At 66.9% G+C, this 454,860-nt stretch carries 402 protein-coding genes, 4 tRNA genes, 5 pseudogenes and 1 riboswitch (1 of these 412 cut by a window edge); of the genes and pseudogenes, 193 read left to right on the top strand and 218 right to left on the bottom strand.

The window, feature by feature from the left end:
• Positions 1–113: 113 nt before the first annotated feature.
• Positions 114–542 carry a hypothetical protein gene (locus AB0N05_RS20265; RefSeq protein ID WP_364696082.1) on the bottom strand — a complete coding sequence of 143 codons (429 nt, stop codon included), beginning with the start codon at positions 540–542 and terminating at the stop codon, positions 114–116.
• 102 nt (positions 543–644) lie between these two features.
• Here AB0N05_RS20265 and AB0N05_RS20260 point away from each other — a divergent pair, with 102 nt between their 5' ends.
• The 4 genes from AB0N05_RS20260 to AB0N05_RS20245 all read left to right on the top strand — a co-directional run bounded on the left by AB0N05_RS20260 (position 645) and on the right by AB0N05_RS20245 (position 4,583).
• The gene (locus AB0N05_RS20260) at positions 645–1,391 is read left to right on the top strand and encodes a DUF2470 domain-containing protein (protein ID WP_364696080.1); all 747 of its coding nucleotides are present in this window, start codon (positions 645–647) and stop codon (positions 1,389–1,391) included.
• Positions 1,392–1,623: 232 nt separating this feature from the next.
• Positions 1,624–2,421 (top strand): CPBP family intramembrane glutamic endopeptidase, encoded by a 798-nt coding sequence (locus tag AB0N05_RS20255; RefSeq protein ID WP_364696077.1) that lies wholly within the window; start codon positions 1,624–1,626, stop codon positions 2,419–2,421.
• A gap of 50 nt (positions 2,422–2,471) precedes the next feature.
• Complete coding sequence (locus AB0N05_RS20250; protein ID WP_364696074.1) at positions 2,472–3,920, top strand: LCP family protein; 1,449 nt, start codon at positions 2,472–2,474, stop codon at positions 3,918–3,920.
• A 114-nt stretch (positions 3,921–4,034) separates the two neighbouring features.
• Entirely contained in the window at positions 4,035–4,583 is a 549-nt protein-coding gene (locus AB0N05_RS20245) for a ferritin (protein WP_364696071.1), read from the top strand.
• A gap of 335 nt (positions 4,584–4,918) precedes the next feature.
• Here AB0N05_RS20245 and AB0N05_RS20240 read toward each other — a convergent pair whose 3' ends face one another.
• The 4 genes from AB0N05_RS20240 to AB0N05_RS20225 all read right to left on the bottom strand — a co-directional run bounded on the left by AB0N05_RS20240 (position 4,919) and on the right by AB0N05_RS20225 (position 8,285).
• A complete protein-coding gene (locus AB0N05_RS20240; RefSeq protein WP_364696068.1) occupies positions 4,919–5,833 on the bottom strand; it encodes a DUF5926 family protein in 915 nt (304 codons plus the stop codon).
• Positions 5,834–6,004: 171 nt separating this feature from the next.
• Positions 6,005–6,775, bottom strand: a complete 771-nt coding sequence (locus tag AB0N05_RS20235; RefSeq protein WP_364696065.1) for a glycerophosphodiester phosphodiesterase — start codon at positions 6,773–6,775, stop codon at positions 6,005–6,007.
• Positions 6,772–7,899, bottom strand: a complete 1,128-nt coding sequence (locus AB0N05_RS20230) for a DUF4328 domain-containing protein (protein WP_364696062.1) — start codon at positions 7,897–7,899, stop codon at positions 6,772–6,774. Before AB0N05_RS20230 ends, AB0N05_RS20235 begins: the two co-directional genes overlap by 4 nt.
• Before the next feature lie 14 nt (positions 7,900–7,913).
• Complete coding sequence (locus AB0N05_RS20225; RefSeq protein ID WP_364696059.1) at positions 7,914–8,285, bottom strand: rhodanese-like domain-containing protein; 372 nt, start codon at positions 8,283–8,285, stop codon at positions 7,914–7,916.
• Between the two features lie 434 nt (positions 8,286–8,719).
• Here AB0N05_RS20225 and AB0N05_RS20220 point away from each other — a divergent pair, with 434 nt between their 5' ends.
• From AB0N05_RS20220 to AB0N05_RS20205, 4 genes are all read left to right on the top strand, one after another.
• Positions 8,720–9,331, top strand: coding sequence for a hypothetical protein (locus AB0N05_RS20220; protein ID WP_364696056.1), 612 nt, complete (start codon positions 8,720–8,722; stop codon positions 9,329–9,331).
• 258 nt (positions 9,332–9,589) lie between these two features.
• Complete coding sequence (locus tag AB0N05_RS20215) at positions 9,590–10,213, top strand: superoxide dismutase (protein WP_364696053.1); 624 nt, start codon at positions 9,590–9,592, stop codon at positions 10,211–10,213.
• 236 nt (positions 10,214–10,449) lie between these two features.
• Positions 10,450–10,971, top strand: coding sequence for a peptidase (locus AB0N05_RS20210; protein ID WP_364696050.1), 522 nt, complete (start codon positions 10,450–10,452; stop codon positions 10,969–10,971).
• Positions 10,972–11,266: 295 nt separating this feature from the next.
• Entirely contained in the window at positions 11,267–12,016 is a 750-nt protein-coding gene (locus AB0N05_RS20205; RefSeq protein ID WP_364696047.1) for a TMEM165/GDT1 family protein, read from the top strand.
• A 7-nt stretch (positions 12,017–12,023) separates the two neighbouring features.
• Here the strand turns inward: AB0N05_RS20205 and AB0N05_RS20200 are convergent, their stop codons facing one another.
• Both AB0N05_RS20200 and AB0N05_RS20195 read right to left on the bottom strand, forming a co-directional pair.
• Positions 12,024–12,674 (bottom strand): TetR/AcrR family transcriptional regulator, encoded by a 651-nt coding sequence (locus tag AB0N05_RS20200; RefSeq protein ID WP_364696044.1) that lies wholly within the window; start codon positions 12,672–12,674, stop codon positions 12,024–12,026.
• A 27-nt stretch (positions 12,675–12,701) separates the two neighbouring features.
• Entirely contained in the window at positions 12,702–13,646 is a 945-nt protein-coding gene (locus AB0N05_RS20195; protein ID WP_364696041.1) for an SDR family NAD(P)-dependent oxidoreductase, read from the bottom strand.
• A 148-nt stretch (positions 13,647–13,794) separates the two neighbouring features.
• Here AB0N05_RS20195 and AB0N05_RS20190 point away from each other — a divergent pair, with 148 nt between their 5' ends.
• Complete coding sequence (locus tag AB0N05_RS20190; RefSeq protein ID WP_364696038.1) at positions 13,795–14,562, top strand: SDR family NAD(P)-dependent oxidoreductase; 768 nt, start codon at positions 13,795–13,797, stop codon at positions 14,560–14,562.
• Between the two features lie 154 nt (positions 14,563–14,716).
• On the opposite strand, the gene AB0N05_RS20185 is transcribed toward AB0N05_RS20190, so the two are convergent.
• From AB0N05_RS20185 to AB0N05_RS20175, 3 genes are all read right to left on the bottom strand, one after another.
• Positions 14,717–14,917, bottom strand: coding sequence for a cold shock domain-containing protein (locus tag AB0N05_RS20185; RefSeq protein WP_364696035.1), 201 nt, complete (start codon positions 14,915–14,917; stop codon positions 14,717–14,719).
• Positions 14,918–15,201: 284 nt separating this feature from the next.
• Positions 15,202–17,154 carry a molecular chaperone HtpG gene (gene htpG / locus AB0N05_RS20180; protein WP_364696032.1) on the bottom strand — a complete coding sequence of 651 codons (1,953 nt, stop codon included), beginning with the start codon at positions 17,152–17,154 and terminating at the stop codon, positions 15,202–15,204.
• Between the two features lie 11 nt (positions 17,155–17,165).
• Entirely contained in the window at positions 17,166–18,803 is a 1,638-nt protein-coding gene (locus AB0N05_RS20175; RefSeq protein WP_364696029.1) for a TM0106 family RecB-like putative nuclease, read from the bottom strand.
• A 333-nt stretch (positions 18,804–19,136) separates the two neighbouring features.
• On the opposite strand from AB0N05_RS20175, the gene AB0N05_RS20170 reads away from it, so the two are divergent.
• The 8 genes from AB0N05_RS20170 (at position 19,137) to AB0N05_RS20135 (ending at position 24,195) form a co-directional block, all read left to right on the top strand.
• Positions 19,137–19,775: a DUF6474 family protein gene (locus AB0N05_RS20170; RefSeq protein ID WP_364696026.1), complete on the top strand. Its 639-nt coding sequence runs from the start codon at positions 19,137–19,139 to the stop codon at positions 19,773–19,775.
• 10 nt (positions 19,776–19,785) lie between these two features.
• On the top strand, positions 19,786–20,310 hold the full coding sequence (locus AB0N05_RS20165; protein ID WP_364696023.1) for a hypothetical protein: 525 nt from the start codon (positions 19,786–19,788) through the stop codon (positions 20,308–20,310).
• 44 nt (positions 20,311–20,354) lie between these two features.
• Positions 20,355–21,005 carry a YcnI family protein gene (locus tag AB0N05_RS20160; RefSeq protein WP_364696020.1) on the top strand — a complete coding sequence of 217 codons (651 nt, stop codon included), beginning with the start codon at positions 20,355–20,357 and terminating at the stop codon, positions 21,003–21,005.
• A gap of 89 nt (positions 21,006–21,094) precedes the next feature.
• Positions 21,095–21,634, top strand: coding sequence for a copper resistance CopC family protein (locus AB0N05_RS20155; protein WP_364696017.1), 540 nt, complete (start codon positions 21,095–21,097; stop codon positions 21,632–21,634).
• Entirely contained in the window at positions 21,631–22,593 is a 963-nt protein-coding gene (locus AB0N05_RS20150; RefSeq protein WP_364696014.1) for a CopD family protein, read from the top strand. The genes AB0N05_RS20155 and AB0N05_RS20150 overlap by 4 nt, the downstream gene beginning before the upstream one ends.
• Positions 22,594–22,677: 84 nt before the next feature.
• Positions 22,678–23,139 (top strand): SRPBCC family protein, encoded by a 462-nt coding sequence (locus tag AB0N05_RS20145; RefSeq protein ID WP_364696011.1) that lies wholly within the window; start codon positions 22,678–22,680, stop codon positions 23,137–23,139.
• A 90-nt stretch (positions 23,140–23,229) separates the two neighbouring features.
• Positions 23,230–23,610: a DUF5313 family protein gene (locus AB0N05_RS20140; protein WP_364696008.1), complete on the top strand. Its 381-nt coding sequence runs from the start codon at positions 23,230–23,232 to the stop codon at positions 23,608–23,610.
• A gap of 117 nt (positions 23,611–23,727) precedes the next feature.
• Positions 23,728–24,195 carry a DUF1707 and DUF4190 domain-containing protein gene (locus AB0N05_RS20135; RefSeq protein WP_364696005.1) on the top strand — a complete coding sequence of 156 codons (468 nt, stop codon included), beginning with the start codon at positions 23,728–23,730 and terminating at the stop codon, positions 24,193–24,195.
• A gap of 7 nt (positions 24,196–24,202) precedes the next feature.
• Here the strand turns inward: AB0N05_RS20135 and AB0N05_RS20130 are convergent, their stop codons facing one another.
• Positions 24,203–26,437, bottom strand: coding sequence for a serine/threonine-protein kinase (locus AB0N05_RS20130; protein ID WP_364696002.1), 2,235 nt, complete (start codon positions 26,435–26,437; stop codon positions 24,203–24,205).
• A 150-nt stretch (positions 26,438–26,587) separates the two neighbouring features.
• On the opposite strand from AB0N05_RS20130, the gene AB0N05_RS20125 reads away from it, so the two are divergent.
• Positions 26,588–27,094, top strand: a complete 507-nt coding sequence (locus AB0N05_RS20125; RefSeq protein ID WP_364695999.1) for a nitroreductase family deazaflavin-dependent oxidoreductase — start codon at positions 26,588–26,590, stop codon at positions 27,092–27,094.
• Between the two features lie 4 nt (positions 27,095–27,098).
• Positions 27,099–27,587, top strand: a complete 489-nt coding sequence (gene rraA / locus AB0N05_RS20120) for a ribonuclease E activity regulator RraA (protein WP_364695997.1) — start codon at positions 27,099–27,101, stop codon at positions 27,585–27,587.
• Between the two features lie 45 nt (positions 27,588–27,632).
• Here the strand turns inward: rraA and AB0N05_RS20115 are convergent, their stop codons facing one another.
• Entirely contained in the window at positions 27,633–27,854 is a 222-nt protein-coding gene (locus AB0N05_RS20115) for an RNA-binding S4 domain-containing protein (protein ID WP_364695994.1), read from the bottom strand.
• A 163-nt stretch (positions 27,855–28,017) separates the two neighbouring features.
• On the opposite strand from AB0N05_RS20115, the gene lysX reads away from it, so the two are divergent.
• From lysX to AB0N05_RS20100, 3 genes are all read left to right on the top strand, one after another.
• Entirely contained in the window at positions 28,018–31,314 is a 3,297-nt protein-coding gene (gene lysX, locus AB0N05_RS20110) for a bifunctional lysylphosphatidylglycerol synthetase/lysine--tRNA ligase LysX (protein WP_364696535.1), read from the top strand.
• A gap of 110 nt (positions 31,315–31,424) precedes the next feature.
• Positions 31,425–31,649: a hypothetical protein gene (locus AB0N05_RS20105; RefSeq protein WP_364695991.1), complete on the top strand. Its 225-nt coding sequence runs from the start codon at positions 31,425–31,427 to the stop codon at positions 31,647–31,649.
• 67 nt (positions 31,650–31,716) lie between these two features.
• Positions 31,717–32,334, top strand: coding sequence for a histidine phosphatase family protein (locus AB0N05_RS20100; protein ID WP_364695988.1), 618 nt, complete (start codon positions 31,717–31,719; stop codon positions 32,332–32,334).
• 54 nt (positions 32,335–32,388) lie between these two features.
• Here the strand turns inward: AB0N05_RS20100 and AB0N05_RS20095 are convergent, their stop codons facing one another.
• Entirely contained in the window at positions 32,389–33,285 is an 897-nt protein-coding gene (locus AB0N05_RS20095; protein ID WP_364695985.1) for a cutinase family protein, read from the bottom strand.
• Between the two features lie 356 nt (positions 33,286–33,641).
• On the opposite strand from AB0N05_RS20095, the gene AB0N05_RS20090 reads away from it, so the two are divergent.
• Positions 33,642–34,703: a hypothetical protein gene (locus AB0N05_RS20090; RefSeq protein ID WP_364695982.1), complete on the top strand. Its 1,062-nt coding sequence runs from the start codon at positions 33,642–33,644 to the stop codon at positions 34,701–34,703.
• Positions 34,704–34,794: 91 nt separating this feature from the next.
• Here the strand turns inward: AB0N05_RS20090 and AB0N05_RS20085 are convergent, their stop codons facing one another.
• Together AB0N05_RS20085 and gltB are read right to left on the bottom strand one after the other, a co-directional pair.
• A complete protein-coding gene (locus tag AB0N05_RS20085; protein WP_364695979.1) occupies positions 34,795–36,264 on the bottom strand; it encodes a glutamate synthase subunit beta in 1,470 nt (489 codons plus the stop codon).
• A 77-nt stretch (positions 36,265–36,341) separates the two neighbouring features.
• Positions 36,342–41,015 (bottom strand): glutamate synthase large subunit, encoded by a 4,674-nt coding sequence (gltB, locus tag AB0N05_RS20080; protein WP_364695976.1) that lies wholly within the window; start codon positions 41,013–41,015, stop codon positions 36,342–36,344.
• Positions 41,016–41,916: 901 nt separating this feature from the next.
• On the opposite strand from gltB, the gene AB0N05_RS20075 reads away from it, so the two are divergent.
• The gene (locus AB0N05_RS20075; protein WP_364695973.1) at positions 41,917–43,851 is read left to right on the top strand and encodes a DUF4407 domain-containing protein; all 1,935 of its coding nucleotides are present in this window, start codon (positions 41,917–41,919) and stop codon (positions 43,849–43,851) included.
• Between the two features lie 100 nt (positions 43,852–43,951).
• On the opposite strand, the gene AB0N05_RS20070 is transcribed toward AB0N05_RS20075, so the two are convergent.
• Positions 43,952–45,505 carry an MFS transporter gene (locus AB0N05_RS20070; protein WP_364695970.1) on the bottom strand — a complete coding sequence of 518 codons (1,554 nt, stop codon included), beginning with the start codon at positions 45,503–45,505 and terminating at the stop codon, positions 43,952–43,954.
• A 76-nt stretch (positions 45,506–45,581) separates the two neighbouring features.
• Here AB0N05_RS20070 and AB0N05_RS20065 point away from each other — a divergent pair, with 76 nt between their 5' ends.
• From AB0N05_RS20065 to AB0N05_RS20045, 5 genes are read left to right on the top strand one after another with little or no spacing between them, the layout of a single operon-like run.
• Positions 45,582–46,142, top strand: a complete 561-nt coding sequence (locus AB0N05_RS20065) for a TetR/AcrR family transcriptional regulator (RefSeq protein WP_364695968.1) — start codon at positions 45,582–45,584, stop codon at positions 46,140–46,142.
• Positions 46,143–46,169: 27 nt separating this feature from the next.
• A complete protein-coding gene (locus AB0N05_RS20060) occupies positions 46,170–47,042 on the top strand; it encodes a hypothetical protein (protein WP_364695965.1) in 873 nt (290 codons plus the stop codon).
• Positions 47,039–48,082: a DUF4129 domain-containing protein gene (locus AB0N05_RS20055; RefSeq protein WP_364695962.1), complete on the top strand. Its 1,044-nt coding sequence runs from the start codon at positions 47,039–47,041 to the stop codon at positions 48,080–48,082. The genes AB0N05_RS20060 and AB0N05_RS20055 overlap by 4 nt, the downstream gene beginning before the upstream one ends.
• The gene (locus tag AB0N05_RS20050; protein WP_364695959.1) at positions 48,058–49,062 is read left to right on the top strand and encodes a MoxR family ATPase; all 1,005 of its coding nucleotides are present in this window, start codon (positions 48,058–48,060) and stop codon (positions 49,060–49,062) included. Before AB0N05_RS20055 ends, AB0N05_RS20050 begins: the two co-directional genes overlap by 25 nt.
• 2 nt (positions 49,063–49,064) lie before the next feature.
• Positions 49,065–50,390, top strand: a complete 1,326-nt coding sequence (locus tag AB0N05_RS20045; RefSeq protein ID WP_364695956.1) for a DUF58 domain-containing protein — start codon at positions 49,065–49,067, stop codon at positions 50,388–50,390.
• Between the two features lie 10 nt (positions 50,391–50,400).
• On the opposite strand, the gene AB0N05_RS20040 is transcribed toward AB0N05_RS20045, so the two are convergent.
• The gene (locus tag AB0N05_RS20040) at positions 50,401–51,198 is read right to left on the bottom strand and encodes an RDD family protein (RefSeq protein ID WP_364695953.1); all 798 of its coding nucleotides are present in this window, start codon (positions 51,196–51,198) and stop codon (positions 50,401–50,403) included.
• A gap of 58 nt (positions 51,199–51,256) precedes the next feature.
• Here AB0N05_RS20040 and AB0N05_RS20035 point away from each other — a divergent pair, with 58 nt between their 5' ends.
• Entirely contained in the window at positions 51,257–52,306 is a 1,050-nt protein-coding gene (locus tag AB0N05_RS20035) for a stage II sporulation protein M (RefSeq protein ID WP_364695950.1), read from the top strand.
• 780 nt (positions 52,307–53,086) lie between these two features.
• On the opposite strand, the gene AB0N05_RS20030 is transcribed toward AB0N05_RS20035, so the two are convergent.
• Positions 53,087–53,169: transfer RNA gene (locus AB0N05_RS20030), tRNA-Leu, on the bottom strand.
• Positions 53,170–53,469: 300 nt separating this feature from the next.
• On the opposite strand from AB0N05_RS20030, the gene AB0N05_RS20025 reads away from it, so the two are divergent.
• The 7 genes from AB0N05_RS20025 to pknB all read left to right on the top strand — a co-directional run bounded on the left by AB0N05_RS20025 (position 53,470) and on the right by pknB (position 63,436).
• The gene (locus tag AB0N05_RS20025; protein ID WP_364695947.1) at positions 53,470–54,867 is read left to right on the top strand and encodes an FhaA domain-containing protein; all 1,398 of its coding nucleotides are present in this window, start codon (positions 53,470–53,472) and stop codon (positions 54,865–54,867) included.
• Positions 54,868–55,072: 205 nt separating this feature from the next.
• Complete coding sequence (locus tag AB0N05_RS20020; protein ID WP_364695944.1) at positions 55,073–55,540, top strand: FHA domain-containing protein; 468 nt, start codon at positions 55,073–55,075, stop codon at positions 55,538–55,540.
• Entirely contained in the window at positions 55,537–56,976 is a 1,440-nt protein-coding gene (locus AB0N05_RS20015) for a PP2C family serine/threonine-protein phosphatase (RefSeq protein WP_364695941.1), read from the top strand. The genes AB0N05_RS20020 and AB0N05_RS20015 overlap by 4 nt, the downstream gene beginning before the upstream one ends.
• Positions 56,976–58,445, top strand: coding sequence for an FtsW/RodA/SpoVE family cell cycle protein (locus tag AB0N05_RS20010; protein ID WP_364695938.1), 1,470 nt, complete (start codon positions 56,976–56,978; stop codon positions 58,443–58,445). Before AB0N05_RS20015 ends, AB0N05_RS20010 begins: the two co-directional genes overlap by 1 nt.
• Positions 58,442–59,911, top strand: a complete 1,470-nt coding sequence (locus AB0N05_RS20005; protein WP_364695936.1) for a penicillin-binding protein 2 — start codon at positions 58,442–58,444, stop codon at positions 59,909–59,911. Before AB0N05_RS20010 ends, AB0N05_RS20005 begins: the two co-directional genes overlap by 4 nt.
• 34 nt (positions 59,912–59,945) lie before the next feature.
• Positions 59,946–61,523, top strand: a complete 1,578-nt coding sequence (locus tag AB0N05_RS20000) for a serine/threonine-protein kinase (protein WP_364695933.1) — start codon at positions 59,946–59,948, stop codon at positions 61,521–61,523.
• A complete protein-coding gene (pknB, locus tag AB0N05_RS19995; protein ID WP_364695930.1) occupies positions 61,520–63,436 on the top strand; it encodes a Stk1 family PASTA domain-containing Ser/Thr kinase in 1,917 nt (638 codons plus the stop codon). Before AB0N05_RS20000 ends, pknB begins: the two co-directional genes overlap by 4 nt.
• Before the next feature lie 75 nt (positions 63,437–63,511).
• Here the strand turns inward: pknB and AB0N05_RS19990 are convergent, their stop codons facing one another.
• Genes AB0N05_RS19990 through AB0N05_RS19980 form a run of 3 tightly spaced genes read right to left on the bottom strand, consistent with a single transcriptional unit; the run spans position 63,512 to position 65,302 of the window.
• A complete protein-coding gene (locus AB0N05_RS19990; RefSeq protein WP_364695927.1) occupies positions 63,512–63,973 on the bottom strand; it encodes a deaminase in 462 nt (153 codons plus the stop codon).
• The gene (locus AB0N05_RS19985) at positions 63,966–64,667 is read right to left on the bottom strand and encodes a dihydrofolate reductase family protein (RefSeq protein WP_364695924.1); all 702 of its coding nucleotides are present in this window, start codon (positions 64,665–64,667) and stop codon (positions 63,966–63,968) included. The genes AB0N05_RS19990 and AB0N05_RS19985 overlap by 8 nt, the downstream gene beginning before the upstream one ends.
• Positions 64,664–65,302 carry an aminodeoxychorismate/anthranilate synthase component II gene (locus AB0N05_RS19980; RefSeq protein ID WP_364695921.1) on the bottom strand — a complete coding sequence of 213 codons (639 nt, stop codon included), beginning with the start codon at positions 65,300–65,302 and terminating at the stop codon, positions 64,664–64,666. Before AB0N05_RS19980 ends, AB0N05_RS19985 begins: the two co-directional genes overlap by 4 nt.
• A gap of 92 nt (positions 65,303–65,394) precedes the next feature.
• Here AB0N05_RS19980 and crgA point away from each other — a divergent pair, with 92 nt between their 5' ends.
• Both crgA and AB0N05_RS19970 read left to right on the top strand, forming a co-directional pair.
• Positions 65,395–65,661: a cell division protein CrgA gene (gene crgA / locus AB0N05_RS19975; protein ID WP_364695918.1), complete on the top strand. Its 267-nt coding sequence runs from the start codon at positions 65,395–65,397 to the stop codon at positions 65,659–65,661.
• A gap of 73 nt (positions 65,662–65,734) precedes the next feature.
• The gene (locus tag AB0N05_RS19970) at positions 65,735–66,178 is read left to right on the top strand and encodes a PH domain-containing protein (RefSeq protein WP_364695915.1); all 444 of its coding nucleotides are present in this window, start codon (positions 65,735–65,737) and stop codon (positions 66,176–66,178) included.
• Here AB0N05_RS19970 and AB0N05_RS19965 read toward each other — a convergent pair.
• Both AB0N05_RS19965 and AB0N05_RS19960 read right to left on the bottom strand, forming a co-directional pair.
• Positions 66,175–67,050: a rhomboid family intramembrane serine protease gene (locus tag AB0N05_RS19965; RefSeq protein ID WP_364695912.1), complete on the bottom strand. Its 876-nt coding sequence runs from the start codon at positions 67,048–67,050 to the stop codon at positions 66,175–66,177. The genes AB0N05_RS19970 and AB0N05_RS19965 overlap by 4 nt on opposite strands.
• A 39-nt stretch (positions 67,051–67,089) precedes the next feature.
• Positions 67,090–67,617, bottom strand: coding sequence for a peptidylprolyl isomerase (locus tag AB0N05_RS19960; protein WP_364695909.1), 528 nt, complete (start codon positions 67,615–67,617; stop codon positions 67,090–67,092).
• A gap of 143 nt (positions 67,618–67,760) precedes the next feature.
• Here AB0N05_RS19960 and AB0N05_RS19955 point away from each other — a divergent pair, with 143 nt between their 5' ends.
• The 3 genes from AB0N05_RS19955 to AB0N05_RS19945 are packed head-to-tail and all read left to right on the top strand — an operon-like array spanning position 67,761 to position 70,121.
• Positions 67,761–68,030, top strand: coding sequence for a hypothetical protein (locus AB0N05_RS19955; protein WP_364695906.1), 270 nt, complete (start codon positions 67,761–67,763; stop codon positions 68,028–68,030).
• 15 nt (positions 68,031–68,045) lie between these two features.
• Entirely contained in the window at positions 68,046–69,884 is a 1,839-nt protein-coding gene (gene glmS, locus AB0N05_RS19950; protein WP_364695903.1) for a glutamine--fructose-6-phosphate transaminase (isomerizing), read from the top strand.
• 54 nt (positions 69,885–69,938) lie between these two features.
• The gene (locus tag AB0N05_RS19945; protein WP_364695900.1) at positions 69,939–70,121 is read left to right on the top strand and encodes a hypothetical protein; all 183 of its coding nucleotides are present in this window, start codon (positions 69,939–69,941) and stop codon (positions 70,119–70,121) included.
• Position 70,122: 1 nt separating this feature from the next.
• Here the strand turns inward: AB0N05_RS19945 and AB0N05_RS19940 are convergent, their stop codons facing one another.
• From AB0N05_RS19940 to dnaA, 13 genes are all read right to left on the bottom strand, one after another.
• Positions 70,123–70,911: an ABC transporter permease gene (locus AB0N05_RS19940; RefSeq protein WP_364696532.1), complete on the bottom strand. Its 789-nt coding sequence runs from the start codon at positions 70,909–70,911 to the stop codon at positions 70,123–70,125.
• Between the two features lie 53 nt (positions 70,912–70,964).
• Entirely contained in the window at positions 70,965–71,957 is a 993-nt protein-coding gene (locus AB0N05_RS19935; protein WP_364695897.1) for an ATP-binding cassette domain-containing protein, read from the bottom strand.
• Between the two features lie 421 nt (positions 71,958–72,378).
• A complete protein-coding gene (locus AB0N05_RS19930) occupies positions 72,379–73,404 on the bottom strand; it encodes an adenylate/guanylate cyclase domain-containing protein (protein WP_364695895.1) in 1,026 nt (341 codons plus the stop codon).
• 119 nt (positions 73,405–73,523) lie between these two features.
• Positions 73,524–73,596: transfer RNA gene (locus tag AB0N05_RS19925), tRNA-Ala, on the bottom strand.
• A 30-nt stretch (positions 73,597–73,626) separates the two neighbouring features.
• Entirely contained in the window at positions 73,627–73,734 is a 108-nt protein-coding gene (locus tag AB0N05_RS19920; RefSeq protein ID WP_364695893.1) for a DLW-39 family protein, read from the bottom strand.
• A gap of 29 nt (positions 73,735–73,763) precedes the next feature.
• Positions 73,764–73,837, bottom strand: a tRNA-Ile gene (locus AB0N05_RS19915).
• A gap of 136 nt (positions 73,838–73,973) precedes the next feature.
• Complete coding sequence (locus AB0N05_RS19910; protein ID WP_364695890.1) at positions 73,974–74,945, bottom strand: DUF3566 domain-containing protein; 972 nt, start codon at positions 74,943–74,945, stop codon at positions 73,974–73,976.
• 44 nt (positions 74,946–74,989) lie between these two features.
• Positions 74,990–77,503 (bottom strand): DNA gyrase subunit A, encoded by a 2,514-nt coding sequence (gene gyrA / locus AB0N05_RS19905; RefSeq protein WP_364695887.1) that lies wholly within the window; start codon positions 77,501–77,503, stop codon positions 74,990–74,992.
• A gap of 83 nt (positions 77,504–77,586) precedes the next feature.
• The gene (gene gyrB, locus AB0N05_RS19900) at positions 77,587–79,620 is read right to left on the bottom strand and encodes a DNA topoisomerase (ATP-hydrolyzing) subunit B (protein ID WP_364695884.1); all 2,034 of its coding nucleotides are present in this window, start codon (positions 79,618–79,620) and stop codon (positions 77,587–77,589) included.
• Positions 79,621–79,999: 379 nt separating this feature from the next.
• Positions 80,000–80,620, bottom strand: a complete 621-nt coding sequence (locus AB0N05_RS19895; RefSeq protein ID WP_364695881.1) for a DUF721 family protein — start codon at positions 80,618–80,620, stop codon at positions 80,000–80,002.
• Positions 80,621–80,710: 90 nt separating this feature from the next.
• Positions 80,711–81,901, bottom strand: coding sequence for a DNA replication/repair protein RecF (gene recF, locus AB0N05_RS19890; RefSeq protein ID WP_364695878.1), 1,191 nt, complete (start codon positions 81,899–81,901; stop codon positions 80,711–80,713).
• Positions 81,902–81,995: 94 nt separating this feature from the next.
• Positions 81,996–83,165 carry a DNA polymerase III subunit beta gene (gene dnaN, locus AB0N05_RS19885; protein WP_364695875.1) on the bottom strand — a complete coding sequence of 390 codons (1,170 nt, stop codon included), beginning with the start codon at positions 83,163–83,165 and terminating at the stop codon, positions 81,996–81,998.
• Positions 83,166–84,010: 845 nt separating this feature from the next.
• The gene (gene dnaA / locus AB0N05_RS19880; RefSeq protein WP_364695872.1) at positions 84,011–85,927 is read right to left on the bottom strand and encodes a chromosomal replication initiator protein DnaA; all 1,917 of its coding nucleotides are present in this window, start codon (positions 85,925–85,927) and stop codon (positions 84,011–84,013) included.
• A gap of 567 nt (positions 85,928–86,494) precedes the next feature.
• On the opposite strand from dnaA, the gene rpmH reads away from it, so the two are divergent.
• From rpmH to AB0N05_RS19835, 9 genes are all read left to right on the top strand, one after another.
• Positions 86,495–86,638 carry a 50S ribosomal protein L34 gene (gene rpmH, locus AB0N05_RS19875; RefSeq protein ID WP_084479245.1) on the top strand — a complete coding sequence of 48 codons (144 nt, stop codon included), beginning with the start codon at positions 86,495–86,497 and terminating at the stop codon, positions 86,636–86,638.
• 83 nt (positions 86,639–86,721) lie between these two features.
• Complete coding sequence (rnpA, locus tag AB0N05_RS19870; RefSeq protein ID WP_364695868.1) at positions 86,722–87,141, top strand: ribonuclease P protein component; 420 nt, start codon at positions 86,722–86,724, stop codon at positions 87,139–87,141.
• Positions 87,138–87,470, top strand: coding sequence for a membrane protein insertion efficiency factor YidD (gene yidD / locus AB0N05_RS19865; protein ID WP_364695865.1), 333 nt, complete (start codon positions 87,138–87,140; stop codon positions 87,468–87,470). Before rnpA ends, yidD begins: the two co-directional genes overlap by 4 nt.
• 4 nt (positions 87,471–87,474) lie before the next feature.
• On the top strand, positions 87,475–88,569 hold the full coding sequence (gene yidC / locus AB0N05_RS19860; protein WP_364695862.1) for a membrane protein insertase YidC: 1,095 nt from the start codon (positions 87,475–87,477) through the stop codon (positions 88,567–88,569).
• Positions 88,570–88,617: 48 nt separating this feature from the next.
• Positions 88,618–89,166, top strand: coding sequence for a protein jag (locus AB0N05_RS19855; RefSeq protein WP_364695859.1), 549 nt, complete (start codon positions 88,618–88,620; stop codon positions 89,164–89,166).
• Between the two features lie 110 nt (positions 89,167–89,276).
• A complete protein-coding gene (gene rsmG / locus AB0N05_RS19850; RefSeq protein WP_364695857.1) occupies positions 89,277–89,987 on the top strand; it encodes a 16S rRNA (guanine(527)-N(7))-methyltransferase RsmG in 711 nt (236 codons plus the stop codon).
• Positions 89,988–90,483: 496 nt separating this feature from the next.
• Complete coding sequence (locus AB0N05_RS19845; protein WP_364695854.1) at positions 90,484–91,506, top strand: ParA family protein; 1,023 nt, start codon at positions 90,484–90,486, stop codon at positions 91,504–91,506.
• 36 nt (positions 91,507–91,542) lie between these two features.
• Positions 91,543–92,568, top strand: coding sequence for a ParB/RepB/Spo0J family partition protein (locus AB0N05_RS19840; protein ID WP_364695851.1), 1,026 nt, complete (start codon positions 91,543–91,545; stop codon positions 92,566–92,568).
• Between the two features lie 164 nt (positions 92,569–92,732).
• Positions 92,733–93,455 carry a GNAT family N-acetyltransferase gene (locus tag AB0N05_RS19835; protein WP_364695848.1) on the top strand — a complete coding sequence of 241 codons (723 nt, stop codon included), beginning with the start codon at positions 92,733–92,735 and terminating at the stop codon, positions 93,453–93,455.
• A 72-nt stretch (positions 93,456–93,527) separates the two neighbouring features.
• Here AB0N05_RS19835 and AB0N05_RS19830 read toward each other — a convergent pair whose 3' ends face one another.
• The 8 genes from AB0N05_RS19830 to AB0N05_RS19795 form a co-directional block, all read right to left on the bottom strand.
• Positions 93,528–94,721 (bottom strand): N-acetylmuramoyl-L-alanine amidase, encoded by a 1,194-nt coding sequence (locus AB0N05_RS19830; protein ID WP_364695845.1) that lies wholly within the window; start codon positions 94,719–94,721, stop codon positions 93,528–93,530.
• A gap of 295 nt (positions 94,722–95,016) precedes the next feature.
• Positions 95,017–95,355, bottom strand: a complete 339-nt coding sequence (gene trxA, locus AB0N05_RS19825; RefSeq protein WP_364695841.1) for a thioredoxin — start codon at positions 95,353–95,355, stop codon at positions 95,017–95,019.
• Between the two features lie 11 nt (positions 95,356–95,366).
• Positions 95,367–96,350 (bottom strand): thioredoxin-disulfide reductase, encoded by a 984-nt coding sequence (gene trxB, locus AB0N05_RS19820; protein ID WP_364695838.1) that lies wholly within the window; start codon positions 96,348–96,350, stop codon positions 95,367–95,369.
• An 84-nt stretch (positions 96,351–96,434) separates the two neighbouring features.
• Entirely contained in the window at positions 96,435–97,346 is a 912-nt protein-coding gene (locus AB0N05_RS19815; RefSeq protein ID WP_364695835.1) for a hypothetical protein, read from the bottom strand.
• Positions 97,347–97,501: 155 nt separating this feature from the next.
• Positions 97,502–98,056 (bottom strand): RNA polymerase sigma factor SigM, encoded by a 555-nt coding sequence (gene sigM / locus AB0N05_RS19810; protein WP_364695832.1) that lies wholly within the window; start codon positions 98,054–98,056, stop codon positions 97,502–97,504.
• A 134-nt stretch (positions 98,057–98,190) separates the two neighbouring features.
• On the bottom strand, positions 98,191–102,336 hold the full coding sequence (murJ, locus tag AB0N05_RS19805; protein WP_364695829.1) for a murein biosynthesis integral membrane protein MurJ: 4,146 nt from the start codon (positions 102,334–102,336) through the stop codon (positions 98,191–98,193).
• Between the two features lie 296 nt (positions 102,337–102,632).
• Complete coding sequence (locus AB0N05_RS19800) at positions 102,633–105,158, bottom strand: DUF6049 family protein (protein WP_364695826.1); 2,526 nt, start codon at positions 105,156–105,158, stop codon at positions 102,633–102,635.
• A gap of 104 nt (positions 105,159–105,262) precedes the next feature.
• Positions 105,263–105,805, bottom strand: coding sequence for an NUDIX hydrolase (locus AB0N05_RS19795; RefSeq protein WP_364695823.1), 543 nt, complete (start codon positions 105,803–105,805; stop codon positions 105,263–105,265).
• A 148-nt stretch (positions 105,806–105,953) separates the two neighbouring features.
• Between AB0N05_RS19795 and AB0N05_RS19790 the strand changes: the two genes are divergently transcribed.
• A complete protein-coding gene (locus tag AB0N05_RS19790; RefSeq protein ID WP_364695820.1) occupies positions 105,954–107,390 on the top strand; it encodes a CCA tRNA nucleotidyltransferase in 1,437 nt (478 codons plus the stop codon).
• Here the strand turns inward: AB0N05_RS19790 and AB0N05_RS19785 are convergent.
• Positions 107,387–108,214, bottom strand: coding sequence for a hypothetical protein (locus AB0N05_RS19785; protein WP_364695817.1), 828 nt, complete (start codon positions 108,212–108,214; stop codon positions 107,387–107,389). The genes AB0N05_RS19790 and AB0N05_RS19785 overlap by 4 nt on opposite strands.
• A gap of 119 nt (positions 108,215–108,333) precedes the next feature.
• Positions 108,334–109,257 carry an NAD(P)-dependent oxidoreductase gene (locus AB0N05_RS19780; protein ID WP_364695814.1) on the bottom strand — a complete coding sequence of 308 codons (924 nt, stop codon included), beginning with the start codon at positions 109,255–109,257 and terminating at the stop codon, positions 108,334–108,336.
• A gap of 146 nt (positions 109,258–109,403) precedes the next feature.
• Here AB0N05_RS19780 and AB0N05_RS19775 point away from each other — a divergent pair, with 146 nt between their 5' ends.
• Genes AB0N05_RS19775 through AB0N05_RS19765 form a run of 3 tightly spaced genes read left to right on the top strand, consistent with a single transcriptional unit; the run spans position 109,404 to position 111,738 of the window.
• Positions 109,404–110,156, top strand: coding sequence for a 5-oxoprolinase subunit PxpA (locus AB0N05_RS19775; RefSeq protein WP_364695811.1), 753 nt, complete (start codon positions 109,404–109,406; stop codon positions 110,154–110,156).
• Positions 110,153–110,887: an allophanate hydrolase subunit 1 gene (locus tag AB0N05_RS19770; RefSeq protein ID WP_364695808.1), complete on the top strand. Its 735-nt coding sequence runs from the start codon at positions 110,153–110,155 to the stop codon at positions 110,885–110,887. The genes AB0N05_RS19775 and AB0N05_RS19770 overlap by 4 nt, the downstream gene beginning before the upstream one ends.
• The gene (locus AB0N05_RS19765; RefSeq protein ID WP_364695805.1) at positions 110,884–111,738 is read left to right on the top strand and encodes a biotin-dependent carboxyltransferase family protein; all 855 of its coding nucleotides are present in this window, start codon (positions 110,884–110,886) and stop codon (positions 111,736–111,738) included. Before AB0N05_RS19770 ends, AB0N05_RS19765 begins: the two co-directional genes overlap by 4 nt.
• Positions 111,739–111,759: 21 nt before the next feature.
• Here AB0N05_RS19765 and AB0N05_RS19760 read toward each other — a convergent pair whose 3' ends face one another.
• From AB0N05_RS19760 to AB0N05_RS19750, 3 genes are all read right to left on the bottom strand, one after another.
• Entirely contained in the window at positions 111,760–113,316 is a 1,557-nt protein-coding gene (locus AB0N05_RS19760) for a DUF4185 domain-containing protein (RefSeq protein ID WP_364696529.1), read from the bottom strand.
• Between the two features lie 122 nt (positions 113,317–113,438).
• Positions 113,439–114,734 (bottom strand): MFS transporter, encoded by a 1,296-nt coding sequence (locus AB0N05_RS19755; RefSeq protein WP_364696526.1) that lies wholly within the window; start codon positions 114,732–114,734, stop codon positions 113,439–113,441.
• Positions 114,735–114,799: 65 nt separating this feature from the next.
• Entirely contained in the window at positions 114,800–115,270 is a 471-nt protein-coding gene (locus tag AB0N05_RS19750) for an NUDIX domain-containing protein (RefSeq protein ID WP_364695802.1), read from the bottom strand.
• Between the two features lie 260 nt (positions 115,271–115,530).
• Between AB0N05_RS19750 and AB0N05_RS19745 the strand changes: the two genes are divergently transcribed.
• Entirely contained in the window at positions 115,531–116,310 is a 780-nt protein-coding gene (locus AB0N05_RS19745; RefSeq protein WP_364695799.1) for a pirin family protein, read from the top strand.
• 76 nt (positions 116,311–116,386) lie between these two features.
• Positions 116,387–116,944, top strand: coding sequence for a DUF4190 domain-containing protein (locus AB0N05_RS19740; RefSeq protein WP_364695796.1), 558 nt, complete (start codon positions 116,387–116,389; stop codon positions 116,942–116,944).
• Between the two features lie 16 nt (positions 116,945–116,960).
• Here the strand turns inward: AB0N05_RS19740 and AB0N05_RS19735 are convergent, their stop codons facing one another.
• Positions 116,961–117,449 carry a hypothetical protein gene (locus AB0N05_RS19735; protein WP_364695793.1) on the bottom strand — a complete coding sequence of 163 codons (489 nt, stop codon included), beginning with the start codon at positions 117,447–117,449 and terminating at the stop codon, positions 116,961–116,963.
• A gap of 89 nt (positions 117,450–117,538) precedes the next feature.
• Between AB0N05_RS19735 and AB0N05_RS19730 the strand changes: the two genes are divergently transcribed.
• From AB0N05_RS19730 to AB0N05_RS19710, 5 genes are read left to right on the top strand one after another with little or no spacing between them, the layout of a single operon-like run.
• Positions 117,539–118,390: a DUF5753 domain-containing protein gene (locus tag AB0N05_RS19730; protein WP_364695790.1), complete on the top strand. Its 852-nt coding sequence runs from the start codon at positions 117,539–117,541 to the stop codon at positions 118,388–118,390.
• A 31-nt stretch (positions 118,391–118,421) separates the two neighbouring features.
• Positions 118,422–118,802, top strand: a complete 381-nt coding sequence (locus AB0N05_RS19725; RefSeq protein ID WP_364695787.1) for a DUF397 domain-containing protein — start codon at positions 118,422–118,424, stop codon at positions 118,800–118,802.
• 58 nt (positions 118,803–118,860) lie between these two features.
• Positions 118,861–119,742 carry a hypothetical protein gene (locus AB0N05_RS19720; RefSeq protein ID WP_364695784.1) on the top strand — a complete coding sequence of 294 codons (882 nt, stop codon included), beginning with the start codon at positions 118,861–118,863 and terminating at the stop codon, positions 119,740–119,742.
• 45 nt (positions 119,743–119,787) lie between these two features.
• A complete protein-coding gene (locus AB0N05_RS19715; RefSeq protein WP_364695781.1) occupies positions 119,788–121,788 on the top strand; it encodes a M13 family metallopeptidase in 2,001 nt (666 codons plus the stop codon).
• 30 nt (positions 121,789–121,818) lie between these two features.
• Positions 121,819–122,343, top strand: coding sequence for an AAA family ATPase (locus AB0N05_RS19710; RefSeq protein ID WP_364695778.1), 525 nt, complete (start codon positions 121,819–121,821; stop codon positions 122,341–122,343).
• A gap of 3 nt (positions 122,344–122,346) precedes the next feature.
• Here AB0N05_RS19710 and AB0N05_RS19705 read toward each other — a convergent pair whose 3' ends face one another.
• Complete coding sequence (locus AB0N05_RS19705) at positions 122,347–123,405, bottom strand: saccharopine dehydrogenase NADP-binding domain-containing protein (protein ID WP_364695776.1); 1,059 nt, start codon at positions 123,403–123,405, stop codon at positions 122,347–122,349.
• Between the two features lie 90 nt (positions 123,406–123,495).
• Here AB0N05_RS19705 and AB0N05_RS19700 point away from each other — a divergent pair, with 90 nt between their 5' ends.
• A complete protein-coding gene (locus AB0N05_RS19700; protein ID WP_364695773.1) occupies positions 123,496–123,630 on the top strand; it encodes a hypothetical protein in 135 nt (44 codons plus the stop codon).
• A 41-nt stretch (positions 123,631–123,671) separates the two neighbouring features.
• The gene (locus tag AB0N05_RS19695; protein WP_364695770.1) at positions 123,672–124,070 is read left to right on the top strand and encodes a helix-turn-helix transcriptional regulator; all 399 of its coding nucleotides are present in this window, start codon (positions 123,672–123,674) and stop codon (positions 124,068–124,070) included.
• A 10-nt stretch (positions 124,071–124,080) separates the two neighbouring features.
• On the opposite strand, the gene ugpC (AB0N05_RS19690) is transcribed toward AB0N05_RS19695, so the two are convergent.
• From ugpC (AB0N05_RS19690) to AB0N05_RS19665, 6 genes are all read right to left on the bottom strand, one after another.
• On the bottom strand, positions 124,081–125,160 hold the full coding sequence (gene ugpC / locus AB0N05_RS19690; protein ID WP_364695767.1) for a sn-glycerol-3-phosphate ABC transporter ATP-binding protein UgpC: 1,080 nt from the start codon (positions 125,158–125,160) through the stop codon (positions 124,081–124,083).
• A gap of 24 nt (positions 125,161–125,184) precedes the next feature.
• Positions 125,185–126,531 carry an ABC transporter substrate-binding protein gene (locus AB0N05_RS19685; protein ID WP_364695764.1) on the bottom strand — a complete coding sequence of 449 codons (1,347 nt, stop codon included), beginning with the start codon at positions 126,529–126,531 and terminating at the stop codon, positions 125,185–125,187.
• 19 nt (positions 126,532–126,550) lie between these two features.
• Positions 126,551–127,342 carry a carbohydrate ABC transporter permease gene (locus tag AB0N05_RS19680; RefSeq protein ID WP_364696523.1) on the bottom strand — a complete coding sequence of 264 codons (792 nt, stop codon included), beginning with the start codon at positions 127,340–127,342 and terminating at the stop codon, positions 126,551–126,553.
• A 53-nt stretch (positions 127,343–127,395) separates the two neighbouring features.
• Positions 127,396–128,325, bottom strand: coding sequence for a sugar ABC transporter permease (locus AB0N05_RS19675; protein WP_364695761.1), 930 nt, complete (start codon positions 128,323–128,325; stop codon positions 127,396–127,398).
• 273 nt (positions 128,326–128,598) lie between these two features.
• On the bottom strand, positions 128,599–129,504 hold the full coding sequence (locus AB0N05_RS19670; RefSeq protein ID WP_364695758.1) for a L,D-transpeptidase: 906 nt from the start codon (positions 129,502–129,504) through the stop codon (positions 128,599–128,601).
• 294 nt (positions 129,505–129,798) lie between these two features.
• Complete coding sequence (locus tag AB0N05_RS19665) at positions 129,799–131,193, bottom strand: cytochrome P450 (protein WP_364695755.1); 1,395 nt, start codon at positions 131,191–131,193, stop codon at positions 129,799–129,801.
• A gap of 134 nt (positions 131,194–131,327) precedes the next feature.
• On the opposite strand from AB0N05_RS19665, the gene AB0N05_RS19660 reads away from it, so the two are divergent.
• On the top strand, positions 131,328–131,972 hold the full coding sequence (locus AB0N05_RS19660) for a hypothetical protein (protein ID WP_364695752.1): 645 nt from the start codon (positions 131,328–131,330) through the stop codon (positions 131,970–131,972).
• Positions 131,973–132,067: 95 nt separating this feature from the next.
• On the opposite strand, the gene AB0N05_RS19655 is transcribed toward AB0N05_RS19660, so the two are convergent.
• Positions 132,068–132,733, bottom strand: a complete 666-nt coding sequence (locus tag AB0N05_RS19655) for a serine protease (protein WP_364695749.1) — start codon at positions 132,731–132,733, stop codon at positions 132,068–132,070.
• Between the two features lie 467 nt (positions 132,734–133,200).
• Between AB0N05_RS19655 and AB0N05_RS19650 the strand changes: the two genes are divergently transcribed.
• From AB0N05_RS19650 to AB0N05_RS19610, 9 genes are all read left to right on the top strand, one after another.
• Positions 133,201–134,052, top strand: a complete 852-nt coding sequence (locus AB0N05_RS19650) for an ABC transporter permease (protein ID WP_364696520.1) — start codon at positions 133,201–133,203, stop codon at positions 134,050–134,052.
• Between the two features lie 3 nt (positions 134,053–134,055).
• Complete coding sequence (locus AB0N05_RS19645; protein WP_364695746.1) at positions 134,056–134,919, top strand: ABC transporter permease; 864 nt, start codon at positions 134,056–134,058, stop codon at positions 134,917–134,919.
• A gap of 13 nt (positions 134,920–134,932) precedes the next feature.
• A complete protein-coding gene (locus AB0N05_RS19640; protein WP_364695743.1) occupies positions 134,933–136,408 on the top strand; it encodes an MCE family protein in 1,476 nt (491 codons plus the stop codon).
• The gene (locus AB0N05_RS19635; RefSeq protein ID WP_364695740.1) at positions 136,405–137,439 is read left to right on the top strand and encodes an MCE family protein; all 1,035 of its coding nucleotides are present in this window, start codon (positions 136,405–136,407) and stop codon (positions 137,437–137,439) included. The genes AB0N05_RS19640 and AB0N05_RS19635 overlap by 4 nt, the downstream gene beginning before the upstream one ends.
• Positions 137,436–138,434, top strand: a complete 999-nt coding sequence (locus AB0N05_RS19630; RefSeq protein WP_364695737.1) for an MCE family protein — start codon at positions 137,436–137,438, stop codon at positions 138,432–138,434. Before AB0N05_RS19635 ends, AB0N05_RS19630 begins: the two co-directional genes overlap by 4 nt.
• Positions 138,431–139,546: an MlaD family protein gene (locus AB0N05_RS19625; RefSeq protein WP_364695734.1), complete on the top strand. Its 1,116-nt coding sequence runs from the start codon at positions 138,431–138,433 to the stop codon at positions 139,544–139,546. Before AB0N05_RS19630 ends, AB0N05_RS19625 begins: the two co-directional genes overlap by 4 nt.
• Before the next feature lie 26 nt (positions 139,547–139,572).
• On the top strand, positions 139,573–140,655 hold the full coding sequence (locus AB0N05_RS19620; protein WP_364695732.1) for an MCE family protein: 1,083 nt from the start codon (positions 139,573–139,575) through the stop codon (positions 140,653–140,655).
• The gene (locus AB0N05_RS19615) at positions 140,652–141,824 is read left to right on the top strand and encodes an MlaD family protein (protein ID WP_364695729.1); all 1,173 of its coding nucleotides are present in this window, start codon (positions 140,652–140,654) and stop codon (positions 141,822–141,824) included. The genes AB0N05_RS19620 and AB0N05_RS19615 overlap by 4 nt, the downstream gene beginning before the upstream one ends.
• Positions 141,825–141,953: 129 nt before the next feature.
• Complete coding sequence (locus tag AB0N05_RS19610; protein WP_364695727.1) at positions 141,954–142,805, top strand: hypothetical protein; 852 nt, start codon at positions 141,954–141,956, stop codon at positions 142,803–142,805.
• Positions 142,806–142,968: 163 nt separating this feature from the next.
• Here the strand turns inward: AB0N05_RS19610 and AB0N05_RS19605 are convergent, their stop codons facing one another.
• The 6 genes from AB0N05_RS19605 to AB0N05_RS19580 all read right to left on the bottom strand — a co-directional run bounded on the left by AB0N05_RS19605 (position 142,969) and on the right by AB0N05_RS19580 (position 148,821).
• A complete protein-coding gene (locus tag AB0N05_RS19605; protein ID WP_364695724.1) occupies positions 142,969–143,607 on the bottom strand; it encodes an RNase H family protein in 639 nt (212 codons plus the stop codon).
• A 9-nt stretch (positions 143,608–143,616) separates the two neighbouring features.
• The gene (locus tag AB0N05_RS19600; RefSeq protein ID WP_364695721.1) at positions 143,617–144,120 is read right to left on the bottom strand and encodes an SRPBCC family protein; all 504 of its coding nucleotides are present in this window, start codon (positions 144,118–144,120) and stop codon (positions 143,617–143,619) included.
• Between the two features lie 115 nt (positions 144,121–144,235).
• A complete protein-coding gene (lhgO, locus tag AB0N05_RS19595; RefSeq protein WP_364695719.1) occupies positions 144,236–145,420 on the bottom strand; it encodes an L-2-hydroxyglutarate oxidase in 1,185 nt (394 codons plus the stop codon).
• Positions 145,421–145,431: 11 nt separating this feature from the next.
• Entirely contained in the window at positions 145,432–146,178 is a 747-nt protein-coding gene (locus AB0N05_RS19590) for a hypothetical protein (RefSeq protein ID WP_364695717.1), read from the bottom strand.
• 390 nt (positions 146,179–146,568) lie between these two features.
• Positions 146,569–147,360: a TIGR03084 family metal-binding protein gene (locus tag AB0N05_RS19585; protein WP_364695715.1), complete on the bottom strand. Its 792-nt coding sequence runs from the start codon at positions 147,358–147,360 to the stop codon at positions 146,569–146,571.
• A gap of 105 nt (positions 147,361–147,465) precedes the next feature.
• A complete protein-coding gene (locus tag AB0N05_RS19580; protein WP_364695713.1) occupies positions 147,466–148,821 on the bottom strand; it encodes a hypothetical protein in 1,356 nt (451 codons plus the stop codon).
• 136 nt (positions 148,822–148,957) lie between these two features.
• On the opposite strand from AB0N05_RS19580, the gene AB0N05_RS19575 reads away from it, so the two are divergent.
• Positions 148,958–150,031: a metallophosphoesterase gene (locus tag AB0N05_RS19575; protein WP_364695710.1), complete on the top strand. Its 1,074-nt coding sequence runs from the start codon at positions 148,958–148,960 to the stop codon at positions 150,029–150,031.
• Here the strand turns inward: AB0N05_RS19575 and AB0N05_RS19570 are convergent.
• Complete coding sequence (locus tag AB0N05_RS19570) at positions 150,000–150,284, bottom strand: hypothetical protein (RefSeq protein ID WP_364695708.1); 285 nt, start codon at positions 150,282–150,284, stop codon at positions 150,000–150,002. The two genes, AB0N05_RS19575 and AB0N05_RS19570, sit on opposite strands and share 32 nt — an antisense overlap.
• 590 nt (positions 150,285–150,874) lie before the next feature.
• On the opposite strand from AB0N05_RS19570, the gene AB0N05_RS19565 reads away from it, so the two are divergent.
• Positions 150,875–151,792 carry a helix-turn-helix transcriptional regulator gene (locus AB0N05_RS19565; RefSeq protein ID WP_364695705.1) on the top strand — a complete coding sequence of 306 codons (918 nt, stop codon included), beginning with the start codon at positions 150,875–150,877 and terminating at the stop codon, positions 151,790–151,792.
• A complete protein-coding gene (locus tag AB0N05_RS19560; RefSeq protein ID WP_364695702.1) occupies positions 151,761–151,979 on the top strand; it encodes a DUF397 domain-containing protein in 219 nt (72 codons plus the stop codon). Before AB0N05_RS19565 ends, AB0N05_RS19560 begins: the two co-directional genes overlap by 32 nt.
• On the opposite strand, the gene AB0N05_RS19555 is transcribed toward AB0N05_RS19560, so the two are convergent.
• The 7 genes from AB0N05_RS19555 to AB0N05_RS19525 all read right to left on the bottom strand — a co-directional run bounded on the left by AB0N05_RS19555 (position 151,969) and on the right by AB0N05_RS19525 (position 159,372).
• Entirely contained in the window at positions 151,969–152,970 is a 1,002-nt protein-coding gene (locus AB0N05_RS19555) for a zinc-binding dehydrogenase (RefSeq protein WP_364695699.1), read from the bottom strand. The two genes, AB0N05_RS19560 and AB0N05_RS19555, sit on opposite strands and share 11 nt — an antisense overlap.
• Positions 152,971–153,085: 115 nt before the next feature.
• Positions 153,086–153,697 (bottom strand): WHG domain-containing protein, encoded by a 612-nt coding sequence (locus AB0N05_RS19550; protein ID WP_364695696.1) that lies wholly within the window; start codon positions 153,695–153,697, stop codon positions 153,086–153,088.
• Positions 153,690–154,580 carry an alpha/beta hydrolase gene (locus AB0N05_RS19545; protein WP_364695693.1) on the bottom strand — a complete coding sequence of 297 codons (891 nt, stop codon included), beginning with the start codon at positions 154,578–154,580 and terminating at the stop codon, positions 153,690–153,692. Before AB0N05_RS19545 ends, AB0N05_RS19550 begins: the two co-directional genes overlap by 8 nt.
• Before the next feature lie 70 nt (positions 154,581–154,650).
• Positions 154,651–155,193, bottom strand: coding sequence for a DUF779 domain-containing protein (locus AB0N05_RS19540; protein WP_364695690.1), 543 nt, complete (start codon positions 155,191–155,193; stop codon positions 154,651–154,653).
• The gene (gene adh / locus AB0N05_RS19535; RefSeq protein ID WP_364695687.1) at positions 155,193–156,716 is read right to left on the bottom strand and encodes an aldehyde dehydrogenase; all 1,524 of its coding nucleotides are present in this window, start codon (positions 156,714–156,716) and stop codon (positions 155,193–155,195) included. Before adh ends, AB0N05_RS19540 begins: the two co-directional genes overlap by 1 nt.
• Positions 156,717–156,811: 95 nt before the next feature.
• On the bottom strand, positions 156,812–158,119 hold the full coding sequence (locus AB0N05_RS19530; RefSeq protein WP_364695684.1) for a transcriptional regulator: 1,308 nt from the start codon (positions 158,117–158,119) through the stop codon (positions 156,812–156,814).
• Positions 158,116–159,372 (bottom strand): FAD-dependent monooxygenase, encoded by a 1,257-nt coding sequence (locus tag AB0N05_RS19525; protein ID WP_364695681.1) that lies wholly within the window; start codon positions 159,370–159,372, stop codon positions 158,116–158,118. The genes AB0N05_RS19530 and AB0N05_RS19525 overlap by 4 nt, the downstream gene beginning before the upstream one ends.
• Positions 159,373–159,453: 81 nt before the next feature.
• Here AB0N05_RS19525 and AB0N05_RS19520 point away from each other — a divergent pair, with 81 nt between their 5' ends.
• Positions 159,454–159,927 (top strand): MarR family transcriptional regulator, encoded by a 474-nt coding sequence (locus AB0N05_RS19520; protein WP_364695678.1) that lies wholly within the window; start codon positions 159,454–159,456, stop codon positions 159,925–159,927.
• A gap of 64 nt (positions 159,928–159,991) precedes the next feature.
• On the opposite strand, the gene AB0N05_RS19515 is transcribed toward AB0N05_RS19520, so the two are convergent.
• A complete protein-coding gene (locus tag AB0N05_RS19515) occupies positions 159,992–160,456 on the bottom strand; it encodes a hypothetical protein (RefSeq protein WP_364695675.1) in 465 nt (154 codons plus the stop codon).
• Between the two features lie 208 nt (positions 160,457–160,664).
• Between AB0N05_RS19515 and lon the strand changes: the two genes are divergently transcribed.
• The 3 genes from lon to AB0N05_RS19500 all read left to right on the top strand — a co-directional run bounded on the left by lon (position 160,665) and on the right by AB0N05_RS19500 (position 163,767).
• A complete protein-coding gene (lon, locus tag AB0N05_RS19510; protein ID WP_364695672.1) occupies positions 160,665–163,109 on the top strand; it encodes an endopeptidase La in 2,445 nt (814 codons plus the stop codon).
• A gap of 130 nt (positions 163,110–163,239) precedes the next feature.
• Entirely contained in the window at positions 163,240–163,509 is a 270-nt protein-coding gene (locus AB0N05_RS19505) for a type II toxin-antitoxin system prevent-host-death family antitoxin (RefSeq protein WP_364696517.1), read from the top strand.
• Positions 163,510–163,767, top strand: coding sequence for a Txe/YoeB family addiction module toxin (locus AB0N05_RS19500; protein ID WP_364695669.1), 258 nt, complete (start codon positions 163,510–163,512; stop codon positions 163,765–163,767).
• 121 nt (positions 163,768–163,888) lie between these two features.
• On the opposite strand, the gene AB0N05_RS19495 is transcribed toward AB0N05_RS19500, so the two are convergent.
• A complete protein-coding gene (locus tag AB0N05_RS19495) occupies positions 163,889–164,881 on the bottom strand; it encodes an oxidoreductase (RefSeq protein WP_364695666.1) in 993 nt (330 codons plus the stop codon).
• A 152-nt stretch (positions 164,882–165,033) separates the two neighbouring features.
• Here AB0N05_RS19495 and AB0N05_RS19490 point away from each other — a divergent pair, with 152 nt between their 5' ends.
• Positions 165,034–165,852 (top strand): alpha/beta hydrolase, encoded by an 819-nt coding sequence (locus tag AB0N05_RS19490; RefSeq protein ID WP_364695663.1) that lies wholly within the window; start codon positions 165,034–165,036, stop codon positions 165,850–165,852.
• Between the two features lie 41 nt (positions 165,853–165,893).
• Here AB0N05_RS19490 and AB0N05_RS19485 read toward each other — a convergent pair whose 3' ends face one another.
• The 5 genes from AB0N05_RS19485 to AB0N05_RS19465 all read right to left on the bottom strand — a co-directional run bounded on the left by AB0N05_RS19485 (position 165,894) and on the right by AB0N05_RS19465 (position 171,520).
• Complete coding sequence (locus tag AB0N05_RS19485; RefSeq protein WP_364695661.1) at positions 165,894–166,676, bottom strand: enoyl-CoA hydratase-related protein; 783 nt, start codon at positions 166,674–166,676, stop codon at positions 165,894–165,896.
• A gap of 30 nt (positions 166,677–166,706) precedes the next feature.
• Positions 166,707–167,774, bottom strand: a complete 1,068-nt coding sequence (locus AB0N05_RS19480) for a DNA polymerase IV (RefSeq protein WP_364696514.1) — start codon at positions 167,772–167,774, stop codon at positions 166,707–166,709.
• A 62-nt stretch (positions 167,775–167,836) separates the two neighbouring features.
• Positions 167,837–168,310, bottom strand: a complete 474-nt coding sequence (locus tag AB0N05_RS19475; RefSeq protein WP_364695658.1) for a hypothetical protein — start codon at positions 168,308–168,310, stop codon at positions 167,837–167,839.
• Between the two features lie 154 nt (positions 168,311–168,464).
• Positions 168,465–169,427, bottom strand: coding sequence for a class I SAM-dependent methyltransferase (locus tag AB0N05_RS19470; RefSeq protein ID WP_364695655.1), 963 nt, complete (start codon positions 169,425–169,427; stop codon positions 168,465–168,467).
• Positions 169,428–169,639: 212 nt separating this feature from the next.
• Positions 169,640–171,520, bottom strand: a complete 1,881-nt coding sequence (locus AB0N05_RS19465; protein WP_364695652.1) for an ABC transporter ATP-binding protein — start codon at positions 171,518–171,520, stop codon at positions 169,640–169,642.
• A 360-nt stretch (positions 171,521–171,880) separates the two neighbouring features.
• Between AB0N05_RS19465 and AB0N05_RS19460 the strand changes: the two genes are divergently transcribed.
• From AB0N05_RS19460 to AB0N05_RS19450, 3 genes are all read left to right on the top strand, one after another.
• Positions 171,881–174,985, top strand: a complete 3,105-nt coding sequence (locus AB0N05_RS19460) for an FAD-binding and (Fe-S)-binding domain-containing protein (protein ID WP_364695649.1) — start codon at positions 171,881–171,883, stop codon at positions 174,983–174,985.
• Between the two features lie 31 nt (positions 174,986–175,016).
• Complete coding sequence (locus AB0N05_RS19455) at positions 175,017–175,181, top strand: hypothetical protein (protein WP_364695646.1); 165 nt, start codon at positions 175,017–175,019, stop codon at positions 175,179–175,181.
• Positions 175,182–175,446: 265 nt separating this feature from the next.
• Positions 175,447–176,379: a DNA-3-methyladenine glycosylase 2 family protein gene (locus AB0N05_RS19450; RefSeq protein ID WP_364695643.1), complete on the top strand. Its 933-nt coding sequence runs from the start codon at positions 175,447–175,449 to the stop codon at positions 176,377–176,379.
• Between the two features lie 97 nt (positions 176,380–176,476).
• On the opposite strand, the gene AB0N05_RS19445 is transcribed toward AB0N05_RS19450, so the two are convergent.
• From AB0N05_RS19445 to AB0N05_RS19435, 3 genes are read right to left on the bottom strand one after another with little or no spacing between them, the layout of a single operon-like run.
• Positions 176,477–177,757, bottom strand: a complete 1,281-nt coding sequence (locus tag AB0N05_RS19445; RefSeq protein ID WP_364695640.1) for a sugar ABC transporter substrate-binding protein — start codon at positions 177,755–177,757, stop codon at positions 176,477–176,479.
• The gene (locus AB0N05_RS19440; RefSeq protein WP_364695637.1) at positions 177,754–178,587 is read right to left on the bottom strand and encodes a carbohydrate ABC transporter permease; all 834 of its coding nucleotides are present in this window, start codon (positions 178,585–178,587) and stop codon (positions 177,754–177,756) included. The genes AB0N05_RS19445 and AB0N05_RS19440 overlap by 4 nt, the downstream gene beginning before the upstream one ends.
• On the bottom strand, positions 178,577–179,464 hold the full coding sequence (locus AB0N05_RS19435) for a sugar ABC transporter permease (protein WP_364695634.1): 888 nt from the start codon (positions 179,462–179,464) through the stop codon (positions 178,577–178,579). The genes AB0N05_RS19440 and AB0N05_RS19435 overlap by 11 nt, the downstream gene beginning before the upstream one ends.
• A 318-nt stretch (positions 179,465–179,782) precedes the next feature.
• Here AB0N05_RS19435 and AB0N05_RS19430 point away from each other — a divergent pair, with 318 nt between their 5' ends.
• From AB0N05_RS19430 to AB0N05_RS19415, 4 genes are all read left to right on the top strand, one after another.
• Complete coding sequence (locus AB0N05_RS19430) at positions 179,783–181,663, top strand: SCO2524 family protein (protein WP_364695631.1); 1,881 nt, start codon at positions 179,783–179,785, stop codon at positions 181,661–181,663.
• Positions 181,663–182,583, top strand: coding sequence for an SCO2523 family variant P-loop protein (locus AB0N05_RS19425; RefSeq protein WP_364695628.1), 921 nt, complete (start codon positions 181,663–181,665; stop codon positions 182,581–182,583). Before AB0N05_RS19430 ends, AB0N05_RS19425 begins: the two co-directional genes overlap by 1 nt.
• Before the next feature lie 2 nt (positions 182,584–182,585).
• Entirely contained in the window at positions 182,586–183,671 is a 1,086-nt protein-coding gene (locus AB0N05_RS19420) for an SCO2522 family protein (RefSeq protein ID WP_364695625.1), read from the top strand.
• An 86-nt stretch (positions 183,672–183,757) separates the two neighbouring features.
• A complete protein-coding gene (locus AB0N05_RS19415) occupies positions 183,758–184,741 on the top strand; it encodes an SCO2521 family protein (protein WP_364695622.1) in 984 nt (327 codons plus the stop codon).
• A gap of 37 nt (positions 184,742–184,778) precedes the next feature.
• On the opposite strand, the gene AB0N05_RS19410 is transcribed toward AB0N05_RS19415, so the two are convergent.
• The 3 genes from AB0N05_RS19410 to AB0N05_RS19400 all read right to left on the bottom strand — a co-directional run bounded on the left by AB0N05_RS19410 (position 184,779) and on the right by AB0N05_RS19400 (position 186,557).
• A complete protein-coding gene (locus tag AB0N05_RS19410) occupies positions 184,779–185,639 on the bottom strand; it encodes a hypothetical protein (protein ID WP_364695618.1) in 861 nt (286 codons plus the stop codon).
• A 2-nt stretch (positions 185,640–185,641) separates the two neighbouring features.
• Positions 185,642–186,082: a GNAT family N-acetyltransferase gene (locus AB0N05_RS19405; RefSeq protein ID WP_364695615.1), complete on the bottom strand. Its 441-nt coding sequence runs from the start codon at positions 186,080–186,082 to the stop codon at positions 185,642–185,644.
• A 271-nt stretch (positions 186,083–186,353) separates the two neighbouring features.
• Entirely contained in the window at positions 186,354–186,557 is a 204-nt protein-coding gene (locus AB0N05_RS19400) for a hypothetical protein (protein WP_364695612.1), read from the bottom strand.
• A gap of 296 nt (positions 186,558–186,853) precedes the next feature.
• Here AB0N05_RS19400 and AB0N05_RS19395 point away from each other — a divergent pair, with 296 nt between their 5' ends.
• Both AB0N05_RS19395 and AB0N05_RS19390 read left to right on the top strand, forming a co-directional pair.
• The gene (locus AB0N05_RS19395; RefSeq protein ID WP_364695609.1) at positions 186,854–187,741 is read left to right on the top strand and encodes a helix-turn-helix transcriptional regulator; all 888 of its coding nucleotides are present in this window, start codon (positions 186,854–186,856) and stop codon (positions 187,739–187,741) included.
• Entirely contained in the window at positions 187,738–187,938 is a 201-nt protein-coding gene (locus tag AB0N05_RS19390) for a DUF397 domain-containing protein (protein WP_364695606.1), read from the top strand. Before AB0N05_RS19395 ends, AB0N05_RS19390 begins: the two co-directional genes overlap by 4 nt.
• 383 nt (positions 187,939–188,321) lie before the next feature.
• On the opposite strand, the gene AB0N05_RS19385 is transcribed toward AB0N05_RS19390, so the two are convergent.
• From AB0N05_RS19385 to AB0N05_RS19375, 3 genes are read right to left on the bottom strand one after another with little or no spacing between them, the layout of a single operon-like run.
• Complete coding sequence (locus AB0N05_RS19385; protein WP_364695602.1) at positions 188,322–189,068, bottom strand: succinate dehydrogenase/fumarate reductase iron-sulfur subunit; 747 nt, start codon at positions 189,066–189,068, stop codon at positions 188,322–188,324.
• Positions 189,069–189,070: 2 nt separating this feature from the next.
• Positions 189,071–191,020 (bottom strand): fumarate reductase/succinate dehydrogenase flavoprotein subunit, encoded by a 1,950-nt coding sequence (locus tag AB0N05_RS19380; RefSeq protein ID WP_364695599.1) that lies wholly within the window; start codon positions 191,018–191,020, stop codon positions 189,071–189,073.
• Between the two features lie 55 nt (positions 191,021–191,075).
• Positions 191,076–191,906, bottom strand: a complete 831-nt coding sequence (locus AB0N05_RS19375; protein ID WP_364695596.1) for a hypothetical protein — start codon at positions 191,904–191,906, stop codon at positions 191,076–191,078.
• 370 nt (positions 191,907–192,276) lie between these two features.
• Here AB0N05_RS19375 and AB0N05_RS19370 point away from each other — a divergent pair, with 370 nt between their 5' ends.
• Positions 192,277–193,581 carry an acetyl-CoA acetyltransferase gene (locus AB0N05_RS19370; protein WP_364695593.1) on the top strand — a complete coding sequence of 435 codons (1,305 nt, stop codon included), beginning with the start codon at positions 192,277–192,279 and terminating at the stop codon, positions 193,579–193,581.
• A 91-nt stretch (positions 193,582–193,672) separates the two neighbouring features.
• Here AB0N05_RS19370 and AB0N05_RS19365 read toward each other — a convergent pair whose 3' ends face one another.
• The 4 genes from AB0N05_RS19365 to AB0N05_RS19350 all read right to left on the bottom strand — a co-directional run bounded on the left by AB0N05_RS19365 (position 193,673) and on the right by AB0N05_RS19350 (position 198,691).
• Complete coding sequence (locus AB0N05_RS19365; protein ID WP_364695590.1) at positions 193,673–193,963, bottom strand: hypothetical protein; 291 nt, start codon at positions 193,961–193,963, stop codon at positions 193,673–193,675.
• Between the two features lie 124 nt (positions 193,964–194,087).
• On the bottom strand, positions 194,088–195,083 hold the full coding sequence (locus AB0N05_RS19360; protein ID WP_364695587.1) for an alpha/beta hydrolase: 996 nt from the start codon (positions 195,081–195,083) through the stop codon (positions 194,088–194,090).
• A 343-nt stretch (positions 195,084–195,426) separates the two neighbouring features.
• Complete coding sequence (locus AB0N05_RS19355; protein WP_364695584.1) at positions 195,427–197,379, bottom strand: acyl-CoA dehydrogenase family protein; 1,953 nt, start codon at positions 197,377–197,379, stop codon at positions 195,427–195,429.
• Positions 197,380–197,506: 127 nt separating this feature from the next.
• Positions 197,507–198,691 (bottom strand): AAA family ATPase, encoded by a 1,185-nt coding sequence (locus AB0N05_RS19350; protein ID WP_364695581.1) that lies wholly within the window; start codon positions 198,689–198,691, stop codon positions 197,507–197,509.
• Positions 198,692–198,870: 179 nt separating this feature from the next.
• On the opposite strand from AB0N05_RS19350, the gene AB0N05_RS19345 reads away from it, so the two are divergent.
• The 3 genes from AB0N05_RS19345 to AB0N05_RS19335 all read left to right on the top strand — a co-directional run bounded on the left by AB0N05_RS19345 (position 198,871) and on the right by AB0N05_RS19335 (position 200,512).
• Complete coding sequence (locus AB0N05_RS19345) at positions 198,871–199,110, top strand: hypothetical protein (RefSeq protein WP_364695578.1); 240 nt, start codon at positions 198,871–198,873, stop codon at positions 199,108–199,110.
• A 181-nt stretch (positions 199,111–199,291) separates the two neighbouring features.
• Positions 199,292–199,453, top strand: a riboswitch (cyclic di-AMP (ydaO/yuaA leader).
• Positions 199,454–199,532: 79 nt separating this feature from the next.
• Entirely contained in the window at positions 199,533–200,114 is a 582-nt protein-coding gene (locus AB0N05_RS19340) for an NlpC/P60 family protein (protein ID WP_364696511.1), read from the top strand.
• A 2-nt stretch (positions 200,115–200,116) separates the two neighbouring features.
• The gene (locus tag AB0N05_RS19335; protein WP_364695575.1) at positions 200,117–200,512 is read left to right on the top strand and encodes a S4 domain-containing protein; all 396 of its coding nucleotides are present in this window, start codon (positions 200,117–200,119) and stop codon (positions 200,510–200,512) included.
• A 3-nt stretch (positions 200,513–200,515) separates the two neighbouring features.
• Here the strand turns inward: AB0N05_RS19335 and AB0N05_RS19330 are convergent, their stop codons facing one another.
• Both AB0N05_RS19330 and AB0N05_RS19325 read right to left on the bottom strand, forming a co-directional pair.
• Positions 200,516–201,661, bottom strand: coding sequence for a cation:proton antiporter (locus AB0N05_RS19330; RefSeq protein ID WP_364695572.1), 1,146 nt, complete (start codon positions 201,659–201,661; stop codon positions 200,516–200,518).
• A 211-nt stretch (positions 201,662–201,872) separates the two neighbouring features.
• Positions 201,873–204,572 carry an acyltransferase domain-containing protein gene (locus AB0N05_RS19325; RefSeq protein WP_364695569.1) on the bottom strand — a complete coding sequence of 900 codons (2,700 nt, stop codon included), beginning with the start codon at positions 204,570–204,572 and terminating at the stop codon, positions 201,873–201,875.
• Positions 204,573–204,828: 256 nt separating this feature from the next.
• Here AB0N05_RS19325 and AB0N05_RS19320 point away from each other — a divergent pair, with 256 nt between their 5' ends.
• Positions 204,829–205,782, top strand: coding sequence for an MBL fold metallo-hydrolase (locus AB0N05_RS19320; RefSeq protein ID WP_364695567.1), 954 nt, complete (start codon positions 204,829–204,831; stop codon positions 205,780–205,782).
• On the opposite strand, the gene AB0N05_RS19315 is transcribed toward AB0N05_RS19320, so the two are convergent.
• The gene (locus AB0N05_RS19315) at positions 205,758–205,928 is read right to left on the bottom strand and encodes a type II toxin-antitoxin system VapB family antitoxin (RefSeq protein WP_364695564.1); all 171 of its coding nucleotides are present in this window, start codon (positions 205,926–205,928) and stop codon (positions 205,758–205,760) included. The two genes, AB0N05_RS19320 and AB0N05_RS19315, sit on opposite strands and share 25 nt — an antisense overlap.
• 175 nt (positions 205,929–206,103) lie before the next feature.
• Positions 206,104–207,078 carry a nitronate monooxygenase family protein gene (locus tag AB0N05_RS19310; protein ID WP_364695561.1) on the bottom strand — a complete coding sequence of 325 codons (975 nt, stop codon included), beginning with the start codon at positions 207,076–207,078 and terminating at the stop codon, positions 206,104–206,106.
• Between the two features lie 337 nt (positions 207,079–207,415).
• Between AB0N05_RS19310 and fadD5 the strand changes: the two genes are divergently transcribed.
• Positions 207,416–208,987, top strand: coding sequence for a fatty-acid--CoA ligase FadD5 (gene fadD5 / locus AB0N05_RS19305; protein ID WP_364695558.1), 1,572 nt, complete (start codon positions 207,416–207,418; stop codon positions 208,985–208,987).
• A gap of 19 nt (positions 208,988–209,006) precedes the next feature.
• On the opposite strand, the gene AB0N05_RS19300 is transcribed toward fadD5, so the two are convergent.
• Positions 209,007–211,541, bottom strand: a complete 2,535-nt coding sequence (locus AB0N05_RS19300; RefSeq protein WP_364695555.1) for a flippase-like domain-containing protein — start codon at positions 211,539–211,541, stop codon at positions 209,007–209,009.
• Between the two features lie 229 nt (positions 211,542–211,770).
• Here AB0N05_RS19300 and AB0N05_RS19295 point away from each other — a divergent pair, with 229 nt between their 5' ends.
• Positions 211,771–212,397, top strand: a complete 627-nt coding sequence (locus AB0N05_RS19295; protein ID WP_364695552.1) for a GDSL-type esterase/lipase family protein — start codon at positions 211,771–211,773, stop codon at positions 212,395–212,397.
• Here AB0N05_RS19295 and AB0N05_RS19290 read toward each other — a convergent pair.
• Positions 212,374–213,852, bottom strand: coding sequence for a threonine/serine exporter family protein (locus AB0N05_RS19290; protein ID WP_364695549.1), 1,479 nt, complete (start codon positions 213,850–213,852; stop codon positions 212,374–212,376). The two genes, AB0N05_RS19295 and AB0N05_RS19290, sit on opposite strands and share 24 nt — an antisense overlap.
• 220 nt (positions 213,853–214,072) lie before the next feature.
• Between AB0N05_RS19290 and AB0N05_RS19285 the strand changes: the two genes are divergently transcribed.
• Positions 214,073–214,993 carry a LysR family transcriptional regulator gene (locus AB0N05_RS19285; protein ID WP_364695546.1) on the top strand — a complete coding sequence of 307 codons (921 nt, stop codon included), beginning with the start codon at positions 214,073–214,075 and terminating at the stop codon, positions 214,991–214,993.
• Here the strand turns inward: AB0N05_RS19285 and AB0N05_RS19280 are convergent.
• From AB0N05_RS19280 to AB0N05_RS19255, 6 genes and pseudogenes are all read right to left on the bottom strand, one after another.
• Positions 214,953–215,559: pseudogene (locus AB0N05_RS19280) on the bottom strand (flavodoxin family protein). The gene AB0N05_RS19285 and the pseudogene AB0N05_RS19280 overlap by 41 nt on opposite strands.
• A gap of 168 nt (positions 215,560–215,727) precedes the next feature.
• Entirely contained in the window at positions 215,728–217,320 is a 1,593-nt protein-coding gene (locus AB0N05_RS19275; protein ID WP_364695543.1) for an NAD(P)/FAD-dependent oxidoreductase, read from the bottom strand.
• A 46-nt stretch (positions 217,321–217,366) separates the two neighbouring features.
• Positions 217,367–218,312: pseudogene (locus tag AB0N05_RS19270) on the bottom strand (FAD-binding protein); the annotation flags it as partial.
• A gap of 377 nt (positions 218,313–218,689) precedes the next feature.
• Positions 218,690–218,848, bottom strand: a pseudogene (locus AB0N05_RS19265) (FAD-binding protein); the annotation flags it as partial.
• Positions 218,849–218,922: 74 nt separating this feature from the next.
• Entirely contained in the window at positions 218,923–220,269 is a 1,347-nt protein-coding gene (locus tag AB0N05_RS19260) for a VCBS repeat-containing protein (protein WP_364695540.1), read from the bottom strand.
• A gap of 77 nt (positions 220,270–220,346) precedes the next feature.
• Positions 220,347–221,270, bottom strand: coding sequence for an NADP-dependent oxidoreductase (locus tag AB0N05_RS19255; RefSeq protein ID WP_364695537.1), 924 nt, complete (start codon positions 221,268–221,270; stop codon positions 220,347–220,349).
• A gap of 66 nt (positions 221,271–221,336) precedes the next feature.
• On the opposite strand from AB0N05_RS19255, the gene AB0N05_RS19250 reads away from it, so the two are divergent.
• Complete coding sequence (locus AB0N05_RS19250) at positions 221,337–221,759, top strand: helix-turn-helix domain-containing protein (RefSeq protein ID WP_364695534.1); 423 nt, start codon at positions 221,337–221,339, stop codon at positions 221,757–221,759.
• Here the strand turns inward: AB0N05_RS19250 and AB0N05_RS19245 are convergent.
• Both AB0N05_RS19245 and AB0N05_RS19240 read right to left on the bottom strand, forming a co-directional pair.
• Positions 221,749–222,381: a class I SAM-dependent methyltransferase gene (locus tag AB0N05_RS19245; protein WP_364695531.1), complete on the bottom strand. Its 633-nt coding sequence runs from the start codon at positions 222,379–222,381 to the stop codon at positions 221,749–221,751. The two genes, AB0N05_RS19250 and AB0N05_RS19245, sit on opposite strands and share 11 nt — an antisense overlap.
• 36 nt (positions 222,382–222,417) lie before the next feature.
• Entirely contained in the window at positions 222,418–224,325 is a 1,908-nt protein-coding gene (locus AB0N05_RS19240) for a DUF6301 family protein (RefSeq protein ID WP_364695528.1), read from the bottom strand.
• 143 nt (positions 224,326–224,468) lie between these two features.
• Between AB0N05_RS19240 and AB0N05_RS19235 the strand changes: the two genes are divergently transcribed.
• The gene (locus AB0N05_RS19235) at positions 224,469–224,708 is read left to right on the top strand and encodes a hypothetical protein (protein ID WP_364695525.1); all 240 of its coding nucleotides are present in this window, start codon (positions 224,469–224,471) and stop codon (positions 224,706–224,708) included.
• 265 nt (positions 224,709–224,973) lie between these two features.
• A complete protein-coding gene (locus AB0N05_RS19230; protein WP_364696508.1) occupies positions 224,974–226,263 on the top strand; it encodes a lipase family protein in 1,290 nt (429 codons plus the stop codon).
• Between the two features lie 40 nt (positions 226,264–226,303).
• On the opposite strand, the gene AB0N05_RS19225 is transcribed toward AB0N05_RS19230, so the two are convergent.
• From AB0N05_RS19225 to rpsF, 7 genes and pseudogenes are all read right to left on the bottom strand, one after another.
• Positions 226,304–226,750, bottom strand: a complete 447-nt coding sequence (locus tag AB0N05_RS19225) for a GNAT family N-acetyltransferase (RefSeq protein WP_364695522.1) — start codon at positions 226,748–226,750, stop codon at positions 226,304–226,306.
• Between the two features lie 77 nt (positions 226,751–226,827).
• Positions 226,828–228,162, bottom strand: a pseudogene (locus AB0N05_RS19220) (LAGLIDADG family homing endonuclease); the annotation flags it as partial.
• A 39-nt stretch (positions 228,163–228,201) separates the two neighbouring features.
• On the bottom strand, positions 228,202–229,596 hold the full coding sequence (dnaB, locus tag AB0N05_RS19215) for a replicative DNA helicase (protein WP_364695519.1): 1,395 nt from the start codon (positions 229,594–229,596) through the stop codon (positions 228,202–228,204).
• 728 nt (positions 229,597–230,324) lie between these two features.
• Complete coding sequence (gene rplI / locus AB0N05_RS19210) at positions 230,325–230,780, bottom strand: 50S ribosomal protein L9 (RefSeq protein ID WP_364695516.1); 456 nt, start codon at positions 230,778–230,780, stop codon at positions 230,325–230,327.
• 17 nt (positions 230,781–230,797) lie between these two features.
• Positions 230,798–231,070: a 30S ribosomal protein S18 gene (gene rpsR, locus AB0N05_RS19205; protein ID WP_364695513.1), complete on the bottom strand. Its 273-nt coding sequence runs from the start codon at positions 231,068–231,070 to the stop codon at positions 230,798–230,800.
• A 54-nt stretch (positions 231,071–231,124) separates the two neighbouring features.
• Entirely contained in the window at positions 231,125–231,685 is a 561-nt protein-coding gene (locus tag AB0N05_RS19200) for a single-stranded DNA-binding protein (protein WP_364695510.1), read from the bottom strand.
• Between the two features lie 105 nt (positions 231,686–231,790).
• Positions 231,791–232,081 (bottom strand): 30S ribosomal protein S6, encoded by a 291-nt coding sequence (gene rpsF / locus AB0N05_RS19195; protein WP_364696505.1) that lies wholly within the window; start codon positions 232,079–232,081, stop codon positions 231,791–231,793.
• 171 nt (positions 232,082–232,252) lie between these two features.
• Here rpsF and AB0N05_RS19190 point away from each other — a divergent pair, with 171 nt between their 5' ends.
• A complete protein-coding gene (locus AB0N05_RS19190; RefSeq protein WP_364695507.1) occupies positions 232,253–233,680 on the top strand; it encodes a hypothetical protein in 1,428 nt (475 codons plus the stop codon).
• On the opposite strand, the gene AB0N05_RS19185 is transcribed toward AB0N05_RS19190, so the two are convergent.
• Positions 233,585–234,145 carry an ABATE domain-containing protein gene (locus AB0N05_RS19185; protein ID WP_364695504.1) on the bottom strand — a complete coding sequence of 187 codons (561 nt, stop codon included), beginning with the start codon at positions 234,143–234,145 and terminating at the stop codon, positions 233,585–233,587. The genes AB0N05_RS19190 and AB0N05_RS19185 overlap by 96 nt on opposite strands.
• Before the next feature lie 87 nt (positions 234,146–234,232).
• On the opposite strand from AB0N05_RS19185, the gene AB0N05_RS19180 reads away from it, so the two are divergent.
• Positions 234,233–235,168, top strand: a complete 936-nt coding sequence (locus AB0N05_RS19180; protein WP_364695500.1) for a DMT family transporter — start codon at positions 234,233–234,235, stop codon at positions 235,166–235,168.
• 36 nt (positions 235,169–235,204) lie between these two features.
• Positions 235,205–236,167 (top strand): DUF389 domain-containing protein, encoded by a 963-nt coding sequence (locus tag AB0N05_RS19175; RefSeq protein WP_364695497.1) that lies wholly within the window; start codon positions 235,205–235,207, stop codon positions 236,165–236,167.
• Between the two features lie 7 nt (positions 236,168–236,174).
• Here the strand turns inward: AB0N05_RS19175 and AB0N05_RS19170 are convergent, their stop codons facing one another.
• From AB0N05_RS19170 to AB0N05_RS19160, 3 genes are all read right to left on the bottom strand, one after another.
• Complete coding sequence (locus AB0N05_RS19170; protein WP_364695494.1) at positions 236,175–236,798, bottom strand: Tellurium resistance; 624 nt, start codon at positions 236,796–236,798, stop codon at positions 236,175–236,177.
• Positions 236,799–236,950: 152 nt separating this feature from the next.
• Entirely contained in the window at positions 236,951–238,057 is a 1,107-nt protein-coding gene (locus tag AB0N05_RS19165; protein WP_364695491.1) for a DUF475 domain-containing protein, read from the bottom strand.
• Between the two features lie 114 nt (positions 238,058–238,171).
• Complete coding sequence (locus tag AB0N05_RS19160) at positions 238,172–238,747, bottom strand: TerD family protein (protein WP_364695488.1); 576 nt, start codon at positions 238,745–238,747, stop codon at positions 238,172–238,174.
• Positions 238,748–238,957: 210 nt separating this feature from the next.
• On the opposite strand from AB0N05_RS19160, the gene AB0N05_RS19155 reads away from it, so the two are divergent.
• The 4 genes from AB0N05_RS19155 (at position 238,958) to AB0N05_RS19140 (ending at position 244,687) form a co-directional block, all read left to right on the top strand.
• Positions 238,958–240,154, top strand: coding sequence for a hypothetical protein (locus tag AB0N05_RS19155; protein WP_364695485.1), 1,197 nt, complete (start codon positions 238,958–238,960; stop codon positions 240,152–240,154).
• 92 nt (positions 240,155–240,246) lie between these two features.
• On the top strand, positions 240,247–241,401 hold the full coding sequence (locus AB0N05_RS19150; RefSeq protein WP_364696502.1) for an HpcH/HpaI aldolase/citrate lyase family protein: 1,155 nt from the start codon (positions 240,247–240,249) through the stop codon (positions 241,399–241,401).
• The gene (locus tag AB0N05_RS19145) at positions 241,398–243,851 is read left to right on the top strand and encodes a phosphoribosyltransferase (RefSeq protein ID WP_364695482.1); all 2,454 of its coding nucleotides are present in this window, start codon (positions 241,398–241,400) and stop codon (positions 243,849–243,851) included. Before AB0N05_RS19150 ends, AB0N05_RS19145 begins: the two co-directional genes overlap by 4 nt.
• A 59-nt stretch (positions 243,852–243,910) precedes the next feature.
• On the top strand, positions 243,911–244,687 hold the full coding sequence (locus AB0N05_RS19140; protein ID WP_364696499.1) for an HAD family hydrolase: 777 nt from the start codon (positions 243,911–243,913) through the stop codon (positions 244,685–244,687).
• A gap of 72 nt (positions 244,688–244,759) precedes the next feature.
• Here the strand turns inward: AB0N05_RS19140 and AB0N05_RS19135 are convergent, their stop codons facing one another.
• From AB0N05_RS19135 to AB0N05_RS19100, 8 genes are all read right to left on the bottom strand, one after another.
• Complete coding sequence (locus tag AB0N05_RS19135) at positions 244,760–245,512, bottom strand: isocitrate lyase/phosphoenolpyruvate mutase family protein (protein WP_364695479.1); 753 nt, start codon at positions 245,510–245,512, stop codon at positions 244,760–244,762.
• A 72-nt stretch (positions 245,513–245,584) separates the two neighbouring features.
• Positions 245,585–246,292 carry a dihydroxyacetone kinase phosphoryl donor subunit DhaM gene (dhaM, locus tag AB0N05_RS19130; protein WP_364695476.1) on the bottom strand — a complete coding sequence of 236 codons (708 nt, stop codon included), beginning with the start codon at positions 246,290–246,292 and terminating at the stop codon, positions 245,585–245,587.
• Positions 246,289–246,906 carry a dihydroxyacetone kinase subunit DhaL gene (gene dhaL, locus AB0N05_RS19125; RefSeq protein ID WP_364695473.1) on the bottom strand — a complete coding sequence of 206 codons (618 nt, stop codon included), beginning with the start codon at positions 246,904–246,906 and terminating at the stop codon, positions 246,289–246,291. Before dhaL ends, dhaM begins: the two co-directional genes overlap by 4 nt.
• Positions 246,906–247,907, bottom strand: coding sequence for a dihydroxyacetone kinase subunit DhaK (gene dhaK / locus AB0N05_RS19120; RefSeq protein ID WP_364695470.1), 1,002 nt, complete (start codon positions 247,905–247,907; stop codon positions 246,906–246,908). The genes dhaL and dhaK overlap by 1 nt, the downstream gene beginning before the upstream one ends.
• A gap of 84 nt (positions 247,908–247,991) precedes the next feature.
• A complete protein-coding gene (locus AB0N05_RS19115; protein ID WP_364695467.1) occupies positions 247,992–248,726 on the bottom strand; it encodes a hypothetical protein in 735 nt (244 codons plus the stop codon).
• Between the two features lie 48 nt (positions 248,727–248,774).
• Positions 248,775–249,536 (bottom strand): AIM24 family protein, encoded by a 762-nt coding sequence (locus AB0N05_RS19110; RefSeq protein WP_364695464.1) that lies wholly within the window; start codon positions 249,534–249,536, stop codon positions 248,775–248,777.
• 73 nt (positions 249,537–249,609) lie between these two features.
• Positions 249,610–250,308 carry an AIM24 family protein gene (locus tag AB0N05_RS19105; RefSeq protein ID WP_364695462.1) on the bottom strand — a complete coding sequence of 233 codons (699 nt, stop codon included), beginning with the start codon at positions 250,306–250,308 and terminating at the stop codon, positions 249,610–249,612.
• 9 nt (positions 250,309–250,317) lie between these two features.
• Positions 250,318–250,941 (bottom strand): AIM24 family protein, encoded by a 624-nt coding sequence (locus tag AB0N05_RS19100; protein WP_364695459.1) that lies wholly within the window; start codon positions 250,939–250,941, stop codon positions 250,318–250,320.
• 129 nt (positions 250,942–251,070) lie between these two features.
• Here AB0N05_RS19100 and AB0N05_RS19095 point away from each other — a divergent pair, with 129 nt between their 5' ends.
• The gene (locus tag AB0N05_RS19095) at positions 251,071–252,369 is read left to right on the top strand and encodes a TerD family protein (protein WP_364695456.1); all 1,299 of its coding nucleotides are present in this window, start codon (positions 251,071–251,073) and stop codon (positions 252,367–252,369) included.
• Here the strand turns inward: AB0N05_RS19095 and AB0N05_RS19090 are convergent.
• The 3 genes from AB0N05_RS19090 to AB0N05_RS19080 all read right to left on the bottom strand — a co-directional run bounded on the left by AB0N05_RS19090 (position 252,363) and on the right by AB0N05_RS19080 (position 257,472).
• The gene (locus AB0N05_RS19090; RefSeq protein ID WP_364696495.1) at positions 252,363–253,970 is read right to left on the bottom strand and encodes a glycosyltransferase 87 family protein; all 1,608 of its coding nucleotides are present in this window, start codon (positions 253,968–253,970) and stop codon (positions 252,363–252,365) included. The two genes, AB0N05_RS19095 and AB0N05_RS19090, sit on opposite strands and share 7 nt — an antisense overlap.
• A 153-nt stretch (positions 253,971–254,123) precedes the next feature.
• On the bottom strand, positions 254,124–256,295 hold the full coding sequence (locus tag AB0N05_RS19085; protein WP_364696492.1) for a transglycosylase domain-containing protein: 2,172 nt from the start codon (positions 256,293–256,295) through the stop codon (positions 254,124–254,126).
• Positions 256,296–257,055: 760 nt separating this feature from the next.
• Positions 257,056–257,472: a DUF5318 domain-containing protein gene (locus AB0N05_RS19080; RefSeq protein ID WP_364695453.1), complete on the bottom strand. Its 417-nt coding sequence runs from the start codon at positions 257,470–257,472 to the stop codon at positions 257,056–257,058.
• 170 nt (positions 257,473–257,642) lie between these two features.
• Here AB0N05_RS19080 and AB0N05_RS19075 point away from each other — a divergent pair, with 170 nt between their 5' ends.
• Both AB0N05_RS19075 and AB0N05_RS19070 read left to right on the top strand, forming a co-directional pair.
• On the top strand, positions 257,643–258,200 hold the full coding sequence (locus tag AB0N05_RS19075; protein ID WP_364695450.1) for a PadR family transcriptional regulator: 558 nt from the start codon (positions 257,643–257,645) through the stop codon (positions 258,198–258,200).
• Positions 258,193–259,281: an inositol-3-phosphate synthase gene (locus tag AB0N05_RS19070; RefSeq protein WP_364695447.1), complete on the top strand. Its 1,089-nt coding sequence runs from the start codon at positions 258,193–258,195 to the stop codon at positions 259,279–259,281. The genes AB0N05_RS19075 and AB0N05_RS19070 overlap by 8 nt, the downstream gene beginning before the upstream one ends.
• Positions 259,282–259,347: 66 nt before the next feature.
• Here AB0N05_RS19070 and AB0N05_RS19065 read toward each other — a convergent pair whose 3' ends face one another.
• From AB0N05_RS19065 to AB0N05_RS19040, 6 genes are all read right to left on the bottom strand, one after another.
• Complete coding sequence (locus tag AB0N05_RS19065; protein ID WP_364695444.1) at positions 259,348–259,773, bottom strand: GyrI-like domain-containing protein; 426 nt, start codon at positions 259,771–259,773, stop codon at positions 259,348–259,350.
• Between the two features lie 7 nt (positions 259,774–259,780).
• Complete coding sequence (locus tag AB0N05_RS19060) at positions 259,781–260,236, bottom strand: GyrI-like domain-containing protein (RefSeq protein ID WP_364695441.1); 456 nt, start codon at positions 260,234–260,236, stop codon at positions 259,781–259,783.
• A 169-nt stretch (positions 260,237–260,405) separates the two neighbouring features.
• Positions 260,406–262,610: a transglycosylase domain-containing protein gene (locus tag AB0N05_RS19055; protein ID WP_364695438.1), complete on the bottom strand. Its 2,205-nt coding sequence runs from the start codon at positions 262,608–262,610 to the stop codon at positions 260,406–260,408.
• A gap of 174 nt (positions 262,611–262,784) precedes the next feature.
• Complete coding sequence (locus tag AB0N05_RS19050; protein WP_364695435.1) at positions 262,785–263,696, bottom strand: carbohydrate ABC transporter permease; 912 nt, start codon at positions 263,694–263,696, stop codon at positions 262,785–262,787.
• On the bottom strand, positions 263,696–264,670 hold the full coding sequence (locus tag AB0N05_RS19045) for a sugar ABC transporter permease (protein ID WP_364696489.1): 975 nt from the start codon (positions 264,668–264,670) through the stop codon (positions 263,696–263,698). Before AB0N05_RS19045 ends, AB0N05_RS19050 begins: the two co-directional genes overlap by 1 nt.
• A 106-nt stretch (positions 264,671–264,776) precedes the next feature.
• Positions 264,777–266,078 (bottom strand): ABC transporter substrate-binding protein, encoded by a 1,302-nt coding sequence (locus AB0N05_RS19040; protein ID WP_364695432.1) that lies wholly within the window; start codon positions 266,076–266,078, stop codon positions 264,777–264,779.
• A gap of 150 nt (positions 266,079–266,228) precedes the next feature.
• Between AB0N05_RS19040 and AB0N05_RS19035 the strand changes: the two genes are divergently transcribed.
• The 4 genes from AB0N05_RS19035 to AB0N05_RS19020 all read left to right on the top strand — a co-directional run bounded on the left by AB0N05_RS19035 (position 266,229) and on the right by AB0N05_RS19020 (position 269,437).
• Positions 266,229–267,074, top strand: a complete 846-nt coding sequence (locus AB0N05_RS19035) for a DUF2786 domain-containing protein (protein WP_364695429.1) — start codon at positions 266,229–266,231, stop codon at positions 267,072–267,074.
• A gap of 16 nt (positions 267,075–267,090) precedes the next feature.
• Positions 267,091–267,603, top strand: coding sequence for a TIGR04338 family metallohydrolase (locus AB0N05_RS19030; protein WP_364695427.1), 513 nt, complete (start codon positions 267,091–267,093; stop codon positions 267,601–267,603).
• A 189-nt stretch (positions 267,604–267,792) separates the two neighbouring features.
• Complete coding sequence (locus AB0N05_RS19025) at positions 267,793–268,941, top strand: DUF6745 domain-containing protein (protein WP_364695424.1); 1,149 nt, start codon at positions 267,793–267,795, stop codon at positions 268,939–268,941.
• A gap of 43 nt (positions 268,942–268,984) precedes the next feature.
• Positions 268,985–269,437, top strand: a complete 453-nt coding sequence (locus AB0N05_RS19020; protein WP_364696486.1) for a hypothetical protein — start codon at positions 268,985–268,987, stop codon at positions 269,435–269,437.
• A gap of 18 nt (positions 269,438–269,455) precedes the next feature.
• Here the strand turns inward: AB0N05_RS19020 and AB0N05_RS19015 are convergent, their stop codons facing one another.
• Both AB0N05_RS19015 and AB0N05_RS19010 read right to left on the bottom strand, forming a co-directional pair.
• Positions 269,456–270,076 (bottom strand): LysE family translocator, encoded by a 621-nt coding sequence (locus AB0N05_RS19015; protein WP_364695421.1) that lies wholly within the window; start codon positions 270,074–270,076, stop codon positions 269,456–269,458.
• Positions 270,077–270,120: 44 nt separating this feature from the next.
• Entirely contained in the window at positions 270,121–271,107 is a 987-nt protein-coding gene (locus AB0N05_RS19010; protein ID WP_364695418.1) for an o-succinylbenzoate synthase, read from the bottom strand.
• A gap of 622 nt (positions 271,108–271,729) precedes the next feature.
• Between AB0N05_RS19010 and AB0N05_RS19005 the strand changes: the two genes are divergently transcribed.
• Together AB0N05_RS19005 and AB0N05_RS19000 are read left to right on the top strand one after the other, a co-directional pair.
• Positions 271,730–272,290, top strand: a complete 561-nt coding sequence (locus AB0N05_RS19005) for a hypothetical protein (RefSeq protein WP_364695415.1) — start codon at positions 271,730–271,732, stop codon at positions 272,288–272,290.
• 54 nt (positions 272,291–272,344) lie between these two features.
• Positions 272,345–272,683 carry a hypothetical protein gene (locus AB0N05_RS19000; RefSeq protein ID WP_364695413.1) on the top strand — a complete coding sequence of 113 codons (339 nt, stop codon included), beginning with the start codon at positions 272,345–272,347 and terminating at the stop codon, positions 272,681–272,683.
• A gap of 55 nt (positions 272,684–272,738) precedes the next feature.
• Here the strand turns inward: AB0N05_RS19000 and AB0N05_RS18995 are convergent, their stop codons facing one another.
• On the bottom strand, positions 272,739–273,908 hold the full coding sequence (locus tag AB0N05_RS18995) for a thiolase family protein (RefSeq protein ID WP_364695410.1): 1,170 nt from the start codon (positions 273,906–273,908) through the stop codon (positions 272,739–272,741).
• 83 nt (positions 273,909–273,991) lie between these two features.
• Between AB0N05_RS18995 and AB0N05_RS18990 the strand changes: the two genes are divergently transcribed.
• A complete protein-coding gene (locus tag AB0N05_RS18990; RefSeq protein WP_364695408.1) occupies positions 273,992–274,495 on the top strand; it encodes a helix-turn-helix domain-containing protein in 504 nt (167 codons plus the stop codon).
• 33 nt (positions 274,496–274,528) lie between these two features.
• Here AB0N05_RS18990 and ugpC (AB0N05_RS18985) read toward each other — a convergent pair whose 3' ends face one another.
• Positions 274,529–275,623 (bottom strand): sn-glycerol-3-phosphate ABC transporter ATP-binding protein UgpC, encoded by a 1,095-nt coding sequence (gene ugpC, locus AB0N05_RS18985; RefSeq protein WP_364695405.1) that lies wholly within the window; start codon positions 275,621–275,623, stop codon positions 274,529–274,531.
• Positions 275,624–275,786: 163 nt separating this feature from the next.
• On the opposite strand from ugpC (AB0N05_RS18985), the gene AB0N05_RS18980 reads away from it, so the two are divergent.
• The 3 genes from AB0N05_RS18980 to AB0N05_RS18970 all read left to right on the top strand — a co-directional run bounded on the left by AB0N05_RS18980 (position 275,787) and on the right by AB0N05_RS18970 (position 279,222).
• The gene (locus tag AB0N05_RS18980; protein ID WP_364695402.1) at positions 275,787–276,581 is read left to right on the top strand and encodes an LLM class F420-dependent oxidoreductase; all 795 of its coding nucleotides are present in this window, start codon (positions 275,787–275,789) and stop codon (positions 276,579–276,581) included.
• 170 nt (positions 276,582–276,751) lie between these two features.
• Positions 276,752–278,500: an ABC transporter substrate-binding protein/permease gene (locus AB0N05_RS18975; protein WP_364696483.1), complete on the top strand. Its 1,749-nt coding sequence runs from the start codon at positions 276,752–276,754 to the stop codon at positions 278,498–278,500.
• Positions 278,497–279,222 carry an amino acid ABC transporter ATP-binding protein gene (locus AB0N05_RS18970; protein ID WP_364695399.1) on the top strand — a complete coding sequence of 242 codons (726 nt, stop codon included), beginning with the start codon at positions 278,497–278,499 and terminating at the stop codon, positions 279,220–279,222. The genes AB0N05_RS18975 and AB0N05_RS18970 overlap by 4 nt, the downstream gene beginning before the upstream one ends.
• An 87-nt stretch (positions 279,223–279,309) precedes the next feature.
• Here the strand turns inward: AB0N05_RS18970 and AB0N05_RS18965 are convergent, their stop codons facing one another.
• Both AB0N05_RS18965 and AB0N05_RS18960 read right to left on the bottom strand, forming a co-directional pair.
• Complete coding sequence (locus AB0N05_RS18965) at positions 279,310–280,635, bottom strand: PHB depolymerase family esterase (RefSeq protein WP_364695397.1); 1,326 nt, start codon at positions 280,633–280,635, stop codon at positions 279,310–279,312.
• A gap of 16 nt (positions 280,636–280,651) precedes the next feature.
• On the bottom strand, positions 280,652–282,046 hold the full coding sequence (locus AB0N05_RS18960) for a tannase/feruloyl esterase family alpha/beta hydrolase (protein WP_364695394.1): 1,395 nt from the start codon (positions 282,044–282,046) through the stop codon (positions 280,652–280,654).
• A gap of 186 nt (positions 282,047–282,232) precedes the next feature.
• Between AB0N05_RS18960 and AB0N05_RS18955 the strand changes: the two genes are divergently transcribed.
• Complete coding sequence (locus AB0N05_RS18955) at positions 282,233–284,131, top strand: GAF domain-containing protein (RefSeq protein ID WP_364695391.1); 1,899 nt, start codon at positions 282,233–282,235, stop codon at positions 284,129–284,131.
• Positions 284,132–284,137: 6 nt separating this feature from the next.
• On the opposite strand, the gene AB0N05_RS18950 is transcribed toward AB0N05_RS18955, so the two are convergent.
• From AB0N05_RS18950 to AB0N05_RS18940, 3 genes are all read right to left on the bottom strand, one after another.
• Positions 284,138–284,920, bottom strand: a complete 783-nt coding sequence (locus AB0N05_RS18950; protein WP_364695388.1) for a polysaccharide deacetylase family protein — start codon at positions 284,918–284,920, stop codon at positions 284,138–284,140.
• A gap of 68 nt (positions 284,921–284,988) precedes the next feature.
• The gene (locus AB0N05_RS18945; protein WP_364695385.1) at positions 284,989–285,789 is read right to left on the bottom strand and encodes a polysaccharide deacetylase family protein; all 801 of its coding nucleotides are present in this window, start codon (positions 285,787–285,789) and stop codon (positions 284,989–284,991) included.
• Positions 285,790–285,953: 164 nt separating this feature from the next.
• Positions 285,954–286,658, bottom strand: coding sequence for an SDR family oxidoreductase (locus tag AB0N05_RS18940; protein WP_364695382.1), 705 nt, complete (start codon positions 286,656–286,658; stop codon positions 285,954–285,956).
• Between the two features lie 184 nt (positions 286,659–286,842).
• Here AB0N05_RS18940 and AB0N05_RS18935 point away from each other — a divergent pair, with 184 nt between their 5' ends.
• Entirely contained in the window at positions 286,843–288,183 is a 1,341-nt protein-coding gene (locus AB0N05_RS18935) for a glycogen debranching protein (protein WP_364695380.1), read from the top strand.
• A 164-nt stretch (positions 288,184–288,347) separates the two neighbouring features.
• Positions 288,348–289,052, top strand: a complete 705-nt coding sequence (locus tag AB0N05_RS18930) for a glycoside hydrolase family 25 protein (RefSeq protein ID WP_364695377.1) — start codon at positions 288,348–288,350, stop codon at positions 289,050–289,052.
• Positions 289,053–289,120: 68 nt separating this feature from the next.
• Here AB0N05_RS18930 and leuS read toward each other — a convergent pair whose 3' ends face one another.
• Positions 289,121–291,994 carry a leucine--tRNA ligase gene (leuS, locus tag AB0N05_RS18925; protein WP_364695374.1) on the bottom strand — a complete coding sequence of 958 codons (2,874 nt, stop codon included), beginning with the start codon at positions 291,992–291,994 and terminating at the stop codon, positions 289,121–289,123.
• A gap of 254 nt (positions 291,995–292,248) precedes the next feature.
• Here leuS and AB0N05_RS18920 point away from each other — a divergent pair, with 254 nt between their 5' ends.
• Positions 292,249–292,656 carry an SdpI family protein gene (locus AB0N05_RS18920; RefSeq protein WP_364695371.1) on the top strand — a complete coding sequence of 136 codons (408 nt, stop codon included), beginning with the start codon at positions 292,249–292,251 and terminating at the stop codon, positions 292,654–292,656.
• Positions 292,657–292,677: 21 nt separating this feature from the next.
• Here the strand turns inward: AB0N05_RS18920 and AB0N05_RS18915 are convergent, their stop codons facing one another.
• The 6 genes from AB0N05_RS18915 to AB0N05_RS18890 all read right to left on the bottom strand — a co-directional run bounded on the left by AB0N05_RS18915 (position 292,678) and on the right by AB0N05_RS18890 (position 297,115).
• Complete coding sequence (locus AB0N05_RS18915; protein ID WP_364695364.1) at positions 292,678–293,109, bottom strand: GNAT family N-acetyltransferase; 432 nt, start codon at positions 293,107–293,109, stop codon at positions 292,678–292,680.
• A 112-nt stretch (positions 293,110–293,221) separates the two neighbouring features.
• Positions 293,222–293,518: a hypothetical protein gene (locus AB0N05_RS18910; protein ID WP_364695361.1), complete on the bottom strand. Its 297-nt coding sequence runs from the start codon at positions 293,516–293,518 to the stop codon at positions 293,222–293,224.
• A gap of 70 nt (positions 293,519–293,588) precedes the next feature.
• Positions 293,589–293,969, bottom strand: coding sequence for a hypothetical protein (locus AB0N05_RS18905; RefSeq protein WP_364695358.1), 381 nt, complete (start codon positions 293,967–293,969; stop codon positions 293,589–293,591).
• The gene (locus AB0N05_RS18900; protein ID WP_364695355.1) at positions 293,966–294,940 is read right to left on the bottom strand and encodes a DUF692 domain-containing protein; all 975 of its coding nucleotides are present in this window, start codon (positions 294,938–294,940) and stop codon (positions 293,966–293,968) included. The genes AB0N05_RS18905 and AB0N05_RS18900 overlap by 4 nt, the downstream gene beginning before the upstream one ends.
• Positions 294,937–295,884: a TIGR04222 domain-containing membrane protein gene (locus AB0N05_RS18895; protein WP_364695352.1), complete on the bottom strand. Its 948-nt coding sequence runs from the start codon at positions 295,882–295,884 to the stop codon at positions 294,937–294,939. Before AB0N05_RS18895 ends, AB0N05_RS18900 begins: the two co-directional genes overlap by 4 nt.
• A gap of 124 nt (positions 295,885–296,008) precedes the next feature.
• Positions 296,009–297,115, bottom strand: a complete 1,107-nt coding sequence (locus tag AB0N05_RS18890) for a TIGR04222 domain-containing membrane protein (protein WP_364695349.1) — start codon at positions 297,113–297,115, stop codon at positions 296,009–296,011.
• Positions 297,116–297,219: 104 nt separating this feature from the next.
• Between AB0N05_RS18890 and AB0N05_RS18885 the strand changes: the two genes are divergently transcribed.
• A complete protein-coding gene (locus AB0N05_RS18885; RefSeq protein WP_364695346.1) occupies positions 297,220–298,188 on the top strand; it encodes a bile acid:sodium symporter family protein in 969 nt (322 codons plus the stop codon).
• On the opposite strand, the gene AB0N05_RS18880 is transcribed toward AB0N05_RS18885, so the two are convergent.
• Genes AB0N05_RS18880 through AB0N05_RS18865 form a run of 4 tightly spaced genes read right to left on the bottom strand, consistent with a single transcriptional unit; the run spans position 298,142 to position 302,807 of the window.
• A complete protein-coding gene (locus AB0N05_RS18880) occupies positions 298,142–299,380 on the bottom strand; it encodes an aminotransferase class I/II-fold pyridoxal phosphate-dependent enzyme (protein WP_364695343.1) in 1,239 nt (412 codons plus the stop codon). The two genes, AB0N05_RS18885 and AB0N05_RS18880, sit on opposite strands and share 47 nt — an antisense overlap.
• Positions 299,377–300,417 carry a 3-oxoacyl-[acyl-carrier-protein] synthase III C-terminal domain-containing protein gene (locus AB0N05_RS18875; RefSeq protein ID WP_364695340.1) on the bottom strand — a complete coding sequence of 347 codons (1,041 nt, stop codon included), beginning with the start codon at positions 300,415–300,417 and terminating at the stop codon, positions 299,377–299,379. Before AB0N05_RS18875 ends, AB0N05_RS18880 begins: the two co-directional genes overlap by 4 nt.
• Positions 300,418–300,435: 18 nt before the next feature.
• Positions 300,436–301,104 (bottom strand): SRPBCC family protein, encoded by a 669-nt coding sequence (locus AB0N05_RS18870; RefSeq protein ID WP_364695337.1) that lies wholly within the window; start codon positions 301,102–301,104, stop codon positions 300,436–300,438.
• A 2-nt stretch (positions 301,105–301,106) separates the two neighbouring features.
• On the bottom strand, positions 301,107–302,807 hold the full coding sequence (locus AB0N05_RS18865; protein WP_364695334.1) for a thiamine pyrophosphate-binding protein: 1,701 nt from the start codon (positions 302,805–302,807) through the stop codon (positions 301,107–301,109).
• 148 nt (positions 302,808–302,955) lie between these two features.
• On the opposite strand from AB0N05_RS18865, the gene AB0N05_RS18860 reads away from it, so the two are divergent.
• The 3 genes from AB0N05_RS18860 to AB0N05_RS18850 all read left to right on the top strand — a co-directional run bounded on the left by AB0N05_RS18860 (position 302,956) and on the right by AB0N05_RS18850 (position 305,317).
• Positions 302,956–303,471, top strand: a complete 516-nt coding sequence (locus AB0N05_RS18860; protein WP_364695331.1) for an EXLDI protein — start codon at positions 302,956–302,958, stop codon at positions 303,469–303,471.
• A 116-nt stretch (positions 303,472–303,587) separates the two neighbouring features.
• Positions 303,588–304,544 carry an ATP-binding cassette domain-containing protein gene (locus AB0N05_RS18855; RefSeq protein WP_364695328.1) on the top strand — a complete coding sequence of 319 codons (957 nt, stop codon included), beginning with the start codon at positions 303,588–303,590 and terminating at the stop codon, positions 304,542–304,544.
• On the top strand, positions 304,541–305,317 hold the full coding sequence (locus tag AB0N05_RS18850) for an ABC transporter permease (protein WP_364695325.1): 777 nt from the start codon (positions 304,541–304,543) through the stop codon (positions 305,315–305,317). The genes AB0N05_RS18855 and AB0N05_RS18850 overlap by 4 nt, the downstream gene beginning before the upstream one ends.
• 74 nt (positions 305,318–305,391) lie before the next feature.
• Here AB0N05_RS18850 and AB0N05_RS18845 read toward each other — a convergent pair whose 3' ends face one another.
• The 3 genes from AB0N05_RS18845 to AB0N05_RS18835 are packed head-to-tail and all read right to left on the bottom strand — an operon-like array spanning position 305,392 to position 307,277.
• Positions 305,392–306,108, bottom strand: a complete 717-nt coding sequence (locus tag AB0N05_RS18845; protein ID WP_364695322.1) for a zf-HC2 domain-containing protein — start codon at positions 306,106–306,108, stop codon at positions 305,392–305,394.
• Positions 306,105–306,611 carry a sigma-70 family RNA polymerase sigma factor gene (locus AB0N05_RS18840; protein WP_364695320.1) on the bottom strand — a complete coding sequence of 169 codons (507 nt, stop codon included), beginning with the start codon at positions 306,609–306,611 and terminating at the stop codon, positions 306,105–306,107. Before AB0N05_RS18840 ends, AB0N05_RS18845 begins: the two co-directional genes overlap by 4 nt.
• Before the next feature lie 48 nt (positions 306,612–306,659).
• Positions 306,660–307,277 carry a YqgE/AlgH family protein gene (locus AB0N05_RS18835; RefSeq protein WP_364695317.1) on the bottom strand — a complete coding sequence of 206 codons (618 nt, stop codon included), beginning with the start codon at positions 307,275–307,277 and terminating at the stop codon, positions 306,660–306,662.
• A gap of 86 nt (positions 307,278–307,363) precedes the next feature.
• On the opposite strand from AB0N05_RS18835, the gene AB0N05_RS18830 reads away from it, so the two are divergent.
• Positions 307,364–308,125, top strand: coding sequence for a 1-acyl-sn-glycerol-3-phosphate acyltransferase (locus AB0N05_RS18830; protein ID WP_364695314.1), 762 nt, complete (start codon positions 307,364–307,366; stop codon positions 308,123–308,125).
• Positions 308,126–308,146: 21 nt separating this feature from the next.
• Here AB0N05_RS18830 and AB0N05_RS18825 read toward each other — a convergent pair whose 3' ends face one another.
• Positions 308,147–308,470, bottom strand: a complete 324-nt coding sequence (locus AB0N05_RS18825) for a GNAT family N-acetyltransferase (protein ID WP_364695311.1) — start codon at positions 308,468–308,470, stop codon at positions 308,147–308,149.
• Positions 308,471–308,571: 101 nt separating this feature from the next.
• Between AB0N05_RS18825 and AB0N05_RS18820 the strand changes: the two genes are divergently transcribed.
• Positions 308,572–309,702, top strand: a complete 1,131-nt coding sequence (locus AB0N05_RS18820; RefSeq protein ID WP_364695308.1) for a glycerate kinase — start codon at positions 308,572–308,574, stop codon at positions 309,700–309,702.
• 4 nt (positions 309,703–309,706) lie between these two features.
• On the opposite strand, the gene AB0N05_RS18815 is transcribed toward AB0N05_RS18820, so the two are convergent.
• Complete coding sequence (locus AB0N05_RS18815) at positions 309,707–310,024, bottom strand: helix-turn-helix domain-containing protein (RefSeq protein ID WP_364696480.1); 318 nt, start codon at positions 310,022–310,024, stop codon at positions 309,707–309,709.
• Between the two features lie 180 nt (positions 310,025–310,204).
• Between AB0N05_RS18815 and AB0N05_RS18810 the strand changes: the two genes are divergently transcribed.
• Positions 310,205–311,092 (top strand): NAD(P)-binding domain-containing protein, encoded by an 888-nt coding sequence (locus AB0N05_RS18810; RefSeq protein WP_364695305.1) that lies wholly within the window; start codon positions 310,205–310,207, stop codon positions 311,090–311,092.
• 40 nt (positions 311,093–311,132) lie between these two features.
• On the opposite strand, the gene AB0N05_RS18805 is transcribed toward AB0N05_RS18810, so the two are convergent.
• From AB0N05_RS18805 to AB0N05_RS18785, 5 genes are all read right to left on the bottom strand, one after another.
• On the bottom strand, positions 311,133–311,369 hold the full coding sequence (locus tag AB0N05_RS18805) for a helix-turn-helix transcriptional regulator (RefSeq protein WP_364695302.1): 237 nt from the start codon (positions 311,367–311,369) through the stop codon (positions 311,133–311,135).
• The gene (locus tag AB0N05_RS18800) at positions 311,359–312,231 is read right to left on the bottom strand and encodes an ABC transporter permease (RefSeq protein WP_364695299.1); all 873 of its coding nucleotides are present in this window, start codon (positions 312,229–312,231) and stop codon (positions 311,359–311,361) included. Before AB0N05_RS18800 ends, AB0N05_RS18805 begins: the two co-directional genes overlap by 11 nt.
• On the bottom strand, positions 312,228–313,157 hold the full coding sequence (locus AB0N05_RS18795; RefSeq protein ID WP_364695296.1) for an ABC transporter ATP-binding protein: 930 nt from the start codon (positions 313,155–313,157) through the stop codon (positions 312,228–312,230). The genes AB0N05_RS18800 and AB0N05_RS18795 overlap by 4 nt, the downstream gene beginning before the upstream one ends.
• Before the next feature lie 124 nt (positions 313,158–313,281).
• Positions 313,282–313,719 (bottom strand): type II 3-dehydroquinate dehydratase, encoded by a 438-nt coding sequence (aroQ, locus tag AB0N05_RS18790; protein WP_364695293.1) that lies wholly within the window; start codon positions 313,717–313,719, stop codon positions 313,282–313,284.
• 91 nt (positions 313,720–313,810) lie between these two features.
• Positions 313,811–314,413: a hypothetical protein gene (locus AB0N05_RS18785; RefSeq protein WP_364695290.1), complete on the bottom strand. Its 603-nt coding sequence runs from the start codon at positions 314,411–314,413 to the stop codon at positions 313,811–313,813.
• Between the two features lie 453 nt (positions 314,414–314,866).
• Here AB0N05_RS18785 and AB0N05_RS18780 point away from each other — a divergent pair, with 453 nt between their 5' ends.
• A complete protein-coding gene (locus tag AB0N05_RS18780) occupies positions 314,867–316,417 on the top strand; it encodes an NTF2-like N-terminal transpeptidase domain-containing protein (RefSeq protein WP_364695287.1) in 1,551 nt (516 codons plus the stop codon).
• Positions 316,418–316,472: 55 nt separating this feature from the next.
• Here AB0N05_RS18780 and AB0N05_RS18775 read toward each other — a convergent pair whose 3' ends face one another.
• The 3 genes from AB0N05_RS18775 to AB0N05_RS18765 all read right to left on the bottom strand — a co-directional run bounded on the left by AB0N05_RS18775 (position 316,473) and on the right by AB0N05_RS18765 (position 319,531).
• On the bottom strand, positions 316,473–316,850 hold the full coding sequence (locus AB0N05_RS18775; protein WP_364695285.1) for a DUF3054 domain-containing protein: 378 nt from the start codon (positions 316,848–316,850) through the stop codon (positions 316,473–316,475).
• Between the two features lie 67 nt (positions 316,851–316,917).
• The gene (locus AB0N05_RS18770) at positions 316,918–318,009 is read right to left on the bottom strand and encodes a YbhN family protein (protein WP_364695282.1); all 1,092 of its coding nucleotides are present in this window, start codon (positions 318,007–318,009) and stop codon (positions 316,918–316,920) included.
• Between the two features lie 4 nt (positions 318,010–318,013).
• Positions 318,014–319,531: an adenylate/guanylate cyclase domain-containing protein gene (locus tag AB0N05_RS18765; RefSeq protein WP_364696476.1), complete on the bottom strand. Its 1,518-nt coding sequence runs from the start codon at positions 319,529–319,531 to the stop codon at positions 318,014–318,016.
• A gap of 149 nt (positions 319,532–319,680) precedes the next feature.
• Here AB0N05_RS18765 and AB0N05_RS18760 point away from each other — a divergent pair, with 149 nt between their 5' ends.
• The 6 genes from AB0N05_RS18760 (at position 319,681) to AB0N05_RS18735 (ending at position 326,759) form a co-directional block, all read left to right on the top strand.
• Entirely contained in the window at positions 319,681–320,934 is a 1,254-nt protein-coding gene (locus AB0N05_RS18760; RefSeq protein WP_364696473.1) for an AI-2E family transporter, read from the top strand.
• A complete protein-coding gene (locus tag AB0N05_RS18755; protein WP_364695279.1) occupies positions 320,918–322,120 on the top strand; it encodes a DUF5931 domain-containing protein in 1,203 nt (400 codons plus the stop codon). Before AB0N05_RS18760 ends, AB0N05_RS18755 begins: the two co-directional genes overlap by 17 nt.
• 4 nt (positions 322,121–322,124) lie before the next feature.
• Positions 322,125–322,778 (top strand): response regulator transcription factor, encoded by a 654-nt coding sequence (locus tag AB0N05_RS18750; RefSeq protein ID WP_364695276.1) that lies wholly within the window; start codon positions 322,125–322,127, stop codon positions 322,776–322,778.
• Between the two features lie 244 nt (positions 322,779–323,022).
• Positions 323,023–323,646, top strand: a complete 624-nt coding sequence (locus AB0N05_RS18745; RefSeq protein ID WP_364696470.1) for a DUF1707 domain-containing protein — start codon at positions 323,023–323,025, stop codon at positions 323,644–323,646.
• A gap of 78 nt (positions 323,647–323,724) precedes the next feature.
• On the top strand, positions 323,725–324,537 hold the full coding sequence (locus tag AB0N05_RS18740) for an alpha/beta fold hydrolase (protein WP_364695273.1): 813 nt from the start codon (positions 323,725–323,727) through the stop codon (positions 324,535–324,537).
• A gap of 116 nt (positions 324,538–324,653) precedes the next feature.
• On the top strand, positions 324,654–326,759 hold the full coding sequence (locus tag AB0N05_RS18735; protein ID WP_364695270.1) for a DUF2339 domain-containing protein: 2,106 nt from the start codon (positions 324,654–324,656) through the stop codon (positions 326,757–326,759).
• A 79-nt stretch (positions 326,760–326,838) separates the two neighbouring features.
• Here the strand turns inward: AB0N05_RS18735 and AB0N05_RS18730 are convergent, their stop codons facing one another.
• From AB0N05_RS18730 to AB0N05_RS18715, 4 genes are read right to left on the bottom strand one after another with little or no spacing between them, the layout of a single operon-like run.
• Complete coding sequence (locus AB0N05_RS18730) at positions 326,839–329,940, bottom strand: MMPL family transporter (protein ID WP_364695267.1); 3,102 nt, start codon at positions 329,938–329,940, stop codon at positions 326,839–326,841.
• Positions 329,940–330,686, bottom strand: a complete 747-nt coding sequence (locus tag AB0N05_RS18725) for an NYN domain-containing protein (RefSeq protein WP_364695264.1) — start codon at positions 330,684–330,686, stop codon at positions 329,940–329,942. The genes AB0N05_RS18730 and AB0N05_RS18725 overlap by 1 nt, the downstream gene beginning before the upstream one ends.
• The gene (gene trmB / locus AB0N05_RS18720) at positions 330,683–331,486 is read right to left on the bottom strand and encodes a tRNA (guanosine(46)-N7)-methyltransferase TrmB (protein ID WP_364695261.1); all 804 of its coding nucleotides are present in this window, start codon (positions 331,484–331,486) and stop codon (positions 330,683–330,685) included. Before trmB ends, AB0N05_RS18725 begins: the two co-directional genes overlap by 4 nt.
• 59 nt (positions 331,487–331,545) lie before the next feature.
• Positions 331,546–332,856 (bottom strand): lipase family protein, encoded by a 1,311-nt coding sequence (locus tag AB0N05_RS18715; RefSeq protein WP_364695258.1) that lies wholly within the window; start codon positions 332,854–332,856, stop codon positions 331,546–331,548.
• A gap of 223 nt (positions 332,857–333,079) precedes the next feature.
• On the opposite strand from AB0N05_RS18715, the gene AB0N05_RS18710 reads away from it, so the two are divergent.
• The 5 genes from AB0N05_RS18710 to AB0N05_RS18690 all read left to right on the top strand — a co-directional run bounded on the left by AB0N05_RS18710 (position 333,080) and on the right by AB0N05_RS18690 (position 339,050).
• On the top strand, positions 333,080–333,745 hold the full coding sequence (locus AB0N05_RS18710; protein WP_364695255.1) for a hypothetical protein: 666 nt from the start codon (positions 333,080–333,082) through the stop codon (positions 333,743–333,745).
• Positions 333,746–334,067: 322 nt separating this feature from the next.
• A complete protein-coding gene (locus AB0N05_RS18705) occupies positions 334,068–335,636 on the top strand; it encodes a hypothetical protein (protein ID WP_364695252.1) in 1,569 nt (522 codons plus the stop codon).
• A gap of 244 nt (positions 335,637–335,880) precedes the next feature.
• A complete protein-coding gene (locus AB0N05_RS18700) occupies positions 335,881–337,707 on the top strand; it encodes a phosphoenolpyruvate carboxykinase (GTP) (protein ID WP_364695249.1) in 1,827 nt (608 codons plus the stop codon).
• 237 nt (positions 337,708–337,944) lie between these two features.
• The gene (locus AB0N05_RS18695; RefSeq protein WP_364695246.1) at positions 337,945–338,280 is read left to right on the top strand and encodes a LysR substrate-binding domain-containing protein; all 336 of its coding nucleotides are present in this window, start codon (positions 337,945–337,947) and stop codon (positions 338,278–338,280) included.
• Positions 338,281–338,414: 134 nt separating this feature from the next.
• On the top strand, positions 338,415–339,050 hold the full coding sequence (locus AB0N05_RS18690; RefSeq protein ID WP_364695243.1) for an isoprenylcysteine carboxylmethyltransferase family protein: 636 nt from the start codon (positions 338,415–338,417) through the stop codon (positions 339,048–339,050).
• Between the two features lie 65 nt (positions 339,051–339,115).
• On the opposite strand, the gene AB0N05_RS18685 is transcribed toward AB0N05_RS18690, so the two are convergent.
• Positions 339,116–340,549 carry an aldehyde dehydrogenase gene (locus tag AB0N05_RS18685; RefSeq protein ID WP_364695241.1) on the bottom strand — a complete coding sequence of 478 codons (1,434 nt, stop codon included), beginning with the start codon at positions 340,547–340,549 and terminating at the stop codon, positions 339,116–339,118.
• A gap of 207 nt (positions 340,550–340,756) precedes the next feature.
• Here AB0N05_RS18685 and AB0N05_RS18680 point away from each other — a divergent pair, with 207 nt between their 5' ends.
• Positions 340,757–340,966, top strand: coding sequence for a hypothetical protein (locus AB0N05_RS18680; protein ID WP_364695238.1), 210 nt, complete (start codon positions 340,757–340,759; stop codon positions 340,964–340,966).
• A 204-nt stretch (positions 340,967–341,170) separates the two neighbouring features.
• Positions 341,171–341,473 (top strand): hypothetical protein, encoded by a 303-nt coding sequence (locus AB0N05_RS18675; RefSeq protein ID WP_364695235.1) that lies wholly within the window; start codon positions 341,171–341,173, stop codon positions 341,471–341,473.
• On the opposite strand, the gene AB0N05_RS18670 is transcribed toward AB0N05_RS18675, so the two are convergent.
• Entirely contained in the window at positions 341,435–342,247 is an 813-nt protein-coding gene (locus AB0N05_RS18670; protein WP_364696467.1) for a class I SAM-dependent methyltransferase, read from the bottom strand. The genes AB0N05_RS18675 and AB0N05_RS18670 overlap by 39 nt on opposite strands.
• Before the next feature lie 435 nt (positions 342,248–342,682).
• Here AB0N05_RS18670 and AB0N05_RS18665 point away from each other — a divergent pair, with 435 nt between their 5' ends.
• Positions 342,683–343,858 carry a glycosyltransferase family 4 protein gene (locus AB0N05_RS18665; RefSeq protein ID WP_364695232.1) on the top strand — a complete coding sequence of 392 codons (1,176 nt, stop codon included), beginning with the start codon at positions 342,683–342,685 and terminating at the stop codon, positions 343,856–343,858.
• A gap of 26 nt (positions 343,859–343,884) precedes the next feature.
• On the opposite strand, the gene AB0N05_RS18660 is transcribed toward AB0N05_RS18665, so the two are convergent.
• From AB0N05_RS18660 to AB0N05_RS18650, 3 genes are all read right to left on the bottom strand, one after another.
• Positions 343,885–346,155: a hypothetical protein gene (locus AB0N05_RS18660; protein WP_364695230.1), complete on the bottom strand. Its 2,271-nt coding sequence runs from the start codon at positions 346,153–346,155 to the stop codon at positions 343,885–343,887.
• 9 nt (positions 346,156–346,164) lie between these two features.
• Positions 346,165–347,349, bottom strand: coding sequence for a polysaccharide biosynthesis protein (locus AB0N05_RS18655; protein ID WP_364696464.1), 1,185 nt, complete (start codon positions 347,347–347,349; stop codon positions 346,165–346,167).
• A 362-nt stretch (positions 347,350–347,711) separates the two neighbouring features.
• Positions 347,712–348,869: a DUF3068 domain-containing protein gene (locus AB0N05_RS18650; RefSeq protein ID WP_364695227.1), complete on the bottom strand. Its 1,158-nt coding sequence runs from the start codon at positions 348,867–348,869 to the stop codon at positions 347,712–347,714.
• Between the two features lie 188 nt (positions 348,870–349,057).
• On the opposite strand from AB0N05_RS18650, the gene AB0N05_RS18645 reads away from it, so the two are divergent.
• A complete protein-coding gene (locus tag AB0N05_RS18645) occupies positions 349,058–350,242 on the top strand; it encodes an acyltransferase (RefSeq protein WP_364695224.1) in 1,185 nt (394 codons plus the stop codon).
• Positions 350,243–350,245: 3 nt separating this feature from the next.
• Here AB0N05_RS18645 and AB0N05_RS18640 read toward each other — a convergent pair whose 3' ends face one another.
• The 4 genes from AB0N05_RS18640 to AB0N05_RS18625 all read right to left on the bottom strand — a co-directional run bounded on the left by AB0N05_RS18640 (position 350,246) and on the right by AB0N05_RS18625 (position 356,990).
• On the bottom strand, positions 350,246–354,907 hold the full coding sequence (locus AB0N05_RS18640) for an alpha-(1->3)-arabinofuranosyltransferase (protein ID WP_364696461.1): 4,662 nt from the start codon (positions 354,905–354,907) through the stop codon (positions 350,246–350,248).
• Between the two features lie 88 nt (positions 354,908–354,995).
• Positions 354,996–355,166: a DUF2613 domain-containing protein gene (locus AB0N05_RS18635; protein WP_364695222.1), complete on the bottom strand. Its 171-nt coding sequence runs from the start codon at positions 355,164–355,166 to the stop codon at positions 354,996–354,998.
• 123 nt (positions 355,167–355,289) lie between these two features.
• Entirely contained in the window at positions 355,290–356,381 is a 1,092-nt protein-coding gene (locus AB0N05_RS18630; protein ID WP_364695219.1) for an isochorismate synthase, read from the bottom strand.
• Positions 356,382–356,504: 123 nt separating this feature from the next.
• Positions 356,505–356,990 carry a universal stress protein gene (locus AB0N05_RS18625; RefSeq protein ID WP_364695216.1) on the bottom strand — a complete coding sequence of 162 codons (486 nt, stop codon included), beginning with the start codon at positions 356,988–356,990 and terminating at the stop codon, positions 356,505–356,507.
• A gap of 232 nt (positions 356,991–357,222) precedes the next feature.
• Here AB0N05_RS18625 and AB0N05_RS18620 point away from each other — a divergent pair, with 232 nt between their 5' ends.
• Both AB0N05_RS18620 and AB0N05_RS18615 read left to right on the top strand, forming a co-directional pair.
• Complete coding sequence (locus tag AB0N05_RS18620) at positions 357,223–357,669, top strand: hypothetical protein (protein ID WP_364695213.1); 447 nt, start codon at positions 357,223–357,225, stop codon at positions 357,667–357,669.
• Between the two features lie 6 nt (positions 357,670–357,675).
• Positions 357,676–359,028, top strand: a complete 1,353-nt coding sequence (locus AB0N05_RS18615; RefSeq protein WP_364695210.1) for an ADP-ribosylglycohydrolase family protein — start codon at positions 357,676–357,678, stop codon at positions 359,026–359,028.
• A 120-nt stretch (positions 359,029–359,148) separates the two neighbouring features.
• Here AB0N05_RS18615 and AB0N05_RS18610 read toward each other — a convergent pair whose 3' ends face one another.
• Positions 359,149–360,471, bottom strand: a complete 1,323-nt coding sequence (locus tag AB0N05_RS18610) for an acetyl-CoA C-acetyltransferase (protein WP_364695207.1) — start codon at positions 360,469–360,471, stop codon at positions 359,149–359,151.
• A gap of 169 nt (positions 360,472–360,640) precedes the next feature.
• Here AB0N05_RS18610 and AB0N05_RS18605 point away from each other — a divergent pair, with 169 nt between their 5' ends.
• Positions 360,641–361,999: a 3-oxoacyl-ACP reductase gene (locus AB0N05_RS18605; protein ID WP_364695204.1), complete on the top strand. Its 1,359-nt coding sequence runs from the start codon at positions 360,641–360,643 to the stop codon at positions 361,997–361,999.
• Complete coding sequence (locus tag AB0N05_RS18600) at positions 361,999–362,865, top strand: MaoC/PaaZ C-terminal domain-containing protein (protein WP_364695201.1); 867 nt, start codon at positions 361,999–362,001, stop codon at positions 362,863–362,865. The genes AB0N05_RS18605 and AB0N05_RS18600 overlap by 1 nt, the downstream gene beginning before the upstream one ends.
• A 223-nt stretch (positions 362,866–363,088) precedes the next feature.
• On the opposite strand, the gene AB0N05_RS18595 is transcribed toward AB0N05_RS18600, so the two are convergent.
• The 4 genes from AB0N05_RS18595 to gnd all read right to left on the bottom strand — a co-directional run bounded on the left by AB0N05_RS18595 (position 363,089) and on the right by gnd (position 367,691).
• Positions 363,089–364,534, bottom strand: a complete 1,446-nt coding sequence (locus AB0N05_RS18595; protein WP_364695198.1) for a DUF5685 family protein — start codon at positions 364,532–364,534, stop codon at positions 363,089–363,091.
• Positions 364,535–364,624: 90 nt separating this feature from the next.
• On the bottom strand, positions 364,625–365,233 hold the full coding sequence (locus AB0N05_RS18590; protein ID WP_364695195.1) for a TetR/AcrR family transcriptional regulator: 609 nt from the start codon (positions 365,231–365,233) through the stop codon (positions 364,625–364,627).
• A gap of 101 nt (positions 365,234–365,334) precedes the next feature.
• Positions 365,335–366,495: a glycoside hydrolase family 3 N-terminal domain-containing protein gene (locus AB0N05_RS18585; RefSeq protein WP_364695193.1), complete on the bottom strand. Its 1,161-nt coding sequence runs from the start codon at positions 366,493–366,495 to the stop codon at positions 365,335–365,337.
• A 167-nt stretch (positions 366,496–366,662) separates the two neighbouring features.
• Entirely contained in the window at positions 366,663–367,691 is a 1,029-nt protein-coding gene (gene gnd / locus AB0N05_RS18580) for a phosphogluconate dehydrogenase (NAD(+)-dependent, decarboxylating) (RefSeq protein ID WP_364695190.1), read from the bottom strand.
• Between the two features lie 476 nt (positions 367,692–368,167).
• On the opposite strand from gnd, the gene AB0N05_RS18575 reads away from it, so the two are divergent.
• Positions 368,168–369,814, top strand: a complete 1,647-nt coding sequence (locus AB0N05_RS18575) for a VanW family protein (RefSeq protein WP_364695187.1) — start codon at positions 368,168–368,170, stop codon at positions 369,812–369,814.
• On the opposite strand, the gene AB0N05_RS18570 is transcribed toward AB0N05_RS18575, so the two are convergent.
• Positions 369,801–370,394: a TetR/AcrR family transcriptional regulator gene (locus tag AB0N05_RS18570; RefSeq protein WP_364695184.1), complete on the bottom strand. Its 594-nt coding sequence runs from the start codon at positions 370,392–370,394 to the stop codon at positions 369,801–369,803. The genes AB0N05_RS18575 and AB0N05_RS18570 overlap by 14 nt on opposite strands.
• Before the next feature lie 84 nt (positions 370,395–370,478).
• Here AB0N05_RS18570 and AB0N05_RS18565 point away from each other — a divergent pair, with 84 nt between their 5' ends.
• Positions 370,479–371,057 carry an alpha/beta fold hydrolase gene (locus tag AB0N05_RS18565; RefSeq protein WP_364695181.1) on the top strand — a complete coding sequence of 193 codons (579 nt, stop codon included), beginning with the start codon at positions 370,479–370,481 and terminating at the stop codon, positions 371,055–371,057.
• Positions 371,058–371,142: 85 nt separating this feature from the next.
• On the opposite strand, the gene AB0N05_RS18560 is transcribed toward AB0N05_RS18565, so the two are convergent.
• On the bottom strand, positions 371,143–372,969 hold the full coding sequence (locus tag AB0N05_RS18560) for an acyl-CoA dehydrogenase (RefSeq protein WP_364695178.1): 1,827 nt from the start codon (positions 372,967–372,969) through the stop codon (positions 371,143–371,145).
• A 193-nt stretch (positions 372,970–373,162) separates the two neighbouring features.
• Here AB0N05_RS18560 and AB0N05_RS18555 point away from each other — a divergent pair, with 193 nt between their 5' ends.
• Positions 373,163–373,768: an alpha/beta family hydrolase gene (locus AB0N05_RS18555; protein ID WP_364695175.1), complete on the top strand. Its 606-nt coding sequence runs from the start codon at positions 373,163–373,165 to the stop codon at positions 373,766–373,768.
• Here the strand turns inward: AB0N05_RS18555 and AB0N05_RS18550 are convergent.
• The 4 genes from AB0N05_RS18550 to AB0N05_RS18535 form a co-directional block, all read right to left on the bottom strand.
• Positions 373,765–374,508, bottom strand: a complete 744-nt coding sequence (locus AB0N05_RS18550; protein WP_364695172.1) for a class I SAM-dependent methyltransferase — start codon at positions 374,506–374,508, stop codon at positions 373,765–373,767. The two genes, AB0N05_RS18555 and AB0N05_RS18550, sit on opposite strands and share 4 nt — an antisense overlap.
• Positions 374,509–374,599: 91 nt before the next feature.
• Positions 374,600–375,706: a DUF4185 domain-containing protein gene (locus AB0N05_RS18545; RefSeq protein WP_364695169.1), complete on the bottom strand. Its 1,107-nt coding sequence runs from the start codon at positions 375,704–375,706 to the stop codon at positions 374,600–374,602.
• Positions 375,707–375,861: 155 nt separating this feature from the next.
• Complete coding sequence (locus AB0N05_RS18540) at positions 375,862–376,626, bottom strand: crotonase/enoyl-CoA hydratase family protein (protein ID WP_364695166.1); 765 nt, start codon at positions 376,624–376,626, stop codon at positions 375,862–375,864.
• Between the two features lie 30 nt (positions 376,627–376,656).
• The gene (locus tag AB0N05_RS18535; protein WP_364695163.1) at positions 376,657–377,436 is read right to left on the bottom strand and encodes an alpha/beta hydrolase; all 780 of its coding nucleotides are present in this window, start codon (positions 377,434–377,436) and stop codon (positions 376,657–376,659) included.
• Between the two features lie 121 nt (positions 377,437–377,557).
• Here AB0N05_RS18535 and AB0N05_RS18530 point away from each other — a divergent pair, with 121 nt between their 5' ends.
• The 4 genes from AB0N05_RS18530 (at position 377,558) to AB0N05_RS18515 (ending at position 378,985) form a co-directional block, all read left to right on the top strand.
• Positions 377,558–377,782: a hypothetical protein gene (locus tag AB0N05_RS18530; protein ID WP_364695160.1), complete on the top strand. Its 225-nt coding sequence runs from the start codon at positions 377,558–377,560 to the stop codon at positions 377,780–377,782.
• 34 nt (positions 377,783–377,816) lie between these two features.
• Complete coding sequence (locus AB0N05_RS18525) at positions 377,817–378,065, top strand: hypothetical protein (RefSeq protein WP_364695157.1); 249 nt, start codon at positions 377,817–377,819, stop codon at positions 378,063–378,065.
• Between the two features lie 62 nt (positions 378,066–378,127).
• Complete coding sequence (locus AB0N05_RS18520; RefSeq protein WP_364695154.1) at positions 378,128–378,451, top strand: hypothetical protein; 324 nt, start codon at positions 378,128–378,130, stop codon at positions 378,449–378,451.
• A 96-nt stretch (positions 378,452–378,547) separates the two neighbouring features.
• On the top strand, positions 378,548–378,985 hold the full coding sequence (locus AB0N05_RS18515) for a hypothetical protein (RefSeq protein ID WP_364695151.1): 438 nt from the start codon (positions 378,548–378,550) through the stop codon (positions 378,983–378,985).
• Positions 378,986–379,043: 58 nt separating this feature from the next.
• Here AB0N05_RS18515 and AB0N05_RS18510 read toward each other — a convergent pair.
• A tRNA-Gly gene (locus AB0N05_RS18510) sits at positions 379,044–379,117 on the bottom strand.
• 293 nt (positions 379,118–379,410) lie between these two features.
• On the opposite strand from AB0N05_RS18510, the gene ctaD reads away from it, so the two are divergent.
• The 3 genes from ctaD to AB0N05_RS18495 all read left to right on the top strand — a co-directional run bounded on the left by ctaD (position 379,411) and on the right by AB0N05_RS18495 (position 383,398).
• The gene (gene ctaD / locus AB0N05_RS18505) at positions 379,411–381,186 is read left to right on the top strand and encodes a cytochrome c oxidase subunit I (RefSeq protein ID WP_364695148.1); all 1,776 of its coding nucleotides are present in this window, start codon (positions 379,411–379,413) and stop codon (positions 381,184–381,186) included.
• A gap of 54 nt (positions 381,187–381,240) precedes the next feature.
• Positions 381,241–381,810, top strand: a complete 570-nt coding sequence (gene dcd, locus AB0N05_RS18500; RefSeq protein ID WP_364695145.1) for a dCTP deaminase — start codon at positions 381,241–381,243, stop codon at positions 381,808–381,810.
• A gap of 211 nt (positions 381,811–382,021) precedes the next feature.
• On the top strand, positions 382,022–383,398 hold the full coding sequence (locus tag AB0N05_RS18495) for an Hsp70 family protein (RefSeq protein WP_364695142.1): 1,377 nt from the start codon (positions 382,022–382,024) through the stop codon (positions 383,396–383,398).
• A gap of 240 nt (positions 383,399–383,638) precedes the next feature.
• On the opposite strand, the gene AB0N05_RS18490 is transcribed toward AB0N05_RS18495, so the two are convergent.
• Complete coding sequence (locus tag AB0N05_RS18490; protein WP_364695139.1) at positions 383,639–384,088, bottom strand: hypothetical protein; 450 nt, start codon at positions 384,086–384,088, stop codon at positions 383,639–383,641.
• 257 nt (positions 384,089–384,345) lie between these two features.
• Here AB0N05_RS18490 and AB0N05_RS18485 point away from each other — a divergent pair, with 257 nt between their 5' ends.
• From AB0N05_RS18485 to AB0N05_RS18475, 3 genes and pseudogenes are all read left to right on the top strand, one after another.
• The gene (locus AB0N05_RS18485; protein ID WP_364695136.1) at positions 384,346–385,728 is read left to right on the top strand and encodes an XRE family transcriptional regulator; all 1,383 of its coding nucleotides are present in this window, start codon (positions 384,346–384,348) and stop codon (positions 385,726–385,728) included.
• 39 nt (positions 385,729–385,767) lie between these two features.
• Positions 385,768–387,027 carry a pyridoxal phosphate-dependent aminotransferase gene (locus tag AB0N05_RS18480; RefSeq protein WP_364696458.1) on the top strand — a complete coding sequence of 420 codons (1,260 nt, stop codon included), beginning with the start codon at positions 385,768–385,770 and terminating at the stop codon, positions 387,025–387,027.
• Positions 387,028–387,386: 359 nt separating this feature from the next.
• Positions 387,387–388,601, top strand: a pseudogene (locus tag AB0N05_RS18475) (YibE/F family protein); the annotation flags it as partial.
• 423 nt (positions 388,602–389,024) lie between these two features.
• Here the strand turns inward: AB0N05_RS18475 and AB0N05_RS18470 are convergent.
• The 3 genes from AB0N05_RS18470 to AB0N05_RS18460 all read right to left on the bottom strand — a co-directional run bounded on the left by AB0N05_RS18470 (position 389,025) and on the right by AB0N05_RS18460 (position 394,852).
• Positions 389,025–390,527 carry an MFS transporter gene (locus AB0N05_RS18470; RefSeq protein WP_364695133.1) on the bottom strand — a complete coding sequence of 501 codons (1,503 nt, stop codon included), beginning with the start codon at positions 390,525–390,527 and terminating at the stop codon, positions 389,025–389,027.
• Positions 390,528–390,643: 116 nt separating this feature from the next.
• Complete coding sequence (locus tag AB0N05_RS18465) at positions 390,644–391,405, bottom strand: copper homeostasis protein CutC (RefSeq protein ID WP_364695130.1); 762 nt, start codon at positions 391,403–391,405, stop codon at positions 390,644–390,646.
• A gap of 255 nt (positions 391,406–391,660) precedes the next feature.
• Complete coding sequence (locus AB0N05_RS18460) at positions 391,661–394,852, bottom strand: (Fe-S)-binding protein (protein ID WP_364695127.1); 3,192 nt, start codon at positions 394,850–394,852, stop codon at positions 391,661–391,663.
• Positions 394,853–395,224: 372 nt separating this feature from the next.
• Between AB0N05_RS18460 and AB0N05_RS18455 the strand changes: the two genes are divergently transcribed.
• Positions 395,225–395,905 (top strand): hypothetical protein, encoded by a 681-nt coding sequence (locus AB0N05_RS18455; RefSeq protein ID WP_364695124.1) that lies wholly within the window; start codon positions 395,225–395,227, stop codon positions 395,903–395,905.
• Positions 395,906–396,038: 133 nt separating this feature from the next.
• On the opposite strand, the gene AB0N05_RS18450 is transcribed toward AB0N05_RS18455, so the two are convergent.
• The 6 genes from AB0N05_RS18450 to AB0N05_RS18425 form a co-directional block, all read right to left on the bottom strand.
• Positions 396,039–396,875: an NRDE family protein gene (locus AB0N05_RS18450; RefSeq protein WP_364695121.1), complete on the bottom strand. Its 837-nt coding sequence runs from the start codon at positions 396,873–396,875 to the stop codon at positions 396,039–396,041.
• 352 nt (positions 396,876–397,227) lie between these two features.
• Positions 397,228–398,550, bottom strand: coding sequence for a S1 family peptidase (locus tag AB0N05_RS18445; RefSeq protein ID WP_364696455.1), 1,323 nt, complete (start codon positions 398,548–398,550; stop codon positions 397,228–397,230).
• A 173-nt stretch (positions 398,551–398,723) separates the two neighbouring features.
• A complete protein-coding gene (locus AB0N05_RS18440; RefSeq protein WP_364695118.1) occupies positions 398,724–400,085 on the bottom strand; it encodes a S1 family peptidase in 1,362 nt (453 codons plus the stop codon).
• A gap of 104 nt (positions 400,086–400,189) precedes the next feature.
• The gene (locus AB0N05_RS18435; RefSeq protein ID WP_364695115.1) at positions 400,190–401,320 is read right to left on the bottom strand and encodes a hypothetical protein; all 1,131 of its coding nucleotides are present in this window, start codon (positions 401,318–401,320) and stop codon (positions 400,190–400,192) included.
• A 45-nt stretch (positions 401,321–401,365) separates the two neighbouring features.
• Positions 401,366–404,029 (bottom strand): LuxR C-terminal-related transcriptional regulator, encoded by a 2,664-nt coding sequence (locus tag AB0N05_RS18430; RefSeq protein WP_364695112.1) that lies wholly within the window; start codon positions 404,027–404,029, stop codon positions 401,366–401,368.
• A gap of 13 nt (positions 404,030–404,042) precedes the next feature.
• Entirely contained in the window at positions 404,043–405,752 is a 1,710-nt protein-coding gene (locus tag AB0N05_RS18425; RefSeq protein WP_364695109.1) for an Hsp70 family protein, read from the bottom strand.
• Between the two features lie 268 nt (positions 405,753–406,020).
• Between AB0N05_RS18425 and AB0N05_RS18420 the strand changes: the two genes are divergently transcribed.
• The 3 genes from AB0N05_RS18420 to AB0N05_RS18410 all read left to right on the top strand — a co-directional run bounded on the left by AB0N05_RS18420 (position 406,021) and on the right by AB0N05_RS18410 (position 411,069).
• Complete coding sequence (locus AB0N05_RS18420) at positions 406,021–407,334, top strand: IniB N-terminal domain-containing protein (protein ID WP_364695106.1); 1,314 nt, start codon at positions 406,021–406,023, stop codon at positions 407,332–407,334.
• A 63-nt stretch (positions 407,335–407,397) separates the two neighbouring features.
• Positions 407,398–409,263, top strand: coding sequence for a dynamin family protein (locus AB0N05_RS18415; protein WP_364695104.1), 1,866 nt, complete (start codon positions 407,398–407,400; stop codon positions 409,261–409,263).
• 249 nt (positions 409,264–409,512) lie between these two features.
• Positions 409,513–411,069, top strand: coding sequence for a dynamin family protein (locus AB0N05_RS18410; protein WP_364696452.1), 1,557 nt, complete (start codon positions 409,513–409,515; stop codon positions 411,067–411,069).
• On the opposite strand, the gene AB0N05_RS18405 is transcribed toward AB0N05_RS18410, so the two are convergent.
• The gene (locus AB0N05_RS18405; protein ID WP_364695101.1) at positions 411,070–412,230 is read right to left on the bottom strand and encodes a zinc-binding dehydrogenase; all 1,161 of its coding nucleotides are present in this window, start codon (positions 412,228–412,230) and stop codon (positions 411,070–411,072) included.
• Positions 412,231–412,351: 121 nt separating this feature from the next.
• Complete coding sequence (locus AB0N05_RS18400; protein ID WP_364695098.1) at positions 412,352–414,040, bottom strand: MFS transporter; 1,689 nt, start codon at positions 414,038–414,040, stop codon at positions 412,352–412,354.
• Between the two features lie 112 nt (positions 414,041–414,152).
• On the opposite strand from AB0N05_RS18400, the gene AB0N05_RS18395 reads away from it, so the two are divergent.
• The 3 genes from AB0N05_RS18395 (at position 414,153) to AB0N05_RS18385 (ending at position 416,843) form a co-directional block, all read left to right on the top strand.
• Positions 414,153–414,665: a MarR family winged helix-turn-helix transcriptional regulator gene (locus AB0N05_RS18395; protein ID WP_364695094.1), complete on the top strand. Its 513-nt coding sequence runs from the start codon at positions 414,153–414,155 to the stop codon at positions 414,663–414,665.
• Positions 414,666–414,737: 72 nt separating this feature from the next.
• Entirely contained in the window at positions 414,738–415,625 is an 888-nt protein-coding gene (locus AB0N05_RS18390; protein ID WP_364695091.1) for a haloalkane dehalogenase, read from the top strand.
• A gap of 228 nt (positions 415,626–415,853) precedes the next feature.
• A complete protein-coding gene (locus AB0N05_RS18385) occupies positions 415,854–416,843 on the top strand; it encodes an RNA polymerase sigma factor (protein WP_364695088.1) in 990 nt (329 codons plus the stop codon).
• Positions 416,844–416,847: 4 nt separating this feature from the next.
• Here AB0N05_RS18385 and AB0N05_RS18380 read toward each other — a convergent pair whose 3' ends face one another.
• Positions 416,848–417,741: an LLM class flavin-dependent oxidoreductase gene (locus AB0N05_RS18380; protein ID WP_364695085.1), complete on the bottom strand. Its 894-nt coding sequence runs from the start codon at positions 417,739–417,741 to the stop codon at positions 416,848–416,850.
• 524 nt (positions 417,742–418,265) lie between these two features.
• Here AB0N05_RS18380 and dnaK point away from each other — a divergent pair.
• From dnaK to AB0N05_RS18355, 5 genes are all read left to right on the top strand, one after another.
• Positions 418,266–420,104: a molecular chaperone DnaK gene (gene dnaK, locus AB0N05_RS18375; protein ID WP_364695083.1), complete on the top strand. Its 1,839-nt coding sequence runs from the start codon at positions 418,266–418,268 to the stop codon at positions 420,102–420,104.
• The gene (gene grpE, locus AB0N05_RS18370) at positions 420,101–420,748 is read left to right on the top strand and encodes a nucleotide exchange factor GrpE (protein ID WP_364695081.1); all 648 of its coding nucleotides are present in this window, start codon (positions 420,101–420,103) and stop codon (positions 420,746–420,748) included. Before dnaK ends, grpE begins: the two co-directional genes overlap by 4 nt.
• Positions 420,749–420,805: 57 nt before the next feature.
• Complete coding sequence (gene dnaJ / locus AB0N05_RS18365) at positions 420,806–421,981, top strand: molecular chaperone DnaJ (protein WP_364695078.1); 1,176 nt, start codon at positions 420,806–420,808, stop codon at positions 421,979–421,981.
• Positions 421,981–422,376 carry a helix-turn-helix transcriptional regulator gene (locus AB0N05_RS18360; RefSeq protein ID WP_364695075.1) on the top strand — a complete coding sequence of 132 codons (396 nt, stop codon included), beginning with the start codon at positions 421,981–421,983 and terminating at the stop codon, positions 422,374–422,376. The genes dnaJ and AB0N05_RS18360 overlap by 1 nt, the downstream gene beginning before the upstream one ends.
• Before the next feature lie 532 nt (positions 422,377–422,908).
• Entirely contained in the window at positions 422,909–424,081 is a 1,173-nt protein-coding gene (locus AB0N05_RS18355) for a globin domain-containing protein (RefSeq protein ID WP_364695072.1), read from the top strand.
• Between the two features lie 57 nt (positions 424,082–424,138).
• Here AB0N05_RS18355 and AB0N05_RS18350 read toward each other — a convergent pair whose 3' ends face one another.
• Both AB0N05_RS18350 and AB0N05_RS18345 read right to left on the bottom strand, forming a co-directional pair.
• Positions 424,139–424,927, bottom strand: coding sequence for an FAD-binding oxidoreductase (locus AB0N05_RS18350; protein ID WP_364695069.1), 789 nt, complete (start codon positions 424,925–424,927; stop codon positions 424,139–424,141).
• Between the two features lie 30 nt (positions 424,928–424,957).
• Positions 424,958–426,118, bottom strand: a complete 1,161-nt coding sequence (locus AB0N05_RS18345; RefSeq protein ID WP_364695066.1) for an FAD-binding oxidoreductase — start codon at positions 426,116–426,118, stop codon at positions 424,958–424,960.
• A 307-nt stretch (positions 426,119–426,425) separates the two neighbouring features.
• On the opposite strand from AB0N05_RS18345, the gene AB0N05_RS18340 reads away from it, so the two are divergent.
• Positions 426,426–427,322, top strand: a complete 897-nt coding sequence (locus AB0N05_RS18340) for a YceI family protein (protein ID WP_364695063.1) — start codon at positions 426,426–426,428, stop codon at positions 427,320–427,322.
• A 20-nt stretch (positions 427,323–427,342) separates the two neighbouring features.
• Here the strand turns inward: AB0N05_RS18340 and AB0N05_RS18335 are convergent, their stop codons facing one another.
• Complete coding sequence (locus AB0N05_RS18335; protein ID WP_364695060.1) at positions 427,343–428,320, bottom strand: NADP-dependent oxidoreductase; 978 nt, start codon at positions 428,318–428,320, stop codon at positions 427,343–427,345.
• 168 nt (positions 428,321–428,488) lie between these two features.
• Between AB0N05_RS18335 and clpB the strand changes: the two genes are divergently transcribed.
• From clpB to AB0N05_RS18300, 7 genes are all read left to right on the top strand, one after another.
• The gene (clpB, locus tag AB0N05_RS18330; protein WP_364695057.1) at positions 428,489–431,044 is read left to right on the top strand and encodes an ATP-dependent chaperone ClpB; all 2,556 of its coding nucleotides are present in this window, start codon (positions 428,489–428,491) and stop codon (positions 431,042–431,044) included.
• Positions 431,045–431,179: 135 nt separating this feature from the next.
• On the top strand, positions 431,180–432,112 hold the full coding sequence (locus AB0N05_RS18325) for a DUF5666 domain-containing protein (RefSeq protein WP_364695054.1): 933 nt from the start codon (positions 431,180–431,182) through the stop codon (positions 432,110–432,112).
• 110 nt (positions 432,113–432,222) lie between these two features.
• Positions 432,223–433,371, top strand: a complete 1,149-nt coding sequence (locus AB0N05_RS18320) for a hypothetical protein (RefSeq protein ID WP_364695051.1) — start codon at positions 432,223–432,225, stop codon at positions 433,369–433,371.
• 133 nt (positions 433,372–433,504) lie between these two features.
• Positions 433,505–434,329, top strand: a complete 825-nt coding sequence (locus AB0N05_RS18315) for an SDR family oxidoreductase (RefSeq protein ID WP_364695048.1) — start codon at positions 433,505–433,507, stop codon at positions 434,327–434,329.
• 8 nt (positions 434,330–434,337) lie between these two features.
• Complete coding sequence (gene pyrE, locus AB0N05_RS18310) at positions 434,338–434,883, top strand: orotate phosphoribosyltransferase (RefSeq protein ID WP_364695045.1); 546 nt, start codon at positions 434,338–434,340, stop codon at positions 434,881–434,883.
• 108 nt (positions 434,884–434,991) lie between these two features.
• Positions 434,992–436,050 carry a beta-ketoacyl-ACP synthase 3 gene (locus AB0N05_RS18305; protein ID WP_364695042.1) on the top strand — a complete coding sequence of 353 codons (1,059 nt, stop codon included), beginning with the start codon at positions 434,992–434,994 and terminating at the stop codon, positions 436,048–436,050.
• The gene (locus tag AB0N05_RS18300) at positions 436,050–436,736 is read left to right on the top strand and encodes a lysoplasmalogenase (RefSeq protein WP_364695039.1); all 687 of its coding nucleotides are present in this window, start codon (positions 436,050–436,052) and stop codon (positions 436,734–436,736) included. Before AB0N05_RS18305 ends, AB0N05_RS18300 begins: the two co-directional genes overlap by 1 nt.
• 5 nt (positions 436,737–436,741) lie before the next feature.
• Here the strand turns inward: AB0N05_RS18300 and AB0N05_RS18295 are convergent, their stop codons facing one another.
• The 6 genes from AB0N05_RS18295 to AB0N05_RS18270 form a co-directional block, all read right to left on the bottom strand.
• Positions 436,742–437,836 carry a phosphotransferase gene (locus AB0N05_RS18295; protein ID WP_364695036.1) on the bottom strand — a complete coding sequence of 365 codons (1,095 nt, stop codon included), beginning with the start codon at positions 437,834–437,836 and terminating at the stop codon, positions 436,742–436,744.
• 4 nt (positions 437,837–437,840) lie between these two features.
• On the bottom strand, positions 437,841–439,172 hold the full coding sequence (locus tag AB0N05_RS18290) for a cytosine permease (RefSeq protein ID WP_364695033.1): 1,332 nt from the start codon (positions 439,170–439,172) through the stop codon (positions 437,841–437,843).
• Positions 439,173–439,312: 140 nt separating this feature from the next.
• Positions 439,313–439,759 carry a hypothetical protein gene (locus AB0N05_RS18285; RefSeq protein WP_364695030.1) on the bottom strand — a complete coding sequence of 149 codons (447 nt, stop codon included), beginning with the start codon at positions 439,757–439,759 and terminating at the stop codon, positions 439,313–439,315.
• A 74-nt stretch (positions 439,760–439,833) separates the two neighbouring features.
• Entirely contained in the window at positions 439,834–440,412 is a 579-nt protein-coding gene (locus tag AB0N05_RS18280; RefSeq protein WP_364695027.1) for a Uma2 family endonuclease, read from the bottom strand.
• A gap of 79 nt (positions 440,413–440,491) precedes the next feature.
• On the bottom strand, positions 440,492–441,151 hold the full coding sequence (locus tag AB0N05_RS18275; protein WP_364695024.1) for a response regulator transcription factor: 660 nt from the start codon (positions 441,149–441,151) through the stop codon (positions 440,492–440,494).
• Between the two features lie 8 nt (positions 441,152–441,159).
• Positions 441,160–442,545, bottom strand: coding sequence for a sensor domain-containing protein (locus tag AB0N05_RS18270; RefSeq protein ID WP_364695021.1), 1,386 nt, complete (start codon positions 442,543–442,545; stop codon positions 441,160–441,162).
• Positions 442,546–442,638: 93 nt separating this feature from the next.
• Here AB0N05_RS18270 and AB0N05_RS18265 point away from each other — a divergent pair, with 93 nt between their 5' ends.
• From AB0N05_RS18265 to AB0N05_RS18250, 4 genes are read left to right on the top strand one after another with little or no spacing between them, the layout of a single operon-like run.
• The gene (locus AB0N05_RS18265; RefSeq protein ID WP_364695018.1) at positions 442,639–443,430 is read left to right on the top strand and encodes a DUF4190 domain-containing protein; all 792 of its coding nucleotides are present in this window, start codon (positions 442,639–442,641) and stop codon (positions 443,428–443,430) included.
• Between the two features lie 40 nt (positions 443,431–443,470).
• Positions 443,471–443,800 (top strand): DUF4190 domain-containing protein, encoded by a 330-nt coding sequence (locus tag AB0N05_RS18260; protein ID WP_364695016.1) that lies wholly within the window; start codon positions 443,471–443,473, stop codon positions 443,798–443,800.
• A gap of 39 nt (positions 443,801–443,839) precedes the next feature.
• Positions 443,840–444,532: a TrmH family RNA methyltransferase gene (locus AB0N05_RS18255; RefSeq protein WP_364695013.1), complete on the top strand. Its 693-nt coding sequence runs from the start codon at positions 443,840–443,842 to the stop codon at positions 444,530–444,532.
• A gap of 50 nt (positions 444,533–444,582) precedes the next feature.
• On the top strand, positions 444,583–445,731 hold the full coding sequence (locus AB0N05_RS18250; RefSeq protein WP_364695010.1) for a glycoside hydrolase family 76 protein: 1,149 nt from the start codon (positions 444,583–444,585) through the stop codon (positions 445,729–445,731).
• A 9-nt stretch (positions 445,732–445,740) separates the two neighbouring features.
• Here the strand turns inward: AB0N05_RS18250 and AB0N05_RS18245 are convergent, their stop codons facing one another.
• Positions 445,741–446,421 carry a DedA family protein gene (locus tag AB0N05_RS18245; RefSeq protein ID WP_364696449.1) on the bottom strand — a complete coding sequence of 227 codons (681 nt, stop codon included), beginning with the start codon at positions 446,419–446,421 and terminating at the stop codon, positions 445,741–445,743.
• A 34-nt stretch (positions 446,422–446,455) separates the two neighbouring features.
• Positions 446,456–447,163: a VTT domain-containing protein gene (locus AB0N05_RS18240; protein ID WP_364696447.1), complete on the bottom strand. Its 708-nt coding sequence runs from the start codon at positions 447,161–447,163 to the stop codon at positions 446,456–446,458.
• 174 nt (positions 447,164–447,337) lie between these two features.
• Here AB0N05_RS18240 and fbaA point away from each other — a divergent pair, with 174 nt between their 5' ends.
• The 3 genes from fbaA to AB0N05_RS18225 all read left to right on the top strand — a co-directional run bounded on the left by fbaA (position 447,338) and on the right by AB0N05_RS18225 (position 451,181).
• A complete protein-coding gene (gene fbaA, locus AB0N05_RS18235) occupies positions 447,338–448,375 on the top strand; it encodes a class II fructose-bisphosphate aldolase (protein ID WP_364695008.1) in 1,038 nt (345 codons plus the stop codon).
• A gap of 90 nt (positions 448,376–448,465) precedes the next feature.
• Entirely contained in the window at positions 448,466–449,584 is a 1,119-nt protein-coding gene (locus AB0N05_RS18230) for a BTAD domain-containing putative transcriptional regulator (RefSeq protein ID WP_364695005.1), read from the top strand.
• A gap of 139 nt (positions 449,585–449,723) precedes the next feature.
• Positions 449,724–451,181, top strand: a complete 1,458-nt coding sequence (locus AB0N05_RS18225) for a DUF4185 domain-containing protein (RefSeq protein ID WP_364695002.1) — start codon at positions 449,724–449,726, stop codon at positions 451,179–451,181.
• A gap of 61 nt (positions 451,182–451,242) precedes the next feature.
• Here AB0N05_RS18225 and AB0N05_RS18220 read toward each other — a convergent pair whose 3' ends face one another.
• Both AB0N05_RS18220 and AB0N05_RS18215 read right to left on the bottom strand, forming a co-directional pair.
• A complete protein-coding gene (locus AB0N05_RS18220) occupies positions 451,243–452,304 on the bottom strand; it encodes a fused (3R)-hydroxyacyl-ACP dehydratase subunits HadA/HadB (protein WP_364694999.1) in 1,062 nt (353 codons plus the stop codon).
• A 231-nt stretch (positions 452,305–452,535) separates the two neighbouring features.
• Positions 452,536–454,860: the 3' portion of a hypothetical protein gene (locus tag AB0N05_RS18215; protein WP_364694996.1), read on the bottom strand. Its footprint extends 60 nt past the window's final position; only the last 2,325 of its 2,385 coding nucleotides appear in the window; the start codon falls outside the window, past its right edge; it ends in the stop codon at positions 452,536–452,538.

Genomic DNA, 454,860 nt, shown 5'->3' with positions numbered 1-454,860 from the left:
CCTGCGCCCTTTCCCCCCTACTTTTTTATACACTTACCGTTTTTTGGTGGGTTTCTCTACTTTTTCGGGTTTTTTAAGGCCTGCAACTGTCGAGAAACCCTGCAACTCTCTCGTCAGCGGGGGGTGAGGACGGCGAGGGCGGTGGTCACGGCATCCGGGGTGTCGGATTCGATGGCCAGCAGGACACCGCGGAGGGCTTCCACCGCGGGTTCCTTCAGGCCGGTGAGGAAGGGGATGTCGGGGGTGGTCAGTGCGGCACGGATGTCGAAACCGCAGAGGGCGGCGACGGTGGCGGCGACGAGGGCCAGGGCGCGGTCGCCGGAGTCGGTGCGGGCGATGAAACCGGTGTCGGCGTGCGCGATTCGGACCAGGAATTCGGAGACGGTCTCGTCGTCCACGGCCAGGTCGAGGACCTCTACCGAGCCCGGATCCGCAGTGATGGGCCGGACGAGTCCGTCGGTCAGACCGCGGCCGCCCGGTTTCGAGGGCACGGTCAATTGCATGAAGACCGGTTCGGGAGCGGGGGCGGAGTCATGCGGCACGCCTCAACCGTATGTGAGCCGATGGGTTGCGCTGGATCACACTCTGACTTAGCTTAGGACTCGGACTTAGCTTAGGTTTACCTAATTCGAATGGAGGTGGGTATGACCCACGTGGCCCCGGCCGTCGCACCCCATACCGCCGAACGCGTGCACAGCGCCAGCGCGCACGCCGAGAGCGCGGTACTGGCCCTGCCCGGACTCGACCCGGTCCCCACCTCGGTGCATCTGCTGCGACAGTGCGGGGACATCGTGATCGCGGTGCCCGGCGATTCCACCGCCGCCGGACTCGTCGTCGGCTGCGGCGCCACTGGATCTCCCGCCGTCATCGAACTCACCGACCACGCCCCGCTGCCGCTGCGCGAACCCGTGCGCGCCCTGGTGTGGCTGCGCGGCTGGGTGCACGCCGTCCCCGCCAACTCCCAGCGCGCCCTCGCGACCGCCGTCGCCGAGGACCACCCGCATCCGGCACTCCTGGATGTCGGCCACACCGCCATCCTGCTGCGCCTGGTCGTGGACTCCGCGGTCGTCGCCGACACCTCCGGCGCGGATTCGGTCTCCCGCGAACAACTTCGGGCCGCCCGCCCCGACCCCTTCTGCGCCCTCGAAGGCGCCTGGCTCCAGCATCTCGAGGCCGACCACGCCGACGTCATCGACCGCCTCGCCCGCCTCCTCCCGCCCGACCTCCGCCGCGGCGCCCTCATCCACCCCCTCGCCATCGACCGCTACGGCGTCACCCTCCGCGTCGAAGGCGTCGACGCCGACCACGACATCCGCCTCCCCTTCCTCTCCCCCGCCGACGACATCGAATCCCTCAGCCGCGCAGTCCACACCCTCGCGGGGACTCACTGATCCGCCTCTCCGCGACTTCAGCGCACAGCTGGGGAGCCGCCACCGTCATGCACGCGTGGTGCGGTGGAATTCGCCACCGATTTCGGGCGTACCCCCGGAGTTACCCGGATCTCACGAGATCAGTTGTCACCGTTGGATTTGTGGCGGCTCCGCACGCCGTAGCGGAGGATCGCACCCCCTGACCAGTTGCGCCTGCGATGTCCGGGGCCCAGGGCACGCATAGATTGGCGGAATGTCTTCGGCTGCCGAGTCCTCGCCTATGTGGCCCAAACCTGTGTCGTCCGAGCATGAGCGGCGGGCCATTCGGATCGAGATCGGCGTCGTACTGGTCGTCACCTTCGGGCTGAGTGGTGCGAGTGCCGCGCTGTCACTCCTGGAGAGTGCGCTCTCGCCGGGTGGCGTCGGCGGGCAGACGGTCGCATTGAATCCGTCGCGGGCGGCGCTGTCGACCATTGATCTGCTGTTTCAGCTCTTGAGTGTGGCTCGGCTGCTGGGCTGGGCGGCGCTGGGGCTTTATCTGTTGTGGCGCAGCGGGATCGCGCCGCGCATGATCGGGCTGGCGCGGGGGTTGCGATGGCGCGACGATGTGCTGCCGGGGCTGATTCTGGCGGCGGTGATCGGAATACCGGGGCTGGCACTGTATTTGGTGGCGCACGCATTGGGGGTGAGCGTCACCATCGTGCCGAGTTCGCTGGAGCACTGGTGGCGGTTGCCGGTGCTGGTGCTGTCGGCGTGGGCGAATTCGGCGGCCGAGGAAGTGCTGGTGGTGGCGTGGCTCATCACCCGGCTGCGGCAGCTCGGCTGGACCGAGAATCGGTCGCTGCTCGCATCGGCGCTACTACGTGGCAGCTATCACCTCTATCAAGGCCTGGGCGGGGGGCTCGGAAACCTGGTGATGGGGTTGGTGTTCGGACGATATTGGCAGCGCAGCAGCCGTTTATGGCCCTTGCTGCTGGCCCACGCGCTCATCGATACGGTGGCCTATGTCGGCTACACATTCCTGCGTGGAAAGGTGTCTTGGCTGCCGTAACGCGATCGATATGAACCCCCCGGCGGTTCGAGTCAGTAGAGTTTCCAGTGATGAACGGCGACGACCCCCAGCGATTTGCACGGATGCGCCGGGAGCCGCCGCCGCCTCGGGCCGGTGAGCCCCCGGCTCGTCAGCAACCCCCGCGAGCGAACCCCGCGCAATCCCCGAGGCCGCGTCCGGGCGGCGTCGATCCGACCCGGAAGCTGAACCGTGACGATCCCGGCCCGGCCTTGGCGTGGTCGCAAGCGCCGCCGGTCCGAAATCCGGGCGGCCAGCCACCCAGACCACCGCGCGACCAGGGCAGACCGCCACGCGACCAAGCCGGTCGGCCCCGCAATCCCGTGCCGCCGCAAGGCAATCGGAACCGCGAGGAAACGCCGCTCTACGGTGGCCGCACTCGCGAGGGCGGGCCCCTGACGCACGCCCCGACGCAGCGGCCGGTTCCCTATCGCGAGGCTTCCCCGCCTCCGCCGCCTCCGCCCTCCCTGCCGGGAAAGCGCGGCCGCGGTGATGACGGCCGCCCGCCGCGCGGCGCCCGTCCGAAGAAGAAGCGGCATTGGTTCCGCTGGATTCTCTCGCTGCTGCTGATCCTCGTGCTGCTGCCGATCGGCGCGGCGATCTATGTGGAGACGCATCTGGAGCGCATCGACGCCCTCGCGAACTACTCGGGACGAGTCGGCGACACGCCCGGGACGAATTGGCTTCTGGTCGGTTCGGACAGCCGCGCCGGACTCACCGCGGAGCAGGAGAAGGAACTCACCACCGGTGACGACCAAGGCTCCGAGCGCACCGACACCATCATCCTGGTGCACATTCCGAAGTCCGGACAGCCGACGCTGGTCAGCCTGCCGCGCGACTCGTATGTGAGCATTCCCGGCCACGGCAAGGACAAGCTCAACGCGTCCTTCGCCTTCGGCGGCGCGCAACTGCTGGTGCAGACGGTGGAGATCGCGACCGGCCTGCGCATCGACCATTACGCGCAGATCGGTTTCGGCGGCTTCGCCAATATCGTGGATGCGGTCGGCGGCATCGATATGTGCCTGGACCAGGCCATGGATGATCCCCTCGCCGGGATCGACCTGCCCGCGGGCTGTCAGGAGTTGAACGGTAAGGACGCGCTCGGCTTCGTGCGGTCCCGCGCCTTCGCCCGCGCCGATCTGGATCGCATGCAGAATCAGCGCAAGTTCCTGAGCGCTCTGCTGCAGAAGGTTTCGAGCCCGTGGACGCTGATCAACCCGTTCCGGGTGGTGCCGCTGCTGACGAATTCCACCAAGTCGCTGAAGGTCGACAATGGCGCGCACATCTGGAATCTGGTGTCGCTGGGCCGGGCGCTGAGCGGCGATCCGGTGGCTACCACGGTGCCGGTGGGCGGGTTCGAGGATGTGGACGGCAGCGGCAATGTGCTGCTCTGGGACAAGACCCGGGCCGGACGCTTCTTCGATGCGCTGGCCAATGATCAGCAGATCCCGTCGGACCTGATCACCACGGTCGGCAATTGACGATCAATGCCTCGGCACTGTCTGCAAATTAGGCAATACTTGCCTCAATTAGGCAGTGCTCAATAAGGCTGCACTTGGATGACACGCCAACTGACCAGGGCTAATGTCTTCCGCATGTCCACCCGAACCCAGACCAAGCGCAGCAAGTTCCACGGACTGCTGCAGGATCAGATCCGCAATGAATTCAATGCGGAACACCAGTACATCGCGGTCGCGGTGTGGTTCTCCAATGCGGACCTTCCGGTGCTTGCCAAGTATTTCTTCAAGCAGGCCGTCGAGGAACGCAATCACGCGATGATGATCGCGCAATACCTCCTCGATCAGGACATTGCGGTCGAGATGCCCGGTATCGACGCGGCCAAGTCGGAATTCGCGAATGCCAAGGAGCCGATCGCGCTGGCCCTGAAGCAGGAGCAGACGGTCACCGACCAGATCGTCCAGCTCGCCAAGACCGCCCGTGAAGAGGGCGATTACCAGGGCGAGCAGTTCATGCAGTGGTTCCTGAAGGAGCAGGTCGAAGAGGTCGCGACCATGAAAACCCTTCTCACCGTTGCCGAGCGGGCCAGTGCGAACATGTTCGACCTGGAGAATTTCGTTTCCCGCGAGATGAGTTCTCCGAAGGATGCTTCGGGTTCCCCGCATGCGGCCGGTGGCTCGCTGTAATTCCGGCTGCTGAGTTCGGCGGCGCTGGAAAAGAATGTTCTTCGATCACGACAGGCCCGGTCCCTTGCGCTGGACCGGGCCTGTCGTATCTGCTCGAGCTCTCGGCTACTTGGCGGAGATGCTGCTGAAGAGCGACTTGATCAGCGCGAGAATGGCATCCATGGTTTTCTCCTCATCTATCACCCCTGATCTTTCGGGGGGTGGTGAGAACCTAACCGAGCCGAGGATAGAAATGATGGTTTTTCAGAAAATTCCCCGGTAAAAAATTCGGGCCGTCCACCGGGGGTGTGAATCCACCCGGCGAACGGCCCGTCAGCCCCGATCGGCAGTCCTGATCAGCGCAGTGTGACCTGACGCGAACGCAGTCCGTCGCGGGACCGGCGCTCCTCCGAAGTCAGCGGGGCGTCGTTCTTCAGCGCCGCCGCCAGGCGAGCACCGAATTCGCGTGCCGCGGGCTCCCATTCGGTGGCATGCTTCTCCCGATCCAGGTCGAAGACCGGCACCAGCAAACCGTGCGTGCGGAACGAACCCGCGAAGCGCGAATCCTCACCCAGGTGCAGCTCGCCGGCCGCGTGCAGCCGCGCCAGCGCCAGCATGAGCGCGTCCTCGTCCTCCGGCCGCACCCAGCGCACATGCGCCTTCTCGCCGGCATCCACCCACCAGGCCGCACCGATCGAATCCGCGCCCAGCTCCAGGCGGGCGGACGGCATGATCGCCTGATTGGCCTGCTCGATGGTGGCGGCCACCTGCGGGTCCGGGGTCACGCCCGCGGGCACCCACCAGTTGAAGTCCTGATGCACGGTCAGGTCGAGGCCCGCGCCCGTGTCCAGCACGTCCGTGAGGGTGGTGCCACCGGTACTCGCGGCACTCAGCGATTCGCCCGGCTCGGCGGACTGGGTCCACAGAATCGCGGCGGCCAGATCGGTGGCCGGGTTCGCGCCCTGATGCTGCACCTGCGTGCCGACGAAACCGATCGGCTCATCCCCGGCCCGCACCAGTGCGGCGACCGCACCGGGCAGCACGGTGGCGAGGGTGACCTCGCGCTCGGCGGCGACATTCGGCGACAGCTTCAGCGTCGCGGTCGCGGACGGGACGAACTCCCGTAGTGCGACCAGATCGCATTCGGCGGCCAAACCCTCGAACGGGCGCGTGACGACCTGTGCGGCCTGCTCCTGCGCGGCCCGGCGCTCGGCCAGCTTCTGCGCCCGATTGCTGTCCGGCTTGGGACTGTTCCGCTTGCTCTTACCCATGGAGCAAAAACCTACAGGGTGCGTCCCGCGTCCCCTCGAAGGGCGCGGAGGCAAAGCACCACCCCGTCATTCCGGCGCGAGTTCGGCCGTAGTCCCGGACCCGCCGTGGATCCCGGCCAAAACCACGCCGGAATGCCGAGGGGGGGCTCGGATGCGGCCTGGTGCAGCGGTTTACGCGGCGGTGAGGAGGGCCTTCGTGCGGCCGGGGTGATTCGTCGCCACCCAGCTGACGCCGAGATCCGCGCAGAGGCGGACGTCCTCGGCCTCGTCGACGGTCCAGACGTAGGTGGCGCGGCCCGCGGCGGCGGCCTTGTCGACCAGGTCCGGATGTTCACGCAGGGTGCGGACGCCGGGGCCGATTGCGGTGGCGCCCACCGTGGTTGCCGCGCCGCCGGAGAGGTACAGCGAGGACTCGCCGAGCAGAACGGTCGGGAGCAGCGGCGCGGCGCGGCGGATGCGCCAGACCGCGGTGGCGGCGAAGGACATCACCACGGCGCGGGAGTGGTCGGCGGAGGCGGGGGCCGCGATGCCGTAGCGCTGCAACTCGTTCAGGAGGCTGGTCTCCACCAGCGCGCCATAGCGCACCGGATGCTTGGTCTCGATGAAGAGCTTGGTGGGGCGGCTCTTCCAGTCCAGCACCAGTTCGATGAGCTCGGCGAGGGTGAGCACGGCGGCGGGTTCGCCGCTGTCCATGCCGAAGTCGAGGGCCTTCAATTCGTCGAGGGTCATTTCACTGACCGCGCCGACGCCATTGGAGGTGCGGTCCACGGTGCGGTCGTGCACGCAGACGAGGTGCCCGTCCTTGGTCAGCCGGATATCGCATTCGACACCGTCCGCGCCTTCCTGCAGCGCGAGATCGTATGCGGCGAGGGTGTGTTCGGGTTGCGCCGCCGACGCCCCCCGGTGCGCGACCACGAACGGCGCGCGATTGGCCCGGCTCACTTCGCCAATACCTCCTCATGCTCGGGTTCCGGCGTCGGGCCGGAATCCGCGGTGGCGGATGCCTCATCATTCCCGACGGTCGTGTCGGGCGCGCGTCCGGCAGACTCCGAATGGGTTGCGCCGCCGCCGGGATGCACGGGCGCTATGACCGTGTCGGCGGGAGTGGTGGCCACCACCCAGCGGGTCGCGCTGCGCGCGCGGCCGAGCAGGTCACGACCGTCGAAGGCGCGCACCAGCCAGAGCGTCAGGACCGCGACCGCGGCCGCGGCCAGATCGGTCCACACGGCGAACATCACACCGTCGGCCTGCATTTGCAGCGAGTCCGCGAACCGGTACAGCTGCGCGGCCACCACCATGACGCCATTGAGAACCCAGACACCCCACCAGATCCGCACGACGCGCAGCAGTCGCGGATCACCCTCGCCACCGAAACCGCCGCGCTCGCGCACCGCCTCGGTGAGGAAGACGCCCGGGAACACCAGATTCACTCCGGGAACCAGGCTTCCGAGCGCCAGCTCGCGCAGCGATCGCGGATCCTGTTTCCCGGCACGCGCATACGCGTCCCGGCGGGTATCGGCGAGCCAGCCGACCAGTGCCACCGCGCTCGCCAGCGCCAGCAGCAGCGACGCGATCCCGAATATGTACACGGCCAGATCGGAAATCATCAGCAGCCAAGGCTGAATCAGACGGGTGCGATTGCGCAGCAGAATCCCGTACCGGCCGAGCTCGGCGACGGCGGCCACCAAGAACAGGACACCGGTCGTCATGAGCAGTCGCGGCAGTCGAGCGGTCAGCTCCCGCAAGCGGTTCCGCGGTGCGACGGTCGCCGCGGGCGGCCGATCCTGCAATCCCCAGCGCGGAATCTGTGTGTAGCGCGGCGTTTCCCGGCTCGCCGAACGCCGTTGCGCGCCCCCGGGATGGGAGCGGCGGCCGGGCGGGCGGGCCACCCAGCGATAGTTGCGGCGCTCCGGCGGCGCGTCCACCGGTGCGGGTGAGAGCAGGACGCCGTGGCAGCGGGGGCACCAGTGCAGCGGTTTGCCCTGCACGGCCCAGCGGGCCCCGCAGCGCGCACACGGCTGCACCACCGGCGCGGACGCCGCGCGTCCCGATCGCGAGTCGGCCACTCGTCCCCCCATCACTAGTAGATCTTCGGCTCGTCACCGTCGCCCGCGAGCGGCCGGCCGGACTGCTGCCAGGCCACCATGCCGCCCGTGACGTTCACGGCCTCGAACCCGACCTGGTTCAGGTATTGCACGACCTGGATCGAGCGTCCGCCCTGCCGGCAGATCACGTAAACCTCGGCGTCGATATCCAATTCGTCCATGCGCGCGGGCACATCGATCATGGGGATGTGCACCGCGCCGGGCGCGTGCCCCTGCTGCCATTCGTCGTCTTCGCGGACGTCGAGCAGCAGCGCCGGGGCGGGCTCGGTTGCGGCCCACGGTTCGGCGACATCGAATTCCGCAGGCACGGCGTCGATCGGCACCGAGGGGACATGGGGCATCGTCACGGTTTCGATCCTGCCACGCGGCCGGAAGAGGCGTGGAGTTCTGTCCCGCCCCAGGGGGAATGCGGCGTGGCCGGAGGGTGTCGGAACCGCCGGTCCGTTTCACTCCTCGGAACCCCATCCCGCGCCTTGGTGCGACCGCGCTGTGCGTAGCTCGAATCAAGTTATCCACAAATTCCACAACCTGATCCACAGGTTCAGGGTGGAGGCGCGGGGAGGCGGAGCCGTCGAAACGTCCCTTTGGTAGGTCCGGCCGACCGATCCGGAAGTCCCCTCCAGGTTCCGGAGCGGCCGACTGACAAACCCACCGAGAGCAGGCCTATCTACTCTGACGCCCGCACTGAACGTTCGGTTCCGTTCGGACCCGAAAAAAACGACAACACTACCGAAAAACGGAAATCCTGGGTCCAGCCAGGCAAGATCGGTAGCCTGGCGCTATGACTGTGAGCAGGGGGCTACTCGACGGACTGGACATCGACGGACTCAACACCGCACTCTCCGAGGCGACATGCCTCGGAATAGACGTCGACACGGCGGCCGCGACAATACGGCTGGAACTCGACGTCCTCACCCTTCCCGTCGACGGCCCGCCGCCGGACGACTGCGACGTATACCTGACTCTCACCGGGGTCACCCGCGTCGCGGCCTCACTGCGCCGGCAATGCTGGGACGACGTGGAGCCGAGCGTGCTCCCGCTGACCCTCGACGGCATGCACGACGCCGTCAATAGTTTCGGCGGCGGCGCACTGCACGGCTGGGAATTCTTCGACCTCGCCGACAGCTCCTGGACGCAATGGCGCAAGCTACTCAGCTTCGACACCACCCTCGGCGACGGCGAGGCCGGGCATCTGATGGAGTTCTCTCAGGAGGAAGGCGTCGACCCGCGCGAACTCGATGTGCGGGTGTGGTTCTCGGGCATCACCGTCACCGGCAAGCAGGGCAATGACATTCCGCTCGAGGAGTTCATCGCGGGCGGTGTGCGCTGGTGGAAGGCCCACGACGCGGGTGACCCGCGCACCATGCGGCCGAATATCGTGCCCCCGCTGTAGGCGGGGAAAAATATATGAAAAGGGCCGCGTCCCCGAGGTTCTCGGGGACGCGGCCGATTGCTGTACAGCGGGCGGTGCTGATCTCGCCCACTGCCAGGGGGTTGCGATCACCCGTAGCCCAAGGGTTGAGACGGCCCGATAGGTCGCGGAATGTGGGGGCAAGAAGCCCGGTTGCAGGGAAGCGGGTGTACGAATGATGGTTGAGTGTGCGCGGGATACACCGTGCGCATACGGCCCAGACACTGAGGAAGGGACATCGTGGCTGAGTACACGCTGCCAGAACTGGATTACGACTACAGCGCCCTGGAACCGTTCATCTCCGGGCAGATCAACGAGATCCACCACACCAAGCACCACGCCGCCTACGTCGCCGGCGCCAATGCCGCGCTGGAGAAGCTGGAAGCCGCGCGCGAGTCCGGCGACCACGCCGCCATCTTCCTGAACGAGAAGAACCTGGCCTTCCACCTGGGCGGCCACGTCAACCACTCGATCTGGTGGAAGAGCCTGTCCGCCGACGGTGGCGACAAGCCGGAGAGCGACCTGGGCGCCGCGATCGACGACCAGTTCGGTTCGTTCGACAAGTTCGTCGCGCAGTTCTCCGCGGCCGCCAATGGCCTGCAGGGCTCCGGCTGGGCCTGGCTGGGCTACGACACCCTGGGCGGCAAGCTGCTCACCTTCCAGCTGACCGATCAGCAGGGCAATGTGCCGCTGGGCATCATCCCGCTGCTGGGCCTGGACATGTGGGAGCACGCCTTCTACCTCCAGTACAAGAACGTCAAGGCCGACTACGTGAAGGCGTTCTGGAACGTCGTCAACTGGGCCGAGGTGCAGGACCGCTTCGCGCGCGCCGTCACCCAGGGCAAGGGCTTGATCTTCGGCTGAGTCTGAAGACTTCGGGCGACACGCCCGGGCAATTTGGGTCCGCAAACCAGTCTGGTTTGCGGGCCCTTCTGCGTTTCCGGTTGTTTTCCGGGGGTTTCGCGTAGGCAAATTGTTGCGGATCGGGCCGGATTGGCAGTCTCTGGTACTTGTGTGCCAGTCCGTTTTGGGGGGATCCTCGAGATCCCAATAGGTAGGACGGGCATAGCCGCCCCCGGTCAGATTTCGGGAGGCACACGATGAGTGAGCTGATCGGTGTGACGCCGTTTCAGGCGCACGGTGCGCTGCGTGGGTTCGTGATTTCGGGCCGGTGGCCGGATTCCACCAAGGAATGGGCGCAGCTGCTGGTGTTCGCGGTGCGGGTGGCGGGGGTGCCGGGGTTATTGCCGACCACGACGGTATTCGGGGCGCGGGAGGAATTGCCGCAGGATCCGGAGCCGGACATGGTGGGGCTCGTCATTGCGGAGGGGACGGTGCTCGGCGAGGAAGCCTTGCAGCCCGGGAGGTTTGCCGAACATGTGCCACCCGCCCTGATCATGTTGCATCCGCCGCGTGAGACGCGGCCTTCGCTGCCCGAATGCTCGGGTGCGGCCTCCGGCTGCCTGCTCCTGCCGGGACTGCCGCATCTGGGTCTGGAACATCGCGCGGCATGGGTGGAAACCGATGGCGACGGCGTGCTGACCTCGATGGTGAGCCGGGTCGGCGTGGATCCGATCAGTGATCCCGACACCGCGGTTCTGGCCATGCTGCTGGCCGCGTAAGGGTTCCCGAAACCTTGCGGCAGCGCGCCCAAACTTATTGTGCGCATTGCGATTTGGGCTACACGAGTTTGCGAGTGCCGGGTTTGCCGGAGTAGTATGGTCGGGAGCGAAGGGGAGTAGCCCCCAATCGCGCAGTCGACATACTGGTCCTTCCCGGATCCGGCTGCGTGAACCGGACAGCTTCCGGTGGGCGAGACCTTCGGCCGATGAAAACCAAACCGTTTTTACCGGTGCGGTGTCGGCTGAAGCGCCCCCGCATTCAGCCGACAGGCCGGAACCCTGGGAGCTGACGAACTTGATCACCACACTTTTGCTGACCTTCGGCGTGCTGTTCCTCGCCGAACTCGGCGACAAATCTCAACTCATGGCGCTGACCTTCGCGCTGCGCTACCGCTGGTGGATCGTGCTGGCGGGCATCACCGTCGCGAGCTTCGCGGTGAACCTGATCGCGGTGGGCGTCGGCCACTTCCTCGGCGCGGCCCTGCCGACCGAGGTCATCGCACTCTTCGCAGCCGCCACCCTGATCGGCGTCGGCCTGTGGACCCTGCGCGAGACGCTGCCCGGCCGCACCGCCGCGGACGACACCGAAGCCGATGCCCCGCAGCCGAAGTCGCGCTCCGCATTCCTGATGGTGTTGTCCGCGTTCCTGCTGGCCGAACTCGGCGACCGCACCATGTTCGCCACCATGGCCCTGGCCACCAAGCACGGCTGGTTCGCGGTGTGGATCGGCGCGTCGGCGGGCATGGTCGCCGCCGGCGGCCTCGCCATTCTGGTGGGAGTCACGGTGGGCAAGCACATTCCGGAACGCCTGATCGCGGTCTGCTCGGGCCTGCTGTTCCTCTACTTCGGCGCGATGACGGTGCTGGACGCGTTCGCTCCCGACCTCGGGACCCTGCTGATCGCCGTCCTCTCGGCCGCCGCGCCCGCCCTCGCCGGGGCCGTCCTTCTGCTGCTGCGCCGCCGGGCCGCCCGGCGACCCGAGATTGTGGCGCAGGCGAATCCGGAACCACTGCCGGATATCGCGGTGCGAGAGCGGACCGTCTGACCCCGTGTCAGTCGTCCGTCGCGCCGCCGCCGAAGAGTCCGCCACTGCGACGCACCAGGCCTAGGAGAGGTTCGCGCAGCGAGCGCAGGCCGTCCATATCGCCGACCGCGATCCGGCTGGTGACCATGGCGCTGAGCGCGGCCACCAGGGTCTGGCAGGCGAAGCGCTGCTCCTCGGTATCGGCGTCGAGAATGTCGGCGACCATGGCCACGAAGGTTTCCTGCATCTGCGTGCGGCGCGCGATGGCCTCCGGGCCGACCGCGTACACCTCGACCAGGAAGAGCCGGGCGTAAGCGGGGGCGGCGGCCAGGGCATCGAGGTAGGCGGTGAGGACGCGTTCCATGCGCTCGGTATGGGTTTCGCCCTCGATCTCGGCCCCGGTGACCGCGAGGATTCCCGCGAGCAGCAGTTCCACCGCGCGCTCATAGGCGGCGTCGAAGCAGTCCTCCTTGGAACGGAACTGCTCGTAGAAGGTTTCGCGGGAGACGCCCGCGCGTTTGATGACGGCCGCGACGGGTGTCCCGACATAACCGTTTTCGGCCATCGCCTCCGCCATGGCCAGCAGAATCCGGTCGCGCTGGGCGGCGACGACGGTCTCCCGCGGCAGACCGTGGCGGCCGCGAGGCAGCTGACGAGCGGTGACGGCCTGATCGGGCATGCGGTGACTCCGTGGTGCCGGGGATGGTTAAGCGGGCTCACTCATTCTGCTCGGTCCCAGCCGATTCGGCCGGGCGGGCTGATCGGTGGTGAATTCCACCCGTTCGGTGCGGGCGATCTCGAGGCCGGAGGCGACGCCATCGCGCAAGGAGTATTCGACCAGACGCTGCCCGATTCCGCGGAACCGCAACGCCATTCCCACCCAATACGGCGAGAAGACGCGGCGCTTGCGGCGGCCGAGGGCGTGTTCGAGCGCGTCGATGGCCGGGCCGAGCGGCGCGATCCCGGACACCGTGGAGCGGCCGAGCATGCTGCGCGCCGCCTCGGTGCCGAAACCGCGGCTGGTCATATCGGTATCGAGTTCGGCGAAATAGGCCATGCCGACCCGGGCTCCGGTGTGCCGCAACTCTATTCGCAGGGTTTCACCGAGGGCTTCGACGGCGGCCTTGGAGGCGCTGTAGGCCCCGGCCAAGGGCAGGTGGATGGCCGCGGCCAGCGAGGACACCACCAGCAGGTAGCCGCCCGGATGCGCGATATGCGGCCCGGCGGCGCGCAGCGTGTAGTAGACGCCGAGCACATTGACGGTGAGGGTTTCCTCGAGAATGGTCGGATCGCCGCCGATCAGGGGCAGTTGCCGGGCGATACCGGCATTGGCGACCACGGCGTCGAGACCGCCGAGTTCCGCGGCGAGGGAGTTCACGACTCGCTGCACCTGGGCGGGATCGCCGATATCGCAGTAGCGCCAGGGCGCGTCGCCGCAATCGGCCGCCACCTCGGCGAGTAGGCCCTCTTCGATGCCCATGAGCGCGACATAGGCACCGCGCGAATGCAATTGGCGGGCGAGCGCGGCGCCGAGGCCGCGCGCCGCGCCGGTCACGAGAATGCGTTTTCCGGCGACCCTCGGGGCCGGATGGAAGAGACTGCGCCGCTGCGAGGGGGCCGACGGCGCCCCCTCCCTGCGCCTGGGGTTCATGGCATCGACGGTACCACTCGGCGAACAGTCATGTTCGCAAACTTCGATACAACCCGACCCCTCGTCAACCGCTCACCGGGCCCCGTTAGGGTGCTATTGACGGAGGGCCAGTGAGAGGGCCGTCCACGTTCGAGAGGACCACATCACCGTGGAGATTTCCGGCTCCGCCGCCATCGTCACCGGAGGTGCGTCCGGTCTGGGCGCCGCCACCGCGAAGCGCCTCGCCGATGCCGGCGCCACCGTGTTCGGCCTGGATCTGCAGCAGTCGATCGAGCGCGCCGGGGACAGCGTCCCCGCGGGCGTCACCCTGATCCCGACCGATGTCACCAGCGGTGACGAGGTCGCGGCCGCGGTCGCCAAGGTCGTCGAGTCCGGCGTGCCGCTGCGCATCGTCGTCAACTGCGCCGGCGTGGGCTGGGCGGGACGCATCCTGTCCAAGAACGGCCCGCACGATCTCGAGCTGTTCCGCACGGTCATCACCGTGAACCTGCTCGGTTCCTTCAATGTCATGCGCCTCGCGGCCGACGCCATCTCCAAGACCGAGCCGGTCGACGAGTACGGCCAGCGCGGCGTCATCATCAACACCGCCTCCGTGGCGGCGTTCGAGGGCCAGATCGGTCAGATCGCCTACTCCGCCTCCAAGGGCGGCGTCGCGGGCATGACCATTCCGGCCGCGCGTGACCTGGCGCAGTTCGGCATTCGCGTCAACACCATCGCCCCCGGCATCATCGACACCCCGATGCTCGCCGGTGTCACCGAGGAGTACCGCAAGGGCCTCGAGGCGGGCGTCCCGTTCCCGTCGCGCCTGGGCCGCCCGGACGAGTACGCGCAGCTCGCGCAGTACATCACCGAGCACGACTACCTGAACGGCGAGACCATCCGCATGGACGGCGCTCTCCGCATGGCGCCGCGCTAACGCTAGGTTTTGGGGGTTTCACCCCCAAACCCCCGCAAGGGAATTCGGAGGCAGGCCCCCGGACCCCCAAGCAAACAGCAAGGCCCGCACTGGAACCCAGTGCGGGCCTTGTCTTATGAAGTGAAGAATCCCGTGGGGGCAACCCCACTCCGCCTCAGTGCGGGCGGACTGCCGCGGCCTGGGGGCCCTTCTTGCCTTCGGTGATTTCGAAGCTCACGGCCTGGCCCTCTTCGAGCTGGCGGTAGCCGTTGCCTTCGATTTCCGAGTAGTGAACGAACACGTCGGGGCCGCCCTCATGAGAAATGAAGCCGTAGCCCTTCTCGGCGTTGAACCACTTGACGGTGCCCTGAACCATTACCTTCTCCTGACGAGGGAGTCATCACGGCCGCCACGGTCGCGGCGACCGGGTCGATCAGAAGGCGGCTTGCAACTTGCCTGGCAAGAGAAGCAACACCCGCACGATGTTCAGCGCGAGCATGTAATACACGATTGCGAAAAACTTACGACCAAGACGTACAACGTACGCCGCGGGGAGGAGTTCCCGGTATGGGCGCGTTTATAGCCCGGGTCACATTCATCCCATGTCCGATATGACCGATTCCCGCCCCTCCCGAAACGAGGGGCGGGAATACCGCCAGGTCAGAGCGTACGCGTCAACCGGTCAGCCAGGATACGGGCGAATGCCGCCGGATCCTTCAGCTCGCCACCCTCGGCGAGAACGGCTGTGCCGTAGAGCAATTCGGCAGTTTCGGCCAGTTCAGCGGGCTTGTCGGCCTCGTCCTTCACCGCCGCGAAGGCATCCCGGAGACCGGTCACCAGCGGATGCGACGGGTTCAGCTCGAGAATCCGCTTGGAGTCCGGAAGCTGTTGTCCCGACGCGCGATACATGCGCTCCAGCATCGGCGTGAAGTCGTAGACATCGCCCACGATGCAGGCCGGTGAGGTGGTGAGCCGGTTGGTCAGGCGCACCTCCTTGACGCTCGCCTCCAGGGTCTCGCGCAGCCAGCCGGTGAGGTCGGCGAAGTCCTTCTCCTGCTGCTCGCGCAGCGCCTCGGACTCCTTCTTCTCGTCCTCGGTCTCCAGATCCACCTCGCCCTTGGCAATGGACTGGAACGGCTTGCCGTCGAACTCCGGCACCGACCCGACCCACATCTCGTCGACCGGATCGGTCAGCACCAGCACCTCGAGGCCCTTGGCGGCAAGGGCTTCCATATGCGGGGAGTTCTCGATCTGCTGCCGGGATTCGCCGGTCATGTAGTAGATGGCCTGCTGGCCCTCCTGCATGCGCTCGACGTATCCGGCGAGGGTGGTCTGTTCGTCGGCCGCGTGCGTGGACGCGAAAGACGAGACCTGCAGGATGGTTTCGCGATTGTCCGGGTCGGAGAGCAAGCCCTCCTTGACGACTCGGCCGAATTCACGCCAGAACGTCTGGTACTTCTCCTGATCCTCGGCCTTCTGCAGGTCCTTGACCGTGGAGAGCACCTTGCGCACCAGGCGCTTGCGGATCGCCCGGATCTGCCGGTCCTGCTGCAGGATCTCACGGGACACATTGAGCGACAGGTCCTGTGCGTCCACCACGCCCTTGACGAAGCGCAGGTACTCCGGCATCAGCTCTTCGCAGTTGTCCATGATGAACACGCGCCGCACATACAGCTGCACGCCGCGCTTGTGCTCACGGGTCATCAGGTCGAACGGTGCGTGCGAGGGCAGGAACAGCAGTGCCTGATACTCGAAGGTGCCCTCGGCCTTCATCGGGATGATTTCGAGGGGATCGTCCCAGGCGTGCGAGACGTGCTTGTAGAACTCCTTGTACTCCTCCTCGGACACCTCGCTCTTGGGGCGGGTCCACAGGGCCTTCTGGGAGTTCAGGGTCTGCGTCTCGATGAGGGTCTTCTCGGTCTTGTCCTCACCCTCACCGTCCATGACGGTGCGTTCCACATCCATGCGGATGGGCCAGGCGATGAAGTCCGAGTACTTCTTGACGATGTCGCGGAGCTTCCACTCCAGCGTGTAGTCGTACAGCGCGTCGTCATCGTCGGCGGGCTTCAGATGCAGCGAGACCGCGGTGCCCTGCGGCGCGTCGGCGAGCTCCTCGATCGTGTAGCTGGAACTACCCGCCTCGGATTCCCAACGGGTGCCCGTGGTTTCGCCCGCCTTGCGGGTGGTGAGCGTGACCTTGTCGGCCACCATGAAGGTCGAGTAGAAGCCGATGCCGAACTGGCCGATGAGCTCCTCGGCGGCCTGATCGGGCTTGGCTTCCATGAGCTGCTTGCGCAGCTGGGCGGTGCCGGACTTGGCGAGGGTGCCGATCAGATCCACCACTTCGGCGCGGGACATGCCGATGCCATTGTCGCGGATGGTGAGGACCCGGTTATCCCGGTCCACCTCGAGATCGATGTGCAGGTCCGAGATGTCGGCCTGCAAATCCTTGTCCCGGAACGACTCCATGCGCAGCTTGTCCAGCGCGTCGGAGGCATTCGAGATCAGTTCACGGAGGAAGGTGTCCTTGTTCGAGTAGACCGAGTGGATCATCAGCTCCAGGAGCTGATGGGTTTCGGCCTGAAACTCCAGGTGTTCGATGTTGTCGGTCACGCCTCGCGATATTACCGACGGGCGAAATCGGCGATGCCCGGAACCTGCGCATCGGCCCGATCGGTCATCCAGTCCCGCAGCGTCTTGGTGGCCAGCACATCGTCCTCGTTGTATTCGAGAATGCGGGTGCGCTGCGACATATCCGGTTCGCCGCCATCGAAGCCGACACCCAGCCGGTACCAGGCCATGGACGCCTCGCCACCGGCCTCCGCGTCCCGCCAGTGGAATCCGGCAACGGGGGCGATCTTCTTGAGCCCCTTGCCGTTCGGGCAGATGAACTGGTCGGAGACGGCCTGGAACATGTCCACCCACTGCGGGCCGTCGACGAACTGCTGGATCTGCTTCTCGGTCGGGATACCCGGCATTCCGGCGAAGCGGCGGGCCGACTCGTACAGCCACTTGTCTTCCGCGGTGCGCGAATAGCAGTAGGCGGCAAAGGATTTCCCGGCCGCCGCGGCGTCGGCGCGGACCTGCATGAGCCAGTTCCAGAATTCGGCGAAGGAGCGGCCCTCGTCCTCGGTGGGCAGCGGATCCCAGGTGACGAACGGGCGGTACACGCCGTCCAGGAGGGTTCCCCACAGGTATGCGCCGTGCTCCTGGAAGCTCTCCAGGTCCACGTCCACTTCGACGTCGGCGCGCGTCACCCGGACATGCTCGACGCGGCGGACGAGGGGTGCGCCGGTGGCCCAGGCACGGGCGGTGACCACGGTTTCGGTGAACGGCTCGTACTGCCAGTCCTCGGGATCCTCGCCGGTCCAGGCGGCCAGATCGTCGATGGTCTCGACACCGTGGCGGCGCAGCACCTCGGCGCGCGAGCCGGGCGCCACCAGAGACACATCGCGCTGTTCGATCAGCCACTTCTCGCAGCTCTTGCCGCCCTCTTCGGGGGCGCGGGTCCACCACGGGCACTGGCGGCACTCCGGCACCTTGGACGGGACGGTCGGCAATTCGCCGCGCACCACGGAGATGCGTTCGGCGTAGCGGCGGTCGTAGTCGTCCAGGACCGGGCCCAGGTCGTGCACCAGAATGCGGTCGAAGTGGTAGCCGATCGCGCCACCGACCAGGGCCGGACTGGCCAGACCATGCCGCTGCAACATGCGGTACAGGTGCGCGAGGCGCTGCTGATCGCGCGGCTGCGGGCGGGTGCGGACATGCTTGTCGGGCTTGGGAGCCCATTCGTACAGGCCGGTGGTGAGCGGGTGATAGTCGGACGGGCCGGGCTGGCGCGGATCACTCACCTTGTGATTGACCACGACCACCGGGATGTATCCGCCGCGATCGCCGTCGTGCCACAGGATTTCGCAGCCGCCGCGCCGCCCGGTATCGGATTCCTGCGGCAGCAGCCCGCCCCAGATGCGTTCCGCGCCCGCCTCCATGGCGGCGATGGTGGCCGCGGCGCGCTGGGCCGCGGTCTGCTTCGGATCGATCACCGTCCAGGCGTCCGGATCGGCCGTGACCAGCGTGTCCCGCACATTCAGCCGATGCGCCGCGGCGGCCTCCCGCCGCTGCTGAACGCCGGCGTCCTCGGCGACTCCGGTCAACACCTGCGGATGGGTGGCGTCCAGAAGAAGCCGGTGCCGGCACCCGATCAGCGCACGCGCGTCCAGAAACGCGGCCCGCTCGCCATGGTCACCGATGCCCGAATACACGCCCGTAAGTATGGCCTCCCACCCCGACACTGTGTTTGTTCGGCCTCCGCTTCGCTCCGGCGGTTCGCGGCGCCCGAAGTCTCGGTTCTTCCCTCCCTCCGCTCCTCCGCTGCGCTCCCCCGCTCCACTCAGTCCAGAACCAAGACGCGCCGCGAACATTGGGGTCTGCCCAAAAACGCACGGCGCTCGCTGAGGGGGGATACCCAATGGGCACGGCGCTCGCAGAGTGGGATGTCTACCCGATAAGGTGAGCGCAAACTGTGTTTCATGGGCGGACAGGCATTTCCCCCGGCCCTGTGCTGCCATGGCGAACCAGCATGACGGAGGCCATCAATGGGGTTGTTCACCAAGCGCAAGAAGCGGGTCAGCCGCCGAGCCGAGGCGAAAGCCCTCAAACATAAGGCCGGCATGGAGGCCAAGCTCGGTGCGCGCAATGAGCGCAAGAAGGACCGGGCCGACAATCGCACCCAGCGCAAGGTCGCGAAGGCGGAGATCTCCAAGTTGCAGGCCGAGGAGAAGGCCGCGCTGAAGCTGGCCGCCAAGGCCGAGCGCGACCCGTTCACCGCCGCCCAGGTGCGCAAGTATCTGGGTGTGGCCCGGGTGCTGCTGCCGGTGCTGGCGCCGCTCGCCTACCGCGCCGCCACCTTCGTGCGCGCGCAGCTCGACCATCGCCGCGCCCAGCAGCTCGGCATCGGCGTGAACCAGCTCGGCGAATTCGCCGGTCCCGGAGCGAAACTCCAGGCCCGCGTCGCGAACGTGGAGACCACGCTGAGCGAACTGGAGACCAAGTCCCAGGACAACGACACCAAGAAGTTCGCCGTCGCTACCCGCGACCGGCTGGACAGCCTGTCGGCCGCCATCCGCACCGCCGCGCAGATGCCGGTGCAGCGCCGGCGCGCCGTGCACGCGTCGATCTCCAACGAGCTGTCCGGCATCGAGGCGGATGTGCTCGCACGCCTCGGCGTGAACTGAGCCGAACCCCATGCACCGCCGGACCGGCGACCGTCGGCACAGCCGCCTGCGCGGCTGCCTGGCGGGCGTCACCCTGGCGGTGCTGGCGGTCGGCGCACACGGGGCGGCGGGCGGCGGAATACCCGGATCATCCGGCCTGACTTTGCTTCTCGTGGTCGCCGCGGCGATCGGGGCCGTGGCCGCCACGCTCCGCTCCCCCGTCACCCTGCCCGCACTCATGGCCGTGGGCCAGCCCGCCTGCCATATCGCTCTGAGCGGGCTGGCGCAGCACGGGCATTCCGCGGCAAGGGATTTCGTGGCGGATGGCGTGATGGCCACGGCGCACACCGTGGCCACGCTGGTCTTCGCCTTTCTGATTCTGGTCGCCGAGCGGCTGTACGAGCTTGTCTCGCAGACGATTCGAGCCCTGGTCGCCCCTCCCACCGGTCTTCCGGTGCGGACCGGCGGCGGGCGCTGGACTCGATTCGTCGCGACGGCGCCCGAACTTCTGACCGCGGGTGCGCTCGGGGCGCGCGCCCCACCGGTCGCGGCGTGATCTCACCTCACCCGTAACCCTGTGTCAGAAAAGGCAATCCACTCATGAAGACCTCCATTTCGCGTGCGCTCGGCACGGCTGTCACGGCCGCGAGCCTCACGCTGCTGGGCGCGGGCATCGCCTCCGCCCACGTGACCGTCGACGCCCCCGGCGCGAGCCAGGGCGGCTATGCGGTCGCCACCTTCAAGGTGCCGAACGAGTCGGACACCGCCACCACCACCAAGGTCACCGTGGCCGTCCCGAATTTGAAGAGCGCACGCACCGAACCGATTCCGGGCTGGACCGCCAAGGCCGACAAGAACGATCAGGGCCAGGTCACCGCGGTCACCTGGACCGCCGATCCGGGCAATCCGGGTGTGGGACAGGGCCAGTTCCAGCGTTTCGCGCTCTCGCTGGGCCCGCTGCCCAAGCAGGACACGGTGAGCTTCAATGCCACCCAGACCTACAGCGACGGCAAGGTCGTCACCTGGGATCAGAAGGAGAACGCGGACGGCACCGAGCCGGAGCATCCGGCCCCGACCCTGCACCTGGCCGCCAAGGGCGACGGCGATGACGATCACGCCACCACCACCGAGGCCAAGGACTCCAGCGACACCGACAACACCGCCCGCTGGCTGGGCGGCATCGGCCTGGCCCTGGGCGCACTCGGTGCGGCACTGGGTCTGGGCAGCGTCATCCGGGGGCGGCGCGCATGAGCGGTCAAGCCCGGAGGCGTCGCTCCACCACCCTGCGCTTGCGAAGCGTCACCACGCAGGGCTCCGCTCATGCGTCTAATCAATTCAGCATGAGCCGCAAGCTTTTCGCGGGCATGCTGACCGGGCTGCTGGTCACCGGTTTCGCGCTACTGGGGGGCGGTACGGCCAGCGCGCATTCGGCGGTCATCAGCTCCAGCCCGGAGCAGGGCGCACAGATCGACACCTCGCCCGCCCGGGTCAGCGTCACCTTCAATGAGGAACTGCAGACCGCGTATCCGTCCATGACGGTCACCGACAAGGACGGCTACCTGTGGTCCAAGGGGGATCCGAAGGTGGAGGGCGCGACCATCAGCATCGAGGTCGGTGAACTCGGCGCGGCCGGCGACTACAAGATCGCGTTCCGGGTGACCTCGGCCGACGGGCACCCGGTGAGCGGCACCCGCACCTTCACGCTCACCAAGGCGGGCACCGGAACTCCGGGCCCGAAGGCCGACACCTCGGCCAAGTCGGGCAGCGGCGGCGATGACGGCGGGGTCCCGCTGTGGGTGTTCATCGTGGGCGCGGTGGTGCTGTTCGGTGGTGGCCTGGCGTTCGCACTGCTGGGTGGCCGGGGTAAGCAGAAGAAGTGAGCCGGTCCGATCGCACCGATCGCCGCCGGGAGCCCGGAACGACCGGCAGCAACCTGAAATGGCTACTGCTGCTGGTCGTTCCGATCGGATTGACCGGTGCGGCGCTCGCCTGGGCGCTCGCCGCCGGTGATCCCGTGCAGCCGGAGGCCCCCGCCCGGGTGTTCGCCGACTGCGCGGGCGCGACGGTGCTCGGACTGGCCGCCCTGCCGCGGCTGCACGATCGACTACAACCGCCCTGGCGAGTGCTCACCGTGCTCGCCGGTGTCTGGGCAGCAATGGAATTCACCATGCTGGTCCTGGAAGCCGCCGAGGTGCAAGGACTTCCGGTGCGCCAGCTCAGCGCGACGGGATTCGGCGACTATCTGACGAATGTCAGCGGCGGCCAGATCGGTATCGCCCTGCTCATCGGCACCGGCGCGGTCACCGCGTACAGCGCGTTCGGGTTTCGCAATCCGGACCGCGCCACCGCAGATCTGGTGCTGGTGTTCACGGCGGTGACCCTGGCCCTGCGCCCGATCACCGGGCATATGTCGCAGCAGATGTTCGGTTCGGTGCTGGCGGCCGTGCACGCGCTCGCCGCGAGCGCCTGGTTCGGGCTGCTGCTGGCGCTGGCGCTGACGGTGCGCACCCGCGGCGAGTGGGCGGTGCTGCTGCCCCGCTATTCGGCGTGGGCGCTGCCGCTGGCGGCGACGGTGCTGGCGACCGGTGTCCTCAATGGTCTGGTGCGGGTCGGTGGCCTCACCGAACTCGCGACCACCGGGTACGGCCGCATTCTGCTGGCGAAGACGCTGTTCCTGACCGCTCTGCTGGCGCTGGGCTATTGGTGGCGCAAGACCTGGGTGCCGATCGCGTCGGATCATCGAATGGCCGCGGAGTCCTCGCTGCGCCGGGCGATTGGTGAAGTTCTGCTGATGGCGATAGTCTTCGGGCTGGCCGCCACGCTCGCCGTCACCGCGTAGCCCGTTCGGGCCGCCTCGGCGCATATTCTGCGAGGCCAATCACATAATCTGCAGGCAAAACTAGAACACGTTACTGTCTTGGGCATGACCGAAGTCAAGATCGTCGCGGACTGCGCCGCCACGGCCGAATCGGCCTTCGCCTACGTCAACGACTACCGCAACCTGCCGCGATTCATCAATGAGATCAATGCCTTCACCCCGCTCACCGAGCAGATCGAGGGCGTGGACGCCACCTTCGACGGCGCCATCGGCCTCGGCCCCGTCACCCTGCATTCACGCATCCAGATCGTGCGCCACGAGCCCGGCCTCGCCATCGGCGTGAAATCCATCAAGGGCTTCGAGATCGAATCCACCTTCCTCTTCCACGCCAAGGGCGAGGAATCCTGCACCATCGACGCCATTGTCGAATACCGGGTGCCGGGCGGCATTGCCGGAAAGATCATGGGCAAGACCATCGAGCCGTTCGTGAAGCTCGCCGTGAAGAGCTCCACGCACAACCTGGTCACCCAGGTCGCGGAATTCCACGCCGCCAACGCCAACGCCTGACACCCGGGGTCGACGGCCACCGCCTCCCCGGGCCTGCGCCGCCGACCCCTTGATTTGTCCGCGTCCCCCGCTGCGAGGATCCTGGGGCACATGCCCGAACGCGCCACCCCGACGCCATTGCAGCGGCTCGGCTATATCTGCGGCCGCACACTGCCGCCGTCCATGTCGGAGTGGGTGCGCAATGATCTGCTCGGCCCGGGCGCGACCCGGCGCTATCTGCTGCGCATTCTGGTGCCGATCATTCCGGTGCTGTGCGTCTTCCTGCTGCTTCCCGGTCCCGCGTGGATGAAGCTGGCCATGATGGCGCTGCTATATCTGCCGCTCATCTATTTCACGGTGGCGCTCACCTATGTGTTTCGTCGTAATCGCCTGATCAAGCACGGTTTCGATCCCGCGCTCGCGGATGCCGACCGGCGTCGGCGCGAGTCCGCCGAGCGGACCGCCTATGAGCAGCGGCACGGTCGCGGCTGAGTCCTCGGCGCGTCGGGTGCGAAGTCTGTGGTTCCGGTCTCGATTCGAGCATTGCGGCAGTTCAGAGGAATAGGGTCGAAGAAGAATTACTCGCCTTCGGTTCGATGGAGAACCACGATGGAACCTCACTGGGAGAGCACGCATTTCCTTGCGGGCGACGCCGATCGGGAACGGGCGATCGAGGCGCTGAAACAGAATTTTCAGGCCGGGCGACTCACCGTCGACGAGCTGTCGGAGCGCATCGGGCACGCGCTCAATGCCCGCACCTTCGGTGATCTCGATACGACCATGGCCGGATTGACCTGGGCGCGAGCCAGTATGCCCGTCTATCCGAATATGCCGGTCTATCCGGCCACGCCGATGTTCTATCAACCGGCCGCCAAGCCCGCCAAGGGGATGGGTGTCACCGCGTTCGTGCTCAGCGTGTTCGGATTCATCTGCGGCATCACGGCGGTACCCGCGGTCATTCTCGGAGTGGTCGCATTGACCGGCAATACCGAACGCGATGATCGCGGCTTCGCCATTGCCGGACTCACGGTGGGGGCCATGTGGATGGCCATGTTCGCGTGGCTCTGGCTACATTGACCGGGATCTAGACGGACCGGGCCGAATTCTTGGACGAGACGGCCCGCTCGAAGGCGCGGAGATCGGCCTCGGTCTGCCGGAACAGCCAGTAGGCCCCGAGGAATGCCAGCACGCCGCCCAGGCACAGCCATTTGATCGGGCCGAGCACCGCCGAGACCTCGTCCGCCGTCAGGAACATGAGACTCGTGACCACGCCGATCAGCGGAATGGCCACGGCCACAGCGAGATAGCGAGTGCAGCGACGGCCCAGGGCGCGCAGCGCATCGTGATCGCTGGCCGTCTCCCCGAGCATGAGCAGGCGCGGATAGAAGTAGCGCACCACGAAGAAGGTGACCAGGAAGAACGGGTACGCCACCGCGATCGCACCCGAAACCAGCAGGGTCGCCACCAGATTCAGCACCTGGCCCGCGGGCAGTTCGGTGAACGCGACCATCGAGACGGCGGCCACGATCGCCGACACCACCCACCACAGGAAGGCGAGCAGCGCCACCCGGTCACCGTCCACCAGGGTGTCGCGGCGGGCGCGGGCCAGCACCTCCGGATCGTAGGTGCGGCCGCGGCGCAACCCACGCCAGACCAGGAAGGCCTGGCGGCACAGGTAATTGGTGACGATGATGGCCGCGGGCGTGGTGATCAGCGGCAGCAGTGTGCCGACCGCCTGCAATGTCGCCTGCTCCGCGGGCGTGAACCAGAGATCCCAGAGCGGGGCATTGTGCAGATTGCTGTACAGCATCCCGAGGAAGTCGCCGAGGAAGCTGGCCGCCGTGATGAGCAGCACCAGCGACCACGGCCCGACCCGCGCGCGCAGGCTGTGCCGCGGCGGATCCACCAGATCGCGGGCGCGATGATCCAGGCACAGGTCCAATTGCTGCGCCAGCGCCGCCCCGGTCGGCCAGCGGTCCTCCCGGTGCGGGGCAAGACATTTCAGCAGGACGCGGCGCAGGGTGGGCGGGCAGTCCGGCGGTAGTTCGGCGAGGCGTTCGGTTTCCAGCTCGCCGCGCCGCAAACGCAGCATGCGTTCGAGGGAGGATTCGGAATCGCCCGCACGGGTCTCGTCGTCGAAGGGGCGATGCCCGGTGAGCAGTTCCCACAGCATGACGCCGAGCGCGTAGATATCGCTGCGGCCGTCGAGCTGCTCCGCGCTGTCGGGCAGGTGCGGATGGCAGGCGGCCAGCTGCTCCGGCGACATATAGGCCAGGGAGCCACCGAAATACGCGAGCGGGCTGGTCCCCGCCACGTGCAGGCTGAAACTGATATTGAAGTCGGCGAGCTTGGGCACGCCGTCGGCGGTGAGCAGGACATTGGCGGGCTTGATATCGCGATGCAGCACGCCATTGTCGGAGGCGTAGTCCAGGGCCAGGGCCAGCCGGGACCCCAGCCACGCAACGGTTTCCGGCCAGGACCGGTCGGCGATCTCCGCGCGCGTGGCGGATTCGCTGGGCACCAGGCCGCCCTTGTCGCGCATGGCCTTGTCCACCGCCTCGAGCAGCAGGCCGCCCTCGCGTTCGGAGGCCGGGCGCGCCCGCACCAGGCTCAGCACCCGCGACAGCGTGCCGCCCGGAAGGTACTGCATGTACAGCAGTTTCAGTTCCCGGTCCGCCATCAGCCGCTGATCGAAGACGCGCACGATGTTCTCGTGATCGAGCTGCGCGAGGGTCTCGGATTCGGTGCCGTGATTCTGCGAGATCTTCACCGCCACCAGGCGCTGCATGGAACGCTGCCGGGCCAGGAAGACGCGTGCGAACGCGCCCGCGCCCAATTCGACGAGCAGGTCGAAATCGTCCACCCGGTCCCCGACTTCGATGCCCTCCAGGGCCTGCTGGGCGCGCGGGCGGGCGATCAGCGTGCTGCGATAGTCGCGGTCACCCCAGGCCAGGGCGGTGGAGGCGGATTCGGTCGGGAAGCCGCTCTGATCGAGGGCGCGGCCGGATCGGCGCAGCGCATGGAATTCCTCGTACGCGAGATCCGGCGGCAGCGGCCCGGAGCGCAATTCGTCGTATTCGGAACGGTATTCGGCCAGACGCTTGGGAAACTCGTAGCGAATCCAGCGATACTCGAGGTCCACCTTGATCAGTTCGATCAGGCACAGTCGCCGGAATTCCGGTGCGTCCGGCAGGAATTCGTGCAGGTTCGGCGGGGTCCCGGCCGCCTCCCAGGCGGCGGTGAATCGGGCGGCCACCGCGGCCAGCAGGGAGCGGGTCTCATCGACCGCTCCCGAATCTATGGCCGGTTCCACGCTCATGCACTCCCCCTCGACCTGCGGGTAATCGTCAGTATGCCCCGGCGTCCCCGGGTGCACAGCCGATTACTTTCCCCTGTAGATCGTTCCGCGGGCCCCCAGCGCATCCGGAGCGTGCGGACGGCGCCGCCGCGGGGCACTAAAGTCCCGGTCATGAGTGAGCAGTTTCCCGACCGGATCTGGGGTTCGCGTACGAATCTCCTGTCGCGCGTTGCCAGTCCGTTCGCCGCGACCAAACTCGGCTCGCTGGTGATTCGCAAGCTGACCCCCCTCGACCGGCGGGTACTGGAGCGCACCGGTGGCAAATACACCGTGCTGGGCCCGATCGGCGCGCCCGTCATCCTGCTCACCACCGTCGGGCGCAAGTCGGGTCAGCCGCGCACCACGCCGCTGCTGTATGTGCACGGCGGATCCGAGTTGTATGTGATCGGCAGCAATTTCGGGCAGGCGCACCATCCGGCCTGGACCGGAAACCTGCTGGCCAACCCGGCCGCCGAGGTCACCATCGCCGGGCAGCGGATTCCCGTTCAGGCGGCGCTCGTGACAGACGAGAAGCGCAAGGAAGAGATCTTCGCGCAGTTCGAGGAGACCACCCAGGCGTACACCGCCTACCGCAATCGCACCGCGCGTGATTTGCGCATTTTCGCCCTGACAAGATAAGCCGGTGACCGAATCAGCAAACATCGTCGCGACCGCTGACCTAGCCGATGAGATCGGCCCCGAGATCCGCAGCTGCGATACCCAGTTCATCCAGTTCGGCGGCCGCGAAGCCTTTTCGGGCCGCATCGTGACCATCCGCTGCTTCCAGGACAACCTCCTGGTCAAGCAGACCCTCGGCGAACCGGGCGCGGGCAAGGTGCTGGTCGTGGACGGCGGCGCGAGCGTGCACACGGCACTGGTCGGCGACATCATCGCGGGCCGGGGTGTGGACAATGGCTGGGCCGGCGTCATCGTCAATGGCGCGGTGCGCGACTCGGCGATCCTGCGCACCCTCGACATCGGGGTGAAGGCGCTGGGCACCAATCCGCGCAAGAGCACCCAGACCGGTACCGGCGACAAGGATGTTCCGGTCGAGTTCGGCGGTGTGACCTTCGTCCCCGGCGACATGCTCTACAGCGACTCCGATGGAGTCGTCGTCCGCGCGGAGGCGTAGGACACGAAGCGAAAAGTCCCGGGGCACACCGCCCCGGGACCTCGCTCAGTAGTTGGCGACGCGCGCTTGGTGCCCGGCGAGGGCGACCACGTCACCGGCGTGTAGCTGCCGCCCGCGGCGCAGCTCCACCTCGTCGTTGACGCGTACCAATCCCTCGGCGATCACATTCTTGGCTTCCGAACCGGAATCAATGAGGTTCGCCAATTTCAGGAACTGGCCGAGTCGAATGACATCGTCCTCGATCGGGACATCGACTGGATCCGGCATGTGAACCATCTAAACCCGCAAACCCCTGGGGAACCAAACCCCGGGTCGTTCGGCGTTCGCGGGAAGTTCGGATTCAGACACAGTGGGGTTCCTGGTGTGCATGCACGCCCACAACAGACACACTGGTGCGGTGACTTCGACGCAGGACCGGCAACACCAGGACATCGAATACAGACCGGAGGTGCGGTCACCGGAGGTCCCGCACCGCGGGCACGGCCGGTTCCGCGAGATCCCGCATATCGCGGGCCTGGTCCTGGGCGTTTTCGCCGCCCTGTGTGCGCTGTGGAGTATTTCGCCGGGTCTGCGCTATCTGACCACCGGCCTGCGGCACTACGTCGACACGTACTACTTCGACGCGCCCGACACCTCACTGGTGTGGGCGCTGCTGGTCGGCCTGCTCGCGGGCGCGACCGCGAGCCGCAAGCGGATCGCCTGGTGGCTGCTGATCGGCTACATGGCTGCCTATTCGCTGGCCAATGCTCTCGACTTCGCCAGCGAAGGCGATACCAATGCCCTCGTCGCGCTGATCGTGCATCTGGGCGTGATCGGCGTTCTGATCGCCGCCTGGTCCGAGTTCTACACGCACGTGCAGCCCGGCGCGGTGTGGCGGGCCATGGGCGTGCTGGCCGGTGGTCTCGGACTCAGCTTCGTGGTCGGCTGGGGACTGGTGGAACTGTTCCCGGGCACCCTGCCGAGCGGCATTCAGCGGCCGCTGTGGGCGGTGTCGCGGGTGACCGCCGCGATTCTGGTCAGCAATGACAATTTCGACGGGCATCCGAAGCATCCGGTCAATCTGCTGCTCGGCCTGTTCGGTGCGATCGCGCTGTTGGCGGCGGTCGTGGTGCTGTTCCGTTCGCAGCGCTCGTCGAATGCGCTGACCGGCCTGGACGAGTCCGGCATTCGCGGTCTCATCGAACGCTCCGACGTCGAGGATTCGCTCGCCTACTTCGCCACCCGCCGTGACAAGGCGGTGGTGTTCGCGCCCAGTGGTAAGGCCGCCGTCACCTATCGCGTGGAACTGGGCGTCTGCCTGGCGTCGGGCGATCCGATCGGCATGAAGGACGCCTGGCCGCACGCCATCGACGCCTGGCTGAAGCTGGCCGACCAATACGGCTGGGCCCCAGCCGTGATGGGCGCGAGCGAGGTCGGCGCGACCGCCTACCGCCGCGCGGGTCTGTCCGCGCTGCGCCTGGGCGACGAGGCCATTCTCGAAACCCGCACGTTCTCCCTGGCCGGACCGGATATGAAACCGGTCAGGCAGGCCGCCAACCGGCTCGCCAAACAAGGTGTCACGGTCCGGATTCGGCGACACAAGGAGATCGAACCGGCCGAAATGGCCGAGGTCATGAAGCGCGCCGACGCCTGGCGCGACACCGAGACCGAACGCGGCTTCTCCATGGCGCTCGGCCGCCTCGGCGACCCTCTCGACGGTGACTGCCTACTGGTGGAGGCCATCGACGCCGACGAGCGGGTGCTCGGCATGCTGTCCTTGGTGCCATGGGGTCGCACCGGCATCTCCCTGGAACTCATGCGGCGCGACCGCAAGAGCCCCAATGGCGTGATGGAACTGATGATCTCGCGGCTGGCGCTCACCTCCGAGCAGTACGGCATCACGCGGATCTCCTTGAACTTCGCGGTCTTCCGCGCCGTCTTCGAAGAGGGCGGGCGGATCGGCGCGGGACCGGTGCTGCGGCTGTGGCGCAGCGTGCTCATGTTCTTCTCCCGCTGGTATCAGCTGGAGGCGCTGTACCGCTCCAATGTGAAATACCAGCCGGTCTGGGTGCCGCGCTTCTCCATGTTCGAGGAACGCCGGCACCTGCTGCGCGTCGCCACCGCCAGCGCGCTCGCCGAGGGCTTCCTGCCGCGCATCGGCAAGGAACCCGACGCCTCCGCGCATACCGGCGTGCGCTCCTCGGTGCCCGACACCATGACCGGCCTGCATGCCGACGGCAGCCTGCCCGACCTGCCGCCCGAGGAACCCGAGGAGCCGGGACACCGCCGCCCCGAACAGGTCCGGGTGCGCATGGCCAAACTCGAGAAGCTCTCCGAAGCGGGCATCGACGCCTACCCGGTCGCCTACCCGCCCACCCACACCGTGGACGCCGCCCGCCGCACCCCGCAGGGCACCACGGTACGAGTGTGCGGGCGGCTCTTGCGGATTCGCGATTACGGCGGCGTCACCTTCGCGCTGCTGCGCGACTGGTCCGGGGAGATCCAGCTGGTCATCGACCGCGCCCGGGTCGGCGAGAACCGCAATGCCGAATTCGACGAATTCTTCGACCTCGGCGACCTCATCGAGGTCAGCGGTCAGATCGGGCGCAGCCGCAATGGCGAACTGTCCCTGCTCGCCGCCGACTGGCGGATGCTCGGCAAATGCCTGCACCCGCTGCCCGACAAGTGGAAGGGCCTCGCCGATCCGGAGGCCCGGGTCCGCCAGCGCTATGTCGACATGGCCATCAATACCGACATTCGCGACATGATGGCCAAGCGCAGCGCCGTGATGCGCTCACTGCGAGACACCTTGCACGGCTGGGGATTCATGGAAGTCGAGACCCCCGTCCTGCAACAGGTGCACGGCGGCGCGAACGCCACCCCGTTCACCACCCACATCAATGCCTACGACCTCGACCTGTACCTGCGCATCGCCCCCGAGCTGTACCTCAAGCGCCTGTGCGTGGGCGGCATGGAGAAGGTGTTCGAACTCGGCCGCGTCTTCCGCAACGAGGGCGTCGACTTCAGCCACAATCCCGAGTTCACCGTGCTGGAAGCCTATGAGGCGCACAGCGATTACGAACGCATGATGCACACCTGCCGCCAGCTCATCCAGGAGGCGGCGCTGGCCGCCAATGGCAAGATGGTGGCGCTGCGGCCCGGCCCCGACGGCGCGCTCGTCGAGGTCGACATCTCCGGCGACTGGCCGGTCAAGACCGTGCACGGCGCGATCTCGCAGGCCCTCGGCGAAACCATCACCCCCGCAACGGATACCGAAACCCTGCGCCTGCTCTGCGACAAGGCCGGAATCCCCTTCCAATTGGGCTGGGACGCCGGGCAACTCGTCCTCGAAATGTATGAGCACCTCGTGGAATCGCAGACCGAGGAACCCACCTTCTACATCGACTTCCCCACCTCCGTCTCCCCGCTCACCCGCGCGCACCGCACCATCCCGGGCGTCACCGAACGCTGGGACCTGGTCGCCTGGGGCGTCGAATTGGGCACGGCCTACAGCGAATTGACCGACCCGGTCGAACAGCGCCGCCGCCTCACCGACCAATCCATGCTCGCCGCCGGCGGCGATCCGGAAGCCATGGAACTCGACGAGGACTTCCTGCAAGCCCTCGAACACGCCATGCCCCCCACCGGCGGCCTCGGCGTCGGCGTGGACCGCGTGGTCATGCTCATCACCGGCCGCAGCATCCGCGAAACCCTCCCCTTCCCGCTGGTGAAGCCCCGCAACAGCTGAGTCAGGACGAGGCCGTCGGTTCACAGGGAACTCCCAGAATCCCGGCGGCCCGTTATTCTCGAATACGGCCCTGGGAGGAGGGCACCCGAGATGATGAGGATGGGGTTTTCATGCATTACCTGGACCTGATGACGCAGACCAACCTGCTCGATCACCACGTGTGGACCAACCCGGACACCTGGAATTCCGCGCTGGAGTACACCGCGAAGAAGAAGAGCAAGAGCAAGGGCGGCGGTTTCTGGATCTTCGCCGCGGTCTGCTGTATCGGCGTGATCGCATTGATTCTGGGCATCGTCTACCTCATGACCCAGAGAAAGAAGAAGGGCCAGGGCTAGCGGTCACACGGGGAGCCGGCGGCTCCCCGCCCGGCGAATTGACGGCAGGGTGCGGCAGAGTGGTGGCGTGCAGTTGATCCTCGTCCGCCATGCCCAGCCGCAACGCCTCATGGGGTTGTCCGGCCCGGCCGATCCGGATCTCACCGAGATCGGGATCGAGCAGGCGTGCCGGGTTCCGGCCGCCCTCGCCCATCATCGGATCGCCCGCGTGGTGAGCAGCCCGCAGCTGCGCGCCCGCGAGACCGCGCGACCGACCGCGGAGAAACTCGGCCTGGACATCGAAATCCTCGATGGCCTGGCCGAATACGACCGCGACCTGCCCATGTACATCCCGATCGAGGACGCGCAGCAGGACTTTCGCGAGGTCTACGACCGAATCAAGGCCGGACACCTACCCGCGCAGATCGACGCCGACGCCTTCCTCACCCGCGTCCTGGATGCCGTCGCGGGCATTGTCGAGGCCGCCGAGCCCGCCGACACCGTCGTGGTGTTCGCGCACGGCGGCGTGATCAATGTGCTGCTCCAGGACGTGCTGGGCCTGGAACGCCCGCTCACCTTCCCGATCGACTACTGCTCGATCACCCGAATCCTGTACTCGCGCACCGGCCGCCGCACCGCGGCCACCATCAATGAGAACGGGCACGTGTTCGACCTGCTACCGCGCAACCGCGCGGCCCGTTCCTGAAAAGCGAAGGCCGCCCCCGTTTCCGGGAGCGGCCTTCGAGTCGCGGTGTGCGAGTTACGCGTTGCCGCGGATCCAGTTGTGCATCCAGGTCAGTGCGGTCTGCCCGCCGCCGACCGAGTAGGTGCCGTAGCTGGTGTGCTTGCCGGTGCCGTAGAACTGCTCGAGCTGGTGCACCCGTTCCTCATTGGCGCCATCACTGAGCTGCGACTGCAAGGTCGGGATGCCGCCCTGGGACATCAGGTCGTTGATGATCGCGCCGACCTCTAGCTGGTAGCGCCACAGGTTGACCGGGTTGGGATCCGAGGCCTGGGCCAGGAATCCGGCGAACCGGGTGACGAAGTCGGTCTCGTCGGTGGAGCAGTACAGGTCGCCGACCGCGCACACGGTGCGGACCTTATCGCTGACCAGACCGAAGCCACCCACGCGCGGTCCGCCCGCGCCCTGGCCGGGTGCGTACGGGCCGACCTGGGCGTCGCTGGGCGAGCGCCGCGGATCGGAGATCAGGGCGACGGCCGCGATGCGGTCCGGCGGCACCACACCGATGCCGGTGCCGATCTCGGAGGCGAGATCGCCCGCGGCGTCCGCGCCCTGGCTGTAGCCGGTGATGGCGATCTTGGTGCCGGGGCACCGTGCGCCCATGGCCTGCACCAGACCGCGCGCATTGTTGACGGCTTCCTTCTTGGAAGAGCCGTAGACGTCACCCTCCCAGGGGAAGGCGGTGGCCGCATAGGTCACATAGTCGACGTCGCCGGGCAGGCCGTCGGTGACTCCCGCCAGCATTCCGGCGGTGGGAGCCTTGTCATGACCGGTCTCCCAGGTGCCCGGAATGGCCACCGTGTAGAGCACCGGGCATCCCGGATCCGCTGTAACGGGACCGCTGCCGAGCACGATTCCCGACATGAGCACGCTCGCTGCTGCCCCGGCAGCCGCGACAATATTTTTCAACCGCATACTGCTCCAGTTCACGCCTGCCCGGGACCATGTTCTGTCCCGGTTCTCGATCATGGTGAGGTCGCCGGATAACGATCCGGTAGACGGCGGGTTAACCGCGGTTACTCAACCACTGTGAGATGCGAGAACCAGACCGTTTGACGAGATCAGCGACACAACGCGCTCAACAATAAAGGGGGCTATCCCGCCTCCGCTACGCGAGTTCTGTTATTCGTCCGATTTCCGGTCTCGAGACCTCATCTCGCACCCATCGTGGACCCATTCCCCGGTCTTGTAGCTACCGATTTGCCCGACTTGGCGGCGAAGGTCGACAACGTGGCGGGTCAATCTGTCCCAGACGCCATAGCGTCGAGGGCATGGCCCAGCTCGTTTCGCCGTCGGCACCGATCCACGCCCGCTGGCGCATCCCGGACCAGCCGCGCGTGCGCCCGATCATCGCCCTGCCCTGGTGGCCGCCATTCACCGCGATCAATGCCACCGCAGGCCGCCACCTGCGACTGTTCAATGTGCTCTTCGGCTTGTACGCGGCCAGCTACGCCGGTGAGGCGCTGCGGCTGCCCGACCGCGAGCTGCTCGTGCTGCGCTCCTCCTGGAATGCCCGCGGCTATGTGGCGTGGGGCCACCACGTGAATGGCAATCTGCTGCTGGGCCGCCGACGCGACGCCATCGCCGCCATCACCGCGGGCCCCGATCACCCCTCCTGGGATCCCCGCCGCGCGGGTTTGCTGCGCGCCGTAGACGAGCTCTATCTGACCCAGGAAATCTGCCGCGACACCTGGTCCGCACTCGACTTCACCGGACCTCAGCGCATCGAGATCTGCGCGCTCACCGGTTTCTACGAAGCCTTCGCCATGACCACCAGCAGCATCGGCCTGCCCTTCGACGGCTGGAGCGGCAAACCACTGCGCATCGCCCCGCTACAACCGAGCCTGCCCGAACCGACCCTCCCCGCAACCCTTCTCGCCGTCGAACCCCGCGAATCGGCGACCATGCCCAGCCTGCCCTGGTGGCCCCTCCCCTGGCTGCCACAGTCCGCCCCACTGTGGAAGACCCTGGACCGGCACCCGCGCATGGCCGCCCTGCTGCGCCTGTTGCGCCGCACCATGATCGGCCACACCAAGCTCCCCGCCGCCGATGCCCGGCTGGTCACCATCCGCATGCTGCAACTGTGCGCCGCCCACACCGAGTGGGTACGAGACGAATTCGACGCGCTCGAAGCGTCGATCGACTATCCCCTCGGCGACCCGATCCTGTGCGCCGCGGTCGATGAACTGCACACCTCGCACCGCATCACCGACCACACCTGGGCTCTGCTCCGAGACCGCTACACCGATGCCCAGCTCATCGAATTGTGTGTGGCCGCGGGCACCGTCCGCATGGTGGCCATGGTGGCGAACACCCTGGAGGCCGTCGACTGATCGCTGCTTCGCACAAAGCTGCTTCACACAAAGAAGAGCGCCCACGGACTCGGAAGTCCGTGGGCGCTCTCAGTTTTCGTATGCGGTCAGCTCAGCGCTGCGCGACCATCGACGGAGTGATGGGCGACGGCAGCGCCGACTCGCCCTCCAGGAACTTGTCGACGGCGGCCGCGGCGGCACGACCCTCGGCAATGGCCCACACGATGAGCGACTGACCGCGGCCCATGTCACCGGCGACGAACACGCCGGGGACGGTGGTCTGCCAGTCATTGTCGCGCTTGACGTTGCCGCGCTGGTCATAGCCCACGCCGAGACCCTCGAGCAGACCGTTCTTCTGCGGCCCGACGAAGCCCATGGCCAGCAGCACCAGGTCGGCCTCGAGGGTGAAGTCGGTGCCTTCGACCTTCTCGAACCGGCCGTTGACCATCGACACCTCGTGTGCCTGCAGCGCGGTGACCTTGCCGTCCGCACCGACGAAACGCTCGGTATTGACGGAGAACACGCGCTCGCCGCCCTCCTCATGCGCCGAGGACACCCGGTACATGAGCGGGTAGGTCGGCCACGGGGTGGAACCGGCGCGCTCCTCCGGCGGACGCGGCATGATCTCGAACTGGTGGACCGCCGCCGCACCCTGACGGTGCGAGGTGCCCAGGCAGTCCGCGCCGGTGTCGCCGCCGCCGATGATGACGACCTTCTTGCCGCGCGCGTTGATGCGCGGCAGGCCGTCCTCGTCGGTGATCGGATCGCCCAGCTGCACGCGGTTGGCAAGCGGCAGGAACTCCATGGCCTGGTGGATGCCGTCCAGGTCGCGACCCGGGACCGGCAGGTCACGGGCGATGGTGGCGCCACCGGCCAGCACGACCGCGTCGAACTGCTCGCGCAGCTGCTCGGCGGTGATGTCGACGCCCACGTTCACGCCGGCCTTGAAGATGGTGCCTTCGCCTTCCATCTGCGCGATGCGCCGATCGATGAAGCGCTTCTCCATCTTGAATTCCGGGATGCCGTAGCGCATCAGGCCGCCGATGCGGTCGTCTCGCTCGAAGACCGTCACGGTGTGACCCGCGCGGGTCAGCTGCTGCGCGGCGGCCAGACCGGCCGGGCCGGAGCCGACGACAGCGATCTTCTTGCCGGTCAGGCGAGTCGGGTAGATCGGGGTGACCCAACCCTCGTCGAAACCGTTCTCGATGATCTCGACCTCGACCTGCTTGATCGTCACCGGATCCTGGTTGATGCCCAGGACACAGGACGACTCACACGGCGCGGGGCAGAGGCGACCGGTGAACTCCGGGAAGTTATTGGTCGCGTGCAGCCGGTCGAAGGATTCCTTCCAGGAACCCTTGTACACCAGGTCGTTCCACTCGGGAATCAGATTCCCCAGCGGGCAGCCGTTATGGCAGAACGGGATACCGCAGTCCATGCAACGGCTCGCCTGCTTCTGCAGGGTCTCGTGCGAGAACTTCTCCTCATAGACCTCTTTCCAGTCCATGAGGCGAAGGTCGACCGGACGGCGCTTCGGCGTTTCCCGGGAGGTGTGCTTCAGGAAGCCTTGTGCGTCACCCATTTACGTACTCCTGACAATTGCGCAGTTCGGCGCGCGGAACAACAACGGTGGTGCTGCGTTGCACCGCGAGGATCAGATCAGCCACGAGCGGCCTCCATGATCGCCTCTTCGACATTCCGTCCGGCCTTCTCGGCCTCGGAGATCGCGAGCAGGACCTTCTTGTAGTCGCGCGGCATGACCTTCACGAAGTGATTGACCTGCTGCGACCAGTCGCTCAGGACCTTCTCGGCGACAGCCGATCCGGTCTCGTCGCGATGCTGGGCGATGATGTCGTGCAGCGCGGTGGCGTCCTCCGCCGACAGCTGCTCGAGATCGACCAGTTCACCATTGAGGTTCTTCTCGAAGGTGCCGTTCGGGTTGTAGATGTACGCGACACCGCCCGACATGCCCGCGCCGAAGTTACGGCCGGTCTCGCCGAGGATGACCACGCGGCCACCGGTCATGTACTCGCAGGCATGGTCGCCCACGCCCTCGACCACCGCGGTGGCACCCGAGTTACGCACGCTGAAGCGTTCGCCGGCGGTGCCGCGAATGAACGCCTGACCGCTGGTGGCGCCGAACAGGATCACGTTGCCCGCGATGATGTTCTGCTCCGCGACGAATTCGGCGGGCGCGTCCAGCGACGGGCGCACGATGATGCGGCCACCCGAAAGACCCTTGCCGACATAGTCATTGGTGTCGCCGAGCACCCGCAGGGTGATACCGGCCGGGACGAACGCACCGAACGAGTTACCGGCGGAACCGGTGAACGTGATGTCGATGGTGTTGTCCGGCAGGCCGACTCCGCCGTACAGCTTGGTCACCTCGTGGCCGAGCATGGTGCCGACGGTCCGGTTCACGTTGGTGATCTTGGTGTCGATCTTGACCGGCTTGCCGCGCTCGAGCGCATCGGCGGACAGCGCGATGAGCTCGTTGTCCAAGGCCTTGTCCAGACCGTGGTCCTGGCCCTTGGTGTTGCGGCGATCCTGGAACATGAATGCCGTCTCGACATCGTCGAGGATGGGCGACAGGTCCAGCTTGGCGGCCTTCCAATGCGACTTGGCGGCAGCCGTATCCAGCAGATCGACCCGGCCGATGGCCTCGTCCAGGGTCCGCAGACCCAGCGACGCCAGCAGCTCGCGCACCTCTTCGGCGATGTAGAGCATGAAGTTCTCGACGAACTCCGGCTTGCCGGTGAAACGCTCACGCAGCACGGGATTCTGGGTCGCGACGCCGACCGGACAGGTGTCGAGGTGACACACGCGCATCATGATGCAGCCCGAAACCACCAGCGGCGCAGTCGCGAAGCCGTACTCCTCCGCGCCGAGCAGCGCGGCGATCATGACGTCGCGGCCGGTCTTCATCTGACCGTCCACCTGCACCACGATGCGATCGCGCAGACCGTTGAGCAGCAGCGTCTGCTGGGTCTCGGCCAGGCCGAGCTCCCAGGGACCACCCGCGTGCTTCAGCGAGGTCAGCGGCGAAGCGCCGGTGCCACCGTCATGACCGGAGATCAGCACGACATCCGCGTGCGCCTTGGACACACCCGCGGCGACGGTGCCGACGCCCGGCTCCGCGACCAGCTTCACGTGAATCCGCGCCTGCGGGTTCGCGTTCTTCAGGTCGTGGATCAGCTGCGCCAGATCCTCGATCGAGTAGATGTCGTGGTGCGGCGGCGGGGAGATGAGACCCACGCCCGGCGTGGAGTGACGCACCTCGGCGACCCACGGGTACACCTTGTGCGCCGGAAGCTGGCCGCCCTCACCGGGCTTGGCTCCCTGCGCCATCTTGATCTGGATGTCGGTGCAGTTGGTCAGGTAGTGCGCGGTCACACCGAAGCGACCCGAGGCCACCTGCTTGATCGCGCTACGACGCCAGTCGCCGTTCTCCTCCGGCTCGAAGCGGGCCGGGTGCTCGCCGCCCTCACCGGAGTTGGAGCGGCCGCCGAGCCGGTTCATGGCGATGGCGAGCGTCTCGTGCGCCTCGGCCGAGATGGAGCCGTAGCTCATGGCACCGGTCGAGAAGCGCTTCACGATCTCGCTGGCGGGCTCGACTTCCTCGATCGGAATCGGGTTGCGGCCCTTGGCCTTGAACTTGAACAGGCCGCGCAGCGAGGCCAAGCGCTCCGACTGATCGTCGACGAGCTTGGTGTACTCCTTGAAGACCTTGTACTGGCCCGAGCGGGTGGCGTGCTGGAGCTTGAACACCGTGTCCGGGTTGAACAGGTGGTACTCGCCCTCACGACGCCACTGGTATTCGCCGCCGACCTCGAGCTCGCGGTGCGCGCGCTCATTGCGGTTCTCCAGGAACGCGACCTTGTGGCGCTCGGCGACCTCATTGGCGATGTCGTCCAGGCCGATACCGTCCAGCGGCGAGTTCAGGCCGGTGAAGTACTCGTCCACCAGTTCCTGCGACAGGCCGACCACCTGGAACAGCTGCGCGCCCCGGTAGGAGGCGACGGTGGAGATGCCCATCTTGGACATCACCTTCAGCACGCCCTTGCCGGCGGCCTTGTTGTAGTTGTAGACGGCCTTCTTGAAGTCGGCCGCGAGATCGCCGGTGCTGCCGGGCATCTGCAGCGCGCCGCGCTCCAGCATGTCCTCGAGCGATTCGAAGGCCATGTAGGGGTTGATGGCCGCCGCGCCGAAGCCGATCAGCAGGGCCATGTGGTGCACCTCGCGGGCGTCACCGGCCTCCACGACCAGGCCGACCTTGGTGCGGGTGCGCTCGCGCACCAGGTGGTGATGCACGGCCGCGGTGAGCAGCAGCGACGGGATCGGTGCCAGCTTCTCATTGGACTCGCGGTCGGACAGGATGATGATCCGCGCGCCACCGTCGATGGCGGAGGACACCTGCTGCTGGACGGCTTCCAGGGCCTTGCGAAGTCCCTTGCCGCCCTTCTTGACCGGGTACAGGCCGTGCACGACCACCGAACGCAGGCCCGGGTTGGAGCCGTCGTCATTGATGTGGACCAGCTTGGAGAGCTCGTCGTTGTCCAGGATCGGCTGGGTCAGCGTGATCTGGCCGGCGGACTCCGGGCCGGGGTTCAGCAGATCGCCCTCGGGGCCGACCATGCTGCGCAGCGAGGTGACGACCTCTTCGCGGATGGCGTCCAGCGGCGGGTTGGTGACCTGCGCGAACAGCTGCGAGAAGTAGTCGAACAGCAGTCGCGGCCGCGAGGACAGCACCGCGATCGGGGTGTCGGTGCCCATGGAACCGAGCGCCTCACCACCGGTCTGCGCCATCGGCGACATGAGGATGTTCAGTTCCTCGGTGGAGTATCCGAAGATCTGCTGACGGATCAGCACGCGATCGTGCGACATGTGCACGTGCGGGCGATCCGGCAGATCGGACAGCTTGGTGTGGCCGTTGTCCAGCCACTCCTGGTACGGGTGCTCGCTCGCCAGATCCGACTTGACCTCGTCGTCGCTGATGATGCGGCCCTGCTTGGTGTCCACCAGGAACATGCGGCCCGGCTTCAGACGGGTCTTCTGCACGACGGTGGCGGGATCGATGTCCAGGACGCCGACCTCGGACGCCATCACGACCAGGCCGTCCTCGGTCACCCAGATGCGGCCGGGGCGCAGACCATTACGGTCCAGCACCGCGCCGACGACCGTGCCGTCGGTGAAGCACACCGAGGCCGGGCCGTCCCACGGCTCCATGAGGAACGAGTGGTAGCGGTAGAAGGCGCGCTGGGCCGGGTCCATGGACTCGTGCCGTTCCCACGCCTCGGGGATCATCATGAGCACGGCGTGCTGCAGGCTGCGGCCGCCCAGGTGCAGGAGCTCGAGCACCTCGTCGAAACGCGCGGTGTCCGAAGCGCCCGGGGTACAGACCGGGAAGATCTTCTCCAGGCGGTTGTTGCCCTCGCTGTCGGTGCCGAACACGTCCGAGTTCAGCAGCGCCTCGCGGGCCCGCATCCAGTTCTCGTTACCGGAGACGGTGTTGATCTCGCCATTGTGGGCGACGCGGCGGAAGGGGTGCGCCAGCGGCCACGACGGGAAGGTGTTGGTGGAGAAGCGGGAGTGCACGATGCCCAGCGCCGACTCCACGCGATCGTCCTGGAGGTCCAGGTAGAAGGCGCGCAGCTGCGGGGTGGTGAACATGCCCTTGTAGCAGAAGGTCTGGCCGGACAGGCTCGGGAAGTACACCGATTCCTTGCCCACGCTGCCTTCACCGGCGCCCGCCTTGCCGAGCTCGTGCTCGATGCGCTTGCGGATGACGTAGGCGCGACGCTCCAGGTCCATGCCGGACAGCTGCTCGGCGGCGTCCTTGGGGGAAGCGATGAAGATCTGCCGGAAGGTCGGCATGGCGTCACGCGAGAGCGCGCCCAGCGACGAACCGTCGATCGGGACCTCACGCCAGCCGAGGACCTCGAGGCCCTCCTCGCGCACGATCTTCTCGACGCCGTAACCAGCGCGGGCGGCCTCGCGGCGAGCCTGCGGGAGGAAGGCGATACCGGAGGCATACGCGCCCTCGGGCGGCAGGTCGAAGTCGACGACCGCACGGAAGAACTTGTCCGGGAGCTGGATCAGGATGCCCGCGCCGTCACCCGAATTGGGTTCGGCACCGGCTGCGCCTCGGTGCTCCAGGTTCAGCAGCGCCGTAATAGCCTTGTCGACAATGTCGCGGCTACGACGGCCGTGCATGTCGACGACGAATGCGACACCACAGGCGTCGTGTTCGTTCGCCGGGTCATAGAGCCCGCGGGGTCCGTGTCCATAGCCGGCACCGCCGGTAGGGGACCTGTGGCCGGGAAGTTGCGTCATGCCTCTGCCTTCACAAAAAACAGGCCTTCGAAGAATCGGCCTTCGTCGAACGCCTCCGTCAGACTGCGCCCGGACGTTTCGGGAACCAGCGGCGCTGATGGTCCTTACCGTGCAGTCAACTCTCTAGTTGTCCACCCGCTTCGAAGTCTTGGTCGGGTGCTCGGTGGTAACGGAACCCTTACGTGTTCGCTACCTGCCGCGCCGTTCTCGCCCGCTAGGGTGGAGACCGGTCGGGTCTCGGACCTTTGGGGGCAATTTGCCGAACTTGTCGCGTTCGGCGTAAGAGCAAACGATAAGTCAGGACTCGGGCCCAACCAACTTAGGTCGCACTAATAACAGTGCCTAGCTGGGCTTCTACATCGATCCTCCACTACCTGCGCGTTGTCCAGTGTAAAGCAGGTACGCACGGGCTTTTCAGTCGACTTGCCCACTTGATTCCGCGCGCGCGAGAGTGCCGCACGACCTGTCCAGCGCAGCTCCGGAACGGCCTCTCACCTGCAATGAAACAGATTTCCCCACAGAGCCTTCCGGCAAACCGGACGAGACGCGGCTAACTTTCCGGACCTGTAATACAGGTGGTGCGGCGGTCCGGGCGACATGCCCCGGCAACCTGCCGACCGTACGGAATCTTTATCGAATGTGGACTTCAGCACACGTCTGGCAAATATTGACTATGCATTAGTTCACTTTTTCCGCAGCGATTTCCGGGCGTTTTCCGCGTGATCAACGCCACGTCACGCACCGGAAACATGTCGGTGTGAGGCTGGCCACATACCGGCCGCCACGGTCGATGGAACCCGGAACCGCCTGTCACGCTGAGACCACGCTGTGTCCGAATTCAACGATTGAGCAACGGTTTCGAGAACCGAATCAGCTTGGGACTTAGAGGATGTGAGCTCCCATGACCGTTCACCATGTCCCGGAACAGAACGTTTCCGCAGCTTCGGGGGGAGCACCGCAATCCGGCAAGGCCGCCGCCAACGATCGCGGCGGCGCAGCCACACTGCTGGTCTGGCTGGGCGGTGCGGACCCCCGACTCACCGATCCGCACGACAGCGGCGGTTATTCGATCACCGGCGCGGTTGTGGCGCTGTTCGCACTCGTGTCAGGGGCCATTACGGCATTGGCGACCGGGGCCGCGAAGTGGCCGATCCTGGCCGTCGTCGCGATCGCGCTCATAGTGACCCTGCTGGTGGGGGCCATTTCCCGGGCGCTCGCCACCGCCGCGACACCCGCGCGTGACGACAGTGCGCATCACAGGACCCGCCGGGCCCTGGCCGAATTCGCGGGGCGCATCGCCATCGCCGTGGGGGCGGGCGTGGTCATCGCCGAATTGGCCTGCACCGTTCTGTTCGGCGGCAGCGTGAACCGGGTCCTGGACGAAACCGCCCAGCGTGGAGTCGAATCCGCACCGGCCGTGGTCACCGCGCGCGCCGAATCCGATCAGGCCCGCGCCGACCGGACCACCCTGGATCAGCAGATCACCAAGGCGCAGCAGGATGTCGACACCGCGCTGGTGACCGCGCGCTGTGAATTCAGCGCGGCCCCCGAATGCTCGCCGCTCCGGATCACCGGCGTGCCCGGCCGTGGACCCGAGGAGCGCACCGCCAACCAGCTGCTGGATGACGCGCGCGCTCAGCTCACCGCCGCACAGGGCAAGGTCGATGGCGTCAATGCCCGCGTCACCGAGAAAGAGAAGGCCCTGGCGACCGCGCGCGGCGCGGCCTACACCGAGGGCGATCGCGGACTCGGAGCGCGCTGGGTCGCCATGAACGACTACACGACAGGGCATTTCGGGCCGCTCATGCTGCGGCTGGGCATCGCACTGCTCATGATCGCGCTGGCACTGCTGCCCTTGCTGCTGCGCCGGTGGCGCGGTGAGACCGCCTTCGACCGTGAGGTCGCCGCCCGCACCGCCACCGGTCGGGTCGAGCAGGCGGCCGAGACGGCCATCGCCATCACCCAGGCGCAGGTGCGGGTCGAGACCGAAAAGCTGCGCGCCGAACAACAACTCACCTCGGCAAAGCTGGCCGCGCACGCCGATACCGCCATCGACCGGGAACGGCAGCGCACCCGCATCATCGCCGCCATCGGCAATTTCGAGATCGGCATCACCGAGCCCGCGCAGCAGCGCGCCGTCGCCGAATTCGACCGTGCCGCACAGCAGGAACTACCCGCCGGCCAGGGGGCCGGAGGAAAGGACAGCTCCGTGTCCCAGGAGGGGATCGTGACACACACGCCGAACCTGCCCGCCCAGCTCGCACCCGGCGTGCTGGCTCCGGCGCATACCGGCGGCGCGCTGGCACCGGCCGTGCCCGCGCAGCGGCCCGCAGCTACCAATAAGGGTGGCGGACTAGAACTCCCGATCATCGGCACCGTGCCGTTCACCGATACCGCGGCCCGCTGGATTCGCCCGCTGGTGCCTTCCTTCGTGGCCAATGCCATCGATACCGCGACGCATCCGATGCGCACCGTGCGCCAGGCCTTCGAGGAGGCCGAGGAGATCACCTTCACGCTGCGCCGCACCCGCAAGGTCACCGTCGACTCCGAGGATTCGGCCCAGCCGCAGCAGCAGGTCTACGCCGGGCAGCCGCAGTACGGTTACCAGCTGCCGCCGGGCGCGCCGCAACAGGTGCATGCCCAGCGGGTGGCGTCCACCGTGGTGGATCAGCCTTACGCCCAGAACCCGGGCTACGGTGCGCTGCCGCCGGGACAGGTCGTCGAGCCCGGCTACCCGCTGCCCGCCTCGCAACAGCATCAGGCGCTCGATCCGCGCCGCAATCCGGAGCTCGATTACCGCGGCCGACGTGAGCTGCCGCCGGGCAAGGGCGAGTAAGAGGCGTCACCCGGCACTGTCGCCGGATAGGGCTGTGGCCCGGCATGTTTCACGTAGAACATTACGGAAACGGCCGGGCCACAGTTGTTTACGGCAGGTATTACCGGGTCGTCCTGGTCGCGGCGCGGTACGCGATCACGGCGGTGAGCAGCAGGATGACAATGGTGCCGCCCGCCGCCAGGTGGATGCCGTTCACGAACGCGTGATGCGCCGAGTCGAGCAGCGTGGTTCCCGCCGCACCGGGCAGGCTGACCGCGGTTTCCACTGCGCTGCCGAGGGATTCACGGGCCACCGCCGACTGCTCCGACGGCACCTGCGACAGATCCAGGCCATGCCGGAAGACGCCCATCACGACACTCCCGAGGACGGCCACGCCCAGGGCGATGCCCAACTCCATGGCGGTCTCCGAGATGGCGGCCGCATTACCCGCGCGGGCCTCGGGCGCGGTACTGACGATCAGGTCGGACGAAACCGTCAGGGCCACACCCTCACCCAGGCCGATCAGCAGGAAGCCGATCACGAACGGCAGCGGCGAACCCGACGGGTCGGCGGGCAGCAGCCAGTACAGCGCCGCACCGATCGCCACGGTCACGAGCGAACCGGCCAGCACGGTTGCGGGCCACCACCAGCGCACCAGCCAGGCCGCTGCCAGCGCACCCACCATGCTGCCGATCGTGCCGGGGACGAGCAGTAGACCGGCCTCCAGCGGGGACTTGCCGAGCACCAATTGCAGGTACTGCGAGCCGAAGAACAACATTCCGGCCAGTGCGAAGACCGACAGCAGATTGGTGAACACGGCGGCCCGGAAGGGCGGCAGGCGGAACAGGTCGAGGTCGATCAACGGTGTGGTCAGGCCACGCTGCCGCCGCACGAACACGATGCCCGAGATCACGCCCACCGCGGCCACGAGCAGCAGCTTCGGGCTGGGGCCGTGCGCCGCGAATTCCTTGACCGCGTACACGATCGGGATCAGGGCAAGCAGCGAGAGCGCGGCACTGCGCAGGTCGAAGCGGCCCGGATTCGGATCACGCGACTCCGGCACCAGGAACGGGGCCAGCACCACGAGCAAGCCCATGACCGGCAGGTTCACCAGGAACACCGAGCCCCACCAGAAGTGCTCGAGCATCCAGCCGCCGAGCAGCGGGCCGAAGGCCGCGCCGCTGGCCGCCATGGCGCCCCAGACCGAGATGGCGAGGGTGCGCTGGCGGGCGTCGGTGAACATGGAGCGGATCAAGCCCAGCGTCGCGGGCATGAGGGTCGCACCGGCGACACCCTGGAGTACGCGTGCGGCAATGAGCATTTCGGCGTTGACCGACCAGGCGGCCAGGACCGAGGCCACGGCGAAGCCGATCGCGCCGATGAGCAGCAGGCGGCGGCGGCCGATGCGGTCACCGAGGGTGCCCATGGTGATCAGCAGTCCGGCGAGGACGAACGAGTAGACGTCGATGATCCACAACAGCTGCGGTGTGGTCGGCGCGAGGTCGGCCGTGATGGCGGGTACGGCGAGGTCGAGCACGGTCGCATCCACCGCGATCAGCAGTAGGGCGAGTGCGAGCACGCCGAGTCCGGCCCAGGTGCGGGCCGTGGCGCGTGCGGGTGTGATCGGGGTGTCGATGCGGAGTTCCGCCTGGTCGGCGGTGTGTGGGGTGGTCATTGGCTTCTCTTCCAGAGGTGAACCGTCCAGACGGTACAGTAACAGATGAACCGTCCAGACGGTACAGTGAATGCCCGTGACCTCCCGCGATCCATCCGACACCCGCAACCGGATCCTCGACGCGCTCGAATCCCTGCTGCTCGACAAGGGCATGTCGCAGGTGACCCTGGAGAACGTGGCCGCCACCGCCGGCGTCTCCAAGGGCGGGCTGCTCTACCACTTCAAGAACAAGGACGCCCTCCTGGCAGGACTGCTGCGCCGCGTCGGCGAACGCTCCGACCAGCAGGTGCGGGCCGCCCTCTCCCAGGGCAAATCCGTCGCCGAGTGGTACCTGCAAGCCCCACACCCCGAGGACGAGACCGACGCGCTCGAACTCGCGCTCTACCAGTCGATGCTGGCCGCCATGCGCACCGTCGACGGACCCCAGGACGCCGCCCAGGCCGAAACCGACCGCGCCCTCGACGAGGTGCTCGGCGCGTGGAAGACCGCCCTGGACAATGAGATTCCCGATCCCGTACAGGCCGAGATCGTGCGCCTGGTCGGCGACGGCGTCTACCTGCGCGCCCTGCTCGGCCTGCCGCCCATCGATCCCGATCTGTACCGACAGGTCGTCGCGAGGCTTTTACAGCAGTCCTGAACAGCACCTTCCCTATAGACTCGGCCCGTGTTGCCAGCCGCCGCCGACTCCGTCGGTCCGCCGACCGGCTCGGTGGGGGAACCGGACACCGATTCGGTGCCCGTACCTATCCGGCCCATGCAGTTCCATGAACTGCTCGATGTGCCGTTCGCGTTGATCCAGGCGCGGATCAAACTGCTGGGCGGACTGCTCGGCGTGGCGGTCGCGGTCGCTTCGGCGGTGGCCGTCGGGGCGACGCTCGCGGTATCGCTCGCCACCGGGGAATCGGACAGCGGAACCTTCTGGGGCGCACTCGTGATCACCCTGCTGTGCGCGTGGGGGCTGCGCCTGTTCGTGCGCGGCGTGACCGTGCCGATCGGGCTGTCCGTGGTGCACCGGCAGCCGATCGGATGGCGGGGCGCGCTACAACAACTCGCCTCGGAAGCCGGTCCGCTACTGGGCTATCAGGTGATGTACACGCTGATCGGCGTGGGCGTGCTGGCACTCGGCACCCCCCTGCTGGTGACGCTGCCGCTGGTCGCGGTGTGGCTGGGCTGGCTGCGCGCCAAGCGGTTCGCGACGGTGCCCGCCATCTTCGACGAATCCGCCACCTTCAAGGCCGCGACCGCGCGCGCGAAAGTGCTTGCCGCCGGAACGGAATGGCAGCTCGTCGGCGTCTGGATGTATCTGCGCGTCCTCATGGTGGTGCTGCTGGTCCCGCTGCTGGCGCTGCCCGAATTCATCTCCGAGTTCGCCGGGACCCATCGCTGGACCGTCACCGTCCTGATCATCACCGCGGCGCTGCTCATGGTGGCCTTCGCCGAAATGGTGGAATCCGCGACACAGGTCGTCGCCTATGTGGACCGGCGCTGCCGCCGCGAAGCCTGGGATATCGGCGTCCCGGGACAGGCGCGGCCGTGAGCACACCCGAACAGCCGAATGCCGGATTGCCCGGCGTCCCACCGGAACCCGCACTCGGACCGGCCGCCACCCACCGGGCCGCCGCCGAGGAGGCCGCCCGTCGCGCCGACTTCGGCACCGCCCTGCGGGAGCGGTATCGCGCGGTTACCCGCGGCCTGGAACAGCTCGGACTGCTCGAGGAACAGCGCGGCCGGACCGCCCGCGAGACCGCGCGGGCCGCCACCGCCACCGTGCCGGATACCGACGGACTGCCGTCGGCGGCACACAATTTCGACGAGATCGCCTACGGCGGGCGACCCGCGAACGAGGCCGAATACCGGCAGCTGGAACAGGCCGACCGGTTCTCCGTCGCGCCGCCGCCCAAGAACGTGCCCGCCGAGATCACCGAACAGCGCCGCAAGAAACGACGGAAATCCGGCGACAGCCGCGAGTACCGCCGCAGGGAACTGCCGTCGCTGCTGTACGACTGGCGGTTCTGGGCCGTCGTCCTGGGTGTGGTGGCGATCGTCGCGGCGCTCTGGCTGATCACCCACCTCGGTGCACCGCCCACACCCTCCGCACCGGACACCACGCCACCGCCGCAACGACCGGACGTCCCGCCACCCGACTTCGGGGCGGGCCAGGATTCCATCTTCCAGCGCTGGCCCGACTGGGTGGCCTTCGGTGGACTGCAAGCGCTCATCGCCTGGGCGGCGGTGCTGTGCTGGCGCGGACGGCGCCGCGGCGCGGTGGTCGGTGAAGCCCGGCCGGTGGAAGCACCGGCGCATGAACTGCTCACCGGACAGGCCGGGCTGTACCGCAAATCCCGCGACCACGATCATGTGGCCGGGATCCTGCGGGCGGCGACCCTGCGGCGGCTACGGCCCGCCCTGGACGTCACCGCCGACACCCCGCCCGAACTGGTGACCGTGACCCTCGCCGGTCGCCTCGGCACGGACCCGGCCATGGTCCGCGCCGCCCTGTACGACCCGGTCGAGCACCGGGACACCCTGGAACTCGTGGCCGCACAACTCGAATGGATCGAAGCGGAGGTCTTGTGACCACAGTGGACACCAACCACTCCCCCACCGCCGAGCAGGCGCAACAGGCGCTGCTCGCGCTGCGCGCCGAGATCGGCAAGGCGGTCGTCGGCAATGACCACGCCGTCATGTACCTGGTGCTGGCGCTGCTGTGCCGCGGACACGTCCTGCTGGAAGGCGTTCCGGGCGTGGCCAAGACGCTGCTGGTGCGAGCCCTGGCCGGGGCCCTCGACCTGGAGCATTCGCGCATCCAGTTCACCCCCGACCTGATGCCGGGCGATGTGACCGGATCACAGATCTACGACCCGCATTCGGCCGAATTCACCTTCCGCCGCGGACCGGTCTTCACCAATCTGCTGCTCGCCGACGAAATCAACCGCACCCCACCGAAAACCCAGTCGGCACTGCTGGAATCCATGGAGGAGCGGCAGGTCTCGGTGGACGGCGTGCCGCAGCCGCTGCCCGACCCGTTCGTGGTGGTGGCCACCCAGAACCCGATCGAGCAGGAGGGCACCTATCCGCTGCCGGAGGCGCAGCTGGACCGGTTCCTGTTCAAGGTCGACGTCCAATTGCCCGGGCGCGAGGACGAATTCCGCATTCTGCAACGGCATGCCGCCGGATTCGATCCGCGCGATCTGGCCGCCGCCGGGCTGCGACCGGTGGCCGGGCCCGAACATCTGGCCGCCGCCCGCGCCGCCGTCGCCCAGGTGACCCTGAGCCCGGAAGTACTGGCCTACACGGTCGACCTGTGCCGGGCGACCCGCACCTCCCCCGCCGTCGCGCACGGCGCGTCCACCCGCGGCGCGACCGCGCTCATGGCGGCATCGCGGGCCTTCGCCTGGCTGAACGGCCGCGGCTACGTCACCCCCGACGATGTGAAAGCCGTTGCGACCGCGGTACTCCGGCACCGCCTGCACCTGCGGCCCGAACACGAGGTGGAGGGCGTCACCGCCGAGGGCGTGATGGCATCGCTGCTGATGTCCGTGCCGGTCCCGGTGTAGCCGTGGTCGTCACCGGCCGGTTGGCCGCCGCGGCGGGTCTCGCCGCCCTGTTCGTCGCGCTGGTGCTGCCCTCGTGGCTCGGCGTGGCAGTGGCCACCGGGCTGCTCGCGGCGTTGATCTGCGCGGATCTGATGCTGCTGGGATCGACTCGGGCGCTGGAGCTTTCCCGCGAGCCACTCACCACCGTGCGCACCGGGCGCAGCATCGATGTGGAGCTCTCGGTGCTGAACACCGGGAACCGCGTGCTGCGCGGCACACTGTGGGACGACTGGCCGCCCAGCGCGCACGCCGAGCACCGCGAGCACGCGCTGAAGCTGCCGTCCAACACCAGGATTCGCCTGCATACCGAACTCACCCCCGCCTATCGCGGCGACCGGCTGGCCGGGCCCGTGACCCTGCGGCTGCTGGGCCCGCTCGGGATCGCCGGACGGCAGTTCCGCCGCGACGTGCCCGCCCGGCTGCGCGCCCTGCCGCCCTTCCGCAGCGAACGCCTGCTGGCCTCGAAGGTAAAACGGCTGCAACACCTGGAAGGCCGCAACACCACCACGATTCGCGGTCAGGGCACCGAATTCGATTCCTTCCGTGAATATGTGGCGGGCGACGATGTCCGCACCATCGACTGGCGCGCCACCGCCCGCGCCAATGATGTCCTGGTCCGCACCTGGCGGCCGGAACGCAATCGGCACGTGGTGATGCTCCTGGACACCGGCCGGGTCAGCGCGGGCCGCATCGCGTCGAAGGGCTGGGTCTCTTCGAAAGACCGTGGCGGCGACGGCACCCGCCTGGACGCCGCCATCGAGGCCGCCCTGCTGCTCGGCGGACTCGCGGCCGCGGGCGGCGACTCGGTGGACCTGCTCGCCTACGACCGCCGGGTCCGCGCCGAGGTGCGCGGCGTCGGCGGAAAACGCTTGCAGCTCAAACTCATGCACGCACTCGCCGGGGTCACCCCCGAACTGGTCGACACCGACTACCAGGGCCTGCTCCGCACCACCCTGCAACGCGCCCGCCGCCGCAGCCTGGTGGTCTGGTTCACCCATCTCGACGCCGCCACCGTGCAGGAGGGCCTGCTGCCCGTCCTCCCCGTGCTGCGTGAACGCCATCGCGTCCTCATCGTCTCGGTCACCGACCCGGAGGTCGCGGCCGCCGCCGCCCGCCGCGGCGCGGACCTCTACACCGCGGCCGCCGCCGAGAACATCCTCACCGAGCACGCCGTGGCCCGGGAAACCCTGCGCCGCATCGGCGTCCGCGTCATCGCCGAATCCCCCGACCGGCTACCGGAAGCCCTCGCCGACGAGTACCTGGAACTCAAACAGACCGGCGCGCTCTGATCCCGCGGGATCAGGCAGCGGGCCGCTGGTAGACGGCGTTCAGTTGCTGCCGGGTGGGCTGGGGCGGCGGCGGGAAGGCGCGCCGCTGCCGTTCGGCCAGGACCGCGCCCAGAATGTGCATCGGCGGATAGCCATTGGGCGGTGGCGTCCCCAGCCGCGCGCACACCGTGATCACCAGGGTGCGGCCCAGCCGATCCTGGACCTCCGGGGTCAGCGTGCCGAAGCGGAGCAGATAGCGACGGGCCGCGAGGGCCAGATCGTCCGGCAGCCCGGACAGGTCGAGTTGCCGGGCCCAGGCGGCCAGCCACGGCGGCGGCACCGCCAGCGAGGGCCAGGGCAGGCGACCGCGATCGTGCACGACCACGGTCCCGGCGAGGGCGTCGCCGATGCGCCTGCCGGTCGGCGAGCACAACGACACCACGATGGCGATCAACCCGGTGCCGAGCATCCAAAAGTCCACAATGCCCGCCAAGCCACGCGTGACGGCGTGCCGGAAATCGATGGGGCCGCCGTCGGCGCGCACCACCCGCAGGCCCATCGCCAGTTTCCCGACCGAGCGCCCGCGCGAAAGGGTCTCGCACAGCACCGGATAGCCGATCACGGCCGCGATCATCGACACCAGCACGGCGGCATCCCGCCACGCCGAATCCGCGCCGATCGCCGCCAGCAGCGTGAGCAGGACGAACACGAGCGCCAGCCCGATCAGCACCTGCAAGATCAGGTCGAGCAGGAACGCCGCGGCCCGTGTCGGTACCCGCGCGATCGGCAATTCGACGGCGACAGCCTCGCCGGTGGTGAAAAGCGCCATGTCTCTCCTGATGGGGGCGGTTAGCATTCTCCCGAGTCGAGGCGCAGGAAGGCAACCGATGGATCTGGACGTCTACACCTATGTGCACCGGCCCGCCTGGGACCGGCTCGATCTGCTTGCCTCGCGCCGCGGGAAACTCACCGGCGCGGAATCCGACGAACTGGTCCGGCTCTACCGCCTCACCTCGCAGCAGCTGGCCCGCTTGCAGACCCGCGACGCCGACCCCGAGATCGTGGCCGGACTGTCCGCCATTCTGACCCGCGCCCGCGGGAAAGTCCTGGGCGCGCAGGGCGACACCTGGCAGGAGATCGGGCGCTTCTTCACGCACCGCTTCCCGGCAGCGGTGTACCGGGCCTGGCCGTGGTGGGTGTCCCTGGCCGCGATCTTCCTGCTGGCGTCCACCGCCTTGGCCGCCTGGGTGGCCCGATCCGAGTCGGCCCGACGGCATCTGGGCCTGGACACCGATACCGACCACCTGACCCGCAAGGGCGGCGAGTTCGAGACCTACTACTACGAGCACTCGCACGACGCGTTCGCCGCCAAGGTGTGGACCAATAATGCGTGGGTGGCGGCCATGGCGCTGTTCACCGGGGTGCTCATCCTGCCCGCGGTGTGGCTGATCGTCATGAATGCCGTCAATCTGGGCGTGAGCGCCGGGCTGATGGCCGAGGCGGGCCGCCTGGACTCCTTCTTCGGCTACATCCTGCCGCACGGAATGCTGGAGCTGACCGCCATTTTCGTGGCCGGCGGCGCGGGCCTGAAGCTGGGCTGGACGCTCATCGACCCCGGTCGCGCCGGGCGTGCGCAGGCCCTGGCGCGGCAGGGCCGGGCCACGGCCATCATCGCGCTGGGCCTGGCGATGGTGCTGCTGGTGTCGGGATTCCTGGAAGGTTTCGTAACGCCGAGTTCGCTGCCGACCGTGCTGCGGATCGGAATCGGCGCGCTGGCCGAACTCGGATTCCTGTTGTACATCTTCGGCCAGGGACGACGCGTGGTGCTGGAGCAGCAGGCGCTCGAGGCGGGGGAAGTCGGGGCAACCGGGGAGCACATGCCGAGTTACTCGGTGGGGAGTGGTCCGAAACCGGTTGTCGGAGTGGCGACTTCCTAGTCGCGCGGCCTCCGGGATTTGATTTCCGCTGACCGCAGCGAGTCCGGCTCAGCTGCGGTCAGCGTTACCGATGACTCTACACAATCGTTATGGCTACGCAACCTCCGACTCGCACCGCGGGCGTATAAGCCGACCAGGCGAAATGCCCGTTCTCCGTAGGGAACCCGACAAGATCGCTAATTCCCAGCTTCTGCTTTGCGAGCGGTCTGCGAAGCGCCTTGAAACCTTCCATCCGGTCGTATTTCGGGACGAGATTGAACCCCTCGTGCGCGATGCTCGCCAACCCCCGCCGAGCGGTTTGCCGAATACTTCCGCGATAACCGATCATCACCGGTTCAACCCACGTTAAGCTGGTGTTTCGCCCCAGCTCAGTGCCTTTGCCCAGCAATCGCCTCAAGGCAAACAAACTCGAAGTTTGTTTATCCCAGTTTTGACCAAACGGTCGTCAGGCAATGGTGCCTTGAAATCGGTCGCATACCCGAAGTGACATCTTCCGGCAAACGAATTTCGCCCCTTGCAAGCCCCTTCGAAGGCACCCGGCAACGCTCCGGCCGAGGAGTTCACCATCGCCCCTGCGATCTTCGTCACACTAGCGTTTACCTGCGGTTTCACCGATCCCACTGAGCGGACGGCGGAAACGGCTCCGGCGCCGCGCGTCCAGTGCCACAGACAGACTGTTCGGTGCCCGGAACGGGCGGGGGGCAGCTACGGAAATAACAGCGCACCTACGAAAACGACTGAAGGCCTGCCCCGGAAACCGGAGCAGGCCTTCAGTCTTTGTGGGCGAAGGGGGACTTGAACCCCCACGTCCTTACGGACACTGGCACCTGAAGCCAGCGCGTCTGCCATTCCGCCACTCGCCCGAGCGACTCGAAAAACTTATCACGGGGCCTGCACCAAAACGAAATCGCCTGATGACCGGCGGTCTCTTCGGCGTGCAAGGAGGCTGGAGGCGCGTGATCACACCCCGGGAACCCTGGCTCGCTTCCAAGAGTTACAGGTGTGGACGATCGTGGATATCATGCAATCACCGTGTCCCTGCGGCGACACGCCATGCTCGCGTGTCGCTGTATCGGACGGCCGTCCATGCCACGGGCGTTAACAGACCACGACACGCGAACGCTTCTTCTGCAAGGAGCGTCCTGACCCGAGAGGAGGGGGCGATGGGGATCGTTTCACGTTTCGAACGCCGTCTCCAGGGCGCCGTCGGGGATGTCTTCGCCCGTGTCTTCGGCGGCAGCGTCGTCCCCCAGGAAGTCGAGGCGGCCCTGCAACGCGAGGCCACCGATAACGTCCAGGACGTCGGCGGGGGGCATCTGCTGGCTCCCAACAGCTATGTCATCACCATCAACGAGTCCGACCTGGGGCAGCTGATCCAGGGCGAGGGCAGCAATGTTGAGAAACGCGCGGACCACGACCTCACCGTGCGCGCATTCGCCAAACATCTCCAGGACTACATCCGTGAGCAAGGGTGGCAGACCTACGGCGAAGTGCACGTGGAGTTCGAGGCATCCCCTACGCTGCACACCGGACAGTTCAGGACGCGCGGCCGGGTGGACCCGGACGTCGGCGGTCGGCGGGCAGGCCCGTCACCGGGATCTGAACGCCCACAACGACCCAACCCGCAACCAGGAGCTGGCCCCATGACGCAGAACTCAGGCTACGACCCAAGCCGTGAGCCCGCGGAGTCCGATCCCCGAGGCGGCGGGTACGCGCCCCCGCCTGCGGGATATGGCCGTGGCGGGGCACAGCAGTACCCGGACCAGGGCGGCTATGCCGCCCCCGCCGAGCAGGGCTATGGCGAGTACCAGAACGGGTACGACTACAACCAGCAGCAGGGCGGCGCCGGCTACGGGCAACAGCAGCCCGGTTACGCCGACCAGGCGTACGGACAGCAGCCGGGGTACAGCGCACCGGATCAGGCGTACGGACAGCAGCCCGGCTATGCCGACCCCGGCTACGGACAGCAGCAGGGCGGCTATGCCGAACCCGGTTACGCCGACCCGGGTTACGGCCAGCAGCCCGGCTACTCGGACCAGGCCTACGGCCAGCAGCAGGGCGGATACGGCCAGCAGGGCTACGCCGACCCCGGCTACGGGCAACAGCAGCCCGGTTACGCGGACCAGGGCTACGGACAGCAGCAGGGGTACGGGCAGCAGCCCGGCTACGACCAGTACGCCGATCAGGCCGGATACGCCGACGATCAGGGGTACGGCCAGCAGGCCTACGGCCAGCAGGGCGGGTACGCCGCCCCGGCCGCGCACGCCGCCTCCGGCTACTCGGCCACCCTGCAGTTGGACGACGGCTCCGGTCGCACGTACCAATTGCGTGAGGGCAGCAACATCATCGGCCGCGGGCAGGACGCGCACTTCCGTCTGCCCGATACCGGAGTTTCGCGGCGGCACATCGAAGTTCGCTGGGACGGCCAGACCGCGATGCTCTCGGACCTCGGTTCGACCAATGGCACGCTGGTCAACGGGTCGCCCGTCCAGGACTGGCAGCTGGCCGACGGGGATGTGATCCGCGCCGGACATTCCGAGATCCTGATCCGGATCGTCTGATCCCGTAAGCTCGCGATGCAGGTCACGATATGGCTCGAGATTCCTCGGTCGTATCGTGATCGCAACCGGTCTACGGCCCTATGATGCTGCCAACACTCGTGGCGCATCAGGCCCGCGCTGACCAGCACATCGGTTGGGGGTCACGGAGCTTTCTCCGTCTGACAGCCCGTACCTACGACACGGTCGATACAGGAGGTGGAGCACCGTGCAGGGACTGATCCTGCAATTGACCCGTGCGGGGTTCCTGCTGCTGTTGTGGCTGTTCGTGTGGGCGGTGCTCCGGACCCTGCGCAGCGATATCTACGCGGCATCCGGCCTTCGGGTCGCCCCGCGAACCGCAGGCGGTTCCGCGGTGCTCCCTTCCTTTCGCCGGGGCCAGAAGGGCGCCAAATATCTCGTGGTGACTCAGGGTTCACTCGCCGGCACTCGCATCTCACTCGGCTCGCAGCCGGTGCTGATCGGGCGCGCGGACGACTCCACGCTGGTCCTCACCGACGACTACGCCTCCACCCGGCATGCGCGCCTGTCGCCGCGCGGGGAGGACTGGTACGTCGAGGATCTCGGTTCCACCAATGGGACCTACCTCGACAGGTCGAAGGTCACCACCCCGGTCCGAGTTCCGCTCGGTACCCCGGTCCGAGTAGGTAAGACAGTGATCGAGCTGCGATCGTGACACTTGTTCTCCGCTACGCAGCACGCAGCGACCGCGGTCTCGTCCGAGCCAATAACGAGGACTCCGTCTACGCCGGTGCGCGGCTACTCGCGCTGGCGGACGGCATGGGCGGCCACGCCGCCGGTGAAGTCGCCTCCCAGCTGATGATCGCGGCGCTGGCGCACCTCGACGACGATGAACCGGGCGACGATCTGCTCGGCAAGTTGAATCGCGCGGTGCACGAAGGCAATGCGCACATCGCCGATCAGGTCGAGGAGGAGCCGGAACTCGACGGCATGGGCACCACGCTCACCGCCATCCTGTTCGCCGGCCGCAAACTCGGCCTCGCCCATATCGGCGACTCCCGCGCCTACATGCTCCGGGGCGGTGAACTCGCCCAGATCACCCGTGACGACACCTTCGTGCAGTCGCTGGTGGACGAGGGCCGGATCACGCCGGAGCAGGCGCACACCCATCCGCAGCGCTCCCTGATCATGCGGGCGCTCACCGGCAATGAGATCGATCCGACGCTGGTGGTCCGCGAGGCCCGCGCCGGGGATCGCTATCTGCTGTGCTCCGACGGTCTCTCCGACGTCGTGAGTGATGAGACCATCTGCAATACGTTGCGCGAGGGCACCACCGATGAGGCGGCCGACCGCCTCATCGAATTGGCCTTGCGCAGTGGCGGTCCCGATAACGTGACCGTGGTGGTGGCCGACGTCATCGACCTCGACTACGGGCAGAGCCATCCCATCGTGGCGGGCGCCGCGTCCGGTGAGGACGAGGACACGCCCCCGCCGAACACCGCGGCCGGTCGGGCCGCCGCCATGCGGCCGCCGCGCGCGGTACCGCGCCGCGCGGTGCAGACGCCGGAGCCGGAACCGCCGAAGAAGAGCCACAAGCTGCGCTGGCTGGCCTTGTCGCTGGCACTGCTGGTGGCCATCGGCGCGGGGCTCACGGTGGGCTACAACATGATTCGCAGCAACTACTACGTCGGCGCCGACGGCGGCAAGATCGTGGTGCTGCGCGGACTGCCCGGCTCGGTGCTGGGCTATTCCATCCGCGATGTGGATCAGCTGGCCTGCGTCACTCGTGGCGGCGAACTGAAGATGACCGCCCCCGGCGAGTCCTTCCCGTCCGGCTGCCTCGAGCTCAAGCGCAATGATCTGCGGCCCAGCGGCCGGGATTCGGTCGACAAGGGCCTGCCGCCGGGCTCCCGCGAGGACGCCATCCGGCAGATGCAGAACCTGCTGAGTGAGCTGCTGCCGCCGTGCGAGAAGCCGACTCCGGCGCCGCCGCCGGTGGTCACCCCGCCCGCCGGTGATCCCGCGCAGACGAATGTCACCACCACGCCCGCCATTCCGCCGACCAGCGCTGCGCCCACCACCACGACCGCTCCCGTCACCACCACGACGACCCCGCAGATCCCCGAGCAGACCTGCAGGAACGCGGACTGATGTCCGCACCAGCGCCGCCGTCCGCTGGGGCCTTTCCCAGTCCGCCGGGCGGATTCGCTCCCGCGCCGCCGCCGTCCACCCGGCGGAATGTGGAACTACTGCTGCTCGGACTGGCGGCAGTGGTCACGACGGTGTCGCTGGTGCTGGTCGAGGCCAGCCAGGAACAGTCGATCACGTGGGAGATCGCCAAACTCGGCACGGCCTATCTGGCGCTGTTCGGTGTCGCCCACCTCGCTGTGCGGCGCTTCGCTCCCTTCGCGGACCCGCTCCTACTACCGATCGTGGCCCTGCTCAATGGCATCGGGCTGGTGTTGATCCATCGCCTCGACCTAGCCGAGGCGCAGGACGCCGCCTTCGCCTCCTCGCCCATCCCCTCCCCCGACGCCAATCAGCAGGTGCTGTGGACGGGGTTGGGGATGGTGGTTTTCATGGGCCTGTTGATCGCGCTGCGGGATTACCGCACGCTGGCCCGCTACGCCTACACCCTCGGTTTGATCGGCCTGATCGCGCTGGCCATTCCGGCGATCCTGCCGGACCGGTTCTCGCAGGTGAACGGGGCGAAGATCTGGATTCGCCTGCCCGGCTTCAGTGTTCAGCCGGGTGAGTTCGCCAAGATCCTGCTCATCATATTCTTCGCGGGCGTGCTGGTCGCCAAGCGCGATCTGTTCACCGCCGCGGGCAAACACGTGTTCGGCATGGAACTGCCGCGCGCCCGGGACATGGGCCCGATCCTGGTGGTGTGGATCGTATGCGTCGGCGTGCTGGTGCTGGAGAAGGACCTCGGCACCTCGCTGCTGATCTTCGCCACGGTGCTGGTGATGCTCTACATCGCCACCGAGCGGGTGGGCTGGGTCGCGGTCGGGCTGGTGCTGCTGTCCATCGGATTCGTGTTCGCCTACCAGGCTTTCGGGCATGTGCGGGTGCGCGTGTCCACCTGGCTGCACCCGTTCGAGGATTACAGCAATACCGGCTATCAGATTTCGCAGTCGCTGTTCGGGCTGGCCACCGGCGGGCTCGCCGGCACCGGGCTGGGCAGCGGGCGGCCCTCGCAGGTGCCCTTCGCCAAGACCGACTTCATCATCTCGGCCATCGGTGAGGAGCTCGGCCTGATCGGGCTCTCCGCGCTGCTGATGCTGTTCTGTGTGTTCATCATTCGCGGCCTGCGCACGGCCCTGGCGGTGCGGGACAGCTTCGGCAAGCTGCTCGCGGCCGGGCTCTCGTTCACCGTCGCGATCCAGTTGTTCGTGGTGGTCGGCGGTGTCACCAAACTGATTCCGCTGACCGGTCTCACCACGCCGTTCGTGTCCTACGGCGGCTCCTCGCTGCTGGCCAACTACGCGCTGCTGGCACTGCTGATCAAGGTGTCCGACGCGGCGCGCGCACCGGCTCCGGCGCGCAAGCGGATCCCGGAACCCTTGGCGGAAGCGCCGACCGAACTGGTGCGCAAGCCCAAGGGGGGTCTCGCGTGAACACACCGCTGCGCCGGGTGGCGATGGCCGTCATGGTGATGATCGTGGCGCTGCTGGCCAATGCCACCTACGTCCAGGTGATCAAGGCCGACAGCCTGCGCAATGATCCCCGCAATGTCCGGGTGCTGCTGGACGAGTACGCCCGCCAGCGCGGCCAGATCTCCGCGCAGGGCACCGTGCTCGCCAGCTCGGTCTCCACCGACGACCGCTACAAGTACCTGCGCACCTACCCGACCGATCCGCTGGCCTACGCGCCGGCCACCGGCTTCTACTCCATGCAATACGGCAGCACCGGGCTGGAGCATGCCGAGGACTCGGTGCTCAACGGCTCCGACAATCAGCTGTTCGGGCGGCGGCTCATCGATATGGTCTCCGGCCGGGATCCGCGCGGCGGCAATGTGATCACCACGATCAATCCCGCCATGCAGAAGGTCGCCTACGAGCAGCTGACCGCCAAGGGCTACACCGGTTCGGTGGTCGCGATCGAGCCGAGCACCGGGCGCATTCTCACCATGGTGTCCACGCCGTCCTACGATCCGAACCTGCTGTCCGGGCACGACGGGGCGCGCGCCACCCAGTCCTGGGATCAGCTGCGCTCGGATCCGCGCCAGCCCATGCTGAATCGCGCCGTCTCGCAGACCTATCCGCCGGGCTCCACCTTCAAGGTGATCACCACCGCGGCCGCGCTGTCGAACAATATCGCCAAGCCGGACGATCAATTCACGGCCGCGCCGCGAATCACCTTGCCGGACACCAGCACCACGCTGGAGAACTACAATGGCAGCCATTGCGGCCCGGGCGATGCCCAGACCGCCTCGCTGACCGAAGCGTTCAAGTACTCGTGTAACACGGCCTTCGCGGAGCTCGGTATCAAGGTCGGGGCCGCGAAACTCAAGGACGAGGCCGCCGCGTTCGGTGTCGGCCAGCATCCGAATATCCCGATTCCGTGGGCGGACAGCACCATCGGCACCATTCCCGACCCCGCGGCCCTCGGACAGAGCAGCATCGGGCAGCGCGATGTGGCGCTCACCCCGCTGGACAATGCGGTCATCGCGGCCACCGTCGCCAATGGCGGCGTGCGCATGCAACCGCATCTGGTGGACCAATTGCAGGCCCCCGACCTGACCACGCTGGAGACCGTGAAACCGACCTCGGTCGGCCAGGCGATCTCCGCGCAGGTGGCCACGCAACTGACGAACCTGATGATCGAATCGGAGAAGAACACCCAGGGTGGCGGGCAACGCGGCTACACCATCGCCTCGAAGACCGGCACCGCCGAACACGGCACCGACCCGCGCAATACCCCGCCGCACGCCTGGTACATCGCCTTCGCGCCGGCGCAGAACCCGAAGATCGCGATCGCGGTGATCGTCGAGAACGGCGGGGACCGGGCGCTCGCGGCCACCGGCGGATCGGTCGCCGCGCCCGTCGCGCGCGCGGTGCTCGATGCCGGACTGGGGGGCTGAACCACATGGACGTGCAAGGTAGACGGGGTCACGAATGCTGAACAACGGTGCGATGATCGCGGACCGGTACCGGCTGCAGCGCCTGATCGCCACCGGTGGAATGGGACAGGTCTGGGACGCGCTCGACACCCGGCTCGATCGCCGGGTCGCGGTGAAGGTGCTCAAGGCGGAGTTCTCCGCCGACCCCACATTCCGCCATCGGTTCCGGACCGAGGCGAGAACCACCGCGCAGCTCAATCATCCCGGTATCGCGGGCATCTACGACTATGGCGAGACCATGGATCCGAGCGGTGGCGAAACCGCCTATCTGGTCATGGAACTGGTCTCCGGTGAACCGCTCAACGCGGTGCTCAACCGGCTCAACCGGCTGTCGGTCGCCCAGGGTCTGGACATGCTCGAGCAGACCGCCCGCGCCCTGCAGGTGGCGCACGCGGCGGGCGTGGTGCACCGGGATGTGAAGCCCGGCAATATCCTGGTGACGCCGACCGGTCAGGTGAAGATCACCGATTTCGGTATCGCCAAGGTCGTCGACGCCTCCCCGGTCACCAAGACCGGCATGGTGATGGGCACCGCCCAGTACATCGCGCCGGAGCAGGCCACCGGCGAGGATGCCACCGCCGCCTCCGACGTGTACTCACTCGGCGTGGTCGGCTACGAGGCCCTCGCCGGGACCCGGCCGTTCACCGGTGACGGCGCGCTCACCGTGGCCATGAAGCATGTGCGGGAGACCCCGCCGCCGCTGCCCGCCGATCTGCCGCCGAATGTGCGCGAGCTGATCGAGATCACCATGGCCAAGGATCCGGGCCAGCGGTACACCAGCGGTGGCGAATTCGCCGACGCGGTGGCCGCGGTGCGGGCCGGACGCCGTCCCCCGGCGACCGGCGGCATGGCCACCCAGCACATGACCTCCGGTTCCTCGCGCGTGGTGCCGCCGACCGGGCAGACCCAGATCATTCCGGGCGGGCGCGCCGATCAGGCCACCATGCGCTATCCCTCGCCGCAGCAGCCCATGCGCAAACCGCCGCAACCCGATCCGGCCGGCGCGACCGCGCTGCTGTCCGGGCCGCGCACGCCGGTGGGTCCGCCCACCGGATTGCCGGTGCGCGGCGCCGCGGCGGGCGGCGGCGGGCGCTTTACCAATAGCCAGAAGGCCATGGCCGGAATCGGTGTGGGCGCACTGATTCTGGGTGCCGCGGCGGCCTTCGTGCTGCTCAACGGGTCCTCGCCGGAAACGACGCCGACCACCCGCACCAGCGCGGTCGTGGTGCCGCCGGTGCAGGCCCCGACCACGACCACGCCGCCGGTCACCACCACCAAGGAGAAGCCGGTGGCGCCGCCGGTGACCACCTACGAACCGCCCACCACCACCTACGAGGCGCCGACCACCACGCCGCCGCCGGTCACCACCACGGTCCCCAAGACCACCAAACCGGATCCGACGACCACCGCGCCATCGACCAGCAAACCGGAACCGACCACGACGGCGCCGACCACCACCGCCAAGTACCCGCGCACGCCGTGGGAATTACCATCGTTGCCATCGATTCCCGGTGCTCGTGGGAGCGTCGGATCACCGGATAGCGACCCAGCCAGCAACCGAGGACAGTCATGACGACCCCGAAGAACCTCTCGTCTCGCTACGAGCTGGGCGAGATCATCGGGTTCGGCGGCATGTCCGAGGTCCACAAGGCTCGCGATCTGCGGCTCGGCCGTGATGTGGCGATCAAGGTGCTGCGCGCCGACCTCGCCCGCGACCCCACGTTCTATCTGCGGTTCAAGCGCGAGGCGCAGAACGCGGCGGCCCTGAACCATCCGGCCATCGTCGCGGTGTACGACACCGGTGAGGCCGAGATCGACGGCGGACCGCTGCCGTACATCGTGATGGAGTACGTCGACGGCGACACGCTGCGCGATATCGTCCGCGGCAAGGGCCCGCTGCCGCCCCGGCGCGCCATGGAGATCATTGCGGATGTCTGTGCCGCACTGGACTTCTCGCACCGCAATGGCATCGTGCACCGGGATATGAAGCCCGCCAACATCATGATCAACCGGGCCGGCGCGGTGAAGGTGATGGACTTCGGCATCGCCCGCGCCATCGCCGACAGCTCCAACCCCATGACCCAGACCGCGGCGGTCATCGGCACCGCCCAGTACCTCTCGCCCGAGCAGGCCCGCGGCGAGCAGGTCGACGCCCGCTCCGACGTGTACTCGGTCGGCTGCGTGCTCTACGAAATCCTCACCGGCGAACCGCCTTTCACCGGCGATTCGCCCGTCGCCGTCGCCTACCAGCACGTCCGGGAGGATCCGCGGCTCCCGTCGCACGTGTATCAGGGCGTGCCGCGCGAACTCGACTCGGTCATCCTCAAGGCGATGAGCAAGAACCCGGCCAACCGGTATCAGACCGCGGCCGAGATGCGCGCCGACCTCATCCGGGTGCTGGGCGGACAGAAGCCCACCGCGCCCGTGGTCATGACCGAGGAGGACCGCTCCGACTTCCTCGACGACGACACCCCGCCGCCGCACCGCTACCGCACCGTCGAACGCCGCGACGACACCACCGAACAGGAGATCGTCGAGCGCGGCAACCGCGAGGATCGCGGCCGCCGCGGCCTGTACATCGCGGCGGCAGCGCTCGCCGTGGTGGCGGTGGTGGGTGGACTGCTGTGGGCACTGGTCGGTCCGGGCGCTCGCGCGGAACAGGTGACCGTGCCCGATCTCGCGAACCAGAACTACCAACTGGCGCAACGGGATCTGCAGAAGCTCGGCTTCACCGTGGCCGTCGAGAAGAAACCGGACGCCAAGGTCGCGGTCGACAATGTCATCGCCACCCAGCCGCTCGGCAGCTCCCGCGTCGACAAGGGCAGCACCGTCACCATCCAGGTATCCACCGGGCCGCAACAGGTTTCGGTGCCGCGCCTGGCCGGACTCACCCAGGCGCAGGCCGAACAACAGCTGAATGCCCAAGGGCTGCGGCTGAATCCGGATGTGAAGAAGGATACGTCCAGCGCCGAGGACAAGGACAAGGTCACCAGCCAGGTCCCCGGCGAGGCGCAGAAGATCGACGCCGGCGGTCAGGTCACCATCACCATCGGCACCGGACCGGACAAGGCCCGCGTCCCCGATGTGGTCGGCCAGTCCATCGAAGTGGCGCAACCGAACCTGACCGAGAGCTCCAACTTCAAGGTCGTCATCAAGGAAGTCCAGAGTTCCCAGCCCAAGGGCACCGTGATCGCCACGGACCCGCCCGCCGGAACCATGGCCGAGCGGAACTCCACGGTCACCGTGCAGGTCTCCACCGGTGACGGCATCACCATGCCCAGCGTCATCGGCCTCACCCCGGCCCAGGCCGCGGACATGCTGCGGCAGCGCGGCTGGAACGGGCAGATCAGCCAGAACACCCAGAACACCCTCAACGCCGGTGATGTCGGGCGCATTCTCGCCCAGCAGCCGACCGCCGGATCCTCGATCAGCAAGACCCAGACCATCACCATCACCGTCGGTGCCATATCGCTCGGGCCGCCGTGAGATGAGACCGTGAACTGACGACGCGACCTCGGCCATTTCGGCCGAGGTCGCGTTTCTTTGTCTAGAGCCGCAGTCTCAGAGCCGCAGGTGGCGGTTCATCGACATGGCTTCGTCGGCGAGATCCTCGAGTTCCACGACCTCGATGCCGTGCTCGCGGAGCTTCTCCACGCCGACACAGTTCTCCACGAACAGGTTCGGCTCCCGCCACGCGATGACCACGCGGCGGATTCCCGCCTGCAGGATGCGGTCGGTGCAGGGCGCGCGATCCTTGCTGGCACGCTGCGAGCAGGGTTCCAGGGTGCTGTAGAGGGTGGCGTGCGGCAGGCGCGGATCACCGGATTCCAGCTTGTTCAGGGCGGATTCCTCGGCATGCACCTTCTCGTCGGTCTCCCGCGACCAGCCGTGCGTGAGTTCTACACCGTCCGCGCCGACCACCACCGCACCCACCGCGTAGGCGGTGTCACTGTGCGGGCACAGCCGCGCCAGGCCGATGGCGTGCCGCATCCAGCCGCGATCCGAGCGTTCCTCGTCAGACATCCGACTCCTTCGGCAGATAGCGCAGCAGCGCGATATCGCCGATCCGGGCGACATCCGCCAGCCGCATGCGATGCGTGGCGCCACCGGGAAAATCGGCGGCACCGAGCAGTGTTGTTTGCAAGAAGCGCGGCGCGGCCGGATCACCGACCACTATGGGCGCGACCGCCATCCAGAGCTCATCGGCCAAACCCGCTGCGAGAAAAGCGGTGTGGATGGACCCGCCGCCCTCCACCATGAGGCGTTCGATGCCGCGTTTACCGAGATCATCCAGCAGATCGGCGAAATATACTGCCGCACCCAGGGATACGACCTCGGCGAGGCCGGACAACCGGTCACCGATCCGGCCCGCACCGGAATCGGTTGTGTAGACAATTCTTTCGCCGCCGGACTGCCAGAACTTCAGCCCCGGATCGAGATCCCCCGCGGCCGTGACGATCACACGCAGCGGATACTCCGGTTTCCCGGCCGCCACCCGCTGCACCCGCCGGTCCGCACTATTGACCAGCAGCCGTGGATTGTCGCGGCGCAGGGTCTCCGCGCCGATCAGCACGGCGTCCGATTCGGCCCGCAGTGCATCCACCCGATCGAAATCGGCCGCATTGGACAGCAGCAGCCGATCCGGCGACGCATCGTCTATGTATCCGTCGAGGCTCACAGCCACCGACAGCAGCACATGAGGCCTCGGACCGCTCATACGAGCGCCGCGACCTCCGCCTCGAGGGTCTGCACCAGGCCCTCGGCGGGACGCTCGCCGCACACGCCCAGCCAGTTGGCGAGCATGCGATGCCCGCCCTGGGTGAGCACCGACTCGGGATGGAACTGCACGCCGTGGATCGGCAGCTCGCGATGCCGCATGGCCATGACGATGCCGGTCTCGGTGCGGCCCAGCACCTCCAGCTCCGGCGGCATCGTCTCCTCGAGGACGGTCAGCGAGTGGTAGCGGGTGGCGGTGAACGGATCCGGCAGGCCCGCCAACACGCCCGCACCGATATGGAAGACATCGCTGGTCTTGCCGTGCAGCAACTCGGGGGCTTTGGTGACGGTCGCGCCGAAGGCGGCCCCGATGGCCTGATGTCCGAGGCACACGCCCAGCAGTGGAGTCTCATTGGCCGCGCAGGCCTTCACGAGGTCCATGCTCACGCCCGCGCGCTCGGGAGTACCCGGTCCCGGGCTGATCAGCACGCCGTCGAATTCCTTGACGACCGCGTCGAGATCCGCCAGCTGGGCGTCGTCATTGCGCCAGACCACCGCTTCGGCACCCAGCTGTCCGAGATACTGGACCAAGTTGAATACGAAGCTGTCGTAGTTGTCGACGACCAGAACGCGCATAAGTCGAGACTAGTTGGCCGCTCCGCTGTCGTCGCATGCAATACCGCTGTATGTACCCTTTACCCAGACTGCACGCCGAAATTGAGGACGTCATGCCCAAGTCGAAGGTCCGGAAGAAGACCGACTACACGATCAACCCGGCCAGCCGCACGCCTGTGAAGGTGAAGAGCGCTGGTCCGTCGCCGGTCTGGTACGTCTCCATCATGCTGGGCTTCATGCTCGCCGGCCTGGTCTGGCTGCTGGTCTACTACCTGGCCGCCGAGCACATCGGCTGGATGAGCGACCTGGGCGCATGGAACTTCTTGATCGGATTCGGCCTCATGGTGGTCGGACTGATCATGACCATGCGCTGGCGATGAGTGCCTTACATCATTGTTATTCATACACACCTGTGGATGACCTTGTGGACAACTCGAGGAGAGAGTGGGGACAGTGACTGAAATCAGTCCCTCTGCCCGGCTCTCCTGGTCCACACCCCCGGCCGCCCTCGCCGCCTGCGCGGTGGGCGGTCTCGTACTGCTGGCCGGAGCCATTCTCACGAACGACGGCCCCGGCAAACTGCTCATCGGCATCGGCGCGGTGGGCTTGCTGTTCCTGACCGGAATGGGGTTGCGGCAGCGCCCCAGACTCGCCGTCGAACCGGGTGATCCGGCGCGACTGGTGGTGCGCGGCCTGACCGGCGCGCGGTACTACACCGCGCCGCAAGTGTTCCGCGTGCGCGTGGTCAACTACCAGCGTCTGGGCCGTCGCACGCCCATGCTGGAACTCGACGTCGACCACGACGGCGAGGAGAAGCTGCTGATCTTCGGCCGCTGGGATCTGGGCACGCACCCCGAGGATGTCCTCGAGGTGCTGCGCGTGCATCTCTCGCGTTAGACCGCCGGTGCTCCGAGGATCGTGACCAGTACCGCGATCACGCCCACGGTCGCCACCGCGGCCCAGCCGATCGCCATGGCCGCCGACGGCGTGGCCGCCCGCAGCCAGCGCGGCAGATAGAGAATGCCGCCCGCGGCGGCCGTCCCGGCGAGCAAGCCGCCCAGATGCGCCCAGATCGAGATTCCCGGCACCGAGAACGTGATGATCAGGTTGATCACCAGCAGCACGAGAATCTGGGTGAGGTTCTGCCGCGTCCGCAGCATGACCACCGCCACCGCACCGAACAGGCCGAAGATCGCCCCGGACGCGCCCGCGGAAGCCGTCGCCGGATCCGAGAACGCCGTCACCGCGGCCGAACCGCCGAGCAGCGACACCAGATACACCGAGGCGTAGCGGGCCTTGCCCAGCGCCACCTCGCAGTAGGGGCCGAGCACGTAGAGCGCGAACATATTGGCCAGCAGATGAATCGGCCCGTAGTGCAGGAAGCCCGAGCCGAGCACCCGCACCCACTGGCCGTCGTAGCCGATGACGCCGGGCACCAGCATCCAGTCCACGAACAGCTGGGAGTTCCGATTGTCCATGACGCTGTGCGCCTGGAACGCGGTCACCGCGAACACGATCACATTCAGCGCGATCAGCGTGTAGGTGACCAGCGGCTTCGGGATGCCCTGCGGCGACACGCGCGTCCCGGCCGCATTACGCACCGGCCGGACATCCTTGCGGTCCTGCTGAACACAGTCCGCGCAGTGCTGCCCGACTGAGGCCGGGGTCAGGCATTCGGGGCAGGCCGGGCGCCCGCATCGGGTGCAGCTCAACCCGGTGGGGCGGTCCGGATGGCGGTGGCAGGTCGGTGCGGGCGCTTGCGGATTCATGCGAATTCTCTTCGGGTCGTCCGGAATCGGGAACCGGAATCAGGAGATGGTGATCTTGGAGATCACGACCTCGTCCTTGGGACGATCCTGCCGGTCCGTCGCCACCTTGGCGATCTGATCGACCACCGTGCGCGAATCCGGGTCCAGCACCTCACCGAAGATCGTGTGCTTGCGGTTCAGGTGCGGCTGCGCGCCGACGGTGATGAAGAACTGCGAGCCGTTGGTGGCCGGTCCGGCATTCGCCATGGCGAGCAGGTAGCCGCGGTCGAAACGGAGTTCCGGATGGAATTCGTCCTTGAACTCGTAACCCGGGCCGCCACGGCCGGTACCGGTCGGATCGCCGCCCTGGATCATGAAACCGTCGATGATCCGGTGGAAGACCGAGCCGTCGTAGAACGGGCCGGAGTCGGTGCCGGACGCGTTCTTCTTGGTGTACGGCGCGGTGCCGTCGGCCAGTCCTAGGAAGTTCCGGACGGTCGCGGGCGCATGGTTACCGAAGAGCGAGATCTTGATGTCGCCATGGTTGGTGTGCAACGTGGCGACGGCGGTCTGATTCGGTGAGGTCACGCCCGCAATGCTAGGCCCAGGCCCCATCAGTGCCCCGACACGGCACACGTCGCGAGGCATGACCCAGAGTTTGCTGTGATTTCCTGCCCGGATTCGGGCACAAATGTTGGCATAAAGGTCCGCGGCATGGCAGGTTCGGACGAGTGAATCCTGGGGTCCCGGTCGAACTGGTGCACCATGTGGCAGCCTCCACGGGCCTCCCGCCCGCCGTCGCGGCCCGGGTGGTCGCCGATGTGGTCGGGTATTTCGACGAGTCCGCCGAGCAGTTCGTGCGCCGCAGGCATGCCGAACTACAACGCCGGCAGGTGCGCAATGCGGAGATCTGGCAGCGCATCGCCGACGAACTGGCCCAGCGCCGGGTCGCCGCCCCCGAATTCACCGAACGGCAGCTGCGCCGCATCGTCTACGGATAGGGAGATCGTCGCGCCATGTGTGGAATCGTCGGATACATCGGGCACCGTGAGTCCGTGCCGGTCCTCCTCGAGGGCCTGCACCGACTGGAATACCGGGGCTACGACTCCGCCGGACTGGCCGTGCCGCACCGCGGCCGGCTGCGCATCACCAAGACCCAGGGCCGGGTCCAGGACCTGCGCGACCGGATCGACGCCGAGGGCGCGCGCCTGCGCGGCACCGTCGGCATCGCGCACACCCGCTGGGCCACCCACGGTGAACCCAGCGACGCCAACGCGCACCCGCACACCGACGGCTCCGGCCGGATCGCCGTGGTGCACAACGGCATTGTCGAGAACGCCGAGGAACTCCGCGCGGAACTGACCGCCGCCGGCGTCGAATTCCTCTCCGACACCGACACCGAATCCATCGCGCACCTCATCGCCGCCAATCTAGACGACACCGACTCCCTGGAAGACGCCGTACGCACCGCACTGCACCGGGTCGAGGGCACCTACGGACTGCTCGTGCTGGATTCGCGGCGGCCCGACGAACTGGTCGTCGCCCGCAATGGCAGCCCCATCGTGCTCGGCGTCGGCGACGGCGAGATGTTCGTCGCCTCCGATGTCGCCGCACTCGTGCACCACACCCAGCGCGTGGTGTTCCTCGACGACGGCGAGCTGGCCACCGTACGCTCCGGCGAATTCCGCACCAGCACACTGGGACTGGATTCGCGGCGCACCGAGAAGACGCCCACCACCATCGCCATGGCGGCCGAGGACTACGCGCTCGGCGGGCATCCCGACTTCATGCGCAAGGAAATGGCCGAACAGCCCGACGCGGTGCGGCGCGCCCTGCGCGGGCGGCTCGACGAACGCTTCACCACCGCCGTGCTGGGCGGTCTCAATATGGATGCCCGCGAGCTACGCGGCATTCGCAAGGTCGTGTTCCTCGGCTGCGGTTCGGCCTATTACGCCGGACAGCTGGGCGCCCAGCTGGTCGAGGAGCTGGCCCGGATCCCGGCGACCGCCGAACCCGCTTCCGAGTTCCGCTACCGCAATCCCGTGGTCGATCCGGACGCGCTGTACATCGCCATCAGCCAGTCCGGCGAGACCATCGACACCCTCGCGGCCGTACAGGAGTTGCAGCGCAAGGGCGGTCGCGTCATCGGCGCGGTGAATGTGGTCGGCAGCGCCATCGCCCGCGAGTGCGGTGCGGGCGTGTTCCTGCACGCCGGACCCGAGGTCTCGGTGGCCTCCACCAAGGCGCTCACCAATATGACCGTCTCCTTCGCCATGCTGGCCCTGCTGCTCGGCCGCGTCCGCGACCTGTCCGCCGCGGCGGGCGAGCGCATAGTCACCGGCCTGCGCGCCTTGCCGGACGCCATCGACTCGGTGCTCGCGAACGATGCCGCCATCGCCGATGTCGCCGCCCGCTACGCCAAGGCGCGCAGCATGTTCTTCATCGGCCGGGTGCGGGCCTGGCCGGTCGCCCGCGAGGGTGCGCAGAAGCTCAAGGAGATCTCCTACATTCACGCCGAGGCGTACCAGGGCTCCGAGCTCAAGCACGGCCCGCTCGCCCTCATCGACCCGGACATGCCGAGTGTCGTGCTCGTCCCCGCCGACGAACTCCTGGCCAAGAACCTCACCACCATCGAGCAGATCAAGGCCCGCGGCGGCCCGGTCATCGTCGTCACCAATGCCGATATCCCGGACACCGTGGCCGACGCGGTCATCCGCGTCCCGTCGATCGGCCCGGAGCTGGATCCGATCATCCTGACCATTCCGCTCCAGCTCCTGGCCTATCACACAGCCATCGCCCTGGGCCGGGATGTGGACAAGCCCCGCAACCTCGCCAAGAGCGTTACCGTCGAGTAATTTCGGGCAACCCCATTGCTGCGCGAAACCTGTTGCTGTGACACAGTGGAACGCATGGAGCTGGGACGTTTTCGCGGTCGAATCATCCTGGCGGCACTGCTGGCTGTAGCGGGCGGTGCCGTCGCGTTCTTCGTGAGCCGACGTCCCCAACCGCCCGCACCGGCCGCGGAACCGCCGCGCCTCGGTTACTCGCGCAACGGTTCCGCGCCCTCGGCGGATCTGTCAGCGGCCCACTAGGTCAGCGGCTCACCGATCGCTTGTACTGCTTCAGTGCGAGCGGTACGAAGATCGCCAGGATCACGACCACCCACATGAGCGTGGTCGCCACCGGATGCCGCATCGGCCACACATCAGCGCTGGGGCCGAGCGGACTGGTATTGCCGAACAAGGTGCGGCAGGCCTGCGTCACCGCCGACACCGGATTCCACTCCGCGATAACCCGTAGCACCGTCGGCAATTCGGCGGTCGGTACGAAGGTGTTGGCGATGAAGGTGAGCGGGAAGATCACCATGAAACTGGCGTTGTTGTAGACCTCGGGCGCGCGCACCAGTAGGCCGACCACCGCCATGATCCACGAGACGGCGTACGCGAACAGCAACAGCAGGACATAGGCGACAACGGCATCCAGGAACGAGCCGCGAATCCGCCAGCCCACCGCGAGGCCGGTCAGCGACATGACCACCAGGCTCACGATATTGATGCACACATCGGCGAGCGTGCGGCCGATGAGCACCGCCGACGGAGCCATGGGCAGCGACCGGAATCGGTCGATGATGCCCTTCTGCATATCCTCGGCGAGGCTGAGGCCGGTGAAGGTCGCGCCGAAGACCACGGTCTGCGCGAAGATGCCCGCGATCAGGAATTCGCGATAGGACGTGCCCTCCAGCTTGATCGCCGATCCGAAGACGTAGGCGAACAGCAGGACGAACATGATCGGCGACAGCGTCGAGAAGATCAACACGTCCGGCACCCGGCGGATCTTGATGACATTGCGCTTGGTGATGGTCACGCTGTCGGTGACCACCATGGCCAATCGCTGTGCAAGCGAGGGCCGTTCGGCGACGGCGAGTACGGCGCTCATCAGGCGGCACCTCCGACCTTCTCCTCGACGGTACGACTGCCATTGACGAGTTCTTCGGCTTCATGACCGGTCAGCGAGAGGAACACGTCGTCCAGTGAGGGCCTGCGCAGACCCACATCGTGAATCCGCACTTCATGTTTGGTGAGCTGCCCGATGGCATCCACCAGCGCCTGTGAGCCGTCGGCCACCGGCACGATGATGCGGCGCAGGCCGGGTTCGAGGCGAATCTCGCCCTGCGCCAGGCCTTCCAGCGCCTGCTGCGCGATGGCGAGGCTGTCCACATGGTCCACGACCAGTTCGATGCGGTCGCCGCCCACCAGAGCCTTCAGCTGATCCGCGGTGCCCTCGGCGATCACCTTGCCGTGATCGATGACGGCGATGGAATCGGCCAGCCGGTCGGCTTCCTCCATGTACTGGGTGGTCAGCAGCAGGGTGGTGCCGCCCGCCACGAGTTCCTCGATGACATCCCAGAGGTCCTGGCGCGCACGGGGATCCAGGCCGGTGGTCGGTTCGTCCAGGAACAGCACCGGCGGATTCGCGACCAGTGCGCCCGCCAGGTCGAGTCGGCGGCGCATACCGCCGGAGTAACCCTTGACCGGCCGATCCGCTGCGTCACTGAGCCGGAAGCGATCCAGTAGCTCGCGCGCGCGATCCTTACTGCGCTGGGTGCCCATGTGATAGAGCCGCCCGACCATTTCGAGATTCTCGAAGCCGGTGAGGTATTCGTCCACGGCCGCGTACTGGCCGGACGTGCCGATGCGGGAACGCAAGAGCTGCGGGTCCTTCAGGACATCCACACCGGCGACGGTGGCGCGGCCCGCATCCGGAATGAGCAGGGTGGTGAAGACGCGGACCGTTGTGGTCTTGCCCGCACCATTGGGGCCCAGCAGGGCGGTGACGGTGCCCTCGGGCACGGATAAATCGAGTCCGTCGAGTGCGACCAGGCGGCCGTACTTCTTGACCAGACCCTCGGCGACTATTGCGTCGGGCATGCTTCTCCTGATGTCTCGTAGGTTCGCCGGACAGCGGCGGGATTCCCCTCGAAACGTTTCGGGAACGACGCTGAGCTGCACGGACACTGCTGAACAAGACCGGACGTCATTGGCCAGTATTGCCCACCCGGAGTGCCCGAGTCATCCCGTTTCTGGAGATGTCGGAGATCGCGCACATGAAGCGATGCAGCGTTCCCCGACGTCGGCAACCCGGTCACGAACACATGTTCGCACCGGGGTACGACACTTTCGATCGAAAAAATCTTTTAACGCGATGCCCCGATAGCCACGCAAACGTCAGTCGTCGCGTAGGATCGTTGCAGTCGGCCCCTCCCCCCCGGGCCGACCTACGCGGGCCTCGGCTAACTCCCCCCCTTCGCCGAGGCCCGCCCCCATGTCCGGGTACGGGTGGATCGGCGCCTCACACCAGCGGGCGAATCACATTGCGGCGCAGCACATGCCCGTGCAGTCGATTGATTCCACGCACCCGCACCGTCGCCAGGTGGCGCAGCGAGAATTCCGGATCATCCGCAAGCGCCTGTGCGGCACCGTCATCGATCAGCACGGTGCCCGGGCGGGCCACACCGGTGAGCCGCGCCGCCACATTCACCACCGACCCGTAGAGGTCGCCGAAACGTTGCAGCACTTCGCCATAGGCCAATCCGACCCGCAATTCCTGGGTGACGCCGTGCGAGGCGGTGGCGGCCTCCTGTACGGCCAGGGAGATGCGCGCGCCCTCCTTGGCCGAATTGGCCGCGAACATGACTTCGTCACCGACGTTCTTGATGACCCAGCCGCCATTGGCGACGATCGCATTGCTGGTGGCCGTCTCGAACGCCTCCAGCAGCGCGGAGAGCTCCTCGATATCCAGGTGGCGGGTCAATCGCGTGTAGCCGACCATATCCGCGAAGCCGATCGCCAGGGTGCGCATGGTGTCCCCCGCGACCGCGCCCTCGTCCAGCGAACGGGCAAGTGCCGCATCCAGATGCCGCCGCCACGCGTACGACATGAGCGCCTCCAACTCGGCCACCACCTCTTCGGTGGCGGCCCGTGCCACCGCCTCCGGATCGGCCTCCGGATCGGCGGTCGTGATGTCGGCGATGCGGGCCAGGATCTCCTCGGTGACGAGGTCCACCTGCCACTCGGCGAGCCGCGCCATGGATCGTCCGAGAGTGCGTGCGGCAGTGGACTGCCGGTGCATGTCCGCGGTGGCGAGCACGTTCAACCGGCTGAAGATCTGCGCCGCGGCGATATCGGCGTCGGTGTACTCCATGGCGTTGTCGTCCGGGTCCGCCGGAAAGCCCAGCGACACCCAGAGCCGACGGGTCAGCGTCGAGGGCAGTCCCGTCAGCTGCGACACCTCACGCCGGTTGTACTTGCGCGGACCGTCGAGCAGATAGGGCTCCACCACGGCCTGGACCAGCTTGGAGATCTCAGCGGAAGCCATTACGCCACCTTACGGCCACTTCCGGCCGGAACCAGGCCTGATGTCCCGTGTCACAAACGGTGGTCGAGGGAACGAAAAAAACCGCCCCGGAGGGCGGTTCGTATGCTTCGCAGTGTGAGTGGAGCCTAGGGGAATCGAACCCCTAACCCCTGCCTTGCAAAGGCAGTGCTCTGCCAATTGAGCTAAGGCCCCGGACGGGGAAATTTCCCCGAAGTTTGTTGATCAGCGGGCGGTGACTTCGTGCCAGAGGTCCGCGTCGCTACGCTGGCGCAGCTTGCTGATTCCGAAGATCACCGCGGCGATGATGCCGATCGTCAGGAGAAATTTCATGAATCCCACCCTACTGTGATTCTCGGGAGTGGGCCTAGGAGGACTTGAACCTCCGACCTCTTCGTTATCAGCGAAGCGCTCTAACCGCCTGAGCTATAGGCCCGAAATCGGTTTCGAGTGTGTCACTCGAACCGAGGCTGAAGATTACCGTACGACAACACGGATAAGCAAAACGGCCGGTCAAAGGCCTGCGCGAGCAGGTTTGACCGACCGTTCCGGAACTGCGGAAAAGTGGTGATCTAGTCCGGGTCGGACAGGGTCACCTGGATGCCGCCGACCAAGTCGGTGCACTGGTTGTAGACGAAGACGCCGACGGTCGACAGCGCGGTCAGCAGGACCACATTGATCAAGCCGATGACGCCCGCGTAGCCGAACACCGTGCCCGCGTCGATCAGCCCCGAGGACGAGCTGTCCGACACCATGTCGGTGAAGGTGCTGTTGAGTCGCTCCCATACGCCCATGCCCTCGAGCACGAGGTACAGCAGGCCGACCGCCAGCATCCACACGAAGAACATGGCGACGCTGATCACCAGCGACACCTTCAGCGTGGACCACGGATCGATATGGCGCAGTTGCACAGTGGCGCGCAGCGGCTCACCGGTGGAGGCGGCCGCCGCCACCGCCGCGGGGGCGGACGGCGAGACCGGGCCGGTCGGCGGGATCGGCTCCGGCGGCGGCAGCGGGTGCCGCATCTCGGACAGATCGGGCAGATCCTTCACCAGTTCCGGCCGGGCGATGCTGCGGGTCGGTCCGTCGATGCCGACGGACTTCACCATGGCGGCTTCCTTGCGGGCCGCCTTGGCCGCCAGGTCGGTGGTGGTGCGGGCATTGGAGACGCCCGCGTTCAGGCCACCGGCACCCAGCCCGCCGGTATTGCCGGGCCGCCCGGTGGTGGGTGCCTGGCCCGGGCGGTACAGGTTGGACTGCGGTTCCCGCTGCGGCAGCTGGGACCAGCCCCCCTCCTGGTACTGCGAGGTGGCCTGGTCGTCCACCGCCTCGGGCGCGGTGACATCGGTCGGATCACTCAGCCGAGGCGCGCCATCGGGCGCGAAATCGGCTGAGCGATCGGACATCTCGGGCGATTGCGGCGCACCGCCGTCGTGCCCCGCGCCCGGACGCGGAATGGGCCGCGGCGGAATCGGAGACGGGGCGATTCTCTCGGTCACGCCGTTCGCGTGACCACGCTGGTCATTCGGCTGATTCGTGGTCAATGCTGAATCCTTCGATTCTTGGTGCCGCCGCTGCTGTGGAGAAACTACTGCTTCGCCGAATCGCTGGTGTCATCTTCGGCGACCTGGTCGGGCTCATCCGCGTTACGCGCGATCGCGAGCAACGTATCGCCTTCGCCGAGGTTCATCAATCGCACGCCCTTGGTTTGACGCCCGGCCTTGCGAACCTGGTGTGCCAAGGTGCGAATGACACCGCCGCCGGAAGTGATCGCGTACAGCTCATCCTCGTCGCCGACAATGAGCGCACCGACCAGACTGCCACGTTTCACGTCGTATTGAATGGTCAATACGCCCTTGCCGCCGCGACCCTGCGCCGTGTACTCCTCAAGCGCTGTCCGCTTGGAGTACCCACCGGCCGTCGCGACAAGCAGGTAACCCTCATCGCCCTCGCGAACGACATTGAGCGACAACAGTTCATCGGTGGTGTTGAAGCGCATGCCCTGCACGCCGGAGGTGGCGCGGCCCATCGGGCGCAGCACCTCGTCATTGGCGTTGAAGCGGATGGACTGACCGTGTGCCGACACCAGCAGCAGGTCGTCATCCTTCGAACACAGTGCCGCGCCGACCAATTCGTCACCATCGCGAAGATTGACCGCCACGATGCCGCCGGTGCGGTTGGAGTCGAAATCGGTCAGCTTGGACTTCTTGACCAGACCATTGCGGGTCGCCAGCACCAGGTACGGCGAATCCTCGTACGACTTGATCTGGATGACCTGGGCGATCTTCTCGTCCGGCTGGAACGCCAGCAGGTTCGCCACGTGCTGGCCGCGCGCGGTGCGCATGGCCTCCGGCAGCTCGTACGCCTTGGCCCGGTACACCCGGCCCAGATTGGTGAAGAACAGCAGCCAGTCGTGCGTGGAGGTGATGAAGAAGTGGCTGACGATGTCGTCCTGCTTGAGACCCGCGCCCTGCACGCCCTTGCCGCCGCGCTTCTGCGAACGGTAGAGGTCGGTCTTGGTGCGCTTGGCGTAGCCGGTCTCGGTGATCGTGACGACCACGTCCTCGCGGGCGATCAGATCCTCGTCCTGCACATCGCCATCGGCCGCGATGATCTTCGTGCGGCGGTCGTCGCCGTACTTGTCGACGATCTCCTGCAATTCGTCACGGACGATGCTGCGCTGCCGCTCGGGCTTGGCCAGAATGTCCTTCAGATCGGCGATCTCGGTCTCGATCTTGGCCAACTCGTCGAGGATCTTCTGCCGCTCCAAGGCGGACAGGCGACGCAGCTGCATATCGAGGATGGCGGTCGCCTGGATCTCGTCGATCTCCAGCAGCCGCATCAGGCCGGTGCGCGCGGTCTCGGTATCGGCCGAACGACGGATCAACGCGATCACTTCGTCCAGCTTGTCGAGCGCCTTCACCAGACCGCGCAGGATGTGCGCGCGTTCCTCGGCCTTGCGCAGCAGGTACTTGGTGCGCCGGACGATCACTTCCAACTGGTGGGTGACGTAGTACCGGATCATCTGATCCAGGCGCAGCGTGCGCGGCACCCCGTCGACGATCGACAGCATGTTGCAGCCGAAGCTGGTCTGCAGCTGGGTGTGCTTGTAGAGGTTGTTCAGCACCACCTTCGCGATCGCGTCACGCTTGACCGTGACCACGATGCGCATGCCGACACGGTCCGAGGACTCGTCGTGGATGTCCGAGACACCCGCGATCTTGCCGTCCTTCACCTGCTCCGCGATGGCATTGATGAAGTTGTCGGTATTGACCTGGTACGGCAGCTCGGTGATGACGATCGTGGTGCGCCCGCGGGCGTCCTCCTCGATCTCCACCACACCGCGCATGCGGACCGAACCACGGCCGGTGGTGTACGCGTCATTGATGCCCTGGGTGCCGACGATCAGGCCACGGGTCGGGAAGTCCGGACCCTTCACCCGCTCCATGCACGCCGCGAGGGTGGATTCCTCGTCGGCCTCATGGTTGTCCAGCGCCCAGTAGATGGCCTCGGCGAGCTCATTGAGGTTGTGCGGCGGAATGTTCGTCGCCATACCGACGGCAATACCGTTGGCGCCGTTCATGAGCAGGGCGGGCACCCGGCTCGGCAGCACGACCGGTTCGAGGGTCTTGCCGTCGTAGTTCGGGATGAAATCGACCGTCTCGTGGTCGATTTCGCGCAGCATCTCCATGGCCAGCGGGGTCAGGCGGCACTCGGTGTAACGCATGGCGGCCGCGCCGTCATTGCCGCGCGAACCGAAGTTGCCCTGACCGTCCACCAGCGGATAGCGCAGCGCCCACGGCTGTGCCATACGCACCAGGGTGTCGTAGATCGCCGTGTCACCGTGCGGGTGGTAGTTACCCATGGTGTCGGCGACCGGGCGCGCGGACTTCACATAGCTGCGGTCCGGGCGGTACCCGTTGTCGTACATCGCGTACAGGATCCGGCGGTGCACCGGCTTCATGCCGTCACGCACCTCGGGCAGCGCACGGCCCACGATCACGCTCATGGCGTAGTCGATGTAGGAGTTCTGCATCTCGGCCTGGATATCGACCGGCTCGATGCGGTCGCCACCCGAAGGCGGAAGCGAAGTCTCAGTCATGAATTGGTCTCCGTAGGAAGTCTTTTGGATGGTTCCGAATGCAGGGGGGACCCGGGGGAATCGAACCCCCGGGCCCTACTCCGCTACACGTCGAGGAACCGAACGTCCTTGGCATTGCGGGTGATGAAGCTACGGCGCGCTTCGACATCTTCACCCATCAGGATGGAGAAGAGCTCGTCGGCCGCGGCCGCATCGTCGAGGGTGACCAGGCGCAGCACCCGCACGCTCGGATCCATGGTGGTCTCCCACAGCTCCTTCGGGTTCATCTCGCCGAGACCCTTGTAGCGCTGGATGCCGTCGTCCTTGTTGATCTTCTTGCCGGCGGCCAGACCGGCCTCCAGCAGCCCGTCGCGCTCACGGTCGGAGTAGGCGAACTCCGGCTCGGTGCGCTGCCACTTGAGCTTGTACAGCGGCGGCTGCGCCAGGTAGACGTGACCCTGTTCGACCAGCGGGCGCATGAAACGGAACAGCAGCGTGAGCAGCAGCGTCGAGATGTGCTGACCGTCCACGTCGGCGTCGGCCATCAGCACGATCTTGTGATAGCGCAGCTTGGCGATATCGAATTCGTCGTGGATGCCGGTGCCGAAAGCCGTGATGATCGACTGCACTTCATTGTTCTTCAGCACGCGGTCGATGCGTGCCTTCTCGACATTGATGATCTTTCCGCGCAGCGGCAGGATCGCCTGGAACATCGAGTCGCGGCCGGACTTGGCCGAACCACCGGCGGAGTCGCCCTCCACGATGTAGATCTCGGACTTGACCGGATCCTTGGAGCGGCAGTCGGCCAGCTTGCCCGGCAGGCCACCGAGATCGGTGGCGGACTTGCGGCGCACCAACTCTCGCGCCTTCCGGGCGGCCATCCGGGCCTGCGCCGACGACACCGCCTTCTGCATGATCGTCTTGGCATCGGCCGGATTGGCCTCGAACCAATGCGTCAGATGCTCGTTGCAGGCACGCTGCACGAAACCCTTCACATCGGTATTGCCGAGCTTGGTCTTGGTCTGCCCCTCGAACTGCGGCTCGGAGACCTTCACGCTGACAATGGCGGCCAGGCCCTCACGGATGTCGTCACCGGTGAGGTTGCCGTCCTTCTCCTTGAGGAGCTTCTTGTCTTTCGCGTACTTGTTCACCACCGTGGTGAGCGCCGCGCGGAAGCCCTCCTCGTGGGTGCCACCCTCGTGCGTATTGATGGTGTTGGCGAAGGTGTGCACGGACTCGGAGTAACCCGAGTTCCACTGCATCGCGACCTCGAGCTCATGCCCGGTGCCCTTACCGCTGAACGACACGATCGAATTGTGGATCGGCGTCTTGGTGCGGTTGATGTGCTTGACGTAGTCCTCGAGCCCGCCCGGGTAGTGGTACGTGCGGTGCTTCACCTTCGGCGCGGCGGCCGGCGCGCCCTCCTCGACGTGCTTCGGGGCCTCGGCGGTATCGCTCACCACGTCGTCGGTGATGTCGTTCTCCGCCACCCGCTCATCGGTGAGGGTGATGGTGAGTCCCTTGTTCAGGAACGCCATCTCCTGCAGGCGGCGAGCCACCGTCTCGAAGTTGTACGTGGTGGTCTCGAAGATGGTCGGATCGGACCAGAAGCGAATCGTGGTACCGGTGCGCTTGGTGGCCTCACCCTGCACCAGCTTGCCGGGCTTGGAATCCTTGTATTCCTGCGTCCAGTGGTACCCGTCCACGTCCACATCCGCCTCGAGGCGACTGGAGAGCGCGTTCACCACCGAGATGCCGACACCGTGCAGACCGCCGGACACCGCGTAGGAATCGGAGTCGAACTTGCCGCCCGCGTGCAGCTGGGTCATGACCACCTCGATGGTGGGCACACCCTGCGCGTGCATGGCGACCGGAATGCCTCGGCCGTCGTCCACGACCTCGACGCCGCCGTCCGCCAGCAGGGTCACATCGACCCGCGTGGCGTAACCGGCCATCGCCTCGTCGACCGAGTTGTCGACGACCTCCCAGATGAGGTGGTGCAAGCCGCGCTCACCGGTGGAGCCGATGTACATGCCGGGCCGTTTGCGGACGGCTTCGAGTCCCTCGAGGACGGTGATGGAGCTGGCGCCGTAATTACTTGACTTGGGCTTGTTCGAGCCGTCTGCGTTGGAGTCCATGGCAGCCACTGGTCGGTAGCTCTCCTTACTTGCTGATCCTCCCGGCACAGTGCATCCGGCACACGTGGGGCCCTCGGTGCAGTGTCTGCTCGAGAATTACGGAAGCCACGCGCGGGCGCTGCGGAACGCGCCGGGAGGTATCGCCGCTAGTTACTCCCCCATCCTACTGGTACGACCGACACAGAATGCACCTATGACACCCCTGACTGCGCCGTAGGTGCGTGAAATCGACCAACGATATGTCCGGTCATGGGCGACGGGGGGTCGGAGAGCTTCAGCGGGCGATCCCGCCAGCCCCGGAACGAGGGCCGAAAGGCGTTAGCGACAGGGTTCGCGACGATCTACGAAATTCCAGCGACGTTCCACGTGAAACCGGCGCCTACCCGTACGTGTCGCGCGGGCCCCTGCCCTTGATGTGCCGCTCGCCCTTGCGCCAGCTCGGCGCGGTCGGGCCGTTGATACGCAGCGAGGTGACGACGTTATGGCCGACCGCGGCCGCGATCTTCGCCAGAATCTGGGACTGGAACATGCGCAACTGCGTCGCCCACGCCGTCGACTCGGCCTGAATGCTCAGCACGCCGTTCTCGAGCGATACCGGCTTGGCGTGCGAGGCGATGTCCTCCCCCACCACCGCCTCCCAGCGGCCGAAGACCGTGCCCTCCGCGACCTTGCCCGACCAACCGCGGCCCTTGGCCAGCTTCATGGTCAGCGACGCGAAAGTCTGCGGATCCCGATCGTCCGGACCCGCACCCGACCAACCCCGCCGCCGCAATGCCCGGATCCCGCCCTTACGCGGTGTCGGCGACGAACGACCCTGACCCACCGACTTACCGGCCGCCTTGGCCGCCGCCCGAGCCTCCTCGAGTGCCCGACGCGCCAGATCGACGCCGCGCAGCTCGGGCTCCGGGCCATTGCCGTTCGAGGCATTCGAGGCACTGCCTCTGCCGTTCGGGGCACTGCCTCCCGAGGCGGGTTCACGCTGTTCCGGCTGGTCAGCCATGCACAACACCCTTTCCTCGATCAGCTGGTCCTCCGAGATTCTGCCGCATCGCACCGACACACCGATCCGGGCCACGCGGTGGTGTCGCACTCACGCCAGCTGCCCGTTCGACTCCACGATGCGGGAGGCGCGGTGGTCGGCCTCGCCGGTGGTTTCCACACGCATCGGGGCGGCGTCGAGTTCGGCGGGGACGTCCTCCGGGACGGCGGCGGTGATGAAGACCTGTTCGGCGGTGAGCGCCACCGAGGCCAGCGCGGTACGCCGACGGCGATCCAGCTCGGCGAAGACGTCATCGAGAATCAGGACCGGATCGGTGCCCTGGGTCCGCAGTAATTCGAACGCGCCGAGCCGCAAAGCCAGTGCGAAGGACCAGGATTCGCCGTGACTGGCGAAACCCTTGGCGGGAGCCGAGCCCAGCATGAGCTCCAAATCGTCGCGGTGCGGGCCGACCAGGCAGACCCCGCGTTCGAGCTCCTTCTGGCGGGCTATCCCCAACTCGCGCAACAGGATTGCTTCGAGTTCGGCGGTGTCCTCAGGCTGTGGAGAACGTTCGGGATCAAGGAATTCCATTGGGAGCGAACCGCTTCGATACGCGATAGACGCAGGTCGGGACTCCGGAGCGATTGATCCATAGGCCTGTGCAAGATGTGGATAAAGTTCGTGGACCAGCCGCAGCCGCTGCTCCAGCAGCACCGCGCCGTGCACAGCCAGATGCCCGTCCCACACATCCAGGGTGCTCAATTCCGCACCGCGAGAACCGGAACGGGCATTGCGTCCCGCGGTCTTCAACAGGGCCGAGCGCTGCCGCAGCACTTTGTCGTAATCTGCGCGCACACCCGCCAGCCGCGGCAGTCGCGCGGTGGCCAGCTCATCCAGGAAGCGGCGGCGCTCGGACGGATCACCGCGCACCAGCGACAGATCCTCCGGCGCGAACAGAACGGTCTGGAGTATCCCCAGGATCTCCCGGGGGCGGCGCACCGGAGAACGGTTGATCTGAGCGCGATTCGCGACGCCCTGATTCAGCTCCATGTCCACGCGCAGCTCACGGCCCGTGTTCACGACAGTCGCCCCGATGCGGGCGCGTTGTGCACCGATCCGGATCAGTGGCGCATCGGCCGACACCCGGTGTGAACCGAGTGTGGACAAGTAGCCGACGGCCTCGACCAGATTGGTCTTGCCATTCCCATTGGACCCCAGGAAAACCGTTCTACCAGGGGTTAGTTCGAGCTCGGCAGCTTCCCAGGACCGGAAATCGCGCAGCGACAGTGTCCGCACGTACATCCGGTCAGTCCACCATGAGCGCGCGCACGGAGTCTTTTAGTGAAAACCCCAGTCGCACCGGTTTTTTCACAGGTTTGTCAACACTGTGCACAGGTCAGCCGGGCAGTCGGACCGGCATCAGCAGGTAGACGTAGCTACCGGTCAGGGCCGGGAAGGAACCCGAATCCAGCTGCTGCGGATCCTCTTCCGGCGCCGGCAGCAGAACCGCCGGACGGCTCGGAGTGGTGAATCCGAAGATGACCCGCTCGGTGTGCAGCGCGGACAGGCCGTCGACCAGGTAGCCCGGATTGAAGGCGATGGTCAGCGGCTCACCGCGGAAGTCGGCCTCCAGCCATTCCTCGGCGCGACCGGCGTCATCGCCACCGGCGGAGAGCAGCAGGCCCTCCTCGGAGAACTCCATCCGCACCTGGGCGCCACGCTCGGCCACCAGGGCCACACGCTTGATGGCCTCGGTCAGCACGCTCACCGCGACGGTGACGATGGAGGTGTGCTCCTTGGGGAGCAACTGGCGGAACTTGGGGAATTCGGCATCGAGCAGGCGCGTGGTGGTGCGGCGGCCGCCGTTCACGATGCCGAGCAGGCCATCGCTTCCGGTGCCGAACGCCAATTGCACCGGCTTGTCGGAGGATCCGAGCGTCTTACCGGCCTCGGACAGGGTGCGAGCCGGGACCAGCACCGCGGTCTCCACATCGGCGCGCCCCGGATTCCACTCCAGCTCGCGCACAGCCAGCCGGAAACGGTCGGTGGCGGCCAGGACGACCTTGGGGCCCTCGATCTCCACCCGGATGCCCGTGAGCATCGGCAGGGTGTCGTCGCGGCCCGCGGCCACGGCCACCTGACCGACGGCGGCGGAGAACAGGTCCACGCCGAGTTCGCCGGTCTGGGGAGGAAGTTCGGGAAGCTGGGGATAATCCTCGACCGGCATGGTGGGCAGCGAGAACTTGGCGCTACCGCAGGCGATCAGCACGCGAGTGCCGTCCACCGACACATCCACCGGCTTGTTGGACAGCGCCTTGGTGATGTCCGCCAGCAGGCGACCCGACACCAGCACCTGTCCGGGCCCCGCGACCTCGGCCGCCACCCGCATCTGCGCGGAGACCTCGTAGTCGAAGCCGGAGACCGTCAGGCCATCTTCGTCGGCCACGAGGAGCACGCCACCGAGCACGGGCACCGGAGGCCGCGACGGCAGGCTTCGGGCCACCCAGGCTACGGATTCGGCGAAGTCCTCGCGAGCGACCCGAAACTTCATGCTTGCAAGCTCCATCGCCCGGTCTGTCCTCTCCCAGTCGCGTACGTGATGTCTCGGCGCATCGAGCGCCGGTCGTGCAGGCGGAATCTCTTCACGAGTGCTGAATCGGTCGCCCCAACGAAAGTCTGGCACAGGGCACCGACAGGAGAGACCGTACCTGCGTAGCGGGCACACGCCTACTCCGACCCTCCGGGCTATCCGGGAAAGCGGACAGGGACGCATCGGAGGCGAACGGCTCGGCCGAGCCTCCTCGACTCCTTCTCCTCCATGCCTCGTTCGAGTCGGGAGGGGCTACCCCTCGAACCGTTCACTCCCAGACCGACTTTCCACACACCTGTTTTAGAAGAGAGTTCTCTAAGGAGAGAAATGAAGTAGTAGTAGGTCGTGTGGAAACTGTGGACTTCGCCGGTTTCCGCAGTTCGGAGGGCGCGGCGGCATGGGGATGTCTCGAGGGTGACTCGAGGATGAACTCCGGGCGACTGTGGAGCGAAGCCCTTAGTACACATTCATCCTCGAGCCATCCTCGAGTTGCTCCCCGGTTTCCGCCCCGGTAGCCAACATCTGCATGAATCGGGGGACAACTCGAGGATTCCTCGAGGACTGAACAGGGACTCCTCGAGGAATCCACAGGGGACAAATGGGATCCGGGCAGGTCAGCCCTCGAGGATGAATCCACCTGTGGGAACTGTGCACTACCGGTTGTGCACCGCTGTTAGTAGCGACCTGTGCGCAAACCGGTGCATAACAGTGGGATTCCTCGAGGAATCCACAAGCCATCCTCGAGGAGTCCTCGAGGAATCCACAACCCGGAAAACAGAAGACCCCCACGTCAAGTGACGTGAGGGCCTGTGGACTGTGGATCAGCGCGAACGCTGTTTAATTCGGGCTGTTAGTTCTTGAACCTGGTCGTATACCCGGCGCCGCTCGGTCATCTCCTTGCGCACCTTCTTGTCGGCGTACATGACCGTGGTGTGGTCGCGGCCGAAGGCCTGGCCGATCTTGGGTAGGGATAGGTCGGTGAGCTCGCGGCACAGGTACATGGCGATCTGCCGGGCCTGCGCCAGCGGCCGGGCCTTACCCGGACCGGTCAGCTCTTCCAGCGTGGTGTTGAAGTACTCCGCGGTCACAGCCATGATCGTGGACGCCGTGATCTCCATGGTGGCCGCGTCCGGCATCAGATCGCGCAGCACCACCTCGGCCAGCGACAGATCCAGCGGCTGCCCGTTCAGCGACGCGAACGCCGTCACCCGGATCAGCGCGCCTTCGAGCTCACGGATATTGCGCTCCACCCGGGTGGCGATCAGTTCCATCACGTCGTGTGGCACATCCAGGCGGTCCATCCGGGCCTTCTTGCGCAGGATCGCGATCCGCGTCTCCAGCTCCGGCGGCTGCACGTCGGTGATCAGGCCCCATTCGAAGCGGGTGCGCAGGCGTTCCTCCAGGGTGGCCAGCTGCTTGGGCGGCCGGTCCGAGGACACCACGATCTGCTTGTTCGCGTTGTGCAGGGTGTTGAAGGTGTGGAAGAACTCCTCCTGGATGCCTTCCTTGCCCTCGATGAACTGGATGTCGTCCACCAGCAGGATGTCGGTCTCCCGGTAGCGGCGCTTGAACGCCACCTTCCGGTCGTCGCGCAGCGAGTTGATGAAGTCGTTGGTGAATTCCTCGGTGGACACGTACTTCACTCGCATGCCGGGGAACAATCGCTGCGCGTAGTGGCCGGCCGCGTGCAACAGGTGCGTCTTGCCCAAACCCGAAGCGCCCCAGACGAACAGCGGGTTGTAGGCGCGCGCCGGAGCCTCCGCGATGGCGACCGCCGCGGCGTGCGCGAACCGGTTGGACGCGCCGATGACGAAGGTCTCGAAGGTGTACTTGGCGTTCAGGCTATTGGCCGAGGACGGCTGCGAGGTCTCGCGTTCGGGCGACTTGTTGAAGTAGGTCGGCCAGGAATTGCGGGCATTGACCACCGGCTCGTCGTCGTGGTCGTCGTCCACGTCCACCGGTCGGCGCGCGGTCTGCTCATCCGGCATCCGGCGCGGCTCGTCCTGCATGCGCCTGGGCTCGTCCTGCATCCGGCGAGGTTCTTCCTGCATCCGGCGCTGCGGCTGCATGGTTTCCGGGTCCGGCTCGGGCGAGAACAGCGATTCCTGTCCCGGCGGCATGGCCGGGGCGCGATTGTCCCGCCTGCGGGAGGGCTGCTGGGGCTCGGGAGTGGCTTCCGGCAACTCTTCGGCCATCTGCGGCTGCCCGAATTCCACAGGTGGATAAGCATCGCGGTCGCCGTACTCGACGGGGTAGTCCTGGGGAGGCAGGTAGCGGGGTGCCTCGTACTCCTGTGTGCCCTGGTAGCGGTCCTGTGGACGGGGGGCCGGCGACGGTTGAGCAGCCGCGGGCGCGTACCCCATCTGCTGGTGATCAGGCTCACGCGGACGTTCGGGGCGGGAGGTCATCCGGGCGTGCCGGGGCGCGTTCGGGGAGCGGTCGACCGGGGAGTTCTGCTGGGCGCGGATGCGCACGCCGAGGCCCTCGACCTGGAGTCCGCGGCGGGCCAGGGAACGCAGAATGGGTTCGCGCAGATCGCGTTCCACGACCTCCTGGGCCATGGTGCCGGGCACCGAGAGCAGGGCGAATCCCTGCGCGAAGGTGATCGGTTCGATAATGCCGAGCCAGGCCTTGTGCGCCTTGCTGACCGGCTGTATCTCACCGTCGGCGGAGCCGCCCGCCAACTCGGCGATCACCTCTGGCCAGACAGCGGTCAACACATTCTGCTCGTCGTCCACGAACGTCGTCCTCCCCGGATGTAGGTCGATAGGAGCAGACGGCGTGCACTGCTCGGCTAACCCCCGTTGACCGGGCATGGCGAGGTACCGTCGGCCCTACGAATATGCCACTCCAGGGGTATTTCCACACAATTATCCACAGATGTGGACAACCTGGGGATGCGCGTCATTTCGCGGCGTTTCCCCCGAATCGGGCGCGTACCTGCGGTTCTCCAGCTACTAGCTGGCAACACTTCACGCGGTCTCGCTGAGCCCTGGAAAGGACCGTACACGAATCCCCCCGCGACACACGAACCGCCTGGACGCCACGCCCGATAGACTGCGATGGCAGCGCCACGAAGGCCGGACCAGCAGCGCGAATGCCCGCGTTCACCCCGAGTTTGACCCATGTCCAGTGGGTCAGTACCCTTCTACAGTCACCCTATGGTGCGGTGGCGGCTGCCTGCTGCCCGTGCCGACAAGGGTATTGCGCACCGAGAGATCTCCTGATTTCTCGCGATGCACACCGTTTCACCGAAAAAGCTTCGGGCGTCACCGTGACGCCCACCACCTAGAGGAGTGTTGACCGTGGCCAAGGGCAAGCGGACGTTCCAGCCGAACAACCGTCGTCGGGCGCGCGTCCACGGCTTCCGTCTCCGGATGCGTACCCGTGCGGGTCGCGCCATCGTGTCGGCGCGCCGTGAAAAGGGCCGCAAGACTCTCACGGCCTGATTCGGTAACCCGGATGCGGCGCATGTTCTGCTCGCCGTGCCGTCTCCGATCCCCCATCAGCCCGTACTCCGACGGACGCTCAGGTGCTGCCTGAGCCCAATCGGCTGCATCGTCGTACCGACTTCTCCCGGACGGTGCGTCAGGGCCGGCGGATCGGGAGACGGGATCTCGTTGTGCACGTACTGCTACACGACGATCAGACGAACACGGAATCGCCGTCCATTCGGACGGGCGGTCCGCGTTTCGGTCTGATCGTCAGCAAGGCGGTGGGTCCAGCGGTGGTTCGCCACCGGGTGGCCCGCCGCCTGCGTCATATCTGCGCAAGCTTGGCGGTCGACCTGCCGAGCGGCGCGGACATTGTCATTCGCGCCTTGCCGGGCGCGGCGGACGCTCCCTCCACCGAATTGGAACGGCAGATGCGGGGCGGTCTACGCAAACTCGGCACTCTCGCCGTGATCAGTGAATCCCACACTGAATCCGGGACAGCCGGCACCGACTCATGAATGTCCTGCGCGCCGCTGCCCGGTTACCGGCCAAAGCTCTGATATTTCTCATCGAGCTGTATCGGACCTACATCTCCCCCACCCGCATGCCGGTGTGCCGGTTCACTCCGACCTGTAGCGAGTACGCGGTGACCGCGCTGCGCACCCGCGGACTGTTCGTCGGGCTCGGACTGGCAGCCGTTCGTTTGGCGAAATGTGCGCCCTGGCACCCTGGTGGGTGGGACCCCGTACCGGAGAAGTCGCAACACGCGCGACACCGGCACGCGGCATCAGCTTTTGAAGGGTCACCGTCCGCGGTGACCGGCGATACGAACGACGGGAGTGCATAGAGCCGTGCTCGACTTCATCTATTACCCGGTGTCGGCCATTCTGTGGTTCTGGCACCAAGTCTTCGGGTTCGCGCTGGGCAAGAACAGTGGCATTGCCTGGGCGCTGGCCGTTGTGTTCCTCGTGTTCACACTGCGGCTGGTGCTGTACAAGCCGTTCGTGAAGCAGGTCCGCACCACGAAGCAGATGCAGGAGCTGCAGCCGCAGATCAAGGAACTGCAGAAGAAGTACAAGAACGATCGTCAGCAGATGACGGTCGAGATGCAGAAGCTGCAGAAGGACCACGGCTTCAATCCACTCATGGGCTGCCTGCCCGTGCTGCTGCAGGTGCCGGTCTTCCTCGGTCTGTTCCATGTGCTGCGCTCGTTCAACCGCACCGGTACCGGTATCGGTCAGCTTGGCATGTCGGCCTACGACAATGCGCACACCCCGAACTACATCTTCGGTGTCGGCGACGTTCAGTCCTTCTTGACCGCACGGCTTTTCGGCGCTCCGCTGTCCGGCTTCATCACCGAGCCGATGAAGGTGCTCGAGTCCTTTGCCGACTACGGCGGGGTGCCCAGCAAGGTGGCCATCGCGGCCGTCTCGATCCCGCTGATGATCATCGCGGGCCTGGCGACGCACTTCAACGCGCGCGCTTCGGTCGCGCGGCAGAGCGAAGCGGCCGCGGCCAACCCGCAGGCCGCCATGATGAACAAGCTGGCGCTGTGGGTGTTCCCGCTCGGTGTGCTCGTCGGTGGTCCCTTCCTGCCGATCGCCATCCTGATCTACTGGGTCTCCAACAACATCTGGACCTACGCGCAGCAGCACCTCGTCTTCGGCCGCATGGAAGCGGAAGAGGAAGAGAAGAAGGCGCAGGCGCTGGAGCGCCGGGCCCAGAACGCGCCGAAGCCGGGCGCGAAGCCGGTCGATGTCCGCAAGAAGCAGGATGCCGCTCCCAAGCAGGACGCTGCTCCCAAGGAGGATGCGGTGACCGATGCGGTGGACACCACGAAGAAGGCGGCCGCGCCGCAGGCTTCGCAGAACGGTGCCGCCAGGCAGACCGGCAATAAGAAGCGGTCCGGCAATCGTGGTCGCGCCAATCAGAAGCGCCGTCGCTGAATCTTCTACGGCGCGTAGCGCCGACAACTCCAGATGAAGGAAACAACCATGACTGTTGAAACCGACGGAGGGGACCCCACTGTGACGGCTGCGACGGCGGCACCGGCCACCGCGGCAGAGGCCGCGACCGATACCGAGGAAGCGCTCATCGAAGAGGGTGAGATCGCGGGCGACTATCTGGAGCAGCTGCTCGATGTGCTCGACTTCGACGGCGATATCGATCTCGATGTCGAGGGCGATCGCGCCATTGTGAGCATCGACGGCGGTAAGGATCTGGCGAAGCTGGTCGGCCGTCGCGGCGAAGTCCTGGACGCGCTCCAGGAGCTCACCCGGCTGGCCGTGCAGCAGGCGACTGGCATTCGCAGCCGGCTCATGCTGGATGTCGCGGGCTGGCGTGCCAACCGTCGCTCCGAGTTGGGCGCCCTCGGCATCGAGGCCGCCAAGCGGGTGCTGGAATCCGGTGAGCGCGAGGCGCTCTCCCCCATGACCCCGTTCGAGCGCAAGATCGTGCACGACGCGGTCGCCACTCTCGAGGGTGTCATCAGCGAGAGCGAAGGCGTCGAGCCGAACCGCCGCGTGGTCGTTCTCCCCGAATGAGATTCATCGGCCGCGTGACACGCGGTCAGTAGTAAAGGCAGGGCCCCCGGGTCGACATGACCGGGGGCCCTACTCTTGTCTTCAGTCAGTTGCGCTCCGCCCGAGGAAGGATGTTTCACGTGGAACCAGGCATCGAAGTGACCGATCAGGTTCTCGTCGAACCACCCGCCGCGGCCGCCGTCGTCTTCGGGGACCGCCTCGACAAGGCGCGCCTCTACTACCGCGCGCTCGCCGGTGCGGGGGTGGAGCGCGGACTGATTGGACCTCGCGAGGTGCCCCGGCTGTGGGATCGGCACATCCTCAACTGCGCGGTGATCGGCGACCTCATTGCCGAGGGCGCGACCGTGGTGGACGTCGGCAGCGGCGCGGGACTGCCCGGCATCCCGCTCGCCATTGCCCGGCCCGATCTCCGGATCACCTTGGTGGAGCCGCTGCTTCGCCGCACCGTCTTCCTCTCCGAATTCATCGAGGAGGCGGGCCTCGACAATGTGACCGTCGTGCGCGGCCGGGCCGAGCAGCCGGGCGTGAAGAAGGAAGCCGGCGGCGCGGATGTGGTGACCTCCCGCGCGGTCGCTCCCCTGGCTCGGCTGGCCGGTTGGTCCATGCCCCTCGTCCGCGACAATGGACGGATGCTGGCGCTCAAGGGAATCAGCGCCGCGGAGGAACTGGAACGCGATCGTGCGGATCTGACCAAGGCGGGCGCGGGTCGCGCCGAAGTCCTGGAATGCGGTGTGGGAGTTCTGGAGACACCCACCGTGGTGATCAGCGCCGAGCGGCTCCCCCGTCCCGAGCGCCGCGGTTCGAAGTCGAAGCGCCGCTGACTCAACGAGATCGAGAAGACGGCCCGCGTTCTCGATCGTCACAGTGACAGTTGGTCCCCGACCCTCGGCTTGGGGGTTCGCTGCCGTACTTCAATGTTTCCCGTGAAACACGGCTCCCCCGCATTCCCTCCCCCCGAGCATGTTTCACGGGAAACATGTCCCGCCTCATCTCCCGCGTGTGTCATGTTTCCCGTGAAACATGCCCCAGAGTTGATGTCGGGTTGCTAGATTCGCGTGTCGCACTCGGTTAGTTGCCTTTCAACTTCCGTATTGTGTCTCCTACTGGCAAGCTAGTGATCGTCGAGCGTGAACGCAGACCTGCTGCCCGGCACCGGCTCGAAATCGGCTGGCGATCAGCTGGGAACGGCTTCGGAATGGGCATCGATCTCGCACCTCGCACCCTCTCGGTGACTTCGCAGCGTTGCGTGATGATCGGCCTCAGGTGCGGAAATCAGCTCGGCCACGTGTCTTTGAGTTCTCGGGGTTAGGAGCCTGTATGTCCAACGGTCCGGCGAATGTTTCACGGGAAACAACGTCCCGGGTGCCCGGCATGCTCGATGGTGGTTCGTTCGATGCGGAGGAATTCAACCGCACCCCGTTCGGGAACATCTCCCCCACCGAGACTCCGATCGCCGCCGCGGCGCAGCGCGCGAGCCAGGTGCTGCACCACACCAACGCGACTGTTCCCCGCCCCAAGGAGCAGCGCGTCATCACCATCGCGAACCAGAAGGGCGGCGTGGGTAAGACGACCACCACCGTGAATCTGGCCGCCGCCCTGGCGATCCAGGGGATGCGGGTGTTGGTGATCGATCTCGATCCGCAGGGCAATGCGTCGACCGCGCTCGGCATCGAGCACCACTCGGGCATCCCCTCCAGCTATGAACTGCTCATCGGCGAGTGCACGGTGAGTGACGCCATCCAGCAGAGCCCGCACAATGAACGGCTGTTCTGCATTCCGGCCACCATCGACCTCGCCGGTGCGGAGATCGAACTCGTCTCGATGGTCGCCCGCGAGGGCCGGTTGAAGGCCGCCATCCAGGAGGCGAATCTCGCCGGGTACGACATCGACTATGTGATGATCGACTGCCCGCCGTCGCTGGGTCTGCTCACCGTCAATGCGATGGTCGCCGCCAAGGAGGTGCTGATCCCGATCCAGTGCGAGTACTACGCGCTGGAGGGTGTGGGTCAGCTGCTCCGCAATATCGGTCTGGTGCAGTCGCATCTGAATCCCGAATTGCATGTCTCCACCGTCGTTCTCACCATGTACGACGGTCGCACCAAGCTCGCCGATCAGGTGGCCGAGGAGGTGCGTAGTCACTTCGGTGAGGCGGTGCTGCGCTCGGTCATCCCCCGCAGCGTGAAGGTTTCCGAAGCGCCCGGCTATGGCATGACGGTCCTGGATTACGATCCGGGTTCGCGCGGTGCGATGAGCTATCTGGATGCGGGACGAGAGATGGCGGCGCGTTCGGCGCGCCAAGCTGCGCCGGCGACTTCGCCTGGCGCAGAATCCGGTGTGTAGTGCCCAGTCCGAACAATGAGAGGGGTCGGTAGACCGATGAGCCAGGCGAAGAAGGGTGGACTGGGACGCGGTCTTGCCGCGCTGATCCCGACCGGGCCCACAGCGACACCGGGGCTCGCCGCCGCGACTCCGGGCCTCGGTAGTGCCGCCGCCAACGTCGTCATCGGCATCGATCCGATCGGCCCGCAACCGGCGTCGGCCTATCTGCATCGCGTTCCGGATCCGGTCGACAGTCTGGATGCGGGCGCGGTGTATCGGGAGATCCCGCCCGAGCAGATCGTGCCGAACCCGAAGCAGCCGCGGAAGGTCTTCGACGACGAGGCGCTCGCCGAATTGGTGCACTCCATCAAGGAGTTCGGCCTCATGCAGCCCATTGTGGTGCGCGAGGTCGAGGCGGGCGCGAATCCGCGCTATGAGCTCATCATGGGCGAGCGGCGTCTCAAGGCCAGCAAGGAGGCGGGACTCACCGCCATTCCGGCCATTGTGCGCGAGACGGCGGACTCGGCGATGCTGCGGGATGCGTTGCTGGAGAACATCCATCGCGTGCAGCTGAACCCGCTCGAAGAGGGCGCGGCATATCAGCAGCTGCTCCAGGAATTCGATGTCACCCACGACGAACTCGCTTCGCGAATCGGCCGTTCCCGTTCGACCGTGACGAATATGATTCGCCTGCTGAATCTTCCGATTCCGGTGCAGCGCCGGGTCGCGGCCGGTGTGCTTTCCGCCGGGCATGCCCGCGCGCTGCTCGCACTGGAGGGCGGTACGGAGGCGCAGGAGGCATTGGCCGCGCGGATCGTCGCGGAAGGCATGTCGGTTCGGAGCACCGAGGAAGCCGTCAAGGTGGCCAACTCGAATCCGGATTCGGCGGCCACTCCCCCGGCGCCGAAGCGTAAGCCGATCCAGATGCCGGGTTTGCAGGATGTGGCGGAGCGGCTGTCGGAATCCTTCGACACCCGAGTTTCGGTGAGCCTCGGCAAGCGTAAGGGCAAGATCGTCGTCGAGTTCGGTTCGATCGATGATCTGGAGCGAATTGTGAGTCTGATGGAGCAGTCCAAGCTCTGAAAAAGCCCCAGACCCGAGGTCGGGGCTGAAACGTCACTGTGACGATGCCCGGATTCTCGATGCAGAAAGAGGCGTGTTGCGTTGATCGCTTATTCTTGCTGGCGAGCATTTATTGATGCGGCGTGAGTGTGGATGAATCGGACAGCTGGAGGCTGAGCAGAGCGGTGTCGACCAGCGTTACCGCACTTACCCTCGGCGGACTCGACAAGCTCCCGGCGCACGCGCGGCGGTGCGTGTTCTGGGAAATCGATCCGGCGGTGGCGGCGGACTCCCGTGAATACAGTGACCCGGTCTTCGAGAAGGAGGCCTGGCTCTCCACCGTGCTGCTCGAATGGGGTTCCTGCGGGCAGGTCGCGGCGATCGATGACAATATCGCGGGTTGCGCGCTGTACTCGCCGCCCAGTGCGGTACCGCGTGCCGGACTGTTCCCCACCTCCCCCGTGAGCCCGGATGCCGTGCTGCTGACCACGCTGCGGGCCGAATTCCCGTATCAGGACACTGATGTAGCCCATCAGCTCGTGCAGGCCGTGGTGTCGGATCTGATCCGTCGCGGCGTGCGGGCGATCGAGTCGTTCGGGTTGCGCCAGGATCCGCCGTCGACCGCCATGCCGGATCTCGGTTCGCTCATGTTGATGGAGCGGATCGCCCCGGCCCGGCTGCGCGGCAATGCGGCGCAGGCCTTCGAATGCTCCCCCGAGTCCTGCATGATCGACGCCGACTTCCTGGAGGAGGTCGGCTTCAAAGTGGTTGCCGCGCATCACCGTTTTCCGCGGCTGCGGCTGGAGCTCGATCGCGACCACCTGTGGAAGGAAGATGTCGAGCGCGCGCTCGATCAGCTGCTCGCGGCCGCGGCCCAGGAGGCTCCGACCCGGGTCTGCACCTTCTGACCCCTCTCGACAACGAAAAACCCGCCGTCCCAAGCACATCGGGGCGGCGGGTTTTTTATTGTTTCGGGACCGTCAGATGCGGTCGGCGGCGGCCAGCTCTTCCGCGAGCAGTTCGGCGAAGGTGTAGGTGCCGGTGGGCTGGTCGTCCTGCCCGAGCAGGTACAGCCGCTTGACCGAGATGAGGATGGCCTCGGCGATCACATCGCGCATGCGCGGGTTGGTGAGCACCGAGGAGTCGTAATCACTGGAGAGGTAACCGATATCGACCTGCACGGTCGGCATCTTGGTGAGCCGCAGCAGATCCCAGGTGCGGGCGTGGGTCCGGCAGTCCTGCAAGGAGGTTCGGGCCACGATCTCGCGCTGGATGAATCCGGCCAGCACCTGGCCGATCATCGAGGTGGAGCCGTGCGAATTGCCGAAGTGGAAGCTGGCGACGCCGCTGGCCGAGGTGCTCTGATTACCGGCGCAGCGCAGCGAGATCATCAGATCGGCGTCGAAGGTATTCGAGGTTTCGGCGCGCTCCGCATCGGAGGGGTTGGCTCCCCACGGCCGGGACAGGAAGGTCTCCATGCCGGTGGCGGCCATGCGGCCCTCGAGGCGGCTGGCCAGATCCCAGAGGATCTCCGATTCGTACACGTCACCGAATTCGGTGGGTACGGGTGCGCCCTTGTCCGGCCCGCCCAGGCCCGGATCGATGACGATGCGCTTACCGGTGAGCTGCGGCCCGGCCCGGTGCACGACCTCTTCCTCGGCAATGCGATGCGGATTGCCGCCGGTCACGCGGGCGCCGAGCAGGTCCAGCGAGCGCAGCGTGTCCGGACCGCAGATGCCGTCGGAGGACAGGCCGATCTCACGCTGGAACGAGGTGAGCGCGTCGTGGGTGTGCGCGCCGAAATGGCCGTCCACCCGGTGCACATAGAACCCCAGGTCTTGCAGACGCCGCTGCAAGGTGGCGACATCGTCACCGTAGAGGGGTGCGGACAGCTGATAGATCAGCGTGCGCGCGCCGAGCCGGTAGGAGGCTTCCTTGAGGGCTCGATAGGTGGCCGGACCGACCACGCCGTCGACCAGGAGTCCGCGATGCTGCTGAAAAGCGCGTACGGCGGAGTCGAGATCATGATCGAAACTGGCGTCGGAATCTTTCCAGTACTCCCCATTACCGGTGTGATCGGTGTTGGGGTGGGTGTGCAGGAAACCCAGGCTTGCCAGGGTGCTCCGAACCTCTGCTACGGCTGGTCCAGTATCGCCGTGACGAAGTCGGTGCATGCGTGAGAGCCCTTTCCTTCCGCCAACCCGGGTACCCACTCGTGCAGCGGTTCACACCTTCGCACGACCGGAGCGTCGGTCGATATGTTTCATACCCGGACCGAATAACGGCAACTGTCGAGTGCAGGAATCCTACCCCGACGGTGGCGTCAGGGAACGCAGGTGGAAGCTTGCCCTAAGGCAACTTTCCACCTGCGGCCGAAATCTTACCTGGGCGGTGGCAGCGTCAGGGGCCGAAGGCGGAAGCTTGCGTCACCACGCAGGCCCCCGCTGCCGCCGCAAATATATACAGCGCTTAGAGAACGCCCTCCAGTTCGCGCAAGAGGGCCGCTTTGCCCTTTGCGCCGACGATTCGCTTGACTTCCCGGCCGCCCTGGAACAGGACCATGGTGGGCAGCGACAGGATGTTGTAGCTGGCCGCGGACTCCGGGTTGTTGTCGGCGTCGACCTTGGCGATGGTGATCTTGTCGGCATTGGTCGCCGCGATCTCCTCGAGCACGGGGGCGACCATCTTGCACGGGCCGCACCAGGCCGCCCAGAAGTCGACCAGCACCGGCTTCTCGCTGAGCAGCACGTCGTCGGCGAACGTCTTGTCGGTGACCGTCTTGGTGGCGGTGGTCTTGGCGTCGGTCATGGCGAGCTCCTTCAGTTGTTCACTTCTACACGCGTACCGGCGTGATCGAGCGTATTGGTGGTGATGTCGCCCTGCTCGGCGAGCCAGCGTTCGGCGTCGATGGCCGAGCGGCAGCCGGTGCCGGCGGCGGTGATGGCCTGGCGGTAGGTGTGGTCCACCAGATCGCCCGCGGCGAAGACGCCCGGCAGCGAGGTGGCGGTGCCCTGGCCCTGGACCCGCACGTAGCCCTCGTCGTCCAGTTCGACCTGGCCGCGCACCAATTCGCTGCGCGGGTCGTGGCCGATGGCGACGAACAGACCGGTGGCGGCCAGTTCCGAGGTCTCGCCGGTGCGGGTGTCACGCAGGCTGAGGCTGGTCACGCTCGAATCCCCGTGCACCTCGGTCACTTCCGTGTTCAGCACGAAGCGGATCTTCTCATTGGCCTTGGCGCGCTCGAGCATGATCCGGGAGGCGCGGAACTCCTCGCGGCGGTGGATGATGGTGACGCTGGCGGCGAACTTGGTGAGGAAGGTCGCTTCCTCCATGGCCGAGTCGCCGCCGCCGACCACCACGATGTCCTGGCCCTTGAAGAAGAAGCCGTCGCAGGTGGCGCAGGCGCTGACGCCGCGGCCGAGCAGCTTCTGCTCACCGGGGACGTTCAGGTAGCGGGCCGCGGAACCCATGACCAGGATCACGGCGTAGGCCTCGAAGGTCTCGTCGCCGACGGTCACCTTCTTGATCGGACCGGTCAGGTCGAGGGCGTCCACATCCTCGGTGCGGATATCGGCGCCGAAGCGTTTGGCCTGCTCCCGCATCTCTTCCATGAGGTCCGGGCCCATGATGCCGTCGCGGAAGCCGGGGAAGTTCTCGACCTCGGTGGTGGTCATGAGCGCGCCACCGAACTGGGTGCCTTCGAAGAGCAACGGTTCCAGCTCGGCACGGGCGGCGTAGACGGCAGCCGTGTAGCCGGCGGGACCGGAACCGACAATGATCAGGTCGCGAACTGGCGTACTCAAAGGACCCTCCGAGGCAATTGTGAAGCGGGGCGTGTCGGTCAACAACAGGGTAAACGCTGTTGTTCCCCGCCCTTCGAGAGGTCGTCAGCGGATCTCCGACCGCGCCAGCACCTGTGGATTGCCTGCGCCGCAGCCCACACCCAGCACGACCACGGTGATGTGCGGGGCTTCCATGCCCGGCAGCAGAACCAGCACGGCCTGCTGCCCGGAGTAGACGACATTGCGTGCGCCGAGCACCGCGCGATTCAGGTCTGCGGCGGCCAGGCACTCGGTGAGGCTGTTGCCGGTGGACAGCGGGCCCGTGATCTGTCGATTGCCCATGGCGGTGAGCACGTCGCTGGGGGCCAGGTTCGTCGAGAGCTCGGTGCCCGCGGCCGGGTGGGCGCTGGGGGCGACCGTGCGGCTGCTGACGGCGTCCACGGCCACCACGGCACCGGTGAGCACGGCCGCGGTCGCCGCGGCGGCGGTGAGCCAGCGCAGGCGGCGGGACGGACGTTCCCCGGGATGGGCGGGGTCGTAGTCGGCGGCCCACTCGGATTGTGTTTCCGGCCCGGCATTCCCGAATTCGCGAGTGTCGAGATCCCGGTCCTCGAGGTCGCGCGGGTCGAGGCGGCCGGTGTCGTAGATGGTGGGTTTGGCGAGCGCGGGCATGGGTGCGGTGGATTCCGGTGCGGGTCGCGGCGGCACCGGGAGGCGGTGCACGGGGGCCACCTGTTCGCCGGTGTCGGTGAGGTCGGCGGTGGCCAGGTCGTCGATCATGCGCTCCAGACGGGCGGTCACCTCGGTGGGCATGGGGTGGGCGACGCCGTCGTCCACGGCCAGCTCGTGCAGGCGGGAATTCACCTGGTCGAGGGAATGTAGATAGCGCATGGCGGCCGGATCGCGGCGCACCGCGGGCCACAGCTGTTCGGAAACCTTGGCCGGCACATTGCCGGCGTGCAGGTCGGCGAGCAGTTCGGCGGAGAAGGGCGGCCGGGGCATCGTCGTCCCTGCCATCGCTGCTCCTGTCTCGTCCATTGCCCCTCCAGGCTCCACTGATCTTGTGTGGATATGGGAATTCGCAGACCTGTCTCAAGTATTCGACGCCCCGGAGTCGGATCCGGTTCCCGTCATCTTGCTCTGTTCGCCGTGAATTCAGGTGTTCATCGAACTCACGGATGTCTCGCGTCGCTGAGGTAGGACTCGAGTCGTTGCCGCCCACGGGCGCACCGGCTTTTGACCGTGCCCTCCGGAATACCCAGCAGGGCAGCGGCATCCGCGATCGAGTAGCCCTCGAGCTCCACGGCGACCAGTGCGGTGCGTTGTTCGGCGGGCAGTGTGAACAATGCCGCGTCGACCACCAGACTGGCCTCCAGCGCCGCGAAATCATCGCGAGCGTAAAGAGGTTCGGGCAGCGCCCCGTCGCCCAACGGTACCGTGCGGCGCAATCGGTTTCGCCGGATGCGATCCAGGCAGGCGTTCACCACGATGCGGTGCAGCCAGCTGCGCACCTCGGCGTCCCCGCGAAATCCCGCGGCGGCGCGATGGGCGGAGAGCAGGGCGTCCTGGAGTGAATCGGCGGCGTCCTCGGGGGTGTAGGAGGCACGCAGGGCGACCTGCCACAGATGATCACGGTGGCGACGCAATAGCTCCGCGAACGCGTGCCGCTCACCGCCGGCATGCGCGGCCAGTAGATCCCGATCGGAGACCTCGGTCACTCGCGACACGACCACAACGGGAGATCATACTGAAGATAACGATTCGGTAGCAATGAATTGCCGCAGAAAAAGTGCAGCTAGCAGCACAATTTCGGGCGAATCGGGCAATGTCGTGCCCGGATGGCATCGATAGCGCAGCCGTATTACGGCGCGGCTTCGAACCTCAGCTCGGCGATGGCCGACTGGAACTGTCCCCCATTGCTGCCCAGCTGAGTGATCCAGACCAGGACGTAACGGGCGGGCTGGTCGGCCCGCACCGGGATTTCGGTGACGCCCCCGCCGAGGGTCGCCGACCCGATCAGTTGGGTCTGATCGAGGGTCGGCGCGGCCGTCGGAGAGGTGCGGATCTCGACCTGGGTACCGGGCGTCGGCGAGTCGATCACCACCTTGGTGAGCTTGCTCGGGCTGCCGAGCGTGGCCAGGATGCCCACGCCCTTCTTGAGCGCCGGGAACTGCTGGAAATACGCGTCGGTGCGCCAGGTGGTGGCCGGATTGTTGTCCAGCACAGCCGAAATGCTGCCGATATTGTCCGGCGTGCCCTCGGGCGAGAACACCATGGCGCCGGTCACCGGGACCGGCACGCCGCCGGAGGTGGTGGCGGCCGGCGCCTGCGACGAACCCGGTACCGCCGGAGCGGAACTGGCGGTGGTGAGCCCGATATTGCGCTGCTCATTGAGCGGCTGTTCGGACGAACCGGGCGCGAACACGCTGACCAGCCACCAGAGGATCACGCCGACCGCGAGCGCGCCGAGCACGCCCAGGCCGACCAGGATCCACATCATGCGCTGCGTGCGTTCCTTCTCGGCCGCAAGCAGTTCCGGATCGGCCAGGGTCTCGTCCGGCATGGACGGCGGCCGCTGGCCCAGGCGCAGCACCGGGATGAAATCGGTCTTCTGGTCGACCACCGAGGCCTGTTCCAGCACGTGCTGGACGGTGGCCGCGGTGCGTACGCCCTTGTTCGACTCGAGTGAGCGCACCGCGACCGCGGAGATCTCGAACGGCGTCTCGGGTCGAATCGTCCTGGGCTCCACCGGGGTTCCGTCCGGACCGAAGTCCGCGAGGGGCAGTCCGCCCACGGTGGCGGCGGATCCGGTGACGCCGCCGGCGCGGATCGGCCATTGTGCGGTGATGAGCGCGTACAGCATCGCGCCCAGGCCGCGCACGTCCGATTGCGCGTCGGAGTCCGACAGGGTGCCGGGGAAGGCGAGCACCGCGTCACCGGAGGCGCTGATGCGCACCCGGTCCGGGTGGTCGATGGACAGCGAGCCGCCGCCGCGGTGGGCCAGTTCGGCCGCGGCCGCGAGGGCGCGCACGGCCCGGGCGGCTCCTATCGGCGACGGCACGGTATCGGCCATCTCCTTGAGCGAGCGGCCGGGCGTCCATTCCGCGACCACGATGCCGCCGGAGGAACCGCGCACCACGTCGAGCACCCGGGCCAGGCCGGGCGAATTGATCCGCCCGAGGCGCAGGGTGCGGGACAGGATGGCCTGTGGCCCATCGTGTCCGGAGTTGTCGGCGGCCTGCTGGTCGGCGTCCACGAAGGTGAGTGCGACCTCGCGGTCGAGTTTCACATCCAGGGCCTGCCAGAACCGCAGTCCGCGCGCGCCGCCGTGCCCGGCGAGCAAGCGGTAACGACCGCCCGCCACCGAGGCTCCGGGGAGCAGTTTGGGACCGCGCTGCACGCGCTTGGTCGGGGCCTCCACCCGCATCGGCGGCATGAGCGGCGAGACCGCTTCGTAGACGCCGGTTTCCGGACCTGCGTCCGGTTCGTCGGGTAGGTCCTCCGGTTCCCCGTGGTCACCGCTGTCGGTGATCCGGGGTGTGGATGGGGGCTGGCCGCCCTGCGGTCCGCTCTGCGCGCCCTGCGTCGGGGGGACATCCGTGGAGAGCCCGCCTCCGGTCGCGGAAGCATCGGCAGCCGGCACGCCGCCCGCCGCGTCGTCGCTCACCCTCGTTCCTCCTTCGCCCTGGTAGTTCGAAGACCGATATGTCGGGGCCGGAACCGGTTCACCGGCCTCCGATGTGGTGCGGAAGCCTGCGTCCTGAGACATGCGGACGGTCTTGTCCGATGTCGCGCGGGTGCTGTCCGACGTCCCTCGATCGTCCGTGGGATCGCCGGATCCGGCGGTTGCGCTTCTCTGCCGAACAGGGTACGGGAACTCGCCCGTGCCGGTGATGTCAACCGCATCGGGACGAATAACCGGCAGCACCATGGTCTGCGCGTCGAGGTACGGATCGAACCGGTAGTAGTACGGCGCGGCACGCAGATCGGGCCTGGGTAGCAGGGTGGTTCCGTGCACGTCGTCCAGCGGCGAGCCGTCCAGATCCAGATCCGGTGCGGGTGGCGTGAAGCCGAGGCGGCGCGAGATCGCGACCGTGATGGCCACGATTTCCGGAATGCCCGCCAGGCGCATCAGGGCGAACGCGACACCGAACATGACGATGGCGGTGATGACCACGCGAATGAACGAGCCGATGCCGCCGAAGGAATCCGAGAGCCGGTGCAGGCCGATCACCTTGTCCGCGATGACCATGACCGCGCCGCCGGCCAGCGAGGCCAGCACGACCCGGCTGATGGTGCGGCCGACATTCGTCATGCGCAGATCGCCGAGACTCTTGTGCAGCAGCCAGCCGCCGATGATCGCGCCCGCCACGAAGCCGAGGCCATTGGCCGCGCCGAGTGCGATGACCACGTGGTCATCGGAGAAGAAGTACGGAGTCAGCACCGACAGGAAGATCTTCACGCCGGTGATGCCCAGAATGATCCAGGTCGGCGTCCACGCCTGTTCACGCGCGTAAAAGACGCGCAGGTGAATCAGCACCAGCGAGTACGGGATCAGGGTGAAGGCGGACCAGGACACGGCCTCGCCGAGCCGCGAGGCGTCGCCGGTGCCGAAGCGGCCGTAGGAGAGCAGCGCGCTGCCGATCTGCGGCCCGGCCAGCGTCAGGAAGGTGACGATGGGGACCAGCGCGATCATGGTGAGCCGGGTCGCGGTGCCGAGATCGTCGACCACGGCCGGGTTGTCGTCGGCGGCGGCATTGCGGCTCAGCCGCGGCATGATCGCGGTCAGCAGGGTCACGCCGAGCACGCCGTACGGGAACTGCAGCAGCAGCCAGGCGAATTGGTAGATGGCGGGACCGGCGGTGTCGACATTGGTCAGCACGCGGGTGGCGACCATCCAGCCGACCTGGCTGATGCCGACATAGAGCAGGATTGCCGCGCCCATGCTGGCGAATTGCTTGAGCCGCGCGTCCACACCCCAGAGCAGTCGCAGGTCGATGCCCTCGCGGCGGATGGCGGGCAGCAGGCTGATCGCCTGCACGACCACGCCGAGGGTGACGCCGACGCCGAGCAGCAGCAGCTTCGGCTCGCCCATCCGGACCGGGTCCAGGGTGATCTCACCGGGCAGCAGCCAGTAGAGGAACAGCACCACCAGCACGACGACGTTGTTCAGCACCGGCGCCCACGCGCCCGGTTTGAACTGCTGATGGGTGTTCAGGATCGCCATGAGCAGCGCCGACATTCCGTAGAGCGCGATGGCGGGCAGCAGGAGATAGGTCAGGGCGGTGGTGAGTCCGGTGCTCACCTTGCCGTCGTCGGGTACCAGCAGCGAGGTCAACAGGGGGGCGCAGATGAGGGCGATGACCGTGCCGGTGCCCAGCACGGTCAGGGCGGCGGTGAACAGTCGCCGGACGAAGGTCGCGCCGCCGTCGGCGTCCTCCTTCTCCGCACGCACCAGGGTGGGCACCACGATGGCGGTGAGCACCGCGCCGAGCAGGAGCTCGGAGATCATGGCGGGCAGCGTGCTGGCGACGGTGAAGGCCGAGGCGATGGCCGGGCCGAGCACGGTGAGCAGCATGAGCTGTTTGCCGAATCCGGTGATGCGGCTGATCAGCGTCGCGACGGCGATGGAACCGGAGTCCCGGACCAGCCTCGCGTTCGAGTTGTCCGACTTGGTGTCCGGGCCGTGCTTCTGGATCCGGGGCTGTTGCGCTGTGGCGGTTCGGGTTTGACCAGGCAGGTTTCGCGGTAGCGGCTGTTGTTGCCGCGGTTGCGGGTTGGGAGCGATGGGGCGTGGATTGGACATGGGCGGGGTCGGGTAGCGCCCTGCGCCTTGTCCCTGTGGGTGATTGGGGTCGCCCTGGCCCGAATGGCCCCAGTGGTAGCGCTCTTCGGGTGCGATGCGGCCGTCCGGTCCGGGGCGCGCGGGTGCCTGCCGCGGCGGAGCCTGTTGCGGCTTCGGCGGTGCTTGCGGCGGGCGCTGTGGCTGGCCCGGCGGGCGGTGCATGATCGGTCCGGATTCGGAGGGTCGCGGCACGCGCGGTGGCGGACCGGACGGTTGACCTGGTTGCGGACGGCCGGGTGCCCCCGGCGGATTCCCCGGAACTCCCGGCGGCACATTCCCTCCCGTACCCGGTCCCTGTGGTCCGGGCCGAGGCCCGCGTGGTTGTTGCGGTCGCTGCGGCACGCCGCGCTCCCACGGTGCCGACGGTGCGCGACGCGGCTGCCCGGGACCGGATCCCGGCCCCTGCGGCCCGTCGTTGCCCTCTGGTCGGCCGGATGAGCGTGGTCCGCTGTACTCGCTCACCGCGTCTCCTGTCGTTTCAACTCCCGCTTACGCGCACGCCGCCCCACCCGATGCCCGTTACCCGGATCGGCCCCCGCCTCGGCCGGGTCGGTTCCCCCACCGGTCGGGTCGAAGTCCTCGTCGGCCGGGTCGGGCTGCCCTCGCCAGCGGTGCCACAGTCGGCGGCCCGCCAGTAGGAGCAGCAGTGCGAAGGCGCACGCCGTCATTATCGCCAACACTCGACCGTAGGCGTTGGACCGCACGGATACCGATACCGGATTGCCGAGTGGTACCCCGTCGGGTGTGGTAAGTGCGATGGGAATCACCAGGTTTCGGCTGTCCGAGACCTCGGTGGGGATCTGAAAAGACCGATTGCCCTTGGCGGGCAGCTGTTGTTCGCCGATATCGGTGATGTTCGTCTCGGCGGGTGCGTCGATGCGGAATTTGACCCGAATGGCCACCGGCAGATCATTGCGGGCGACCAGCAGCAGCGGGCTCTGTTCCGAGGCGAGGGTGTAGACGCCGCCCGGCGGCAGCACGGTCACCGACCGGAACAGCTCGTCCAGGGTGCGGGTGGTCTGGTCGAGGCGGCGCTGCGCGGAGGTGTCGGCGGGGGCGGTGCCGGCCCGGCGATCGGACAGGGTGAGCACCCGGACCAGGTCATCGCGCAGCGGATTGAGGAAGGACCGCGGGCTGAGCTCCTGCTGCGGCGTATCCACCAGGGCCGCCATGAGTTCGGTGATGCGCTGCGCCTGCTGCCGCACGGGTTCGTCGAAATGCGCGGGCACACCCTCGGCCGCGGCGGCGCTCAGATAGTCGAGGTCATAGGGCTGCGGATCGGCCGGTTGCGCGAGCAGATCGGTGAACGAACGCGGGGTGGCCAGGTTGTTGTGGAAGAGCAGGTCGAGCTGGCCGAGCAGCGCGGTGGCCTCGTCGCGATTGGCACCCCACTGCTGCGGCGGCATGAGCAGTGCGGAGCGGGGTCGGCCCGGCTGCGGGTTCAGTGCGGACCAGGAGACGGCTCCGAGCGCGTCCTGCAAGCGTGCGGCGCGGGAGTCATTGGTGAGGTCGTAGCGGACCTTCTCCGGCGTGAACGGCGGGGTCGGGGGATGCGAGCCGACGGCGGCGAGCGCGGTGCCCGCCCAGATATCGAAGGTGACGGCCCGCAATTCGGGGGCATTGGGCGGCGGCGTGCCCTCGGCCGGGGGTGCGGGCGCGGTCACTCCGGCCAGTCGCACCACGTCCGGATTCGCGGATTCGTTTGCGGCCCCGGGGGATTTGGCGGCGGTCAGATTGGACTGCCCGCCCGGCGCGGTGACGGCATTGTCGGCGAGCACGGTGCTGGTGAAGCCGTGATGGGCGAACAGCGAGGCGGATTCGGTGTCGATGGTCCCGGCCTCGGGCAAGGCCACGCCGCGGACGGATTTCACCGAGAGCAGGGTGTCGATCAGGTCGGCGGGTGCGTTGAGGGCGCGGTCGGAGAGGGTGGTGTCGCCGACGGTGGCGAGCGCGGCCGGATCGACCTGCGCGAAGGGCAGCGCCACCACGCACATGCCGGGGGCGAGTGCCTTCAGTCGGTCCAGCCAGGCCTTGGCGGCGTGCGCGCCGGTGCCCGCCCGGGTCGGGCCGTCCGGATCCGAGGGGCTGGCCAGTACGGCATAGCCGTCGGTCATATCGGAGACGGTGAGCAGCAGGTCCGGGTCGACGGCCAGGCACAGCGCGGTGGTGAGGTTGCGGTCGCGCCCGCTCTCGGGTTTGAGCGCGGTCTCCAGTGCGGACAGCAGCTGGTCCAGGCGTCCGCCCGAGGTGAGCGAGGAGGCCAGGTCGTCATCGGTGAGCAGGGCCGCGCCATCGGGTGCGCCGGGGCGGCCGGCGACGATGCGCGGCCGGTCCGCGAGCGGCCACACCATGGTGGTGGCGACCGGGGCGGCGTCGGGGGCGGCCGGAACCGGCGGTGTCGCGGGCTGTTTCGGGTCGCCGGGCACGCCGAGCACTGGCAGCAGGAAGCGGGCGTCGTCGAGCCGGGCCTGGCCACCGTACGCGGGTTCGCCATTCACATTGAGCAGCAGCGGATAGATGCCGGGCTGGGTGATGTCGAGGGCCGAAATCCCGCTCGGCAGTTCGGCTCCCGCATGCAGGGCGACGGTGAGGCTGAATTGTTTGCGCTGGCCGGGCGTCAATCGTTCTGCGACATCCTGGAATTCGCCGGTGACGTCGAAGTTGATCTGGTCCAGGCGCAGTGCGGAGCGCAGGCCGCTCGGGGCGGTGACGGCGGCGGCGCGCTGAATCCGCACGCTGATGTCGTCCACCTGCCGGTCGCCGATATTGGTGATGGTGCCGGACACCACGAAGTAGGGGTCGCTGGTGCTGGTGATGGCGGTCGGGGAGACCGAATCCAGGGACATCTTCAGGAATTTCGGCCCGGTGGACTGGCCGGGTGTGCCACTGCCGGTGGGTTCGGCGGCGGCCGTTGCCGAGTCGGTGGCCGTTCCGGAACCCAGCACGGTGAACACGGACAGCAGGACCGCGACGAGCGACAACATCCGGTGCCGCGGCCCCCCGGCGCGGGAGGAACGCGAGAACCTCTTCGTTCGTGTCGGTTGTGCCGCCGCGGTGCCTTGTTCAGGACGTCCAGACCCCGCACGCGTCATTGTCTGCCGTTCTCCATCCGGTCGATCAGCCGGTTCGCGACTTCGGCGAGTCTGCGTTCGTCGGCGTAGGCGAGGCGGGATTCGAGTTCACTCAAGGGAACCCAGGCCACCTTGGTGACCTCCACATCGGCATCGGACAGTTCGCCGTCGAGGAATCGCATCAAATAGTGGTGCACGGTCTTGTGCACGCGCCGGCCCTCGGTGACGAACCAGTAGTCGATGCTGCCCAGTTCGGCGACCACACTGCCATTGATGCCGGTTTCCTCGGCGACTTCCCGGATGGCGGTCTGCTCGGCGGTCTCGCCTTCTTCGATGTGGCCCTTGGGAAGTGACCAGAGCAGCCGGCCGCGGCGATCGGTGCGGCCGATCAGGGCGGCGCAGCGCTTCTCACTGGGCCCGTCGAGACCGTCGACCACGAGCCCGCCCGCGGAGGTCTCACGCACTGTGCGCATACGGGGTTTCGCCGCAGCACTGCCCGCCGAACCACCACGGCGCCGGGGCTGGCGGCGTCGACTGTTCGCGCGATCGGCCGGGGACACTGCGTCAGTCTAGCGGGGAAGGCCGGTGCTTCCGCTCCACCTGACGCGGCGTCGCGCGCGGCACCGGACGCACCGCCGCGCCCCGGTGGTTTGCCCTACTCCACTAAGCTGCGTCTTCGTGGTTTCGCAGAAGTCAGAGGAAGCAAGCGTGGATCGCCGTACCCGATTGCTGGCCGCTGCGGCGATCACAGTCGGCCGCCTGTCCGAGGAAGTGTTGACCCCGCTGGGCGAGTTGTTCGCCGGACACGGCCACGACCTGTATCTGGTCGGCGGCAGTGTGCGTGATGCGGTGCTCGGTCGGCTCGGCACCGATCTGGATTTCACCACCGATGCCCGCCCGGAGGCGGTGCAGGAGATGATGCGCGGCTGGGCCGATCATCTGTGGGATACCGGCGGGCTGGCGTTCGGCACGGTGAGCGCGTCCAAGGCCGGGCAGCAGCTGGAGATCACCACCTTCCGCAGCGATAACTACGATCGCGTGTCCCGCAATCCGGAGGTCACCTTCGGCGACACCCTCGAGGGTGATCTGGTGCGCCGCGATTTCACGGTGAACGCCATGGCGGTGCGGATCGGCGCGCTCGGCGAACTCGAATTCGTGGATCCGCTCAATGGCATGGAAGCCCTCCTGGCGGGTGTGCTGGATACGCCCGCGCTGCCGGAGGATTCGTTCCGGGACGATCCGCTGCGCATGCTGCGCGGTGCGCGCTTCGTCTCGCAGCTGGGTTTCGACCTGGCTCCGCGGGTGCGGCAGGCGATCGTGGACATGGCCCCCGAGATCGACCGGATCACCGCCGAGCGGGTGCACGCCGAGCTGGACAAGCTGATCGGCGGCGAGCATCCCACCGACGGCATCGACGTCATGGTCGACACCGGCCTGGCCGAGCGCGTGCTGCCCGAGGTTCCGGCCATGAAGCTGGAGATCGACGAGCATCACCAGCACAAGGACGTATACGAGCATTCGCTGACCGTGCTACGCCAGGCCATCGATCAGGAGCAGGGCAACCCGGATCTGGTGCTGCGCTGGGCGGCGCTGCTGCACGACATCGGCAAGCCCCCGACCAAGCGCAATGAGCCCGGCGGCGGCGTCAGCTTCCACCACCACGAGGTGGTCGGCGCGAAAATGGTGCGAAAGCGCATGCGCGCCTTGAAGTATCCGAAGCAGTTCACCGAGGATGTGGCGCGCCTGGTCTACCTGCACCTGCGCTTCCATGGCTACGGCAAGGGCCAGTGGACCGATTCCGCGGTCCGCCGCTACGTCACCGACGCCGACGAACTGCTCCCCCGCCTGCACAAACTGGTGCGCGCCGACTGCACCACCCGCAATAAGCGCCGGGCCGCGACGCTGCGCTCCACCTACGACGATCTCGAGGTCCGGATCGGGCGGCTCCAGGAGCAGGAGGACCTCAATCGCGTCCGTCCGGACCTGGACGGCAATGCGATCATGGAGCTGCTCGGCATTCCGGCGGGCCCGGAGGTCGGCAAGGCGTGGCGCTTCCTGAAGGAGCTCCGCCTGGACCGCGGCCCGATGTCGCGCGATGAGGCCGAGGCCGCATTGCTCGAATGGTGGCCCACCCGAACCGATTAGAAGACGATGAGCGTGGTTCCCGCGACAATGGCGGAGCGGATCTGCGCCAGATCGAAGGATCCGTTCAATCCGGGTAGGTCGGCGGCGAAGTGGATGTGGTCGCCGATGCGTTCCGCGCGGAGGATGCGGGCCTGATTCGGCAAGTCCAGCAGGGGAATCGGCTCGAGCTTGGTCAGGGCGCGGGGTGCGCGCACCTTGCGCCAGTGCGCCTGATGCACGGTGATGGCGAGCAGATTGTCGGTGATCTCCGCGCTGGCCAGGGCGCGAATCCGCCGCCGGCGGTGCTGCGCCAGGATGAGCCCGTCGTCGAGGGCCTCGAGCTTCCAGTCCGGCTGCCAGCTATTGATCCATTCCAGCAGGGCCGCAACGGAGATGACGCCGGTCAGGTCGAGTTGCGCGGAGCGGAGCTTGGTGGGCACGCCCGGAATGAGCCGCACCCCGTGCGCGATGACGGTGAGCTCCTGGACCGGATGCCCGTTCCAATACAGATCGGTGAGCACGGTCTTGGTCTGGAAGTTGGCACCGCGCCGGCGCACCTTGAGGGTGTGCAGGGTGGCGCTCAGGTCGTGGCCGTAGAAGGCGGCCTTGACCTCCTGCCCGCCGAACTGGCTGAGAATGCCCTCGGACAGCAGGGTCATGAGCACGTCGGGCATGAGCGCGGTGACGGTGCCGACCCCGAAATCGGTGACCGGATCGATCCACGCCGTGGTGAAGCTGGCCCACTGATCCACCCACGCCTGATCGAACAGGCGCTTTCCCAGGTCCATGCCGAGGTCCACCGCGCGCAGGGGTGACCAGGCCTTCGGATCGAAATACGTGGCCATGATTGCTTCGAGCGTACTGGCCGCCGGTGACACCGCCAGGGGCCGCGGAGTGACTCGGGCCACTCCGAGCGATGTCATGTCCGTTGAGGTGCGGTTTACGAGGGGTGACAGCCGGTGTGTCAGGCTGCGGCGAGGGCGCGCAGGCCGTCGGCGCAGCTCGGGTACTGCGGCTTCCAGCCGAGTTCGGCCTTGGCCTTGGCATTGCTGACCCGCATATTGCACCGAATCATGGTGTGGACGTAGGACATCGGCGTCAGCATCCAGCCGGGGACGGTGAAAGGCTTGGGCGTGCGGAAGATGTCGGCCACCATGCGGATGTGTTCGCCGAAGCCGAGCGGATGATCGTCGGCGATGTTGTACGCCGAGCCGGGCACGCCGCCTTCGACGGCGAGCGCGACAGCCTGACCCGCGTCGACCAAGTTGACCCAGGGCAACACCCGCCCGTGATCATTGACCGCGGGCAGTGCGAAACGCTTGCGCAGCATGGCCACGACGTTCTCCGTGCCGCCGGGTCCGTAGAAGAGGCCGTAGCGCAAGGCGATCCCTTCGATGCCGGGGGTGTTCAGCATCTGCTCTTCCTTGACGCGCATGCCTTCCAGGTGCCGGACTACGGCTGTGCCCACCAAAGATTTGTCGCCGCCGGTACCGAATTCGTCGTTCTCGGTGAGCACGCGGTCGCCGAAATCGCCGTATCCGTAGCCGAAGACCATGGATTCCGCGATCATTCGCCGCGCGCCGACGGCCTTGGCGGCCTCGACGAGATTGCCGGTGCCGATGAGCCTCAGGTCGTCGGTGGCGAACATATCGGCATGCTTCATGGGTGCGTCGTGCAGTGCGGTGGCCGCGTGCACGACGGTGTCGACGCGCAATCCTTCGACGGCGCGCAGCAGTTGGTCGCGGTTCATGATGTCGGCCATCACGTCGGCCCCGGCGCCGCGGCCGAGGGAGACGACGGTGTAGCCATGCTGTTCCAGTGCGTGCGTGATGTGGCTGCCCAGGACTCCGCTCGCCCCGGCTACCAGTACGTTCTTGGTGTCGCTCATGTCCATGAGACAGGGGTTGCCCGCTCGACGTGACACCACACCTTGTGATCCAGGTCATATTTTCCTGGGCGCGATTCTTGTCGCGGGGTGCGCACCGGACCACAATCGGACCTGCACCCCGAGACGATCGAGCTGGGAGAACCTGTATGACCGTGGATCTGAACAGCGACCTCGGCGAGGGATTCGGCGCCTATCGCATGGGCGATGACGCGGCCATGCTGGACGTGGTCACCAGCGCGAACATCGCCTGCGGATTCCATGCCGGGGATCCGGCCATCATGCGCCGCACCTGCGGGCTCGCGGTGGAACGCGGCGTCCGGATCGGCGCGCATGTCGGGCATCGGGATCTGGCGGGGTTCGGCCGCCGCGCCATCGCGGTATCGCCCGATGAGGTGCGCGATGAGACGCTGTACCAGATCGGCAGTCTGGATGCCTTCGCCCGGGCGGCGGGTGATCGGGTGCGCTACGTGAAACCGCATGGGGCGCTGTATCACCAGGCCGCCGCGGACCCCGCGCTCGCGGACGCGCTGGTCGCCGCCCTGCGCGAATTCGACGCGGACCTGGTCCTGCTCGGCCCGGCGGGCACCGAGATGGAGCGCGCGGCCCGGGCGGCCGGAACCGCCTTCGTGGGTGAGGGTTTCGCCGATCGCGCCTACACGCCGGAGGGGCTGCTGGCCTCGCGCGGACTGCCGGGCGGTGTTCTCGACGCGGATGCGGCCGTGGCGCAGGCGCTTTCGATCGCTCGTGAGGGCAAGGCGGTGACCGTGGACGGCGGGACGGTGGCCGTCTCGGCCGCGAGCATCTGCGTGCACGGCGATTCCCCGGCGGCCGTGGAAATGGCTCGACGCATTCGGTCCATGCTGGACGAATCCGGCCTATTCGTGCGGTCGTTCACATGACGGACGAAGACGCTATCCGGGCGGCGGGTGACCGTGCGCTACTGGTGATTCCGCCATTGCGCGCCATGGTGGCGGATCTGGTCGCGGCCCTGCGGAATCGGCCCGCGGGGGTGGTGGATGTCCTGCCTGCCGCCGAAACCGTACTGGTCACCCTCTCCTCCCCCGCTGCGGCGGAATCGGTGCGACGGCAGTTGAATTCGCTGCTCGAGCATCTGGACGCGGAGGCCCGGGTGGGGGCGGGACCACAAGGTTCCGGGGATAGGAAAGGCGGCCCGACCGGCCCACGCCCGGATCGCACCGGTGGCGCGGAGAAATCCGTGCGCGGCGGGGAGTTCCGTGAGGAACCCGTACGCATTCCGGTCCGCTACGACGGCGAGGATCTGGCCGATGTGGCGAATCTGCTCGGCCTGACCACCGAGGAGGTGATCGCCCAGCACACCGGCACCGTATGGCATTGCGCCTTCGTGGGTTTCGCCCCCGGGTTCGGGTATCTCGAATCTCCCGACGGTCGTCTCACCGTCCCCCGCCGCACACAATCCCGCACCGCCATCCCGCCGGGCGCGGTCGCGCTGGCCGGGGGTTATTCGGCCGTCTACCCGCGTCGCAGTCCGGGTGGCTGGCAGCTCATCGGCACTACGGATCTGACCATGTGGGATGTGGATCGTGTTCCGCCCGCGGTGATTCGGGCCGCGACCCGGGTGCGTTTCGTGGATGTGGAGACGGGCCGATGATTCGGGTGGAGCGGGTCGGCCCCTTGGCGACCATTCAGGACCTGGGTCGTCCCGGGTGGTTCGACTCCGGTGTCGGGATCGCGGGTGCGGCGGATCGGTCCTCACTGCGCCTGGCCAATCGACTGGTCGGAAATCCGGAGGGGGCGGCCGGAATCGAGGCGCTGCTGGGCGGCCTCGAATTGCTCGCGCAGCGGCATCTGACCGTGGCGGTGACGGGTGCGCCCGCGCCCGCGAGCGTGGACGGTCGTCCGGTCGGCGCGGCCAGCGTGCTGGAAATCGAAGAGGGGCAGCGGCTTCGGCTCGGCCTCGCGACGACCGGTTTGCGCAGCTATGTGGCGGTGCGGGGCGGAATCGATGTCGCTCCGGTGCTCGGTTCACGCAGCCGGGACACACTGTCCGGAATCGGCCCGGAGCCGCTGCGGGCGGGTGATGTGCTGCCGGTCGGGCCGCCGCCGCGCACGCATCCGATCGTGGATGTGGCTCCGGTGGCTGCTCCGGCGGGTGATCTGCTGACCGTGCGGGTGGTGCCGGGTCCGCGCGCGGATTGGTTCGCCGATGCGGGGGCGCTGTATCGGGGCGAATGGACGGTGTCGTCGGATACCGATCGGATCGGCGCGCGGCTGGATCGGCGCAGCGGGCCGACACTGGATCGGCGCGGTGCGGGCGAACTACCCACGGAGGGCATGGCTTTGGGGTCCATTCAGGTACCGCCGAGCGGTCAGCCGGTGGTTTTCCTGGCCGATCATCCGATCACCGGCGGCTATCCGGTGGTCGCGGTGGTGGTGGACGCCGATGTGGATCTGGTGGCGCAGGCCCGGCCGGGTCAGCCGATGCGCTTCCGTCCCTGCTGATTTCGGCCTGCTGTTCGCGGCCTATTTTCCGCGGTTCAACGTGGCGTGCATCAGATACACGTTGTAGCTGTTCCACGCCGACATGGTGAAGTACAGGTCCTTGCCGGTGGACCACGGATGCATGAATCCGCCGTACGCCGTGGGGTAGTCGGCGGTGTCGACCAGCCCCACCGGATCCGACCAGGTGCCCTGCGGGTCGGTGGCGGTGCGGAGCACGAGCTGCTGCCGCACCAGGTCGAGGTACACCATCTGCCACTGCCCGCTGTCCGCGTCGTAGCGCACCGAGAGTTCGCTGGCGGTGCCCGCGACCACGGGCGTGGCGAACAATTCGTTCGGCCCGTCGGCGGCGACCCAGGTGCCATTGATCCAGTACTGGTAGGCGGACTTATTGAGCACCTGATCGGCGGGTACCCGGCCGAGGCCGATCACGCCCATGCGCCCGTTGGGTGTGCCGAACATGTAGACGTAGTCGCCGTGCGGCACCATGCTCACCACCTGGAAGCGGCCGAGCCCGAAGAAGTTGTCCCAGCGCGCCCATTGGGATTTGGTCCAGGTGCTGCCATTGTCGTCGGACCAGGCGAGGCCGCCGAGATTGGTCCACCACATGCCGGGGATCTTGCTCCACCGATTGACCGACATATAGGTCAGGTATTGCCGGTCGCCGACGCTGAAGCCGGAGGTGGGGATGGTGGTGATCTCGAAGTTCTTGACCTTGCGGCTGTCCAGGATCTCGGCGGCGTGGCAGCGGCTGTCCTGGACGAAGCCGTCCAGGGTGAGACCGTCGGCGAGATCGTGATCGGTGCTGTAGGACAGGGTATTGCTGCGCCAATCCTGATCGCCGGTGCCCGCCCCGGTGGGCTCCCAGCCCTTGCCGAAGGAGTCGCCGAAGACGACGGCGACCTCGCCGGGCTTGTTCTCCCAGATGAGGCCGAGGTCGGTGCCGTCCACCGACCAGCGCATATCGGTGCGATTCGGGGAGCCGTGCCCGGTGATCTGATTGACCAGCTCGACCGATTCGACGCGGGGTGCGGCGATCGGCGCGGCCTGGGGCGCGGGTTCGGCGGGCTGCACGTCCGGGTTCGGCGGGGTCTGCGGTTCGGGCGGTTCACCGCCGGGCACCGGAATCGGGATGGGTTCAGTCTCGGGCTGAATTTCGATGTGCGGCACCGGCAGTGGGCCGTCGGATCCCGAGGTGGTGGGCGGCGCGCTGGTCGTGGTGGGCGGCGCGGTGGTCTCCGGGGCCGGGGTCTCGCTCGGATTGCCTTTCGGCGCAATAGTTTCCGTCGCCGGGACCGGCTTCGGCACGTCGCGGACGTCCGGGCAGGGGTTGGCGCACGGATTCTCGGGCAGCGGTTCGGGTTTGATGCGCGTGTTGTCCGGTCTGGGGCCGGGCACTTCTACCGGCAGGAACTCCGGGACGGGAACCGGGATGCGAATGGTCGAATCCGGTTGTGGCTTGGCCGCATCCGGGTCGGGCGCTCTATTGAGCGGATCGAATCCGGTTTCGCCGCAACTGTTCACGGGTGCGGGAGCCCACGGATGCCGATCGGCGTACGCGGGGGCGGCGGGCAGCAGCATGGCTCCGACAATGACCACACTGGAGAGGATGAAGGCGGCAGGGATTTCGGTGCGGGGCGTCGCGGCAGCCGAGCGGAATCCCATACGGCGTGTGTCTCCTCGTCCGTCAGATCGAGGAGATATTAACAGTCGCGCCGTGAATTGATCGCGATGACAATGATGCCGCAGCAATACATTCCGGCCGCAGTTATGACCACGGCGGGTGATCTCCCGTCCGCCGGGATCCAGAGCGCGGTGCCCGCCAGCGCCAGCACGTAGGTGATATTGAAAACGGTGTCCTGGAGTGCGAATACCTGTCCGCGATGGGCGTCGTCGATATTGATCTGCATGGCCGCGTCGCCGGTGAGTTTGATGGTCTGCCCGGCCAATCCGAGCAGGAAGGCCGCGCACAGCAATGCCACTCCGGCCCACCGCTCGGCGTCGCCGGTGGCGATCGTGATGGGCGTGACCAAGGTCAGCTGCACGATGGTCGCCAGCACCAGCCCGGCCACCACGGTGCGCGGCCGCCCCAGCCGGGGAATCAGGAAGGGCGCGACCACCGCCGCGACCAGCATGCCCAGCCCGGTGGTGGTGATCGCGGCGCTGAATCGGGCAATGTCCTTCCCGACGCCGGTCCCATCGCCGCGGCGCAGCACCAGCACCATCAGCAGAGTGTCGGCCCCGAAGACGATGCGATGGGCTCCGATGCCGATCAGTGCGGTGGTGACCTCGCGGGATCGCCAGGCGGCGGTCGCGCCGGAGCGCAGGCCCGCCGCGATCGCGCGCACCGTATTTCGAGACTGGTCCGGGTCGTCGCCATGCTCGGGCCCGAGTGCGCGGGGCCGGAAGCCGTAGGTGGTGATGGCGCCGATGATCGAACCCGCGGTGGCCCCGAACACCGCCATGGCCGAGGCGAAGTCACCCGCACCGATCAGGCCGATCACGCCGAATCCGATGCCCGCGCCGAGGATGGCGCAGCCGGAGGCCACGGTCGCGAGCACCGAGTTCATGGTGACCAGCCAGCGCTGGGACAGGACCTTCGGCAGGGCCGCCGAGACTCCCGCGCCGATGAAGCGCGAGGTGCCGATGACCGAGAGCGCGAGCAGCAGCAGCGAGGTATTGCGGATTCCGGCGAGCAGCCCCACCGCGGTCACGCCGATCAGCACCGCGCGCAGGATGTTCGCGACCAGCAGCACCTTGCGCCGATCCCAGCGGTCGAGCAGCGCCCCCGCATAGGGGCCGATCATCGAGTACGGGAGCAGCAGCGCGGCGAAGCCGCCCGCGATGGCGAGGGGGTCGGTCTCGCGTTCGGGATTGAAGAGGATGGCCCCGGACAGTGCGGCCTGGAACATGCCGTCGCCGAATTGCCCGGCCAGCCGCACGGTGGTGAGCCGCAGGGTGCCGGGGTTCTCGCGCAGTCCGGTGCGTGCCGTCGCCAGCGCGGCCCGGGCCCGGTCCAGGCGCGAGCCCGGCGGCCGGGGCGGGTGTTCGGTGTCCGGTGCGCTCACCGGGCGGGGTGGGTGGTCACCAGTGCGAAGACGGCGGCGCGCATATCCTCCGCCATCGGCAGGTTGTCGAGGCCGTCGGCGTCGATCCACTGGAATTGGTCGTGTTCGCCGGGTGCGAGCATGACGTCGCCGGGTTCGGCCTCGACGACGAAGCTGTATTTGCGGACCTTGGATTTGGTGCGGGTGGCGTAATCGAATCCGCCGAGGACGTCGGTGATGCGCTGGACGCGCAGCCCGGTTTCCTCGAACAGTTCGCGTTCGACGCATTCGGCGAAACTTTCCCCGGATTCGACGCCGCCACCGGGTAGTTCGTACATTCCCCCGTGCCAATCTTCGGCGACACGCCTGACGAGCAGGAGTTTGCCGTTTCTGAACACGGCTACGCCCACCACGAAGTGGGCTATCCCTTCGCTGTCGGCCTGCTGCCGGAGTTCGCGTTCGATGCCCGCGAGTACTTCGGGTCGCATCCCCCTGCTCTCCCTCCGGTTTCACTTGCGGCACATCATGATACGGTCGCCGCCCCGGTCTCGCTGACGGGGCGCGCACGTTGCCGGGTGGTCGCCCGGTATTTGCCCATTCTGGGCGTCGGAGACAATAGTGCCTGGTCGGCGGCGTGCGGAGCGCTGCTGCCCCGCACGTTAGAATTTACTAGGAATTCAGGTTGGGGCATCGGATGTGCCCCTACCCTGGATTCTGATCGGTGCTCGCCGGTGAGAGGAGTAGGGCGGTGTCCACGCTCACGACACCACACATCGATGTCCATCGCGGCGGTGACCGGATGAAAACCCGTGTCCCATGGCTGGATTCGAAGCATTCGTTCTCGTTCGGAGAACATTACGACCCCGACAACACCCATCACGGCTTGCTGCTGGTGAACAACGAGGACATCGTTCTACCCGGTGAGGGCTTCGAAACGCATCCGCACCGGGATATGGAGATCGTCACCTGGGTGCTGCGGGGCAGCCTGGTGCATCAGGATTCGCTCGGGCACAGCGGCGTGATCTATCCGGGTCTGGCGCAGCGCATGAGCGCCGGTAGCGGCATTCTGCATTCGGAGAAGAACGATTCGTGGCGGATCAGCGCCGCTCCCGAACATGACGAGCCGGTGCATTTCGTGCAGATGTGGGTGGTGCCGGATGAACCCGGCCTGGCCCCGGGGTATCAGCAGCTCGAGATCGACGACGAGCTGGCGGGCGGCGGCCTGGTGACGGTGGCGTCGGGTCTGCCCCGCTATCGCGATCGCACGGCCATCGCCATCAACAGCAGTCATTCCGCCATGCATGTGGCGCGCATGCCGGGTGTGGAGGGCGCGCCGGAGGTGCACCTACCCGAGGCGCTGTACCTGCACGTGTTCGTGGCGCGCGGTGAGGTGGAGATGGAGGGCATCGGCACCCTGTACGAGGGTGACGCGGTGCGGATGGCGCGTAGTGGAGGTCAGCGGATCACGGCGAATCTGCCGTCGGAAATCCTGGTGTGGGAGATGCATGCCCGCCTGGGCGGGCAATAGCATTTGAGACAATTCGGTCGCGTTAACGGCTCGTCCGCACGTTGGCGATACAGCAGCACCGACGGAAGGACTCTCCATGTCGCAGTACCCGCCCCCGGGGCCGTATGACCCGCCGCCCGGGCAGTCCGGCCAGTACGGTCAGGACCAGTACGGCCAGCAGGGGCAATACGGCAAGGGGCAGTACCCGCCGCCTCCGCCGGGCAATTACGGGGCGCCGCAGGGTGGTCAGCAGTACTGGCAGGAGTCGCCGAAGGGCAAGGGCCTGGCGATCACGGCCCTGGTGCTCGGCATCCTCGCCCTGCTGAGCTCCATCACGATTCTCGGCGGCATCCTGTTCGGCCTGTTCGCGGTGATCTTCGGCCTGATCGCGATGTTCAAGGCGCGCAAGGGCACCGGTGGCGGGCTCGGCCTGGCGGTGGCGGGTCTGATCCTGGGCATTCTCGGCCTGGTCGTGTCCATCGTCCTGGTCGTGGTGGGCTACAGCTGGTTCGTCGACAATGGCGGCAAGGATCTGATCGACTGCCTGAACAAGGCGGGCAATGACCAGTCCAAGGTCGATCAGTGCCAGCGCGACTTCAATTCGACGCTGGAGAACAAGTACAGCGTCACGATCAATCCGACTCCGACCAACTGATCACGGTCGTACGTGATCACTGTGGGCTGTGATCACTTGGGACGCCGCGGCATTCCCGGGTGGTGGCCACGACTTCGGTGAGTTCGGGCCGAAAGTCGCCCTCGGGCGGGCGAATCCAGCGGCGGTAGCCATTGTGCTCATCGGCCGGGGAGGGAAGCACTATGTGGCTACCGGGCAGCGCGACCGCCGCGCAGTCGCGGAACATGTCGGCGAACAGGGCCGCGTCCAGGTAGGAATTGTCGTTCGGGCCGGTCAGGAAGGTCCAGCGCCCGGAGCGCGGATGGGCGATGACGGGTCCGCAGTGCTGCCGCACCAGGAGCCGGTCGCGGACGCGCGCGCCGAGGTCGGCGGGCATGGTGACGGCGCCGACCGCGCCGATTTCCAACATGATTCGCCCGAGTGCCGAGTCGACGATCCCGTACAGGCCGTGTTCCTTGCGGTAGCGTCGGCAGCGGGCCAGCGCTTCCTGGGTCGCGGTGTATGAGGATGGGTCCAGCGCGCTCATGGCGAACCTCCTGCTACCGACCCTATTCTCCGGCAATCGCTATGACAATAGTCACACGCCGGGGACTTTCGGGCGTAGCATGAGCTGACATGGCACCCGTCTCGTCCACCGTCGCCCGGTGGGAACTGGTCCTGCGCTTGCGGGAACTGCGCGAGCTGCGCGGCTTCGATTCCGCGACGTTCGCCAAACGAGTCGGCTTCACCCCGGCCAATTGGTCGCATGTGGAGAAGGGCCGCCGCGTCCTCACCGTCAATACCATCGGCCCGGTGCTCGAGCTCCTCGACGTGGGCGGCGAGGAACGCGCGGAACTGCTGGAACTCCTGGATGCCAGCAAGGAACGCGGCTGGTGGTCCAAGTCCTCGGCGCTGATCGGCGCGGAGTTGCAGCGGTACTACGGCATGGAATTCGGTGCGGAGGCCATCCGCAGTTATGACAGCCTGGTGGTTCCCGGCCTGCTCCAGACCGAGGAGTACGCCCGCGCGTTGATCAGCGCGGACGTCATGATCCGTCCGGTGCAGGTGGAACAGCTTGTCGCCGTGCGCATGCGCCGTCAGGAGCGGCTGCGCGGCGCGGACCGTCCGGAACTGACCGCGGTGCTGGGCGAGGCCACGCTCTTACAGCAGATCGGCGGCCCGAAGGTATTGCGCGGGCAGCTGGAACATCTCATCGCGCTGCTGGACGAGGTGGATTCGCTTTCCGTGCGGGTGATTCCATTCGCGGCCACCCGGGGCGCGGTGCTGGGCGGTTCCAGTTTCCATCTGCTGGATTTCGCCTCGGAGAACCTGCCCACCTTCGGCTGGGTGGAGAGCGCCGTTTTCGGTGGTGCGGTGGACGATCCGGATCAGGTGCGCGATTTGAGTTTTGCATATGTGCGTGCACTCGACCAATCTCTCGGCCGGGCAGAGTCTTTGGAGCTCATCAAAAGCTATTCGCAAGGGTAGGAGACACATGTGGAGCGGTAAAATGCGGCGCATGCTTACCACCGCGAAATACCATCCGGAATCCACCGGATGGTTCACATCGACTCGCACGAATAATGGAAACCAGTGCGTCGAGGTTCGATTCCACGGTGATGCGGTGCTCATCCGCGACAGCAAGTACCGGCGTAATCCGGAACATCGTCTCGATATCGAGCCCATCATCACCGTCACGGCAACCGAATGGATGTCGTTCCTCGGCGTGGTACTGGGCAGCAGCGTTGCCGCCTCACCCCTGACCGCCCGCACCGGCGCAGCCGGGGACACCACACTCCGGCACCGGGAGATCGATCTGGTCTACACCCCTGGCGAATGGGAGGCCTTCCTCGCCGGGGCCCGGGACGGGGAATTCGACAGGGTTCCTCTCAGCTCCTGAATCCCGTATTTTCACTGTGCCGGAGCCAGATTCACGTGAAACATCGGGGGCACAACGCATGGTGAAGAAACTGTTGGTGGCTGGATTGCTGGCAGCGAGTTCGGTCGCGTTCGTACCCGGAACGCCCGCAACCGCCGCGGAACCTTCCTGCACCGCGCCGGTTACCACCGAGATATCGTTCGGCGTACCGCTGCTGGATTGGTCGGAGAACCTCGGCTATGACGCTGCCGGAAATCTGTGGGTGAGCCGGACTTACCGCAATGAAGTGCAGCGTTACGACTCCGCGGGCCACATGACGGCTACCGTTCCGGTGCAATTTCCGGGTGCGGTCCGACTGGGCCCGGATGGTTTGATGTATGCGAATTCCGGTGATTCACCGTCGAGCCTGCTGACCGGTTCCAGCATCGTGCGATTCGATCCGAATGCGGCCGAGCCGCGACCGGAAGTCTTCGCGGCGGGCCGGAATATGGTGAACGGCGCCGCATTCGACGCCGAGGGATTCCTCTACGTGACCGACAGCCTGTCGGGCGTGCTGCGCATCCGCCCAGATGGCTCGACCGACGACCAATGGGCCTCGCGCGCCAAGATTTTCGGGGCGAACGGCCTCGCGGTGATCGGCCGCGATCTCTATGTCGGTGTGCTGCCCAGCCTGGGCGGCCAGATCCTGCGGGTGCCCATCGGCAATCCCGAGGCCCGCGTGGTCGCCGCGCAATTGAATGCGGGAATCCTGCCCGCCTTCCCCGACGATCTGACGGTCGGCCCTGACGGTCAGATTTACGTGGCGACCGCACTGGGCCGTTTGGCTCGGGTGGATCCCAATACCGGCGGCAGTTGCACGGTGTACTCCGGAGAGCCGATGACCTCGGTGGCCGTCGATCCCGGTGGGGACCTCACGGTCGGCACCGAGAGCGGAGATGTGCTGCGCGTTCACCTGCGGTGAAACCGGGGTGCGAGGTGCCCGCGGAACGGGCTCGCTCCGGCCGCAATGGGCATACTGGGAATCGTGACTTCGCAGCTGACGCCTCCCTCCGGTATCGATCTGTCCTTCCGTGACGCGGACGTGCGGGTGCAGGACGACCTGTTCGCGCACGTCAACGGCAAGTGGTTGGACAACTACGAGATACCGGCCGACCGCGCGGTGGACGGCGCCTTCCGCACGCTCTACGACCAGGCCGAGCGAGACGTGCAGCAGATCATCCAGGACGCCGCCGCCTCCGATGCCCCGCGCGGCAGTGAAGAGCGCAAGATCGGCGACCTCTACAACTCCTTCATGAACGAGGCGCACGCCGAGCATCTGGGCCTGGCCCCGATCGTCGGGGAACTGGCCGCGGTGCGCGAGGTGACCGATCGCAGCGCGTTCGCGGCGCTGATCGGCGGCCTGCAGCGCACCGGCGTCGGCGGCCCGCTCGCCTTCTATGTCGACACCGACGACAAGAACTCGACCCGCTACCTGGTGCACGCCTCGCAGTCCGGCATCGGCCTGCCGGATGAGTCGTACTACCACAAGGACGAACACGCGGAGATCCGCGAAAAGTATGTCGCGCACATCGGCCGCATGTTCGCGCTGGCCGATCTGGACTACGACGCACAGCGGGTCTTCGACCTGGAAGCCAAGCTGGCCGCCGGGCATTGGGACGTGGTGCGCCGCCGCGACGCCGAACTGAGCTACAACCTCACCACCTTCGAGGCGCTCGTCGCGGAGAACCCGGAGTTCGACTGGACCGCCTGGACCGAGGCCCTCGCCGAGGACCTGGATCGTTCCGGGCCGGAGCTGTTCGCCGAACTCGTGGTGCGCCAGCCCGATTACGTGCGCACCTTCGCCCGGCTGTGGGCCTCGGAGTCGCTCGAGGATTGGCAGGCGTGGACGGCCTGGCGCGTGGTCAAGTCGCGCGCCCAGTTCCTCACCGCGCACCTGGTCGAGGAGAGCTTCGACTTCTACGGCCGCACCCTCACTGGCGCGCAGGAGAACCGGGAGCGCTGGAAGCGCGGCGTCTCCCTGGTGCAGGACCTGCTCGGTGAGGCGGTCGGCAAACTGTATGTGGCCCGGCACTTCCCGCCGGAGGCCAAGGCCCGCATGGTCGAGTTGGTGGCCAATCTGCAGGAGGCGTACCGCCGCAATATCTCCGATCTGGAGTGGATGAGCCCCGATACCCGGCAGGCGGCGCTGGCCAAGCTGGAGAAGTTCACCCCCAAGATCGGCTACCCGGACGAGTGGCGCGACTACTCGGCGGTCGAGGTCGACTCGGTCGATCTGGTCGGCAACTACCGCAATGGCTATGCCGCCGAACACGATCGGGACCTGAACAAGCTGGGCGGCCCGGTCGATCGCGGCGAATGGTTCATGACCCCGCAGACCGTGAACGCCTACTACAACCCGGGCATGAACGAGATCGTCTTCCCCGCCGCGATCCTGCAGCCCCCGTTCTTCGATATGAACGCCGACGACGCCGCCAATTACGGCGGTATCGGCGCGGTCATCGGGCACGAGATCGGCCACGGCTTCGACGATCAGGGCTCCAAGTACGACGGCGACGGCAACATGATCGACTGGTGGACCGAGGCGGATCGCACCGAATTCGGTAAGCGCACCAAGGCATTGATCGCCCAGTACAACCAGTTCTCCCCCAAGGACCTCACCGACGATCATAAGGTCAATGGCGAGTTCACCATCGGCGAGAACATCGGCGACCTCGGCGGCCTCACGATTGCCCTGGAGGCCTACAAGATCTCCTTGGAGGGCAAGGACTCTCCGGTGCTCGACGAGCTCACCGGCCTGCAGCGGGTCTTCTTCGGCTGGGCTCAGGTCTGGCGCACCAAGGCTCGCCAGGAGGAGGCCATCCGCCGCTTGGCCATTGATCCGCATTCCCCGCCGGAGTTCCGCTGCAATGGCGTCGTCCGCAATCTCGACAGCTTCCATGAGGCCTTCGATGTGAAGCCGGGTGACGAGCTCTACCTGGATCCGGCTGAGCGCGTAAAGATCTGGTAGTTCCGGCACCGGCCGACCATCATGATCACTATGACTGGCGCGGTATATCTGATCACCGGCATCCAGGCTGCCGGGAAGTCCACGGTCGCGCAGGCGCTCGCCGAGCGCCTGCCGCGATCGGCGCACGTTCGTGGCGATGCGTTCCGCCGCTTCGTGGTGAACGGCCGCGAGGACATGCGCCCGGACCCACCGGAGCAAGCCCTCGAGCAGCTGCGTCTACGGCACCGCCTGGCCGCCCGGACCGCGGATGCCTATGCCGCGGAAGGATTCACGGCCGTCGTGCAAGACGTGGTGCTCGGCGACTTCCTGCCCTGGTTCGCCGACCAGATCCAGACCCGCCCACGCTATGTCGTGGTGCTGGCCCCGCGCCCGGACGCGGTCGCCGCGCGCGAGGCGGGCCGCGTCAAGAAGGCCTACGGCCCGTACACCGTCGAGGACCTGAACACCGGCCTGCACACCACGACGCCGCGCATCGGATTGTGGCTCGACACTTCGGATCTCACCGTCGAGCAGACGGTGGACGCCATCCTGGCGAAGGCGGAGCCACTCCCCTAGGTTTCACTGCTTGTCGATGTGCCAGGTGATGTCGAAATCCGCCAGGGCGTCCAGGAATTCGGCGGGCTCGAAGGCTTCCGCTGGGGCCAGCACTCCGGGCTCGGCGGTTCCGGCGGTCAGGGCGACCGCCGCTTGGACCGCCATCAGGGCGGTGTCGCGGTAGGCGTCGGTGCCGCTGACCACGCCGCGAACTCGGTCGCCGTGCACACCGTAGGCGTCCACGACGAGGTCGTAGGTGAGGCCGGGAGTCGGTTCTTCCGGCAGGGATTCGACGATTTCGGCGGTCATGCCACCCAGCTGGCTATGGAATGCCGTCTCCAGGACGCCCTCGACATAGGAGACGTCGGAGTGCCTGGGAATGGTGAGCACGGGTGGCTGCGGGAACTTCGATACCGGCGTCGGTTCGGCATCGCCCGGGAAGGTCATTTCCCCGTGCCGGGCGGCAGCGCCGGTGCGCAGCTCGCCGTCCTGGTAATGCCAGCCGCCACTGGCGAACCAGTCGAGACTCGCCAGCAAGGTGCGCGCACTGCCCTTGGAGCCATTGCCGATGCTGGTGTTGTGCAGGCTCATCGAGATTTCGGCCGGTCCAGCGACCAGCCGGGAAGTCAGGTGGCCGAGCAGGTCCCCGGGCAGGTTGCTATTGGTGATGCCGGGAACCACCGTGACTCCGGCCTTTTCGGCAGCAGCCGCGTACTTGTCGAACGCGCGCTGAATGAACACCTGCTCGCCGGCCATATCGGTGTAGTGCGCGCCGGCGGCGATCGCGGCGGCGAGCACCGCGTCGCCGAGGGTGACATAGGCGGGCAGACTGCTGATCACCGCGTCCGCACCGTCGAAGGCTGCAATCAAAGCATGCGGGTCGTCAAGATCAGCGAGACGGATTTCCGCATCCGGAATTCCGGCGGCCTCGGCCGCGGCCCGGAGCCGTTCGGCATTGCGCCCCACCAGGATCGGCGTGATGTCCCGCCGGCGCAGCTCGGTGACAAGGTGCCCGCCGGTGACTCCCGTCGCGCCGTAGACCGCGATGGTCTTGCCGGATTCGATGGTGTTCTTCGTTGTCATGAAAAGAACCCTATGAGCCTTCGGTCAGCGAAGAAATGGCTCACATGCTCAATCGATGCTCCAAACGCTCATGCGGGGTTATCTACGTGAGTGAGTGTCTCCCAGGGGCTGAACATCAGGACGCCCTCGGGCGTGCTGGATGCGGCTGGTTTCGGCGATGTGGGCGATGGCGGACAAGCCGTAGCCGGTGTGTTCGAAGTCGCGGCAGGTGACTCGATCTATTGATTCGATCCTACTGAGGTATAGTGATCACTATACTTTCTGCCGTGGCCGACCAGGAGTGGGACATCTACGTGGTGGACGAGGTTCGTCAATGGATCATGCAACTCGACGAGACGGGGGCGACCATGAGTGGACACTCCCGGTGGGAGGACATCCGTGCGGAGTTCGTCGAGCGCGCCGGCGGCGAAGAAGCCGTCGCAATCGGCAAACACGAGCTCCTGGCAGAGATTATCGGCCACCGATTGGCTGAGATCCGCAAGAGTCGTGGGCTCACGCAGCAGCAGCTCGCCGAGCGGATGGGTGTCACGAAGGGCCGGGTATCGCAGATCGAACGGGGGCATATATCTGGCCAGGAAGTTCTGGCCAGATATGCGGTTGCCCTCGGTGGTCGCCTGCATCAGGCGATCTACTTCGATGACGGTGATATCGCGGCGATCGCGTGACTCGAGCGTATTAGCGTAGGCGCAGTTCGGTTTTCGCGTCGAAGAAGAAGACTTCCTCGGGCTTCGGAGTCAGCCGGAGGCGGTCGCCGAGTGCCACCTGGAAGCGGCGGTCGACGCGGGCGACTATGCGGCCGGAGCGGCTGGACCAGGCGTCGGTGATGCCGTGCGAGTAGAGGAAGGATTCGCTGCCGAGTTCTTCCAGGAGTTCCACTTCGACGGCCAGGGAGTCGGACGGGTTGGTGGTGACTTCCCAGGATTCGGGGCGGATGCCGACGATGACGTTCTTGTCGGTGATGGTGCGGGGCACCGGGATTCGCAGGTCGTTGAGGACGGCCGAGCCGTTCTCAACGGGAGCGGTGAGCAGGTTCATGCCGGGTGAGCCGATGAAGCCTGCGACGAAGGTATTGATCGGGTCGTCGTAGAGGTCGCGGGGTGCGGCTACCTGTTGGAGTTTGCCGTCCTTGAGGACTGCTACGCGGTGGCCCATGGTCATGGCCTCGACCTGGTCGTGGGTGACGTAGACGGTGGTGGTGCCGAGCCGTTTTTGCAGCGCCGCGATTTGGGAGCGGGTGCTGACCCGGAGTTTGGCGTCCAGGTTGGAGAGCGGTTCGTCCATGCAGAAGACCTGGGGGCGGCGCACGATGGCGCGCCCCATGGCGACGCGCTGGCGCTGGCCGCCGGAGAGCTTGGCCGGTTTGCGGTCGAGGAGTTCCTCGAGCTCCAGCATGGCGGCCGCCTCTTTGACGCGAACCATGGTGTCGGCCTTGCTGACTCCGGCATTGCGCAGCGCGAATCCCATGTTCTCGGCCACGGTCATATTCGGGTAGAGCGCGTAGCTCTGGAACACCATGGCCACATCGCGGGAGCGCGGCGGCAGGCCGGTGACATCCTTGCCGCCGATATGAATTCGCCCCGAGGTGACGGCCTCGAGGCCCGCCAGCATGCGCAGACTGGTGGATTTGCCGCACCCGGAAGGCCCGACCAGCACCAGGAATTCGCCGTCGGCGATCTCCAGGTTCAGGTCGTCGACCGCTGGGGCGGGCGCACCCGGGTAGGTAAGGGAAATCCCCTCGAACTGCACAGTCGCCATGCTGGCGGGTCTCCTCTTGATCGCTTACTTGGGCAGCTTGGGGGTGATCTGCCGGTCGATGATGTTCTGCAGCTGGGTGGTCACGTCGGCGAAAGCCGCAGCGGCGTCCCGGTTCTGGAGTCCGATCTGCTCCAGGCCGGTGCCGATGATCTGGTCGCCACCCGGCAGGAAGACGCGGGCGTAATCCTGCGGCTTGGTCACCGCCAGCTGGTCGATGGCCGTCTTGGAGTTCGGGTTCTTGGTGAGGAAGTCCAGCTCGCTCGGATCCTGCATGGCCGACTTGCGGACCGGCATGTACCCGGTGGCCTGCGAGAAGTACGAGGTGTTCTCCGTATTGGTGATGAAGTCGATGAACTTGAGCGCATTCTCCTTGCGCTTGTCCGAGATTCGCGACGGGATCGCCAGACCGGCGCCGCCGGTGGTGGCGCCCGCCTGCCCGTTCGGGTGCGGCAGGAATGCGGTGCCGAATTCGGTCTTACCGGCGGCATTGGTCTTGATGCTCTTCAGATCGCCGGTGGAGCCGATGGCCGAGGCGATGATGCCATTACCGAAATCGACTGCGTACGTGGGCCGGATGCTCGCGTACTTCTTGTTGTTGATCGAATCGCGCAGGTAGTTGCCCGCCGCGATGGTCTGCGGCTCGTTGAACTTCAGCTTCCACTCGTCGGAGTAGTGCCCGCCGAAGGTCCAGGTCGGTCCCTGGAAGGTCCAGGCCAGGTAGTTCTTGGCGTCACCCCAGCCGTGCGCCCACTTGTCCGCGCCGAGCAGGCTCTGGATCTTCGGGCCCCACTCGTCGAACTCGGTCCAGCTCTCCGGGCCGCGGTCGGGCAGACCGGCCTTGGACCAGAGGTCCTTGTTGTAGTAGAAGATCTGCGTCGAGCGCGAGTACGGCAATGCCCAGGTCTTGCCATTGAACTTGTAGTCGTTGACGAAGGTGTCGACATAATCCGAGACGTTCACGCCCGCCGACGCGAAGTGGCTGTCCAGCGGTTCGATGCTGCCGTTGAGCGCGTAGTTGAACCACCAGACGTCCGACAGGATGACCACATCCGGCAGTTCTCCGCCGGACAGTGCCGCATTGAACTTCTGCGACACCTCCTCGTAGTTCTTGCCCGCGTCGATCAGATTGACCTTCAGGTCCGGGTATTTGGCCTGGAACCGGTTGATCAGCTCGGCTTCCTGGTCCTTGGAGGTGCCGGGGTGGTTGGACCAGAAGGTGATGGTCTTATCGTCCCCACCCTGCTTGCTGCCGCCGCCGGATCCGGCACAGGCGGTCAATGCCAGCCCAGCCGCAGCCGCGCCGGTGAGGCCGAGGAACCCGCGCCGTGACAGAGCAGGTCGGTGCCCACTGAAAAAACGTGATTCGGACACAGGAATCTCCTTCTGGGACTTAGCCCTTGACCGCACCGGAGGTGAGGCCCTTGATCATGTGACGCTGCAGCGCCAGGAAAACGATGAGAATCGGCAGCATGGTCAGAATGACTCCGGCCATCACCGGCCCCCAGTTCGTGACGCTGGGGTTCTCGGTGTTCTGCAGGAGGGTGAGGCCGACCGGCAGGGTGGCGACCCGCGAATCGTCGGCCATGAGGAACGGCCAGAGGTATTCGTTCCACTCGTTCACGAGGGTGACCACGAGGAACGCCACCATGGTCGGCCCGGACATGGGCAGCACCACCCGCGTCAGCAGACGCCACCAGCCCGCGCCGTCCATGCGCGCCGCCTCGATGACCTCATTGGGCAGCGACAGGAAGTGATTGCGCATGAGGAAGGTGCCGAAGGCGACGCCGCACAGCGGAACGATGATGCCCTGAAAGGTGTTTCGCCAGCCCAGCTGCGCGATGAGCGCGTAGTTGGAGATGACGGTGATCTGGTTGGGGACCATGAGGGCCGCGATGATCACCAGGAACAGCAGGGTCTTGCCCGGGAACCGCAGGAACACCAGTCCGTACGCGCTCAGGACGCCGAGCACGAACTTCACCGTCGTGATGATGCCGGTGATGATGATCGAGTTCCGCAGGAACTGCCAGAACGGCAGTGTGGTGGTGGCGTCCTTGTAGTTCGAGGCGAGCCAGTGCTTCGGCCAGTACTGGACCGGCTGGGTGTAGATGTCACCGTGCGCCTTGAACGAGGAGGTGAGGATCCAGAACAGCGGGACGCCGACGATGATCAGCACGCACGCCATGGCCGCGTAGCCGAACACCTTCGCCCAGAGTTCGCGATTGGCATTGAGCCGCTTCACTGTTCGCCCCGATCCATGATGCGCACCTGCGCCAGCGTCACGCCCAGCAGCACCAGGAACATGATGCTGGCGACGGCCGCGCCATAACCGGCCCGGAAGTTGACGAAGGATTCCCGATACACCTGAAAGACCATGGTGGTGGTGCCGGTGCCGAGTGGCCCGCCGCGCGTCATCACATTGATGATGTCGAAGACCTGCAGCGAATTGAGCAGCACGGTGATGGACAGGAAGAAGGTGGTGGGCCGCAGCTGCGGCAGCAGTACCCGCCGGAAGGTCGTCCATCGGCTGGCGCCGTCGATCTCGGCCGCTTCCATCAGATCGCTCCGAACGCCTTGCAGCGCGGCCAGATAGATGACGAAGCTGTAGCCGAGGTTCTTCCAGATGTAGGTGACCGTGATCATGAACAGCGCCCAGTCCGGGTCCTGCATGAAGTCCGGTGAGGTGATCCCGAGCTTGTGCAGCACGTCCGGGATCAGGCCGAAGCCGGGATCGAAGATGAACTGGAAGCCCACGCCGATGGCCGCGCCCGAGATCACGTACGGGGCGAAGATGGCCGACCGGACCACATTGCGCCCGACCAGCTTCCGGTCCAGCAGCATGGCCAGCGCGAGGCCGAGCAGCATACTGCCGATGACGGCGGCGATGGTGAAGACAACGGTATTGCGAACGATTTGCCAGGAGTCGTCTCGCCCGAACCATTCGACGTAGTTGTCGAAGCCGATGAAGGTCGGCGGGTTGGCGTCGGAGATGTTCCAGCTGAAGAAGGACAATCGAATGTTGTCGATGAGCGGCCGGTAGACGAAGAGGGACAGCAGAGCCAGATTGGGCGCGACCAGCACTATGAACAGTGCGTAATCCTGCCAGGGTCTGCCTCGCCAACCACGCCCCGGGGGCTGCGGTAATACTCGTTCGGGCCGCGATCTCACCGCCGCAGCGTGACGGTTGCGCGCGAATAGCCGGTAACGATGGGATGCCTGGCGGTTGAACAGTCTGCGCGCAGGCGCCATCGATTGTTCACCCGGCACACCCGCTGGTGGCGCGGACATGCCGCGAATCGTACGGCTGCCCAGTCTCTTTCGCGCCAAAATCAATTGATCTTGCGACCAGCGCTCGAGACGGGCACAGTCGAGCCCGGCTCCGAATACACAGATGCCCCGCACATTTCGTGCGGGGCATCGGATGCTCGGTGCGGAACTACATCAGTTCCAGTCGCCCCAGCCGTCGCTGGTGCTCAAGGTGCCGCCCTTGGTGTTCTTGACGACCACCGGGTCACCCTTCTTCACATTGTCCATGTACCACTTGGCGTCCTCGGTGGAGACGTTCAGGCAGCCGTGGGAAGTATTGGAGTAGCCCTGCTGTGCGACGCTCCACGGTGCGGCGTGGACGAAGATGCCGCTATTGGACATGCGGGTCGCGTATTCGACCTCGAGCTTGTAGCCCTCCGGGGCGGTGGTCGGCACGCCGTAGGTGGAGCTGTCCATGATCATCTTGCGATTGCGCTCGCTGACGATGTAGGTGCCGTTCGGGGTCTCGTGCCCGGTCTTGCCCATGGAGGTGGGCATGGTCCGCACGACCTCACCATTGCGGGTGACCACGATTTCGTGGGTGGTGTCGTCGGCGGTGGCGAGGAATTCGTCGCCGATCTCGTAGGCGGTGGTGGTGCCGCCCGCGTCGACGGTGACCTTGGAGCCGGTCGGCCAGAAGTCCTCGGGCCGCCAGCGCACCTGGCTGTCACCGCGCCAGTAGAAGTGGCCGTTCACCTTATTGGTGGAGGTGATCCGGATGGACTTCTCGGCGGCCGCGTGATCGCTCACCGGCTCCTTGAAGTTGATGATGATCGGCTGTGCCACGCCGACCACCTCGCCGTCCCCGGGGGTGATGTTCGGGGCCGTGAAGTTGGCGGGCGGAATCGGCGATTTGGCGTTCGGGTCCGTCGGTGTCGAGCCGGGGGCCGGCTGCGGCATGACGGCCGACGGCACGCCCGGAAGCTCCGGACCGCCCGGCCATAGGGGAGCTGCTGAGGCGGGCGCTGCCACCAAGGCTCCGGTCGCCGCGATCACGGCGAGGGAAATCAGGCCCGTCTTCCGGTGGCGGGTAAAGCGCACAGCAGTGGTCCTCTCGATCTTTGTTCACACGCAGATCGCGGACGCACTTCGCCCGCGGTAGGTCCCAACCCCCAGTCATTCCTACCTTGCAATGCGAGTCATGCCAATCGTGTTGTGCCAGTTATGCATACCGACTTGTGGGTGTGTGCCCCGTCACATCACCTGATGTGGGTGACCAGCTTGGCGCGTATGCGCCGATGGCATCGGCGATTTCCCTATCCGGCCAGCGACGTGGGCGGAGGCGGAGTATTCACTTCCTCAAACGTGGTTGTGATCGGAATCACTTCGTATGCATCAGGGTTCGAGTACATCGAAGGTAATGGCCGCGTGCGGACCGGTCGCGATGTTATGCGGCACGGTGAGCGGCATCCGCCCGCGCGCGAACCGCGGCGAGAGCCGCAAACGCACAGCGCCGATCATGGTGGCGAGCACGATCCGCAACTCGTAATCGGCCAGCGTGGCCCCGATGCATCGTCGATGTCCACCGCCGAACGGCGCGAATTCGAATGGGCTGTACCGGCGTTCGAGAAATCGCTCCGGCCGGAACCGCTGCGGCTCGGACCACACTTCGGGATCGGAGTGCAGCAGATGTACGGATACGCCCATGGTGTCCCCCGCCACCATCGGCACCCCGCGCAGGGTGAAATCACCGGTGAGCCTGCGCAATACGATCGGCACCGGCGGATGCAGTCGCAGCGTCTCCTGGCAGACCGCGTCCAGGTAGGGCAGTTTCGCCAGTTCCGCCGGATCGAGATCGGTTCCGGCCTCGGCCAATTCCGTCCGCAGCCGGGCCAGCGTGCCGGGTTCGCGGTGCAGCCGGTACAGCGCCCACACCAGGGAGGTCGCGGTCGTCTCGTGCCCGGCGACCAGCAGGGTGCGCAATTGTTCGCGCAGGTCGGTGTCGTTGATGGCGGTGCCGTCGTCGTACCGGGTGCTCAACATCAGGGCGAGCATGTCCTTACATACCACGGCTTCACCGCCGCCACCGTCCGCGCGACGCCGCGCGATCTCGGTATCGATGAGCTCGTCCAGTCGATTCCGTGCCTCGGTGAACCGCTCCCACCCGGACAATCCGAACATATTGCGCCGCAGGGCCGGAATCAGGAAAAGCAGTCCGCCGAACGAGTTCAGGAATTCCGTTGTCACCGTGGTGTATTCGGCCAGCCGCCGAGGCTCGTCGATGCCGAATACCGCCGCGAGTATGACGCGCAGGGTGATCGCGCGCGCCGCCTCCCGCGCATCCACCCGCCGCCCGGGCCGCCACGGCGTCCCGGTCCGCTCGCCGTCGAGTTCGGCGCGCGCCGCATCCCGAATCACCTTGCCGTAGGCGCTGATTCGATTCCGGTGGAATGCCGGTGCCAACAGTGCCCGTTCCCGCTTGTGCCGCATATCGCGGGCCAGGATGAGCGAGGCGGGCCCCACCATCGGCTCGATCGGGTTCGGCAGCGGTGGTTCCAGCAATTCCACGGGGGCCCGGAACATCTCGCGCGCCCCGGCGGGCGTGCCGGTGAACACCGCCGATCCGAAGCCCGGGAAGCGCACCAGGAAGGGGTCCCCGTCGCGGTGCCGCCGCCAGCCGAAATAGCGTTCCAGGTCGAGTCCGGAGGCCAGCGCGTGCAGCAGTATCAGCCGTGGTTCCCGGGGTGTGGACAGCGCGGCCGGCCCGGCCGGTTCGGCGGCGGTGCTCATGCCTTCCTATACGTATTCATCGTGCTCCCGGTTCGGGCGGGGATCGAACTGGTCAATGGTCAAGTAAGTCGCCGATGTCGGACGGGTCGTGTATGCATGTTTGCGCCTGGTGTTTGTCGACTTTAGGACTGCGTGTGTTGCGTCAGCAGATCTCCGCCCGGATCGCGATCCCCGCGATCGCCGCCGCCGCTCTGCTGCTCTCGGGCTGTGGAACCACCATCGAGGGCACCCCGCAAGCCGCTCCCGGCGCGCAGCTCCCCGCCACCACCAAGGCGCCGACCACCACCGCCCCGGGCAAGCCGTCGGGTAAGCCGGGCGCGCCCACCTCCAAGCCGGGCGGCACCACCGGGCGTCCGGACAAGGGCGGCAGCACCGACTTCGAGGCCGCCATCGGCGATTGCGTGAAGCTCGGCGGCACCTCCGACGACGCCACCATCGACAAGGCCACCTGCGGGAGCAAGGGCGCCAATTACAAGGTGATCGGCAAGGCGAAGACCAACGCCCAGTGTCCCAAGGACGCCGATCAGGCCTACTACGAAACCGTGGCGGGCGTCGAAACCGGCGCCATCTGCCTGGATATCGACTGGGTCGTCGGCGACTGCCTCGATCTCGGTGGTGACGATCCGCAGCGCATCGACTGCCACAGCACCGGTGCCGCCGAGGGCGTGAAGGTCCTCTCGATCCTGAAGAACACCTCGAGCGTCGACGACTGCGCGGGCGGCAACAAGGGCTATATCTACGACGAGCGCAACTTCGTCGTCTGCGTCCAGACCATGTAAGAGTCTGCGGCCCAACGCGAACGGGGCGGTGATCCAGTGGATCACCGCCCCGTTCAGCGTTTGCAGTATTACAGCCGTCAGTGTCGCAGCCGATCTCAGATCGGCGCGTATCCGGATCCGACGCCACCGCGGCCATTGATATCGGCCATGATCGAGCTCATATTGGTGCCGACCTCCGGGCCGAAGCAGGCGATCGCCAGGTAGGCGTTCACCATGCCGACCAGCGTGCTGCCGACGACGACCGGCGCACCGGAATCGCCTTCGACGACGCACATCTGGCTCCAGGTCTCCATATTGGTGGCGAACACGTCACCCCAGGAGATGCCGCAGGTATTGCCGGTGGTGCGGCCTTCCTTGCAGACGATCATCGGGAATCCGGGAGGTCCCCCGAGGCCGGTGATGGTCACATTGCCGACCCGGTTGACCGGGATGACCCGTCCCTCGTTGAACTGGATGATCGCGTAGTCCAGATCGTGGTTGGAGTAGACGAACTTGCCGATCAGCCCTGCGCCACGGTCCTTTTCGGCATAGACCTGGGCACCCGCGTCGCCGCAGTGCCCCGCGGTGAGACCCACTAGGCGTCCCGCGCCGTCGTGACCGATGGTGGTCACGGTGCACTCGAACATGTCGTCGATGATGATCCCGGACCCTCCGCCGATGACTGCCGGTGCGGGATCGGCGTTCGCGGCCCCGGCGCCCAGCAGTGCTGTGCCCAAGGCGACGGTGAAGACGCCGAGCACCCCGGCGAGTTTCCTGATCATGTCCCTCCAGAGGTCGGAAGTCGCTCGAAACGTGAGGTTCTCATCCTGTCAGTATTCGGGCCAGGCTGCTGCTTGTACTGCCGCATGTTGCAGAGCCGTGTCCTGCGACCGGATCCGGGGGATACCTAGTTGGATGTGAGTTATAGGAACAATGCATGTCGTGCATTGATTTACGATAAATTTGATCCCATTAATTCTTACCCGCCAGGTGTTCACATCGGCCTAAATGTTTGGCCGCTAATCTCAAATTAGAACAAGTTCTAGATCTTGGCCAGGTTCTTTACGGCGGAAACCGACTCTGATGTGGCTGTTCACAGCGATTCATCGAAAGTGATCCGGCTCTATGACCGGAACCACAATCGGTGATGTGTTTTTCCTAACTCCGTAGTAGGGTGCGTCAAGCAAACAGTCGTCAGGAGCGGGTTACCTGGCGTCGAGAGGGGTAGCCAGTGACGTTGACGAAGAGCTTGGGTGGGCAGGGGAGCCCATCGGAGTCGCGGTTAAGTTCAGCCGTCGACTGGGCCAAGGCGTACTGGCAGGACCATCCCAAGCGGTCGCTGGAGACCGGTGGCCGGATGATGGTGATGGGTGTGGCCGCGGTCGCCGAGCTTTTCATCGCGATCTTCCGCCGCCGTTTCCCCTACGCCGAGTTCATCCGGCAGAGCGCGTTCATGACGAATGTCGCCGCCGCCCCCACTCTTCTGGTCGCCATTCCGATCGGCGTCATCGTCTCCATCCAGGTCGGCTCGGTCGCCGGACAGGTAGGTGCGACCTCCTTCATCGGCGCGGCCAACGGCCTCGGCATCATTCAGCAGGGCGCGCCGCTGGTCACCTCGCTCATGATCGCGGGCGCGGTCGGCTCCGCCATCTGCGCCGACCTGGGCTCCCGCACCATCCGCGAGGAGATCGACGCCATGCGGGTCATGGGCGTCGATCCCATGCGCCGACTGGTCGCCCCGCGCCTCGGCGCGGCCATGCTGGTGTCCGTACTGCTGTGCGGCTTCGTGGTTTTCGTCGGCTTCCTGACCGGCTACATCTTCAATATCTTCGCGCAGGGCGGCACGCCCGGCTCCTACATCGGCACCTTCGCCTCGTTCGCGGTGACGGTGGATCTATTTGTGGCGCTGCTCAAGTCGCTCATCTTCGGCTTGCTGGCCGCGATCATCGCCTGCGATGCGGGCCTGAATGCCAAGGGCGGCCCGGGCGGTGTGGCGAACGCGGTGAACACCGCGGTGGTCATGTCCGCCGTCATGCTCTTCGGCGTGAACCTGATCATCACGCAGATCTACAACTCCCTGTTCCCCCCACAGATGGTCTGAGTCGTGTCAGCAACGTATGTGCCGCCGCTGCTGCGGCCGTTCCAACGGATCAAGGGTGTCGCGAACTCGCCGCGAGACTTCGTGGCCCGCATCGGTCACCAGGTTTTCTTCTTCCTGCGCTCGATCGGCTCGATGCCGATGGCGTTCAAGCACTACCCCAAGGAAGTCTGGCGGCTGCTGTCGGACGTCACCTGGGGCAATGGCAATCTCGTCGTCGGTGGTGGCACCGTCGGCGTGGTGCTGATCCTGTCGGCGTTCGGCGGTATGACCGTGGCCATCCAGGGTTACACCTCTCTGAACCTGCTCGGGTTGAGTCCGCTCACCGGTGCGATCTCCGCCTTCGCCACCACCCGTGAGCTCGGACCCATGCTGGCCACCCTCGCCTTCGCGGCGCAGGCGGGCTGCCGGTTCACCGCGCAGCTGGGCGCCATGCGCATCTCCGAGGAGATCGACGCGCTGGAATCGGTTGCCATCCGGCCGCTTCCGTACCTGGTGAGCACCCGCATGATGGCGGCCATGATCGCGATCGTGCCGCTGTACTGCATCGCGCTGCCGCTGGCCTACATCTCCTGCTCGCTGACCGTGACCCTGATCGGCGGCACCGCGACAGGCACCTTCCAGCATTACTTCTATCAGTTCCTGATACCGCACGATGTGCTGTACTCACTGATGAAGGCGATCATCTTCGTCGCGATCACCACGTTCATCCAGTGCTACTACGGCTTTTTCGCCTCGGGTGGCCCGGAGGGCGTGGGTGTCGCGGCCGGTCGCGCCATCAAGCTCTGCATCATCGCGGTGGTCTTCGCGGACCTGTTCATCACCTTGGCGATCTGGGGCGTCAACCCCGGAATCCGGATCTCGGGATAGGGGGCGCACAACCATGATCATCGATCCGAGCGGGCGTGGCCCGACCATGCGGCAGCTGCTCCTCGCGGGCGTCGCCGGTCTCATCGTCTTCGCCATCATCCTGGGTTTCCTGATGGCCCGCTACAAGGGCTACTTCGTCGAAAAGGTCAATGTCACCGCGAATCTCACCACCACCGGTGACGGCCTGCCGGCCAATGCGGACGTGAAGTTCCGCGGTGTGCTGGTGGGCGCGGTCAAGGATGTCTCGGTGGCCGCCAAGGGCGAGCTGCAAGAAGTGCACATCGAGATGAAGCCGGACTATGTGGACGGCATCCCGGCCAATGTCACCGCGCGCGTGGTGCCCTCGAACCTGTTCGCCGTCACCTCGGTCGAACTCGTCTACAACGGCTCCGATGTCGCACACCTCAAAGAGGGTTCGACCATCACCGAGGACAAGTCCAAGGGCACCATCGCCCTTCAGGACACGCTGACCACGGTCCGCGACATCCTCAGCAAGATCGACCCGGTGCAGTTCGGCCGCGTGCTGGGCACGCTGTCCTACGCACTGGACGGCAGCGGGCGCATGCCCGGCTCCACCATCGAGCGGGTGGACCACTGGCTCACCGAGGTTCGCGGTTCGGTGCCGAACGTGTCCGGATTCCTGGACGACTTCTCCAACTCGATGCACGCGCTCAACCAGTCCGCGCCGGAACTCATGACGGTGCTGTCGGATTCTGTGAAGACGGCGCAGACCATCTCCGACCGTCGCGCCGAGCTGGTCTCGCTCATCGCGGGCGGCTCGAGCACGGTGGACAAGGTGAACGGGCTGTTCGCCCGCAATCCCAATGTGGGTAAGGAGGTCACCACCGGAACCAGCGCCCTGTTCGGCGCGCTGTCCGACGATCCGACCGCCATCCCGCAGGCCATCGCGAACCTCAATACCTCCATCCGCCGCCTGAACTCGACCTTCAACTGGGGTCCGCAGCGGCAGATGGTCTGGAACATGGGCATCACCTTCACGCCCTACAAGCCGTACACCCGGGACGACTGCCCGCGCTACGGTGAACTCGCCGCCCCGAGCTGCGCCACCGCGCCGCTGGTATCGGACCCGGGCACGCTGCCGGAATCCTTGCGACCCAAGGCCCTCGACTCCGCCGCCGGACTGCCGAAGACACCGCCGCCGGCCGGATTCCCGAGCATTCCGGGATTCAATACCGACAACACGTCGCAGCAGGGCGCGCAGAACCCGCAATCGAGCGACCCGTTCTCGGGCACTCCGCTGCAGGGCCTGTTCCCGAACCTGGCACCTGCGACGCCCGGCGCTGCACCCGCTTCGCAGCCCGCGACCGTGCAGCCCGCCTCCGTGCAGAAGGCCGGTCCGGTCGCCTACGCCGGTGACGACGCCATCACCGCCCTGCTGGGCCGGCGTCCGACCGCGGGCGAGTACCTGCTGCTGAGCTCGATCTTGAGGGGTGGAACGTTGCAAGTGACCGAAGGGGCGGGTAAGTGAGCATTCGCAAACCCCTGATCGGCTTCACGCTCTTCGCCATCGTGGCCATCCTGGTGACCTCGGTCATCTGGAACACGCTGGCGCGCAGCGTGGATGGTCCCACCAATACCTATAAGGCCACCTTCACCGACGTGCTCGGCCTGCGTGAGGGCGATGACGTCCGCATGGCCGGCGTGCGCGTCGGCAAGGTCGAGAAGATCGAGCTCGACAAGAAGAACCAGGCCGAGGTGACCTTCATCGTGCAGCGCGATCAGTCGCTGTACGGCGATACCAAGGCGCTGGTTCGCTACCAGAACCTGATCGGTCAGCGCTATGTCGCGCTGGCTCCGGACAAGAAGCCGGGCGGCAGCCACACGCCGCTGCGCAACAATGGCGCGATTCCGATCGAGCGCACCGAGCCGTCCTTCGATATCTCGGGTCTGCTCAATGGTTTCCAGCCGCTGTTCCAGGCGCTGCAGCCGGAGCAGGTGAACAACCTCTCCAATACGTTCGTGCAGGCCTTGCAGGGTGACGGAGTCTCCTTGAGCGCCTTCATCACCCAGGCGGCCACCCTCGCGAGCGACTTCCAGCGCCGTGATGCCATCCTCGCCGATGTCATCACCAACCTGTCCGGTGTCATGCAGGGCCTGGCCAAGCGTGGCGACGAACTCGAGACGCTGGTGACCCAGACCCGCTCCCTGATCGGCGGCCTGTACGCCCAGGGGCAGTCGCTGCAAGCCTCGACGGTCCAGATCGCGGATGCCACCACGGCTCTGGTCGGCATGCTCGGCCAGATCCAGCCCAAGCTTTCGCTGGCTCAGAGCGCCACCAAGGACGCCCTGACGCTGCTGATCGCCAATGGCGCCAAGCTGGATCAGGCCGCGGTCGACTTCCCCGCCATCCTCGCCAATGTCGGCAAGTTCACCCAGAACGGCACGTACGCCAACGCGTACCTTTGCAGCCTGGATGTCTCGCTGTACGGTGTCCTCTTCCCGCGCGGTCTGTTCAACCAGATCGGCGGCAACTCTCACTCGGCGGTGTGCCGTCCATGATTGCGAAACTCAAGTCCCGCTTCGATTCCAACCGTAATTTCTGGCTTGGTCTGCTCGGCGCGCTCCTGATCGTCGGCCTGCTGGCCGGTTCCAGCCTCTACAAGATGGTCGGCGTCGGCGAGCACACCATCAAGGCCGAATTCGTGCAGTCCGCCGGTATCCGGGTCGGTGACAAGGTGGCCGTCTCCGGCGTCTCGGTCGGCACGGTCTCCGGCACCAAGCTCGAGGGCGACCACGTGCTGGTCAGTCTGTCCGTGAAGAAGGACGTGAAGATCGGCCCGGACGCCAAGGCCTCGATCAAGATGGCGACCCTGCTGGGCGCGCGCTTCGTCGACCTGATCCCGGGTGACGGTTCCGGGGTGAAGGACAACCGGATCCCCAAGTCCAACACCAATGTTCCCTACAACCTGGCCGATGTGGTGCAGGAGGGCACGCCCAAGTTCGCGGAGCTCGACACCAAGCAGCTGGCGAATTCGCTGAATCTGATCAACCAGCAGTTCGGTGACACTCCGCAGCTGACCACGCAGGCGCTGGATTCCATCGGCGCACTCGCCAAGACCATGAACGATCGCAAGGATTCGGTCGATCAGCTGCTCAAGGACCTGGACCGGGTCACCAAGATCCTCGGCGACAACCGGAACAGCGTGCTGCTGGTCATCACCCAGGGCGAGGCCATCGCCAGCCGGGTGATGGAGCGGCAGGGCCTGCTGAAATCGCTGCTGGACAATATCGCGAGCCTGAGCCGCCAGTTGCAGCAGATCGGTACGGACAATGACAACCAGTTCGGTCCGACCCTGACCCAGCTCAACACCATGGCCGAGGGTTTGCAGAAGAACAAGGACAATCTGGACCGGCTGCTGTCGATCATGCCGACGTCGGTGCGGACGTTCAACAATGCCTTCGGTAATGGCAATTACGGCGAGGTCGGCCTGCCGTGGCTGTTCCCGGACAACTGGTTGTGCTTCGCGCAGGTGAACGAGGGGTGCCACCAATGAAATCCATGAACCTCGCTCGAATCGACCTGGCTCGAATCGCCAAGGCCGCCATGATCGGTGCCGCGGCGTTCGCGATCGGCAGCTGTTCGCTGGTACCGCTCGGCGTGAAGGACGCGGCCGGGCAGACCCAGCACTTCACCGCCGACTTCCTCAATATCGCGGGCATGTTCGAGGGCAACCCGATCACCGTGCTCGGGCTCGAGGTCGGCCGGGTCGACAAGATCGTGCCGAAGGGTCAGTACGTCGAGGTCCACATGACGGTGGATGCGGGCGTGGACATTCCGAAGAATGTGCAGGCGGCCATGGTGTCGCCGTCCATCGTGACGGACCGGCACATCGAGCTGACCCCGCGCTACACCGGCGGCGAAAAGCTCAAAGAGAACTCGCATCTCACGACCGCGCAGACCAAGACCCCGGTCGAGCTGGACTCGATGATCAAGACCATCGACAACTTCGCCGAGGCGCTCAAGCCGCAGGAGGGGCAGGAGGGCATCGGCCCGCTGTCCGGCCGCGTGCTGTACCCGATGATGAACGGCAATGGCGAGAAGATGCGCGACACCCTGAACGCGCTGTCCGGCGCGCTCAAGGTGGGGGTGGACAACAAGGATGCCGTCTCGACCATCATCATCAAGCTGAACGAGCTCACCACCATGCTGGCCGACAATGACCAGTCGGTGCGCGACTTCAGCAACAAGATCACTCAAATGACCGGACTCCTGGCCGACCAGGCCCCCGGCCTGCAGGCCACCCTGGATCAGCTGAATGGCTTCCTGGCCAACACCAGTGGCGCGTTCTCGCAGTACTCCGATCAACTCAACGGCACGCTCACCGGCCTCACCAATGTCACCAACCAGCTGCGCGCCAACGCCGCCGGGATGGTCGAAGTGGTCGATGTCGCGCCGCTGCTCATGCAGAACCTGGATCGCTCGGTCAACCGGCAGGGACAGTTCATCCGCCTGCACGCTGTCCTCGGCACCGGATTCTCCGGTGAGATCGTGAGCCTGTTCTGCGAACGTATTCAGATGAAGGCGGACGGCTGCCGCACCGGGAAGATCGAAGACTTCGGACCCGATTTCGGTCTGACCGCAGCCATGTTGGGACTGACGAAATGAGCAATAGGTTTCTTCGTGAGGTCCGCATGAGCAAGCGGGCACGATTGGCAATGACGGCGCTGGCCGTCACCGCAGCCCTGGGCGCCTCGGGTTGTGGTGTGACCGTCGACAGCCTGCCGCTGCCCAAGCCCGGCGCGGGCGGCGACACCTATACCATCCACGCGGATTTCGACAATGCGCTGAACCTGCCCGATCAGGCCAAGGTCAAGATCGGCGGTTCCGACGTCGGTGTCGTCACCAAGATCACGACCAAGGATTTCAAGGCCCACGTGGACCTGGATATCCGCAAGGACATCGACCTGCCGGTCGGCACCACCGCCGAACTCCGCCAGGCCACCCCGCTCGGCGATGTGTTCGTGGCGGTGTCCAAGCCCAAGTCCGATCCGGGCGCGCAGCTGATGAAGAGCGGTGACACGATCACCAAGACCTCGGCCGGCGCGACCGTCGAGGAACTGCTGCTGTCGATTTCGCTGCTGTTCAATGGCGGCGGCGTCGCGGCACTGTCCAAGCTGACCGCGGAAATGGACTCCATCATCGGCGGCCGGGGCGATCAGCTCGCCAGCCTGGTCACCCAGATGACCAGTGTGACAACCACACTCAATAACAACAGCAAGCGCGTCGACAATGTGCTCGCCAACTTCAGCGCACTGGCCGACACGCTGGAAGCGCACCACAAGGATCTCGGCCAGGTCGCCGACAGCCTGCCCACCATGATCGGCGCCATCGCCGAGAACAATCAGGCCATCGGGGATCTGCTCACCAAGGTCTCGACAACCAGTGCGGCACTGGGAGATTACGCCAACACCACCTCGGATCAGCTGGCCAGCCTGCTCGACAATGTGCATCAGCTGATGACCGCGCTCTCGCAGACCGAGCAGAACCTCGGGCCCATGCTCGATGCGGTGCGTGAGATCCGGCCCGCCGTGGACGCCTCGTTCAAGGGCAATGTGCTGGCGGTGGCCGCGACGGCCACCATGCTCGACATCGGCCTGCTCACCGATCCGGCCAATAGCAAATTCCCGGATCTGCGCGACCTCAATGACTTCGGCGGCAGCCTGATCCAGGTACTTCAGATCGTGTACGGGCGGATCAACGGGGGCCACCGATGAGTTGGGTTACGCGGCACAAGAACCTGGTGTCGAACGGGGCGCTGGTCTTGATCCTGGTGATCGGCGCGGCCTACCTGGCGGTGAGCGTCATGCGGGTGAACCCGTTGCGCGAAACCTACAAGGTGACAGTCGATCTGGACCGATCCGGCGGTTTGCAGGCGGGTAATGACGTGACCCTGCGCGGCTACCGCGTCGGCAAGGTCACCGAGATCAAGCTGGCCCGCGGTGGCGAGGCGATCGCCGCCACCGTCGAGATCGACTCGAAGTACAAGATCCCCTCCGATACCGTGGTTTCGGTGGGCGCGCTCTCCGGCGCGGGCGAGCAGTACATCGACTTCCGGCCGAACTCCGACCAGGCCCCGTACCTCGGCAATGGCGCGGTCGTGCAGTTCGACAAGGAGAAGGTCAAGACCCCCACCCCGGTGTGGGCGATGCTGGACGACAACAGCGCCCTGATCGCGCAGATCGACCCGGACAAGTTCGGCGTCATTCTCAGCGAGCTGGACACCGCGCTGTCCGGTGGCCCGGATCAGCTGCGGTCCATGATCAACGCGGTCAGCACGGCCACCACCGGTCTGGACAATCTGCTGCCGCAGACCACCAACCTGCTCAAGAACCTGCAGACCATCAATGGCACCACTTCGCTGGCGCAGCCGGATCTGGGTACGCTGACTCGTAACTCCGGTGAACTGTTCCGACAGTTCAATGATGCCAACGCCGAACTCCAGAAGATCCTGGAGCAGGCGCCCGGACAGTTGCAGGCCCTCGGTGCGGTGCTCGACAAGACCGCCGACCCGATGACCAGCCTGGTGACCAACTTCGCGGCCATCACCAAGGCCGCCCAGTTGCGGCTTCCGGCGATCCGCGCACTGTTCCCGTCGCTGGTGGTCGGTTCCTCGGCCATGGGTGTGCCCGGCCATGACGGCGAGTTCTACACCATCGCCGACATCTGGCCGCGGCAGTGGTGCGACTACTCGACCAAGAACGTCCGGCCCGATATCGCCACCGAGAGCACCGTCCCGAAGTGGGCCGGGTACTGCACGAATCCGCCGGGTGATCAGCAGATTCGTGGTTCGGGCAATGCGCCTCGACCGGATGTGCCGAACAATGGCGCGACCGCGCCCGCCGGGTCCGACCCGAACGAGCGGACGCTGCCGCCGATCAAATAAAGACACTCCCCGCTCCGAGCGGTGAGACAAACCCGACCCCGCGGAGCCACCGCCGGGCGCGGCATACTCGCTGACTGAACCGAAACGGTGCGTCCGCAGCGCGCCGGGAAAGAGTGGGGATCGATCCAAATGTCGGATGACGCCGCCCAGAGCAAGAAAATTGAAGAAGAGGCCGTCGAGGCCGTGCCGACGGGGGGCGAGGCCGGTAAGGCCGACGCCGTGAAAGCCGATGCCGCCGACGCCGAAACGACCAAGATCGATATGGCCAAGGCCGATTCGGACGCGGCTGATTCGGACAAGGTGGAGACGGTCAAGGTTCCCGTCGAGCCCAAGGGCGATGCCCCCAAGCCGGAAAAGACCCCCGAAAAGGCCAAGGAATCCAAGGATTCCAAGGCTCCCGCGCTGGCCGGTGGCATGCCGCTCATCCCGCTGCTGGCCGCCTTCGCCGCGGGCGTGCTGGTGGTCGCCGCGGTCGCCACCGCGGTGGTGCTCTGGATGAAGTCCAGCGATAACGAGAAGGAACTCGACGCCCGCGACGGCGCCACCGCCGCCGCCTGCGATTTCGGCAAGGCCGTCTCCAACTACGACGCCGCCAATCTGGACGACTACTTCAACCGCGTGAACGCGCTCTCCACCGGTCAGTGGGGCCAGTTCTTCTCCGGTGCTTCGGGCGCGCTCAAGGACGCCATGAACCAGGTCAAGGCCAAGTCCACCCTGGACGAGATCCACTGCGCCTGGGAATCCGGTGACGACAACAAGGCGAAGGTCATCGTCATCCTCACCCAGGTCCGCTCCAACGCCCTGAACGCGCAGCCGGACATGCTCACCGTCCCCGGCGTCGCCGAGGTGGAGAAGACCGACGGCAAGTGGAAGATCTCCAACTTCGACTCCCCCGCCATGAAGGGCCTCACCGGCACCGGCACGGGCCAGCAGCCCGCCAACCCGGCCCCGACCACAGAGGCCCCCAAGCCGGGCAACTAGCCCCAGCCACAAAGAAACCGCCGCGGTGATCAATCACCGGCGGCGGTTTCTTTTGGATCAGGGGTGTGGGGCAAAGCCCACAAGGGGTTCCCGGGCGAAGCCCAAGGGGTGTGGGGCGAAGCCCCACAGGGGGTGCGGGGGAACCCCCGGACCCCTCTCCCCACTAGAAGAGTGTGAGCGCGTCTGGCGCGGGTGTTTTCGCGGCCGCCGCGCGACGCCGCGGGGTCTGCGGCGCGGAGTGGGTGATCGCCGGTTCGGCGGGGGCGGTGACCGGCAAAGGTTCGGTGACCGGCTCCACCGGGATCGGTTCGGTGATGGGGTCGAAGACCGGTTGCGGATCTGCGTTATCGGAGACCGAGCCGGTGTCGCCCGAGGTGGCGACCTTGCGTGCCGCCTGTCCGGCGAGCGTATCGGCCTGCTCGTTGAAGTAGTTGCCGACGTGGCCGCGCACCCAGCGGAAGCGGACGGGCCCGGGGCGTCCGGCAATGGCGTGGTCGACCTGCTGAATCAATTCGAGGTTCTTGACGGGCCCGCCGGTGGACGTCTTCCACCCATTGGTCCGCCAGCTGTTGATCCATTCGGAGGCGCATTTGATGGCGTAGAGGGAATCGCTCTCGATGAGCAGTGGCTCGGATCCGGGGTGGGCGAGGATCGCCTCCAGGACCGCGCGTAGCTCGGCGATCTGATTGGTGCCCGAGGGCGCACCGCCGCTGCCGGAGGTACCGGTGTGATTGACCCAAGCCCATCCGATGGCGCCGCCTGGATTACGCAGGCACGATCCGTCGGTGCTCACGATGATCATGCCGCTACCCTACGCAATCCGGCCGACAAGATCCGTTCCGTGGAATTCCTCTATCTCCCTTCGCAATTGCGACTCGGTGCGTCGCACGGCCGATTGTACGGCGGCGGCCAGCATCCGGGAGAGCAGCTTGCCCGTGAAACCGCTGGGTGCCCAGTACTCGGTTTCCGAGGTCAGCACCGCTCTTCCGTACCCGAGCGGGTCGAATCGCAGGGTGATCACACACAGTGGCTGGGAGCGGGTAGGCGCCGGCTTCCCCGTCCGGCGCCTACGGAGCGTGTACTCGATGACCGCGTTGCGGCGGTAGTCGGTGATCTCACACTCGACCGTAGGATGCCAGAGGCCCACCCGGAGCATGGCCGCGAAGACGGCGCCCGAACCATGATCGATGTCTCCGATCGGTTCGAACCCGGCAACGCAGAAGGCCCAGTCCGGCACGAACTGATAGTTGTCCGTGTACGTGAACGCGACCTCCGTCGGCGCACCGACGTCACTCGCGTATTTGATGTGGCCCATAGGCTGCTCCCTGTCCCACGGCTGCCAACAAAAGTACTACAGCAATCCTATTTATTGAACGAATACCCCGGATTGAGAGCAAGTAGCGATGCTGTTGACCTTTCAGTGAATTAGGTCAATCGTCCAGCTGCGCGGCGATGTGTTCGGCAATCGGCAGCGCGGAAGTAGCTGCCGGGGACGGCGCGTTCAGCACCTGCACCGAACGCGGCGTCCGCTCGATCAGGAAATCGTGCAGCAGCGTCCCGTCCCGCCGGACTGCCTGCGCCCGGATACCCGCCTCACGGGGCTGGAGATCGTCCAGCGTGAGCTCCGGGCAGTACCGGCGGCACTCGGCCAGATATCCGCGCTTGAACAGCGAATTACGCATCTCCCGCAATCCGGTCCGCACATTCGCCGCGGCCACCCGATGGAAGCCGCGGAATCCCAGGATTTCCCGCATATCGCGCAGATCCACGCTGCCCTTGCGATAGCCCTCCCGCGCCAGCCCCAGCACCGCATTCGGGCCGACGGTCAGCGTGCCGTCGATGGTCGGGCTCAAATGCACGCCCAGGAACGGCAATTCGGGATCGGGAATCGGATAGATGAGGGTGCGCACCAGATCCTTGCGGTGCGGCGGCAATTGGTAGTACTCGCCGCGGAACGGCACGATGCGCAGGTCCAGGTCGAGTCCGCCCAGTCGCGCCATCCGGTCGGCCTGGAGTCCGGCGCACACCACCAGCCGCGCGGCTCGCCAGCTGCCGGACGGTCCGGAAACGGTTACCGCATCGCCGGTTTCGTCGATCGCCGTGATCTCCGCGCCCAGCACGATCTCGCCACCGCCCGCGCGCACCTGCCGCGCCAGCGCCTCGACGACCCGCGTGTAATCGATGATTCCGGTGCCCGGCACGAACAGCGCGCCGACCCCCGTCACGCGGGGTTCTCGGCGCACCAGTTCGGCGGCATCGAGCAATTCCACCTCGACGCCATTGGTCACCGACCGCTCGTAGAGCGCCAGCATGCGCGCGTGTTCCGCGGTATCGGTGGCCACCAGCAGTTTTCCGCACACTTGGAACGGAATATCGTGTGCGGCAGCGAATTCCTTGGTCCATTGCGCCCCGCGCACGCACAGTCGCGCCTTCAGGCTCCCGGGCTCGTAGTAGATGCCCGAGTGGATGACGCCGCTATTGTGCCCGGTCTGGTGGACGCCGAGCGCGTCCGCCTTCTCGATCAGTAGCAGGCTCGCGCCCGGATGCCGGTCGAGAAGGCGGTACGCGGTGGCGACTCCGACGATTCCGCCGCCGATCACGCAGTAGTCGTACACACCAGGAAGTCTCACACAGCGGTGAGGTGCGAGTCCTCGATAGCGGGGTCGGCGGTGACCTGCGCGGGCTCCTCGGTGGTCTGCGTCGGTGCGGTGGCCGGTGCGGGCGCGGCGTGGCGCGCCAGGTTCAGGCCGTAGCGCCCGACCGCCGGATCGGTGAAGGTCAGCGTGACCTCGCCGCGTGCGTCCACATCGGTGCGCAGCTGGGTGTTGGCCAGTGGATCGGAGGTGAGGCCGAGGCTTTCACCCAGCGGCGTGTGCAGCACCAGGTCGGCCACCGTCGCGAAGACATTGGTGTCGACGGTGAAGCTCACCGAATTGCGTTGTGCCGGAATCACTGCCGCGCCCAGGTAGGTATTGCCGAGCCGCACCTGACCGGCGAGGGTGCTGGCGCGCTGTGCCGCGCGTGCGTCGGCCGACGGTGTCATGGTGGTGGCCGGGTCGTAGTCCCGGATGGTGGGTTGTCCCGCCCAGTGCGTGAAAAGCGAGGCGAGCCCGACGCTTTCGGCGATCGGGGCGATATCTCCGCGTTGTACCGCGGTACCCGTATCGCCGGGTCCGGGCAACACCGGGCGCATGCCCGGCGAAGCGGTGGCCAGTTTGCCTGGCGGCTGTGCCATTTCATTGGCGATATAGGAGCCTGCGGCGACGGTGAGGCCGATGCTGGCCATTCCGGCGGTGACGATGGCGCTGTAGCGGAGCACCTGGGATGCTCGCCGGGACGACCGGGCAGCCTGCGTCGCGAGTTGATGCGACATGATCGGTGCGTTCCTTTCCCTCTCCCCTGGTCCCCCTGCGTCTTTCGACGCCCACGACCCGCACCGTTGAAAGTCGTACGCGCGTCCAGGTTACGGTGGCGAAGGGTGACGAAGGGTTACACATGCCGCGTTGAGAGCAGGATCACAGGTTTGGATTCGGCGCATCGAGCCGACCGGAACTTCTCGCACATCGTCAGGTTTCCGGTGTCGAAAGGCTGGGTAAATACCTATCAGCGGCGAGCGTCGATTCGACTGCCATCGAAGACCTCCGGCCAACGGCGTCCGGTCGGGCACCAGAAACGGCGCACCCACGGACTGGCGCTCGCTCGCTCTTCTCCTGAAGTGGGAATTGGGATACCCCTTGGCTGGAGGCCGGGGATCGGCGGCAGGTCAGCTGAACTGACCTGCCGTTCGGCCTGTTCCGGGCGGCCCGGCGAAAGCCTGTGCCAGGCTCAGCCATTCGGCGGCATCCGCACCGCGCACATCCAGCGTGAGATCGTCGAGGTGTCGGCGCTGGGTGACCAGCTGACAGAAATCCACCGCGGGTCCGCTGATGCGCTGCTCCGCGTCTTCCGGTCCCCAGGTCCACAGACTGCCGTCGGGGGCGGTCAGTTCGATGCGGAATTCCTCGGTGGGTGCGGTCTTGCCGTGCGTCATATACGCGAAGTTGCGGGTTCGCACGCCGAGGTGCGCAATGTTCTTGATCCGGGCGGTCGGTTCGCGCCGCGCGCCCAGGGCATCCGCCACATCCTGCCCGTGCGCCCAGGTCTCCATGAGCCGCGCGGTCACCATGGAGGCGGTGCTCATGGGCGGCCCGAACCACGGCAGCTTGGTACCCGCCGGAACCGTGCGCAGGGCCTCGACCAGTGCGGCGCGATCATGCCGCCAGCTCGCGAGCAGTTCCGGAGCGGGAGTCTTGGAACCTTCCTCGGCGGCCTCGTCCACGAAGGTGAGTGCCTTGGGCAGCGCGGCCTGCACCAGTTCCTGGAAGCGATCCGGATCGGTCGCGGAGATGACCGCGACCCGATCGGTCCAGTTCAGATGTGCGATCTGATGTGCGATCGTCCAGCCCGCGGCCGGGGTGTCCCGCTTCCAATCGGCGGGATCCAGGTCGGCGATGAGCCGATCGAGCTCATCGCATTCGGCGGTGAAATCGGCGAGCAGCGCCTCGAGGTCGGCCATCACACATCCTTGTGAAGAACGGAACCGGCACGCACGCCATTGGACGTGCCGTTGCGAGCCAGCTTCGCAGCGCACCCCTGAAAATGCAAGCACGCGTGCTTGTATTTACCAGCCGAAGAGCGCCAGGTGGATCGCGCCGACGCCCAGACCCAGCACCGCGCCGTGCAGGTACAGCAGCCAGGCGTCCTGTTCGACGGACGCGTAGAACATCTCCATGAACTCGCCCGGGGTGAGCTGCTGCAGCTTGCGGGCCGCGAACTCGTCGATCGTCTTGGCCTGCTGCGCCGCGAACTCCGCGTCCTCGGTCAGGCTCGGGGCCAGGCCCACCGCCGCATCCGTCGCGCCGATCCGCAGATTGTCGAACTGCCGCTTGCCGAAGACCGAGCGCACGACCGAATGGGTGGGGCCGAGCTGGCGGTGGATCTCCTGCGCGATCAGGCGTTCCAGGAGCTGGCGGGTCTTATCGCCGTTCGGGCCGTCGAGGAGTTCACCGGCCAGATTCGGCAGGGTAAGGACCTGGTAGGCGAGGATATTGGCGAGATCGGCCGCGGCCTCGGGCTGCCGCTTGGCCAGCAGCGCCTGCTTCCACAGGTACTTGTAGCGCGGCTGCGGATCGCCGGGCTCGAACATCATCTTGATGGCGATGACATTGACGGACACACCGATCAGGGCGGCCGCGGTCAGGATGACCAGCCAGTTCGGAATCCAGCCGATGATCGGAATGCTCTGGTGCACATGCATGTACAGGGCCAGCAGCACGCCGAAGGGTGCGCCCAGCAGGCCGATGCGCACCATGAACTTCAGTTCCGGCTCCGCGATCGTGTACGTCATGTCCTTGAGGATGTACGGGTTCTCCCGCAGGTAGCGGATGACGAAATCCTTGATGTCGATCAGCTGGTCGACATTGTCGCCGAGCTGTTCGAAGGCGCGCCGGGCCAGGGTCGGCAGCTGCCGTTCCACCCGCTGGTACAGCACGTTCTTCACCGCACGCGGTACGGCGGCCCACAGTTCCGGGTTCTCCCGGTTCATGATCTCGTCGACCATGGGCTGCACCTGTTTGCCGCCCACCTCGGCAATGAAGTCGGCGATGCCTTCCAGGTCCAGTTCGTGGATGAAGTCCTTGGGACTGCCGATCCGCATGAGGGCCTTGTCCACACAGATGCTGGCCATTTTCTCGGCGCGGGCGGGGATGAAGCCCTGGAAGCCGAGGCGCTTGCCGTCACCGGAGAACGTGGGCAGCACCTGCACGCGGCGCGGGAAGTACGGGTAGAGGATGTCGAGGCCGGGGATGCGGAAGCCGCGAAAGTAGACCGGCCAGAACAGCATCAGTACGCCGGTCCAGTTGGTCAGCAGACCGGCGATGGCGCTGAAGATCGGGAAGCTCACCAGATCGACGACGAGTTTGGGCTGGCCGGTCAGCTGCTCCCAGTCGATGAAAGCGCCCGAGGCCAGTGTGGTCATGCTGCGTCCCCCTACGGCCGAGCTATATGTGAGGCTGAATCCTAATTGAGAATCTTGTCATTGAATCTTGTCATGCGGTGATTCGGGAAACCCGGAATACTGGTCAGCTGACCAGAATGGAAGGTAGGAGATCTAGATGAGTGTGGACCGCCGCGGCTTTCTGACCGGGACCGCAGCCACCGCCGCAGGCCTCGCGACCGTGGCCGCCGCGCCCGCATGGGGCGCACCGGCACCCGCGTCCGCCGTCGGCAAATATCCCCTCCCCGACTCCACCGACCTGCGCATCCTCGTCACCGGCGATGCCGGAACCGGGGCCCGCCCGCAGTGGGCCGTGGCCGACGCCATGCGCGAAATGCATGCGAGGCAGCCGTTCTCGCTGGCCCTCGGCCTCGGCGACAATGTCTACGAGCAGGGCCCGTGGGCCGATGACGACGCCCAGTTCGCCGCGAAATTCGAGGACCCCAATCACGACCTCGACATTCCGTGGCTCATGGTCCAGGGCAATCACGACAACAGTTCGGTCCTGCCCGGCGATGGCGGCTGGCTGCTGCGCGGCGACCACGAGGTGGCTTATCACGCGCGCTCGGCCCGCTGGTACATGCCGTCCCGCTACTACTCGGTCCGCATTCCGCAGGAACAGCCGGTCGTCGAATTCTTCGTGCTCGACCTGAATCCCATTGCCGCCTATCTGCCCCCGCTCTTCGCCCCCTACTGGGCGGCAGACGGGCAGTTCATGAGCGAGCAGGCCGCCTGGCTGGACCGCGCCATCGACGAATCCCCCGCCAAGTGGAAGATCGCCTGCACCCATCACCCGTATCTCAATAACGGCCCGCACGGAAATGCCGGTGAATACGAGGGATTGACGGTCGAGCCGATCAACGGCCGGTACGTGAAGGACTTCTTCGAGGCGCACGTGCTCGGCCGCTGCCAGTTCATCCTGTCCGGGCACGACCATTCGCTACAGGTCCTCGAAGCCAACGCCGCCTCCAAGGGCACGCGTCAGATCATCTCCGGCGCGGCCGCCAAGTCGGTGCACGGTGAACCGGCCGGTTCCGGTACCCGCACACCCAACAATGCGCTGTACCAGAACTTCGACGACCTGGGCTTCATGGTCCTGAACCTGACCCCGTCGTCGGCCGACCTGAGCGTCCACACCGTGGACCTCTCCTCGACCCAGTTCACCAATGCTTTCCAGCGTCGCCTGATCTGACCTCGGTTCGAGACTGTCCCCGGCGCAGGGTCTTTCGTATCTTCGAATGCCGATTGATCTTCTCGAAGTAGTCGTCATCGGCATGCCGCTTCCCGGACATCCGAAATTGCGAGCTGTCGAACGTCTCGCCGTTCGACAGCCGGATGGTCCCCGCCGACGTCACCCGATCGATCGTGCAGTCGAGTTCCGCGCCGACCCCACGCCGAAACTTCACCGGCGCACCCACTTCGACCCAGTCCGGCAGCCAGATCATGATTGCCGCCCCTCGACGCGGGCTGCATCCCGCCGCCTCAACAGGAATGCGCGCAACTCGCACCCCGCTCTCTCGCAATCGTCTCCATGGGCCTCCAACAGCAACTCGATATCGCTGTCGGACAAGGGCGCACACACTTCCGGCCTGGCATGCCAAGCCGGAAGTTTCCGGAACGGCAGGTCATTACTGGGCACGATGCCGCCCATGGATACGGTGCCGGTTGTGCAGCGGGACCTGTGGAAAACCGCCCACACCGAGGACCATGCCACCCGGTGTGGGCGGTGCCGGGGAGCGGCCGTCAGCGACACCCCATCTGACGGCGGCCACGATGACAACGCAGGAGAGCGCCACGAGAAGCAACGACCATGTATCCAAAGGCATTACGACATCCCCTTGCTGCTGCGGTTTGGTCCGGAGCCCTCCCCTGCTCCGGGAGGCACTTCCTATGGAACTCCTCGTGGGGGTGCCAAGCCGCCTGAATCGGGCGACCCGATACGGGTTCGCGAAAGTGCCTACACGTCTCCCACCTTCGGTGACATCATTGATCCGAATCGGGTGGAAAGGCCCACCCGAAACGGAGGGACCGCACCATGCCGGACCTGAATTCGACACTGCCACTGCGTCAACTCGGTCGATATCTGCGTGAGTGGCGCACCCAAGCCGGGTACAGCTTGGATCGAGCCGGAGAGCTGCTCGAAAGCAGCGGATCGGCACTCCAGCGGATAGAAAAGGGCCAGAAGGCCAAACTGAAGAAGAAGGAAGTAGGGGAGATCTGCGACCTCTACCAGATGCCCGACGATCTCAAGGAGGCGATGATCGGGCTGGCACAACAGGCGGCCAACAAGAGTGGGTGGTGGCATTCCTACGGCGACCTGATCGCCAATGGCTTCGACGTGTATATGGGCTTGGAAGCGGCCGCACACCATCTCTCGACGTATCAAGGTGAACTGATACCCGGTCTTTTTCAGACGCCTGAATACGATCTTGCGTTGATCGTCCAAAAGTGGCCGGACTCAACCGAAGCCGAACGTGACCGCCGCGTGCAGATCAAGCAACGCCGCCAACACATCCTTCACCGCAAGTCCATGCCGACCAAGTACGACGCAGTGATCAGCGAAGCGGCGCTCCACCGGGTCGCAGGAAACGGCCTTGTCATGGCGGCGCAGTGCCGTCGACTTGCTGACCTGTCCACTATGGACAACATCAGCCTGCGGATTCTGCCGTTCGGAGCAGGCTTCCCGGATGGAACCGCGATGCCACCCTTTGTCGCCATCGACTTCGGCACGGATTCGAAAACGGGTGTGCCACTGGAGCCTCCGCTTGTCTTCCTGGAGGGTGTGGTGGGCAGTATGTACCTTGAGAAGCAGAGCGATATTGAGCTATTTCTCGAGTCTTATCAGCTGATCAGGGCCACGGCCCTGACCGAAACGGCCAGTCGAGATCTAGTGAGACACATAGCGAAGGAGCACGAGAAGCGTGGACTACGAACTGGACAACGAATTGGCTGACCCCAGTGGCTGGTTCAAGAGCACGGCCAGCAAAGCTGGAGGCGAATGCGTCGAGACGAAGTTCCTATCCGATGGCCGAGTCGGCCTGCGCGACAGCAAGAATCCCGGCGGCCCCGCACTTGTCTTCACCCCCGGCGAGTGGGACACCTTCACCGCCGGGGTCATCAGCGGCGAGTTCAGGGCTTGAGGACTATGCGGATGGGGTTGCCCTCCTTGGCTTCCAGGGCGTGTACGGCCTTGGCGGCGTCAGCGAGCGGGACCACCGCGCTGACCGAGCGGGAGAGGTCGAGCCGCTTCAGCGATTGCAGTTTCACCAGCTGATCCACGTGCTCCGGCCCCGAGCCGTAGTGTCCGCGCAGCTGCTGCTGGAAGAAGCTGAACGCGGTGCCGTGGGTGATGGTGATCGGCTTGTCGGTCAGGCCGACCAGGACGAGCCGCCCTTGCGGTGCCATACAGATGACGGCCTGCTCGCGGACCGCCGCCACGCCCGCGAAGTCGAAGGCGGCCGCGAGTCCGGTTCCGGTGGCGGCGAAGATCTTCTGGCGCAGGTCGGGATCGGCCGGGTCGAAGGCGAGGTCCGCGCCGAATTCCAGGGCCCGTTCGCGCGCGGCGGGCAGCGGATCGACCGCGATGATCGGCGCCGCGCCCGCGAGCCGGAGCAGCTGGATGCCGTGCGCGCCGAGTCCGCCGACACCCCAGACGCCCACCGGCTCGGCCGGTCTCACATCGGCGGTGGCGGTGATGGCCGCCCACGGTGTCGACACCGCGTCCGGGATGAAGCAGGCTTGCTCGAACGGCAGATCATCGGGAATCGGCACCAGGGTGTCCACCCGCGCGAGCGAGTATTCGGCCCAGCCGCCGTCATAGTCCACGCCGCGCGTGAAGGTGGCTCCGTTACGAAGTTCCCCGGCCTGCAAAAGGACTCGATCGCCGACCTTGGCGCTGGTGACCCCCGGCCCGAGCGTGTGCACGGTGCCCGCGACCTCATGCCCGAGAGTGACGACATCACCCTTCAGGAACAGCGGCGACAGCGTCCCGTCGATGAGATGTACATCCGACAGGCAGACTCCCGCGGCTTCCACCTTGATCAAGACGTGGTCCGGTCCCGGCTCGGGGATGGGTACCTCGTCGAGTGACAGGTGGCGGTCGGTTCCCAGGTGTAGTCGCGCGGCCAGCATCTAAATCGACTCCGTTCCGCCTCTCCGTGACTTCAGCGCCCTGCTGGGAGCCCCGACAGTCCCATTCGCGTACCGGCGGTCAGGCGCGCCACGGGTTCTGGGCGTCCCCCCGAAGTTACCCCGAGCTTGCGAAATCAGTTGTCCGGTCACGGGAACCGGGGGTGGCGATTTCGGCGAGCCCGCGGTCGAGGAAGCGGATCATCCAGGCGAAGCTGTCCTCGAAGTCGCCGCTCCACTGGAAGCCGTCGGATGCCTGGAGTGTGGCGAAGCCGTGAAAGGTGCAGCGCAGGGTGCGGATGGCATGGACCATGTCCTGTTCCGCGATCCCATAGCCGCGCAGCACGACTTCCATGGATTCGAGCACGCGGGTAGTGGCTTGCCGCAGTGGGTCTTCCGGCCCGGTGAAGGGTTCGCCGACGGTGGCGGCGTAGCGGCCGGGGTGCTCGACGACATAGCTGCGGAAGGCGTCGGCGAAGGCGGCGAGGGCCGCGCTGCCGGACTTGCCGTGCATGGCGTCGCGGACTCGCTGATCGGCTTCGGTCATGGCCAGGGTGGCGATGCCGTGTCGCAGCTCGGCCAGGTTCTCGATGTGCTTGTACAACGAGGGGGTGCGCACGCCGAGCCGTTCGGCGAGCGGGCCGAGCGCCAGGTTCGTGAACCCGACGTCGTCGGCGAGCACTGCGCCCGCCGCGACGACATCGGTTTTGTTCAGCCCGACCCTAGGCATGGTGTTCCTTCAGGAATGGCAGGATCAGCTCGGCGGTGCGGTCCGCGTTCCCGGCGTGCGGGTAATGTCCTGCGGCCTCGATCAATTCGAGCTTGCCCAATCCGGCGGGCAGGGCGGCGACGATCGCCTTGCCCTCGGCCTCCGGGCTCGGGAAGTCGGGGTCCTCGGTGCCGAAGATGATCAGGGCGGGCTGCGTGACGTTCGGCAGCTGTGCCTGCGCGTCGGCCGGAGTGGACTTGCCGGTCTTCATGAATTCGGCCATGCGGCCCGGCTCGCGCAGCTTGGCGGCGACCTCGCTCATGTACTGGTCGTAGTCGGCGGGCTTGGTCGGGTAGGCCACGTTCAGGTAGCGCAGCCACAGCCCGATGCTCTTGAAGATCATGGTGCCCATGAGCGGGAACATGCCGCGGCGGTAGCGGGAGACGGTGAACAGCGCGCCCGCGTCGAACTTCTGCTCGAGGGTGAAGGGGTTGATCTCGACGATGGCCCGCACCAGTTCGGGCGACTGCGCGGCGGCGATGGTGGCGGCGCCACCGGAGATGGAGTGCCCCACGATGATCGCGGGCCCGGCGTTCAGGGCGCGGATGACGGCGAGCAGATCATTGGCGACATCGGTGCGGCTGATGGCTTCCTTACCGGTGACCGAGGTCCAGTTCAGGCTCGACTCGCCGTGTCCGCGCAGGTCGGTGCTGACGACCCGGTATCCGGCCGCCGCGATCAGCGGAGCGAGGTGCCGGTACGCCTGGCGGCGGTCGCCGATGCCGTGCGAGAGCACGACCAGCGGTCCCGTGCCGAGCTCGTCGTAAGCGATCCGGCCACCGTCGATGTCGATGTACTCGGTCATGGTCTGACTCCCTTGGGTGAAGCTAACTGCGATAGCCATAAAGCTAATCGTGTTAGCCGAGAGAGTCAACCCCCGATTTCACGTTGCTCAATGAATCACGACACTGTGTTCAGAGGTTCTTGGTGATCGCGCGGCCGGGAACCGGGCAGGCGTCCGCCGCCTCGGCGACGACTTGGGGCTCGGTGGGAGTCGCGGGGCGCAACCCCTGTTCCCACCCTTCGCCCGTGACCGTCGGCACTCCGGCCAGCGCTGAGAGCTCGGCTTCGTCGAATACCTTTGCCCGGCTGAGGAATCGGAATCCCTCCGGCGTCTCCAGACTGAATCCGGAACCGCGCCCGGGTACTACGTCGAGGATGAGCTGGGTGTGCTGCCAGGCGGTGAACTGTGGACCGGAGATCCACACCGGCACAACGTCATCGGCCTCAGAGGGTGTCGTGCTCGGTTCGTCGACCTCGAGGTGCAGGTCGAGCAGTCCGAGCAGCACGTCCCGATCGCCGATAATGAAATCGCCTGCGGGATAACACATCGGGGCCGAGCCGTCGCAGCACCCGCCGGACTGATGCAGCATGAGCGGCCCGTGCTGCGCGCGGAGGCGGCGGAGCAGTTCCATCGCCTCCATGGTGGCGCGGACCCGTGGCGGGACCGTGTTCATCAGAAGAAGCCTTGCGCCTTCTCGGCGTAACCGACCAGCAGGTTCTTGGTCTGCTGATAGTGGTTCAGCATCATGTGATGGTTTTCCCGGCCGATGCCGGACTGCTTGTAGCCGCCGAACGCCGCATGCGCCGGGTACTGGTGGTAGGTGTTGGTCCACACCCGCCCGGCCTGGATATCGCGGCCCGCCCGGTAGGCGGTCGCGCCGTCGCGCGACCACACGCCCGCGCCGAGCCCGTACAGCGTGTCATTGGCGATCTCGATGGCGTTCGCGTAATCGGTGAACGAGGTCACCGAGACCACGGGCCCGAAGATCTCCTCCTGGAAGATGCGCATGGCATTGTTCCCGGCGAACACGGTGGGCTGCACGTAGTAGCCGCCGGACAGGTCGCCGCCGAGTTCGGCGCGCTCGCCGCCGGTAAGCAGGGTCGCGCCCTCACCCTTGCCGATCTCGATGTAGGACAGGATCTTCTCGAGCTGGTCATTGCTGGCCTGCGCGCCGATCATAGTCTCGGTGTCGAGCGGATCCCCTTGCCGCACAGCCTTGGTGCGCACGACGGCGGCAGCGAGGAACTCGTCGTAGATGTCGGCCTGGATGAGCGCGCGCGACGGGCAGGTGCAGACCTCGCCCTGATTGAGCGCGAACATGGTGAAGCCCTCCAGTGCCTTGTCCTGGTAATCGTCATTGGCGGACAGCACATCCGAGAAGAAGATGTTCGGGCTCTTGCCGCCGAGTTCGAGGGTGACCGGGATCAGATTCTGCGAGGCGTACTGCATGATCAGGCGGCCGGTGGTGGTCTCGCCGGTGAAGGCAATCTTCTTGATGCGCGGGCTCGACGCCAGCGGCTTACCGGCCTCGACGCCGAAGCCATTGACGATATTGACCACACCGGCGGGCAGCAGATCACCGATCAGGCCGATCAGGAACAGGATCGAGGCCGGGGTCTGCTCGGCGGGCTTGAGCACCACCGCATTACCGGCGGCCAGCGCCGGGGCCAGCTTCCAGGTCGCCATCAGGATGGGGAAGTTCCACGGAATGATCTGTCCGACAACGCCGAGCGGCTCGTGGAAGTGGTAGGCCACGGTATCGGAGTTGATCTCCGAGAGCGAGCCCTCCTGTGCGCGGATCGCGCCCGCGAAGTACCGGAAGTGGTCGATTGCCAAGGGAATATCGGCATTCAGGGTTTCCCGGATCGGCTTGCCATTGTCCCAGGATTCGGCGAGGGCGATGGCCTCGAGGTTGGCCTCCATCCGGTCCGCGATCTTGTTCAGGATGATGGCGCGCTCGGTGACCGAGGTCTTGCCCCATGCGGGTGCGGCGGCGTGCGCGGCATCGAGGGCGAGTTCGATGTCCTCGGCGGTGCCGCGGGCGACCTCGCAGAAGTTCTGACCTGTTACGGGAGTGGGGTTTTCGAAGTACTGACCCTTGACGGGCGCGACCCATTCGCCGCCGATCCAATTGTCGTAGCGGGACTGGAAGGACATGGCGGCATCGGGTGATCCGGGACGGGCGTAGACGGTCATCGCAGGCTCCTCGTCGGCTGACGCGGGTCGGGTGCGTCAGGTGTGATCCGGAACACTAGAAGCGTGAGTGTTGCATGACGGTTGCAAAAAACTGGTCAGATGCCCAATTTTCGGTCGAGCAAGAGCAATTGAGACTTGACCTGTGCGTACATCGACGAATGCCGATCCAGCGAAGCGAGATACGCCGTCCACGCCGCAATGTCGTCGCGTCCCTCGACGGAACTGGTCCAGCGCGAGAACAATCGCCAATCCCCCGTCGTCAGCAGGGCCGCGCGCAAGCGTCCGCGCAATTCGGCACGGATCTCCTCGATGCCGGGAGCCAGCGAACGCGGCAGCGCCGCACCGGGATAGGCGCGCAATGCCGCCGCCGCATCCCCACGCGCGAGCGCCCGCCGCACCTCCCCGACATCGGTTTCGAGGTCCATGAGCAGCCGATAGGGCCGGGAGCCGAGACTGGTGGGGCCCAACAGCTTCCGGATCCGGGACATCTCGGCGCGCACCGTCACCGGATCCAGCTCGGATTCGTCGAGCAGCATGGCGAGATGATCGGAACTCAGCCCCTCCGGATGATCGGCCAGCAGCAAGAGGATCTCGGCATGCCGCTGGGACAGGCGAATTCGTTCGCCCTCACGGGTCAGGGTCGGCCGGTTCGCGCCGAGCACCTGTAGCCGTGCGGCGCTGTCGCTCGGCGGTCTGGGTGAGTCCAGCAGGTGCAGGCGCAGTTCGGATTCCGCCGCCGCCACCGTCGCCCGGATCAGCGAAAGCGCCTCGGGTGCGGCCATTCTCGGCCCGCCGGTGATATCGATCGCCCCGATGATCTGCCCGCTGATCGGATCGTGCACCGGCGCGGCCGAACAACTCCACTCGTGCACGGCCCGGCTGAAATGCTCGGCCCCGAAGATCTGCACATGATGATCCAGCGCCAGCGCGGTTCCCGGCGCATTGGTCCCGACCCGATCCTCACTCCAATCGGCCCCCTCGACGAAGTTCATCGCCAGCGCCCGATCCTTGACCTTCGAATCGCCTTCCACCCACAGCAATCGCCCCCGCGCATCACTGATCGCAACGAGCAATCCCGCCTCCGCCGCATCCTCCACCAGCAGCTTGCGCACCACCGGCCGTATCAGCGCAATGGGATGCGCGGCCCGATACCGATGCAGCTCCAGCCCATCCAGATCCACCGCATCCCCGAACCCATCCGGATCCACTCCGCTACTGCGACTGCGCCGCCAGGAATCCAGCACCACCGATCGAATCGAATCGCCGCCGGGCCGGACCGTGGGTAGTCGCTCGGCCCCCTCGAGGAAGGTGCGGTGCGCGGAGGAGACCCGTCGTGCCAGCTGTGCCACGTCGTCATCGGGTCGTACGGCGACCCAGGGGTTGCCATGCGCTGCACTGCTCAATCGCTTTCCTCCGCGTTTCCCCTCATCACTGTAACGCCGGTCACATCGTTCCATTCGATGCGGTGGTCGAACATCCAGCTCAGCGGCTCGATGCCGGACTTGGCGGCCTTCTTCAGGAAGTACGGGGTGAGCATCCGGGTGAGCCAGCGCATGAGACCGTTCTGCGCCTTGTCGCCGCTGGTCTCCGCGCCGTGCTCGACCACCCGCTCGACCCGCTCGAGGCGCTCGTGTTCGAAGGCGGCGAGGGCCGCGGCGGTGTCCGGGATATCGCGCAGGGAGATGGCCAGGGTCACCGCGTCCTCGACGGCCATGGACACGCCCTGACCCGACGAGGAGGCGACGGCATGCGCGGCATCGCCGACGATGACCATGGAGTCGTTGTGCCACTTGGCCACCGACGGCATGTCGTACTGATTGAATCCGGGCACGAAGGTCTCGTCGGGGGTGGCGGCGACAATACGCGCGGCGGGCGTGCGATCGACGGAGAGCATCGCCACCAGCCGCTCGCGCCACTGGGCCGGGCTGGTCGCGGCCATCTCGTCAGTCGAGAGTTCCTGTGCGCCGGGCATATTCGCGAACCACCAGATTTCGCCGTCGGGTGCGACCAGGTATCCGAAGAAGGCCTTCTTGCCGAAGATCATGTTGTAGATGCCGGGCCGCAGTCCCAGTTCCTCGCGCATCCGGTGGTCGGTGACGAAGCCGCCGAGCCCGTAGATGCCGAGGTAGTGCGCGGCGGGTGCGGTCGGGTCGATGATTTCCCGAGTGCGGGAACGGATTCCGTCGGCCCCGATGAGCAGGTCGGTGTCGATCCGGCTGCCGTCGGCGAAGGTGGCGCGGACGCCGCCGGTGGGCAGCGACTGCGCGTCGACGAGCCGCTTGCCGTACTCGTAGCGCACGCCGCGGCGGACCGCTTCGGCATTGAGCGCCCGGTAGAGGTCGCGGCGCTTGACGCTGTGAGTGATGGTGCCGTCGGGCAGTGTGCCGCCGATGGGCATATCGGCAATGTGCTTGCCGGCGCTGGTGGAGAAGGAGAGCGTCCCGGTCGGGTGCCCGGTCTGCTTGACGATCTCGTGCGCGTCGATGAGCGACAGCGCGGACAGCCCGTTCACGGCGACGGTCAGATACGCCCCGAGCTGTTCGGCCGCGGCATCCTGATACGCCTCGCAGACGATCGGCTCGAGCCCGGCCCGCTGCAAGGCCATGGCCGTGACGGGTCCGGCGATGCCGCCGCCGATGATCAGGGCCTTCTTCATGATGTGCCTCCAGGGCGCTCTCTTGACTGTGATGTATCTTGGTAATCAAGACATCATTAGTTTGACGATCAAGAGGTTTGAATGTCAAGAGAAAATGTGGAAACCCTGCATGAGCAGGTAGGACGGTCCGCGCAAGCGCTACAGTCGGCCGTCGACGATGTCGATACCGCGGCCGCGGCGTACCTCGGAGTGAATCGCACGGACCTTCGGTGCCTGGAGATCCTGCAAGCCGGGGAGTCGACCCCGGGTGCGCTCGCCGCGGGTCTGAACCTCACCAGCGGCAGCGTGACCACGATGCTGGATCGCCTGGTCAAACTCGGCTACGTCAGCCGCCACCCCGAACCCGGCGACCGCCGCAAGGTAGTGGTCCGGATGACCTCGGAAGCCGCGACCAAGGCATGGGGAATCTACGGCCCGATCGCCGTGGAGGGTGCTGCGGCCGTCGCGAAATACACGGCGGCCGAACTGCATACGATCATCGACTTCCTGGATCGCAGCCGGGAATTACAGGAGCGCCATCGCACTCGCATTGCGGCACTGTCGGATCCGGCCTGATTTCTCAGGCCGGATCCGACTCCTTCGCCCGGTGGTGGCGAACAGTCCTGCGACTAGCGTCTTTTCACAAGGGCTGCCCGTTGCGGAGCTTGCCGGCCCGTTCGATGACCGAGGCCAGCACCCGGTGGGCGGTGGCGAGGTCTTCCGGGTTCGATCCGCCGAAGATCGGCCGGGTGATCGGCGCGACGGTCTGCATCAGGCGGCCGAGTTCGGCGCGACCCTCGGGTGCCAGTTCGACGGGATCCGGTTGATCGAGCGCACTTCCGGTGAGGAAGCCCTTGTTCTCCATTCCGGTGAGCAGCTCGGCTGCGCCCGCGGCGTCGATTCCGAGTTGGCGCTGTCCGGCCAGGTAGGCGTGGAGTTCGGCGGCTACCGGGAACGGTCCGCGCACGGCGAGCACGCGGAGTACTGCGTATTCATTGGTGGTGGTGGTGAAGCCGGTCGCGACGAGTGTCGCCTCGAGCAGGGCGGTGACCGCCCCTTCGGCCTCGGCGATGTCCTGACCGGTGAGTGTGGGTGCGGTTGTCATGGCGGTGCTCCAGGTGGTGAAGGTGGTGCGTCCTGTTCTTACATTACATGGAAACTATGTCCATGGAAACTATATTCCGACGGGCGACATCCGGCCGTTCGCTGGGGGCGAACGGGTGATCGGAACATTCGTGAGGGGGTCGAGGTTGACTGGGTATCGCTCAACCTCAGTTGAGCACAGGACGCTCAATCTGGAAGAGGTCGAAGACGTGACTACACCTCAGAACCTGCCGGTCTTGTTCCTGACTGATCCGATCGTGCTGCCCGGCATGGTCGTGCCGATCGAGTTGGACGAGTCCTCGCAGGCCGCTATTGACGCCGCGCGGGCCGGCAAGGTCGACCAGGTGCTGGTCGCGCCCCGACTGGACGAGGGCTACGCCACCTACGGCGTGGTCGCCACCATCGAGCAGGTCGGCCGCATGCGCGGTGGCGCTCCCGCCGCGGTCTTGAAAGGCGAGCGGCGCGCCAAGATCGGGCACGGCGTGACCGGTCCGGGTGCCGCGCTGTGGGTCGAGGCCGAGCCGGTCGAGACGCAGCCCGCCGACGGCCGCACCAAAGAGCTTGCCGCCGAATACAAGAAGCTGGTCGTCGCCGTCCTGCAGCGTCGTGAGGCGTGGCAGGTCATCGACGCCGTGAATCAGCTGAATGATCCCTCGGCGATCGCCGATGCCGCCGGTTGGGCTCCCTACCTGAGCCACGACCAGAAGCGGGAGCTGATCGAAACCCTCGATACCGCAACCCGTCTGACCAAGTTGATCGACTGGACCAAGCAGCACATCGCCGAGACCGAGGTCAGCGAGAAGATCAGCGAGGAAGTGCGCGAGGGCGTCGAGAAGAGCCAGCGCGAATTCCTGCTCCGCCAGCAGCTCAATGCCATTCGCAAGGAGCTGGGCGAGGGCGAGCCGGACGGCGCGGACGACTACCGCACCCGCGTGGAGAACGCGGACCTGCCGGACAATATCCGTGAGGCCGCGCTGCGCGAGGTCGATCGCCTGGAGCGTTCCAGCGACCAGAGCCCGGAGACGGGCTGGATCCGCACCTGGCTGGATACCGTGCTGGAACTGCCGTTCAGCGTGAAAACCGAGGACAGCACCGATGTTTCGGCTGCCCGCGCGGTGCTGGACGCCGATCACCACGGCCTGGACGAGGTCAAGGACCGCATGGTCGAGTACCTCGCGGTGCGCGCCCGGCGCGCCGCACGCGGCCTGGAGGTCGTGGGCGGTCGTGGTTCCGGTGCGGTGCTGGTGCTGGTCGGCCCGCCCGGTGTGGGTAAGACCTCGCTGGGTGAGTCGGTCGCACGTGCCTTGGGCCGCAAGTTCGTTCGCGTCGCCCTGGGTGGCGTGCGCGATGAGGCCGAGATCCGTGGCCACCGGCGGACCTACGTCGGCGCGCTGCCGGGTCGTATCGTCCGCGCCATGAAGGAGGCGGGTTCGATGAATCCCGTTGTCCTGCTGGATGAGATCGACAAGGTCGGTTCCGATTTCCGTGGCGATCCGGCCGCGGCCCTGCTCGAGGTCCTGGATCCCGCGCAGAACCACACCTTCCGCGATCACTACCTGGACCTGGACCTCGACCTGTCCGACGTGCTGTTCATCGCCACCGCGAATGTCATGGACACCATCCCCGGCCCGCTGCTGGACCGCATGGAGATCATCAGCGTCGACGGCTACACCGAGGACGACAAGGTCGCCATCGCCCGTGACTTCCTGATCCCGCGGCAGTTGGAGCGCAATGCCCTGACCGCCAGCGAGGTTCACATCACGGACGAGGCCCTGCGCGAGGTCGCCGCCAACTACACCCGGGAAGCCGGAGTGCGGCAGATGGAACGCCTGATCGCGAAGGCGCTGCGCAAGGCGGCGACCAAGCTGTCGGAGACGGCCGTCCTGGATGAGGCCGAAAGCATTGTCAGCTCCGGCGAATTCGTGCCCGAGAATGTCGAAAGCCTCGGCTACGACAAGGGTCTCGGCTACGAGCCGACGGCCTCCGACCAGCTGGTCATCGGCCTCGGCGATCTGAAGGAGTTCCTGGGCCGTCCGCGATTCACCCCGGATGGGGTGGAGCGCACCGCGGTTCCCGGTGTGGCCACCGGTCTCGCCGTGACCGGGGCGGGCGGCGACGTCCTCTACATCGAGGCCAATGCCGCCGAGGGCGACCGCTCCCTGACCCTCACCGGTCAACTGGGCGACGTCATGAAGGAGTCCGCGCAGATCGCCCTGACCTACGTCCGCTCCCACCTGGAGGAAATCGGCATCGAGCCGAAGGTCCTGGACCGCAATATCCACATCCACTTCCCCGCGGGCGCGGTCCCCAAGGACGGTCCCTCGGCAGGCGTCACGATGGTCACCGCCCTGGTCTCCCTCGCCCTAGGCCGCCAAGTCCGCGCAGATGTCGGCATGACCGGTGAGGTCACCCTCAACGGTCGAGTCCTACCGATCGGCGGCGTGAAGCAAAAGCTCCTGGCCGCTCAGCGCGCCGGACTGAAGACGGTCTTCATCCCGGCCCGCAACGAACCGGACCTCGACGAGGTCCCGGCCGAGGTCCTGGCAGCCCTGGATGTCCGCCCCGTCGCCGACGTGGCCGAGATCCTGGCCTACGCCATCGAGCCGGTCGCCGAACCGGCCTACAACGCCCCGGCCCTCACCGCCTCCGCGTAAGGGACTGATCAGGCAGCAGCCGCGCATGTTTCACACATGCGCGGCTGCTGCCGTTTCGAAGACCTGAGTGGCTACGTACGTGATCACGTACGCTGGAGGGATGTCAGCCGACCGCGCGAGGGAGATGGCCATGCGTCCTATGTCAGTCAGCGAATTCCGCAGCAACCTAGCCCGCGCGCTCGACATGGTGACCGACGACCTCGAGGAAGTCGTGATCACGCGCACGGGACACGAGCCGGCTGTGGTGATCTCCCTTCGGGAGTACGAGTCGTTGAAAGAGACCGCGTATCTGCTCGGCACCTCTGCCAATGCGCGCCATCTGGAGGAGTCGATCGCGCAACTGCGGCGTGGTGAGGTCGAGTCGCGGGAACTTCTGGAGCCTGACGGCGAGGGGGGCTGAATGAAGATCCTCTTCACTCCTAAGGCCTGGGCCGATTATTTGTGGTGGCAGATGAACGATCGAGCAACACTACGGCGACTCAATAGGCTCATTGAAGACATCACCCGAAACGGCTACGAGGGAATCGGCAAGCCCGAACCACTTCGAGCGGATCTCCAGGGCTTCTGGTCGCGCCGCATAACCACCGAACATCGCCTCGTCTATGTCATCGAGGAAGACACCGCGAAGATTATCGCGTGCCGCTTCCACTACGAGTAATGCCGAGCCGACATGAGCGGACTGCGATGTTTCACATGAAACGAGATCCACACGGTCCGTGCGGATCTCGTAATCTAGGCCACGTGTCTGACCACAACCTCGTGCGTGCGGTGATCGCGTACTAGAACTCCCCGGCTACACCGAGAACCGTTCGGCCGGAATGGGTTCCGTCTAGAACGGAGTGGAGGACGGATTCGGCCTCGGTGATGGGGGCGTAGTTCTCCAGCAGGGAAAGATGCTGGGGCTTCAGGTCTTTCGCGAGGCGGGCCCAGAGTTCGCGGCGGGCCGCGATGGGCATGTGCGCGGAGTCGATGCCCAGCAGGGAGACGCCGCGCAGGATGAAGGGCATGACCGTGGTGGGGAGGTCGGTGCCGCCGGTGAGGCCGCTGACCGCCACCGCGCCACCGTATTTGACGGTGCTGAGGATGTGAGCCAAGGATTGGCCACCCACGCTGTCGACGGCGGCGGCCCATTGGGCCTTGCCGAGGGGGCGGAGTTTTTCGCCTTCGGCGGGGAGGCGGCCGATCACCGAGTTCGCGCCGAGGGTGGTGAGAAGTTCGGTGGCTCCGATCTTGCCGGTGGAGGCGATGACCTCGAAGCCGAGGCCGCCGAGGATATCCACGGCCACCGTGCCGACGCCGCCGGTCGCGCCCGTCACCAGCACCGGACCGGCGGACGGGGTGAGGCCGTGGTCCAGCAGGGCCTGCACGCTCATGGCCGCGGTGAATCCGGCGGTGCCGAGGGTGGCGGCCTCGCGCGGGGTGAGGCCTTCGAGCTTCACGACCCACTCCGCCGGGACGCGGGCGTATTCGGCGAAGCCGCCGTGGTGGGCCACGCCGATGTCATAGCCGTGCGCGACGACCAGGTCGCCGGGCGCGAATTCGGGATCGGTGGAGGTGAAGACCTCACCGGTCAGATCGATGCCGGGGATGAGCGGGTAATTGCGGACCACGCCGCCTCCGGGGGTGATCGCGAGCCCGTCCTTGTAGTTGGCGCTCGTGAAGTGCACCTTGATCGTCACCTCGCCCGGCATGAGGAAGTCATCGCCGACCACCTCGCGAATGAGCGCGATCCCACTGTCCGTTTCGTGTGCCACCAGCGCCTGAAACTCCATGGTTTCGAGCATAAGACTCCAATGCTGGTCAGGGCGGTGTTCCCGAATGAATCGATGGCATTACCTCGCGCGTAATCGCTTTGCCTCGCATGCCCTGCGATCGTTGATCTCAGCACCGCAGAGCAAGCGAAAACCCAAGGAGCGCAGTAGAAATGTCGTACTTCGAAACCACCGACGGCACCCGCCTGGCCTATGAGGATTACGGCACCGGCACGCCGCTGGTGTTCATCGCGGGCTGGTCGCTGAACGCCGATATGTGGGAGTACCAGGTGCCGTTCTTCCTGGAGCGGGGCTACCGCTGCGTCATGCTGGACCGCCGGGCGCACGGCCGTTCGGACCGCCCGTCCACCGGCTATGACATCGACACCCGCGCCGACGATATCGCCGCCCTGATCGAGCACCTGGACCTACGTGACTTTGTCATGGTCGCGCATTCCGCGGGCGGCGGCGAGGTGGTCCGCTACCTGAGTCGGCACGGCAGCGAGCGGGTCTCGCGAATCGCCTTGCTGGCCCCCGCGATTCCGTTCATGTGCCGCACCGAGGACAACCCGGTCGGCGTGCCGATCGAGGCGATGGAGGCCTCGCACGCTCAACTGTGCGCGGATCGGCCGAAGTGGTTCTATGACCGGCTCCAGGGCTACTTCGCCACCCACCTGGGTGTCGAAGTCTCGCAGGTGCTGATGGAGACGGAGATGATGCGCTGCATGTCGGCGTCCCCGTACGCCACCCGCGTCTTGCAGCGCGAACTGTTCACCACCGACCACCGCGCGGACGTCGCGGCGCTCACTCTGCCGGTACTGCTGCTGCACGGCACCCCGGACCAGTCGATCCCGATCGACGTTTCCAGCCGCCAGGTGGTGAAGCTGGTGCCGCACGCGGAATTCAAGGAATACCCGAATGCCGGGCACGGCCTCTACATCAGTCATGCGGCGCAGGTGAACGCCGACATCCTCGAATTTCTGAAGAACTGACCGGTATCAACGAGTGGGAGCGGCCCGAAAGCCGCTCTCGCTCACGCGAATTTGGGTGCGCGCTTGCCGACGAACGCGGCAATGCCCTCGGCCCCGTCGGCCGATTCGGCGGCGCGGGTGATGAACGCGGCCTCGGTGCCCAACTGCTCCTCGAGGGTGTGCTGCGACGAAACCAGCAGCAGCTTCTTCACATTCGCATTGGACTGCTTGGGCCCGGCCGCGAATTCCTGAGCCAGGGCCTCCACCGTCTCGGTGAGTTCCCCGGCGGGCACCACCCGGTGCAGCAGACCCCAGTCCAGGGCCTCGTCGGCGGACAGCGTGCGGTTGGTGAGCATGAGCTCCTGGGTGCGGCGCAGGCCGATCAGGCGCGGCAGGTAGTAGGACGCGCCGCCGTCGGGGCTCAGTCCGACCTTGGTGTACGCCATGGTGAACGCGGCGGATTCGGACGCCACCACCAGGTCACCGGCCACCGCGAGGCTGAAGCCCGCGCCCGCCGCCGTCCCGTTCACGCCGACAATGAGCAGCGCGTCCATCCGCGCGAACGACGACACCGCATGATGCAGGGTGTCGGCCAGCTTGTCGATGAAGACGCCGGTGTCACCGCTCTCGGACATGGCCCGCACATCGCCGCCCGCGGAGAAGAAGCGTCCCGCGCCGGTCAGCACGACCACCTTGATGGCCGGATCGTCGGAGCAGTACGCGGCGGCGCGCGCGAGTTCGTCGGCGAGCGCCTGGTCGATGCCATTGGCGGCGGTGGGCCGGTTGAGGGTGATGCGGGCGATCGGGCCGTCGTGCTCGAAGAGGATGTTCTCGTAGCTGCTCATCGGGTGGTGTGCCTTCCGTCGGGTGCCTGATCACAGCATGACAAATTCGACGCGGACGCCCAGAAGCCGGACCGGTCGATCGAGTTCGAAGCCGTGCAGCACCTCCAGTGCGGTCTGCACGATCTCGTCCACATCGGTGCTGGCGTGCGGCAGTTTCCGCTGTTTGCTGCGGGTGAAGAAGGTGCTGGTGCGCAGGGTGACGCTGACGCGCCCGATCCCGCGCCCGGCCGCGATCGTCTCCTCCGCGACCAGGGTGGCCAGGCGGGTGACGGCCGCGTCGATCTCCTCGCGCTCGGTGAGGTCATGCGGGAACGTCTCGGAACGCGAGTGCCCCACCGGTTCTCGTGGTTCGGCGATATCGGTATCGCCCGCCCCGTGCCCGAGGACCCACAGGTACGGCCCGGTATTGGGCCCGAATTCGGCGGCCAGGACCTGTCGATCGGCGGCGGCGAGATCGGCGACCGTCTCGATGCCGAGTCCGCTCATGCGTTTCGCGATGCGAGTGCCGATCCCCCACAGTGCGGTGGTCGGGCGGTGCGCCATGAGTTCGGTCCAGTTGTCCGCCGTGAGCCGGAAGATGCCGGTGCCGCCCTCGCGTTCCCGGGGTTCGGCGGTATCGGATTTCCCGACCGCCTTGGCGAATCCGGTGGCCAGTTTGGCGCGAGTCTTATTGTCTCCGATGCCGACCGCGCAGGTCAGACCCAATTCCTCGATGGCGCCGCGGATCTCGCGGGCCAGTTGTTCGGGATCATCGGTATCGACGGCCAGGAATGCCTCGTCGAATCCGAGCACCTCCACGCGCCCGGGGAAGGTCCGCAGCAGCGCCATGATCTCTTCCGACGCCTCCGCGTAGGTGGCGAGATCCTGGGCCAGGAACACCCCGTCCGGGCAGATTCGCTGGGCCGTGCGCAAGGGCATTCCGGCCCGCACGCCGTGGGCTCGCGCCGGATAGGACGCGCAGGACACCGCTTTCCGTGGTTCCCCGGGATCCCCATTGCCGCCCACGATGACCGGTTGTCCGCGCAGCTCCGGATGCCGCCGGAATTCGACCGCGGCCTGGAATTGGTCGAGGTCGACGTGCAATAGCCAGCGCGCCACCCCTCCGTCATACCGCATGGTCTGCCGAAATGTCGGGAATCAGGCTCGCGCCCCGCGTGGCCTCAGTGCGAGCGGGAACGCAGGAATCGGCTGATCGGGTTCCGGTAGGCGTACCGCGCCTTGAGCACCCCCGAGTCCACCTGTCCTTCGACGCGGATCAGCGGTGCGCCCGGAAAGCGCGGTAGTTTCACGCGATTCGCAATGGCGCCGTCACCGCAGCCGACGCCCTCGAGGTCCACCCGCCACCCGCGCGGCACGATCAAAACGATCGTTCCCGACCCCGCGTCCACCCGCACATCGATTTCCCGCCGCGAACAATGCGCCTGCGTGAAATCGATGACGAGTCGACCCGAAATACATTCGGCGACAATATTTCTCGGCACCGTCCACTGTTCATCGGTGCGTTTGGATCCGCTGGGCACCCGTAACTCCAGCGGCGTCTCCTCGACGTGCTGATATCGCCGTGCACCGAACATGCGCTCGGTAGGGTCGATACGAACCGCGGATGTCTGCCGCTGCTCTTTGGTACGGGTCACCGAAACTCCTCCCCCGGCATCTGAAACGACAATGAGTTATGCCATGGGAAATCGAATTATGCCGTACAGCAGGGGATTTCGGACCGCCCGAGTCTAACGGAACGGTCACAGCACGGTTGTCGCCGAGTCACGGCGGCGCGAATATCCAGTGTGGTCAGCGGCGGCCCAGGTGAATGGTGGATGCGCTGAGAATGAAGACATCATCGCGGAGGCCGATATACATGGGGGCGTCCGGGGCGAGAAGTGCTTCGATGGCCGCGCGGTCGGAATCGGTGAGGCCATTGTCGGTTCGGGTGCGCATGGTGTCGAGCCAGGAGGCCACGTGCGCCTGGATTTCCGGTGCGGCCGGGGCGGGGTGATCGGTGAAGACGGTGAACGAGGAGACCGCGCCGAGCCCGGCCTTGGTGAGCGCGGTGGTCCAGCCGTAGGGCATGCGGACCGCGCCGGGGATGTCCTCACGCATTCGGGCGAATTCGATTTGCCAGATGGTCAGCAGCCGATCCTGCAGGCCGGGTTCGCCGACGCCGACATCCCAGGGCAGGCATTGGGTGGGGACGCCACCCTCGGACAGTGCCAGCCACCCGCCGTCGCGCACCAGCCGAGCCAGCCGATCGGTCCCGGCCTGCTGATCGGGCAGGTGATGCACCATGCGCGCGGCCCACACCAGATCCGCCTGCGGCGCAATATCGTTCAGCTCATCGGCGGCGGCATCGGCCTGAATGGTCTCCACCTTCACCCGGGCATCGCCCCCGAGCGCCGCGACCGCGGTCTCCCGCGCGATCTCCAGCAATTCCGGCACCGCGTCCACGAGCACCAGCCGCCCGCCCCCGCGCCCGGCCAGCTCCCGCGCGAACGCCGCACTCTGCCCGCCCGTCCCCGACCCGATATCCAGCACGGTCGGCGGCTCCCCACCCTCCGCGAGTAGCCCGATCAACTTTCCGGCGGTCTCCGCATGCGCCGCCGCCGCGACCGCATCGTTCCGCTGCAAGTTCGCGATCTGCGTCGACCAGTCGATCCCGTCATGCGTATGCGAATGGCCGTGCGAGGGCCCATGGCCGTGCCCATGCGCATGTGCCTTGTCGTGTCCCTGCGAGTGCTCGTCCGTGTGTGCGCCCATGCCTTCGAAGCTATCCCGAGCTCCGCGCAGGCCCTAGTTCTCTTGCCGGTCCGGCAATAAATCCGGCGAGGGAGCTCTCATGGCGGGATTTCGACCCGATTTCCGCCACCAGTGCTCCCTGATCTTGATGGAACCTCGGGGCGAGGCGGGTTGGACGCGAGGCAGCTCCGCCCCCGGTGTGTTGCCGGGGGCGGAGGCGTACTGCCGGAGATTCAGGCCGCGGCGGGCTCGCTGGCGTCGGCGAATTGGGTTCGGTAGAGCTCGGTGTAGCGGCCTCCGGCGGCCAGGAGTTGGGTGTGGGTGCCGCGCTCCACGATTCGGCCGTGCTCCAGGACGAGGATCTGGTCGGCATTGCGGATGGTGGACAGGCGGTGCGCGATGACCAGTGCGGTGCGGCCGTCCAAGGCCTCGGCGAGGGCTTCCTGCACCGCGGCCTCGGAGGTCGAGTCCAGGGAGGCGGTGGCCTCGTCCAGGATCACCACCTGCGGTTGCTTGAGGAGCAGGCGGGCAATGGTGAGGCGCTGGCGTTCACCGCCGGAGAGGCGGTAGCCGCGTTCGCCGACCACGGTGTCCAGGCCATCGGGCAGGGAGGTCAGCAGGTCGCGCAATCTGGCGCGCTCCAAGGCATCCCAGAGTTCCGCCTCGGTGGCTTCGGGGCGGGCCAGCAGCAGGTTGGCGCGAATGGTGTCGTGGAACAGGTGCCCGTCCTGGGTGACCAGGCCGACGGTGGCCTGGATCGACCGCGAGGTCAGCTCGCGCACATCCGTGCCGCCGAGTCGCACCGACCCGGAATCCACGTCGTAGAGCCGCGAAACCAGTTGGGCGATGGTGGATTTCCCGGCCCCGGAGGAGCCGACCAGCGCCACCATCTGCCCAGGTTCGGCGCGCAGCGAAACTTGGTGCAGCACTTCCTCACCGCCGCGAGTGTCCAGGGTCGCCACATCCTCGAGGGAGGCGAGGGACACCTTGTCGGCAGACGGGTAGCCGAAGCTGACCGCATCCAATTCCACCGCGATCGGCCCGTCCGGCACCGACTTGGCATCGGGCGCGTCCTCGATGAGCGGCTTCAGATCCAGCACCTCGAAGACCCGCTCGAAGCTGACCAGCGCCGACATAATGTCCACCCGGGCACTGGCCAAGGCGGTGAGGGGCGAGTACAGCCGGGTCAGCAGCAGCGAAAGCGAAACCACCGCACCGGGTTCCAGCTGCCCCTTCAGCGCGAGGTACCCGCCCAGCCCGTACACGAGCGCCAGTGCCAGGGCCGAGACCAGGGTGAGTGCGGTGACGAAGACGGTTTGCAGCATGGCGGTGCGCACGCCGATATCGCGCACCCGCCTGGCCCGCACCGCGAATTCCGAGGATTCCTGCTGCGGCCGCCCGAACAGTTTCACCAGTGTCGCGCCGGGTGCGGAGAACCGTTCGGTCATCTGGGTGCTCATGGAGGCATTGAGTCCGGCGGCCTCGCGCTGAATCCCGGCCAGCCGCTCACCCATGCGCCGGGCGGGCAGCACGAATACGGGCAGCAGCACCAGCGCCAGCAGGGTGATCTGCCACGAGAGTTGCAGCATGACGGCGAGGGTGAGCACCAGCGTCACCACATTGGTGACCACACCGGACAGCGTCGAGCTGAAGGCCCGCTGCGCCCCGATCACGTCATTATTGAGGCGGCTGACCAGTGCCCCGGTGCGGGTACGGGTGAAGAACGCGATCGGCATCTTCTGCACGTGATCGAATACCGCGGTCCGCAGATCGAAGATCAGCCCCTCGCCGATCCGCGCGGAAAGCCAGCGAATGATGATGCCGAGCCCCGCGTCCAGCGCCGCCACCAGTGCGATGATCGCGGCCAGCACGATCACGGTCCGGGTGGTGCCGTGGCTCACGATGGCATCCACGACCCGCCCCGCGAGCACCGGCGTGGCCACCGCCAGCAGCGCCGACACAATACTGAACACCAGGAACGCGATCAGCCGCCGATGGTGGGCGTGCGCGAACGCCAGAATCCGCCGCGCCGTGGCCAGTCGCAACGGTCGCTGCTCGGTGGGCGCGTTCATCTGCCGATACAGCTGATTCCACGCCACGGATTCCATACTCATTCCGCACTCCTCACGGTCGGGGTCCATCGAACCCCATGCCACCGACAGTAAGACCTCAACAATGGTTGAGAGCAACCCCTTCCGCCCAGCGCACAGCTTCACTGTCAGCGAACACGCCACGCCTCCTCCGCCGCGCGAAGCGGACACGCTGCCCCTGAATCCGGCCAGCCAGGGATGCGGCCACGCCCCCATCGTCTGTCGCCCCGGCCGCGCCGGGTGGGAGGCAGCCGCGCGTCCTGCCGAATTCGCGCCGCGTCCGGTGAATGCGGCGAGCCACGCCGGGCTCGCTCGACCACTTCGGCCGAGTGTCTCGGATGCGGAGTCGATTCGGTGTCACGTGGTGGGTCATAGGCTGGCGGGGTGACCGATGCGGTGGAACGGGGCTTGCGCGGGCGGATCGCCGGGGAGGTCGATGCGTCCGATCGGCGGCGGGTCGAGTACTCCTCGGATGCGTCGAACTATCGGGTGGTACCCGCTGCGGTGGTGTTTCCGCGCACCGACGGCGATGTGGCCGCGGTACTGGACTTCGCGCGCGGTGCCGGGCTGTCGGTCACGGCGCGCGGGGCGGGGACTTCGGTGGCGGGCAATGCCATTGGCAGCGGGGTGGTGCTGGATTTCAGCAGGCATATGAACGCCATTCTCGAGGTGGATGCCGAGCGCCGGGTGGCGCGGGTGCAGCCCGGCGTGGTGCTGGCGGAATTGCAGCGGCAGGCCGGTGTGCACGGATTGCGGTTCGGACCGGATCCGTCGACGCAGAATCGGTGCACGCTCGGCGGGATGATCGGCAACAATGCCTGCGGGCCGCGCGCGGTCGCCTGGGGACGCACCTCGGATACGGTGCGTGAACTGCGAATACTCGATGGTTCAGGGGCAGAGCGACGGCTCGCGGCAGACCTGTCGGCGGTGCCGGGGCTGCCCGAATTCACGCGCGCGAATCTCGCGGTGATCCGCACCGAACTGGGACGGTTCGAGCGGCAGGCATCGGGATACAGCCTGGAACACCTACTGCCGGAACGGGGTTCGTCGATCGCCAAGGCATTCGTGGGGACCGAGGGCACCTGCGGGCTGCTGCTGGAGGCGACGGTCGACCTGGTACCGATGCCCGCCGCGACCGTGCTGGTGGTGCTCGGATATCCCGATATGCCCAGTGCCGCAGACGATATCGCCGCCATCATGGCGGCCGGGCCGATCGCGGTCGAGGGCATGGAGGCCCGCCTGGTGAATGTGGTGCGCACACATAAGGGCACGGTGCCGGAGCTGCCGCGCGGCGGCGGCTGGCTGCTGATCGAGCTCGCGGGCGAAACGGCCGAGCAGGCGCGCGATGCGGCCGAGCTGCTGCGGGTTTCGGCGCACGCGCTGGATTCCCGCATGGTCACCGACAAGGCGGAGGCTCAAGCCTTGTGGGCAATACGCGCCGACGGCGCGGGCCTCTCGGGCCGCACACCGGACGGCAACCCCGCCTGGCCCGGCTGGGAGGACGCCGCCGTCCCACCCGACAAACTCGGCGCGTACCTACGCGAATTTGAGGAACTCACACAATCCCACGGCGTGGACGGCCTGCTCTACGGACACTTCGGCGACGGCTGCATCCACGTCCGCCTGGACCTCCCCATAACCGATGCCCCCCAACGCTTCCGAGCCTTCCTCGAGGACGCCGCCCGTCAAGTGGTGCGCTTCGGCGGCTCCCTCTCCGGCGAACACGGCGACGGCCGCGCCCGCTCGGAACTCCTATCCCTCATGTACTCCCCCGAAGCCCTGGCCGCCTTCGCCGGATTCAAAGCCCTCTTCGACCCCGCCGACGTCCTGAACCCAGGCATTCTGGTGCAACCCCGTCCGGTCGACGCTGATCTGCGTCTCGCGGGCCTGCGTCCCCTCCCCCTGGCAGGCGGCTTCACCTACCCCGAAGACGGCGACCTATCCACCGCCGTGCACCGCTGCGTAGGAGTAGGCAAGTGCCGCGCCGACTCCCGCCCCTCCGGCGGCTTCATGTGCCCCTCCTACCTGGCCACCGCCGACGAAAAGGACACCACCCGAGCCCGAGCCCGAGTCCTCCAGGAAGTCGTCCGAGGCGACCTGGACTGGCGCTCCGACGCGGTAGCCGAATCTCTGGACCTCTGCCTCTCCTGCAAGGCCTGTCACTCCGACTGCCCCGCCGGCGTCGACATGGCCACCTACAAATCCGAAACCCTCTACCGTCGCTACCAGGGCCGCCTCCGCCCACCCGACCACTACTCCCTCGGCCGCCTCCCCCAATGGCTAGCCGCCGCCACCCGCGCCCCCCGCCTGATGAATGCCTTGGCCGCCACCCCCCTACGCCGAATCGGCCTGCGTGCAGCGGGAATCGACCCCCGTCGCCCGGTGCCGCCCCTGGCAGGCACAAGTTTCCGCCGAGCTTGGCGAGACCGAACGCCATCCACGGCGTCCCCGATCGCAACGGCGGCATCACTGGATACGGCCGCCGCCGTGTCACCCCGGGGCGTCGCATCACCGGATTCCGCCGACCTCACGGCTGACCCCGCCGTCGAACCGCGTGACCCGGTTGTCGAATCGAATGACCCGGCCGTCGCGATGGGTCCGGGATCGACCGGCGATGCCGACACCGCGGGCACTTCCCGCACTGGCTCAGCGGGGGTGGGTGAGTCCAGCTCCGCCGCCACGTTCCCGGAGACCATCGCCTTGACCCCCGCTGTCGCGTTGCCCGATGCGGTGGCCGCATTGCCGGGCGGCGGAGATGACCCGGGTGGTACTCGGCCCGACGCCGGTTCGCCCGCGGTCATGCTGTGGATCGACAGTTTCACGGATGCCTTCGATCCCGAGATTGCCTGGGCGGCAGTGAAGTTGATCGAATCGCTGGGGCATGCGGTGCGGATTCCGGAGCGCAGGGTGTGTTGTGGGCTGACGTGGATCAGTACCGGACAGTTGGAAGGTGCGCGAAAACGATTGCGGGGCACCGTGAATGCGCTGGAGGCGCATGTTCGGTCGGGCGGTGTGGTCGTTGGGCTGGAGCCCTCGTGCACCGCCGCGCTGCGGGAGGATCTGCCGCGCTTGCTCCCGGATGATCCGCGCGCCGCAGCGGTGGCCGGAGCGGTCCGGACCCTGGCGGAGTTCCTGGAGGAGCAGCCGCAATGGCAGCCGCCGGATCGGAGTGGGCGGACGGTGCTGGTGCAGCCGCATTGCCATGAACACGCGGTGTCCGGATTCGCGGCGGATCGGAGAGTGCTGGCGAGTACCGGCGCGACCGTTCGCGAGCTCGCCGGGTGTTGCGGGCTGGCCGGAAACTTCGGCATGCAGCGCGGCCACTACGAGGTGTCGGTGGCCGTGGCCGAGAGCGGGCTGCTGCCAGCGCTCCGTGAAGCCAGTGAAGACTCGATCTTGCTCGCCGACGGCTTCTCCTGCCGCACCCAAGCGGACCAGCTGGCCGGTCATCCTGCCCGCCACTTGGCTCAGTTTCTCTTGGACCCATGACCCGTGACCCATGACCCGTGACCCGTGACCCGTGACCCGGGGCGACCGTGCGCGAACTCACCGGCTGCTGCCCGCGCTGCGTGCGGCGGCCGATGATTGGATCCTGATCGCCGACGGCTTCTCCTGCCGGACCCAAGCCGACCAGCTGGCCGGTCATCCCGCCCGCCACTTGGCTCAGTTTCTCTTGGACCCGTGACCGGTCCCGCCATCGGGCACCCACTACAGCGGACTCTCCATGCCGCCGTCCCACCCGCCGGGAAATCCTGTTCCGATGGGCCGCCCTGGTCGCCCCGCGCGAGGCCTTGCTTGGCCGACACCCTGCGCTCAGCCCCCGCTGGAGGGGACCCACGTCGTATCGGATCTGGGCGTCGGGCACCCATTCCGGCGGACACGTCGTGATTCGGCCGTCAGCCTTGGGCACCCGCTCGGGCGGGCGGACCGAGGCGAGGCAAAATGGGCCGGTGACTTCTGCTTCGACCACTGCCGTGCTGACGCGCACAGTGCGGTCCGAGCGTCCCATCGATCTGGCAGCCACCATCACGCCACTGCGCCGCGGGTTCGGCGACCCGTGTCACCGCGAAACCCCGGACGGCGCGCACTGGCACGCCTCGCGGATGCCGACTGGTGAGGTCACCTATCGGCTCAGCCAGGCCGACCGGTGTGCCGTTGATGCCAAGGCGTGGGGTCCGGGTGCGGCGGAGTTTATGGAACGGCTTCCGGACATGTTGTGTGTGGACGAGGACCTCACCGATTTCATGCCCGAGCATCCCAAGGTCGCCGAGGCGCATCGCCGCAATCCCGGTCTGCGGATGCTGCGCACGGGTCTGGTGTGGGAGGCCTTGGTGCCTGCGGTGCTGGAGCAGAAGGTGCATACCCGGACCGCCCATGCCTCCTGGCGGAAACTGGTGTGGCGCTACGGGACTCCGGCTCCGGGGCCCGCTCCTGACGGACTCCGCGTCATGCCGGATGCCGAGACCTGGCGGCATATCCCGTCTTGGGTTTATCACCGCGCCAATGTTGAGCCGCAGCGTTCGAAAACCATTGTGCTGTCGGCTCGTATCGCTCCCAAGCTGGAGGAAGCGGCGGCCCTGTCGCACGCCGACGCCGAACACCGCCTCCGCACCGTCCCCGGCATCGGCGTCTGGACCGCCGCCGAGATCGCCCAGCGGGCCTTCGGCAATCCGGATGCCTTGTCGGTGGGCGATTTCCACCTCGCCGCCACCGTCGGCTGGACCCTCCTCGGCCGCCCCATCGACGATGCCGCCATGGTCGAATACCTGGAACCCCTACGCCCGCACCGTTACCGGGCTGTCCGCCTGCTCGGCCTCGCAGGCTTCGCCCGCAAGCCCAAATTCGCCCCCCGCACCCCCTACACCGATCACAGCCGCATCTGACCCCGGCGGCCCCTCGTTGAAAGCTGCAGGCCCTCTCGACAGTTGCAGGGGTTGTAAGGCCTGCAACTGTCGAGAAGGCATGCAACTCCCGGGCTGGTCACTGTTGGTCGACGGCCGCTTGGGCTGCGGACTGGGCCCGGTCCAGTGCGGTGGCCACCGGAATGCGTGCGAGGTACATCTCGTCGAGGATCGGTGTGACCGCTTGGAGGGCTGCGGGGAAGCCGGGGCCGCCACCGGCGGAGATCTGCTTGTCGCGCAGGACGTCGAAGAAGGGGGCGACGTCCACGCCTTGCCGGGCCCAATAGTCTCGGTAGACCTGCTGTTCCGAGAGGACGGCGGGAATGGTCGCGCCGTCCAGTGCGAGGTATCGATTCCCGGTCGCGCTGCCCAGCCAGCCGAGTACGCGCCGTACTGCCTCCGGGTGCCGCGTTGCCGAATTCCCGGCGACGGCAATGGAATTGTTCGCGCTCACCCGTCCGGCTGGCCCCTCGGGTATCAGGGCCAGTCCCCACTGGAATCGAGCGTTCTGAGCGATGGTCGCGAGGTTGAAGCTGCCGGATTGGAGGAGCGCCATCCGGCCTTGTAGGAAGGCGTTCTTGGCGAAGTCGCTGCTGTGGTTGGTGTCGGCGGCCGACGGTGAAAGCCCGTCGGTGACGAGCCGGACCGTGTACCCGAAGGCATCTCGCCCCTGCGGAGTCGAGAACGCGAATCGCCCGTCCTGCTGGAACTGTCCGCCCGCCGATCCCAGATACGGCAGCGTGATGGATTGAAAGTCATTGGCCGCGTTGTATGGCCAGGCCGAGACGGTTGCCAGCCGCCGAAGCAACGGCCGGAATGTATCGCGCGCGGCGTCGGGATTCCAGTGCGACGAGGCCAGCTCGCTCGGATCCACTGCGGCGGCCGTCAGCAGGTCCCGGTTGTAGTACACCGCACTGCCGCCATCGACGAATTGCGGTACCGCCCAGAGTGTTCCATTGCGCGTGAACTGGTTGACGGCGAAGGGATCCCACGCTCGCGCGGATTCGGTGCCCAGCGCGGCCCCGATATCCATGAGCTTCCCGCTGTCGGCGTAGTCCTCGTACAGGTTGGTCCAGAACAGGTCGTCCGCGATCCCGCCCGCCACATCCAGTCGCAGCTTCTGTTGATAGGAAGCCCACGGCACCAGGGTGATTCGCACTTCGATATCCGGATTCGCCCGCTCGAATTCATCCAGCGAGGCCCGGTACGCCGATACGAAGCTCTGATCCCAGATCCGCAGTCGCACCACGGTGCGCCCGGTCCCGTCGGTGTCCCGCCCGAGCCATAGCGCCGCCGCGATCAGCAATACCGCGGCCAGCGCGATCCCGAGCACCACCCGAGTGGAGTCCTTGACCCTCATTTGAGCCCCGTCCAGGCAATGGACCGCAGCACCTGCCGCTGGAACACCACGAACAACACCACCAAGGGCGCGATGGCGAGGGTGGTGGCGGCCATGATGAGCGTCCACTGCGAGTTGTATTGGGTCTGCATATTCGCGGTGGCCACGGTCAGCACCTGCCATTTCGGCCCGCTGGCGGCGACGAGCGGCCACATGAAGCTGTTCCACTGCGAGACCAGCGTGATCACCGTGAGCGTCGCCAGGATCGGCTTGCTCATGGGGACCACGACGTGCACGAGGATGTCGAGAGTGGTGGCACCGTCCATGCGCGCGGCATCGATGAGCTCCACGGGTATGGCCCGAAAGTATTGCCGCAGCAGGAATATGGCGTACGGCGACCCGAACATGAAGGGCAGCACCAACGCCCAGAAGCTGTTCAACCACCCGAGTTTCGCGAACATCAGGTACAGCGGAATGAGTGTGACGGCGCTCGGCACCATCATGGTCCCGAGATACACCCAGAAGAGCAGATCACGTCCGGGAAAGCGGGTGCGCGCGAACGCGTAGGCGGCGAGTATCGAGGTGAGCAGCTGTCCGCAGGTGATGCACACGGTCATGAGCGCGGTGACGGCCACCGCCCGCCCCAGCCCTTGATCGAGCACGGTCCGGAAGTTGTCGAGTGTGACCGGATGCGGTGGCGTCAAAGCGGATTCGCTCGCGAACTGCCCCGGCGTCTTCACCGCCGTGAGCGCGCTGAGCACCAATGGCGCGACCGTCAGCAGCGCCCCGGCGACCAGCAGCACATAGGCCGCCACCGAACGCACGGCCGCGCGGCGATTGTCAGAATTCATCGCCGGTCCGATCCCGGAAATACCGGTATTGCAGCACGGTGATCGCGAACAGCACCGCGAACACGACCACCGCCATGACCGCCGCCCGCCCCGGACGCGCCGCCTCGAACGCCTCCGAATACAACCGCATGGCAACCACATCCGTGCGATGGTCCGGCCCGCCCCTGGTCAGCGCGTACACGGCATCGAAGGTCTGGAAGACGGTCAGCACCCCGGTGGCGAGCACGAAGAACATGGTCGGCCGCAGCAGCGGCAGGATCAGCCAGCGCACCCGCCGCCACCCGGTCGCCCCGTCGAGCGCGCCCGCATCGAGGATCTCCCCTGGTATGGCCCGGATCCCGGCGACGAAGAACAGCGCCACATAGCCGACATTCATCCACACGAGGACCGCCGCCACCGCGGGCAGTGCCAGCCCCGGCGAGCTGAGCCATTCGATTCGCCGTCCCAGCAGCGCGTTCAGCGCCCCGCCGGTGGGTGCGAAGATCCACTGCCACACCACGCCGACCGCGACCGGCGCGCACATCCACGGCAGTGCGTACAGCACCCGCAGCACGGTCCCGCCGCGTCCGCGCCGGGCCAGCGGTGCCGCAATGGCGAATCCGAGCACGGTCTGTGCGGGCACCACCAGCGCGGTGAGCCCCAGCGTCACCAGCACCGAATGCCCGAATTGCCGGTCCGTCAGCACCGATCGCCAGTTGTCGAGCCCGGTGAATTCGATGGGCCCCAGCAGATTCCAGCTGTGCAGGCTCAGCCACAGCACCACCGCGATCGGCAGCAGCAGGAAGCATCCGACGCCGACCAGGCTCGGCAGCAGCAGGGCGTAGCCGGTGGCCGGGCGGGTCAGCGCCCGTCGATTCCCGCGAACCGTGCGGTCCATGCTCGGGACGCTACCGGCCACCCCGCCCGCCCCGCGCGCTCCCACGCCAGACCCCGCGCTATCCCTCGCCACGGGCCGCGCTGTCCCTCGCCGCAGGTCACCGTGACTCACGCTGCCGGGCCGCGTCATTCCGTGATTCGCCGCGCCCGGTTCCGCCCACTCTCCAATGCGCCCGATTCGTCCGGCTTTGCCCTGTGCCCGAGCAGGTTTCGGGTTCCCTTTCACCCGATGACCCGCTTCGGCGCATGATAGTTTTTGCCGCGCTTGTGCGAGTGATGACCGGCGAGGCGGGCCACGACAGGGCAGGGGACGGCGTCGATGCGAATTCAGCCACGGCAGCAGATTCTCGGGATATGGCGGTCGCTGCTGACCGCCTGCTACAGCGACGGCGCCTGGGAATGGGGCGGCCGCGGCGGCTCCAACTCGATCAGCGATGCCGAACAACTGCTGTGCCTGCTGTATCCGGCCACCGAGATCGACGGGTTCGCCCTCGACCGCCCGGAGCACATTGCCGACGATGTGCGCGCGGTGCTGGCTCCGCTGGGCGCGGGTTGGCGCATCGGCGAGAATATCGTCGACATTCTGGAGCAGTACATCGACCGCTATACCGAGGTGGTCGAGGTGAATGCGGAGACCAAGAAGGATCTCCCGGTCTTCGCGGCGGGGAGCTATCTGACCGCCACGGGCGGCGCCTACCCCACCGATGCGCAGCGCGGCCTCGATGTCGTCGACTCGTATTCCATGTCGTTGACCCTGTGCCTGGCGGCGCTGAAGTTCCTGCGCAGTTTCCACGGCCCGATCGCGGAGCTCGCCTCCCGCAGAATCCGGGACGCGGTCGAGCTCGCCCCGCGCATCCAGGACTTGGATGCCCGCATCAATACCCGCCTGACCGCCGCCATGGTCGGCCTGGTGCGCAGTTTCGTGGTGCAGACCGTCACCCCGGAATCCGCCGAGGGCCAAGCCATGCTGTCCATGCTGAATCAGACCGGCGCACCGGATGATGCTGTGGTGGAGGCGGTCTGGCATCGCCTGGAGCGTGTGCGGGTGCGACTACGCAATGACGTCACCCTGAGCAAGACGCCCGGCGTCGACCTCTACGCCGAGGGCCTGCTGTTCGAATGCGGCTGGAGTTGGAGCATGGTGCGCGAGGCCGCGCCCATCGACTTCGTCGACATGCCGATCGCCGAAACGCCCGGCTATGCCGTCGCCCGCCCGTACCTGCACTTCACCGTGGTCGCCCTGGACGGCATCAATGACCTGACCTCCGCCCGCACCCGCGAACTGGACCTGCTCGACGATCAGCAGCGACGGCTGGCCGAGGCGCTGCAACTGCGATGGGATCTGGCACAGCGCTATTGGTCCGCGGTGGCGCGCTTCGGCTCCGGCCGCTGGCCCCTGGAGGACATTCCCTGGCGCACCTCCGATGGCGAGGAGTCGGACTACTTCAGTCTCAGCGTGTCCGCCGTGCTCATGCAGGACCTACTCAATCGCGAGGCCAGCGATGACGATCTCACCAGGGCCGCACCGATTTTCGATGAACTGGCCCGCCGCGGCCGCGTGATCAGCCGTGTCACCGAGGGTGATCCGGCCCGCGCCATGCACACCCCCGGCGTCCATCTGCGCCTGTTCGGCAGCGAGGAACTCGGCGGCCCGATGCTGGCGTGGACCGTATCCGATTACGCCACAGTGCTTTTGAAGCGCACCCTGCAAGCCGCCCGGCTGTCGGGAAACATGGACACCCGCGACGAACTGCTCGCGCTGGCCCAGACCACCATGGACCATCTGGACCGCCGCGCCTTCCGCGACGGCCCGGTCGGACTGTGGGACGATCCGTGCCGGATCTTCGGCGGCGAGCAGATCCTCGAACCCTCCTGGTATCTCACCGAGCGCGTGGTCGAATGCCTGGTCGCCGCCGCCCGCATGTACGGCGAACCGCCGCTGCGCTCCCCGGCGCTTGTGGTGCGCGCCATGGAACTGCTCACCGAGGCCGAACACCTGCTCAATCGCGAACTGCTGGAACTCAGCGAACGCGACGTGTCCTCCAACCGCACCGCCCTGGCCCTGGTGGAACAGCGTTTACAGCGCGCCCGCAGGCTCATCGACGAGCGGCCCGGCACCGCGCTGAGCCTGGTCACGCAGGCCCTGCTGGAGCTGGACGAGCTCGCCTACGCCCGGTCCGACGCCACCAGGAGCATGTGATGGTTCTCGTGTTCTCCGCCTCGGACAAGGGTGGCACCGGCAGATCGGTGACCAGCTGCAATATGGCCTACTGGCTGAGCATGGAGGGCCAGAAGGTGGCCTACCTGGACTTCGACTTCGGATCACCCACGGCCGGAGGCACTTTCGAGATCAGCCGGATCGATCGCGGCATACCCGGCGATATCGGCCTGCATGAGTATCTGCTCGGCAATATCGGCAGTCCGGCCCGCCTGAGCGTGCGCTCGGAGACCGACCGCGTGGAGCTGAGCCAGTCCCGACACCCGTCCGGTCGCTTGGTGCTGTTTCCCGGTGATCGCAGCGGAGCCGAGTTCACCGTGCTGGACGCGTCCATGGTGCAGCTGTGCACGGCGCTCTTGTCCTCGTGCGAGCAGGAATTCGATGTCACCTTCGTGGATTTGAGCGCGGGCCGGTCCATCGCCTTGGCGCTGGCCTTGCAGGCCACCCGGCAGCCGCAGCTGGCCGGGGCGGTCTCGCGCTGGCTGATCTTCCATCGCTGGACCCGTCAGCACATTGTGGCGGCGCACGGTCTGGTGCACGGTGAGCACGGCCTGCTGAAGACCGGCGCGCGGTATGGACACGACGCGGATCTGCTGCGGAACTCGGTACGCTACGTGCGGACGGCGGTGCCGGAATTGAATGCGGCGGTCGGCCTGCGCCCGGCCCAGGCGGCCTGGTTGCAGACTCAGGACGACACGCTGAACCGGGCGGCCATCCGAAACGACATGGGCTCCACGGTGGTGCTCGGTCAAACCCCGGTGGAACCGATGCTGCAATGCCGGGAACAGGTGATCCTGGATATAGACGCGTCGGCCCGGATCGCCAATGAGGAAACCGTCGATGCTTTCCGTCGTCTCGCCGTGCGGCTCATGAACCGCGCGGTCTGGGAAAGGCTGGAGTAACAGTGAGTTCCGCGACCGACTACAGCGAGGCCGGTGAGCGCAATCGGGTGGCCGGACAGCCGCTCGCCCATCTGTCGGTGGAGGTCGGGCACTTCTATATGGACGACCTCATCCGGCTGGACAATCCGGAGGACCCGGATCAGCTGGTCGACGGCATCGACCCGAACGACCCGATCCGCGCCCAATTGCGCAAGGTCGCACCGCTGGTCGACGCGTACACGCAGGTGGCGCGCGCGGAATTCGGGCCCGGCGCGCGGGTGAGTACCTGCTTCCTGATCGACGACTACTTCGAGCACTTCCGCGACGGTCCGCCCCGCCCGCAGGCCGCACCGTCGGTGATCCTGCCCAAGCTGTTGCGGGCCGCCGAAGCGTCCGGGCTGCGTATCGACTATCTGGCGCGTGAGGCCGGTTGTGCGGAGGTGCCGTCCCTGCTGGACGGCGAACCGCTCGGCGAACCGGTCCGGCTGGCCGAGATGATGGCGGCCCGCATCGTCCCCGAGCCGGAGGAGGGATCGACCGGCCGCCGCCCACCCACCGTGGAGTCGGGCTGGTTGTGCAATGGCCGCCGCTCCTCGGAATACGATGCGGGACAGGCCATGCGGGTCGCCGCGTACCGGCCGCCGGTGGAGTTCGGTGCGCGCAATCATTCGATATTCCTGGATGTGCAGCTGTGGAGTCACTATCTGGAAGAGGTCGCGGGCGCGCAGGTGCAGCGGACGAAATGGTCCTGCCCGTTCCTCGCTGCCATCTGGCAGTTATTGCGGCTGGGCATGATTCGCGATGACGGTGCACTGGTGGCGAAGCCGGAACGCTGGACCGGTTCGTGGCCGGACGACTGGTGGAAGCTGCCCGCGGTGATCCAATTGACCGAGCGCCCCGAGGGTTTCGCCGCCTACCGCGCGCTCTCGGTGCTGCCCTACGGCTATCTAGGCATCGAACACGCGGTCCGCACCATCCTGGACCACCTGCAGGTGGACGAGGAGGTCTACGCGAAGCTGACCGAGCGCGGCGCGACCGAACGCCCCCCGGTGCAGGTCCCGGAGCGGGTGACGCGGCGACTGAACCATGTCTTCATGGATGACCTGTGAGGTGGCCGCATGACCGAGTCAGGGCCCGGAGGCGGAAGCTTGCGTAACCACGCTGGGCCCCTCGGGCATGCGACGACGGGCACAGCATGACCGATCCGCTTGTGCTGCTGGGGGAGGTGCGCACCGCGCTGTTGCCGAATTCGGCGGCGCTGGCCGCGCGGGAGGCGTCCGCCCTGCTGTCGCTGCTGCCGGGGCAGCGCGTGCTGGTGCGGGAACGTCCACTGCCGCTGGCGGTTTCACCGAGTTCGGCGGTCGGCGTGGATTGTCAGCTGGCCACGGTGTCCCGCTCGGAGAGTCGAGTGATCGGCACCGTCGGCACGCATGCGGTGCTGGTGGGTGGCCGGGTCCTGCAGAGTTCGTCGTGCACCCGGGTGGAGCGGGCGGCCGTCTCGAACCGGCAGCGCTGGTCGCACTATCTGACGCGGGTGGGCTCGGTGGAGTTGATTCACCGCCTCGGTGACGACACCGCCGCCGCCGTCGATCTGACCGAGGGCTATCTGGAGGGCTCCAGCGCCACCACCCTGGATCTCGCCTCCACCAGCGAACGCCTGCTCACCCGCGTCCGGATGACCCCGACCCTGGATCAGAAACCACCGGTCCGGACCGCGCCGACCCGGCTGCGCTGGGCGGCCCGGGTGGCGCCGCCGGTGGAGGGGGCGGTGCGCGGGCGCACCCTGTTCGCCTTCCGGCTGGAGGATGAGAACACCCGCTCGGTCCGGATCATGGTGCCGACCGTCCGGGATCTGGCTGGGGTGCAACGCTTCTGCGAGGATCTCGCGGTGCACGATTGGCTGCTCAGCACGCTCGGCGCGGCACTCGCCGACGCCGATGCGGGCGGCCCGGACCGCGATTCCCTGGAGCGGCTCAGCCCGCTGCTGGAGCAGTTGGTGCACCTGTGGATGCCGGGCGCGCACACCCCGCCGCGACTGCGCGAGCTGTGGACGCGGCTGGAGAACGACCCGGGCTTCTCCCGGCAGTGGACCGCGCAGGTCGGCCAGCTGCGCGACCGGCTGGCCGTGGCGACGCTGGAGGCGCTGCGCAGCGCCAAGATCAGCACCGCCGAATGGTGAACGGCGGCAGCGACATTCAGGACGCAAGCCCGGCGATTCAGAGCCGGAACCAGCGACGCACCAGCAGTGCGAAGAACACCGACGTGGTCACCGACCCGAGATAGCACTCGAGCACGTAGAGCGCCCGCCCGCCGGTGCGCAGCCCGTCGGTATCGCCGGGCCCCAAGGGATTCAGGTAGTTGACCAGCACCTTGTAGATCGTGGTGGTGAGCGGTTCATGCGATACCAGGGCAATGGCCACCGCGAAGATCACCAGCTGCACGGCGATCCATCCGAGCATGCGGAACGGCCGGTATCCGTAGCCGCACACCAGATCCGGGAAGAGCCCGCCGATCCGCCGCCAGGGGATGGGCTGCGCCAGCCGCTTGGCCTTGGACAGCGCCAGCCCGCAGCGATCCTCGGCATCGGTGTCCTCGTCGATGCGGTACAGCCCGCTCGCCCGCTGGAATGCCAGCGCCCCGTGCGCGGGCAGTCCCGTGGTCACCAGCATCCGGCCGAGCCGCTCATAGGTGCGTGCGAGTGTGTGATTCTGCGTGCGGCTCAACCGAAGCGGTCCCCGGAACTCCACCTCCGCCGCCATGAACGCCGCCAGCAGGATCGAGATCGGTACGTCCGGGAACGGTGCCGTCGCACCGGGTTGCAGCGCCTCGTCGTAGAGGTGCCCGAAGACCAGGCTGTCGCCCGCGCGCCGCACGCCGGGCGGATCGTAGGTGGCGACCACGCCCTCGACATGGTGGGTGAAGGCGTCCAGCAGCGGTCGTTCGGTGGCGTGCCGGCGCAGCGTGTGTGGTTGATCGAGGAAGGCGGCGACCTGTTCGGCGTAGGAGTCGGCGCGGCGCTGGATGCGCTCGCTCATGGTCGCGACGAAGGGCGAGGAGGGTTCGCTCTTTTCGAGCATGATCAATGGTAGAGCTTGCGCACCAGGACATCTCGGGGTTCATCGGCACCGAAGTACCTGGTCTCGTGATCGGTCCAGACGAAGCCGACCTCTTTGTACAGGTGATAGGCGGCGCGATTGCCGGGTCGCACGGTCACGAAGACCTGGTCGACCCGGGCGGTGCGGCAGTGTTCGAGCGCGGTTTCCAGCAGGGCGCGCCCGTAACCGCGACCCCGGCAGAATTCGGCCACCGCGAATCCCATGAACCAGGCGCTGTTGTGCGCGCCGATGGCGGTGAGGACATAACCGCAGACCTCGCCGCTATCTTCAGCAACTGTCCAGTTTGCTCCGTGGAGCTCGAACAATTGGCGGAGCACGAAATACGGATAGGCCAAATGGTCGAACTCCGCGAGCTCCAGCGACCGAATGGCATCCAGATCCGATAAATCCGCGGACCGGAACATCCCGGGACCCCCTCCACCGGCACGGGTGCGTGGATTCCAGGGTAGGCGTCGATTCGGGCGGTGGGTTTGCATTCGGGCAAGGGGAGCGGTTCGGCCTGCACGCCGTCTGCGGAACATGCGGGCCGAACCGCGCTGCACGCACGCGATGGGACTACGCCGCCACACCCGGAGGTAGGAGGTGCGGGGCGTTCGAAAGGGTCCGTGCGGCAGCGTCTCTCACGGCCGGGGGCCTTCCCCGGACACCACCGTCCGCGAAGCCCCCGGCCTCAACTCATGGCAGGGCGCGCTCATCGAGCACGCACCGTCCCTCGTCGACCAGCGTCGCCCGCGCCCGCCGCCGCACCTTGCAGGTGGAGACGGTGCAATCGAGGTGCAATTGCATTGCGGCGTGGGCTTGTTCGACGCTCATGACGCCCGGATCCCTGCGACAGCGCAGCAATCCGGCGACATGCATGTTCAGCGAGGTCAGTTGCATCGCCCGACCTCCGCCTGAGACCGGTGGAAGGGAGTGACGACTTCGGCCATGAGATCTCGACTCCTCTGTTCCTACAGGGGATTCCTGAAGTGCCCGGAGGATTCAGGAAAGGAAAGGGGCCTAGCTAAACAGCTCCGGGCACACATCTAGCACACCACGGGCAGACGCCCGGCGGGCGAATTTCGGCAATGAGAACGCAAAATTGCGCGAATTCCCAGCAGCGAATCCACCGGGGAGAGGAGGATTCTCCATACTGGATGAGGTTCGAACTCCCCCGCCGTAGGACGGAGCGCGCCGTGCCGGATGGACCCGCGTCATCAACCCTGCCCCGCCGTCAGCTGGGCCGATATCTGCGCGACTGGCGCACCCAGGCAGGATTGACCATCGCGGAGGCCGCCAAACTCATGGAATGGGGAGCCAGCACACTGCAGCGGCTGGAGAAGGGCAATGCCGATCGCATCCGCACCATCGATATCCAGGAGCTGTGCCGCATCTACGGCATCCCCGGCGAGATCGCCGACGGGCTCAAGGGTTTGGCGCAACAGGCGGCCGTGAAGAGCTGGTGGCACTCCTACGGCGATCTCATCCCCGAGAAGTTCGACGTGTATGTCGGATTGGAGGCATCCGCGCAGCAGTTGTCCTGCTACCAATCGGAATTGGTGCCCGGACTGCTCCAGACGCCCGACTATGCAAGAGCCCTGAACCACCTCGGCTACCCGGATGACACTGCCGTGGAGGTGAATCGCCGCGTTCAGCTGCGGTTGCAGCGGCAAGCGCTGATGACCCGCCGGGCCCGCCCCGCGACGGTCGCCATGGTGTTGCACGAATCGGTATTGCGCCGCATGGTGGGAGGTGCAAGGGTGATGGCGGCGCAGGTGCGGCACTTGGCGGAGACGAGCACCCGTCCCAATGTCGTATTGCGCATCCTGCCCTTCGTCGCCGGTGTCCCCCTGGGACTTTCGACCGGTCCGTTCGTGATTCTCGAGTTCGGAACCGACAGCAGAGGGCAGCCGGTGGAGCCTCCCGTCGTCTATGTGGAGGGGTTCACCGGGGATCTGTATCTCGAAAGACAGGGCGACGTTCAGCGCTATCGCCGTGCGCTAGAGGGCTTGCAACGCTGCGCACTGGACGTCCAGGACAGTAGAAACCTGCTTCGTCAGGTTGCGAAGGAGTATTCATCGTGAGCATGGATCTCGCCGGGGCCCGCTGGTTCAAGAGCAGCCGCAGTGGCGCCGGCAAGGAGTGTGTCGAGGTCGCTTTCCTGCCGAGTGGTCGCGTCGGTGTGCGGGACAGCAAGAATCCGGATGGACCCGCGCTGGTTTTCGGCGCGGCGGAATGGCGGTCGTTCACGGCCGGTCTGGAGAATGGCTCGTTCGGCTGAGCCGGTAAGCTGAGCCGGTTAAAAAACCCGCACGAGCGGCGCAGATCACGAAACGGCAGCCGTTCGGCAACGAAAACATGTTTGTCCAGGCCAAACGTGGGGTATCCAACCATTCGTGGACCGAGGACTGAGAAATTCAACTCGTCCCCGGTACCGGAAATTGGGTCCCGACGACTGGGTGGAACGGCTGATCGTAGGGATGCTCTTCGCGGTATCGGCGACGGGCATATTCGTACTCACCGGACAGTTGATTTCGGCGTTGGCCATCGGAGTTTTGGTCGGAGCTGTAGCGCTAGGCGTGGTTGCCATCTTGTGAAAGAAGGGGCGCGGGGGATGATCCCCGCGCCCCTTGCTTCGCTCCCCTGCCCGGTTGTCTCCGCAGCTCAGCGCCGGAAGAGCTTGTTACCCAACCACACCAGCGGGTCGTACTTGTTGTCGACCACCCGCTCCTTGAGCGGGATCAGCGCATTGTCGGTGATCTTGATGTGCTCGGGGCAGACCTCGGTGCAGCACTTGGTGATATTGCAGTAGCCCAGCCCCGCGTCCTCCTGCGCGAGCTCGCGCCGATCCCCCACATCGAGAGGATGCATTTCGAGTTCCGCGATCCGCATCAAATAACGCGGACCGGAGAACGACTGCTTGTTCTCATCGTGATCACGCACCACGTGACAGGTGTTCTGACACAGGAAGCATTCGATGCACTTGCGGAATTCCTGCGACCGCTCCACATCCTGCTGCGCCATCCGGTAGTCGCCCGGCTTCAGATCCACCGGCGGCGTGAACGACGGAATCTCGCGGGCCTTCTTGTAATTGAACGACACATCGGTGACCAGGTCGCGAATGATGGGGAAGGTGCGCATGGGTGTCACCGTCACCACCTCGTCCGCGGTGAAGGTCGACATGCGGGTCATGCACAGCAGCCGCGGCCGCCCGTTCACCTCGGCCGAGCAGGAACCGCACTTGCCCGCCTTGCAATTCCAGCGCACCGCTAGATCCGGGGCCTGGGTGGCCTGCAAGCGGTGGATGATGTCGAGCACCACCTCGCCCTCGTTCACCGCAACGGTGAAGTCCTGCAGGCCGCCGCCCTCGATATCGCCGCGCCACACCTTGAACTTCGCGTCGTAACCCATGGCTATTCCGCCTTTCCGGCACTGTCGCGCACGGGCGCGAGATCGGCCGAGCTGTAGTACTTTTCGAGCTCGCCAAGGTCGAACAGCGAGAGCAGATCGGTGCGCATGGGAATCTGGTCCTCGGGAGTGACCGTCACCGACGGCACCGTGAACCCGATCTCGTCCGGATCGGTCCGGCACACCAGCAGCTTGTTCCGCCAGGCCGGATCCATGGCGGGATGGTCGTCGCGGGTGTGACCGCCGCGGCTCTCGGTGCGCAAAAGCGCTGCCTGCGCGACACATTCGCTGATCAGCAGCATGTTCTTCAGATCCAGCGCGAGATGCCAGCCGGGATTGAACTGGCGATGCCCCTCGACGGTGACGGCGTCGTAGCGGTCACGCAACTCCGACAGCTTCTCGATGGCCTGCTTCAGCTCGCCTTCCTTGCGGATGATGCCGACCAGATCGTTCATGGTGGTCTGCAGATCCATGTGCAGGGTGTACGGGTTCTCCCCGACGCCTTCGGCGGGCGGATTGAACGGGGCCACAGCGGCTTTGGCGGCCTCGGCGATATCGGTGTCGGAGATCTTCGGCCGCGCGGCCAGCTGCTCCACATAGGTGGCCGCGCCCAGTCCGGCCCGCCGCCCGAACACCAGCAGATCCGAGAGCGAGTTGCCGCCCAGCCGATTGGAGCCGTGCATACCGCCGGAACACTCACCGGCGGCGAACAATCCGGGAATGGTGGCCGCACCGCTATCCGGGTCCACCTCGATGCCGCCCATGACGTAGTGGCAGGTCGGACCGACCTCCATGGCCTCGGCGGTAATGTCCACATCGGCCAGTTCCAGGTACTGGTGGTACATGGACGGCAGCCGCTTCTTGATCTCCGCGGCGGGCAGCCGGGACGCGATGTCGAGGTACACGCCGCCGTGCTCGGTGCCGCGCCCCGCCTTCACCTCCTCATTGATGGCCCGCGCCACCTCATCACGCGGCAGCAGGTCAGGGGTGCGCCGCGCGGAATCGTTGTCCTTCAACCACTGATCGGCCTCCTCCTCGGATTCGGCGTACTGGCCCTTGAACACCGGGGGGATGTAGTCGAACATGAATCGCTTGCCGTCGGAGTTCTTGAGGATCCCGCCGTCGCCGCGCACGCCCTCGGTGACCAGGATGCCCTTCACGCTGGGCGGCCAGACCATGCCGGTCGGATGGAATTGCAGGAACTCCATATTGATGAGCGTGGCTCCGGCGCGCATGGCCAGCGCGTGACCGTCGCCGGTGTACTCCCAGGAGTTCGAGGTCACCTTGTAGGACTTGCCGATGCCGCCGGTGGCCAGCACCACGGCCGGGGCCTCGAAGAGGATGAACTTGCCGGATTCGCGCCAGTAGCCGAACGCGCCCGAGATGCGGGCCTGTTGATCGCCCGCCCCCGTGCCGTCCTTGAGCAGTTCGGTGATGGTGCATTCGGCGAAGATCTTGATGCGCGCCTCGTAGTCACCGGTCTGCGCGAAGTCCTCCTGCTGTAGCGAGACGATCTTCTGCTGCATGGTGCGGATGAGCTCGAGCCCGGTCCGGTCGCCGACGTGCGCGAGCCGCGGGTAGGTGTGGCCGCCGAAGTTGCGCTGGCTGATCCGGCCGTCCTTGGTCCGATCGAACAGCGCCCCATAGGTTTCCAGCTCCCACACCCGGTCGGGGGCCTCCTGCGCGTGCAGTTCGGCCATCCGCCAGTTGTTGAGGAACTTGCCACCGCGCATGGTGTCCTTGAAATGGGTTTGCCAATTGTCCTTCTCATTGGCATTGCCCATGGCGGCCGCGCAGCCGCCCTCGGCCATGACGGTGTGCGCCTTGCCGAACAGCGACTTGCACACCACCGCCACGGACAGGCCGTGCTCGCGCGCTTCGATGACCGCACGGAGTCCGGCGCCACCGGCTCCGATCACGACGACGTCGTACTTGTGCCGTTCGACTTCAGGCATGGGGCCGAATACTCCTGACAGACTTGGGGATTGGACGATTGGCTACCGGGATAGGTCAGCCGATCAACCGGGGATCGGAGATGGTTTCGCTCGCGACCAGCATCACGTAGAAGTCGGTCAGCATGAGCGTGCCGAGCGTGGTCCAGGCCAGCAGCATGTGGCGCGTGTTCAGGACGGAGATCTTGGTCCAGAACCAGTACCGCACCGGATGCTTCGAGAAGTGCTTGAGCCGCCCGCCGGAGATGTGGCGGCAGGAGTGGCAGGACAAGGTGTACGCCCACAGCAGCAGGGCGTTCACCGTGATGATCACCGAGCCCAGGCCCAGGCCGAACCCGCCGTCGGCGGAGTGGAAGGACTTGATCGCGTCCAGGGTATTGATCACCGCGATGATGCCGGCGATGTAGAAGAAATACCGGTGCGCGTTCTGGATGAGCAGCGGAAGCCGGGTCTCCCCGGTGTATTTCGCGTGCGGTTCGGCAACCGCGCAGGCCGGCGGCGAGAACCACACCGCGCGGTAATAGGCCTTGCGGTAGTAGTAGCAGGTCAGCCGGAACAGCAGCAGGAACGGCAGCACCAGGAAGCCGAGCGGAATCCAGTGCGGCAGATCGGGAATCGGGGTGCCGAAATGACTGGAACCCGCGACACAACCATCGCTGAGGCATGGCGAGTAGAACGGCGTCAGATAGTGGTATTGGTCGACCCAATAATAGTCGTGCTGAAAGGATCTGACGGTCGCGTAGATGATGAACGCGGCGAAACCGAGCACCGTCACCAGCGGCGGCAGCCACCAGCGATCGGTTCGCAAGGTCCGCGCCGCGATCGCGGCCCGCCCCTTGCTGAATACCCCGGTTGTAGATTCGGGAGCCTTGATCGGTGCGGCGCTCACTGCTGGATGCCTCGCTGCCCTATCCCGTGGAACGTCATCGTTACCTCCGGCATCGAATGTGATGGTCAGCACCTTACGACAGGGCAGCTATCACCGGCGCCGGGTACTGCGATTTCGTGACCCCGTGATTTGCGCCACATTTGGCATTCGGGCCAGTGGTTCGTTTGCTTGGTGAACAAATGGCTAACTCACGAACCCGGCTCGACCCCAGGGAAATTCGGATATCCGGGTCTATCAGGACGAATCTCTCAAATTTCACGCTGTGCGATTACTCGAGCATTCCTTTCGATCGCCGTCACACGGCAGCAACAACACTGTGATGCCCTGTCCACTGAGCTAGACCCCGGACGGGGAGAAGAGGGAGCCGGTCATGAAGAGAGCCGCGATCGTGATGCCGATGCGGACGCCGGTCGGCCTGCCGGGCGGTGCCCTCGCGGCGGTCGCACCGCAGCGCCTGATCGCCACGGCCATGTCCGCCATCATCGGCCGCTCCGGCGTGGACCCGTTCCGCATCGAGCAGATCGTCACCGCCGTCCCCTGCGCCGACGCCGTCCGCGCCGCCATGCCGATCGCCGGATTGTCCGCCGGGACCGTCGAATTCCCGATCGGATCGGGCCCCGGCAGTGGGCTGCGCGCCCTGATCACCGCGGCCATGATGGTGCAGACCGGCTCGGCCGAGGTGGTACTCGCGCTGGGAGCCGAATATCACACGGGCGCAAGCGAATTCGGTGGCGCACCGACCGCGGCGAACCGGATGCCCCGCCATGACCCCGGCGGGGGCAACGGCCTCGATACCGGCGAGCAGGTCGCACTGTGGGCCGCGGCCGAACCGGCCCGTGGCCAACGCGAATCCGAGCAGGCCGAACTGCTCGCGCGCCGCTTCGGCATCTCCCGCCACGACGCGGACGAATTCGCCGCCGCCAGCCATCGGCGCGCGGCCCGCGCACGGCGGCAGGGCATCTTCGGAGCCGAGACCGCTCCCGTGGTGGTGTGCGCGACGCCCGACGATATGAATTCCGATGTGGTGCAGCTCGTCGACCGCGACGAGGGCCTGCGCGACGACGTCTCCCCGCGCGCCTTCGCCGCCCTGGAACCACTACATCCGGGCGGCGTGATCACCATCGGCAATAGCAGCGCCCGCACCCTCGCCGCCTCCGGCTGCCTGGTGGTGGCCGAGGATCGCCTGGCCGATCTGGGCTTGGAACCGATGGGCTACCTGGTCGACTGGGCCGCCGCCACCGGCGAACTCGCGGCCGAGGTGCCCGCCGCCGGGCTGGCCGTGGACAAGGCGCTGACGCGCAGCGGTTTCGATCTGCATGACCTGGATCTGGTCGAGATCGAGGAGACCAGCGCCGTCGAAGTGCTGGCGCTGACCAGAATGTGGGAGCTCGAGGGCTGGAAATTCGATGCGGCCGAACGCCTCAATGTGCACGGCGCGGCCATTGCCCTCGGTGATCCGGGCGGCGCGTCGGGCCTGCGCATGATCACCACCCTGCTGCACGAGCTATCGCGTCGCGAAGGCGGCCACGGCTTGGTCGCGACGCCCACCGGGCCGTCGCAGGCCTTGGCCGCGGTCTTCGAATCGGGCTATTCGGTCCCGGTCGCGCCCACCCCGCGTGGAGCGCGTTTCCATGGCGTCCGAAAAGGACGTTCCGGACGGCACCGTCCCAGGTAACCATCGCCCGAAGTAACCATCGCCCGAAGTAACCATCGCCTCGAGTAACCCAGGCGGCAGTGCCGGGACTACTCGAGGCGATGGCTCGGACCTACTTGGTGCGGGGCCTGGAGTGGAAACCGAGGCCCTCGTCCTGCGCGCCCATCCAGGCCGCTTCGTCGGACTTGCTATCGGGGACGTAGATGACGTCCTGTTCCCCACTGCGGGGGACATGCGGCGGCGGCGCCTGCTCGAATTCCTCGGCGTCGATGACGAGTCGTTCCAAGTCGTTCTCCAGACGACGGACCGGACCGGCCTCGCCATAGTGGGAACGCAGAGCGGTGACGCACTGCCGGAGCTGGCCGACCGCGTAGCTGAGTTCAGCAATCTCGCTGCGTGTCATCGAAACCTCCTCGAGCCGTGTGACAGACCACACATTATGATCTACAACACAGTACGTGAACATCCCTGATTCTGCTCGTCCAAGTTAAGCAGCCGCAGGTCACGGGCCTGTCACGGCTCGTCGGTCAGCCCGCGATGGCGAATTCCGGACCGCAATCCGGGTCCGTTCCGCCCAGTTCCGGATCCCGGCAGCGCATGGCCCGCACCGCCCGATCCAGCAGGGCCGCAATGGCCGAAGCCACCTCCTCGGCGCGCTCCATGATGACGCTGTGCCCGGCGCCGTCCAGGCGCACCAGTTCCACATCGTCGAGCTGCGAGGCCAGCACCACCGAATGCGCGAACGGGATCACGATGTCGGCCGAACCCGCCAGCACCAGAGCGGGAATCGCGCCCAACCGGTGCAGGGAGGCCATCTCGTCGAAGTGGATGAGCGAGTCCAGGAAGGCCGACATGGTCAGCAGCGGGGTCTCGTTCAGCATGGCGGTGGCAATGGCCGCCACCCGCGGGTTCACCCGGCGGGTGCCGAGCGCGGCCTCGCGCATCATCGGCTCGAAGATGCGGCGGCTCAAATGCTTCGAGGCCTGCATGGCCCGTGGCGCACGCCGCATTGCCACCTGCAGCGAGGTCACGGCCGGGCCATTCAGCAAGCGCCCCAGCCCGACCCGGGTGACGCTGCTGGCCGCGCCCGCGAGCAGCCCGACCCCGATGATGCGCGTCCCGATCGACTCCGGGAACAGGCGCGCGTAGGCGAGGATCGTCATCGCGCCCATCGAATGGCCCACCAGCACAATGGGTCCGCTCGGGGCCACCGTCCGCAGCACGGTGTCCAGATCCAGTGCCAGCTGATCGATGGTATAAGTGGCCGGATCGGCCGCGCCCGAACCCCCATGCCCGCGATGGTCATAGAACACCATGTGCGTGTCCGCGGGCCAGTGCCCGTGTAGCTCGGTGCGCAGCAGCGCCCAGGATTCGGTGTGCAGGCAGTGGCCGTGCACGAAGATGAGGGTCACTCCGGTGCCGCGAATGCCGTACTCGTGCACCGCGATCGGCACGCCGTCATCCGCCGCGACGGTGAAGTGGTGGCCGTCGTACTCGGCGGCCGAGCGGTTGAGCGTGGACATGACGGCTCCTGAAGCACTAGCGCCTTGCCCGGTTGTCGATAGAAATAGCCCCCGCGTTAACCACTTACACCAGGCGTTATGCACAAGTTGTGCAACTGACGCCGCGGATCCATGCAAGCGGACAGGTGAATCTACGGGACTCTCGCCACGCTGCTAGACCACCTCAGAGATTGGTGTTCGGATGGGCGGACGGGGTTCTCTAAGTGAATCTAGAGCTATCAATAGATAGCCATAGAAAGGGCAATGCCCGCCCTACGGAGGCCGGGCGGGCATTGCTTTCGAGGGGTTCTTCGGTGGTTCTTCGGTGGTGTCGAGTCGAATCTTCGCCTATCTAGCTAGTCAGCTAGATAGCTGAAGATTTGGTGGACGGGAGGAACGGCCGGATCAGGTTCTCCTGATCCGAGGGACCGAACTGCCATTCGGCGATCCACGGGCCGGTGCCCTCACTCGGGTCGAGCGCGCCCCCTTCCAGGAAGCGGTAGCGGCCATCGAGCGTGCCCCGGGTCAGGTCGGTGTCGGCGTCGTCGGTATTGGCCCAGAGCGAATTGAAGAGGTGCTCGATGCGCAGCCGGGCCTGACGGCAGAAGACCTCGGCCAGTTCCTCGGCGGCAATGCCGTCGGGATCACCCGAGACGCGCATCGACTGCGCGCGCACGCAGGCCGCCGCCATGGCGAACAGTTCCGCGCCGATATCCACGATGCGGCCCAGGAAGCCCTGCTTGTATTCGAGTTTCGCCTGCCAGCGGGCCATGCCGTACATGAGCGCGCGCGCCTGCTTGCGGGACATGCGCTCCACGAAGCGCATATGCCTTGCGAGCGGACCGAATTCGCCATAGGTCACGGGTGCGGTGCCCGCGCCCACGGTGAGCTGCGGGAACCACTTGGCGTAGAAGCCGCTCGCGCCGACGGCCGCCTTGGCCTTGTCCTTGAGTTCGGCATTGCGGTCGACCAGCGCACCCGCGGCGGACATATGGGCATCCGCCATCTCGCGGGCGATGAGCAGCCGCATGATCTCGCTGGAGCCCTCGAAGATGCGATTGATCCGGAGGTCTCGCACGAGTTGTTCCGCCCCCACGGCGCGTTCGCCGCGGGCCTGGAGCGAGGCGGCGGTCTCATAGCCACGGCCGCCGCGGATCTGCACCAGTTCATCGGAGATGGTGCACGCCATCTCCGACGCCCATAGCTTGGCCAGCGCGGCCTCGATGCGAATGTCATTGCGGTTCTCGTCGCACATGGTGGCGGACAGGTCCAGGACCGACTCCAGCGCGAAAGTGGTTGCGGCGATGAAGGAGATCTTCTGTCCGACCGCGCCGTGCTCGCCGACCGGACGGCCCCACTGCACGCGGGTGGCCGACCATTCCCGGGCGATCTTGAGCGACCATTTGGCCGCCGCGGTGCACATGGCCGGGATCGCGAGACGGCCCGCATTGAGGGTGGTCAATGCGATCTTCAGGCCATCGCCCTCGCGGCCGACCAGATTTCGCTTGGGCACCAGCACCTTGTCCATGCGGGTGACGCCGTTCTCGATGCCGCGCAGGCCCATGAACGCATTGCGGCGCTCCACGGTGATTCCCGGGCTGTCGGCCTCCACGATGAATGCGGAGATGCCGCCGCGATGTCCCTCGCTCTTGGGCACCCGGGCCATCACCACGAGTAGTTCGGCGACAACACCATTGGTAGTCCACAGCTTCACGCCGCTGATCTCGTAGGCCTCGCCGTCCTCGGTCGGGGTGGCGGTGGAGGCCATGCGCGCGGGGTCCGAGCCGACATCGGGTTCGGTGAGCAGGAAGGCGCTCACCGCGCCTTTGGCGCAGCGCGGCAGGAACTCTCGCTTCTGTTCCGGGGTTCCGGCCAGCTTGAGCGGTTCGGGCACGCCGATGGACTGGTGCGCGGAGAGCAGCACGCCGAGGCTGGCGTGCGCGGAGCCGACCAGCATGAGCGCGCGGTTGTAGCCGACCTGGGACAGGCCCATGCCGCCGTACTCCTCCGGGATCTTCAGGCCGAAGCAGCCGAGTTCGGCGAGCCCCTTCACGTATTCGTCGGGGATGCGGCCGTCGGCCTCGATGCGCGCGCCGTCGATGGTTTCGCAGAAGGCGCGCAGCCGCTTCAGGTACGCCTCGGTCTTCGCGGCGTCCTCCGCGCTGGGGCGCGGGAACGGATGGATGAGGTCCAGCCGGAAGCGGCCGAGGAACATCTCCTTCGCGAAGGATGGCTTGGCCCAGGTGGTTTCGCGAGATTCCTCGACTAACGCTCTGGCCTGCTCTTCGGTGGCGTCGACTTTGGCGGCAGTCGCCATTTTGTCCTCCTCGAAGGTGATGAGAATCACATCCGAGTGTAGAAGTCTTTGTTACTCACCGGTAGTGGTCAGCAAAGATCGAAAACACCGGTCCCGCAACGATCTTGATCGAGTAGCGAATTTCTGGTTATTGCACCCCGCGCAGATAGCGCCCGAAATGCGGGACGGTGAAACCGATCGTGCCGCGCTCGGCCGAATAGATCAGGCCCTTCTTGATGAGCCCATCCCGTGCCGGGGACAGCGAAGCCGGTTTGCGTCCCAGCTGATTCGCCACCGAGGCCGTGGAGACCGGACCGTCGTCTCCGGACAAATCGGCCATGGCGCGCATGTACTCCCGTTCGGCCGGAGTGGCCCGTTCATAGCGCGAGCCGAAGAAGCCGACCGCCAGCTCCTCCTCGGCGGTGGGCGCGGCGACCGCCACATCCTCGGCGCTGATCGGGCTCTGCGCCGCCGCGTCCCAGGTCGCCTTGCCGTAGGCCTGCACGAAATACGGGTAGCCGTCGGCCTTCTGGTACAGCGCGGCCAGGGCGTCCTCGCTGTACTTCACGTCCTCCCGGTCGGCCGGTGCGATGAGCGCGCGATCGGCCGAGTCGCGGTCGAGGCGGTCGATCCGGTGATAGGAGAACAGGCGTTCCGAATAGCTCTTGGACGCGGACAGCACCGCGGGCAGATGCGGCAGGCCCGCGCCCACCACGATCAAAGGGGCGGCGTCCTGGCTGAGTTCGTGGCAGGCCCCGCAGATGGCGGAGATGTCGGCGGGGCCGAGATCCTGCAGTTCGTCGATGAATAGGGCGATGCCGACGCCCGCGTCGCGGACCAGCTGCGACGCCTCCATCAGCAGCTCGACCAGATCGATCTCGATATCCCCGGAGTCCGCGCGACCCGTCACCGCGGGCACGTCGATGCCCGGGTTCCAGCGTTCCCGCATGCCCTTGTCGGCGGTGGCGCGCAGCGCGAAAGCCTTGAGAATCCCCAGGAAATCATCGACCTGTTCCGGATTCCGGTGTGCCACCGCGAGGGAACGCACCGCCATATGCAGCGCCGATGCCAGTGGCCGCCGCAGTTCCTGATCCGGTCGCGCCTCCAGCTTGCCGGTGCCCCAGCCGCGCGTGCGCGCGGCCGAGCGAAGCTGATTGAGCAGCACGGTCTTTCCGACGCCGCGCAGTCCGGTGAGCATGACACTGCGTTCGGGCCGCCCGCGCGCGACGCGTTCCAGCACCACGTCGAAGGCGTCGAGCTGCCGGTCACGGCCCGCGAGTTCGGGCGGTCGCTGGCCGGCTCCGGGGGCGTATGGATTGCGCACGGGGTCCATGCCGGAACACGGTATCGCGAAGAATGGGCGGCCGTAGGGCGAAAATCCGGGATTATCCGGTCGTCTACCAACGACCCTAGACACAGCTATCGACGGGCATACGACTCATCGCACCCCTTGTGTCGCTTCGGGTCTCTACCCTTATGTCTGGTTCCGGTCGATCCAGCGCAGGAGGGTTCATGTCGGAGGAAGCCGCACCCACCGTGGCCGCGGTGGTCGAGTCGTGGAACGTGCCCTCGGGGGCGACCGTCGCGACCCGGATTCGCGACAACATCCTGGTGGCGATCGAACGTGGCTATGACGATCCGCAATTGGTGGCGGACCTGGCGGTCGGGCCATTGGTCATGGCGCTCGGGCAGCTGGAGGTCGAGCTCGCCGATGCGCGCCGCCGGATCGAGGATCTCGAGCGCCGTTTATAACGGGCATTTCGATCAGGTATACCGAGTCGTGATCTACCGGGCTGGACCGGGATTCGACCCTCGGCCGGGGGTTTTATTCCGCGACACGACACTCCGGCCGTGTGGGGTGGACAACACAGCCGCCTAGCCGTAATCTTCTCGTGACTTAGCGGAGTCTGTCGCTTCATCGGAGAGGCGGCCCGCGACGTTACCGCCTAATCGAAGATGAGCTCGAAGTCATCTTCGAATCGGGGACCCAAGTTCGTCTGGGGTGAATCCTCTTCGGCCACAAGCCGAGAAGGTAGGGCCTACTTCCTGGCCCGAACCCGTCAGCTAACCCGGTCGGTGGTCAAAGCTAGGAAGATCGGAGATGCGGCTCAGTGGGTAAGCACAGCTTGCAGCGGGAATCTCGGCTGCCGAACTCGGTGAAGGGCGCCATCGTCATGGGCGCCATGGCAGCGACGACGACCGGTGCATTCCCGGCCATCACGGCTCAGGCAGCCACCCTTGATATCCCCGGCATCGGTAACTTCGATGTGCCGGACGATTTCGCCCCGCAGGTGCAGCAGTTCAACCAGGCGGTCAAGCAATTCGAGAACCCGCAGGGCGGCGCACAGCTCGGCGTGGCACCGGACACGAGCGGCTTCTCCCTCCCCGGCATCTTCGGCCAGAAGCAGAACACGGCGGCCACCGTCGCACTCGAGGCCGCGCAGACCAAGGTCGGCGCGCAGTACTCGTGGGGCGCGTCCGGCCCGTACAGCTTCGACTGCTCCGGCCTCGTCCAGTGGGCCTACAAGCAGGCCGGAATCGACCTGCCCCGCACCAGCTTCGAACAGTCGAACGTCGGCGCCCCGGTCGCCTTCCAGGACCTGCAGCCCGGTGACATCGTCATCACCAATGGCGGCGGCCACGTCGGCATGTACGCCGGCGACGGCAAGCTCCTCAATGCGGTGCAGACCGGCACCCCCGTCTCGTACACCAACCTCCGCGCCGACCAGGTCGTCACCGCCCGCCGTATTGTGTAGGCGTGCCCCCTGCTCCAGCGAGCGCTGAAACGGCCCAGGCCCGAGTTGATTCTTGGACATGGGCCGTCAGGCTTTTCAAGACCAGATCCGCGGCCGCCGCGGCCTGCCGGGCCGGACATGTCCGAGTCAATGGCGTCGTGGTGAAGCCCGCCCACAATCTGAAGCACGGTGACGAGATCCGCGTCCGGGTCAATGGATTGGAACGCATCGTCATTGTGGAGCGGCTGCTCACCAAGCGCATAGGCGCGGCCGTCGTCGCCCAGTACATGCTCGACAAGAGCCCGCCGCCACCCGACCCGCAGCTGGTCGCCACCCTGCCCCGCCGAGATCGCGGCTCCGGTCGGCCCACCAAGCGCGAACGCCGCGAAACCGATCGCCTGCTCGGCCGCACCGACTGACCGCTATCCCGCTGCCGGAGCCCCCGCGTTCGACTTCGCGGCGCGGGTCGCTCCCCATACCGTGGCGGCGACCGTCACCAGCGCACCCAGCATGAGCGCGGCCGGTTCCCCCGGCTTCAAGACATGCAACTGCGTACCGATGGTCACGGCCGCCACCGGCACCCCGATCTGCGCGGAAGCCATGACCCCGAACGTGATCGGCTGCCCGAGCACTCGCATGGCCGCGTGCGCCAGCACCGCCACCACCCCGAGTACCAGCCCGAGCGCGATCAGATACGGATGCTCCCCGAACTCGCGCAGGTTCAGCCGCGCGCCCAGCCACACGAAGAACAGCGGCGCGAGAAAACCATCACTGATGGCGAACAGCTGCTTGGCCACCCGCCGCGGCTCCCCGATCGCCGCCACCGCCAGCCCGAACGCGAACCCCGCCAACATGATCGACACGTGCGTATCGGTGGCCAGCGCACCGAGGGTGAACAGCAAGGCCAGGCTCACCCGCAGCTCCATGGCGTATTGCCGATCCTCCGACACCTTGTGCAGCCGCTTGCGAAGCCCCGAATCCTCCAGATACCGCAGCAGGAAATACAGCAGCACGGCCGCCCCGCTCACCGCCACCGCCCCCACCGCGGCCCGCCCCGCATTCCCGGGATCGATCACCAGCGGCAGCGCCACCACGCACGCCGCATCCGCGATAGCGACCTGAGCGGTCAACTCCAGCACCGGTTTTCCACTCAGTCGCTGTGAGTCGATGATGGGCAGCACCAGCGCCGCCGAGGACGACGCGATGAGCACGGCATACAGGGCCCCGTGCCCGGTATCGAACCACGCCGCCACTGCCAGCCCGGCCGCCACCGACAGGATTCCCACCAGCGCGGCCCGCAGCGCGCCGACCCCCAATGCGGATCGAATGGACGAATCCCGGATCGGCACATGGGTTCCGGCCACGAACATCACCACCGCGAACCCGATATCCGCGAGAAACGTGAAGGTCCCGTCCTCCGGATGCAACACCCCGAACCCGGTGGTCCCGAAGGCGATTCCCGCCGCCAGCTCCCCCAGGATCACCGGCAGATGCCAGGACTGCCGCCAAGCCAGTACCGGCCCCACCATGCCCAGCACCATGATCAGTGCGAGCGCCCCGAATGTCACAACAACGACCCGATCCGCGCAGGATTCTCCACCATGCCGTCATCTTCCCCGCACCCCCAACACGCCACCCCCCGACACGCTGCCAGCCGCGCCGTCAGCGCCTCATCACCGAAAGGGCTTCTACGGCGGCGACACGCCGTGTAACCCCTCCATAGAGGCCCTTTGAACGTCTGTCCAGCAATGGAATTCGGCGAGACGGGCACCGCTCGGGTTAGGCGGCCGGGTCGGTTTCCCAGTCGACGCACACCACTTGTCGGTCTGGGTGTGTTGCTGCGAGCTCTCGGACGGCCGCATGTGCGAGCCATTGGTTTGCGCTTGGGACCGGGTCGGTCAGTAGCACCGTGAAGTCGGTCGGGTCGGCGGCGGTGAGTTCCAGCAGATTGACGGCCGCGACCAGGGGCGGTGCGCACGCGGCATGCACGATCCCGCGAATCGGCGGCCCGCATTCCCGGATGTCCTGTAGGGCCGCCGCCAGATCGACTCGATCGCGAGCATCGCAGCGCACCAGGATGATCCGGTCCTCCATGCCGTCCAGCGGCGGTGGCAGCGCGCGCGGGGTACGAGTCAGCACCACCACGTCGCCCGCCCCGGCATCCAGCAGCCAGCGCACCGCGACCGCGCCTTGCACACCCAGTCCACCCGCCACGACGTAGGTGCTCTCCGACTGGATCTGCACCGTGGGAAACAGTGGCGTGGTCCCGGCCGACTCCCCGGACGGCGCGCCGCCCTCGTGAGCGGAAGCCGCTCGCCGCCAGTGTCGTTGCGGCGGAGACGCGGTGTGCGCACCCGCCGCCGTCCAATCGAGCTCCCGCCCATCGGAATACAGGGCGGACAGTGCCCGCAAGAACGCCGCGGCCTCGTCGACCCGCGACCCGACCGGATACGCGGCATCCCGGAATGCCGCGCACTCCCGCACGGCTCCGATCGATACCGGCTGCGGCCCGATCTCCAGAACAGTGGAAAAACCATCGGCGGCAGCCTGTTCCAGCGCCGCCGCCAGCTCCACCGGCCCGGCCGCGTTCGCCACCCAGTAGTCCGCATCCAGCCGGACGCTTCCCGCTATCGCGCTACCGCCCGCCTCGCCGCTCCCCGCCGACTGTGCGCGGTCATCGGCGGCGCGTGCGGCCGGGCCGGTGATCACCACGCCGCGCCGAGTGGTGGAGTAGATCGCGCATTCCGGTGTCTGCGCGATGATTTCGCCGAGTTCCGCATTCAAGCGCGGGGCGAGGGTGCGCATCCGGGGAATGTGCGGCACCTGTCCCGGCTCATTGCCCGCAGCGCCCTCGCCGATGCGCTGCGCGAAGATCGCCCGCCGGTGCGCCCGCCGCACGAGAATGTCGATATAGCGCGATTCCCCCGTCACCGTGATCGAGGACGGCCCGTCGATCCCCGCCACCCCGACCTCGGCCCGCATGGGCTCCACCAGCCGCGCGACCTCCGCGGGCGTGGCCTCGAGAATCGCCGCCGCCGCCCCTGTGCCCACCCCGGCGAGCAAACGCCCGCGCGCGACCACGATCCGAGCCGCGTCCTGCATCGACAGCGCCCCGCTCACCGCCGCGGCCGCGATCTCCCCGATGCCATACCCCGCCACCGCATCCGCCCGCACACCCCACGACCCGAGCAATTCGGCCATGGCCACCTGAAACACGAACAGCGCCGGCTGTGCGAATTCCGCGGCGTCCCCGCCATTGCCGAAGCCATACCGCGGCGTCCACACCCGCGGCCCGCCCGCATCGGCGACGACATCCGCGGCCTCCACCACCGCGCGCGCGAACACCCGATGCCGCGCCGCCAGCGCCCGCCCCATCTTCGAATGTCCCCCGCCGCCGGAGAACAGGAACAACACCCCGCCGTCGCCCGCCCCGGCTCCGAGCCCGATCATCCCGTCCGCGGCCCGCGCCGGGTCCCCCACGTACCGGATCGATTGCACCGCGCCGGATGCGCGGGAGCGCAGCGTCCCCGGGCGCACCGCGATATCGGCTCCGGCGGCCCGCGAGCCATGCTGCGGCACTCCGGCTCTCGGTGCGGGGTGCGGCGTCGGCTCGCTTGCGGTGGTGGCTCGTTTCGGGACTCGGGAGCTCGTCGGGGTGGCGGCCGCGATGTGGCGGGCGAGGGCGCGGAGTTGGGTGGCGGCTTCGGCGGGGTCACGGGCGAGGATGGTGGCGCGAGTGGGTTCGGGGACCAATCGCGCCGTGGCCGAGGCGAATTCACCGAGCGTGCGGTAGGAGGCGACGGCTGCGGCCCAGCGCAATGCCAGATCGTGGACGGCGGACGGGTCGCGCCCGGTAATGGGGATCAGGACGGGCGGGTCCTCGCTGTGAGTCGGGCGAGCTGCGCCGTTGGGGCCGCCGGGATCGTCGTGGAGGGTGATGTGTGCGAGAGGGGTGCCGGTTTCCGGGAAACCGAGGCCCGCGCCCGCGATTTCGGCGTAGCGGCGGGTTCGGGTGCGGAGGGCGTCGGGGGTGCGCTGGAGGATCAGGACGGTGCAGAGGGGGTCCGTGGAGCCGGGGGTGGGGGTTTGAAGGTCTGAAATGTCCGGTAGGAGAGTGAGATCCACGCCGCCCGCGATGACGAAGGGGACGGTGGGGTCGGCCAGGAGGCGGACGCCCATGTCCACCGCTACCAAGGGGGAGGCGCGTTCGCTGTCGACGGTGAGGCTGGGGCCGCGCAGGTCGAGGGCTCGGGAGAGTTGGTGGGCGCTATTGGTCGCACCGCCCGCGCCGAAGACCACGGCGGCGTTGGAGCCGCGGGCGAGGCAGCCGAGGCCGGAGTCGTCCAGGGCCTCCACGGCCACTTCGAGATTCACGCGCTGGCGGGGTGACATACCGGCGGCCTCGAGGGGGCTGATGCCGAACCAGTCGTAGTCGAAATCCGTACCTGTCGCCCGGCAGCCGACACCGACGATCGCCACCCGCGGAACTGGTGTGGGATCGGGCGATGCTGTCGTACTCTGCCGCACAGGAAGCCTTCCCGTGACCGGCGACGTGGCCGCCGAGGTACCTCCGGCGATTCTGCCAAGGTTTCGGTCTTCCCAGAAGAGGTTTCGACGGCAAGGGTTGCCACCTGCACGAATTCGCACATGATGACAGGAAATCTGTGGGCCGTAAGAACCGCCGGAACATGTCGAGGTGGTGTCCGATGACTCCGCGCTCAGTAGCGTTGTGCGCGTGAGTGAGAACTCCGTGAACGAGGGCAAGCCATCCGTGCTGCCCACCCTGGCCCGCTGCTGCGCGGCCCTGGCCGCCACGCCCGCGCGGCTGCTGCGGCCGCGACAGCCGGACGACGCCTTCCTGGCCGCGCTCCAGGTGGCCGAGCTCCCGCCCGCCCGCGCCACGGTGCGATTCCGATCGCTCCTACAGGGCAGATTGTCCGCGCCCACCACGATCGTCGCCGAGGGCGTGCGCAGCCTGAGGGAACTGCCCATGTCCATGGGCGCGTTCCTGATCGAGCATCCGAAGGCGCGCTTCCTGGTCGATCCGGCACTGTGCGCGGACGTGCATGAGCGAGTGATTCCGGGCCTGCCGTTCCCGGTCGGTCTGCTGGTCGCGCCGGATCGTCCGGTGCAGGGGCTGACCGATGCGCTGGCCGCCCATGATCTCTCCGGCGCGGATATCGATTTCGTGCTCGCCACGCATCTGCATTGGGATCACGTGTCCGGGCTGCTCGAGTTGCCGGATTCGATCGAATTGCGGATTCCCGCCATCGAATACGACTGGGCGATGAATGGCCCTCGAGCACCGATCGGCGTGGCCCGAAAGCCTTTGCACGGTCGAAAGATGGGCGGCGTAGAACTCGACGGGCCGCCGGTCGCCACATTCGAACGCAGTCATGACCTGTTCGGGGACGGCTCGGTACTGCTCGTGGACCTCGCCGGTCACACCCCCGGCAGCATCGGCGTACTGCTCGCGGTCGAAGACGGCACCCGCGTCCTGCTGGCGGGTGACGCGGTCTGGAACAGCTTGCAGGTCAAGCTGATTCGCGAGAAGGCCCCCATGCCGGGACAGCTCTTCGACGCCGATCGCGATGCCGCCTTCCGGACCATTCAGCGCCTACACGCCCTCCCGGATGGCATCGAGATCATTGCCTCGCACGACTATCAGGCCGTCGCCGCGCGCATGTGAATCGGCGTCTCGAGGTCCTCGGGCGTCGCATGCGTGGTGAAGAATCGCAGCGCTAGGTTCACGGCGTCCTGTTCGGTGTGGACGCCGGACATTGCCATTGTCCGGCGGAGCGCTTCGTCATCGAGATGAAGCCGAGTGATTGCCATTTCGGTACCTCCGCCACACGTCGTGTAATGCCAAGCATCCTCTACTCGAGTGCCCCGGACGGCCGAAATGCAAAGAGCCCTAGGCAATTCTGCCTAGGGCCCTGACACTCAGGACATTTCACGCTTTCGGTGGGTAAATACCGCGCGGTCGTCCTTCGGTGCTAGTGCAATGAACTCAGGAGAGCATGCCCGCCAGTCGCGCGCCGATGAGCTCTTCGGCCTCGGCGACCATGCGCGAAACGAGCTCGCCACAGGTCGGGATGTCGTCGATCAGGCCCTGCACCTGTCCGGCGGACCAGATGCCCGCGTCCAGATCGCCCTCTTCGAACACGCGACGCCCGCGAGCGCCCGCGACCAGATCGCGCACATCCTCGAACTTGCCGCCGGCCTTCTCGATCTCGACCACCTTGCGGCTGATCTCGTTGTCGGCCACGCGCGCCGTGTTGTGCATGGTGCGGAAGATGAGCTGCGTCGCCCGCTCGGTATTGGCGACGATCTGCTCCTTGACCGTCTGGTGGATCGCCGACTCCTGGGTGCACATGAAGCGGGTGCCCATGTTCACGCCGTCCGCGCCCAGGGCGAGGGCCGCGACCAGGCCGCGCGCATCGGCGATACCGCCGGAGGCGATGACCGGAATGTCGAGGGCCTTGGTGGCGGCCGGGATCAGGATCAGGCCGGGGACATCGTCCTCGCCCGGGTGCCCGGCGCATTCGAAGCCGTCGATGCTGACGCCGTCGACGCCGATCTTCTGCGCCTTGAGGGCGTGCCGGACGCTGGTGCACTTGTGCAGCACCTTGATCCCGGCTTCCTTGTAGTACGGCAGGAAGGGTTCAGGATTGGAGCCCGCGGTCTCGACGATCTTCACACCGGAATCGATGATCGCCTTCATGTACTCCTCGTACGGAGGCGGGTTGATCGACGGCAGGATGGTGACGTTCACGCCGATCGGCTTATCCGTCAGCGCGCGCGCCCGATCGATCTCCTTCAGCAGATCCGCGGGAGTGGGCTGGGTCAGCGCGGTGATGATGCCGAGGCCGCCCGCCTCGGACACTGCGGCGGCGAGTTCGGCGCGGCCGACCCACATCATGCCGCCCTGGACGATCGGATGCTCGACACCGAAGGTCTCGGTGAACCGGGTACGCAGAGCCATGAATGCTGTCCTCTCCTGCCTGAGCCTGTCCTGACTGAGACTGGCTTGATACTCGCATAGTTGCATATGGGGTTCAAGCCCGATGTGAGCCAGAGTTTGCACCCGAAACTGCATGCCTGCGCCAAACCTGGGGATAACCGAATGCTGCCACTGACCCGGTGATACTTATTTTCATGGCGCTGAGCTGCCAAATGAATGACTGAGAAGTTTCTGGCAGAACCTTCTCTGTAACCCTTGTCACGCCAGAAAGTTAGTTGCTATTCTCACGCCTGAGCACCGTCGGTGAAGCCGGAGCAGCCGGTTGCGCGTGAGCGACGGTTCGAAGGGAGTTCGTGGCATGACCTCTGGTATCCAGCCGCTCGACGAGCCGATCCGTTCGCGGCGCAATCACTGGGTCAACCAGGTCGCCACGCACGCCGCCATGCGGCCGGACCATGTCGCCTTCCGCTGCAAGGGCGTGGACACCACCTGGTCGCAGCTGCACGAGCGTTCGGAGAAGTTCGCCGACGCGCTCGCCCGTCGAGGGGTCGGGTTCGGCGATCGGGTGCTGTTGCTGGCGCTCAACTATGTCGAGTACATCGAGGCGGTCATGGGCATCAATGCCCTCGGCGCGATCGCGGTGCCGGTGAACTTCCGCCTCACCCCGCCCGAGGTCGCGTACATCGTGGCCGACAGCGGCGGTAAGGCCATCGTCACCGACACCGTGCTGCAGCCCCTGGCCAGTGCCATGCTCGCGCAGGCGGAGACCCTCGAAACCTGTGTCGTGATCAACGGCCAGACCGGTGAGGGCGTCATCGGCTACGACGACTTCCTCGCCGAAGCGGGCGAAGCGCATGCGCCGCTGGATATTCCGGAAGACACCCCCTGCCTGATCATGTACACCTCGGGCACCACCGGCACCCCCAAGGGCGCGGTGCTCTCGCACGCGAATATGAACTCGCAGGCCATCACCTGTTTCCGGGCCATGGAGATCACCCCGGAGTCGGTCGGCTTCTGCACCTCTCCGCTGTTCCACATTGCCGGATTGGGCAGTCTCACACCGTATTTCCTGCTCGGTGGCAAGACCGTGCTGCATCCGCTGGGCGCATTCGATGCCACCGAATGGCTCGATGCCGTGGAGGCCGAGCAGGCCACCACCGCATTCTGTGTGCCCGTGCAATGGCAGCTCATCTGTGAAGAACCGACTGTCGCACAACGCAAGCTGGCCCTGAAGATGCTGTGCTGGGGCGCGGCTCCGGCCTCGGACTCGGTGCTGCAGGCCATGGCCGACTGCTTCCCCGAAGCCCAGAATGTCGCGGTGTTCGGTCAGACCGAGATGTCGCCGATCACCTGCGTACTGGAGGGCAAGGACGCGCTGACCAAGCTCGGCTCGGTCGGCAAGCCCATCCCCACCATTCAGGTCCGCGTGGTCGACGATGAGATGAACGATGTCGCCCCCGGTGAGATCGGCGAGATCGTCTACCGCGGCCCGACCATGATGTCCGGCTACTGGAATCGCCCCGAGGCGACCGCGGAGGCCTTCCACGGCGGCTGGTTCCACTCCGGCGACCTGGTCCGCCAGGACGACGAGGGCTTCATCTATGTGGTCGACCGCAAGAAGGACATGATCATCTCCGGCGGTGAGAACATCTACTGCGCCGAGGTGGAGAACGTGCTCTTCGCGCACCCGAAGATCCACGAGGCCGCGGTCATCGCCCGCCCGCACGAGAAGTGGGGCGAGGTGCCGGTGGCGGTGGTCGCGCTCATCCCGGGCGTCGAGGACCTGACCCTCGAGGAGCTGACCCCGTTCCTCAATGAATCCCTGGCGCGCTACAAGCACCCCAAGGAACTGGTGATCGTCACCGAACTGCCGCGCAATGCCAGCGGCAAGGTCGTGAAGGTCGAACTCCGCAAGGAGTTTTCGGCCTGACCTGTCGTTCTGCGGCGGCTCAGATCATGTCGTGGGAGGTCAGCCAGCGCATGATGGGCCAGCCGCAGAACACCGGCAGCCAGCAGGTGAGGACGCGGTAGAGCAGGACCGCGGGCACCGCGATGGAGGCCGCCACGCCGAAGGCGGCCAGGCCACCGATGAGCGCCGCCTCGACCGCGCCCACACCACCGGGTGTCGGCGCGGCCGAGGCCAGGGTGCCGCCGATCATGGTCACGATGGTGACGGTCACGAAAGTCGTACTGCCGCCGAAGGCTTCGATGCTCGCCCACAGGGCGAGGGCCATGCCCAGGGTGGTGGTCGCGCAGCCGCCGATGATCATGGCGAGCCGGGCGGGCCGCCGCGCCAGATCCTTGAGCTGAGCCAGCACCTCGGTCAGCTGCGGGCGGACCTCATTGCGCAGCCAGCGGCGCACGGTCGGAATCAGAATGGTCGCGCCGACCACCCCGAGTAGCGCGCCCGCCACCAGGTACAGCACCGTGGCGCTCGGCACGAAGTGCGACAGGTTGGTCGAAACCCCTGCCACCACACTGAAGAACAGCAACAGCACGAGGTGCGTCACCACCTGCACGGTCTGCTGCAGGGCGACCGCGGCGGTCGCGCGCACCGCACCGAGGCCACTCTTCTGCAGGAACCGCACACTCAGCGCCAGGCCGCCCACACCCGCCGGTGTCGTGGTGGCCGCAAAGGTATTGGCCACCTGCATGAGCAGCAGATTGCGGAAGTTCACCGCCTCGGACGCGCACGCCCACAGCGCCATGGCCGCACCGACATAGGTCAGCGCCGACACCGAGAGCCCGAGGATCGCCCACCACGAATTCACATTGCGCAGTTCGGAACTGAAGGTCGGCACCGCGCTGATATACGGGTAGGCGACGTAGACCAGGCCGATCAGCAGCACCAGCTGAATGATCTGATTGCGGGAGAACCGGGTGATCTGCGCGGCCTCGATCCGGTCTTCCCCGGTCTGCTCGGTCACCTCCTCGCGCACGGCCTTCATGAGGTCGCCCGCATCGGTGATCGATTTGCGCACGTGCGCGGGCAGCGCGGTCTTGGTCAAGCGCCGCGAGCCATCCAGCACCGGCTGTGTGCCGAGCACCTCGATGGCCGTGCGCACCGCGGTCTCCGCGCCGAACAGCGCCGCCGAGGACAGCATCAGCTGCGCCACATCCGATTCGAATCGCACGTCGTACGCGCCGAATTCGGCATAGGTGAACCCGCCGAACTGCACGGTCCCATCGCTGGTGACCCGGATTTCCTCGGCCCGCAGATCGCCGTGCGAGATCTGCGCCTGATGCATGACCTGCAAGGCCTGCCACACCATGGCCAAGGTCTTCACACCGTCGGCGGCCGAGAGCGACTTCCCGTTCCGAATGGTGTGCGCGTACAGCATCCAGCCGCGATCCAGCGCCGCGACCGTGAGCGGTTTGGTGCTGGCCAGGCCGAGATCCGCGATGGCGAACCCCATCAGCGCCCGATGCTCCACCGCGCGCCGCATGGACGCGAACAGCGCCACATGCTCGCTGCTGCGAATGGTCAGCCAGCGCCGCAATTGCAGCAGTGCGCCGCGGCTGCGCTGGTTCTGCCCATACAACTCGATGATCAGTTCATCGGCGGGTGGTGAAATCTCGACGGGCTCACCATTCACCGTGGCCGCCACCGGTTCCGGGGTCTTCACTGGTTCCGGTGTCTTCACCAGGCTCGCCGCGGCGGCCACGGGCGTGCGGTGTGCGGCGGCGACGGCGGTCGGATCGGAGTAGAGGGGTGCGGGCTCGGTGGTCGTCGCGGCCGAGAGCACCAGCGGGCCATGGCCGCCCGGGCGCAGCACCTTGAAGGCGGTGACCCGATAGCCGCGCTGGGCGAGCACCCGCACGGCGGCTTCGAGGGGAACCTCCAGCGCGGGGGTACCGACCAGCAGCACGATCACCGCGCCGACGGACCAGCCCACGCACAACCCCAGCAGGGCCCGGGCCGGAACCACGAGGCTGACCACCAGGTGGATGGGCACGAAGGCGAGCAGCAGCGTCCACCACCAGCGCCGGGCCCGCTTGGGCAGCCACGGGCTGGCCACGGTCAGCGTGGCCGCGAGCATGGCGATCCAGCGCGGATCGTCCAGGAACTGCGACAGGAAGGTGTTCACCTGCTGCGGTTCCGACAAATGCCAACGGGGCGCGGAGAATCCGGTGCCGGTAATGGAGAACAGCAGTCCCGCGATCAACCCGGCCGACAGGTACCCGCCCAGCAGTTTCCATTGCCGCCGCCACAACAGGCGCACGAAGACCGCGAACGGCAGCGCCAGAATCGCGATGCCGTAGATGATGTAGACCAGATTGGACTGTTCCGGCGTGAGGAATCCGACGATGCCGGAGACCGACTTCTCCAGATCCTCCCACTGCGGGCGGGTGATGAGCGACCCCGCGATGACGATCGCGACCAGTAGTGCGGACAGCACTACGCGCAAGATGTCACTGGTCCGGCGGATCCGCGGCTGCAGCAGGCTGCCGGAGACGGGAATCTCCCGTCCGTCGACTCGCATGTCTAATACGCGCTTTCGGATCGTGGGAACGGCTGCGGTCCCATGGTCGGCTCGGGGTGAATATGTGTCGGGCAACGGCATCACCGGGTACCCGACACGCTGGTTACCGTAACCCGTCGCGGCCGGGGCGGGCGACGAGCCCGCCACCCACCGGTGCCGGGCGTGTCTGCTTTATCCGGCTTAATGCGATCACTACGTGGTTGCCGAATGCCCGTGCGAGGATCGGCAGGTGGTAACCGATCTTCGTGTTTGTTTTGTCGGTGAGTCGTATGTAGCGGGGGTCGGAGACCAGAAATGCCTGGGCTGGGCGGGGCGAATAGCGGTTCGCGCGATTGCCGCCGGGCAGCCGCTCAATTACTACAACCTCGGAATCCGCCGCGAGACCAGCACTGAGCTGCGCGCTCGCTGGGAGGCCGAGTGCACGCCGCGATTACCGCAGGGCGTGGACGGCCGAGTGGTGATCTCCACAGGGGCCAATGACACCGGCCACGAGAACGGCCTGCCCCGGGTCGACCCCGACGATTCGGTCGCGAACCTGGCCGCCATCCTGCGCGGCATCGCGGAAAGGGGCTGGCAGGCACTGGTGGTCGCCCCGCCGCCGAACGTCGATGACGAGCACAATCTCCGGCTCAGCGCCCTGGACGAGCGGTTCGCCGAACTGTGCGACACCGCCGCCGTGCCGTACCTGCGGGTGCATCAGCCGCTGCGCGAGAACCCGATCTGGATGCGGGAGGTCGCGCTCGCCGACGGTTATCACCCCGGCGCGGCAGGTTATGAGGAATTCGCGAACCTGCTGGTCCCGCACTGGTTGCTGTGGCTGGCCGATCCGGGTTCAGGACTTCCCGTCGTCCGCTGAGGGAACGTGCACCGCGGGCAGGTGTGCCGGGGGCGGCAGCAGCCGATCCAGCATCGGGGCGCGGCCGGGCTGCTTGGTATTGATCAGACCGGACCCCACCAGTACGCCCAGCGCGATGGCCAGCACCGACAGCAGCACATTGATCAGCACCTGCAGGCCGTTCACACCCGCGTTGGTGACCAGATCCGAGATCGCGGTCAGGCCCATGCCGCCGGGCACCAGCATCCAGAAGGCGGGCAGGAACGCCACCTGGGTGGGCGGCGCATTCCGATTGCGCTGCACCAGATATGCGGTCGGCACGGCCACCAGGCCACCCAGGAACGCGCCGAGCAGCGGCCCGCCGATCTGAATGCCCAGCCGCTGCGCCGCGAAGGTCACGTACAGCACCAGCAGCAGCCATAAGAGGGATTTCGGGGGTGCGCTGGAGCGCCACGAATGCCCGATACCGATCAGCAGCACACCCAGAATCGGTGCCCACCAACCCAATGCGGCGATAGCGGCGGAATCCGGGGGCCGCGGCCCGAGCACCTGCAAGCCGATATAGATGCCGAAAGCCAGTAGCAGCAGCTTGTTCAGGCCCGAGATGGTCCGCGCCGAGCCCGCCACCATGGAACCCGTCGACAGCTCGATCGCGCCATTGGTGAGGGTCGCGCCCGGCAGCAGTCCCGCGACCGCGGGAATCAGCAGCTGCGAGGGCTGCCCGCCGCCCAGCGCATGCGGAAAACCGAAGGCCAGCAAGGTCACCACCGCACCCGCGGTGACCGGCAGCGCCAGCGACAGCAGGGTGAACCGGTCCGCCAGCAGGATCAGCAACTGCACCACCAGGCCGAGGACGGCGTACCCGGCCAGGGCGTGCACGGTCGGATTCAGCATGAGGCCCAGGCCGACCGTGAGCACGATATTGCCGACCAGCATGAGCCAGACGGGAGTCGGCCGATCGGAGGCGAGGATCTCCGCGAGCTTGCCGGTGACCTCGGTCGGCGGCGGCAGATCCCGTTTCATGGTGTCGAGCAGTTGATACAGCGCGGCGATCTGATCCAACCGCAGCGTCTCATTCGGTGCGGACTGCAGGTCGACGGCCGACCCGCGCGAATCCTCCACGCGCACGAAGACTCCCGTGGGCAGGACGAAGAACTGCACCTCACCCGCCCCGTAACGGTGTGCGGTGTCGTCCAAGATCTGCTGCACCCGATCGGTGGTCTCGCCGGAGCTGATCAGCATGACGCCCAGTAGCCGCAGCAGATTCAGCAGATCCGCGGAGACGGGCGGCTCTTCGGGTGGCGGCGGATCGTGGAGTTCATGCGCCCCGCTGCGCCCCGCCACCCGCCGGACCAGCCAGTCGTCGAACACGCCGCTCGCGCGCCGGGCCGCACCGGTGATCCGCTTGCCGACCGGGACATCGGCAACCGCGCGCCGCGCTTGCGGCCGCGAATGCCGTGGGCCGGTCGTGCTCATGTCGCCTCCTGGATTCCGCTTCCGTTCTACTCGCTTTGCGGGGTCAGCAACTATGTGGCAACGGCCACCCTAACGCGAGATCGAGTAGGTTCCTGCGGCCTGCGATGAGTTTTGCGACCGCGTCCCGCCTGTACGGTGGAACTCCGAGCGTCGGGTGACGGAATCCCGGCTGAAAAGCCGGGGTATGGCTTTCGGTGGCCACGTCAATAATCTGGGTGGTATGGATATCGACACGCGACTGCTGCGTTACTTCCTGGCGGTCGCCGATACCGAGAGCCTGCCGCGCGCCGCGCAGCGGCTGCATGTCGCGCAACCCTCGCTGGCAACTCAGATCAAACAGCTGGAACAGCAAGTCGGAGTGGAACTGTTCATCCGCTCGCGGGCGGGCTGGACCCTCACCGCCGCGGGCAAGGTACTGGCCGAGCAGGTGCCGACCCTGCTGGCCTCCTGGGATCGAATCCTGCGCGACACCAAGAGCGATGCCAGCCGAGCCGCCAAGGTGCTGCGCCTGGGCACCGTGCACAGTGCGGCCGACGGCTACCTGGCCGAGATCATCCAGGTCTTCCACCGCCTGCACCCCGACTGGCAGGTCGATATCCACCAGGGCGGCTGGACCGACCCGACCGCCGGGCTGGACGAGGGCGATGTGGATGTGGCCCTGCTGCGACTACCCTTCCCGGGCCAGGAGGAATACCACGTACGGGAACTCTTCACCGAACCCCGCTGGATCGCCCTCCCCGAGGACCACCCCCTGGCCGGTCGCGACGACATCACCTTCCGCGAACTCTGGGACGAGCCCTACGTGGCCTCCCCCGCGGAAACCGGTTGGTGGCGCGACTATTGGATGGGCCTGGACGCCCGCCCCGTGGACACCGCCATCATCGGAGCCATGGCCCGCAATACCGACGAATGGCTGCGCGCCATCGCCAGCGGCTACGGCGTCAGCTTCACCCCCGCCTCCACCGCCCGCTCCTCCCCTTACCCCGGCGTGGTGTTCCGCCCGGTCCACGGCATCGGACCGACCCTGGTGGCCCTGGTCTGGCCCGACGCGTCCGAAGCGGATCCCGTGATGCGCTACTTCATTCGATGCTGCACCGACATCATCGGGCATCAAGGTACCGATGGGCGGCGAACCTCCTAGCCACGTCGGTGACCCGAACGCCCAGATGACGGCAGGTGCGAATATCGGCCTCGGACATGGCATCCGGCGGTAGGTCGGTATCGGTCTGCGCGCCCGCGCCGAGGAAGAAACCGAGCCGGTTCAGGTCGTCGCGGGAGGCGGTGGTGCTGTTCCAGCCCGCCACCAATCCCAGGTTCACCCAATGCATGTGGTGCTGTGCGGCGAATACCGACAGCGATACCAGCGTGTGCATCTTGTCCCCGCTCATCGCCCCGGAGTTGGTGAAGCCCGCGGCCACCTTGTCCCGCCAGGTGCCCATGACGCAGCGGCGAGACGTGGCCTCCTCGAAGAATTTGAAGGCCGCCGACACATCACCCATGTAGGTGGGACTGCCGAAGACGATGGCGTCGGCGGCGTCCAAGGCATCCCAGTCGGCCTCGGTGATCCGCTCCACCGCGATCATCGTCGCCTCGGCCCCCGCATCGCGCGGCCTCGGCGACAGCGGCGGCGAGCACCTCGGTGTGACCCCACCCGGAATGGTAGGCGACGGCAAGTCTTGGGCTGCCGATGTTTTCGCTGTTCGTCATGATCATCAGCCTGGCCCGCCTCCGGCGACGCGAATCCGCCCGTCCGCGACTTCATTCACTGCTGTGTACAGGTCTGCGCGAGTGCCGTGGAGCCGATCGAATAATCCCCGCGCTCGAGGAAGGCGAACTGCCACGCCGACTGTGGCGCGTCACCCAGGCGCTACCTCGTTAGCTCTCCAGCACCGCCATGGCGGCATTGTGGCCGCCGATGCCGCTGACGCCGCCGCCGCGGACCGCGCCCGCGCCGCACAGGAAGATATTGCGGTGGTCGGTGGCGACGCCCCAGCGCGAGGCGGGATCCTCGGCCGGACCCTCCCGATACGGGAAGGAGAGGTCGGTGTGGAAGATGTGGCCGCCGGGCAGGCCGATCTCGGCCTCGAGTTCCACCGGCGTCCTGGCTTCCAGGCAGGGGAGGCCTTCGGCGTCGAAGGCCAGGCAATCGCGGATGGGTTCGGCCAGCACCGAATCCAGTTGCGCCAGTGTCGCATCCACCACGAGCTTCTTCACGCCGTCGGGGTCCTCGGCGAAAAGCCGGGCGGGGGTGTGCAAGCCGAAGAGAGTGAGGGTGTGCATGCCCTGTTCCTGGAGCTCCATCGAGAGGATGGAGGGGTCGGTCAGGGTGTGGCAGTAGATCTCCGAGGGCGGGGCGGAGGGGATTCGGCCCGCGGCCGCATCCTGATACGCCTGGTCGAGCTGGGTGGCGGATTCTGCGATGTGGAAGGTTCCGGCGAAGGCCGTGCGCGGGTCCACCGTGCTGTCACGGAGTTTCGGCAGGCGGCGCAGGAGCATATTGATTTTGAGTTGTGCGCCTTCGGGTTTCGGAATCACATTGCCGAGCAGGCGGGCCAATTCGTAGGGGGCGGCGTTCACCAGTACGTGGCGGGCGATCACCGTGCCCTGGCCGCATTTCTCCGAGGTGAAGGCGACTTCGGCTGTGTCGCCGTCGGTTTCGAGGCCGGTGACCGAGCAGTCCGTGACCAAGGTGGCTCCGGCGTGGCGGGCGGCGTTCGCGAGTTCGTCGGTCAATGCGCCCATGCCGCCGACGGGCACGTTCCAGTCGCCGGTGCCGCCGCCTATGACGTGGTACAGGAAGCAGCGGTTCTGGAGCAGGGACAGGTCGTGGGCGTGGGTGAAGGTGCCGATCAGGGCATCGGTGAGGACTATGCCGCGGACGGTGTCGTCGGCGAAGGTGGCATCCACCGATTCACCCAGGGGCCGTTCGAAAATCGTGTCCCAGGCCGCGGAATCGTCCACCGTGGAACGTAATTCGTCCCGGGTGGGCAGGGGCTCGGTGAGAGTCGGGAACACGTGCTTGGCCAAGCGGCCGGTCATATCGTAGAACTGGTGCCAGGCAAGGTAATCCCGGTCGGAACCGGTCACGCGGGCGAAGCTCTCGCGGGTGGCCGCATCCGACCCGCCGTCCACCAGCAGGCCGTGGTCGCCGACCGGGGTGTAGGAGGAGATCCGCCGCTTGCGGGTCTCGAAGCGCAGCCCCAGATCGCGCACGATCCGATCCGGCAGCAGGCTCACCAGATACGAATATCGGGACAGCCGCGCGTCCACGCCCTCGAAGACCCGCTCCGAGACGGCGGCCCCGCCGATATGGCTCTGGCGCTCCAGCACCAGCACCGATCGCCCGGCTCGCGCCAGATAAGCCGCGGCCACCAGCCCGTTATGCCCGCCACCGACCACCACCACGTCATACGACCCACGTGCGGGTCCACCAGCCGACGTCACCCGCCCACCCTCAACGGCACCCATGGATCGACTGTAGGCCCGCTGTTTGCCGGGCGGTGGGCGGGTCGGCTCAGCGAGTCCGCATATCCAGCGCGGCCAGGTGGCTGAACAGCACGGATGCGCCGATGGGATTGCCGCCGCCGGGGTACACCGTGCCGCTCACGGCCGCCATGGTGTTGCCCGCCGCGTAGAGGCCGGGGATCGGGTCACCGGCGGCGGTGAGCACGCGGGCCGCGGTGTCGGTGCGCAGGCCGCCCTTGGTGCCGAGATCCGAGATGCCGAACGCGGCGGCGTGGAACGGGCCCCGCGTGATCGGCACGAGCGGCGATTCGCCCTGGGAGAAGGCACGGTCGTAGGCCTCGTCGCCACGACCGAAGTCCGCGTCCACGCCCTCGGCGGCCTGCTTGTTGAAGCGGGCCACCGTGGCGACCAGCGCCTCGCCCGGGACGCCGATCTTGGCCGCGAGTTCCTCGAGCGTGTCGGCGGTGTGCCACAGGCCCGCCTCGATGTACTTCTCGGCGTCGACCATCGGCACATTGCTGGCCTTGATCGGCGGCACCGCGCCCTCGGCATCGTCGTAGACCATCCAGAAGGTGGCGCCGCCGCCCTGCGCCGGTGCCACCGAGCCGTCGTTCAGGTGCTCGATGATGTCGCGGCCCAGCCGGTCGTAGGCCGCGGACTCATTGACGAAGCGCTCACCGGCCGCGTTCACGAAGATGCCGCCGGTGAACCACAGCGCGAAGGCCGCCCGCCCGTCCGGGTGCACCAGGCCGGGCGACCACCACGCCTGATCCATCAGGTCGGTGTCGGCACCGATCGCCATACCGGCCTCATGCGCCTTACCCTGATTTCCCCACGGCCCCATGGTGTCCCGGGCCACGCCGGGCACTCCGAACCGCCGCCGCAATTCGTCATTGCCCTCGAAACCGCCCGCCGCCAACAGGACTCCCCTGCGGCGCGAATGGCCACCCGCTCTCGCGTTCCACGATCGCGCCGACCACCGCGCCGTCCTCGACGCCTGCGCGTCGCAGTACCGGATTGCACGGGAACCACACCGTTCCTGTCCGGTGTTCAGGAGGTGAACTTCCACGATCACACCCCGAATACCGCGCGCGTCCCGAACGGTCTTGGACGCACTGGTCCCCCGCGTACTCGAACCCCTGTCCGGCGACGTGCATCGTGTGCACGGTCCGTGACAGGGAGGCGGGTTCCCTCACACTTCCGGGCATCCGAACCGGCCTGGACGATCCGATGCCCCTGCCCATCACTCCGGTGAACAGGGGGCGGTGCCTTCCGTCGCAGGATCGGGCACCCAAGAGTGTGTCAGCACAAGAGATTACGCCCCAACGGGGGCTCCCGAACCATTATCGACAAAGAACCTCCAACAGTTCGCAACCCCGCCGCCGCCCGAATAGGACGTGGTCCCGCCGAACAGTTCGGTCGCTTCCACCACCGCCACCGTCAGGCCCTCGCGCGCGGCCGTATATGCCCCGGCCAGGCCACCGCCCGACCCCGCGACGAGCACATCGACTTCTTCGTTCCAGTCCACCACTGCCACTCCTGAACTCGTCCCCGCGTGCGACGCTAGCGCGGAAACGACAGCGGTCAGGCCGCCCGTCCCGCTGGTCAGGAACGATTCATCAGGACGCCCAGGCCGCCGTGAACGATCTGGTTGCCGTCGACCTGGAGACTGGGGACATTGCCGGTGATCAGATCCGGTTTGCCGTCGCCGTTCAGGTCCGCGGCGGTAATGGCATTGGTGCCGAACAGGTAGGCGCTGCCCGGAAAGCCGGAGGGGCCCACCAGATTCGCATCGGCCGCGCCGGGCGCGGTGCGATTGCCGAAGACGGCGACGGAGTAGCCGGGAATCGGGAAATTGTTATTGGCGGCGATATCCGGAATGCCGTCACCGTCGAAATCGGCCACCGCGATGCCCTCGGTGACCACGCCCAGGGTGCCGTGCGCGCGGGTCAGCTCGCCCACCAGATCTCCGACGATGTCCTGGCCGAATTCGGCATTCGGGGAACCGGGTTCGGTGCGGTTCAGGCGGACCGTGAAACCGCCCGCGGTGCGGGCGGCGATCATGTCCAGGCGGCCGTCGCCGTCGATATCGGCCAGCTGCACATCGGTGCTCGTGACCACCCACTCCTCGCTGATGGCGAAGCTCGGGGTCATGGAACCGGGCGGGGTGGTGTTGACGAACACGGCCGTATTGCTGGACCCGGTGCTCGACACCAGAATGTCCTCGCGACCGTCATTGTTCACATCGCCCACGGCCATGCCCTCGGCGACCAAACCGCTCAGAAACTGGGTCGGCGGGCCGAAGGTGATCGGGCCGTCGGGGGCGGTGGTATTCATCAATACCGTCGCGCCCAGCCCGAACGGCAACCCGAAATCGCCGCTCACCAGGTCCGGTTTGCCGTCGCCATTGATATCGACGGCCTTGACCAGTGCCGGGAACGCGCCCGTGGGCAGGTTCACCGGATCGGCGAACTGGGCTTCGGCGGCCCCCTCCGGGGTGAGATTGCGCAGGATGGAAATGCCATTGGCCCCGGTGTCGCCGAAATTGGCGGTAATGATCTCCGGTGCGCCGTCACCATCCAGATCGGCGATATCGACTGCGAGCGTGCCGATTCCGGCCGCGAACAACCGCTGCGGCGCGAAACTCGGATCCGCCGCGCCGGTGGGCGTGGTGTTCAGGAGCACCGACACGCCCTTCAACCCCGCCGGGGTCACGCCGTTCACGGTGGCGGAACCGGCATTGGCGGTGATCAGGTCCGGCTTGCCGTCCCGATTGAGGTCCGCCGCGCGCACCAGCCACGGCACGGTGCCGCAGTCGAAATAGTGCGGATCGGAGAACCGCATGCCCGTCTCACCGGACGAACCGGTCGGCGGTGCCGCGATCGCCTGCGCACCCCCCGTCAGTGCGGTCGCGAAAACCGCAAGGGCGCAGGCCAGAACGTGACGCTTCATGCGGCGACGGTATGGCACCGGTCACCCGGCGGTCACTGTCGTGTCCGGCCGGGTGATTGACCTCTTACGCCGGTCGTCTATTCGGCGGCATCCCAGGGGATCAGGACGATCTTGCCGCGCACCCGGCCGGATTCGCTGAGCTTGTGCGCCTCGGCCGCGTCGGCCATCGACATGACGCGCTCCACCTCGACCCGCAATTGCCCGCGATCGACCAGCGCCGACACTTCGCGCAGATCGGTGCCGGACGGGGTCACGTAGAGCCGGTGGAAACGCGGATCGTCGAGGGGCTCCTCGCCCTGCGCGTCGATCAGGCGGCCGTGCGGGTGCAGGATCGCCAGTGAGCGGGTGAGGTAATCGCCGCCGACGAGATCGAACACCACGTCGACCTCGCCGACCGTCGAGGTGAAATCGGTTGTCGTGTAATCGATCAGCTCATCCGCGCCGAGGCCGCGCAGGAAGTCGTGATTGGCGGCGCGCGCCGTGCCGGTCACGTGCGCGCCCAGGGCCTTGGCGATCTGCACCGCCAGATGGCCGACGCCGCCCGCCGCGGCATGCACCAGCACCCGCTGCCCGGGCTTCACCTCGCGCAGCGCCTGCCAGGCGGTGAGGACGGCGGTCGGCAAGGCGGCCGCCTGGGCGTGATCCAGCGAGGCGGGCTTGGGAGCCACGAAATCCGCTGGGAGCACGACGTATTCGGCGTACGCACCCGAGCGGCCGAGCACCATGCCGTACACCTCATCGCCGGGCCGGTACCCCGTCACGTCCGCGCCGACCTCGGCGACCGTGCCGGACACGTCGAATCCCAGCGTGAACGGCGGCGGACCGAACTTGGCGATCAGGCCCGCGCGGATCTTCCAATCCGCGGCATTCACCGAGGCGGCGGCGACCCGCACCAGCACCTCACCCGGCCCGGGCTCCGGCCTGGCGACCTCGACCGTCTCGAGCACTTCGGGGCCACCGAAGATCCGCTGACCGACTGCCTTCATGCTGATTTCGTTCACGGCATCGATTCTTGGACACGTAGTATCCGTTGGGAAGAAGGCACTTTACTGATCCCGAGGTTCCCGATGGATACCACCTGTGGCCTGGACGAATCCCCCAGTCTGGTCGACACCTACCTGAAACAGTGTCCGGCGCGGGACGTGCTGGCGGTGCTCGCCGACAAATGGGTACTGCTCGTGCTCGGCACCCTGCGTGCGAATGACGGCCCCGTCCGGTTCAACGATCTGCGCCGCCGATTGGACGGGATCACCCAGAAGATGCTCACCCGCACCCTGCGCGATCTGGAGCGCAATGGGCTGGTCAGCCGGGCCGTGTACCCGACCGTGCCGCCGCGAGTGGAGTACACGCTCACCGATCTCGGCCGCGACCTCGGTCACCTCACCCATGCCATGGGGCAGTGGGCGGTGCGGAACGCGGGCGAAATCACCCTCGCCCGAGCACAATTCGATGAACGCGCGGCCATGGAGCCGGAACCGGTCAGTCCCTGACGGCGAACAGGGTGGCCTGCTGGAAACGCTCATCAGGGCGGGGCTCGCGCACCAGGCGGGCGGTCACCTGAAAGCCGGTGCGTCCCAGCACGTCCGCCAAAGTGTCCGGGGCCCAGCGGTATCCGGTCGTCACCTTGTGGTCGAACTCCTGGACTCCATCGCGTTCATCGCTGGCCTGGAAGCCGAGCAGCACGTGTCCGCCGGGCCGCAAGACCCGCGCGAATTCTGCCAATATGGTGGGCAATTGCTCCGGCGACGTGTGAATGATGGAGTACCAGGCCACGATTCCGGCCAGCGCGCCGTCGGCGGACTTCAGCTGGTCCATGGATCCGACCTCGAACTGCACGTCGGGATGCTGCTCGCGGGCCAGCCGGATCATCTCCGGCGATAAGTCGACCCCGAATACGTTCAACCCCAGCGACTTCAGATGTCCCGTTACTCGGCCCGGGCCGCAGCCGAGATCCGCCACCACGCCCTCGCCGCGGGTCGACTCGGCGAATACGTCCAGCACGGCCCGATCGAACGGATTCGCTTCCAATTGCCGCTTGAAAAGGTCGTTGTACAGCTCGGCCACCGCGTCGTACGCGTCCCGGACCCGTCCCACACCCGCTACGTCGGTCATGGCTTCGAACATAGCCGGGGATTCCGCGCGCAGTGTTCAGCCGCCCACCGCGCCCGTCGACGGCGTCCGGAATCCGCGATCCACATCGTCGACCGTCACGCGCAGCACGGTTTCCTGGCTCATGCGGGTTCGCAAGGGCCACAGGGCGAATTCCACATAGCGGCGGCAATCCCGCACCAGGTCGGGCCGCCGCAGGCGATGCCGCCACACCGCTCGCTCGGTGCCGGGCCGCAGCCAGCCCTTGCCGAGCATCAGATCCTTGACTCGCGGATGCAGTCCCAGCCCGGCCTCCGGGTCCAGCTCCACCCGCAATAGCTCCGCTTCCCGTTCGATGCGGGCGGCACCGAGTTCTCCGGCATCCACGACGACCTGTTCACCGTCGGATAGCTCGGCGGTGATGGCGGCGAGATCGTCGTAGAACTGCACCCATTCGCGTTCGGTGGCGCGCCGCGCGGTGTGCTGTTGTTCGAGCACCTGTCTGCGGGCGCGTTCGGCCGGATTCACCAGGTACAGCTCCACGGTGTCCGTGCCCGCCACCAGGCCGAGCGCGAGTTTCGGCGTCACCCAGACCGGACCATACGCGTGCCACAGCACGCCGTGCACGGGCGTGCCGAACTCGGCGCGGAATCCGTCGACGGCGCGAGTGAAGGCCGCCGACAACTGTTCTCGGATCTCTGCCGGGACGCCCTCGTCGAAGAGCTGCGATTCGATGCCGTCGCTGATGGTCACGCAGACCGATTCCAGGCGGTCGCCGTCATAGCTGAATTGGGCGCGTGCCGGGTCCACGCGCAGGGCGGTCTTCGCCCATGCCAGACGATCCGCCGGGCCGGGCCGCTTCTCCCAACGCCATCCGGCCTGCTCCGCGAAGCGTTCCGCATCCGCGCGCAGCCAGCTCCAGCCGAATTCCGCGGCCGCCCGGGCGATCTCGATCCCACCCGGCACATCCACCCGCAGCGGGCCGATATCGAACCCGAAAGGCGCATGGCCGCGCAGAAACTCGGCCCGCTGACTCCTGGAGCTGAGGTTCGGTGCAATCCCCAGTGGCGCGATATCCAGATCCTCGCCGCTCTCCACCCAGGCATCCACCAGCAGATCGGTCGTCGCCCGCACGCCGAGCGTCCGCAACCCGTCCAGCAGGCGCGCGGTGAAGCCGCTCACCGCCGTGCTGCCCGCCTTACGCGACAGCGACTGCTGCCAATTCGACTCGCCCGGCGCGGACCAGCCCCGCTCCGTCAACAGCTGCTCGACCTCCGCCCCGTAACGCCAAGTGGGGTCGACGAATTCGCTCCGGCTCAACTCCGCGTGCAATTCGCCGTCCTCCACGGCGACCTGCACGAACCGCCCGCCGGAGGCCGTGATCACCACTCGCGCCTCGGTGGGCAGGGTTTCGACGAACTCCGCCAAGTCCTCGGTGAGCCGCCCCCACCCGCCCATCGCCGCCCGCCGCCGCGCCGCCTCGTGGCGGCGCTCCATCCAATACCGCTGCTCCCCCGGATTCACCAGGAGCAGGTCCACGGTGCCGTCCCCAACCGTCAGTCCCGCAACAAGATTCGGGAATACCCAGCCGGGCCCCTCCGCGGGACCCGCACCGAATTCGGGCTCACCCCAGATTTCCGTGAACGCCGCCTCCACCCGCGCCAGCGCGTCCGCGAGCAATTCCGCACTCCCGAATCCGCCACGCTCCGGGCAATCCGACACGGTCACGCGGATATACCGCAGCCACACCCCATTCCCCCAGAACATGGCCGAATCCCACCAAACCCCCAGCCCCGTCCGGGAAAACAGCGCCCCCCGCCGCATGGTGCCCGCCGGTTCCGGCGCGCTCCACCCGGCCCGACGTGCGAATTCACGGACCTCACCCGGCCCCCAACTCCACCCGAACCGCGCCGCCACCTCGACAATCTTCACCGCACCAGCGACATCCACGCGCACCGCGAAACCCACTCAGCGACAGTAGCCCCGACCCCAGCCCGCCACACCAACAAAGAAACCTTCCTCGAGGTCTGTACGGTTCGCGAGATATCAAGCAGAATCCCTGTGGCAAGCAGTTTTCCGCCGCATTCTGCGGCGATTCGGGAGGGAACCCAATGAGCACCAAGAGCTTTGTCGCGCGCGCGGCCCTGGCCGCAGCGGCCGCAACCACCACCATTCTGATCACCGCAGGCCCGGCGTCCGCAGAGCAGACCCCGCAGCTCGACACCGTCACCTGCTCGGCGGGCGACGGCCTGCTCGCCACCAACTGCGCCGCCTCCGGCAGCGCCGCTGGCTCCGGCCACATGCTCGGCTCCATGCTCGGCCGTCTGCTGTTCCACAACGACGACAACTGATTCCCGCGCCTGTGCTTCCAGCCAGGCCCGAGTCTCGAACCCACGCGGTGGGACGCCGAACCCGGTGTCCCGCCGCGTTCGCGTTCGCGGGTGATTGTGCACATGCACAAAAGCCACCGACGGCCGTCGGCGGTATGCCGATAGCGCTCGGCCTTCCTTTGCGGTGAGCTGATCATGACGGCCGGATCCTGATCGGCCCTACCGAGCAATGCTGCTGGAGGACCAAGTGAATGGATCGCGCGTGCGGCGAGTCGCCGTGCTGACGATGTCGGCGCTGGTGGCGGTGAGTGCGGGCGTGGCATCGGCCGAGCCCGGATATCCCACCTTCCCGCCCGACCAGAATCAGCTCCCGCAACTTCCGTCGGAGCCGCAGCTCTACGATCTGCTGCCGATTCCCGTCCCGGACAAGGACTCCTGGTACGACGATCCGGCGGACCTGGCGTCCTATCAACCCGGCCAGGTGGTGCGCTCCCGCGAGGTGCAAACACGCGTCCTCGGCATCCCGTTCCCCGTCTACACCAAACAACTGCTGTACCGATCCAACGACGTCCACGACAACCCGATCGTCACCGCCACCACCGTGATCGTCCCCGGCATCCCCTGGACCGGTAGTCCCCGCCCCGTGGTGTCCTTCCAAGAGGCGATCGACTCCACCGACTCCGCGTGCAACCCATCGCACACCCTGCAAACGGGCACCATGAAGGAATCCGCCCTCGCGATCTACTGGCTGGCACAGGGTTTCGCCCTCAACGTCCCCGACTTCGACGGCAAAATAAACACCTTCAACACCTACGCCGAAGGCAAAATGGTCCTGGACAGCCTCCGCGCCATGAAAAACGACCCGGCCCTAGGCCTCACCGACTCCGGCATCGCCCTCTACGGCTACTCCGGCGGCGGCTCCGGCTCCATCCGCGCCGCAGAACTACGCGAAACCTACGCCCCCGACGTCCCCCTCCTCGGCACCAGCATCGGCGGCACCCCCGGAGACCTGGTAGGCATCGCCCAATACGCCACCCAACCCCAACCCGGCCTGGCAGGCACCAGCAGCTTCACCATGTGGCTCGGCTGGGCCAGCCTCGCCCGCGAATACCCAGAAGTCTTCCGCCCCGAAGAGCTCCTCACCGAAGAAGGCCAACAGCTCCTGAAGGACTTCGAACACCGCTGCTACGCAACCATCGCCCTCTCCGGCGTCTACCGCCCGATCAGCGCCTACTTCCAGCCCGGCAAGTCCCTCGAAACCTCCCCCGAGGTCCTGAAAGTCCTCCGCGACAACAGCCTAGGCCACCACATCCCCGACACCCCGGTCCTCTGGTGGCACGGAATGTGGGACGAACTAATCCCCCCATCGATCGTCCTCCCCACCGTGAACTCCTACTGGGACCGAGGCGCGGACCTGCGCTTCTACACAGTCCCCCTCCCCGAACACCTCATCAACGCAGTAACCGGCTGGCTCCCCGCCGTCGCCTGGACCAGCGCCGTGCTGCGCGGCCTGTCACCGGGCCCCAAGTTCAAAGCCGACTACCGGCCGCTGCCCGCAGGCTTCCCCGGCAGCTGACCCCGAGGACAGAGCCCTCCCAGCAGCCTTACCCGACAGTTCAGTTCACGTCGCGCCGGTAGGAATAGTGGATGAGTCCCTCGGTGTATGTGCCCACCTTGTCGTACAGAGCGCGAGCCGGGGCGTCTTCCAGCGTGTTCCAGTAGAGGCCCGGACAGCCGTTCTCCTTCGCGTCCTGCGCCACCCACTCGAGGACTGCCGTCGCGATACCGCGCCGCCGCACTTCCGGGTCGACGAACAAGTCCGCCAGGTAGCACTTCCCGTGGTACCAGACACTGGCATGGAACAGATAGTGCGCGATGCCGACCATCTTGCCGTCGAGTCGCGCGGCAATCCCGCGTATCTGCTCGTCGTCGAGCAAGCGCCGCCATGTCCGTTCGTAGTCGTCGTCACGGCGTTCGACCTCGAAGAAGGTGTCTTTACCGCGCGCCAGCACCTCCCAGCATGCGCGGTCGGACTCGGTCAGGAAGCTGATCTCCACCCTCATGGCCGCCCACATAGCCCGCCGCCTCCAATCCAACGCCTTCCGCCCCTGACCTAGCCGCTGTCCTCGACTTCCCATCGGAGCGGGTTATGCACCGAGATCCCCTGCGCCACAAAGTTGTAGGTACTCGGGACCAGACCGCCGTAGACCTCATGGTCGCCAAGACTGGTTATTTCGACAATGCGGTCCCAGAAGACATCGCTAGTCGCGAGCATCTCGAGGTCCCGGTCCTCGAGAATTGCCGCGGCCCGAGCGAGACGTGAGCGGCTCGGCGAGTACTTCCACATGTTGGAGCCGCAAAAGCGACCACCCATCGCGGCTTGAAAGGCCCGGTGTGAAATGTTCTTGTCAGCGAGCAAGTTCCGAACTCTGGTCCACACCTCTTTGGGGATGGTATCCACGTTGGTGTTGGCTATAACTGGCCGGAGCTGGATCATCACGTTTGCGGCGGCCACGCCGCGGGCACCATGGACGCCGATGTCTTCGAGGAAGGTCATCTGGTTGTCGACGCCGTCAATGGTGAGGTGCCAACAATCACGGTAACCGGTCTTGGGCACCCGTTTGATTCGTCCCAGGACGCCCAAGCGGAGCAGAAGTTGCGATACATCGTCTATGAGCTGCCGACTGGTCGACGCGTAGTAGATCTTCGCCAGGCCGCCTTTGGCGTGCCAGCGCACCGAACCGTCAGTGGCCCACAGGTGACGAAGGAACAGTGCGATCTGATCGTTGGGCAGTGCGAAAATCCGCTTCGGAACGAACTTTTCGTAGCTGCGCAAGCCGAACAGACCCAACGTGTCGAGCCACGCGGCGATGGGGTTCCGCTTGCCATGCGTGAGATGATAGGGCGCGGGAAGCCGAAGTGTCGTTACTCGCGCCGCTGCGTACTCATCACGAATCGCTGTTACACCGAAATGGGTTGCAGCTGCGGTCACGGCGGCGAGGTTTTCTTCGTCGATGCTGGCGTAGCGGATCGGCTGCCGCTTGACGCACGAGCCGTCTCCGATCATGTGCGCCAACAGGATCACCTCGGCGTCGGGCATGCGGCCGGTCTGCACTGGCTCCGGGATACGGCGTGGGATAGCGACACGGTCATCGACTTCGAGCTGCCTCAGCGGAGCCCAGCCATCCACGGTCAGAAACGGGTGGGTCCCGGTTGCTTCGACGTCACGCCCGGAAGCCAGTCGAAGTCGAAATACCTCGACGCGACCGCTTTTGAACACGTGGACGATTGGCTGGGCGACTATCCGCATGCGCTCGTCCAGCGACCAGACGAGGGGCTGCTCGCCGCTTTCCATTAGTGTGCCGACCGATATTTCACTTCCGTTGTCGGCACGAAAGATCCGCGCCGATGCAGGGAAGCAACCCGCCTTACAAAGGTCGAAGACCCTGAGTCGGTTATCCGTTCGCTGTTCCGGACGACTTGGATGCATCCAACAACGGTAGCTCGTGCTCGATTAGCCGCGGGCCATATCGACAAATCGGCTCAAATGCAGCTGGTGTGCAACGGTAATCGTGGCTGTCGGACCATTTCGGTGTTTACCGACAATAAGGTCCGCTTCGCCTCCGCGTGGGTCATCTCGTTCGAATGCATCGGGCCGGTGAAGAAGGATCACCATGTCCGCATCCTGTTCTAGAGATCCGGATTCGCGCAGGTCAGACACCATAGGGCGCTTATCGGTTCGCTGTTCTGGACCACGGTTCAACTGACTGATCGCAATAACCGGAACCTCGAGTTCTTTCGCCATCAGCTTCAAGCTTCGAGAGAATTCCGAGACTTCCTGCTGACGCGATTCGACCTTCTTACCGGACGTCATCAGCTGCAAGTAGTCTACAACAATAAGGCGTAGATCGTGGCGCTGTTTGAGCCGTCGCGCCTTGGCTCGAATCTCCATCATGGTGAGATTCGGCGAATCATCCACGAACAGTGGGGCTTCACTGATTTCGCTCATGCGGCGGGCCAGTTTGGTCCAGTCGTCATCGGTCATGCGGCCCGAACGCATATCGCCCAGTTTGATTTTCGCCTCGGCGGATAGGAGACGCATGACGATTTCTGTGCGGCTCATTTCCAGGGAGAAAATAACGCTCGCCATGCCATGCTTGATCGAGCAGCTGCGCATGAAATCCATACCAAGCGTGCTCTTCCCGACACCCGGGCGCGCCGCGACGATTACCATTTGGCCGGGGTGCAAGCCGTTGGTGAGTTCGTCGAGTTCGGTGAAACCTGTTGGGACGCCAAGGGAGATGCCGCCTCGGCTGGCGATGGAGTCGATTTCGTCCATCGTGGGCTGGAGGAGCTCTTCGAGGGGCATGAAGTCTTCGCTGGCGCGGCGTTCGGTTACGTCGTAGAGCTCCGCCTGAGCTCGGTCTACGACCTCGGCCACATCCTGGCCGTCTGCGCCTGCGTAGCCGTATTGGACGATTCGGGTGCCAGCCTCTACGAGGCGGCGCAGGATCGCCTTTTCCGCAACGATTTCCGCGTAGTAGCCGGCATTGGCTGCGGTGGGGACCGTTTGGGTGATGGTGACGAGGTAGGGGGGTCCGCCGATGCGCTTGAGTTCGCCCTTGCGGTCCAGGGTGGCGGATACCGTCACGGGGTCGGCGGGTTCGCCTCGGCCGTAGAGGTCGAGGATGGCGTCGTAGATGGCCTCGTGGGCGGGGCGGTAGAAGTCGCCGGGGCGGATTACCTCGATGACGTCGGCGATGGCGTCCTTGGACAGGAGCATGCCACCCAGGACGGATTGTTCGGCGGCCATATCGTGCGGGGGCTGGCGGCCGAAGTCCTCGCCGGGCGCTTCACGGTAGTTGGAGGGTCCGTGATCGTCGTGGCCGCGATCGTCGATGACTGCCATCAGTCGACCGTCCTCTCTCCTCCGGCCCGGATGAGACATCCTTGACCCGTTCTACGCCTGCACACCGACATGTTTCGGCTGCCACGCGGCGTGGCACACGAACGCGATACGGTGCGCTGGGTGCGCGCCGGCAAACCGTTGGTGCCGGGCGCTGGGTGGTCGGAATCGTGCCGCCCCCGGGCTGTGGTCACGACAATGAATCCGAACCTAGGCGACCGGACAGGTACCCGCCAAACCGAGCTGTGCACACACCTGTGGACAACGTGGGTATTGTTCACCCGCTGTTGTGCACCCCCTGTGTATTACTTGGGGACAACAGCGGGCCGAGTCGTTCAACGCGCAGGTAGTGGTCTATTTCTCAGTGTTCGCAACTGTGGATCAAACTGGTGCGGCGTGTCGCTTTACAGCGGCTTCCGGGCGTGTTGGGTGAACGCCATTCGCCCAGCAAGTGACCTGTCACACAACGAAAGTGGTTGGTTTGCTTCGTAATCCACAGTGTGAGCAAACGCGCCGAATCACGCAGACCGGCGACTCGCGCCCTTCGCTCCGAACACCGAAAAAGCCAATATCTGGCAAACGAACTGGGCAAACACAGTGCTTGCCCAAACACAGTGCTAGCCCAAACACAGTGCTAGCCCAAACGAAATCGGAGGCCACCAAGTTGAACAAGGTGGCCTCCGACTCCAGAGACCGTGCCCCGGTACGAGACCGGGAAGACGGCAGCCGAATTACTCGGCGGCAGTGACCTGCAGGTCGAACTTGGCAGCCACATCCGGGTGCAGGTGCACCAGGACAGTGTGCTTACCGGTGCTCTTGATGTGAGCCTTCGGCAGCTCGATGCTGCGCTTGTCCACAACCGGGCCACCGGCGGCCTTGATGGCGGCGGCGACGTCGGCGGCGGTGACCGAACCGAAGAGCTTGCCGGTGCCAGCGGTCTTGACAGACAGCGTGACGCCTTCCAGGCCGGAGATGGCCTGCTTCAGCTCATTGGCGTGATCCAGGTCGCGCACGCGACGGGCATCCTGCGCCCGGCGAATGCCCTCGACCTGCTTCTCCGCACCACGGGTGGCAACGATGGCCAGACCGCGGGGAAGCAGGAAGTTACGGCCGTAACCGTCCTTGACCTCAACGGTGTCGCCGGGCGCACCGAGGTTGTCGACATCAGCGGTGAGAATCAACTTCATTGCTGTGCCTTCCCTTCTCAGCGAGCGGTGGACACGTAAGGCAGCAGAGCGACCTCACGCGAGTTCTTGACGGCAACGGCAATATCGCGCTGGTGCTGCACGCAGTTGCCGGTCACCCGGCGGGCGCGGATCTTGCCACGATCGGACACGTACTTGCGCAGCAGCGCGGTGTCCTTGTAATCGATCTTGGCGCCAGGCTTGTTGTTGTCCTTGGCGTGCGCCTTGTTCTCCTTGCAGAAGGCGCAAGCCTTCTTCTTCAGCACCTTTTCGCGTGCCGGTGCTTTGGCCATGGTCATACTCCGTAATTTTGGGGAGCCCCGGGCTCCCTGCGAAAGTCTGTCCGCCTAGAAGGGCGGTTCATCGTCCATTTGGCCGCCCCCGAAGGAGCCGGCCGCGGGTGCGCTGCCCCACGGGTCGTCGCCGGCACTCTGGCCGCCACGACCCCCGCCGCTGCCTCCACCGGAATTGCCGCCGCCACCCTGAGGTGCGCCGCCGCCCTGCTGGCCGCCGCCCGAGAAGCCTCCGCCGCCACCGCCACGGGTGGTTTTGTTGATCTTCGCGGTCGCGTACTTCAGCGAAGGACCCACTTCTTCGACCTCGAGTTCGACGACTGTGCGCTTCTCACCCTCGCGGGTTTCATAGGAGCGCTGCTTCAGTCGGCCGCTCACGATCACTCGTGAACCCCGGGTCAGGCTCTCGGCGACATTCTCCGCAGCTTCACGCCAGATGTTGCAGCGCAAGAAAAGCGCTTCGCCGTCTTTCCATTCATTGGTATTACGGTCGAAAATACGGGGAGTGGAAGCGACCGTGAAGTTCGCTACCGCTGCGCCCGCGGGCGTGAATCGAAGCTCGGGATCAGCCGTCAGATTTCCGATGACGGTAATGACCGTGTCGCCTGCTGCCATGGTTCCTCCTGCTTTCCGGTGCAGTCCGCAATATGCACTCGCGCTTGCCAGTCAGCCTAGAGACATGGACCGACGATTTACGAGCGCACTTGCGGGAGGACTGGACTACTTCTTGTCGAGGCGCAGCACCTTGGTGCGCAGCACCGACTCGTTGAGCCCCAGCTGGCGATCCAGCTCGCTGACGGTGGCGGACTCGGCGGTCAGAGTAACGACCGCGTAGATGCCTTCGCCCTGCTTGGCGATCTCGTAGGCCAGACGGCGCTTGCCCCAAATGTCGACGTTGTCGACCTTGCCGCCTTCGGAACCAATAACACCGAGCATGGTGTTCAGGTTCGGACCGACGGTGCGCTCGTCCAGGCTCGGATCGAGAATAACCATCACTTCATAATGACGCACGGACCTCATCACCTCCTGTGGACTGTGTACGGCCACGGACGATCCGTGGCAGGAGGGTTCGTTGCGTCAGCAACCCCGCAAGGCTACACGAGGGTGTTTTGAGCTGCGAAATCGGTCTACTCGCGGGGTTAAGGCGGCAAACACGCCGAGACGCCGCTTAGGGTGGGGGCCATGTCGAACCGACTCGTAACCGGCGGGCCGGTCACAGACCGTCGCGCGGGTGCGAGGCTGTCCGTGGCCGCGATCACCTCCACACTGCTGTGCGCGGTGACGCTGGTGCTGGCCTATCTCAATAAGGCGCGCTGCGCGGGCGGGCCGTTCGAGGAGTCCGGCCGCAGCATCATCTTCGACCTGACGAAGGACTCGAACGTCTGTTATTCGGACATTCAGTTCCTGTGGGTGGGCCGCGACATCAATGAGCACGTCTTCCCGTACCTATCCGGCGGCATCACCCCGGACGGCCAGCTGATCGGCGGCGCGGTCGAATATCCCGTGCTCAGCGGCCTGCTCATGTGGCTGGGCGGCATCGGCGCGGACAATGACGCCGCCTTCCTGCTGCACTCGGCGCTGTTGCTGGCCCCGTTCGCGCTGCTGACCGCGTACATGCTGGGCCGCCTGGCCGGACCCGCCGCACTGCTGTGGGCGGCCGGACCGCCGCTGGTGCTCTACGCCTTCCACAATTGGGAGCTGCCGGTCGTTTTCACGTCCGTGGCCGCGGTGTACGTGGTGACCGTCATGACCCGATACTCCTTGCGGGCCAGGGGTATTGCCGCGGCGATCCTGCTCGGCATCGGCTTCTGCCTGAAGCTGTATCCCGGAATCTTCCTGCTGCCCTTGCTTCTTCATGTGCTGCTCGGCGAGCACGCCGAATACGATCCGCGCGCCCGCCGCTACGACGTGCGCGGCGCGCTCATGGTCGCGGCCGCCGGAGTCGCCACCGTGGTGGCCATCAATCTCCCGTTCGCGCTGGCCGGTTATCAGGGCTGGCGGGCGTCGATCACCTTCCAGCAGCTGCGCCAGGCCGATATCACCACGAATTCCATTTGGTATTGGGGACTTCGGCCGCAGTTCGGCAATACCGCCGCCGCCGAGACCAGCTTCCAGAACGTGGTGTCGCTGGCGTCGCCGCTGCTGGTACTGGCCTCGTTCGCGCTGGCCGCCTGGATCGGCTGGAAGCGGTATTCGATCACCGGCATGTATCCGTGGATCGGTGTCAGCGGGGCGATGCTGTGCGGATTCCTGTTGTTCCACAAGGTGCATTCGCCGCAGTACACGCTGTGGCTGATCCCGTTCCTGGTGCTCCTGGAAGTGCCGTGGTCGCTGATCGGCGTCTACCTGCTGGCGGATGCGGCCATCGGTATAGGGGTCTTCCGGTACTTCTACCAACTCGGCGAGGGAAATGTCGCCGACATCGAGGAGCGCATTGTGCAGTTCGGCGTGTGGGGTCGCGCCGCGCTGCTGGTGATCTTCTTCTTCCTGTTCGTGTGGGCGGCCCCGCGCCGGCTAGACCTGCTCGGTGTTCCGGGCGCGGAAGGCCGCGCTCTTGGCCCGGTTTCCACAACGGGTCATATCGCACCAGCGACGCGAACCGCCGCGTGAGGTGTCGACGTAGAGGCGGGTGCAGTCTTCCCGCCCGCATTCCTTGATCCGATCCCGATCCGCGCCGCCGAACAGTTCGACCGCTGATCGGGCAATGGCGGTCAGTACTTGCTCCGCTGTTCCGATGCGCCGCACCCGGCCGTCGGCGAGCAGCGTGATGTCCGTCAGCGGCCCCCGGGCCAGCTGATTGACCAGCCGCCGATCCTGATCCCGAATGGCCTCGCCGTGGATGACGGCCAGTGCCATGCGATAGGTGGCCTCGCGGAGCTCGGTGGCCTGGGCCAGGGTGTCGGCATCGCCGTGCGGCGCGGTGTCCAGCAGCTCGGCCGCGACCGCCCAATCACCCACGTCCGCGGGTGTTTTCAGCAGATCCCACTGTCGGCCCCGGCGTTCCCGCACCGTGCCGATGAAGTCCAGCGCGAGGTTGCCGCTGACGAAGAAGTGGCGGTCGTCGAATTCGGACACCCCGTCATCGTAACCCCCTTGACAGGTTATTCAAGAGGTGTCACGGTAATAACCGTTCAAGGTGGTTATCGGGGAAGGGTTGGTCCGATGGAAAACCGGCTCATGGAAGTAGCGGGACCTCCGGCCCTGATCTTCATGTGGAGCAGCGCGTTCATCGCGGGCATCATCGGCGTCGGAGCCGCCCCACCCATGCTGGTCCTGTTCGGCCGCTTCGCGATCGCGGGCGTCCTGCTCATCCTCTTCGCCGTCGTGACCCATGCGGTCTGGCCGCGCGGCCGCGTCCTCGCGCACACCATCGTGGCGGGCCTGCTCATGCAGATGGTGCAGTTCGGGGCGTTCTACACCGCCATGGGCGAACACGTCACCGCCGCCATCATCTCCCTGGTGCAGGGCCTCAGCCCGATCGTGATCGCGGTCTTCGCGGGCATGCTCGGCGAGACCGTCACCAAATTGCAGTGGCTCGGCTTCGGAATCGGCGGTCTCGGAGTCGGATTGGCCGTCGTCGACCAATCCCACTTCTCGCTCACCGGTCTGCTGCTGTGCCTGCTCGGCCTGGCCGGGCTGAGCCTGGGCACCGTCTACCAGAAGCGCTTCACCCCGAAGATCGATACGCGTGCCGGTACCGCCGTGCACATGGCCGTGAGCGCGCCGTTCGCGGGCGCAATGGTGCTGGTGGGCGGCGACTTCCACGTCTCGGACCCGGCCCGTTTCACCGGCTCCCTGATCTGGATGGTGCTGATCAATTCCATGGGTGCGTTCCTGCTGCTCAACACCATGTTGCAGCGCTGGGACACCGCCCGGGTCAGCCGCTTCTTCTTCATCATCCCGGCGGTGACCGCGGTCATGGCCTGGCTGGTTGTCGATCAACCGTTGCACCCGTTGACCATTGCCGGACTGGGTGTGGGCCTGATCGGTACGGTGCTGGCCTCGCTCCGGTCGAGCGCCGGGAAGCAGAGCGCGACCCCCGCACCGGAACCGCTGCCGGAAATCGCCGCGACACCCCTGGCGAGTTCACCCCGCTAAGAGGGCGTCAAAGCGCGTGCACGGCAGACTGTGCGCATGCTGCACCTGCGGATAATGGCTCCCGCCGCGATGACCGACGAAATACTCGACGACCTCGACAGTGACTGCGCGGTGAGTGGACTCACCGTCTTCCGCGGGGCGGCCGTGCGGCCGCCCGGTGACCTGATCATGGCCCAGGTGGCCCGCGAGGGCGCGAACGACATCGTGGAGCGTCTGCGCGAGCGCAAGGTGCACCAGCAGGGCAGCATCGAACTCGCGAATGTGGACACCTGGTTGTCGCGCAAGGGTTTCGAGGCCGAGGTCCGCACCCCGGGCAGCAGTTCCGACGCGGTGGTGTGGGCGCAGGTGGCGCAGCGCGCCTACGAGGACACCGAGCTGAACTGGACCTACCTCAGCTTCCTGACGCTGGCCACCGTCATCGCGAGCATCGCCATCATCACCGATTCCGAGATCCTGACCGTCGGTGCGATGGTGCTGGGCCCCGAATTCGGCGCGGTCGCGGCGCTGGGCGTGGCGCTGGTGCGCAAGCGATACATGCTGTTGCAGTTGGCGATACGCACCCTGGTGGCGGGATTCGTGGCCGCCATCGGGGTGACCATTCTGCTCGCGCTGGTCGGTCGCGGGCTCGGGTGGATCACCCTGGACGATGTGATCGGCCCGCGTCCGAACACGGCGTTCATCTACACCCCGGACAAGTGGTCGTTCATTGTGGCGGTAATCGCGGGCGCGGCGGGGGTGCTGTCCATCACCTCGGCGAAATCACTCGGCATGGCCGGTGTTTTCATCTCGGTCACCACGGTCCCGGCGGCGGGCAATATCGCACTGGGCGTGGTGTTCCTGAACGGATCGACCATTTGGGGAAGTGTCGCGCAGCTGTTCGTGAATGTCGCCGGTATGGCATTGGCGGGGTGGCTCACGCTCGTCTTGCAGGAGCGACTGTGGTCGCGGGTGTCGGTGCGCCGGGCGCGGCACCTGGTGGTGCCGCGCCGGATGCTGTGAGCCGCGGTTACTTGCTGGCCGGATGCCAGTCCATGCCCCACCCGTAGGCGCGGTCGATGGCGCTCTGATTTCCGTTGATGTACTGCACTTCCCGAGTCACCGACAGTGCGCCGCCGGTGTTCTGGAGCAGTGCGATGGCGCAGGAGCGCGCACCGTCCACCGGCGAATCCAGCCGCACCTCGACCTCGGGCCCGCCGTTCGGGAAGAGGGTGACCACGCCGTCGGCGGCCGCCCAGTTGGGTACGCCCTCGTAGATGAACGCGAAGATCAGGATGCGGCGGAAGATGTCCGGGCGCTCCAGATTGATGTGCATGTTCTCGCCGCCGGAGGATTCGCCGGTGCGATCGTCGCCGTCGAGCTGGATGAACGGCGCGGATTTCAGCTGCCCGAAGTTATTGCCGACGGCCTGTACCACGCCTTTTCGCCCGTCGGTGAGCTCCCACAGGCAGCCCAGGTCCAGGTCGACCGCGCTGGAGCGTTTGAAGAATCCGCGTTTGGCGCCCTGCGACCAGTTCAGGTTCACCCGCATGATGCCTTGATTGTCACCGGATTTGGCGAGATCGACGGTGGGCGTGGATTTGGAGAGCGTGACCTTGCCCAGATTCACGCGGCCGGGATTCGGTTGGTTCATGAATGACATCCCCCCTCAGGGATTTTCGGTGCCGACTGTAGAGACGACTGTGCGCCGACCGTAGAGACGACTGTGCGCCGACTCGTAGAAACGACCGTGCCCGCCACGTCGAATGCGTGTGGCGGGCACGGAGATCGGCGAAGCTACGAGATTCAGCCTACCGGCGTGGTTTCCTGCTCGCTCACGCTTTCCGCCTCCTCGCCGCCCTCGCGGCGATTGCGCATGATGCTGGTGATGAAGGCCGCGCCGATGAACGCGACACCCACCAGACCGGTGACGACCTCGTTGACGTGCACGCCGATCGAGATCAGCAGGATGACCGCCAGCGCGCCGATCGCCCAGTGCGCGCCGTGCTCCAGGTACACGTACTCGGACAGCGTGCCCTTGCGCACCAGGTACACGGTGATGGAGCGGACGAACATGGCGCCGATCAGGCCGAGGCCCAGGGCGATCAGGATCGGGTCGGAGGTGATGGCGAACGCGCCGATGACACCGTCGAAGGAGAACGAGGCGTCGAGCACTTCCAGGTACAGGAACAGGAAGAACGCGGCCTTACCGGCCACCTTGACCACACCGGACGGTCCGCCCTCCGCGCCTTCCTCCTCCTCGACGTGGAACATCGATCCGAGTCCGTCGACGGTGATGTAGGTGATCACGCCCAGGATGCCGGACAGCAGCACGGTGGTGCGATGCGCGTCGTCGGCGATGACCTCGCCGGCGATCACGATGGCCAGCAGGGTGAGGACGACCGAAAGCATGTCCAGCTTGCCGAGTTTGGCCAGCGGACGCTCGATCCAGCCCAGCCAGGTGATCTCGTGTTCCTCGAGAATGAAGTTCAGGAACAGCAGCAGCAGGAACGCGCCACCGAAGGCCGCGATCGCGGGATGCGCGTCGGTGAGCAGCTTTTCGTAGGAGGCGCTGCCGTCGGGGAAGGTCAGCGCGCCGTCAGCGGGCGGATTCATGGCCAGGTCGAAGGCGCGCTTCGGGTCCAGGCCGGCGGTGATCCACACGATGGCGAGCGGGAAGACCAGGCGCATGCCGAAGACGGCGATGACGACACCGACGGTCAGGAAGATCTTCTGCCAGAACTCGGTCATCCGTTGCAGGACGCTGGCATTGATGACGGCGTTGTCGAACGACAGCGACACCTCGAGGATGCCCAGGATGGCGCACAGTGCCAGCGCTGTCGGACCGCCGTACACGAATGCCGCCGCGAGGGACAGCACCGAGACGATGATGGAGAGGCCGAAAATACGCACCGCTAGGGGGCCTTTCGTTGTGCCGGGTTCGAATGTGTTTGCGAGGGGAGGAAAACCCGCACGAGGAGGGCCCGTGCGCCCGAGCCCCCTGGTGCGCGAAGTATTCGGTTGTACTTAGACGTTGACGCCGTAGTCGCGGGCAATGCCCGACAGACCGGAAGCGTAACCCTGACCGACCGCGCGGAACTTCCATTCGGCGCCGTTGCGGTACAGCTCGCCGAAGACCATGGCGGTCTCGGTCGAGGCGTCCTCGCTCAGGTCGTAGCGGGCGAGCTCGGTGCCATTACTGCGGTCCACCACGCGAATGTAGGCATTGCGCACCTGGCCGAAGCTCTGTCCGCGACCGTCGGCCTCGTAGATGGAGACCGGGAAGAAGATCGACTCGATGGTCGGCGGCGTGTTGGCGAGATCGACATTGATGACCTCGTCGTCGCCTTCGCCCTCACCGGTGAGGTTGTCGCCGGTGTGCACGATGGTGCCCTCCGGGGACTGCAGGTTGTTGAAGAACACGAAGTGCTTGTCCGAGACGACCTTCTTGTCGGCGCCGGTCGCGATGGCGCTCGCGTCCAGGTCGAAGTCGCTACCGGTGGTGGTCCGCACATCCCAGCCGAGGCCGACGGCGACCGCGGTGAGGTTCGGAGCCGCCTTGGTCAGCGAGACATTGCCGCCCTTGGCCAAACTGACACCCATGCGGGAATCCCTTTCGTTGGAAAGCGTTCTAGCGTTGCTGTATTGCGGCATGTCCGATTTGCCGGGTCCGCCACTACGACACTAGTAGCTTTCCCGAGCCTTGTGCAGGAACAAACCGAGGACATCGTCCGGGACAACCCTGTCACACGACATGTCACCCGTTCATCGTCTTGCTCGCCGTTGGCGTGAACGGTCTCCTAACATCGGGGCGTGGCAGGCCGTAGACGCGGATGGTTCCGATCCTCTCGGAACAACGAATGGGTGCAGCAGGCCCGGCAGGGCCTGACCGCAGCGTTCCTGGACATGGATCGGCGGCAGAGCGTCGCCGAGGCCGCCGTGGCCGCCTCCGACCAGATGTTCCCCGAACGCGGGCTGGGGCGGACCTGGGAGCCGGTCAGGGCGCGCTGCTATGACGCCGCGGGCGCGTACCTGGCCCTGAACGAGCGGCTGGACCAGGCCGAACTATCCGGCGGCCTGGTGCCGCAACCCGAGATCGACGCGAATATTCGCCGGCTCGCGGATGCCGCGGTCGGCGTGGACGAGTTCTATCGCGGCAATCAGGCCCAGCTCGAGCATGCGGTCGCGCTGTACGGGACGGTGCCGCAGCTGGCCGCCCAGGTGCGCTCGACAGCGCAGCAGGCGCGGCAGGCGGCCGCGGATTCGCCGTACGCCGGCTACCCCTCGGTGCGGCGATGTCTGGCCGCCGTGGATGAGGGACTCGTCACACTCGAGCAGGCCGCGGCGGGGCCCGCGGGTAGCTTGCGGGAGGCGGCGACGCATCTGGAGGCGAGCGCCCGATCGTTGTCAAGGGCACTGGAAGACGCACCTGGCAAACAGCATTCGGCCACCACCGCGGTGGCCTCGGCGGCCACTCGGCTATCGGCGGCGCAGAACCGGATGGAGCGTGTCGCCCCGGCCATGTCCGCCCTGCTCCGGGAGTTCAATGCTGCGAGTTCGGCCGATTTGACCAACAATGGGCGGCAAGCCCAGCAAGCCATCGACGCGGCCGACGCCGAACTGTCTCGCGCCCGGGCCGCATTGCAGACAAACAACCCGGAGCAAACGCTTGAGCTGACCACATCCGCTCGCGGGCATCTCGCCACCGCCGAGGAGCAGGTCGAGGCCGTCACCGACCGCCTCGCACTGTTGCGGGAGGTTCGCGAAAAACCACAGGAGAAGGCGAAGACCGTCCGGTTCAAGTTGCGCGACGCGCAGATGCTGGCGGTGAACAACGGTCTCGTCGGTCAATGGGGTTCGGTCCTGGATGCCCAGGCCGAGCGCATAGACCGGGTGACGAACGGCCTGACCGGGCGGCACCCCGACTACTGGGCGTATGTGTCAGAACTCGATGCCATCGCGGCGTTCGTCGCCGGTGTCGTCGATCGAATGCGAAATACCGATAGATAGACCGATCCAGTAGGAGAAATGGGGGGACGATGACCGCGATTATCACCACCTATCCGGAACCCACCCCAGTCTCGCTGCGTAAACGCGAGCCGCTGCGGCATTTCCGGCAGGTACCCGGCCCGGAGCTGCGACTGCTCTTCCACCGGCTGCCCGAACCCTTCGGCGACGCCACCGACCGCGACCTGCTCGCCATGGCGCTCGGGGCGACCCTCTACGTGCCCGCCACCCGGCCCGACCTCACCGCCACCATCGTCAAGCGGGCCAGGCGCGGCGTCTGCTCCATGGTCATCGACCTCGAGGACGCGGTCGCCGACCACGACCTCGAGGTCGGAAAAGTCCAAGCCGCAGCCACATTGAACGAACTCGGCGCGGGCAGCGACCCCTACCCGTTGCTGTTCATCCGGGTTCGCGACGCCGAGACCGTCGGCGAGATCGTGGACCGGCTCGGCACCGGCGCACAGGTGCTGACCGGCTTCGTCTTCCCGAAGTTCGACAGCAAATCCGGCGCGCAGTACCTCGGCGTGCTGGCCGAGGCCTCGGAACGGCTGGGCCGCAAGGTCTTCGGTATGCCGGTGCTGGAATCGCCCGCGCTGGTGCACCGGCAGACCCGCGACCTCGAACTGCATCGCATCCAGGACCTGCTCGCCGACGAGCGGGACCGGGTGCTGGCGGTGCGCATCGGAGCCACGGATATGTGCTCCACCTTCGGAATTCGCCGCGACCGCGACCTCACCATCTACGACGTGCGGGTGGTCGCGGACGTCATCGCCGATATCGTCAACTATCTCGGCCGCGCCGACGGCACGGGGTACACCATCACCGGGCCGGTCTGGGAGTACTTCGCCGACCACGAGCGCATGTTCCGGCCCATGCTGCGCACCTCGCCGTTCGCCGAAGTGGACGCCGTGCCATTCCGGCAGCATCTGGTGAGCCGCGATCTGGACGGTCTGCTGCGCGAGATAACCTTGGACCGCGCCAATGGAATTCAGGGCAAGACCGTCATCCACCCCTCGCATGTTGCGGTGGTGCACGCCCTGTCGGTGGTGACCCATGAGGAGTACTCGGACGCACTCGATATCCTGCGCGAGGACGCCGGTGGCGTCGCCGCCTCCGAGTACCGCAACAAGATGAACGAGATGCGCCCGCATCGCAGCTGGGCGCGCCAGACCATCCTGCGCGCAAGGGTATTCGGCGTCACCAACAAGGGCGTGTCGTTCGTGGATCTACTGAAAGCGGTGGCATCGTGACCTCGTCCCCCTGGGCAACCCGAGAACTGGGACTGGGCCTGCGCCACTCCGATTCCCATGCCCCCGCCGATGATTGGCAGATTCCGGCGCTCGTCGAACCCGGTCTGCGCCGCAACCCGCTTCGTGCGCACCTGCTGGTGTCGACGGTGCTCGGCAAGCATCTGCCGACCGACCCGCACCGCGTGATCGACGCGGGCAATCGCCTCGGCGATCTGGTTCGCGAGGTGATCGACGGCCCGGTCGTCGTGCTCGGATTCGCCGAAACCGCAACCGGACTCGGCCATTGCGTGGCCGCTCGCATCGAGGCGCAGTGCTACCTGCACTCGACGCGGCGCGAGGTGCCCACCGCCGAAACCCTCACCGGATTCGAAGAGGGACATTCGCACGCCACCTCGCACCTGCTGCAGCCCGCGCCCGCCGGAATCTTCCTCAACAACCTGCCCATGGTGCTGGTCGACGATGAGATCTCCACCGGCGCAACCGCACTGGACGCCCTCCGCGCGCTGCACGAGTTCACGCCGCGCTCGCATTACATCCTGGCGTCCCTGGTGGACATGCGCACCGAGGCCGACAAGGCCGCCTTCGAAGCCGCCGCCGCCGATCTCGGCGCGCGCATCGACACCGTATGCCTGGCCTCCGGTGAAACCCTGCTGCCCGCGGGCTTGGTCGAATCCGTTGCCGCCCTGCCCGAGCCGGAGCTGAACCCGGTGGCCGAGGCGCGCGGCGAATTCGCCCGCATCGAGCTGGCGTGGCCGCATACCGTCCCCGAGGGTGGCCGTCACGGCATCCTCGCCTCGGATGCTCCGGCCTTCGAAGCCGCACTGTCGGCGGTCGCGGACGCCCTGTGGATGGAACTCGACGCCCTGTCCTGGGACCGCACGGCCGACGCCGACCCGGACATCCCGTCCGGGCCGCGCCCGGTCATCGTGCTCGGCCACGAAGAGCTCATGTACCTCCCGCTCCGCCTGGCCGCGGCGCTCGCCGACAGCAATATCCCCACTCGCTACCAGACCACCACGCGCTCCCCCGCGTACGTCCTGGATGAGCCCGGCTACCCGCTGCGGCGCGGATTCCGTTTCATCGCACCGGAATCCACCGAGGACACCTCCCGCTTCCTCTACAACGCGCACTGGCCCGATGCCACCGAATCCGATCCGGTGCTGCTCGTGGTCGTCGACGAACCCGCCGACACCGACCGCCTCACCGAGGTCGGCGGCCTCATCGACGTCCTCACCGCCTCCGGCTCCGACGTGGTCGTCGCCGTGCTCCGAGGCGCTGACCCTCGCGCACTCGCCGCCGCCCGCGCTGACCTCGTGGCCGAGATGGCCGTGCGGACCGAACTGCCGAAGCCGTTGTACGGGCCCGCGTTCGGGTCCTATGCGGCCGATGAGGTGGCATGGCTGCTCAAGGATCTCTCGGCCGTGGATCTGGAAGCCGATGTGGCGGAACGGGAGCAGCGGATTCAGGCGGGGGAGGCGCACTACGCCGAATCCCTGCCCATCGAATTCCAGCCGGATGCCGCCTACCGGGAGCTGTTCGACACCGTGCTCGAGGAGAGTGCGGAGCGGCTGGCCCTCGCGGTGGCGACCGTGTCCGAACTTGTGGTAGCCGAGCGGGGGAGCGAGGTCGTGCTGGTGTCCCTCGCGCGCGCCGGGACGCCCATCGGTGTGCTCATGCGCCGGTGGCTCGCCACCCGCGGGCTGGATGTGCCGCACTATGCGGTGTCGATCGTGCGGGATCGCGGCATCGACGCGGTCGCACTGGATTACCTTGCCGCGCATCATGATCCGGCGAATGTCGTATTCGTGGATGGCTGGACCGGCAAGGGTGCGATCACCCGGGAGCTGGACGAGGCCCTCGACGCGTATCACGCGGCGGGCGGGGCCCGGTTCAATGGCGATCTCGCGGTGCTCGCCGATCCGGGCAGCTGCGTCGGCACCTACGGCACCCGGGATGACTTCCTGATTGCCTCGGCCTGCCTGAATTCCACGGTCTCCGGGCTGGTTTCGCGCACGGTCCTCAATGACTCCCTGATCGGACCGGGCGAGTTCCACGGTGCGAAGTTCTACAGCGAACTCGCCGGTGATGATGTCTCCGGCCGCCTGCTCGATGCGGTGAGCTCGCGTTTCGACGCGATCCGCCCGCAGGTCGCCGATCACCTTGCCGCCGTACAGGCTTCGGACCGCACCCCCACCTGGGCGGGCTGGGCCTCGGTCGAGAAGGTGCGTGAGGCCTACGGCATCTCCAGCGTGAACTTCGTGAAACCCGGTGTCGGGGAGACCACCCGGGTGCTGCTGCGCCGCGTCCCGTGGCGCGTTCTGGTTCGCGAGGCCGACGCCCCCGAGCACGCGCACATCCGCATGCTCGCCGCCGCCCGCAATGTGCCCGTCGAGGTGGTCCCCGATCTGGCCTACGCCTGCATGGGTCTGATCAAGGACGTGAAGAAGTAGTGTCGCGAAGACGACTGTCCCGGCGCGGCACGCTTATCGCGACGGACCTGGATCGCACCATGATCTACTCCCGCAATGCCTTCGGCTCCACACCGGAGCTGTCGACGGTCTGCGTGGAACACCTGGACGGCGCACCGCTGTCCTTCATGACCGCCAGCGCCGCCGACAGCCTGAAGTCGCTGACCGACCCGGCCGCGCTCATCCCCACCACCACGCGAACCATCAAGCAGTTCAAACGGATTCGACTACCAGGCGCGCCCTGGCGCTACGCCATCACCACCAATGGCGGCAATATTCTCGAGAACGGTGTCCCCGATGTGCGCTGGCGCATCGACCTCGACGCCGAGGTCCGCACCACCAGCGCCACCCTGTCCGAGGTGAACGTCGAACTCGGCTCCCGCATAGACGATTCCTTCGTCTCCAAGTTCCGGGTGGCCGACCACATGTTCTGCTACCTGGTGGTCAAGCTCGACGCCCTCCCCGCCGACTTCCTCGCCGAATGGGATGCCTGGTGCCGCCCCCGCGGCTGGTCCGCCTCGCAGCAGGGCCGCAAGATCTACACCATGCCCGATGCCGTGTGTAAGAGCCGGGCCGTGGCGGAAGTCCGTCGCCGCCTGCATGATTCGGGCGAACTCGACTCCTCGGCGCGCCTGCTGGCCGCCGGTGATGGCGCGCTCGACGCCGAAATGCTCCGCAAGGCCGACGCCGCCATCCGACCCCGGCACGGTGAGCTCGAGCAATTGGCTTTCGCCCATCCCAATCTCACCGTGACGGAGTCCTCGGGCATCCTCGCGGGCGAGGAAATCCTCACCTGGTTCGCCAATTCCAGTAACTGAGCGTTGAGGGAGCTCTGGTGGCGGAAAAACATCCGGATTTCCGCCGCCAGCGCTCCCTGATCTTGCTGGGGGCTACTTCCAGGCGGCCAGGAGGCGGTTGGCCTCGGTGGTGAGGGCGCGCTGGAGGAAGGGGCCGAAACTGACTCGGGCCACGCCCAATTCGGCGAAGTAGGAGGAGCTTCCCTGGTCGGGGATGCCGATGGCGTTCACCGGGAGGGGGAGTTCGGTGCACAGGGTGCGCTGGATTTCCGGCTCGTGGAGGCCCACCGGGTAGAGCACATCCGCGCCCGCTTCGGCGGCGAGTCGCAGGCGGGTGAGCGCGGACTCCAGGCGTTCGGCGGGAGTGCCGGTGTCCGGGCGCATGAAGACATCGGTGCGAGCATTCACCACCAGGTGGACGCCGTTCGCGTCCGCGGCCTGACGCAGTTCGCCGACCAGATCGGCATGCTCCTGCGGGGCGCGCAGGCGGCCGCCCTCACCGTGCACGGTGTCCTCGATATTGAGGGCGATGGCACCGGCCTCGAGCAGGCCTTCCACGAGTTGAGCGGGCTTGAGTCCGTATCCGGATTCGATATCCACCGATACCGGGATATCCACGGTGGCGGTGATCTCCCGAATGCGGCCCAGCACGTCGGTGAACGCCATACCCTCCTGATCCGCCTTACCCAGCGAATCCGCCAGCGGATGACTTCCCACCGTCAGCGCCCGGAAACCGGCCTCCTGCACCAGTTTCGCCGACCAGGCATCCCACACCGTGGGCAGGATCACCGGATCACCGGGCTTATGGAGTTCGAGGAATGTGGCGGCTTTCTCCTTGAGAGTCATAGGACGATCCTGCTCTCATCCCTACGCTCGGGGAAAGGCGTTCCGCGTCACTGATCAAATATATTCTCGGGTTCAGTGTCCGGAGGTGAGGTCGCGGACGCGTTCGACGGCGGTCGCTGCCTCCGGTCCGGTTGCCGTGACCTCGAGTTCGTGGCCCTGAAGGACGCCGAGGGTCAGGACCCGGGTGAGGCTGTCGCCGGGTACCGGGCCGACGCCGGTGGTGGCATTGCGGAGTTCGATATGGGCGTCGAGATCGCGCAGGGCCGAAACCAATTGGGCGGCGGGGCGGGCGTGCAGGCCCTGTTCCTCGGTCACCGTGAGGATCGCGCTGGCCAGCTGAGATGTTCCCGGTGGTGTGGGTTCGATTGCGGGGGAGGGGGTCTCGCCGAGCTGGACTTGTTTGGCGGCGAGGGCTGTTTCGGCTTCGCGGGTGGTCTTCTCGAGGTCCGCACCGCCACCGGCTGCCGCGAGTGCGGCCACCAGGCCTTCGACCAGTGGGGCGGCGGTGAGGTGCACCCGGTGCGGGGATTCGAGGAGGTCGAGGGCGGTTTCGGCGGACAGGATCGCACTGCCCAGATCCATGAGGACCAGGACGCCGTCGCCGGTATCGGCGGCGGTGATCGCCTCCGCGACGGCGATCGCGTCCGTGCCCAAGGCGGTCTCGTCGAGTCCCGCCGCTATTTCGATGCGGACCGATTGCCGGGGGAGGAGTTCGGTGGCCAGGGCGACGGCCGCGCGGGCCAGCGCGCGACTGTGCGAGACCACGACCAGGCCGATCATCGCAGGGCCTCGCGGGCGGCGCGGACCAGGAGGGCGGCGCTGGTGGCTCCCGGATCCTGGTGTCCCGCACTGCGTTCGCCGAGGTAGGAGGCGCGGCCCTTGCGGGCGATGAGGGGCGTGGTGGCGTCACGACCGGATTCGGCCGCCGCGACCGCGGCGTTCAATGCCTCGGCCGGGGTGGCACCGACGGCCACCGCCTTGTCGAGGGCGTCGGCGGCGGGGGAGAGGGCATCGACCATGGTCTTGTCCTCGACATCGGCCTTGCCCCGGGCGATGACGCCGTCGAGTCCGGCGCGGAAGGCCCGTACGAAATCGGTTAATTCCGAACCGTTTTCGATGGCACCGGCGAAGCGAAGGAAGAAGGTTCCGTACAACGGGCCGCTCGCGCCGCCGATGGTGCGGATCAGCACCAGGGCGGTCTGCTTGCTCACCTCCCCCGGGGCATCGGTGGCGGAATCGTCCAGTGCGGCAACGGCTGCCGCCATCCCGCGTTGCATATTGGTGCCGTGGTCGGCGTCGCCGATGGCGGCGTCGAGGGCGGTGAGTTCCGCGGCGTTCTCCTCGACCAGGGCGGCGAAGGCACGCACCCAGGCCGCCAAATCGATCACGGTCATCAGATGCCCCACCGCAGCGCCGGGGTCCGCACGGGTGCGTCCCACAGGGCCGTGAGTTCGTCGTCGAGTTTGGTCAGGGTGATCGAACAGCCCGCCATATCGAGGGATGTGATGTACGAACCCACCAGGGAGCGTGCGATTTCCACGCCGTGCCCGCGCAGCATGCGGGTCACCTCGTCGAACATGAGATACAGCTCGATGAGCGGGGTGCCGCCCATGCCATTGAGGAAACACAGGACTCGGTCGCCGCGCGTGAACGGCAGATCGGTGCGAATGGGCTCCACCAGCATTCCGGCGATCTCGTGGGCGGGGGCGACGGGGAGGCGGCGACGCCCGGGTTCGCCGTGGATGCCGATGCCGATCTCCATCTCGTCCTCGCCGAGTTCGAAGGTGGGGTGTCCGACGGCGGGTACGGTGCCCGAGGTGAGGGCCATGCCCATGCTGCGGGACTGGACATTGACCTTGGTGGCGATGCGGGCCACCTCGCTCAGCGGGCGGCCCTGTTCGGCGGCGGCTCCGGCCATTTTCTCGAGGATGACGGTCGCGCCGACGCCGCGGCGTCCGGCGGTGTAGAGGCTGTCCTGTACGGCCACATCGTCACTCACCACCACGGCCAGCACCTCGGTGCCGGTGTCGGCGGCGGCGAGTTCGGCGGCCATCTCGAAGTTCATCACATCGCCGGTGTAGTTCTTCACGATGTGCAGGACCCCGGCCCCGGCGTCGACGGCGCTGGTGGCGGCGAGGATCTGATCGGGAACGGGGGAGGTGAAGATTTCGCCCGCGCAGGCCGCGTCGAGCATGCCGAGGCCGACGAATCCGGCGTGCAGGGGCTCATGGCCCGAACCGCCGCCCGATACCAGGCCGACCTTGCCCGCGACGGGTGCGTCACCGCGTATGACCAGGCGTTGTTTGGCGTCGACACGCAGTTCGGGGTGGGCGGCGGCCATACCCGCGAGGGCGGCGTCCACCACCTCGGCCGGGTCGTTGATCAGCTTCTTCACCGAATTCTCCCGTCGGACGTGAAACCACCGGAGCCAGACTCGCACTCCGGCCGTGTCCGTGTCGGGCTATTCGGGCTATTCGGGCTATTCGGGTGCGCCGTCCTCGAGCGAGCGGGCCAATTCGATATCGGTGACCAGCTGCACCATGAGATCGCGCAGTTCGCAGTCGGGTAGGTGATGGGCGGCGAACTCGAAGGGTTCGGACACGTCCAGCCCGCCCCGGGTGGCCGCCAGGATCACCCACGGAATGCCGACGTCCGCCACGCCGAGCCGCTCCCGCACCAGATCGGAGGTGTCGTCGATGAGGTCATTGCGCTGCGACACCGCGGCGGTCATCTGCTCGTCGAGTTCGATGCGGCGCGCCTCGAGGGCCCCGAGATCGGCGTCGACCTCCTGCGCGGTGGTGGTTCGCACGGAGCCGTCGTCGAAGACCTGAAATCCCTCATTGACCGCGGTCGTGCCGAGCGACACCTCGGCATCGGCGAGTTCGGGCAGCGTGCGCAGGCAGTCCAACACCGCGTCCAGGGCCGCCACCAGGCGATCACGAATATCGCGGCGGCGCACCAGCTCCCGTTCGGCGTCCTCGCGCTCGCTGAGCACCTGTTCCACGGCGCGCCCGATCTGGAAGGCCATGGCGGTCGACTCCGGGGCCCACCCGCCGCTGGGCACGTACTCGCCCTCTTTGGGGGTGATGGTGTCGAGGAAGCCGTTCACCGCGTCCAGCAGGTCGCGCAACTGGTCGCGGGACACGGCGGAGTGCCGGAACGCTCGAAGGTATTGTTCGTGCGCTTCCGCGGGTTCGACCTCACCGTCGCTCACTCCGCCGATCCTGCCACGGGATGGCGGCGGACCAGCGTAAGCATGGCGTCAGTAGTTCTGCTGGCCGCCGAGCTGCTGGGTGATCACGCCCTGTAGTCGTTGCAGGCCGGTGGGGGTGACGCCGCTCTGCAACTGGCCCTCGATGGTGCGCACCAGATGGGCGTCGTCCAGGACCTTCTCGCTGGATTGGATGAGCACCGTGCCCGCGCCGGTGAAGTCGAATTGGCGTTCCTCGCCGGAGTTCACGCCGAACCGCGCCGCGCCCGCCGCCAGGAAGTTCGACACCCAGCGCTGGTCGTAATGGTGACTCGGGGACGGGCAGTCCGCCCAGCCGACCAGGGCTTCCGGATCCACCCGCAGCGGCGGTTCGGCGAAGATGACCGGCCCATTGGAGGAGGCCAGGAACTTGCCGGTGCCGATCAGGGTGAGGAAGCCGGGCACGATGGACTGGTTGAGCGACAGTCCGGGCTCGAAGGCAAGCAGGTTGGCGGCGCGAATCGTGAGATTGCCGTCGTCCAGGTCGTAGGAGTTGATGTTGTAGCCGCGGTCGCCGATGATCAGCTTCCCGTGGCCCTCCGCGACCACGTAGTCGCCGGTGAACAGCGGGGCCGAGAACTGCTGCGACACCATATGCATCAGCCCGCCCTGCAAGCCGTGCGAGAGCGCCTGGAACTGCATCTGCCCGTAGTAGGCGATCATGGCGCCCTTGCGCATGAACCACGGTTTGATCAGATCGATGCAGTAGGCGTAGTCATTGCCCGGGATATTGTCGCTCTCACCGAGATTCGCCGGGTTCAGAGTCTCACTCATGCCTGCACCTCGCTGCGCTCGGCTCCGGCATGAGCGATGCACGCTGTGCCTTTGGTTCGCTCGCTGCGCTCGTTCACAGCTTCTCCTCGCTGGCCTGCACATAGACCACGCCCTGGCCCGTGCAGTGCAACTGCATCGCCTCACCGGAGCCGCGGCCGACCGCGTCCCGCCAGCTCAGCGCCGTCTTCAATTCGGTCTGCACGTTTCCGTACGCGGCGACGAAGGCCTGCGGGTCGACCACCACCGGATACTGGCCGATGGTCAATTCGATGAAACCGCCGTGCCCCAGCAGCACCGCACTGCCCTGACCGGACAGCTGCGTGGTGAACATGCCAGCGCCGGTGAGCGCCCCGGCCGCCGCACCGCGAATGGCGCCCATGATGCCGCCGCCGCGCCCGCCCTGCCCGCCCGAACTCATCACGGACACAACCGAACTCTGCAAACCGGCGGTATTGGCGAGCAGCCGCGAGGCCTCCACCCGCAGCACCGCACCCGGGTGCATATTCACGATGTGGGTCTCCAAACCCGCGAAGCCGTAATGCACTTCGCCATTACCCTGCGCCATCATGGTGCGCTCATGCTCGCCGGCCATCATGCGACCGGCCATGCCCATCATGCCGCCGAGCCCGCCCATCTGGCCCGCGCCGGGCACCTGATGAGGCGAGAAGGACACGTCCCCGGTGTAGAACAGCATGGCCCCGGTGCGCGCCACCACGCCCCCGGCGCGGCCCGCGTGCACCTTGACGACTTTTCCATTGATCTGCTCGAACATCGCGCTACCTCATCGCTCGGCGGGCTGGATCAAGACCAGGCCCTGCCCGTCGAAGCGCAGCGAGAACGCCTCCCCGCTGCCCTGCCCCACCACCGTCCGCCACGAAACATCGGTCACGAACGACTGATTCAGATTTCCGCGCGAGGCCACATACGCATCCGGGTCCACGACCAGCGGATACTGCGGGGATACCTCCAGATGAATGAGCGGCCCGCCCGCCGACAGCAGCGCCACCTGACCGACCCCGGTCACCGTGGTGGTGAACAGCCCGGACCCGGTCGACGCGCCGCGCAGGCCCGCGAAAGTCACATTGGTGCGCAGGTTTCCGGCGAACGCCAGCAGCTGCTGCGACTCCACCTGCAGCGTCTCATTGTTCAGATTCACCAGGGTGACGTTCTGGCCGTTCACCGCGAAGAACACCCGGCCATTGCCGGTGCACTCCATGAGCGAGAGCGATTCCCCGGTGGCGCGGCGCTTCAAGCCCGCCAGCACCCCGTCCCCGCCGCCGAAACCGGCGCTCTTGAACTGCACATTGCCTTCGTAGGCGACCATGGATCCCGAAATCGCGCGGAGCGTGTCCCCGGCGAGATGAGCCTCGATCACCTTTTTCGATTTTTCGAACAGCTGCGCCATGATTCCCCGTATTCGGACAGTGCCAGCCACCCTAACCGATCACTCGGCGACTGGCGTCCCCGATTTCTCGTAGAGTGGCAGCGACAGTGATGCCGAGAAATCTTCTTGTCAGCGAACGAAGGGTCCGCCTTGTCCGCAGTACTGGTGAAGGGCCAGAACGGCCCTTTGAATGTCAATGACGTGGTGATCAGCATGCAGATCGCCGCGCCCGCCGACCTTTCCGCGATCCTGGTCACCGCGCACGGCAAGGTCCGCTCCGACGCCGACTTCGTGTTCTTCAATCAGCCCAGCGGTCCGGGCGTGAACCTGCAGCCGGGCAATGGCGCGCAGTCCGCCTCGCTCATGGTGTCGCTGGGTGCCGTGCCCGCCGATATCGCGCAGTTGCGCGCGATCATCACCCTCGATGATCCGAACACCAATTTCGGGCGCATCGCGCCGCCGGTGGCCTATGTGTCCGATGCGGGCGGGAATGTGTTGTTCGAGTACCGGATCGAGGGGCTCAATACCGAATCCATCGTCATCGCGCTGGAACTGTATCGGCGGCAGGGCGATTGGAAGGTGCGCGCCGTCGGCCAAGGCTATGCGGGCGGATTCGCCGCGCTGGTCACCGATCACGGCGTGAACGTCAATGAACCGCAGGCACAGCCGCAGTCGCCGCAGGCTCCGCCGCCACCGCAGCAGTACGCGCCCACCGGCGGATACCCGCCCCCGGCACCGCAGTTCGCCCCGACCGGCGGCTATCCGCCACCGGCGCAGGGTTTTTCGCCCCCGCAGGGCCAGCCCGGTTATCCGGCCCCGCCGCCGCCCACCCAGTCGATGGAGCGCGATCTACCCAAGAACCACGCCGTCAGCCTGGTCAAGGGCCAGCGCGTCAATCTCCGCAAGGAGGGCGGCGCGGCGCTGACTTACGTGAAGATGGGTCTGGGCTGGGATCCGGTGAAGCGTGGCGGCATGTTCGGGAACAAGGCCGTGGACATCGATCTCGATGCCTCGGTGGTCCTGTTCGCCGATATGAGCCCGGTCGATGTCGTCTACTACGGCAGCCTCGCCTCCAAGGACGGCTCCATCCGGCATCAGGGCGATAACCTCACCGGCGAGGGCGAGGGCGACGACGAGGTGATCGTGGTCGACCTGACCCGCATCGCCAGCCATGTGAACACGCTGCTGTTCATCGTGACCTCGTACAAGGGCCACACCTTCGAGCAGGTCGCGAATGCCTTCTGCCGCTTGGTGGATGGCCAGTCCAATGCCGAACTCGCGCGCTACACCCTCGCCGGTGGCATGCCCTTCACCGGCATGGCCATGGCGAAGGTCTACCGCACCGGCCCCGGCGGCGACTGGAAGATGGAGGCCCTCGGCGAGGGCATCCAGGCCAAGCATCCGGGCGAGGCGGTGCCGCAGCTCGGCCGCTTCCTCGCCACCTATTGAGTGGACACCGGCTGAGCGAACTCGGGCTCGGGGACGGTTGCCGCCGCGCGGCGCGGGCGCAGTAGCGGCGGCAACCAGGGCAGCGCCGGATCCGGGGCATGCTCGAGCACGCCGCCGGCCGGATCGTCCACGCCGTCGCGGCGCACCGGATCCTCCTCGGGCCGATAGATCTGGCGAATCACCAAGACGCACAAGGCGATCACCGCGATATCGCGCAGCACCACGGTGCCGGTGAACCACTGCTCGGGAATGCCCTTACGGTCGGTGCCGAGGTAATAGAACATGCGCGGCACCCACACCAGTGCGTCGATCGTCATCCACGCCAACAGGATTCGCCGCTGCGGCAGCGCCAGCACCGCCAGCGGGACCAGCCACATCGAATACTGCGGGCTCCACACCTTATTGGTGAGCAGGAACGCCGCCACCACCAGGAACACCAACTGCGCCACGCGCGGTCGCCGCGCGGCCCGCAGCCCGATCCAGGCGATGCCCGCGCAGGCGGCCACGAACAGCAGCAGCGACACCAGATTCAGGATGGTCGGCGTCTCCCCGGAACTCAGCTTGCCGTCGAACCCGGTCCAGCCGGTGAACGAGGTGATCACGTTGTAGAACGAATCCGGGTCGGCGTGCCGTTCGGTATTGAGCCGGAAGAACTCCCACCAGCCCTTCGGGTACAGCACGGCGATGGGCGCGTTGACCGCCATCCAGGTGACCGCGGCCGAGCCGATGGCCGCTCCGGCCGCGTGCAAGGGCCGCATCCGGCCCCACAGCGAATCTTCTTCCAGGCGTTCGGTCCGCAGGCACAGAATGAGAATCGGCCCGAGCAACAGCAGCGGATACAGCTTCGCCGCACCGCCGAGACCCAGCAGAATGCCCGCCAGCACCGGCCGTCGCCGCGCCCACGCCAGCAGGCCACCGGCCGCGAAAGCCGTTGCCAGCGCATCGAAATTGGTGAAGGCGTGCACCAGCACCAGCGGTGAGAGCGCCAGCAGCGCGGCATCCCACACCCGCCGCCCCGCCAATTGCGCCGACGCCCACACGGTCACCAGCCAGGCCATGGCCAGCAGGAACGCGACCACATTGAAGTAGATGACCACTTCCAGCGCGCCCGGCAGCCGGGATACATGCCACGCCTTGGCGATTCCCATGGCCCCGTACTGGAACAGGCCCGACAGCACCGGGTACTCCATGTACCGCACCTGCGGGCGGCCGTCGCCGGCGAAGTCGGTCCACTGCTTCTTATACGGGAACGCGCCCTCGTTCAGATGCTCGGCCCCGTAGAGCGGCACCGTGTCCGAGTAGCACATGGCGATGTATTGGCGGCCATTGTCCCAGTCCAGGCCCATGACGCCGGGGCCCTCGGGGCGCTGCTGAATGCAGCCCGCCTTGCCGAACCAGCTCAGCGCCAGGAAGACCACGGCGAAGGCCATCAAAACCCGCATGGGCGTCCAGAACCGGACCCGGCCGATGACGGCGTGATCGCCGACCGGCCCGCCGATCAGATCGCACAGCTGCGCGGTGAGGGTGTCGGTGCGGCTGGGTTTGTCCCGGTCGTCGGCCGAGCGCAGATCCGCCGCGAGCGGTGCGGGCGAGACGTACATCGGGGAACGGGGCTGCGCGGCAATGGCTTCGGCGGGCGCGGCGTGCACCGCCGCGCCCTCGCCCGGCCGGTGCCCCGCCTCGCCGGGCGTCGTCGCTGCCTGCTCGGGCACCGCCTCCCCGGGCACCAAATCCTGCTCGATCACGGCAAAAGGCTACCGAGTGCGAGTGGGGCCGTTGCCGTTGCCATTCCCGTTACCCCCATTGCCGTTTCCGCCCGCATTGGGCGCGGTCGTCAGCTGTGAGCCATCCGATGGTGCCACCGGCTGCCCCGACATCGGACCGGCGCCGCCGTCCCCCTGGCTCGGATTCTGGTTCTGCGGTTTCTGCTGCGTCTGCGGTGCGAGACCCGGCACCGGAATGGTGATGCCCGGCAGGATCTCCACCTGACTCTGCGTGATCACCGGCATCTGGGGGACTTCCTGCGTGCTGGACGGCGCGGTGTACGGCGCGGACCAGGACGGCACACCGGCCTGACCGCCGATGGTGCCCGGCTTCGGGAACTTCTCGACCGGCGTACCCGCCAGCGCGCCGTCCATGGTCTTCTTCCAGATGTCGGCGGGCAGGCCGGAGCCATAGATCATGCCGCCATTGACGTTTCGCAGCTTCTCGCCCTGCTCGGTGCCGATCCACACCGCGGTGGACAGCGACGGCGTGTAGCCGACCATCCAGGAGTCGCGGTTCTCGCCGGTGTCGCCGAGCTGGTTGGTGCCGGTCTTGGTGGCCGATTCCCGGCCGTTGGCCAGGTTGTGGTTGCGCGACCAGGCCGCGATGGGCTTCATCGCATCGGTCACATTGTCCGCCACCGCGGCCGCGACGCGCTGCTCACCGGCGACCTCGCCGCGGTCCAGCAGCACGGTGCCGTCGGAGGTGACGACCTTGGTCACGAAGTGCGGCGAGTGGTACATGCCCGAGGCGGCCAGGGTGGCGTACGCGGACGCCATATCGAGCGGCCGCACCTGGTACTGGCCCAGCACGACGCCGTTATTGGGGCCGTTGCCGTCCGGTTCGGTGAGCGTCTTGCCCACGCCCGGAATGCTTTCCGGGATGCCCAGTTTGTGCGCCATATCGGCGATCTTCTGCGGGCCATTGCCCGGCATGTCCAGCATCATCCGATAGAAGCTGGTGTTCAGCGACCGCTTGAGTGCCTCGGCGATGGTGCACATGCCGCACTGCTCGCCCTCGACGTTGGTGATCTTGATGCCGTTCACCGTGACCGGCGAGGAGTCGTACAGCGTGGACAGCGGCTTGCCCATTTCCAGGTTCTCGGCCAGGCCGAACACCTTGAACGACGAGCCCGGGGGCAGGCCGGCGTTCGCGAAATCGAAGCCCTGGCCGTCGGATCCGCCGTAATAGGCGCGCACCGCACCGGTCTTCGGATCCACCGACACCACCGCGGTGCGCAGCTGGTCCGGCTCACCCTGCATGACATTGTCCACCGCGTTGACGGCGGCCTCCTGGGCCTTCGTGTCGATGGTGGTGGTGATCTGCAGGCCCTCGGTGTTCAGCTCGTGCTCGGAAATGCCCGCCGCGGACAGCTCATTGAGCACCTGCGTCTTGATCAGGCCCTCGGGGCCGCTGTCCTTGGTCTTGTTCTGCGGCGACTGCGACGCCGGAATCACGTTCGGGTACTGCATGTTCGCGCGATCCGCCGCGGCCAGATTGCCGCCGGACACCATGCCGTCCAGCACATAGTTCCAGCGGGTCTTCGCGCCCGTCGGGTTCTTCTCCGGATCCAGATTGGACGGCTGCTGAATCGTGGCCGCCAGCACCGCGCCCTCTTCGCGGGAGAGCTCGGCCACCGGCTTGCCGAAGTAGGCCTTGGCCGCCGCGTCGATACCGTAAGCGCCGCGACCGAAGTAGATGGTGTTCAGGTACGCGACCAGAATGTCGTCCTTGGACCACTGCCGCGCCATCTTGGCCGAGATGACCAACTCGCGCATCTTTCGAGTCAGCGAGCGTTCGTCACCGACCATCGCGTTCTTCACGTACTGCTGGGTGATCGTGGAACCACCACCGGCACTGGCCTTGCCCATCAGGTTGTCGCGCGCGGCGCGCACGAAACCGGAGATGGAGAAGCCCGGGTTGGTGTAGAAATCGCGATCCTCCGCCGCGATCACGGCATTGCGCACGTGCGGCGGAATCTGATCGATCGAGACGTCGGTCCGGTTGCCTTGCGGCGGAACCACTGTGGACAGCACCGAGGTGCCGTCGTTCATGAAGATGGTGGCGACCTGATTGGTCTTCAGATCTCCCGGCTGCGGCACGTTCACCGTCGAGTAGGCGACCAGGAACAGCGTGCTCGGCACGATCAAGCCCAACGCCATGCACACATAGATGGCGCGGCGGACAATCCGCCACACCGAACGCTTCTTCTTGGGCCCGCCCTGCGGACGGCCACCGCGGCCACCGCCCCCGCCCGGGCCGTCACCGCCGGGACGCCGCGGCGGCGGACCACCGGGAGCACCGGCCTGCGCGCGCCGGGCCGCGGGCTCCGCGCCCGACGGCGGACGAGTCCGATCCTCGACGGGGCGAGGACGCGTGCCCGCGCCCGCACCCGCACCCGCACCCGCGCGCACGGAACGATCCGACGCCCGCTGGCTGCGATCCGAACTGGCCGCGCGCTGAATGTGATCGGGAACCGCCTGCCGCGAACCCGTCGTCACCTTCTCGCCCGCACCGGGATTGGGTAGTTTGCGCGTCGCATCCGGATTCGGCCGCTGCTGCGGCGGCGGCACCGGACGGCGCGGGGGTTGTCCGCCCTGCGGCGGCACGGGGTTTCGCACGGGCGCGCCATTCGGGCCGCGCACGGGCGCGCCGCCCGGACCGCCCGGCTGTGCTGGACGACCCTGCGGCTGCCGGGGTGCCCCTTGGGGCGGGCCGGCCGGGCGCGGCGGCGGATAACCACCGGGTCCGGATTGCGAACCGCCACGGGGGCGGCCGCCGTGCGGTCCGTCGTCATAGGGCGAATTCACAGCCTGGATCTCCAATAGCTACTCGAAAATACGGTCCTGTACGGCTCGGTTGCGGTCACGTTCCCCGCGACGGGCATGATTCTGCCCGCGATTCAGCAGTCGACGTGGCCTTTCACTCGGCCGCGGTGCGGCGGCGCGCGCCGGAGCGGCGGCGTCCGGTCGGTGCCGGAGCCACGCCCAGCACATAGGACTGCACCAGATGATTCCAACTGCAGGTCCGGCACACCTCGACGACGTGCACCGAGAACTCCTCGCGAGTCTCGGCCAGCCGGATGAGTTCCTCCGGGGTGCGGGCAGAGCCTGCGACGGGCCCTAGCCCATCGCCGTAGACCCACGATACGAGAGTCAACTGCTCTTTCCGGCAGATGGGGCATGTGACTTCGCTCCCGCGCCCATGGAACTTCGCCGCACGCAATAGGTACGGATTGGCATCACACACCTCGGCGACGTCCACCCGTCCCGCATAGACGTCGGCGAGCAGCGACCGGCGCCGAAGCGCATAGTCCACTACCTGCCGCTGTATTCGCACGGTCCCCAGAGTACTGGCGGGGGTGGTCCCCTCGCACTCCCCGGATCGACTCTCAGGGTTCCGTCAGGGTTGGCCCCTCCATGTAAATGCGCGAAAAGTATATCGGCGCGATATAGTTTGGAATCGCATCCATCGGTTAGGTCTGTAGAGAAGTCAGGGGGTGAGGCCCGGTGCTCGAGTTGGCAATCCTCGGGCTGCTCCTCGAATCGCCGATGCACGGCTACGAGCTGCGTAAGCGGCTTACCGGCCTGCTCGGACCGTTCCGCGCGTTCTCCTACGGGTCGCTCTATCCGACCCTGCGGCGCATGCAGTCGGACGGTCTCATCGCCGAGGAGAGTCCCACGGGGTTGGCCACGCGGCGCGCGCGGCGGGTTTACCAGCTGACGGAAACGGGTCGGGTGCGGTTCGCCGAACTGCTGGCCGATACGGGACCACAGAACTACACCGACGACGGCTTCGGCGTTCATCTGGCCTTCTTCAGCCGCACTCCCGCGGAAGCGAGGATGCGGATCCTGGAGGGTCGGCGGAGGCAGGTCGAGGAGCGACGAGAAGGACTGCGGGAGGCGATCAAACGAGCCAGCGGGCAGCTGGATCGCTACACCCGCCAGCTCCATCAACTCGGTCTCGAATCAAGCGAGCGCGAAGTGCGCTGGCTCAACGAGTTGATTGCCGCAGAGCAATCGACGAAGGCGGCACCACAGAAAGAGGGAAATAGCGGCCATGAGTGACATCAACACGAACGAAGTTCGGGTGGCCATCGTAGGTGTGGGCAACTGCGCATCTTCCCTGGTTCAGGGCGTGCAGTACTACAAGGACGCGGACGAGAACGCGACCGTTCCCGGGCTCATGCACGTCAAGTTCGGCCAGTACCACGTCCGCGATGTGAAGTTCGTCGCCGCGTTCGACGTCGACGCCAAGAAGGTCGGCTTCGACCTCTCCGACGCGATCTTCGCCAGCGAGAACAACACCATCAAGATCGCCGATGTGCCGCCGAGCGACGTCACCGTGCAGCGTGGCCCGACCCTCGATGGCATCGGTAAGTACTACGCGGAGACCATCGAGCTCTCCGCCGCCGACCCGGTCGACGTGGTCGCCGCGCTGAAGGCCGCCAAGGTCGACGTCGTGGTCTCCTACCTTCCGGTCGGTTCTGAAGAGGCCGATAAGTTCTACGCGCAGTGCGCCATCGACGCCGGCGTCGCCTTCGTCAACGCGCTGCCCGTGTTCATCGCCTCCGACCCGGTGTGGGCGCAGAAGTTCGTCGACGCGGGCCTGCCCATCGTCGGCGACGACATCAAGTCCCAGGTCGGCGCGACCATCACGCACCGCGTCATGGCCAAGCTGTTCGAGGACCGCGGTGTGCAGCTGGACCGCACCATGCAGCTGAACGTCGGCGGCAATATGGACTTCAAGAACATGCTCGAGCGCGAGCGCCTGGAGTCCAAGAAGATCTCCAAGACCCAGGCCGTCACCAGCAACCTGAAGAAGGATCTGGGCGCGGGCAATGTGCACATCGGCCCGTCCGACCACGTCGGCTGGCTGGACGACCGCAAGTGGGCGTACGTGCGCCTCGAGGGTCGCGCCTTCGGTGACGTGCCGCTGAACCTGGAGTACAAGCTCGAGGTGTGGGATTCGCCGAACTCGGCGGGCATCATCATCGACGCCGTGCGCGCCGCCAAGATCGCCCTCGATCGCAAGATCGGTGGACCGGTCATTCCGGCCTCGGCCTACCTGATGAAGTCCCCGCCCAAGCAGCTCGCCGACGATATCGCGCGCGAGCAGCTGGAAGCCTTCATTATCGGGGCTGAGTAACAACTCTCGATACGAAAGGGCGGGTTCGCGATTCGATCGCGAACCCGCCCTTCGTTTTTCGACTTGTCAGTCGAGGGAGACGTAGACCTCTACCGAGGTGGGACCCGTATAGCGCTCGATCTCCGCGCTGTGGGAACGGGTTATGGTTCCGGCGTTTTCGGCCTTGGCGACCTTGGCCCAGGCGGTGCGGAGCAGGTCGTACGGCTTGTCGGAGACCACGAATTTGGCGTAGCGGCCGGTGGGGATGCGGGTCAGGACGTCGCCGGTGTCGAGCTGGTCGAGGCCGGTGAGTTCATAGCCGAGGACCGCGACGGCGTGGTCGTTCTGGCCGATGTAGGCGGCCACGCGGCCGACCTTCTTCTCCCGCGCCAGGTAGCGGTCCCAGGTGAAGTTGACCAGGTCGAGGTCGCGTGCGGTGACCTCGCGCCCCGCCAGCGGGATGGTCAGCCCGCCGACGAGAAATGCCTCCAGAGTGACGATTTCGAAGTCCACTTGGCCCCTACCCCTCCACGCTCGTATCGAGCGCGACGAAAACCTCCACGGTCCGGTTATCCGGATACCGTTCGAAATCCCCGGTGTACGCGCGCGTCAGCGTGCCCGACGCCTCCAGATCCCAGACCGTTCGCCAGATGGAAGCGATGATGTCGCCGATATTGTCGCCAGTGCGGGTGAATCGCGCGAACTTGCCCGCGGGCACTCGGGCGAGCACATCGCCGGGCAGCAGGTCGTCCAGGCTGCGCAGGCGGTAGCCGACAATATGGGTCAGGTAGGAACCGATCTCCGGCGCGTGATCGACATACGCCGTGGCGGGTGGTCCGGGCAGGCTGCGGGACAGATTGCGCTTCCAGGCTTCTTCCACCTTCGCGCGGCGTGGTCCCTCGACCGCGAGGGCCGGGCTGCGTAGCACCGTTCCGGCCACCAGCGTCTCGTGGCGTTCAACGACATTGAAATCCACCGGCGTCGCCCCTAAGTCTCGTGCTGTCTCCGACCCCACCCTGCTCCCAACCCGCATCCTGCCACCGTCATCCGGAGTCGCTGGCACCGGTGGCCCGTTTTACGGTATCTCCAGCCACAATATCCGCGGCCGGGCGCGGATGGGTCAGGTAGTGGGTATTCATGATCAACTAACCGGGCACCGGGATGCTGAGGCCGGGGAAGATCTCTACCTGGCGGGGCGGGGGTGCGGGTGGGATCACCAGCACCGGTTCCTGTTGCCCGCCGGAACCCGGATTGATTATGTCGTAATTGCCGTTGCTGGGCGCCATGCCCGGAATTTGCTCCGGGTTCGGGAACTGCTCGACCGGGCTGCCGTCGAGCGCCCCGTTCATGGTTTGCTGCCAGATGTCGGACGGCAGGCCGGAACCGTAGATGGCGGAGCCGCGGGCGGTCCGAATCGGTTGTGACTGTTCGGTTCCCACCCAGACCGCAGTGGACAGCGACGGCGTGAAGCCGACCATCCAGGCGTCCTTGTTATCGCCGGAGTCGCCCAATTGGGTGGTGCCGGTCTTGGCGGCGGACGGGCGGCCGCCCGCGAGATTGTGTCCATTGGAGTAGGCAGCGATGGGCAGCATGGCATTGGCGACGGTATCGGCCACCGCGGATTGGATGCGCTGCTCGGTCTTCTGCGGGTCGGACCCGCGATCCAGCAGCACCCGGCCGTCACCGGTCACCACCTTCTGCACGAAATACGGAGCGCGGTAGGCCCCTGACGCGGCGATGGTGGCGTATGCCGAAGCCATATCGATCGGACGCACCGAATAGGCGCCGAGCACGATGGACGGCAGTGGTGGGCCGTCCTCCTCGGTCAGCGTCTTACCCGCCACGCCGGGGATCTGTTGCGGGATACCGGCCTGGTGCGCGGCATTGGCGATCGCCTTCGGGCCCTCGAACAAGGTTTGGGTGAGCCGGTAGAAGCTGGTGTTCAGCGAACGCTTGAAGGCCTCGCTGAGCGGGCAGGTGCCACAGGACTCGCCGCCCACGTTCTGGACCTTCTCCCCGTTGACCGTAACCGGATCGCTGTCCAGCTTGTAGGACAGGGGGATTCCCTGTTGCAGGGCCGCCAGCACGGCGAAGGTCTTGAAGGCGGAACCGGTTTGCAGCGGGGCCTGCGCGAAGTCGAAGCCGATGCCGTCCGGGCCGCCGTAATAGGCGCGCACCGCGCCGGTGCGCGGATCGATCGACACCACGGCGGTGCGCAATTCGCCCGGCTGCCCGCCCAGCACGCCGCCGACGGAGTTCAGCGCGGCCTGCTGGGCGCGCGCGTCGATGGTCGTGAAGATCTGCAGCGCACCGGTATTCAGCTCCGTCTCGCTGATGCCGGAGGAGCGCAGCTCACGCAGCACCTGGGCGCGGATCAGCCCCTCGGGGCCGCGCGGGATGCTGTCGGCGAGCTCGGTGACGGGCACGATATTCGGGAACTGGGTGGCCAGGCGCTCACCGTGATTCAGCACGCCCATCTGGATCATGCCGTCCAGCACATAGTTCCAGCGGGCGCGCAGCTGCTCGAGATGGGTTTCCGGATCCAGGATGGAGGGGGTGCGGACCACGGCGGCCAGCACCGCGCCCTCGGCCAGGGTCAGTTCGCGGACCGGCTTGGCGAAGTACGCCTTGGCCGCCGCCGAGATGCCGTACGCGCCGCGACCGTAATAGATGGTGTTGAGGTAGGCGGCGAGAATGTCGTCCTTGCTCCACTGGCGCGCCATCTTGGCGGAGATGATGAGCTCGCGCATCTTGCGGCTCATGGTGCGTTCCGAGCTCAGGAAGGCGTTCTTCACGTATTGCTGGGTAATGGTGGAGCCGCCGCCCGCATCCTCGCGGCCCATCAGATTGTCGCGCGCGGCGCGGATGAACGCCGAGGTCGAATAGCCGGGATTGGTGTAGAAATTGCGGTCCTCGGCGGAGAGCACGGCCAGGCGCACCGGTTCGGGTACGTCGCTCAGTGGCACCGGAACCCGATTGCCTTCCGGCGGAACGACCTTCGCGATGACGGTATTGCCGTCGGAGGTGAGGATGGTGGCGATCTGATTGGTCTGCACCGAGCTCGGATCCGGAATCTCCGCGCTCCAGTACGCGAGCCCGAGCAGCATGGTCGGCATGACGACCAGGATCAGGAACAACGCCAGGATCAGCCGCCGGATGCGCTGACCGCGCGAACGGCGCGGCCGCACGGGAGTGTTCTGCTGTTTCGGTGGTTTGGCGCGGCGGCGTGGCCTGCTGTGCGAGGGCTGCCGCTGCCTCCTGGCCACGTTCTCGAGCTCGTTCCACCCGGCCATGGTGGCGTACGGTGCCGGATCATTGCGGCGCCGCTTACGGGACGAGCTCACGAGCATCTCCTTCTGGAGCGTCGAAAAAGCTTGCGTTCAAGGGACGCCGCCACCCATCCGCGGCGCGACGCGACCCATGCTAGTGGACGCACCCGACAGGTCGGCGATATTGACCTTGCAAGGAAAAAGGGGTCCGGGGGCAAAGCCCCGAACCCCTCCAAGCGGATGAAGCGCCGATCGTCAGCTCTTGACGCCGCCCGCGGTGAGGCCGGAGATGATGCGGCGCTGGAACAGCAACACCATGATCACCAGCGGAATCGTGACGATGGTGCCCGCCGCCATGATGGCGGTGTAGGGCGGGACCAGCGGGTTGTTGCCGGAGAACCGGGCGACCGCCACGGTCACCGGTTCGGTGGCATCGCTGGAAAGCAGCCGGGCCAGCAGGTATTCGTTCACCGCGGCGATGAACGCCAGGATGGCGGTGGTGAACACGGCCGGTGCGGCCAGCGGCAGCATGATCAGCCGGAAGGCCTGGAAGCGCGACGCGCCGTCGATGCGCGCGGCCTCCTCCAACTCCCACGGCAGTTCGGTGAAGAACGAGGCCAGGATGTACACGGTCATGGGCAGCACGAACGAGATGTTCGGGATGATCATGGCCTGGTAGTGGCCGATCCAGCCGATATCGGTGAACAGCTGGAACAGCGGCGTCACCAGCACCACGACCGGGAACATGGAGGCGCTCAGGATCACTCCGGACACCACGTACTTGCCGCGGAAGGTGAGCCGCGCCAGCGCGTAGGCCGCCATGACGCCCAGGAGCAGGGCGATGGCGGTGGTGGCCGCGCCGATGACCACGCTATTGCCCAGCGCGCGCCCGAAGTTATTGCCGCGGCTGGTGTCGAAGGCGTTGCGGAAGTTCTCCAGCGTGATGTGGGTCGGCCACGGCGTGTTGTCGAAGGTGTACTTGGGGTCGCGCAGCGCCGTGACGACCATCCAATAGAAGGGGCCGAGGCCCCAGACCAGCACGATCAGCGCGCCCAGGTACACCCGGGCGGAGCCGAGCCGCTGGGTCCACGGAACCTGCTGGGCCACATGGCTCTTCGCGGCCTCGGTGGGGGCGTCGCCGGTGTCCTTGGTGATGTTCACGCTCATCAGTGCGCCTCCCGCTGTTCTTCCTGGGTGCGAACCGCATTGGCACCCAACACCTTCACCAGCAGGAACGCGACCGTGAAGATCAGCAGGAAGGTGAGCACCGACAGTGCCGAGGCGCTATTGGGTCCCTGCCGCACCTGATCCACGACCAGCATGGAGATGGTGCGGGTGTGCGGGTTGTCCTGCGTCAGGATGGCCGGCAGGTCGTACATGCGCAGCGCGTCCATGGTGCGGAACAGAATCGCCACCAGCAGAGCGGGTTTCAGCAAGGGCAGCGTGATATTGGTGAACCGCTGCCAGGCCGATGCGCCGTCCACCCGGGCGGCCTCGTACACATCGCCCGGAATGACCTGCAGCCCGGCCAGGATCAGCAGGGCCATGAACGGGGTGGTCTTCCACACGTCGGCGGCGATGACCGCGAAGCGTGCGGGCCAGGCGTCGGCGGTCCACAGGATGTGGGTGCCGAACACCCGGTTCACCACGCCGTCGTACTGGAACATGAACTCCCACAACCGCGCGGTGACGGCGGTCGGGATGGCCCACGGAATCAGCACGGCGGCGCGCAGCAGGGCGCGGCCCTTGAAGGTCTTGCCCATGATGACGGCCATGCCGAGGCCGATGGTCGCCTCCAGGACCACCGTCACCACGGAGAAGAACAGGGTGATGCCGATGGCGGTCCAGAACTGCGAGCCCAGATTGCCGGTGGGGCAGCTGACCGATTCGCCGAGTCCATTGGTGCACTGCTGCAGCAGCCAGTGCGTGTAGTTGCTGAACCCGGCGCTGCCGCCCTCGACGAACATGCCGGTCGCGGGGTCCAGGCCCTGGTCCTTCTGGAAGGAATTCCACAGGGCCCGGACGACCGGATAGCCGACGACGACGGCCAGCGAAATCAGCACCGGGGTGACGAACAGCCACGCCTTGCCCGAACCGGCAAAGGGCGACTGGCGTTTCTGCTGTGCCGGTTCGGGTTTCACGGACGACTCGATCGGGTCGGGCGAGCTGACCTCGGTCGCTCCCGAAGGGCGTGACACCTTTTTCTCTCCTACGGGACTGCGCGTTTTCGTCGGACGGGCCCGCCGATCACGAACCGGCGGTCTCGATGCCCTTCTGCATTCCGACAATGGCGTCGTCGACGGACTTGGTTCCGGTCAACGCAGCATAAGCGTTGTCCTGGATGGCCTTCGACACCGCGGTGTAGAACGGGGTCACCGGACGCGGCACCGCCGAGGCGATGGATTCCTTGAGCGCCGGCAGGTACGGCATCTTGGCGATCAGGGCCGGATCGTCGTACACCGAGGCCCGCACCGGCGGCAGCGCGCCGGAGGCGACGATGTGCTGGGCGTCCTCACTGATCAGGAAGCGCAGGAAGTCCAGCGCGGTGGCCTTGTTCTTGGAGAACGAGCTGATGGCGGCGTTGTAGCCACCCAGGGTGGAGGCGCCGACGCCGTCCTTGCCGGGCAGCGGGGCGACACCGAACTTGTCCTTCACGGCGGACGCGTCGGAACCGGCGTCACCGAAGGAGGACGGCCAGCCGCGCATGAACATGAGCTTGCCGGTGACGAAGGCGTTCTGGCTCTCCGGCTCCTTGAAGGAAATGGCTTCCTTCGGGATATCGCCGTTCTTGTACGAGTCCACCAGCGTCTGCAGGCCGGACTTGGCCTGCGGGGTGTTCACGGTCGGGGACTTGCCGTCCGGGCCGACGAAGCTGCCGCCGAAGGCATTGATGACCTCGGCGGTGTTCACGGTCAGACCCTCGTAGGGCGCGAATTGACCGGCGTAGCAGCCGATTCCGGCTTCCTTGGCCTTCGAGCACTGGTTCAGCATCTCGGCCCAGGTCTTCGGCGGCTCGGGCGAGAGGTCCTTGCGGTAGAACAGCAGGCCGCCGTTGGTGTTTCGCGGCGCGGCGTACAGCGTGCCGTTGTAGGTGGCGGACGCGACCGGCGGCGAGAGCAGCGTGGAGGTGTCGATCGCGAAGGAGTCCTTCAAAGGCTGGATCCAGCCCTTGGCGGCGAACTCCGCGGTCCACGGCACGTCCATGGCGAACACGTCGTAATCGGACTGCTTGGCGTTCAGGTGCTGCTTGAGGTCGTCGTACTGCTGGGTGGCGTCGTTGGACTGCTCCTTGAACGTCACCTTCTCATCGGGGTGCGCCGAGTTCCAGCGGTCGATGAGCTGTTTGACCGCACCGGTCTCGGTGGTGTCCTTGCCCTCGACGTAGGTGATCGGGCCGCGCCCGGTCAGATTCTGCGAGGTGGAATTGCTACCACTGTCGCTGGAGCAGCCGCTGGCGAATGTCGCCGCCAGCAGTGCCGTCGAGGTCACGGCCAGTACGGCACGCGGCACGAGCGACGATCGTAGGGTCGGCACCTTCTTCAAAGCCATCGCAGATACTCCACAGGGTCGGGACGTGAGCGGCAGCACACTCAAGCCGGTTGCACACAGGAAGATACATGGTGAATGTTCTCTATGCCGGGACTACCTCGTCCTTCGCACCGCAACATGCTGTCATCCGCACAGCTAGGCTGAATGCCGATGTCTTCTCAGGACAAGATGCTCACCAGGATCGGCGGACTGCTTCGCCAGGCAGAGTCCACCGATAACGAGCATGAGGCCGAGGCGTTCCTGGCGGCCGCACAGAAACTGGCGACCCGATCCTCCGTCGACCTGGCGGTGGCGCGCTCGCATATCGCCACTCGGGAGCGACGCCCCACGCCCGTGCAGCGGGTCATCCCGATCGGTGAGCCCGGTAAGAAAGGGCTGCGCACCTACGTGCAGCTGTTCGTGGCCATCGCCGCCGCCAATGACGTGACCTGTGATGTGGCGCGCACCTCGACCACCGTCTACGCCTACGGATTCGATACCGATATCGACACCTGCGAGGCGCTCTACGCCAGCCTGCTGGTGCAGATGGTGCGAGCCTCGGACCACTACATCAAGTCCGGGGCCTACCGGTCCGCCACCACCGAGAAGCTGGTCGCCGAAACCACCCGCTGGGGGCGGACGGTGCAGCGCAAGGTGCAGGCCCCCGTGGCCGCGGTGACCGCGCGCCTCAATTTCCAGATGGCGTTCGCGGCCCGCATCGGGCGGCGGCTGGCCGAGGTGAAGACGGAGGTGGAGGCCGAGGCGGTGCGCGCCGACGCCGCCGAAACCGCGCCCACCGGAACGGCTCTGGTGCTCCGCAACAAGGAGCTCGAGCTCACCGACTTCTACAAGCAGACCTCCGAGGCCAGGGGGACCTGGCGCGGACCGCAGGCCACCGCGGGCTACTCGGCCGCCGCGCGGAGGGCGGGAGACCGGGCGGGCAAGGCCGCACGATTGAGCAACTCGCCCGAGTTGGGCGGTGCCCGTGGGCAACTCGCGCGGGGCGGCGAGCAATGAGGGGTACCGGCGGGCAATGAGCGCGCGGGATTCGCAGCGGGCGCGGGTCTACGACGCCGAGGCACTGGTGCGGGCCATGTTCGAGCGCGCCGATGAATTCGGGGCGCGGACCGTCGAGGTGCACGGATCGCAGTTGACGCTGCCCGTGGAGCGCAAGTTCGCCTCGGTGGAATCGGTGCAGACATATGTGGATCGAGTACTCGGTTTGAATTGGGTTCGGGCGCAATGGGACCGCGCCGCGAATCCGGTAACTGTGCGTGCGCGGGCCGGTACGAAGGCCGCCCATTACGAAACCGAGACGGGAATGCTGGCGGTACCGCTGCATGTTCGCGGAACCGCTTGGGCACTACGCGAATTGGTGATTCTGCATGAGATTGGTCACCATCTTGACGCGAATGCCTCCGACACCGCGCCACACGGCCCGGAATTCTGTGCCCGCTACCTGGATCTGGTGGACGGGATCATCGGGCCGGAGGCGGCACTGCTGCTGCGGACCACCATGTATTCGTGCGGTGTGCGAATCGCTTGACGCGGTACCGGCATTGCCAGGATCGCGATCCGATGTCATGATCGGATTCATGATCTCCTCTTACGGAAAGGCGGCCACCGCCTCGCAGCGGTGACCGCGGTCGCCTCCCCGCGCCGGCCTCGGGCCCGCGGGATTCCCCTGGTAGAACGCGTCGAAACCGCGTGCCGATTACGCGATGAATGGTTGCGGGTGGGTCTTTCCACCGAACCCGCGGATCGGGACGCCGCCGAGGCCGCGATCATCGAGTTGTATCGGCTGCTCGGCGAGCCGCCACCCGAATTCGTGTGGGTGCCCTCGCCCGCCGCCGCGGTGGAAATCCTGCGTGATAACCCGGATGGGCCTGCGCCGGGACTGGGATTGCCGAACAGCGCCATACCCTTCAAGGACCGGCCATTCCTGCAACGATTCGCGGCCCTGAAACACGGTACGCGGCAACGCTTGATCGACCGGTCCGGACCCGATAGATCGTTCTGGCTATCCGGATCCCATATTCCGCCGCACGAATGGCCCGGCATGTCACCGCGCGAATTGCTCGCGGCGGGTGTCCCCGTTAAACGACTCGTCGACATCATCGTGCACGAGCCATTGCGGGAATCTCTGCGCGACAGCATGTATCAGCCATTGCGCGGCGTATTGCTCGGTGCGGAGGGTCGTCGCACCGAGGTCGCGGGATATGAGCAATACGATGTGTGGACCACGGCCTTTCATGACCTCAGCCGCGTGTCCGGACTCATCGGCTATCGGGACGACGACGCGCATCAGCTCGATCAATGGGTGACGCTGGCCCGCAGCGCGGGATGGTGGTGGCCCGGACCGCGCCGCTGCGTGATCTCGGAACGGCCGATCGCCGTGCACACCGAGGCCCAGATCGGGGGTTCGTACGGGGAGGTGCGGTTGCATCACTCTGATCGACCGGCCGTCGAATTCGCCGATGGGACACACGTTTTCGCCCTGCACGGCACCTTCGTGCCGGACTGGGTGATGACCGAGCCGACCGTGGAGCGGATTCTGACCGAGCGCAGTATCGAGGTGCGTCGTGCCGCCATCGAGCGCATCGGCTGGGACGCGTATATCGAGCGTGCGGGGCTCACCCTGCTGTCCCTCGCGCCGGATCCCGGCAATCCCGGCGCGGAACTGCGGTTGTACGAGATGCCGAGCAGGCATTGGGGTGGTCCCGCCCGAGTCCTGCTGGTGGTCAATGGTTCCCGGGAGCGCGATGGCACTCGCCGCCGCTATGGGCTCAATGTTCCCGCCACCATCGGCGACCCGCTCGCCGCCGCCGGATGGTCCTACGGCTTGACCGGCGCACAGTACGCGCGACTGGTCCGCCGCACATGAGCGGTGCCGCGCCGATTCCACCGATCCTCCTCACACACAGGTGATTCCCATGACCATGACCCTTGCCGATCTCACCGCCCGCACCAGTGTCGATGTGCTCGACCATCTGGAGCAGCAGGCCGCCGTACCCATCGTCGATGGGCTGCAAGCTCAGGGCGACCTCCTCGTCATCCCACTGCACCTGCTCAGCGGTGTTCGAGTATTCGAGAACCGCTGGACAGACGTCCCGTCCGGTGGCATCGAAATCGTGCGTGGCGCGGCGGGGGCCAATCCCCATGTGCTGCTGGCCGATCCGGGTAGTTGCCGCTGGACCACCCGCGTCATGGATCCCGAGGGCCTGGCCCTCGGTTGCCTGGACACCAGCGGGGTGGCCTACCTGCTGCATCCCGAACACGGTGGCAGTGGAATCGCTCCCGGGCGGTATCTGATCCGCCGTCAGCGGGAACGCACCGCCACCGCATTCGGGCGCATGCGGAACGCCCTCATCGCCGACTAGCTCGAAAAGGTCGGCTGGTCACTGATTCTGGACGGCCAGCCGACCGGCGAGGGCGATGAACGATGCGCCGAAGACTCGCCGCATCCAGGTCACCACGGCGGGCTTGGAGATGACGTGGTTGCGGACCGCCGCCGCGGCCACGCCGTAGATGGCGAACACCACGAACGTGGCGAGCATGAACACCCCACTCAATTCGAGCATGCGCCCCAAGGCATTCGGGGAGTCATTGGGAACGAACTGCGGGAGGAAGGCGAAGAAGAAGATGGTCAGCTTGGGGTTGAGGACATTCAGCAGGATGGCCGACGTGATCACCTTCAGTGCTGAAGGAGCCGCGGACTTGTCCTCCTCCTCGGGCACGGCGAGTGCGCCCTTGTCCCGGAAGGTGCTCCACGCCATGTAGAGCAGGTAGGCGACGCCGAGATATTTCAAGGTGCTGAACGCGACGGCGCTCGTGTTCAGCAGGGCGGCCAGGCCGGTGATGGCCGCGATCATGTGCGGAACGGTGCCGAGGGTGCAGCCGAAGGCGGCGATCACGCTGGCCTTGGTGCCCCGGGATAGTCCGGCCGCCAGCGTGAACAGCGCGCCGGTCCCGGGCGTAGCGACGATGACGAGCGTGGTCAACCAGAACTCGATGCTCATCTCCCGCACAGTAACCCGCCTGTGCCGATGCGCAACCCGGTATTTCAGGTGGGTAGCAGGAGGCGGACCCGGTTCAGGCGGTCACGCCACCAGGTGACCCGGTCCGGGTCGGGGTGGCGGTAGCGGTCCAGGAGGGCCGGATCGGGGGTCGGGGGAGTGCGGGGGACCCGGAGGTAGCCGTCGACCGGACGCAGGGGGTCCGGTACGACGTCACCGGTGAGCAGGGACAAAGTGTCCAGGCCGCAGGCGAAGTCGAGTTCGGGGAGGGCTCCGGCCAGGGCGATCTGCGCGGCGAGGCCGACGCTGGTTTCCAGCGCCGAGGATACGAGGCAGGGGAGCGCGGCGGCCTCGGCGACTTTCAGGGCGCGCCGGACTCCGCCCAGGGGAGTGCATTTCAGCACGGCCACATCGGCCGCGCCCGCCACCGCGACCCGCAGCGGATCCTCGGCGCGTCGAATGGATTCGTCGGCGGCGATCCGGACATCCACGCGGCGGCGCACCTCGGCGAGCTCCTCGATGGTCCGGCAGGGTTGCTCGACGTACTCCAAACCGCCTGCGGCCCGGTCGATCTGCTTGATCCGGTCAATGGCGGTATCCACATCCCAGACGCCGTTCGCGTCGATGCGGACCGCGCCCTCGGGGCCGAGGGCCTCGCGCGCCGCCGCCACCCGAGCCAGATCCTCCGCCAGCGAATCCGGGTGGTCGGCGACCTTCACCTTGGCGGTGCGGCAACCCGAGGCCGCCACGATCTCCCGCGTGCGCTCCGGCCCGACCGCCGGGACGATGCAATTGACCGGGATCCGGTCCCGCACCGGTTCGGGCCAGCCCAGCGTCGCCTGTTCGACGGCGGTGGCCAGCCACGATGCCGCCTCGCGATCGTCGTATTCGGCGAAGGCGCAGAACTCGCCCCAGCCGCGCGGACCGGGAATCAGCATGCCCTCGCGCACCGTGATTCCGCGGAATCGGGTTCGCAGGGGAATGGCGTAGACGATCGCGGCGTCGAAGTCCGGTGTGGAGGCGCTGTCGCTCACCGTTCGCACCCTACTCAGGCCCGGCGGATAACGCGGTGGCGGTGCCAACCCAACAACAAGGTGGCGGTTGTGACTCGAGCCCGTCAGAATTCGCAGAGACCGACGATCGATCCGGGGGAGCCCAGCAACCATGAACCCACCCAATGAACCGAGGCGGCCCGGCGGGGACAACCCCCGGCCGAACCCCGCTTACGGCAATCCGCTGAATCCGGCTGATCCGACGTACCCGAATCCGGATGGTCCGAGTCAATTGCCTCCCCCGCCTCCGGCCGCGGGTGGGCCGGGACAACCACGGAATCCCGGTCCGCCGCCGGGTGGGCCGGGTCAGCCGCGGACTCCGGGTGGTCCCGGGCAGTCGCGTCCCTCGAGTGGTCCGTCCCGGCCGCAGCAGCCGGGTGGGCCGGGCCAATCGCATGGTCCGGGTGGGCCGGGGCAGCAACGGAATCCGGGCGGGTCGCCGCAGGGGCCGGGTGGCCCGGGGCAGCAACGCAATCCGGGTGGTCCCGGGCAGTCGCGTCCCCCGAGTGGTCCGTCCCGGCAACAGCAGCCGAATGGCCCGGGGCAGCCGCAGTCCGGGCCGGGATCGCAAGGTCCCGGCGGGCCGGGTTATCCACAGGGACCGGTGCAGTCGTGGAATCCGCCCGAGCCGGGTTATGCCCAGGCGGACGTTGATTCGGTGGAGACGGTGCGCCGCCAGTTGACGCCGCCGACCGCGCAGCCCGCGGCGCAGGGCTCGTCGCCGGTCTCCACGGACAAGAAGGAGTCGAAGGCCGAGCCGGAGAAGAAGTCCCGCTGGTCGAGCGGGTCGAGTGACGCAGAGCCCTTGCGCCGCAAAGATGTTCTGATCGCCGCGCTGATCTACGTGGTCGATATAGGCGTGGTGGCATTCTGGGCCTACGACTTGTTCGGCAAGATGTTCGACCTGGTCCACAACAAGTGCACCGTCAAATCGCTGACCAATCCGTCCGTCCAGTGTGATCTCATCCGGCCGCCGAGCTCCGCGCTCTTCGGCCTCCTGATCGCCGGTGGCGGAATGACATTGGCGCTGCTGATCGCCCTGGTGATCGCCTCCGCCGCGGCGGTGACCCGCCGTTCCGCCTGGATCTGGACCGCCGCCGCCCTCCCCGTCATCCTGATCGCGGGTGCGGCCGGGCACGTATTGGTGACCAGCGCGATCGGCTGACTCGGGCAGCGTTCGGGCCTGTTCGGGGCGGTCGCCGCGCGTCATGCTGGAGGGATGGCGGATTGGTGGCGGCCGCCGCCGGTGCGCTGGGCGGATGTCGTTGCCGCCGTGCTGGTCTTCGGGTTGACCTGCGGATTGGCATGGGTGGTCGCGGGATTCGTGCCGGGGTATGACGCGGTGGCCAGGGAGAACGGGAACACCCGGTACCTGCCGCTCGCGTACGCGGTGGCCTGGGTGGGCATTGTGGCCGCGGTGATCATGGTGCCGCTGTGGATAGTGCGAGCCGTGCGGTTGCGGCAGCGGGCCTGGCCCACCGCGCTGCTGCTGATTCCGATGCTGGCGGGGGCCTGGGTGCTGGGGTTATTGGTGGCGGTGGTCGCGGTCTCGGTGTGATCCGCCCCGGCCGCGGGAGTGCGGCCGGGGCGGGGTTGCGAAAATCGGGGGTGGATTACAGCCGTTCGTAAATGGTGGCGTTGGCCAATCCGCCTGCCTCGCACATGGTTTGCAGGGCGTAGCGCGCATTGCGTTCCTGCATGGCGTGCACGAGGGTGGTGGCGATGCGGGCTCCGGACGCGCCGAGGGGGTGGCCGATGGCGATCGCGCCGCCATTGACATTGACCTTGTTCAGGTCCGCGCCGGTGTCGTGGGCCCAGGCCAGGACGACCGAGGCGAAGGCCTCGTTCACCTCGAAGAGGTCGATATCGGAGAGCTGGAGTCCGGCGCGCTGCAGCACCTTTCGGGTGGCCGGGATGACGGCGGTCAGCATGAGCAGCGGATCGTCGCCCGCCACCGAGAAGCTGTGCAGCCGGGCCAGGGGACGCAGTCCGAGTTCGGCGGCGCGCTCGCTGGTCATGATGAGGGTGGCCGCGCTGCCGTCATTGATCTGGCTGGCATTGGCGGCGGTGATGTTCCACCCGATCTGCGGGAAGCGGGCGGCCATGTCCTCGCTGTAGTACGCGGTACGCAGGTTGCCGAGCGTTTCCAGGGTGCTGCCGACCCGGATGCCCTCGTCCGCGGTGAGTCCGCCGAGGGGTGCAAGCTGGGATTCGAAGGAGCCGTCCTTCGTTGCCCGCGCGGCCTTTTCGTGGCTGGCGAGGGAGAACTCGTCGAGCTGGGTGCGGGACAGTCCCCACTTGGCGGCGATGAGTTCGGCGCTGATGCCCTGTGGGACCAGGCCCTCGGGATAGCGTTCGGCGAATCCGATGCCGCCGATGTCCTCCGCGCCGATCAGGTTGGCGCCCATGGGAACCCGGCTCATGGATTCGACGCCTCCCGCGACCACGATGTCGTAGGCCCCGGCGATGACTCCCTGCGCGGCGAAGTGAATGGCCTGCTGGCTGCTGCCGCATTGGCGGTCCACGGTGGTGGCGGCCACGGATTCCGGGTATCCGGCGGCAAGGGCGGCGCGGCGGGTGAGGTTGCTGCCCTGTTCGCCCACGGCGGTGACGACGCCGCCGATCACGTCGTCGATGAGTACCGGGTCGATCCCGCTGCGCGCGACCACTTCGCGCAGGCTGTGCGCGAACAGGTCGGACGGGTGCTGACCGTGCAGCGCGCCATTGGCCTTGCCCTTGCCGACCGGGGTGCGGACCGCCTCGACGATTACTGCGTCTCTCATGACAGAACCCTCTCGAGTATCTAGCTTCGTTGCTCTAAAGCCAGGTTAGAACCTGGCAATAGTTAGGGCAAGTCAGCATCTGTATGATGTACGCCATGTCGGTCGTACTGGAAGGTCCGCTCAGCGATCTGAGCGCATGGAAACCCGAGGGCTGCTCCATTGCCAAAGCCCTCGATATCGTCGGCACCCGCTCGGCGATCCTCATCCTGCGCGAGGCCTACTACGGCACCCGCCGCTTCGACGGCTTCGCCACCCGGGTCGGCATCACCGATGCCGCGGCCGCCAGCGCCCTGCGCAAACTCACCGAGGCCGGGCTCCTGGAGAAGGTCCCCTACCAGGAGGAGGGCAAGCGCACCCGCAGCGAATACGTGCTGACCCCCATGGGTGTGGACCTGCTGCCCGCGGTGCTCGCACTCTGGCAGTGGGGCGACAAGTACCTGCAGGACGGCACTCCGCCGCTCGAACGCGTCGAGGACGCGACCGGGGAACCGGTGCGCGTCGAAGTGCGCAGCGCCTCGGGAAGCGAAGTGCCGCTGGAGAGTCTGCGGGTCCGGGTCAATAGGAACTGGCGCCGCCCCCGCAAGTGAGGGGCGACGCCAGGGCTGGTTCAGGGGCGGACGTCAGTTGAGACGACGCCCATCCTCCGGTGCGAAGAAGTAGGTGTGCTCCGCGTCCGAGGTGAGCACCAGACGGGTGCCCTTGGCGGGCGGGTTGCGCCAATCCGCCCGCGCCACAATGGTTTCGCTACCGCTCTTGTCGAGCGCGCGACCGTAGACGTAGGCGTCCGAACCGAGCTCCTCGACCACGTCCACCTCCATCGTGATCCCGGGAGCCTTGTCGAGCCCGTTCGTGGCAGCGCTGATCTCGAAGTGCTCGGGACGAATACCCACCACCACCTGACCGTTCGCGGCATCGGCGACCGACCGCGGGAGCGCCATCCGGAAGCCGCCGAGGAAGACCGCGCCGTCCTCGACCGGCAGCGTGAACAGATTCATGGCGGGCGAGCCCATGAACCCGGCCACGAACAGGTTCGCCGGATTGCGGTACAGATCGCGCGGCGAGGCGCACTGCTGCAGCAGCCCATCCTTGAGCACGGCCACCCGGTCGCCCATGGTCATGGCCTCGACCTGGTCGTGGGTGACGTAGACGGTGGTGGTGCCGAGCCGCCGCTGCAACTGGGCGATCTGGGTGCGGGTCTGCACGCGCAGCTTGGCGTCCAAGTTGGACAGCGGCTCGTCCATGAGGAACACCTGCGGCTGGCGCACGATGGCGCGGCCCATGGCGACACGCTGACGCTGACCGCCGGACAGGGCCTTGGGCTTGCGATCCAGGTACTGCTCCAGGTCGAGCAGCTTGGCCGCCTCCAGGACCCGTTGCTGCCGTTCGTCCTTGGACACCTTGGCCATTTTGAGCGCGAAGCCCATGTTCTCGGCGACGCTCATATGCGGGTAGAGCGCGTAGTTCTGGAACACCATGGCGATATCGCGTTCCTTGGGTTCGGCGTGCGTGACGTCGCGATCGCCGATCAGGATGCGTCCGTCGCTCACCTCCTCCAGGCCCGCGAGCATGCGCAGCGAGGTGGACTTGCCGCAGCCGGACGGGCCGACCAGCACCAGGAATTCGCCATCGGCGATCTCCAGATTCAGCTGGTCCACGGCGGGCTTGTTGCCTCCCGGATAAAGCCGGGTGGCCTGGTCGAATGTCACTGTAGCCATGGTGAATCAATCCCTTCACCGGCAGGAACGTGCCGGACGATCCGAAGTAGAGGGGTCTACCCGCACGATCGTAGGCAGTGCGCGATGTATTCGCGCGCCCAGCCGGTGGATCCGGATCCCGGTAGCCTCGCATCGGAACCCTTTCTGAGACGAGGAGCGCTTCATGAGCCGACCGGTTCGTATCGGAGTTCAGTTGCAGCCGCAGCACGCGCCTGACTACGGGTTGATCCGGGATGCGGTCCGGCGGGCCGAGGACGCGGGTGTCGACATCGTGTTCAACTGGGACCACTTCTTTCCGCTCTACGGCGATCCCGAAGGCGCGCACTTCGAGTGCTGGACCATGCTGGGCGCGATCGCGGAACAGACCGAACGGGTGGAGCTCGGGGCGCTGGTCACCGGCGGCGGCTACCGCAATCCGGACCTGCTGGCCGATATGGCGCGCACCGTCGACCACATCAGCAATGGCCGCCTGATCCTCGGCATCGGCGCGGGCTGGTTCGCCAAGGATTACGAGCAGTACGGCTACGACTTCGGCACGCCCGGAACCCGTCTCGAACTGCTCAAGGAGACCATGGCCCGGCTCACCGATCGGCTGGCCAAGCTGAACCCGCAACCCGTGCGCGAAATCCCGATCCTCATCGGCGGTGGCGGCGAGAAGAAGACGCTGCGGCTGGCCGCGCAGTACGCGCACATCTGGCACAGCTTCGCCGATCTCGAAGTGCTGAAGCGCAAGTCGGGGATTCTGGCCGAGCATTGCGCCGCCGTCGGCACCGATGCGGCGCGCATCGAGAAGTCGGTGGATTGGCCGGGAGCGGATAAGGCCGCCGACTTCGTGGCGGCGGGCGCGACCTTGTTCACGGTCGGGACCGGCGGGCCGAAGTACGACCTGAGCGTGGTCGAGGAGGCCATTCGCTGGCGCGATCAGTTCAACCCGGAGTCGGTCGCGGGGATCGCCTGAGTCTGGTCGGCTCCCGGAACGGCGCGTGTAATTCACGCTGACCGCAACTCTGGACCTGGCAGGCAACCCCACTAGGGTGGTTTGTCATGGTTTGCTTGCGCACGACCACCTCCCGACGGCACGGTCGGCGACCTCGCATACTCGCGGTCGCGGGGGTATTGCTGGTCACATTGGCGGGGACCGTCGCCCTCGGCGCCGGTCCCGGCTTCGCCGCACCCACCGCCGGTGACCAGTGCTCACCACCCGGTATCGCCGCGGCCAGTGCCGCACCCACCAATCTGGCGACGTCGCAGCAGACGCCGAACGCGGACCGGTTCACCACGGCGAACACCGAACCGCTGGACAAGATCGACATCAGCAAACTCGGGCTGCTCACGCCCGGCAAGCTGAGCGTCGGCACGCTGTCGGACGCGCCGCCGAGCATTTGCGTGAACTCCAAGGGCGTCTTCACCGGCATGGACAATGAGCTGCTCAAGGCCATCGGGGCCAAGCTCGGGCTCCAGGTGGAATTCAGCGGCACCGAATTCGCGGGCCTGCTGGCGCAGGTCGCCAATGGGCGCTTCGACGTCGGCTCCTCCAACATCACCACCACCGACGCCCGCCGGGATCTGGTCGGGTTCACCAATGGCTACGACTTCGGCTACTTCTCCCTGGTCGTGCCCAATGGCGGTGGCATCAAGGGTTTCCCGGACCTGAACAAGGGCACCCGCGTCGGCGTCGTGCAGGGCACCGTGCAGGACGAGTTCGTGGTCAATGAACTGCACCTGGATCCGGTGAAGTTCCCCGACTACAACACCGCCTACGCGAACCTGAAGACCGGTCAGATCGATGCCTGGGTGGCCCCGTCGGCGCAGGCCGTGGGCGCGATCAAGCCGGGCGACCCGACCACGATCGCGCAGAACACCTTCAGCCTCAACAATTTCGTCGGCTACGCGGTGCGCAAGGACAATCAGCCGCTCATCAATGCGCTCAATGCCGGACTGGACGCGGTGATCGCGGACGGCACCTACGCCAAGCTCTACGAGGACTGGGTGCCGCGCGAACTGCCGCCCGGCTGGAAACCCGGATCGAAAGCCGTTGCCGCACCGGATATGCCGGACTTCGCCAAGCTGGCCGCCGAGCACGGCGGCGGCACCGACAATGCCGCGGTGCAGCCGAAATCCACACTCGCACAGCTGAAGGACACGTTCTTCGACTGGTCGCTGTACCGCAAGGCCTTCCCGGACCTGATCAAGACGGGTCTGCCGAACACGCTCATCCTGGCGGTGGTCTCCGGTGCGCTGGGTACCGCGCTCGGCATGCTGCTGGCCGTCGCGGGCATCTCGCGCACCCGCTGGTTGCGGTGGCCCGCAAGGATTTACACGGATATCTTCCGTGGCCTACCCGCGGTGGTGATCATCCTGATCATCGGCCTGGGCATCGGACCCGTCGTGAAGAACGTGACCGGCAATAACCCGTACTGGCTGGGCGTCGTCGCCCTGGGCCTGCTCGCGGCCGCCTATATCGGTGAGATCTTCCGCTCCGGAATCCAATCCGTGGAGGCCGGTCAGCTCGAGGCGGCCCGCGCCATCGGCTTCGGCTACCGCCACGCCATGACCCTGGTGGTGATTCCCCAGGGCGTGCGCCGAGTCCTCCCCGCGCTGATGAACCAGTTCATCGCGCTCATCAAGGACTCCTCGCTGATCTACTTCCTCGGCTTGCTCGCCAGCCAGCGTGAACTGTTCGCGGTGGGCCGAGATCTCAACTCGCAGACCGGAAATCTGTCACCGCTGGTCGCGGCTGGCCTGGTGTACCTGCTCCTGACGATCCCGCTGACCCACCTGGTCAACTACATCGACAATCGCATGCGCACCGGACGCGACGAGAAAACCATCGATCCGGTCGAACAGGCCGTGATCACGGAAGGGCGTGGAGCATGAGTGCTTCTCTCACCGGCACCGGCCTGCATGTGACGCTGGGCCGCAATGAAGTACTGCGCGGCGTGGACATCCAGGTCGACGCGGGCAAGACCACCACCGTCATCGGCCCCTCCGGCTCCGGCAAATCCACCCTGCTGCGCGTCCTCAACCGCCTGCACGAGCCGACCAAGGGCGACATCCTCCTGGACGGCAAATCCGTCCTGAAGGACAACCCCGATGAACTCCGCCGCCGAATCGGCATGGTCTTCCAGCACTTCAACCTCTTCCCGCACAATACGGTCGCGGAAAACATCGCCCTCGGCCCCCGCAAACTGCACGGCCTCTCCAAAGAACAGGCCCGCGCCCTAGCCCTCGAACAACTCACCGCCGTAGGCCTGGAAGGCAAAGCCGACGCCCGCCCCGGAAACCTCTCCGGCGGCCAGCAACAACGCGTAGCCATTGCCCGAGCCCTGGCCATGAAACCCCAACTGATGTTCTTCGACGAGGCCACCTCGGCCCTGGACCCAGAACTGGTGAAGGGCGTCCTCTCCCTCATGGCAGACCTCGCCAAGGGCGGCATGTCCATGATCGTCGTCACCCACGAAATGGGCTTCGCCCGCTCGGTTTCCGACCAGGTCGTCTTCATGGACCACGGCCAGGTAGTGGAAACCGGCCCCCCAACCGCCCTCTTCGACAACGCCGAAACCCCCCGCCTCCGCCAATTCCTCTCCCAGGTCCTGTAACCCCCCCAAGCAAGATCAACATGCAGTGGTGCAAGGAAATCGAACGAATTCCGCTCACAACTGCATGCTGATCTTGTGAGGGAGCTGTCAGCACTTTTCCCAGTAGCCCGGGGAGGTTTCCTTCAGGGTGCTCTTGATGAAGACGTTCCAGAGGCCCAGGTTTTGGTTCGAGCCATTGGCGTACGCGTAGCCGTTCGAGGTGTGGGCTCGGCCCGCCGTGGTGTGGGCGTAATTGGTATCGGTGATGCAGGTGGGGGTGGGCGTCGTCGTCGGCGGGGTGGTCGTCGGTGGAGTGGTGGTGGGTGGGGTGGTTGTCGGAGGCACCGTGGTTGTCGGGGGAACTGTTGTGGTGGGCGGGGTTTGGCCGCCGCTGAGTTTGCGGACCATGCCCATGATGGCTTCGATTTGTTTGCCGCCGTGCCAGGCGTAGGCGGCATCGCCGCCGTAGCCCCACCAGTTCCAGCAGCCATTCGGGTTGGTGGTGTTCGCGGTGGACAGGGGGATCGCCTGGGGATAGAGGACGATCATGTTGTTGGTGTCGGCGTATTCGTTGAGGTAGGCGTCCTTCATGAAGGTGTCGCCGAAGGATTGATAGTCGAAGCCCTGTTTGCAGCCGTGCAGGGCCACCATCAGGCGGCAGCTCGCGCCGTCGGAGCAGGGTTGCGGGATATAGGCGAAACCCTTGGCGTCCATGCTGATCGCGTTCGCGTCACCACCGGGGGCATACGCGTTCTGGTCGAACTGAACGAGTTTGCCGCCAAGTGAGGTCGCGGGTGCGCTCACCGAACCCATCAGGGTGGTCAGCATGTCCTTCTCCGGATCATTGCCGCACTTGTTGACGAACGGCGACTGCGTATCGGAACAGGCGACCGGCCCCAGCGGGCTCACCCAGGCGTGCCCGGCCGCGGTCGCCTTGTTGTAGGTGACGTTCGCGCCGAGACCCGAATAGTAGGTCGCCAGATCATCATTCACGGCCTGAAGCACCGTATTGTCGCTGGTCCCGTGGTAGAGGTACACCGGAGAGCCGGACAGATCGGCGACCGCGTCGACCTTCCCGGAGTCGGCCAGACTTCTGGTCGCCGCCTCGAGCTCGGCGGGCGACTTGCGCGACCCGTTCTGCATGCAGCCGTTCTGGGCGGTCACCGCGTAGTCGAAGTCACCGGCACACCGGTAGGGCCCGGCGGTGAAGATCCCCGCTCCGGAGAAGACACTCGAGTAGGCGACATGGAGCTGATTGGCCATATAGCCGCCGGACGAGACGCCCGACACGTAGGTGTCGCTGATGTTGTAGCCGTGCAAGGTATCCGGTGTCGGGCTGGGCACGGCAGCGGACACGACAGTCACGGCCGCTGCGGCAGCGACGGCGGCCAAGGCGGCGGTCAGCAGCGCCGAGACCGAGGTGGTCTTCCTCATTCTTTTCCTTCTTCTTTCAGCTGCGCAGGGCGCAGGTGTTGGCGAGGTCGGTATCGGCGGGACGCGTCAGGGTGGCGTTCGGGGGCGGTGATTGTCCTGCGGCGACCCAGATTTCGAGTGCGGTGAAGGCGCTGTGGAAGCAGGGCAGGAGGGGTCGCAGCAGATCCGGATGGGTGTCGTAGAGGCCGTCGACGTGATTGCCGCCCTCGATGCGGTAGTACCGGTGCAGGTCGGCCCGTCCCTGATCGGCGATCATGTCGGCGTAGACGTCGGAGTCCCGGCCGATCGGCAGCAGGGTGTCCAAGGTTCCGTGAATCGTGATGAGTGGGCGTTGAATTCGGCCGGTGAGGGCTACGCGACGCACGGCATCGTGGACGGCGGCGGGGCGTGCGGCGTAGTCGTAGTTGGCGTCGCATTGGGGCGAGCCGGAGGCGCAGAATGGGGTGCCCGCTTCGGTGGCGGCATAGCCGGGGTCGAATACCTGCCGGTAGACCCGCTGGGTGAGATCCCAATAGGTCTTGTCGTGGTATTCCCACAGTGGTTCGGATTCCGGTGAAAAGCCTGCCGCCACAATGGCATCGCGCGCCGTCGGGTCGGTCGCGGCGCTCGGATAGTTCGCCATGGCGGGTGGCAGGAAGGTCAGCGGGTTCGCGGCGTCACTCCACAGCGTGCCTTCCCAGTCGACGCCGCCGTCATAGAGCCACGGCATGTTCTCCAACTGCCAGCGAACCAGGTAACCGCCATTGGACACCCCGGCCATGTAGGTGTGCGCTGCGGGCCGCCCGTAGCGCTGCGCGACCGTGGCATCCGCGGCGAGCGTCAATTGCGTGACCCGGGAATTCCATTCGGCGACGGCGTCTCCGGGCGCGGCACCGTCGCGATAGAAGGTCGCCCCGGTATTGCCCTTGTCCGTGGCGGCGAAGGCATAGCCCTGCGCCAGCACCCAGTCGGAGATGGTGAAATCATTGGCGTACTGGCGGCGATTTCCGGGCGCACCGCTCACCACCAGCCCGCCATTCCACTGTTCGGGCAGCCGAATCACGAACTGGCTGTCGTGATTCCAGCCATTATCGGTATTCGATGTCGAGTTGTCCGGGAAGTAGCCGTCGATCTGTATTCCGGGCACGCCGGTCGGGTTCTTGGCCCCGGCCGGATGCAGGCCCGCCCAATCGGCGGGCACCGTATGCCCGGAGGCGACCGTCCCCGCGGTGGTCAGATCGTCCAGGCAGGCGGACACCTGCACTTGCGCCCCCACCACGAGCGGGGCCGAGCAACCCTCGGCGCGGATCCCCTGGCGCTGGGCGGCGATCGACGCCGCGGACTGAATGACCACGGCGGCAATGGATCCCGCGAACACGACCGCGACCGATGCGGTGGCGATCTGCGCGGCCAGGCGGCGAACTTGCGGCATGGAGCTCCTCCTCGAGCGGAATGCCGGAAATTCTGTTCACCGGCGAGCTCCGTCACCAGGTGGATGCCACCCACTTCTCCGCCTCGAATATGTCGATCGGCCACATCGCCAAGCCCTGGTGTGCGCCATAGTGTTCCAGCTCACATCTCGATTCATGGAAGGCAGTGCGTACCGACAATGACCGCCATGAACTGCGAGATCTTCCTGGAATTGCTCGAGCGGGAAGCTCCGGCCGTCGAGTTCGAGGGGCCCTTGCTGGAGGCTCGCGCCGCGGGCGTACCGGCCGCCACCCTGGCCGAACTCGAGTCGACCAAGCTGGCCGCCCTGAGGGTCCGCGCATTGCTGGAGCGGCGGGCCCGGCGCGAGGCGGAGCTGGCGGCCCTGTTCGACACGGCCAGCGATCTCGCCGGGTTGCGCGATGTCGACGCGGTCCTGCAGGCCATCGTGCATCGGGCCCGGCGGCTGCTGCATTCCGATATCGCCTATATGACGCTGCCCGATCCGCAGAGCGACGACACCTATATGCGGGTCACCGACGGGTCGGGGTCGCAAGCGTTCCGGGCCTGCCGGTTGCCGATGGGGGCGGGGCTGGGCGGTCTGGTCGCGCAGACCGGGATGCCGTACTCCACCCCCGACTACTTCGCCGATCAGCGCTTTCATCACACACCGGAGATCGACGGTGCGGTGCAGGACGAGGGCATTGTCGCCATTCTCGGGGTGCCGATGAAGCTGGGCGAGCAGGTGATCGGGGTGCTGTTCGCCTCGCACCGGGACGCCCGGCCGTACGCGCCCGAGGAGGTCGCACTGCTGGTCTCGTTGGCCGCGCACGCCACGATCGCCCTGGATTCCGCCCGGTTGCTCACCGAAACCCGCACGGCCCTGGCCGAACTCAGCGCCGCCAATGAGGCCATGCACGCCCACTACAACACGGTGGAGCGCGCCGCCCAGGCACACGACCGAATGACCGATCTGGTGGTGCGGGGTGGCGGCGTGGACGATGTGGCGGCGGTCGCCGCGGACATTCTCGGCGGCGCACTGCTGGTACTAGACTCCGATGGCCGCCGGATCGGCGTCATCGATCCGTCCGGTTCCGGACCGCACGAGCAGCTCGACGATGACCATCTCGTCGGCGAAATCGCGTCCACCGCAGCCCATCTCGGCAGGGCCGCGCGCATGAAGGAACTATGGGCCGCGCCCGGCGGCGCGGGCGCGGAGCCGCTGTGCACGCTGGTCCTGCACCACCCCGACGAGTTGTCGCCGTCGGACCAGCGCATTCTGGAGCGGGCCGCCCTGGTCACCGCGCTACTGCTGCTGTTCCGCCGCAGCATCGCCGAGGCCGAGGGCCGGGTGCGCGGTGAACTCCTGGACGATCTGCTCAGCGGCCGAGTCCCCGATCGCGCCGCCCTGCGCAGCCGCGCCGGACTGCTCGGCATCGAGCTCGAGCAGCCCCACGTGCTCGTCGTCGTAGACCACGGCGCACATCACCGAACAACCACCTGGACAGCCGATTACGCCATCTCGCGGCACGGTCTGGCAGCCACCCGTGGCGAGCAGACTGTCCTGCTACTGCCCGGCGCCGATCCCACCGCGGCCGCCCGCCATATTGCCCGGGAACTCACCGCGGCCGTCGGCACCGCCGCCACCGTCGCCGGTTCCGGACCGGTCGAACTCCCGTCGGGAGCCCCGGCCGCCTATCGGGAGGCCGAGCGTTGTGTACAAGTGCTGCACGCGCTGGGCAAGCGAGGAACCGCGGCCAGCGCGGACACCCTCGGCTTCGTCGGTCTGTTGATCGGCCAGGGCACGGACGTGATCTCGTTCCTGAACACCACATTGGGCCCCGTCGCCGACTACGACCAGCGCCGCGGCACCCCACTCATGCACACCCTGGAAACCTATTTCGCCACCGGTTGCAGTCTCAGCAATAGCGCGAAACACCTGCACATCCACGTGAATACGGTCACCCAGCGACTGGAACGCATCACCGGCCTACTCGGCGAGGGTTGGCAGAACCCCGACCGCGCCTTGGAGATTCAGCTGGCCCTGCGCCTGCACCACCTGCGCGAATCAGCCGTATTCGCGGGGTGAGGACCACTAACTCGGAGGGGTCAGGACGTCGTTCAGGGTGACCATGGAGAGGTTTCGCTCGCGGACGATGTCGGTGAGCTGGCCGTAGAGGTTGGTTATGGTGGGGCGGTTGGCGTGGCCCAGCACGATTGATTGGGCGTTGAACCAGGTGCGGGCGGCGTCGAGGAGCATGCCCTCGTTGATGACGGTGTTGGTGTCGTTCAGGGTGCCGGTCCACATGACGGGGACGGAGTAGCCGGAGTCGGCGGCGGCCTGGTCGACGGTCGCATTGTGGCGGCCGTAGGGCGGGCGGTAGTAGGGGGTGCCGTCGGTGCCGAAGGTGTTCCATAGGAAGGCTTTCGCGCGGTCGATCTGATCGGCGACGGCACCGGCGGAGAGGCGGGTCAGGTCCGGGTGGTTCCAGGTATGGTTGCCGAGCTGGATCTGGCCCGAATCCACCAGGGGGCGCAGGGAATCCAGGTGATCGGTCCAGGAGGGGTAGTAGGCGGTCACGAAGAAGGTGAATCGGGAACCGGTATTGCGGGCGAAATCTATGAAGGCTCCGACGGTTTGGGAGCTCGCGCCGTCATCGATGGTGAGCGCCAGATTATTGCCGACCCCCGGCACTGCGCTCAGGGTTCCCGGGCCGATCTGCGTGCGCGGTGTCAGTGGCGGCAGGGTCGAGGGCAGGCCGGGGATGAGCCCGCCCGCCGAACCGGTGTCGAAGGGGTCACCGTGTGCCTCGCTATTTCCCAGGAGGGTGGCGGCGGTGCCCGCGGCCAGCAGCGTCAGGAGCCTGCGTCTGTCCATCTTCGACCTCTTCACTCACTACAAGCACCGGCGATCGCCGGAACAGCTACTCCCCCACGGTCACTGGCTCACCGGGGCGGGATCAGAACGTCGTTCAGCGTGACCATGGACAGATTGCGTTCCCGGATGATGTCGACCAGCTGGTCGTAGCAGTGCGTCACGGCGGGGGCATTGGCGTGGCCGATAATGATGGTCTGGGCGGCGAAATACTTTCGCGCGCACTCGATCAGGTACTCCTCGGTGATCACGCCGGAATCCGACAGCGAGCCGTACCACATGGTGGGCACGGTGTAGCCGAGGTCGGCGGCGACCCGATCGACGGTGCCATTGTGGCGGCCGAACGGCGGCCGGTAGTACGGCGTGCCGTCCACGCCGAAGTTATTGCGCAGGAACGTCCTGGCCTGATCCAGCTGGGAGGAGATGCCACTCGCGGACAGGGTGGTCAGATCGGCGTGACTCCAGGTGTGATTGCCGAGCTGGATCTGACCGGAATCCACCAGCGGGCGCAGGGCGTCGCGATGAATGGTCCACGAGTCGTACTGGGCGGTCACGAAGAAGGTGAATCGCGCCCCGGTATCGCGGGCGAATTTGATGTACGCGCCGACCACATCGGCACTCGCGCCGTCATCGACGGTGAGCGCCATGCTGGTGCCATTGCCAGGCAGCGCGGTGATCGTCCCGGCCCCGATCGGGGTCTTCGGGCCGCCGGGAGGCGCGGGCAGGCGCGGAGCGGTCGGGAAGTTCGGGACGGTGAAGGGGTTGTCGCCCGCAGAACCGGTATCCAGCGGATCGCTGTGTGCCTGGTTGCAGCCCGCCAGGGCGGCCACCGTGCCGGATGCCAGCAGCGTGAGCAGCCTTCGTCTATCCATTTCCCGCATTCACTCCGAATTCGCGCCCCTACATGCGGAGCTTTCGTACTTTCCTCGCATAGCTCCACCGTTATATCCACAGACGGTGAACTGGGCACGAAATCCGCGCGAAACGATTCGAATTCAAATGGAACGTTAAGGCTGCTCTCAGAGTGAGTGCGAACTCAGCGTGGAATCGGGCGCAGCACGATCTCGGTGGGATGCGCGTCGCGCGGCGTGTGCACGGCATTGCGCACGGCCCCGGCCACGGTCGCCGCCTCCAGGAAATTTCGCGGCTGGTATTCGCCGCCCTCGTCCGCCACGATCTCGCGCTGCATGTCGGTGTCGATGCGGCCCGGGTGAATGGAGGTGACCCGCAGGCTCGGTTCCTCCAGGCGCAGCGCGTCACCGAAGGCGCGCAGCCCGAACTTGCTCGCCGCGTACGCGCTCCAGCCCGGATTGGCGCGCAACCCCGCGCCCGAATTGACCAGCACCACATGGCCGTTGGCGGCGCGCAGGGCGGGCAATAGCAGGCGGGTCAGCTCGGCGACCGCGATCAGGTTGGCTTCCAACGTATTCCGCCACTGCGCAACGGACGAATCGGCTATCGTTCCCAAGTCGGCGATTCCGGCGTTATGCACCAGCACATCCAGACGCTCGATCGGTTCCGCCGCGCGGGCCACGGCCGGATAGTCGGTGAGTTCGACCGGCCATCCGGCCGAACCCGGCAATTCGTTCAGGATCGGCTCCAGCGCCGCCGGCGTCCGCGCGCCCAGCAGCAGCCGGTGCGTCGGGGCCAGCTCCCGGGCGATGGCGGCACCGAGCCCGCGACTCGCGCCGGTGATCAGCGCGGTCGGCTGGTCATTGCTGAGCTTCGCGGAATTCGCCATGCGATCACCGTAACCGGGTGCCCGGTCGCGGCGATGCTCCGGGCGAGGCACCACAGCATTCACGAACAGGCACTGTCACGAGAAGGCGAACAGAGTGCAATCTGGCGATCAGAGGCCGTCCCTCCGCCCTGCCGCACCCCCCTCCCACCGCGCATACCTGCGGGTTCCGGCGCAGAATAGGGCGATGACGCACTCAGGTTTCACGCCGACCCAGCTCGCGGCCCGCGCCGCCTACCTGCTGCGCGGCAACGACCTGGGAACCATGACCAGCGCCGCCCCCAAGCTGTATCCGCACATGTGGAGCTGGGACGCGGCCTTCGTGGCGGTGGGCCTGGCTCCCTTGAGCGTGGAGCGCGCCGCCCTGGAACTCGACACCCTGCTGTCGGCGCAGTGGCGCAACGGCATGATCCCGCACATCGTCTTCGCCAATGGCATGGACGGCTACTTTCCCGGGCCCGCCCGCTGGGAATGCAAGCGACTCGCCGCCGACGCGCCGGAAGGCCCGGACACCTCCGGCATTACCCAGCCGCCGGTGCATGCCATTGCGGTGCAACGGATTCTGGATCATTCGCGCCGGCACGGCCGCTCCACCCGGCAGGTCGCGGAGGAGTTCCTGCAACGCCGGTGGCCGGATCTCATGCGCTGGCATCGCTGGCTCGCCTATGCGCGAGATCCCAAGCAGCACGGGCGGATCACGCTGTATCACGGCTGGGAGTCCGGCATGGACAACTCGCCGCGCTGGGATCGCGCCTACGCCAATGTGATTCCCGGACCGGACCTGCCGCCGTACGAGCGCGCCGACCTGCAGGTGGTGGGCGATCCGACGCAACGGCCCAGCGACCGCGAATACGACCGGTACATGTGGCTGGTGGAGCAGATGCGCCGGGCCGGATATGACGATTACCAGCTCGCCTCGACCATGAGCTTCGCCGTCGAGGACGTATTCGTCACCGCCATCTTCTCGCTGGCCTGTGATGTCCTGGCCAATATCGGCGAGGACTACAAGCAGCCGCACGCCGATGTGCGCGAGCTCTACGAATGGGCCGACTACTTCCGCGCCGGAGTCGTCGCCACCGCCGATGCCCGTACCGGTGTGGCCCGGGATTTCGATGTGCGCGCCGACAAGTGGATCGAGACCGAGACCCTGGCCTCCTTCGCGCCGCTGTTGAGCGGCGGCTTGCCGCGCGATGCCGAACGCCGATTGCTGCGCCTGTTCGAGGGTCCGCGCTGGTGCGGGCATCCGGACCTGCGCTACGCCCTGCCGCCCTCGACCTCGCCCGTGGCCAAGGACTTTCGGCCGCGCGAGTACTGGCGCGGGCCGGTGTGGCCGGTGATGAGCTGGCTGTTCTCCTGGGTTTTCGCCCGCCGCGGCTGGGCCGAACGCTCCTTCATGCTGCGCGCGGAAGGGTTGCGCCAGGCCAGTGACGGCAGCTTCGCCGAGTACTACGAACCGTTCACGGGTGCGCCTCTGGGCAGCATGCAGCAGTCGTGGACGGCCGCATCGGTATTGGACTGGCTGGGCTGAACTCCAGAGTGCCGAATCCCCACAGTGAGTTATAGCTAACACTTGGACAACACGCGGGCGAGTGCGCTGGCTTATGACTGAAAGCCCACATAGCGTGCGATCGCATGGTCCGACGAAACCGCTTGGTTCCGGCCAGTTTTGTGGCAGCCAGCATTCTCGCAGCTATGTCCACCGCCCCCGCGGCCGCCGATACCAGCGGCCCGGATGTGTCGTCCTGGCAGCACCTCGACGGCACCATGATCAACTGGCACGCGGTGCGCGCCTCCGGCAATAACTTCGCCATGGTGAAGGCCACCGAGGGCCTGAACTACGTGAACCCGTACTTCGTGCAGGACAGCCTGCTCATGCGCACCGCGGGCGTCGCGCGCGGCACCTACCACTACGCCCGGCCCGAACTCCCGCCCGAACCGCAAGCCGCGCTCTATGCCGCCGTGGTGCTCGGCCAGAACGGACCGCTCGACCTACCCCCGGTCCTCGATATGGAGAACTCCGGCGGCCTCCCGCCCGGCGCGCTCATCGACTGGACCCACCGCTACCTGAATACGGTCCAGGCCCTGACCGGCCGCGCCCCCATCGTCTACACCTATCCCAACTTCTGGCGCACGGCCATGGCCGACTCCAATGAGTTCACCGGGTACCCACTGTGGATCGCCGACTATCGCGGCAATGATGATCCGGAGCTTCCCGGCGGGTGGGCGAACTGGACCTTCTGGCAATACACCAGCAAGGGCAGCATCCCCGGCATATCCGGCAATACCGACCTCAACGTATACAGCGGAGCCCAAGGCGATTTCGGCCGCTTCGCCAATATCCCCAATTTCGGCAGCAGCGCCTCCGGCAGCGGCACCGGGAGCATGGGAAGCAGCTGAACTAGGCCCGGAGTGAGAACGGGCCCGGTGTGCATCGCACACCGGGCCCGCTACTTCCGTTCGCGCCGTCAGGCGACGATGTTCACCAGTCGGCCGGGGACGACGATGATCTTGCGGGGGGCATTGCCGCCCAGCAGTTCCGCGATCTTCTCATCGGCCAGGGCGGCGGCCTGGACGGCCGCCTGATCGGCGTCGGCGGGGACGCTGACGCGGCTGCGGACCTTGCCGTTCACCTGGATGGGGTACTCCACCGAATCCGCCACCAGCAGGGCCGGATCGGCGATCGGGAAGGGGCCGTGGGCCAGGGAAGTGGTGTGGCCCAGGCGTTCCCACAGTTCCTCGGCGATATGCGGGGCCATGGGGGCCAGCATCAGGACCACGGATTCCACCACCGAGCGCGGTGCGCCCTCCGGATAGGTCTTGGTCAGGTGGTTGGTCAGCTCGATCAGCTTCGCGCCCGCGGTGTTATCCCGCAGGTTGGCGTAGTCGTCGTCGACGCCGGCAATGGTCTTGTGCAGCAGGCGCAGGGTTTCCGGCGACGGCTCGGCGTCGGTGACCTTGACCTCGCCGGACTCCTCGTCGACCGTCAGACGCCAGACGCGTTGCAGGAAGCGGTGCGCGCCGACGACATCCTTGGTCGCCCAGGGGCGGGAGGTGTCCAGGGGGCCCATGGACATCTCGTAGAAGCGGAAGGTGTCCGCGCCGTACAGGTCGCACATCTCATCGGGGGAGATGGCGTTCTTCAGCGACTTGCCGATCTTGCCGTACTCCTGGAAGACCTCGATCTCGATGCCGGAGGTATTGGTCCAGAAGAACTTTCCGTCCCGCTCCACGATCTCGGCGGCGGGCACGTACGCGCCGCGCTCGTCCGTGTAGGCGTAGGCCTGGATGTAGCCCTGGTTGAACAGGCGGCGGTACGGCTCGTAGCTCGACACGTCACCCAGATCGAACAGGACCTTCTGCCAGAAGCGCGAGTACAGCAGGTGCAGCACCGCGTGCTCGACACCGCCAACGTACAGGTCCACGCCGCCCGGATCGTTCGGGCCGTGCTCCGCGGTGCGCGGGCCCAGCCAGTACTGCTCGTTCTCCTTGGCGCAGAACGTCTCCGAATTGGTCGGGTCGGCATAGCGCAGCTGGTACCAGGAGCTGCCCGCCCAGTTGGGCATGACATTGGTGTCGCGGCGGTACTGCTTGGGGCCGTCGCCCAGATCCAGTTCGACGTGCACCCAGTCGGTGGCCTTGGCCAGCGGCGGGGACGGCTCGGAGTCGGCATCGTCCGGGTCGAAGGTGACCGGCGCGAAGTCCTCGATCTCCGGCAGCTTCACCGGCAGCATGGATTCCGGCAGGGCGTGCGGCGCGCCGTCCTCGTCGTAGACGATCGGGAACGGCTCACCCCAGTAGCGCTGACGCGCGAACAGCCAGTCGCGCAGCTTGAACTGGATCTTGCCGCGGCCGTGGCCGTTCGCCTCCAGCTCCGCGACCACCTTGGCCTTGGCGGATTCGATATCCAGGCCATCCAGGTAGCCGGAGTTCACCAGGGTGCCCTCACCGGAGTAGGCGGCCTCGGAGATATCGCCGCCCGCAACGACTTCCACGATGGGCAGGCCGAAGGCGGTGGCGAACTCCCAGTCGCGCGGGTCGTGGCCGGGGACGGCCATGATCGCGCCGGTGCCGTAGCCGCTCAGCACATAGTCGGCGATGAAGATCGGCACGCGCGCGCCGTTCACCGGGTTGGTGGCGTAGGAGCCCAGGAAGACGCCGGTCTTCTCCTTGTTCTCCTGGCGCTCCAGATCCGACTTGGCCGCGATCGACTTGCGGTATGCCGCAATGGCTTCGGCCGGAGTGTCCGCGCCGCCGAAGGTCCAGCGGGCATCGGTGCCGGACGGCCAGGCCGCCGAGGTCAGCCGATCCACCAGCTCGTGCTCGGGGGCCAGCACCACGTAGGTCGCGCCGAACAGCGTATCGGGGCGGGTGGTGAACACCTCGATAGTGTCGCTACCGGCCTCGAACTTCACCTGCGCGCCACGGGATCGGCCGATCCAGTTGCGCTGCATGGACTTCACGCTCTCCGGCCAGTCCAGCTCGTCCAGGTCGTCGACCAGGCGATCGGAGTAGGCGGTGATGCGCATCATCCACTGCCACAGGCGCTTACGGAAGACCGGGAAATTGCCGCGCTCACTGCGGCCGTCGCCGGTGACCTCCTCATTGGACAGCACGGTGCCCAGCCCGGGGCACCAGTTGACCATCGAATCCGTCTGGTAGACCAGGCGATACGAGTCGATCAGGGCATTGCGCTCGGACGTGGCCAGGTCGGCCCAGGCGCGGCCGTCGACGGGGGCGCGGCGGCCGTTCTCGAACTCGGCGATCAGTTCCTTGATCGGTCGGGCGCGCTTCAGGCCCTCGTCGTACCAGGCGTTGTAGATGCGCAGGAAGATCCACTGCGTCCACTTGTAGTACTCGGGATCGGTGGTGGCGAAGGAACGGCGACGGTCGTGGCCCAGGCCCAGCCGGTCCAGCTGGCGCTGCATGGTCGCGATATTCGACTCGGTGGTGACCCGCGGATGCGCGCCGGTTTGCACGGCGTACTGCTCGGCGGGCAGGCCGAAGGCGTCGTAGCCCAGCGCGTGCAGCACATTCCGGCCGCGCATGCGGTGGTAGCGGGCGAACACATCGGTGGAGATGTAGCCCAGCGGATGCCCTACATGCAGGCCCGCGCCCGAGGGGTACGGAAACATGTCCTGAATGAACAGCTTGTCGGCCGGAGTTTCGCCCTGCAGCGGGCCGACCGGGTTCGGCGCGTAGAAGGTCCCGCGCTCCTGCCAGGCCTGCTGCCACTTCTGTTCGACACGACCGGCCAGGTCGGCGTTGTAGCGGTGTGCGGGAACGTCGCCGCCCCCCGCCGCCGCCGCGGTGGGTGTATCGGTTGCACGTGTGTCCTGCACGGTCCTGCCTTCTGTCCTAGCCGATCCCCGATAAGGTCGCTCACCAGGGTAAAGCGTGCGCACCCCCAGGCCCAAAAAGGGTCGAACCTCGCACGGCAACACGCCCAAGGTTCGCGGCCCGTCTTGGTTCTGGACTGAGTGGAGCGGGGGAGCGCAGCGGAGGAGCGGAGGGAGGGAAGAACCGAGACTTCGGGGGCCGCGAACAGCCCGGAGCGAAGCGGAGGGCAAATTAAACACCGTGTAGCCTCGACCGGGTGTTTGTGGTAGCGATGTTCCTCTTCGTCCTGTCGGCGGTGGCCGTGGTCACCGGGGTGCTCGGGCTCACCGGAACCCTGCCGCCCAACCGCGTTTTCGGTGTGCACAGCGAGGCCGCGGTGCGCTCGGAAGAGAACTACCGGCTGGCCAATCGCGTGGCCGCCCCCACCTCGATCGTCGCGGGCGTGCTGCTCGCCGCGAGCGGTGGCGTCGCCCTGATCGCGTCCGGCATTGTCGCCATTATCGTTCCGGTGCTGGCCGTGGTGATCGCCGTCTTCACCCTCGGGGCCGGTGCGGCCGCCGCGGAGAAGGCCATGGCCGCCCTCGCCCCCGCCGAAGAGGTCGGCGGCTGCGGCAGCTCCTGCGGCTCCTGCTCACTGCGCGACGCCTGCGCCCCCGCCAACTGAACTGACTCGACCGAAACCGATTCAGTTCGACAGCGACCGGCGCATCCAGATGTGCGGAATTCCCGCATCCATGCCGATTTCGCCGTACGGCTCGTACCCGAGCTTCTCGTAGAACCCTTGTGCCTGGGTCTGGGCATGCAGCTCGACCGTCGTCAGCCCGCGTTCCCGGCCCCGATCCTCGATGGCACGGACCAGGGCCGCCCCAAGCCCGGTGCCGCGGGTCCGCTCCAGCACGGCCAGCCGCCCGAGCAATCCGACGCCGTCGCGGACGATCAACCGCCCCGCCCCGGCCGGTTCGCCATTCAACCGGGCCAGGAAGTGATCGGCCGTCCGGTCCAGCTCGTCGATCTCCTCTTCCATGGGGACGCCTTGCTCATCGACGAAAACCTGGACGCGGATCGCGTAGGCATCGGCCAGCTCTTGTTCGTTGGTGACGGTAACGACCTCGATCATGAGGCCAGCATGCCTCAGTGTGATGGGTCACTTGCCGCGGGTTCGCCGCCGCCAGGCGGTGCCGGGAGGTTGCGGGACAGCGGGCTACCGGGCGGATTGATATAGAGGACGGTCAGTGATCGTCGTAATGCCCGTCGTGGGCGGCGTGCCGGTGGCCGTCATGCAGATAGTCGACGTGGTCGCCGTGCTGGACCGCCTCGTGCCCGCAGTCCGTGCCGTGCTGGTGATCGTGGTTCTCGTGCGCGATATGTCCGGCGGGCTCGCATTCGTCCCAGTGGCCGTCGTGATCGCGGTGCAGATGGCCGTCGTGCGCGTAGTCGACGTGATCGCCATGGTCCACGGCGGTGTGTCCGCAACTGGGACCGTGGGCATGATCGTGATCGGTGTGCACGGCGTGCGCTGTCGTCATAGAAGAACCTTTCCGAGGTGGCAGGAACTACCTAGCAAACGCATGCCGACATTAGCACTTACGCATTCGATTACCCCCGGGCGCGAAATCGCCGCGATACCGCGCGTCTCCACCCCTCGTGGCGCTGCGGCTCGGGCAGCCCGAGCTGCCGGGCGAAGGCGGCAGCGTCTTGCGCGGTGGTGGTTTTCGGCCGATCGCGCGCCCACTCCAGGAACCGGGCGGTGAACTCCGGGCCGCACTGGTGCGCGAGCAAGGGAAATCGCCGTGCGACATCATCAGCCCGCTTGTGCAGCAACGCATGTGCGGTGGCCGAGACATCCGGAGCGTCGAAGCCGGGCGGCACCGGTGCCCCCGCGACCAGCGCGCGCACCAGCGCCGCCTGCCGCTCCGCGAGAGTTCCCGCGCTGCTCCGGAACTCAGGTGATGCGGTGGGGTCACCGAAATCGCTCATGCGAACCGCCCTCCGGAGCCGACCGTGATCGGCGGGCGACGGGCCGCGACGGCAATGGCATTGAGCTCGGCGACGAGTTCCGCTGCGGGAGGATAGTTCCCGTCGCGCTCGAGCATGAGCGGGACCGGGCGACCGGCTTCCCCTGTTCCCGAATCTGCCCGCGTGAACTCGGCGACCAGTGCCAACACTTCGGCGGGCACCGGGTGGGAGTGCGTGTCGTGATAGCGCCCACCGGACTCCCGCCCACCCGCGATATGGCAGTAGGCCAGCCGCTCGGTCGGCAGTGACAGCAGTTCGGTAAGCGGATCGCGGCCTCGATTGCGGGCATTGGCATACACATTGGCGATATCCAGCAGCAGATACACACCCGTGCGGTCCACCAGCTCCCGAAGGAATTCGGCCTCGCTGAACTCCGCATCGGGCCACTCGAAGAGCGTCGCGATGTTCTCCACCGCGAGGGGCACCTCCAGTTCGCGCTGCATGCGGGAGATATTGCTGCTCAACGCATCCAAGGCCTCGCGAGTCCGGGGAACCGGCAGCAAATGCCCCGCCTCCACCCCATCCGCGCGAACAAAGGCAATGTGCTCACTCACCAGCGGTGACCCCAGAACGCGAGCACACTCCGCGAGGTGCGTCACGCGATGTTCCTGCACCGGCTCCGCGCCGCCGAGTGACAGCGAAACACCATGCGGTACAACGGCTACGCCCCGCGATGCCAGTGCCGCGAGTTCTTCCGGCACCGCCAGCTCCGGCTGCTTGCCGCGCCGTGAACTCCCGAATACGCCGGACAGCCTGCCCTCGCGACGGCTCGTTCGATTCGGCATCGGGGCGAGCGTTTCGGCGATCACCTCGCAGAATCCGATGCCCGCCAATTCGGCGATGATGCCGCAGATTTCGCTGCGCCACCCGATGCCCAGCGCCCGTGCGGGCAGTGGATCCGTGCCGGTGGCCGGTAGTGGTGAGCGATTCATCCGCCGCAACCCCCGCCGCAACCCCCGCCGCCGCAGCTACTGCCGCAGCCGCCACCGCCACCGCCGCCATCACTGCCACCGCCGTCGCTGCTGGAGCAGCTGCCGCCTGAGCCGCTGAGCCCGCCGAGCGCGAGTGTGCCGGTCGCACCGGCCAATTCGGGGTCGAGGGACCACAGCACCATGGCTCCGAACAGGGCGGTGGCCAGGGCCGCGCTGTCCGGGCCGTAGGAGTTGTAGGCGGGCCGGTGGGCCGGGCTCAGGTGGCTATTGCGGCGCACCGCGTCATTGACGGCGGTGCGGCCGCGTCGGGTCAACCGCCCGGGGCGCATCACCAGCAGTGTGAAGAACACCAGCCCGATCATGGTGAGGATCAGGTAGACGACGGACCGGTGATTCGCGATGCCCGCGATCACCCGTGCCAGTCCGAGCAGCAGCACCGTGAACAGCGGCAGTGCGGCCAGGAAGAATTCCTTGCGCTGGTCCGCTCCGGTCATGAATCCACGTTTGGCGAGCGACGTGCGCAGGCCCTGCACCGATCCCCGCGCGGCCGCGGCGAGTGCGCTCACATGCCGTTGATCGCTGACCCGCAGATGGGCGTACAGGGTGCGCGAGACGGGTTCGAGCGCAGCGTTTTCCACCTCACCCGGGGTCCGGATCGGTGCGCCGCTCGAGTCGATGAGCTGATGGCCCCGCAATTGTGCGAGCGCGGCCAGCACCGGCCGCCGGTCATCGAACAACATGGCGGTCTCGGCCGGGGTCAAGGCGGATGATGCCACCGGCACCTCCCCGGCCACCCGAATGATCCTGGCGCGCTGCGTGAATCCGTAGATCACCGCCAGCACCCCGGCCAGCAGGTAGAGCTCGAGGAAGGCCGGGCCGGATATTCCCCACGTATCGGCGGCGACCGGAATGCTTGTCCCGGCCAGGGCGGTCCAAGAGACCATGGCGATTCCACCCTCAGAAGTCGGACTACTGATCAACACGAGTATCGCGGCCGACGGGGTGTGGTGTTAATCCGCGAATTGTCGGGGCGACCAGCCCGGACCCCGGGCCACGGCAGGGCCATCGTCAACTGCCGCAACTACTGCTACTGCTACTACAACTGCTACTGCTACTGCCGCTACTACAACTGCTGCTACTACTGCTACAGCTGCTGCTACTGCTGGAACAGCTACTTCCGGAGCAGCTGCTGCTACAGCCGCAACTGCTACCGCCACTGCCACTTCCACTGCTGTAACTGTCGAAGCCGCCGCCTCCGAAACTGCTACCGCGGTACCCGCTGCTCCCACGTCCTCCGGATCTGCCACGCGATCCCCCCGATCCACGCGGTCCCCGCCCCCTCGGTCTGGGCGTCGGGACGAACCCGAGGGTGAGGCGCGCGAGGACGAGATCCAGCTCCCACAGCACCCGGGGCCCGAAGAGGGCGATGGCCATGGCGGCGCTGTCCGGTCCGTAAGCCGTGTAGGCGGGCCGGAGATGTGGGCTCAGATGGCTGTAGCGGCTGCGGGCGTCCGCGGCGGCGAGAAGGCCTCGGTGGGTCAGTCGCTGGTTGCGGACTATCCGGCACACACAAATCAGCAACACGATCATGAGGAGGATCAGAATGCCGATCGGCTGGTCATTGGAAATGTCCATTCTGAGGTGCACCAGGCCGAGGATGAGCAGGGACGCCGAGGGCAGGGCCGCCAGGAAGAACCCTTTCCGCTGCTGCGGCCCGATCAGGTAGCCGCGCGTGACGAGACTGTCGCGCATGCTCCGCACCTGCCAGAACGTGGCTCCCGTCAGTGCCATCACGTGTCGCCGGCCGCTGGAGAAGAGATAGGCGAGCAAACTGCGCGAGATCGGTTCGAGCGTAAGGTCTTCCGCGGGATCGGGTGTGCGGACCGGTATCGCGTTCGAGTTGATCAGCTGGCGGCCGCGCAACTGCATGAGCCCGGTCAGCACGGGCCGGTGATCGTCGACCAGCATGGCGGTTTCGGCAAGGGTGAGCGCGTCCGCGGCGATCGGTGCCCGGCTGGACGCTCGAGTGATCCTCATCCGCGCGGCGACTCCGTAGCCGACCGCGAGGATTCCGGCCAGTGCGTAGAGACAGAGGAAGACCGGGCCCGGAATTCCCCATGTTCGGGCGGCCGCAACCACGGTGTCCGCATCGGCAAGCGTTGTCCCAAGGACCATGGCGATTCCCCCTCGCGAGTCGTCCCGGCTCGTGATCAACACCGTAGCGTGGTTGGGCGGGTGCGGCTTCGAACGGTCGACCCCTGGGTGATTAGCCTGGTTCGGTGCGATTTTTGAGCAAGTTCTATATCGACGGGTTCATTCTGTCGATACTCGCCGTCGTGGCCGTCGCCAGCGTTTTCCCGGCGCGGGGCGAGGCCGCGAATGTCGTGAGCGTGCTGACGAAGATTGCCATCGCATTGCTGTTCCTCTTGTACGGTGCGCGCTTGCCTCCGCAGGAGGCGCTCGCGGGTCTGAAGCACTGGCGATTGCACGTCACCGTGCTGGCCTGCACCTTCATTCTGTTCCCGCTGCTCGGCCTGGCCGCGCGAGTGCTGGTGCCGCACATCCTGACCAGCGATCTGTACACCGGCCTGCTGTTCCTGTGCCTGGTCCCGTCGACCGTGCAGTCCTCGATCGCCTTCACCTCCATCGCCAAGGGCAATGTGGCCGGGGCGATCGTCAGCGCCACCCTGTCGAATCTGCTCGGCGTCTTCCTGACCCCCGCGCTGGTGATCCTGTTGATGAACACCACCGGCCAGGCCAAGGTGGATCCGTCCGCGATCGTCGATATCGTGCTGCAGTTGCTGGTGCCGTTCTTTATCGGCCAGCTCATCCGCCCGAAGGTGAAGGGCTGGCTGGCCCGCTACGCCGAGCCGACCAAGTTGGTGGATCGCGGTTCCATCCTGCTGGTGGTCTACAGCGCGTTCAGTGCGGGCATGGTGGAGGGCATCTGGCATGCCATGTCGCCGTGGCGGATTCTCGGGCTCGCGGTGGTGTGCGCTGTCATTCTGGCGCTGGTCATCGCCGTGACGGCGTTCCTCGGCCGCGCGCTCGGTTTCGAGCGCGCGGACCGCATCGTGGTGGTGTTCTGCGGTTCCAAGAAGAGCCTGGCCACCGGTTTGCCCATGGCGACCGTGCTGTTCGCCGGATCACCGGTGGGCCTGATCGTGTTGCCGCTGATGATGTTCCATCAAATCCAGTTGATCACCTGTGCCGCGCTCGCACAGCGCTGGGCTCGGACCGCACCGTGAGCGATAGCACCCGGCTGTCCTCCCGCCGCAATGGCCGTGCACCCGAACCTTCCCGGGAGGCAAGGGCTTTGAGCACCGCCCGATCGGCTCCGGGATCGCCGACCGCGATGCGCGCGCTGCCGTCCGGATAGCGTTTCGCCACGATCCCGGCCCTGGCCAGTGCGGGCGCGATATCGCGACCGGGCAGGTACAGGAAGTTGGCGCTACTGCGCGGCACCCGGATTCCACTGCGCCGCAGGGCGGTTCGCAGCAGTTCGCGTTCGGTGGTGATGCGCATGATCCGCTCGCCCAGTTCGGATTCCGCCGCGTAGGAGGCGCGCACCGCCGCCACCGCGGTGTCGGGCACTCCGAACGGCAGTTGCAGTCGCTGCACCCGCCGCACCAGATCGGCCGATCCGAAGGCGTACCCGATGCGCAGCCCGGCCAGTCCGTACGCCTTGGAGAAGGTACGCAGCACCAGTACGTTCGGATGTCGGCGTATCAACTCCACGGCGTCGAGCGCGTCCGTCGCACCGAGGAATTCGACGTACGCCTCGTCCAGGATGACCGGCACCGTCGCCGGTATCGCATACAGGAATGCCTTCAATTCGCTGGCCGGGACGACGGTCCCGGTCGGATTGTGCGGACGGCACACCGCGACCAGTGCGGTGCGTTCGTTCACCGCCCGCGCCATGGCCCAGAGGTCTTGGCGGCCGGTGGAATCCAGCGGTACCGGCGTGGTCCGCAGGCCGATCATCCCGGCCATGATCGGATACCCGTCGAAGGTCGGCGTCGCGTACACGAACGACGTGCCGGGTGCGGGCAGCGCCTGCATGATCTGCATGGCCACCCCGGTCGCCCCGGATCCGACCACGACCTGATCGGCCGGTATGCCGATGTGTTCGGCAATCAGCTGCGGCAGCCGCCGGGGCAGGAACTCCGGATAGCGGTTCGCCTGCATCAGGCAGTCGTCGAGGGCATCCAGCACGGAAGGCAGTGGCGCGAACGGATTTTCGCTCAGGCTCAGGTCATACCGGACGGCCTCGGTCCGCCGTGAGTCGATCAGTGTCGAATCATTCGGCCCCACTTCGACTTCCGCCGCCCGCATCCCGGTGGGCCAGAGCACCGGTCCGGATCCCCGCGCCTGCGCCACCATTCGAGCCGCCGGTCGCGGCTCCTCCCCGGTCGGTTCCGACCCGGCCTGCGCGGTCATCGCGCCGCTCCCCAGCGCACGGCCGCCGCGGCGGCGAAGTCCCCGGCATGCGCGAACGCCGACATGAGCACCACGGACCCGTTCTCCAGCCGTCCCGCCCGATTCTCGGCATCCAGGGTGATGGGAATGCCCGCGGCGAACAGGTTTCCGCACTGATCGAAGGTGTCCGGATGCCGTTCCGGCGGCAATTCCAGCGCATCATGCCAATTGCGCAGGAACAACCGATTGGGTTGATTGGTGACGAGCGTGTCGATATCGCGGCTCTTCACCCCGATCCGCTTGCACACCACCTGCGCCACCTCGGGCACCAGGCGGTTACCGCGCGAGAACACCTTGGCCACCTTGGATTCGCTGAAGCTCACGCACCCCTGGCCCTCGCCGGGCTCCCAGTACTTGCGTTCGGACCCGGTGCTGAAGTCCATGTCCCCGGCGAATTCCGGATAGGTGCGGCATTCGATATCGAGGATGGGCGCGGAGTTGTTCTTCACGAGCAACCCCACCCCGCAGCCGTCGCCGGGCACGGGGGCCTGCGCGAGCTTGCGAATATCGGGCTGCCGGAACACCGGCCCCGCACAATTCTGCGTGCACACGATGAGCGCGGTGCGCGCATCCGTCGATTGCATGATGGTTCGCGCAAGCCACATCATGTGCACGAAGGCCGCGCAGCCGCCATTGTGCACGTCGAATACCCAGCGCGGCTTCATATCCAGTCGCCGCGCCACCTCGGGCCCGCAGCCCATGATCGGATTGGTCGGTAACTGCGTGTGCGTGAGCAGGATGTCGATATTCGAAATCTCCTGTGCCCCGTGGCGTTCGATCAGCGGGGCGACGGCGCGCTCGGCCATATCGACCGCGGTTTCGTCGCGGTCCACATGGTGGCGGGCCTTGGGTGCCCGGAACATGACGTTCTTGGCCATGCGTTCGGAGCGGGAGAATTGGGTGAAGTACTCGGTGCCGACCGGTTCTCCGGGGAGGTATCCGGCCACGTCGACCAGGCTGACAGGCGGCGTCCTGAGGGTGGGTTCGGTGAAGTCCATGGCGCACAGCTCATTTCTTTAAGATTGACCCTGCATCCAGGAAGGGGTGAGGGGTAGGCCGTGCGATGCGCGGTATTCGGCAATGGCCTTCAGATTGTCGAGCTCCAATTGGTGTCCGGCGGAGAACATCTCCCAGAAATCGCCCACCCACACCTTGCGCTTGTCCGGTGCGGCGTCCGGGTAGGGGTTCTTGTCATAGAACGGGTGGTGGCAATTCGTCCACAGCACAACGGATCCCGGCTTGTTGAACACGACCTGCGCGTCCACCACCCGCATCAGGTAGATCATCCACAGGTGCTCGCCCTGATCCCACGCGCAGTGGTAGTCCACGGTCATGGCATCCGGATTGGCGACGGTGCGGGTGTAGATGCGGGTATTGGGTCCGAGCCGGTCGTAGGAGATCCACAGCCCCGGCTCCTCGGTCTCGGTGAATCCGCGCAGGCTGTAGGTCCATTCCTCCAGGCACCGGGTGTCCGCGAGGTATTCGTAGAGTTCGCGTGGCGGGGCGTCGATATAGCCTTGGACCGGGCAGTAGTCGCCGAAGATCTGGTCGTGTGGGTATACCGACCGGAGCATGTCGAGAATGACCGGGGTCGTGGCGTCTCGATCGGAATTCTCTATGCGCAGCAGTCCGGGGATGGATTCCTCCGGGATGTCACTGAGGGCGGGCAGGGCGCTGGTGGTCACGATTACCTCCTGGGGGCCGTCAAAAAAGGTGTGAAAGGCGGGATTTCGTCGGGATCGCAGTCGACGGCGATGAACGACGGTCCGGGACTGCCGACGCAATGCCGCAGCGCGGCGTCGAGTTCGGCGAGGGTGACGGGTGTGTGGGTGCACAGATCCGGGAACATGGCGGCGATGCCGGCGCCCGGATTCGCCGGCCGGAATCGGTTGAAGCTGTACCGATCCCCGTAATACAGCTGTTCGCGAGTTATGCACATGGCGTGTGCGTTGTTGTTGAAGACCACGAAGGTGATCGGCAGCTCATGCTCGATGGCGGTGTGAATCTCCATGCCGTGCATGAAGAACGCGCCGTCACCGGCGATGATGAACGTTCGCCGCAGGCCGCCGTCACCGCGCCGATGCCGGGCGAAGGCCGAACCGATCCCGGCCCCGAAGGCGTAGCCCATGCCGCCCATCCCCAGCGCCACGGTGAATCTGCCGTCGCGCGGCAGCCGCAGGTGATGCACCACCGCCGCACCGGTGTTCCCGGCATCCGCGAACACGTCCGCGCCCTCGGGCAGGGCCGCATTGATGGTTTCGACGACCTCCCGATACCGCAGTCCTGGCCCCTGCGAGGGCGGCACTGCCAGGGGTGTCAGAACCGGTTCGCGGGCGTGCCGCGGGCGCAGCCGGACGATGTGCCCGGTGGGGTCCACTCCCGCGTCGAGTTCGCCGCAGAGCTCGGTCAGCGTTTTCGCCAGGTTATTGCTGCGGGCATGCGTGGACGGCAGAAAGGGCTCCGCGTCACCGATGCTCGCGAGCGGCACGCCCTGCAGGGCGTCCTCCAATCCGGCTCGCGCGGTGACCGGCATGCGAGTGCCGATCAGCAGGCACAGCACCGCGCCGCGCACGGCGGCCGCCAGTTCCGGATGCCCCATGCTGCCCGACACGCCGGAGAAGCCCGGATCGGCATGGTGGTAGACGTCTTTCGCGTCGGGTGCCACCCCCACCGCGGCGTCCAGCACGGCGGTGAACCGGGCCAGTTCCGCGCGCGCATCGTCGCGCGCGACCTGATCTCCGGCAATGATCACCAGCTTTCCGGTGGTCCGCGCCGTACGCAGCGCCTGCGAGACCCGCCACAACCCCTCGATCTCGCGGCGATACGCGCGCGCGGGCGGCACGAAGTCGGGCGCGACCAGGTCGGACTGCTGAATATCCTTGGGCAGCAACAACACCGCGGGCCCACCGCGTCGCGCCGCCGCGACCGCATGCAGTAGGTGAGCGGGCAGGTCGGCGGGCGAGTCGACCCGGGCGCAGTACTGCGAGATCGGCGTGAACAGCCGGACCGCGTCGAAGCTGCCGGCCTGCCCGCTCGAGTCCTGGAAAGCGCCCTTGCCCTCCAGGACGGTGGGGGGTTGCCCGATCAATGCCAGCACCGGAACGCGGGAGGCGAAGGATTCGGCCAGCCCGGCCACCAGATTCACCGCGCCCCCACCCGAGGTGGCGCAGACGACCCCGATCCCGGAGGTGGATCTGGCATACCCGTCGGCCATGGTGGCGGCCGAGAACTCATGTTTGGCGACCACGGCCGTGATCAGTTCCCGATGATCGAACGCCGCGTCGTAGAGATCCTCGATATTGGCCCCGCCGACGCCGAAGATGTGTCGCACGCCCAGCGCCGAAACAGCCTTGACCAGGTGGTCCACCACCCGCGTTCCGCTATGCATGGGCGGCTCCTTTCGGTGCCTGACACCAACTGCCCGAGCCTTTGTAATCGAGATACGACTCTGAGTACCCAGCGGTTCAATCCGCCGCACTCGTCGCATTTGCGCGACCTACTTGCCATGTATGTATACGTCTACGTATAGTTGGCTCATGCCGAACAAGACGATCTACGTATCCGATGAAGACCTCAAGCTGTTTCAGCGCGCGCAGGAACTTGTGGGGGGAAATCTGTCGGGGGCGATCGTGACGGCGCTGCGGCGTTTCATCGAGCTCGAGGAAGGCCGCATCGAGGGCTACGACGAGGTGGTCCTCAAGGTCGGCAAGGACGGGGCGCGGCAGGTCCGCTTCTCCGGCCAGCTGCTGGCCGAATGGCACCAGGTGACCAATGAGCAGATCGAGGACATCCGGGTGTACCGCACTCGCAAAGGCGCGTACGCGGTGCACAGCCACTTCTCCCACTGGTCGGAGTTCCCGACCGACACCAATGTGCTCAAGGACTGGAAGCAGTGGCGCCGCTTCCTCGGTGTGGGAGAACAGGATTGGGGTGATTTCGACCTCGAGGTCTTCGATTCCATCAAAGATCTGGAGGGCAAGATCCCGGACCGGCTCTACGCCCGCGTGATCGACGCCGCCGAGCATCCGACCGTCGAGGATCTCGACATCTGATCCGAAACCCCATGAAGCACAACTGAATACGAAGATCCGAAAACACTTTGATCGCAGCCTCAGCGGTCACGGCTTAGATCACGCATGCATTCATGCATATATATGAAGGGGAACTCATGAACGGCCAACGCCCGGCGGCCATAAAAGTCTCCGGCCTGAACAAATCCTTCGGCGACCACATCGTGCTCGACCGCATCGACTTCGAGGTCCCGGAGGGCAGCATCTTCTCGCTGCTCGGCCCGAATGGCGCGGGCAAGACCACCACGGTGCAGATCCTGTCCACGCTCATGCACGGGGACGGCGGCGACATGTCCGTCGGCGGTTACGATCCCGCGACGCAGCCGGACGAGGTGCGCTCCATGATCGGGGTGACCGGACAGTTCTCCGCCGTCGACGAACTGCTCACCGGCCGCGAGAACCTGCTGCTCATGGGCGACCTGAATCACCTGCCGCGCAGCGAAAGCCGCCGGTTGGCCGCCTCGCTGCTGGAGAAGTTCGACCTGGTCGACGCCGCCGACAAGGTGGCGGCCACTTACTCCGGCGGTATGACCCGCCGCCTCGATATCGCCATGACCCTGGTCGGCAGCCCGCGCATCATCTTCCTCGACGAGCCCACCACCGGCCTCGATCCGCGCAGCCGCCGCGTCATGTGGGACATCATTCGCGACCTGGTCGCGGACGGCGTCACCATCTTCCTCACCACCCAGTACCTGGAGGAGGCCGATCAGCTGGCCGACCGGATCGCCGTATTGCACCAGGGTCGCCTGGTCGCCGAGGGCACCGCAGACCAGCTCAAGCGCATGGTCCCGGGCGGTTACATCCGACTCGACTTCACCGAACGCGCCGACTTCGACGCCGCGGCGCGCGCGTTCGGCGAGGCCGCGCAGGTCAATGGCGATCTGACGCTGGCCATTCCGAGCGACGGCGCGGTGCGCGCCGTACGCGAGGTGCTGGACCGGCTCGATTCCATCGGCGTCGAACCCGATGGCTTGTCCGTGCACACCCCCGACCTGGATGACGTCTTCCTCGCCCTCACCGGAGGGTTCGCGGCCGAGAAGGAGAGCTCGCGATGACAACCGCCACTCACACGTTCGCCGACTCGGCGACCATGCTGCGCCGGAATCTGGTGCACGCCAAGCGATATCCGGCACTCACTGGCGGCGTGATCATCATGCCGGTGGTGATGCTGCTCATGTTCAACTACATCTTCGGCGGCGCGCTGGAGAAGGCCACCGACGGCGTCAAGTACATCAACTATCTGACGCCCGGCATGATGCTCATGATTCCGGCGTATATCACTGTGGGACTTGCGGTTCTGGTCGCCACCGATATGACCAAGGGCATTGTCAACCGATTCCGCACCATGCACATCTCGCAGTCGGCCGTCCTGGTCGGCCATGCGGTGGGGTCCTGGATCCAGGGCATGCTCGGGGTCGTCGTCATGACCTTGGTGGCCGTGCTGCTGGGCTTCCGCTCGCATGATGCCAATCTGCTGGAATGGCTGGCCGCCTTCGGCCTGATCGGCCTGCTGATCTTCTCGCTCAACTGGCTGGGCATCGCCTTCGGCCTCGCCGCGAAAACCCCGGAGAGCGCCTCCAATCTGCCCATGCCGCTGGTCATGCTGCCCTTCCTCGGCAGCGGTCTGGTGCCGACCGGCACCATGCCCGCGGGCGTGAAGCAGTTCGCCGAATATCAGCCCTTCACCCCGATCACCGAAACCCTGCGCGGCCTGCTCATGGGCACCGGGATCGGGCACAACGGGATCATGGCTCTCGCCTGGTGCGTCGGCCTGTCGGTGGTCGGATACTTCTGGTCCACAGCGCTTTTCAAGCGCCGCATCGCCTGAGTCAGGCTGCCTCGCGAAGCTGAGTGACGCGAAGACGGCGCACCCCATATCGGGGGTGCGCCGTCCTCGTGCGTTCAGATGCCCGCCGCCAGTAGGACATTCCCGCTCGCATTGCGGATCTGCACCGACTTCAACTGGCCCGGTGCGGCCGAGGTGGTGCCGTCCGGCGTGAAGACCTGGCCCGGTTTGGCCGTCCACTCCGCCAGCTTCGACTGCGTCCCGTCCTCGCGCACCACCCACAGCGACAGCTGCCAGGAGTAGGAGTAGTACTCGTCGGGCGGGTAGTTGCACCACATGTCCACGCGGGTTTGACCATTCACCGTCAGCACCTTGAAGGTGGCGGTGATCGGGGTTTCGATCTGTGGCGTCAAGGGCCCCTCGGCCACCACCTGCTGGATTGCCGGGGAATCGTCGCGGGCCACGGTGGCCGTCACCGGCACTGCGATCAGCACCGCGGCCGCGGCGGCCGCCACCGCGCCGCCGAGGGACCAGAAGCGTCCTCGCAGGCGTCGTTTCCGGGCGTGCTCCGCCAGTCGGGGCAATAGCTGTTCGGGCGGCGGCGGCACCGTCGAGGGCGGATCTTCCTCCGCCGCAAGGGAAAGCGCCGTCTCGGTATCCACCATGGCGAGCAGCCCGGGCAGTCCGGCCAGCTTCGATACCGCGGTGCGGCAGCTGTCGCAGCCGACCAGGTGTTCCTCGTATTCCCGGCGGTCGTCCCGGGCAAGAGCGCCGAGCACGTACGCGCCGTCCCAGGTCGTGTAGCCGTCGCAGAGCTCGTGGCCCGCGGTCATCTCGTCACCCCCATTTCCTGCAACACCAGACGCAAGGCCCGCATGCCGTAGTGCATACGGGATTTCACCGTGCCCTCCGGAATCTCCAGTTCCTCCGAGATCTGATGGGTGGACAGACCCCGGTAGTAGGCACGGACGATGACATCCCGGTGATCGATGCTCAGCCGGGCCAGCGCATCCGCGACCAGCCAGCCGTCCAGGGCCCGATCGGTCTTGTCCGGGACCGGCTGCTCCGGCGGATGGTCGGTGCGGAATTCGCGGCGGCTGCGCGCGCTGCGATGCTCGTCCACTGCCAGGTTACGTGCGACGGTGAAGAGCCAGGCCCGCGCCGAGGTGGTGGACTGATCCAGCACGTTCGGCCGCTGCCAAGCCCGCAGCAAAGTCTCCTGAACGATGTCCTCTGCCCGGCCCGGATCACCCACCAGGCCGTACGTGTACCGCCACAACGCCGCCGCGTGCTCTTCATAAATCGCCCGCAGCAGAGCCGCCTGGTCGTCGACCATCGATTACCTCCGAACGCTCCACGACACAGACTGTGTCAACGGTTCAGTTCAGTTTCGGTCGATCTCGATCGGGTGCGTGGCCAGCAGACGAAGGGGGAGCGGTTGGCGGCGCAGGACGTGCGCCCACAGGTCGACGTGACCGGCCAGGAGATCGGTGGGGAGGGCGGACAGGACTATCCAATCGCCGCGATCCAGTTCGCCTTCCAGCTGACCGAAGGTCCAGCCGGAGTAGCCGACGAAGATGCGCAGGCCCTCGATCAGCGGTGCGATCCGATCCGGGTCGGAATCCAGGTCGACCAGGGCGACCCGGCCGTCCACCCGGCGTAGGCCGTCGACCTGTGGGCGCACGTCGGCTCCGACCTTGAGGGTGGCCAGGCAGCGGACGAGATTGCCGCCCACCGGGCCGCCGATATAGAGCGCGCGGGGCACGGCGACCAGATCCGTCCAGTTCGGCAGGACCTCGTGCACGGCGGTCTCGCTGGGCCGGTTCAGGACGACGCCGTGGCTGCCGCCCTCATTGTGCTCGATGATGTAGATGACCGTGCGCCGGAAAGTCGGCTCATCGAGATCGGTTGCGGACACCAGCAAGGTGCCAGGCCGTACCACCTGGTCCTGGTGCCGGAATTCGCGTCGAGAATGGTCACCGTGTTCCTCTGCGCGTGCCACCACGCCATCATCGCACCGTCACCGGGTAATTGCGGTGCATAATTTGCGCTCTGCGCAATTGCGCCGTGCCCGGTTAGGGTGGCGACATGGAACGTCCCGAGGTGATCCTCGAGAACAGTGACGCGGTCTACGACTTCTATCGCGATCATCAGCAGAACGTGGTCAAAGCCAAGGCCGCCTACTGGCTGCTGGGCCGCCGCTACCAGCCGCGCATCTCCTACGCGCCCGGGGCGCGGGAACGCCTGCGCGAGTTCATCTCCGCCAAGCGGCCGCTGCTCATCGCCGTCAATCACCTCTCGCAGCTGGATCCCTACACGGTCGCCGCGGCCGCCTGGCGCGGGGCGCTGCGGCCGGTCATCGGGCGCACCCGGGTGCTGGCCAAGGACGAGCTGTTCCTGGAGGACAAACTCCGCGGGCGCATCGACATGATGGGCGGCATTCCGGTCTTCCGCGGCAAGGATCACGGCCTGCGCGCGGTGAACGCCGCCGGCCAGCGCATGATCGATATCTGCGCCGAGCGGATGGCGCGCGGCGATGGGGTGGCGGTGTTCCCGGAGGGCACCTGCAATCTCGAGGTCCCCACCGAGGTGCAGCCGCTCGGAACCGGCATCGGCCACATCGCATTCCGCGCCAAGAAGCTCGGTGCGGACCCGGTCCTGGTGAGCCTGGGCCTGAGCTATGGCCCGCGCCCCGACCAGACGGTGGAGCCCACCAAGGAGGAAGCCAAGTCGGCCAGCTTCTACTTCGGCGTTCCCCTCGGCGAACTCCCCACCAAACCGGCCGAAATCACCCGCGTGGTCCGCGATGAACTCCAGACGGCACTCACCGGAGCGGTCGCCGCGTACTGATCACTGCCGGGGCAGATTAGGTCACTGCTGGGGCAGGTTCAGGCGTTCCCGGGACCACTGCGGGACCAATGCCAGGTATTCGGGCCGGGATTCGACGAAGTGGTGCACCATCGGGCACATGGGCAGGATGCCGAAACCCTCGCCGCGGGTCTGGTCGAGCGCGCCCTGCACGAGCTTGCGGCCGTAGCCCTGACCTTCGTGCTGGGGATAGATTTCGGTGTGGACGAAGGCGCGCTCGTTCGCGGTGTCCTGGTAGGCCGCGACCCCCGCGAGCAGGCCGTCGACGTACAGCTCGAAGCGATCCAGCGCGGCGTTCTTGCGGATCTCGATCGACTCACTCGACATGGTCTGAAACTAGTCCGTTCGCCCGCACCTATTTGTCCGTTTTGCCAATCAGTAGCTCCGGCGTGTCGCGGTTGTGGCGCTTCATCACGGAGACTGTGTGCGTGACACCACCAGTCGGCCCGCACCGGGTGATCCTCGCCCCGGACAAATTCAAAGGTTCATTGACCGCGGCCGAGGTGGCCGCGGCACTCGCCGCCGGGATCACCCGCGCCGCACCCGGAACCGAGATCCGGCAGCTGCCGGTCGCCGATGGCGGCGACGGCACCGTGGACGCCTTCCTCGCCGCCGGATGGAAACGGGTCGAGGTGCAGGCCCCCGGCCCGACCGGCGCGCCCGGGACCACCGCCTATGCGGTGCGCGGCACTACGGCCGTGATCGAGTTGGCCGCCGTCGTCGGGCTGTCGAAACTCCCCGGGGGAGAACTCGATCCGCTGGGTACGAGCACCTATGGGCTCGGCGTGGTCATCGCGCACGCCCTGGACCGCGGCCTGCGCGAGATCGTCCTCGGCCTCGGCGGCAGCGCCTCCACCGACGGCGGCGCGGGCATGCTCCAGGCCCTCGGCTTCCGCCTCTATGACGAGCTCGATCGCGAATTCCAGCCCGGCCGGGCGATTCTCGGCGATATCGGCTGGATGGACCACAATCGCCTGCACCCCGCGCTGGCGCACACCCGGATCACCCTCGCGAGCGATGTGGACAACCCATTGCTCGGTCCCACCGGTGCGGCCGAGGTCTACGCACCGCAGAAGGGCGCGAGTCCCGCGGAGGTCGCCATTCTCGAAGCGGGCCTGACGAATTGGGCTCGGCTGATCGGCCCGGCCTGGGCCGACAAGCCCGGCGCGGGCGCGGCGGGAGGCACCGGTTTCGGTGCGATGGCGGTGCTCGGCGCGGTCATGCGCCCCGGCATCGACGTCGTCCTCGAGCTCGTGGAATTTCCCGCCCAGCTCGCCGGGGCCGACCTGGTGATCACCGGGGAAGGCTCCCTGGACCCGCAGAGCCTGCACGGCAAGGCCCCCATGGGCGTCGCCACCGCCGCCCGGCAGGCCGGTGTCCCGATCATCGCCGTCGCGGGCCGCCTGCAACTGACGCCCGGTCAGCTTCGCGAGGCCGGGTTCGAAACGGCCTATGCCCTCACCGATCTCGAACCGGATCCGGACCGCTGCATGGCGGAGGCCGCCGCCCTGCTCGAGCGGGTCGGCGAGCGGCTCGCCACGGTGAACCCTCCCGCCTGAGCGTTTATCCGGCGATGGCGGCGGGGCGGCCGAGGATCCGATCGCGATTGCGGTCGCCCCAGGTCTCGAGCGGCCGCAGGGCCACATTCAGTTCCTCGCCGAGCGGGGTGAGCGAGTACTCCACGCGGGGTGGGATTTCCGGGTAGATCTCCCGGTGCACCACCCCGCTCGCCTCGAGCTGGCGCAGATTCTCGGCGAGCACCTTCTCGCTCACACCGGTCAGCAGGCGGCGGATCTCCCCGAAACGCTGCGGTCCCTCGCCCAGCACCCACATGAGGTGCAGCTTCCATTTCCCGCCGACCACATCGATGGCCACCGACATGCCACACACCTCGTCGTGAACTGCGTCACCGTCCACACTCACCGCGACCTCCTGACCAGATTTCGAACCTTCAGGTAAGCAACCCCACTCGAACGTGTGGTCTTCCCGAGGCTACCGATCGTGAGCACCATCGAATCCGGTGCCGGACACCCGGCAAAGCGAGATTCGAAGGGACACAAGATGTCTGTCAATTCCCACCCCCATTCCGTCACCGTCGTCGGCCTGGGCCCGATGGGTCAGTCCATGGTCAAGGCCTTCCTGAAGGCCGGTGTCGAGGTCACGGTCTGGAACCGCAGCCCCGAGAAGGCCGACGCCATGGCCGAACTCGGCGCGAAGCGGGCCGCCACCCTGGCCGAGGCCCTCGCGGCCAATGAGGTGACGGTGCTCAGCCTCACCCACTACGCCGCCATGTACGACGTGCTCGGTCCGGTCACGGATCATCTGAAGGGCAAGGTGATCGCCAACCTGTCCTCGGATTCCCCGGAGCAGGCGCGAGGGGGTGCGGCCTGGGTGCGTTCGCACGGCGCGGAATTCTTCTCCGGCGGCGTCATGTCGGCGGGTGACAATATCGAGCACCCGGCCTCCTACATCTTCTACAGCGGGCCGCGTGAGGTCTTCGATGCCCACGCCGAACTGCTGCGGCCGCTCAGCCCGCAGGAGTACCTGGGCGCGGATGACGGTCTGGCGCAGGTCTTCTACCAGGGGCTGCTCACCATTTTCCATCCCTGGCTGCTGGCCTTCGATCAGGCGACGGCCATGATCGCGCGCTCCGGGCAGGACATTGCTCAGTTCGTCCCGTTCGCCGTGCGCGCCAGTGCGGCGTTCCCGTATTTCATGGAGCAGTTCTCGGTGGCGAATCAGAACGGTGGCTGGGCGGATATCGCGAGCCTGAAGATGATGGACGCGGGTGCGCAGCACATCATCGACGCGAGCGAGGAGGTCGGTGTGGACGCCACCCTGTCGCGCGAATCGCAGGCGTTCTGGCGCAAGGCCGTCGCCGCCAGCGGCGAAGCCGGTCGGGCCGTCTCGACCTTCGAACTCATGCGGGACGCGGCCGTCGCGAAGTGAGCGAACCGGTTCCGGCGGCGTTGCCGGAACCGATTGCCGGTCAGGCTGATTCGGAGCCGATGCGCGGGAACGGGGTGGTCGAGAAGACCACCTCCACCGGCACCTCGAAGTACTGTGCGACCCGCAATGCCAGATGCAGGCTCGGGCTGTACTCGCCGCGCTCCAGATACCCGACCGTCTGATAGTGCACGCCCAGCGCCTCGGCCAGTTCCCGCCGGGAGATACCGCGTTCGGCGCGCAGCATCGCGATCCGATTGAAGAGAACCTCAGTAGCCACGCGCCAAGGCCTTCTCCCGCCGGGCCGCCACCTTCGAACCCGATTCCCGCCGCGCCATCCGGCGCAAGAAGATCGGCGCGAACGCCAGGCCGATGACGGCCCAGATGCCCAGCACCGCAACGGTTTCCCAATGCCGCCAGGACTGCCCGAGTTCCACCGCCACCGCCGAATCGGGCAGCAGGGCCGAGCGCATGCCGAGCCCGGCCCAATAGATCGGGAACAGCTGCGCCAAACCCTGCACCCAGCCGGGCATGGAGGTGATCGGGTAGAAGACGCCGGAGATCGACACCAGACCCATGATCGGGAACGAGATGAAGCCGATGGCCCGCGGGTTGTCGAAGGCCGCACCGATGACCGCGCCCAGCGGCAGGGTCGCCAGCGCACTGAGCACCAGCACCCAGATGAAGGTGAACCACGCGCCGACGCTGTTCAGTTCCACGCCGCCGACCGCGATCATGCCGAACCCCAGCACCACCGTCACCTGCACCAGCATCTGCCCGGAGACGGTCAGGATCTTGCCGGTCAGGTAGCCGACGATGCCATTGGGAGTCGCCTTGGCGCGCAGCAGGGTCCCGTCCTCCCGGTCCAGGGTCAGGTACTGGCCGATGCCGAACATGCCGGTGAACGCGACCAGCATGCCGACCACGCTGGGCAGCGCCAGCGCGCCCAGCCCGATCCCGGTGCCCTCGAAATGGCCGTTGCGCATGAAGAACAGTGCCACCAGGATGCTGAACGGCCAGAAGAACTGGGTGAACAGGTCCATCCCATTGGTGTAGGTCTGGCGCAATTCGATCCGGCTGCGGCGCATGCCCGCCCGGACGGCCGTCAGCATCGGGTCCGTCGCCGTGGTGATCGCATTCATCGGACAACCTCCTCGAGACTGCGCAGATCGGTCTCGCCCCGACCGGATTCGGAACGCTGGACGAGGGTCATATAGGTGTCCTCCAGTGAGGCGCGCCGCACCTCCAGCTCGCTGATCTCCTCGCCGTGCTGCTGGAACAGCTCGTAGACGAACTTGGTCGACTCGGTGGTGGTGTGCACGAACCGCTGTCCGTCGCGGGTCCACTTCACTTCGGCCTCACCGGCGATCCGCCGGGACAGCTGATCGGCCGAACCGTCGGCGATGATGCGCCCGCCGGCCAGGATCAGGATGCGGTCGGACAGTTTCTCCGCCTCGTCCAGGTCGTGCGTGGTGAGCAGGATGGTGGTCTGCTGGTCGTCGGAGAGCCGGTGCACCAGATCATGGAATTCGCGGCGGGCCTGCGGGTCGAAGCCCGCCGTCGGCTCGTCCAGGAACAGCAGTTCGGGGCGGCCGACAATGCCGATTGCCACATCGAGTCGCCGCCGCTGCCCGCCGGACAGGGTCATGACCTTGTTGTTCGCGTGTTCGCCGAGACCGACCGCCGCGATGAGTTCGTCCGTGTCCCAAGGCCGCCAGTGCTTGCCGGTCGAGTAGGGCGCATAGAACATGCCCAGGTAGTCGAGCAGTTCCCGGACCCGCCACTTGCTGTGATCACGCCAGGATTGCAGCACCACGCCGACTCGGGCCCGCCACGCTTCATCGGCATGCGCCGGGTCCAAGCCGAGCACTTCGACCTGCCCCGCCGAGCGCATGCGGAAGCCTTCCAGTATCTCGATGGTCGTGGTCTTGCCCGCGCCATTGGGGCCGAGCAGTACCAGCACCTCCCCCTGATGTGCTTGAAAAGTCACGTCCTGCAACACATCTCGTGTGCCGTAGCGCATCCGCAGATCTCGGACGTCGATCACGACGCCTTCGCCGACAGTCATCTCCACCCCTCCGTAGTGCAAACCGGATGAGATGTAGCATACCTACTACATTTTTCCGTGACCAGGCAAATAAAGAAGGCCCCGGAACCTTTCGGTCCCAGGGCCTTCGGTGTTCGGTGGTCGCTCAGCGCACGCAGAGGAATTCGACTGCGGCGGCATAACCCTGAATCCCCATCCCGGCGATGACCGCCGTGGCGATGGGGGAGACATAGGAGTGGTGTCGGAACTCCTCGCGGGCGTGCACATTGCTGATGTGCACCTCGACGATCGGAACCTCCGGGATGACGAGGGCGTCGCGCAGCGCCACCGAGGTGTGGGTGAGGCCGCCCGGGTTGATCACGATCCCGGATTCGACGCCGCGCGCCGCGTGAATCCGGTCGATCAGCGCGCCTTCGTGATTGGACTGGAAGGCGACGACCTCCCGGGCGAACCGGGCGGCCGTCTTGCGGCACAGCTCCACCACGTCGTCGAGGGTGTCGGCGCCGTACACCTCGGGCTGGCGGGTGCCGAGCATATTCAGGTTCGGGCCATTGAGCACCAGGATCGGACCGGAATCAGCCATGCCGACACCCTAGCCCGCGGGACTCCACTGTCCTGCCCCTCCCGGGCGTGGAGTCCCCTCGGACAGGTGCTCAAAGTTCTCGAGGACAGATTCAGAGTCCCTGGGGACCTTCGGAGCGCAGGTCGTCGACCTTGCGCATGGCGTCGCGGAGTTCGGCCAGCCATTCCTCGGCGTGCTTGCCCGCGAGCTTCACGGTCCAGGCCAGGGCATCGGAGCGGGAGCGGGCCACACCGGCGTCGATCAGGGTATCGAGCACCTTGCGTTCGGGCTGGCGCAGCCGGGTCATGACCGGAACGGCCAGGTGGGTGAACATGATTCGTTCACCGCCGACCGATACGCCCCAGGCCACATTGCGGCCGTATCGGCCCTGTGCCTCCTGGGCGATCTGCATGCGCGCGGGTCGGGTCGACTCGCGGAAGCGGGCGATGAGTCCCTCGCGGGTGGCCTGCGGTACTTCGCCTGGGGTCGCGGCCTGGGCGGCTTCGGCCTCGGCGGCGGGTTCGGGTGCGGGGATGGGGAGTTCGCCGACCACGACGATTTCGTCGCGATCGATCTCGAGGGTTGCGGGTCCGGTGAACCAGTCGGCTGGCAATCTGCCAGCGAACCAGTCGGTTGCGTCCGCGGGGTCCGGGAGGTCGGCTTGCTGCCAGCCGCCGGGACGTCCGAAACCGTGTCCGCGATGTCCGTGTCTCATATTGGTCACTCTCACTAACGACCTGGAGTTGTAATGCTGATTACAACATTACGGCGATTACCCGTCCGTGGGTTCCGCTCTGCGAGAACGGGGTTCGCGGGGATGCGGGCACGCGCTGTCGCGAGTGCGAACCGGTCGGTCTTGAACGTCGCGAATACGCCAGGCTCGTAACCGACCGGTGATCATGTAATTGGTCGTTCCCAACCGAAATCGGCACTATGGTGGTGCTCAGTACTTGTACGCCTGGTGGAATGGTGGAACCGCGGGCCGTCTGCACGCGGTACCGTGGTCCTGTTGCTGATGTGGCAAGAGTGAAGAGTGGGCGATATGGATGTGTGGGGATCCCGCCGCTTCCGGATACGCGGCGCAATCGTGCTCGCAGGGGTTGCGGCCCTCGCGATCGCGATGGGGTCATGCACTTTTCGGGAACGGGCAACGGGCGCGGAGGCGGTCGTGGAACGGTTCGCGACCTTGCTCGATGAAAAGGACTACGACGGCGCGGCGCGGCTGACGTCCTATCCGAACGGTGCTTCCGCAACGCTGAAGCAAGTTTTCGCCGGGCTCGATCCGGGTAAGCCCGACTACGCGCTCACCCAGTACATCGGACTCGACGGCAATACCGGGCTGTTCAGCATGACCGCGGCCTGGAACTTCGGCGAGAACCGGAACTGGAAGTACGACCTCCAGGGCACCATTCGCAAACTCAGTGTCGGCTGGCGCATCTCCTGGGATCCGGCGCTGATCATGCCGCAGCTGGACTCCAAGCGCACCGCCAAACTGGTGCGCACCTACGCCGCGCCCTCGCCGCAGGTCAATGACGTGGTCGGCCAGCCGCTCATGACCGAGCAGACCATCAATGTCATCAAGGTCGACCCGACCAAGACCGGTGACCCGGTCGCGACCACCAATGCCCTGGCCGACGCCATCGAACCGGTCGCCCCGCTCATCACCGGAGCGACTCTGATGCAACAGTTGTCGACCTCGGGCGGCAAGCCCGTCGTCGCGGTCAACCTGCGCGACGGCGACTTCAATATCCTGGAACCCCGCATGGCCAGCATCGCGGGCGTGGTCATGGAGAAGCAGCCGCGGCTCATCGCCGCCGACCGGCGGGTGTGGTCGCCCATGCTGGACGCGCTCACCAAGGTCTGGCAGGACAATCGCGATCAGCACTCCGGCTGGGGCGTGCAGCTTTTCGAACCCGACGGCACCTTCGTCACCCAGCTCGCCGGTGAACAGGGCCCGCCCGGCCCGGCCATCGCCGCGACCATGGACCAGCGCCTGCAGCGCGCCGCCGAGGACGCCGTGGTGAGCGCGGGTACGCCCGCCTCCATCGTGGCCATTCAGCCGTCCTCGGGCGCACTGGTCGCGGCCGCCCAGAACAGTTACGCCAGCGCGCACGGCTCGGTGGCCTTCACCGGGCTGTACCCGGTCGGCGGCATGATCGAGCTGTTCAAGAACATGGCCGCGGTCGCCAAGAACAAGGCCCCGCAGGATGTGTCGGTCAATGACGCCGCCGATGCGGCCAGCCTGCTCGGCATCGGCATCGACTTCAAGGTGCCCGGCCTGGACGAGACCACCGGCCGCCTGCCCAATGGCAAGAACGGCGCGGAGACGGTCGCGCGCGGCAATGCCGGTGATTCGCTGCTGGCCAGCCCGTGGGGCATGGCCATTGCCGCGGCCGCCATCGCCAATGGCCAGGTGCCCAAGCCGATGATCACCATCGGCCAGCCCGGCACCACCGAGGCCGACCTCGCCGCCCTCCCCGGCGACGTCACCGAGCGCGTCCGCACCATGCTCCGCGACGGCGCGAACGCCCCGGAATTGGCCAGCCTCAACCGCTATCAGGGCGTGCAGGCCTTCGCCGCCACCGCGGGCAATAATGGCTGGCTCATCGCCACCATGGGCGACCTCGCCTTCGCCATCCACATCGACGATGTGGACAGCGGGGATGCCACCGCGCGCATGGCCGCGAGGCTCATGCAGTCCTTGGCGACTCCGGACTAGACGACGGAAATGGATCGGGCCCCGTCCACCGGACGGGGCCCGATCTGTCTCATGGTCAGCGCAAGGCCTTCATGGCGGCGCGCCAGCCGAGCAGGAAGAGGGCCAGGACGGTCGTCGCGACCACGATGAAGCTGACAGCGGTGCCCTGCCCGCTCACCACGCGCAGCAGCATGCCGCCGATCAGGGTGGACAGCCAGATGATGACGCCGGTCGGCCACAGCGCGCGACCGTCGAAACGCTTTGCGGCACTGGCCCCTTCCCGCCCCGCCGCCACCGCGATGGCGATCACCCAGCCCAGCAGCAGACCGGTGCCGAACGGCCACACGGTACGCAGCAGACCGGCCGCGACCGCCTCGTCGTGACTGCGCCGCCCGATCGCGCAGAACACGATCACGAGCACGACATCGACGGCGAACGGCACCAGTTTCTTCACGCGCACAGGTTAATGTGCCCGGCCCACCCGATTGTGCAGGGACACTCGAGTGACTGTGCGGGGTGGATCAACCGCGACCGCGGCGCTGCTCGAATTCCTCTTCGAACTGGGCATCGTCGGCCTGCGGTTTCCGGAACAGGAACAGGAAGACGATCCAGCCCACAATGGCCACCAGGATAAAGCTGATCAGGCGATACAGGAAGGCCGCCGCCACCGCCTGCGAGGCGGGCAGCCCGGCGACGGCGGACAGCGAGTAGATCAGGGTGGCGTCCACATAGACGATGCCGCCCGGCGCCAAAGGAATGGTCCCCACGGCCTTTCCGGCGGCGAACACCAGCATCAGCCCGGCAATGCGCGGTTCGGCCCCGACCGCGTAGCAGGCCAGACCCAGGCAGGCCACATCGGCGAGGCGGTGTACCAGCGCCCAGCCCGTCACCCACGCGCCGTCGCGCTTGCCCAGATCCACGGACTCCAGCTGGTCCAGGATCTCGCCGACCTTGTCCATGCCGTCCTCGGCGGGCTTACGCCGAATCCTGTTGATCAGCCGCACGATTCGCCGCAGCAGCCCCTCCAGGCCGCCGGGATGCCGGGAGATGTAGTTGAAGGCGAAGATCAGCAGCGCGACCGTGCCCAGGGTCAGGATCACCTTGGTCGGCCCGATCCGGTCCCCTGCCAGCACCGCGCCGAACACGCCGAGCAGGGTCAGCCCGGCGGCCGCCACCACACCGGACATGACCAGCTGCCAGGATGCCACGATCGGGCTCGCGCCCCAGCGGCGCATCTGCCGATAGGTGAACGCCGTCGAGAAGACCTGTCCCGCGGGCAGGGTCAGCGCCATACCGGTCGAGCCGTACACCACCGACACCGATTTGCGCTGGCTGACCTCCACCCCACCGGCGTGCAGCAGCTGCTTCTGGATGCGCCCGTACCCGCTCATGGAAACCGCCTGCATCACGATGCAGGCGGCGACCCAGCCCCAATGGATTTCGGTGAGGTTCTTCCAGGAATCGTGCAGGCGCGGATATAGATATACGCCTTCGGAAATCAGCAGGGCCACGAGTGCGACGCCGAGAACCCATTTGGCCCACCAGAATCTGCCGCGTCTCGCGTTCTCCGCGGGCGGCGCTGGTTCGCCGGCCAGGTCACCGTGGGCCGTCACGTCGTCAGCCTAACGAACTCGCCGGTACCTCGTCTGCATCAATAATGCCGGTACTTTCCTTGGGCCAGGCCAGACGGGTTTTCCGGCGGCGGCCGCGCAGCTGCACATCCTCGCCGGTCACCCAATGTCGTTGTTCGGATTGATCGGCGAAATACAGTGCGCTGCTCGAGGTCAGTACGCGTTCGGGGCGGTCCTTGGCCAGTTCGGTGAGCCGTGACGCCTCGTTGACCGGATCGCCGATCACGGTGTACTCGAAACGATTTGCCGCACCGATATTCCCGGCCACCGCGAGTCCGGCGGAGACGCCGATGCCGATATCCAGACCGGGCACCTCGCGCAGGGCTTCGCGCAGCTCACGGGCGGCGGCCAGGGCCGCGGTGGGCGCGTCCGGGCGGTCCAGCGGCGCGCCGAAGATGGCCAGTGCGGCATCGCCCATGAATTTGTTGATCAAGCCGTGATGGCGGTCGATCACATCGACCACGATGCGGAAGAACTCATTGAGCAGGTTCACCACTTCGGTCGGCGGGCGTTCCGCGGCGGTCGCGGTGGAACCGACCATATCCACGAACAAGACCGCCACGAATCGGGTTTCACCACCGAGTTCCGTGCCGTACTCGAGCGCCCGCCGCGCCACATCCTCGCCGACATGCTGACCGAACAATTCCTGAAGTTCGCGGCGTTTGGCCGCTTCGCCCATCATTCGGTTGAAGCCAACCTGGAGCAGACCGATTTCCGAACCGTCGAAAACTTCCACCTGCACATCCCGCGCGCCTTCCTGCACGCGATCGATGGCCTGGCTGAGCTGGCGAATCGGATCGGAAATACTCGAGCCGGTGAGCATGGAAAGCGCGAGCGCCTGCATGATCACCACACCGCACAGCAGCAGAATCGATACCGCCAGCGACTGCGCGGAAAACTGTACGCGCGAAGAGATCTGGGTGACGCACAGCAGCACGATGGCAATGGTCGGCGCGAAGGTGCCCATGCCCCAGGTCATGGCCATGCGGGTGCCGACGCCCGGCGTCAGGGTGTGATCGAACGCGCCGACGGTCAGCGCCTCGGCCGCGACCGGCCGCAGAATCCGTTCCCCCAGCATGTAGGTGAAACCGAAAACGATGGTGGCGGCCATACATTCGGTGACGATCACCGCGGCGGCCAGCTCCGGGGCCCGCACGATGATCAGCGAGGCCATGACCGCGCCGCTGATCAGCCACAGCACCAGATGCACGATGGCCTGCCGCAGGGGCGCGTGCAGCGCGGCCATCTGCTCCTGGCGGCTCGGCGGCCCGCCGCGCATCTGCCAGCGCATGACCGGCCGCAGCATGAGCGCCGACGCGGTCAGGCTGAACACGCCGCCGACGAAGCCGATGAGCAGGGGAATCAGCAGCCCGGTCTCGCGGGTGGCATTGGTATCGCCCTCGGGAACGGGCAGTCCGTACTGGATGAACGCCCACACCAGGACAGCACCGAACGCATTGGCCGCGAGCATCGATGCGAGGTACAGCGGCCAGCGGGTTCGCATGGTCTGTTTGACCGCTTCCAAGGGCGCTGACACAGGAACCAATCTAGCGTTTCGATCATGTGCGCATGCCTGCGGAGGTTTCGGCGGATAGGCTCGCCGATGTGAGCGAGGTCCAGGCAACGTCTGCACAATCCGGCAAGTCGGACGGGGTGCGCCGCCCGGGCTCCAGCGCCGACTCCACGGCCGTCCACCCGACCGTCCGCAAGGCCGCCGAGTGGTCGTGGCGACTGCTGATCATTCTGGCCGCCGTCCTCGCCGTCGCCTACCTGGCACATCGCCTGTCCAGCGTCACCATTCCGCTGTCCATCGCGCTGCTCGCCGCGGCCCTGCTGGCACCCCTGGTCGACATGATGCAGCGGCTCGGAGTGCCGCGTTCGCTGGGCGTTTTCGTGGCTCTCGCGGGATCGCTCGGACTGCTCGCCGGGATCATGACCTTCGTCGTGGAACAGTTCGTCACCGGTGTGCCGCAGCTGTCCGACGAGTTCAAGGACAGTGTCCACAAGATCCAGGACTGGCTGATCAACGGGCCGCTGCACCTGAGCAATGAGCAGATCCGCAATGCGGGCGACAATATTCTCAAGACCATCGAGTCCAATCAGGACACGCTCACCAGCGGCGCGCTCACCACCGCCACCGTGATCGGCGAATTCTTCACCGGGACCTTCCTGACGCTGTTCATCCTGATCTTCTTCCTCTACGGCGGGGATCAGATCTGGGCATTCGTCACCCGCCTCATCCCGACCGCGCAGCGGGAACGGGTGCGGACCGCCGGACGGCTCGGCTTCGGCACGCTGACCGGATTCGTGCGGGCCACCGTCCTGGTGGCCGGGGTGGACGCCATCGGCATCGGCGCGGGCCTGGCGATTCTCAATGTGCCGCTGGCGCTGCCGCTGGCCTCGCTGGTGTTCATCGGCGCGTTCATTCCGATCATCGGTTCGTTCCTGGCCGGATCGGTCGCGGTCTTCATCGCGCTCATGACCAAGGGCCTGGTCACCGCCCTGATCGTGCTGGGCATCACGGTGGCGGTCATGCAGCTGGAAGGGCATGTGCTGCAACCACTGCTGATGGGCCGCGCGGTGCGCATCCATCCCCTCGCCGTGGTGCTGGCCATCGCGGTGGGCGTGGTGCTGGCCGGTATCGCGGGTGGTCTGCTGGCGGTGCCGTTCGTGGCGGTGCTGAATACCGCCATGCGCTCGCTGCTCGCCGACACGCCCGAAGAGCTGTTTCAGGATTTGCACACCGGCGAGCCGCACGAGCGCATGTACAGCGCCGATCCGGACGAGATCTCGGGCCCGGATAAATACGAGGTGCCCGTCCCGGCGGGCGATGCCGCGCCCGATGAACCGAAGCCCGACACATCGAAGCCCGACACGCCGAAGTCCGCCGGTGACGCCGCGGACTGACACCGGTCCGGAGGTCGAACCCGATCCGGACGATGCCGCCACCGCGCCACTCTGGCGGGCGGCGCAGGCCTTCCGGCTGGTCACACTTATCTATGCGATCGGGCAGCAGTTCGCGTCGGTCTCGCACTACAGCGATCAGCGGCTCAGCTGGGTACTGATCGCGCTCATGGCGGTCTGGTCCGGCGTCTCGGCACTCCTGTTGTCGCAGTGGCGGATTCGCGATGCGAAACGGGTGCGCATCGCCGTCGTGCTCGGTGATCACCTGGTGGTCGTGCTGCTCGTCTTCGCCACCCGGCTGGTCGCCGAATACGACTGGTATCACGGACATCAGACCCTGCCCACCACCTTGTGGGCGGCCAATGCGGTCATGTCGGCGGCCATTCTGTGGGGGCCGTTCGGGGGCATCAGCTCCGGATTCCTCATTGCCGCGGCAATACTCACCGCGCGCTCGCAATGGGGATTCGATATCTGGCGGGACGCCACCGCGCCCGTACTGGTCTCGGTCGGGCTGGCCATCGGACTCGCCGCCAATACCGCCCGCCGCGCCCAGGAACAGCTTCAGCGCGCGGTGCGACTCACCGCCGCCGCCAAGGAACGCGAACGCCTCGCCCGCGAAGTCCACGACGGCGTGCTCCAGGTGCTCAGCTACATCAAACGCCGCGGCGCCGAGATCGGCGGCCCCACCGCCGAATTGGCGCAACGCGCGGGCGAGCAGGAGGTGGCGCTGCGCGTCCTCATCTCCGAACAGGGCGACCGCAGCGACCACGGGGGAGTGGACATCGATCTGCGGCCGCTGCTCACCGCGCAATCCACCCCCGCCGTCTTCGTCTCCACCCCCGGCGAACCGGTGCCGATCGGACGATTCGAGGCGCGCGAGATCTCCGCCGCCGTGGCCGCCGCCCTCGCCAATGTGGTCCAGCACGCCGGACCCGGCGCGAAAGCCTATGTGCTGCTGGAGGACACCGGCGGCGAACTCATCATCAGCGTCCGCGACGACGGGCCGGGCATTCCGGCCGGACGGCTCGCCGAGGCGGAGGAACAAGGGCGCATGGGAGTCTCGCGCTCCATCATCGGCCGCATCGCCGCCCTCGACGGCACCGCGCAACTGCTCTTCGAAGCGCATGCCGAGGCCGAGGACGACGGCGCGGAATGGGAATTCCGGGTACCACGGAAGCAGTGGAGGTAACGCCATGCCCGAACAGATTTCGATCATGGTGGTGGACGACCACCCGATCTGGCGCGACGGCGTCGCCCGCGACCTCGCCGAGGCCGGATTCGACGTGGTCGCCACCGCCGACAGCGTGGGCGCGGCCGGGCGGCGCGCGGCGGCCGTCCAGCCCGCCGTCGTCCTGATGGATATGCAACTCCCCGACGGCAATGGCGCCGACGCCACCGCCGAAGTCCTGCGCGTCTCCCCGCGCACCCGCGTCCTGGTGCTGTCCGCCTCCGCCGAACGCGACGACGTCCTCGACGCCATCAAGGCCGGAGCCATCGGCTATCTGGTGAAGAGCGCCTCCGCCACCGAACTCCTCGACGCCGTCCGCGCCACCGCGGCCGGGCAGGCCGTCTTCACCCCCGGCCTGGCCGGACTCGTCCTCGGCGAATACCGCCGCATCGCCAACACCCCGCCCGACCGCGACGAACCGCATCGGCCCGCACTCACCGACCGCGAGACCGAAGTGCTGCGCATGGTGGCGAAAGGCTTGGCCGCCAAGCAGATCGCCGGACGCCTCGGGCTCAGCCACCGCACCGTCGAGAACCATGTGCAATCCACGCTGCGCAAACTTCAGCTAGGCAACCGGGTTGAACTAACTCGCTACGCCATAGAACAAGGTCTCGAATAGCTGACAACTGGTCTCGCAAGGTCTGGGTAACTCACCGGGTACGCCCAAAATCGGTTCGGCACCCGACCGCTGCCACGCGTGCATGACGGTCGACGGCACCCCAGCCGGGCGCTGAAGACGCGGAGAGGCGGGTAAGCATCAGGGATTGCCCTGATGTGCAGCGGGGCCGGGTCTCGCTAGCCTCGAAGGCATGGGTGGTCCTGAATCGGTCTCAGTGGTCAAGGCCGCGGTCGAGCCGGGCGTGATCGGCGATCGTGATCTGCGGGTATCGGATATCGAACGCGAACATGTCGGGCGGCTGCTGCAACGCGCCGTTGGGCTCGGCATGCTGTCTCTGGGGGAATTCACCGAGCGCATGGACACCGCGCTGGCGGCCAAGACGCGCGGTGAACTGAATTCGGTGCTGGTCGACCTGCCGGGCATCCGGCTGGCCGGGCAGCCCGCGTCCGCGCCGCCGCGCTTCGTGCAACCCCCGCGCATGCCCGGTCCCGCTGTGCCCGGCCATGTCATTCGCGCCCGGCTGTCCAGCGTGGATCGCAAGGGCGGCTGGCAGGTGCCGCCGGTCCTGGTCGTCGACAACTTCCTGTCGAGCGTGACCCTGGATTTCACCCAGGCGGTCATGTCCACCCAGGTCGTCGAGATCCGGACGAGCGGGTTTTGCTCCTCGCTCGATCTGATCGTCCCGCCCGAGGCCACCGTCGACATGAACAGCATCAGCCTGGTCGGCTCCAGCATCAATACCAAGGTGCGTACCGGGCCGGGCTACGGTCCACTGCACCTCGTCGTGCACGGCACCCTCCGCTTCAGCTCGGTCAGCGCCAAGCACCCCTTCGGCACCCAGTGGAAGCGTTTCCTCAACGGGGCCTGAGCCGGATCGGTGTGAGCTGAGTCGTACGCGGCGAATCGGCGTCGGCGGCAAGTGGTTCCGGCAGGTATCGTCACGCCCATGGCGGCAGGTGGCACGGCAGACGCGGTACCGGAACCACTCCATCGCTCCGGCCGCGGCGAACCCCTCCTGCTCCTGCACGGGGTCCTGCTCACCTGGCAGTCCTGGATCCCCGTCCTGGACGACCTGAGCGCCGACCACGACGTCCTGGCCCCCACCTTCCCCGGCCACTGGGGCGGACCCGAGGCCGAGCATCCCGCCACCGTCACCTCCCTGGTCGACTACATCGAACAACTCCTCGACGAAACCGGCTGGCCCACAGCCCATATCGTCGGTAATTCGCTGGGCGGCTGGATCGCCCTGGAGCTCGCCGCCCGCGGCCGGGCCCGTTCCGTCACGGCAATCGCCCCCGCCGGACTGTGGCGCACCCCCGCCGCCGCGGACTCGCTGCTCCGCCGATTCCTCGCCTTCGCGCCCCTCATCGGCCTCACCCCCGACGGTCAGCCCGCGGTCCCCTCGATGCTCCGCCCCCTCGTGGTTCCCCTGCTGGCACACCGTCCCGCCGACGTCCCCAACCCGCTCGCCAAATCCATGGCCGCCGCGGTCACTCGCTGTACCATCACCGCCGAGCTGTCCGAAGACCCGACTCTCCCAACAGGTTTCACCCATCTGGATGACCTGAAGATGCCCACCACCATCCTGCTCCCCGAACACGACCGGGTCCTCCCACCTCACGTGTACGCCCCCCTCACCCCGACTCCCGCCATCGAAATCCGCCACCTCCCCGGCGTAGGCCACATCCCCATGCTGGAGGCCCCCGCCTCCATCACTGAGGAAATCCGCGCCACCATCGCCCGCGCCGACACCGCCTGACCGCTCCCGTGGATTCCCGTATCGGCCGCTGAACTGCGTAATCGCGTAGTAATCGACCGCCGATCGAGTGTTTCTACTCAGGTGTGGCAGGCCCTCACCGGGCGAGCATTGCTGCCATGAATACCGCCATCGATCCCCGGTTGATCGCACGGTTGTCGAACGAGTTCACCTCGCTCAGCGAGCACATGGGTGTGCTCGGCCGCGACCTCGAGGTGCTCCGCTGCCAGGTCGTCGCCGACCGCAGCCGCACAGACGCCCCGGAACCGGCGCCCGCGTCGCAACCCGACGCCACCACACCGCCCGCCACCGTTTCGCCGGTGACGGGCGATGCCATGCCCACCGCCGCCCCGCCCGTCGCGCCGACGCCCGCGGCCCAGCCGACGCCACCCGTGGCTCAGCCAGGCGGTCAGCAGGCACCGGCCGCGTGGAGTCCATGGGCTCCGCAAGTCGGTTCGTCCGCGCCGGGCCCTGCGGGATCGCTGCCCGCATACCCTCGGCCGATGCCGGATCCTCGGACCGGTGCTCCCGCAGCGGGATACGGGCAGCAGGGATGGGGCGGTGCCCTCGGGCAGCCCGCGTACCGAGGCGGGAAGCCGCGGCCGGTGCGGGAGCCTCGGGCGCCATGGTGGCAGCGCGAAGGGGTGATCAGTCGAGTGCTGGCGGTGGCGGGGGTGGCCGTCACGCTGATCGGCGTGGTGATGCTGCTGGTGCTCGCCGCGCAGGCGGGGTTCTTCGGGCCGGTGCCGAGAGTTATTGCGGGGGCGCTGTTCTCGGGTGCACTTGTCGGTGTCGCGATGCGGGTGCACCGCAAGGTCGGCGGACAGGTCGGGGCGATCGCCCTGGCGGCAACCGGTATCGCTGGGGGATACCTGAATGTCGTTGCGGTGACCACGATCTACGGGTGGCTGTCACCTGCCGTCGGGTATGTGGTCGCCTTCGGGATCGCGGCCGGTGGGGTGGCGCTCGCGCTGCACTGGCGCTCGCAGGCACTCGCCGTGCTGGTGGTGCTCGGGGCGGCGCTGCTCTCGCCGGTGGTGACCACCGAATTGGCATTGCTCGCGTTCTTGATCGTGCTGCAGATCGCCGCCACTCCGGTGCAGTTGCAGCGTGATTGGCCTTACCTGCACATTGTTCGTACTGCTCCGGCCGCGCTCACCACACTCGTCGTGGTCGCGGGTACGGCTCTCGGGTCGTCGTCGATGAGTGAGAAGTACCAGGTGCTGGCTGCCGCGATCGCTGTCGCCGCAGTGGGTTTGGTGGGCACTGTGCTGGTCGTGCGCCGTCGGCCCGGAGATATCACCGCCGCCCTGGCCTTCGCGGTGGCCGCGGTTCCGCTGCTCGCTGCCCCGGTCATGTTCGATCGTCCCCTGTCGGTGGTCATCGCGGCCGTCTTCGCCGCGGTCCTGCTCTCCCTGGCCGGAGTCCCGTGGGTGCCGAAACTGGCTGAGCGGGTTCGGATTCCGGGACACCTGGCAGTGGTTCTCGCGGTGACGGGCTCGTTCGCCCTGCTGGAGGCGTGCATCGGTGTCACTCGCATCCAGACGCTGTCGATCGCCCTGTTCCTGGTCGCGCTCTGCTTCCTGGCCGTCGCCGGTCAGCAGCGTTCCCGCGTCACCGCCGGGCTCGGCACGGCCTTCGCGGTCATCGGTGCGCTGGCCTTCCTCGATATCGCGGGCCCGTCCGAGCTGGCCGGTCAGTGGAATGCCGAACACCACCTGGGTATTTCGACCGCCTTCGCCGCTGTGGCGGCTCTGGGCACCTTGGCGACAGCGTTGTGGTGCGTACGCCGTCTGGGCCTGGCCGATCAGGAATCCGAGGCCACGGCCGTCGCGGTTGTCGGCGGGCTCACCGGCCTCTACGTCGTGACCGCTCTGACCGTCTCCCTGGGCGTGGCCACCGGCCGCCCCGACGGATTCCTCGCGGGCCACAGCATTGCCACCATCATCTGGATGGCGGCGGCCACCGCGACCCTGTTCTTCGGCCTGCGCCGCCTGTCCCGCGCGCCGCAACAGGCCAAGGTGGCCCTGGCGGGTGGACTCCTGCTCACCACGGCCGCCCTGACCAAGCTGTTCCTCTTCGACCTGGCCACCCTCGACGGCCTCATCCGGGCGGCAGCCTTCCTGGCGGTGGGCGTCCTGCTGCTCCTGGTCGGCACCCGCTATGCACGGGCCTTCGCCGAAGCCGCCGATCGCCCCGAGACCACCCAAGCTCAGCCGAACTAGCTCGATCACACCGAACTAGTTCGATAACGAAAACGCCCGGCCGGGAAGGAATCCCGGCCGGGCGTTTCACGTGTGTGGATCAGTCGCGGTTCTGGCGGCGCAGGAGCTCATTGACGCTCACCGTGCGGCCCTCATTGCCGCGGTGCTTGCCCTCGTCATCGTCGGTGGTCTTGTCGGTGCGGCGGCGAGCCGAGCGCAGGTCCGACATCCACTGTTCGATATTGCTGCGACCGCCTGGGGCCGGGGGATGATCCTCGACCGAGTGGTGCGTCGGATGATGTTCGGGGGCAGCGGCTTCGGGTGCCTGCTCCGGTTCCGGGGCGTGCGGCTGTTCCGGGGCGTGCGGCTGATACAGCTGCGCGCGGGTCGCCGGGTGCGGGGCCAGTTTCGGCGCCGCGGGCGGGGGGAGGACGCGATCCGCGCCGACCGGGGGCGACGCGGGCGGCGAATCCGTCTGCGGGGCAGGTGCGATCGGCTGCGAGACCGACGGCATCACACCGGGCTGTGCGGCACCCGACTGCGGGGAGAAGGAGCCGTCGCGGCCTCGCACCGTCGGTTCCGGAGTTCCGGTGTCCACCGGCGCGGGGGTGGACGGTGCGCTCGGGATCGGGCCCGCCGAACCGCCGGAGAGCGAGCTGAAGTCGGGGGATTTGTCCGGGATCGGATCGGTGCCACCGACCGGTGCGCCGAAGGCCGGACCGGCGGGCTTGCCGAAGCTGGGGCCGGTCATGGCCGAGGGGGTGACCCCGTGGCCGGGACGCGAAGCGCCACCGGACATTCCGGCACCGCCGGGAGTCGTGCCGCCCGGGGCGGGGTCGGCGGGGAGATCGGCGCGCTGGGTCGTGTCGATGCGCTGAGTTTGCGCCTCGGGATGCGATTCCACCGTGCGAACGGCTGGGCGCGGCCGCCGCGCCGGGCGAGCGGGCGCGGAACCGTCCAGGTTCATGATCGGAATCTGCATGGTGACCGGATCGGTGACCGGGGTGGTCTTCACCAGGTCGACCACTTCACCGCCGCCGGGCCGCTCATCATCGAGGATGGGTTCGCCGAGGCCGATCTTCTGCTGAATCTTCTTCATCCAGGTCGGAGCCCACCAGCAGTCGTCGCCGAGCAGCTTCATGATGGCCGGCACCAGCAGCATGCGCAGCACCGTGGCGTCGATGAACAGCGCCGCGACCATGCCGTACGCGATGTACTGCATCATCACCAGATCGGAGAACGCGAACGCGCCCGTCACCACCAGCAGGATCAGGGCGGCCGCGGTGATGATGCGCCCGGTCTGCGCGGTACCCGCTCGCACCGCCTCGGTGGTGCTCGCACCCTGCGTGCGCGCCTCCACCATGCGGGATAGCAGGAACACCTCGTAGTCGATGGACAGGCCGTAGATGATCGCGATGATCAGGACCAGCACCGGCGACATGATCGGCTGTGGCGTGAAGTTCAGCAGGCTCGCGCCATGGCCGTCGATGAAGATCCAGGTCAGGATGCCCAGCGTGGAGCCCAAGCCCAGCGCGCTCATCAGGGCTGCCTTGAGTGGCAGCACCAGTGAACCGAAGGTGAGGAACATCAGGACCGTGGTGACCAGCAGCACCAGGGCGATCATCAATGGCATGCGGTCCAGCAGCGATTTGACGCTGTCCGACATCATCACCGGCTGGCCGGTGACCATGACCTCCGCACCATCGGGCACTTCCATCGAACGCAGATAGTCGACGGTGGCGTCGGCATCGTCCTCGACGGTGGCGTCGGTGACCCACACATTGGAACCGTTGGGCGGCTTGGCCGGAACGCCGAACTGGGCGTTCTTCACCAGTCCGGGAGCCTGATTCGCCTGCGCGAGGATCCCGCCGATATCCCTCGAATTATCGGTGATGATCACCAGCTGGACCGGATCCGTCTTACGCAGCGGGAAGAGCTCGTCGAAGTGCTCCTGCGCCACACGGGTCTTATTGTTCGGCGGCAGATAGGTTTCGCTGATCCCGCCGAACTGCAGGTTCTTGACCGGGATGATGAGCAGCAGCAGGCCGATGGTCAGTGGGATCGCGACCTTGAGCGGGTGCTTCATCACCCACGCGGTCATCTTGCCCCAGAAACCGTTCTCGATCTCGTCGGCGGTCTTGGTGCGGCGAATCCACTTGAGGCCCAGCATGTCCACGCGCGGGCCGAGCACGGCCAGCAGGGCGGGCAGCACGGTGAGCGCGGAGATCATGGCCAGCAGGACCGCCGCGATGGTGCCGTAGGCGACGGACTTGAGGAAGCCCTGCGGGAACAGCAGCATGCCCGCGCTGGCCGCGATGATCATGGTCGCCGAGGACGTCACGGTGCGGCCCGCGGTCATCACCGAACGTCGTACCGCGGCACGCGTGTCATAGCCCTCGGCCAGTTCCTCGCGGAATCGGCTCACGATGAACAGGCCGTAGTCGATGGCCAGGCCCAGGCCGATCATCGACACCACCGCGGAGACGAACGAGTTCACCTCGGTGAACTTGGTCAGCCCCATGATGATGCCGTTGGACGCGAGGATCGTCAGGCCACCGATGATCAGCGGCAGCGCCGCGGCGACGATACCGCCGAAGATGAAGAACAGCAGCACCGCGACGGCCGGAATCGCGAGCAACTCCATGCGTTTCACATCGCTGGCGATGGTGTTGTTCAGGGTGTACGCGATCGGTTGCAGACCGGCGACCTCGACCTTGATGCCGGGAATCCCGAAGTCGTCCTTCACCTTGCCGAAATTGCGCAGCATGTCGGTGTCGTTGTCGCCCTTGATGGCGACGGTCGCGAAACCGTACTTCTTGTCCTTGCTGCCCGCCACATTCGGAATCCACTGGCCCTTATCGGTTTTCCAATAGGCGCCATTGACCCCGGTGATCTCCGGGTACAGCTTGGGCAGGTTATTGAGACTGTCGATGACCTTCTGAGCGAACTCGGGATCGTCGATGGTCTTGCCCTCGGGTGCGGTGTAGAGCAGCACCACATCACTGTTGTGATCGCGGCCGTAGACCGAATCCTTCAGTTCCGCAGCCTTTGTCGACTGCGAGGTGGGATCGAACCAGCCGCTGGAGCTGAGATGGTCTTCGAGCCCGAGCCCGAAGGCTCCGAGCCCGAGCATGGCGGCCACCACCACACCGAAGACGGTGTAGCGCAGCTTGTAGACCAGGTCGCCCCAGCGGGTGAACACTAAGCGACTCCTTGAGCGGGGCGGGAGGTGAGCAGAGCGGTCAGCGGCCGGAACGGCTGCAGCCATGCACCCTCGTCGGGCAGCGACTCGAGGCTGACCCGCGGGAGTGGTTCGCGGAACACGCCCGGGATGTCCTCGAGGTCGATGAACTCGAGAATATCCGACGTGACGGCCCAACTCGCGTGCTCGCGGAAACCGAGCACCTGAACAGGGATGCCGGTGGCGGCGATCTCCTCGAGGGGGGCGCGGAACGCCTGCCCGTCGGCGGAGGCCACCATGATGCCGGCCAGTCCGGCTCCGCGGCGACGTAGCTCGATGTGCGCGAGCATGTCGCTGTCGACATCGGAGTCTTCGTCGATCTTCGGTTTGGCGAAGACCGCGTAGCCGACGTTGCGGAGCGCTTCGACCCAGGGTCGCACGACATCGGCGGTGCCGGGAGCGATATTGGTGAAGACGGTGGCTTCGGGTTCGACCCGTTGCACGCTGCCGACGGAGAGCTGCGCGGTGCGCGCCAGCAGCCAGCGGCCGAGGGCGTCGAAGCGCGGGCGGTACGCGGCCGTGGGTCGGCCGCCGAGGATCGCACCGAGACCCATATCGAGGTTCGGTGCATCCCAGACGAGTAGGACGCGGCGCACATCATTGGTGGTGCCGCCGAGGCCCGTGCTGCCCGTTAGTTCGGTGGAAGCAGTGCCGTGCATTATTTCGGCAACATCCGCGACCTCCGGGACCATTTCACTGACACTCATGATTCGATCTTCCCCCAGATGAACTCCGTGATGGCGCTACCCGCGCGGAGTCCTTTGTTTTCGAACTTGGTAATCGGACGTTCAAAACCAATCGGTGCGTTTTCTCGGTAGTCGTCCGAGTTTCCCCCAGTGGCCTCATTAAGGCCGATGAGCTGCGATTCTCCCGCGCCCACCTCGGCAATCCATTCCGCGTAATCCGCGTGATCGGTCGCGACATGCAACACGCCGCCCGGACGCAGGCGACTCGCGATGAGTGTCAGGGTGGCGGGCTGCAACAGCCGTCGCTTGTGATGGCGCGCCTTCGGCCACGGGTCCGGAAAGAACACTCGGACACCCGTCAGCGACTCGGGAGCAATCATGTTTTCCAGCACATCGACCGCATCGCCGCGCAACACCCGGATGTTGTCGATGTTTTCGCGCTCGATGCGCTGCACCAGTTGCGCGAGGCCCGGCTTGTAGACCTCGATGCCGATCAGGTTGAACTGCGGCTCGGCCTGCGCCATGGCGGCCGTGGCCGTGCCGGTGCCGCAGCCGATCTCGATGATCAGCGGCGCGGAGCGCCCGAACCAGGCGTCGCCGTCCAGCTTCTCGTCGGAGACGTCCGCGCCGATGCGCGGCCACATGCGCGCCCAGGATTCCTGCTGTGACGGCGTGAGCGCGCCGCGCCGCGAGCGGAAGCTGGTGACGCGTGGGTAGAGGCGGTTCCCGCCGGCGTGATCGGCATCACCGGGGGCGTCGGCGGACCGCGGTCCGGGGACTGGCTCGGCAGTGTGGTTCGCGGCGTCGTTCACGGCGTCCATTGTCCAGTATTGGATGATTAGCGCAGCAATCGACCACGGGTAAGGGCGCGTGCCATCAATCAGGCTGCCAGCTCTGATGCCTCGGCGGGGACCGGTCGGGACTGTTGCCGCAAAGCCATTCCGAACGTGACACGCATTGCGGTAGTGGCCATTTCCACCATGCTGCGCCAGTGCTGCGGAGCAAAAGCGACCGACCAGACGGTCTTGGTGTGCGGGGCGGGCAAGGGCTTCCCCGCGATCCGATCCGCCAGCCAATCCAGACTCATCGGCGTCGCGAGGGGCAGCAGCGAGAAATGCTCGCTCAATCGGTCCCGCACGTACCAGACCGCGACACCCGCCTCCCGATACCGCAGCACCTGAGCGTCGATCCCGGCCACCCCGATGACCTGATCGTGCACCGGCTGCACCACCAGCACCGGACACGCCGGAGCCGAATTGCCGAGCCGCAGATCGTCGAACATCGGCTCGAGCTCCGGCAGCACCTCTTCCAGGGGGCGATGCAGGTAATCGTCCAGGTGCCGCCCCACCAGCAGCGGCAGCGCCGCGATCGGGCCCAAACCCTCCACTCGCTCCAGAATGCGACGGCCCTGCGGTGTGAAATCGCGGCCGACGACCTCCGCCAACTGCGGATACACCTTCGCCAGCGCGGCGATCACGATCGCCGGGAAGCCGGAATACATGCCGCCGTTCAAACTCAGGAAGACCTCGCGCGGATCGCCCACCGGCGCACCCAGGGCCGCGCCGACGATATTCAATTCCGGTGCGTACTCCGGGGCCATCTCGATGGTCCACGAACTGGCCATTCCCCCACCGGAATACCCCCACACCGCGACCTTCGTATCCGGCCGCAATCCCATCGGCACGAATCGCAGGGCCGCCCGCACGCCATCGAGCGCGCGATAACCCGGCTCCCGGGCCGCGCCGAAACTTCCATTCGGGCCTTCATGATCGGCAATGGTGACCGCCCACCCGCGCCGCAGCGCATTCGCGACCAGCAGCCATTCCAGCTGCGTAATGGAACCCGGCGACAATGCCCCGCGCCGCAAGGCATACGACGGCGCACACCGATCGGTCACCGCGTCCATGGCCGACTGGAATGCCAGCAACGGCCGCTCCGAATCCGGCGTCGCACCCTTGGGCAGCAGCACCGTGGTGACCGCGACCTCAGCCCGCCCATGCAAATCGGTACTCCGATACAACAACTGCCACGCCGTCACCTGCTGCGGAACCAGCCCCAGCAGCGCGACTTCCACCACCCTGCTGCGCAGCACCGTCCCCGGAGCCTTGGCCGCGAACGCTCTGGGCGCCTGAAAGAACGGATCCCGGCTGGGCGGCAACGGCCTCCCGATGACGTCATCGACGACGGTCATCGCATCCTCCTAGTCCACGCCCGGCACAAGCGCCGACCGGATCGAAACAGTAGGTGAATCGCGGGTATCTGTGAAGAGTGGTAGCACCGAATTGTGCTGCCGCACAGAAAAACCCACCCCGCCAGACCACCCCGTATCCCACTCACCGGACACGCCCGGCCCTGATCAGTTGTCGCCGAAAACGCCCGCGCCGTTTCAAACCCGGTCCCTACGCTCCCGAATCGTGACCCCCGCACCCCCGCGAATCCAGATCACCGGCCGAGCCCGCTCCGGCAAATCCACCGTCCGAAATGCCTTGTCCCTCATCTCCGCCGAAGAGACCCTCCCCGTAGACGACCCCGCTCACCCAGACCCCGTTTTCGACGCCGACCTCTACCTCTACGTCCTCCCCGGCACGCTCCACCCCGCCGACCGCCGAATCCTCGCCACCCTCCCATCCACCCGAACCCTGGTGATCCTCAACAAAGCCGACGCCATTGGCACCCACTGGTCCGACGCCGCCACCGCCGCCGAATCCCACACCGAAACCCTCGCTCTCCCTGTATTCCCTCTTGTCGGCTCCATGGCGGCCCGCACCCGCACCACCACCGTCACCCCCGAAGACCTCGCCACCCTCCATAACCACCTCCACCACCCCGACCCGCCACTAACCCTCTCCGCCGACCTCTTCACCTCCCCGACGCTTTCCCCCGATGCCCAAGCCCGCCAATCCCTTCTGACCCGCTGGCCCCTCTACGGCATCTCCTGCGCCCTCGTAGCCCTCCGCCGAGACCCCTCCCTGTCCTCCGCTGCCCTGCTGCAAATCCTTCACGGCGCCACCGGAATAGACCCACTCCACCAACACCTCTACCGCCTGTACCAGCAGGTCACCGCAAGCCCGCAGCCTTGAATTCGAGCGTGGGCAAGCCATCCCAGGTCGCGGGAACGAATGTGCAGTGTTGGACCACGAACTCGCTCCCGCCGACAGGCCGAATGCGCCGGAACCGCCAGGTGCTCGAGAGTCGCCTGCCACTGCGTCCAGGCGGCTCGGCTCACTGGACTTGCCCCCGCTTGACCTGAGAGCGAATTCGGTCTCCCCGCCTCGGGATTCGGATTCACCGGCGGGCTCCCTGATGTTGCCGCCGCCGGTCCGGTCGGCCGCTGCGCCGGAGCCGCTCGAACCCGCGGTCGAACGGCTGCGGGAAGTTGCAGAGCCGCTGCCTGGTGACGTCGTGCCTGCCGCCGCGGGTGTGCGCCCGCTCAGCGCTGCACCGCACGAGTCGCCCGAGGTCGACGAGTGCCGGAGGTCCGGGCTTCCGGCAGCGGCGGACGCCATTGTGGCGCGGTGGAATCCGCATGGGCATGCGCTGCTCGATGCCATCGGGGCCGAGGCGAGCCCAGGCGGTGGGGAAGTGGCATTGATCGGGGGAGAGGACGCCAACACCCTGCTGCTGCGGGTTGAACTGGCCAGGTGCGCGCCTCGGGTGGAGTTGGCCACGACGGGCGGCGAGTCGCAAAGGCGCGCGGCCGCGATGGGTGACGGGGTTGGGGAGGGCGTGCGGCCGGCGGCGGTGGCGTTGGTGGTGCTGGATGGCGGGTCGCCGATCGGGCGGGAGATGTTGGGAGTGGTGCGGGGGTTGCGGGAGATGGGGACTCGGGTTGTGTTCGCGCTGGAGGGGATTCATGCGCATGAGGAATGGGAGAGGGTGCGGGATCGGGACGTGGAACTGCTTGGTGGGGCGGAGGTGGTGGCGGTTTCGGCTCGAATGGCTGGGGTGGCCCGGGGGCTGGGGGATGGGGCGCTGCTGGATCGGTCGGGGCTGGGGTTGTTGCATGCGCGGTTGGTGGCGGCGGTGGGGGCGGGGGCCGTGGGGGATCAGGTGGGGATTGTGCGGGAGCGAGTGGTCGAGGAGACGCGGCGGCGGATCGGGGTGCAGTTGGGGGAGTTGCTCGGGGGTGGGGATGTGGCGGCCCTACGGGAGGAGCGGGCCACACTGTTGGCCCGGGGTGATGGTGGGCGCGGGGCGGGGATCGCGGCGGTGCGGAATCGGCTGCATCTGGCTCGGGTGGATCTGCTGCATGAGGTGGGGGTGCGGATTCGCGCCTTGAATGCGGGGATGCGCGGGGATATCGAGCGGTTGGGGCGGGATGGGTATGGCGGGGTGCCGGGGCGATTGCAGGATTTAGTGGAAAAACTCACACGTGAAGTGGATCGCGCCACCCGGATTCGGCTGCGTGAGGTGACTCGGCAGGGTGGGCAGGCCGTGGGCGGGAGCGGGTGGGAGGCGGTGGAAGGCCAGGTGGGTGCGGTTGTGGGGCAGGTGGATTCGCCGTGGGTGGGGGCGGATCCGGAGCCGCGGTGCCGGGGCGTCGAGGATCATCTGGTGGTCGCGCTGGGGGCGTCGGCCGGATTCGGGTTGGGGCGGTTGCTGGTGACGCCCTTGGCGCTGGTCGAGGCCCTCGAGTACGCCATCATGCCGGTCAGTCTTCTTCTCGGTGCCGCCGCGGCGGGATGGGTGGTGCGGGCCCGCGGGCAGTTGTTGGAACGCTCTCACCTGCAGCAATGGGTGTCCGACGCCCTGGTGAATGTGAAGGCGCAGTTGGAGCAGCGGGTCGCGACGGCGCTCGTGGAGGCCGAGGAGCGGCTGACGGATCGGGTGGTCGGAATCACCGCGGCGCGCATGGTCGAAACAGACCGTCGGGTAGGAGAATTGGAGGCGCAGTTGCGTCGAGCGGCGCAACGGCGACCAGGGCTTTCCCTGGCATGTGAACGTGACCTTGCCGCACTCGAATGTGTATAGCCGCTGGTCGGAGGTTTCGACCCGGTACCGACTGGACAACCCGATTCCATAGCCCGGGATATATGGCGTTAACCTCTATGACAGGAACCTGGGCGTCCGCCTCGTCCTTGTACGCCGTCCATCCGGGACGTGCTACCGGCAAGCCGGGCGGAGGCCTTGCCGCAATTGGTGGCACTCGGTGTCGCGAACTGGGACGAAGACCCAGCTCGAGCCGCCCCGAGCCGCCCATCTCAGGAGAGTTTTCATGACCTCAGCGACCATTCCTGGTCTTCACGATGGCACCGCGCCCACCGAGCACAAGGAACTGCTTGCCTGGGTACAGGAGGTCGCAGAACTCACCCAGCCCGACCGCGTGGTCTGGGTCGACGGTTCCGAGGAAGAGGCGGTGCGCCTCTCCGAGCAGCTCGTCGCGGCCGGCACGTTCAAGAAGCTGAACGAGCAGAAGAAGCCGAACTCGTACCTCGCCCTCTCCGATCCCTCCGATGTCGCGCGTGTCGAATCCCGCACGTACATCTGCTCGCGCAAGGAATCCGACGCCGGCCCGACCAATAACTGGGTCGAGCCCTCCGAGATGCGCGCCACCATGACCGAGCTATACCGCGGCTCCATGAAGGGCCGCACCATGTACGTGGTGCCCTTCTGCATGGGCCCGCTCGGCGCGGAAGACCCCAAGCTGGGCGTGGAGCTCACCGACTCCGAGTACGTCGTCGTGTCCATGCGCGTGATGACCCGCGCCGGCTCGGCCGCGCTGGAGAAGCTCGGCACCGACCGCCCGTTCGTGAAGGCCCTGCACTCCGTCGGCGCGCCGCTCGCCGAGGGCCAGGCCGATGTGCCGTGGCCGTGCAACGACACCAAGTACATCACCCACTTCCCCGAAGACCGTGAGATCTGGTCCTACGGTTCGGGTTACGGCGGCAACGCGCTGCTGGGCAAGAAGTGCTACTCGCTGCGCATCGCGTCGGCCATGGCCCACGACGAGGGCTGGCTGGCCGAGCACATGCTCATCCTCAAGCTGATCTCGCCGGAGAACAAGGCCTACTACGTGGCCGCCGCGTTCCCGTCGGCCTGTGGCAAGACCAACCTCGCCATGATCCAGCCGACCATTCCGGGCTGGCGCGCCGAAACCCTCGGCGACGACATCGCGTGGATGCGTTTCGGCAAGGACGGGCAGCTCTACGCCGTCAACCCGGAGTTCGGTTTCTTCGGCGTCGCGCCGGGCACCAACCACAGCTCCAACCCCAATGCGATGGCCACCATCGACGCGGGCAACACGGTCTACACCAATGTGGCGCTCACCGATGACGGCGACGTGTGGTGGGAGGGCCTCGAGGGCCGCCCCGATCACCTCATCGACTGGAAGGGCAACGACTGGTTCGAGCGGGAGTCGGAGACGCTTGCCGCGCACCCGAACTCGCGCTACTGCACCCCGATGTCGCAGTGCCCCACCCTGGCTCCCGAATGGGACGACCCGCAGGGCGTGCCGATCTCGGCCATCCTGTTCGGCGGTCGCCGCAAGACCACCGTCCCGCTGGTGACCGAATCCTTCGACTGGCAGCACGGCGTGTTCATGGGCGCGACGCTCTCCTCCGAGCAGACCGCCGCCGCCGAGGGCAAGGTCGGCACCGTCCGCCGCGACCCGATGGCCATGCTCCCGTTCATGGGCTACCACGTGGGCGACTACCTGGGCCACTGGGTGAACCTCGGCAAGAACGCCGACGCGAACAAGCTGCCGAAGATCTTCTACGTCAACTGGTTCCGTCGCGGCGACGACGGCCGCTTCCTGTGGCCCGGATTCGGTGAGAACTCCCGCGTGCTGGAGTGGATCGTCGGCCGCATCGAAGGCAGCGCCGACGCCACCGCCACCCCGATCGGCAATGTCCCCACCGCCGCCCACCTCGACCTCGAGGGCCTGGACGTGGTGCCCGCCGATGTCGACGAGGCCCTGAAGGTCAATGTCGAGGAGTGGAAGCGCGAGATCCCGCTCATCGAGGAGTGGTTCGAGTTCATCGGCGACAAGCTCCCCTCGGGCGTGCGCGACGAGTTCGAAGCCCTGAAGGAGCGCCTGGCCTGACGGCTGGTCTCCGAAGCCTTTGAAACGGCCCGCCCGCACCTTTCCGGTGCGGGCGGGCCGTTTTTTCTAGGTGGGATTCAGCGTCGGGCGGAGCCGCGACCTCGTTCACCCGAATGCCATGGGCGGCAAGCTCGGCCGACAACGCCACCGTGAGCGCCCGGACCCCGCCCTTGGAGGCCAGTGCGGCGCTGGCCGGGAAATCAACCGATCGCGTGGGACAGCAGCACCGTGGTGATATTGACGATCGGCCCCGCCCCGGCCCTGTTCGATCATGCGGCGCACCGCCGCCTGGGTGACCAGATAGGTGCCGCGCAGGGGACTCCTCGAGGATCGACCGTCCCCATGCTGACCGAACTGGTCGTCGAATTGATCTCCGCCGGTGAGGGAGTCGGCGTCCTCCCATCCTGGGTCGTCGCGCCCTTCACCGCCCGCGGCGAGGTATCCACGGTACGAATCGGCCCCCGAGGCGAAACCCGACCCTGGTACGCCGGAACCCGCCCCGACGAGGACCGCCCCCACGTCCTCGACTTCATCGCCCTCCTCCACGCCCACTTCGCCCCCGCACTCCGGTGAGGGAGCTCTGGTGGTGGGAAATCGGGCGAATTCGCGCAACCAGTGCTCCCTGATCTTGTGAATCCACCCGTGGGTGGAGGGGGGCCGTGCCGAGGGTGGTGGTTGGGGAGGGGCCGCGGGCGGAGCCTGGGGGGATGGACATCGTTGATCTGCTTGTGCGGGTGGCCGGTTGGAGCATTCAGGCGGTCGGGTGGGTGTGGCTGGGGACCGCGGTGTGGTTCGCGGCGCGGCGGGCGGGGTCGCTGTGGGAGCGGGTGCGGCATTTTCTGTCCACGTTCCTGCCGGAGCCCGGGATGATTGTCGGGATCGTGGTGCTCATCGTGGTGGTGTATGCGCTGCCGAGGTCGCTGTGGGAGCCGGTGAGCTGGAGTTCACGCGTGCTGATCGCGGTGGGCTCGGTGCTGGTGGTGCTGTCGGCGGCCTTGATGGTGTGGGCGCGGTTGGCGCTCGGGGCCATGTGGGCGGGACGGCCGCTGATTCAGGAGGAGCACGAATTGCGGACGGATGGGCCGTATCGCTGGGTGCGGCATCCGATCTACACCGGGATTCTCGGGACGATGATCGGGCTCACGCTCATGGTGGGATTCGGTGCGGCCCTGGTGATTCTGGTGTTCGTGGTCGGGTGGCTGCTGTGGCGGGTGCGGGTCGAGGACCGCATGCTGATCGCCACCTTCGGCCGGAGTTATGAGGAGTATCGGGCCGCGGTGCCCGCGCTGGTTCCACAGTTCCGGCCGCTCGCCCGGCAGCGAGTCTCGCCGGGCGGAGAGTAGTGCTCGATATGAGAAATGGCCCGCCCGTACCGGTTTCGGTGCGAGCGGGCCATTCTCGTTCGGGCCTACATGCCCATCGGCATGAGGAGGGACTTCTGCTCGCAGTAGGCGTCCAGGCCCTCGGGGCCGTTCTCGCGGCCGATGCCGGAGGTCTTGTAACCGCCGAAGGGGGCACACGGATCGAAGGCGTACCAGTTGATGGCGTAGGTGCCGGTCCGCACGCGGGAGGCCACGGCGGCGCCGTGCTCGATATCGGTGGTCCAGACGGAACCGGCCAGGCCGTAGTCGCTGTCATTGGCGATGGCGACGGCCTCCTCCTCGGTGTCGTACGGGAGGACCGACAGGACGGGGCCGAAGATCTCCTCGCGGGCGATCGTCATGGTGTTTGTGACATCCGCGAAGACGGTGGGCTCGAGGTACCAGCCGGGCAGATCGCCCGGACGGTTGCCACCGGTTAGCAGGCGGGCGCCTTCGTCCTTGCCCTTGGCGATATAGCCCTCGACTCGTTCGCGCTGCGCCCGCGAGATGAGCGGGCCGAGTTGTGCGGCCGGATCGCTCGGCAGGCCGACGGGGAAGGCGCGCACGGATTCCAGTAGCGCGTCGAGGATTTCGTCGTAGCGCGAGCGCGGGGCGAGAATACGGGTCTGCGCGACACACGCCTGGCCGCTGTTCATGAGTCCCGCGAAGGCGAGCTTCGGCATTTCCGCGATATCCATGTCGGGCAACAGGATCGCGGCCGACTTGCCACCCAATTCGAGGGAACAGCGCTTGAGCTGACCGCCCGCGATGGCCGCGATCTTGCGGCCGACCGCGGTGCTGCCGGTGAAGGTCACCTTGTCCACACCCGGATGGGAGACAAGGTATTCCGCGACCTCGGCCTCGGCGGGCAGCACCGACAGCACGCCTTCCGGCAGCCCGGCCTCGGCGAAGAGATCGGCGAGAATATTGGCCGCGAGGGGAGTCAGCGGCGCGGGCTTGAGCACGATCGTGCAACCGGCCAGCAGCGCGGGCGCGAGCTTGTTGACGGCCAGGAACAGCGGCACATTCCACGCGATGACGGCGGCGACCACGCCGATCGGCTCCCGCGACACCCGGGTGGTGCCGAAGAGCCCGGTGCGAGTCTCGGTCCAGGGGAAGGACTTTCCGAGCCCGGCGTAGAAGTCGAGGGTGGCGCGCGCGGGCACGTAGTTGAGGGTGCCGGCGGCCATGGCCGGTGCGCCCATTTCCGCGGAGAGGGCGGCGGTGAGGTCGCCCGCCTTCTGGTCGAGCAGCTGCACGACGCGGGCGAGCAGCTCGGCGCGCTCCTCGGGCGGGGTGGACGGCCAGGGTCCGTGATCGAAGGCCTGCCGGGCCGCGGTGACCGCGGCGTCGACATCGGCGCGGGTCGGGTTGGGGACACTGCCGACGGTTTCGAGGGTGGCGGGCGAGACGACGGTGATGGTGTCGGTGCCGGCGGGCGCGGTCCAGCGGCCGCCGATGAACAGACTCTGGTACTCCATGTAGAACACGTTACAGTTTTGCCGTTGACCTGTCTGGATCCTTGTTGGGACTGGTGTCCCGGTGAGTGGACTTTTTTGCAAAGGCGCCGTCGGGCGCGGTTGTAATTCGATTTGCCCGCGGGTGGCTTATGCTCTGGAGAGCTCTCGCTACACCGCTGTTCTGCCGGTTGCTTTCAATTAGCTCAATTAGCTTTGAAAGGTAGACGTATGGGCATGCCCGATGTGGACATCGATAGTTTCATTCTCCCGGAATTAACCGGACTCGCTTCGATGCCCGCCAGTACTCCGATGCAGCGGGCTGCGAGCCAGTTGCAGAAGGTGCTGCCGCCCGGCTGGCGGGTGGAGGTGGTCGAGGCTCCGCGTCCGTCCGATCGTCAGGGACTGCCCGTACTGCGTCTGGTCATGGCCGACCTCTGAGTTTCGGCCAGAAGTGCAGGGGTGCAAGTGGTTCCGCACACCTCGGGCTAACTCATGGCATCGTGCCGAATCGAATTCCGACCTGTCGGTTCGCTTTTCGCTGAACGCACTATTGCATTCCGCACGCGCAACGAGCATGCTTTATAGCTATCGTGGATAGCTCGCTCGGAACATGAATCGATACCGCGCAGGGGAGTCGGAGTCATGGCGGTGCAAGTGGTCGGGTGTTCGCTGATGACCAGCGATCTCACCCCGCATCAGGCGAAAAGCGTGGGCATCGGCGGGTGGGTGGTGTCCTTTCTACCCGGCCGCACCCTCACCACCGAGCAGGCGACCGCCGCCTTGCAAGCGGCCGAAGCGGTAGCTGCGGTCAATGCCCTGGCCTGTCAGGTCGGGCTGACCGCGCTGGAGACGGTGGGGTTGGCAACCCAGGAGTCACCTTGGGGCGAACCCGACAGGCACGACGGTTTACGCCGATTCTGGCGTCGCGGCCGCCTCGAACGCTGACTTCGTCGCGACCACCACCAGATTGCTGACCAGCAGCTCCCGCAACCCGGGCACATGCACCATCCACCACGCCCACCTCGGGTGATACCGCGGAAACACCGCCAATACCTCCACCGCGTCCGGCGTCTCGCGCGCCCAGCGCATGCCGTCCGCCGCGCGCACCGCGAACAGTGACTTCCCGAACCGATTCTTCGGTTCCTTCCCCTGCTTGCGCCGATACCGCCGCGCCGCGAACTCCCCGCCCAGGTAATGCCACGGCCCGGTCTCATGCCCGCCGAACGGCCCATGCCACACGGTGTACGAGAACACCATCAGCCCACCCGGTTTGGTCACTCGCAGCATTTCATCGGCCATCACCCACGGCCGCGGCACATGTTCGGCCACATTCGACGAAATGCAGACCTCGACGGCATCGTCCCGGAACGGCAGCGCCATCCCCGACCCGCGCACCGAACCGGCGACCCGCAACCCCGCCGCATGCATCTCCGAGGGATCCGGCTCGACCGGCACATACCGTGCGCCCACCCGCCCGAACTCATCCGCGAAATACCCCGGCCCGCCACCCACATCCAGCACGATGGTCCCGCGCAGCGATTGCCCGGTCAGGTCCGCATAGAAATCGCTCACCAGATCAGCGGTGTCGACCGCCACCCCGCCGTAGAACAAGGCCGGATCCGTCTGCTCGAACCGAAAACTCCCCAGCAACCGCAGCGATCGCCGCAAAGTCGCCCGACGCGCAAACCGCGGCCGCCGCCCCGCAGCTCGCAACCCCATCCACTCGGCTCGAAACACGGCGGCCAGTCTCGCACAGCAACCCGCCCGTGGCACCCCCGGTCGGCCCTGCCTCTCAACCTCGCACCCCTGGTCCGGCGAGTCGGGCCGACCCGCTTGCCATCTACCTGCCCGCACGGCGTCGCGGTCCGGCCCCACCCCGCCTCGCGGCCGGACCGCAGCGTCGCAGGAGATTCCGGCCTGGATCATCGCGACTCGGCACCCGGATCGCGCTGTTCACCTGTGTTGCCCGGTGAGTGAAGAGCGCACTCGTGGATCGGTCGATGGGTGGCCGGACGCTACCAGGTGTGATGCCATGCGGCGCGGGTGGGAAGAACAGGTCGTGTGACCGCTGATGGCCCCGGGAGCGGGCTCTGGCTATATTGTGGAGCCCACTTGTCTGTCCTCCCCTGAAAACGTGACCTTGGAGATTTGCCCGTGCGTGAAGTGCTGCTGCTGTGCTGGCGCGACACCGGGCATCCACAGGGTGGGGGAAGTGAGCGGTATCTGGAGCAGGTCGGGGCGCAATTGGCGGCTCGGGGTGTGAAGGTCACGCTGCGGACCGCGCGGTATCCCGGAGCGGCCGAGCGGGAGTCGGTCGACGGGATCGAGATCAGTCGCGGGGGTGGGCCGTACACCGTTTATCCGCGGGCGCTGGCCGCGATGCTGCTCGGGCGGATCGGGATCGGGCCCTTGCGGGGGCTGCGGCCGGATGCGGTGATCGATACGCAGAATGGGATTCCGTTCTTCGCGCGCATGGCCACGCCCGCGCCGACGGTGGTGCTGGTGCATCACGGGCATCGGGAGCAGTGGCCGGTCGCGGGGAAACTGGTCGGGCGGATCGGGTGGTGGATCGAATCCCGGCTGTCACCGCTCGTGCACAGGCGCAATCAGTATTTGACGGTGTCGCTGCCGTCGGCGGAGGAGTTGGCCGTGCTCGGCGTGGCCGGGACGCGAGTCGCGGTGGTGCGCAATGGCGCCGAACCGGTGCCCGCGCACCTGCCCGCGGGGGACGACGCCACCCGCACCGCGCATCCGAGCATTGTGGTGCTGTCGCGGCTGGTGCCGCACAAGCAGATCGAGGATGCCATGGCGGTCGTCGCCGGGCTGCGCGGCCGCATTCCCGGCCTGCACCTCGACGTCATCGGTGACGGCTGGTGGGCGGGCAATCTGCGCACGCACGCCCGCGAACTCGGCATCGCCGATGCCGTCACCTTCCACGGTCACGTCGATGAGCACCGCAAACACGAACTCCTCGCCCGCGCCTGGGTACATGTGCTGCCCTCCCGCAAGGAAGGCTGGGGACTGGCGGTCATCGAGGCGGCGCAGCACGGCGTGCCCACGGTCGGCTATCGCAGTTCGCGCGGCCTCACCGACTCGATCGTGGACGGCGTTACCGGCGTGCTGGTCGACGACGCCGCGCAATTGACCGAAGCCGTCGGCGATCTACTCGACGACCGGGAAGCCCGCACCGTACTGGGCGAGAAGGCCCGCGCCCGGGCGCGTGAATTCTCTTGGGAGCAAACCGGAAACGGCGTTTTCGACGTGCTCTCGGCAGTCTCCCGCGGAGAGCGAATTTCCGGACTCGTCTCCGGCGCGCCCGTCGAAATGTAGTCTCACCCTTGTGTGGATCATCGCCGTCATCGCCGTGGTGAGCGCAATCCTGATCGCCATCGGCTTCGCATTGGGCTTCCCCAAAGACTGACCGCCGCAAGGATTCCGCCGCCCAGCAGCCCCGCCCACACCGCATGCGCTGCCCCGGAAACCCACCGCGCCGCCGCCGAAGCCTCCCGCACGCCGACTTCACCCGGCACCCGGTACAGCCGCAAGTCACCGCCCGAATACACGGAATTCAACTGCGCCAGAGTATTTTTCGACTCCCCCACCGGCCCCGGCGTCCCACCCTCGACCAGCACCCAACCAACTCCGAGGTCAGCCAACTCCTGCGCCGACCCACCCCGCAATAAAACCTGCTCAACCTCCCGAGCCCGCCCACCTTCCCCGGACACGCTCCCCCCACGCACCGGCAATTCCCCAGTCTGCAAAACATCATTCGGCAGCATCCGAGGCGCCGGATCCAACACCGGCGCACTCCCCGCCCACCGAAACTTCCTGAACATCCCACCCGGCAACACGGCCACATCCCCCGGCCCATCCACAGCCGCCGCCACCCCTTCCCACCCCGCCGGATACCGCACCGCCCGAACCGAACCCCCAACCCCCCACCCCAAATCCGGCAGCGCCACCAGCAGCAGGACAATGAAAACCGCTGCGACACCCCCGGTTCGAACCGCCCCCGCCCCGACCGATTCCCGCTCGCCGGTCCGCGCGATGGCGGCATCCGAACCCGCATTGTCATCACGAGGCCGAGCCGCGACCCAGCCTGCCGCCGCATTCGCCCCCGGCTCGACATTCTGCTGGGCGACGGTCCGCGCCTCCGGAGCCGATCGCTGCTCGCCGGTCTGGGTGACGGCAGTATCCAAAGCTTCGCCGTCATCGCGAGTTCGGGCTGCGAGCCAGTCGGCCACCGCTCGACATCCCGCCGCCGCGCACAGCGCGTACGCGGGCATCGCCAGCGCGACATACTTCTGCGTATCCCGGAGCAGCCCCGCTCCCGGCACCTTCGTTACCAGGAATTCCCCGGCCGAAAGCCCCCACCCCGTCGCGCCCAGGGCGGGCAGCACCACCGCGACCACGGCCAGCGCAAGCAGCACTCGGCGACTATGGCGGGCGCCTCCATCGACTGTGCCGGAAGTGAAGTCGCTCGAAGACACATCCTCGTCGACACGCGCACCGCTACCAGTGCCTGCTCCACCGCTGGGGCCGCTGCCACCGCCGTCCCGGGTTTCGCCGTCGTCGCTGGTCGTGGTGCCGCCATCTCGCCCGCCGACACTGCCGGATTCGAGGCGGATGTCTCGGCCCTCGCCGCTGCCGGTAGCCCCGATTACCGCGCGCAGGCCGGTTGCGACCAGGCCGAGCAGCAGAGCTGTACCGACGAGCGCGAAAAAGGTTGTGCGCGAATCGGGTACCGCTGTGCTGTTCCAGATTCCACCCAATCCGGCAAGGCTGCAGAGGGTTCCGAGCCAGGGTTCGGCGCGGGCTGCGAAGGCGGCTATGCCCGCTGGGTCGGAGGGTTCTGCGCCTGCGCCGGACAGGATGGTCGCGGTCAACCAGGGTGCGGATGCCGCGATCCACAATGCCACTGTCCACGGTAGGTTCCGGCGGCCCACCAGTGGCAGGGCTACGAATCCCGCAAGCAGTGACCCGGTCGGCGTCAGTCCGGCTGCGGCGAGGCACCCACCCAGGGCTGCCCAGATCTCCCACCTGCGGCCGGAGGTCACGGTGCCGGGCGTCGGTTGCGGCAGGGTGGATTCGGTTGAACGAGCTGTTCCCGGGCGGGGCCGCGCATACTCGCCGGAACGGGCGGGCGCGGAGTGGGCGGTGGTGCGTAAGCGGTTGGCCAGCAGGGCTATCCAGGGTAGGGCGGCGTAGCCGGTGAGGAGGCTCCAATGGCCTTGGAGGAGGCGTTCCGCGACGTAGGGGTTCCAGATGGCGACGGTCGAGGCGACCAGTTGGGGGCCGAGGGATACGCCGAGGAGTTCGCGGGAGAGGGAAGCCGCGCCCCAGCCTGCCAGCCAGATCGCTGCCACCAGAATGGTTTTCACGAGGAGGCCGCCGTCGATCAGCGGTGACAGGGTGGCGATCAACGCATCCTGTGGGACTGCGCGCGGGGCGGCATCTCCCAGGCCGAGGGCGGAATCGGTGAGGTAGGAGCGCGGGGTGCTGACCGCATCTCGGAGCAGTAGGTAGCCGCGTCCGAGTAGCGGGCCGGTCACCAGCAGGGCCAGCGCCAGGCTGTACCCCACGGGTGCCGGTCCGGCCCATCGCCGTTCCCGACCCTGCGTGTTCACACCGGCACCCTATGTTCCGCTCGCCCCGAAACCGGGGACCCTCGAATCGCTTTCGTTCCCGTTCCGCGCACCGCGCAGCGCCAGGGCCGTGATGACCAGCGTGGTGACGGCGACCGTCACCGTCGCGATGATGATCAGCGTGGTCACCGAATGCGCGCAGGTCAGCATGACCGCGACCCCGACACCCAGCCCGAGCCAGGTGATGGTGGCCGGAGCCGTGCGATCCGCGGCAATGGCGGAGAGCAGCGCCCCTTGCAGGATTGCCAGCAGCGCCCCGTCGAGCGCGAACAGCCACAGCAGTCCCTCGATCGGCGCGTAATCCTGCCCGGCGAACAATGGCGCGAGCGGTGCCGCGACGGCCGCTCCGACTACCGCGACCGCGCCGATCGACAGCAGTACCGCCAGCGCGGACCGCACCGCCTGCGCGGAATGCTGCGGCTGCGCCATCCGTGGATACAGCACCACGCCCACCGCCTGCGGCAGCCAGAACGCGATCTTGGCGGCGATCGCGCCCAGTGCGTACCGCCCGGCGTCGTTCTCGCTGAGCACGATTCGCGCCACCAGCAGATCCGCCGAGGACAAGGCCATCAAGGCCGCCTGCACCTGTGCCGCCCGGAATACCGGCAGCACCCCGACCCCGCCCGCGTACTCCCGTTCGGCGTGCGGCGAATGCGCCTCGAGCCGATCGACGGTCCGTCGCGCCGCGATCGCCGCGATCGCGATACCGGCCGCCGCCGCCCACAATGCCGGAGCCGTCCCCCCACCCAGTGCGAGCACCACCAGCGCCGGTGTCACCCGGGCGATCCCCGCCCCGCCCAGCACCATGGCCAGCTCCCGGAACCGGCTGCGCCCCTGCAGGATTCCCTGCTCACCCGACAGCAGCACCAGTATCGGCGCGGCACACAGCGCCGCCGCCGAGGCGACAATCCCCACCTTGAACACCGCACTGATGACCGGCACCAGGGGCACCGCCACCACCGCGACCAGCCCCGCACACCGCAATGCCAGCCCCCGCGCCGCAGCGACACTCGCCCCGCGCACGACCTCCCGCGCCACCACGTTCTGCAATGCCAGCGCGGGCACCGCGCACAGCAACTGCACCGCCAGCAGACTCGCGAACGGGCTGTACCCGGCCACCCCCAGCCATCGACTGGCCAGCAATTGCAGCAGATACCCCGCCACATTCGCCGTCATGGCCCCCGCCGTAACCAACGTCAGGTCCGCGACCACGGGCAGACGGCGTACAACGGACACGCCCGCAATGCTCCCACCCACCCCCGCCCATTCCCCCATCGCACCCCTCACCGCCCCGAATCGAGCTCCCACACCCGGCCCCGCAGATCCATGCACTCGTGAATCGCGAGGACAGGCGACTACGACGGCCCGATCGCACCGGCTCCGATCAGCCCTTGCCTATCAGTGGTGAGGGAGCAACTGTGGCGATGAATAGGCCCGTTTCCCGCCATGAGTGCTCCCTCGGCGAATAGCAGGGCCCGGGAATGCGAGCGGCCCCGCACCTTTCGCAGGTGCGGGGCCGCTCAGTCAGCTGGGGATCGTCAGGGTTTCTTGTCCATGTCGATCTGCTGGGTCTTGAACTGCTCGGTGGGGGCGTCGGCGAACGGGTCGCGGCCGCCGGGGGCCGGGCCACCGGCGGGGGCGGCGCGGCGGACCGGGGTGCGGCCATTGCCGGAACCGCCGAGCAGGCCGATGACGACGCCGGCGATCAGGGCGATGGCACCGATGATGCCGAGCAGGATCGGGAGGGTGCGGCCGTACAGGGACAGCTTGTCCATGTTCTCCTTGGCCACGGAGATCTGCGACTCGATGGTGTTCTCGTCGAAGACCAGGGTGGACTGCAGGGCGTTCACCTCGGGCTTGTCACCCTGGCGGGCGTAGTAGAGGTGCAGCTGCTCGCCGCCCTTGATGACCGTGCCGGTCTCCGGCTCGATCCACAGGTCGCGGGTGTTGGTGTACCAGCGCGCCATGGTGATGTCGCCCTCGCCTTCCACGCCCCACTTGGCGGCCGGGAAGGTGAGCTTATTGGTGGCCGAGTTGGCGACCGTGGAGAGATCGGTGGCCGGAATGGTCTGCTGGAAGTGGTAGACCTTCAGGTTGTTGATCTCGGACTCGTCGACGTAGTTGATATCGAACGTCTTACGGGCATTGAGATCGAAGTACGGGTAGTTCTTCTTCTCGGTGCCGATCGGGAAGCGGTACTGCAGACCGGTGTGCTGCACGGCGTCCATGACGGACTGGCCGCTCTTGTCCACGGTGACGGCGATCGACCCATTGGGGCCGCCGTCGACCGAGTCCACCGGCATACCGTTCTTGCGATCCAGGGTCACCCGGTCGATGGTGGCGGTGAGCAGGCCGGTGTCGCCCTGCTTATCGATGCGCCGCAGGGTCTGACCGGCCTGAACCGTCAGTTCCGAGGCGTTCGCCGGATCTTCGATGGTGACGAAGCGCTGCGAGACGAGTTGAACGTTCTGATCCACCTTGGCCGAGCCGGGGCCGGTCAGCGACTTGGAGTCCAAGACCTCGCTGGGCTTGCTCGGGTCGCTGGTCGCGACGGTGGTGATCTCCAGGTCCAACGGTGTTTTCGCGAGGCGGCTGACCGTATAGGTGGGGATCAGGATGGCGGCGACGAGCAGCATCGCACCCAGCCCTACGAGCAGGCAGGCCACCGTCCGTCTGGTACCGGCACTCAGTGCCATGCAGGTTCTCCTCGTCGTCCGAACAGGTCGTTCCGTGAGTGCTGTGGTCGCCGCACAGCATTCGTGAGCCCCGACACTAACAGTCCGAAGCCGCGCGGGGTCGCCCCGAGGCCGGAAAACATGACGAAACGCCCGCAAGTCAAACGCGGGGTGCTCACATCGAGGTCGACAAGGCAAACTGTTCCCCGATGACCGCGACCCTCCCCAAACCCTCCGGCACCCCGGAGACCACCCTCGATGAAGGTTCCGGACGCCGCCCGGGCGGCTTCGTTCCGGCGCTCGAGGGCATGCGCGCCCTGGCCGCGCTCGGGGTGGTCATCACCCACGTTGCCTTCCAGACCGGCGCGACCTCGCACCCCATTCTCGGGCGGGTGTGGGAGCGATTCGATATGGCGGTCGCCGTCTTCTTCGCACTCTCCGGATTCCTGCTGTGGCGACCGCACGCCGCCGCCGCGCGCGGACGCGGCATGGCACCCAGGGCCGGACGCTATCTCCTGCATCGCGCGGCCCGCATCCTGCCCGCCTATTGGGTGGTCGTCTTCGCGGTCCTGATCCTGCTGCCGAACGCGGCGCACACCGCAAGCTTCCGCGTGTGGCTGGCGAACCTGGGCTTCGGACAGATCTACGTGCCCTACACGCTGACCGACGGCCTCACCCAAATGTGGAGCCTGGCCGTGGAAGTGGCCTTCTATGTGGTGCTTCCGCTGCTGGCGTTCAGCCTGGTGTGGTTGCGCGGACCGCGGGCGCACTGGCGGGTGCCCGTCGTACTGGGTATGGGCCTGGTGTTCCTGGGCTGGAACCTCCTGCCCGTCCCGACCCAGGAGGGCATCCATGCCGACAATTGGCTGCCCGGCTATATCCCGTGGTTCGCGACCGGCATGCTGCTGGCCGAACTGGTCGAACTCATCGATCCGCGGCGCTCGTCCCGCGAGCTGCCGCGCTGGCATCGCGTGGCCGGAAATCGGTGGCTGATGTGGCCTTTGGCGGCGATCGCCATGCTGGTGTCCACGACTGACCTGGCGGGTCCGGCCGGTCTCACCCACGGTCAGCCTTGGCAGTACGTGATCAAGATGACGCTGGGCGCGGTGCTCGGTTTCGGCCTGCTGGCCCCGCTGGTGCTGCGCCCCGATATTCGCCATCCCTGGCTGGAGAGCCGCGTCGCCGCCACGCTGGGCCGCTGGTCCTACGGAATCTTCATGTGGCACTTGGCCGTACTGTCCATTATTTTCCCGGTCTTCGGAATCATCCCGTTCCGAGGCCATTTCATCCTCGTCTACCTGCTGACGGTCGCCTTCACCCTGCCCTTGGCCGCCGCCAGCTTCGCTCTGATCGAGGAACCGGTTCGGGTCTGGACCCGCCGCCGCTTCGGCTGATACTCAGCGCCGCCGGGCCGGAAGCGCCGCGATACCCAGCGCGACAATCGCCACCAGCGCCGGGAACTGCGCCCACAGCGACCCACCCATATACCCGTAGGGCGACCGCCACGGACCGGTCGACAAGGCCGCCGCACACAGCGCGGTCCCGCCGCCCCCGATCCACACCAGGATTCGAGGCGAAGCGAACACCCGGAACCGGACCGCGACGAGTCCTAGTGCGGCGAGCACGATTCCGGTGGGCCCACCGATCAGCCCGGCGGCGACGGTGAGCCCGGCCATGCCGAGGGTCCGGCTGTGCCAGGTTCGCGGCGGCTCACTGCCGGTGGTTCCTTCGTCGGGTGCGGCGGCAAGCAGGCCGGAATCGTCCGTTCCGGTAGTTCCCTCGGCAGGTGCGGCGTCGAGAAGGTTGGATCCGTCCGAGTCGCCTTCGATCGCACCGCTTCCGCCGCCTCGAGGCTTGCGCACTGTCCGCCACAGACGCGTCAGGCTGCCCCGGAAGGCCAGTCCCATCAGGGGGATCAGGAGCAATAGCCCGCCGAATATGGCCAGCCGGTACCAGCGATCGGCAGGGAATCCGACGGTGATCGGACCCTGGGTGCCCGGCGGCAGCAGCCATGCCTGCTGCCAGCCATTGATCACCACGGGTCGCAGTGTGTGCCCGTCGGCGGTCTCGGCCCGCCACCCGACATTCGTGCTCAGTGGCAGCACCAGCAGTCGCGTGCCCGGCGCGGCTCGCACGTCTGCCCGTTGTGTCGCGGCGTCCACCTGATTCGGTTGCGTGCCGGGCTCCGAATTCGCAAGGTCGGGACCCGCACCGCCGGAGCCGATTTCGCCCGAGCCGAGACCGGCCGCGCCGGGACCGGTAGCCCCCGGCGTGGTATCGGCGGTAGCGGGGCGCGATCCCCCTGGACCGGCGGCAGCCCGCCCGGCGGGTGTCCCGGTCCGATCGAGGCGCAGCTCATCCACGGTGAACAGTTCGGTGGGTGCAGCGACCACGTCCACGCGGCCGTTCGGCAGGTCGAAGGTGAAGGCATCGTTCGCGCCACCGCTCGGGGTGCTGTTTCCGGCGTGCGGGCCGGTGTTTCCCGTGCTGTCCGCCGATTCGGTCGCGGAATCGGCGGGCGTGGTTTCGGCCGCGCAGATCCGGGCGGGAAGCGGTGCGTCGGAACGCAATTCGGCGGCGGTGCCGGTGACCGTGGTGCGCAGGGTGCGGCCCGCGGCGGCGATGGTGGGGCCGTGGGCGCAGTCGATGGTGATGAGCCGGTCGGGTGAGGCGGGGGCCGGATAGTCCGGGCCGAGGACGTTCACTTCGGCCAGGCCGGGAGGTTGTTCCTGCGCGAAACCCAGTGCGGTGCGGTCCAATACCCCGTCCCAGGTTTGCAAGCTGAGCTCGATGCGGTCGGTGACGCGGGGGTGCAGGTCGATGCGGCTGGGCTTGCCGGATTCCGGGTCGACCTCGCGGACCTGCGGCCCGTCACCGAGATTCACCGAGACGGAGGTGGGGTGGGCGGGGAGGTCACCGCGTGAGGGCGTCACCTCGAGCCCGGTCACCAGCGTCGGTTCGGGCAGTTCGATGGTGAGGGTGGGTTTCGCGCCGGTGGGGTTGCGGACCGTGGTTTCGGGTGCGGTCCAGGAGGTTCGGGGGTCGCCGTCGGTGGCGGCGAGGGCCGAGCCGCGCGGGTCGGCGGTATCGGCCTGGCCGCGCGCGGTGGGGCGGGCCGGGTCGGTGAGCAGGGATTCGAGCGCCGGTCCGGGTCGGGTGCGGACGATGAGATCCGGTGTCACGGTGAGGAGCTGCGGCACCTGCAGGGTGCGTTCGAACGGGCCGGGCTCCTCGGCGGACAGGGCGAGGGCCTTACTGCATCGCACCCGGTCCGGGGAGTCGAAACAGGCGCTGCGGCCGGGGAATTCCTGGCCGAGTCGCCAGCCCTGTACCCGTGCGCCCGCCGCGGTGGCGGGCAGGACGGTGCGGTGCCGGATGTCCACGCGCTGCGGGTGCTCACGGTCGGCGTAGTCGTCGAGGGCGAGTTCGCTGATGCCGAATTGCCCACCGGCGCTACCGTTCTCGGTGCGCGCAGCGGTGATCTTGATCCAGTTTGTGCTCCCTGGCGGCAGCGAAATCGTCACCGGCGTACCGGGTTCGGTGATCCGCGCGGCCATGGTGCCCTTGGCGGTGGCGACCTCCAGCCACTTCACCGGACTGCCGATGGCCGCCGCGCTGGTGGTCAGCCGCAGCACCGCCGAGCTGATCGGCTTGTCCAGATCCAGCCGAAGCCACTGCCCCACAGCATGTTCGGTGCCATTGCTGACCCATGAGGTCGCCGGATCACCGTCCACCACGGCCGTGGTGGAGCTGCCGGGCGAGGCCCCGCCCAACTGGGTGGCGTCCGCGGCGGAACTGGAGACGGTGACGGTGGCCCCGGACCATTCGCCCTCGACCAGCTGCGCGCCGGGCACGGGATAATCGGGCACCAGATTGTGGGTGCGGCGGGCGTCGCCGGGTGCGCGCAGCGCCGAATTGTGGTTGTCCACGCGCCCGAAGTCGGATTCCCGATCCATGGGAGTGTCGGTGACGGTCACGGCATCCACGGGCAATCCGGCCTGTGCGGCATCGGAATCCATGAGCACCGGCCCACTCGGCGTGGCCGGGTCGCGGCGCAGGCGTTCCAGCACCTCGGCCCCGCCCTGAATGACGGGGACGCTGTCCAGCGGCACGGTGTACGCGCCCGGGAACGAGCCGGGCGCGCCTGCGCCACTGCGTACTTCGGCAGGCGTACCGAGTGGGTGCGCGGAGACGCGGTAGATCTCGATGGCCGGGTAGTCGGGTCGCAGATCCTCATCCGCGACCAGGCCTTCCACCTGCCCGGTCTCGACCGGTTCACCGAATTCCGCGACCTTGGTCAGTCCCGGTGATCCTTCGATGGCCTGATGCGCCAGCATCGGCCGCGTGGACCTCGAGGTCTCCGGGTCGAGATCATTGCGCAGCACCAGCACCCCGATGCCCTGATCGGTGAGTGTCGCCGCCAGACCCGCCGACGGCCGCCCATCGGAGATGAGCCGCTGCACCGAATCCATGGCCCGGATCGCGCCGGGCGGATTGAGCGGCACCGAATCCCGCACCGCCCAGGGCGTACTCGCGAGCGCCTGGATGGGCTCATCGCGGGTGAGCCCCCACACCTGACTGGCGAACGGCGCGCCCGGAACGATCAGCGCCCGCGTATCGGCGGCATTGTGCGCCAGCCAATCCGCCGTGTCCTGCCAATATCCGGGCACCTGCCCGTAATCCCCGCGCGGCGCGAGCTTCCCGGTCCAGGCCAGCGAGGTGGACAGGGTCAGCGCGGTCAGGATCAGCGCCCCCACCGCCACCATCCGATCGCGTTCCGGATGCGCGAAGGCCCTGCGCCACACCGGCATCGGCACCGAGCCGGGCAGCGGCACCCGGCTCAGCACCTGCGCCAGCCCGAGCACCAGCGGCAGCCGGATGAGCGGCTCCAGCTTATGCACATTCCGCAGCGGCGCGCCCCCGGAGTCCAGGAACATGCGCACCTGCTCGGCGAACGGCCCGCCCAACTGCCCCGCGTATCCCGCGCAGATCCCCACCAGTCCGACGCAGAGAATCAGCACCAGCCGCCCGCGCGCGGGCATCGATCGCAGGGCCAGCCCGGCCATCCCCGCCGCCGCGAGCAAACCCGTGGCCAGCACCGCCGCGGGCTGCGTGACCAGCACCGCCCCCGCGATCCGCTCCGGCGAAACGAACGGCGTCCAACTATCGGTCCCGCGCAGCACCTCCGCGAGCGAGGCCCACTGCGTCGTCACCCCCGACGACTCGATGAAGTCCAGGAACGGCGGACTCACCTTGCCCAGCAACAGCAGTGGCACCACCCACCAGAAGGTGCCCAGCATCAGCAGCGGAATCCACGCCCGAGTGAACCGCCACCACAACCGATTCGGCTTATACGAAATCCACCACAATGCCGCGGGCAGGAACGCCGCCGCCGTGGCAACCGCATTCACCGATCCCATCAGCGCCAGTGCCAGCGCACTTCCGGCGGGAGTCGCGGCACCACGCCACATCGATCCCGCGTCCGGAGTGGGCTCACCGCTCGAGCCCATCTGTGCGCCTGCGGCTGAATCGGATTCGCGGCTCGTATCGGGACCGGTGGTCCCGCCTCGCCGGTTCTTGATCGCTATGCCGAGGGCCGCCGGGGCGAGCAGCACCCAGGGTGCGAGGACCATCGGGAGCGTCTCGGAGGAGATCGAGCCGAGGGTGGTCAGGATGCGGGGTGACAGGGCGTAGGCGATGGCCGCGATCACGCGGGAGCCGCGGCTGCCGATGCCGAGGATTTCGCAGAGGCGAATGATCCCCCAGAAGCCCGCGAGCAGCAGCAATGCCCACCAGATGCGTTGGGTCACCCATGCGGGCAGTCCGAGGATGTGGCCGAGGGAGAAGAACGCGCCGTGCGGGAAGAAGTACCCGTAGGCCTGATTCTGGACCTGCCCCATCGGGGCTTGGCTGCTCCACAGGTGTGCGGCGCGGCCCAGGAATCCGAGCGGATTCTGGGCCAGGTCGTATTTGGTGTCCGCGACGGTTCGACCGGGAGCCTGCAGGAAGGTCAGCAGGAATGCGGCGATCACAGTGCCGAGCAGCCAGCGGCGGCCCAGCGGTGCGGTGTTCGGCGACCGGTCCTCGGCCGGACCGGTCGTCGCGGTCGGCGAGGTCTCGGGGTGGCGCGGGTCGGGGGTCAGCCGATCAGCGGGCGCCGTACTCAACGTTGTTGAGTAGCGACGATCCGGAGTCGCCGCTGCGGTCGATATCGGGACGCTTGTCCTGCGAAGCCGCCATCGTGATGACCAGCACCGCCGCCAGCCCGACCAGGGCTCCACCGACAGCGCTTGCTGCACCAGGAACGGCAAACTTCATCGCGGTACTCCCATACATCGACGCATGCGTAACTCGAGCCAACCTAGCAGGTTGCTCCCCGTTTGGTCGCAAGGCGCATACCGGATGCCCCGTAGTCGCGCTCGGGTTGTGCGCGGTGCCTTCCTATCGCGGGAGGGAACAGTGCAAACCGCCGAGGAAGGTGCGCAGCTTGGCGGTGGTTTCGTCGAGTTCGGCGCGCGGGTCCGAGGCCGCGACGATCCCGCCACCGCCGAAGGCGCGCAGGGACCGGCCGTCGGCCGAGAGTTCTGCGCATCGAATGGCCACCACCCATTCGCCGTCGCCGCGGTGGTCGCACCAGCCGACCGCGCCGCCATAGAAGCCGCGGTCCTCCTCCAGTTCGAGGATGGCGTCGAGGGCCAGGGCGGTGGGGGTGCCGCAGACGGCGGGTGTGGGATGTAGGAGAACCGCCAGGTCGAGGGCGGTGACGGCCGGATCGCGCAGGACACCGGTGATAGGTGTGGCGAGGTGCCACACCTCGGGGGTGCTCAGCAGTTCCGGGCCGTCGGGGATGGCGAGCTCGCTGCACACGGGCGTGAGCCGCTCACGAATCCAGTCGATGACGAACGCGTGTTCGTCGCGATTCTTGCTGCTGGCCAGCAATTCTCGCGCCTGTGCGGCATCCGCTTCGGGATCGCTGAGGCGAGGTACGGTGCCCGCGAGCGGGCGCAAGGTGATCCTCTCGCCGTGCCGGGCGACCAGCACTTCCGGAGTCGCGCCGAGCAGCGTGTCACCGGGGCGTCCGGCGGCGGTGAGGTCTACGGCGAACACACCGGCCCGGGGATGCCGCGTGACCAGGTGCGCGGCGATCACCTCGGGTTCCAGCGGGGCGTCCGCCTCGGCGAACAGTGAGCGGGCCGCCACCACCTTGCGCAGCGGCTGCTTCGGATCGCCGAGCCGCTCGACGAGCTTGGTGACGCGCGCGATGTGTTCTGCCGCGCTGGGCATTTCGGAGACGACCCGCACGTCCGGCAGTTCCGGGAGCGCCGCCGGACGCCACGGTCCTGCGGTGTGTTCGGCCTGCTCGGGGGCGACGAGTGCGGCGGGACGGCGGGGATCGAACGCCAGCGCGCCGACGATCAGTTCCGCGTCACCGCTGCGCAGCGCCGTATCGGCGGCCCGGGCGCTGTCGAACGCCGTGCGGGTGCCGGTGGTGCGTACGACGCCGTCGGGAGTCGCGAGCAGAAAGCCGTCCATGTCTCCCGAACCTAGTCCGCCGACTTGGGGGCGGAACGGGGGAGCGATGCAACTCTCAGATGCTCTGGATCACCCTCGCGCATGTCCTTCATATCCACCGCTGGCCCCAGTGTTGTTGCGCGGTCAGTGTTTTTCCGCGGGTTCGCGGCCCGGCGGCACCATGAGCACGGGCCGATGACAGTGCTTGAGCACGGCGTCGGCGACGCTGGAGTGCATGAGCGCCCGGATTCCGGTCGCGCCGCGAGTCCCGGCCACGATGATGTCCACATCCAGCTCGTCCGCCACTTCGACAATGGCGTTCCAGATGGTGGTGGTGCATTCCACCGTCCGAGCCTCGGCATTGAGACCGGCCAATTTGGCGAGGCGGACGCCTTCGGCATTGATATTGCGGGCGTCCACATAGGCGACGTCCTCGATATCCTCGTCCAGCTGCCATTCCGGCTGCATCACCCCGGACAGCCCGGACAGGCGCGCGGCCTGGCGCACCATGGGTTCCCAGGCGGTGAGGACCACGGCCCTGTTCGCGGCGAGGAACCGCCCGGCGTATTCCACCGCCCGGCGTGCGTTCTCGGACCCGTCGTAGGCGATCAGCATCAAATCGCACGGCATGACGTACCTCCTGGTAGGAACGCCTGTCTGACTCCTCGAGGTTACCCCGGAATCCGGCCGATACACGGACTTGACGTCTCCGGCCCTGTCGCGGGTTCTCCACAGTTCGCCAACGATTTACCCAAACAGGTGGTGTTCTGCGCGGTACCGGTTTTCACTGGCATTGGTCGGTTTGTCTCGCCGACGTTCGACATCGCCGTCGTTGGAGCTGGGCCCGAACGAGGGGTGGATTGTGCGGTTGGACGAGCTGACGACACCTCAGGAGTGGGCACGGGTGTACCGCTCCCTGTTCGGATTGCCGCATGTGCACGTCACCACACCCGGGTTCATAGTGCTGCCGCTGAACGACACCATCACCGCCTTGAATACGCCGGAACCGCTGGGGGCCTTGATAGCCGGGGAACTCACGGTGCGCGGCCTGCTCGGTCCCGTACTGGTGCGTGACCGCCCGCCGCGCCGAACTTTTCTGGCGGTGTTCGACGGCTATCCCTCCGAAGAATGCCTGGAAACCCTGGAGCGCAATAGCGTGGATATCGGACCACATCGCAGTAATGTCATCCTGCCCACCGGATTCGGCCGTCACACCCATGAGGGACGCTGGTGGGTGCGCGCACCTCAGCGCGACGAATCCCTGCCACTGCTTTCGGAAGTCGTGGCCGCCACCCAAGCGGTGCTGTGAGTTTCGGTGCGATCGATAGAGACGACCTTCTTCGGCCATCACGAGGCCGATGCGCGTGCCCTGCTGTACTACGAATGGTGTCAGCGAAGTGAATCCGGTTATGCGGTAGCCGAGTTCGGGGAGGAGGTCCACGACCTCACGCACACCGACCGGCCGATCGAGGCGGCCTGCTGGCGGCTCCTGGATCGAGTCGAGGCCGCGCCGCGCCTGCCCGACTGGCCCTACTTCGAAGCGGTGGACGCCGAGCGTGAGCCGGATACCGCAGGCGCAGCACGTGATTCGCCCTCCGCCCGCTCGGGTATTCGCCTCTCCCCGGCGGAACTCTCCGACCGAATCCACGGCGGCTGGCTCGGCCGCTGCGTGGGATGCACCCTCGGCAAGCCCCTGGAGAACGGCTTCGTCTGGACCCCGGATCGGATTCGCGAATACCTGGAACCGGTCGACAGCTACCCCCTGCGCGACTACGTCCCTTTACACGACCAGTCGTCCGAAGACCTCCGATTACATTGGAGCTGGTCGGAATCCACGCGCGGCCACATCGACGGCTGCCCCCGCGACGACGACCTCGACTACACGATCCTCGGCCTGGACCTCCTGGAACAGCACGGCCCCGGCTTCACCACCGCCGACGTCTCCGCCCTCTGGCTCGAGCGCCTCCCCTTCCTGCAGACCTACACCGCCGAACGCGTCGCCTACCGCAATCTCATCGACGGCTTCACCCCACCGCGCACCGCCACCTACCGAAACCCCTACCGCGAGTGGATAGGTGCCCTCATCCGCGCCGACATCTTCGGCTACACCAACCCCGGCAACCCCGCCCGCGCCGCCGCCTTGGCCGCCCGTGAAGCCTCGATCTCCCACATAGGCAACGGCCTCTGGGCAGCCCGATGGTCAGCGGCCCTGATCGCCTCGGCCTTCACCGCCCCTGGCCCGCCCGAAGCCCTGGCCGCCGCCCACTCGGTGATCCCCGACCGCTCCCGCCTGGCGATCGCCCTGACCGAGGTGACCGCGAACCATCGCGAAGACCTCTCCTGGGATCAGGCGATCGCCGAGATCCGCACCCGCCACTCCCACTACAACTGGGTCCACGCCATCGGCAATGCCTGCCTCATCACGGCCGGATTGCTCTGGGGCGAAGCCGATTTCACCAAAACCATCGCCCTCACCGTCCAGGGCGGCTGGGACACCGACTCCAATGGCGCGACGGCAGGCTCGGTCATGGGCGTCCTGACCGGCGCGACAGCCATCCCCGACCACTGGACGGCCCCATTTCACGATCGCCTGCGCAGCGCCGTCTCCGGCTACCCGGAAAACCACATCTCCGGCCTGGCCCGCCGCACCGTCGCACTGGCCGAGTAGTTCCGGAAACGACGAAGGGCGGTGTCCCGGTTCGATGAACCGGGACACCGCCCTCTTCCTCGTCCTCGTCGCGCCGACCTACCGGCGCGAATGCCCTTGCAGGGGCTGGGGATTCGGAGTCTAGCGCTCGACGATCGCGACTACACCCTGACCGCCCGCGGCGCAGATGGAGACGAGGGCGCGGCCGCCGCCCTTCTCCGCCAGCATCTTCGCGGTGGAGGCGATGATGCGGCCACCGGTGGCGGCGAACGGGTGGCCCGCCGCGAGGGAGGAGCCGTTCACGTTCAGCTTGCTGCGGTCGATCGGACCCAGCGCGCCGTCCAGGCCGAGGCGCTCCTTGCAGTACTGGTCGTCTTCCCAGCCCTGCAGGGTGGCGAGCACGACGGAGGCGAAGGCCTCGTGGATCTCGTAGTAGTCGAAGTCCTGCAGCGTCAGGCCATTACGGGCCAGCATGCGCGGCACGGCGTAGGTGGGGGCCATGAGCAGGCCGTCCGGGCCGTGGATGTAATCGACCGCGGCGACCTCGGAGTCCACCAGGTAGGCAAGCGGCGACAGGTTGCGCGCGGCGGCCCACTCGTCGGTGGACAGCAGCACCGCGGACGCGCCGTCGGTGAGCGGGGTGGAGTTGCCCGCGGTCATGGTGGCATCGCCCAGCTTGACGCCGAAGACCGGCTTGAGGGTCGACAGCTTCTCGATGGTCGAGCCCGGGCGCAGGTTGTCGTCGCGGGTCAGCCCGAGGAACGGGGTGATCAGGTCGTCGAAGAAGCCACGGTCGTAGGCGGCGGCCATATTCCGGTGCGACAGGTAGGCCAGCTCGTCCTGCGCCTCACGGGCGATGCCGAATTCCTTGGCGGTGATGGCGGCGTGCTCGCCCATCGACAGGCCGGTGCGCGGTTCGGCATTGCGCGGGATCTCGATGCCGACCATGGACGGACGCAGGCGGCCGACCAGCTTGGCGTAGTCCTTATTGTTCTTGGCGCGGTTGGCGTCCAGCATCCACTCACGCATGGACTCGCTGACGCCGATCGGCGCGTCGGAGGTGGTGTCGGTGCCGCCACCCACACCGGACTCCAAGCGGCCCAGCGCGATGCCGTCGGCCACGGTCTGGATGGCCTGCAGGCCGGTGCCGCAGGCGAGCTGCAGGTCATGGGCCGGGGTGTAGGGGGAGAGGGTCGAGCCGAGCACGCTCTCGCGGATCATGCCGTGCTCGCCGACGCGCTTGAGCACCGCGCCACCGACGACCATGCCCAGCCGCTCACCCTGCAGACCGAAACGGCTGACCAGGCCGTTCAGCGCGGCGGTGAACATATCCTGGTTGGAGGCGTGCGCGTACTTGCCGTCGGAGCGGGCGAACGGAATCCGGTTGCCGCCGAGGATCGCAACGGGGCGGGCCGTTTTGGCAGTCTTGGCCGCGGGCTTCGCCGAACGGGCTTTGGTGGTCACTCGAGTCTCCAGTGTCTCGTCGGGGATGTCCGGCACGCTCGATCCGGCGGGACCGGCGCTGGTCGGTTTACATTAAACTTACTCTGGAGTAAGTTCATTTGTCGACACCGTACCCCGCATATGTGCGCAAGACCGCCCTCGGGGCCTGAGACAAGAGAAGGTAGGAACAGTGGCAGCCAGCAAGAGCAAGGGCGCTCCCAACCTGTACGGATCTTTCATCCACTCCGCCCCCGGCGCCTTCCTGGCCGGCAAGCTCGGCCTGCCGCAGCCGGAGAACCTGCGCCGCTACGTCGCCGGTCAGCCCGCACTGCCGGGCCCGGTACTTGTGGGTGGCAAGGGCCGCGTCGCCGACGCCGTGCGTAACCTGCTGCCGGAGTACACCTTCGCGGATTCCGTCACCCAGGGGGTGAAGGTCGGCGCGCTCGTCTTCGACGCCACCGGGCTCCGCACCATCGAAGAGCTCCAGCAGCTGTTCGAGTTCTTCCAGCCCGCCATGCGCAGCGTCGCCGCCTCCGGTCGCATCCTGGTCGTCGGCACCACGCCCGAACTGACCGCGTCCGTCGACGAGCAGATCGCCCAGCGCGCGCTCGAGGGCTTCACCCGCTCGGTCGGCAAGGAACTGCTGCGCGGCGCCACCGCCAACCTGGTCTACCTGCACCCGGAGGCCGCCGCGGCCGCCACCGGCCTGGAGTCCACCCTGCGTTTCCTCCTCTCCGGCAAGTCGGCCTTCGTCGACGGCCAGGTGTTCCGCGTCGGCAAGGTCGACTCCACCGCCCCCGCCAGCTGGGACAAGCCCCTCGCGGGCAAGGTCGCCGTGGTCACCGGCGCCGCCCGCGGCATCGGCGCCACCATTGCCGAGGTGTTCGCCCGCGACGGCGCGACCGTCATCGTCGCCGATATCCCCGCCGCCGGTGAGGCGCTGTCCGAGACCGCCAACAAGGTCGGCGCGACCGCCCTGGCCCTGGACGTCACCGCCCCCGACGCCGCCGAGAAGCTGGCCGCCTTCGCCACCGAGCGTTTCGGCGGCATCGACATCGTGGTCCACAATGCGGGCATCACCCGCGACAAGCTGCTCGCCAATATGGACGAGGGTCGCTGGAACTCGGTCATCAATGTGAATCTGGCTGCGCCGCACCGCATTACCGAAGGCCTCGTCGCCAAGGGTGCGCTCAAGGAGGGTGGCCGCGTCATCGACGTGTCCTCCATCGCGGGCATCGCGGGCAACCGCGGCCAGACCAACTACGGCGCCTCCAAGGCCGGTGTGATCGGCATGGTGAACGCCGAGGCCCCGAAGCTGGCCGAAAAGGGCATCACCATCAATGCCGTCGCGCCGGGCTTCATCGAGACGGCCATGACCGCCGCCATCCCGCTGACCACCCGTGAGGCCGGTCGCCTCATGAGCTCGCTGCTGCAGGGCGGCCAGACCATCGACGTCGCCGAGACCATCGCCTACTTCGCCTCCCCGGCGTCGAACGCGGTGTCCGGCAATATCGTTCGCGTCTGCGGCCAGTCGCTGATCGGAGCGTAATGAGCCAGAACATCACGCTGAACGAGGTGCCCAAGGCGGGTGGCCTGTACCTCAAGGCCGCACTGGGAGCCCTTCCGCTGCCGGGGATTTCGAACCGCAGCTCCAAGGTTCCGGACCGCACGGTCGAGCTCAATGGCTTCAAGGTCGACCCGGACCATCTGGCGGCGTACTGCCACGCCACCGGGCTGCGCTTCGGTGACGCACTTCCGCTGACCTACCCGTTCGTGCTCACCTTCCCGCTGGCCATGGCCCTCGTGGTGCAGCGTGACTTCCCGTTCGTGGCGGTCGGCGCGGTGCACGCGGAGAACCTGATCGAGCGCACCCGCGAGATCTCGGTGTCCGAGCCGCTCGATATCAAGACCCACGTGGAGAACCTCCGCGAGCACCCCAAGGGCCTGCTGGTGGACTGCATCAGCGAGGTCAATGTCGGCCGGGAACTGGTGTGGCGGCAGGTCACCACCTTCCTGCACCAGCAGAAGACCTCCCTCTCGGGCGGTCCCAAGCCGGAACCCAAGCCGGACGAGGTGCCGCCCGCACCGCTGCGGCAGCTGCGCGTGGATCAGGCCATGATCCACCGCTACGCCGCCGCGTCGGGTGACCGCAACCCCATCCACATGTCCGCGCTCGGCGCGAAGGCCCTCGGCTTCCCCAAGCCGATCGCCCACGGCATGTGGTCGGCCGCGGCCATCCTCGGCGCGATCGAGGGCCGCATCCCCGAAAAGACCACCTACGCGGTCAAATTCGGCAAGCCGATCTTCCTGCCGTCCACGGTCAATGTCTACGCGGACCAGGTCGCGGGCGGCTGGGATCTGTCCCTCAAGAACCCCAAGAAGGGCTACCCGCACCTGACCGCCACCCTCCGCTGACGCGGAACACCCACAAGCCGGGGCCGACCCGCGGTGGTTTCCGAACCACCGCACCGGCAGACCACCCCAGGTAAGGTCTGCACCTTCGGCCCCCACCGGGGCGGGACGAGAGCCGCACCCCGATCCACACCGAATGTCGCCACGCAGGGGTTTCTACATTCGGAACGGATCGGAGTGCGGCTCTGACGTTTTCAGCGGCAGCCAGGCTCAGCGGAGGTTGGGCTCAGCAGCTGCAATCACAGCAGCCGCAATCACAGTCGCAATCGCCGCAGCTACAGCAATTGCAGCAGTCACCGCAGTCGCAGCAGTCGGTGCAGTCGCACAGGTCGCGCTTGTGCCAGGATTCCTTGCGCTCACCGGTGCAGGGGCGGGTGTGGTCGGCGCAGCAGGCGTAGCCCGTGCAGTACTGCGTGGCGACGATGCCGATGCCCTCCCAGAAACCGGGGCGGCGGAACGGCGTCCGGGGCGGTTCGACCCCGTGCATCCCATTGATGCTCGGGGTGTGGACGGCGTTCAATGGCACCACGGATTTGAACCAGCGCGTGGAACCCGCCTCGCCCGCAGAGGTTTCCAGGTTCGGCGTGGAGTGGTTGACCGTCGATGGGCGTGATCCACAGGCGCGCGTTGTGCAGGCGTGGATAACTCCAGCGGCGCGGCCGAGCTTGCGGATGACGCCACTGAGCGGATCCAACAGCATCCAGCGGACGGTAGGGGTGGCGTCCAGTCCGGCTCGGACCAGGGCGGCCCGGAGGAGTGAATTCGATTCGCGCAGTAGTGAGTGCGCTTCCTCGGGGGCGGTGCCGGTGGCGGCCAGAGGGTTGAATCTGCCGCTCGCACGGTCGTCGTCCAGGTCTTCGATCGCGTCGGCGAGGTGGGCGATGCGGCCGAAATACCAACCGGCTTCCCGCAATGCGGCCAAATTCTCGGGGCGGTCGGCGAGAACGGCGGTGTGCGCGAACAATTCCGCCGCGCACAGCTGCGTAGGAGCGGTCAGCGCGTCCAGCAACTCTCGGCGGTCGAGTTGTGCGAGGGCGTCTGGATCACTGTGGGAGAGCCATTTCCCCGAGCTCGAGTCCTGCGCCCCGCCTCCGAGGCCGTCGGGGCGGATATCCACGCCCACAGCTGATATGGGGGCGGTCCGGTCGGGCGCGTTGCTGGGCACCGCCGTGGTCAGGCCGCGAGTGGCGACGGCGTGCTCGAGCGGGGCCTGGGATTCGATTGCGGCGATGAGGGGCCCGATATCGAGGCCGATGGGGGTCGCGGCGGCCCGGGCCCGGGTGTGCCAGCGGGTCGAGACGCGGCCGAGGGGCCGTTGGGCGAGGCGGCGGGTATCGCCGTCTTCGATGTGGTCGCGAATCTTGGCCGCGCCCAAAAGGAGTGAGGCTGTGGCGGCGAGTTGGACGCCGGGGGAATTCGACGGAGCGACCTCGGCGCGGCGCATGCCGCGCAGCGGGCAGGGTCCGGCGGTGGCGCGAGCGGCGGGACCGGACTGCTGGGCTTCGGTGAGAACCCCGAGCAGGAGGGCGTCGGTATTGGTGGCGGCGCGGGCGAGCTGACCGTGCCCATCGCGGAGGCCTAGGCAGAGACCGCACATATGGGTTTGCCAGGTGGTGGCATCGATCCCGTACTTGGCAGCGCTGTGCGCGCAGGGCTTCAGCAGTCCAAACAATGCGTGCTCCCCGATCCCCCGGCCGATGAACCAGTCGGTCCTACAACATGATCGGAGCGAACTCTGGCAGGCCGCGCCCGCCGGGGCAACTCAGGCTTGTTCGGCCTTCTTCTTATTGCCGGACAGGCCGCGCCAGGCCAGATTGTCCAGCAGGTCGACGGCCTGCCCCATCTCCACCGTGCCATTGGCGACCCGGTCGGCAATGGCCTCGCCCGCACCGATCACGGCCACCGACACCACCTCGAAATTGGTGCCGGGCTCGGCGTACTTGGCGCTGGATTCGAGCAACTTGGCGGTGAGTTCGATGACCCGGTCGCGGCTGTTGGAGATCTCCGACGCGAAGGGTTGCTGGGCGAGTGCCTGCCGGTAGAGGACCTGCCAGGAGAGCCGGTTCTGATCCACATACGACAGGAAGGCCTCGAGGCCCGCGCGAAGTTGTTCGTGCGGGGTCAGCTTCGGGTTTCCGGCAACCGCGACGGCCTCGATGAAGCGCATGCTCTCGCGGTGGATGCACGCGCGGAACAGTTCGTCCTTGGAGCCGTAGTAGAGGTAGAGCATCGGCTTGGAGATCTTCGCCTCGGCGGCGATCGCGTCCATGGAGGTGTCGTGATAACCCTTGCGCGAGAAGACCTCCACGGCGGCGTCGAGCATCTGCTGCTCGCGCACCGCGCGAGGAAGCCGTTTCGTTCCGCCAGCCATTCACTCTCCTAGGACAAGTTCGAAGCCCCTATCTTACTCCAAGGTAAGTTCCGCGAACGTGAATTGCCGGTGATTCGCCGACCAGGGGACTCACAGCGGACTCAGCATTGCGGTGCGGTGCCCTTGAACTTTGCCATGCGCAACACCGAGGCATCCACTTGGTCCGCCTTCAGACGCCCGTTCTTGACCGCGTCCTCGAGCCGATCGAGCACCTGCGGCACCGCGTCGGTGGTGATCCACAGGGCATTGTCGGCCCCCGCGACCAGGGCGTGTTCCACCGCCTCCTCGATGCTCATGCGATTGGTGATGGCCGCCATGCCGCCCAGGTCATCGGTGAAGATCACACCATCGAAGGGTGCCGCATCGTAGCCAGTGCCCTGCCTCAGCAGGTTCATCACCTCCGGGCTGATGCTGGCCGGAACGCCCGGCGTGGTGAGCCCGGGCACGTCCAGATGCCCGACCATGACCGCCGCCCCGGAGCCGATCAGCGTGCGGAACGGCACCAGATCCTTATCCTGCAGCTGATCGAGCGGAGGCGTCTGCACCGCACCGGTGTGCGAATCGCCAGAACCGGATCCGTGACCCGGGAAATGCTTCATGACCGTGCCGACGCCCGCCTCCTTCAGTGCGCGAATGTAGGCCCCCGCGTAATCCACCACCACGCTCGGATTGTCGGAGAAGGACCGGTCACCGATCACCGAATCATCCGGCTGGCTGCTGACATCCACGTCGGGCGCGAAATCCACGGTGATGCCGAGCGCCTTCAACTTCTGCGCCCGGTCCAGGCTGAACTGGTAGAACTGCTCCGCGCTCATCTCGCGCACGGTCTCCCGCGCCGACGGTGCGATGCCGATCAGGTCCTTCACCCGCGAGACGCGACCGCCCTCCTCGTCGATGGTCACCATCAGGGGAGTCCGTGAAGCCTTCTGCACCTTGTCGATCTGATGCTGCGCCAGCAGCGCCTTATCGGTCCAGCCGCCCACGAAAATGCCGCCGACCTGCTCGGTCTTCACCACATTCTCGGCATCCGCCTCCCCGGTGACGCCGACCGTCAGCAATTGCGCCAGCTTCTGGCGCGTACTGAACTGCGACAGATACCCCGCCGCGCAATTCTGTGGTCCCGGCGTGGTGGTCGGGGCGGCGGTGGTGCCGCTGGATTCCGTAGTGCTCGATGCCGATTCGTTCGACGTCCCGCCGCCTCCCGAACAAGCGGTCAGCACGACAGCGGTCATAGCGAGGACGATCCCCGGAGCAAGGCGCATGAATCCGACGGTAGCCGCCGGTGCGCGTCCCGCCTACTGCGACACCGGCCTCGCACCCCCGCGGCGGCGGGTCGCCGGGCAGCTGCCTCGCGCAACAGGGCAATCCTCGCGAAACGGCAAGCGGCTCCCGGTTCTTCGCACCGGAAGCCGCAATTGCCAAGGCACAGTTACTGCTTGGGTAGCTCGTGATGGCCGCCGAACGCCTGGCGCATGGCCGACAGCACCTTGTCCGCGTAGAGGGATTCGCCGCGAGAAGAGAAGCGCTGGAACAGGGACGCGGCGAGGACGGGCGCGGGGACGCCCTCATCGATGGCGGCATCGAGGGTCCAGCGGCCCTCACCGGAGTCGGAGACCCGGCCACCGAAGGAATCCAGATTGGGATCGGCGTACAGGGCGGCGGCGGTGAGATCCAGCAGCCAGGACGCGACCACCGAGCCGCGCCGCCACACCTCGGTGACCTCGGGGATGTCGATGTCGTATTGGTAGTACTCGGGGTGTTCGAGGGGAGTGACCTCGGCGGAGTGCTCCGTATCGGTCTCGGTGCCGATATCGGCGCGCTGCAGGATGTTCATGCCCTCGGCGTAGGCGGCCATCGCGCCATATTCGATGCCGTTGTGCACCATTTTCACGAAGTGCCCGGCACCGGCCGCGCCGCAGTGCAGGTAGCCCTGCTCGGCCTGGGAGGGTTCACCGGTGCGGCCTGGGGTGCGGGGCGCGGCGTCGACTCCGGGCGCGATGGATTTCAGCAGCGGGTCCAGGTACGCGACGGTGGCGGGTTCGCCGCCGATCATCAGGCAGAAGCCGCGGTCCAGGCCGAACACGCCGCCGGAGGTGCCGATGTCGACATAGTGAATGCCCTTGGGCTGCAAGGCCTCCGCCCGCTTGATGTCCTCGTGGTAGCGGCTGTTGCCGCCGTCGATGATGATGTCGCCGGGTTCGAGTACGTCGGCCAGCTGGTCGATGACCGCGCCGGTCGCGCCCGCCGGGATCATGACCCACACCACGCGGGGCGTTTCCAGCATGGCCACGAATTTGGGGAGGTCGGTGGTACCGGCGAAGCTGTCACCGAGTTCCGCGCCGAGTTGATCGATGGTGGAGGCGTGGCGTTCGAAGCCGACCGCGGTGTGCCCGTCCTTGACAATGCGACGCACGATATTGGCGCCCATCCGGCCGAGCCCGATCATTCCGAGCTGCATCTGATCTCCTCTGAGTCGTCCTGAGAGTTCCTCTTGTGAGTCCGAGTCCAGTACCAGTAGGCGACGAGTCGGCATGCTCGAACCGCGACCGTCTCGATTGTCCCAGTTGTAGCCGAATGGAAATTTTTCCGGGTTGGTGTGGCGGGTGTGTAACGCCTTCGAGTGGTTCTCGATAGACGGGGTGGCTCCGTGCTGTTGCCAGACCCCCGACCCGGCAACCGCACGGGGCTCTTTCATTGCCTCCGGACGTCCTCGAGCGCTCTGTTGCACAGAGTTTGCTATGCGTCTGATCGAGCTGCGATTGTCGGTATCGCCCACTATGGTGGGCGATGGGCTCGCGCCGTGCGGGTTCGTCGAGCCATTTGGGAGGATGGTTAGTGACCAGCGGAAGTCCCGGGAGGCACGCGCGTGCGCGGCAGAGCTCCGAGAAATCGGCGCCCGGACGGCAATTCCTGAACTCCGACACGGCGCGTCGCGTGGGGATCGCCGCAGGTGTGCTGATGGCCGTCGGCGGTGTGGCTTTCGCGGTGGATTGGTCGCTATCGTCCGGGCATGCGCCGCGCGGGGTGCAGGTCGCCGGTATCGATATCGGCGGCCTCGATCGCTCTGCGGCGCAGACCACATTGGAAAACGAGCTGAACCGGCGCATAGCGCAACCCCTGACCGTCCGAATCGGTGATGTGACAGCCGATCTGATCCCGCGCGACGCGGGCCTGGGCGTGGACTGGGACGCCACCTGGGACCGCATCGGCGGGCAGCCGATGAATCCCCTCACCCGCGTGTGGTCGCTGTTCGGCACCCGGAATGTGGAGCCCGCCGCCACCATCGAGGACACCGCCATGGACCGGCAGCTCCAGGCGCTGCGCACGCACGACCGCCAGCCCGTCGAAGGCGGCGTGGTCTTCGAGCAGGCCAGACCCGTGCCGGTGCGGCCGGTGCCCGGTCGAGTACTCGACGTGGCCGCCGCCCGCGGTGCCCTGGCGGATCATTGGGCCGATGGCTCGGTGCTGGAACTGCCCGCCGCGGAAACCCAGGCGCAGGTGCGGCCCGAGGCGGTCGACCGGGCGCTGCGGGAGGTCGCGCAGCCCGCGGTCAAGGCCCCGGTCACCTTCACCGGCAAGGGCGGCAATGCCACCCTGGATCCCGCGCAGATCGGCGGCGCGCTGTCCTTCCACCCGGATGACCAAGGCGGACTTGCCCTCTCGTACAACACCGAGGCGCTCATCGCGGCCCTGGAACCGCAGCTGCATCCCACCGAGGTGGAGCCCAAGGACGCCACCTTCGATATCAGCGGCGGCCGCCCCACGGTGCTCCCCGCCGTCGTCGGCGACACCATCAACTGGGACAAGACCTTCGAAGGCCTTGCCGCGGTCCTGGTTTCGCCGGACGCGCGATCCAAAACCGTCGTCTACGAACAGATTCAACCCAAGCTGAGCACCGACGACGCCGAGAAGCTCGGCGTCGTCCAGATGGTCGGCTCCTTCACCACGGGCGGCTTCAGCGGCCCGTCCGGCGTGAATATCCGCACCGTGGCCCGCAAGGTGAACGGCGCGGTGGTGCGGCCGGGAGATACCTTCTCGCTCAATGACTTCACCGGTACGCGCGGTGTCGAACAGGGTTATGTCGAATCCGGCATCATCAACAATGGTCGTCCGGCGGTGGCAGTGGGCGGCGGCATCTCGCAGTTCGCGACCACGCTCTACAACGCCGCCTACTTCGCGGGCCTCGAGGACGCCGGGCATACCGAGCACAGCTACTACATTTCCCGCTATCCGGCCGCGCGCGAGGCGACGGTGTTCGACGGCGCGATCGATCTGAAGTTCCGCAACAACACCCCCTACGGCGTCTACATCGAGACCTCCGCGGGCGACTCCGAGGTGACGGTGCGCATGTGGAGCACCAAAACCGTTGAGGTGGAGTCCATCACCGGTGACCGCAACAAGCCCACCGAACCCACTACGGTCACCCTCCCCAAGGGCAAGAACTGCATCGCCTCCGAGGGCGCGCCCGGCTTCACCACCTCCGACACCCGTGTCATCCGCGATTCCCGTACGGGTAAAGAGATTTCGCGACATACCCGCACCGTGAAGTACGACCCGATCCCGGTCGTCAAGTGCGAATGATTCCCCGCAGCAGGCGGTCCACATGCTCGGCCGCCCGTTCCGGTTCCAGCGGCCGTCCGGTCAGCAGGCGGTACCAGAACACCCCGAACAGCTGGTCCGCGGCGTAATCCGCATCGATATCCGCCGTCAGTTCACCACGTTCCACGGCTCGGGTCAGCAGTTGTGTCACCACGGCGCGCCGACCGTCCACCCATTCCCGGAAGGCTTGGGCGAATACGGAATCCAGCTGCGCCTCGGCCATGAGCCCGCGAAGGGCCTTGGCCCGCACCGGATATGCGTCGATCCGATACAGCTGGGTGGTGAATTCCACCAGGTCGCCGCGAATATCGCCGGTATCGGGTGCGGGTACTCGCTGTTCGACGGTCTGCCGGTAGGCGTCCATCACCAACTGCGGCTTGGACTTCCACCACCGGTAGATGGTGCTCTTGGCGACGTTCGCCCGCTGTGCGACGCCCTCCATGGTGACGCGCTGGTACCCGATCTCCTCGACGAGTTCGGCGGTCGCGCTCAGTACGGCGTCGTGGGCGTCCTGGCTGCGTACCCGCCCTCCGGTGCGGGCTGTGCGGTCGGCTGTTGACACCGCCTCACCGTAGCAGTACGTTCTCATTTATTCGAAACGAAACGTCGCGTTTCGATTAACGCAGCACCCCGATGGAGAGTAATCATGAGCACGATCGTCATTTCCCACGGATACGCCATGAGCAACGACGACCACTGGTACCCCTACCTGCGCGAACAGTTGCAGGCCTCCGGTGACGAGGTGCGCATCCCGCAGTTCCCCGAGCCCGCCGCTCCGGTCGCCGCAGACTGGCTGGAAACCCTCCAGAAGCAGGTCGCCGACCTCGATCCGGCCGACACCGTGCTGGTCGCACACAGCCTCGGCGGCGTCAATCTGCTGAATATGTTGCAGCGGCACGATATCGAGGGCCGGGGCCCCTTCGCCGGTGTCGTCTTCGTCGCCTCCATGGCGGGTGAGGTCGGCTACGACGCCCTCGCCGCCTTCTTCGAGAACGGCTTCGACTGGCCGCGAATCCGTGCCGCCGCCAAGAACTTCCGCGTCCTGCACGCCGCCGACGACCCGGTCACCGCCGCCGCCACCCCCGAACACATCATGCGGTTCGTGACCGAACTGGGCGCTATCGCAACGGTCACTCCCACCGGCGGCCATTTCCCCACCACCCCGGACCAGCGCCTCGAACTCCCCGAAGCCCTCCGCCTGGTCCGCGAGGTTCAGGGCCGCTGACCGGTCGCGGATACAGCACTGCGGCCCGGGGTGAACCCCGGGCCGCAGTGTGTCTTTTCCGGTATGGAAAGTGTTGTGCGCGTGCTTAGAACGCGGCTTCGTCCAGCTCCATGATGTCGTTGTCGAGGTTCGACAGCACGGTGCGGGTCGCGGTCAGCTCCGGCAGCACATTGCGGGCGAAGAACTGCGCGGTGGCGACCTTGCCGGTGTAGAACGGCTCGGTGGAGCCATTGTCCAGGGCCTTGATCGCGACCTCGGCCTGCGCCAGCAGCAGCCAGCCGATGACCAGGTCACCGACGGCCATCAGGAAGCGGACCGAACCCAGGCCGACCTTGTAGAGCTCCTTCGGGTCCTGCTGAGCGCCCATCAGGTGCCCGGTCAGGGTGGCGGCCATGCCCTGCACGTCCTCGAGGGCGGTGGCGAGCAGCTTGCGCTCGTTCTTCAGGCGGCCGTTGCCACCCTCACGCTCGATGAACTTCTGGATCTGGCCGGCCACGTGCGCCAGGGCCACACCGCGGTCGCGGGCGATCTTGCGGAAGAAGAAGTCCTGCGCCTGGATGGCGGTGGTGCCCTCGTACAGCGAGTCGATCTTGGCGTCGCGGATGTACTGCTCGATCGGGTAGTCCTGCAGGAAGCCGGAGCCACCGAAGGTCTGCAGCGAATCGGTCAGGTACTGGTAGGCGCGCTCGGAGCCGACACCCTTGACGATCGGGAGCAGCAGATCGTTGACGCGGAACGCCAGATCCTTGTCCGCACCCGAAACCAGCTGGGCGACATCCTCGTTCTGGTGCGCGGCGGTGTACAGGTACACGGCGCGCAGGCCCTCGGCGTACGCCTTCTGCATGGCCAGCGAACGACGCACGTCCGGGTGGTGGGTGATGGTGACGCGCGGGGCGGCCTTGTCGGTCATCTGGGTCAGGTCGGCACCCTGGACGCGGATCTTGGCGTACTCCAGCGCATTCAGGTAACCGGTCGACAGGGTGGCGATGGCCTTGGTGCCCACCATCATTCGAGCGTTCTCGATGACGTCGAACATCTGCGCGATGCCATTGTGGACCTCGCCGACCAGCCAGCCCTTGGCGGGCACGCCGTGGCCGCCGAAGGTGACCTCACAGGTGGCCGAAACCTTGATGCCCATCTTGTGCTCGACGTTCGTCACGAAGACGCCATTGCGCTCGCCGAGGGTCTGGGTCTCGAAGTCGAAGTGGAACTTCGGCACGTAGAACAGGGACAGGCCCTTGGTGCCCGGTCCGGCGCCCTCGGGGCGGGCCAGCACCAGGTGCATGATGTTCTCGAACAGGTCGTCGGAGTCGCCCGAGGTGATGAAGCGCTTGACGCCCTCGATGTGCCAGGAGCCGTCTTCCTGCTGCACGGCCTTGGAACGGCCCGCGCCGACGTCCGAACCGGCATCCGGCTCGGTCAGCACCATGGTGGCGCCCCAGTTGCGGTCGGCGATGATCTGAGCCCACTTCTTCTGCTCATCGGTGCCGTTGTTGTAGAAGACCTGCGCGAAACCCGCACCGGCGGCGTACATCTGGGCCGGGGGGTTGGCGCCGAGGATCATTTCGCCGAGGGCCCAGGTGAGGGCGCTGGGGGCGCCGAGGCCGCCGAGCTCCTCGCGGACGCCGACCTTGGCCCATTCGCCCTCTTCGAGCGCGCGGTAGGACTTCTTGAAGGACTCGGGAAGGGTGACCGTGTGGGTCTCGGGATCGAAGGTCGGCGGGTTGCGATCGCCGTCGACGAACGAGTCGGCGAGCGGGCCTTCGGCCAGACGGCGAACTTCGTTCAGCATTTCCTTGGCGGTCTCGGTGTCGAGGTCGCCGTAGGCGCCACCGTCGAGGAGGGATCCGAGGCCGAGGAACTCGAACAGGTTGAACTCGAGGTCGCGGACATTGCTCTTGTAGTGACCCATGGTCGTTCACTCTCCATTGAGATGGGTGCGGTTCGGTTACGCCGTTCCCGCCCGTTGTTGGCCACCGGGTAGACACCGTAAAGCAGCGCCTACTGGCGGGTAACTTAAGCGCCATGTTACCGACCGGTAGGGCACGGGCCAAGAAGATGGAGGCCGAATGTGATCAGAAGCACGCGGGTCGATAGCGTGCGGTATGCGCATCGACACGAGTGGCGGGCCCGCGGATGTGGAGATCGATCGACCCGGTAAGGCGCGACCGAAGTTCCTGCTTGTCCTCACCCATGGCTCGGGTGGTGGAAATGATGCGAAAGACATTCTGGCCGTGCGAGATTCGGCCGTCGCACTGGGCGGTGCGGTGGCGCTCGTGGTGCAGCCCTATCGGGTGGCGGGGCGGCGGGCACCGGGAAAGGCCGAAATACAGGACGCGGCGTGGGTGGAGATCATTGCCGCACTGCGCAAGAAGGTCCGCGGGGTGCCCTTGATCCAGGGCGGGCGGAGCAATGGGGCGCGGGTCGCCTGCCGGACTGCTCGCCAAGTCGGCGCCAAGGGCATTGTGGCGTTGTCGTTTCCGCTGCATCCGCCGGGGAAGCCGGAGAAGTCGCGGCGGGAGGAGTTGCTGGCGCCGGGGGATATCGAGGTGGTCGTGGTCAATGGGGCGCGGGATCCGTTCGGGATTCCCGAGGCCACCGATGCCGCCGAGGTGCATGTGATCCCCGGGCAGGCGCATTCCTATCGTTCCGGGTTCGACGAGATCGCTGCCGCCGTCACGCCGTGGCTGAAGCGGTGGGCCGAGCTTTAGATATCGAGGTGGTCCGAGCTGCCGAGGGCGAGTTGGTCCGCGCCCTCGAGCGCCGCCAGTTCGGCGGGCGGGGCCGGTGCGGGCTTGTGGGCGACCAGCAGGGCGTCGATGGCATCGCGTTCCTCGGTCGGGCGATGGACCCGATCGGCGATTCGAACCTCGAGCTCGCCGCTCACCGGAGCCAGGTCGCCGACCAGGTCGTCCGGGGTGAAGAGCAGGGCGGGATCCTGTTCGCCGCCATAGCCTTCGGTGAGGTTCAGGGAGTCATTGCCGATGATCAGCAGGGTGCCTTCCCAGGACAGCATTCCGGCCGAGCGCAGCAGCAGGGCGCGGCGCTGGTCGGCGGGCAGATGCAGGAAGGACATGATGATCAGCTCGTAGGGGCCGGTCAGATGCGCGGACTCCAGTTTGGTCACATCGGCGCAGTGCCAGCTGATCCGGGAGCGCACCGAACGGGACAGCCGGGCGGCGACGGTCCGGCCCTTGTCTATGCCGACCTGGGAGTAGTCGACGGCATCGACATGCCAGCCATGGGTGGCGAGCCAGAGGGCATTGCGGCCTTCGCCGCAGCCGAGGTCCAGGACGCGCGGCAATTCCGGCCGTGGCTCACCGATCCCGAATCCGGCCACCGGCAGCCGCCGCTCCAGCCCGAATACCTGCTCGACCAGGGTGTCGTTCGGCGGTGCGCCCCACACCAATTCGGTGTGTGCGTAGTGGTCGTCCCAGGCCGCGGCATCCATGAGTCCGAGTGTATGGGGTCGCTCCGGACGCGGATCGGCCTCGAACACGAGGCGCGTGTTCGAGGCCGATGCCTTCGGGTGTGAGCCGAAGTCAGAGCGTCGTGTGCATGAGGATCACGTTGTACTGGCTGTGCACGGTGGTGAGGAAGTACAGGTCACGGCCGGTTTGGTAGGGGAAGATCGAGGGCGCGTAGGCGGTGGGGAGTTCGCGGGTGTCGATCAGCACCTCGGGTCCGCTCCACGGGCCCTCGGGGTTGGGGGAGCGGTACATGACCACGGAGTTCCACGGGTCGGTGGTGAGCATGATGTATTGCCCGAGATAGTCGTTCCACTGCACCGACATCTCGGCCACGCCGCCGCCGATCACCGGTGCGGCCGCGTTCACGTCCTTCTTCCACGCGCCGCCGTCCCAGTACTCGTACGCGCCGAGGTCGCCGATCGCGGGCTCGGGGACGCGGGCCACATAGGCGGGGTTGTTGCGGCCGGAGGAGGTGCCGTACTCGTAGACGAAGCCGCCGTTCTTGACGAAGGCGTTCATCTGGAAGTTGCCGCTGCCGCCGTCGTCGGGGCGGCGGGTGGCGGGCAGTTCGGCCCAGTTCTCGCCATTGTCACCGGAGACGGCGAGGCCGGAGAAGTTGGTGGTCCACTCGCCGGGCTCGTCCCAGGTCTTGACCGACATGAGGCTCATGTACTGGACGCCGCCGACCGAGATGGCGGCGGTGGGGATGCGGCTGATCTCGAGCCACGGAATCTTGGGGCTGGGGATCAGGTCTCGCGCCTGCCCGAAGACATCGCGCACCACGCTGTCGAAGTAGATGCCATTGGACGGGTTCTGCGTGTGCGAGCGCACCAGAATGTTCGACCGCCACGCCCACGTGCTGCCGACCAGCAGATTCGGGAAGCCGAGTCCCGCGGTGTCGCCGAAGGTGGTGAGCATTTCGCCGCCGCCGTTGTCCCACATGATCCCGAGGTCGGTGCCCAGCACGTTGTAGGTCTGGGTGTTGTTGGGGCTGGCCATGCCGGTGACCTGGAAGACCGCCTTGGTGCGGCCGGGCAGTTGCGGTAGGCCGTTGGTGCCATTGAGCACCGGAATCGGGTTGATGGCATTGGGATTGGCTGACGCCTGTTGGGTCACGGTCAGAAGCAAGGCCGTGGCACCTGCTATCGCGGACAGCAGCAGGGGGGCGGTCTTGTTCAATGCGTGGGCCTTCCCTTCGCGCCGACTTAAGGAGCGGCCCACACGTTATGTGACGGGCCGCACACTGCGTTCGACTCGCTGACAAAGTGTGAAAATGCTAACAGCGAATCGGTGGGCGATGGGGCTGCAAACCGGATTGTTTGCCGTGAGTTGCCTTACTTTTGCGAATTCGTACCACGATTAAGAGCGAGCCGGATGATCAACGGCAGCTGGGTCGCCCGCTCCACGGCCAGGGTCCGCCGCACCGAGGAGTGCCAGCTCTTGTCGAACATCTTCTTGGCGCTCGCGACCGCGTGCGGTGAGCGCGCGGCGATCCGGTCGGCCAGCTTCTCGGCGGCGGCCATCGGATCCGCGGTCACCTCGGTGACCAGGCCGATGCGTTCGGCGTGGGCGGCGTCCACCGGGTCGGCGGTCATGGTCAGCAGCAGCGCCTGATCGATGCCGACCAGCCGGGACAGGGTTTCCGCGCCGGTCATATCCGGGATCAGGCCGTGCTTGGCCTCCATGACGCAGAATTCCGAATCGGGGGTTGTGAACCGGAAGTCGGCGGCCAGGGCGATCTGTAGACCGCCGCCGTAGCAGCGGCCGTGCACCACCGCGATCACCGGCTGCGGCAGCCGCCGCCACGCCCAGCAGGCCTCCTGGAAGACATTGGTGCCCTTCCAGGGCAGCGGGATGAAGGCGCGCACCACGGCGAGCGGATCGCTCATGGTCTTGGCGACATCGAGGCCGCTGGAGAAGCTGGGGCCATTGCCGGACAGGATCACCGTGCGGATGTCCTTGCGGCCCTCGATGATCCCGGCGACCCGCACGAGCTCGCGCATCATGTCGATGGTCAGGCCATTGTGCTTGTCCGGCCGGTCCAGGGTGACGTAGGCGCGATCGCCTTCGACGGTGAGGGCGACGTAGTTCTTGCTCACGGTGATTCCCCTTGGTTGGTCTCGCCCGGATCAGTCGAGTTGATCCAGCAGCAGCCGGGCGCAGCCGGCCGGGTCGTCGTAGAACGGCGTATGCCCGCTGCCGTGCAGCGTGACATGCCGTGCACCGGGCAGCACCTCGCGGGCGCGCCGGGCCTGGGTGGCGTACGTGAGCAGAATGTCACGGCTACCCCAGGCGATGGTGAGCGGGATGCCGTCGAAAGCCGACTTGTCGGGCAGCCGGAAATCGGTGAACGAGGCCAGCGCGGCATCGAAGCCCTCGGCCCCGAGCAGGCCGTTCACCGTGTCCATGCCGATCTGCGGTTCGAGCGCCCACGGCTTGCCGAACACCAGGCCGAGGAAGGTGGATCGCCCGGCGGCGGTGCCGAGAATCGCGGGCACGGTCGGTCCGAGCAACTTGGTGAGGTCCTTGGCGCGGCCGAGCGCCTGCTGACACCAGATGCGGCCGGGCTTGTCCCAGAACGCGATCGGGGAGTAGGCGGTGACCGAGCGGGCGAGTCCGCGCGCGGCCAGGTCCAGGACGATGCCGCCGCCCATGGAATTGCCCGCCAGGTGCGCGTTCTCGATGCCCTCGGCGGCGAGGAATTCGACCAGCGCGTCGGCGAGGGTGGAGACGGTGGTGTGCGGTAGCGGTTCGCTGCCGCCGAAGCCGGGGAGATCCACGGCGATGACGTCGAAGGATTCGGCGAGGGTGTCGATGATCGGCGCCCATACCTGCCAGCGGCTGCCGACACCGTGCACGAGCACGAGGGGTTCGCCGCTGCCCGACCGGTGGTGGTTCAACTTCGTCATCTTCGACTCCCGGGACTGGTCCTGCCTGGACTCACCCTAACAGTCGTTGGCAAGCCGCCAACATGATCACGCGCTGGTGGAAGCCGGGAAATCCCTGGCAGGCGGCGGTACGATAAAAGGTATGGCAACACGGAAGGTGACTCTGTCGCTGGACGAGGCGGCCTGGTCGTATGCGCAGGATGCCGCGGCTCGCGCGGGCATGTCGCCGTCGGCGTGGATATCCCGCGCCGCGCGTCGCGAAGCCGTACGACTCGGTTGCCGTCCCGTCGGCGATCCGGTCGAACTCGCCGCCGCCGACGATGCGGAGTTGGCGGCCGCGGAGCGGGAGCTGCGTGCGCAGGGGTGAACTGTGGGTTTATCACCCGCACGGCTCTACTCGCGTGCGCAACATCATCCTCATCAGCAGTGACGGCATCAATGAATCGCCGCGCCCGTGGCTGATCGCCGCGGAAGTGGAAGTTGAGGATCCACGCGACATTCTGGCCGTGCCGATTCCGGGGCATGGGTGGGTGCATGCGGGGAATCTGGGGCGGATTTATCGCGGCTGGCTTGCCGAGCGGATCGCCGAGGTGGATGACGAGACCGCGGAGCGAATCGACACAGCGCTGCGCGCGGCCATGGATCTGTGAGAAGGTCTCCTCCGGCGTACCCCCCATCCGCATATCGCCTATTCGCGAGAATTGAGGAATCAGTGCGAGTTTCATTGATCGCCGCCGCGCTCATCGCGCTTCCGCTGCTCACCGCATGTGGCAGTGACGACAAGCCTGCGGCAGTCACCCAGACGGATGTGTCCAAGGCGCTGCAGGACGGCGGCCTCAAGGACACCAAGCTGGCCGACTGCGCGGCGAAGATCTATGTGGATCAGGGGATTTCGCAGGCCGGACTGCGGCTCATGATCAAGAACGATGCCAAGACCGCGGCCGCCACCGATATGGAGGCGCTCGGCATGAGCAAGGACGACGCCGAGAAGGCCCGCAATGCCACGAACAAGATCGTGAGCGACTGCCTCAAGTAGTCCGGCCTGGTCGGAACGGGTGCGGCTGATCATCGAATGTTGTTAAGTCTCTTGGGGTGGGGGAATTCCGCCACCCCGAGAGAGCTGAGGTCTGCGATGAGGAAATCCGTGCTCGCGGTGGCGCTGCTGACGCTGCCCCTGATGGCCGGGTGTGGCAGCGACGAGAAGGCGGCCGCGCCCACCACCTCGGTCGTGGCCACATCCACGGCCGTCACCGCTACGTCGTCGGGCTCCGCGTCCACCACGCCCGCGGCGTCGAACGGGGCCACGGCCACCACCTCCGGTGCCGCGGGCGGTGGGCTGTCGGCCGCGGAGATCTCGAAGAACCTGCAGGACAAGGGTCATGTGGATCAGAAGACGGCCGACTGTATCGCCAAGATCTATGTCGAAGAAGGCTTGTCGCAGAACGGCATCCGCAAGCTCATCGACGCGGGCAATGGCTCCGGGTCGACCGTTCCGACCGGTCTCAGCGCCGACGATCTGATGAAGGCGGCCAAGGCCACCAAGCGGGTCGTCACCGAGTGCTCGAAGTAGTTCGAGGACAAGACAGCGAAAAAGGCCCTCCGACCGCTGGTCGGGGGGCCTTTTCTGGTGGAGCCGGTGACGAGAATCGAACTCGCAATTCAACCTTGGGAAGGTCGCGTGTTGCCACTACACCACACCGGCTTGTTGCTTGCGCGACTCTATCAGACCCGCCCTCGCGGGTGGCAACTCTTTACCCGTCCTGGCTGGTCCGGGTGGGTTCCGGAGATCGGCGGGGGTGATCTTCGGGGCGTGTCGGGGCGGCGCGCCGAAGATCGCTGATGTTCTTTCGCTGAAGCACCGGGTTTCGTCTACAGGCGGTCGTAGACTGTGCGGCAGGGCCGAAAGCCCGTCCACCACAGGAACTTTGGATGCGCTGAATATTTGCTCTGGCGCAAATTCGCAGCGCCTCCTTGGTTGGCGGTCGAGGAGGACGTATGACCGCGGTGCCCGCACGCGAAGTCCCGCAGCTCGAACCCGCGCGGCCGTATCCACCGCGCATGGGGCCCAAGGGTTCCTATCTGTGGAAGGCCATCACCACCACCGATCCCAAGATGCTCGGGAACATGTATTTGTTCACGGCCATGGCGTACTTCCTGATCGGCGGCCTGATGGCGCTGCTCATGCGCGCCGAGCTGGCCCGGCCGGGCATGCAGTTCCTGACGCCCGAGCAGTTCAATCAGCTCTTCACCATGCACGGCACGATCATGCTGCTGTTCTATGCGACGCCGATCGTGTTCGGATTCGCCAATGCGGTGCTGCCGCTGCAGATCGGTGCGCCCGATGTGGCGTTCCCGCGGCTCAATGCCCTCAGCTACTGGCTGTACCTGTTCGGGGCGACCATGGCGACCGCCGGATTCGTCACCCCGGGTGGCGCGGCCGACTTCGGCTGGACGGCGTACGCGCCGCTCAGCCTGGCCTCGCACGCGCCCGGTGTGGGCGCGGACCTGTGGATCATGGGCGTGGCCGTCTCCGGTGTCGGCACCATTCTGGGCGGCGTCAATATGATCGTCACGGTGATCTGCCTGCGCTGCCCGGGCATGACCATGTGGCGGATGCCCATCTTCGTATGGAACATCCTCGTCACGAGTGTGCTTGTGCTGCTGGCGTTTCCGATTCTCACCGCGGCGCTCATGGGGCTGGAGGTGGACCGGCATCTGGGCGGCCACGTCTTCGATCCGTCCAATGGCGGGGCCATCCTCTACCAGCATCTGTTCTGGTTCTTCGGGCATCCGGAGGTCTATATCGTCGCGCTGCCCTTCTTCGGGATCGTGACCGAGATCTTCCCGGTGTTCAGCCGCAAACCGCTGTTCGGCTACACCACGCTGGTGTACGCGACGCTGGCCATCGGCATGCTGTCGATCGCGGTGTGGGCGCACCACATGTATGCGACGGGATCGGTACTGCTGCCGTTCTTCTCGTTCATGACCTTCCTGATCGCGGTGCCCACCGGGGTGAAGTTCTTCAACTGGATCGGCACCATGTGGCGAGGTCAGCTGACCTTCGAAACGCCGATGCTGTGGTCCATCGGATTCCTGGTCACCTTCCTCTTCGGCGGCCTGTCCGGCGTGATCCTGGCCAGCCCGCCGCTGGACTTCCATGTGTCGGACTCGTATTTCGTGGTGGCGCACTTCCATTACGTGCTCTTCGGGACCATCGTGTTCGCGACCTTCGCGGGCATCTACTTCTGGTTCCCGAAGATGACCGGACGGTTGATGGACGAGCGGCTCGGCAAACTGCACTTCTGGACCACGTTCTTCGGCTTCCACACCACGTTCCTGGTGCAGCACTGGCTGGGCAATGAGGGCATGCCGCGCCGCTATGCCGACTATCTGCCGGGGGATGGATTCACCACCCTGAACACCATTTCCACGATCGGGTCATTCGTGCTCGGGTTCTCGATGATCACGTTCGTATGGAATGTGTTCAAGAGTTACCGCTATGGCGAGGTCGTCACGGTGGACGATCCGTGGGGCTACGGCAACTCCCTCGAATGGGCGACCACCTGCCCGCCACCGAGGCACAACTTCCACGAGCTCCCGCGCGTTCGCTCCGAGCGCCCGGCCTTCGAGCTGCACTATCCGCATATGGTCGAGCGGATGCGGTCCGAGGCGCATGCGACGTGGGGAATTCGACGAGGGCAGGTCAAGGAATCGACCGCGAGTCCGGTCGTGGATACCGACAATTCAGGTCCTTCGGCGACCGAACTCTAAGGATATCGGGGGTGTGGGGGTACCGCCCCCGCATCGGCAACTAGTCTCTTCGGCGTGCTGCTTTCCGATCGCGACATCCGCAAGGAGCTCGCCGCTGGGCGTCTCGGGCTCGAGCCGTTCGACGACAATCTGGTGCAGCCATCGAGTATCGATGTGCGGCTGGACAGTCTGTTCCGGGTGTTCAACAACACCCGCTACACCCATATCGACCCGGCGCAGCGGCAGGACGAGCTGACCACCCTGGTCGAACCCGCCGCGGGCGAGCCGTTCGTGCTGCATCCCGGCGAGTTCGTGCTCGGCTCCACCCTCGAGGTGTGCACCCTGCCCGACGATCTGGCCGGACGGCTCGAGGGCAAGTCCAGCCTCGGACGGCTCGGACTGCTCACCCACTCGACCGCGGGTTTCATCGATCCGGGATTCAGCGGGCACATCACCCTCGAGCTCTCCAATGTGGCCAATCTGCCGATCACCCTGTGGCCGGGCATGAAGATCGGTCAGCTCTGCCTGCTGCGGCTCACCAGCCCGGCCGACAATCCGTACGGCTCCGCCGCCGCGGGCTCCAAGTACCAGGGCCAGCGCGGGCCGACGCCGTCGAAGGCGTACCTGAACTTCCAGCAGAACTGAACGCCGGGCGACCATCCGGAGTCCTCCGTCTGTCTGTTTCGCATGCGTGGACCCGGTGTGCGGAATCCCGGGTGTACGTAAGGCTCGGCAGGTCGTAAGGTGGCGGCGACAGGTAAAGTGACCCCACCGTTATGTTGATGCGTCGCACGCCGATCGCAGGCCGTGTGCCTTGCTCACACCTCGGGGAGCGTGGAAACGAGATGGGCTGCAAATGAGTTCGGTATTGGGAGTCTCGGTGGGGGCGGGCGCGGTTCGCGTCGCACGTCCGCATTCCGGGAATTCCGCCGAGCCCGCGCCGTCGCATTCCTTCGGTCACGCCAAGAAATTCACCGGATTCCGCGGTGCGCCGGACGCCTTCGATGTGCAGGGCATTCCGGTCGAGGATCGCCGCATCGATCTCTTGGTCGCCGATGCCATCGGGGCGGTGCTGGCGGCCGATTCCGAGATCAGCGCCACCGCAATCGCTTACCGCGACGAATTGCACGCCCGCGCCATCCGGGCCGAGCTGGCCCGCCGCCAGTTCACCAACTATGAGCTGGTTCCCGATGTCGCCGCGGCCATGGAGTTTCTCGAATACTCCGGTGACCTGCAAGGTTTCGGTACCGTCGCACTCTACGATCTGGGCGCTTCGGGCCTTTCGGTCACCGTGGTCGATACCGCCTCGCGGCAGGTCTGTTTCAGCGAGCGCACCAGCGATATCAGCGGCGACTATCTGGATTCGCTGATCCGCGAACAGCAGATCGCCTCCGGACGGATCGCCCATCCGGAGGATCAGGCCGGTCTGCTCGCGCTGGATGAGCTGTGCAGGCAGGCGAAGGAGCAGCTGTCCACCAGCAGCGCCGTCGCGCTGCCCTCGCCCGAGGGTCTGGTGCTGCTCTCGCAGGAGAACTTCGAAGCGCTGATCATGCTGGCCGTGGAATCCTCGGCCCGGATGATCCGGGACGTGATCCTGCGCTCCGAGCAGCCGGTCCAGGCCGTCGCCGTGATCGGTGGGTGCGCGCAGATTCCGCTGGTGGCAAGGGTTTTGCGGCGCTGGCTGGGCGTGCCCGTGATTGTCGCCGCCGCACCGGAGACCGTGGTGACCCGCGGTGCGGCCATGCTGGCTCGTCCGGTCGCGCAGCGCCCCGCGCCCGCGCCCTTCCCGGCCGGGCCCGAGGACACCACCGCACTACCCCAGGACCATGCGACATCGTGGCGGTCCGGTGCGCGCGCGGTCGAGAAGTTGAGCCGCCGCCGCGAGGTCAGCATGGCCGGGGTGGCCGTCGGCGCGCTGGTCGTGGTCGCCGCCATCGGCGTCTCGCTGCGCTGGGGTCCGCAAGTCCTGGAACACGATTCGCAGAGCTCCGACGCCGTCCCCACCTCGGCCCAGGCCACCACCACCCACTCGGTCGCACCCACCACGGTGGTCCCCACCACCACCGATGCCACCAACGAATCCCTGGCAGCTCCGCCGCCGCGCTACACCACCACGACGGAAGCCCCGCCGACCACCCAGGGCCCCAATACCTTCACGATCATCCCGGGCCTCCCGCCCGTCGTGCTCCCCACCCTCCCACCGCTGCTACCCCCAGCCGCCCCTGCGAACTGATCGCCAACGCGACAACTGATTTCGTGAGGGTCCGGGTAACTCACCGGGTACGTCCAAAATTGTTTCGGCACCCATCCGCTGCCACGCGTTCCCAACCGGCAACGGCACTCTGCCGTGCGCCGAAGTCGCGGGGAGGCGGTACAGCCCTTCAACACCCGCCGAGTCCGCCCCGTCGACTGCCAGGAGGGGCGGACTCGGTGGGTTCCGGCGCTTGCGCGCCGGTGCGAGGGCCGGCTGCGTTCAGTCCTCGCTTCCGGTTCCCACCGCCAGAGCTGTCGTGATGATTGCCGACAGGGGTGGGAGTTTCAGTTCTCGGGTGGGTGGGACCACCCAGTAGCAGCCTTCGCGGGTCCAGCGACCCAGGCCGGTGGGGAGCATGACGGCACTGCCGATGGCGGGAATGCCGATATCGAGGCGGTTCAGGACGTCCATGATCTGGTCGCCGGGGCGGGAATCGGGCCCGGCGAGAAAGCTCCAGCGGATCTGCCGGGCCAGCATGGGACCGGCATTGTCGTGCTTTTGCAGTGTGGCGCGGACCTTTTCGGCGCGGGCGACGGGCAGGTGGATGACGCCCACGCGGCTGGTGACGGGAAGCATGACGAAACCGCCGCGCTCGGCGACCGGCAGACCGAACTCGTGGCGGTAGAACGCCACCCAGTCGTCGATCGTTCTCAGCTTGTCCGCGTTCACGTTCCCCACTCCTGCCTCCGGACTCCAGGGTCGCGCCCGCGTGGCCCGTATGAATACGCCCGCACGCCCTCCTTGCGCTGCCCTTTCACTGCCTTTATTCCGGATTCGTATAAAGCCTGGTAACGGCTAGCTTTCGCTTGTGGCCGAGGCCACTTCGCGCTCGTACCCTGGAACTCGGAGTTCGTTTCGGAAGGGATGACATCGTGGTCAGGCAGTGGTCAGGGAAAGAAGCCCGGGCCCTTCGCGATGCCAAACGGATGAGTATCCGGGAGTTCGCGGCACATTTGGGTGTGCACGAGCGCCTGGTCTCCAAGTGGGAAGCCGGTGGGGATCGGGTGCATCCCCGCCCCGTCAATCAGGCCGCCCTCGATACGTCTCTTGCCAGGTCCGACGATGTGGTGCGGGCACGGTTCGCGGCCTTGATCGACCAGCCCTTGATCGACCGTCCCACCGTTCCCGGTTTCGATATGCGCCAAGACAGTGCCGAAGTGCGGCACGGCCATGCCGATGCAAGACAAGGCAATCCGGCGCAAGCCAGTTATTCCAGCGACGCGGAACTGCTGGCACTCGTCGACACGGGTGCGATGAGAGGCGATGCGTTAGCGGCGATTTCGGAGAGGGATCTGATCATGGCGGCTGCCCACGAAGCAAGCGAGCACGCGGGGAGGGCGGAGGGCACCAATGTGGGAGCAACCACATTGGAACAGCTCGACGCCGACGTCACGCGCATCGCCAACGACTACGTGCATGTGCCTCCCGTGCCCATGATGGTGGAGATGCTGCGGGTGCGCCGCCGCGTCTACCGCCTGCTCGAAGGCCATCAACGACCCGCCGACACCGGCCATCTGTACCTGCTCGCGGGCACCCTGTCCGGGCTGCTCGCCAATGCCAGCACCGATCTCGGCTATGTCGACGCGGCCGGTGAGCAGGCCCGGGCCGCATGGGCTTACGCGGAGCTGTGCGGGCACAACGGATTGCGCTCCTGGACCCGCGGTATGCAGGCGCTGATCGAATACTGGTCGGAGCGGCCGCGGCGCGCGGTGCTGCTGGCGCAGAGCGGTCAGCAGTACGCGGATTCGGCGACCGCTCGGGTGCGACTACTGAATATCGAGGCCCGGATCTGGTCCCGACTAGGCAGCGCGCACGACACCGAACGCTGCATTCGCGCCGCGGACAATGCCCGCGACGGCGATTCCCGCGACACCCTGCACGACGAGGTCGGCGGTGTATTCGGTTTCAACGAGCCCAAGAGCCAGTACTACGCGGGGGCGACCTATATCCATCTGGGTCAGGCCGAACCCGCCTTGCAGGCGACCCATCGGGCCATCGAGCTGTACTCGAACGGGCCCACCGAGCAGCGTTCCTATGGTGCGGAGTCCCTCGCCCGAGTGGACAGTGCGGCCGCGCACCTGATCAATGGCAGCCTGGACGGTGCCACCGAGGCCCTGCAACCCGTCCTGCGATTGGACGAGGAGAAGCGGATCGCGCAATTGGAGGAGCGGCTCATCGGCTTGCGGCAGCGACTCATCCGGCCGGAGTTCCGGGACGTGGTAGCGGCCCGCGAGCTGGACGAAACCATCGAGGAGTTCTGCGGCAATACCGCGGCCAAGGGCATGTTGCCGCCCGATACCTCGCGGTGAGAACACGGTGAAAAATCCCGATTGCGAGCGGATGGCACCATTGGACGGGTGAGCCCTTCCAGTCACCTACCGCCTCGGTCCCCGCGCACCCTGGAGCAGTCGACCAAGCTCCAGAACGTGCTGTATGAAATCCGGGGTCCGGTACACGCGCACGCGGCACGGCTGGAGTCCGAGGGTCACCGCATCCTCAAGCTCAATATCGGCAATCCCGCGCCGTTCGGGTTCGACGCCCCGGACGTGATCATGCGCGACATGATCGCGGCGCTGCCTTATGCGCAGGGCTATTCGGAGTCGAAGGGCATCCTGCCCGCGCGGCGGGCCATCTTCACCCGGTATGAGCTGGTCCCGGGCTTCCCGGAGTTCGATGTCGACGACGTGTACCTGGGTAATGGCGTCTCCGAGCTGATCACCATCACCATGCAGGCGCTGCTCGACAATGGTGACGAGGTGCTGATCCCGGCCCCGGACTATCCGCTGTGGACGGCCATGACCTCGCTGGCGGGCGGCACGCCGGTGCATTATCTGTGCGACGAGTCCAATGACTGGCAGCCGGATATCGCCGATATGGAATCCAAGATCACCGACAAGACCAAGGCCATTGTCGTGATCAACCCCAATAATCCGACCGGCGCGGTCTATTCGACCGAGGTGTTGCAGCAGGTCGTGGACTTGGCGCGCAAGCACAATCTGCTGCTGCTGGCCGATGAGATCTACGACAAGATCCTCTATGACGACGCCAAGCATGTCTCGCTGGCGACGCTCGCGCCGGATCTGCTGTGCCTGACCTTCAATGGCCTGTCCAAGGCGTACCGGGTGGCGGGTTACCGCTCGGGCTGGCTGGTGATCACCGGGCCGAAGGATCACGCGGGCGGGTTCCTGGAGGGCATCGATCTGCTGGCCTCCACCCGCCTGTGCCCGAATGTGCCCGCGCAGCATGCGATTCAGGTGGCACTCGGCGGGCATCAGAGCATCGAGGATCTGGTGCTGCCCGGCGGGCGGCTGCTGGAGCAGCGAGATGTGGCGTGGGAGAAGCTCAATACGATTCCGGGCGTTTCGTGCGTTAAGCCGAAGGGTGCGCTGTACGCGTTCCCGCGGCTGGATCCGGAAGTCCATGAGATCCATGACGATTCGAAGCTGGTGCTGGATCTGCTGCTGCAGGAGAAGATTCTGATGGTGCAGGGCACCGGTTTCAACTGGCCGCACCACGATCACCTGCGGATTGTCACCCTGCCGTGGGCTCGGGACCTGTCCGTGGCGATCGAGCGATTCGGCAATTTCCTCGCCGGTTACCGGCAGTGACGCTGTTCGGCCATGGACGTTGGCACAGGTGAGACCCTGACTAAAACAAACCGCTAGTACGAAAAAGGTGGGTTTTTAGAGACTTAGCTAGCGGAAAGATCCGACTTTTGTGTACAGTAGGCCTCGGCACTTAAGTGCCCGGCCGGACCGCTTACCCCCCCTGAGCCGTCCGGCCCTGATTCAGCCGGCCTACCCCCCTGGGCCGCTGAGTCCCGGGCGGCGGAGACATCCCCCTGCTCTCCGCCGCCCCCTCCCACTTCTGAACCCCATTCTGTGCAGATTCCGGAATGTTCATATTTGACAAGACCACCCCCGAACCCCCGTGCACTTCGGGAACGGTTTTCGTTTAGGCTCGCTCGGTGAGCGATCACCATCACCACCACGACCACTCCGGCCCGATCGAGATCGGCGCAACCGCTGCCCGCGTGGTGGTCGGACTGCTCACGGTCATCGGCATCATCGTCGTGGCCGGTGCCTGGTTCCTGTGGCCGAGCAGTCAGCATGTCGACATTCCGCTGCCCATGCAGAGCCAGAGCGGCGGCGCGATGCAGACCGAGGCCGGGACCGTGGTCCTACAGGACATCGGGCCGTGCGGCAGCGCCTCACAGGGCAAGGTCTTCGTCGATCAGCCGCAGGCGCCGCGCACCAGCGCCTACAACTGCCAGCGCAGCATCATCACCATCGACTCCGGACCGGATCAGGGCAGTAAGACGCTCTTCGAAATCGCGCCCGGGCCAGGACAACCCGATCTGCGGGCGGGCGACCACATTCGCATCGTGCGCGGGGCCGATCCGAGCGGCACGGCCATGTACTCGTTCAACGACTACTCGCGTGGGCTGCCGCTGAGCATCATTGTGGCCGTCTTCGCCTTGGTGATCATCGTCGTCGCGCGGTGGCGCGGATTGCGGGCGCTGATCGGATTGATCTTCGCCTTCGGAGTGCTGGTGATCTTCCTGCTCCCGGCCTTGCTGGACGGAAAACCCGCCATTCCGGTGGCTTTGGTGGCGGGCGCGCTCATTCTCTATGCCGTGCTGTATCTGGCGCACGGCGTGAACCTGCGCACGAGCTCCGCACTGCTCGGCACGCTCACCTCGATGGCGCTGGCGGCCGGGTTGTCTTGGCTGGCACTGAAGATGACGCATTTGACCGGCCTGTCGGAGGAACAGAACACCACCGTCGCCACCTATCTGGAGCACGTCAGCATTACCGGGCTGCTGCTCGCCGGATTCATCATCGGCTCGCTCGGTGTGCTCAATGACGTCACCATCACCCAGGCCTCGGCGGCCTTCGAACTCGCCGCCCTGGACGAACAGGCCTCGCGCCGCAGCATTTTCGCCGCCGCCATGCGTGTGGGGCGCGACCACATCGCCAGCACCGTCTACACGCTGGTGCTCGCCTATGCCGGTGGCGCGCTGCCGTTGCTGCTGCTGTTCAGTGTGGCCGGGCGGTCGATTCGCGATGTGCTCACCGGTGACGCGGTCGGCATCGAGATCGCCCGCTCCTCGGTCGGTGGCATCGCCCTGGCCCTGTCCGTTCCGCTGACCACCGCCATCGCCGTCATGCTGGCCCGCCCATTCGGTCATCGTCCCGAACCCGCCGGTCCGGCCCGAACCCGCAAGGCCGCAACGAAATCCGCTGCCCCGCGCAAGCGCGCGCAGTCGACCGGCGCTCGGTCGGGTGCGCAATCGGCCACGCCTCGAACGGGTTCGCAATCGGCGGTGCCCCGGACGGGTTCAGCGGGACCTCGGACGGGATCGCAGCCGATCACTCCCCGCACCGGTGGGCAACCGGTGGTCTCTCGCCCGCAACCGCCCGAGCCTCCGGCGAGTGATGAGAACACCGTTCCCAGAACCAGTGTGGTGCAGCCGAATCCGATGCGCACGGACCCGGGTCAGCCGATTCCGCCGTGGACGGATCCGAATCCCTCGCCTCCGGCGTGGCCGACCGATCCGCCGCGCGGGGGCAGGCACTCCAGGCCGGATTCCTGATCCGTCGGATCAGGTGGCGAAGGGGGATGCGGCCCCTTCCGCGCGGGTCTGGCCCCTCCGGCCGGTCACCGAGAGCGGAAGGGCGATGTCCTCCAAGGACTTTCCTTCCGCGTCCACGCCGAGGAACCAGGCGATCAGGCCGCCGCCGATCATGACGGCCGCGCCGAGCAGGTAGCCGATCAACAGGCGACCGGGGTGGTCGCCGTCGCCGATCAGGGCACCGTAGACGACCGGGCCGAGCGCGCCGAAACACTGTGCGATAGCGAAGAATACGGCGATCGCCTTGGCACGGACCTCGAGCGGGAAGATCTCGCTCACCGTCAGATAGGCGGCGCTCGCTCCGGCGGAGGCGAAGAAGAAGATCACGCACCAGGCGGCGGTCTGGGTGATCGCATTGAGTACGTCGGCATAGAACAGTGCGGCCGTGATCGCCAGCAGCACACCGGAACCGATGTAGGTGCCCGCGAGCATCTTGCGGCGGCCGACGGTGTCGAAGAGGTGCCCGATCGTGAACGGGCCGACCAGATTGCCGATGGCGAAGGCGATCAGGTAGATCGGAGTGGATTCCGACGGCACTCCGTAGAACTTGCCGAGCACCAGGGTGTAGGTGAAGAAGATCGAGTTGTAGAGGAATGACTGACTGATCATCAGGGACGCGCCCAGGATGGCGCGGGAGGGATACTCGCGGAACAGGACTCGGGTCAGCGCCGCGTACCCGATCTGATGGGCCGGTTTCACCTCGATCGCCTTGCTCTCGTCGATCGGCGGCAGCTCGATGCCCGAATGCTCCACCTCGTGCTCGATCTGCGTGATCGACGCCTCGGCCGCCTGCGCCCGGCCGTGCATGATCTGCCAGCGCGGGCTTTCGGGCAGATGCCTGCGCACCACCAGGATCACCAGGCCCAGCACGGGACCGATCAGGAAGCCCAGCCGCCAGCCCAGCGACAGTTCGACATGGTTGAGCAGGATGTAGGTGCCGATCGTGCCGAGTACCGCGCCCGCCCAATAGGTTCCATTCACCGCGATATCGACCCGGCCCCGGTAGCGCGCCGGAATCAGTTCGTCGATCGCGGAGTTGATGGCGGCGTACTCGCCGCCGATGCCCATACCGGCAATGAACCGGGTGACATACAGAAACGCCACCCAACCCGCGCCATTGCCGAGAGTGGCCGCGGTGAGACCGCTTCCGACCAGGTAGACGCCGAGGGTCAGCATGAACAGGTTGCGGCGGCCCAGCTTGTCGGACAGATTGCCGAACAGGAGAGCGCCCACCACCTCACCGGCGAGATAGATCGTCGCCAGCAGGCCGACCGCGGTCGAGGACATGTGCAGCGTCTCGGGCTTGGTCAGGGTGTCGGCGACCGCGCTCGCCACCGTGATCTCCAGGCCGTCCAGAATCCACGCCACACCGAGCGCGATCACCATCCGGGTATGGAATGGGGACCACGGCAATCTGTCGATTCGGGCGGGGATCAGGGTGCGAACCGTCGATGGCGCGGGTGCCGCGGCCATGTCAACCTCCTAGAACGCGAGACGCACCACCGGCATACCCGTCCGGGGCACTCGGAAACAGGCTCACGCTACGAAGTTTTCGCTGGCCAGGGCGGTAGACACGCCCTCGGGGCGGGCTATCCGGCCGAGAAAGCGGCCTCGCACAGGGCCGCGACCCCGTCCGCGTCCGTCTCGAAATGATCGAATCCGCTCGGCACCCCGAACTCCGCGAATGTCACATCACTGTCCTGCTGCGAACCGCCCGGAACCGGAATGCGCACGGCCGCATGCAAATCCCGCACCCCGGTCAATTCGATCACCCGGCGGGCATTGTCGGCGCGCAGGCCGCCGCAGGCCATCACCTGGATTCGGTCGTCCGCCAGACTCACCAGCCGCGCGATCAAGGACGCGCCATCCAGGACCGACATCTGACGGCCCGAAGTCAGCAGGCGCGTGAAACCCAGTTCCAGCAGCCGATCGAAACCGGCGTAGGGGTCCGCGCAGACATCGAACGCCCGATGGAAGGTCACCTCCATGCCCTCGGCGGCGGCCACCAATTCCGCATTGGCGGCGGCATCGATCTGATCCTCCTCATCGAGCACGCCGACCACCACGCCGTGCGCCCCGGCCTCCCGCGCCCGGATGACCTCGCCACGGATCAGCCGGACCTCATCGGCCGAATACCGGAAGTCGCCGGGCCGGGGACGGATCAGCACATGAATCTCGACATCCCCCGCGACCTGCACCGCAGCCTCCACGAAGGCACCCCCGGGCGTCAGCCCGCCGACCGACAGTCCGGTACACAATTCCACCCGTTTCGCCCCCGCCGCATCCGCGATCCGCACCCCTTCGAGCGTCTCCACCCCGATTTCCACCCGCATCGCTCGCGCATCCGTCATACCTTGCAGTATGGCGAACTCCCGCCAATAGTGTTGCTCGGCATTAACGGAGAGTCGCTGGACCTGCGGCGATGCTGCCAGATCGCCGCAGGTCCGGCGGTGGACTCGGCCCGGCGGATCGAGCCCGGACGAACGCAGGGTGGCGAAGCAGAGCAGTCGGCTCTACTCGGCGGCTCGAGGCCGTAGCCGCTCCGGAAACGCCGAAGGCGGCGCTACCGGAGTGGTAGCGCCGCCCTCGGCGTTGGTGTTCGAGCGTCAGTTCTTTCGGCCCGGGGCCTTCATGCCGCCCTTGAAGCCCAGACCGCCCGGCTTGGCGGCGGGCGGGTTGGCAGCACCATTGCCTTCGGTGCCATTGCCGCCATTGCCTTCGGTGCCCTTGGTCTCGGTGGCGGCCGGTTCGGCAGGAGCCGTGGCGGCCGTGGCGGTTTCGGCCGGGGCCGAATCAGCCGGAGCCGCAGGCGCTTCGGCGGGGGCTGCCGGAGCAGCCGGTGCCGCGGCACCCGGAGCCTTCGGGCCGGGGCGCTTGAGGCCGGACTTCATGGCCAGGCCCTTGGCGGCGATCGTCGGCTTGGCCTCGGCGGCGGGAGCCGGAGTGGCCTCCGCCGGAGCCGATTCCGCCGTGGCGGAGGCGGCGGGAGCGGACTCGGCCGGGGCGGCGGGAGCTGCCGGAGCGGCGGCACCCGGGGCCTTCGGGCCGGGGCGCTTGAGGCCGGACTTCATGGCCAGACCCTTGGCGGCCACCGTCGGCTTGGCCTCGGCCGGAGCCGCGGCTTCCGTCGCCGGAGCCGGAGCGGCTGCGGCAGAGGCGGATTCGGTCGGGGCGGATTCCGCCGGAGCGGCGGGCTTCGCGCCCGGAGCCTTCAGGCCGCCCTTCATGGCGAGACCCTTGCCGCCGGGGGCCTTGAGGCCGCCCTTCATGGCGAGGCCCTTGGCCGGTGCGGCCGGGGCCGAATCGGCCGCCGGGGCAGCAGCTTCCGCCGGGGCGGACGCGGTCGGAGCTTCAGCCTTCGCGCCGGGGGCCTTCAGGCCGCCCTTCATCGCCAGACCCTTGCCGCCACCCGGAGGCTTGAGCCCACCCTTCATGCCCAGGCCGCCACCGGCCGGAGCGGCCTTCGGCTCGGCCGGGGCCTCGGCGACAGCCGCCTCGGCCTTGACCGGCTCCGGCTCGGAAACCGGTTCGGGCTCTTCAACCTTCGGAGTCTGGATGACCTTGAGGTTCTCGGTCAGCTGCGCGGCATCGATGCGGTCGATCGACTGCAGCATCAGCTGCGAGACGTCCACGACCTCCACGCCTTGGCCGACCTCGCCGCCGTCCTTGCGGGCGGTGACACCATCGGTCAGCATGACCCGGCAGAACGGGCAACCCGTCGCGATCATCGACGGCTCATTGCCGCCCTTGAGCGTCTCCAAGGCCTCATCGACACGGTCGACGTTGATGCGCTTGCCGAGCTGCTCTTCCATCCACATGCGCGCGCCACCGGCACCACAGCACATCGACCGCTCACCGTGACGCGGCATCTCGATCAAGGTCGAGCCCGAGGCCTCCATCAACTCACGCGGCGCGTTATAGATCTTGTTGTGGCGGCCCAGATAGCACGGATCGTGATAGGTGACGTTCTGCGCCACCGGGGACACCGGCACCAGGGACTTGGCGCGCACCAGCCGGTTCAGCAACTGAGTGTGATGCACCACCTCATAGCTGCCACCCACCTGCGGGTACTCGTTATTCAACGCGTTGAAGCAGTGCGCGCACGTGACGACGATCTTCTTCTTGGCCTGCTCCACACCCTCGAACACGGTGTTGAGCAGTTCGATGTTCTGCATCGCCAACTGCTGGAACAAGAACTCATTACCCGCACGCCGCGCCGAGTCACCGGTGCAGGTCTCTTCCTGACCCAAGACCATGAACTTCACCCCGGCGGTCGCCAGGAGCTCGGCCACGGCCTTGGTGGTCTTCTTCGCGCGGTCCTCATACGCACCGGCACAACCGACCCAGAACAGGTACTCATAGCCGTCGAAGGAGTCCGCGTCGCGGCCGTAGACCGGGATCTCGAAGTCCACCTCGGAGATCCAGTTCAGGCGATCCTTGGCGTTCTGCCCCCACGGGTTGCCCTTGTTCTCCAGGTTCTTGAACAGACCCGCGAGCTCGGACGGGAACTCCGACTCGATCAACACCTGATAGCGGCGCATATCGATGATGTGGTCGACGTGCTCGATATCGACCGGGCACTGCTCCACACAGGCACCACAGGTCGTGCACGACCACAACACCTCGGGATCGATGATGCCGTTGACATCCTCGCCGCCGACCAGCGGGCGCTCCGCCTCGGCGCGCGCCTCGGCCGAAATCTTGTCCAGCGCACGCTCATTCGGCTTGCCCTCGGCGTCGACGAGACCGATCTCGTCACCGCCCATGTCCTTGCGGCCGCCAGCCAGCAGGTACGGGGCCTTGGCGTAGCCGTGGTCGCGCAGCGACATGATCAGCAGCTTGGGCGAGAGCGGCTTGCCGGTATTCCATGCGGGGCACTGGGATTGGCAGCGACCGCATTCGGTGCAGGTGGTGACGTCGAGGATGCCCTTCCAGGACAGGTCCTCGAACTTGCCGACGCCGAAGGTGTCATTGTCCGGATCGGCGGTTTCCATCTCGATCGGCTTGCCATTGGACATCATCGGCTTGGCCGCGCCGAGGGCGACGCCGCCGTCGGCCTCACGCTTGAAGTAGATGTTCGGGAAGGCCGAGAAACGGTGCCAGGCAACGCCCCAGGTGACATTGCGGCCGACCAGCAGCAGGAACAGCGCGCCGGAGCACAGCTTGATGAAGGCGAAGATCGAGACCATGGCGATCGACTCGGGCAGGAGCTTGGCCACCTGCTCGGTGAAGAAGTCACTCCAGGTGTGGGATTCACCGTAGGTGGCGATCTTGCCGGCCTTCACGAAGACCATGCCGAGGCCCTCGACGAGCACGATGCTTTCGATCACATACGCGGGGGCGAACTTCGAGCCGCTGAACCGGGACAGGCGCTCCGGAACGCGCGGGTGGTTCAGCTGGCGGATGGCGATCAGCGTCAGGATGCCGACAACCGTTCCGATGCCGAGGATTTCATCGACCAGGTGGTAGATGCCCCACGAACCGATGATGGGCCAGTGGAATTCGGGATCGAAGGTCTGGCCGTATGCCTCGAACCACAGGATGAACCCGGCGAGGAAGCCGATCATGACGAGCCAGTGGGCCCAGCCGACCGTGCGGAATTTGTTCATGCGCGTATGCGCGAGGAATTCCACGAGCATGGTCTTGATGCGGGGGAAGAACGGCCGCCACCGATCGGGTGCGGACTGACCGACCATGATGGTGCGCGCGATGTTTCGCACGCCTCCGATGAACGATGCCCAACAGAAGACTGTGAACACCGCCCCAATCGTGCCCAGCGTCACTGTCAGGGCATTCATGTCGCGACCTTTCTTACGGGCTCTACGAGCTGTGCGAGGCGGGGCTGATCTGCCTCGGGTTGCTCGTATCCTAATAGACGGTAAGTTACCCGCTGGTAACTTAGCCGTCCAGGGTGTTCCCACACCGTAAATCCCGGCAATTCACGTCGTGAACAAAGGGCAGGCTTACTTCGAAACACGCAGTGCTTCAGGGTGAAAGGGATGTCGCAAATCAGGTGGTGATCGATTAGGCTCACGCTGTCCGACAGCTGTGCGCTTCTTCACATGCTCGGGGAGATGTTCTGCGCGTGGCAGGGCCCGAGGGAAGCCGGGCCTCGCGTGGTGAAGAAGCGGACAGACGATCTACCTGATGACGGAATGGAAAAACCGAGAATGAATCTTCGCAGCACCACTGCGGCGGCTGCCATGGTCATCGGCGCAATGACCATTGGGATGACGACCTCCCACGCCGATACCGCCCCCGCTCAGCCCGCGGGAATCAACTACTCCACCAAGCTCGTCGACGGTAAGACCGTCGTGTCCACCCTGAAGAACGGCACCTTCGAGCTCACCGAGCAGGACGGCGCCACTCCGGAGGACCCGAAGACGACGCTGGTGAACGTCAAGGACATCGCGGGTGCCACGGTCATCACCTTCCCGCTGTCTTTCGACATCGCGGGTGTGCAGGTTCCGGTCAAGCCGGAGCTCAAGGATGACAACAAGGTGCTCGAGGTGACCCCCGAGAAGCCGGCCGATGGCGTACAGGTTGTCTCGCAGCCGGTTGCGGTCAAGCCCATCGCCTCCGCTTCGGAGAACCAGCGGGCCATGAGCAACTTCTCCACCCAGTTCGGCATGGCCACCGGTATCGGTAGCTTCGTCGGCATGGCGGTCGGCGCGATCATCGGTTGCGTCGTGACCATTGTGGCCGGGTGCATCCCGGGTCTGGTCGCGGGCGCCGGCATCGGCGGCATCCTCGGCACGGTCGCCGTGGGCGGCCCGACGCTGGTCGCCGCGGGCATCGAGCTCATGCAGACGCTCCAGGCCGCGGATGGCACCACCAAGTGGGCCAACTGATTTAGCAACGCCTTCTGCTGAAGGCGGCACTGTGGCTCGGCCCGCCCCGATGACTCGGGGCGGGCCGAGTGCGTTTCGGGGGATGCGATTTCGGTTGCGGGTGCGGGCCGGGCGTGTCGCCGCCGGTGCCTGATCAGGCCGGTAGGTCGAGGCGGCCGTGGAAGGACACGGTGCCCTTGCGGCGGCCGAATCGGCCGAACGTGCGTTCCGTCACTTCGACGGCGCCGTCCTCGCGGACCAACAGGACTGTGCTGCACCGGGTTCCGTACCAGGGGTGGGCAATGAAGCGGGGCGAGGCCGCGCGCTCATTGAACTTGGACAGACCCGTCTGGGGGAGCTCGGTGTCGGCGGCGCGGGTGCGGTCGGCCAGCACCGCGAGATAGCTCTCGACATTCGAGGGATCGGATTCCACCACGGCGCGCAGGGCGCGTACGCCCTCTCGCACCTTCGGCCACGCCGGAGCGTCCGTGCCCAAGCGGATTTCGCCATCGGGCTCCAGCGAGCCCATCAGCGCACCATTCGATACACCATGGAATCCGGGCAGCAGCTCCCGTGGCGCCTGCGTACTGCGATTGCTGTGCCACCACAGCGTCTCCAGATCGGAGATCACCAGATTGAAGCCGTTGTAGTCGTCCGGCGCGGCCGCCACGCCCCGCACGAACTTCTCGGGTCCGGTCTCCCCGCGCAGGAAGTCCAGCAGTAGCGCTCCCCGCGACCGCACATCCGTCCTGGTCTCACCCGGGGCACGCACATTGGTGACGGTCGCGAACCGATGCGCCTCCCGGCTCACCCCCAGCCAGGTCCCGGGCACCTCGCCCCCGGCCCCCAGATCGCGCCCGGCCAGCAACCCCGGCACCTCATCCCACCAGCGCAGCGATTCCGTTGGCCGCGAATACAACTCATCCCGATTGGCGGCAACGATCAACCGATACTCCGGATGCGCCCGCCACCCCGCCAACACCAAACACATCCCTCCAGCATGCCCCACCGCGCGCCGCCGCACCTACGCCTTCCGAAGCCCGCCCGACGACCCCGCACCGCCCCAACACTGCCCGACTCACACCCCTCTCTCGAAAACCGCTGAGGGAGCACTCATGGCGTCCGACTCACCCGATTGCCGCCATGAGTGCTCCCTCGCGTGGAGCTACCCCCACACCCCACACTCCGCTCGTCGCACCACGTGGAAAGTCTTCCCGTCGAGGGAGCTGTGGTGGCGGCGAATTCGGGCAAATTCCTCCACCACAGCTCCCTCGCGGGTGGTTCGGGAATGCGAAAAGGCCGGTAGCTGTGGGCTACCGGCCTTTTCGGATGCTCCGAGGGGGTCAGTTGGTGCGGACTCGCAGGCCCGGGTTATCGGAGAGAACCGTGGACACCGGCTGGGCGAAGAGCTGGGGGGCGTTGCCGGTGATGAGGCCGATCAGGTTGGGGATCTCGCAGATCGGGTAGTCGGCGACCGAGGAGGCGCTGGAGATGCCGAGGGCGAGGGTGCCGGTGACGATCGGGCCGCCGCTGTCGCCGGGGAGGGCGCAGATATTGGCGGAGAAGGTCTGGGTCATGATGCGCTCGCCGACCTGAACGGTCTGGTCGACGGCATTCACGACACCGCAGCTGAAGCCGGTGCGCGAGCCCGACTTGCAGACCGGGGCACCGACGACCGGGATCGCGACACCGGTGACGGCGACGGGGGCGGCATTCGGGACGCGGACCGCGTTATTGGTGAAGCGGTCGTGCGAGGCATCGTTGATCGCGATGATCGAGTAGTCCTGCGCGCCGAGAATCGACTTCTGGAAGGAGCCGACCTGCGAGCCGACGGTGTCGCTGCCGATCAGTTCGAACGCGCCGGGCGAATTCGCGCCACCGGTGGCCGGAATGTTCGGGTTGCAGTGGCCCGCAGTGATATTCACGACATTGCCGGAGCCATCGGTGCCATTGAAGCCGAGCGAGCAGCGCAGCTGCATGCGACCGGCGACCGAGGCGAAGCCGTCACCGGCGGCCAGCGCGCGCGGGCCCTCACCGGCGATGGCGGTGGCGGTCTGCAGCGTGGTGTCCTCATTGCCGGTCGGCGGCACAGGCATCACGACGACCTGAGCCGGGTCGACGAAGCCGGGCATGGGCAGCCCGGCCTTCTCCACGCGCACGGCGATGGTGTTGTTGACGGTGTCGATGGCCACGCCGCGGACGGCCTTGGCCACCTCGGCCGGCTGATCCTTCAACCAGGTCTGGAATGCGTTCTTCTCGCTGCGCAGCGTGGTCTCGCTCTTGGCGACATCCTTGGCCACGAACCCGGCGTCCTGAACGGCCTTGCGGGCCTTGTCCAGATCCGCGCCATCGGAGAGGGCGACGACGGCCTTACCGGCCTCGTTCAGCCAGGCGCCGGCGAACACGTTCGGGAACTGCCGCTGCGCGGTGGTGGCGAAGGCCGCCACCTGCTGGGCGAGATCGGCGCGGGCGACATAGTCGGCCGGGGAGATCTTCAGGTCGCGCTGGATCGCGGCAATGAGTTCCGCGGGCAGATCGGGGGTCGCGGGCTCCGCGTGTGCACTCGCCGCCAAGGGTCCGGAGATCAACAGCGCTGCGGCCGCAATCGCTGCTGAACGGACAAGGGCACGTGGGCGATGACCCACGGCAGGCGAAGAAAAGCGCATACGTGGCAGGAGCATACGGCGACTATATGGGTTCGAGCCCGTTATGCCTACTCATCTCGGGGTGACGTTTGGGTGATTCCGCCGCAAACAGTCGGCGTGTCGGAAGCAAGATCAACCCGTGTCGCCGGATAGGTCGACACGAGTTGAACTGTCTATGAACGTTTCCTCGGCCGTCAGGCGTTGGAACGCGTCCGAACCTGAATTCCGCTGCCCAGTCCGCCACCCGAATTGGCATCGATATCAGCCAGAATCGCGCGGACCGGAATGCCCAGAGAAGCGGTTCCACCGTACTGCGCCATAACGCTGTTGGCCTCGTTGCAGTTCGGCGCGTCGGCCGCATTCGAACCACTGGTGATGCCGAGCGCGAGGGTGCCGGACACGATCGCGCCGCCACTGTCACCGCCCAGGGTGCAGGCGCTGGAGGCGAAGCCCCGAATGGTCTTGGACTGGCCCTCCGAGGTGTACAGCTGGGTCTCCACCCGATCGGCCACCACGAAACCGCAAGTGAACGTGGAGGATTGACCCGACTTGCAGACCGGCGCGCCGGTGATCGGATCGGCCACGCCGGTAATGGTGAGCGTGGTGCCGTTCGCGCCGCGCACCGACGGCTGATCCATGCCGTTGCGCACCGCGTCCTCGTTCAGCTTGATGACCGAGTAGTCGAGCGCGTTGCCGCCACCCAGCTGCGAGGTCACGAAGGTGCCGACCCGAGGGCTGGCGGTCAGATTGCGCACATTGGGCAGGTACACATCGGCCTGCTCATTGCTCTTGCCGATATTCGGATTGCAATGCCCCGCACTGATGTTCAGTGCGTTGCCGGAGCCGTCCACCGCATTGAAGCCGAACGAGCAGACATCCACGCTCTGCAATGCCTTGTCGTCCAGCGAGGTCGGCGCGCTGATGTAGGTGTCGCCGCCCATCGGCCGGCGCTCGACCGGGCCGCCGCTGTTCGGCGACAGGATCACCTTGATATTGGCGATCAGGGTGGGCAGGTTCAGCAGATGCCCGGCGGGGGTGTTGGCGACGCTGAGCACCAGCTGGCTATTGAGGAAGTCGATGGCGACCGAGTTGATCGCGGTGGAGATGTCGAACGGCATGTCGGCGATCGCCCGGTTCAGCTGACTCAGCGAACTCTCCAGATTGTCCGCGCTGATCGGCGCGAGCCGGGTCTGGTAGCCGTCGGCGGCGGCGATGCGGGCGGCATCGAGGGAGGTCACGGCCAATACCGGCTTACCGTCGGTGCCCATCCAGGCGCCCGCGAATTCCTCCGGGCGCTCGGACCGGAATTCCTTTGCGTAGTCCCGCAATTGCTGTGCCTGCGCGGCCCGGTCCAGGTATTCGGCGGGCGTCATCTTCAGATCGCGCTGAATTGCCTGCACCAGTTCGGCCGGAAGTTTCTCGGCGGCGAGCTGCTCGGGGGTAACCGGGTCCGCGGTCGCGGAAGTCGTTGCCAATAGGGGACCGACAAGAACGGTCGAGGCGAAAGCGACGGTGGCTGCTCGAACCGCGGCGCGGCGCGCCATGAACTTGCGCATTGGGTCCCTTCGTAGTGCACCAGCAGACCGACGGTCCGGTTACTTCGCGGAACATCGGTCAGCGCATCACTTTAGGGCACAAACCACCGCAGGTCTCTACGAAATCATTGCGGATTCGTCGCCCACGGGTCCTGGAACACCGGTGGCGTCGGCAACTGCCACGTGGGCACGGGTGGGTACTGATAAATCGGTGGCACCGGCCGGGTCGTGGTCGGCGGCGTGGTGTGCGTGGTGGGTGGCGGCGCGTCGCTCGTGGTGGTCGGCGGGGCCGTGGTGGTGACCGGTGGCGGTTCGACGCTCGCCTGGGGTTCCACCGATTCGGCCGGGGGCGTGGTGGTCGGCGAATCCGCGCCCGCGCCACCCGGCGGCATGGGCACACCCACGCCCGCGGTGAGGGACGGCTCGGAACGGACCTCGCCGCGCGGCGGGCCGGGCGTCGAATCGTCCCGGTGCAACACCGTCGCCACTCCGAGGCCACCGAGCAGCAAACCGAGCACGGCGATCACGGCGGCAATGATGTACGGGCCGCGGCTGGGCTTGCGCGGGGCCGGAGCGGGGTCCATCGGAAGATCGTCTTCGACCACCGGATCGGCGGTGGTGGCGGCCGGGATGGCGGCCGAATACGCCTGCGCCAAGGCCGCAGGGGACTTCAGTGCGGGCAGGATGTCGGTGACGTCGGCGGCATTCGCGGTGGGGGTGGTCAGATCTGGCGGGGTCAGGCCGGCGGGGGTGGACAGCACGGCGGCCAGGGCCGCGCGGGCGGCGTTGTAGGCGAAGGATTTGCCGGTGTCTTCCTCCGGCTGGGGTAGGTCGGCCTCGCTGACCAGCACCACCGACTTCAGGCCCAGATAGTCGAGCGCCTCGCGCACGGCCTGGACATGCGTGTCCGGCCAGTCGCGCGGATAGGTGGCATAGAACTCGGCCGGGCCGTTCAGGTGATCGGCGGCCAGATTGATCAGGCAGAAGGCGGCGGTCGCGAGCAGATCCTCGGCGCGATAGGCCTCGCCGTCATCCACCGAGATGCCGTTCGGATCGCCCACCGACGCGACGAAACCGCTGATCGAATGCGAATGATCGGCCGGCTGATCGCCACCGAGCACCGCATCACCGTCATCGGACATGTGCAGGATCGACTCGCGCACAATGTAGTGCACCGGGAGTGTGGCGTCGTCGCCGGTCACCACCGCGACGACGGACTCGTCGTCGGCGATCCGCAGGCCCACCCCAGTGGCCATCCTCGTTACCTCACTCGGTGCGTCCGGGTCCTCCCCGCGCCGGGGTCAAACCAATAATGAACCGTGACCCATGGCGCGGAGCATTGACAATAACTCCGAACGGGAGCCGGCACCGATTCGACGCCTGATCCGGGCCACATGATGCTCCACCGTTTTGGCGGAGATATACAGGCGAGCTCCTATCTCACGGTAGGTCAAGCCCAGTAACACCAGCTCGGCGACCTCACGCTCGCGTTCACTGAGCACCGTATCGGGCAGCGGTTCCGGGCGCGGCCGCGGTGCCGCCGGAGCGGGCGGGCGCACCGGATGCTCCGGCGGTCGCGCCTGCGCACGGATGGTGCGGGCCAATTTCAGCAGGGCCGTGGCGGTCGCGGAGTCACCGGCGGCCAGCGCGGCCTCACTGGAGAGGCGGGCGGCATCCCAGATCAATCCCAGCGCGGCCAGGCGGGCGACCACCGCCTCCACCCGGGCTCGATCCACCTCACCGCGCAGGACCAGCACCCAGGTGCGTCCGGCATCCGCGAGCGCGGCCGCCTGCGGATCACCGGCCTGTGCGGCGGCCTTCAGCGCGAGTGCGTGCGGGAGCAGCTCATTCGGGCTCTCGTGCGCGATGGCGGCCTGAATCGCGTACCAGTGGAAGGCATTCGACCACGCGGGCGGATCACCCAACCGACGCAACAGCTCCCCGGCCGCGCTGACCAGCGCGGTCACCCGGCCCTCATCACGCAACCGGATACCCGCCAGCCACAACTCACCGATCGGCAGCAGCGCCAGCAAATCCGCGCTGACCTCGTCGAACAGCGGATAAGCGGCCTGCCAAGACAAAGTGAGCGCCGTGTGATCGCCGCTGCGCCGCGCCAACCCCACTCGAACACCATGCGCCAGCAGTCGATCCCTGGGTTCCAGTGCGCCCACATCCAATTCCGCGACAATCGCCGCAGCGGACTGCTCGTCACCCCCGAGCATCGCCACCCACGCCGCCAGCACCAGACTCTGCGGATCGTGACCCTCACCGCGCAAAGCGTCTGCGGCCCTGCGTGGTTCGCCCATGCTCAGGCACAACAGTGTCGCGATCGCGACCCCGGAACACGGCAGGAACCGGTCCCCGCGATTCTCCGAGGGACCGGGCCCCGAATGCGTGGCATGGATCAACTGTGAGGCAGCGGCGACCGCAGCGGTTCGTGCGGCGTCGGACACGGCGGGAACGAAAGGCTCTGGCACCGACTCGGATTCGAGCGAGTGATCGGTGGCCACTCCGCTCGAACCGGAATCGCTCGCCTCCGGCCTGCCGGTGAGTGTTGCTCTGGTGGTCGCCCCCTCGGCGAAAGTGTCTGGGGCCATGGGGGATCCGATCGAGCTGGACAGGGCCTCGGCGATCAGGCTCGCTCGGGCGGTGGCCTCGGTGGGGGGCCAGTGGGCGGCGGAGGTGGAGAGGGCTCGGGCTCCGGCGGGGTCGCCCGCGAGGTAGAGGACGGTGGCGGCGGTTGCCCAATCGGGACCTACGCGGTGGGGGCCGAGCCAGGTGTAGAGCTGGGCGGCGCGGGTGGTGAGGGCGCGGCGGGTCCAGACCGCGGCGCAGATGCGTACCGCGGAGGCGAGTTCGAGGGGGGTGGTGCCGGGGCGGGCCAGGGCCGGTTCGGCGAGGCGGAGGGCGGTGTCGAGGTCACCGGTGCGGGCGGCGGCGTCGGCCCAGCGGACGGCTATGGTGTCGCGATCCGCGCCCGCGGTGACGGCCGCGGCGTAGTGGCGGGGGGCTTCGGCACCGGCCTTTTCGGCTGTGGTGCAGAGGAATTCGGCGAGCCGGTCGTCGCGGACGCCGGATTCGGCCAGTAGCAGGGCGGTGTGGTCGCGGAGCAGGCCCGCGTCGAGGCGGGCTTGCAGGAGCTTGCGCTGGACGGCGAGGAAGCGGCGGTCGCCGACCAGGGTGCGCAGCGGGGTCACGGCCGGTGCGAGGAGCAGGTCCGCGTCGGTCACCAGGGCGCTGCCCCGGGCGCGATCGACCAGATCCTGTGCGGCCGTATGGGTTATCTCCAGGATCTCGGTGAGTTCACTGGCGTCCAGGCCCGCGCCGATGGCGGCGACCACGAAGGTGTCCAGCAGGTCCGGGTCCGCGTCATCGAGGCGGGCCCGCGCCCACGCCGACACCGCGTCGTCGACCGCGCCCATACCGGCATCCAGCCGGGTGGCGCAGGCCGCGCTCAAAGCGGCGACCACGCCGCCGTGGATACCGGCGGTCTGCCGATGAATGTGCTGCGCCAGGCCGCGGGGAACCATCATGCCGAGTTCACGCGCGAACGGCGCGATCTCGGCCACTCCGAGCACTCGCAGATCGATCACGCGCCCGCGACGCGCCACGAGGTCCGTGAGGGCCCGCAAATGGGCATCGTGCGGGCGGGGCCGCGCCGCGATCACCACGGTGCGCGAACCCGATTCCACTGCCGCGCGCAGGCTTTCGAACACGTCCGGGGCCAGGGAGTGCGCGTCATCCACCACCAGCGCGGCCTGCCCCGCGTCGGCGGGATCGTCCGTCGATGCCGTGCCCTGGGCGCGCAGGCGCGCGCGGATGGCGGACAGCAGGGTCGACTTACCGGTGCTGGAGCGGCCGCGGATCAGATAGAGCGAGGGGACTGGATCATCGGAGCCCAAGTCCCGGAAGATGTCTCGCGCGCAGGGGAGTGAGTCGAGCGCGACGGGGGTGTTGCCTATCACGGGTTACCAACTCTCAGCCGCCGGTGCGGGGAAGTATCTGATTCGGCACCGTCGGTACCTGCTGGGCGGCGCTGCCGAGGGTGTCATTGAGATTGGGCAGCGTCGGAGCCGCCGGAAGATTCTGCTGCGGAACCGTCGGAACCTGCTGCTGGACCGTGGACGGTTGCGGCGCAGGCGGATTCGCCTCACCAGCGGATGCGGCCGGGTCGGCGGCGGGGGCCACCGGGGCGGGGCCGTCGGCCGTCGTGGCGACCGCAGCCGCGGCGGGTGCGCCCGGATGCGTGAGTGCGCCCGGGTTCGTCGGCGCGGTGGTGTTCACGGTCTGTGCGATGGGGGCGGCCTGCTGGGTCGGATTCGCCGAGCCGTCGCGGCCGTCGAGGGCCGCCACACTGGTCGAAGGTGGTTGCGGGGCAGTGGAATCCGACGGAGCGGATTGCATGCCGGTGCCCATGGCCAGGGTGCCGGTGGCGAGCGCGGCCACCGCGATCGCCGCCGCCCCGATCACGGCCACCCGCCGCCAGTGCGCGAAGCCATTGCCGCCGGTCGAGGTGGGTAGGGCGGGCAGAATCGGAATTCCCGCCGCCGCGACGCTGTCGTCGGTCACCGTCTCGGGCGGCGCGTCCACTGCGACGGCGTCCGCGGAATCCTCGCGCGCGGCGTCGCCGGTGACGATGCGCTGTGCCGGTGACTTGGTGACGGCGGGGTGGGGTTCGGTGGCGGTGGTGTCGGCCAGCAGGTCGGCGGCGAGCAGTGCCGCGCCGTGCGCGCTGAGGTGGGCCGGGTCGGAGGCGGCGGCGACCGGGACGCCGAATTCGGTGGAGAGCAGCTCGGTGACCAGGGGGATGGCCGCGCCGCCGCCGGTCAGCAGGATGCCGTCCAGGTCGGCGGGGGTGAGGCCGGCGCGGCGGATGGCCTCACGGACCAGGTCGGTGGAGGTGAGCAGGGGGCCGCGGAAGAGGTCTTCCAGTTCATCGCGCACCAGGCGGACCTCGACGGCGCCCAGGGCGGGCAGCCGGACCGGAACCATGGTGGCCGTTTGTTTGGAAAGAGTTTCTTTCGCAATTCTGCATCGGACCCGGAGAGCGGCCAATTCTTGTTCCACCAAAGGGTCGAAAGGATCGAAATCCTTTTCGCCCACGGCAAAAGCGAGAACATAACGCATCGTCAGCAGATCGAATTCCGCGCCCGCCACGCCGGTGGAGCGAACCGGTTCGCCCAACATGCCCGACATGGCGCCGGTGCGCGCTACCGAAACGGTCAAACCCGTTGCGCCCAGGTCGTAGACAACCATCGCCCCATCATGGGTCGATTCGTGTACTTCCTGTAGCCAGCGCATGGCGGCGGTCGGCTCCGGAACCAATGCCACACCGTCCAGTCCGGCGGCGGCGAGGGCGGCGCGCTGCACCTCCACGGTGTGCTGCGACCACCACGCCGGATAGCAGGCGACCATCGCCGCGGCGGGGTGCGAGACCTGCGAATGCAGGGCCGCGTCCAGGGCGCGGCCGACCGCCGCGGCCACCAGATCCGCTGCGCGAACAGCGGATCCATCACGCGTGCGAATATCGACGGGGTCCCCGACCCGCGACAGGAAACTCTCCGGAACCTCCTGCTCCGACCCGAGCATGCTGGGGCGGATATGTAGTTTGCGCTGTCCCCCCGAAGTCGTCACGGCGACTGTATTGGACGACCCGACAGTGATGCCGAGCGCCATACCCTGACTCATTCGAGTTCCCCTGTCGTTCCCGATTTGTACGAAAACCTGGTTGTGGCCGGTTGGCCCATGGGTCCTGTCGGTTGCTGGGGGATCGTCGTTACCGCTCGACACGCAGGTATGGGGAAATTCCCCTAATCCACACCCCGCCCCCAACCCGGCCGCCACACAAAGGTGGGGAGTTCACCCCGTTTCGGCGTAACGCGTCGAGTTCCTAACGTGAAAGGAAATTCGAGCAGTGCGGGTCAGCGGGGCCCGCCCATCGAGGAGATGATCAGCCATGAGCCCCAATGCAATTCTCGAGTTCATCCTCAACCTGCTGCGGGATCAGGAGGCCGCGGTCGGTTACTGCACCAATCCCGGCCAGGCTCTCGCCGCCGCCGGATTGGACACCGTGACACCCGAAGACATCGCCGCCGTCGCCCCCATGGTGGCGGAATCCGCACTGGTTGCCGGAGGTTCGCAGCTCTCCGCGATCATTGCCGCGGGCGGCGCGAACGCCGCCGCGGATGTCAACGGTTCCGCGGGTCTGAACGGTTCGACCGGCCTGAATGGCTCCGCGGGCCTGAATGGTTCCGCCGGAGTCAACGGCTCCGCGGGTACCAATGGTTCGGTCGGCGTGAACGGCACGATCGGTGCCGGTGCCTCGACCGGAACGGGCATCAACCTCGCCACCACCTCGGCCACTCAGGTGAGCCTCGGCGGCGAGGCCGGATCCGGTCTCGAGCTGGGCCTCGGCACCCAAGCGGGCATCGACCTCAATACGGGTTTGTCCACAGGCCTCGGCGCGACTGTGAATGCGGGCACCCACGCCTCCACCGACCTCCAAACCGAGCTGACCAGCGGCATCAACACCACCCTCGGCCTCGACGCCCACACCGGAACTGATCTTGCTACACAGCTTTCCACCGGTGTGGGCACAACTGTGGATGCCGGTGCACAACTCGGCACCGGCCTCGGCGCGCAACTCGGAACCGGTTTGGACACAACCCTTTCGGGCGCGGCGAACACGGCTCTCGGCGCCGGAACTCAGATCGGCACCGGTCTCTCGGGCGGCGTGAATGGTGCCGTCGATGCGGGCACACACCTCGGAACCGGTGTGGACGCGGGTCTTTCGGGCGCGGCGAACAGCGTGCTCGGTGCCGGAACCCACGTCGGCGCGGGCCTGGAGACCGGGCTGACGGGCGCTTCCGATGGCGCGATCGGTGCGGGTGCACATCTCGGCAGTGGGCTCGATGCGGGATTCTCCGGCGGGGTCGGCACTGCCTCGGACCTCGGTGCGCATGTCGGCAGCGGGTTGGACACCGGGCTTAATGGGGCCGTGGGCGGCGCGACTCATGTGGGGAGCGGGCTCGACGCTGGGCTTACCGGGGTGGGGAATGCTGTGGCGCATGGTGGGGGTGCGGTGGATGCGGGGTTGCACGCGGGTGGCGGCAATCCTTGGGCGGGGCTGGATGTTTCGAATGCGTTCGGGGGTGGGGTGCATGCCGGTGGGACGGATACCGGGCTGTTCGGGGATGCCGGGGCGCACGGTGGGGCGGACCTCGGGGTTCATGGGGGTGGGGACGTGATCGGCGACATGTTGCATTCGTAGGCAGCGGGACCGCTCACCCCATCGCAACGCGGTGGGGTGAGCGGCCGATAGAGATGGCAACGAATGGACGAGGTTGGTGAGGAAGCTGTGACCGGCATTGTGGCTGTGCAGCCGTTGCTGGCGGTATTGGCGGAAACCATTGCGGTTGCCCGGGATGCCGAGCGGGGGGATCTGGTCGGGCGGCTGGAGACACTCGCCGGGAAGGTTCGGGATCCGCGACGCCGCATCGTGGTGACCGGGCTGGGGAACCAGGGGAAGAGCCGGTTCGTCAATGCGCTGATCAACCAGGATATTTGCCCGGTGGGGGACGATACGACCACGACGGTGGCGGCGACGTTGTCGCATGAGGCCGAGGCTCGGGCGACGCTTGTGGTCGCGGGGGGTGAGGGCGGGGACGTCACGCGGGTGGGGATTCCGTTCGAGGAGCTCGGCGGCATCGGGGGCAGGATGCCGCAGGCGCAGGGGCGGGCGGTTGTGCGGGTGGAGATCGAGACGCCCAATCAGTTGCTGGCGGATGGGATCGTGGTGGTCGATACGCCGGGGCTGGGGATGCATGGGAGTGGCGGGGCGGCGGGGATTCTCGGGAATGTGCCCGCGGCGGATGCGGTGCTGATGGTGACGGATGCCTCCACCGAGCTGACCGATCCGGAGGTGGAGTTTCTGCGGCAGGTGCGGGAGCTGTGCCCGGCGGTGGCGGTACTACTGACCAAGATCGATCTGTATCCGCATTGGCGGCAGGTGTTCGACGCGAACCGGAAGCACTTGGGGGAGGCGGGGATCGACGTGCCGATGATTCCGGTGTCCTCGGTGCTGCGGACGCATGCGGTGCGATTGCAGGATGAGCAGTTGGGGCGGGAATCCGGGTTCGGAATGGTCTTCCAGTTCCTGCGAGAACAAGTCGTGGCACGGGATCAGGCGGCGGTGCAGCGCACGGTCGCCCTCGATATTGGTTCGGCCGCTGAGCATTTGGCGCTGGCCCTCGGTAGTGAACTGGTGGCACTGCGGGATCCGGAGCGAGGCGCCGCCGCGATCCGGGAATTGCAGACCGCGAAAACGGCTGCGGAGCAACTGCATCGGCGCACGTCGGCGTGGCAGCAGACGCTGGGTGACGGCATTACCGATCTGGCCGGGGACATCGATCATGATCTGCGGGACCGGCTGCGCAATATCGCGCGCACCGCCGAGGATTGGATCGATGAACAGGATCCCGGGCGGCATTGGGACCAGATGGAGGAGTGGCTCACCTCCACCGTCGGCACCGCGGTCGGCGACAATCTGGTCTGGACCCGCACGCGCGCACTCCGTTTGGCGGAGCACGTCGCGGGGCATTTCGCCGAACTCGGCGGGGTCGACCTCCCCGATGTCCGGGAAACCCTGGACGACAGCGCTTCCCGCTCCGGCACCTGCACCCTTGCGGACCTGGAACCCGATCTCGGCCTGGGCCACAAACTCCTGGTGGGCGTGCGCGGCTCCTACGGCGGCGTGATCATGGCGGGCATGGCGGGCACCATGGCCGGTCTCGCCCTCATCAATCCCTTGTCCCTGGGTGCCGGAGTCCTGCTCGGCGGCAAGGCTTTCCGCGATGACAAGCAGGCCCGACTGGCCAAACGCCGCTCCGACGCCAAACTGGCCGTCCGCCGCTACCTCGACGACGTCGCCTTCCACACCGGCAAGGAAACCAAGGACCGCCTGCACCGCATCCACCGGCTCCTGCGCGACCACTTCACCTCGGTAGCCGACCGCACCCTCCGCTCCCTGGACGAATCCCTCCGAGCCGCCCAGGAAGCCGCCACCCTCGAGACGGCCCGCCGCACCGCCCGCTGCACCGACCTGGAAAACCGCCTCCGCACGGTGGCCAACCTTCGCCGCCAAGCCACCCTCCTCCTCCCCTCCCTCCCCACAACCCCACAGGCCCTCCCCCCGGCCTAGCCGCAATCGAGTGTTCGATGGTGCCGGCATTCACCGAGAAGGGCCCTGCACCATTGGACACTCGATGCTGTTTGGGGCTGGGAGGTTGGTGTGAGGTGCTAACGGGGAGGGGGGTTGGCGCGAATGCCATGCGATGTGTGGAGGTGATGCGTGGACCGGAATCGGGAGCCAATGACGTACGACGCGGGGGCGGCGGGGTTTGGGGTTGTGCCGGAGACCAGGGGGTTGGTGGCGGCTGCGCGCAGGGGGATGGGGGACCGGGTGGGGGCTCGAGGGCAGTTGGAGGAGTGCGCTCGGCGGCTGGACGAGCCTTTGCGGGTGGCTCTGGCGGGGCAGCTCAAGGCGGGGAAGTCGACACTCTTGAATGCGCTGGTCGGGCAGGATATCGCGCCTACCGATGCGACCGAATGCACGCGGTTGGTGACCTGGTATCGGAATGGGGCCGCGCCTCGGGTGAGTGCCTATTCGGGGGAGGGGGCGCGGGCCGATGTGGTGGTGCGCCGGGGGCGCGGGGCCGAGGGGCTGTCGGGGGCGCATGGGCTGACGTTCGATCTGTCGGCCTTGCGGTGGAATGCCGGGGGGCCTCGGGAAGTGGATCATCTGGAGGTGGAGTGGCCTTCGGCGGAGCTGGAGCAGACCACGATCATCGATACGCCGGGGATCTCCTCGCTGTCGCGGGATGTGTCGGCGCGGACCTCACGGCTGTTGACTCCCGGTGGGTCGGGGGCGGCACTGCCCAGCGCGGATGCGGTCCTGTACCTGCTGCGGCGGCTCGACCATGCCGATGTGGATTTTCTGGAGCGCATCGGCGCGGGTACCGGCGGCGGCACGCACGGCGAGTACGGCGCTCCGGCCGGGATGGCTGGGATGGCTGGGATGTCCGGGCCGCTGGGCGTGATCGGGGTGGTGTCGCGGGCGGACGAGATCGGCGCGGGGCGGATCGACGCACTGCATTCCGCACGGGATGTGGCGGCGCGGTTCGCGGGTGAGTTGGAGCGGACGGGCTTGTGCCAGTCGGTGATTCCGGTCGCGGGTCTGCTGGCGTTCGCGGCGGCCACCCTGCGGCAACGGGAGTATGCCGCGTTCGAGGCGCTCGCCACGGTGCCGGTGGAGGATTTGAGCGTCGCCATGTTGTCGGCGGATCGATTCGCCCGGCCGGATCTGCCGCTGCCGGTGCCGCCGGAGCTGCGCGCGCACCTGGCCGCTCGGTTCGGACTGTTCGGAATTCGCTTGGCCGTCACGCTGATTCGACTTGGCGTGCGGGGATCACAAGCCCTCGCGGCGGAACTCGGGCAGCGCAGTGGATTGGAGGAACTGCGCACCGTGCTGGATGTGCAATTCGCCCAGCGCGCAGGGGAATTGAAGGCACACTCCGCTCTCACCGCTGTGGCTCGCATTATCGTCGCCCATCCGGGTACGGCCGCCGACGCCCTGCTGCCGCGAGTGAAAACCCTGCTCGCCGATGTTCACGGCTTCGCCGAACTGCGCCTGCTCGGGCATCTGCGCGCCGACGAATTGCCGCTGCCCGCAACCGATCTCACCGAGCTGCACCGTCTCATCGGCGGTACCGGCGTCGCCACTCACCTGCGTCTGGGCCTGTCCCCGCACACCGATCTGAACACGCAGCGCGATGCCGCCATGGCCGCCGTCCACACATGGCGCGCCCGGGCACGCCATCCGCTCGCCGATCAAGCCATGTCGCATGCCTGCCTCACCGCGGCACGCAGCGCCGAGGGACTTCTGGAGATCCTGCACGAGCCACCGACCACACCGTTCCCGGCCCTCGGCCCGCGCCGAATGCGCTGATCAGACTGTGATTACCGGACTTCGGGGATCGATCAGGATCTTGGCGTGCCGGTCGGGTGAGGCGAGCGCGGTGTAGGCGAGGTCGATGCCGTACAGGCCGACGGTGCCGGTGATCAAGGGCTCGGGATTCACCTTGCCGTCGGCGAGCATGTGCAGGGTGTCGCGGAATTCGCCCGGGTCGTAGCCGAACACGAAGTGGAGTTCGAGCTGCTTGTTGATGGCGGTGGCGGGGTGGATGCGGTCGGATTCCATGCATACGCCGACCACGATGATGCGGGCCAAGGGTGGTGCGGCGGTGAGGATCTGGTCGAGAATGCCCGGGACGCCGACACATTCGAAGATGACGGGGCCGACGGGAGCCTTGTTGAAGGTGTGGGCGGCGCGGAACAGGTACCACCAGGGCAGGTTGGGTATACGGCGCAGGCGTTCCATGGCGTCGAAGCCGAGGTTGAGGACATCGGCCGCGCCGGTGATGCGGGACTTCTTGGGACTGGCGGTCCACGGCGAGTCCACGCCGGGGTCCACGACTATGTCCGCGCCGCATTGGGTGGCCAGCTCACGCCGCCTGGGTGAGAAGTCGCTGGCTATGACGAGGTGAACGCCGGACGCCTTCAACATGGAGATGACGGCGAGACCGATGGGGCCGCAGCCGATCACGAAGGCCGTCTGATTCCTGCCGACCCGGCCCTTGCGCACGGCGTGCCAGGCGACGGCCATCGGTTCGGTGAGCGCCGCATGGTCGGCGGAGAGGCCGTTGGGGACCGGGAAGGTCATGGACTCCTGCACCAGCACCTGTTCGGCGTAACCGCCGGAGGCGGCGGCGGACAGTCCGGTCAGCTCGGGTTGGCGGCCGCGTCGCACGATCGGGAGGGCGACGACGGGAGTGCCGGGCTTCCAGCGGCGGCGCGTGCCGGGACCGTAATCGACCACCTCGCCGGAGAATTCGTGCCCCATAACGACACTCTGATTCGAGCGCATGAACCGGTCGTAGCCGGTGGCGGCGGCGAGATCGGCGAGTTCGTCGCAATGCACCCGGGCGTGCAGATCGGATCCGCAAATGCCGCACCGCAAGACATTCAGCAGGACCTGACCCCGACCCGGGACGAGCGCGGGGAGATCCTCCACCCGGAATTCGCCCTTGGTACACACCGTTGCGCGCATGACTGACTCCTACTCGAAAGACGGTGACCGTCTTGGATTCTTCCCGCCCACCCGGCTCCGGGCATAGGAAAACGGCCCGCGGATCCGATGTTTCACCGAATCCGCGGGCCGTTCCGATCGCTTATACGGTGGCCAGCTCCTCCTCCGGCACGTCGATATCGTGCTGCTCGAGCCGGACGTCCTTGGGCAGCATGAGGAATCCGAGGCAGACCAGGAACATCAGGCCGATGCCCCAGACGAGCGTGTAGCGGAAGGTGTAGGCGAAGTTCACCGCATTGGCGTCCATGCCCGCGGTGGCGAGGGTTTTCGCGACGGCGGGGTCGGCCGGGCCGGTCTTGCAGCTGGCCGGGACCGCGGACGGATCCGGCTGGGCCGATCGATCCTGCACGCAGGCAGCGAAATTGGTGAGAATCTCGTCCTGCACCGGTCCCGGCAGACCGGCGGCCGCGAGTTCGGTGCGAGTCTGCGCGGTCACCGCGTCCACGCCGCGCGTCGAATCATGATCGAGCTGCGTGAAGAACAGGATCCCGACCAGGGCCACACCGAGCGCCATGCCCAGCTGCTGACCGGTATTGAGCAGCCCGGACGCGGCCCCGGCCTCCCGGTCCGGAATCTGGCCCAGCAGCATGTCGATGGTCGGCGCGACCACGATGCCGAATCCGGTACCGGTCACGATGAGCGGCAGCACCATCTGCCAGGAGGCGAAATCGCCCGCGTAGTGGGTGCCCATCCAGCCGTAGATGCCGAACCCGGCGGCGGTGATCAGCCCGCCCGCCATGAGCACCCAGCGGCCGAAGCGCGGTGCGAGCACGCTCACCGAGACACCGGCCCCGATGCCCGCGCCGACCGCGAAGAACACCGAGGTCAGACCGGCTCGCATGGGCGACCAGCCGAGTCCGACCTGCATGAACAGGGTCCAGGTCAGGAAGAATCCGCCGAAGCCGATCCAGAACAGCAGCCAGCTGGTCAGGCCGACGGTGAAGGGGCGGGACCGGAACAGGTCCAGATCGATGAGCGGTGAGCCGACGGTGCGGGCGCGCTGCCGTTCGTAGACGATGAAGGTGGCGAAGACCGCGGCGGCGGCCGCGAGCATGATGAAAGTCCATGCGGGCCAATCGAGTCGGCGGCCCTCATTGAGCGGGTAGACCAGCAGCAGGACCGCGGACACGGCCAGCACCATGCCGACCAGATCCAGGCGCGGCGCGGACGGCGACTTCGAATCCTTCATGACGATCGCGGCGGCGGCCAGCGCGGCAATACCGACCGGGATGTTCACCAGGAAGATCGGCCGCCAGCCCAGATCGAACAGATTCCACTGCACGAGCACGCCACCCAGCGACAGCCCGACCGCGGACGCCGAACCGCCGACACCGCTGTAGATGGCGATCGCCTTGGCGCGCTCCTCCTTCGGGAAGGTCACCCGGATGATGGCCAGAATCTGCGGCACCATGAGCCCGGCCATCGCGCCCTGCACGAAGCGGGATCCGATCAGCACGGTCGGATCCGAGGCGATGCCGCAGGCCAGGGAGGCCAGGGTGAAACCGGTCATGCCCAGCAGGAACAGGCGTTTGCGACCGTAGATGTCGCCGAGCCGGCCGCCGGTGATCAGCACGGCCGCGAAGGACAGCACGTATGCGGCGATGATCCACTCGATCTGCGAATACTCGGCGTCGAGGTCCTTATGAATGCTCGGCACGGCGACATTGACGATGGTCACGTCGAGCAGGTCCATGAACCCGGCGGCCAGGACGACGGCGAAGGCTATCCAGCGGCGCGGGTCGAGGGGGACGGGGACTGTGTCGGGTTCCACGGCGGTCTCTCTTCGATTCGGTAGAGGGTCGAACTCTCTCCAAACTATGCACCTGAAGTGATTATCAATCAAGAGGGCAATCAGCCAACGTGCATTCAGGTAAGCTATGGGTGTGACCGATGCCGCTCCCTCCTATGTGCCACTCTCGGACCACCCCGCATTCCTGTTGTCGCAGTTGGGATCCCACTCCGGATACCGCTTCACGGACCTGCTCGCACCGCTCGGCATCAAACCCAGCCAGTTCGGCACCCTGCGGATGCTCGCGGCGAATGACGGCCGCACCCAGCAGCAGTTGTGCGAGGCGCTCAATATCCACCGCAATGTGATGGTCGGCCTCGTCGACGACCTGGAGAAACGCGGCCTGGTGGAACGTCGCAAACACCCCGCCGACCGCCGTGCGCACGCCGTGCATCTGCTGCCCGCGGGGCAGGAATTGATGGCGCGCGGGGTGGCGATCTCAATCGCGCTGGATGCGGAACTGCTCGCGCCGCTGGGGGCTGAGGATCAGGCCAAGCTGCTGGAACTGCTGCAGCAACTCTCCGTCGGGAACGGCTTGACGCCGGGCGTGCACCCGGGCATGACCGGCGAGCCGGGGCAACCGAAACCATGTGAGCCGGATCACTGACAGGGCCGGTCACAACCGCCCGGGGCGTGTGTCCAACCAGGTGTAGGCAATTCACCCGGAAGGACAATCGCAATGGCCACCATCGAGGTTCTCGACTCGTTCATCAACTACTCCGACACCGGCAGCGGCGACATTCCGGTGGTGTTCCTGCACGGGAACCCCACCTCGTCGTACATCTGGCGCAATGTGATTCCGCACGTTCTCGATGGGGCCGGTGCCGGTGAAACCCGGGTGCTCGCACCGGATCTCATCGGCATGGGCGACTCCGGTAAGCCCGACAGCGACTACCGGTTCGTCGACCACGCCCGCTACCTCGACGCCTGGTTCGACGCGCTCGGCCTGGACCAGGTCGTCATTGTCGGTCACGACTGGGGCGGCGCGCTCGGCATGGACTGGGCCGCACGGCATCCCGGCCGCGTGCGCGGGATCGCCGTGGTGGAGACCTTCCTGCGGCCCATGAGCTGGGCCGATATGCCGCCGCAGGGTGCGGAACTGTTCCGCCGCTTCCGCTCTCCCGAGGGTGAGGAAATGGTGCTCGACCGCAATATGTTCATCGAATTCAACCTGCCCGCCTCCACCCGAAACCTCACCCCCGAAGCCCTCGACGCCTACCGCGCCCCCTACCCCACTCGCGAATCCCGCAAGCCGATGCTGGTGTGGCCGCGCGAATTCCCCCTCGACGGCGAACCCGCAGACGTGGTTGCCCGCATCGAGAACTACGACCGCTGGATGGCCGAGACCCCCGAGGTCCCCAAGCTGGTCATGGCCGTCGAAAACGGTGTCGGTCTGGGCTCCCCCGAAGTCATCGACTGGGCCGCAACCACTTTCGCCGCCGTCGAGACCGCGAATATCGGTCCCGCCGGACACCACTGCCCGGAAGACCAGCCCGACGCCATCGGCTCCGCCGTCGCCGCCTGGATCCAGCGCCACGCCCTCACTTCGGCCCCGGCGATAGCCTGAAACCGCCGTGGCAGGGCCGATCGCGGGGCGAACCTTCGCCCCGCGATCCCCGACGGCACCCCCGATTTCGGGCCCGACGGTTCATGAATCCCGACCACGCGCCCGCCATTCCGGGTGATTCGGCCCGAGTCCGGATCACCGCGGTGCGGTCGTGATACCCGGTGCGAAGGATGGTGATTTCCTTGCGAACCGGTTGCGCTGTGTGGAAGGTGCGCCCAGGCTGACGGAATGGACAGCACAGCGGACGCCGGAGATCTTGGGCAAGACGTTGCGGCGACTGCCGCGCGTCCTGGCGGGCGCGGCGTTCCGGCTGGCCCCGAGCTGGAATTCGCGGGCATCGATGACACTCCGGCGGGCGGGGAGTGGGAGTCCGGTAGACGGGGGCCGGATGCGGACGAGCTCGACCTGGTAGCGCGGGCGGTTGCGGGTGATCGGGCCGCGATTTCGGATGTGGTTCGGGTGCTTCAGGATCCGATTTATCGGCTGGCGTTGCGGATGGTGTGGCGGCCTGCTGATGCGGAGGATGCCACGCAGGAGATTCTTTTGCGGGTGGTTGGGCATCTGGGGACATGGCGGGGGGAGGCGAAGCTGCTGACCTGGGCTTATCGGATCGGGGCGAATTATCTGCTGAACCTGCGGAGGCAGACGCCGCAGGAGGCGCGGCAGCTCAGCCTCGACGAGTACAGCGAGGGGTTGCGGGATGGGCTGGCGGAGCAGGACTTTCGCGGGCCGGAGGCAGAGCTGCTCACACAGGAGGTGCGGCTCAATTGCACTCAGGCCATGTTGCAGTGCCTGGCCCGGGATGAGCGGGTGGCGTTCGTCCTCTCGGACATCTTCGAGCTCAGTTCCGCGGAGGCGGCCTGGATCGCCGGGGTGACGCCGGTCGCGTATCGAAAACGGTTGGAGCGGGCGAAGACCCGGCTGGGGAACTTCATGAATTCGACCTGTGGATTGGCGAATCCGAAGGCGTTCTGCCGGTGCTCGCGGCGGGTGGAGAAGGCGGTCGAACTCGGGCGCGTGGACCCGCGCCGCCCGGCCTTCGCGGCGCATCCGGTCACCCCGGGCGGGCGCGGGGTGGCGGAGGCCGAGCGGCAGATGGTGCGGCTGCACGATGCCGCGGCGGTGATCGGCGCGCATCCGGATTACGCTGCGCCGCAAGCCAAGATGGAGGCGATCGCGGGGATCCTGCAATCGGGCCGATTCCCGCTGCTGGAGTGAGTGGCTACCCCTCGCCCAGCAGCTCGCGCGCGGCGGGCACCACCTGCCGCGCGAACCGCTGCACCTGAGCGATGTCGAAACCCGGCGGCCAGTAGATGAACGTGTCGAATCCGGCATTGCGGGCCAAGCCGAAAATGATCTCCGCCCATTCGTCGGGCGAGCCCTCGATCGGGTCGGAGCCATGGGGATCCGGGTACATGGGCCGATCGCTGACCACGCCCGGCAGCGCCGCGATCCGGGTGATCGACAGCGGATCCCGTCCCGCCGCGCGCGCCGCCGCGTCGATGCGGGCATTGGCCGGAGCCCACTGCTCCCATGGCATCCAGTTCGGCAGCGGTGCGACCCAGCCGTCCGCCATCGCGCCGATCAGATCCAGCGCGTGCGGCCCCATCGCGCCGACCCAGATGCCGATCTCGTGCACCGGGGCCGGGCCACCCTCGATGCCCTGCACCGAATATTCGGTTCCCGCCACCGAAACCTGCTGCCGCGTATGCCATTGCGCGCGAATGATTTCGATACTCTCCGCGAGCGCCCGCAGTGCGGCCTGCCCCTTGCGGTACGGCCCGCCCATGGCGACCACCCCGCTCTCGAAGGCCCCGGATCCCAGCCCGAGTTCGAACCGCCCGCCACTGAGCAGATCGAAGGTGGCGGCCTGCTTGGCGATCATGGCGGGCGTGCGCAGCGGCAGGTTCGCCACTCCCGGATACACCCCCACCCACCTGGTCGCGGCCAGGCAGGCCCCGATCACCGCGAAGGCGTCCGCGAATTCCGCGTGATACGGATGATCCTGCACCCCGACCAGATCCAGCCCCTCCGCATCGGCCGCCCGGGCCATATTCACCACCGCCGGAAGCGCGGACGCGACGGGCGGAATCGAAATACCGAACCGGGCTGCCATCCTGCCTCCTCAGCTGCGAAGACCAAGCACCCCGATCTTCATCCGCCACCCCCGCAATACCCGGCATTTCAGGCCTCCACCACGCGCCTGCCGCGTGTCCGAGCCGAGCACCCGCCGACCCGCGACCCGCGTGCCGGGGGTTCACCCGCCGATCGCCGGAGTCCGCCTGTCCGATCAACCCGCGCGGCTGTTCCAGCTCTTGATGCTGGCCGCGCGCTGAGGCGCGACTGTTCGGAAAGTTGCGCGTCCTTCGATCACGATTCGGGTCCGAACCCTGGTTCCGGACCGGCCGGTCTGCACACAATGGCCCTCGGATCGCCTCCGGGTTGCTTTCGAAGCCCGGGAATAAGTCTCTCGAGTCGCCTGTTGGTGCTGATCAAAGCAAAGATTGAGTGTGTTGGACTCAAGTTCGAGTTGCACGCGGTGGATATCCAGTGCAGGATTGAGCCGACCACGCTCAGTACACATTGAGTGCAGCACGCTCAGTGCTGATGAGACAGTCACGTCAACTAGGAGGAACCACCATGGCTCGTGCGGTCGGTATCGACCTCGGGACCACGAACTCGGTTATCGCTGTTCTTGAAGGCGGAGAGCCGGTCGTAGTCGCCAACTCGGAAGGATCGCGCACCACGCCGTCCGTCGTCGCATTCGCGAAGAACGGTGAAGTGCTTGTCGGTCAGCCGGCGAAGAACCAGGCCGTCACCAATGTCGATCGCACCATCCGGTCGGTCAAGCGGCATATGGGTGAGGACTGGTCCGTCGAGATCGACGGTAAGAAGTACACCCCGCAGGAGATCTCCGCGCGCACGCTGATGAAGCTGAAGCGCGACGCCGAGGCCTACCTGGGTGAAGAGATCACCGACGCCGTGATCACCGTCCCCGCCTACTTCGAGGACGCGCAGCGCCAGGCCACCAAGGAGGCCGGCCAGGTCGCGGGCCTGAACGTGCTCCGCATCGTCAACGAGCCCACCGCGGCCGCGCTGGCGTACGGCCTGGACAAGGGCGACAAGGAACAGACCATCCTGGTCTTCGACCTCGGTGGCGGCACCTTCGACGTCTCGCTGCTGGAAATCGGCGAGGGCGTCGTCGAGGTCCGCGCGACCTCCGGTGACAACCACCTCGGTGGCGACGACTGGGACGAGCGCGTCGTGTCCTGGCTGGTCGACAAGTTCAAGGCGTCCGCGGGCATCGACCTGACCAAGGACAAGATGGCCCTGCAGCGTCTGCGCGAGGCCGCCGAGAAGGCCAAGATCGAACTGTCGTCCTCGCAGTCGACCTCGATCAACCTGCCGTACATCACGGTCGACGCGGACAAGAACCCGCTGTTCCTCGACGAGCAGCTGACCCGCGCCGAGTTCCAGAAGATCACCTCCGATCTGCTGGACCGCACCCGCAAGCCGTTCCAGTCCGTCATCAAGGACGCCGGAATCGCCGTCGGCGACATCGATCACGTTGTGCTCGTGGGTGGTTCGACCCGTATGCCCGCCGTCTCCGACCTGGTCAAGGAACTGACCGGTGGCCGTGAGCCGAACAAGGGCGTGAACCCGGACGAGGTCGTCGCCGTCGGCGCCGCGCTGCAGGCCGGTGTGCTCAAGGGTGAGGTCAAGGACGTCCTGCTGCTCGATGTCACCCCGCTGTCGCTGGGTATCGAGACCAAGGGCGGCGTGATGACGAAGCTCATCGAGCGCAACACCACCATCCCGACCAAGCGGTCCGAGACCTTCACTACGGCCGACGACAACCAGCCGTCCGTGCAGATCCAGGTCTTCCAGGGTGAGCGCGAAATCGCTTCGCACAACAAGCTGCTCGGCTCCTTCGAGCTGACCGGCATCCCGCCGGCCCCGCGCGGCGTGCCGCAGATCGAGGTCACCTTCGACATCGACGCGAACGGCATCGTCCACGTGACGGCCAAGGACAAGGGCACCGGCAAGGAGAACACGATCAAGATCCAGGACGGCTCCGGCCTGTCCAAGGAGGAGATCGAGCGCATGGTGAAGGACGCCGAAGCGCACGCGTCCGAGGACAAGGCCCGCCGCGAGGAGGCCGAGACCCGCAACCAGGCCGAGTCGCTGGTGCACCAGACCGAGAAGTTCATCAAGGACAACGAGGACAAGGTCCCGGCCGACATCAAGGAGAAGGTCGAGGCGGCCATCGCCGAGGCCAACGAGGCGCTCAAGGGCACCGATATCGCGGTCATCAAGACCGCGGTGGAGAAGCTCGCCACCGAGTCGCAGGCGCTGGGCCAGGCCATCTACGACGCGTCCGCCGCCGAGTCGGCCGCTTCCACCAATGGTGCGAGCGCGCCCGATTCCGATGACACCGTCGTCGACGCCGAGGTTGTCGAGGAGCCTGAGAAGAAGTGACGAACCAGAACCCCGAACAGGAACCGGTCATCGATCCGGCGGCGTTCGAAGGACGCTTCGCGTCCACGGGTGAGGTTGCGGAAGCCGCGGCGGAGGATTCCGCCGCGGCTTCGGCCGCCGATGGCACTGCGGCCGAGGATGTCCTCGCCGACGCCATCAGCGCCGAACTCGCCGAGCGCACGTCCGATCTGCAGCGTTTGACCGCCGAGTACGCCAACTACCGCCGCCGCGTCGAGCGTGACCGCAAGGCCACCATCGACAATGCCAAGGCGCAGGTGGTCGGCGAATTGCTGGCCGTACTCGACGATCTCGACCGTGCCCGCGCGCACGGTGACCTCGAATCCGGACCGCTCAAGGGCGTGGCGGACAAGCTGGTCACCGCGCTCGAGAAGCAGGGACTCGTGGAATTCGGTTCGGAGGGTGAGCCTTTCGACCCGACCCTGCACGAGGCCGTGCAGCACGAGGGCTCCGGGCATGACCCGGTCATCGGCATGGTCATGCGCAAGGGTTACCGCTTCGGCGAACGCGTGCTGCGGCACGCGCTGGTCGGAGTCACCGACGGAGTGGCAGATCTGGCGGCCGACAGCGGTGCGGCGCAAGCGGATTCGACGAACGCCGGCACCGATGCCGCTGGCGCCGAGTAAGACGCCCGTCCCATCCGGGACGCCGGCGCCGAGCAGCGCGAAAGGAGGAGATGCCCGGTGAATCGGGAATGGCTCGAGAAGGATTTCTACAAGGAGCTGGGTATTTCCTCCAGCGCCACCCAGGACGAGGTCAAGAAGGCCTATCGCAAACTGGCCCGTGACCTGCACCCGGACAAGAACCCGGGGGATGCCGCGGCCGAGGAGCGGTTCAAGCTCGTCAGCGAGGCGCACGCCGTGCTGTCGGATACCGAGAAGCGCAAGGAGTACGACGAGGCGCGGCGGCTGTTCGCCAGCGGCGGTTTCGGTCGTGGCGGCTTCTCGCCCGGTGGCGGTTACGGCGCGCAGGGCGGCGGCTTCAGCAATGATTTCAACCTGGGCGATATCTTCGGCGGCCAGAACGCTTCCGCTGCGGATGGTGGCCTCGGTGACCTGCTGGGCGGACTGTTCAATCGGGGCGGCACCCGCACCTCCTCGCGGCCGCGGCGCGGCAGCGATGTGGAGACCGAGACCACCCTGGGCTTCCGCGAGGCCGCCCAGGGCGTGACCGTGCCGCTGCGCATGACCAGCCCGGCCGCCTGCACCACCTGCCACGGCAGTGGCGCCAAGCCCGGCACCAGCCCGCGAGTCTGCCCGCACTGCAATGGATCCGGCGTGGTCAGCCGGAATCAGGGTGCGTTCGGATTCAGCGAGCCGTGCGAGGACTGCCGGGGCACCGGGTCGATCATCGACGACCCGTGCACCGACTGCCGCGGCTCCGGCATCCAGAACCGGACCCGCACCATCACCGTGCGCATTCCCCCGGGAGTGCGGGACGGGCAGCGGATCCGGCTGGCCGGACAGGGTGAGGCGGGCCTGCGCGGCGCACCTCCGGGCGACCTGTACGTCAGCGTGCATGTCAGCCAGGACAAGGTGTTCGGCCGCAATGGTGACGACCTGACCTTGGTGCTTCCGGTCAGTTATGCCGAACTCGTACTCGGTACAACGGTTTCCGTGCCTACCCTGGAGGGGCGCGTCGGCGTCAAGGTGCCGCCGGGCACCGCCGACGGCCGTACCCTGCGGGTGCGCGGACGCGGTGTGCCCAAGCGCGAAGGCGCCGCCGGGGACCTGCTGGTCACCGTGAAGGTCGCGGTGCCACAGAAACTGGACGACGATGCCACCGAGGCGCTGCGGCGCTATGCGGAGGCGGAGAAGGTCAGCGGCTTCGATCCACGTGCGGGATGGGCAGGTGCGTGATGAGTTCCGATCCGAACAAGGGCCACGAGGCGCAGTACTTCCTCATTTCGGTGGCGGCGCAGTTGGCGGGCATGCACGCCCAGACTCTGCGCACCTATGACCGGCTGGGATTGGTGTCGCCGCAACGCACTTCGGGCGGCGGCCGGCGCTACTCCGATCGGGATGTCGAGCTGCTGCGCGAGGTGCAGCGGCTGTCCCAGGACGAGGGCGTCAACCTGGCGGGTATCAAACGGATCATCGAACTCACCAATCAGGTCGAGGCCTTGCAGGAGCGAGTGAGCGAGTTGACCGCCGAGGTGGAAAGGCTCCGGGCGGGATACCGCCCTGAGTTGTCCCCGCCGACGCGCAGCACGGCGCTCGTGGTCTGGCAGCCCCGGCACCGGCGACAGCAGTAGTACGACGACGAATGAAGGCGGCGACCGAATTCCGGTCGCCGCCTTTGTTTTTCGGCCGGGGCGGTTTGGGCGGATATGGGGTGTATGCCGGGTTGTAGCCGGATATGTGCGGAATTTCGTTCGGGTAGGCAGCTTTTCAATGGTTGATATAAGGTTGGTAACAGAATACAGACCGCCCGGTTGGGGATATCTCCGAAGAGTGTGTTTTGTCCTTATGGCACTGGGGAATTCGGTGACCAGCGCGGTTGCGGTGCGATCGCTGTTTTGTTGAGTCTCACAAAACGAAGCGTGCAAATTCATTGTCTGGCAGCCGGTGTCGCGCGGCGTGTCGCAGGTGAACAGTCTGTTTTCAATCCAGTTGGCCTGCGATTTCCTTGTTTTGGAGGAATTACAGGCGTGTTGTTGAAACGTCCCGTTCCGTTGCTGGCTAACCTGTCCTACACTTGCTCGCAACGGCTGCTGTCGAGTGTCCCGCAGCACTGCACTCGCCGGACTCGCCTGCGTTCGAGTGCGAAATGGGGTTGTGACACAAATGGATTCGCGGACCGTCGCATTGATTAGAACGACGTTCAAGGCGGTAGCTGCGGAGGACGGTGGCCCCGAGAAACTCGCCCGATCGTTCTACGCGGTGCTCTTCACCGAGTACCCGCAAGTACGAGACTTCTTCCCCGCCGCTCTGGAAGCCCAGCGTGATCGCCTCGTCAAGGCCATCGCCTATGTGGTCGACCGGCTGGAGGAACCGGACAAGCTCCTGCCCTTCCTGGCCCAGCTCGGGCGCGACCACCGCAAATACGGTGTCGTCGCCGATCACTATGCGGCCGTGGGCAAATCACTCAAGACCGCCATGAAGGCCTACGCGGGCACCGAAATGTGGTCCGACGAGGTCGATCGGGCCTGGGACGAAGGCCTCGGCGTCATCGCGGGCACCATGATGGATGCCGCCGAGCAGGAGAACACCCCGCCGGTGTGGACCGGCACCGTCATCGAACACCGCGAAGTACTGCGCAATCTCGCCATCGTGCGGCTCAAACTGGATCAGCCCATGCAGTACGCGGCCGGTCAGTACATGAGCGTGCAGATCCCCTCCCGGCCCCGCATGTGGCGCTACCTCTCCCCGGCCATACCCGCCAATGCGGGCGGCGACCTGGAGTTCCATATTCGCGGCGTCACCGGCGGCTGGGTCAGCCCGGCCATGGTGGGGCACACCAGGGTCGGCGAACAATGGCTGATCGGCTCCCCGCTCGGCGGACTCGGCGTGCCACGCAATACCCGCCGCAAAATGCTCATGATCGGCTGCGGCACCGGCATCGCGCCGCTGCGCGCCCAGCTCATGGCCATGACCCTGCGCCGCTCCAACCCCAAGGTCGACGTGTTCGTCGGCGGCCACTACCCGTGCGATCTCTACGATCTGGAGGTCCTGAGCCAGCTCGCCGTCGCCAATAAATGGCTCACCATCACCCCCGTCACCGAGAGCGACGAGAACCCCTGGTGGCACTTCGGCGAATCCGGCGATGCCGCACGTGAACTCCCCGGCCTGCAACCGCGCCAGATCGGCCAGATCGGCAAAATCGTTGCGGCCCACGGCAACTGGTCCGACCGCGACGTCCAGATCGTCGGCTCCCCGAGCATGGTGCAAACCACCAAGTTCCGCCTCATGGCAGCGGGAACCCCCACCAAGAACATCCGCCACGACCCACTGTTCTAGGCACATCTCGCCGCTTTCAGTCCCCGAAAGCGGCGGCGGTTCATCGGGTGTGAGCGACTAAAAGCCTTCGTAGCGAATGTTTTCCGGAGGTGTGCCGGTGGCGACCAGGCGCTCGACGGTGGCATGCACCGCGGCCGCACCACCGCAGACCAGCACCTGGTGGTGGACGAGCGGGGCGAAGCGGCCGACCACCTCGTCGAGGGAGCCGGGGATCATTTCCTCCGGGCGGAAGCCGATGTCCACGCGGCAGGCCTCGTACCAGTTGTCGGCGCGGACCGGGTCCTCGTCATCGAGAACGACGGGAAGCACTGTGAGCCAGGGGAGTTCGCCGGTCAGCAGGTGCAGCATGTCGGACGCGTACAGGTCGCGGGGGTAGCGGCCGCCGACGAACAGGGTGGTGCGGGGCGGGTCCTCGCGGCGCGACATGTCCAGGAGCAGCGCGCGCAGCGGGGCCAAGCCGACACCGTCGGCGACCATCACCACCTCGGGGGCCTCCGGATCCACGGCCAGCCACCCCGCCGGATTGCTGATCCGCCACTCGTCGCCGGTGCGGGTATCCGAGACCAGGGAGCCGCTGCACCAGCCGCCGGGCACGGTGCGCACGTGGAATTCCAGCTTGCCGTCCATGGACGGCGGCAGCGCGGGATACAAGCGGCGCACCATGTTCGGATGCTGCGGGGTGCGCACCTCCACCGACTGGCCCGCCGCGAACGGCACGAACTCGCCGATCAACCGGATCACGGTGAGATCCTCGCGCAGACGGTGCGCGCCGACCACCGTCGCCGTCCATTCCCGCGCCTTGCCGCCGATCGCAATGGGGCCGGTCTGATCCGGGTCGAGAGTCACCACACACTCCTGAACGTCGAAAACCACTCGCTACACGGGATCGCAGGCGATCGCCGACTCCGGGGTGCCGACCGCGAGCAATGCCCGCTTCGTATCGGCGATCATGCGCGCCGACCCGGCAATCTGGATCTGCCGGTCCTGCCACGCCCCGAAACTGGCCACCACCGCGCCCAGGTTACCGATCAGCCGCCGGTGCATGCCGTACGGCGTCTCGGCGGGCGGATACGGATGCCACCACGGGTTGGTTTCGTTCTCGCACACTGGAACCACGGTCAACCACGGGTTGCTCTGCGAGAGCTGCCACATGTTCTCCACGTCGTAGAGATCGCAGGGGTAACGGCCGCCCAGGAACAGGTGCACGCGCGGATTGATGCCGCGGCGGCCCATTTCGATCAACTGTGACCGCAAGGGAGCGATGCCCGTACCCGACCCGATCATGAGCACATCCTTGCGGCTGCTCAGATCCACATGCAGGCCGCCGAGGGGTGCCGCGATCATCCAGCGATCGCCGACCTGGGTCTCGTTCACAATGGCGGGGCTCACCCAGCCGGTGCGGACCTTGCGGACATGGAATTCGATCTCGCCGTACGGGTTGGTCGGGATGGCGGGCGAGAAGTAGCGCCACATCTTCGGCCGCTGCGGAATCGCGATCGGCACATACTGCCCGGCCTGATACGGGATCGGGGCGTCACTCTGCAGGCGCACAATGGCCAGATCGTCCACCACGCGCCGGTGCCCGACCACCGTCGCCTCCCAATACGGTTGCGACTTATCGGAATTCGCGCCGATCGCCATGGACGCCGAGATCAGGATGGTGATGTCACCCCATCCGGCCTCCAGGGCACGGTTCCAGTGCGAGACCCCGTTCCAGCTGCGGAACGCAGCCAGCAGGGCCCGACCGGCCATCTCGTAATGCGCTGCCTCCACGCCATACTTGCGGTGATCGCGCGCCAGCTGTTCCAGGAAGCGCTGCGCGCGGTCCCAGTCCTCCAGATTGTCGAGGACGAACTGGATGGCGGTCACGAGCCGCTTGGGCTGCATGTCCATGGCAGAGGGGAACAGTTCCCGCAGGGCGGGAATCTCCGCGAAAAGATGACCGTAGAACGCGCTGATCAGTCGTTCGGGCCCGTGCGGGGCCTCGACGACAGTCCGAAAGTTTGCGCGGACCAGCGCTGCCGAACGCGCATCCACGACGTCGAGCTTTCCTTCCTGTGCAGCCGAGCTGGACTACCTGGTTCAGGCTGTCCTTTGCGTCAAGTATCCCTTAAAAACCCGTGGTCGCACGGATATAGCCAAGGGCGAACGATTTGGGGCGCCCGGGGAGGCGGTGGCGGAACCCGGGGTTCAGGCGACGGGCACCTTTTGTCCCGCCCAGTAGACATATTGGCGGGTCATGCCGTCGACATGTTGTCTGGGACACCGGATTCTGGGAGGGGTTAGTGAGGCAAGCCCCCGCAGTGCGCATCCTGCGGTTGCTTCGACGCCGGCGGAGGTTGCCATGGCTCGAAACTCCCAGCGAGGCCGCATTCGGTCCGCATTACGCAATCCGATCACTTGGTTGGTCGTCGGTCTACTGATCGCGGCTGTCGGGGTCGGAGGGCCCTACATCTACCTGCACATGGTCAGCGCCAATAATCCCGACGAACTCAGCTTCAACGATCTCGCGAGCCTGAGCAGCGGGCCGACTCGCACCACGACCATGCCCGCGGAAGTCAGCACCGTCGAGCCGACCACGATTTCCGTCGTCGCACCGGCACCCGCGCCCGGTTCCGCGCCCGCTGTTTCGCAGACGCCGCCCGAGCAGGCCGCACCCCCGCCGCCCGTCACCACCGTGGCCGCACCCACCACCACGACCACGGACGCGCCGGGCAGCCCGATCGCCGGAACCTGGACCGTCGGCAATGGCACCGACGCCCGCTGGTCCACCGACGACACCCTTCTCGGCCAGACCACCCGCGTGGTCGGCCGCACCAGCGACGTCTCCGGAACCATCCGGATCGACGGGCTGACAATCACTTCCGCGCGCATCACGGTCAATATGCAGACCGCCACCTGCGGCTGCATGCACGACGCCGCCTACTCCGAGATGCTGGAGACCGGGAAGTTCCCGACCTCGAACTTCGTGCTGACCGAACCGATCGTCTTCCCGTCGGTGCCGCAGGCGGGTGCGGTGGTGAGCGTTCCGGCCAACGGGCAGTTCACCATTCACGGCGTCACCCGGTCGGTGAGCTTCGAGTTCGAGACCACGGAGGTCGGCGGGCGGATCGCGTTCAAGGCCTACATTCCGGTGGATCCCGGCGACTTCGCGATTCAGCCGCCGGTCAGCAATAACCCGATGGGGAGCATCGGGAATACCGCGATCGAACTGCTGATCGCCTTCGACCGCACCGGCTAGAACTCAAATGCTGGGTTGGTTCAAATGAACAACACCGTTTTGCCGCGTGCGCCGGGCGCGCCGAGCACGTCGGGGGCGGCCTCCAGGGGCGGCGTGGCCTCGACCGGGACGACCAGGTCGCCATTGCCGACGTGACGGAGCAGCTCGCGCAGTTCCTTTGCGCCGCCCTTCGATTCGAAATTGCCGCCCTGGATGTCGCGCGCTTTCAGGGCGGTTTCGTCGGCGGACCAGACCGTTGTGTAGGCGGCGCCGCCATCGCGGACCACGCTCAGATTGTCCGCGAAACCCGGTGGCGGGCTGATCAAGTCGAACAGCACGTCGACGCCGCCCGGGACGGTGATGCGGACCGAATCGGCCACCGACAACTCGGAGGATTGCGGGCGGGTGGGGGAGTCGGTGACCTGGACCCGGCCGTAATTGACCACTTCGGCCGCACCCAGGCGGATCATGCGGTCGGTGTCGTCGGGGCGGGCGGTGGCGATCACGTGCCCGCCCGCCAGCGCGGCCAATTGCACCAGGTAGGAGCCGACGCCGCCGGACGCGCCGACCACCAGGACCGTCTGCCCGGCGGTGACCTGGGCGGCGTGCACCAGGTCAAGGGCGGTTATCCCGGCGATGGGCAGGGCGGCGGCCTGAATGGCGGTCACCTCATCCGGGATCTTGGCGATGATGCTGTCGCGCGGGACCACGATGTACTCGGCGTAGGTGCCGTGCCCGATCGGCGGGATGACCCACTTGCCGACCACCCGGTCGCCGACCCCGAAATCGTCGACGCCGGGGCCGACCGAGGAGATGGTGCCCGCGCCGTCCACGCCCACGATGAGCGGGAAGTCGTGCGGGAGTTTGTCTTTCAGGATGCCTTCGATAATGCGCTGATCGAACGGGTTGACGCCCGCCGCCTCGAGTTGGATCTGCACCGTGCCGGGGCCCGCCTCGGGGATCGGCATATCGGTGAGTTCGGGACGAGCGCCGAATTCTCGGACGACGATCGCGCGCACAGGCTGCTCCATTCGTTCGGTTTACCGGGACCGACGAGCTCTTGTGATGCGTCAACGAACGGGCCTCATCGTACTCTTGCGAAGGGAGCCCGAAAATTGATGAACTTGAGCGGAACAGACTCAACTCTTGCCGCGTTGGACTGAACAACGACTAGTAGGAAGGTGACTGTGGACTCGTTCAATCCCACCACCAAGACCCAGGCGGCATTCAATGCCGCATTGCAGTCGGCCTCGGCGGCCGGCAATCCGGAGATCCGTCCGGCACACTTGCTGGTGGCGTTGCTGGATCAGACCGACGGCATCGCCGCCCCCCTCCTGAAGGCCGTCGCGGTCGATCCGGCCACGGTGCGGCGCGAGGCCCAGGACATTGTCGACCGACTGCCCCGCGCCACCGGCGCGACCACCACCCCCAACCTCGGGCGCGAAGCCCTCGCCGCCATGTCCGCGGCCCAGCGGCTCGCCACCGAGATGGGGGACGAATACGTCTCCACCGAACACCTGCTGTACGGGCTGGCCAGCGGCGACTCCGACGTGCAGCAGCTGCTGCTGAAGTACGGGGCCACCGCCGACACGCTGCGCGAGGGCTTCACCGCCGTGCGCGGCAATACCCGCGTCACCACCGCCGATCCGGAGGGCTCGTACCAGGCGCTGGACAAGTACTCCACCGACCTCACCGCCGCCGCGCGCGACGGCAAGCTCGACCCCGTCATCGGACGCGACACCGAGATCCGGCGTGTCGTACAGGTTTTGAGCCGCCGCACCAAGAACAACCCGGTGCTCATCGGCGAGCCCGGCGTGGGCAAGACCGCCATCGTGGAGGGCCTGGCCCAGCGCATCATCGCCGGTGACGTGCCGGAATCCCTGCGCGGCAAGAAGCTCGTCTCGCTCGACCTGGGCGCCATGGTCGCCGGTGCGAAGTATCGCGGTGAATTCGAGGAGCGGTTGAAGGCCGTGCTCGAGGAGATCAAATCCAGTGCGGGACAGATCATCACCTTCATCGATGAGCTGCACACCATTGTCGGCGCGGGCGCGACCGGCGAATCCGCCATGGACGCCGGGAACATGATCAAGCCCATGCTGGCGCGCGGGGAACTGCGCCTGGTCGGCGCGACCACCCTGGACGAATACCGGCAGCACATCGAGAAGGACCCGGCCCTGGAGCGGCGATTCCAGCAGGTGCTGGTCGGCGAGCCGTCGGTGGAGGACACCGTCGGCATCCTGCGCGGGCTCAAGGAGCGCTACGAGAACCACCACCACGTGCGGATCACCGACTCCGCGCTGGTGGCCGCGGCGACCCTGTCCGATCGCTACATCACCTCACGGTTCCTGCCCGACAAGGCCATCGACCTGGTCGACGAGGCATCGTCGCGGCTGCGCATGGAAATCGATTCCCGCCCAGTCGAAATCGACGCGGTCGAACGGGCGGTGCGGCGACTCGAGATCGAGGAGGTCGCGCTCGCCAAGGAAACCGACGAGGCCTCCAAACAGCGCCTGGAGAAGCTGCGCTCCGAACTCGCCGACGACCGCGAGAAGCTCAACCAGTTGATGACCCGCTGGCAGAACGAGAAGCAGGCCATCGACTCGGTCAGCGAACTCAAGGAACAGCTGGAGGCGCTCAAGGGCGAATCCGATCGCGCCGAACGCGACGGCGACCTCGGCAAGGCCGCCGAACTCCGGTACGGGCGAATCCCCAAGCTGGAGAAGGAACTTCTCGACGCCGAGGCGAAGGCCAAGACCGCTTCCGACGGTGACGTCATGCTCAAGGAAGAGGTCGGGCCGGACGATATCGCCGAAGTGGTGTCGGCCTGGACCGGTATCCCCGTCGGCAAGATGCTGGAGGGCGAAACCCAGAAACTGCTCCGCATGGAGGAGGAGCTGGGCTCGCGCGTCATCGGCCAGAAGGAGCCCGTGCAAGCGGTCTCCGACGCGGTGCGCCGGGCGCGCGCCGGAGTCGCCGACCCGAATCGGCCGACCGGATCCTTCATGTTCGTCGGACCCACCGGCGTCGGTAAGACCGAGCTGGCAAAGGCGTTGGCGGACTTCCTGTTCGACGACGAACGGGCCATGATCCGCATCGATATGAGCGAGTACAGCGAGAAGCATTCGGTGGCTCGCCTCGTCGGCGCGCCCCCCGGCTATGTCGGCTACGACCAGGGCGGTCAGCTCACCGAAGCGGTCCGCCGCCGCCCGTACACGGTGGTCCTGTTCGACGAGGTCGAGAAGGCGCACCCGGATGTCTTCGACATCCTGCTCCAGGTGCTCGATGAGGGCCGCCTCACCGACAGTCAGGGCCGCACGGTCGATTTCCGCAATGCCATCCTCATCCTGACCTCCAATCTGGGTGCGGGCGGCGATAAGGACTTCGTCATGAACGCGGTCCGCCGCGCCTTCAAACCGGAGTTCCTCAACCGCCTCGACGACGTGGTCATGTTCCACGCCCTCGACGAGGAACAGCTCGAGGAGATCGTCGATATCCAACTCGACCAACTCCAGAAGCGCCTGGCCGCTCGCCGCCTGAAGCTGGAAGTCTCCGACTCCGCCCGCTTCTGGCTCGCGGTCCGCGGCTACGACCCCGCCTACGGCGCGCGCCCGCTGCGCCGTCTGATCCAGCAGGCCATCGGCGACACCCTCGCCAAGGAACTGCTGGCGGGCGAGGTCCAGGACGGCGACACGGTCAAGGTCAATGTCAGCCCCGACGGCGACACCCTGATCGTCGGTCGCTGACCCGACCGCACGAGAGGTTCGCGGCCCCGAAGGCACTGCCTTCGGGGCCGCGTTCTGTTCGGACGATGCGTTCGATCGCACACCGCGCGGTCGAGTTCGCGGCTGCGGGGTGCGTCTCCGCCTACCCTGGAGGCCATGACGAATCCGAGCGATCCGTGGTCGCGGCGACCGGAGCCGGAGCCGGGAGACGGGCCGACCGAGAAGGTCGGGCCCGGTGACCAGGCGGCCGGGTACGGCGGGGATTTCGGGCAGGCGTTCGGGGCGGGCGCGGGCAATGCGTCCGATCCGACCGAATATTTCGGGCAGCCGGTGGGGCCGGACGCCACACGCGTGATGCCGCCGCACGATGCCGGGTGGGGGGCCTACGAGGCGGGCGGGGAGTATGCGCCGACCGCCGCCTACGAAGTGGGGCAGACGCCTACCGCGGCCTATCCGGGTGGGGCGGGGTACGCGCCGACGAGTAGTTATGAGGCCGGATACGCCTCGGGCGGCGGGCACGGAGGACCGGGATATCCGGGAGCACCCGGCGGCGGCGGACCTGGCGGGCCCGGGGGATATCAGCCCGCCGGATTCCCGCAGCAGCCGCAGCCGCCGAAACCGCCTCGCAGGACCGGGGTTTGGGTGGGGCTCGGGATCGCGGCGGTCATCCTGGTGGCGCTGGTGGGTGTGATCGCGGGAACGCTGCTGGCGAACAAGGATTCGTCGAATACCGCCGCGTCGGCGAAGACGACCGCGCCGGCGTTCCCCACCATGCCGAAGAACAGCTCGTCACAGCCGCTGCCGAGCGGGATCCCGACCATCCCGGGACTCGGCGATATCGATTCTCTCGGTGCGAATATGGGCACCATCGCGAGCAATGACGGCACCACGCTGACGCTCACCTCGCTGTCCGGCACTACGGTGACCGTGCACACCGATGCGAAGACTCAGGTGATCTCGCTGGGGAACATGACGGTGAAGGATCTGGCAGTGGGTGAGATGGTGATGGTGCAGGGCGACAAGAACTCTGACGGGTCGATTCAGGCCAAGGTCATCATAAGCACATCGCTGCCCGGCGGGACACGATGATTACAGCAGCGCGAAGCGATCCCATGAGGGGTGGCGGTCGGGCGACGGGTGGGCACAACGGTGCAGGGCTAGCGGGCAATCGGACGCCCGGCTGGATAGGGTAGGCGGCGATGACGGCTATTTGGTTCGGGTTGGCGGCGATCGCGCTCGTGGGTGCGATCGTGCTGCTCTATTTCGACAGGCTGCAACGGCAGCGCACCGGCCACGTCCGGCAGGTCTGGGCCAAGTCCCAGGGCTACACCTACGTGTCGGTGGAGCCGGCGCTCGCCTCCACCTGGCGGCGCGGCGCACTGGCCAAGCTCGGCTACCTGTCCGCGGTGGATGTGGTGTCCGGCAATCGCAAGGGCGAGAAGTTCGTGCTCTTCGATCTGGAGGACGCCGCCACCCTGGTCGCGGTGCGTCGCCAGATCGGCTCGGACATCGATATCGACCTGCGTTTGAAGACGGCCGCCCCGCCCAAGGACCACGATCTGGAGCTGCTCGGCGCGATCGGTGGCCGAGTCGTGTTCGCCACCAATCCCGATATCGCCCGGCATGCCGTGGATCAGCGGATGGTGGCGTTCATCGAATCGCTCCCCGACGAGGTCCAGCAGCTGTGGAGCGAGGGCAACTGGACCCTCGGCATGCTCCCGGTCGGCGCGGTCGCCAAGGACTGGGAGATGTCCATCGACGCGGTGCTGCGCCTGTCCGGGCTGCTGCACGTGCTGCCGCCGGTGATCAATTCCGAACGCGCGCGCGACGATCTGCCCGAGCCCGGCCGTTCCCGCCCGGTTCCCGAGGACGACGACTACGACGGCCACGACGAATACGGCGACTACGGCGATGACGACGAGCGCGCCACCGTTCGCACCCGCCCTCCGCACGAAGAGGACGAGGCCGACGAGTACGGCTCCCCGCTGGTCTCCGATATCGCCGGCGATATCGAACCCGACGACGGTGAAGAACCCGAATCCTGGCGTCCCGCACTGAAAGTCGTGCCCGACCCGCGCAATCGCCCGCGCCGCAACTGGCCGCCCGCCCCCGAGGAGGGCGACTGGACGGACGAGGACGACGAACCCCGCCGCGAACGCGCCGACGCCGGTACCGAAGACGACTGGCGCGATAGCGAATCCGGCACCTGGCCCGAGGACGAACCCGAATCGGACCGGCAGGACGGCGAACCCGAGGAGAGCTGGCGCAAGGATCAGGGCCGCAGCGCCCCGCCCGGCGGCCCCTTCCATCCGGGCTTCCGCCCGTACCAGGGTCCCGCGCCGCGGTGAGCCGCCCGCCGGGGGATCCGGGCGCGGATTTTGCGCGTGTATTTCCCTCGGTAAAGCCCGCGAGGGACCAGAATGGTGGCGCAGTCTCGGTCATCGCCGACCGGTCCCATGTCGTGCGAGTGATGGGCAGTCGATGACCGAGAGCGCTCCTGATCCAGCCGTGGCCGCGAAGCGGCTGCCCGGCGCGCATCGTCCGGTGGCCTTGATCACGGGGCCCACCTCCGGCATCGGCAAGGCGTATGCGACCCGGCTCGCCGCGCTCGGCTACGACCTGGTGCTGGCGGCCCGCGACGAGCAGCGCCTCGCCGCACTGGCCCACGATGTGCAGGTGCATTTCGGGGCTGAGGCCGAGGTGCTGCCGGTCGATCTGGCAACGCCCGCGGGCCGGGACCGGGTCGCGGCGCGACTCGGTGACGGCGTCGAATTCCTGGTCAACAATGCGGGATTCGGCAATTCGGGAGAGTTCTGGGCCAATGACCCGGCCCACCTGCAAGCCCAACTGGATGTGAACGTCACCGCCGTCATGCAGCTCACCCGCGCCGCCCTGCCGCCCATGCTGCACGCGGCCAATGGCACCGTGGTGAATGTGGCCAGCCTGGCCGGCCTGATCCCCGGGCGGGGCTCGACCTATTCGGCCTCCAAGGCGTACGTCGTATCCTTCTCGGAAGGGCTGGCGAGTGGCCTCGCCGGGACCGGGGTCCGGGTGCAGGCATTGTGCCCGGGTTTCGTCCGCACCGAATTCCATGAGCGAGCCGGTATCGGGGCTTCGCTGCCGCGACCATTGTGGCTCGACGTGGACGAGGTGGTGGCCGGCTCGCTGCGTGATCTGGAGAAGAACCGGGTGATCAGCGTGCCCGGAATGCAGTACAAAGCCATCGCCGCGGTCGCCGGATCTCTCCCGCGACCGCTGGCGGCTCGCCTGAATCGACGCCTGTTCAACGCACGCGGAAGGACATAGACAAAGCAATGCAGGTAACAGCTACCGACCGGGACAGACTCGCCGACTTGGTGCGCGGCCTCGCGGTCGTGCACGGCCGGGTCACCCTGTCCTCGGGCAAGGAAGCCGACTACTACGTGGACCTGCGCCGCGCCACCCTGCACCACGAGGCGGCGCCGCTGATCGGCAAGCTGCTACGCGAGCTCGTCGCGGACTGGGACTTCGACGCCGTCGGCGGGCTCACCATGGGCGCGGACCCGGTGGCCGCGGCCGTCATGCACGCGCCGGGCCGGCCCATCGACGCGTTCGTGGTGCGCAAGGCGGCCAAAGCGCACGGTATGCAGCGGCAGATCGAGGGCCCGGACATCGTGGGCAAGCGGGTGCTCGTGGTGGAGGACACCACCACCACCGGCAACTCACCGCTCACCGCGGTGCGTACGCTGCGCGAGGCCGGCGCGATCGTGGTCGGCGTGGCCACGGTGGTGGATCGGGAGACCGGAGCCGACGGCGTGATCGCGGCCGAGGGCCTCGAGTACCGCTCGATTCTCGGCCTCAAGGATTTGGCGCTGGGTTGAACGCTCGGTAACCAGGACTTGGCTCTGTGCCGACTGGGGGTGCTGAGCTAACCTGGCTGCTGGTCTTACGTCCGACAATGGTGTTGTGAAGGGTCGTGTGAGTTCCCCGTGGTGAGCATTGCAATCAACAAGGGTCATCAGAATGTTGCGATGCTCGGCATCGGCGCTTACCGGCCCCAGCGCCTGGTCAGCAATGCCGATGTGTGCGAAACCCTGGACTCCACCCCCGAGTGGATCTTCGACCGCACCGGCATCAACAACCGCCGCTGGATCAGCGGCGACGAGACACTGCGCAGCATGGCCGTCGCGGCGGGCGAGCGGGCGCTGAAGAACACCGGCATCGACCGATCCAAGATCGGCGCGCTGCTGCTGTGCACCTCCAGCTGGCTCAAGCTCACCCCGCACGGCGCGCCGTCCGTCGCCGCCGATCTGGGCATCAATGGCATTCCGGCCTTCGACCTCACCTCCGGCTGCGGCGGCTTCGGCTACGGCCTCGGCGTCGCCACCGACATGATCCGCTCCGGCTCGGCCGAATACATCCTGGTCATCGGCGCGGAAACCATGACCGTCGGCCTCGACCCGACCGACCGCGGCACCGCCATGATCTTCGGTGACGGTGCGGGCGCGGTCGTGGTCGGCCCGAGCGAGGAGAACGGCATCTCCCCGACGGTCTGGGGCAGCGACGGCGAGAACGCCGAAGCCATCTCCCAGGACGTCGACTTCCTGGAATTCATGAACAAGGCGCAGCGCCTGCAGGGCACCGACCCGGAGGTCGAGCCCGTCGGCCGCATGTCCCTGCACATGGAGGGCCCCAAGGTCTTTCGCTGGGCCGCGGTCACCCTGCCGCGCGCCCTGTCCAGCGCCATCGAACTCTCCGGTGTGGCCAAGGAAGACATCGAGGTCTTCATCCCGCACCAGGCCAATGCCCGGATCAATGAGCTCATGAAGAAGAACCTCGGGCTCGCCGACGAGATCCCGATGGCCAATGACATCGAGAACACCGGCAATACGTCGGCCGCCTCGATTCCGCTGGCCATGGAGGAAATGCTGGTCACCGGCAAGGCCAAGGGTGGTCAACTGGCCCTGCTGCTGGCCTTCGGTGCGGGCCTGTCCTACGCCGGTCAGGTCGCCGTACTGCCTCCCGCCCCGGCCGAGCCCAGCTTCTGATGCCGCGCCCGTTCCGCGCCGCATTCGTCGGCGCGGCGGCGGTGACGGTCTTCGGCGCTGTCACCGGCCGCGATAAATTGCAGTGGGCCGCAAAGCCTTTGATGATGCCGCTGCTGGCGGGGGACGTGATCGCCAATGGCGGCGATCTGGATCCCCTGGACCGCACGGTGCTGCTGGGTTCCCTGGCCGCCGCGACGGTCGGCGACATCCTGCTTCTCGAACCGGACAATGACCAGCGATTGGTCACCGGCGCTTCGTCTTTCGCCGTCATGCAGACCGGATACTCCTGGCTCTGGTGGCGACGGGGCGCTCGCCCTCGCCCCGAGATCGCGGGTCAGCGGCTGGCGGCCTGGCTCGGTGCCGCCGCGCTCATGCGCGCCAAGGCCCCCGGCGTCGCCGCACCACTGACCGCCTACGGTGCAACCCTGGGCACCGCCGCCACCCTCGCCTCCGATCCCGGACTGGCCCCCGATGCGAAAAACATTGCAGGCCTGAACATCCCGAATTCGGATCCGCGCAGCCGACTCGGGGTCGGCGCATTGCTCTTCACCGTCTCTGATGGCCTGATTGTGCTGCGCCGCATTTTCGCCCGAACTCCCCAGTCGCGCAGGGTATCCGAGGGCGTAATTCTGGGCACCTATGCCGCGGCCCAATACCTGCTAGCCGATCCGCGCGCCCACCGCTGACCTGTTCAACCTCGGGCGCGGAGCCGGTCCAGTACGGGTTCGCCGCCGGTCGACCACCAGTCGGTGTGGCCGAGAAAGTAATGGCGGTAGGCGATTTCGGCATTGGCCGGGTTACCGCCGGGGATGACGCTGAGGAAATAGTCGATCTCGGAGAGCTCGTATTCGGCGTGTGCCAGGGGGAGCAGATCCGGCAGCGCGGCGGATTCGGCCCGGGTGAGCGGGCGCTGGGATTCGTAGCCGTCGAGGAGGGCGTCGAGCTGTTCGAATTGGATGTGCGGGGGGCCGCCCTCGCGCAGGGAGATCCAGTCGACGGTGCAGCGTTCTATGGCGATGGCCAGGTCGTGGATGGCGGTGGTGCGGTCGCAGAGGCCGAAATCGATGACCGATGACGGGGTTTCGTCCTGCCAGAGCAGGTTGGTGCCGTGCCAGTCATTGTGGGTCCACAAGGGATCGAGGTCGTCCAGTCGCGCGGCGAGGCGCGCGTGGAAGGGCAGGTGCAGGCGCTCGACATCGGACTTCCAGTCATGGGATGCCAGGAAGGTGGCGAGCCCGGGGCGGGCCGCGGTGAGGTGTTCCATCGGGGCGATCGGGTCGGCTGTGGAGAAGAGGGTGAAGCTCGCGAGCAGGGGACGTGGGGGACGCCGGGGAGCGTCGTATCCGGTTGCGGCCGTGTGCAGCCGGGCCAGCATGCGGCCGGATGCCGCCGCTTCGGCCGTCGAGTTGTAGGGGGACCAGGAGAAGGAGCCGCGGTATTCGTCCGCGCCCGTGCCGAGCTCCTGGACCTCATAGGTGAAATCGCCGGATTCCCGGGTGAGCAGGACCTCGGGGATCGGGATGTCGTGCTTGCGCAGGTGATTCATGAAGCCGTGCTCTTCGGCCAGTGCGGCCGCGTCGCGGAGGGTGCGGGGGAGCCGCTTCACGATCACCGGTTGTCCCTCGGCCGTGCGCACTCGTGCGGTGGCGGAAAGCGGTCGGGGACTGCGCCATTCGATCTCGGCGTCGGGGCCGAGCAGGGCCGCGATCTCCGGTGGGGTCAGTGCGGGCCAGTCCGGGGGGACCAGGGCATCGGACCCCATGCCGAAGACGCGGTCGTCCGACATGTGTTCAGGCCCTGCGGCGTTCGATGAGGACCAGGACGGCGGTGACGGCGGCGGCCACCAGGAAGGAGAACAGGGAGGCCGAGGACCACCAGCCGGGGTGCACGCCGAGCGTGTCCTGCGCCTTGGTCCAGAAGTTCGCCCACCAGCTGATGGAACCCGGGTTGAACAGCTGGTACACCACGAATCCCGCCGCCCACGGCAGCAGCATGAGCGGGCGCGCGGGGGCGGTCTGGGCGAGATCCCAGGCGCTGCGGCCCCGGCCCAGGAAGTAGTCGACGATGAGGACCGCGCTGAGCGGTACGAAGACCGAGCCGATCAGGTACAGGAAGTTGGCGTAGCTGCTGAAGTCGCGGACCGGCAGCGCCAGCAGGGTGACCACCACGCCGACCCCGGCGGCCAGGATGCGGCGGTCCAGGCGCGGCAGCAGGTTCTGGATGGACATGGCGGTCGAATACACATTGGCGAAGGACTGATCCGCCTCGCGCAGCACCAACACCGCGAAGAACAGCCAGCCCGCGGCGACACCGAGGAAGGTGTCGAAGATCTTGTCGACGTCTCCGCCGGATTGCAGGATGGCGATGAGGCCGAGCACGTAGCACCAGACCTGCGCGACCGAGTAGCCGGTCACGGTGGCCGCGGCGGCGGTACGCGCCGAACGCGAATGCCGGGTGTAGTCGGCAGCGAGGGGTACGAACGAGATGGAGACCGCGAGGGTGGTGTCCACGGCGGGCCAGAAGCCGCTCCAGCTGGTGCCGGTCGGCGTCGGAATCGGTTGCCGCAGTAGCTGAACCGTGAAGTAGATCATGGCGATGGCGACCGCCACCGACACGTATTTGCGCAGCGCCCGCACCGAACTCAACGGCCAGATGGCCATGACGGTGGACAGCACTCCGGCCGCGATGATGACCAGGGCGTGCGGCACCCGATCATGGGTGAGCGCCGAGACGCCGAGCGCGATCACGGTGAGCTCGTACACGCCCCACCCGACGCACTGCACGATATTGGCGACCGTCGGCAGATAGGACAGCTTGGTCCCGAACAGTCCGCGCAGCATGGCCATGGCGGGTGCTCCGGTGCGGGCCCCGATGGCTCCCGGCCCGGCGACCATGGCCGCACCGACCACGGTGCCGAGCACGGTGGCCAGCAGGGCCCCCGCGATCGGTAGTGGCGGATGCCCGGTCGGGAACAGCACGTAGGCCGCCCCGCTGAATCCGATCAGGCTGACGCCGAGGTTCAGCCAGAACGCCGCCTGGTCGGTGAAGCCGAGGGTGCGCGGCGGCTCGGTGTCGAGCACCAGCGGCGCTTCCCGGCGATCTTGTGGAGCAGCGGTCGTCATTCCGGAAATGCTACGGCGCTGTCCGGGCATATCGGGCAGCTACGTCCTCCCGAATGCAACGGCCGCTGGATCACCTGGCCTGTGCAAACCTCCAAAGAGAGGCGTGTTGCGGAAGCCGGGCGGCAATGCCGGTCGCCGCGCTAGAGGCAGAGCATGATGCGGTCGCGGTTCCGCGGATCGACCCGGATGGAGAGGCAGCCGCCGACGGCGATTCTCGGCTTCACGACCGGTTCGACATCGAACACGACACTGCCGTAATAGGTTTCGGAGCCGGGGACGACGAGTTCGAGATCCAGCTCGGTGAGTTCGGTGTAGTGGTCGGTGGGTCGGAGCGGGTGGACGGCTTCGATATTCGCCCAGCCTTCCAGGCCATGGCGGAGCAGGCGGCGGTCGGAGCGGGTGGGGCGCTGGGCCAGGAGCATGCCGATGCCGAGGAAACTTCCGAACAGACCGACCAGTGTCAGAACTTGGATGGGCACCGTTCCGGGCGGAGTGAGAGGCATCAGCCAGCCGAGCCACACACCGAGTGCGATGAGGTACGCGGCGGTCACGCCGAGCACCGTGTGCAAAATGCGCGCGTGGTTCATGACACCCTCCACCACGGCTTTACGGAATTCCAGGATAGTCCCGAATTTCGTCTCAGGTGGCGGATCGGTCGAGGTCAGGCGGGTGTGCGCAGCGCGGTCAAGGCATCGAGGTCGAGGGGGAGCGCAATGCCCTCCACCTCGAGGGTCACTCGCCCGGAGAACTCACCGGCCGGTTCGTAGTCGCCGTCGCGCAATCGGTACGCGCGGAGCCGCACCGCGCCCTCGGTATCCAGCAGCCAGTAATGCCCGATACCGGCCGAGGCGTATTCGATGAACTTCATGATCCGATCGGTTCGCCGCGAACCGGGCGACACGATCTCGATGGCCGCCAGCACATCGCAGGGCCGCACCCGGCTGGCGTGCGCGGCACCGGCCGCACCGCCCACCACCAGCACATCGGGCACTCGCAGGGTCGGCGGCGTGTCTTCGTCGATGACCAATTCGATGCGGGCCAGGGCGGCCACGCCACGCGGCAGCGCGCGCTCCAATTGCGCGGCGAGCCGCCACACCGCCAGCTGATGCCGGGGCGGCTGCGGGGCCACCACCAGCACACCGTCCACCAATTCGCGGCAGTGCCGATTGTCTTCCGGTAGCGCCGACCACTCCGCCAGCGTCAATAGGTGATCAGGCCAGGACGCAACCGCTTTCAGCATTTCTGCAGAACTCGACCGGGGCATGCGACCAGTCTTTCATGGCCCGCAACCGCGCAGCGATGCTCTTTGAAATGTCGCTTCAACTCTTCAAACGGAGAACGGCGAGTACTCGTCGGTGATGCATGTCGGAAGGCGGCAATTCGAGCTTGGTGAAGATATTGCCGATGTGCTTCTCCACCGCCCGCTCGGTCACGTGCAGGGCATTCCCGATGGCGGCATTGGACAGGCCCTGCGCCATGGATTCCAGTACCTCGCGCTCGCGCGGGGTGAGCCGGGCGAGCGAATCCTGTTGCCGGGCAGCGCCCATGAGCTGGCTCACCACCTCCGGATCGAGGGCGGTGCCGCCGGTCGCGACGCGTTGCAGGGCGTCCACGAAATCGCCCACATCGGCCACCCGATCCTTGAGCAGGTAGCCGACGCCGCCCGCACCCGCCGCGAGAAGTTCGGTGGCGTAGCGGGTTTCGATCCACTGCGAGAACACCAGCACCCCGGTTCCGGGGTGGCTGCGGCGCAGGGCGAGGGCGGCCACGAGACCCTCGTCGGTGAAGCTGGGTGGCATTCGGACATCCACCACGGCGACGTCGGGCTTATGTTCGGCAACCGCTTCATACAGACCGGTCGCTTCGCCGACCGCCGCGACCACCTCATGCCCGCGCTCGATCAGCAGCGCGGTCAATCCATCGCGCAGAATCGCATTGTCCTCGGCGATGACCACACGCAGGACCCTCTCGACAGGCATACCGCCGATCATTGCGGACCCGCGATCGGCAGCGTCATGGTGACCACGGTCGGGCCGCCGACGGGACTGTCCACCAGCAGCGAGCCATCCACCGAGCGGGCGCGCGCGGCCAGACCCGAAAGCCCGCCCACCACAATGATTTCGCCCCGGCCCTCCATCGGCTGCAACGCCCCGCCCTGGCCATTGTCACGCACGCTCACCACGAGCGAATTCGTCCCCGACGGCAGCACCGCCACCCAGACCTGGGTGGCCGCCGCATGTTTGACCACATTGGTGAGCAGTTCGGCGACCGAGAAGTAGGCGATGGTCTCGATGGCGGGACTGGGCCGCACCGGCAGCACCACCCGCAGTTCCACCGGAATCGCACAGCGGGCGACCAGGGTTTCCAGGGCGGGTTCGAGTCCGAGGTCCAGTGCGGGCGGGTGGATACCGCGCACCAATTCGCGCAATTCGGTGAGCGCTTCCTTGGAGCCATTGCGCGCCTGCGCGATCAGATCGCCGGGATCGCCGCCTGAGGAAATCCGCTCCTCCGCCCGGCCCAGCATCATGGCAATGCTGACCAGTCGCGCCTGGGTGCCATCGTGCAGATCGCGTTCCAGTCGGCGCAGCGTGGCGGTGGAGTCCTCCACCGCGGCCCGGCGGCTCTGCTCCAGTTCGGCCACCCGCAGATCGCGGACGGTCGGAGAGAGCAGCCACAGCGCGAGCACCCGATGCAGCCAGGCGATACCGCGAATCAGCCACGGCAGCAGGAAGCAGCCGATCACGCCCAGCGCCGCGAAAGCGAGCACCCCCGGCCAGGTCTCGACGTAAAAGTTGTCCCCGAACTGCACCAGCGAGTGATGCGATACACCGTCGGCATCGACATTCTGCGGATTGAACACCACCCACACGATCGGAGACAGCGCGATGAACCCCGTCATGGCGACCACGATCAGCATCACCCACCCGATGACCACACCGAGCACGCTGTGAATCAACAGGAACGCCAGCGCCCGCCACGCGGTGCGGTCGGTGAACGCGCTGCGCAGCCAGCCCAGGAACCCGGGCCGGGCGGTGAACGGCGGCGGTTCGGGCACCGCCGTGTCGAGCAGCAATGCGCACAGTCCCCGATAGACCCGGCCCCACAGTCGCCCGCCGAGAATCACGCCCGCCAGGATCGGGATGCCGAGCACGACGATCGACGCGTACGCACCGCCGCCGACGCCGACGAACAAGTAGGCGACGGCGAGGCAGCCCAGCCCGAACGCAACGATCAGATACCCGAGCTCCTTCCACACGCGAGCCCGGAAAGGGGCCGTCAGAAAGGCGCGCAGCGCCGATGCCGGGGTCGCCTCCGAGGGCGGCTCGGGTTCCGGATCCAGGACCAGGGTCGGCAGCGCGGCCATATCGCTCATGCTTCCTATCGTTGCGGGTGACGTAGGCCGGATGCGATCGAGAAGGCTCGTCAATGCGGGGTGTGGCTGGCACTACCACTTAACATCGTGCCCATGACCGATGAACCGTCGGGCAACACCACCCCGCCGAGCGCAACCCCGCCGACCAGCAACTCCCCGCAGGACAGCAGCTCTTCGCGACCTATGGACACCCCGGACGACAGCGGCTCATCGCCGTCGGTCGATACCTCGAAGGGCGGCGAGACCGCGCAACCGGTCGACATCTCGAAGGGCGGCGGCTCTGCGCAGCCTGTGGATATCTCGAAGGGCGGCGGCAACCCGGCGGGCTACGAGGGCTACCCACCGCCGCCCGGTTACGGTGCGCCGCCAACGGGATTCGGAGCGCCGCCAACGGGTTTCGGTGCCTCACCCGAGGAGTTCGATACGCCACCGTCGGGTTTCGGTGCACAGTCGCCGGGTTACGGTGCGCCGCAACCTGGTTACGCGCCGCCGCAGCCGGGATTCGCGCCGCCGCAGCCCGGTTACGGTGGGCCCCAGCCTGGTTATGGTGGGCCGCAACAGGGTTACGGTGTGCCGCCCGGATATGGCGGGCAGGGTTATCGGCCGGGGTATTTCACTCCGCCGCCGCCGGAGCATCCGCAGGCCATGATCGTCATGGTGCTCGGCATTCTGAGTCTGGTGATGTGCCAGCTGATCGGGCCGGTGGCGTGGGTGATGGGCCGTCGCACCCTGGACGAGATCGACGAGTCGGGTGGCCGGCTCGGTGGGCGCGGCCAAGCCCAGGCCGGGTATATCTGCGGCATCATCGCGACGGTGATAGTGCTGGCGGGGGTGACGATCCTGATGATCGCGCTGATCGCCGCGCTGGTCGGCGGCTCTTCGTAATAGGTCGCGGTGTGGCGGGGATTCGCCATAGCATGATGCCGTGAGTTACCCGCCTTACGGCTACCCCGGCTATCCCGTCTACGGCAATCCGCCACCGCCGGAGCATCCGCAGGCCACCACCATCATGGTGCTCGGAATTCTGAGCCTGGTGCTGTGCCAGTTGCTCGGGCCGGTGGCCTGGATCATGGGGAGCAAGGCGCGTAAGGAGATCGATGCGTCCGGCGGCATGCTCGGTGGCCGCAGCAATGTGACGGTCGGGTATGTGTGCGGGATCGTCGGCACCTGCATCCTGATCGCGATTCCCGTGATCTGGGGCCTCATGTTCCTGTTCATCGCGATCCTCGGCGCGAACAGCAGCAGCAGCTACTGACCCGCCCGCTGTCCGAACCCCGCCGGACCCGCAATTACGATGGCCCGGGTGAGTCCCGCCCCGACAGCCGATGATCCCCTCGCCCCCGGTCCGACCGAATGGGGCGAGCATCCGCATGGCGTCGGGCCGTGGCGCGAGGAGTTCGGCACCGAGCCGCCGGAGGATCCGCGTCTGGACCCGGAGTTGCTCGCGCAGGGGGATCGTCGCAATGTGGTGGATGCCTACCGGTATTGGCGACGGGACGCCATCGTCGCCGATATCGATCGGCGGCGGCATCCATTCCATGTCGCCATCGAGAATTTCGGGCATGACGCGAATATCGGCACCGTCGTCCGGACCGCGAATGCGTTCGCGGCGGCCGCCGTCCATATTGTGGGACGCAAGCGCTGGAATCGGCGCGGGGCCATGGTGACCGATCGCTATCAGCACATCGTGCACCATTCCGATACCGATGAGCTGCTGCGTTTCGCGGTGGCGGAAGGCCTGACCGTGGTGGCCGTGGATAACGTGCCCGGCTCGGTGCCTTTGGAAACCGCCCGGTTGCCTCGCAATTGTCTGCTGCTTTTCGGCCAGGAAGGCCCCGGCGTCACCGAAGCCGCCAAAACCGGTGCGCTGCTCACCGTCTCCATCGCGCAATTCGGTTCGACGCGCAGCATCAATGCGGGTGTCGCCGCCGGAATCGCCATGCACGCCTGGGTCAGTCAGCATGCGGACCTGACATCAGCTTGGTGACATAACAAATCAGCCACGAAAGCGGCCGCCCGACTGGCACGATATGTCCTATGACTTCGCGGACCGGGCGCAATATCGAGCCGACCGCTGCGCTCTGGTCGGAGCGTGCCGATCTGGCCGAGTCAGCGATCGTGTCCCGGCATTTGCGCAAGCTGTGGGGAATTCCCGGAACCCAGCTCGGCGTGGTCGGCTGGCCGCCCACCAAACGGGATCGCGGCTTCGTGTCCTGGCACTACTGGTGGCAGGCGCATCTCATCGACTGCTGCGTCGACGCCGCGAATCGCGCGCCGACGCCGGCGCGCAAACGCCGCATCTGGTCCATCGCGCATGCCATGCGGCTGCGCAATATCAATGGCTGGACCAATAACTACTACGACGATATGGCCTGGCTGGCAATCTCATTGGAGCGTGCCGAGCGGACCCAGGGCGTCGAGGAAGCGCGTGGCGCGCTGCTCGCCCTGGAGAAGGACCTGTACGCCGGATGGGAGCCCGAGGTCGGCGGCGGCGTGCCGTGGCGGCGGGGTTCGGACTTCTTCAACGCACCCGCCAATGGCCCGGTCGGCATTGCCATGGCTCGGCTGGGCCGCTATCGCCGCGCGGTGGAGATCTCCGATTTTCTCGACGAACACCTGCGGGACCCGGACACCGGCCTCATCTTCGATGGCATCCACCTGCCCTCGGGTGAACTCGAGAAGCCGCTCTACAGCTACTGCCAGGGCGTGACGCTCGGCCTGGAAACCGAACTCGCCGTGCACACCGGCGAACCCCGGCACACCGAACGCGCGACGCGGCTGGTGCCCGCCATCGAGGAACGCCTCACCGAGGGCGGCGTGGTGGTCGGCGACGGCGGCGGGGACGGCGGCCTGTTCAATGGCATCCTGATCCGCTACCTGGCGCTGGCCGCGGTCATGCTGCCGGGCGATGAGCGCGAGCAGGTGGCCGCGCGCCGCACCGCCGCCACCATTGTCCGCAAGTCGGCGACGGCCGCCTGGGAGAACCGCCTGGAGGTGGAGGGCGATCCGCTCTTCAGCGCCGACTGGCGGCAACCGGCGCGATTACCCGGCGTGGCGGGTGCGGGATCGTTCACACCGGGTGGATCGGTCAAATCGTCCCGTCACCCGGAACGCGATATGTCGGTGCAGCTTTCGGGCTGGAAGCTGATGGAGGCCGCGCACACGGTCACCGCCGCCGGGCTCTAGGCGTTGTGACTAGGCGTTGTGACGCTGAGTGTCGCCGACCGGCTCGGCGTCCGAGTCGAGATCGAAATCCTCGGCGGGACGCGCCATTTCCAGCCGGTACTGCCGGACGCCGACGATCGTGCCGAGCACCAGGCCCACGACCAACGTGCCGATCACGGCGGGCATGAGCCAGGAGACGCTCTCCAGGAAACTGCCCGCGTAATAGCCGATCAGCAGCAGCACCGGGGCCCAGATGATCGCGCCGACCGTCGAGGCGATCGTGTATTTGCGATGGTCCATGCCCGCCGCGCCCGCGACCAGCGGGCACAGCGTGCGCACCCACGGAATCCAGCGGGCCACCAGCACCGCCAGGAAACCGTGCCGGTGTAGCAATTCGGCCACCCGGGTCAGATTCCGGGTATTGATGTATTTGCCGTTCTTGCGCGCCACCAGATGATGCCCGGTGCGCTGCCCGACCACATAGCCGACCTGATTGCCCGCGACGGCCGCGATCATGGTGCCGATCGACAGCGCCCACACATGCGCCTCGCCATCCAGCTGTGAGGCCAGGACGACGCCCGCGGTGATGAGCATGGAGTCACCGGGCAGGAACAGCCCGATGATGAGCGCGCACTCCAGGAACACGAAGGTGAGTACGACCGTCCAGACCAGTACGGGCCCGGCCGTCTCGAGCGGCCCGAAGCTGCCCATTGCGAGGTTTAGCGGGGTGTTGGACACCGATGGCTCAGCGGATCGGCTCGTTCGACGTGGCGGCCAGCTCCTGCTTGGAGGAGCCGCCGGCGTCGCCGCCGCGCAGCTTCTTCACCACGGTGATGATGCCCGGCAGAATCGAGATCAGGACGATGAGCAGGAAGATCGCCTCGACATTCTTGCGAATGAATTCGACATTGCCGAGGAAGTAGCCGAGCACGGTGATACCGCCGCCCCACAGGACGCCGCCGACGATGTCGAACATGAGGAACTTGCGGTAATCCATCTTCGACACACCTGCCAGCACCGGCATGAAGGTACGGACGATCGGGACGAAGCGGGCCAGAATGATCGTCTTCGGGCCGTGCTTCTCGAAGAACGCGTGCGTCTCGGTCACGTAGTGCTGCTTGAAGAAGCGGGTGTCTTCCTTCTTGAACAGCGCGGGACCGATGGCGCGGCCGATCCAGTACGCGCACTGATCGCCGAGCACGGCGACCGCCGCCACCGCGGGCACCAGCCACCAGATGTTCATCCCCGCCGGGGGATTCGCCTGCGCCGCCAGCAAGCCGCCGGTGAACAACAGTGAATCGCCGGGGAGGATCGGGAACAGCAGGCCCGTCTCGATGAAGACAATGACCAAGATCGCCGGAAGCACCGCATTACTGAGCCATGTCTCCGTGAGGAGGTGCATGGGATCAAGAATCGCGGGCAGGGCAGCGTTGGTCGTCACGGCATCGGACACGGCCAGCAAGGTCACGGCCACCACCCTACCGGTCATTCCTGAGTCCTACCGAACGTCGAAGCAACCTCACGAACTTGTCGGGTATCCGAGGCCCTTGCCAGGGGAAAACACGTTTGCCCTAGGGTGTGGCCTGTCAGAATTTTGTTGTACGCAGCACACACAACGGAGGTCCCTGTGCCCATCGCGACTCCGGAGATCTACGCCGAGATGATTGCTCGGGCCAAGGAGAACTCCTTCGCGTTCCCCGCGATCAACTGCACCTCGTCGGAGACCATCAACGCGGCCATCAAGGGTTTCGCGGACGCCGGCTCGGACGGCATCATCCAATTCTCCACCGGCGGTGCGGAATTCGGTTCCGGCCTGGGTGTGAAGGACATGGTCACCGGTGCGGTCGCGCTGGCGGAGTTCGCGAATGTCGTGGCCGCGCGCTATGACGTGACCATCGCGCTGCACACCGATCACTGCCCGAAGGACAAGCTGGACACCTTCGTCCGCCCGCTGCTGGCCATCTCGGCCGACCGCGTGAAGTCCGGGCTGCACCCGCTGTTCCAGTCCCACATGTGGGACGGCTCCGCGATCCCGATCGACGAGAACCTCGAGATCGCGAAGGAACTGCTCAAGCAGGCCCACGCCGCGAACATCATCCTCGAGGTCGAGATCGGCGTCGTCGGCGGTGAAGAGGACGGTGTCGAGGCGGAGATCAACGACAAGCTCTACACCTCGCCCGAGGACTTCGAGAAGACCATCGATGCGCTCGGCGCCGGCGAGAACGGCAAGTACCTGCTCGCCGCCACCTTCGGCAATGTGCACGGCGTGTACAAGCCGGGCAATGTGAAGCTCAAGCCCGAGGTGCTGGCCGAGGGCCAGCGCGTCGCGGCCGCCAAGCTGGGCCTGGGCTCGGACGCGCAGCCGTTCGACTTCGTCTTCCACGGCGGTTCGGGCTCGCTGAAGTCGGAGATCGAGGACTCGCTGCGCTATGGCGTGGTGAAGATGAACGTCGACACCGACACCCAGTACGCCTTCACCCGCCCGATCGTCGGCCACATGTTCGGCAACTACGACGGCGTCCTCAAGATCGACGGCGAGGTCGGCAACAAGAAGGTCTACGATCCGCGCAGCTACCTCAAGAAGGGCGAGACCTCCATGGCCGCCCGAGTGCTCGAGGCCTGCAACGACCTCAACTCGGCGGGGCGTTCGATCAGCGCCAAGTAAGCTCGTGCATCGGGATTCCGACGCAAACACCGGAATCCCGGGCAAGTTTCGAGCGGCGGGCGCGCCGCGGTCTCTAATGAGGCAGGTGGCATGACTGTCGATGTACGGGTGCTAGGTCCCGTGCAGCTCTTGGTCGCCGGTCGGCCTGTGCCGGTCGGCGGCCCGAAGCCGCGTGCGCTTTTGGCGGCGCTCACCGTGAATCGGCGGCGGGCGGTGTCCTCGCAGGCGCTGGCGGACATCGTCTGGAACGACGATCCGCCGGACTCCTATCAGGCCAGCCTGCAGGTGTTCGTCTCGAACATCCGCAAGATGCTGCGCAATGCCGGGGCGGAACCGACGGCGCTGCTGCGCACCGAGGCCGCCGGATACCGGCTGGAAATCCCCGATGACCACTGCGATCTCGGGCGATTCGAATCCATTCGGCGCACCGCCACCGTGGCCGCCGAATCCGGCGACCACGCCAATGCGGCCCGGCTCTACGGCGACGCGCTCGCCGAGTGGAGCGGCCGCGCCCTGGACGATCTGTCCGGGCTGTCCTTCGCCGAGAGCTTCGCGACCGCCATGGACGAGGAGCGGCTGCTCGTCGCCTCCGCGCGCATCGATGCCGAAATCGCCTGTGGGCGAGCCTCATCGGTGGTGGGTGAACTGGTGGCCATGACGAATGCGCATCCGCTGCGGGAACCGCTGTGGGCGCAGCTGATCACCGCGCTGTACGTGACCGGGCGACAGGCCGACGCGCTGGAGGCCTGTCGGCGGGTGCGCGGCGTGCTGTCGGAGGAACTGGGCATCGACCCCGGGCCCGCACTGGTCGCCCTCGAACAGCAGGTGCTGCGCCAGGAACCCTTGATGACCGGGCAGATCGCCGAGGTCGAGCGCATGGCCAAGGCCATGACCGAGACCGTCACCGAACTACCCCGGGCGGTGCGCGCCGGACAGCTGATGATGGCGGACGGTCGCATGATCCCGATCGGCGTGAACGGCATGAAGATCGGCCGCATGACCGATAACGACCTGGTCCTGGACGACCCCAAGGCCAGCCGCTACCACGCCCACATCATGCCCAGCCGGGCCGGATTGATCTGCAAGGACCTGCATTCCGCCAATGGCGTGTACATCAACGAGGAGCCGATCGAGAGCGCCGCGGTGCTCGCCGACGGGGACGCCATCCGGATCGGCGCGACGGTGCTGATCTTCCAAGCCATTCGGTAGGGATCATTCGGCAGGGATCATCGCGGGCGCGATATCGATTCGGTTGATCTTGGGCGAGTGCCTGTGGCGCGGCCGGGCTCGGGGGTAGGGTCACCGACCGGACGTGTCCGATGTGACCGATTGTCGAGAGGTTGGGTACATGGCCAAGCGGCTGCTGGCCGTTGTGGGAGCCGTCGTGTTCGGTGCCGGGTTCCTGGTGTCCGCGAACCATCCGGCCGCCATGGCGGAAAGCGAAGCGGCGGATCCGATCCCGGGTATCGGTCCCTGCTCGACCGATGCCACGCCGCAGCACGAATCGCTGGTGCCCAAGACCCTGGAAGTGCCGGTGACCTACCCGGCGATCACCGTGGATCCTGGACCGCCGGTGGAGAACACCAAGCGGATCACTATGGAGCTGCCCTCCAATCCTTGCGTGAACCCGTGCCCGGATCTCACGGATCTTCCGGCCGCGCCGCCCAGTCTCACTGAGCAACTGGGGATTCCGCGCCTCATCCTGCATCCACAGGCCTTCAATTTCGCCTTCCCCAACCCGAACCCTCCCGCGGTGCCGCCGGGCCCGGAGCCGGTCAGCCCGCCCACCGAAGCGGCACCGCAGGTCGCGGCCCGACAGGCGCCGGAGGTCTCGCAGGTGCGCGAGGTGGCCAAGCTGACCGGGGCGAACTCGGTCAACCGCACCGATAAGCGCTGGCAGGTGCAGGGCACCGACCTCGGCATCTTCTGGGAGAGCAAGCCCGGTGAGGTCGCGATCGCCTTCGGCGACACCGTCGGCCGCGACTTCCATCCGCCGGGCGGCATGGGCGAGGACTGGCGCAGCAATCTGCTCGCCTTCAGCAGCGACCGCGAACTCGGCGACGGCGTCGTCTTCGATCGCATGGTCACCGACGACCGCTGCCACGCCGCCGAACTACTGAGCAGCAAGAAGCTCGACAATATCGAGATCACCACGATCCCGACCTCGGGCTTCGCGATCGGCAACCGGCAGTACATGAGCTACATGTCCATTCGCACCTGGAACAGCATTCCGGGCACCTTCTACACCAACTACGGCGGCATCGCCTACTCCGACGACCACGGCGAACACTGGACCAAGGACCCGCACGCCAAGTGGGACAATATCTTCGGCGTCTCCAACTTCCAGGTCGCGGCCATGGTGCCGCAGGGCGACTACGTGTACATGTACGGCATACCCAACTCGCGGCTCGGGGCGGTCGGATTGGCGCGAGTGCCGAAGGATCAGGTACTCAATACCACCGCCTACCAGTACTGGAAGGACGATGCGTGGACGCCGTGCGGTGAATTCGTCACCGCCTCAACCGTTGTCGACGCACCCGCCGGAGAACTCTCGGTCCGCTACGACGCGGCGCGCGAGGTATGGCAGATGAGTTACCTGGACACTGCCAAGGCGGCTCTGGTTGTGCGGGAATCGGATTCGCCGCAGGGCGTCTGGTCCGACAGCGCCGTCACGGTGAGCGCGCTCCAATTCCCGGAGCTGTACGGCGGTTTCATCCACCCGTGGTCCACCGGCAGCGACCTGTACTTCACCATGTCGACCTGGAGCGACTACAACGTGTATCTCATGCACGCCACCCTGAATTGAGCTTCGGAGACACGAAAAGGGCGGGCCACGTAGTGATTACGTGGCCCGCCCTTTCGGTGGATCAGGAGAGGCGAACCTCGGCGACGGCGCGGCCGAAGAGCTTCTTGCCCTCCGAGGTAGCGCCCAAAATGAGGCTGGCGGTGCCGTTTTCGGCATCCACCGACTTCACCTTGCCGGTGAATTCGATCGGGGTGGGTGCGGTCGGCTCGACCGGGACGTAGCCCGCGAAGCGCACGCTGAACTTGGTTAGCGCGGCCGGGTCACCCAGCCAGGAGACCAGGTAGTCGGCGGTCAGGCCCATGGTGAGCATGCCGTGCGCCACGACGGTCGGCAGACCGGCCAGTTGAGCGGCGGTGTCGCTGAAGTGAATCGGGTTCGGGTCGCCCGAGACGCCCGCGTAGTTGACCAGATCGCCGCGGGTGACATGCACCTTGCCCGCGGGCAGTTGGGTTCCGGCCGCGAGGGTGTCGGCGGGCACGGTGTACACCGGGCGGGCCGGGGCCGGATCGGCCAGTTCGGCCACTTCCTCCGGCGCGAGCAGGATCAGGCCGGCCGGGTTGACGAACTCGGAGTCGGGGTCCTCGACGTGACCGTGCATGACCACGCCGCCCATGGTCGCCACGGCGGCCGGGTCGAGCTCGGTGCCGAGGCGGGCCACGATCGTGGTGATGGAGACCAGGACCGGCAGCGACTGCGCGTCGATCAGGGTGACCTTCACGGTGATGAAGTCGTTGTCGCCGAACTCCTGACCGCGGCGCTGGCGGATGGAGTCCACGACCACGTCGACCGTCAGCTTGTCACCGGCCAGGATCGGGCGGTGGTACTCGAAGGTCTGATCGATGTGCAGGGTCTGCGCCACGTCGTATTCGGTGAGCACCGTGCCGATCAGGGATCGGGTGGTGGCCGCGCCGATCACCGAGGCGAAGGTCGGCGAGGCCAGCAGGCTCGCATAGCCCAGCTTCACGGCGTCGTCCTCGCGGTGATGGGCGGGATGATCGTTGCGCACTGCCCGAGCGAATTCGCGGATCTTCTCGCGGCCCACGTCGTAGTGATCGCGGACACGGAAGTGCCGGCCGACCAAATCGGCGGCGGTGGCGGTGACCGCCTCTGCCGTTTCCGGCATGGTGTTAGCTCCCTGCAAATCGAAATCCGGAGGGCCCGCGCCACTTCGGCACGCAAACGACACCTGCGGCTGTGAGCCGCCAAGGCGTTGAAAAAGCCGCGATGGCTGGCCCAGACAATCCGGCACATATTACTGGCGAGTCGGACTGGTGACCAGGTGTTTGTGACGCTTATCGCGAAAAGGTAACGGCCCCGGCGGAGGTGTCCGCCGGGGCCGCTACAGGTGCGCTAACTACTGCCCGGTGGGCGGATCGCACACCTTCCAGCCGTCATCGGTCTTCTTCAGATCGAAGGTCCGCACCGACTGCTTACCCGGGTCCGCCTCGGTGAACACGGTGGCCGACGCCAGCGCCGCATCCCCCGTGATCTTGATGGCGTCGATGCTCTTCACCACCGGAATGCTCTTCTGCTCCTTGGACGTCCGGTACACGCCCGCGAACTGATCCGCCGAAATCTTCTGATAGAACTCGTGCTGCGAGCCACAGGTGACCCCGCGCAACTTATCCAGATCCCCCGAGCTCAACCCATCCGTATAAGTCGTAATAGCCGTCTTCACCAGCGCCTCCGGCGAACTGCTCGCCGAATTCTTCACCACCAGACCAACCACCACGCCCACCACGACCAGCAGCGCCACCACGGCCGCCCCGATCAACAGCTTCTTGTTCTTCCCCTCGCCGCCAGCCTGGACCGAATCCTCGGCACCCTTCTCCCCGGCGGCAGGCACCCGCTGCGGCTGCGCGACACCCCGCGCCCCACCGCCCTGCGGTCCACCTTGCCCGGGCCCGGCCTGCTGGCCGCCCTGAGCCGGAGCCTGCGCACCCTGCCCGTGGCCCTGCGGTCCACCATGGCCGGGCTGTCCACCTTGGGCCGGTCCGGCCCCTTGCTGCGCACCCGCACCGACCCGCTGCGGCCCGGCAACCCGAGCCCCACCAATCGGCTGAGCGGGCATGGTCGGCTGATTATCCGCAGGCGAAGGCGCGGAAGCCGGACGCCGAGGCCCCATCGGCGGCCGCGGCGGCGAAGGCCGAGTCTCCTCGACAATCCCACCCGACCCAGCCACACCCTGCAGCGGTCCACCTTGCGCGGGTCCGCCTTGCGCGGGTCCACCCTGTCCGGGCGCACCCCCGCGCGGCCCCGCATTCCGAGGCCCGACATTCCCCCGAGGAGTCTGCGGCGGCTTCGTGACAGCCCGCCCCTGCGGCCCGGAAACCCGAATCTTCTCGGTCGCCTGATCCCCGGTCACGATCGGCAACATGGTCGTAGCCGCATCCGCATCCCCCGAAACCTGCTGCATGGCAACAGTCTTCGCGTCCGCGTTCCCATCCTGCGCGCCATCGGCCTGGTCCGCACCGGCAGCCGCTTGCGCGGCGTCGGTCGGCCGACCCGAATCGGACTGTCCGCCAGCCGCTTCCGCGTCACCCCGAGGTTGGGCCGGGTCCTGGGCACCGGACGATTTGTCGCCCGATAAGGAGTCTCCGGCCTGACCGCCCTGCTGGGCGCGCCCGGCCGGATCCGCCGACCGACCCGAATCGGCCTGTCCGCCTACGGCTCCCGCCGCCCCTCCGGCGGCACCGGCCGCGGCTTGTGCGGCACCGGACTGCTTCGCACCGCCCTGCTGCCCGGCCGAGCCTTGACCGCCGCCCGCACTCGAAGCAGGCGGCGTGCCCGCCCCGGACTTCGATATCGGAGTGGTTGCGTCGCTCGCCCTCTCGGGGCTGCCGCCATCGGACCGATCGGCGGCACCTCCGGCCTGGCTTGCACCGCCACGCGAAACGGACGGCTGCACAGTCTTGAACTGCGTGGTGGGTGGGTCAGCCGACACCGAGGCCTGCCCGGCTCCACTCGGGACCCGCGGCTGTGACGCACTGGCACTCGCGGGTTGGCCGGAGCCGCCCGGATTGCCCGATTGCTTGCCCGGGGCGCCGGAGGCATCCGAAGACTGTGCCCCGCCGGGTAATTGAGCGTCGACAGAACCGGGTGCGCCCTGCTGCTGTCCCGCGGACTGGCCGCCGGAGTTGCCCGGTTGCTGTCCTCCGGCGCGGGCGGCCGCGGGAGGCTGTGCCGCGCCGGGAATTTGACCCGCGGATCCGGGTGCGCCTTGCTGCTGCCCTGCGGCGGGGCCGCCGGGGTTGCCCGGTTGTTGGGCTGCCGCGGGGGGCTTTGATGCGCCGGGTGATCGAGCGCCTGCCGGTGCGGGAGCGGCCGGTTGCTTGCCTGCGGGGGGCTGGGGTGCGTCGTTCGGGCGAGTCGCGCCCGGGTTTTGGAAGCGGGAGGCGTCGCCGCCGGGGCCATTCGGGCGCGGGGCCTCGTACTTGATGGTTGCGAAGCCGGAGGCGGCCGGAGCCGGGCGGTTCGGGGCGTCGGACGCGGGTGATTGCGGTGCGCCGGGGTTTGCGGACGGACCTGAGCCGGGGGTGCCCGCCGGGGCAGAGCCAGGGGTGCCCGAGCCGCTGGCCGGGTTGGGCTGGGGCGATGTGGGGTTGGGGCGGGGGGTGGTGCGGATTACCTCGGTGGCTTCGGCATCGGGGGAGGTGGGGGTGTCCTGGTCGGCGCCCTT

This window comes from Nocardia sp. NPDC051030 (assembly GCF_040683015.1).
Lineage (GTDB): Bacteria > Actinomycetota > Actinomycetes > Mycobacteriales > Mycobacteriaceae > Nocardia.
Note: the sequence above shows the minus strand (reverse complement) of the source record. Positions and strands in the feature narration are given on the sequence as shown.

Coding starts and splice junctions, on each gene's coding strand:
- AB0N05_RS20260 (WP_364696080.1), top strand. CDS start 645: ATGACCCACGTGGCCCCGGCCGTCGCACCCCATACCGCCGAACGCGTG.
- AB0N05_RS20255 (WP_364696077.1), top strand. CDS start 1,624: ATGTCTTCGGCTGCCGAGTCCTCGCCTATGTGGCCCAAACCTGTGTCG.
- AB0N05_RS20250 (WP_364696074.1), top strand. CDS start 2,472: ATGAACGGCGACGACCCCCAGCGATTTGCACGGATGCGCCGGGAGCCG.
- AB0N05_RS20245 (WP_364696071.1), top strand. CDS start 4,035: ATGTCCACCCGAACCCAGACCAAGCGCAGCAAGTTCCACGGACTGCTG.
- AB0N05_RS20240 (WP_364696068.1), bottom strand. CDS start 5,833: ATGGGTAAGAGCAAGCGGAACAGTCCCAAGCCGGACAGCAATCGGGCG.
- AB0N05_RS20220 (WP_364696056.1), top strand. CDS start 8,720: ATGACTGTGAGCAGGGGGCTACTCGACGGACTGGACATCGACGGACTC.
- AB0N05_RS20210 (WP_364696050.1), top strand. CDS start 10,450: ATGAGTGAGCTGATCGGTGTGACGCCGTTTCAGGCGCACGGTGCGCTG.
- AB0N05_RS20200 (WP_364696044.1), bottom strand. CDS start 12,674: ATGCCCGATCAGGCCGTCACCGCTCGTCAGCTGCCTCGCGGCCGCCAC.
- AB0N05_RS20195 (WP_364696041.1), bottom strand. CDS start 13,646: ATGAACCCCAGGCGCAGGGAGGGGGCGCCGTCGGCCCCCTCGCAGCGG.
- AB0N05_RS20185 (WP_364696035.1), bottom strand. CDS start 14,917: ATGGTTCAGGGCACCGTCAAGTGGTTCAACGCCGAGAAGGGCTACGGC.
- AB0N05_RS20170 (WP_364696026.1), top strand. CDS start 19,137: ATGGGGTTGTTCACCAAGCGCAAGAAGCGGGTCAGCCGCCGAGCCGAG.
- AB0N05_RS20165 (WP_364696023.1), top strand. CDS start 19,786: ATGCACCGCCGGACCGGCGACCGTCGGCACAGCCGCCTGCGCGGCTGC.
- AB0N05_RS20160 (WP_364696020.1), top strand. CDS start 20,355: ATGAAGACCTCCATTTCGCGTGCGCTCGGCACGGCTGTCACGGCCGCG.
- AB0N05_RS20155 (WP_364696017.1), top strand. CDS start 21,095: ATGAGCCGCAAGCTTTTCGCGGGCATGCTGACCGGGCTGCTGGTCACC.
- AB0N05_RS20145 (WP_364696011.1), top strand. CDS start 22,678: ATGACCGAAGTCAAGATCGTCGCGGACTGCGCCGCCACGGCCGAATCG.
- AB0N05_RS20140 (WP_364696008.1), top strand. CDS start 23,230: ATGCCCGAACGCGCCACCCCGACGCCATTGCAGCGGCTCGGCTATATC.
- AB0N05_RS20135 (WP_364696005.1), top strand. CDS start 23,728: ATGGAACCTCACTGGGAGAGCACGCATTTCCTTGCGGGCGACGCCGAT.
- AB0N05_RS20130 (WP_364696002.1), bottom strand. CDS start 26,437: ATGAGCGTGGAACCGGCCATAGATTCGGGAGCGGTCGATGAGACCCGC.
- AB0N05_RS20125 (WP_364695999.1), top strand. CDS start 26,588: ATGAGTGAGCAGTTTCCCGACCGGATCTGGGGTTCGCGTACGAATCTC.
- AB0N05_RS20115 (WP_364695994.1), bottom strand. CDS start 27,854: ATGCCGGATCCAGTCGATGTCCCGATCGAGGACGATGTCATTCGACTC.
- AB0N05_RS20105 (WP_364695991.1), top strand. CDS start 31,425: ATGCATTACCTGGACCTGATGACGCAGACCAACCTGCTCGATCACCAC.
- AB0N05_RS20095 (WP_364695985.1), bottom strand. CDS start 33,285: ATGCGGTTGAAAAATATTGTCGCGGCTGCCGGGGCAGCAGCGAGCGTG.
- AB0N05_RS20090 (WP_364695982.1), top strand. CDS start 33,642: ATGGCCCAGCTCGTTTCGCCGTCGGCACCGATCCACGCCCGCTGGCGC.
- AB0N05_RS20085 (WP_364695979.1), bottom strand. CDS start 36,264: ATGGGTGACGCACAAGGCTTCCTGAAGCACACCTCCCGGGAAACGCCG.
- gltB (WP_364695976.1), bottom strand. CDS start 41,015: ATGACGCAACTTCCCGGCCACAGGTCCCCTACCGGCGGTGCCGGCTAT.
- AB0N05_RS20075 (WP_364695973.1), top strand. CDS start 41,917: ATGACCGTTCACCATGTCCCGGAACAGAACGTTTCCGCAGCTTCGGGG.
- AB0N05_RS20070 (WP_364695970.1), bottom strand. CDS start 45,505: ATGACCACCCCACACACCGCCGACCAGGCGGAACTCCGCATCGACACC.
- AB0N05_RS20050 (WP_364695959.1), top strand. CDS start 48,058: ATGGATCGAAGCGGAGGTCTTGTGACCACAGTGGACACCAACCACTCC.
- AB0N05_RS20040 (WP_364695953.1), bottom strand. CDS start 51,198: ATGGCGCTTTTCACCACCGGCGAGGCTGTCGCCGTCGAATTGCCGATC.
- AB0N05_RS20035 (WP_364695950.1), top strand. CDS start 51,257: ATGGATCTGGACGTCTACACCTATGTGCACCGGCCCGCCTGGGACCGG.
- AB0N05_RS20025 (WP_364695947.1), top strand. CDS start 53,470: ATGGGGATCGTTTCACGTTTCGAACGCCGTCTCCAGGGCGCCGTCGGG.
- AB0N05_RS20010 (WP_364695938.1), top strand. CDS start 56,976: ATGTCCGCACCAGCGCCGCCGTCCGCTGGGGCCTTTCCCAGTCCGCCG.
- AB0N05_RS20000 (WP_364695933.1), top strand. CDS start 59,946: ATGCTGAACAACGGTGCGATGATCGCGGACCGGTACCGGCTGCAGCGC.
- pknB (WP_364695930.1), top strand. CDS start 61,520: ATGACGACCCCGAAGAACCTCTCGTCTCGCTACGAGCTGGGCGAGATC.
- AB0N05_RS19990 (WP_364695927.1), bottom strand. CDS start 63,973: ATGTCTGACGAGGAACGCTCGGATCGCGGCTGGATGCGGCACGCCATC.
- AB0N05_RS19985 (WP_364695924.1), bottom strand. CDS start 64,667: ATGAGCGGTCCGAGGCCTCATGTGCTGCTGTCGGTGGCTGTGAGCCTC.
- AB0N05_RS19980 (WP_364695921.1), bottom strand. CDS start 65,302: ATGCGCGTTCTGGTCGTCGACAACTACGACAGCTTCGTATTCAACTTG.
- crgA (WP_364695918.1), top strand. CDS start 65,395: ATGCCCAAGTCGAAGGTCCGGAAGAAGACCGACTACACGATCAACCCG.
- AB0N05_RS19965 (WP_364695912.1), bottom strand. CDS start 67,050: ATGAATCCGCAAGCGCCCGCACCGACCTGCCACCGCCATCCGGACCGC.
- glmS (WP_364695903.1), top strand. CDS start 68,046: ATGTGTGGAATCGTCGGATACATCGGGCACCGTGAGTCCGTGCCGGTC.
- AB0N05_RS19945 (WP_364695900.1), top strand. CDS start 69,939: ATGGAGCTGGGACGTTTTCGCGGTCGAATCATCCTGGCGGCACTGCTG.
- AB0N05_RS19940 (WP_364696532.1), bottom strand. CDS start 70,911: ATGGTGGTCACCGACAGCGTGACCATCACCAAGCGCAATGTCATCAAG.
- AB0N05_RS19935 (WP_364695897.1), bottom strand. CDS start 71,957: ATGCCCGACGCAATAGTCGCCGAGGGTCTGGTCAAGAAGTACGGCCGC.
- AB0N05_RS19930 (WP_364695895.1), bottom strand. CDS start 73,404: ATGGCTTCCGCTGAGATCTCCAAGCTGGTCCAGGCCGTGGTGGAGCCC.
- AB0N05_RS19920 (WP_364695893.1), bottom strand. CDS start 73,734: ATGAAATTTCTCCTGACGATCGGCATCATCGCCGCGGTGATCTTCGGA.
- gyrA (WP_364695887.1), bottom strand. CDS start 77,503: ATGACTGAGACTTCGCTTCCGCCTTCGGGTGGCGACCGCATCGAGCCG.
- gyrB (WP_364695884.1), bottom strand. CDS start 79,620: ATGGACTCCAACGCAGACGGCTCGAACAAGCCCAAGTCAAGTAATTAC.
- AB0N05_RS19895 (WP_364695881.1), bottom strand. CDS start 80,620: ATGGCTGACCAGCCGGAACAGCGTGAACCCGCCTCGGGAGGCAGTGCC.
- recF (WP_364695878.1), bottom strand. CDS start 81,901: ATGTACGTGCGGACACTGTCGCTGCGCGATTTCCGGTCCTGGGAAGCT.
- dnaN (WP_364695875.1), bottom strand. CDS start 83,165: ATGGAGCTTGCAAGCATGAAGTTTCGGGTCGCTCGCGAGGACTTCGCC.
- yidD (WP_364695865.1), top strand. CDS start 87,138: ATGAATGTCCTGCGCGCCGCTGCCCGGTTACCGGCCAAAGCTCTGATA.
- AB0N05_RS19855 (WP_364695859.1), top strand. CDS start 88,618: ATGACTGTTGAAACCGACGGAGGGGACCCCACTGTGACGGCTGCGACG.
- rsmG (WP_364695857.1), top strand. CDS start 89,277: ATGTTTCACGTGGAACCAGGCATCGAAGTGACCGATCAGGTTCTCGTC.
- AB0N05_RS19845 (WP_364695854.1), top strand. CDS start 90,484: ATGTCCAACGGTCCGGCGAATGTTTCACGGGAAACAACGTCCCGGGTG.
- AB0N05_RS19840 (WP_364695851.1), top strand. CDS start 91,543: ATGAGCCAGGCGAAGAAGGGTGGACTGGGACGCGGTCTTGCCGCGCTG.
- AB0N05_RS19830 (WP_364695845.1), bottom strand. CDS start 94,721: ATGCACCGACTTCGTCACGGCGATACTGGACCAGCCGTAGCAGAGGTT.
- trxA (WP_364695841.1), bottom strand. CDS start 95,355: ATGACCGACGCCAAGACCACCGCCACCAAGACGGTCACCGACAAGACG.
- AB0N05_RS19815 (WP_364695835.1), bottom strand. CDS start 97,346: ATGGCAGGGACGACGATGCCCCGGCCGCCCTTCTCCGCCGAACTGCTC.
- murJ (WP_364695829.1), bottom strand. CDS start 102,336: ATGCACCGCCCGCCGGGCCAGCCACAGCGCCCGCCGCAAGCACCGCCG.
- AB0N05_RS19800 (WP_364695826.1), bottom strand. CDS start 105,158: ATGTTGTCGCTCGTCGCGGTCCTGCTGTCCGTGTTCACCGTGCTGGGT.
- AB0N05_RS19785 (WP_364695817.1), bottom strand. CDS start 108,214: ATGGCCACGTATTTCGATCCGAAGGCCTGGTCACCCCTGCGCGCGGTG.
- AB0N05_RS19780 (WP_364695814.1), bottom strand. CDS start 109,257: ATGAGCGACACCAAGAACGTACTGGTAGCCGGGGCGAGCGGAGTCCTG.
- AB0N05_RS19775 (WP_364695811.1), top strand. CDS start 109,404: ATGACCGTGGATCTGAACAGCGACCTCGGCGAGGGATTCGGCGCCTAT.
- AB0N05_RS19770 (WP_364695808.1), top strand. CDS start 110,153: ATGACGGACGAAGACGCTATCCGGGCGGCGGGTGACCGTGCGCTACTG.
- AB0N05_RS19765 (WP_364695805.1), top strand. CDS start 110,884: ATGATTCGGGTGGAGCGGGTCGGCCCCTTGGCGACCATTCAGGACCTG.
- AB0N05_RS19760 (WP_364696529.1), bottom strand. CDS start 113,316: ATGCTGCTGCCCGCCGCCCCCGCGTACGCCGATCGGCATCCGTGGGCT.
- AB0N05_RS19750 (WP_364695802.1), bottom strand. CDS start 115,270: ATGCGACCCGAAGTACTCGCGGGCATCGAACGCGAACTCCGGCAGCAG.
- AB0N05_RS19740 (WP_364695796.1), top strand. CDS start 116,387: ATGTCGCAGTACCCGCCCCCGGGGCCGTATGACCCGCCGCCCGGGCAG.
- AB0N05_RS19735 (WP_364695793.1), bottom strand. CDS start 117,449: ATGAGCGCGCTGGACCCATCCTCATACACCGCGACCCAGGAAGCGCTG.
- AB0N05_RS19730 (WP_364695790.1), top strand. CDS start 117,539: ATGGCACCCGTCTCGTCCACCGTCGCCCGGTGGGAACTGGTCCTGCGC.
- AB0N05_RS19725 (WP_364695787.1), top strand. CDS start 118,422: ATGCTTACCACCGCGAAATACCATCCGGAATCCACCGGATGGTTCACA.
- AB0N05_RS19720 (WP_364695784.1), top strand. CDS start 118,861: ATGGTGAAGAAACTGTTGGTGGCTGGATTGCTGGCAGCGAGTTCGGTC.
- AB0N05_RS19715 (WP_364695781.1), top strand. CDS start 119,788: ATGGGCATACTGGGAATCGTGACTTCGCAGCTGACGCCTCCCTCCGGT.
- AB0N05_RS19710 (WP_364695778.1), top strand. CDS start 121,819: ATGACTGGCGCGGTATATCTGATCACCGGCATCCAGGCTGCCGGGAAG.
- AB0N05_RS19705 (WP_364695776.1), bottom strand. CDS start 123,405: ATGACAACGAAGAACACCATCGAATCCGGCAAGACCATCGCGGTCTAC.
- ugpC (WP_364695767.1), bottom strand. CDS start 125,160: ATGGCGACTGTGCAGTTCGAGGGGATTTCCCTTACCTACCCGGGTGCG.
- AB0N05_RS19680 (WP_364696523.1), bottom strand. CDS start 127,342: ATGGCGTGCGTGCTGATCATCGTCGGCGTCCCGCTGTTCTGGATCCTC.
- AB0N05_RS19665 (WP_364695755.1), bottom strand. CDS start 131,193: ATGAGCACCGCCGCCGAACCGGCCGGGCCGGCCGCGCTGTCCACACCC.
- AB0N05_RS19655 (WP_364695749.1), bottom strand. CDS start 132,733: ATGATCAGGAAACTCGCCGGGGTGCTCGGCGTCTTCACCGTCGCCTTG.
- AB0N05_RS19640 (WP_364695743.1), top strand. CDS start 134,933: ATGATCATCGATCCGAGCGGGCGTGGCCCGACCATGCGGCAGCTGCTC.
- AB0N05_RS19630 (WP_364695737.1), top strand. CDS start 137,436: ATGATTGCGAAACTCAAGTCCCGCTTCGATTCCAACCGTAATTTCTGG.
- AB0N05_RS19625 (WP_364695734.1), top strand. CDS start 138,431: ATGAAATCCATGAACCTCGCTCGAATCGACCTGGCTCGAATCGCCAAG.
- AB0N05_RS19620 (WP_364695732.1), top strand. CDS start 139,573: ATGAGCAAGCGGGCACGATTGGCAATGACGGCGCTGGCCGTCACCGCA.
- AB0N05_RS19615 (WP_364695729.1), top strand. CDS start 140,652: ATGAGTTGGGTTACGCGGCACAAGAACCTGGTGTCGAACGGGGCGCTG.
- AB0N05_RS19610 (WP_364695727.1), top strand. CDS start 141,954: ATGTCGGATGACGCCGCCCAGAGCAAGAAAATTGAAGAAGAGGCCGTC.
- AB0N05_RS19605 (WP_364695724.1), bottom strand. CDS start 143,607: ATGATCATCGTGAGCACCGACGGATCGTGCCTGCGTAATCCAGGCGGC.
- AB0N05_RS19600 (WP_364695721.1), bottom strand. CDS start 144,120: ATGGGCCACATCAAATACGCGAGTGACGTCGGTGCGCCGACGGAGGTC.
- AB0N05_RS19590 (WP_364695717.1), bottom strand. CDS start 146,178: ATGTCGCATCAACTCGCGACGCAGGCTGCCCGGTCGTCCCGGCGAGCA.
- AB0N05_RS19585 (WP_364695715.1), bottom strand. CDS start 147,360: ATGGCCGACCTCGAGGCGCTGCTCGCCGATTTCACCGCCGAATGCGAT.
- AB0N05_RS19580 (WP_364695713.1), bottom strand. CDS start 148,821: ATGACCACACTGGCCTCGGGCGCTTTCATCGACTGGGAGCAGCTGACC.
- AB0N05_RS19575 (WP_364695710.1), top strand. CDS start 148,958: ATGAGTGTGGACCGCCGCGGCTTTCTGACCGGGACCGCAGCCACCGCC.
- AB0N05_RS19570 (WP_364695708.1), bottom strand. CDS start 150,284: ATGATCTGGCTGCCGGACTGGGTCGAAGTGGGTGCGCCGGTGAAGTTT.
- AB0N05_RS19565 (WP_364695705.1), top strand. CDS start 150,875: ATGCCGGACCTGAATTCGACACTGCCACTGCGTCAACTCGGTCGATAT.
- AB0N05_RS19555 (WP_364695699.1), bottom strand. CDS start 152,970: ATGCTGGCCGCGCGACTACACCTGGGAACCGACCGCCACCTGTCACTC.
- AB0N05_RS19550 (WP_364695696.1), bottom strand. CDS start 153,697: ATGCCTAGGGTCGGGCTGAACAAAACCGATGTCGTCGCGGCGGGCGCA.
- AB0N05_RS19545 (WP_364695693.1), bottom strand. CDS start 154,580: ATGGCTATCGCAGTTAGCTTCACCCAAGGGAGTCAGACCATGACCGAG.
- AB0N05_RS19540 (WP_364695690.1), bottom strand. CDS start 155,193: ATGAACACGGTCCCGCCACGGGTCCGCGCCACCATGGAGGCGATGGAA.
- adh (WP_364695687.1), bottom strand. CDS start 156,716: ATGACCGTCTACGCCCGTCCCGGATCACCCGATGCCGCCATGTCCTTC.
- AB0N05_RS19525 (WP_364695681.1), bottom strand. CDS start 159,372: ATGAAGAAGGCCCTGATCATCGGCGGCGGCATCGCCGGACCCGTCACG.
- AB0N05_RS19520 (WP_364695678.1), top strand. CDS start 159,454: ATGTCAAGAGAAAATGTGGAAACCCTGCATGAGCAGGTAGGACGGTCC.
- AB0N05_RS19515 (WP_364695675.1), bottom strand. CDS start 160,456: ATGACAACCGCACCCACACTCACCGGTCAGGACATCGCCGAGGCCGAA.
- AB0N05_RS19505 (WP_364696517.1), top strand. CDS start 163,240: ATGCGTCCTATGTCAGTCAGCGAATTCCGCAGCAACCTAGCCCGCGCG.
- AB0N05_RS19500 (WP_364695669.1), top strand. CDS start 163,510: ATGAAGATCCTCTTCACTCCTAAGGCCTGGGCCGATTATTTGTGGTGG.
- AB0N05_RS19495 (WP_364695666.1), bottom strand. CDS start 164,881: ATGGAGTTTCAGGCGCTGGTGGCACACGAAACGGACAGTGGGATCGCG.
- AB0N05_RS19490 (WP_364695663.1), top strand. CDS start 165,034: ATGTCGTACTTCGAAACCACCGACGGCACCCGCCTGGCCTATGAGGAT.
- AB0N05_RS19485 (WP_364695661.1), bottom strand. CDS start 166,676: ATGAGCAGCTACGAGAACATCCTCTTCGAGCACGACGGCCCGATCGCC.
- AB0N05_RS19470 (WP_364695655.1), bottom strand. CDS start 169,427: ATGGGCGCACACACGGACGAGCACTCGCAGGGACACGACAAGGCACAT.
- AB0N05_RS19465 (WP_364695652.1), bottom strand. CDS start 171,520: ATGAGTATGGAATCCGTGGCGTGGAATCAGCTGTATCGGCAGATGAAC.
- AB0N05_RS19445 (WP_364695640.1), bottom strand. CDS start 177,757: ATGAGGGTCAAGGACTCCACTCGGGTGGTGCTCGGGATCGCGCTGGCC.
- AB0N05_RS19440 (WP_364695637.1), bottom strand. CDS start 178,587: ATGAATTCTGACAATCGCCGCGCGGCCGTGCGTTCGGTGGCGGCCTAT.
- AB0N05_RS19435 (WP_364695634.1), bottom strand. CDS start 179,464: ATGGACCGCACGGTTCGCGGGAATCGACGGGCGCTGACCCGCCCGGCC.
- AB0N05_RS19430 (WP_364695631.1), top strand. CDS start 179,783: ATGCGAATTCAGCCACGGCAGCAGATTCTCGGGATATGGCGGTCGCTG.
- AB0N05_RS19425 (WP_364695628.1), top strand. CDS start 181,663: ATGGTTCTCGTGTTCTCCGCCTCGGACAAGGGTGGCACCGGCAGATCG.
- AB0N05_RS19415 (WP_364695622.1), top strand. CDS start 183,758: ATGACCGATCCGCTTGTGCTGCTGGGGGAGGTGCGCACCGCGCTGTTG.
- AB0N05_RS19410 (WP_364695618.1), bottom strand. CDS start 185,639: ATGCTCGAAAAGAGCGAACCCTCCTCGCCCTTCGTCGCGACCATGAGC.
- AB0N05_RS19405 (WP_364695615.1), bottom strand. CDS start 186,082: ATGTTCCGGTCCGCGGATTTATCGGATCTGGATGCCATTCGGTCGCTG.
- AB0N05_RS19400 (WP_364695612.1), bottom strand. CDS start 186,557: ATGCAACTGACCTCGCTGAACATGCATGTCGCCGGATTGCTGCGCTGT.
- AB0N05_RS19385 (WP_364695602.1), bottom strand. CDS start 189,068: ATGGGTTACGACGCGAAGTTCAAGGTGTGGCGCGGCGATATCGAGGGC.
- AB0N05_RS19380 (WP_364695599.1), bottom strand. CDS start 191,020: ATGCCTGAAGTCGAACGGCACAAGTACGACGTCGTCGTGATCGGAGCC.
- AB0N05_RS19370 (WP_364695593.1), top strand. CDS start 192,277: ATGAAGAGAGCCGCGATCGTGATGCCGATGCGGACGCCGGTCGGCCTG.
- AB0N05_RS19365 (WP_364695590.1), bottom strand. CDS start 193,963: ATGACACGCAGCGAGATTGCTGAACTCAGCTACGCGGTCGGCCAGCTC.
- AB0N05_RS19360 (WP_364695587.1), bottom strand. CDS start 195,083: ATGTCCACGCTCAACCGCTCGGCCGCCGAGTACGACGGCCACCACTTC.
- AB0N05_RS19355 (WP_364695584.1), bottom strand. CDS start 197,379: ATGGCGACTGCCGCCAAAGTCGACGCCACCGAAGAGCAGGCCAGAGCG.
- AB0N05_RS19350 (WP_364695581.1), bottom strand. CDS start 198,691: ATGGACCCCGTGCGCAATCCATACGCCCCCGGAGCCGGCCAGCGACCG.
- AB0N05_RS19345 (WP_364695578.1), top strand. CDS start 198,871: ATGTCGGAGGAAGCCGCACCCACCGTGGCCGCGGTGGTCGAGTCGTGG.
- AB0N05_RS19340 (WP_364696511.1), top strand. CDS start 199,533: ATGGGCGCCATGGCAGCGACGACGACCGGTGCATTCCCGGCCATCACG.
- AB0N05_RS19315 (WP_364695564.1), bottom strand. CDS start 205,928: ATGGCAATCACTCGGCTTCATCTCGATGACGAAGCGCTCCGCCGGACA.
- AB0N05_RS19310 (WP_364695561.1), bottom strand. CDS start 207,078: ATGGCTCTGCGTACCCGGTTCACCGAGACCTTCGGTGTCGAGCATCCG.
- fadD5 (WP_364695558.1), top strand. CDS start 207,416: ATGACCTCTGGTATCCAGCCGCTCGACGAGCCGATCCGTTCGCGGCGC.
- AB0N05_RS19300 (WP_364695555.1), bottom strand. CDS start 211,541: ATGCGAGTCGACGGACGGGAGATTCCCGTCTCCGGCAGCCTGCTGCAG.
- AB0N05_RS19290 (WP_364695549.1), bottom strand. CDS start 213,852: ATGAGCACGACCGGCCCACGGCATTCGCGGCCGCAAGCGCGGCGCGCG.
- AB0N05_RS19285 (WP_364695546.1), top strand. CDS start 214,073: ATGGATATCGACACGCGACTGCTGCGTTACTTCCTGGCGGTCGCCGAT.
- AB0N05_RS19275 (WP_364695543.1), bottom strand. CDS start 217,320: ATGGGTGCCGTTGAGGGTGGGCGGGTGACGTCGGCTGGTGGACCCGCA.
- AB0N05_RS19260 (WP_364695540.1), bottom strand. CDS start 220,269: ATGAAGCGTCACGTTCTGGCCTGCGCCCTTGCGGTTTTCGCGACCGCA.
- AB0N05_RS19250 (WP_364695534.1), top strand. CDS start 221,337: ATGGATACCACCTGTGGCCTGGACGAATCCCCCAGTCTGGTCGACACC.
- AB0N05_RS19245 (WP_364695531.1), bottom strand. CDS start 222,381: ATGACCGACGTAGCGGGTGTGGGACGGGTCCGGGACGCGTACGACGCG.
- AB0N05_RS19235 (WP_364695525.1), top strand. CDS start 224,469: ATGAGCACCAAGAGCTTTGTCGCGCGCGCGGCCCTGGCCGCAGCGGCC.
- AB0N05_RS19230 (WP_364696508.1), top strand. CDS start 224,974: ATGTCGGCGCTGGTGGCGGTGAGTGCGGGCGTGGCATCGGCCGAGCCC.
- AB0N05_RS19225 (WP_364695522.1), bottom strand. CDS start 226,750: ATGAGGGTGGAGATCAGCTTCCTGACCGAGTCCGACCGCGCATGCTGG.
- dnaB (WP_364695519.1), bottom strand. CDS start 229,596: ATGGCAGTCATCGACGATCGCGGCCACGACGATCACGGACCCTCCAAC.
- rplI (WP_364695516.1), bottom strand. CDS start 230,780: ATGAAGTTGATTCTCACCGCTGATGTCGACAACCTCGGTGCGCCCGGC.
- rpsR (WP_364695513.1), bottom strand. CDS start 231,070: ATGGCCAAAGCACCGGCACGCGAAAAGGTGCTGAAGAAGAAGGCTTGC.
- AB0N05_RS19200 (WP_364695510.1), bottom strand. CDS start 231,685: ATGGCAGCAGGCGACACGGTCATTACCGTCATCGGAAATCTGACGGCT.
- AB0N05_RS19190 (WP_364695507.1), top strand. CDS start 232,253: ATGTCGAACCGACTCGTAACCGGCGGGCCGGTCACAGACCGTCGCGCG.
- AB0N05_RS19180 (WP_364695500.1), top strand. CDS start 234,233: ATGGAAAACCGGCTCATGGAAGTAGCGGGACCTCCGGCCCTGATCTTC.
- AB0N05_RS19175 (WP_364695497.1), top strand. CDS start 235,205: ATGCTGCACCTGCGGATAATGGCTCCCGCCGCGATGACCGACGAAATA.
- AB0N05_RS19170 (WP_364695494.1), bottom strand. CDS start 236,798: ATGAACCAACCGAATCCCGGCCGCGTGAATCTGGGCAAGGTCACGCTC.
- AB0N05_RS19160 (WP_364695488.1), bottom strand. CDS start 238,747: ATGGGTGTCAGTTTGGCCAAGGGCGGCAATGTCTCGCTGACCAAGGCG.
- AB0N05_RS19140 (WP_364696499.1), top strand. CDS start 243,911: ATGATCTACTCCCGCAATGCCTTCGGCTCCACACCGGAGCTGTCGACG.
- AB0N05_RS19135 (WP_364695479.1), bottom strand. CDS start 245,512: ATGACTCTCAAGGAGAAAGCCGCCACATTCCTCGAACTCCATAAGCCC.
- dhaM (WP_364695476.1), bottom strand. CDS start 246,292: ATGATCGGCCTGGTCGTGGTCTCGCACAGTCGCGCGCTGGCCCGCGCG.
- dhaL (WP_364695473.1), bottom strand. CDS start 246,906: ATGACCGTGATCGATTTGGCGGCCTGGGTGCGTGCCTTCGCCGCCCTG.
- AB0N05_RS19110 (WP_364695464.1), bottom strand. CDS start 249,536: ATGAGTGAGACTCTGAACCCGGCGAATCTCGGTGAGAGCGACAATATC.
- AB0N05_RS19105 (WP_364695462.1), bottom strand. CDS start 250,308: ATGTTCGAGCAGATCAATGGAAAAGTCGTCAAGGTGCACGCGGGCCGC.
- AB0N05_RS19100 (WP_364695459.1), bottom strand. CDS start 250,941: ATGGCGCAGCTGTTCGAAAAATCGAAAAAGGTGATCGAGGCTCATCTC.
- AB0N05_RS19090 (WP_364696495.1), bottom strand. CDS start 253,970: ATGTACGTCTCGCCCGCACCGCTCGCGGCGGATCTGCGCTCGGCCGAC.
- AB0N05_RS19085 (WP_364696492.1), bottom strand. CDS start 256,295: ATGGCGTTGGGCTTGATCGTGCCGAGCACGCTGTTCCTGGTCGCCTAC.
- AB0N05_RS19070 (WP_364695447.1), top strand. CDS start 258,193: ATGAGTGACATCAACACGAACGAAGTTCGGGTGGCCATCGTAGGTGTG.
- AB0N05_RS19055 (WP_364695438.1), bottom strand. CDS start 262,610: ATGCTCGTGAGCTCGTCCCGTAAGCGGCGCCGCAATGATCCGGCACCG.
- AB0N05_RS19050 (WP_364695435.1), bottom strand. CDS start 263,696: ATGAGCGTGAACATCACCAAGGACACCGGCGACGCCCCCACCGAGGCC.
- AB0N05_RS19040 (WP_364695432.1), bottom strand. CDS start 266,078: ATGGCTTTGAAGAAGGTGCCGACCCTACGATCGTCGCTCGTGCCGCGT.
- AB0N05_RS19035 (WP_364695429.1), top strand. CDS start 266,229: ATGTCTTCTCAGGACAAGATGCTCACCAGGATCGGCGGACTGCTTCGC.
- AB0N05_RS19030 (WP_364695427.1), top strand. CDS start 267,091: ATGAGCGCGCGGGATTCGCAGCGGGCGCGGGTCTACGACGCCGAGGCA.
- AB0N05_RS19015 (WP_364695421.1), bottom strand. CDS start 270,076: ATGAGCATCGAGTTCTGGTTGACCACGCTCGTCATCGTCGCTACGCCC.
- AB0N05_RS19000 (WP_364695413.1), top strand. CDS start 272,345: ATGGCGGATTGGTGGCGGCCGCCGCCGGTGCGCTGGGCGGATGTCGTT.
- AB0N05_RS18995 (WP_364695410.1), bottom strand. CDS start 273,908: ATGAGAGACGCAGTAATCGTCGAGGCGGTCCGCACCCCGGTCGGCAAG.
- AB0N05_RS18990 (WP_364695408.1), top strand. CDS start 273,992: ATGATGTACGCCATGTCGGTCGTACTGGAAGGTCCGCTCAGCGATCTG.
- ugpC (WP_364695405.1), bottom strand. CDS start 275,623: ATGGCTACAGTGACATTCGACCAGGCCACCCGGCTTTATCCGGGAGGC.
- AB0N05_RS18980 (WP_364695402.1), top strand. CDS start 275,787: ATGAGCCGACCGGTTCGTATCGGAGTTCAGTTGCAGCCGCAGCACGCG.
- AB0N05_RS18970 (WP_364695399.1), top strand. CDS start 278,497: ATGAGTGCTTCTCTCACCGGCACCGGCCTGCATGTGACGCTGGGCCGC.
- AB0N05_RS18965 (WP_364695397.1), bottom strand. CDS start 280,635: ATGAGGAAGACCACCTCGGTCTCGGCGCTGCTGACCGCCGCCTTGGCC.
- AB0N05_RS18960 (WP_364695394.1), bottom strand. CDS start 282,046: ATGCCGCAAGTTCGCCGCCTGGCCGCGCAGATCGCCACCGCATCGGTC.
- AB0N05_RS18955 (WP_364695391.1), top strand. CDS start 282,233: ATGAACTGCGAGATCTTCCTGGAATTGCTCGAGCGGGAAGCTCCGGCC.
- AB0N05_RS18950 (WP_364695388.1), bottom strand. CDS start 284,920: ATGGACAGACGCAGGCTCCTGACGCTGCTGGCCGCGGGCACCGCCGCC.
- AB0N05_RS18945 (WP_364695385.1), bottom strand. CDS start 285,789: ATGGATAGACGAAGGCTGCTCACGCTGCTGGCATCCGGCACGGTGGCC.
- AB0N05_RS18940 (WP_364695382.1), bottom strand. CDS start 286,658: ATGGCGAATTCCGCGAAGCTCAGCAATGACCAGCCGACCGCGCTGATC.
- AB0N05_RS18935 (WP_364695380.1), top strand. CDS start 286,843: ATGACGCACTCAGGTTTCACGCCGACCCAGCTCGCGGCCCGCGCCGCC.
- AB0N05_RS18930 (WP_364695377.1), top strand. CDS start 288,348: ATGTCCACCGCCCCCGCGGCCGCCGATACCAGCGGCCCGGATGTGTCG.
- AB0N05_RS18915 (WP_364695364.1), bottom strand. CDS start 293,109: ATGATCGAGGTCGTTACCGTCACCAACGAACAAGAGCTGGCCGATGCC.
- AB0N05_RS18910 (WP_364695361.1), bottom strand. CDS start 293,518: ATGACGACAGCGCACGCCGTGCACACCGATCACGATCATGCCCACGGT.
- AB0N05_RS18905 (WP_364695358.1), bottom strand. CDS start 293,969: ATGAGCGATTTCGGTGACCCCACCGCATCACCTGAGTTCCGGAGCAGC.
- AB0N05_RS18900 (WP_364695355.1), bottom strand. CDS start 294,940: ATGAATCGCTCACCACTACCGGCCACCGGCACGGATCCACTGCCCGCA.
- AB0N05_RS18895 (WP_364695352.1), bottom strand. CDS start 295,884: ATGGTCTCTTGGACCGCCCTGGCCGGGACAAGCATTCCGGTCGCCGCC.
- AB0N05_RS18890 (WP_364695349.1), bottom strand. CDS start 297,115: ATGGTCCTTGGGACAACGCTTGCCGATGCGGACACCGTGGTTGCGGCC.
- AB0N05_RS18880 (WP_364695343.1), bottom strand. CDS start 299,380: ATGACCGCGCAGGCCGGGTCGGAACCGACCGGGGAGGAGCCGCGACCG.
- AB0N05_RS18875 (WP_364695340.1), bottom strand. CDS start 300,417: ATGGACTTCACCGAACCCACCCTCAGGACGCCGCCTGTCAGCCTGGTC.
- AB0N05_RS18865 (WP_364695334.1), bottom strand. CDS start 302,807: ATGCATAGCGGAACGCGGGTGGTGGACCACCTGGTCAAGGCTGTTTCG.
- AB0N05_RS18860 (WP_364695331.1), top strand. CDS start 302,956: ATGCCGAACAAGACGATCTACGTATCCGATGAAGACCTCAAGCTGTTT.
- AB0N05_RS18855 (WP_364695328.1), top strand. CDS start 303,588: ATGAACGGCCAACGCCCGGCGGCCATAAAAGTCTCCGGCCTGAACAAA.
- AB0N05_RS18850 (WP_364695325.1), top strand. CDS start 304,541: ATGACAACCGCCACTCACACGTTCGCCGACTCGGCGACCATGCTGCGC.
- AB0N05_RS18845 (WP_364695322.1), bottom strand. CDS start 306,108: ATGACCGCGGGCCACGAGCTCTGCGACGGCTACACGACCTGGGACGGC.
- AB0N05_RS18840 (WP_364695320.1), bottom strand. CDS start 306,611: ATGGTCGACGACCAGGCGGCTCTGCTGCGGGCGATTTATGAAGAGCAC.
- AB0N05_RS18830 (WP_364695314.1), top strand. CDS start 307,364: ATGGAACGTCCCGAGGTGATCCTCGAGAACAGTGACGCGGTCTACGAC.
- AB0N05_RS18825 (WP_364695311.1), bottom strand. CDS start 308,470: ATGTCGAGTGAGTCGATCGAGATCCGCAAGAACGCCGCGCTGGATCGC.
- AB0N05_RS18815 (WP_364696480.1), bottom strand. CDS start 310,024: ATGTCGGTGGCCATCGATGTGGTCGGCGGGAAATGGAAGCTGCACCTC.
- AB0N05_RS18810 (WP_364695305.1), top strand. CDS start 310,205: ATGTCTGTCAATTCCCACCCCCATTCCGTCACCGTCGTCGGCCTGGGC.
- AB0N05_RS18800 (WP_364695299.1), bottom strand. CDS start 312,231: ATGAATGCGATCACCACGGCGACGGACCCGATGCTGACGGCCGTCCGG.
- AB0N05_RS18795 (WP_364695296.1), bottom strand. CDS start 313,157: ATGACTGTCGGCGAAGGCGTCGTGATCGACGTCCGAGATCTGCGGATG.
- aroQ (WP_364695293.1), bottom strand. CDS start 313,719: ATGGCTGATTCCGGTCCGATCCTGGTGCTCAATGGCCCGAACCTGAAT.
- AB0N05_RS18785 (WP_364695290.1), bottom strand. CDS start 314,413: ATGAGACACGGACATCGCGGACACGGTTTCGGACGTCCCGGCGGCTGG.
- AB0N05_RS18765 (WP_364696476.1), bottom strand. CDS start 319,531: ATGCGAACCCGCTGGCCGCTGTACCTCGCATCGATGCTCGCGGCCAAT.
- AB0N05_RS18750 (WP_364695276.1), top strand. CDS start 322,125: ATGCCCGAACAGATTTCGATCATGGTGGTGGACGACCACCCGATCTGG.
- AB0N05_RS18740 (WP_364695273.1), top strand. CDS start 323,725: ATGGCGGCAGGTGGCACGGCAGACGCGGTACCGGAACCACTCCATCGC.
- AB0N05_RS18735 (WP_364695270.1), top strand. CDS start 324,654: ATGAATACCGCCATCGATCCCCGGTTGATCGCACGGTTGTCGAACGAG.
- AB0N05_RS18725 (WP_364695264.1), bottom strand. CDS start 330,686: ATGAGTGTCAGTGAAATGGTCCCGGAGGTCGCGGATGTTGCCGAAATA.
- trmB (WP_364695261.1), bottom strand. CDS start 331,486: ATGGACGCCGTGAACGACGCCGCGAACCACACTGCCGAGCCAGTCCCC.
- AB0N05_RS18715 (WP_364695258.1), bottom strand. CDS start 332,856: ATGACCGTCGTCGATGACGTCATCGGGAGGCCGTTGCCGCCCAGCCGG.
- AB0N05_RS18700 (WP_364695249.1), top strand. CDS start 335,881: ATGACCTCAGCGACCATTCCTGGTCTTCACGATGGCACCGCGCCCACC.
- AB0N05_RS18690 (WP_364695243.1), top strand. CDS start 338,415: ATGGACATCGTTGATCTGCTTGTGCGGGTGGCCGGTTGGAGCATTCAG.
- AB0N05_RS18685 (WP_364695241.1), bottom strand. CDS start 340,549: ATGGAGTACCAGAGTCTGTTCATCGGCGGCCGCTGGACCGCGCCCGCC.
- AB0N05_RS18680 (WP_364695238.1), top strand. CDS start 340,757: ATGGGCATGCCCGATGTGGACATCGATAGTTTCATTCTCCCGGAATTA.
- AB0N05_RS18675 (WP_364695235.1), top strand. CDS start 341,171: ATGGCGGTGCAAGTGGTCGGGTGTTCGCTGATGACCAGCGATCTCACC.
- AB0N05_RS18670 (WP_364696467.1), bottom strand. CDS start 342,247: ATGGGGTTGCGAGCTGCGGGGCGGCGGCCGCGGTTTGCGCGTCGGGCG.
- AB0N05_RS18655 (WP_364696464.1), bottom strand. CDS start 347,349: ATGACGGCGAATGTGGCGGGGTATCTGCTGCAATTGCTGGCCAGTCGA.
- AB0N05_RS18650 (WP_364695227.1), bottom strand. CDS start 348,869: ATGGCACTGAGTGCCGGTACCAGACGGACGGTGGCCTGCCTGCTCGTA.
- AB0N05_RS18645 (WP_364695224.1), top strand. CDS start 349,058: ATGACCGCGACCCTCCCCAAACCCTCCGGCACCCCGGAGACCACCCTC.
- AB0N05_RS18635 (WP_364695222.1), bottom strand. CDS start 355,166: ATGAAGTTTGCCGTTCCTGGTGCAGCAAGCGCTGTCGGTGGAGCCCTG.
- AB0N05_RS18630 (WP_364695219.1), bottom strand. CDS start 356,381: ATGGACGGCTTTCTGCTCGCGACTCCCGACGGCGTCGTACGCACCACC.
- AB0N05_RS18625 (WP_364695216.1), bottom strand. CDS start 356,990: ATGCCGTGCGATTTGATGCTGATCGCCTACGACGGGTCCGAGAACGCA.
- AB0N05_RS18600 (WP_364695201.1), top strand. CDS start 361,999: ATGAGCCAGAACATCACGCTGAACGAGGTGCCCAAGGCGGGTGGCCTG.
- AB0N05_RS18590 (WP_364695195.1), bottom strand. CDS start 365,233: ATGGCTGGCGGAACGAAACGGCTTCCTCGCGCGGTGCGCGAGCAGCAG.
- AB0N05_RS18585 (WP_364695193.1), bottom strand. CDS start 366,495: ATGCGCCTTGCTCCGGGGATCGTCCTCGCTATGACCGCTGTCGTGCTG.
- gnd (WP_364695190.1), bottom strand. CDS start 367,691: ATGCAGCTCGGAATGATCGGGCTCGGCCGGATGGGCGCCAATATCGTG.
- AB0N05_RS18565 (WP_364695181.1), top strand. CDS start 370,479: ATGAGCACGATCGTCATTTCCCACGGATACGCCATGAGCAACGACGAC.
- AB0N05_RS18560 (WP_364695178.1), bottom strand. CDS start 372,969: ATGGGTCACTACAAGAGCAATGTCCGCGACCTCGAGTTCAACCTGTTC.
- AB0N05_RS18555 (WP_364695175.1), top strand. CDS start 373,163: ATGCGCATCGACACGAGTGGCGGGCCCGCGGATGTGGAGATCGATCGA.
- AB0N05_RS18550 (WP_364695172.1), bottom strand. CDS start 374,508: ATGGATGCCGCGGCCTGGGACGACCACTACGCACACACCGAATTGGTG.
- AB0N05_RS18535 (WP_364695163.1), bottom strand. CDS start 377,436: ATGACGAAGTTGAACCACCACCGGTCGGGCAGCGGCGAACCCCTCGTG.
- AB0N05_RS18530 (WP_364695160.1), top strand. CDS start 377,558: ATGGCAACACGGAAGGTGACTCTGTCGCTGGACGAGGCGGCCTGGTCG.
- AB0N05_RS18515 (WP_364695151.1), top strand. CDS start 378,548: ATGAGGAAATCCGTGCTCGCGGTGGCGCTGCTGACGCTGCCCCTGATG.
- ctaD (WP_364695148.1), top strand. CDS start 379,411: ATGACCGCGGTGCCCGCACGCGAAGTCCCGCAGCTCGAACCCGCGCGG.
- AB0N05_RS18495 (WP_364695142.1), top strand. CDS start 382,022: ATGAGTTCGGTATTGGGAGTCTCGGTGGGGGCGGGCGCGGTTCGCGTC.
- AB0N05_RS18485 (WP_364695136.1), top strand. CDS start 384,346: ATGAGTATCCGGGAGTTCGCGGCACATTTGGGTGTGCACGAGCGCCTG.
- AB0N05_RS18470 (WP_364695133.1), bottom strand. CDS start 390,527: ATGGCCGCGGCACCCGCGCCATCGACGGTTCGCACCCTGATCCCCGCC.
- AB0N05_RS18465 (WP_364695130.1), bottom strand. CDS start 391,405: ATGACGGATGCGCGAGCGATGCGGGTGGAAATCGGGGTGGAGACGCTC.
- AB0N05_RS18460 (WP_364695127.1), bottom strand. CDS start 394,852: ATGAATGCCCTGACAGTGACGCTGGGCACGATTGGGGCGGTGTTCACA.
- AB0N05_RS18455 (WP_364695124.1), top strand. CDS start 395,225: ATGAATCTTCGCAGCACCACTGCGGCGGCTGCCATGGTCATCGGCGCA.
- AB0N05_RS18450 (WP_364695121.1), bottom strand. CDS start 396,875: ATGTGTTTGGTGTTGGCGGGGTGGCGGGCGCATCCGGAGTATCGGTTG.
- AB0N05_RS18445 (WP_364696455.1), bottom strand. CDS start 398,550: ATGCGCTTTTCTTCGCCTGCCGTGGGTCATCGCCCACGTGCCCTTGTC.
- AB0N05_RS18440 (WP_364695118.1), bottom strand. CDS start 400,085: ATGCGCAAGTTCATGGCGCGCCGCGCCGCGGTTCGAGCAGCCACCGTC.
- AB0N05_RS18435 (WP_364695115.1), bottom strand. CDS start 401,320: ATGGCCACTGGGGTGGGCCTGCGGATCGCCGACGACGAGTCCGTCGTC.
- AB0N05_RS18425 (WP_364695109.1), bottom strand. CDS start 405,752: ATGAGTCAGGGTATGGCGCTCGGCATCACTGTCGGGTCGTCCAATACA.
- AB0N05_RS18420 (WP_364695106.1), top strand. CDS start 406,021: ATGAGCCCCAATGCAATTCTCGAGTTCATCCTCAACCTGCTGCGGGAT.
- AB0N05_RS18415 (WP_364695104.1), top strand. CDS start 407,398: ATGGACGAGGTTGGTGAGGAAGCTGTGACCGGCATTGTGGCTGTGCAG.
- AB0N05_RS18410 (WP_364696452.1), top strand. CDS start 409,513: ATGGGGGACCGGGTGGGGGCTCGAGGGCAGTTGGAGGAGTGCGCTCGG.
- AB0N05_RS18405 (WP_364695101.1), bottom strand. CDS start 412,230: ATGCGCGCAACGGTGTGTACCAAGGGCGAATTCCGGGTGGAGGATCTC.
- AB0N05_RS18390 (WP_364695091.1), top strand. CDS start 414,738: ATGGCCACCATCGAGGTTCTCGACTCGTTCATCAACTACTCCGACACC.
- AB0N05_RS18385 (WP_364695088.1), top strand. CDS start 415,854: ATGGACAGCACAGCGGACGCCGGAGATCTTGGGCAAGACGTTGCGGCG.
- AB0N05_RS18380 (WP_364695085.1), bottom strand. CDS start 417,741: ATGGCAGCCCGGTTCGGTATTTCGATTCCGCCCGTCGCGTCCGCGCTT.
- dnaK (WP_364695083.1), top strand. CDS start 418,266: ATGGCTCGTGCGGTCGGTATCGACCTCGGGACCACGAACTCGGTTATC.
- AB0N05_RS18360 (WP_364695075.1), top strand. CDS start 421,981: ATGAGTTCCGATCCGAACAAGGGCCACGAGGCGCAGTACTTCCTCATT.
- AB0N05_RS18355 (WP_364695072.1), top strand. CDS start 422,909: ATGGATTCGCGGACCGTCGCATTGATTAGAACGACGTTCAAGGCGGTA.
- AB0N05_RS18340 (WP_364695063.1), top strand. CDS start 426,426: ATGGCTCGAAACTCCCAGCGAGGCCGCATTCGGTCCGCATTACGCAAT.
- AB0N05_RS18325 (WP_364695054.1), top strand. CDS start 431,180: ATGACGAATCCGAGCGATCCGTGGTCGCGGCGACCGGAGCCGGAGCCG.
- AB0N05_RS18320 (WP_364695051.1), top strand. CDS start 432,223: ATGACGGCTATTTGGTTCGGGTTGGCGGCGATCGCGCTCGTGGGTGCG.
- AB0N05_RS18315 (WP_364695048.1), top strand. CDS start 433,505: ATGACCGAGAGCGCTCCTGATCCAGCCGTGGCCGCGAAGCGGCTGCCC.
- pyrE (WP_364695045.1), top strand. CDS start 434,338: ATGCAGGTAACAGCTACCGACCGGGACAGACTCGCCGACTTGGTGCGC.
- AB0N05_RS18300 (WP_364695039.1), top strand. CDS start 436,050: ATGCCGCGCCCGTTCCGCGCCGCATTCGTCGGCGCGGCGGCGGTGACG.
- AB0N05_RS18295 (WP_364695036.1), bottom strand. CDS start 437,836: ATGTCGGACGACCGCGTCTTCGGCATGGGGTCCGATGCCCTGGTCCCC.
- AB0N05_RS18290 (WP_364695033.1), bottom strand. CDS start 439,172: ATGACGACCGCTGCTCCACAAGATCGCCGGGAAGCGCCGCTGGTGCTC.
- AB0N05_RS18285 (WP_364695030.1), bottom strand. CDS start 439,759: ATGAACCACGCGCGCATTTTGCACACGGTGCTCGGCGTGACCGCCGCG.
- AB0N05_RS18280 (WP_364695027.1), bottom strand. CDS start 440,412: ATGCTGAAAGCGGTTGCGTCCTGGCCTGATCACCTATTGACGCTGGCG.
- AB0N05_RS18275 (WP_364695024.1), bottom strand. CDS start 441,151: ATGCCTGTCGAGAGGGTCCTGCGTGTGGTCATCGCCGAGGACAATGCG.
- AB0N05_RS18270 (WP_364695021.1), bottom strand. CDS start 442,545: ATGAGCGATATGGCCGCGCTGCCGACCCTGGTCCTGGATCCGGAACCC.
- AB0N05_RS18265 (WP_364695018.1), top strand. CDS start 442,639: ATGACCGATGAACCGTCGGGCAACACCACCCCGCCGAGCGCAACCCCG.
- AB0N05_RS18255 (WP_364695013.1), top strand. CDS start 443,840: ATGGCCCGGGTGAGTCCCGCCCCGACAGCCGATGATCCCCTCGCCCCC.
- AB0N05_RS18250 (WP_364695010.1), top strand. CDS start 444,583: ATGACTTCGCGGACCGGGCGCAATATCGAGCCGACCGCTGCGCTCTGG.
- AB0N05_RS18245 (WP_364696449.1), bottom strand. CDS start 446,421: ATGGGCAGCTTCGGGCCGCTCGAGACGGCCGGGCCCGTACTGGTCTGG.
- AB0N05_RS18230 (WP_364695005.1), top strand. CDS start 448,466: ATGACTGTCGATGTACGGGTGCTAGGTCCCGTGCAGCTCTTGGTCGCC.
- AB0N05_RS18225 (WP_364695002.1), top strand. CDS start 449,724: ATGGCCAAGCGGCTGCTGGCCGTTGTGGGAGCCGTCGTGTTCGGTGCC.
- AB0N05_RS18220 (WP_364694999.1), bottom strand. CDS start 452,304: ATGCCGGAAACGGCAGAGGCGGTCACCGCCACCGCCGCCGATTTGGTC.